This is a genomic window from Pseudomonas sp. R151218B TE3479, assembly GCF_053629195.1.
The window spans coordinates 2,512,121-2,973,493 of sequence record NZ_JBRJHV010000001.1 but is presented as its reverse complement, the minus strand read 5'-3'; the positions used below and the strand labels follow the sequence as shown (position 1 = coordinate 2,973,493).

Annotated in this window: 397 protein-coding genes, 2 tRNA genes, 9 pseudogenes and 1 riboswitch (2 of these 409 only partly in view); of the genes and pseudogenes, 137 read left to right on the top strand and 271 right to left on the bottom strand. The window is 60.5% G+C overall.

The genetic code is table 11. The features are described from left to right. Window positions 1-10,473 carry the 5' portion of a non-ribosomal peptide synthetase gene (locus AB7M32_RS13290; RefSeq protein ID WP_454250149.1) on the bottom strand. 2,514 nt of this gene lie to the left of the window's left edge, so the window shows 10,473 of its 12,987 coding nt (coding positions 1-10,473); the start codon lies at window positions 10,471-10,473; its stop codon lies off the left edge, out of view. A gap of 281 nt (window positions 10,474-10,754) precedes the next feature. Here AB7M32_RS13290 and AB7M32_RS13285 point away from each other — a divergent pair, with 281 nt between their 5' ends. Then, window positions 10,755-11,303, top strand: coding sequence for an RNA polymerase factor sigma-70 (locus tag AB7M32_RS13285; RefSeq protein WP_024619408.1), 549 nt, complete (start codon window positions 10,755-10,757; stop codon window positions 11,301-11,303). Between the two features lie 108 nt (window positions 11,304-11,411). On the opposite strand, the gene AB7M32_RS13280 is transcribed toward AB7M32_RS13285, so the two are convergent. The 3 genes from AB7M32_RS13280 to AB7M32_RS13270 all read right to left on the bottom strand — a co-directional run bounded on the left by AB7M32_RS13280 (window position 11,412) and on the right by AB7M32_RS13270 (window position 14,014). Then, on the bottom strand, window positions 11,412-12,425 hold the full coding sequence (locus AB7M32_RS13280; RefSeq protein WP_072407965.1) for a GNAT family N-acetyltransferase: 1,014 nt from the start codon (window positions 12,423-12,425) through the stop codon (window positions 11,412-11,414). A gap of 70 nt (window positions 12,426-12,495) precedes the next feature. Further along, on the bottom strand, window positions 12,496-13,272 hold the full coding sequence (locus AB7M32_RS13275; RefSeq protein ID WP_454252135.1) for a substrate-binding periplasmic protein: 777 nt from the start codon (window positions 13,270-13,272) through the stop codon (window positions 12,496-12,498). A gap of 115 nt (window positions 13,273-13,387) precedes the next feature. Next, window positions 13,388-14,014 (bottom strand): TetR/AcrR family transcriptional regulator, encoded by a 627-nt coding sequence (locus AB7M32_RS13270; RefSeq protein WP_454250148.1) that lies wholly within the window; start codon window positions 14,012-14,014, stop codon window positions 13,388-13,390. A 180-nt stretch (window positions 14,015-14,194) separates the two neighbouring features. Between AB7M32_RS13270 and AB7M32_RS13265 the strand changes: the two genes are divergently transcribed. The 6 genes from AB7M32_RS13265 to ppnP all read left to right on the top strand — a co-directional run bounded on the left by AB7M32_RS13265 (window position 14,195) and on the right by ppnP (window position 22,101). After that, complete coding sequence (locus AB7M32_RS13265; protein ID WP_454250147.1) at window positions 14,195-15,985, top strand: acyclic terpene utilization AtuA family protein; 1,791 nt, start codon at window positions 14,195-14,197, stop codon at window positions 15,983-15,985. Between the two features lie 226 nt (window positions 15,986-16,211). Next, window positions 16,212-17,828: a geranyl-CoA carboxylase subunit beta gene (gene atuC, locus AB7M32_RS13260; RefSeq protein WP_454250146.1), complete on the top strand. Its 1,617-nt coding sequence runs from the start codon at window positions 16,212-16,214 to the stop codon at window positions 17,826-17,828. 42 nt (window positions 17,829-17,870) lie between these two features. Next, window positions 17,871-19,028 (top strand): citronellyl-CoA dehydrogenase, encoded by a 1,158-nt coding sequence (gene atuD, locus AB7M32_RS13255; protein WP_454250145.1) that lies wholly within the window; start codon window positions 17,871-17,873, stop codon window positions 19,026-19,028. 119 nt (window positions 19,029-19,147) lie between these two features. Next, window positions 19,148-21,118: an acetyl/propionyl/methylcrotonyl-CoA carboxylase subunit alpha gene (locus tag AB7M32_RS13250; RefSeq protein ID WP_454250144.1), complete on the top strand. Its 1,971-nt coding sequence runs from the start codon at window positions 19,148-19,150 to the stop codon at window positions 21,116-21,118. A 62-nt stretch (window positions 21,119-21,180) separates the two neighbouring features. Then, window positions 21,181-21,723, top strand: coding sequence for an exonuclease domain-containing protein (locus AB7M32_RS13245; protein ID WP_072407977.1), 543 nt, complete (start codon window positions 21,181-21,183; stop codon window positions 21,721-21,723). Between the two features lie 93 nt (window positions 21,724-21,816). Then, window positions 21,817-22,101, top strand: a complete 285-nt coding sequence (gene ppnP, locus AB7M32_RS13240; protein WP_003183665.1) for a pyrimidine/purine nucleoside phosphorylase — start codon at window positions 21,817-21,819, stop codon at window positions 22,099-22,101. Window positions 22,102-22,332: 231 nt separating this feature from the next. On the opposite strand, the gene AB7M32_RS13235 is transcribed toward ppnP, so the two are convergent. Together AB7M32_RS13235 and AB7M32_RS13230 are read right to left on the bottom strand one after the other, a co-directional pair. Beyond that, complete coding sequence (locus AB7M32_RS13235) at window positions 22,333-23,142, bottom strand: MOSC domain-containing protein (protein ID WP_454250143.1); 810 nt, start codon at window positions 23,140-23,142, stop codon at window positions 22,333-22,335. 71 nt (window positions 23,143-23,213) lie between these two features. After that, a complete protein-coding gene (locus tag AB7M32_RS13230) occupies window positions 23,214-24,137 on the bottom strand; it encodes a chemotaxis protein CheV (protein ID WP_053120553.1) in 924 nt (307 codons plus the stop codon). A 478-nt stretch (window positions 24,138-24,615) separates the two neighbouring features. Between AB7M32_RS13230 and AB7M32_RS13225 the strand changes: the two genes are divergently transcribed. The 3 genes from AB7M32_RS13225 (at window position 24,616) to AB7M32_RS13215 (ending at window position 26,857) form a co-directional block, all read left to right on the top strand. Then, window positions 24,616-25,086 carry a hypothetical protein gene (locus AB7M32_RS13225; protein ID WP_072407983.1) on the top strand — a complete coding sequence of 157 codons (471 nt, stop codon included), beginning with the start codon at window positions 24,616-24,618 and terminating at the stop codon, window positions 25,084-25,086. Between the two features lie 221 nt (window positions 25,087-25,307). Further along, window positions 25,308-26,201, top strand: a complete 894-nt coding sequence (locus tag AB7M32_RS13220) for a sensor histidine kinase (RefSeq protein ID WP_454252134.1) — start codon at window positions 25,308-25,310, stop codon at window positions 26,199-26,201. Further along, window positions 26,198-26,857 carry a response regulator gene (locus AB7M32_RS13215; RefSeq protein ID WP_072407987.1) on the top strand — a complete coding sequence of 220 codons (660 nt, stop codon included), beginning with the start codon at window positions 26,198-26,200 and terminating at the stop codon, window positions 26,855-26,857. The genes AB7M32_RS13220 and AB7M32_RS13215 overlap by 4 nt, the downstream gene beginning before the upstream one ends. Here the strand turns inward: AB7M32_RS13215 and yegS are convergent. Further along, entirely contained in the window at window positions 26,841-27,758 is a 918-nt protein-coding gene (yegS, locus tag AB7M32_RS13210) for a lipid kinase YegS (RefSeq protein ID WP_072407989.1), read from the bottom strand. The two genes, AB7M32_RS13215 and yegS, sit on opposite strands and share 17 nt — an antisense overlap. A 316-nt stretch (window positions 27,759-28,074) precedes the next feature. On the opposite strand from yegS, the gene AB7M32_RS13205 reads away from it, so the two are divergent. Beyond that, window positions 28,075-28,383: a hypothetical protein gene (locus tag AB7M32_RS13205; RefSeq protein WP_256573775.1), complete on the top strand. Its 309-nt coding sequence runs from the start codon at window positions 28,075-28,077 to the stop codon at window positions 28,381-28,383. 58 nt (window positions 28,384-28,441) lie between these two features. On the opposite strand, the gene AB7M32_RS13200 is transcribed toward AB7M32_RS13205, so the two are convergent. Both AB7M32_RS13200 and moaB read right to left on the bottom strand, forming a co-directional pair. Beyond that, complete coding sequence (locus AB7M32_RS13200; RefSeq protein ID WP_454252133.1) at window positions 28,442-29,629, bottom strand: molybdopterin molybdotransferase MoeA; 1,188 nt, start codon at window positions 29,627-29,629, stop codon at window positions 28,442-28,444. Window positions 29,630-29,651: 22 nt separating this feature from the next. Continuing rightward, window positions 29,652-30,191, bottom strand: a complete 540-nt coding sequence (gene moaB, locus AB7M32_RS13195) for a molybdenum cofactor biosynthesis protein B (protein WP_053120541.1) — start codon at window positions 30,189-30,191, stop codon at window positions 29,652-29,654. A 78-nt stretch (window positions 30,192-30,269) separates the two neighbouring features. Here moaB and mobA point away from each other — a divergent pair, with 78 nt between their 5' ends. Both mobA and AB7M32_RS13185 read left to right on the top strand, forming a co-directional pair. After that, complete coding sequence (mobA, locus tag AB7M32_RS13190; protein WP_072407997.1) at window positions 30,270-30,872, top strand: molybdenum cofactor guanylyltransferase MobA; 603 nt, start codon at window positions 30,270-30,272, stop codon at window positions 30,870-30,872. Window positions 30,873-30,946: 74 nt separating this feature from the next. Beyond that, the gene (locus AB7M32_RS13185) at window positions 30,947-31,168 is read left to right on the top strand and encodes a YgdI/YgdR family lipoprotein (RefSeq protein WP_003199454.1); all 222 of its coding nucleotides are present in this window, start codon (window positions 30,947-30,949) and stop codon (window positions 31,166-31,168) included. Window positions 31,169-31,245: 77 nt separating this feature from the next. On the opposite strand, the gene AB7M32_RS13180 is transcribed toward AB7M32_RS13185, so the two are convergent. The 3 genes from AB7M32_RS13180 to AB7M32_RS13170 form a co-directional block, all read right to left on the bottom strand. After that, window positions 31,246-32,136, bottom strand: a complete 891-nt coding sequence (locus AB7M32_RS13180) for a pseudouridine synthase (protein ID WP_454250142.1) — start codon at window positions 32,134-32,136, stop codon at window positions 31,246-31,248. A gap of 72 nt (window positions 32,137-32,208) precedes the next feature. Continuing rightward, the gene (locus AB7M32_RS13175) at window positions 32,209-32,529 is read right to left on the bottom strand and encodes a hypothetical protein (protein ID WP_060738522.1); all 321 of its coding nucleotides are present in this window, start codon (window positions 32,527-32,529) and stop codon (window positions 32,209-32,211) included. A gap of 93 nt (window positions 32,530-32,622) precedes the next feature. Beyond that, window positions 32,623-32,862, bottom strand: coding sequence for a glutaredoxin family protein (locus AB7M32_RS13170; protein ID WP_072408001.1), 240 nt, complete (start codon window positions 32,860-32,862; stop codon window positions 32,623-32,625). 189 nt (window positions 32,863-33,051) lie between these two features. Between AB7M32_RS13170 and AB7M32_RS13165 the strand changes: the two genes are divergently transcribed. Further along, window positions 33,052-34,764, top strand: a complete 1,713-nt coding sequence (locus AB7M32_RS13165; RefSeq protein ID WP_454250141.1) for a cation:proton antiporter — start codon at window positions 33,052-33,054, stop codon at window positions 34,762-34,764. An 8-nt stretch (window positions 34,765-34,772) separates the two neighbouring features. Here the strand turns inward: AB7M32_RS13165 and AB7M32_RS13160 are convergent, their stop codons facing one another. Next, window positions 34,773-35,981: an ammonium transporter gene (locus AB7M32_RS13160; protein WP_454250140.1), complete on the bottom strand. Its 1,209-nt coding sequence runs from the start codon at window positions 35,979-35,981 to the stop codon at window positions 34,773-34,775. A 337-nt stretch (window positions 35,982-36,318) separates the two neighbouring features. Between AB7M32_RS13160 and AB7M32_RS13155 the strand changes: the two genes are divergently transcribed. From AB7M32_RS13155 to AB7M32_RS13125, 7 genes are all read left to right on the top strand, one after another. Further along, a complete protein-coding gene (locus AB7M32_RS13155) occupies window positions 36,319-36,633 on the top strand; it encodes a DUF883 family protein (protein ID WP_060738526.1) in 315 nt (104 codons plus the stop codon). A 2-nt stretch (window positions 36,634-36,635) separates the two neighbouring features. After that, window positions 36,636-37,025, top strand: coding sequence for a phage holin family protein (locus tag AB7M32_RS13150; protein ID WP_060738527.1), 390 nt, complete (start codon window positions 36,636-36,638; stop codon window positions 37,023-37,025). Next, on the top strand, window positions 37,022-37,357 hold the full coding sequence (locus tag AB7M32_RS13145; RefSeq protein ID WP_060738528.1) for a hypothetical protein: 336 nt from the start codon (window positions 37,022-37,024) through the stop codon (window positions 37,355-37,357). The genes AB7M32_RS13150 and AB7M32_RS13145 overlap by 4 nt, the downstream gene beginning before the upstream one ends. A 126-nt stretch (window positions 37,358-37,483) precedes the next feature. Continuing rightward, window positions 37,484-38,812, top strand: coding sequence for a deoxyguanosinetriphosphate triphosphohydrolase (locus tag AB7M32_RS13140; RefSeq protein WP_053183171.1), 1,329 nt, complete (start codon window positions 37,484-37,486; stop codon window positions 38,810-38,812). Between the two features lie 444 nt (window positions 38,813-39,256). Continuing rightward, window positions 39,257-39,883 carry a response regulator transcription factor gene (locus AB7M32_RS13135; RefSeq protein WP_014337291.1) on the top strand — a complete coding sequence of 209 codons (627 nt, stop codon included), beginning with the start codon at window positions 39,257-39,259 and terminating at the stop codon, window positions 39,881-39,883. A gap of 9 nt (window positions 39,884-39,892) precedes the next feature. Continuing rightward, on the top strand, window positions 39,893-43,513 hold the full coding sequence (locus AB7M32_RS13130) for a transporter substrate-binding domain-containing protein (protein WP_454250139.1): 3,621 nt from the start codon (window positions 39,893-39,895) through the stop codon (window positions 43,511-43,513). A gap of 112 nt (window positions 43,514-43,625) precedes the next feature. After that, entirely contained in the window at window positions 43,626-46,574 is a 2,949-nt protein-coding gene (locus tag AB7M32_RS13125; RefSeq protein WP_454250138.1) for an HD domain-containing phosphohydrolase, read from the top strand. Here the strand turns inward: AB7M32_RS13125 and AB7M32_RS13120 are convergent, their stop codons facing one another. Next, a complete protein-coding gene (locus AB7M32_RS13120) occupies window positions 46,575-47,057 on the bottom strand; it encodes a GAF domain-containing protein (protein ID WP_072408013.1) in 483 nt (160 codons plus the stop codon). Next, window positions 47,054-47,944, bottom strand: a complete 891-nt coding sequence (locus tag AB7M32_RS13115; protein ID WP_158457105.1) for an ATP-binding protein — start codon at window positions 47,942-47,944, stop codon at window positions 47,054-47,056. Before AB7M32_RS13115 ends, AB7M32_RS13120 begins: the two co-directional genes overlap by 4 nt. A gap of 163 nt (window positions 47,945-48,107) precedes the next feature. On the opposite strand from AB7M32_RS13115, the gene AB7M32_RS13110 reads away from it, so the two are divergent. Continuing rightward, window positions 48,108-50,429: a response regulator gene (locus tag AB7M32_RS13110; protein WP_454250137.1), complete on the top strand. Its 2,322-nt coding sequence runs from the start codon at window positions 48,108-48,110 to the stop codon at window positions 50,427-50,429. Here the strand turns inward: AB7M32_RS13110 and AB7M32_RS13105 are convergent. The 3 genes from AB7M32_RS13105 to msrB form a co-directional block, all read right to left on the bottom strand. Beyond that, complete coding sequence (locus AB7M32_RS13105; RefSeq protein ID WP_454250136.1) at window positions 50,413-50,874, bottom strand: MarR family winged helix-turn-helix transcriptional regulator; 462 nt, start codon at window positions 50,872-50,874, stop codon at window positions 50,413-50,415. The genes AB7M32_RS13110 and AB7M32_RS13105 overlap by 17 nt on opposite strands. After that, window positions 50,871-51,356, bottom strand: coding sequence for a glutathione peroxidase (locus tag AB7M32_RS13100; protein WP_454250135.1), 486 nt, complete (start codon window positions 51,354-51,356; stop codon window positions 50,871-50,873). Before AB7M32_RS13100 ends, AB7M32_RS13105 begins: the two co-directional genes overlap by 4 nt. Window positions 51,357-51,628: 272 nt before the next feature. Further along, window positions 51,629-52,021 carry a peptide-methionine (R)-S-oxide reductase MsrB gene (gene msrB / locus AB7M32_RS13095; RefSeq protein WP_123342053.1) on the bottom strand — a complete coding sequence of 131 codons (393 nt, stop codon included), beginning with the start codon at window positions 52,019-52,021 and terminating at the stop codon, window positions 51,629-51,631. Window positions 52,022-52,241: 220 nt separating this feature from the next. Here msrB and AB7M32_RS13090 point away from each other — a divergent pair, with 220 nt between their 5' ends. Beyond that, entirely contained in the window at window positions 52,242-53,453 is a 1,212-nt protein-coding gene (locus AB7M32_RS13090; protein WP_018603142.1) for a pyridoxal phosphate-dependent aminotransferase, read from the top strand. 302 nt (window positions 53,454-53,755) lie between these two features. After that, complete coding sequence (htpX, locus tag AB7M32_RS13085; RefSeq protein ID WP_003183732.1) at window positions 53,756-54,643, top strand: protease HtpX; 888 nt, start codon at window positions 53,756-53,758, stop codon at window positions 54,641-54,643. Between the two features lie 195 nt (window positions 54,644-54,838). On the opposite strand, the gene AB7M32_RS13080 is transcribed toward htpX, so the two are convergent. Further along, window positions 54,839-55,492 (bottom strand): thiopurine S-methyltransferase, encoded by a 654-nt coding sequence (locus tag AB7M32_RS13080; RefSeq protein WP_454250134.1) that lies wholly within the window; start codon window positions 55,490-55,492, stop codon window positions 54,839-54,841. Window positions 55,493-55,594: 102 nt separating this feature from the next. Here AB7M32_RS13080 and AB7M32_RS13075 point away from each other — a divergent pair, with 102 nt between their 5' ends. Beyond that, a complete protein-coding gene (locus tag AB7M32_RS13075) occupies window positions 55,595-56,362 on the top strand; it encodes a DODA-type extradiol aromatic ring-opening family dioxygenase (RefSeq protein ID WP_454250133.1) in 768 nt (255 codons plus the stop codon). A gap of 191 nt (window positions 56,363-56,553) precedes the next feature. Here the strand turns inward: AB7M32_RS13075 and AB7M32_RS13070 are convergent, their stop codons facing one another. Both AB7M32_RS13070 and AB7M32_RS13065 read right to left on the bottom strand, forming a co-directional pair. Continuing rightward, a complete protein-coding gene (locus tag AB7M32_RS13070) occupies window positions 56,554-58,227 on the bottom strand; it encodes a DEAD/DEAH box helicase (protein ID WP_454250132.1) in 1,674 nt (557 codons plus the stop codon). Between the two features lie 498 nt (window positions 58,228-58,725). Beyond that, window positions 58,726-59,481 (bottom strand): spermidine synthase, encoded by a 756-nt coding sequence (locus AB7M32_RS13065; RefSeq protein ID WP_454250131.1) that lies wholly within the window; start codon window positions 59,479-59,481, stop codon window positions 58,726-58,728. 142 nt (window positions 59,482-59,623) lie between these two features. Between AB7M32_RS13065 and AB7M32_RS13060 the strand changes: the two genes are divergently transcribed. After that, the gene (locus AB7M32_RS13060) at window positions 59,624-60,970 is read left to right on the top strand and encodes a class II 3-deoxy-7-phosphoheptulonate synthase (protein ID WP_454250130.1); all 1,347 of its coding nucleotides are present in this window, start codon (window positions 59,624-59,626) and stop codon (window positions 60,968-60,970) included. Between the two features lie 127 nt (window positions 60,971-61,097). Here the strand turns inward: AB7M32_RS13060 and AB7M32_RS13055 are convergent, their stop codons facing one another. Both AB7M32_RS13055 and AB7M32_RS13050 read right to left on the bottom strand, forming a co-directional pair. Continuing rightward, window positions 61,098-62,327 (bottom strand): winged helix-turn-helix domain-containing protein, encoded by a 1,230-nt coding sequence (locus AB7M32_RS13055; protein WP_454250129.1) that lies wholly within the window; start codon window positions 62,325-62,327, stop codon window positions 61,098-61,100. Between the two features lie 64 nt (window positions 62,328-62,391). Beyond that, the gene (locus tag AB7M32_RS13050) at window positions 62,392-62,610 is read right to left on the bottom strand and encodes a DUF1127 domain-containing protein (RefSeq protein ID WP_454250128.1); all 219 of its coding nucleotides are present in this window, start codon (window positions 62,608-62,610) and stop codon (window positions 62,392-62,394) included. Between the two features lie 97 nt (window positions 62,611-62,707). On the opposite strand from AB7M32_RS13050, the gene AB7M32_RS13045 reads away from it, so the two are divergent. Beyond that, on the top strand, window positions 62,708-63,562 hold the full coding sequence (locus tag AB7M32_RS13045) for a LysR substrate-binding domain-containing protein (RefSeq protein WP_027912697.1): 855 nt from the start codon (window positions 62,708-62,710) through the stop codon (window positions 63,560-63,562). On the opposite strand, the gene AB7M32_RS13040 is transcribed toward AB7M32_RS13045, so the two are convergent. Then, window positions 63,552-64,301 carry a sulfite exporter TauE/SafE family protein gene (locus tag AB7M32_RS13040; RefSeq protein ID WP_454250127.1) on the bottom strand — a complete coding sequence of 250 codons (750 nt, stop codon included), beginning with the start codon at window positions 64,299-64,301 and terminating at the stop codon, window positions 63,552-63,554. The genes AB7M32_RS13045 and AB7M32_RS13040 overlap by 11 nt on opposite strands. A gap of 146 nt (window positions 64,302-64,447) precedes the next feature. Between AB7M32_RS13040 and AB7M32_RS13035 the strand changes: the two genes are divergently transcribed. The 3 genes from AB7M32_RS13035 (at window position 64,448) to AB7M32_RS13025 (ending at window position 66,738) form a co-directional block, all read left to right on the top strand. Beyond that, complete coding sequence (locus tag AB7M32_RS13035; protein WP_053120491.1) at window positions 64,448-64,909, top strand: MarR family winged helix-turn-helix transcriptional regulator; 462 nt, start codon at window positions 64,448-64,450, stop codon at window positions 64,907-64,909. 360 nt (window positions 64,910-65,269) lie between these two features. Beyond that, complete coding sequence (locus tag AB7M32_RS13030) at window positions 65,270-65,689, top strand: organic hydroperoxide resistance protein (RefSeq protein WP_454250126.1); 420 nt, start codon at window positions 65,270-65,272, stop codon at window positions 65,687-65,689. Window positions 65,690-65,724: 35 nt separating this feature from the next. Next, window positions 65,725-66,738: an alpha/beta hydrolase gene (locus AB7M32_RS13025; RefSeq protein WP_454250125.1), complete on the top strand. Its 1,014-nt coding sequence runs from the start codon at window positions 65,725-65,727 to the stop codon at window positions 66,736-66,738. 87 nt (window positions 66,739-66,825) lie between these two features. Here AB7M32_RS13025 and AB7M32_RS13020 read toward each other — a convergent pair whose 3' ends face one another. Beyond that, the gene (locus AB7M32_RS13020; RefSeq protein ID WP_003199385.1) at window positions 66,826-67,395 is read right to left on the bottom strand and encodes an elongation factor P; all 570 of its coding nucleotides are present in this window, start codon (window positions 67,393-67,395) and stop codon (window positions 66,826-66,828) included. A gap of 48 nt (window positions 67,396-67,443) precedes the next feature. Beyond that, window positions 67,444-68,577 carry an elongation factor P maturation arginine rhamnosyltransferase EarP gene (gene earP, locus AB7M32_RS13015; protein ID WP_454250124.1) on the bottom strand — a complete coding sequence of 378 codons (1,134 nt, stop codon included), beginning with the start codon at window positions 68,575-68,577 and terminating at the stop codon, window positions 67,444-67,446. Between the two features lie 121 nt (window positions 68,578-68,698). Here earP and AB7M32_RS13010 point away from each other — a divergent pair, with 121 nt between their 5' ends. Both AB7M32_RS13010 and AB7M32_RS13005 read left to right on the top strand, forming a co-directional pair. Further along, on the top strand, window positions 68,699-69,085 hold the full coding sequence (locus AB7M32_RS13010; RefSeq protein WP_454250123.1) for a hypothetical protein: 387 nt from the start codon (window positions 68,699-68,701) through the stop codon (window positions 69,083-69,085). A gap of 1 nt (window position 69,086) precedes the next feature. Continuing rightward, a complete protein-coding gene (locus AB7M32_RS13005) occupies window positions 69,087-69,569 on the top strand; it encodes a GreA/GreB family elongation factor (protein ID WP_060738546.1) in 483 nt (160 codons plus the stop codon). A 14-nt stretch (window positions 69,570-69,583) separates the two neighbouring features. On the opposite strand, the gene cysB is transcribed toward AB7M32_RS13005, so the two are convergent. The 4 genes from cysB to AB7M32_RS12985 form a co-directional block, all read right to left on the bottom strand. Then, window positions 69,584-70,558 carry an HTH-type transcriptional regulator CysB gene (cysB, locus tag AB7M32_RS13000; protein ID WP_003199376.1) on the bottom strand — a complete coding sequence of 325 codons (975 nt, stop codon included), beginning with the start codon at window positions 70,556-70,558 and terminating at the stop codon, window positions 69,584-69,586. A gap of 110 nt (window positions 70,559-70,668) precedes the next feature. Then, a complete protein-coding gene (locus AB7M32_RS12995; RefSeq protein ID WP_060738547.1) occupies window positions 70,669-71,169 on the bottom strand; it encodes a universal stress protein in 501 nt (166 codons plus the stop codon). A 96-nt stretch (window positions 71,170-71,265) separates the two neighbouring features. Then, complete coding sequence (locus AB7M32_RS12990) at window positions 71,266-72,171, bottom strand: 5'-nucleotidase (protein WP_454250122.1); 906 nt, start codon at window positions 72,169-72,171, stop codon at window positions 71,266-71,268. Between the two features lie 21 nt (window positions 72,172-72,192). Further along, the gene (locus tag AB7M32_RS12985) at window positions 72,193-73,146 is read right to left on the bottom strand and encodes a putative 2-dehydropantoate 2-reductase (RefSeq protein ID WP_454250121.1); all 954 of its coding nucleotides are present in this window, start codon (window positions 73,144-73,146) and stop codon (window positions 72,193-72,195) included. Between the two features lie 318 nt (window positions 73,147-73,464). Between AB7M32_RS12985 and AB7M32_RS12980 the strand changes: the two genes are divergently transcribed. Continuing rightward, window positions 73,465-74,541 carry a 3-deoxy-7-phosphoheptulonate synthase gene (locus AB7M32_RS12980; RefSeq protein ID WP_072408349.1) on the top strand — a complete coding sequence of 359 codons (1,077 nt, stop codon included), beginning with the start codon at window positions 73,465-73,467 and terminating at the stop codon, window positions 74,539-74,541. A gap of 164 nt (window positions 74,542-74,705) precedes the next feature. Here AB7M32_RS12980 and AB7M32_RS12975 read toward each other — a convergent pair whose 3' ends face one another. Beyond that, window positions 74,706-74,987 carry a GNAT family N-acetyltransferase gene (locus AB7M32_RS12975; protein ID WP_053120470.1) on the bottom strand — a complete coding sequence of 94 codons (282 nt, stop codon included), beginning with the start codon at window positions 74,985-74,987 and terminating at the stop codon, window positions 74,706-74,708. A gap of 635 nt (window positions 74,988-75,622) precedes the next feature. Between AB7M32_RS12975 and oprI the strand changes: the two genes are divergently transcribed. Continuing rightward, window positions 75,623-75,874 carry an outer membrane lipoprotei OprI gene (gene oprI, locus AB7M32_RS12970; RefSeq protein WP_003183784.1) on the top strand — a complete coding sequence of 84 codons (252 nt, stop codon included), beginning with the start codon at window positions 75,623-75,625 and terminating at the stop codon, window positions 75,872-75,874. Window positions 75,875-75,997: 123 nt separating this feature from the next. Here the strand turns inward: oprI and AB7M32_RS12965 are convergent, their stop codons facing one another. The 3 genes from AB7M32_RS12965 to AB7M32_RS12955 all read right to left on the bottom strand — a co-directional run bounded on the left by AB7M32_RS12965 (window position 75,998) and on the right by AB7M32_RS12955 (window position 78,179). Next, complete coding sequence (locus AB7M32_RS12965) at window positions 75,998-76,969, bottom strand: L,D-transpeptidase family protein (RefSeq protein WP_454250120.1); 972 nt, start codon at window positions 76,967-76,969, stop codon at window positions 75,998-76,000. A 254-nt stretch (window positions 76,970-77,223) separates the two neighbouring features. Beyond that, complete coding sequence (locus AB7M32_RS12960; protein ID WP_003199347.1) at window positions 77,224-77,517, bottom strand: hypothetical protein; 294 nt, start codon at window positions 77,515-77,517, stop codon at window positions 77,224-77,226. Window positions 77,518-77,573: 56 nt separating this feature from the next. Further along, on the bottom strand, window positions 77,574-78,179 hold the full coding sequence (locus AB7M32_RS12955) for an arylesterase (protein ID WP_454250119.1): 606 nt from the start codon (window positions 78,177-78,179) through the stop codon (window positions 77,574-77,576). 10 nt (window positions 78,180-78,189) lie between these two features. Here AB7M32_RS12955 and AB7M32_RS12950 point away from each other — a divergent pair, with 10 nt between their 5' ends. Genes AB7M32_RS12950 through greB form a run of 3 tightly spaced genes read left to right on the top strand, consistent with a single transcriptional unit; the run spans window position 78,190 to window position 81,909 of the window. Beyond that, a complete protein-coding gene (locus tag AB7M32_RS12950; RefSeq protein WP_060738553.1) occupies window positions 78,190-78,873 on the top strand; it encodes an ABC transporter ATP-binding protein in 684 nt (227 codons plus the stop codon). Next, a complete protein-coding gene (locus AB7M32_RS12945; protein ID WP_454250118.1) occupies window positions 78,873-81,377 on the top strand; it encodes an ABC transporter permease in 2,505 nt (834 codons plus the stop codon). Before AB7M32_RS12950 ends, AB7M32_RS12945 begins: the two co-directional genes overlap by 1 nt. Before the next feature lie 34 nt (window positions 81,378-81,411). Further along, the gene (gene greB / locus AB7M32_RS12940) at window positions 81,412-81,909 is read left to right on the top strand and encodes a transcription elongation factor GreB (protein ID WP_003199337.1); all 498 of its coding nucleotides are present in this window, start codon (window positions 81,412-81,414) and stop codon (window positions 81,907-81,909) included. A 7-nt stretch (window positions 81,910-81,916) separates the two neighbouring features. Here the strand turns inward: greB and AB7M32_RS12935 are convergent, their stop codons facing one another. The 3 genes from AB7M32_RS12935 to AB7M32_RS12925 all read right to left on the bottom strand — a co-directional run bounded on the left by AB7M32_RS12935 (window position 81,917) and on the right by AB7M32_RS12925 (window position 84,427). Then, entirely contained in the window at window positions 81,917-82,225 is a 309-nt protein-coding gene (locus AB7M32_RS12935; RefSeq protein WP_024618163.1) for a hypothetical protein, read from the bottom strand. A gap of 249 nt (window positions 82,226-82,474) precedes the next feature. Beyond that, window positions 82,475-82,909: a DoxX family protein gene (locus AB7M32_RS12930; protein ID WP_454250117.1), complete on the bottom strand. Its 435-nt coding sequence runs from the start codon at window positions 82,907-82,909 to the stop codon at window positions 82,475-82,477. 99 nt (window positions 82,910-83,008) lie between these two features. Then, window positions 83,009-84,427 (bottom strand): transglycosylase SLT domain-containing protein, encoded by a 1,419-nt coding sequence (locus AB7M32_RS12925; RefSeq protein WP_454250116.1) that lies wholly within the window; start codon window positions 84,425-84,427, stop codon window positions 83,009-83,011. Between the two features lie 235 nt (window positions 84,428-84,662). On the opposite strand from AB7M32_RS12925, the gene AB7M32_RS12920 reads away from it, so the two are divergent. The 3 genes from AB7M32_RS12920 (at window position 84,663) to AB7M32_RS12910 (ending at window position 87,765) form a co-directional block, all read left to right on the top strand. Next, window positions 84,663-85,472 (top strand): TatD family hydrolase, encoded by an 810-nt coding sequence (locus AB7M32_RS12920; RefSeq protein ID WP_454250115.1) that lies wholly within the window; start codon window positions 84,663-84,665, stop codon window positions 85,470-85,472. Between the two features lie 205 nt (window positions 85,473-85,677). Further along, a complete protein-coding gene (locus AB7M32_RS12915) occupies window positions 85,678-87,159 on the top strand; it encodes a methyl-accepting chemotaxis protein (RefSeq protein WP_454250114.1) in 1,482 nt (493 codons plus the stop codon). 231 nt (window positions 87,160-87,390) lie between these two features. Further along, complete coding sequence (locus tag AB7M32_RS12910) at window positions 87,391-87,765, top strand: terminase (protein ID WP_072408369.1); 375 nt, start codon at window positions 87,391-87,393, stop codon at window positions 87,763-87,765. Between the two features lie 11 nt (window positions 87,766-87,776). Here AB7M32_RS12910 and AB7M32_RS12905 read toward each other — a convergent pair whose 3' ends face one another. From AB7M32_RS12905 to AB7M32_RS12895, 3 genes are all read right to left on the bottom strand, one after another. Continuing rightward, complete coding sequence (locus AB7M32_RS12905; protein WP_454250113.1) at window positions 87,777-88,574, bottom strand: acyl-CoA thioesterase; 798 nt, start codon at window positions 88,572-88,574, stop codon at window positions 87,777-87,779. Between the two features lie 234 nt (window positions 88,575-88,808). After that, entirely contained in the window at window positions 88,809-89,570 is a 762-nt protein-coding gene (locus AB7M32_RS12900) for a CHAD domain-containing protein (RefSeq protein ID WP_454250112.1), read from the bottom strand. Window positions 89,571-89,653: 83 nt separating this feature from the next. Next, on the bottom strand, window positions 89,654-89,944 hold the full coding sequence (locus AB7M32_RS12895) for a hypothetical protein (protein WP_060738562.1): 291 nt from the start codon (window positions 89,942-89,944) through the stop codon (window positions 89,654-89,656). A gap of 207 nt (window positions 89,945-90,151) precedes the next feature. Here AB7M32_RS12895 and AB7M32_RS12890 point away from each other — a divergent pair, with 207 nt between their 5' ends. Next, window positions 90,152-91,189: a patatin-like phospholipase family protein gene (locus AB7M32_RS12890; protein ID WP_454250111.1), complete on the top strand. Its 1,038-nt coding sequence runs from the start codon at window positions 90,152-90,154 to the stop codon at window positions 91,187-91,189. A gap of 117 nt (window positions 91,190-91,306) precedes the next feature. Here AB7M32_RS12890 and AB7M32_RS12885 read toward each other — a convergent pair whose 3' ends face one another. From AB7M32_RS12885 to kdpF, 6 genes are all read right to left on the bottom strand, one after another. Beyond that, window positions 91,307-92,005 carry a response regulator gene (locus tag AB7M32_RS12885; RefSeq protein WP_454250110.1) on the bottom strand — a complete coding sequence of 233 codons (699 nt, stop codon included), beginning with the start codon at window positions 92,003-92,005 and terminating at the stop codon, window positions 91,307-91,309. Between the two features lie 64 nt (window positions 92,006-92,069). After that, entirely contained in the window at window positions 92,070-94,721 is a 2,652-nt protein-coding gene (locus AB7M32_RS12880) for a DUF4118 domain-containing protein (protein ID WP_454250109.1), read from the bottom strand. Between the two features lie 130 nt (window positions 94,722-94,851). After that, complete coding sequence (kdpC, locus tag AB7M32_RS12875; RefSeq protein WP_454250108.1) at window positions 94,852-95,397, bottom strand: potassium-transporting ATPase subunit KdpC; 546 nt, start codon at window positions 95,395-95,397, stop codon at window positions 94,852-94,854. A gap of 189 nt (window positions 95,398-95,586) precedes the next feature. Further along, the gene (gene kdpB, locus AB7M32_RS12870; RefSeq protein ID WP_454250107.1) at window positions 95,587-97,641 is read right to left on the bottom strand and encodes a potassium-transporting ATPase subunit KdpB; all 2,055 of its coding nucleotides are present in this window, start codon (window positions 97,639-97,641) and stop codon (window positions 95,587-95,589) included. A 10-nt stretch (window positions 97,642-97,651) separates the two neighbouring features. Further along, window positions 97,652-99,346 (bottom strand): potassium-transporting ATPase subunit KdpA, encoded by a 1,695-nt coding sequence (gene kdpA / locus AB7M32_RS12865; protein ID WP_454250106.1) that lies wholly within the window; start codon window positions 99,344-99,346, stop codon window positions 97,652-97,654. Window positions 99,347-99,354: 8 nt separating this feature from the next. Then, a complete protein-coding gene (gene kdpF, locus AB7M32_RS12860) occupies window positions 99,355-99,444 on the bottom strand; it encodes a K(+)-transporting ATPase subunit F (protein ID WP_454250105.1) in 90 nt (29 codons plus the stop codon). A 396-nt stretch (window positions 99,445-99,840) separates the two neighbouring features. Here kdpF and eat point away from each other — a divergent pair, with 396 nt between their 5' ends. Together eat and AB7M32_RS12850 are read left to right on the top strand one after the other, a co-directional pair. Beyond that, a complete protein-coding gene (gene eat, locus AB7M32_RS12855) occupies window positions 99,841-101,205 on the top strand; it encodes an ethanolamine permease (protein WP_072408386.1) in 1,365 nt (454 codons plus the stop codon). A 119-nt stretch (window positions 101,206-101,324) separates the two neighbouring features. Next, a complete protein-coding gene (locus AB7M32_RS12850; RefSeq protein WP_003183831.1) occupies window positions 101,325-101,492 on the top strand; it encodes a DUF2897 family protein in 168 nt (55 codons plus the stop codon). A gap of 211 nt (window positions 101,493-101,703) precedes the next feature. On the opposite strand, the gene AB7M32_RS12845 is transcribed toward AB7M32_RS12850, so the two are convergent. From AB7M32_RS12845 to mtnA, 34 genes and pseudogenes are all read right to left on the bottom strand, one after another. After that, entirely contained in the window at window positions 101,704-102,555 is an 852-nt protein-coding gene (locus AB7M32_RS12845; RefSeq protein ID WP_454250104.1) for an urea carboxylase-associated family protein, read from the bottom strand. 76 nt (window positions 102,556-102,631) lie between these two features. Then, window positions 102,632-103,600 (bottom strand): MraY family glycosyltransferase, encoded by a 969-nt coding sequence (locus AB7M32_RS12840; RefSeq protein ID WP_454250103.1) that lies wholly within the window; start codon window positions 103,598-103,600, stop codon window positions 102,632-102,634. A gap of 290 nt (window positions 103,601-103,890) precedes the next feature. Next, window positions 103,891-104,226 carry a ComEA family DNA-binding protein gene (locus AB7M32_RS12835; protein WP_072408395.1) on the bottom strand — a complete coding sequence of 112 codons (336 nt, stop codon included), beginning with the start codon at window positions 104,224-104,226 and terminating at the stop codon, window positions 103,891-103,893. A 114-nt stretch (window positions 104,227-104,340) separates the two neighbouring features. Beyond that, window positions 104,341-106,335, bottom strand: a complete 1,995-nt coding sequence (locus tag AB7M32_RS12830) for a polysaccharide biosynthesis protein (RefSeq protein WP_454252132.1) — start codon at window positions 106,333-106,335, stop codon at window positions 104,341-104,343. Window positions 106,336-106,397: 62 nt separating this feature from the next. Then, window positions 106,398-106,811: pseudogene (locus AB7M32_RS12825) on the bottom strand (hypothetical protein); the annotation flags it as partial. A 145-nt stretch (window positions 106,812-106,956) separates the two neighbouring features. Further along, window positions 106,957-107,304 carry a hypothetical protein gene (locus AB7M32_RS12820; RefSeq protein ID WP_454250102.1) on the bottom strand — a complete coding sequence of 116 codons (348 nt, stop codon included), beginning with the start codon at window positions 107,302-107,304 and terminating at the stop codon, window positions 106,957-106,959. A 1,037-nt stretch (window positions 107,305-108,341) separates the two neighbouring features. Next, complete coding sequence (locus tag AB7M32_RS12815; protein ID WP_454250101.1) at window positions 108,342-109,520, bottom strand: O-antigen ligase domain-containing protein; 1,179 nt, start codon at window positions 109,518-109,520, stop codon at window positions 108,342-108,344. A gap of 173 nt (window positions 109,521-109,693) precedes the next feature. Further along, window positions 109,694-110,872 carry a DegT/DnrJ/EryC1/StrS family aminotransferase gene (locus tag AB7M32_RS12810; protein ID WP_454250100.1) on the bottom strand — a complete coding sequence of 393 codons (1,179 nt, stop codon included), beginning with the start codon at window positions 110,870-110,872 and terminating at the stop codon, window positions 109,694-109,696. A gap of 86 nt (window positions 110,873-110,958) precedes the next feature. Further along, on the bottom strand, window positions 110,959-111,576 hold the full coding sequence (locus AB7M32_RS12805) for an acetyltransferase (protein WP_454250099.1): 618 nt from the start codon (window positions 111,574-111,576) through the stop codon (window positions 110,959-110,961). Further along, a complete protein-coding gene (locus tag AB7M32_RS12800) occupies window positions 111,573-112,166 on the bottom strand; it encodes a sugar transferase (RefSeq protein ID WP_454250098.1) in 594 nt (197 codons plus the stop codon). The genes AB7M32_RS12805 and AB7M32_RS12800 overlap by 4 nt, the downstream gene beginning before the upstream one ends. Further along, a complete protein-coding gene (locus AB7M32_RS12795; protein WP_454250097.1) occupies window positions 112,163-113,389 on the bottom strand; it encodes a glycosyltransferase family 4 protein in 1,227 nt (408 codons plus the stop codon). Before AB7M32_RS12795 ends, AB7M32_RS12800 begins: the two co-directional genes overlap by 4 nt. After that, the gene (gene wecB, locus AB7M32_RS12790; RefSeq protein WP_454250096.1) at window positions 113,386-114,477 is read right to left on the bottom strand and encodes a non-hydrolyzing UDP-N-acetylglucosamine 2-epimerase; all 1,092 of its coding nucleotides are present in this window, start codon (window positions 114,475-114,477) and stop codon (window positions 113,386-113,388) included. Before wecB ends, AB7M32_RS12795 begins: the two co-directional genes overlap by 4 nt. Further along, entirely contained in the window at window positions 114,478-115,596 is a 1,119-nt protein-coding gene (locus AB7M32_RS12785; RefSeq protein WP_454250095.1) for a glycosyltransferase family 4 protein, read from the bottom strand. Between the two features lie 17 nt (window positions 115,597-115,613). Further along, window positions 115,614-116,747: an N-acetyl sugar amidotransferase gene (locus AB7M32_RS12780; RefSeq protein WP_454252131.1), complete on the bottom strand. Its 1,134-nt coding sequence runs from the start codon at window positions 116,745-116,747 to the stop codon at window positions 115,614-115,616. Between the two features lie 146 nt (window positions 116,748-116,893). Then, window positions 116,894-117,649 carry an AglZ/HisF2 family acetamidino modification protein gene (locus AB7M32_RS12775; RefSeq protein WP_454250094.1) on the bottom strand — a complete coding sequence of 252 codons (756 nt, stop codon included), beginning with the start codon at window positions 117,647-117,649 and terminating at the stop codon, window positions 116,894-116,896. Continuing rightward, a complete protein-coding gene (gene hisH, locus AB7M32_RS12770) occupies window positions 117,649-118,257 on the bottom strand; it encodes an imidazole glycerol phosphate synthase subunit HisH (protein WP_454250093.1) in 609 nt (202 codons plus the stop codon). Before hisH ends, AB7M32_RS12775 begins: the two co-directional genes overlap by 1 nt. After that, a complete protein-coding gene (locus tag AB7M32_RS12765; RefSeq protein ID WP_454250092.1) occupies window positions 118,254-119,489 on the bottom strand; it encodes an oligosaccharide flippase family protein in 1,236 nt (411 codons plus the stop codon). The genes hisH and AB7M32_RS12765 overlap by 4 nt, the downstream gene beginning before the upstream one ends. Window positions 119,490-119,760: 271 nt before the next feature. Beyond that, window positions 119,761-120,843, bottom strand: coding sequence for a DegT/DnrJ/EryC1/StrS family aminotransferase (locus AB7M32_RS12760; protein ID WP_454250091.1), 1,083 nt, complete (start codon window positions 120,841-120,843; stop codon window positions 119,761-119,763). A gap of 2 nt (window positions 120,844-120,845) precedes the next feature. Beyond that, window positions 120,846-121,421 carry a UDP-2-acetamido-3-amino-2,3-dideoxy-D-glucuronate N-acetyltransferase gene (gene wbpD / locus AB7M32_RS12755; protein WP_060738584.1) on the bottom strand — a complete coding sequence of 192 codons (576 nt, stop codon included), beginning with the start codon at window positions 121,419-121,421 and terminating at the stop codon, window positions 120,846-120,848. After that, window positions 121,418-123,268: an acyltransferase family protein gene (locus AB7M32_RS12750; protein ID WP_454252130.1), complete on the bottom strand. Its 1,851-nt coding sequence runs from the start codon at window positions 123,266-123,268 to the stop codon at window positions 121,418-121,420. Before AB7M32_RS12750 ends, wbpD begins: the two co-directional genes overlap by 4 nt. A 110-nt stretch (window positions 123,269-123,378) precedes the next feature. Further along, entirely contained in the window at window positions 123,379-124,329 is a 951-nt protein-coding gene (gene wbpB, locus AB7M32_RS12745) for a UDP-N-acetyl-2-amino-2-deoxy-D-glucuronate oxidase (RefSeq protein ID WP_060738585.1), read from the bottom strand. A gap of 17 nt (window positions 124,330-124,346) precedes the next feature. Beyond that, window positions 124,347-125,660, bottom strand: a complete 1,314-nt coding sequence (gene wbpA / locus AB7M32_RS12740) for a UDP-N-acetyl-D-glucosamine 6-dehydrogenase (RefSeq protein ID WP_192259532.1) — start codon at window positions 125,658-125,660, stop codon at window positions 124,347-124,349. 657 nt (window positions 125,661-126,317) lie between these two features. Further along, window positions 126,318-127,361 carry an LPS O-antigen chain length determinant protein WzzB gene (locus AB7M32_RS12735; protein WP_454250090.1) on the bottom strand — a complete coding sequence of 348 codons (1,044 nt, stop codon included), beginning with the start codon at window positions 127,359-127,361 and terminating at the stop codon, window positions 126,318-126,320. Between the two features lie 178 nt (window positions 127,362-127,539). Beyond that, window positions 127,540-127,764: a lipopolysaccharide assembly protein LapA domain-containing protein gene (locus AB7M32_RS12730; RefSeq protein WP_041475801.1), complete on the bottom strand. Its 225-nt coding sequence runs from the start codon at window positions 127,762-127,764 to the stop codon at window positions 127,540-127,542. A 26-nt stretch (window positions 127,765-127,790) separates the two neighbouring features. After that, on the bottom strand, window positions 127,791-128,087 hold the full coding sequence (ihfB, locus tag AB7M32_RS12725) for an integration host factor subunit beta (protein WP_003199243.1): 297 nt from the start codon (window positions 128,085-128,087) through the stop codon (window positions 127,791-127,793). A 144-nt stretch (window positions 128,088-128,231) separates the two neighbouring features. Further along, window positions 128,232-128,510, bottom strand: coding sequence for a hypothetical protein (locus AB7M32_RS12720; RefSeq protein WP_454250089.1), 279 nt, complete (start codon window positions 128,508-128,510; stop codon window positions 128,232-128,234). 275 nt (window positions 128,511-128,785) lie between these two features. After that, window positions 128,786-130,477: a 30S ribosomal protein S1 gene (gene rpsA / locus AB7M32_RS12715; protein WP_053120388.1), complete on the bottom strand. Its 1,692-nt coding sequence runs from the start codon at window positions 130,475-130,477 to the stop codon at window positions 128,786-128,788. Window positions 130,478-130,596: 119 nt separating this feature from the next. Further along, entirely contained in the window at window positions 130,597-131,286 is a 690-nt protein-coding gene (gene cmk / locus AB7M32_RS12710; RefSeq protein WP_014337227.1) for a (d)CMP kinase, read from the bottom strand. Then, a pseudogene (locus AB7M32_RS12705) lies at window positions 131,283-133,491 on the bottom strand (bifunctional prephenate dehydrogenase/3-phosphoshikimate 1-carboxyvinyltransferase). Before AB7M32_RS12705 ends, cmk begins: the two are co-directional and overlap by 4 nt. A 28-nt stretch (window positions 133,492-133,519) precedes the next feature. Beyond that, window positions 133,520-134,632: a histidinol-phosphate transaminase gene (hisC, locus tag AB7M32_RS12700; RefSeq protein ID WP_454250088.1), complete on the bottom strand. Its 1,113-nt coding sequence runs from the start codon at window positions 134,630-134,632 to the stop codon at window positions 133,520-133,522. Between the two features lie 13 nt (window positions 134,633-134,645). After that, on the bottom strand, window positions 134,646-135,740 hold the full coding sequence (gene pheA / locus AB7M32_RS12695; protein WP_003199233.1) for a prephenate dehydratase: 1,095 nt from the start codon (window positions 135,738-135,740) through the stop codon (window positions 134,646-134,648). Continuing rightward, on the bottom strand, window positions 135,740-136,825 hold the full coding sequence (gene serC, locus AB7M32_RS12690; protein ID WP_003199231.1) for a 3-phosphoserine/phosphohydroxythreonine transaminase: 1,086 nt from the start codon (window positions 136,823-136,825) through the stop codon (window positions 135,740-135,742). The genes pheA and serC overlap by 1 nt, the downstream gene beginning before the upstream one ends. A gap of 323 nt (window positions 136,826-137,148) precedes the next feature. After that, window positions 137,149-139,812, bottom strand: coding sequence for a DNA gyrase subunit A (gene gyrA, locus AB7M32_RS12685; protein ID WP_454250087.1), 2,664 nt, complete (start codon window positions 139,810-139,812; stop codon window positions 137,149-137,151). 400 nt (window positions 139,813-140,212) lie between these two features. Then, complete coding sequence (gene mtnA, locus AB7M32_RS12680; protein ID WP_454250086.1) at window positions 140,213-141,289, bottom strand: S-methyl-5-thioribose-1-phosphate isomerase; 1,077 nt, start codon at window positions 141,287-141,289, stop codon at window positions 140,213-140,215. A gap of 106 nt (window positions 141,290-141,395) precedes the next feature. On the opposite strand from mtnA, the gene AB7M32_RS12675 reads away from it, so the two are divergent. From AB7M32_RS12675 to AB7M32_RS12655, 5 genes are all read left to right on the top strand, one after another. After that, on the top strand, window positions 141,396-142,727 hold the full coding sequence (locus AB7M32_RS12675) for a TRZ/ATZ family hydrolase (RefSeq protein ID WP_454250085.1): 1,332 nt from the start codon (window positions 141,396-141,398) through the stop codon (window positions 142,725-142,727). A gap of 61 nt (window positions 142,728-142,788) precedes the next feature. After that, window positions 142,789-143,487, top strand: coding sequence for a bifunctional 2-polyprenyl-6-hydroxyphenol methylase/3-demethylubiquinol 3-O-methyltransferase UbiG (gene ubiG, locus AB7M32_RS12670; protein ID WP_063322361.1), 699 nt, complete (start codon window positions 142,789-142,791; stop codon window positions 143,485-143,487). 4 nt (window positions 143,488-143,491) lie between these two features. Continuing rightward, window positions 143,492-144,163, top strand: coding sequence for an N-acetylmuramic acid 6-phosphate phosphatase MupP (gene mupP, locus AB7M32_RS12665; RefSeq protein WP_454250084.1), 672 nt, complete (start codon window positions 143,492-143,494; stop codon window positions 144,161-144,163). A 192-nt stretch (window positions 144,164-144,355) separates the two neighbouring features. Then, the gene (locus AB7M32_RS12660) at window positions 144,356-145,096 is read left to right on the top strand and encodes a YciK family oxidoreductase (RefSeq protein ID WP_060738597.1); all 741 of its coding nucleotides are present in this window, start codon (window positions 144,356-144,358) and stop codon (window positions 145,094-145,096) included. A 346-nt stretch (window positions 145,097-145,442) separates the two neighbouring features. Continuing rightward, window positions 145,443-146,369, top strand: coding sequence for a GGDEF domain-containing protein (locus AB7M32_RS12655; RefSeq protein ID WP_454250083.1), 927 nt, complete (start codon window positions 145,443-145,445; stop codon window positions 146,367-146,369). Window positions 146,370-146,625: 256 nt separating this feature from the next. On the opposite strand, the gene AB7M32_RS12650 is transcribed toward AB7M32_RS12655, so the two are convergent. From AB7M32_RS12650 to AB7M32_RS12620, 7 genes are all read right to left on the bottom strand, one after another. Beyond that, window positions 146,626-147,396 carry a TenA family transcriptional regulator gene (locus tag AB7M32_RS12650; protein ID WP_454250082.1) on the bottom strand — a complete coding sequence of 257 codons (771 nt, stop codon included), beginning with the start codon at window positions 147,394-147,396 and terminating at the stop codon, window positions 146,626-146,628. Between the two features lie 78 nt (window positions 147,397-147,474). Next, a complete protein-coding gene (locus tag AB7M32_RS12645) occupies window positions 147,475-149,934 on the bottom strand; it encodes an EAL domain-containing protein (RefSeq protein WP_072408449.1) in 2,460 nt (819 codons plus the stop codon). A gap of 182 nt (window positions 149,935-150,116) precedes the next feature. Continuing rightward, on the bottom strand, window positions 150,117-151,943 hold the full coding sequence (locus tag AB7M32_RS12640; protein WP_454250081.1) for an ABC transporter ATP-binding protein: 1,827 nt from the start codon (window positions 151,941-151,943) through the stop codon (window positions 150,117-150,119). Then, entirely contained in the window at window positions 151,936-152,538 is a 603-nt protein-coding gene (locus AB7M32_RS12635) for a DsbA family protein (RefSeq protein ID WP_454252129.1), read from the bottom strand. Before AB7M32_RS12635 ends, AB7M32_RS12640 begins: the two co-directional genes overlap by 8 nt. A 36-nt stretch (window positions 152,539-152,574) precedes the next feature. Beyond that, window positions 152,575-153,516, bottom strand: coding sequence for an oxygen-dependent tRNA uridine(34) hydroxylase TrhO (trhO, locus tag AB7M32_RS12630; protein WP_072408456.1), 942 nt, complete (start codon window positions 153,514-153,516; stop codon window positions 152,575-152,577). 287 nt (window positions 153,517-153,803) lie between these two features. After that, window positions 153,804-154,103 (bottom strand): BolA family protein, encoded by a 300-nt coding sequence (locus tag AB7M32_RS12625; protein ID WP_060738604.1) that lies wholly within the window; start codon window positions 154,101-154,103, stop codon window positions 153,804-153,806. A 12-nt stretch (window positions 154,104-154,115) separates the two neighbouring features. After that, window positions 154,116-154,634, bottom strand: coding sequence for a DUF2059 domain-containing protein (locus tag AB7M32_RS12620; RefSeq protein WP_060738605.1), 519 nt, complete (start codon window positions 154,632-154,634; stop codon window positions 154,116-154,118). 202 nt (window positions 154,635-154,836) lie between these two features. Here AB7M32_RS12620 and AB7M32_RS12615 point away from each other — a divergent pair, with 202 nt between their 5' ends. Beyond that, window positions 154,837-156,231: a class II fumarate hydratase gene (locus tag AB7M32_RS12615; RefSeq protein ID WP_454250080.1), complete on the top strand. Its 1,395-nt coding sequence runs from the start codon at window positions 154,837-154,839 to the stop codon at window positions 156,229-156,231. Between the two features lie 188 nt (window positions 156,232-156,419). On the opposite strand, the gene AB7M32_RS12610 is transcribed toward AB7M32_RS12615, so the two are convergent. Further along, a complete protein-coding gene (locus AB7M32_RS12610) occupies window positions 156,420-157,382 on the bottom strand; it encodes a DMT family transporter (RefSeq protein ID WP_041475797.1) in 963 nt (320 codons plus the stop codon). Window positions 157,383-157,574: 192 nt separating this feature from the next. On the opposite strand from AB7M32_RS12610, the gene AB7M32_RS12605 reads away from it, so the two are divergent. Continuing rightward, window positions 157,575-157,772, top strand: coding sequence for a DUF6316 family protein (locus tag AB7M32_RS12605; RefSeq protein WP_060738608.1), 198 nt, complete (start codon window positions 157,575-157,577; stop codon window positions 157,770-157,772). A 160-nt stretch (window positions 157,773-157,932) separates the two neighbouring features. Here the strand turns inward: AB7M32_RS12605 and AB7M32_RS12600 are convergent, their stop codons facing one another. Then, window positions 157,933-159,117: a thiolase family protein gene (locus tag AB7M32_RS12600; protein ID WP_454250079.1), complete on the bottom strand. Its 1,185-nt coding sequence runs from the start codon at window positions 159,115-159,117 to the stop codon at window positions 157,933-157,935. A 103-nt stretch (window positions 159,118-159,220) separates the two neighbouring features. Next, complete coding sequence (gene pap / locus AB7M32_RS12595; RefSeq protein ID WP_454250078.1) at window positions 159,221-160,735, bottom strand: polyphosphate:AMP phosphotransferase; 1,515 nt, start codon at window positions 160,733-160,735, stop codon at window positions 159,221-159,223. Between the two features lie 231 nt (window positions 160,736-160,966). On the opposite strand from pap, the gene mnmC reads away from it, so the two are divergent. The 5 genes from mnmC to AB7M32_RS12570 all read left to right on the top strand — a co-directional run bounded on the left by mnmC (window position 160,967) and on the right by AB7M32_RS12570 (window position 168,561). After that, window positions 160,967-162,949 carry a bifunctional tRNA (5-methylaminomethyl-2-thiouridine)(34)-methyltransferase MnmD/FAD-dependent 5-carboxymethylaminomethyl-2-thiouridine(34) oxidoreductase MnmC gene (gene mnmC, locus AB7M32_RS12590; RefSeq protein WP_454250077.1) on the top strand — a complete coding sequence of 661 codons (1,983 nt, stop codon included), beginning with the start codon at window positions 160,967-160,969 and terminating at the stop codon, window positions 162,947-162,949. Window positions 162,950-163,220: 271 nt separating this feature from the next. After that, complete coding sequence (locus tag AB7M32_RS12585; protein WP_454250076.1) at window positions 163,221-164,993, top strand: N-acetylglutaminylglutamine amidotransferase; 1,773 nt, start codon at window positions 163,221-163,223, stop codon at window positions 164,991-164,993. A gap of 3 nt (window positions 164,994-164,996) precedes the next feature. Beyond that, window positions 164,997-166,742 carry an N-acetylglutaminylglutamine synthetase gene (ngg, locus tag AB7M32_RS12580; protein ID WP_454250075.1) on the top strand — a complete coding sequence of 582 codons (1,746 nt, stop codon included), beginning with the start codon at window positions 164,997-164,999 and terminating at the stop codon, window positions 166,740-166,742. 201 nt (window positions 166,743-166,943) lie between these two features. Beyond that, a complete protein-coding gene (locus AB7M32_RS12575) occupies window positions 166,944-168,134 on the top strand; it encodes an osmoprotectant NAGGN system M42 family peptidase (protein WP_072408470.1) in 1,191 nt (396 codons plus the stop codon). A gap of 199 nt (window positions 168,135-168,333) precedes the next feature. After that, entirely contained in the window at window positions 168,334-168,561 is a 228-nt protein-coding gene (locus AB7M32_RS12570; RefSeq protein ID WP_003199186.1) for a YheU family protein, read from the top strand. Here the strand turns inward: AB7M32_RS12570 and csrA are convergent. The 3 genes from csrA to AB7M32_RS12555 form a co-directional block, all read right to left on the bottom strand. Next, on the bottom strand, window positions 168,550-168,750 hold the full coding sequence (csrA, locus tag AB7M32_RS12565; protein WP_060738615.1) for a carbon storage regulator CsrA: 201 nt from the start codon (window positions 168,748-168,750) through the stop codon (window positions 168,550-168,552). The genes AB7M32_RS12570 and csrA overlap by 12 nt on opposite strands. A 151-nt stretch (window positions 168,751-168,901) precedes the next feature. Next, window positions 168,902-169,234, bottom strand: coding sequence for a YnfA family protein (locus AB7M32_RS12560; protein ID WP_454250074.1), 333 nt, complete (start codon window positions 169,232-169,234; stop codon window positions 168,902-168,904). A gap of 57 nt (window positions 169,235-169,291) precedes the next feature. Continuing rightward, the gene (locus AB7M32_RS12555; RefSeq protein ID WP_092197741.1) at window positions 169,292-170,107 is read right to left on the bottom strand and encodes an SDR family oxidoreductase; all 816 of its coding nucleotides are present in this window, start codon (window positions 170,105-170,107) and stop codon (window positions 169,292-169,294) included. A 229-nt stretch (window positions 170,108-170,336) separates the two neighbouring features. Here AB7M32_RS12555 and AB7M32_RS12550 point away from each other — a divergent pair, with 229 nt between their 5' ends. Beyond that, entirely contained in the window at window positions 170,337-170,489 is a 153-nt protein-coding gene (locus AB7M32_RS12550) for a DUF3309 family protein (RefSeq protein WP_003183939.1), read from the top strand. 63 nt (window positions 170,490-170,552) lie between these two features. Here the strand turns inward: AB7M32_RS12550 and AB7M32_RS12545 are convergent, their stop codons facing one another. From AB7M32_RS12545 to ccmA, 11 genes are all read right to left on the bottom strand, one after another. After that, the gene (locus AB7M32_RS12545) at window positions 170,553-172,646 is read right to left on the bottom strand and encodes an LTA synthase family protein (protein WP_454250073.1); all 2,094 of its coding nucleotides are present in this window, start codon (window positions 172,644-172,646) and stop codon (window positions 170,553-170,555) included. A gap of 383 nt (window positions 172,647-173,029) precedes the next feature. Next, window positions 173,030-173,437 carry a hypothetical protein gene (locus AB7M32_RS12540; protein ID WP_454250072.1) on the bottom strand — a complete coding sequence of 136 codons (408 nt, stop codon included), beginning with the start codon at window positions 173,435-173,437 and terminating at the stop codon, window positions 173,030-173,032. A 14-nt stretch (window positions 173,438-173,451) separates the two neighbouring features. Continuing rightward, window positions 173,452-174,654 (bottom strand): c-type cytochrome biogenesis protein CcmI, encoded by a 1,203-nt coding sequence (gene ccmI, locus AB7M32_RS12535; protein ID WP_158457063.1) that lies wholly within the window; start codon window positions 174,652-174,654, stop codon window positions 173,452-173,454. Beyond that, window positions 174,647-175,120, bottom strand: coding sequence for a cytochrome c-type biogenesis protein (locus tag AB7M32_RS12530; protein WP_454250071.1), 474 nt, complete (start codon window positions 175,118-175,120; stop codon window positions 174,647-174,649). The genes ccmI and AB7M32_RS12530 overlap by 8 nt, the downstream gene beginning before the upstream one ends. Further along, complete coding sequence (locus AB7M32_RS12525; protein WP_454250070.1) at window positions 175,117-175,653, bottom strand: DsbE family thiol:disulfide interchange protein; 537 nt, start codon at window positions 175,651-175,653, stop codon at window positions 175,117-175,119. Before AB7M32_RS12525 ends, AB7M32_RS12530 begins: the two co-directional genes overlap by 4 nt. After that, a complete protein-coding gene (locus tag AB7M32_RS12520) occupies window positions 175,650-177,635 on the bottom strand; it encodes a heme lyase CcmF/NrfE family subunit (RefSeq protein WP_454250069.1) in 1,986 nt (661 codons plus the stop codon). The genes AB7M32_RS12525 and AB7M32_RS12520 overlap by 4 nt, the downstream gene beginning before the upstream one ends. A 3-nt stretch (window positions 177,636-177,638) precedes the next feature. Next, window positions 177,639-178,094 carry a cytochrome c maturation protein CcmE gene (gene ccmE, locus AB7M32_RS12515; protein WP_454250068.1) on the bottom strand — a complete coding sequence of 152 codons (456 nt, stop codon included), beginning with the start codon at window positions 178,092-178,094 and terminating at the stop codon, window positions 177,639-177,641. Then, the gene (gene ccmD, locus AB7M32_RS12510) at window positions 178,091-178,267 is read right to left on the bottom strand and encodes a heme exporter protein CcmD (protein WP_003199159.1); all 177 of its coding nucleotides are present in this window, start codon (window positions 178,265-178,267) and stop codon (window positions 178,091-178,093) included. Before ccmD ends, ccmE begins: the two co-directional genes overlap by 4 nt. After that, entirely contained in the window at window positions 178,264-179,019 is a 756-nt protein-coding gene (locus tag AB7M32_RS12505; protein ID WP_072408486.1) for a heme ABC transporter permease, read from the bottom strand. Before AB7M32_RS12505 ends, ccmD begins: the two co-directional genes overlap by 4 nt. A gap of 94 nt (window positions 179,020-179,113) precedes the next feature. Beyond that, the gene (gene ccmB / locus AB7M32_RS12500) at window positions 179,114-179,782 is read right to left on the bottom strand and encodes a heme exporter protein CcmB (protein ID WP_003183957.1); all 669 of its coding nucleotides are present in this window, start codon (window positions 179,780-179,782) and stop codon (window positions 179,114-179,116) included. Further along, window positions 179,779-180,414 carry a cytochrome c biogenesis heme-transporting ATPase CcmA gene (ccmA, locus tag AB7M32_RS12495; RefSeq protein WP_060738625.1) on the bottom strand — a complete coding sequence of 212 codons (636 nt, stop codon included), beginning with the start codon at window positions 180,412-180,414 and terminating at the stop codon, window positions 179,779-179,781. Before ccmA ends, ccmB begins: the two co-directional genes overlap by 4 nt. 198 nt (window positions 180,415-180,612) lie before the next feature. On the opposite strand from ccmA, the gene fliK reads away from it, so the two are divergent. After that, entirely contained in the window at window positions 180,613-182,184 is a 1,572-nt protein-coding gene (fliK, locus tag AB7M32_RS12490; RefSeq protein ID WP_454250067.1) for a flagellar hook-length control protein FliK, read from the top strand. Then, window positions 182,181-182,510, top strand: a complete 330-nt coding sequence (locus AB7M32_RS12485; protein WP_014337186.1) for an EscU/YscU/HrcU family type III secretion system export apparatus switch protein — start codon at window positions 182,181-182,183, stop codon at window positions 182,508-182,510. The genes fliK and AB7M32_RS12485 overlap by 4 nt, the downstream gene beginning before the upstream one ends. Before the next feature lie 1,851 nt (window positions 182,511-184,361). Here the strand turns inward: AB7M32_RS12485 and AB7M32_RS12480 are convergent. From AB7M32_RS12480 to AB7M32_RS12410, 15 genes are all read right to left on the bottom strand, one after another. Continuing rightward, the gene (locus AB7M32_RS12480) at window positions 184,362-184,757 is read right to left on the bottom strand and encodes a DUF2802 domain-containing protein (RefSeq protein WP_060738629.1); all 396 of its coding nucleotides are present in this window, start codon (window positions 184,755-184,757) and stop codon (window positions 184,362-184,364) included. Continuing rightward, on the bottom strand, window positions 184,758-185,243 hold the full coding sequence (locus AB7M32_RS12475) for a chemotaxis protein CheW (protein ID WP_003199144.1): 486 nt from the start codon (window positions 185,241-185,243) through the stop codon (window positions 184,758-184,760). A gap of 72 nt (window positions 185,244-185,315) precedes the next feature. After that, window positions 185,316-186,191 (bottom strand): CheW domain-containing protein, encoded by an 876-nt coding sequence (locus AB7M32_RS12470; RefSeq protein WP_072408492.1) that lies wholly within the window; start codon window positions 186,189-186,191, stop codon window positions 185,316-185,318. A gap of 96 nt (window positions 186,192-186,287) precedes the next feature. Continuing rightward, a complete protein-coding gene (locus AB7M32_RS12465) occupies window positions 186,288-187,079 on the bottom strand; it encodes a ParA family protein (protein ID WP_072408494.1) in 792 nt (263 codons plus the stop codon). A gap of 49 nt (window positions 187,080-187,128) precedes the next feature. After that, window positions 187,129-188,013, bottom strand: a complete 885-nt coding sequence (gene motD / locus AB7M32_RS12460) for a flagellar motor protein MotD (protein WP_060738632.1) — start codon at window positions 188,011-188,013, stop codon at window positions 187,129-187,131. 15 nt (window positions 188,014-188,028) lie between these two features. Further along, window positions 188,029-188,769 carry a flagellar motor protein gene (locus AB7M32_RS12455; protein ID WP_072408495.1) on the bottom strand — a complete coding sequence of 247 codons (741 nt, stop codon included), beginning with the start codon at window positions 188,767-188,769 and terminating at the stop codon, window positions 188,029-188,031. Beyond that, on the bottom strand, window positions 188,769-189,902 hold the full coding sequence (locus AB7M32_RS12450; protein WP_454250066.1) for a protein-glutamate methylesterase/protein-glutamine glutaminase: 1,134 nt from the start codon (window positions 189,900-189,902) through the stop codon (window positions 188,769-188,771). The genes AB7M32_RS12455 and AB7M32_RS12450 overlap by 1 nt, the downstream gene beginning before the upstream one ends. Before the next feature lie 48 nt (window positions 189,903-189,950). Next, complete coding sequence (locus tag AB7M32_RS12445; protein WP_454250065.1) at window positions 189,951-192,203, bottom strand: chemotaxis protein CheA; 2,253 nt, start codon at window positions 192,201-192,203, stop codon at window positions 189,951-189,953. A 30-nt stretch (window positions 192,204-192,233) separates the two neighbouring features. Then, the gene (locus AB7M32_RS12440) at window positions 192,234-193,019 is read right to left on the bottom strand and encodes a protein phosphatase CheZ (RefSeq protein WP_072408501.1); all 786 of its coding nucleotides are present in this window, start codon (window positions 193,017-193,019) and stop codon (window positions 192,234-192,236) included. Window positions 193,020-193,037: 18 nt separating this feature from the next. Beyond that, window positions 193,038-193,409, bottom strand: coding sequence for a chemotaxis response regulator CheY (locus AB7M32_RS12435; RefSeq protein ID WP_003199125.1), 372 nt, complete (start codon window positions 193,407-193,409; stop codon window positions 193,038-193,040). A 167-nt stretch (window positions 193,410-193,576) separates the two neighbouring features. Beyond that, window positions 193,577-194,320: an RNA polymerase sigma factor FliA gene (fliA, locus tag AB7M32_RS12430; RefSeq protein ID WP_014337177.1), complete on the bottom strand. Its 744-nt coding sequence runs from the start codon at window positions 194,318-194,320 to the stop codon at window positions 193,577-193,579. Next, the gene (fleN, locus tag AB7M32_RS12425; protein ID WP_003184001.1) at window positions 194,317-195,147 is read right to left on the bottom strand and encodes a flagellar synthesis regulator FleN; all 831 of its coding nucleotides are present in this window, start codon (window positions 195,145-195,147) and stop codon (window positions 194,317-194,319) included. Before fleN ends, fliA begins: the two co-directional genes overlap by 4 nt. Before the next feature lie 115 nt (window positions 195,148-195,262). Further along, window positions 195,263-196,612 (bottom strand): flagellar biosynthesis protein FlhF, encoded by a 1,350-nt coding sequence (gene flhF, locus AB7M32_RS12420; protein WP_060738636.1) that lies wholly within the window; start codon window positions 196,610-196,612, stop codon window positions 195,263-195,265. A gap of 11 nt (window positions 196,613-196,623) precedes the next feature. Next, a complete protein-coding gene (flhA, locus tag AB7M32_RS12415) occupies window positions 196,624-198,753 on the bottom strand; it encodes a flagellar biosynthesis protein FlhA (RefSeq protein ID WP_072408503.1) in 2,130 nt (709 codons plus the stop codon). A 193-nt stretch (window positions 198,754-198,946) separates the two neighbouring features. After that, on the bottom strand, window positions 198,947-199,663 hold the full coding sequence (locus AB7M32_RS12410; protein ID WP_454250064.1) for a hypothetical protein: 717 nt from the start codon (window positions 199,661-199,663) through the stop codon (window positions 198,947-198,949). A gap of 276 nt (window positions 199,664-199,939) precedes the next feature. Here AB7M32_RS12410 and AB7M32_RS12405 point away from each other — a divergent pair, with 276 nt between their 5' ends. Both AB7M32_RS12405 and AB7M32_RS12400 read left to right on the top strand, forming a co-directional pair. Continuing rightward, a complete protein-coding gene (locus tag AB7M32_RS12405; RefSeq protein ID WP_454250063.1) occupies window positions 199,940-201,067 on the top strand; it encodes an RHS repeat-associated core domain-containing protein in 1,128 nt (375 codons plus the stop codon). Window positions 201,068-201,485: 418 nt separating this feature from the next. Next, window positions 201,486-202,559, top strand: coding sequence for an RHS repeat-associated core domain-containing protein (locus AB7M32_RS12400; protein ID WP_454250062.1), 1,074 nt, complete (start codon window positions 201,486-201,488; stop codon window positions 202,557-202,559). A 79-nt stretch (window positions 202,560-202,638) separates the two neighbouring features. Here AB7M32_RS12400 and flhB read toward each other — a convergent pair whose 3' ends face one another. The 51 genes from flhB to AB7M32_RS12145 form a co-directional block, all read right to left on the bottom strand. Further along, a complete protein-coding gene (gene flhB / locus AB7M32_RS12395) occupies window positions 202,639-203,775 on the bottom strand; it encodes a flagellar biosynthesis protein FlhB (protein WP_454250061.1) in 1,137 nt (378 codons plus the stop codon). Window positions 203,776-203,778: 3 nt separating this feature from the next. Further along, entirely contained in the window at window positions 203,779-204,561 is a 783-nt protein-coding gene (fliR, locus tag AB7M32_RS12390; protein ID WP_454250060.1) for a flagellar biosynthetic protein FliR, read from the bottom strand. A gap of 4 nt (window positions 204,562-204,565) precedes the next feature. Further along, the gene (fliQ, locus tag AB7M32_RS12385) at window positions 204,566-204,835 is read right to left on the bottom strand and encodes a flagellar biosynthesis protein FliQ (RefSeq protein WP_038858957.1); all 270 of its coding nucleotides are present in this window, start codon (window positions 204,833-204,835) and stop codon (window positions 204,566-204,568) included. Between the two features lie 23 nt (window positions 204,836-204,858). After that, entirely contained in the window at window positions 204,859-205,608 is a 750-nt protein-coding gene (fliP, locus tag AB7M32_RS12380; protein ID WP_212797038.1) for a flagellar type III secretion system pore protein FliP, read from the bottom strand. Next, complete coding sequence (gene fliO / locus AB7M32_RS12375) at window positions 205,608-206,045, bottom strand: flagellar biosynthetic protein FliO (protein ID WP_454250059.1); 438 nt, start codon at window positions 206,043-206,045, stop codon at window positions 205,608-205,610. Before fliO ends, fliP begins: the two co-directional genes overlap by 1 nt. Next, window positions 206,046-206,504, bottom strand: a complete 459-nt coding sequence (gene fliN, locus AB7M32_RS12370) for a flagellar motor switch protein FliN (RefSeq protein WP_072408512.1) — start codon at window positions 206,502-206,504, stop codon at window positions 206,046-206,048. 71 nt (window positions 206,505-206,575) lie between these two features. Continuing rightward, window positions 206,576-207,544, bottom strand: coding sequence for a flagellar motor switch protein FliM (gene fliM / locus AB7M32_RS12365; RefSeq protein ID WP_053120288.1), 969 nt, complete (start codon window positions 207,542-207,544; stop codon window positions 206,576-206,578). A gap of 9 nt (window positions 207,545-207,553) precedes the next feature. Further along, window positions 207,554-208,057 carry a flagellar basal body-associated protein FliL gene (gene fliL / locus AB7M32_RS12360; RefSeq protein WP_060738644.1) on the bottom strand — a complete coding sequence of 168 codons (504 nt, stop codon included), beginning with the start codon at window positions 208,055-208,057 and terminating at the stop codon, window positions 207,554-207,556. 232 nt (window positions 208,058-208,289) lie between these two features. Continuing rightward, window positions 208,290-209,663 (bottom strand): flagellar hook-length control protein FliK, encoded by a 1,374-nt coding sequence (locus AB7M32_RS12355; protein ID WP_454250058.1) that lies wholly within the window; start codon window positions 209,661-209,663, stop codon window positions 208,290-208,292. Between the two features lie 88 nt (window positions 209,664-209,751). Then, window positions 209,752-210,096 carry an Hpt domain-containing protein gene (locus AB7M32_RS12350; RefSeq protein ID WP_053178502.1) on the bottom strand — a complete coding sequence of 115 codons (345 nt, stop codon included), beginning with the start codon at window positions 210,094-210,096 and terminating at the stop codon, window positions 209,752-209,754. A 31-nt stretch (window positions 210,097-210,127) separates the two neighbouring features. Beyond that, entirely contained in the window at window positions 210,128-211,834 is a 1,707-nt protein-coding gene (locus AB7M32_RS12345) for a SpoIIE family protein phosphatase (RefSeq protein WP_454250057.1), read from the bottom strand. 5 nt (window positions 211,835-211,839) lie between these two features. After that, window positions 211,840-212,145 carry an STAS domain-containing protein gene (locus tag AB7M32_RS12340; RefSeq protein ID WP_192259455.1) on the bottom strand — a complete coding sequence of 102 codons (306 nt, stop codon included), beginning with the start codon at window positions 212,143-212,145 and terminating at the stop codon, window positions 211,840-211,842. Between the two features lie 102 nt (window positions 212,146-212,247). After that, on the bottom strand, window positions 212,248-212,697 hold the full coding sequence (fliJ, locus tag AB7M32_RS12335; protein WP_053182982.1) for a flagellar export protein FliJ: 450 nt from the start codon (window positions 212,695-212,697) through the stop codon (window positions 212,248-212,250). 6 nt (window positions 212,698-212,703) lie between these two features. Continuing rightward, window positions 212,704-214,062: a flagellar protein export ATPase FliI gene (gene fliI, locus AB7M32_RS12330; RefSeq protein ID WP_003199089.1), complete on the bottom strand. Its 1,359-nt coding sequence runs from the start codon at window positions 214,060-214,062 to the stop codon at window positions 212,704-212,706. Continuing rightward, window positions 214,052-214,897, bottom strand: coding sequence for a flagellar assembly protein FliH (gene fliH, locus AB7M32_RS12325; protein ID WP_454250056.1), 846 nt, complete (start codon window positions 214,895-214,897; stop codon window positions 214,052-214,054). The genes fliI and fliH overlap by 11 nt, the downstream gene beginning before the upstream one ends. 7 nt (window positions 214,898-214,904) lie before the next feature. Further along, a complete protein-coding gene (gene fliG, locus AB7M32_RS12320) occupies window positions 214,905-215,924 on the bottom strand; it encodes a flagellar motor switch protein FliG (protein WP_003199086.1) in 1,020 nt (339 codons plus the stop codon). Next, window positions 215,917-217,701 carry a flagellar basal-body MS-ring/collar protein FliF gene (fliF, locus tag AB7M32_RS12315; RefSeq protein WP_072408524.1) on the bottom strand — a complete coding sequence of 595 codons (1,785 nt, stop codon included), beginning with the start codon at window positions 217,699-217,701 and terminating at the stop codon, window positions 215,917-215,919. The genes fliG and fliF overlap by 8 nt, the downstream gene beginning before the upstream one ends. Window positions 217,702-217,716: 15 nt before the next feature. Continuing rightward, window positions 217,717-218,043: a flagellar hook-basal body complex protein FliE gene (gene fliE / locus AB7M32_RS12310; RefSeq protein WP_454250055.1), complete on the bottom strand. Its 327-nt coding sequence runs from the start codon at window positions 218,041-218,043 to the stop codon at window positions 217,717-217,719. 213 nt (window positions 218,044-218,256) lie between these two features. Further along, window positions 218,257-219,651, bottom strand: coding sequence for a sigma-54-dependent response regulator transcription factor FleR (fleR, locus tag AB7M32_RS12305; RefSeq protein ID WP_454250054.1), 1,395 nt, complete (start codon window positions 219,649-219,651; stop codon window positions 218,257-218,259). Window positions 219,652-219,656: 5 nt separating this feature from the next. Further along, window positions 219,657-220,865, bottom strand: coding sequence for a sensor histidine kinase (locus tag AB7M32_RS12300; RefSeq protein ID WP_454250053.1), 1,209 nt, complete (start codon window positions 220,863-220,865; stop codon window positions 219,657-219,659). A 110-nt stretch (window positions 220,866-220,975) separates the two neighbouring features. Further along, entirely contained in the window at window positions 220,976-222,451 is a 1,476-nt protein-coding gene (locus AB7M32_RS12295; RefSeq protein ID WP_003199076.1) for a sigma-54 dependent transcriptional regulator, read from the bottom strand. 168 nt (window positions 222,452-222,619) lie between these two features. Next, on the bottom strand, window positions 222,620-222,916 hold the full coding sequence (locus AB7M32_RS12290) for a flagellar protein FliT (RefSeq protein ID WP_454250052.1): 297 nt from the start codon (window positions 222,914-222,916) through the stop codon (window positions 222,620-222,622). Between the two features lie 11 nt (window positions 222,917-222,927). After that, window positions 222,928-223,323: a flagellar export chaperone FliS gene (gene fliS, locus AB7M32_RS12285; protein ID WP_454250051.1), complete on the bottom strand. Its 396-nt coding sequence runs from the start codon at window positions 223,321-223,323 to the stop codon at window positions 222,928-222,930. Window positions 223,324-223,456: 133 nt separating this feature from the next. Next, window positions 223,457-224,887: a flagellar filament capping protein FliD gene (gene fliD / locus AB7M32_RS12280; RefSeq protein ID WP_454250050.1), complete on the bottom strand. Its 1,431-nt coding sequence runs from the start codon at window positions 224,885-224,887 to the stop codon at window positions 223,457-223,459. An 82-nt stretch (window positions 224,888-224,969) separates the two neighbouring features. Then, the gene (locus AB7M32_RS12275; RefSeq protein WP_454250049.1) at window positions 224,970-225,335 is read right to left on the bottom strand and encodes a flagellar protein FlaG; all 366 of its coding nucleotides are present in this window, start codon (window positions 225,333-225,335) and stop codon (window positions 224,970-224,972) included. Window positions 225,336-225,407: 72 nt separating this feature from the next. After that, window positions 225,408-226,256, bottom strand: a complete 849-nt coding sequence (locus tag AB7M32_RS12270; protein ID WP_454250048.1) for a flagellin domain-containing protein — start codon at window positions 226,254-226,256, stop codon at window positions 225,408-225,410. 276 nt (window positions 226,257-226,532) lie between these two features. Then, complete coding sequence (locus AB7M32_RS12265; protein ID WP_454252128.1) at window positions 226,533-227,459, bottom strand: ketoacyl-ACP synthase III; 927 nt, start codon at window positions 227,457-227,459, stop codon at window positions 226,533-226,535. A 233-nt stretch (window positions 227,460-227,692) separates the two neighbouring features. Further along, entirely contained in the window at window positions 227,693-231,178 is a 3,486-nt protein-coding gene (locus AB7M32_RS12260; RefSeq protein WP_454250047.1) for a glycosyltransferase, read from the bottom strand. Window positions 231,179-231,184: 6 nt separating this feature from the next. After that, window positions 231,185-232,243, bottom strand: coding sequence for an NAD-dependent epimerase/dehydratase family protein (locus AB7M32_RS12255; RefSeq protein WP_454250046.1), 1,059 nt, complete (start codon window positions 232,241-232,243; stop codon window positions 231,185-231,187). A gap of 41 nt (window positions 232,244-232,284) precedes the next feature. Further along, entirely contained in the window at window positions 232,285-233,202 is a 918-nt protein-coding gene (locus AB7M32_RS12250) for a LicD family protein (protein ID WP_454250045.1), read from the bottom strand. 2 nt (window positions 233,203-233,204) lie between these two features. Further along, window positions 233,205-233,846 carry a class I SAM-dependent methyltransferase gene (locus AB7M32_RS12245; protein ID WP_454250044.1) on the bottom strand — a complete coding sequence of 214 codons (642 nt, stop codon included), beginning with the start codon at window positions 233,844-233,846 and terminating at the stop codon, window positions 233,205-233,207. Between the two features lie 61 nt (window positions 233,847-233,907). After that, entirely contained in the window at window positions 233,908-235,218 is a 1,311-nt protein-coding gene (locus AB7M32_RS12240; protein ID WP_454250043.1) for an FkbM family methyltransferase, read from the bottom strand. Further along, window positions 235,211-236,299, bottom strand: coding sequence for an FkbM family methyltransferase (locus AB7M32_RS12235; protein WP_454250042.1), 1,089 nt, complete (start codon window positions 236,297-236,299; stop codon window positions 235,211-235,213). Before AB7M32_RS12235 ends, AB7M32_RS12240 begins: the two co-directional genes overlap by 8 nt. Continuing rightward, on the bottom strand, window positions 236,292-237,053 hold the full coding sequence (locus AB7M32_RS12230) for a TylF/MycF/NovP-related O-methyltransferase (RefSeq protein ID WP_454250041.1): 762 nt from the start codon (window positions 237,051-237,053) through the stop codon (window positions 236,292-236,294). The genes AB7M32_RS12235 and AB7M32_RS12230 overlap by 8 nt, the downstream gene beginning before the upstream one ends. A 1-nt stretch (window position 237,054) precedes the next feature. Further along, a complete protein-coding gene (locus AB7M32_RS12225) occupies window positions 237,055-238,842 on the bottom strand; it encodes a thiamine pyrophosphate-binding protein (RefSeq protein ID WP_454250040.1) in 1,788 nt (595 codons plus the stop codon). 44 nt (window positions 238,843-238,886) lie between these two features. Further along, window positions 238,887-240,788 carry an N-acetylneuraminate synthase family protein gene (locus AB7M32_RS12220; protein ID WP_454250039.1) on the bottom strand — a complete coding sequence of 634 codons (1,902 nt, stop codon included), beginning with the start codon at window positions 240,786-240,788 and terminating at the stop codon, window positions 238,887-238,889. Further along, complete coding sequence (locus AB7M32_RS12215; protein ID WP_454250038.1) at window positions 240,785-242,152, bottom strand: GHMP family kinase ATP-binding protein; 1,368 nt, start codon at window positions 242,150-242,152, stop codon at window positions 240,785-240,787. The genes AB7M32_RS12220 and AB7M32_RS12215 overlap by 4 nt, the downstream gene beginning before the upstream one ends. Next, window positions 242,149-242,844, bottom strand: a complete 696-nt coding sequence (locus AB7M32_RS12210) for a sugar phosphate nucleotidyltransferase (protein ID WP_454250037.1) — start codon at window positions 242,842-242,844, stop codon at window positions 242,149-242,151. Before AB7M32_RS12210 ends, AB7M32_RS12215 begins: the two co-directional genes overlap by 4 nt. After that, window positions 242,844-244,163, bottom strand: coding sequence for a lipopolysaccharide biosynthesis protein RfbH (gene rfbH, locus AB7M32_RS12205; RefSeq protein WP_454250036.1), 1,320 nt, complete (start codon window positions 244,161-244,163; stop codon window positions 242,844-242,846). Before rfbH ends, AB7M32_RS12210 begins: the two co-directional genes overlap by 1 nt. After that, window positions 244,156-245,229, bottom strand: coding sequence for a CDP-glucose 4,6-dehydratase (gene rfbG, locus AB7M32_RS12200; RefSeq protein WP_454250035.1), 1,074 nt, complete (start codon window positions 245,227-245,229; stop codon window positions 244,156-244,158). The genes rfbH and rfbG overlap by 8 nt, the downstream gene beginning before the upstream one ends. Continuing rightward, complete coding sequence (rfbF, locus tag AB7M32_RS12195) at window positions 245,211-245,981, bottom strand: glucose-1-phosphate cytidylyltransferase (protein WP_176688427.1); 771 nt, start codon at window positions 245,979-245,981, stop codon at window positions 245,211-245,213. Before rfbF ends, rfbG begins: the two co-directional genes overlap by 19 nt. Window positions 245,982-246,389: 408 nt before the next feature. Continuing rightward, the gene (locus AB7M32_RS12190; protein ID WP_454250034.1) at window positions 246,390-249,311 is read right to left on the bottom strand and encodes a glycosyltransferase family 2 protein; all 2,922 of its coding nucleotides are present in this window, start codon (window positions 249,309-249,311) and stop codon (window positions 246,390-246,392) included. Window positions 249,312-249,426: 115 nt separating this feature from the next. Beyond that, complete coding sequence (locus AB7M32_RS12185; protein ID WP_454250033.1) at window positions 249,427-253,005, bottom strand: glycosyltransferase; 3,579 nt, start codon at window positions 253,003-253,005, stop codon at window positions 249,427-249,429. A 109-nt stretch (window positions 253,006-253,114) separates the two neighbouring features. Next, complete coding sequence (locus AB7M32_RS12180) at window positions 253,115-254,680, bottom strand: flagellar hook-associated protein 3 (RefSeq protein WP_454250032.1); 1,566 nt, start codon at window positions 254,678-254,680, stop codon at window positions 253,115-253,117. A gap of 13 nt (window positions 254,681-254,693) precedes the next feature. Then, entirely contained in the window at window positions 254,694-256,760 is a 2,067-nt protein-coding gene (gene flgK, locus AB7M32_RS12175) for a flagellar hook-associated protein FlgK (protein WP_454250031.1), read from the bottom strand. Window positions 256,761-256,770: 10 nt separating this feature from the next. Further along, window positions 256,771-258,072, bottom strand: a complete 1,302-nt coding sequence (gene flgJ / locus AB7M32_RS12170; protein WP_454252127.1) for a flagellar assembly peptidoglycan hydrolase FlgJ — start codon at window positions 258,070-258,072, stop codon at window positions 256,771-256,773. Between the two features lie 14 nt (window positions 258,073-258,086). Continuing rightward, window positions 258,087-259,157: a flagellar basal body P-ring protein FlgI gene (locus tag AB7M32_RS12165; RefSeq protein WP_162488974.1), complete on the bottom strand. Its 1,071-nt coding sequence runs from the start codon at window positions 259,155-259,157 to the stop codon at window positions 258,087-258,089. Between the two features lie 45 nt (window positions 259,158-259,202). Beyond that, window positions 259,203-259,898 carry a flagellar basal body L-ring protein FlgH gene (flgH, locus tag AB7M32_RS12160; RefSeq protein WP_454250030.1) on the bottom strand — a complete coding sequence of 232 codons (696 nt, stop codon included), beginning with the start codon at window positions 259,896-259,898 and terminating at the stop codon, window positions 259,203-259,205. Window positions 259,899-259,968: 70 nt separating this feature from the next. Beyond that, window positions 259,969-260,754, bottom strand: coding sequence for a flagellar basal-body rod protein FlgG (gene flgG, locus AB7M32_RS12155; protein ID WP_057448533.1), 786 nt, complete (start codon window positions 260,752-260,754; stop codon window positions 259,969-259,971). Window positions 260,755-260,803: 49 nt separating this feature from the next. Continuing rightward, window positions 260,804-261,541 carry a flagellar basal body rod protein FlgF gene (locus AB7M32_RS12150; RefSeq protein WP_060738660.1) on the bottom strand — a complete coding sequence of 246 codons (738 nt, stop codon included), beginning with the start codon at window positions 261,539-261,541 and terminating at the stop codon, window positions 260,804-260,806. Between the two features lie 337 nt (window positions 261,542-261,878). Beyond that, complete coding sequence (locus AB7M32_RS12145; RefSeq protein ID WP_454250029.1) at window positions 261,879-263,438, bottom strand: sigma-54-dependent transcriptional regulator; 1,560 nt, start codon at window positions 263,436-263,438, stop codon at window positions 261,879-261,881. A 319-nt stretch (window positions 263,439-263,757) separates the two neighbouring features. Between AB7M32_RS12145 and phhA the strand changes: the two genes are divergently transcribed. The 3 genes from phhA (at window position 263,758) to AB7M32_RS12130 (ending at window position 266,192) form a co-directional block, all read left to right on the top strand. Beyond that, window positions 263,758-264,543 carry a phenylalanine 4-monooxygenase gene (gene phhA, locus AB7M32_RS12140; protein WP_454250028.1) on the top strand — a complete coding sequence of 262 codons (786 nt, stop codon included), beginning with the start codon at window positions 263,758-263,760 and terminating at the stop codon, window positions 264,541-264,543. A gap of 99 nt (window positions 264,544-264,642) precedes the next feature. Then, a complete protein-coding gene (locus tag AB7M32_RS12135; protein ID WP_003184087.1) occupies window positions 264,643-264,999 on the top strand; it encodes a 4a-hydroxytetrahydrobiopterin dehydratase in 357 nt (118 codons plus the stop codon). Beyond that, on the top strand, window positions 264,999-266,192 hold the full coding sequence (locus tag AB7M32_RS12130) for an amino acid aminotransferase (RefSeq protein WP_454250027.1): 1,194 nt from the start codon (window positions 264,999-265,001) through the stop codon (window positions 266,190-266,192). The genes AB7M32_RS12135 and AB7M32_RS12130 overlap by 1 nt, the downstream gene beginning before the upstream one ends. 125 nt (window positions 266,193-266,317) lie before the next feature. Here the strand turns inward: AB7M32_RS12130 and AB7M32_RS12125 are convergent, their stop codons facing one another. Further along, entirely contained in the window at window positions 266,318-266,881 is a 564-nt protein-coding gene (locus tag AB7M32_RS12125; protein ID WP_454250026.1) for an NAD(P)H nitroreductase, read from the bottom strand. A 119-nt stretch (window positions 266,882-267,000) separates the two neighbouring features. Between AB7M32_RS12125 and AB7M32_RS12120 the strand changes: the two genes are divergently transcribed. Then, entirely contained in the window at window positions 267,001-268,455 is a 1,455-nt protein-coding gene (locus AB7M32_RS12120) for a TrkH family potassium uptake protein (protein ID WP_060738671.1), read from the top strand. Here AB7M32_RS12120 and AB7M32_RS12115 read toward each other — a convergent pair. Then, a complete protein-coding gene (locus tag AB7M32_RS12115; protein ID WP_454250025.1) occupies window positions 268,412-269,473 on the bottom strand; it encodes an AraC family transcriptional regulator in 1,062 nt (353 codons plus the stop codon). The two genes, AB7M32_RS12120 and AB7M32_RS12115, sit on opposite strands and share 44 nt — an antisense overlap. Before the next feature lie 301 nt (window positions 269,474-269,774). Between AB7M32_RS12115 and AB7M32_RS12110 the strand changes: the two genes are divergently transcribed. Together AB7M32_RS12110 and AB7M32_RS12105 are read left to right on the top strand one after the other, a co-directional pair. Further along, a complete protein-coding gene (locus tag AB7M32_RS12110) occupies window positions 269,775-270,086 on the top strand; it encodes an Mpo1-like protein (RefSeq protein ID WP_454250024.1) in 312 nt (103 codons plus the stop codon). A 12-nt stretch (window positions 270,087-270,098) separates the two neighbouring features. Next, a complete protein-coding gene (locus tag AB7M32_RS12105; RefSeq protein ID WP_454250023.1) occupies window positions 270,099-270,686 on the top strand; it encodes an HD domain-containing protein in 588 nt (195 codons plus the stop codon). A gap of 147 nt (window positions 270,687-270,833) precedes the next feature. Here AB7M32_RS12105 and AB7M32_RS12100 read toward each other — a convergent pair whose 3' ends face one another. Further along, a complete protein-coding gene (locus AB7M32_RS12100) occupies window positions 270,834-271,652 on the bottom strand; it encodes a UDP-2,3-diacylglucosamine diphosphatase (RefSeq protein WP_072408572.1) in 819 nt (272 codons plus the stop codon). A 134-nt stretch (window positions 271,653-271,786) separates the two neighbouring features. On the opposite strand from AB7M32_RS12100, the gene AB7M32_RS12095 reads away from it, so the two are divergent. Beyond that, window positions 271,787-272,536 (top strand): AraC family transcriptional regulator, encoded by a 750-nt coding sequence (locus tag AB7M32_RS12095; protein ID WP_072408574.1) that lies wholly within the window; start codon window positions 271,787-271,789, stop codon window positions 272,534-272,536. Window positions 272,537-272,764: 228 nt separating this feature from the next. Next, on the top strand, window positions 272,765-273,655 hold the full coding sequence (locus AB7M32_RS12090) for a DMT family transporter (protein ID WP_454250022.1): 891 nt from the start codon (window positions 272,765-272,767) through the stop codon (window positions 273,653-273,655). Here the strand turns inward: AB7M32_RS12090 and AB7M32_RS12085 are convergent. Next, a complete protein-coding gene (locus tag AB7M32_RS12085) occupies window positions 273,649-273,936 on the bottom strand; it encodes a SelT/SelW/SelH family protein (RefSeq protein ID WP_454250021.1) in 288 nt (95 codons plus the stop codon). The two genes, AB7M32_RS12090 and AB7M32_RS12085, sit on opposite strands and share 7 nt — an antisense overlap. Before the next feature lie 71 nt (window positions 273,937-274,007). On the opposite strand from AB7M32_RS12085, the gene AB7M32_RS12080 reads away from it, so the two are divergent. Further along, window positions 274,008-276,209 (top strand): patatin-like phospholipase family protein, encoded by a 2,202-nt coding sequence (locus tag AB7M32_RS12080; RefSeq protein WP_454250020.1) that lies wholly within the window; start codon window positions 274,008-274,010, stop codon window positions 276,207-276,209. A 142-nt stretch (window positions 276,210-276,351) separates the two neighbouring features. Here the strand turns inward: AB7M32_RS12080 and AB7M32_RS12075 are convergent, their stop codons facing one another. The 3 genes from AB7M32_RS12075 to recQ form a co-directional block, all read right to left on the bottom strand. Then, window positions 276,352-278,319, bottom strand: a complete 1,968-nt coding sequence (locus AB7M32_RS12075; RefSeq protein ID WP_454250019.1) for a FimV/HubP family polar landmark protein — start codon at window positions 278,317-278,319, stop codon at window positions 276,352-276,354. A gap of 119 nt (window positions 278,320-278,438) precedes the next feature. Continuing rightward, window positions 278,439-278,873 (bottom strand): MarR family transcriptional regulator, encoded by a 435-nt coding sequence (locus tag AB7M32_RS12070; protein WP_003199001.1) that lies wholly within the window; start codon window positions 278,871-278,873, stop codon window positions 278,439-278,441. 117 nt (window positions 278,874-278,990) lie between these two features. Continuing rightward, window positions 278,991-281,117, bottom strand: a complete 2,127-nt coding sequence (gene recQ, locus AB7M32_RS12065) for a DNA helicase RecQ (protein WP_454250018.1) — start codon at window positions 281,115-281,117, stop codon at window positions 278,991-278,993. 439 nt (window positions 281,118-281,556) lie between these two features. Between recQ and AB7M32_RS12060 the strand changes: the two genes are divergently transcribed. From AB7M32_RS12060 to AB7M32_RS12050, 3 genes are all read left to right on the top strand, one after another. Beyond that, window positions 281,557-282,144 (top strand): UPF0149 family protein, encoded by a 588-nt coding sequence (locus AB7M32_RS12060; RefSeq protein WP_060738682.1) that lies wholly within the window; start codon window positions 281,557-281,559, stop codon window positions 282,142-282,144. A gap of 8 nt (window positions 282,145-282,152) precedes the next feature. Continuing rightward, window positions 282,153-282,548, top strand: a complete 396-nt coding sequence (locus AB7M32_RS12055; protein ID WP_454250017.1) for a YbaN family protein — start codon at window positions 282,153-282,155, stop codon at window positions 282,546-282,548. A 117-nt stretch (window positions 282,549-282,665) separates the two neighbouring features. Continuing rightward, window positions 282,666-284,564 (top strand): trypsin-like serine peptidase, encoded by a 1,899-nt coding sequence (locus tag AB7M32_RS12050; RefSeq protein ID WP_454250016.1) that lies wholly within the window; start codon window positions 282,666-282,668, stop codon window positions 284,562-284,564. 155 nt (window positions 284,565-284,719) lie between these two features. On the opposite strand, the gene AB7M32_RS12045 is transcribed toward AB7M32_RS12050, so the two are convergent. Further along, on the bottom strand, window positions 284,720-293,287 hold the full coding sequence (locus tag AB7M32_RS12045) for a retention module-containing protein (RefSeq protein ID WP_454250015.1): 8,568 nt from the start codon (window positions 293,285-293,287) through the stop codon (window positions 284,720-284,722). A 454-nt stretch (window positions 293,288-293,741) separates the two neighbouring features. Here AB7M32_RS12045 and AB7M32_RS12040 point away from each other — a divergent pair, with 454 nt between their 5' ends. The 3 genes from AB7M32_RS12040 (at window position 293,742) to AB7M32_RS12030 (ending at window position 298,819) form a co-directional block, all read left to right on the top strand. Then, entirely contained in the window at window positions 293,742-295,100 is a 1,359-nt protein-coding gene (locus AB7M32_RS12040; RefSeq protein WP_072412345.1) for a TolC family outer membrane protein, read from the top strand. Between the two features lie 30 nt (window positions 295,101-295,130). Next, complete coding sequence (locus tag AB7M32_RS12035) at window positions 295,131-297,290, top strand: type I secretion system permease/ATPase (protein WP_454250014.1); 2,160 nt, start codon at window positions 295,131-295,133, stop codon at window positions 297,288-297,290. Window positions 297,291-297,454: 164 nt separating this feature from the next. Beyond that, entirely contained in the window at window positions 297,455-298,819 is a 1,365-nt protein-coding gene (locus AB7M32_RS12030; protein ID WP_454250013.1) for an HlyD family type I secretion periplasmic adaptor subunit, read from the top strand. A gap of 150 nt (window positions 298,820-298,969) precedes the next feature. Here AB7M32_RS12030 and AB7M32_RS12025 read toward each other — a convergent pair whose 3' ends face one another. Both AB7M32_RS12025 and AB7M32_RS12020 read right to left on the bottom strand, forming a co-directional pair. Further along, on the bottom strand, window positions 298,970-299,566 hold the full coding sequence (locus AB7M32_RS12025) for a tRNA-uridine aminocarboxypropyltransferase (RefSeq protein WP_454250012.1): 597 nt from the start codon (window positions 299,564-299,566) through the stop codon (window positions 298,970-298,972). Window positions 299,567-299,568: 2 nt separating this feature from the next. Beyond that, the gene (locus AB7M32_RS12020) at window positions 299,569-300,462 is read right to left on the bottom strand and encodes a LysR family transcriptional regulator (protein WP_003184133.1); all 894 of its coding nucleotides are present in this window, start codon (window positions 300,460-300,462) and stop codon (window positions 299,569-299,571) included. Window positions 300,463-300,794: 332 nt separating this feature from the next. Between AB7M32_RS12020 and speB the strand changes: the two genes are divergently transcribed. The 4 genes from speB to AB7M32_RS12000 all read left to right on the top strand — a co-directional run bounded on the left by speB (window position 300,795) and on the right by AB7M32_RS12000 (window position 305,274). Next, window positions 300,795-301,745 carry an agmatinase gene (gene speB / locus AB7M32_RS12015; protein WP_072412353.1) on the top strand — a complete coding sequence of 317 codons (951 nt, stop codon included), beginning with the start codon at window positions 300,795-300,797 and terminating at the stop codon, window positions 301,743-301,745. 9 nt (window positions 301,746-301,754) lie between these two features. Then, window positions 301,755-302,162, top strand: coding sequence for a YybH family protein (locus AB7M32_RS12010; RefSeq protein WP_454250011.1), 408 nt, complete (start codon window positions 301,755-301,757; stop codon window positions 302,160-302,162). A 49-nt stretch (window positions 302,163-302,211) separates the two neighbouring features. After that, window positions 302,212-303,750: a purine-cytosine permease family protein gene (locus AB7M32_RS12005; protein WP_454252126.1), complete on the top strand. Its 1,539-nt coding sequence runs from the start codon at window positions 302,212-302,214 to the stop codon at window positions 303,748-303,750. Window positions 303,751-303,885: 135 nt separating this feature from the next. Next, window positions 303,886-305,274, top strand: coding sequence for a sodium:solute symporter (locus AB7M32_RS12000; RefSeq protein WP_072412359.1), 1,389 nt, complete (start codon window positions 303,886-303,888; stop codon window positions 305,272-305,274). A 240-nt stretch (window positions 305,275-305,514) separates the two neighbouring features. On the opposite strand, the gene AB7M32_RS11995 is transcribed toward AB7M32_RS12000, so the two are convergent. Then, window positions 305,515-305,643: a PA1414 family protein gene (locus tag AB7M32_RS11995; protein WP_003198971.1), complete on the bottom strand. Its 129-nt coding sequence runs from the start codon at window positions 305,641-305,643 to the stop codon at window positions 305,515-305,517. Window positions 305,644-305,782: 139 nt separating this feature from the next. Beyond that, complete coding sequence (gene ptrR / locus AB7M32_RS11990) at window positions 305,783-306,676, bottom strand: putrescine utilization regulator PtrR (protein WP_092167350.1); 894 nt, start codon at window positions 306,674-306,676, stop codon at window positions 305,783-305,785. 103 nt (window positions 306,677-306,779) lie between these two features. On the opposite strand from ptrR, the gene AB7M32_RS11985 reads away from it, so the two are divergent. Further along, window positions 306,780-307,955: an MFS transporter gene (locus AB7M32_RS11985; protein WP_454250010.1), complete on the top strand. Its 1,176-nt coding sequence runs from the start codon at window positions 306,780-306,782 to the stop codon at window positions 307,953-307,955. Here AB7M32_RS11985 and AB7M32_RS11980 read toward each other — a convergent pair whose 3' ends face one another. Both AB7M32_RS11980 and AB7M32_RS11975 read right to left on the bottom strand, forming a co-directional pair. Further along, window positions 307,956-309,410, bottom strand: coding sequence for an NCS1 family nucleobase:cation symporter-1 (locus AB7M32_RS11980; RefSeq protein ID WP_454250009.1), 1,455 nt, complete (start codon window positions 309,408-309,410; stop codon window positions 307,956-307,958). Between the two features lie 418 nt (window positions 309,411-309,828). Continuing rightward, on the bottom strand, window positions 309,829-310,665 hold the full coding sequence (locus tag AB7M32_RS11975; RefSeq protein WP_060738695.1) for a CvfB family protein: 837 nt from the start codon (window positions 310,663-310,665) through the stop codon (window positions 309,829-309,831). Between the two features lie 338 nt (window positions 310,666-311,003). Here AB7M32_RS11975 and AB7M32_RS11970 point away from each other — a divergent pair, with 338 nt between their 5' ends. The 3 genes from AB7M32_RS11970 (at window position 311,004) to AB7M32_RS11960 (ending at window position 313,039) form a co-directional block, all read left to right on the top strand. Then, entirely contained in the window at window positions 311,004-311,192 is a 189-nt protein-coding gene (locus AB7M32_RS11970; RefSeq protein WP_025212437.1) for a hypothetical protein, read from the top strand. A 189-nt stretch (window positions 311,193-311,381) separates the two neighbouring features. Further along, entirely contained in the window at window positions 311,382-312,092 is a 711-nt protein-coding gene (locus tag AB7M32_RS11965; protein WP_454250008.1) for a TorF family putative porin, read from the top strand. Between the two features lie 80 nt (window positions 312,093-312,172). After that, complete coding sequence (locus AB7M32_RS11960) at window positions 312,173-313,039, top strand: DUF6279 family lipoprotein (RefSeq protein ID WP_454250007.1); 867 nt, start codon at window positions 312,173-312,175, stop codon at window positions 313,037-313,039. Between the two features lie 148 nt (window positions 313,040-313,187). On the opposite strand, the gene AB7M32_RS11955 is transcribed toward AB7M32_RS11960, so the two are convergent. Further along, window positions 313,188-313,580, bottom strand: a complete 393-nt coding sequence (locus tag AB7M32_RS11955; protein WP_072412369.1) for a transcriptional regulator — start codon at window positions 313,578-313,580, stop codon at window positions 313,188-313,190. A gap of 187 nt (window positions 313,581-313,767) precedes the next feature. Here AB7M32_RS11955 and AB7M32_RS11950 point away from each other — a divergent pair, with 187 nt between their 5' ends. Together AB7M32_RS11950 and AB7M32_RS11945 are read left to right on the top strand one after the other, a co-directional pair. Further along, a complete protein-coding gene (locus AB7M32_RS11950) occupies window positions 313,768-314,499 on the top strand; it encodes a DUF899 domain-containing protein (RefSeq protein ID WP_454250006.1) in 732 nt (243 codons plus the stop codon). A 263-nt stretch (window positions 314,500-314,762) separates the two neighbouring features. Beyond that, window positions 314,763-315,035: a hypothetical protein gene (locus AB7M32_RS11945; protein ID WP_454250005.1), complete on the top strand. Its 273-nt coding sequence runs from the start codon at window positions 314,763-314,765 to the stop codon at window positions 315,033-315,035. A 191-nt stretch (window positions 315,036-315,226) separates the two neighbouring features. Here the strand turns inward: AB7M32_RS11945 and AB7M32_RS11940 are convergent, their stop codons facing one another. The 6 genes and pseudogenes from AB7M32_RS11940 to AB7M32_RS11915 form a co-directional block, all read right to left on the bottom strand. Further along, window positions 315,227-315,787 carry a hypothetical protein gene (locus tag AB7M32_RS11940; protein WP_454250004.1) on the bottom strand — a complete coding sequence of 187 codons (561 nt, stop codon included), beginning with the start codon at window positions 315,785-315,787 and terminating at the stop codon, window positions 315,227-315,229. Between the two features lie 495 nt (window positions 315,788-316,282). After that, on the bottom strand, window positions 316,283-316,573 hold the full coding sequence (locus AB7M32_RS11935; RefSeq protein WP_454250003.1) for a hypothetical protein: 291 nt from the start codon (window positions 316,571-316,573) through the stop codon (window positions 316,283-316,285). Window positions 316,574-317,385: 812 nt separating this feature from the next. Further along, a pseudogene (locus AB7M32_RS11930) lies at window positions 317,386-318,086 on the bottom strand (transposase). 71 nt (window positions 318,087-318,157) lie between these two features. Next, on the bottom strand, window positions 318,158-318,370 hold the full coding sequence (locus tag AB7M32_RS11925) for a hypothetical protein (protein ID WP_175361040.1): 213 nt from the start codon (window positions 318,368-318,370) through the stop codon (window positions 318,158-318,160). A 9-nt stretch (window positions 318,371-318,379) separates the two neighbouring features. Then, a pseudogene (locus AB7M32_RS11920) lies at window positions 318,380-322,798 on the bottom strand (DUF637 domain-containing protein); the annotation flags it as partial. Between the two features lie 217 nt (window positions 322,799-323,015). Beyond that, complete coding sequence (locus tag AB7M32_RS11915; RefSeq protein ID WP_454250002.1) at window positions 323,016-325,502, bottom strand: exo-alpha-sialidase; 2,487 nt, start codon at window positions 325,500-325,502, stop codon at window positions 323,016-323,018. Window positions 325,503-325,724: 222 nt separating this feature from the next. Here AB7M32_RS11915 and AB7M32_RS11910 point away from each other — a divergent pair, with 222 nt between their 5' ends. After that, a complete protein-coding gene (locus tag AB7M32_RS11910) occupies window positions 325,725-326,000 on the top strand; it encodes a hypothetical protein (protein WP_072409787.1) in 276 nt (91 codons plus the stop codon). Between the two features lie 223 nt (window positions 326,001-326,223). On the opposite strand, the gene AB7M32_RS11905 is transcribed toward AB7M32_RS11910, so the two are convergent. Next, complete coding sequence (locus AB7M32_RS11905; protein WP_060738709.1) at window positions 326,224-327,570, bottom strand: DEAD/DEAH box helicase; 1,347 nt, start codon at window positions 327,568-327,570, stop codon at window positions 326,224-326,226. 193 nt (window positions 327,571-327,763) lie between these two features. Here AB7M32_RS11905 and AB7M32_RS11900 point away from each other — a divergent pair, with 193 nt between their 5' ends. Then, on the top strand, window positions 327,764-329,062 hold the full coding sequence (locus tag AB7M32_RS11900; RefSeq protein WP_158455335.1) for a mechanosensitive ion channel family protein: 1,299 nt from the start codon (window positions 327,764-327,766) through the stop codon (window positions 329,060-329,062). 124 nt (window positions 329,063-329,186) lie between these two features. Here the strand turns inward: AB7M32_RS11900 and AB7M32_RS11895 are convergent, their stop codons facing one another. After that, window positions 329,187-330,053, bottom strand: coding sequence for a carboxylate/amino acid/amine transporter (locus AB7M32_RS11895; RefSeq protein ID WP_158455333.1), 867 nt, complete (start codon window positions 330,051-330,053; stop codon window positions 329,187-329,189). A gap of 110 nt (window positions 330,054-330,163) precedes the next feature. Here AB7M32_RS11895 and AB7M32_RS11890 point away from each other — a divergent pair, with 110 nt between their 5' ends. Next, window positions 330,164-331,006, top strand: coding sequence for a cyclase family protein (locus AB7M32_RS11890; RefSeq protein WP_454250001.1), 843 nt, complete (start codon window positions 330,164-330,166; stop codon window positions 331,004-331,006). Window positions 331,007-331,312: 306 nt separating this feature from the next. Here the strand turns inward: AB7M32_RS11890 and AB7M32_RS11885 are convergent, their stop codons facing one another. Next, the gene (locus AB7M32_RS11885; RefSeq protein WP_092204640.1) at window positions 331,313-331,912 is read right to left on the bottom strand and encodes an FMN-dependent NADH-azoreductase; all 600 of its coding nucleotides are present in this window, start codon (window positions 331,910-331,912) and stop codon (window positions 331,313-331,315) included. Window positions 331,913-332,062: 150 nt separating this feature from the next. Beyond that, complete coding sequence (locus tag AB7M32_RS11880) at window positions 332,063-332,377, bottom strand: hypothetical protein (RefSeq protein ID WP_060738712.1); 315 nt, start codon at window positions 332,375-332,377, stop codon at window positions 332,063-332,065. A 50-nt stretch (window positions 332,378-332,427) separates the two neighbouring features. On the opposite strand from AB7M32_RS11880, the gene AB7M32_RS11875 reads away from it, so the two are divergent. The 4 genes from AB7M32_RS11875 (at window position 332,428) to AB7M32_RS11860 (ending at window position 336,654) form a co-directional block, all read left to right on the top strand. Next, complete coding sequence (locus AB7M32_RS11875) at window positions 332,428-333,351, top strand: LysR family transcriptional regulator (RefSeq protein ID WP_053120154.1); 924 nt, start codon at window positions 332,428-332,430, stop codon at window positions 333,349-333,351. A 14-nt stretch (window positions 333,352-333,365) separates the two neighbouring features. Then, window positions 333,366-334,169: an alpha/beta fold hydrolase gene (locus AB7M32_RS11870; RefSeq protein WP_454250000.1), complete on the top strand. Its 804-nt coding sequence runs from the start codon at window positions 333,366-333,368 to the stop codon at window positions 334,167-334,169. Window positions 334,170-334,173: 4 nt separating this feature from the next. Further along, on the top strand, window positions 334,174-334,737 hold the full coding sequence (locus tag AB7M32_RS11865) for a peptidylprolyl isomerase (RefSeq protein ID WP_092173055.1): 564 nt from the start codon (window positions 334,174-334,176) through the stop codon (window positions 334,735-334,737). Window positions 334,738-334,821: 84 nt separating this feature from the next. Then, window positions 334,822-336,654, top strand: coding sequence for an ABC transporter ATP-binding protein (locus tag AB7M32_RS11860; protein ID WP_454249999.1), 1,833 nt, complete (start codon window positions 334,822-334,824; stop codon window positions 336,652-336,654). 167 nt (window positions 336,655-336,821) lie between these two features. Here AB7M32_RS11860 and AB7M32_RS11855 read toward each other — a convergent pair whose 3' ends face one another. The 8 genes from AB7M32_RS11855 to aceK form a co-directional block, all read right to left on the bottom strand. Then, entirely contained in the window at window positions 336,822-337,946 is a 1,125-nt protein-coding gene (locus tag AB7M32_RS11855) for a GNAT family N-acetyltransferase (RefSeq protein ID WP_454249998.1), read from the bottom strand. 158 nt (window positions 337,947-338,104) lie between these two features. Continuing rightward, window positions 338,105-339,184, bottom strand: a complete 1,080-nt coding sequence (locus tag AB7M32_RS11850) for an RHS repeat-associated core domain-containing protein (protein ID WP_454249997.1) — start codon at window positions 339,182-339,184, stop codon at window positions 338,105-338,107. Between the two features lie 193 nt (window positions 339,185-339,377). Beyond that, complete coding sequence (locus AB7M32_RS11845) at window positions 339,378-340,688, bottom strand: OprO/OprP family phosphate-selective porin (protein WP_454249996.1); 1,311 nt, start codon at window positions 340,686-340,688, stop codon at window positions 339,378-339,380. Between the two features lie 287 nt (window positions 340,689-340,975). Further along, window positions 340,976-341,212 carry an anti-sigma factor family protein gene (locus AB7M32_RS11840; protein WP_454249995.1) on the bottom strand — a complete coding sequence of 79 codons (237 nt, stop codon included), beginning with the start codon at window positions 341,210-341,212 and terminating at the stop codon, window positions 340,976-340,978. Further along, on the bottom strand, window positions 341,206-341,817 hold the full coding sequence (locus tag AB7M32_RS11835) for an RNA polymerase sigma factor (RefSeq protein ID WP_454249994.1): 612 nt from the start codon (window positions 341,815-341,817) through the stop codon (window positions 341,206-341,208). Before AB7M32_RS11835 ends, AB7M32_RS11840 begins: the two co-directional genes overlap by 7 nt. A gap of 188 nt (window positions 341,818-342,005) precedes the next feature. Further along, a complete protein-coding gene (locus AB7M32_RS11830; protein WP_454249993.1) occupies window positions 342,006-343,127 on the bottom strand; it encodes a beta-ketoacyl-ACP synthase III in 1,122 nt (373 codons plus the stop codon). A gap of 339 nt (window positions 343,128-343,466) precedes the next feature. Further along, window positions 343,467-347,378: an ATP-dependent RNA helicase HrpA gene (gene hrpA / locus AB7M32_RS11825; protein ID WP_454249992.1), complete on the bottom strand. Its 3,912-nt coding sequence runs from the start codon at window positions 347,376-347,378 to the stop codon at window positions 343,467-343,469. 248 nt (window positions 347,379-347,626) lie between these two features. Beyond that, on the bottom strand, window positions 347,627-349,348 hold the full coding sequence (gene aceK, locus AB7M32_RS11820) for a bifunctional isocitrate dehydrogenase kinase/phosphatase (RefSeq protein ID WP_454249991.1): 1,722 nt from the start codon (window positions 349,346-349,348) through the stop codon (window positions 347,627-347,629). 130 nt (window positions 349,349-349,478) lie between these two features. Between aceK and AB7M32_RS11815 the strand changes: the two genes are divergently transcribed. Next, window positions 349,479-350,387: a DMT family transporter gene (locus AB7M32_RS11815; RefSeq protein ID WP_092204648.1), complete on the top strand. Its 909-nt coding sequence runs from the start codon at window positions 349,479-349,481 to the stop codon at window positions 350,385-350,387. Window positions 350,388-350,508: 121 nt separating this feature from the next. Here the strand turns inward: AB7M32_RS11815 and AB7M32_RS11810 are convergent, their stop codons facing one another. The 3 genes from AB7M32_RS11810 to cysK form a co-directional block, all read right to left on the bottom strand. After that, entirely contained in the window at window positions 350,509-351,372 is an 864-nt protein-coding gene (locus AB7M32_RS11810; protein WP_454249990.1) for a DMT family transporter, read from the bottom strand. A 338-nt stretch (window positions 351,373-351,710) separates the two neighbouring features. Next, window positions 351,711-352,649 (bottom strand): aspartyl/asparaginyl beta-hydroxylase domain-containing protein, encoded by a 939-nt coding sequence (locus AB7M32_RS11805; RefSeq protein ID WP_454249989.1) that lies wholly within the window; start codon window positions 352,647-352,649, stop codon window positions 351,711-351,713. 267 nt (window positions 352,650-352,916) lie between these two features. Further along, window positions 352,917-353,891, bottom strand: a complete 975-nt coding sequence (gene cysK, locus AB7M32_RS11800) for a cysteine synthase A (RefSeq protein ID WP_053120124.1) — start codon at window positions 353,889-353,891, stop codon at window positions 352,917-352,919. Between the two features lie 147 nt (window positions 353,892-354,038). Between cysK and AB7M32_RS11795 the strand changes: the two genes are divergently transcribed. The 3 genes from AB7M32_RS11795 to AB7M32_RS11785 all read left to right on the top strand — a co-directional run bounded on the left by AB7M32_RS11795 (window position 354,039) and on the right by AB7M32_RS11785 (window position 357,436). Continuing rightward, entirely contained in the window at window positions 354,039-355,115 is a 1,077-nt protein-coding gene (locus tag AB7M32_RS11795) for a DUF748 domain-containing protein (RefSeq protein WP_454249988.1), read from the top strand. A 262-nt stretch (window positions 355,116-355,377) separates the two neighbouring features. Beyond that, window positions 355,378-356,223 (top strand): AAA family ATPase, encoded by an 846-nt coding sequence (locus AB7M32_RS11790; RefSeq protein WP_053143593.1) that lies wholly within the window; start codon window positions 355,378-355,380, stop codon window positions 356,221-356,223. A gap of 34 nt (window positions 356,224-356,257) precedes the next feature. After that, window positions 356,258-357,436, top strand: coding sequence for a vWA domain-containing protein (locus AB7M32_RS11785; RefSeq protein WP_003198888.1), 1,179 nt, complete (start codon window positions 356,258-356,260; stop codon window positions 357,434-357,436). 104 nt (window positions 357,437-357,540) lie between these two features. Here the strand turns inward: AB7M32_RS11785 and AB7M32_RS11780 are convergent, their stop codons facing one another. From AB7M32_RS11780 to AB7M32_RS11750, 7 genes are all read right to left on the bottom strand, one after another. Continuing rightward, the gene (locus AB7M32_RS11780; protein ID WP_454249987.1) at window positions 357,541-358,461 is read right to left on the bottom strand and encodes a 5-oxoprolinase subunit C family protein; all 921 of its coding nucleotides are present in this window, start codon (window positions 358,459-358,461) and stop codon (window positions 357,541-357,543) included. Then, window positions 358,458-359,162: a 5-oxoprolinase subunit PxpB gene (gene pxpB / locus AB7M32_RS11775; protein ID WP_072409838.1), complete on the bottom strand. Its 705-nt coding sequence runs from the start codon at window positions 359,160-359,162 to the stop codon at window positions 358,458-358,460. The genes AB7M32_RS11780 and pxpB overlap by 4 nt, the downstream gene beginning before the upstream one ends. Then, a complete protein-coding gene (locus AB7M32_RS11770) occupies window positions 359,159-359,911 on the bottom strand; it encodes a 5-oxoprolinase subunit PxpA (RefSeq protein ID WP_454249986.1) in 753 nt (250 codons plus the stop codon). The genes pxpB and AB7M32_RS11770 overlap by 4 nt, the downstream gene beginning before the upstream one ends. 64 nt (window positions 359,912-359,975) lie before the next feature. Next, entirely contained in the window at window positions 359,976-361,262 is a 1,287-nt protein-coding gene (locus tag AB7M32_RS11765) for an MFS transporter (RefSeq protein ID WP_454249985.1), read from the bottom strand. A 313-nt stretch (window positions 361,263-361,575) separates the two neighbouring features. Further along, window positions 361,576-362,118 (bottom strand): DUF2937 family protein, encoded by a 543-nt coding sequence (locus tag AB7M32_RS11760; RefSeq protein WP_018607553.1) that lies wholly within the window; start codon window positions 362,116-362,118, stop codon window positions 361,576-361,578. A 12-nt stretch (window positions 362,119-362,130) separates the two neighbouring features. Next, window positions 362,131-362,907, bottom strand: coding sequence for a class II glutamine amidotransferase (locus AB7M32_RS11755; RefSeq protein WP_454249984.1), 777 nt, complete (start codon window positions 362,905-362,907; stop codon window positions 362,131-362,133). 32 nt (window positions 362,908-362,939) lie between these two features. Then, window positions 362,940-363,437: an MFS transporter gene (locus tag AB7M32_RS11750; RefSeq protein WP_072409846.1), complete on the bottom strand. Its 498-nt coding sequence runs from the start codon at window positions 363,435-363,437 to the stop codon at window positions 362,940-362,942. 135 nt (window positions 363,438-363,572) lie between these two features. On the opposite strand from AB7M32_RS11750, the gene AB7M32_RS11745 reads away from it, so the two are divergent. Together AB7M32_RS11745 and AB7M32_RS11740 are read left to right on the top strand one after the other, a co-directional pair. Further along, the gene (locus AB7M32_RS11745) at window positions 363,573-365,627 is read left to right on the top strand and encodes a S9 family peptidase (protein WP_454249983.1); all 2,055 of its coding nucleotides are present in this window, start codon (window positions 363,573-363,575) and stop codon (window positions 365,625-365,627) included. 200 nt (window positions 365,628-365,827) lie between these two features. Further along, entirely contained in the window at window positions 365,828-366,301 is a 474-nt protein-coding gene (locus AB7M32_RS11740; RefSeq protein WP_072409850.1) for a cyclic nucleotide-binding domain-containing protein, read from the top strand. Window positions 366,302-366,432: 131 nt separating this feature from the next. On the opposite strand, the gene AB7M32_RS11735 is transcribed toward AB7M32_RS11740, so the two are convergent. Next, a complete protein-coding gene (locus tag AB7M32_RS11735) occupies window positions 366,433-366,720 on the bottom strand; it encodes a hypothetical protein (RefSeq protein ID WP_454249982.1) in 288 nt (95 codons plus the stop codon). Window positions 366,721-366,792: 72 nt separating this feature from the next. Between AB7M32_RS11735 and AB7M32_RS11730 the strand changes: the two genes are divergently transcribed. The 4 genes from AB7M32_RS11730 to AB7M32_RS11715 all read left to right on the top strand — a co-directional run bounded on the left by AB7M32_RS11730 (window position 366,793) and on the right by AB7M32_RS11715 (window position 369,013). Beyond that, complete coding sequence (locus tag AB7M32_RS11730) at window positions 366,793-367,479, top strand: spermidine synthase (protein WP_072409852.1); 687 nt, start codon at window positions 366,793-366,795, stop codon at window positions 367,477-367,479. Window positions 367,480-367,528: 49 nt separating this feature from the next. Further along, window positions 367,529-367,903 carry a YajD family HNH nuclease gene (locus AB7M32_RS11725; RefSeq protein ID WP_003184246.1) on the top strand — a complete coding sequence of 125 codons (375 nt, stop codon included), beginning with the start codon at window positions 367,529-367,531 and terminating at the stop codon, window positions 367,901-367,903. Window positions 367,904-368,088: 185 nt separating this feature from the next. Next, window positions 368,089-368,559: an RNA methyltransferase gene (locus AB7M32_RS11720; protein WP_003198862.1), complete on the top strand. Its 471-nt coding sequence runs from the start codon at window positions 368,089-368,091 to the stop codon at window positions 368,557-368,559. Between the two features lie 76 nt (window positions 368,560-368,635). Next, window positions 368,636-369,013, top strand: a complete 378-nt coding sequence (locus tag AB7M32_RS11715; protein ID WP_092476035.1) for a YgaP family membrane protein — start codon at window positions 368,636-368,638, stop codon at window positions 369,011-369,013. 104 nt (window positions 369,014-369,117) lie between these two features. Here AB7M32_RS11715 and AB7M32_RS11710 read toward each other — a convergent pair whose 3' ends face one another. Further along, a complete protein-coding gene (locus AB7M32_RS11710) occupies window positions 369,118-370,347 on the bottom strand; it encodes a M61 family metallopeptidase (protein WP_454249981.1) in 1,230 nt (409 codons plus the stop codon). Between the two features lie 32 nt (window positions 370,348-370,379). Beyond that, window positions 370,380-370,829 carry a YcgN family cysteine cluster protein gene (locus AB7M32_RS11705; protein ID WP_454249980.1) on the bottom strand — a complete coding sequence of 150 codons (450 nt, stop codon included), beginning with the start codon at window positions 370,827-370,829 and terminating at the stop codon, window positions 370,380-370,382. Between the two features lie 159 nt (window positions 370,830-370,988). On the opposite strand from AB7M32_RS11705, the gene AB7M32_RS11700 reads away from it, so the two are divergent. Then, window positions 370,989-371,582 carry a nitroreductase family protein gene (locus tag AB7M32_RS11700; RefSeq protein ID WP_454249979.1) on the top strand — a complete coding sequence of 198 codons (594 nt, stop codon included), beginning with the start codon at window positions 370,989-370,991 and terminating at the stop codon, window positions 371,580-371,582. An 840-nt stretch (window positions 371,583-372,422) separates the two neighbouring features. Here AB7M32_RS11700 and AB7M32_RS11695 read toward each other — a convergent pair. From AB7M32_RS11695 to AB7M32_RS11670, 6 genes are all read right to left on the bottom strand, one after another. Next, complete coding sequence (locus AB7M32_RS11695; protein ID WP_072409861.1) at window positions 372,423-373,355, bottom strand: D-2-hydroxyacid dehydrogenase; 933 nt, start codon at window positions 373,353-373,355, stop codon at window positions 372,423-372,425. A 124-nt stretch (window positions 373,356-373,479) separates the two neighbouring features. Continuing rightward, the gene (locus tag AB7M32_RS11690) at window positions 373,480-373,773 is read right to left on the bottom strand and encodes a YcgL domain-containing protein (RefSeq protein ID WP_053120094.1); all 294 of its coding nucleotides are present in this window, start codon (window positions 373,771-373,773) and stop codon (window positions 373,480-373,482) included. Continuing rightward, a complete protein-coding gene (gene rnd, locus AB7M32_RS11685; RefSeq protein ID WP_454249978.1) occupies window positions 373,770-374,903 on the bottom strand; it encodes a ribonuclease D in 1,134 nt (377 codons plus the stop codon). The genes AB7M32_RS11690 and rnd overlap by 4 nt, the downstream gene beginning before the upstream one ends. A gap of 121 nt (window positions 374,904-375,024) precedes the next feature. Continuing rightward, on the bottom strand, window positions 375,025-375,666 hold the full coding sequence (locus tag AB7M32_RS11680; protein WP_454249977.1) for a class I SAM-dependent methyltransferase: 642 nt from the start codon (window positions 375,664-375,666) through the stop codon (window positions 375,025-375,027). Window positions 375,667-375,734: 68 nt separating this feature from the next. Then, the gene (locus AB7M32_RS11675; RefSeq protein ID WP_454249976.1) at window positions 375,735-377,384 is read right to left on the bottom strand and encodes a phosphoethanolamine transferase; all 1,650 of its coding nucleotides are present in this window, start codon (window positions 377,382-377,384) and stop codon (window positions 375,735-375,737) included. A 166-nt stretch (window positions 377,385-377,550) separates the two neighbouring features. Further along, complete coding sequence (locus AB7M32_RS11670) at window positions 377,551-378,918, bottom strand: glutamine synthetase family protein (protein ID WP_454252125.1); 1,368 nt, start codon at window positions 378,916-378,918, stop codon at window positions 377,551-377,553. A 535-nt stretch (window positions 378,919-379,453) separates the two neighbouring features. On the opposite strand from AB7M32_RS11670, the gene AB7M32_RS11665 reads away from it, so the two are divergent. Beyond that, window positions 379,454-380,395: a LysR family transcriptional regulator gene (locus AB7M32_RS11665; RefSeq protein WP_454249975.1), complete on the top strand. Its 942-nt coding sequence runs from the start codon at window positions 379,454-379,456 to the stop codon at window positions 380,393-380,395. Here AB7M32_RS11665 and AB7M32_RS11660 read toward each other — a convergent pair. The 6 genes from AB7M32_RS11660 to AB7M32_RS11635 all read right to left on the bottom strand — a co-directional run bounded on the left by AB7M32_RS11660 (window position 380,389) and on the right by AB7M32_RS11635 (window position 386,181). Further along, on the bottom strand, window positions 380,389-380,754 hold the full coding sequence (locus AB7M32_RS11660) for a 5-carboxymethyl-2-hydroxymuconate Delta-isomerase (protein ID WP_072409871.1): 366 nt from the start codon (window positions 380,752-380,754) through the stop codon (window positions 380,389-380,391). The two genes, AB7M32_RS11665 and AB7M32_RS11660, sit on opposite strands and share 7 nt — an antisense overlap. 103 nt (window positions 380,755-380,857) lie before the next feature. Continuing rightward, window positions 380,858-381,781: a LysR substrate-binding domain-containing protein gene (locus tag AB7M32_RS11655; RefSeq protein ID WP_454249974.1), complete on the bottom strand. Its 924-nt coding sequence runs from the start codon at window positions 381,779-381,781 to the stop codon at window positions 380,858-380,860. Window positions 381,782-382,038: 257 nt separating this feature from the next. After that, entirely contained in the window at window positions 382,039-384,123 is a 2,085-nt protein-coding gene (locus tag AB7M32_RS11650; RefSeq protein ID WP_454249973.1) for a DUF6311 domain-containing protein, read from the bottom strand. Further along, window positions 384,120-384,455: a GtrA family protein gene (locus AB7M32_RS11645; protein ID WP_454252124.1), complete on the bottom strand. Its 336-nt coding sequence runs from the start codon at window positions 384,453-384,455 to the stop codon at window positions 384,120-384,122. The genes AB7M32_RS11650 and AB7M32_RS11645 overlap by 4 nt, the downstream gene beginning before the upstream one ends. 44 nt (window positions 384,456-384,499) lie before the next feature. Then, window positions 384,500-385,210, bottom strand: a complete 711-nt coding sequence (locus AB7M32_RS11640; protein ID WP_454249972.1) for a class I SAM-dependent methyltransferase — start codon at window positions 385,208-385,210, stop codon at window positions 384,500-384,502. Window positions 385,211-385,212: 2 nt separating this feature from the next. After that, complete coding sequence (locus tag AB7M32_RS11635) at window positions 385,213-386,181, bottom strand: glycosyltransferase family 2 protein (protein WP_454249971.1); 969 nt, start codon at window positions 386,179-386,181, stop codon at window positions 385,213-385,215. Between the two features lie 302 nt (window positions 386,182-386,483). On the opposite strand from AB7M32_RS11635, the gene AB7M32_RS11630 reads away from it, so the two are divergent. The 3 genes from AB7M32_RS11630 (at window position 386,484) to AB7M32_RS11620 (ending at window position 388,149) form a co-directional block, all read left to right on the top strand. Beyond that, complete coding sequence (locus tag AB7M32_RS11630; protein ID WP_072409881.1) at window positions 386,484-386,675, top strand: YegP family protein; 192 nt, start codon at window positions 386,484-386,486, stop codon at window positions 386,673-386,675. Between the two features lie 198 nt (window positions 386,676-386,873). Continuing rightward, entirely contained in the window at window positions 386,874-387,680 is an 807-nt protein-coding gene (locus tag AB7M32_RS11625) for an AraC family transcriptional regulator (protein ID WP_454249970.1), read from the top strand. A gap of 100 nt (window positions 387,681-387,780) precedes the next feature. Then, window positions 387,781-388,149, top strand: coding sequence for a cupin domain-containing protein (locus AB7M32_RS11620; protein ID WP_454249969.1), 369 nt, complete (start codon window positions 387,781-387,783; stop codon window positions 388,147-388,149). An 11-nt stretch (window positions 388,150-388,160) separates the two neighbouring features. On the opposite strand, the gene AB7M32_RS11615 is transcribed toward AB7M32_RS11620, so the two are convergent. The 11 genes and pseudogenes from AB7M32_RS11615 to dapA form a co-directional block, all read right to left on the bottom strand. Continuing rightward, a complete protein-coding gene (locus AB7M32_RS11615) occupies window positions 388,161-388,907 on the bottom strand; it encodes a phytanoyl-CoA dioxygenase family protein (protein ID WP_454249968.1) in 747 nt (248 codons plus the stop codon). A gap of 14 nt (window positions 388,908-388,921) precedes the next feature. After that, a pseudogene (locus AB7M32_RS11610) lies at window positions 388,922-389,521 on the bottom strand (methyl-accepting chemotaxis protein); the annotation flags it as partial. A 258-nt stretch (window positions 389,522-389,779) separates the two neighbouring features. Next, window positions 389,780-390,556, bottom strand: a pseudogene (locus tag AB7M32_RS11605) (MCP four helix bundle domain-containing protein); the annotation flags it as partial. A gap of 206 nt (window positions 390,557-390,762) precedes the next feature. Then, window positions 390,763-391,827, bottom strand: a complete 1,065-nt coding sequence (locus AB7M32_RS11600) for a hypothetical protein (protein ID WP_454249967.1) — start codon at window positions 391,825-391,827, stop codon at window positions 390,763-390,765. A gap of 314 nt (window positions 391,828-392,141) precedes the next feature. Further along, complete coding sequence (locus AB7M32_RS11595) at window positions 392,142-392,450, bottom strand: addiction module antidote protein (protein WP_072409893.1); 309 nt, start codon at window positions 392,448-392,450, stop codon at window positions 392,142-392,144. Window positions 392,451-392,452: 2 nt separating this feature from the next. After that, window positions 392,453-392,747 (bottom strand): annotated as a pseudogene (locus AB7M32_RS11590) (type II toxin-antitoxin system RelE/ParE family toxin). Between the two features lie 314 nt (window positions 392,748-393,061). After that, window positions 393,062-393,151, bottom strand: a tRNA-Ser gene (locus tag AB7M32_RS11585). Between the two features lie 83 nt (window positions 393,152-393,234). Continuing rightward, a complete protein-coding gene (gene purC, locus AB7M32_RS11580; RefSeq protein WP_025212375.1) occupies window positions 393,235-393,948 on the bottom strand; it encodes a phosphoribosylaminoimidazolesuccinocarboxamide synthase in 714 nt (237 codons plus the stop codon). 27 nt (window positions 393,949-393,975) lie between these two features. Beyond that, complete coding sequence (locus AB7M32_RS11575) at window positions 393,976-394,734, bottom strand: MBL fold metallo-hydrolase (protein WP_454249966.1); 759 nt, start codon at window positions 394,732-394,734, stop codon at window positions 393,976-393,978. 4 nt (window positions 394,735-394,738) lie between these two features. Continuing rightward, window positions 394,739-395,854 carry an outer membrane protein assembly factor BamC gene (gene bamC / locus AB7M32_RS11570; RefSeq protein WP_454249965.1) on the bottom strand — a complete coding sequence of 372 codons (1,116 nt, stop codon included), beginning with the start codon at window positions 395,852-395,854 and terminating at the stop codon, window positions 394,739-394,741. 17 nt (window positions 395,855-395,871) lie between these two features. Further along, window positions 395,872-396,750, bottom strand: a complete 879-nt coding sequence (gene dapA, locus AB7M32_RS11565) for a 4-hydroxy-tetrahydrodipicolinate synthase (RefSeq protein WP_454249964.1) — start codon at window positions 396,748-396,750, stop codon at window positions 395,872-395,874. A gap of 315 nt (window positions 396,751-397,065) precedes the next feature. Here dapA and AB7M32_RS11560 point away from each other — a divergent pair, with 315 nt between their 5' ends. Further along, on the top strand, window positions 397,066-397,626 hold the full coding sequence (locus AB7M32_RS11560) for a glycine cleavage system protein R (protein ID WP_003184325.1): 561 nt from the start codon (window positions 397,066-397,068) through the stop codon (window positions 397,624-397,626). Between the two features lie 10 nt (window positions 397,627-397,636). Next, the gene (locus tag AB7M32_RS11555; protein WP_072409905.1) at window positions 397,637-398,110 is read left to right on the top strand and encodes a peroxiredoxin; all 474 of its coding nucleotides are present in this window, start codon (window positions 397,637-397,639) and stop codon (window positions 398,108-398,110) included. A gap of 131 nt (window positions 398,111-398,241) precedes the next feature. On the opposite strand, the gene AB7M32_RS11550 is transcribed toward AB7M32_RS11555, so the two are convergent. Continuing rightward, window positions 398,242-399,312 (bottom strand): AI-2E family transporter, encoded by a 1,071-nt coding sequence (locus AB7M32_RS11550; RefSeq protein WP_060738761.1) that lies wholly within the window; start codon window positions 399,310-399,312, stop codon window positions 398,242-398,244. A gap of 31 nt (window positions 399,313-399,343) precedes the next feature. After that, window positions 399,344-399,583, bottom strand: a complete 240-nt coding sequence (locus tag AB7M32_RS11545) for a sulfurtransferase TusA family protein (protein WP_053120054.1) — start codon at window positions 399,581-399,583, stop codon at window positions 399,344-399,346. A gap of 98 nt (window positions 399,584-399,681) precedes the next feature. On the opposite strand from AB7M32_RS11545, the gene AB7M32_RS11540 reads away from it, so the two are divergent. Beyond that, window positions 399,682-401,115 (top strand): M48 family metalloprotease, encoded by a 1,434-nt coding sequence (locus AB7M32_RS11540; RefSeq protein WP_092476057.1) that lies wholly within the window; start codon window positions 399,682-399,684, stop codon window positions 401,113-401,115. Between the two features lie 61 nt (window positions 401,116-401,176). Here AB7M32_RS11540 and AB7M32_RS11535 read toward each other — a convergent pair whose 3' ends face one another. The 4 genes and pseudogenes from AB7M32_RS11535 to rpoE all read right to left on the bottom strand — a co-directional run bounded on the left by AB7M32_RS11535 (window position 401,177) and on the right by rpoE (window position 405,003). After that, on the bottom strand, window positions 401,177-402,607 hold the full coding sequence (locus AB7M32_RS11535; RefSeq protein ID WP_454249963.1) for a DegQ family serine endoprotease: 1,431 nt from the start codon (window positions 402,605-402,607) through the stop codon (window positions 401,177-401,179). 234 nt (window positions 402,608-402,841) lie between these two features. Beyond that, window positions 402,842-403,790, bottom strand: a pseudogene (locus AB7M32_RS11530) (MucB/RseB C-terminal domain-containing protein). Between the two features lie 12 nt (window positions 403,791-403,802). Beyond that, window positions 403,803-404,390 carry a sigma-E factor negative regulatory protein gene (locus AB7M32_RS11525; protein ID WP_014337028.1) on the bottom strand — a complete coding sequence of 196 codons (588 nt, stop codon included), beginning with the start codon at window positions 404,388-404,390 and terminating at the stop codon, window positions 403,803-403,805. A 31-nt stretch (window positions 404,391-404,421) separates the two neighbouring features. Then, on the bottom strand, window positions 404,422-405,003 hold the full coding sequence (rpoE, locus tag AB7M32_RS11520; RefSeq protein WP_003172477.1) for an RNA polymerase sigma factor RpoE: 582 nt from the start codon (window positions 405,001-405,003) through the stop codon (window positions 404,422-404,424). 559 nt (window positions 405,004-405,562) lie between these two features. Here rpoE and nadB point away from each other — a divergent pair. Further along, window positions 405,563-407,179, top strand: a complete 1,617-nt coding sequence (gene nadB / locus AB7M32_RS11515; RefSeq protein ID WP_454249962.1) for an L-aspartate oxidase — start codon at window positions 405,563-405,565, stop codon at window positions 407,177-407,179. Here nadB and AB7M32_RS11510 read toward each other — a convergent pair. Continuing rightward, window positions 407,148-407,600, bottom strand: a complete 453-nt coding sequence (locus tag AB7M32_RS11510; RefSeq protein WP_454249961.1) for a protein YgfX — start codon at window positions 407,598-407,600, stop codon at window positions 407,148-407,150. The two genes, nadB and AB7M32_RS11510, sit on opposite strands and share 32 nt — an antisense overlap. Then, window positions 407,584-407,838: an FAD assembly factor SdhE gene (locus AB7M32_RS11505; RefSeq protein ID WP_003184348.1), complete on the bottom strand. Its 255-nt coding sequence runs from the start codon at window positions 407,836-407,838 to the stop codon at window positions 407,584-407,586. The genes AB7M32_RS11510 and AB7M32_RS11505 overlap by 17 nt, the downstream gene beginning before the upstream one ends. A gap of 149 nt (window positions 407,839-407,987) precedes the next feature. Here AB7M32_RS11505 and ygfZ point away from each other — a divergent pair, with 149 nt between their 5' ends. After that, window positions 407,988-408,929, top strand: a complete 942-nt coding sequence (gene ygfZ / locus AB7M32_RS11500; RefSeq protein ID WP_454249960.1) for a CAF17-like 4Fe-4S cluster assembly/insertion protein YgfZ — start codon at window positions 407,988-407,990, stop codon at window positions 408,927-408,929. A 35-nt stretch (window positions 408,930-408,964) separates the two neighbouring features. Continuing rightward, complete coding sequence (locus AB7M32_RS11495) at window positions 408,965-409,786, top strand: HDOD domain-containing protein (protein ID WP_072409919.1); 822 nt, start codon at window positions 408,965-408,967, stop codon at window positions 409,784-409,786. Window positions 409,787-409,812: 26 nt separating this feature from the next. Here AB7M32_RS11495 and AB7M32_RS11490 read toward each other — a convergent pair whose 3' ends face one another. Then, complete coding sequence (locus tag AB7M32_RS11490) at window positions 409,813-411,204, bottom strand: sensor histidine kinase (protein ID WP_454249959.1); 1,392 nt, start codon at window positions 411,202-411,204, stop codon at window positions 409,813-409,815. Continuing rightward, entirely contained in the window at window positions 411,197-411,868 is a 672-nt protein-coding gene (locus AB7M32_RS11485; protein WP_003198779.1) for a response regulator, read from the bottom strand. The genes AB7M32_RS11490 and AB7M32_RS11485 overlap by 8 nt, the downstream gene beginning before the upstream one ends. 445 nt (window positions 411,869-412,313) lie before the next feature. Here AB7M32_RS11485 and AB7M32_RS11480 point away from each other — a divergent pair, with 445 nt between their 5' ends. Genes AB7M32_RS11480 through AB7M32_RS11465 form a run of 4 tightly spaced genes read left to right on the top strand, consistent with a single transcriptional unit; the run spans window position 412,314 to window position 416,375 of the window. Further along, window positions 412,314-413,312, top strand: coding sequence for a Bug family tripartite tricarboxylate transporter substrate binding protein (locus AB7M32_RS11480; protein WP_187330185.1), 999 nt, complete (start codon window positions 412,314-412,316; stop codon window positions 413,310-413,312). A 55-nt stretch (window positions 413,313-413,367) separates the two neighbouring features. Beyond that, window positions 413,368-413,829, top strand: a complete 462-nt coding sequence (locus AB7M32_RS11475; RefSeq protein WP_060738771.1) for a tripartite tricarboxylate transporter TctB family protein — start codon at window positions 413,368-413,370, stop codon at window positions 413,827-413,829. Between the two features lies 1 nt (window position 413,830). After that, complete coding sequence (locus AB7M32_RS11470) at window positions 413,831-415,345, top strand: tripartite tricarboxylate transporter permease (RefSeq protein WP_454249958.1); 1,515 nt, start codon at window positions 413,831-413,833, stop codon at window positions 415,343-415,345. Next, window positions 415,338-416,375, top strand: coding sequence for an AbrB family transcriptional regulator (locus AB7M32_RS11465; protein WP_454249957.1), 1,038 nt, complete (start codon window positions 415,338-415,340; stop codon window positions 416,373-416,375). The genes AB7M32_RS11470 and AB7M32_RS11465 overlap by 8 nt, the downstream gene beginning before the upstream one ends. Window positions 416,376-416,484: 109 nt before the next feature. Here the strand turns inward: AB7M32_RS11465 and ung are convergent, their stop codons facing one another. Next, the gene (ung, locus tag AB7M32_RS11460; protein WP_072409936.1) at window positions 416,485-417,177 is read right to left on the bottom strand and encodes a uracil-DNA glycosylase; all 693 of its coding nucleotides are present in this window, start codon (window positions 417,175-417,177) and stop codon (window positions 416,485-416,487) included. Between the two features lie 131 nt (window positions 417,178-417,308). Here ung and AB7M32_RS11455 point away from each other — a divergent pair, with 131 nt between their 5' ends. Next, a complete protein-coding gene (locus AB7M32_RS11455; protein ID WP_072409938.1) occupies window positions 417,309-418,421 on the top strand; it encodes an enoyl-CoA hydratase/isomerase family protein in 1,113 nt (370 codons plus the stop codon). Window positions 418,422-418,602: 181 nt separating this feature from the next. Here AB7M32_RS11455 and AB7M32_RS11450 read toward each other — a convergent pair whose 3' ends face one another. Further along, window positions 418,603-418,992, bottom strand: coding sequence for a hypothetical protein (locus AB7M32_RS11450; protein ID WP_072409940.1), 390 nt, complete (start codon window positions 418,990-418,992; stop codon window positions 418,603-418,605). Between the two features lie 304 nt (window positions 418,993-419,296). Next, a riboswitch (guanidine-I (ykkC/yxkD leader) is annotated at window positions 419,297-419,398 on the top strand. Window positions 419,399-419,459: 61 nt separating this feature from the next. Between AB7M32_RS11450 and AB7M32_RS11445 the strand changes: the two genes are divergently transcribed. The 12 genes and pseudogenes from AB7M32_RS11445 (at window position 419,460) to AB7M32_RS11390 (ending at window position 432,622) form a co-directional block, all read left to right on the top strand. Further along, window positions 419,460-420,527: a putative urea ABC transporter substrate-binding protein gene (locus AB7M32_RS11445; RefSeq protein WP_454249956.1), complete on the top strand. Its 1,068-nt coding sequence runs from the start codon at window positions 419,460-419,462 to the stop codon at window positions 420,525-420,527. Between the two features lie 15 nt (window positions 420,528-420,542). Next, window positions 420,543-421,358: an ABC transporter permease gene (locus tag AB7M32_RS11440; protein WP_025212349.1), complete on the top strand. Its 816-nt coding sequence runs from the start codon at window positions 420,543-420,545 to the stop codon at window positions 421,356-421,358. After that, window positions 421,355-422,143: an ABC transporter ATP-binding protein gene (locus AB7M32_RS11435; protein ID WP_454249955.1), complete on the top strand. Its 789-nt coding sequence runs from the start codon at window positions 421,355-421,357 to the stop codon at window positions 422,141-422,143. Before AB7M32_RS11440 ends, AB7M32_RS11435 begins: the two co-directional genes overlap by 4 nt. A 13-nt stretch (window positions 422,144-422,156) precedes the next feature. Beyond that, entirely contained in the window at window positions 422,157-422,882 is a 726-nt protein-coding gene (locus AB7M32_RS11430; RefSeq protein WP_454249954.1) for an urea amidolyase associated protein UAAP1, read from the top strand. A gap of 11 nt (window positions 422,883-422,893) precedes the next feature. After that, the gene (locus AB7M32_RS11425) at window positions 422,894-423,535 is read left to right on the top strand and encodes an urea amidolyase associated protein UAAP2 (protein ID WP_042732480.1); all 642 of its coding nucleotides are present in this window, start codon (window positions 422,894-422,896) and stop codon (window positions 423,533-423,535) included. Window positions 423,536-423,845: 310 nt separating this feature from the next. Then, on the top strand, window positions 423,846-427,487 hold the full coding sequence (gene uca, locus AB7M32_RS11420; RefSeq protein ID WP_454249953.1) for an urea carboxylase: 3,642 nt from the start codon (window positions 423,846-423,848) through the stop codon (window positions 427,485-427,487). A 22-nt stretch (window positions 427,488-427,509) separates the two neighbouring features. Beyond that, window positions 427,510-429,288: an allophanate hydrolase gene (gene atzF / locus AB7M32_RS11415; protein ID WP_454249952.1), complete on the top strand. Its 1,779-nt coding sequence runs from the start codon at window positions 427,510-427,512 to the stop codon at window positions 429,286-429,288. A gap of 344 nt (window positions 429,289-429,632) precedes the next feature. Continuing rightward, window positions 429,633-430,250, top strand: a pseudogene (locus tag AB7M32_RS11410) (GGDEF domain-containing protein); the annotation flags it as partial. Beyond that, complete coding sequence (locus AB7M32_RS11405; protein WP_072409966.1) at window positions 430,243-430,461, top strand: cysteine-rich CWC family protein; 219 nt, start codon at window positions 430,243-430,245, stop codon at window positions 430,459-430,461. The pseudogene AB7M32_RS11410 and the gene AB7M32_RS11405, both read left to right, overlap by 8 nt. 35 nt (window positions 430,462-430,496) lie before the next feature. Next, on the top strand, window positions 430,497-431,189 hold the full coding sequence (locus AB7M32_RS11400; protein WP_454249951.1) for a pseudouridine synthase: 693 nt from the start codon (window positions 430,497-430,499) through the stop codon (window positions 431,187-431,189). A gap of 310 nt (window positions 431,190-431,499) precedes the next feature. Further along, a complete protein-coding gene (locus tag AB7M32_RS11395; RefSeq protein WP_454249950.1) occupies window positions 431,500-432,384 on the top strand; it encodes an alpha/beta fold hydrolase in 885 nt (294 codons plus the stop codon). 164 nt (window positions 432,385-432,548) lie between these two features. Further along, window positions 432,549-432,622: transfer RNA gene (locus AB7M32_RS11390), tRNA-Gly, on the top strand. Between the two features lie 556 nt (window positions 432,623-433,178). On the opposite strand, the gene AB7M32_RS11385 is transcribed toward AB7M32_RS11390, so the two are convergent. Then, window positions 433,179-433,373, bottom strand: coding sequence for a hypothetical protein (locus AB7M32_RS11385; RefSeq protein WP_454249949.1), 195 nt, complete (start codon window positions 433,371-433,373; stop codon window positions 433,179-433,181). Between the two features lie 458 nt (window positions 433,374-433,831). Here AB7M32_RS11385 and AB7M32_RS11380 point away from each other — a divergent pair, with 458 nt between their 5' ends. After that, window positions 433,832-434,131: a DUF3077 domain-containing protein gene (locus tag AB7M32_RS11380; RefSeq protein ID WP_454249948.1), complete on the top strand. Its 300-nt coding sequence runs from the start codon at window positions 433,832-433,834 to the stop codon at window positions 434,129-434,131. 121 nt (window positions 434,132-434,252) lie between these two features. Here AB7M32_RS11380 and AB7M32_RS11375 read toward each other — a convergent pair whose 3' ends face one another. After that, complete coding sequence (locus tag AB7M32_RS11375) at window positions 434,253-434,729, bottom strand: Lrp/AsnC family transcriptional regulator (protein WP_072409974.1); 477 nt, start codon at window positions 434,727-434,729, stop codon at window positions 434,253-434,255. 145 nt (window positions 434,730-434,874) lie between these two features. Here AB7M32_RS11375 and AB7M32_RS11370 point away from each other — a divergent pair, with 145 nt between their 5' ends. Beyond that, window positions 434,875-435,504, top strand: a complete 630-nt coding sequence (locus tag AB7M32_RS11370; protein ID WP_454249947.1) for a LysE family translocator — start codon at window positions 434,875-434,877, stop codon at window positions 435,502-435,504. A gap of 247 nt (window positions 435,505-435,751) precedes the next feature. Here AB7M32_RS11370 and AB7M32_RS11365 read toward each other — a convergent pair whose 3' ends face one another. Both AB7M32_RS11365 and AB7M32_RS11360 read right to left on the bottom strand, forming a co-directional pair. Next, on the bottom strand, window positions 435,752-439,537 hold the full coding sequence (locus tag AB7M32_RS11365) for a beta strand repeat-containing protein (protein WP_454249946.1): 3,786 nt from the start codon (window positions 439,535-439,537) through the stop codon (window positions 435,752-435,754). A 527-nt stretch (window positions 439,538-440,064) separates the two neighbouring features. Further along, window positions 440,065-440,211 (bottom strand): hypothetical protein, encoded by a 147-nt coding sequence (locus tag AB7M32_RS11360; RefSeq protein ID WP_170866878.1) that lies wholly within the window; start codon window positions 440,209-440,211, stop codon window positions 440,065-440,067. Window positions 440,212-440,387: 176 nt separating this feature from the next. Here AB7M32_RS11360 and AB7M32_RS11355 point away from each other — a divergent pair, with 176 nt between their 5' ends. Beyond that, a complete protein-coding gene (locus AB7M32_RS11355; RefSeq protein ID WP_025212333.1) occupies window positions 440,388-440,792 on the top strand; it encodes a low affinity iron permease family protein in 405 nt (134 codons plus the stop codon). A gap of 47 nt (window positions 440,793-440,839) precedes the next feature. Here the strand turns inward: AB7M32_RS11355 and AB7M32_RS11350 are convergent, their stop codons facing one another. From AB7M32_RS11350 to fos, 4 genes are all read right to left on the bottom strand, one after another. Further along, on the bottom strand, window positions 440,840-441,748 hold the full coding sequence (locus tag AB7M32_RS11350) for an SDR family oxidoreductase (RefSeq protein ID WP_025212332.1): 909 nt from the start codon (window positions 441,746-441,748) through the stop codon (window positions 440,840-440,842). 79 nt (window positions 441,749-441,827) lie between these two features. Beyond that, window positions 441,828-442,331 (bottom strand): DUF4142 domain-containing protein, encoded by a 504-nt coding sequence (locus AB7M32_RS11345; protein WP_454249945.1) that lies wholly within the window; start codon window positions 442,329-442,331, stop codon window positions 441,828-441,830. Between the two features lie 346 nt (window positions 442,332-442,677). Then, a complete protein-coding gene (locus AB7M32_RS11340; protein ID WP_454249944.1) occupies window positions 442,678-444,027 on the bottom strand; it encodes a diguanylate cyclase domain-containing protein in 1,350 nt (449 codons plus the stop codon). 175 nt (window positions 444,028-444,202) lie between these two features. Further along, window positions 444,203-444,619 (bottom strand): fosfomycin resistance glutathione transferase, encoded by a 417-nt coding sequence (fos, locus tag AB7M32_RS11335; protein ID WP_454249943.1) that lies wholly within the window; start codon window positions 444,617-444,619, stop codon window positions 444,203-444,205. Between the two features lie 257 nt (window positions 444,620-444,876). On the opposite strand from fos, the gene AB7M32_RS11330 reads away from it, so the two are divergent. Continuing rightward, window positions 444,877-446,112, top strand: coding sequence for an aminotransferase class I/II-fold pyridoxal phosphate-dependent enzyme (locus AB7M32_RS11330; protein WP_454249942.1), 1,236 nt, complete (start codon window positions 444,877-444,879; stop codon window positions 446,110-446,112). Window positions 446,113-446,125: 13 nt separating this feature from the next. Continuing rightward, complete coding sequence (locus AB7M32_RS11325; protein ID WP_454249941.1) at window positions 446,126-447,289, top strand: MFS transporter; 1,164 nt, start codon at window positions 446,126-446,128, stop codon at window positions 447,287-447,289. On the opposite strand, the gene yiaY is transcribed toward AB7M32_RS11325, so the two are convergent. After that, the gene (gene yiaY / locus AB7M32_RS11320) at window positions 447,286-448,434 is read right to left on the bottom strand and encodes an L-threonine dehydrogenase (RefSeq protein ID WP_454249940.1); all 1,149 of its coding nucleotides are present in this window, start codon (window positions 448,432-448,434) and stop codon (window positions 447,286-447,288) included. The genes AB7M32_RS11325 and yiaY overlap by 4 nt on opposite strands. Window positions 448,435-448,574: 140 nt before the next feature. Between yiaY and AB7M32_RS11315 the strand changes: the two genes are divergently transcribed. After that, window positions 448,575-449,594: a DUF4917 family protein gene (locus AB7M32_RS11315; protein ID WP_454249939.1), complete on the top strand. Its 1,020-nt coding sequence runs from the start codon at window positions 448,575-448,577 to the stop codon at window positions 449,592-449,594. A gap of 111 nt (window positions 449,595-449,705) precedes the next feature. On the opposite strand, the gene AB7M32_RS11310 is transcribed toward AB7M32_RS11315, so the two are convergent. The 6 genes from AB7M32_RS11310 to AB7M32_RS11285 form a co-directional block, all read right to left on the bottom strand. Further along, window positions 449,706-450,050 carry a YegP family protein gene (locus AB7M32_RS11310; RefSeq protein ID WP_454249938.1) on the bottom strand — a complete coding sequence of 115 codons (345 nt, stop codon included), beginning with the start codon at window positions 450,048-450,050 and terminating at the stop codon, window positions 449,706-449,708. A gap of 72 nt (window positions 450,051-450,122) precedes the next feature. Continuing rightward, entirely contained in the window at window positions 450,123-450,704 is a 582-nt protein-coding gene (locus AB7M32_RS11305) for a DJ-1/PfpI family protein (RefSeq protein ID WP_072412099.1), read from the bottom strand. Window positions 450,705-450,928: 224 nt separating this feature from the next. Further along, entirely contained in the window at window positions 450,929-452,143 is a 1,215-nt protein-coding gene (locus AB7M32_RS11300; protein ID WP_454249937.1) for a class I SAM-dependent methyltransferase, read from the bottom strand. Between the two features lie 254 nt (window positions 452,144-452,397). Beyond that, window positions 452,398-453,015: a TPM domain-containing protein gene (locus AB7M32_RS11295; RefSeq protein ID WP_454249936.1), complete on the bottom strand. Its 618-nt coding sequence runs from the start codon at window positions 453,013-453,015 to the stop codon at window positions 452,398-452,400. Window positions 453,016-453,049: 34 nt separating this feature from the next. Continuing rightward, window positions 453,050-453,805: a TPM domain-containing protein gene (locus AB7M32_RS11290; protein ID WP_454249935.1), complete on the bottom strand. Its 756-nt coding sequence runs from the start codon at window positions 453,803-453,805 to the stop codon at window positions 453,050-453,052. 123 nt (window positions 453,806-453,928) lie between these two features. Further along, on the bottom strand, window positions 453,929-454,537 hold the full coding sequence (locus AB7M32_RS11285) for a LemA family protein (RefSeq protein ID WP_454249934.1): 609 nt from the start codon (window positions 454,535-454,537) through the stop codon (window positions 453,929-453,931). Window positions 454,538-454,788: 251 nt separating this feature from the next. Between AB7M32_RS11285 and bglX the strand changes: the two genes are divergently transcribed. Continuing rightward, complete coding sequence (gene bglX / locus AB7M32_RS11280; RefSeq protein WP_454249933.1) at window positions 454,789-457,080, top strand: beta-glucosidase BglX; 2,292 nt, start codon at window positions 454,789-454,791, stop codon at window positions 457,078-457,080. A gap of 134 nt (window positions 457,081-457,214) precedes the next feature. Here bglX and AB7M32_RS11275 read toward each other — a convergent pair whose 3' ends face one another. The 5 genes from AB7M32_RS11275 to AB7M32_RS11255 all read right to left on the bottom strand — a co-directional run. Beyond that, window positions 457,215-458,372 (bottom strand): phospholipase D-like domain-containing protein, encoded by a 1,158-nt coding sequence (locus AB7M32_RS11275; RefSeq protein WP_454249932.1) that lies wholly within the window; start codon window positions 458,370-458,372, stop codon window positions 457,215-457,217. 1 nt (window position 458,373) lies between these two features. Then, the gene (locus AB7M32_RS11270; RefSeq protein ID WP_060738805.1) at window positions 458,374-458,964 is read right to left on the bottom strand and encodes a YceI family protein; all 591 of its coding nucleotides are present in this window, start codon (window positions 458,962-458,964) and stop codon (window positions 458,374-458,376) included. A gap of 235 nt (window positions 458,965-459,199) precedes the next feature. Then, entirely contained in the window at window positions 459,200-459,511 is a 312-nt protein-coding gene (locus AB7M32_RS11265; RefSeq protein ID WP_454249931.1) for an amidase, read from the bottom strand. After that, window positions 459,508-460,602, bottom strand: coding sequence for a serine hydrolase domain-containing protein (locus tag AB7M32_RS11260; RefSeq protein WP_454249930.1), 1,095 nt, complete (start codon window positions 460,600-460,602; stop codon window positions 459,508-459,510). The genes AB7M32_RS11265 and AB7M32_RS11260 overlap by 4 nt, the downstream gene beginning before the upstream one ends. A gap of 180 nt (window positions 460,603-460,782) precedes the next feature. After that, a protein-coding gene (locus tag AB7M32_RS11255; protein ID WP_454249929.1) for an acyl-CoA dehydrogenase crosses the window boundary here: on the bottom strand, window positions 460,783-461,373 show its 3' portion. The gene runs 282 nt beyond the window's last position; only the last 591 of its 873 coding nucleotides appear in the window; its start codon lies off the right edge, out of view; its stop codon occupies window positions 460,783-460,785.

The window sequence follows — 461,373 nt, the reverse complement described above, 5'->3', positions numbered from 1 at the left end:
CAGTTCCCGCAGCCGTGCGCCGTCCCGGGCATCGAGGCGGGTGTAGCAGTCGCCGACGATCATGCCGCCGCTGTCACCGGCGTGCTCGCGCAGGAACGGCCGGTCGCCAGGGATCGGCGTGGTCCGCTCGAAGCCCTGCAGGTTGTGCTTCCACCACTGCCGGGCTGCGTCCAGGCTCTGGTGTTGCAGCCAGCCGATGTAGTCGCGATAACGCGGCGGCACGGCCAACTGCGGCTCGCGCTGCTCGCCCAGAGCGGTGTAGATCTCGAAGAAGTCGTCCATCAGCAACGAACGGCACCAGGCATCGATGAGGATGTGGTGGTTGCTCATCATGAACCAGTAGCGCGCCGCGCCGACCCGAATCAGCCGCAGGTGGAATGGCGCTTGGTTCAACAGATCGAAACCGGCCTCGCGTTCATCCTTGAGCAGGGCCTGGAGCTTGGCTTCCTGGGCGTCTTCAGGCACCTCGGACCAGTCGAGGTAATCCACTGGCGTGCGGCCTGGCTTATGGATGATTTGCAGCATGTCTTCGCCGACGTTCCAGCAGAACGATGCGCGCAAGGCTTCGTGACGGGCGATGACCGCCTGCCAGGCCTGGGCAAAACGCTGTGGGTCCAGTTCGCTGTTGATGCGGTAGCGATCCTGCATGTAGTACAGACCGGTGCCCGGCTCCAGCAGGGTATGCAATAGCATGCCTTCCTGCATGGGCGTCAACGGGTAGACGTCGTCGATCTGCGCGGCCGGCACGGGCAGGCTGTCGAGCTGGCCCTGGGTCAGCTTCGCCAGGGGAAAGTCCGATGGCGTCAGCCCGCCCGCCTCGTCCGTCAGGCAGTGTTCGATGAGGCGTTGCAACTCATCGAGGTAAGCCTCGGCCAGGGAGGCGATGGCCTGGCGCTCATGGCGCTGGGCACTGAAAGTCCAGCGCAGCACCAGTTCGCCGCCGCTGACCTGGCTGTCGACGCTCAACGCGTTGGGTAGCGGCGCATCGGGATCGTGGATGGCCCCCAGGGGCCCATCCAGCGGCTGGAACAGCGCCTCCTGGCCCAGGGTCTGGTCGAGCTGACCCAGGTAGTTGAAGGTGATCGCCGCGTGCGGCAGGCCGGCCATCGCCTCGCGAGTCGTCGCGTCCGCCAGGTAGCGCAGCACGCCATAACCGAGGCCCTTGTGGGGCACCGCGCGCAGTTGCTCCTTGATGGCCTTGATCGATACGCTGAAATCTTCGACCGTCGGACTCAGGCGCACGGGATAGACGCTGGTGAACCAGCCGACGGTGCGGGTCAGGTCGAGGTCGTCGAACAGCGCTTCGCGGCCGTGGCCTTCGAGCTGGACCAAGGCCGAATCATGGCCGCTCCAACGGCAGAGCACCCGGGCCAACGCCGTGAGCAGCAGGTCATTGACCTGGGTGCGGTAAGCGCTTGGCGCCTGTTGCAGCAGTTGCCGGGTACGCTCGGCGTCCAGGCGCACGCTGACGGTTTGCCCGTGACGCTCCTGCAGCCCGCCGTCAGGATTCGCGCACGGCAGTTGCACTGGCGCACCGCTCAGTTGCGCTTGCCACCAACCCAGTTCCTCGCGCAGGGACTCGCTGCCGGCGTAGGCCTGCAAACGCCCGGCCCAATCGCGCAACGGGCTGGTCTTGGCCGGCAGTTGCGCCGCCTGCCCGGCGACGAGCTGGCGGTAGACGGTTTGCAAATCGTCCATCAGCACCCGCCACGACACACCGTCCACCACCAGGTGATGAATGACGATCAACAACCGTTGCCGGCCATCTGGCAACTGCGCCAGCACGGCACGCAGCAACGGCCCGGTGGCTAGATTGAAACGGCTCTGCGCCTCGGCAAACAACGCTTCGCACGCCTGGGCAGTGTCCACGCAGACCTGCTGCAACAACACAGCGTCAGCCAGCGACTGGTGCTCGGCGCGCCAATGTCCGGCGCTTTCGTCGAAGCCCAGGCGCAAGGCATCGTGGTGCTGGAAGACGCTGCGCAGCGCCTGCTCCAGCCGTTGCGGGTCCAAGGCCGTGGTCGGCTCCAGCAGTAACGCCTGGTTCCAGTGATGCCGGTTGGGGATCGGGCGGTCGAAAAACCAGTGCTGGATCGGCGTCAACCCGGACTCGCCCTGCAACAGGCCCTGCTCGGCATGCACTTGCTGGCTACGCGTGGCGACGGCGGCCAGGGTCTGTACGGTCTGGTGCTGGAACAAGTCCCGGGGCGTGAAATGAATACCCTGCTGCCGGGCGCGGCTGACCACCTGGATGGACAGGATCGAATCACCGCCCAGCTCGAAGAAATTATCGTTGAGGCCCACCTGCGCCACGTTCAGCACGTCGCACCAGATCGCCGCCAAGGTCTGTTCCAGGGCATTGCTCGGCGCCACGTAGTGCTGGCGATTGAGTTCAGGATCGGGCAGCGGCAAGGCGCGGCGGTCGAGCTTGCCGTTGGCGGTCAGCGGCATGCTCGCCAGCAGGATCAGATGCGTGGGTACCATGTAGTCCGGCAACTGGGCCTTGAGGTGGTTTTTCAAGGCGTCGCGCAGGGCCGTTTGTCGCTCGTCGTCCTGGCTGGCGATGTCGCTCACCAGGTAGCCGGCCAGTTGCTTGCCGCCGGGCGTGTCGAGGGCCAGGACCACGGCCTCGCGCACCGCCTCATGTTCCAGCAGGCGGGTTTCGATTTCCCCCAGTTCGATGCGAAAACCACGGATCTTCACCTGATGGTCGATCCGTCCCAGGTACTCCACCAGCCCGTCGGCACGCTGGCGCACCAGGTCGCCGGTGCGATAGAGCCGCCCACCGTCGATGGCGAACGGATCGGCGACGAAACGCTCGGCGGTCATCCCCGGACGCTGATGATAGCCCTGGGCCAGACCGGCGCCGCCCACATACAACTCGCCCGTGGCACCCGGCGGCACCAACGCCAGGTCGGCATCCAGGATGTAGGCCACCCGGGCACCGATCACGCTGCCAATCGGCACACTGGCCGCGCCCTCCTCCAATTGCTCGGGGGCCAGGCTCGCCAGGGGCATGACCACGGTTTCAGTCGGGCCATAGGCATTGAAAAACAGGCTCGGGCTGAACGCCGCGCGAATGCGCTGCAAATGCTCGCCCGTCAGGGCTTCGCCGCCGGTGATGCACATGCGCACCGGCAAGGTCTGGCCCTGGGTCGCCAACCATTGCGCCAACTGGCTGCCGTAGCTGGGGGTGAAACCAAGGATGTTGATGCGATGCTGGCGAATCAGCCCGCAGATTTCCTCGGCGCCCCACTGGCCCTGGGCCCGCAACACCACGTGGGCACCACTGAGCAGCGGCACCAAGAGGCGTTCGGTGGCCGCATCGAAGTTGATGGAATAGAAATGCAGCTCGCAGTCGTCCGGGCGCATGCCAAAACGCTGGATCACCGCCTGGCAATGCATGGCGATTTCACCGTGGGACACCACCACGCCCTTGGGCTTGCCGGTGGAACCGGAGGTGTAGATCAGGTAGGCCTGGTGTTGCGGCAGGTTGATCAACGGCAGCGAGTGATCCGGGTACTGCGCCAAGGCCGGCGAATCGTCTTCCAGGCACCAGCAGCCCACGCCTTCGGGCAGTGCACCGAGGGCCTGGAGCATCGCCCGGTCGCTGAGCAGCAGGCTGATGCCACTGTCTTCGATCATGTAGTGCAGGCGATCCAGCGGGTATTCCGGATCCAGCGGCACGTAGGCACCGCCGGCCTTGAGAATCGCCAGCAGGCCAACGACCATTTCCAGCGAGCGCTCCAGGGCCAGGCCCACCCGCACCTGCGGCCCGACGCCTACCTCGCGCAGGCGCCAGGCCAGGCGATTGGCGCGGCTGTCCAGTTGCGCGTACGTCAGGGTCTGCCCGGCGAAGGTCAGGGCCGGCGCGTCGGGACGCGCCCGGGCCTGTTCGTCGAACAGTGGGTGAATGCATTGGTCCAAGCGATGCTCACCGGGCTCGACGCCCAGGCTGTCGAGCAGTTGTTGCTGCTCGCCGGCATCGAGCAACGGCAGTTCGCTCAGGCGTCGGGCCGGATCGTCCAGCAGCGCTTGCAGCAGATTGCGCCAGTGCCCGGCCATGCGCGCGATGCGCGGTTCGTCGAACAGGTCGGTGCTGTAGGTCAGGCAGCAACCCAGCCGCTGATCCAGGTCGGTGACTTCCAGGTTGAGGTCGAACTTGGTGGCCCGGGCGTCGTTGACCAGGTATTCGACGGTCATGCCGGCCAGGGTGCGGCTCTGCTGGAATTCCCAGCGCTGCACGTTGCACATCACCTGGAACAATGGGTTGTAGGCCGCACTGCGCGGTGGTTGCAGGGCTTCCACCAAATGATCGAACGGCAAGTCCTGATGGGACTGGCCTTCGATGACGGTGTGGCGCACCTGTTCGAACAGTTCGCCCACCGACATCTGCCCGTCGAGCTGGCAACGCAGCACTTGGGTGTTGAGGAACGCACCGATCAGCCCTTCGCTTTCCGGGCGGATACGGTTGGCCACCGGCGCGCCGATACGCAGATCGGTCTGGCCGCTGTAGCGGTAGAGCAGCACGGCCAGGGCAGCGGTCATGGTCATGAACAGGGTGAGGCCCTGTTGCGCATTGAAGGCGCGGACCCGCGCAGCTAGCTCATCACTGAGATGGAAACGGAACAGTTCACCGCGATGGCTTTGCACCGACGGACGCGGGCGATCGCCGGGCAGCTCCAGCAGCGGATGCTCGCGGCCCAGTTGCGCGGTCCAGTAGTCTAGCTGCCGTTGACGCTCGCCGGACTCCAGCCACTGGCGCTGCCAGACGCTGTAGTCCAGGTACTGCACCGGCAACGGCTCCAGCGGAGATTCACGGTCGTCGACAAAGGCTTCGTACAGCGCGCTCAGTTCACGGGCGAAAATGTCCATCGCCCAGCCTTCGGTGACGATGTGGTGCAGCGTCAGCACAAAGTAATGTTCATGCTCGGCGGTCTTGACCAGACAGGCCCGCAGCAACGGCCCGGTTTCCAGGTCGAAGGGCTGGTGGGCCTCGCTGTCCGCCAGTTGCTGCACCCGCTGCTGGCGAATGTCGGCGGCCAGCATCGAGAAGTCCTTCCAGCCCATGCGCAGGCCCGTCTCGCCGTGCACCTGTTGGCAAGCCACGCCGTCGACGCTCGGGAACGTGGTGCGCAGGGTTTCGTGGCGCAGGATCAACGCCTGCAAGGCCGCCTCGAAGCGCCCGACATCCAGCACCCCGCGCAACCGCGCCATGCCGCCGACGTTGTAGGCCGGGCTGTCCGGCTCCATCTGCCAGAGGAACCACATGCGCTGCTGGGAATACGACAGCGGCACCGGTTGGCTGCGGTCGACCTTCTCGATGGGCGGCTGGCGGTTGGTCTGGCCGCTGGCCTGGATCAAGCGCACTTGCTCGGCGAAAGCACCCAGCTCGCTCGCCTCGAACAGCGTCCGCAACGGCAGTTCCACGTCACAGGCCTGGCGAGTGCGGGAAATGATCTGGGTCGCCAGCAGCGAATGGCCGCCGAGGGCAAAAAAATCGTCCCGCAGGCCGATGCGCGCCAGTCCCAGCACGTCGCGCCAGATGCCGGCGACTTGCTGTTCGAGGGCGCTAACCGGCTCGACATGCTCGCGCACCTGCCATTGCGGTTCAGGCAAGGCGCGACGATCGAGCTTGCCGCTCGGACTCAAGGGCATGGCGTCCAGGCGTAGCAATTGGGCGGGCACCATGTAGTCCGGCAGTTCGGCGGCCAGGGCGGCCTTGAGCCGGGTGTTCAATTCGTCCTGGCCGTGGGTGACCTCCGGCGCGGTGTAATAACCGATCAACTGCGGGCCGGCCGAGGTGTCGCGCACCAGCACCGCCACTTGGGCGATGCCGTCCTGGGCCAACAGGCGCGCTTCGATTTCCTGCGGTTCGACCCGAAAGCCCCGCAGCTTGACCTGCTGGTCGAGTCGACCGAGGTATTCGATCACGCCGTCGGCGCCCCAACGTGCCCGGTCGCCGGTGCGGTACAACCGCGCACCGGCCGGCCCCATCGGGTCGGCGACGAAACGCTCGGCGCTCAGGCCCGGACGCCCGAGGTAACCCCGGGCCAGGCCCAGGCCGCCAATGCACAGCTCGCCCGGCACACCGGCCGGCACGGGATTGAGGTCGCTGTCGAGCACCCGGCACAGCACGTTGCCCAGGGGTCGACCGATGGGCGAGCGCTCGCCATCAGCTTCGGTGCAATGCCAATGGGTGACGTTGATCGCGGTTTCGGTCGGGCCGTAGCGGTTGTGCAATTGCGCCGACGGCAGTTGCGCCAACACCCGGTTGCGCAACTCGGCCGGCAAGGCTTCGCCACCGCAGAACAGCCGGCGCAGGCTGGTGCAGCGGGCGCTCAGCGGCTCTTCGACAAACAGGCTGAGCAACGGCGGCACGAAGTGCAGCGTGGTGACGCCAAACTGCTGCACCAACTGGGCGATGCGGTGCGGGTCACGGTGCTCGCCGGGGCCCGCCAGGACCAGTTGACTGCCGGTGATCAGCGGCCAGAAGCATTCCCAGACCGACACGTCGAAACTGATGGGGGCCTTTTGCATCAGCACATCGGTGGTATCCAGCCCATAGGTTGCTTGCATCCATTGCAGGCGCTCGGCCAGGGCCGCGTGAGTGTTACCGACGCCTTTGGGTTGGCCGGTGGAGCCGGAGGTGTAGATCACGTAGGCCAGGTGATCGCCGTGCAGGTGCAGGCCCGGCGGGTTGCTCGGCCATTGTTCCAGGTGCAAGGCGTCCATGGCGATGACACTGACGCCGTCGCAGGTTGGCAAACGCTCCAGCAACGCGGTCTGGGTCAGCAGCAGGTCGACGCCGCTGTCGTCGAGCATGTAGGCCAGGCGTTCGGCCGGGTAGTCCGCATCCAGCGGCACATAGGCACCGCCGGCCTTGATGATGGCCAGTACACCAACGAGCAACTGCGGCGAGCGCTCGCAGGCAATCGCCACGCACACGTCCGGGCCAACGCCCTTGTCCCGCAGGTAATGGGCCAGGCGATTGGCCTGGGCGTGCAGCTCGGCATAATCGAGTTGACCACCGTCCCAGCGCAGGGCGATCCGTTGCGGCGTGCGGCGGGCCTGCTCGTTCAACAGCTCCGGCAGCCATTGGTTGGCCGGCGCGCACGGGGCCGCGCCCCACTGCTGCTGTTGGCTGTGTTCATCGGCGGTCAATAACGGTACATCGCCGATGGCTTGCTGCGGATCGGCACAGACCGCCCGCAACAGGTTGCAGTAATGGGCAGCCAATCGCTCGATGGTCGCCGCCTCGAACAGTTCGTCGGCGTAGTCGAACGACAGGGTCAACCGGCCGTTGCGATCTTCTTCGCTGTGCAATTGCAGGTCGAACTTGGCTTCGCGGCTGTGCCACGGCAACTCCTGCGCCAGCAGCCCCGGCAGACGGCGCAAGGCACTCAGGTCGCGTTGCTGGTGGTTGAACATCACCTGGAACAGGCCTTGCTCGCGCGCCTCGGGAAACGCTTCGAGCAGTTGTTCGAATGGCAGGTCCTGGTGGGCCTGGGCCCCGAGCGTGGCTTCCCGGGCCTGGGCCAGCAGCGCGGCGAACGGTTGACGGGAATCGACCTGCCCGCGCAGCACCTGGGTGTTGATGAAGAAGCCGATCAGCCCCTGGGTTTCCAGGCGCGGACGGTTGACGTTGGGCACACCGACGCGGATGTCGGATTGCCCGGTATAACGCTGCAACAGCGCCTGGAAGGCTGCCAGCAACAGCATGAACGGCGTTGTATCATGGGCCTGGGCCACGTGGCGCAGGGCCTCGCCGAGGTCCTTGTCCAGGCGCAGGCTGTGCCGCGCGGCGCTGCGCTGGCGTTGAGCGCTGCGTGGATGATCCATGCCCAGCACCAGGGCCGAATGTTCAGCGCCCAGTTGCTGCTTCCAGTAGCTGAGTTGGCGCTCGGCCTCGCCCTGGGCGAGCCACTGGCGTTGCCAACTGCCGTAGTCGGCATATTGCAAAGGCAATGGCGCCAGTTCAGCAACCTGGCCTTGGGAGGCGGCGGCGTACACGCGGGAGAACTCTTCGATCAATACATTCATCGACCAGCCGTCGGCGATGATGTGGTGCAGCGTCACCAGCAGTTGATGGTCATCCTCGTCGAGGCGCAACAGGGTGACCCGCAGCAGCGGCCCCTTCTCCAGATCGAACAGCGTGGCCGCCTCGTCTTCTCGAACCTGCCGCGCCCGGGCTTCGCGCCGGTTGACAGGTTCGTCACTGAGATCGACCACCTGCAGCTTGAATTCGCCGGCCGGATCGACCCGTTGCAAGGCCACCCCATCCCGCTCCAGGAACCGCGTGCGCAAGGACTCGTGACGCTCGATCAGTTGCTGGAAACTGGCACGCAGCGCGTCTTCGTCCAGCTCGCCGCGCAGGTGCAAGGCACCGGGAATATTGTAGGCACGGCTCGTCGGGTCGAGCTGCCAGGTGATCCACAAACGGTTCTGCGCCAAGGATTGCGGCAGTGGCGCATGACGCGGCAATGGGCTGATCGCGCCCTGGGCCTGGCCGCCGTCCTGCTGCTGGTTCGCCACCGCGGCCGCGAACGCAGCCAGGGTCGGCGCTTCGAACAGCAGGCGCAGGTTGAGCGCCAGCCCGAGGGTTTCGCTCAAACGTGCGATCACCTGGGTGGCGGCGATGGAGTTGCCGCCCTGCAGGAAGAAATGATCGTCGGCCCGGACCTGCTCGACCTGCAATTGCTCCCGCCAGACCTGCCCGATGAGGGCCTGCAACTCGGAGGACGGGGCGAGTTCGTCAGTCACATCTGCTTGGGCTGACGGGAACTGTGCGTAACTGTCCAAACTGCCGTCGGCCAACCGGATGCGGCAGGCCGAGCGCTGCAACTTGCCGCTGGAGGTCTTGGGCAATGCGCCGGGATTGAGCAGCACCACCACGCTCGGGGCTTGCTGGCAGGCCTCGGCCACGGCCTGGCGAATGGCGTTGATCAAGGCTTCGGGTGGCAGGATTTTCTGCACGCTGCGGCTGATTTCCGCGGCGATGCCGATGCCCTCCTCGCCGTTGTCGTTGACCGCGAACGCCGCCACCCGGCCCTTGCGCACCACCTCCACTTCGCGCTCGATGGTTTGCTCGATGTCCTGGGGATAGAGATTGTGCCCGCGCACGATCAGCAGGTCTTTCAGGCGACCGGTGATGAACAGTTCGCCGCCGCGCCGGAAACCCAGGTCGCCGGTGCGCAACCAGGTCCGGCCGTCATGCTGGACAAAGGTTTTGGCGCTGGCGTCAGGGTTGCGCCAGTAACCCAGGGCGATGCTCGGCCCGGCGGCCCAGACTTCACCGACCTGATTGTCGACCAACGGCTGCAACGTGGCGGGCTCGACGATCAGCACCGCGTGCCCGGGCTGGCTGACACCGCAACTCATCACCGCGCAGCCCTGCCCCGGTTCGGCCCGGTTCTGCGCCAAAGCCGCGTCATCCACTCGCAACGAAGGAATGCCGTGGCGGCGCGGTGTGCCGGCGACGAACAAGGTCGCTTCGGCCAGGCCATAGGAGGCCATGAAATTGTCCGGCGTGAAGCCGCACGGGGCGAATTTCTCGGCAAAACGTTCCAGAGTATCGAGACGGATCGGCTCGGAGCCGGAATAGGCCACGCGCCAGCCGCTCAGGTCGAGACGGTTCAGGGCCGAATCACTGACCCGTTCGCTGCACAACCGATAGGCGAAATCCGGGCCGCCGCTGATGGTGCCACCGTACTCGCTGATCGCTTCGAGCCAACGCAGAGGCCGGGCCAGGAAATAAGCCGGGGACATCAATACGCAGGGGACGCCGCTGAACACCGGCTGCAACAGACCGCCTATCAGACCCATGTCGTGGTACAGCGGCAACCAGCTGACGATGACGTCGTCGGGGTTCAGGTCGATGCCGAAGCCATGGCGGATCAGCAGTTCGTTGGCCACCAGGTTGCCGTGGCTGACCTGCACACCCTTGGGCAGCGCGGTGGAGCCGGAGGTGTATTGCAGGAAGGCAATGTCATCGTCCTGCAGTGTCGGCATCCGCCATTGCCCGGCGTGGGCCGGGTCGAGGGTATCGACGCACAACACCGGCGGTGCCGATTCGATAGCTTGCAACGGCTCGCGCAGATCGCTGCTGGTGAGCAGCAGGCGCGGTTCGGCGTCGGCGATGATCGACAGCAGGCGCTCCTGATGGTGGCGACGGGCGGACTCCGGCGGATAGGCCGGCACTGCGATCACCCCGGCGTAGAGGCAGCCAAAGAACGCCGCGACGTAATCCGGGCCACTGGGAAACAACAGCACGGCGCGATCGCCCAGCGCCGCTTCGGCCTGCAAGGCGCCGGCGATGGTCCGGGCGCGCAGGTCCAGGTCGCGATAACTCAACACCACACTCTGCCCAGGGGTGTCGGCAAGGAAGCGCAGGGCCACCCGGTCCGGCGTCAACGCGGCGCGGCGCTGGAGGGCATGAGCCAGGGTGCTGGGGAGTTCGAACGCGTCGGTCATGGGGGGTTCCTGCCTGAATTCGGCTTGCAAGTTGTCCCCCATGGAACGGATAGCCGCGGCAAATAATTAGTCCGGCAGGCGACTCACCGAGGCATGCAGTCAAGCAGCCAGCTACCAGGCACCGCGGCAATGGGTCGCGGCGCCGAGGCTGGACTTTATTGCATCAATAATTCTTCTTCTCAATTGACAATCATTATCATTAAGCCTAATTTGGCGCTCGATGTGTAGGACGGGTCCGGCATCTGGACGTCCCGCTAACTTTTTGCAGCAAGGTGAATTCCATGACGGAACAAGTATCCACAAGCAGGTGCGACTCACCGTTACTCCAGGCGTTCGTCGATAACCGACTGATCCTGGTCAAGATCGCGGCGCGCATTACCGGTTGCCGGTCCCGCGCGGAAGATGTGGTGCAGGACGCCTTTTTCCGGCTGCAATCGGCACCACAGATCACCTCCTCGTTCAAGGCGCAGCTCAGTTATCTGTTCCAGATCGTGCGTAACCTGGCGATCGACCACTACCGCAAGCAGGCGCTGGAACAGAAATACTCGGGGCCGGAGGAGGAAGGGTTGAACGTGGTGATCCAGGGTGCTTCGCCAGAAACCTCCCATATCAACTTCTCCACGCTGGAGCACATCGCCGACGCGCTGACCGAACTGCCCAGCCGCACCCGCTATGCCTTTGAGATGTACCGCCTGCACGGCGTGCCACAGAAAGACATCGCCAAGGAATTGGGGGTCTCGCCGACCCTGGTGAACTTCATGATTCGCGACGCCCTGGTGCATTGCCGCAAGGTGTCGGGGGTTCGGGGGGATACTTTCGCCCGGCGGTAACTGGCGGTGGTTCTGCCGGCCTTATCGCGAGCAAGCTCGCTCCCACAGTATTGGGGTCCTGAAGATCCACTGTGGGAGCGAGCTTGCTCGCGATAAGGCAATAAGGCCTTACATCAACCCACACCGGTCAAAGAACCGCTCACGCCCCAGGATCATCAGCGCCGCGCGCTTGTGGGGGAAATCGAATTCCTTTTCACAATGGAAGCACTGGTTGTGCAGGTGCCCGATCATCCGCGCATTGTCGGCCCGGGGCTCGGCGACCACGCGCTGGGTGCGCGGATCGTCCAGGAACAGGTAATGCACCAGTGCCGACAACCAGCTCGCCACCTTGTGCGGCCCGCGGTGCTGCTCTTCGCCCACCAGCATGTGGATGCCGCGATCGTAGTGGTCGGCTTCATAGAACGGCGCGATCCGATCCTCCTTGGCCCAATAGGCTTCGAAGTAAGCGAACGGCTGGTCATCGAAACAACCGATCAGGGTCAAGACCCGGGGATCGGCCTGCAGCTTGTCCAGGTACTCGCGATGCTGTTCCAGGCTGCCCTCCTCTTGCCAGAAGCTCGCCACTCGCGGGCTGTTCTGCCAGCGGTTGAAACGCTCCAAGTCCTGCTCGATCTCCAGGGTGCGCAAAGACACCCAGGCCCCCAGCCGCGCATCGAAACGTCGATACACCTCGCCACGCGGCTTCATGGGCCGGCGTGGATGGCGGCGGCCATCGGTGATGACCATCTGTTGCGGGTAACTGCCGCTGAACGACTCCCCCAGCCAGGGCTGCGGCAATTGCCAGAACATCGTGCGCTCGCAACGGTATTCACCTGCACGCTCCGTGAGTGTCAATAAACCGCTGAGCAAGGCTTCGCCGGGACGCTCGCCGAGGTGCCAGGTCAGGTGCCGACACTCGGGATCGCGGGCAAACAGCCAATAGCAGGCCGCCCACAGCGCCGGCCCCACCGGGCGGTCGTTGATTTCCTGCAAATGCACATGCAACTCGGGACCGCGCACAAGGCGCAGCCGGATCAGCGGCGCGCCTTCGAGCATCAGGCTCAGGTGGCGTTCGGTTTCATCGGCGCCGAGGCGACGGCCACCGGGCAAGGGCAGCGTCGTCGGGTGGTTGAGGTTGGACATGGGAGTGGCTCGCGTATTCGTCGGTAGTCAACCTGTGACGTGAGCCGGGACGGGAAATTTAGTGTCGCCTTCAATGGGAATGCGTGGAGACCAGTTGGATCTGATAGGGCTGGAAAATCTTCAGCATCTGACCGTTATCCCGCAGCGTTTGCAGCAACTGTGCGAACGCTTCACTGGAAATGGGCGCCCGTGGCCGGATCAGCGCGTAATGGTGGTAAATCTGATCGATGCGTTCAGACACCAGCAATTGCGGGCCGACTTCGGGATTGCGCAACACGTAATCGTTGAGGTACGAACGGGTCACCAGGGCGATATCCGCCCGCCCGCGCAAGACCATCAGCAGATTGCTGTCGTGGGAATACGTCAGCGTGGCGTTGTATTGCCCGGTGAGGAACTTGGGGTCGGCGTTGAATTCGGCAAAGGCGTAGTGATAACCGCTGAACAGCGCCAGGCGCTTGCCCCTGAGGTCGGCGAAATAACTTTGCTGGCGCTCCGGCTGACGCTGGGCGACGAAGACCTCCGCATCTTCCAGGCCCATGTCCACCGACGTGTGCGGCACATCCTGCCAACCCCATTCGGGGTTCTCGAAAATCGCCATGTCCACCCGGCCCTGCTTGAAATCATTGAACCGGCGCGGGATCGACGTCGGCACCAGGACGAACTGATAGTCGCTTTGCGACTGGTTCAAGGCCTCCACCATCTGCGGCAGCAGGCCAGTGTCGGCACCGTTTTCGGGACGAACGGTATAGGGTGGAAAATGTGCCGCGCCGATCCGCACCAATTGCGCCGCCTCGATCGGCAACGCCAGGAAAACGGCCAGAGTGGCCAGCAGCACACGGGAGGTCATCCCCATCGGCGAAAACGTCAAGATAACCCACTCCCCAAAAGTCCCCATCACTACAATCAAGCTAGGCGGTTTCAGCCGCTTAGCCAGCCATGCGACCATTTAAAGCGCCGCTCGATTATTGTTTTTCTTCAAGCACCAGGATCAGGGCCTGTTCGGCCAGCTCATCGAGGCTCAGGCTGCCTTCGGCGCGAAACCAGGTGGTGGTCCAGGACAACGCCCCCGTGAGAAACCGCCGGGTAATGGACACGTCCCCGCGAATATACCCGGCCTCCTTGGCCTGGCCCAGGACCTCGAGCCACAAGTCTTCATAAGTATCACGCAAGGCCAGCACGTGCCGCTGTCCGTCCGGCGAGAGCGAACGCCATTCATAGACCAGCACCGCCATGGCCTCGCCAGTGCCGCCCATGATCGACTGCAATTCGCAGCGAATCAGCGCCAGCACCCGCTCGCGCACGCTGTCGGCCTCGGCCAGGGCCGCACGCATCAATGCGGTGTTGTAGCAGATGGTTTCTTCCATCACCGCCCGCAGGATGTCGTCCTTGCTCTTGAAATGGTGAAAAATGCTACCCGACTGGATGCCCACGGCACTGGCCAGGTCGCGTACCGTGGTGCGCTCGAAGCCCTTGTTGCGAAACAGGTGGGCGGCGGTCTGGAGCAGTTTGCCGCGTGCACTGTCCGGGTCGGTCAGTTGCCCGTTGTCGACCAGCTCACGCATCACGCCCTGGGCTTTTTGCTCGTCCACCCATTCTCTCCTACAGTCGATCAACCAACGCGCCGCCACTGCACAGCAAACCATCGGTGGCGCGGGCAATTTAAGCCGAGCGAAGCAGCCAAGCAAGCGCTCGGCCAGAAGAACTGGCGGCCATTTACAAACCAAGCGCTTGCTTGGTAGTCTCGAATCACCTTTGCCGGAGGGAACGCCATGTCCAAAACGATCCGAATCGGTTGCGCCAGCGCCTTTTGGGGCGATACCTGCACGGCGGCGGCGCAACTGGTCAAGGGTGGTGCGCTGGATTACCTGGTGTTCGACTATTTGGCCGAAGTCACGATGTCGATCATGGCCGGGGCGCGCCTGAAAGACGCTTCGAGCGGCTATGCCACGGACTTCGTCGAGGTCCTCACCCCGCTGCTTCAGCGTTTGCAAAACGATGGGATCCGCGTCATCAGCAACGCCGGCGGGGTCAATCCCCAGGCCTGTGCGAAGGCTCTGCAAGCCGCCTGCGATCAGGCCGGCGTAGCACTGAGGATTGCCGTGCTGCTGGGCGATGACCTGCAACCGCAACGTGAACGGCTCGCCGCCCAGGGCATCGGCGAGATGTTCAGCGGCGAGCCCCTGCCTCCCGCGTGTGTGTCCATCAACGCCTACCTCGGCGCGCCCGGCATCGTCGAGGCGCTGCGCCTGGGCGCCGATGTGGTGATCACCGGCCGCGTGGTGGACAGTGCCGTGGTCAGCGCCGCTCTGGTGCATGAGTTCGGCTGGGCCTGGGACGATTACGACAGATTGGCCCAAGCCGCGCTCGCGGGGCATCTCATCGAGTGTGGCGCCCAGTGCACGGGCGGTAATTTTACCGACTGGCAGGCAGTGCCGGATTACGAGCACATCGGCTTTCCCATCGTCGAAGTCAGCGCCGATGGCCAGTTCATTGTCACCAAGACCGAAGGCAGTGGCGGGCTGGTTACGCCGCTGACCGTCGGCGAGCAGTTGCTCTACGAAATCGGCGACCCGCAAGGCTACCTGCTGCCCGACGTGATCTGCGATTTCAGCCAGGTCAGGTTGATCCAGCAGGGCAAGCACGCCGTGCGCGTCCAAGGGGCCAGGGGCCTGCCGCCCAGCGATCGGTACAAGGTCTGCGCCACCTGGCTGGACGGATGGCGCTGCACCGCCACCTGCCTGATCGCCGGCATCGATGCGGTGGCCAAGGCCGAACGGGTCAGCCAGGCGATCATCGCCAAGACCTCTCAGCTGTTGCACCAACGTGGCTGGGCGCCCTACAGCGAAGTGAACGTCGAACTGCTGGGCAGCGAAGCCACCTATGGCCAGCACAGCCAGCGCCGGGACAGCCGTGAGGTGGTGATCAAGCTGGCGGTACGGCACCCGGATAAACAGCCGCTGGTGCTGTTTTCCAGGGAAATCGCCCAGGCCGCCACTGGCATGGCGCCGGGACTGACCGGCCTGGTCGGTGGCCGGCCGACGGTGTCGCCGTTGATTCGCCTGTTCTCGTTCCTGATCGACAAAACCACTTGCCGGCTCGACATCGAACTCGACGGCCAGCGCCACCCTTGCCCCCTGCCCGCTTTCGAACCGCTGCATACCACCGATCTGCCGATCGCCCCGGCCCCGCCCAAACCCCAGGGTCGGGCCGACGCCAGCGTGCCACTGATCAAACTGGCGGTGGCGCGCTCCGGCGACAAGGGCAACCACAGCAACATTGGCGTGATCGCCCGAGCCCCCGAATACCTGCCCTGGATCGCCGAGGCGCTGACCCCGGAGGTGATGGTCGACTGGATGAGCCACGTGCTCGACCCGCTGCTGGGCCGGGTGGAACGTTGGTACCTGCCGGGCACCCACAGTTTGAATTTCCTGTTGGAAAACGCCCTCGGTGGCGGCGGTGTCGCCAGCCTGCGCATCGACCCCCAAGGCAAGGCGTTCGCCCAGCAGTTGCTGGAGATTCAGATACCGGTGCCGCAACACATTGCCGATGAGGTCGGCTAAGGGCGGTCGCCATGCTAGTCAGTCGAGCAAATGACCAACCTGTTGAATTGAACCTGTGGCGAGGGGATTTATCCCCGCTGGGCTGCGCAGCAGCCCCAAAGCAGTCAACTCATTTTTGCCTGACACACCAGGTCGCACGCATTTTGGGGCCGCTTCGCAGCCCAACGGGGATAAATCCCCTCGCCACAGGGTTCTACGCCAATCCGGTCCAACACGAGGAGTCTGCATGCCGGTCATCGAATCGCACCTGGATCCCCACAGCGCTGACTTCGCACGCAACCACGCGGCGATGCTGGCCGGTGTCGAACAACTGCGCCAACTCGAACGGGCCATGCTGGCGAAAGCCGCCCAGGCCCAGGGCAAGTTCGACCAGCGCGGCCAACTGTTGCCACGCCAGCGCCTGAACCTGCTGCTGGACCCTGGCGCACCGTTCCTCGAGCTGGCGAGCCTGGCCGGCTACAAACTCCATGACGACAAGGACGGCAGCCAGGCCGGCGGCGGCCTGATCGCCGGGATCGGCTACGTGTCTGGAGTGCGGGCGCTGGTGGTGGCCAACAACAGCGCGATCAAGGGCGGCACCATTTCCCCCAGCGGTTTGCACAAGACTCTGCGCTTGCAACAGATCGCCATGGAAAACAAACTGCCGGTCATCACCCTTGCCGAAAGTGGCGGCGCCAATCTCAATTACGCTGCGCAGATTTTCGTCGAAGGCGCGCGCAGCTTCGCCAATCAGGCACGTATGTCGGCCATGGGCCTGCCGCAGATCACCGTCGTGCATGGTTCGGCCACGGCCGGTGGCGCTTATCAGCCGGGTTTGTCGGATTACGTGGTGGTGGTGCGCGACAAGGCGCGGCTGTTCCTGGCCGGGCCGCCGTTGCTCAAGGCCGCGACCGGCGAAGAGGCCAGCGAGGAAGAACTGGGCGGTGCGCTGATGCACGTGCAGGTGGCCGGCACCGCCGAATACTTGGCGGAGAACGACGCCGATGGCATACGCCTGGCCCGGGAAATCCTCGACTCGCTGCCCTGGAATGCACAATTGCCGCCCCAGCCCGAACGGACCTGGACGGAGCCGCTCTACCCCGCCGAGGAATTATTAGGACTGGTGCCCGACGACCCGAAGAAGCCCTATGACGTGGGGGAAATCATCGCCCGCATCGCCGACGGCTCGCATTTCCTGGCCTTCAAAAGCGAATTCGACACCCAGACGATTTGCGGCCACCTGCACATTCGCGGCCACGCCTGCGGCCTGATCGGCAACAACGGCCCCATCACGCCACAGGGCGCGGCCAAGGCCGCGCAATTCATCCAGTTGTGCGATCAGAGCCGCACGCCGTTGCTGTTCTTGCACAACACCACCGGCTTCATGGTCGGCACCGAGTCGGAGCGACAAGGGGTGATCAAGCATGGCGCCAAGATGATCCAGGCCGTGGCCAATGCCCGGGTGCCCAAGCTGACCGTCGTGGTGGGCGGCTCCTATGGGGCCGGCAACTACGCCATGTGCGGCCGCGGGCTTGACCCGCGCTTCATCTTCGCCTGGCCCAACAGCCACACCGCCGTGATGGGCGGCGCCCAGGCCGGCAAGGTCCTGCGGATGGTCACCGAGGCCACGCAACTCAAGAACGGCCTGAGCCCCGACCCGAAGATGCTGGACCTGCTCGAGCAAACCACCGCGCAGAAACTCGACAGCCAATCCACCGCCCTCTACGGCAGCGCCAACCTGTGGGACGACGGGCTCATCGACCCACGTGACACCCGCACACTGCTGGGCTACCTGCTGGACATCTGTCACGAAGCCGAGCAGCGCCCCTTGCAAGCCAACAGCTTCGGCGTGGCCCGTTTCTGAGCGCAGCCCCCAGGGAAATAATGATCCAGGAGAACAATAAAAATGATCTTCACCCAGGAACACGAAGCACTGCGGCGCACCGTCCGCCAGTTTGTCGACCACGACATCAATCCCTACGTCGACGAATGGGAGCGGGCCGGGCGTTTCCCTATCCACGAGATTTTCCGCAAGGCCGGCGAGCTGGGCCTGCTGGGTATTTCCAAGCCGCAGGCCTTCGGCGGCATGGGCCTGGACTACAGCTATTCGATCGTCGCGGCCGAGGAATTCGGCACGATTCATTGCGGCGGCGTGCCGATGTCTATCGGCGTGCAGACCGACATGTGCACCCCGGCCCTGGCCCGTTTCGGCTCTGACGAGTTGCGTGAAGCGTTCCTGCGCCCGGCCATTCGCGGCGAACAGGTGGGCTGCATCGGCGTCTCGGAAGTCGGTGCCGGCTCCGACGTCGCCGGCCTCAAGACCACGGCGCGCAAAGACGGCGACGACTACGTCATCAACGGCAGCAAGATGTGGATCACCAATGCGCCGAGCGCTGATTTCATTTGCTTGTTGGCCAACACCTCGGACGACAAGCCCCACGTCAACAAATCGCTGATCATGGTGCCGATGCGCAGCCCCGGCATCAGCCTCGGCCAGCACCTGGACAAACTCGGCATGCGCAGCTCGGAAACCGCCCAGGTGTTCTTCGACGACGTGCGGGTGCCACAACGCAATCGCATCGGCCAGGAAGGTGCCGGGTTCATGATGCAGATGCTGCAATTCCAGGAAGAACGCCTGTTCGGCGCGGCCAACATGCTCAAGGGCCTGGAGCATTGCATCGACAGCACCATCGCGTACTGCAAGGAGCGCAAGACCTTCGGCACGGCCCTGATCGACAACCAGGTGATCCACTTCCGCCTGGCGGAACTGGCCAGCGAAATCGAATGCCTGCGGGCGCTGGTCTACCAGGCCACCGAGCAGTACATCCACGGTCAGGATGTCACGCGACTGGCCTCGATGGCCAAGCTCAAGGCCGGGCGCTTGGCCCGGGAAACCACCGACAGTTGCCTGCAATACTGGGGCGGCATGGGCTTCATGTGGGACAACCCGGTGGCCCGGGCTTATCGCGACGTGCGGCTGGTATCCATCGGCGCCGGCGCGGACGAAATCATGCTGGGCATCATCTGCAAGCTCATGGGCATTTTGCCGGGGAAGAACAAATGAGCGGTTTGCCTGACAGGCCCCTATCGCGAGCAAGCTCGCTCCCACATTTTCACCGTTCACTGTGGGAGCGAGCTCGCTCGCGATGAGGCCCGAACAAACACCCCCCCAGGAATGACCCCATGCCCGCCTTCAGCAAAATCCTCATCGCCAACCGCGGCGAAATCGCCTGTCGCATCCAGCGCACCGCCCAGGCCCTGGGTTATCGCACGGTGGCGGTGTTCAGCGAGGCCGACGCCGATGCGCTGCATGTGCGCCTGGCCGATGAAGCCGTGCTGATCGGCCCGGCCCCGGTGCAGCAGTCCTACCTCGACCCCTTGGCCATTCTCGAGGCGGCCCGGCGCAGCGGCGCCGATGCGATCCACCCCGGCTACGGCTTCCTTTCGGAGAATGCGGGGTTCGCCCACGCCTGCGCGCAGGCCGGCCTGATTTTCATCGGCCCCAGCCCCGAGGCCATCGAGTTGATGGGCAGCAAGCGCCGGGCAAAAATCGCCATGATCCAAGCCGGTGTTCCCTGCATCGCCGGTTACCAGGGCGCCGCCCAGGACGACGACACGCTGCAGCGCGAAGCCGGGTGCATCGGCTACCCGCTGATGATCAAGGCCAGTGCCGGTGGCGGCGGCCGCGGCATGCGCCTGGTCCAGCGCGCCGAGGACCTGCTGGAGCAGTTGCGCAGCGCACGCTCGGAAGCCCTGCACGGCTTCGGCAGCGACGAGTTGATCCTCGAACAAGCCTTGATCGATCCGCGGCATGTGGAAGTGCAGATCTTCGGCGACCACCACGGCCAGTTGATCCACCTGGGTGAACGGGACTGCTCGATCCAGCGGCGCCACCAGAAAATCATCGAGGAAGCGCCCTGCCCGGTCATGACCGCCGACCTGCGCCGGGCCATGGGCGAGGCGGCACTCAAGGCGGGACGCGCCGTGAATTACGTCGGTGCCGGGACCGTGGAATTCCTGCTCGCGGCCGACGGTCGGTTTTACTTCCTGGAAATGAACACACGCCTGCAGGTCGAACACCCGGTCACCGAGTTGATCACCGGCCTGGACCTGGTGGCCTGGCAATTGGACGTCGCCGCCGGCAGGCCGCTGCCCCTGCGCCAGGAGCAGGTGACGCTCAGCGGCCATGCCCTGCAAGTGCGGTTGTACGCCGAGGACCCAGCGGCGGATTTCCTGCCTCAGACCGGGCGCGTGGTTGGCTGGGAGCCCCCCATCCACGACGGTGTGCGAGTCGACCATGGCCTGCTGCAGGGCCAGGCCATCACGCCGTTCTACGATTCGATGCTGGGCAAACTCATCGTCCACGGCGCCACCCGCGACGAAGCACGCCGCAAACTGTTGCGAGCGGTGGAGGATTGTGTGCTGCTTGGGGTCCAGAGCAACCAGCGCTTGCTCGCCGGCTTGCTGGCGCATCCGCAGTTCATCGACGGCGACTTCAGCACCGGCTTCATCGGCCAATATTTTGTCAATCATGCGGCGCTTCTGCCCGTTGAGCCCTCGCCCGAACAACTGGCTATCGCCACGGCGGCGTTTTATCAGGCATCGCAGGCACGGCATGCACCCGGCCTGGGCGGATGGCGCAACAGCATCGGCACAGCGCTGCAGTATCGGATCGGCGTCGGGGAGCGCGACTGGATGCTGAGCCTTGAAACCGAAACCGACGGGACACTGAACATCCACAGTGCCGGGCGCTTGATCGAACTGAGGCTGCTCGACGTTGGTGCCCAGGGCGCAACGCTGGTCATCGACGGGATTCGCCAGGGCCATGCCTGGCGCCTCGAAGGCCACGATCTCTGGCTGTCCACCCGCCCCGGCGGCCTGCACCTGCAAGACCGGACCCTGGCACCCGTCGCCAGCAAGGCCAGCGCCGGTGCCAGTACGCTCTTGGCGCCCATGGACGGTGCCATTGTCGAGGTACTGGTCAGCGAAGGCAGTCCGGTGCGCCAAGGCCAACTGCTGATGGTGCTCGAAGCGATGAAAATGGAGCACCCACTCAAGGCAGGCATCGATGGGGTGGTCAGGCAATTGCAGGTCACACAGGGCGATCAGGTGAGAAAACGCCAGGTTTTGTTGCGCGTTGAAACAGCCCACTAGTCGGATGCCTGGGGTTTGACTACGCTCAAACCCATCAGCACGCCGATACCGGGAACATTGCAATGCCTCACTGGCTGGTGATTGATCTGGAGGCCACCACCGATGAAGGTGGCTGGCCGGTAACCGAAATGGAAATTATCGAGATCGGCGCCACGCTGGTGAGTCGTGACGGCCGCGAAGTGGATCATTTCCAGCGCTTCGTGCGTCCCCTGAGACGACCACTGCTCACGCCTTTCTGTCGCGAATTGACCCACATCACCCAAGCCAATATCGACGGCGCCGCGCCCTTGACCGAGGTCTGGCCGGCGTTCGAGCGCTGGCTGGCGCCGTATCATCCGAAGCTGGAAAGCTGGGTCAGCTGGGGCGACTACGACCGCAAGCAACTGCTTCAGGAATGGCAGCGCCAGCAGTTGCACAGTGTCCTCGCCCAGGTGCCGCACATGAACCTCAAGCAACGCTTCGCCAAGGCCCGTCGGCTGGAACGACCGCTGGGGCTCAATGGCGCGTTGCAACTGGCCGGCCTGCAATTTTGCGGGCAACAGCACCGCGCCTTGGAAGACGCCCGCAATACCGCGCGGTTGTTGCCCCTGGTGCTCCCGGGTTGAGCGGCGCTCGCCTCCCGGCGCGGCAGATGACGAATGTTGCAGCCTTGTGCATACTGGCCGGCCTTTTTCAGCCCCTTTTTCGAGGAATCGCCCATGTTTAAAGTCAACGAGTACTTCGACGGCACCGTCAAGTCGATCGCTTTTGGCACTGCCGAAGGCCCCGCGACCATCGGCGTCATGGCACCGGGCGAATATGAATTCGGCACGGCCCAACGGGAAATCATGCACGTCGTCTCCGGCGCCCTGACCGTGAAGCTGCCCGACAGCACCGACTGGGAAACCTTCGCGGCCGGCAGCCAGTTCAATGTACCGGCCAACAGCAAGTTCCAGCTCAAAGTGGCTGTCGACACCGCTTACCTGTGTGAATACCGCGGCTGAGCCTGCCCACACAGCCCATGGATGTAGGAGCTGTCGAGCGAAGCGAGGCTGCGATCTTTTCCCGAGCACTTGAGTCTCAAGCGAAAGATCAAAAGATCGCAGCCTTCGGCAGCTCCTACAGTGCTGCTCACGGGAGCAAGCTCCCTCGCCACAAAAAGCTAGAAAAGCTGTTGCCTGATAAACAAAAATGCCCGCGTCCAATGACACGGGCATTTTTATTCACGGTTCTTTTTATTCGAGCACTTCAACCGGCATGCCGACTTCAAGCCGACCGTCGCTGTCGTTGACCAGGTTCTGGCCGAACATCGCACCGTCCGGCGTCGAACGGTATTGCTGCAACGTGGCAAAGGGTTCGCGATTCGGATCGCGCTCGCCGGTGTGCGGATCGACCGTGGTCATGATGCAACGCGAGCAGGGCTTGACCAGCCGGAACTCCACCGCGCCGATACGAATACGCTTCCAACCGTCCTCGGCGAACGCCTCGCTGCCCTCCACCACCAGGTTGGGACGAAAGCGCAACATCTCCAGCGAGCGGCCGACCCGGCTCGACAGGTCCTGCAATGAGGCCTGGCCAATCAGCAGCAGAGGGAAACCATCGGCAAAGGCGACCTTGTCGTCATCCTTGCCATAACCGGCGGCGGTGGTACGCGCCAGTTCCACCGGCACATGCACCAGCCGCGTGGGGTTGCCGATGAATTCGCTGACCCAGGCCGCAGCCTCATCACCGGCATCCGGCACACGCAAGGTGTCACGCCAGATGATCACGCCGCGCCGTCGCTCTTGCTGGGTGGGTGGCAGCGGCACGTCGATGGCGCCATGGCCCGGCGCGCTGAGCGTCAGGCCACCCGCCTCGTTCCACAAGGCAGAAAGCTGGCTCATCTTCGCCACGGCGCGCTGGGTCAGGAACCGTCCCGTCCCCTCATCCACCAGCATCCAGCGCCGATCACCGTCCAGCCCTAGCTTGTCCAGGCCGATTTGCTGCAGGGGCTGACCCTTGCCGGACTTCAACGGATACCGATACAGCGCGCTCAGCCGCAACATGGTCAACTTCCCCGGTGGCAAAAAAATGCCACCTTATACGAGCCGGCCATTGAAGCAAACCACCATTGGTTTCAGTCGAGCATCAGCCGCTGGCGCACCACGTCGACCAGCTTGTCCGGCTGGAATTTGGAGAGGAAGTTGTCGCAACCGACCTTCTTGACCATCGAATCGTTGAAGCTACCGGACAGCGAGGTGTGCAACACGACATAGAGCCCACGCAAACGCGGGTCGTTGCGGATCTCGGTGGTCAAGCGGTAGCCATCCATTTCCGGCATTTCCGCATCGGTGAAGATCATCAGCAATTTGTCGGTCATGACCTCGCCGGTATCGGCCCAGGCCTTGAGCATGTTCAGGGCCTTCAGGCCGTCGCTGGCGATGTGCATTTTCACACCCAGTTGACCCAGGGTGTCGCGCAATTGCGAGAGCGCAACGTTGGAGTCGTCCACCAGCAGCACTTCGCGGCCACGGGCGCGTTCCAGCACCGGGTCTTCGAGTTTGTCCCGGGAGACCTTGGCGTTGTACGGCACGATTTCGGCCAGGACTTTTTCCACGTCGATGATTTCCACCAACTGATCGTCCACCTTGCTGATGGCGGTCAGGTAGTGCTCGCGGCCAGCGCTGGTCGGCGGTGGCAGGATGGCTTCCCAGTTCATGTTGACGATGCGGTCGACGCCGCCCACCAGGAACGCCTGAACCGAACGGTTGTATTCGGTCACGATAATGGTGCTGTTGGCGCCCGGCACCAGCGGACGCATGCCAATGGCCTGGGACAAGTCGATCACCGGCAGCGTCTGGCCTCGCAGGTTGACCACGCCGCACACGAACGGGTGGCGTTGCGGCATCAGGGTCAACTTCGGCAGTTGCAGGACTTCCTGGACCTTGAACACGTTAATGGCAAACAACTGCCGACCCGCCAGGCGAAACATGAGAATTTCCAGGCGATTCTCACCCACCAGTTGGGTTCGTTGATCTACTGTGTCGAGAATGCCGGCCATCGATGACTCCTGGGCTTGTTCGGATGAATCCAATAAAACCGATATCGGCCGCACGAGCCGAATCTTGACCCCGGATAAAATACACACAGGGAATTGATATCACATTAACATCATGCTTTACTGGCTTCACGATTTCATCTGCCATTTACCCCGCCGCGCGACTTCGGTTTGCGCACTAAGTTCCCCTGCCTAAGGGATTCCCCTAGGCACAATCAGGTCCAACCTGATATTCCCGTTATCCAATAGCCATTAATGTGACGCCATTCTCATTGCTGAACGGAGTCAGGCTTTTGTACGCGACCACAGGACATCGGACCTGCAGCCTTTCGGCCGATTCCACCCGTGTAATCGTTTACGAATTCACCTTCGCTAAACAGCACGGGCGTGTCGTCGCGCGTCCGTCCGCGGTCGACCTTGAGATCCAGCCGTTCGCCATACGCGGTTTCCTTTCGCCTGACATGATGTTGTGGAGATAAGCATGCCGAACGATCGTAGGAACTGGAATCAACGTCTTCCCGAATTTCTGATCGAGGCCGAGACACTGCTGGCCAAGTCGGAGGAGTGCCTGAGCCATCTGCAATTGATCAACAATGACAAGGACGCAATCGATTGCATGCTCAGCACCTTGCTGAAACTGGCAAACAAGGCCAATGCCTTGGCGCTGGAAGCCGTTTCGGAGTTTTCCCTGCATATCCATGGCTTGCTCAGCCATGCGCAAAACCACATGGAATTGCATGACCAGGCCCTGGATGCCTTGAAGGATTGCTTCACCCTGATGGCCTGGCAATTGGAACTGGTCGATCACACCACCGGCCAGTTGAGCCTGGACAACAGCGAACAAACGTCCTTGATCGAGGCATTCGCTTTCCAGGTCGGCCAGAGTCCCGACCAGGCATTGGCCGCGTCACGTCCGCTGGCGTTGGTGTCTTACCCCCAGAAACAAGCCTGATACGATGGCAATGCGCCTGCTCCCCAGTTGCTTTCACGGCACCATGCCGAGCGCGACCAACGATAGGCGAAGTGGTACTATCTCCCGCGTCAGCCACTTCCAGGCAGCGCCGTAGTAGCTGCCAACCGAAGCTGCCTTCGACCTGAAACGTTTACCCGACCCGGCCTGTCAGATGCGCTGACCGGCCTGCCCGCAGCGAACATTCATTGGCTCCATCCGCTATGCACGCCAGCCTCAAGTCATTCATCACCTGGCCTCCCTCCCGAGAAAACGCCCGTCGCTTCACATTATCACTGTGCATGTGCTCGACCCTCGGCTGCCTGCTGACCTACCTGTACGCCCACACGGTGCCGCTGGGCCTGCTGGCCGTGAATGTCGCGGCCCTGAGCTGTGTCTGGATCCACCATCGATTGTCGCGCAAGTCCATCAAGTTCCAGCCCCAAGAATTGGCCGACCGGTTGCTCGAGGTCCAGGAGAATGAGCGCCATCGGCTCAGCCGCGAATTGCACGACGACATTGGCCAATTGCTGACCGCGGCGAAACTGCAAGGCGAATGGCTCAAGCGGCGGATGCCGGAGGAATTGCAAGGTCAGTGCGCGCTCCTGTGCGAGACCCTGGACGAAACCCTCAACAAGGTCCGTGACGTATCGGCGATCCTCAACCCCAGGGAACTGGCCAGCCTCGGGCTTGAGGCCAGCCTGCGGGCGCACCTGCTCAAGACCCTGGCCAACGTCCCGGTGAAGTGGAGCCTCGATTGCCAGCAGCGCATGACGGGTATCCCGGAGGAGATGTCGGTCGCGGTGTTCCGGATCACCCAGGAAGCGGTCACCAACATCTTGCGCCATGCCCGGGCGACGAATCTGCTGGTACGCCTGCAACGCCTGCCCGACGGCCTGACCCTGCTGATCAGCGACGACGGCCAGGGATTTGTCCCGGCCAGCCACCCCGCTCGCGAAGGTCAACGGGGCATGGCCGGCATGTCGGAGCGGGTCGAACAATTGGGCGGCACCCTCAAGGTCGTGAGCGAGGCCGGCAAAGGCACGCACATCGAAGCACGCTTTCCCTGGGCACCGCGTGCCCTGGAGCGAGCCAGTAAGAATAAGGTTTTCCTTTGATTTGTAATTTGCTCCTGGTCGATGACCACTCCCTGATCAGGGCCGGCGTACGAGCCCTGGTCATGGATATCCCAGACTATGCCGTGATCGGCGAAGCCAATGACGGCACACAATTGGTGGAGCTGGTAGAACGACTGAACCCCGACATCGTGCTGCTGGATATTTCCATGAAGGACACCAGCGGCCTGGATGCCTTGCAACAGCTCAAGCGGGTGCGCCCCCACAGCAAGGTGCTGATCCTGTCGATGCATACGGATCCTGCGCTGATCATGCAGGCGCTGGAATCAGGCGCCCATGGCTACCTGCTCAAGGACACCACCGCCACTGAGCTGAAACACGCCCTGCAAGCGCTGCGCAATGACGAACGCTACCTGAGCCCGGCCATCGCCCACACGGTGATCAACCAGGCGCTGACCCGCGTCCAGAAACATCAGCCAGACCCTGCCCAGGCCCATAACCTGACGGCACGCCAGCTGGAAATTCTGCGGCTGATCGTACGAGGCAAGTCCACTCGGGAAATTGCCAATGGGCTGAACCTGAGCGTCAAGACCGTGGAAACCCACCGGGCGCAAGTCATGAAGCGCTTGCAGATCCATGACGTGGCCGGTCTTGTGCTGTTCGCGGTGCGTGAGCAAATCATCAGCCTGGATGACTGAGCGCCGTCGCGCCGCCCAACAGCGGCGAATCGGACGGCAGGTGTAGCCGAAGCGCCTTAGGGCGGACAGTGAAGCGCAGGGTGTCGACCTGCAACGGCTCGCCATCGAGATTGATGTCCAGGCCTTGCGCGACCTTGATTTCCACCCATGGCAAGCGCGCACGGACAAACATGTTGTCGATGCCCAGGCCGCCTGCGAGCAAGTCCTTCAACGTACTGACTACTTCCTGGGGCGCCGGCAGGATGCTGATGTCCAGCAAGCCATCATCCGCTAACGCTTGCGGGCACAGCACATGTCCTCCCCCCGCCTGCCGGCCATTACCGATGCCCAGCGCGAGCAAATCGCCCTGCCAGTAAAAATCGGGGCCCTGCAACTCACCATAGGCGGTACTCAGTTCACTGAATCGAGACAGGCCCGTGAACAGGTAGGCGGCGCCGCCCAAGACCTTCTTGAGATCCTCGGAGGTGTTCGCCGTCACCTGGCTGCCAAAACCGCCGGTGGCCATGTTCAGGAAAATCCGCCCGCTGACCTCACCCACATCAACGGTCTGCGGCGCAACGTCCAATAGATCCAGGGCCTGCGCAGGTTCCAACGGAACACCAGCCGCCCGGGCGAAATCATTGGCCGTGCCCAGCGGCAGCAGTACCAGGCTGGCATCGCTGGACTTGTGGACGATCGCTTCGGCGATATCACGCAAGGTTCCATCACCGCCACCGGCGATCAGTCGCGTATAACCGGCATCCAGGGCTTCATCGACGCATCGCTGGGCATCACCGGCTTCCCAGGTCAACCGTACCGCCAGCTCCCAGCCCTGTTCGCGCTTGAGCATCACTGCCGAGCGAACCTCTTCGTTGAGCGCTTGCTTGCCATGCAAAATCAACAGCGCCTTGCCTTTGCTCATCGTGGTCTCCGTCATTGGAAGGTTCAGGCATGGGACCGCTCATTCGAGCGAAAAAGCCCCGTGGACATCAATTTATTAGAAGAGCAGGACTGCTCGCCTGATCGACACGGCCTGATTCGAAGAGTTTTCTTACAAGATCTGGCGAATCAGCTCAATTGACCCTCTAGCGGTATTAAGACACCTTGGCTTCATGTTTTGCTGGATCATTTAAACCCTCATCACACAAGGAAGCACTCTCCCATGGATGGATACGTCACGGCCCGCAGGGGCCGGAACAGTCGCTCGAACAGTTATGGCCAAGGGGATGGACCGTCCCATGCATAACCGTGAATACAAGCTGTCGCCCGGGCAGCTCGCGTCCTTTGGAAGCGGGCGGGCCGATACTCGAAACGAATGCAAAAGTTGCAGTAATCCCGTTGGAGGAATTGATTTGGAACCGCGCGTCGTTGAACTGGAAACCCACCTCAAATACATCCGCAAAGACATGGAAGAAATACGCACCGACGTCAAGGTGATCCGCCACAGGCTTGCCTATTCGGCTGGCGCCGCGGCGGTGGTGCTCGGTCTGCTGGGCTGGATTGCCAATAATCGATTCGATCAGTTGGTGATGCTGCTCACGCGATAAAGGTGAGGCGCGCAAAGGCCCGGGCGTCCAACTCGGGCCGGAGAACACCTGCCAGGTGCTAGCCCAGAACTTCGCTCAAGGGAATGAAGCCCACCTCGTCGCCCTCCACCAGCGTCTGTCCTTCGAGCACCTCGACCAACCCGTCGGCCCAGGCCGCGCTGCGCAGGACACCTGAGCTCTGATTTTGGTAGATGATCGCTCGACCATTCTCCATACGGCCTCGCAGGTATTCTCGGCGACTGCCCGCCTTTGGCCAGGCGAAACCGGCCGGCACCTTGAACTTGAGCGGCGCCACCGACTGAACGCCTTGGCGTCTCAATAGGTAAGGCCTTGCCAGCAGGGCGAACGTCACGAGGGTCGAAGCGGGGTTTCCAGGCAGGCCTATGACCGGCACGCCACGGTAGTGCCCGAACGTCAACGGCTTACCCGGTTTGATGGCGAGTTTCCACAGCGCCAGCTCGCCGTCCTCGCGCAAGGCGATACCCAGGAAGTCCGCCTCTCCCACCGATACCCCCCCGGTGGACAGGATCAGATCGACATCTGACAACTGTGCCAGGCGCTCACGGGTGGCCGACAAATCGTCGGGCAGGATACCCGCGTCAACCACCTCACAGCCCATACGCTTTAGCCAGCCACACAGCAGCACGCGGTTGCTGTTATAGATCTGGCCAGGACCCAACGCCTGACCGGGCTCGACCAGTTCATCTCCCGTGGACAGGACGGCGACGCGGGCCTTGCGCACCACATCCAGCGATGCACAGCCCAAAGATGCCGCCAAACCCAGCTCGATCGGCCCCAGGCGAGTCCCGGCGGAGAGGACTTGCTCGCCAACGGTGGTCTCCTGTCCCTGGGGGCGAATGTTCTGCCCACTGACCATGGGTTCGGTAAACCGCACCCGCTGGTCGCTTTCAACCACGGCGTTTTCCTGCATCTCGACGCAATCGGCTCCGGCAGGGACTGGCGCTCCCGTGAAGATCCGCGCGCAGGTACCAACGGCCAGCGGCTCCGGAGCCTGGCCGGCAAAAATCCGCTGGCTGACCACCAACGGCTCGCCGTTCCAGTCCGCCAGCCGCAAGGCATAGCCATCCATGGCGCTGTTGGGCCATGGCGGCAAATCAAGGGTCGATACCAGATCCTCGGCGAGCACTCGCCCTGACGCCGCGGCCAAAGGCAAATGTTCACGCTGAACGATCGGCGTCGCCGCCGCCATCTCGAGCAGTCGCTCCAACGCCACCTCAACGGCCATCAAGGCGCCGGCCTTGCCCGGTTTACCCACGGGATTCACAAGGGGCTGCCTGTTTCAAATGGGCCACGAAGTTGCACGGACGATGCCGCACATCCAATTGTTCGGCCAGGATCCCATCCCATCCGGTACGCACCGCGTTGGTCGACCCTGGCAGGCAACATACCAGCGTGCCATTGGCCAAGCCCGCCAGCGCCCGGGACTGCACAGTGGAAGTGCCAATGTCGGCCACTGATATTTGCCGGAACAACTCGCCAAACCCATCGACTTGCTTGTCCAGCAGACACGTGACGGCCTCCGGCGTGCTGTCACGCCCCGTGAAGCCGGTGCCGCCGGTGATCAGCACCACTTGCACTACGTCTTCGGCAATCCAGGTCGCGACTTGCGCCCGGATCTTGTACAAATCATCTTTGAGCAGAACCCGCGCCGCCAGATTGTGGCCGGCCGCCGTGAGCCGATCGACGAAGACCTGCCCGGACGTATCGGTTTCCAGGGTTCGGGTGTCACTGACTGTCAGCACCGCGATATTGAGCGGCACGAAAGGTACATCAGCCTTGGCTTTCATAGGCTCGTCCAGTTGTGGAGGAAACAGCCCGGTGTTATATCACAGCGCTTCATTTTTTCGCCCGTGCGGAGACACGCCATGACCTCGATTACGCCGCTGCCATCCTGTTCCATTCTGCTCTTGGCGGGTGGCCGCGGGCAACGCATGGGCGGCCAGGACAAAGGCCTGGTGCAGTGGCAAGGCGAACCGCTGATTGCCCATATCCATCGCCAGACCCGCGCCATGAGCGATGACCTGATCATTTCCTGCAACCGTAATGCGCAACGTTATGCACCGTATGCCGATCAGTTGGTGCATGACGAGGAAGGCGACTTTCCCGGGCCACTGGCGGGCATCCGGGCAGGTCTCAAGGCTGCGAGGCACCCGTATTTGCTGGTGCTGCCGTGCGACGTGCCGCAAGTCGATGCAAACCTGCTCGACAACATGCGCAGGACGGCCAGCCAGCACCCCGATCAGCCATTGATGGTGCGGCACGGCGAGCATTGGGAACCGCTGCTGTGTGTCATCCCGTTGGCCCTGGCAGCGAGCTTCGAAAAAGCCTGGAGCGAAGGTGAACGCAGCCCCGGTCGGGTTATGCGCGCGCTGCACGCCGTTGCCTTGCAATGCCCTGCCGACGATCCGCGGCTGGCCAATCTGAACACCCCGGAGTTGCTGGCGCGACATAAAGGCGTGTCAGATTGACACTAGCCAGGAACTTGCGCGCAATGTATACGTCTGAAGGTCAGTAACTTGAAGAATCCATTCGGAGAAACACCATGACACAACGGACCCTCGCCACGTTCATGCTCGCTCTGGGCCTCGCCACCCTCGCCGGGTGCGCTTCGCCAACAGTGATCACCTTGAATGACGGTCGCGAAATCCAGGCCGTCGATACCCCCCATTACGATGAAGAAAGCGGCTTCTACGAATTCGAACAACTGGATGGCAAGCAGACTCGCGTGAACAAGGATCAGGTTCGTACCGTTAAAGACCTGTAATCTTCAACGCTACCGCCAGATACGAAAAGCCCGCAACATTTGCGGGCTTTTTTATGCCTGGTCCAAAACCATGGGCACTACCACTGCAATGTAATCTCGCTCTGGAATACACGCTCCTGGCCAGTGACCGGGTCGATGAAACGCAGCCCTTGTGCCAGTAGCTTGAGCGGGTTGGCGTAGTCATCCTCGGCGTCCCGGAGCACGTCAGGGTAAAACGGATCGTTGCAGATGCCCGCTCCCAGGGCATTCATATGCACTCGCAACTGGTGTTTCTTGCCCGTGACCGGAGACAACCCGTAGCGCCACAGGTCACCGTGTCTTTCCAGCACTTCGATGGCCGTTTCGGTATTGGGCTCGCCCGGCCCTTCCTGCATCCGAAAGAACGGCTCACCATCGATCATCCGACTTCTATGCACCCGGGGAAAGGTCAACCCAGGCAACGCGCGGGCAATGGCTTGGTAGCGTTTCTCGATCTGCCGCGTCGGGAATAACGACTGATACGCCGAACGGGTGTGCGGGTTGGCGGAAAACAACACCAGCCCGGCCGTGTGCCGGTCGATGCGGTGCAGGGGAACCAGATGCGGGTTGTCCAACCGCCGGATCAGCCGTCGCAACAAGGTTTGCTCGACGTATTCGCCCGCCGGAGTGACAGGCAGAAAATGCGGTTTGTCTGCCACTACCAGATGCTCGTCGGCGTACAGGATCGACTCCACCACCGGGATCGGCTTCTCGTCGAGTACTTCACGAAAGTAGTGGATGCGCAGGCCTTCGCGGTACGGCAAGTCGACATCAATGGCCCTGCCTTCCCCGTCCAATACCCGGCCCCGGGCGATCCGGTCCAGCCACTGCTCGCGACTGATGGTACTGAAATGCTCGCAGAGGCACTCCAGCACCGTCGGCCATGACCCGGGCGGCAGATACAGCGTACTGGCCTGATGATGAGCGGCGGAAAACGATGAACCGGACATTGAAAACTCTTAGGCGTTTTGCAGGGCGGCATTATCCGACAGTCGCACCGGTCCAGCCCAGCGATGATTGCTTTACGCCGTGACTGACGTCGATTTGGCCGCCGCTTCGGTGAACTCCTTCAGCCAGCGCAATACGTCCACCGCTTCCCAGCGACCGGGATCGTACAGCGCGTACAGCAACCCCTGGTAACCCACCACGTCCAACTGTTTGTGATAACCGGCACGCTGGAACAATGCTTCGATCTCGGCGAAACAGGTGTTGAAATGCAGTTTATTGAAAGGCGTCTTGCCTTCGGTCACCAGGCCATCCAGGCGCAGCTCCAGGACCGCCTCACGCACAACGTCCGCGGACATCCTGTTTACGCTGCTTTTCAGTTGTTCGACATTGACCAAGGGGATGCACTCCAGATAGCTGTATGAACATACAGTAACCGAAGAACGCGATTTTCGCTAATGGCCTCGTATGAAGGCAAGCCGGAAAATGGATCACCGCAGAAATGCGGCGACCCGGTCGGAGTCATCGAAAGGCCAGTCCAGCTCCGCACCAGTATCGATCCTGCGCAGAACCGGGATACGTAGCTCATAGGCTTCGAAAAAGGACTCGTTCTCGGCGATATCCACCAGCTCCACCAACAATCCATGTTCGACGAAAGGCATCAGCACCCCTTCGGCAACTTCACAAAGATGACACCCCAGGGTGCCGAACAACTGGCATTCAGGAAGCATGGCGGGTAGACCCAAAAAAGATAGACGGTCATTCTAGGCCCGCCTCGAAAAATCGTCGAGTCGCTGGTTCGCTTCCGGGGGTTTCGGTAAAACGCTGATGCAAATCACTGAACATAAATGCTTTTCCAGCGACGCTGATCGCGTTTTCCCCTCTACGCTGTGCGTTGCAGTCTTGAAACGGAGTTCCCCTTGTTTGCCAACCTGCTGATCATCCTTGCCTCGTCCCTGGTGGTCATCGCCCTGTTCAGGCGACTGCGCCTGCCACCTGTGCTGGGTTATCTCTGCGTCGGGCTCGCGGTCGGGCCTACCGCACTGGACTGGGTCAACGACAGCGAAGAACTGCCAGACCTGGCCGAGCTCGGGGTGGTGTTCCTGTTGTTCTCGCTGGGGCTGGAGTTTTCCCTGTCGAAAATGCTCGAGCTGCGCCGGGTCGTGTTCGGCCTCGGCAGCCTGCAGGTGTTGTGCTCGGGAGCGCTCCTGGCGGGATTGCTGGCCGTGTGCGGCGCGCCGGTGATCGCCGCGCTGCTGCTCGGTGCGGGGCTGGCCTTGTCCTCCACCGCCATTGTCAGCAAGGAGTTGACCAGCCTGGGCGAGATCTTCAGCAGCCACGGCCAGAACGCCATTGGCGTGTTGTTGTTCCAGGACGTCGTCGCGGTGCTGCTGTTGACCCTGGTGCCGGTCTTCGCCGGCAGCAGCGAGCACCCGTGGTACTGGGCGCTACCGCTGACCCTGGGCAAGACCCTGGTGTTGTTCGGTGGCCTGCTGCTGGCCAGCCGGCTGCTGTTGCCCCGGCTGTTCCATGAAGTGGCGGCGTCCCGGTCCGCAGAACTGTTCGTGCTGCTGGCCCTGGTGATCGTGCTGCTGACGGCATGGCTGACCCACTTGCTCGGCTTGTCCCCGGCCCTGGGGGCTTTCCTGGCGGGCATGTTGCTGGGGGAAAGCCACTACCGGCATCAGATCGAAGCCGACATACGCCCGTTTCGCGACATCCTGCTGGGGCTGTTTTTCGTCAGCATCGGCATGCTGATCGATCTGCAACTGTTCCGCGATGACGGCCTTTTGATCCTCGGATTGACCCTCGGCTTGATGCTCCTCAAGGGCTGCGTGGTCGCCACCCTGGTGAAATGGCGCGGCAGTGATGGGGAAACCGCCTGGCGCAGTGGTCTGGCCCTGGCCCAGGGCGGCGAATTCTGTTTTGCCTTGATGGCGCTGATGCAGCAGAACCGCCTCATGCCCGCCGACATCGGCGGCCTGCTGCTGGCCGCGACGTTCTGCTCGATGCTGCTGACCCCGCTGTTGCTACGTGCGGCACCACGCATCGCCGCACGCCTGCATCGCAAACCCAACGAAGAGGCGCAACTGGACCAGATCAGCGCACTCAATGCCGGCTTGTCGGATCACGTGGTGATTTGCGGCTACGGGCGCGTCGGCCAGTCCATCGGGCGCTTCCTGCGCCGTGAAGGCCAGGCGTTCGTCGCCCTGGATGACGACCCGGTGATCATCCAGGAAGCCACCGTCGGGGAAAACTGCGTGCATTACGGCGATTCGCGACGGGGTGACCTGCTCGCCGCCGTTGGCTTGAGCCGCGCCAGGCTATTGGTGATCGCAGTGGACAAGACCGACATCGCCATCGCCGTGCTCAAGGCAGCCCGGCGGGTCAACCAACAGGTACCGATCCTGGTGCGCACCCGTGACGACAGCCAATTGGCCGAGTTGCAGGCAGCCGGGGCCAGCGAAGTGGTCCCGGAACTGTTGGAATCGAGCCTGATGCTGGCGTCCCACGCCCTGATCATGCTCGGCCTGCCCGAACAACAAGTCCGGCATCATGTGGATCAGGTCCGTCATGATCGTTATCGCCTGCTCCACGGTTTTTACCCAGGCAACCAGGACAAGGAACCTTAGTGCAACGATCAGTCCTGGCTGACCGCACCGATCTTGTGAATCGACAGGTCGGCGCCGTAATACTCTTCTTCCTGGGTCAGGCGCAGCCCCAGCACGGCCTTGATCGCGCCATAGACCGCGAACCCACCGGCCAAGGCGACGACAACGCCCAACGCCGTGCCGATCAACTGGCTGATCAGGCTGACCCCGCCCAGGCCGCCCAGGGCACCCTGGCCAAAGACGCCACAGGCAATGCCACCCCAGACCCCGCACAGCCCGTGCAGCGGCCAGACGCCGAGCACGTCGTCGATCTTCCACTTGCCTTGGGCCGCCGTGAAGCACCAGACGAACAAGGCACCGGCAATGGCACCGGTGGCCAGCGCACCCACCGGGTGCATCAGGTCGGAACCGGCACAGACCGCCACCAACCCGGCCAGCGGGCCGTTGTGCAGGAAGCCGGGGTCATTGCGCCCGACAATCAATGCCGCCACGGTACCGCCCACCATAGCCATCAACGAATTGACCGCCACCAGCCCGCTCACCCCAGGCAGGGTCTGCGCACTCATCACGTTGAAACCGAACCAGCCGACAATCAGGATCCACGAACCCAAGGCCAGGAATGGAATGCTCGAAGGCGCGAACGCCACCAGGCGACCGTCCCGGTAGCGGCCATTACGCGGCCCGAGCAAAAGCACCGCGGCCAACGCCAGCCAGCCGCCCATGGCATGCACCACCACGGAACCGGCGAAGTCATGGAAACTGGCGCCGAACCGAGCTTGCAACCAAGCCTGCACGCCAAAATTGCCGTTCCAGACCAAGCCTTCGAATAACGGGTAGACAAACGCCACGATCAACACCGTGGCGCACAACTGCGGCGCGAACCGCGCGCGCTCGGCAATACCGCCGGAAATGATGGCCGGGATCGCGGCGGCAAAGGTCAACAGGAAGAAAAACTTCACCAGGCTGTAGCCATGATCGGTGCTGAGTACCGTCGCCGGCTGCAGGAAGGTCACGCCGTAGGAAATCCAATAACCGACAAAGAAATAGGCCAGGGTCGAGACCGCGAAATCGCTGAGGATTTTCGACAGCGCATTGACCTGGTTCTTCTGCCGGACCGTCCCCACTTCAAGGAACGCGAAGCCGGCATGCATGGCCAGGACCATGACCGCGCCGAGCAGGATGAACAGCGTGTTGGAGCTGTGGACCAGACTGTCCACGGCACTTTGCATATTTTCCATGGTGTTGGCAGACCTGAAAAGTTGAAAAAAGCACCAAACCGGCTCGCTCATCCCACGGACGCACCAAGTTGAAACGACTCATTGGCCGCAAGCAGGCCAATGATCTTTTTTGGTGCGTCAGAGCGGATAAAACAAAGTCCCGCTTCGTGGTGCTTCGCGGGTTTTGATTATTTGGTTAAGGTTTTACGGGCTTTCGCCCAGCTTCAGCGCACCGGCACAGGCTGACGCACCAGTACATGGCAGAAGCCTGAGCAAAAGTTGTACCAGTCACTTGCACTGAACCTTCCGGCAAGGCTCATACTCGAACGTTTCAGACGTCACTTACGGAGATTCACCCATGGCCAGAACCCAGGCAAAGACTGCTCAAGAAATCCTGATGGAAGATTTTCAGACGCTGGTCAGCGACACGGAGCGCTTGCTCGATCACACCGCGACGCTGGCAGGCGATCAAGCCGATGCGCTGCGCGGCCAGATCCACGAAACCCTCCTGCGCGCCCGCGAAACGCTCAAGCTGACCGAAGACTCCATGCGCGAACGCGGCCAGGCTGCCGTAGTCGCCACCGAGGAGTACGTACAGGCCAACCCTTGGCAATCGGTAGGCATTGCCGCGGGCGTTGGTTTTCTGATTGGTCTGTTGGCGACACGGCGCTGATCATGGGTATCGACGAATCCGGCTCGTCCGAAGCGGGCACACAACCCACAGCGCGCCGCTTGGGCGCAGCGTTTCTTGGCTTGCTGCACAGCCACGTCGAATTGTTCGGCATGGAGTTGCAGGAACAGAAGGCACGCACCGTCAGCCTCCTGCTGTTCGCCGGCCTTGCGCTGGTGTTCGGTTTGCTGCTGCTGGTCGGGCTTTCGGCGCTGGTGCTGATCCTGGTATGGGACACCTATCGTCTGTCGGGCATTATCGGCCTGTGCCTGTTCTACCTGCTGGCGGCCCTGTTCTGCGGTCTTCGGCTCAAGGCGGCGATCTACGACGAGTCCTCTCCTTTCAACGCCACCCTCGAAGAACTGGCCAATGACCGGGAGCGCCTACTGCCATGAGTCTGCCTGATATTCCTCAAGCCCGGACACGACAGGAAATGCGCAAGGCCCTGGTGCGCCTGCGCATGGAAATGCATCGCCAGGAAATCCGTCAGGAGACACGCCAATTGCTGCAACCCCTGCATCGGGTGCGCGGCTTGACGCAAAGCTGGCACGAAGGTTTCGGCATCAAGCATGCGCCACTGTGGGGCGTGGCGGCAGTGTCCCTGCTCGGCTTCCTCACCGGCAAACGGACCCGCCATGGCGGTGGCGGTGGCTTGACAGGCCTGATCCGTCTGGCAACGACATTGCTGCCGTTGGTCAAGCTGGCCAAGGACCTGCGCAAACCCTGACGACCGACACCCTGTGGCGAGTGCCACAGGGTGATGTATCCGGTCTGTGCAGGCCCATAGCCCTTGCAGGGCGACCCACGAACCGGGAAGCTAGGGCATCGACATTATCGAACGGAGCAACCGGCCTTGGATTGGCATACCCTGCTGACTCGCGAACGTCTCGGAAAACCGCTGCACAGTCCGCAAGAGCTCGGCCGTAGTCCCTTCCACAAGGACCACGACCGCATCATCTTTTCCGGTGCCTTCCGCCGTCTGGGGCGCAAGACGCAAGTGCATCCGGTTTCCAGCAACGACCACATCCACACGCGCCTGACCCATTCCCTGGAAGTCAGTTGCGTCGGGCGCTCCCTGGGCATGCGCGTGGGAGAAACCATCCGCAATGCCCTGCCCGACTGGTGCGAGCCGAGCGACCTGGGCATGGTGGTGCAATCGGCCTGCCTGGCCCACGACATAGGCAACCCGCCGTTCGGTCATTCCGGCGAGGACGCCATTCGCTACTGGTTCCAGCAGGCCGCCGGGCGGGGCTGGCTTGATGCGATGAGCGAAGCCGAACGCAACGACTTCCTCAATTTCGAGGGCAACGCCCAAGGCTTCCGCGTCCTCACCCAGCTTGAATACCATCAGTTCGACGGCGGAACCCGGCTGACCTACGCCACCCTCGGTACGTATCTGAAATACCCATGGACCGCCCGCCACGCCGATTCCCTGGGCTACAAGAAGCACAAGTTCGGTTGCTACCAGAGCGAACTGCCACTGCTGGAGCAGATTGCCCACAAGCTCGGTTTGCCACAGATCGAGGATCAACGTTGGGCACGGCATCCACTGGTGTACCTGATGGAGGCCGCCGATGACATCTGCTACGCGCTGATCGACCTGGAAGATGGCGTGGAGATGGATCTTCTGGAGTACCCACAGGTGGAATCGCTGCTCCTGGACCTGGTGGGCGACGATCTTCCGGACACCTACCGGCAACTGGGGCCGCTGGACTCGCGGCGGCGCAAACTGGCGATCCTGCGAGGCAAGGCCATAGAACACCTGACCAACGCCGCCGCCCGGGCGTTTGTCGAGCAGCAGGAAGCGTTGCTTGCCGGCACGCTGCCAGGGGACTTGGTGGAACATATGCACGGCCCGGCAAAACGCTGCGTGTTGAATGCCAAGGACATGGCGCGCCGGAAAATCTTCCAGGACAAGCGCAAGACCCTGCACGAAATCGGCGCCTACACCACGTTGGAAATCCTGCTCAACGGCTTTTGCGGCGCAGCCCTCGAACAGCACGGCGGCCGCACGCCTTCGTTCAAGAATCGCCGCATTCTCGACCTGCTGGGGAACAATGCGCCGGATCCCAACGGCCCTTTGCATGGCGCATTCCTGCGAATGATCGACTTCATCGCCGGCATGACCGACAGCTACGCCAGCGAAATGGCCCAGGAGATGACAGGCCGCACGCGCCAATAAAAGGCAGCGTTGGCAGCATTTCGAAAAATGTGGGAGCGAGCTTGCTCGCGATGACGGATGCACATCCTGCACCGATGCGCACCGATCCATCGCCATCGCGAGCAAGCTCGCTCCCACAGGGGGGCGGTGCATGTCGATTTGTAGCGTCACCCCAGAAGAAGTTTGAAGTAGATAAATAATGTATGGCTTACACAAACCTCGCTTAAAACGCTTCCTCTGTTTGCACAAACAACACAATCAAAGAAATATCCCTTCACACACAGCCAACACCTCCCACCTCTTATTGTCATCCACCTACTAAAAAACCGATTACATCGTAATATCTTGCCTCTTTTTTTGTAGGAAACTTCTGAAATTGAAGTTGCATGCCCGTCTCTTCGTACGACCCTGGCTATAAGTGGGCTAAGGTGCGCGCTTTATTCAAGTTCGCAGGGTAATTTATTCATGAACTCCGTTTTCATTGTCGACGATCATCCGGTCATCCGCCTCGCCGTTCGCATGCTTCTGGAACATGAAGGCTATAAGGTCGTGGGAGAAACTGACAACGGCGTCGACGCGATGCAAATGGTGCGCGAATGCATGCCAGACCTGGTTATCCTGGACATCAGCATCCCCAAACTTGACGGGCTGGAAATTCTGTCCCGCTTCAACGCCATGACCACGCCGCTCAAGACACTGGTGCTCACGGCACAGTCGCCGACGCTCTTCGGTATCCGATGCATGCAATCCGGTGCCTCGGGTTACGTTTGCAAACAGGAAGACCTCAGCGAACTTGTCAGCGCGATCAAAGCGGTATTGTCCGGCTATAACTATTTCCCCAGCCAGGCGCTGAACCCGGTACGCCCGGATGATCCACGCAGTATAGAGCTGGACCTTTTCAAAAGCGTCAATGACCGCGAACTGATGGTACTGCAACTTTTTGCCCAGGGCCGAACCAACAAGGAAATAGCCAAGGGGATGTTTCTCAGCAATAAAACCGTCAGTACTTATAAAAAACGCCTGATGCAGAAACTCAAGGTCAAGTCCTTGGTCGAGCTGATCGAAATGGCGAAGCGCAACGCGCTGGTGTGAGAAAACAGGATGCTCAGACGCATAACCGAATGTCTCCTGCTGATCAGCGCAGCGTTATATACAGGAGTGCTCGCGGCGACACCGGATGCGCCCGGGCAATACACGCTGCTGGGGCGCTCGTCCATGGCCCAGGCCGAGATCAAGCTCGATGATGTTCACCGCGCCTGGCTAAAAAGCCGGCGGGAACTGGTCCTGGGCACTTCCGCACCGGATTACCCGCCCTTCGATCTCTCCGCCAGCGGACGCGACTACGAAGGCCTGACCGCCGACTATGCCGACATCCTCGCCAAGTCCACCGGCTTGCCCATGAGAGTCCTGCGTTTCGCCTCCCGTGAGGCAGCCATGGCGGCGCTCAAGGACGGGCAAATCGACATGCTTGGCACCGCCAACGGTTTCGAGGCCCGCGACCCCGACATTACGCTCTCGACGCCGTACGCAGTGGACCAACCCGTTCTCGTTACCCGAACGAATGAAAGCCGATCCCTGAACGAAGACCTCAAGGGTTTGCGCCTGAGCATGGTCTATCACTACCTGCCGCTGCGGGAAATCGAAAAACTCTACCCCAAGGCAATCATCACCACCTATCCGTCCTACCAGAACGCTATCAATGCCGTCGCCTTTGGCCAGGCCGATGTATTTCTCGGCGATACCCTGTCCACCCACTACATGATCAACAAGGGTTACTTGAGCAACATTCGCATGGCCAGCTTCGGCAAACATGAATCCTATGGATTCGGCTTCGCCGTACGCCGTGGCGATACCCGTTTGTTGGAGATCATCAACGCGACGCTGAACCAGGTCCCCATCGCCGAACAGACAGCCATTGCCAAGCGTTGGAGCGCAGGCAGCGACCTGTACCTCACGGACCACCGGGTACAACTGACCGACCGCGAGCAACGCTGGCTGGCCAGGCATCCGGTGGTCAGGGTGGTGGTGAACGAAACCTCTGCCCCCTTCACCTTCTTCGATCCGGACGGCGATCTTCGCGGCATCAGCGCCGACCTGCTGGAGCTGATCCGGCTGCGCACCGGCCTGCGCCTGGACATCCAGCGCCGCCAGAACGACAGTGAAATGATTGCCGCGGTCCTCGACGATCAAGCCGACATGATCGCGGCGCTGTTGCCCAGCAGTGAGCGGCAACGCCAGTTGAAATTCAGCCGCCCCTACGTCGACAGCTCGTTCGTCCTGCTGACCCGCAAGGCGTCCGACACGCCTACCACGCTCGATCAGTTCGGCCACGCCAGCCTGGCGATCGCCACCGGCAATCCGCTCGTTGAATGGCTTCGCAGTCAGTACCCGAGCATCCGGATCATCGAAACGGACGGTCCCTTGCGCGCCGTGGAAATGCTTGCCCATGGCCAGGTCGACGGCAGCGTGAACTCGCAGGTGATGGCCAACTACTTCATCTCCTCCCATGCGTGGCGGGACAGGTTGCAGATCAGCAGCACGGTGGGCACCCAACAGGCACTGTTCGCGCTCGCCACGGCCAAACACGCCAGCGAGTTGAACGCCATCCTCGACAAGGCCCTGACCAGCATCGACCCCGACGAACTGGGCATCATCAACAGCCGCTGGCGCGGTTACGTCTCGCCCTCGGAACACACCTGGCGCACTTACAACCGCCTGTTCTTCCAGGTCGTCGCGGGCGTCGGCCTGTTACTGCTGCTTTCCCTGGCGTGGAACGCCTACATGCAGCGCCAGATCAGGCAACGTCAACGGGCGGAACTGGCCCTCAACGATCAACTCGAATTCATGCATTCGCTGCTCAATGGCACCCCCCACCCCATCTACGTGAGGGATCGCAACGGCATCCTGCAGAGCTGCAACGACAGTTACCTGGAAGCGTTCAACGCCAGGCGCGAAGACGTCATCGGCAAGGACTTGATGCCAGGTTCCATGAGCAACGCCTTCGAAGCGCAGGAGTACCAGGCGGACTACCAGCGCGTCATGGCCGAAGGCACCGCCCTGATCGTGGACCGTCCCCTGCACATCGGCGACCGGAAACTGACGATCTATCACTGGATCCTTCCCTACCGAAACTCCGCCGCGCAAGTGCAAGGCATCATCGGCGGCTGGATCGACATCAGTGAACGACGGCAGCTGTTCGAGGAACTGCGCGCATCCAAGCAACGGGCCGATGACGCGAACCGCGCCAAAAGCACGTTCCTGGCCACCATGAGCCATGAAATCCGCACCCCGATGAACGCAGTGATCGGCATGCTCGAGCTGGCCCTGAAACACGCCGACAAGGGCCACGTGGACCGTTCGACCATCGAAGTCGCCTACGAATCGGCCTCCGGCATGCTCGAACTGATCGGCGATATCCTGGACATCGCCCGTATCGAATCCGGCCATCTGAGCCTGGCTCCCGAACGCGTCAATCTCAGGACCCTGCTGCACTCGGTCATACGGGTCTTCGAGGGCGTGGCCCGGCAGAAGAACCTGGCGTTGTCGCTGCAGCTCGATGCCGTCGAGGGCGACCGTGACGTGTTGATGGACCCCTTGCGGTTCAAGCAGGTGCTGTCGAACCTGATCAGCAATGCCCTCAAATTTACCGAGCAGGGCCAGGTCGTGGTCAAGGTCCGGCTATCGCCAACCGAGCGGGACGACGTCCTGCACATGCATCTGGAGGTCAATGACAGCGGTATCGGCATCGGCCCGGCAGACTTGCAACGCTTGTTCAAGCCGTTTGCCCAGGTCGATAACACCAGCCGAATGGTCCGCAAAGGCGCGGGACTGGGGCTGGTGATCAGTCGCAACCTGTGCCGGATGATGGGCGGCGACCTGCATATGAGTAGCCAACCCGGCGTCGGCACCCAGGTCCAGGTCCACCTGCAACTGACCGTCCTGTCGACGGCGCCGGTTGGCGTTCCACTCGAACCGGTCATCGAAACGGCCCAGGCCGCCTTGAACGTCCTGATCGTGGACGATCATTGCGCCAACCGCCTGCTGATGTCCCAGCAATTGGAATACCTCGGCCATCACTACCGGGTCGCCCACGATGGTGCCCACGGGCTCGAGGTCTGGCGCAAAGGCCATTTCGATCTGGTCATTGCCGATTGCAACATGCCCATCATGAGCGGGTACGAACTGGCCCGATCGATTCGTCGCGATGAGTCCGAACAGCGACGGCCGCCCTGCACCCTCCTGGGGTTCACCGCCAATGCTCAACCGGAGGAAAAACAACGCTGCCTGGACGCTGGAATGGATGACTGCCTGTTCAAACCGATCAGCCTGAGCGCCTTGAGCCAGTGGATCAAGACGGTCAAACCCGTCGCTTACCCAGCGGCTTTCAGCGTGCACAGTCTCCAGGCGTTGACCGGCGGCGACCCTTCGTCCAACCGGCGCCTGCTGGCGGAGTTACTCAGCAGCAGCCGCGCGGATCGCCAGGAGTTGCTCGACGTCGCCCAGGGTGCAAATCGCCAAGCGCTGACCGAAACGGCGCACAAGATAAAAGGCGTCGCCCGCATCGTCCAGGCGACCACCCTGATCCAGCGGTGCGAGGCGCTGGAGCAGGCATGTCGTCTGGCACAGGCACCTGAACGAATCAGCGCCTGCATCGACGCCCTCGACCGCGCCATGACCGAACTGGAGCAGGCCCTGGAAACGGAGATCGCCAAGGCAAAATAATCCAGCGTTTACTATGCTATTCGCTCAGCAGTGCGTACCTGGGGGGGTCTCGATCGGTTTCCCTTGCACGCGGAAACACCCATCGAGCCCCCTGACACTTGGAGTGACTGCAATGCCCAGCGCACCGCGTCCGGACAAACGCCGGTTCCCCCTGCATGTCCACATCAGCGTGATGTTTACCCTGCTTTTGTTGTTGACCGGGGTGGTGCTGGGTATTTTCAACTACCGGCAAACCACGCAAATCATCCTGTCCAGCAGTGAAAAACTGTTCAACCGCATTGAACAGGAAGTGCGCCTGGACTTGTATGACACCTACGAACCCATCCGCCACCTGCTGGGCCTGCTGGCCGACTACCCGGCGATACGCACGCCGCAGATGGCGCAACGCATGGCCCTGCTCGTGCCCTTCAGCCAGGCATTGCGGGACAACCCGAACCTGGCGTCGTTGTACCTGGGCGATCAGCGCGGCAATTTCCTGATGGTCCGGCCATTGCGCACCCCCGCCCTGAAAACCGCCCTGCGGGCCCCCGCCGAGGCGGCCTATCAAGTCTGGACCGTCGAGCGGGCCACCGAGCAAGGCCCGGTCCATTCCCAGTCACTGTTCTACGACGAGACCCTGACACTCATCGATCGCCGGGACATGGCCGACGAAACCTACGATCCGCGCAGCCGCGCCTGGTTTCGCAGCGCCGTCGGCAGCGCCGAGCAGATCACCACCGAGCCCTACGTTTTCTTCTCCACGCACAACGTCGGCACCACCCTGGCCCGGCGCAGCGGCGAGCAGGCGGTCATCGGCGCCGACCTGACCCTGGCGGCCCTGTCCCAGACCCTGGCCAAGCACAAGGTGACCACCGGCACCGAGATCGTGTTGCTCGATCCCAAGGGCAACGCGGTGGGTTATCCCGACAGCGACCGGCTGCTCGCCGATGCCCAGTCGGCGCGCCTGATCAAGGCCCGCGACCTCAACCCGGCCATCGCCGCCGTCCTCGACGACAACACTGACACGACCCGCCTGGAAGCGGCCGGACGCCAGTGGATCGTTTCGCGCAGCCACATGCAGGAAGGCGGGCCCCAAGGCCTGGAACTGGCGTTGCTGGTGCCTGAGGACGAGCTGCTGGACGACGCTTATCGCATACGTTGGCAAGGCGCGCTCATCACCCTTGCCACCCTGTTGCTGTGCCTGCCCCTGGGCTGGCTGACGTCCAGGATCCTGGTCAAGCCCTTGCGCGAACTGGTGCGGGAGGCCGACGCCATTCGCAGCTTTGACTTCAACTACCCGGTGTCCCGCCGCTCCCCGGTGCTGGAGGTCGATCAGTTGAGCGTCTCGATGGCACGCATGAAAGAGACCCTGGCAAGTTTCTTTGAAATCACCGCCAGCCTGCGCGCCGAAACCCGCTTCGCCCCGTTGCTGGAGCGGGTGTTGTTCGAAACCGTGAAAATCGGCCAGGCCCAGGCCGGCCTGATCTACCTGCGCGAGAACGACGAAAACCGGCTCAAGCCCTATGGGCTGGTGATCGATGGAACCCCCAGGGACCTAGACGCCTTCAAGCTGCGCAGTCATGAGCTACAGGCAGGCGATAGCCCGCAATGGCTCCAACAACTGGCCGTCTCGGACAATCTCGTGACCTCCCTGGGCTTCGAGCAGGCGGCGGACCTGCAAGGCATCCTGCAAGCACTGGACTCGCCTCGGGTCCACCTGATCGGCATCCGTCTGTGCAATCGCCACCAGGAAACCGTCGGCGTATTGGTGTTGCTGATTACCGACAGCGGCACCGAAGCCGACCTGGAAAAACTCCAGCCCGACCGCATCGCCTTCCTGCAAGCCGTGTCCGGCGCCGCCACCGTGAGCATCGAGGGCCAGCGCCTGCAAGCCAAGCAAAAGCAACTGCTGGACGCTTTCATCCAACTGCTGGCCGGCGCGATCGATGCCAAGAGTCCCTACACCGGCGGCCATTGCCAGCGAGTGCCGGTCCTGACCCTGATGCTCGCCCAGGCCGCCGCTGCCAGCCAGGCCCCGGCGTTCAGCGCCTACCGGCCCACGGAGGATGAATGGGAAGCCCTGCACATCGCCGCCTGGCTGCACGATTGCGGCAAGGTCACCACCCCCGAGTACGTCGTCGACAAAGCCACCAAGCTGGAAACCCTGAACGACCGGATCCACGAGATACGCACCCGTTTCGAAGTGCTCAAGCGCGACGCCTGGGTCGATTACTGGCAGGCCGTGGCAAACGGCGGCGAGTCGTCATCCCTGGCACGACAGCGTGACGCGACATTGACGGCCCTGGATGACGACTTTGCTTTCGTCGCCCGCTGCAACCTGGGCTCCGAAACCATGGCCGAGGCCGATCTGCAACGCCTGCGACACATCGCGCAACGCCCGTGGACCCGGACCCTCGATGATCGCCTGGGGGTTTCCTGGGAAGAAAACCGGCGCCAGGCCCGCACGCCCAAGCCGACACTGCCGGTCACCGAGCCGCTGTTGGCGGACAAGCCCGAACACCTGTTCGAGCGCCACGCGGCCGAGCTGATCCCGGCGGACAACCCATGGGGCTTCCAGCTCGATGTGCCGGCCTGGAAATACAACCGAGGCGAGCTCTACAACCTGAGCATCACGCGAGGCACGCTGACTCGCGAGGAACGCTACGTCATCAATCATCACATGGTGCAGACGATCCTGATGCTCAGTCAGTTGCCCTTCCCCAGCCACCTGAACAACGTGGCGGAGATCGCCGGCGGTCACCACGAGAAAATGGACGGCAGCGGTTACCCCAAGCGCCTCAAGCGCGAGGAGATGAGCCTGCCGGCACGGATGATGGCCATCGCCGACATTTTCGAAGCACTGACGGCGGCCGACCGGCCCTACAAGAAAGCCAAGACGCTGAGCGAGGCCCTGGGCATCATGGCCACCATGTGCCGTGACGCCCATATCGATCCCGAACTGTTCTGGCTGTTCATCGAAGAAAAGATCTACCTGAGCTACGCCGAGCAGTTCCTCGACCCGCACCAGATCGACGAGGTTGACCCCGACAGCCTGCTGGTCAAGGCCGGGCTGAAGGCATGATCAGCAATCCGTCAGGCGCAGGAATATCGCAGCCAATGCTTCAATGCCAGCTTGATCATGCTCGGTAAAACGCGCCAGTTTCGGACTGTCCAGGTCAAGCACGCCGATCAGGCGCCCGTCCTTGACCAGCGGCACCACCAGTTCACTGTTCGATGCGCTGTCGCAGGCGATGTGCCCGGCGAAGGCATGGACATCTTCGACGCGCTGGGTCTGCCGGGTCGCTGCCGCCGTGCCACACACGCCACGGCCAAAGGGAATCCGCACACAGGCGATCTGGCCCTGGAACGGCCCCAGGACCAGCTCTTCGTTGCGATTGAGATAGAAGCCGGCCCAGTTCAGGTCGTCCAACTGACTGGACAGGAAGGCCGAGAACTGCGCGGCGTTGGCGATGAAGTCACGCTCATCGGCCAGCAAGGATTCCAACTGTGCCGATAACAAGTCGTAGCCATCGAGGCCTGCACCGGTGCCCTTCAAATCGATCATGCCTTGTGCTCCAACAATTTCAGGCCTACCCAATAACGGGCAAACTGATAAGCGCAACGTCCGTTGCGGTTGCCGCGACCGGTTGCCCAGCGCACCGCCAGCACATCCAGCGCCTCGTCGCGCTGCCAGGCCAACCCGGCCTTGGCCGCCAGTTCGCCGATCCAGTGCTCCACGACGTTGAGGAAATGCTCCTGGGTAAACGGATAAAACGACAGCCACAAGCCGAAGCGGTCGGACAAGGCGATCTTGTCCTCCACCGCTTCGCTGGGGTGAAGTTCGCCGTCGACCCGTTTCCAATTCTCGTTGTCGCTCTCCTTTTCCGGCACCAGGTGGCGACGGTTGGAAGTGGCATACAGCAGCACGTTGTCCGGCGCCTGCTCCAAGGAGCCATCCAACACACTCTTGAGCACGCGGTAATCGCCTTCGCCGGACTCGAACGACAAGTCATCGCAGAACAACACGAAGCGCTGCGGCAGTTTCGCAACCTGCTCGACCACCCGAGGCAGATCGGCCAGGTGATCGCGTTCGATCTCGATCAACCGCAGGCCATGCGAAGCATGTTCGGCCAACAGGGCGCGCACCAGGGACGACTTGCCGGTGCCACGCGAGCCCCAGAGCAAGGCATGGTTGGCGGGCATGCCATCGATGAACTGCCGGGTGTTGCGGCCCAGTTGTTCGACCTGGCGATCCACGCCGATCAGGTCCGACAGGCGCATATCGAGGCTGACGTGCAGCGGCAACAGGTAGCCACTGCGCCCGTCACGCTGCCAGCGGGCGGCCAGGGTCTGGGTCCAATCGATGGCGGGCCGGGGCGCCGGCAGCAAAGGCTCGATCCGGGCCAGCACGGCATCGGCACGCTCAAGAAAAGCATTCAATCGCGAGTCCACGTCTTTTCCTCGGAAAGGTTCACAGTAATGATGGCGCTCCAACAACGAAACGCCTTATCCAATGGCGGGTCTACTTCACACAATACACACCGGCCGCACCGGAATTCAGAGATGATCAGCTATGCTTGACCGGCGAAGGGAAACGTAAGTGGTTCATCACTCAATGGACATCAGATTCACCCAACGGCTTTCCTATAAGCAGGCCCGCCTGACTGTCCTCGTGGGCTTCGTGTTGGGCACTTTGCTCAGCCTGATGCAGATCGGCATCGATTATGCCAGCGAAGACGCGTCGATCAACCGTGAAATCCTGTCGCTGCTGGAAATCAGCCACAACCCGGCCTCGCGCATCGCCTACAACATCGACGCCGAACTCGCCCAGGAACTGGCCATGGGCCTGTTGCGCTCACCGGCCATCATCGGCGCCGAGCTGATCGACAACAACAATACCGTGCTGGCCAGCGTCAAGCGGCCCGAGCTGCAAAGCAGCTACCGGTTCATCAGCGACTTCCTGTTCGGTGCCCAGCGCCAGTTCGAGGACCGGCTCTACCTGGACCACTTGCCCGGCGAATCCCTGGGCCTGCTGCGACTGGACGTCGACACCTATGCGTTCGGCAGTCGTTTCCTGCGCCGCGCCGAGGTCACCTTGCTCAACGGCTTCGCCCGCAGCCTGATTCTGACCGGCCTGCTGCTGGCGCTGTTCTACGTGATGCTGACCAAGCCTCTGGTGCGGGTCATCCGCGAACTGAGCAGCCGCGACCCCAGCAGCAGCGAACAGAACCGCCTGGAATGCCCTTCCGGCCACCAGTCCGATGAAATCGGCGTGCTGGTGTCCGTCGCCAACCAGCAGTTCGAAAATATCTCCACGGAAATCCAACAGCGGCGCACCGCCGAAAATCGCCTCACCGAATACCTGGCGCAATTGGAAAACATCGTCTCGGCACGCACTGCCGAACTCAAGGCCATCAACGCCCGCCTCAGCCAGTCCAACGAAGAGCTGGAGGTGGCCAGGCGCACGGCCCTGGATATGGCCGAAGCCCGCTCCGTATTCCTCGCCAACATGAGCCACGAGATCCGCACGCCGCTCAACGGCCTGCTGGGAATGATCGCGCTGTCCCTGGACGGTCCCCTGACGGCCGAACAACAGCAACAGCTCTCGATCGCCCATGACTCGGGCAAGGTCTTGGTCGAGTTGCTCAACGACATCCTCGACCTGTCGAAATTCGACGCCGGGCAACTGGAGCTCGAACGCATCCCGTTCGACCTCGGCGCCCTGGTGGAGGATACCGCCAACCTGCTTTCCCAGAACGCGGCCCCCAGTGTCGAGCTGGCCTGCCTGATCGATCCCCGGTTCCCGGCGCAGGTGCTCGGCGACCCGACCCGGGTACGCCAGATCGTCAGCAACCTGCTGTCCAACGCACTGAAGTTCACACGTTTCGGCCGGGTCGACGTGAAGTTGAGCCATTACGAAGGCGGCGTGCGAATCGAAGTCTGCGACACCGGTATCGGCATTCCCCAGGAAGCCCAGGCGAGAATCCTGCAGCCGTTCACCCAGGCCGGCGCCGGGATTACCCGCCAGTTTGGTGGCACCGGCTTGGGCCTGGCACTGACCTACAATCTCTGCGAAGCCATGCAGGGCCGATTGACGATCAGTTCCGAAGCGGGCTTTGGCAGTCAGTTCTGCGCAGACCTGCCCCTGCCCTGCCATCTCCCTGCCACACCGGTCGAACCGTTGCGCGGCAACGTCGTCGCTATCACCGCCAGCAGCAGCGGCCTGGCCGAGTTGCTGGGTATGTTGTTGCCGGGATGGGGTCTGGATTATGTGCAGCGCTCCATCGATGACGGGCTGTTGGGACTCAAGCCTGACGTGCTGATCACCGACTGCCCGGAATGCCTGTTCAACCTGCGGCCGACCTTTGACGCACCGATCCTGCTGGTGACCGCCTATGGCAGCTTCATGCCCGGCGAAGAGGCCGCCGCCCTCGCCCCGTTGATACAACAGGCCCGACCGCTGGCGCGCCATGCGCTGTACCAGATTGTGCGGCGCTCCATGCAAAGCGAGGCGACCACCATCAACGACGCACAGATCGAAACCCTGACGCCGTCCAAGCGTGGACGGGTGCTGCTGGTGGAGGACAATCCGGTCAACCAACTGGTGGCCAAGGGCATGCTGGTGAAACTGGGCTGCGAAGTCACCGTCGCGGCCCACGGCGTCGAAGCCCTGGATCAACTGGAACAGCGAGCGTTCGACCTGGTGTTGATGGACTGCAATATGCCGGTGATGGACGGTTACGAAGCCAGCCGGCAGATTCGCCGCAGCGGGCGTTGGTCGGACCTGCCGATCGTTGCGCTGACGGCCAACGCGATGCCCGAAGAACGCGAGCGCTGCCGGGCCTCCGGCATGAACGATTACCTGTCCAAGCCGTTCCGCCGCGAAGAGCTGGCAGCCGTGCTGGACCAGTGGGTGCCCACTACGTCAGCGCTTTGATCTGGCCCAGCAGATGATCGAGACCGTCTCGCAACGCGCCTAGGCGGTCCAGATCGACCCCGCTGTCGCATAACAGGCGGGCCTTGAGCGGACCGACCTGTTCGCGCAAAGCCCGCCCCGCAGCCGACAGGCTCAAGTGTACCTCGCGCTCGTCCCGGGCCGAACGCTGGCGTTGGACCAGGTCCAACTGTTCCAAGCGCTTGAGCAGCGGCGTCAGTGTGCCGGAATCCAACAGCAAACGGTCACCCAGGGCTTTGACCGTCGGTTGTGACGGAGCCGTGTCCTGCCATTCCCACAACACCAGCATGGCCAGGTATTGCGGATAGGTCAGGCCAAGCTGATCAAGCATCGGCTTGTAGCCACGAATCACCGCACGCGAAGCGGCGTACAGCTTGAAGCACAACTGGCTGTCGAGCTTCAGCGAATCGGCTGATAGGTCATTCATTTGAGCAGCGCTTCGATCTCGCCGGTCAGGTCCTGGGGCTTGGTAGTCGGGGCAAACCGCTTGACCACCTGACCGTCCTTGCCGATCAGGAACTTGGTGAAATTCCATTTGATGCCTTTGGACCCCAGCACGCCGGGTGCACGCTGTTTAAGCTGGACGAACAGCGGATGGGCGTTGGCGCCGTTGACTTCGATTTTCTTGAACAGCGGAAAGCTCACGCCGAAGTTCAGCTCGCAGAACTCGGTGATCGCCCCTTCATTGCCCGGCTCCTGCTTGCCGAACTGATTGCAGGGAAAGCCCAGCACCACCAGGCCCTGGTCCTTGTAGGTCTGCCACAACGTCTCAAGTCCCTTGTATTGCGGAGTGAACCCGCACTGGCTGGCCGTGTTGACCACCAGCACGGCCTTGCCGGCGAAATCGGCGAGGGTCTTTTGCTCACCCTTGATGGTGGTGCACGGGATGCTCAGCAGGTTGTCGCTCATGGCAAGGCTCCGAATGTGTTGGACAGGCGGTGAAGATAGCGAGCGATTCAATTGTGTGCAATTTAATAATTCGAAACCATGGTCTGTAGAACCTCCGGGCTCTTGCTTCCGTTCGGCGGCACTGTAGGAGCTGCCAAAGGCTGCGATCTTTTGACCTTTCACTTGAGACTCAAGTGCCTGGGGAAAGATCGCAGCCTCGCTTCGCTCGGCAGCTCCTACAGGCTCACCGGGAGCAAGCGCCCTTGCCATAGGGAGATGGCGGTGAACAGTCCCTACCGAGGCACGAGATCCAGGCACACCGAGTTGATGCAGTAGCGCAACCCCGTGGGCGGCGGGCCGTCGGGGAAGACGTGGCCCAGGTGGGCATCGCATTTGGCGCAGACCACCTCGGTGCGAATCATGCCGTGGCTGACGTCCCGCACCTCCACCACCGCGCTGCCTTCGATCGGCGCGTAGAAACTCGGCCAGCCACAGCCCGAATCGAATTTGGTCTGCGAATCGAACAACGGCTCGTTGCAGCAGATGCAGTGATACACACCGTCGGTCTTGGTGGCGTTGTATTTACCAGAGAATGGCCGCTCGGTGCCCTTCAACCGACAGACGTTGTACTGCTCCGGGTCAAGCATGGCGCGCCATTCTTCAAGGGTTTTTTCCAACTTTTCCATCGTCCTACCTCGGCAATTGAAAAAGCCCGATCCGGCGCTTTTCCGCAGATCGGGCGGCACGTATGATTGCGCCTCGTCAGATGCCAGTCTGGCAGTCACGTCACGCGCATTCAAACGGATTGTGGCGCCTATACCGCGTCAGGCCTGGGCACAGACGCAGGATTCCCAGTACGGTAGTTCATACGCCGCCTGGATCGTTCATTTTCGGGAACACATCGCCATGCAGGTCAGCAAATCGAACAAGCTCGCCAACGTCTGCTACGACATTCGCGGCCCGGTGCTCAAGCACGCCAAGCGCCTGGAAGAGGAAGGTCATCGCATCCTCAAGCTGAACATCGGCAACCCGGCCCCCTTTGGTTTCGAAGCGCCCGATGAAATTCTCCAGGACGTCATCCGCAACCTGCCGACCGCCCAGGGCTACAGCGACTCCAAGGGCCTGTTCAGTGCGCGCAAGGCCGTGATGCAGTATTACCAGCAGAAGCAGGTCGAAGGGATCGGCATCGAGGACATCTACCTGGGCAACGGCGTGTCCGAGTTGATCGTGATGTCCATGCAGGCCCTGCTCAACAACGGCGACGAAGTGCTGGTGCCGGCACCGGACTATCCGCTGTGGACCGCCGCGGTGAGCCTGTCCGGCGGCAACCCGGTGCATTACCTGTGCGACGAACAGGCCAACTGGTTTCCCGACCTGGCGGACATCAAGGCCAAGATCACGCCCAATACCAAGGCACTGGTGATCATCAACCCGAACAACCCGACCGGTGCCGTGTACTCCCGGGAAGTGCTGCTGGGCATGCTGGAACTGGCCCGCCAGCACAACCTGGTGGTGTTCTCCGACGAGATCTACGACAAGATCCTTTACGACGACGCCGTGCACGTGTGCACCGCCTCCCTGGCGCCGGACCTGTTGTGCCTGACCTTCAACGGCCTGTCCAAGTCCTATCGGGTCGCCGGTTTCCGCTCCGGCTGGATCGCCATCTCCGGGCCCAAGCACCATGCACAGAGCTATATCGAAGGCATCGACATGCTGGCCAACATGCGCCTGTGTGCCAACGTGCCGAGCCAGCATGCGATCCAGACGGCGCTGGGCGGCTACCAGAGCATCAATGACCTGGTTCTGCCCCAGGGCCGGCTGCTGGAGCAGCGCAATCGGACCTGGGAATTGCTCAACGACATTCCCGGCGTCAGTTGTGTCAAACCGATGGGCGCGCTGTATGCCTTTCCACGGATCGACCCGAAGGTCTGCCCGATCCATAACGATGAAAAGTTCGTCCTCGACCTGCTGCTGTCCGAGAAGCTGCTGGTGGTCCAGGGTACGGCGTTCAACTGGCCATGGCCGGACCACTTCCGCGTCGTGACCCTGCCACGGGTCGATGACCTCGACCAGGCCATTGGCCGGATCGGCAACTTCCTCAAGTCCTACCGTCAATAAGCCGGGCAGCGTGCGAGGCGTCCTCACCTCGCACGCTGTTTGATTCAGCAACATATCCGTTCCGCCGACTCCGTCGGGCCTTCTACACTGGGGATTGGACGGTCAACGTGCATCCAGGCTCAACGTTCACGGGGGGCAAGCAGCGCATTTCTTTTCCCTGGTCACTTTCAGAAAAGTCTTTCAAACATTTAGGACGCCTGTAGGACACAGTTTGAAATAGTCGGCGAGTTGAATAGCCTGCGGCAGCACCTTATATACCCCGCATAACGCTACATCTTTAGCATGAGGAGATTTTCACAACCATGATGCGCATCCTGCTGTTCTTGGCCACTAACCTGGCGGTCGTGCTGATTGCCAGCATCACCCTGAGCCTCTTTGGCTTCAACGGGTTCATGGCGGCCAATGGGGTTGACCTCAACCTCAATCAGCTGCTGATCTTCTGTGCGGTGTTCGGTTTCGCCGGTTCCCTGTTCTCGCTGTTCATCTCCAAGTGGATGGCGAAGATGAGCACCGGCACCCAGATCATCAGCCAGCCGCGCACGCGTCACGAACAATGGCTGCTGCAGACCGTCGAGCAGTTGTCCCGCGAAGCCGGTATCAAGATGCCGGAAGTCGGTATCTTCCCAGCCTACGAGGCCAACGCCTTTGCCACCGGCTGGAACAAGAACGACGCCCTGGTCGCCGTCAGCCAGGGCTTGCTCGAGCGGTTCTCGCCCGATGAAGTCAAGGCCGTGCTGGCCCACGAGATCGGCCACGTTGCCAACGGCGACATGGTGACCCTGGCGTTGATCCAGGGCGTGGTGAACACCTTCGTGATGTTCTTCGCCCGGATCATCGGTAATTTCGTCGACAAGGTGATCTTCAAGAACGAAGAAGGCCAGGGTATCGCCTACTACGTGGCGACGATCTTCGCCGAACTGGTACTGGGCATCCTCGCCAGCGCCATCGTCATGTGGTTCTCGCGCAAACGCGAGTTCCGCGCCGACGACGCCGGTGCACGCCTGGCCGGCACCAGCGCCATGATCGGCGCCCTGCAACGCCTGCGCGCCGAGCAAGGCCTGCCGGTGCACATGCCCGATACCCTGAATGCCTTTGGCATCAACGGCGGCATCAAGCAGGGCCTGGCACGCATGTTCATGAGCCATCCGCCGCTGGAAGAGCGTATCGACGCACTGCGTCGTCGCGGCTGACAGGTTCGAGCGTCAAGAAAAGCCCGCAGAGATGCGGGCTTTTTTTATCTGCAGGTTTATGCGCTGTCAGGTCTGGCGTCATCGCGAGCCAGCTCGCTCCCACAGGAACCTTCGGTGGACGCAAACTCTTTATTCACTGCCGATCAACTGTGGGAGCGAGCTTGCTCGCGATGGCGCCGGCATAGACGCACAGCATCAACGACTGGAAATCCGATACACCCGCTCATCCAACCGCGTCACCCCAGCCTGCAAGAACTTCCAGCTTTCACCCAACACGTCCTGCTCCTGCAAGACCTCCAGCCGCCAGACATCCCCCAGTAGCCGCTGCACCTCATCATTTCCCACGGAGAAAGGCGGACCAGGCATTTCATCCTGGTTGTAATCCAGGGTAATCAACAACCCGACGCCGTTGGGCAAGATCCTCTGCAGATGAGCCGCGTACCGTTCCCGCATCGGCGCCGGCAAAGCGATCAGCGCCGCGCGGTCGTACAACGCCGTGCAATCGGCCACATCCTCCCGATCCAGGGCAAAGAAATCACCGCAGCGAATCTCGATATCAGCCGCACGAAAGACCTTGAATACGCCCTCCTCGCTCACACTCGGCTCAAGCTGATGCTCAAGGAAAAAATCGATTGTGGCTTTTTCCGACAATTCCACGCCCAGCACCGAATACCCCTGATGGGCAAGCCACAGCAGATCCAGGCTTTTTCCGCACAACGGCACCAGTACCCGACTGCCCTGCTCCAACCCCAGTTGCGGCCAGAAATGCTGCAGGTAGGGGTTCACCTCCGGCAAATGAAAACCGATCTGGTTCGATGACCAGCGCTTGTGCCAAAACTCGGGCTCCATGATTCGCTCCAAAAATTCGATCAAAACAGGCTAAAACTTATATTAGATTTAGATCATAGACCTGACGGAAGATGAGCCATCTTAACGCTCAGGAGTCCGTTCATGCTGCCCAGCCTGTTTATCTCCCATGGCTCACCGATGCTCGCCCTGGAACCCGGTGCCAGCGGCCCGGCACTGGCTCGCCTGGCCGGTCAGTTGCCCAAGCCCAAGGCCATCGTCATCGTGTCCGCCCACTGGGAAAGCAACGAACTGCTGGTCAGCGCCAATCCGCAGCCGCGCACGTGGCACGACTTCGGCGGCTTTCCACCGGCGCTGTACGAGGTGCAGTACCCCGCACCTGGCGATCCGCGACTGGCGAAGCAAGTAGCGGACATGCTCAACGCCGCGCACCTGCCGGCCCGCCTCGACCCTCAACGGCCGTTCGACCATGGCGTCTGGGTGCCATTGTCGTTGATGTACCCCGAGGCCGACATTCCGGTGGTGCAGGTTTCCCTGCCCAGCCATCAGGGACCGGTGTTGCAGACACAGGTCGGCCAGGCCCTGGCGAGCCTGCGCCAAGAGGGCATCTTGCTGATCGGCTCCGGCAGCATCACCCATAACCTGCGCGACCTGGACTGGAACGCCGGCCCTGAAAGCATCGAACCCTGGGCCAAGGCCTTTCGCGATTGGATGGTCGAGCATCTGGCGGCCGACGACGAGCCCGCGCTGCACGATTACCGTCGCCAGGCACCCAACGCCGTGCGCAGCCACCCCAGCGATGAGCACCTGTTGCCGCTGTATTTTGCCCGGGGTGCCGGTGGGACATTCAGTGTTGCCCATGCGGGATTCACGATGGGGACGCTGGGGATGGACATTTATCGGTTCGATTGACCGATGGACCGCGTCGCTTCAATCGCGAGCAAGCTCGCTCCCACAGGGTTTTGTGAGCACCGCAAGTCCAGTGTGGGAGCGAACTCGCTCGCGATTGGCCTCCACCCTGAAAGCACACCAAACAACAGGCAAAAAAAATCCCCGAACCAGTCGGGGATTTTTCATGTTAGATCAATCAGCCCAAGCGCCGATCAATCCTCGCGATAGCGACGCAGCTTGAGCTGCTTGCCAGCGACGCGGGTGTCTTTCAGCTTGGTCAGCAACTTCTCCAGACCATCTTCCGGCAGCTCGACCAGGCTGAAGCTGTCACGCACCTGGATGCGGCCGATCGCTTCGCGGGCCAGGCCGCCTTCGTTGAGGATGGCACCCAGCAGGTTCTTGGCGGCGATGCCGTCACGGGCACCCAGCGCAGTACGGCAGCGCGCACGACCTTCGGCCAGCGGGATCGGTGCACGACGCTCGCGATCACCACGGTCTGGACGATCACCGGTACGCTCGGGACGATCGCCACGCGGTGCGCTGTTCGGCACCAGGGGACGTTCCTTCTCGATTGCAGCCAGGGTCAGCGCCTGGCCATTGGTGGCCTTGCGCAGCAGAGCAGCGGCCAGGGCACGCGGGGTGCAACCGATGTCGGCAGTCAGGCGATCGAGCAGATCACCGTGGGTCGATTCGGCGTCAGCCACCAGGGGCGACAGGCTGTTGGTCAGTTTCTTGATGCGGGCATCGAGAACGGCCTGGGCGTCCGGCAGGCGAACTTCAGCCACCTTCTGGCCAGTCACACGCTCGATCACTTGCAGCATGCGGCGCTCACGAGGAGTAACCAGCAGCAGCGCGCGGCCTTCGCGACCGGCACGGCCGGTACGGCCGATACGGTGAACGTAGGATTCCGGATCGTACGGCATGTCCACGTTGAACACGTGGGTGATGCGCGGAACATCCAGGCCACGGGCAGCGACGTCGGTCGCCACAACGATGTCCAGGCGGCCATCCTTGAGGGAGTCGATCACGCGCTCACGCTGGTTCTGGGCAATGTCACCGTTCAGCGCGGCGGCTTTGTAGCCCTTGGCTTCCAGAGCGCTGGCCAGGTCCAGGGTCGCTTGCTTGGTGCGCACGAACATGATCAGGGCATCGAAGTCTTCCACTTCCAGCAAGCTGAGAACGGCGGAAGTCTTCTGGTCGGCGTGAACCAGCAGGTGAGCTTGTTCGATCGCGGTGACGGTCTGAGTCTTGGTCTGGATCTTCACGTGTTGCGGATCGCGCAGGTGGCGCTCGGCAATGGCACGGATCGATTGCGGCAGGGTGGCCGAGAACAATACAGTCTGGCGGGTCTCTGGCAGAGCCTTGAAGATGACTTCCAGGTCATCCATGAAGCCCAGCTTGAGCATCTCGTCGGCTTCGTCGAGAACCAGGTGGTTCACGGTAGCCAGGACTTTTTCGTCACGACGCAGGTGGTCGCACAGACGGCCCGGAGTGGCGACAACGATCTGCGCGCCATTACGGATAGCTTTCAGTTGTGGGCCCATCGGGGCGCCGCCGTAAACGGCCACAACGGTAACGCCAGGCATTTGCTTGGAGTAGGTTTCGAAAGCGGTGGCTACTTGCAGCGCCAACTCACGGGTTGGCGCCAGGATCAGGGCTTGCGGTTCGCGCTTGGCAGGATCGATGCGATGCAGGATCGGCAGGGCGAACGCAGCGGTCTTACCCGTACCGGTTTGCGCCTGGCCGATCATGTCGTGGCCGGCCATGATGATCGGGATCGATTGCTGCTGAATCGCCGAAGGTTCTTCGTAGCCGGTCGCGGTGACGGCAGCAAGAATGTTCGGGTTGAGATTAAAAGCGGCGAAGCCGCCGGTTTCCTGGGTCATGGGTCTGCCTCTAAGTGCATCCGCAAAGACCCATGCTCCAAAGCTGCGCATGCCGTGTTGAGACTCAAGAGTCGCCCTGGCTGCTTTGTCGGCGGGGATTTGCGAAAACGAATGAATGGAAAAAGAACGTCGTGGAAGCATCCGTTGTGCGGACATGCAACCGAAGCTGACTTCGGAGAATTGCGCTACCTTGACGCGGCCCGGCTAAAGGCCGGCGCGCACTATACCGGAATTCGCCCGAAAAGGGAGCTTTTTTTATTGCCAAACCCCGTTATGGGGCTCGCTGTCACAAGGCCTTGGGGCAGCCAGCTAAAACGGTTCACCTCCCGACGACACAAACTTCATTGTGGCGAGGGGATTTATCCCCGCTGGGCTGCGAAGCGGCCCCCCGACTTATCTGAGACATTTGCGAATGACTCAACCTCGATAGGGCCGCTGCGCGCCCCAGCGGGGATAAATCCCCTCGCCACAGGATCTTCGTCGTGCTCTGGGTTTGTGTCATGTCGCCGGGCGAATGGCCTTGATCAACGACTGCAACGAATAGCCCAGCCGCGGCGCCAGCCCTTCGGCCCGGGCGACCAGACCTTGCATGTCCAGGTCCTGATCGAGGTCCGCCGGCACAATCAGGATCACATTGCCCTCCTTCACCGGCAGCTCCCAATAATGCCGGTGGTACAAACCGCGCAAGAGCGCCGCGCCCAATGGCTTGCCGTCGTCGGTGGCCCATTGGTTGATCACCAGCCAGCCGCCCGGGTTGAGGCGCTTCTGGCAGTTTTCCAGGAACCCCCAGGCCAGGTGCCCGACGCCTGGGCCGACATCGGTATAGAGGTCGACGAAAATCAGGTCCGCCGGCTCCGCCGTTTCAAGCAATTGCAAGGCATCGCCAACGCGGATGTACAGTCGCGGATCGTCGTCCAGCCCCAGGTATTCGATGGCCAGGCGCGGCACGTCGGGACGCAGTTCGATGGCCTCGACGTCTTCCAGCGGCAGGAACTTGAGGCAGGCCTGGGTCAGCGTACCGGCACCCAGCCCCAGGAACAGCGCGCTTTCCGGCTGCTCGTGACACAGCGCACCGATGAGCATGGCGCGGGTGTAGTCATATTCGAGCCAGCTCGGATCGGCTGTGAACACGCAGCTTTGCTCGATGGCATCGCCAAACTCCAGAAACCGGTAATCGGCCACTTCGAATACGCGAATCATGCCGAACTCGTCGTGCACCTCGGCGAGCAAATGCTCGACGCGCTCCTCTGTCATTTCATCTCCTGATGGTTGCCGTGCCGGCATGAGCCTGCGGATACGGGACAAGGGCGCGATTGTCCGCGAAGCAACCGGAACAGGTCACGTACTAATTTGCTGATAACATGGCCGTCCGAGCGTAAATCACCTAGAGATCATGATGAGCCAACCCTGGAGCCCTGACAGCTGGCGCGCCCTGCCGATCCAGCAGCAACCCCGTTACCCCGACGCCGCGCACCTGTTGCAGGTGGAGCAGACCCTGGCCAGTTATCCGCCCTTGGTGTTTGCCGGTGAAGCCCGGGAGTTGCGCCGTCAGTTCGCCGAAGTCACCCAGGGCCGGGCGTTCCTGCTGCAAGGCGGCGACTGCGCCGAAAGCTTTGCCGAGTTCTCGGCGGCCAAGATCCGCGACACCTTCAAGGTGCTCTTGCAGATGGCGATCGTCATGACCTTTGCCGCCGGCTGCCCGGTGGTCAAGGTCGGGCGCATGGCCGGACAGTTCGCCAAGCCACGCTCGGCCAACGACGAAACCATCGACGGCGTGACCCTGCCGGCGTACCGGGGCGACATCGTCAACGGTATCGGTTTCGACGAAAAAAGCCGCGTACCGGATCCGGAGCGGCTGTTGCAGTCCTACCACCAGTCCACCGCCACCTTGAACCTGCTGCGCGCCTTCGCCCAAGGCGGGTTCGCCGATCTGCACCAGGTGCACAAGTGGAACCTGGACTTCATCGCCAACTCGGCCCTGGCGGAAAAATACAGCCACCTGGCCGACCGCATCGACGAAACCCTGGCATTCATGCGCGCCTGCGGCATGGACAGCTCGCCGCAACTGCGCGAAACCAGTTTTTTCACCGCCCACGAAGCGCTGCTGCTCAATTACGAAGAAGCCTTCGTGCGCCGTGACAGCCTGACCAACGACTATTACGACTGCTCGGCCCACATGCTCTGGATCGGCGACCGCACCCGTCAGTTGGACGGTGCCCATGTCGAGTTCCTGCGTGGGGTGAACAACCCGATCGGAGTCAAGGTCGGCCCGAGCATAGACCCGGACGACCTGATCCGCCTGATCGACGTGCTCAACCCGGACAACGACCCCGGCCGGCTGAACCTGATCGCCCGGATGGGCGCCAACAAGGTCGGCGAACACTTGCCGCCGCTGTTGCGCGCCGTACAACGTGAAGGCAAGCAGGTGCTGTGGAGCTCCGACCCGATGCACGGCAACACCATCAAGGCCAGCAGCGGCTACAAGACCCGGGACTTCGCGCAGATCCTCGGCGAAGTGAAGCAGTTCTTCCAGGTCCACGAAGCCGAAGGCACCTATGCCGGCGGGATTCACATCGAAATGACCGGGCAAAACGTCACCGAATGTATTGGCGGTGCACGACCGATTACCGAGGACGGGCTCTCGGACCGCTACCACACCCATTGCGATCCGCGGATGAATGCCGATCAATCGCTGGAGCTGGCGTTTTTGATTGCCGAGACATTGAAGCAGGTTCGGCGGTAGGTTCTTCTTCGCCGGTTAGACTGCTATCGCGAGCAAGCTCGCTCCCACAAGAGGTCCCGGGTGACCACAGGTTTTGTGTTCACAGCGGACCCAATGTGGGAGCGAGCTTGCTCGCGATAGGGCCCGCTCAGTCACCACCGGGCTGAGCCAATGCCACCGCCAACCGAACCCCACCCACCCGCTGACAGTTAAGCTGGACCCGCTCCAACCCCAACCACTGGGCCATGCGCCGCAGGTTCACCGCCAAGGCCTGCAGCCCCTCCTCGTCCAGCCCCGGCTCTTCCTCGTGCACCGCATGCACCGCCAACCGCCCCAGGGCCCGCTCCGCCCGCAGGTCCACTCGAGCTGCGATGCGTTCATTGTGCAAGAAAGGCAATACGTAATAGCCGTACATCCGCTTGTGGACAGGGGTGTAGATCTCCAACCGATAGCGGAAATCGAACAGTCGCTCGGTACGACCACGCTCCCAGACCAGCGAATCGAACGGCGACAACAAGGCACTGGCGGCGACCTTGCGAGGGATTTTCGCCGTGGGTCGGCACCACGCCGGTTGCTTCCAGCCCTGCACCTGGCAACGCAGCAGCTCCCCGGCCTCCTCCAGCTCGGCCAGCCGTTCGCGGCTGTCGGTCGGATCGAGGCGAAAGTAGTCGCGCAGGTCTTTCTCGTTCGCGACACCCAGGGCGTTGGCGGCATGTACCAGCAAGGCGCGTTGGGCCTGGGCTTCGTCCGGCAACGGTTGCTGCAGGATCGAAGCCGGCAGTACCCGCTCCGGCAAGTCGTAGAGCCGCTCGAACCCTCGCCGCCCCGCCACCGTGACTTCGCCCGCCGCGAATAGCCATTCCAGCGCATGTTTCTCTGCACTCCAGTCCCACCAGGGGCCGGCCTTCTCCTGGCGCGTGGACAAGCTGCCGGCGCCCAGGGCGCCCTGCTCCTGGACCGACGTCAGGACTCGACGGATGACATCCTGGCGTTCATGACCGAAACGCGCCAATTGCTGGTAGATGCCCTCGCCACGCGCCGCCCGATCCATGCGCCAGCGCAACAATGGATACATGGACATCGGCAGCAGCGATGCTTCATGGCCCCAATATTCGAACAACGTGCGGCGTCGGCCCAGGCTCCAGGCAGCTTGATCGAGCAAATCGCGTGGGTAGTGACCGAGGCGGGAGAACAACGGGAGGTAATGCGAGCGCACCAGCGCATTGACGGAGTCGATCTGCAAGACGCCGAGGCGTTCGATCAGACGGTTGAGGCGCGCGGGTTGCACCGAAGCTGGCGATGAACGCCCATCGAATCCTTGGGCGGCCAACGCCAGACGCCGGGCCTGTTTGAGGGTAAAGGACACAGTCGCGGGCATGGAGATCTCCTTGTCTGCTCGCAACCTACCTCACCAATAAGGGGTTTGTGTAGGGAAGGATGGCTCATTTGTGCATGGGGTCATCCCAGAATGGCCGAACCACTTCCTTCTCCACGTCGGCACGACTCACGCCGATGTCCTTGAGCGCCTCGTCGCTCATCCCGGCCAGCAGTTCGCGCTCGTGGTGCAATTCGTACCAGCGGCTAAACTTGTGCAGCAAGGCGCTGACCGAAAAGCCGTGGGAGAGTTTGTCTATCAGCAGATAACCTTTTTGACCTTTCATCGTGATGTCCTCCGTTGGGGATGGCTCAAGTCTCGCGCTAACGCTAAGATCAATCCAACGAATGTTTCTTATGCAATACATCTCGGAGATTGATCAATTGTCGAGTTACCCGAGCATCGATACGGAAGTGCTGCGTACCTTTGTCGCCATCGCCGACCAGGGCGGTTTCACTCGGGCCGGGGAATTGGTCAATCGCACTCAGTCTGCCGTCAGCATGCAAATGAAGCGGCTGGAGGAAGACGTCTTGCAGCGACGGTTGTTCGAGCGTGACGGGCGCCAGGTCAAGCTCACCGCCGAAGGCCAGGTGCTGCTGGGTTACGCCCGGCGGATCCTCAAGCTGCACAGTGAGGTGTTCAATACCCTGCGCGAACCGCACATGGTCGGCACGGTGCGCATCGGCACGCCGGACGATTACGTGATGCGTTTCCTGCCGGGCATCCTGCAACGCTTCGCCCAGTTCTATCCGCTGATCGAAATCGAAGTGCATTGCGAGTCGTCAAAGCAGTTGCTACTGCGCCAGGACCTGGACCTGTCCATCGTCACCCGTAAACCGGGGGACGAAATCGGCCAATTGCTGCGCAAGGAGCGTTTTGTCTGGGCCGAAGCCGCCTGCTTCAACGTCCATGAACAAACGCCGCTGCCGCTGGCAATGTTCAACAGCGATTGTTTCTGCCGGCAATGGGCCTGCAATGCGCTGGATGCCATGGGCCGCGATTATCGCGTGGCGTACAACAGCTCGAGCCTGTCGGCGCTCATGGCGGTGGTGGGCGCCGGCCTGGCAATCACGGCGCAACTGGAAAGCCTGCTGACCCCGGACATGCGCGTACTGGGCGAGGCCGAAGACCTGCCGGAACTGCCCGAGGCCAGCATCATGCTGATCCGCAACCTGCATAACCCGTCGCCGATCACCGAGTGCCTGGCCGAACACATCGTCGAAGGTTTCAAACTTTAAAGGCGAGCAACACCGCGCACAGCACCAGGAAACCGCAGAACAGCCCGCGCAGCAGCCGCTCCGGCAAGGCGTGGGCGACTTTCACCCCCCAACTGATGCTCAGCAGGCCACCGACGGCCAGCGGCAGGCCGATGCTCCAGTTCACTTCGTGGTGAAACGCGTACGTGGCGAGGGTCACGCCGGTACTGGGCAAGGCCAGCGCCAGGGACAAGCCTTGGGCAACCACCTGGCTGGTGCCAAAAATGCTGGTCAGGATCGGGGTGGCGACAACGGCCCCACCGACACCGAACAGACCGCCCATGGTACCGGATGCGGCCCCAAGCACGCCGAGCCACGGCCAGCCATACCGCATTTGCGCCGAAGCAGGAGCGGTGGCGGCGAACATGCGGACCAGGTTGTAGAGCGTCAGCGCGATCAGGAACGCCACGAAGCCGATCCGCATGCTATCGGCATCGATTCCCACGGCCCAGATCGAGCCAAGCCAGGCAAAGCAGAACCCCATGGAAGCCAACGGCAGGACATGGCGCAATTCGATGCGATTGCGCTGGTGGTAGCGCCACAACGCCAGCATTACATTGGGCACCACCATGACCAGCGCCGTCCCTTGGGCCATTTGCTGGTCGAGGCCGAACCAGACACCCAGCACCGGAATGGCAATCAGGCCGCCACCGATCCCGAACAATCCCCCCAAGGTGCCCAACACGGCACCAAACACCAAGAACAGTGCAAATTCGAACACAGAAGACTCCCCTTTTCCTCAGGCGCCTATCCTACGCAGTCGGCGCCAGCGGGGAAACGTAACATCTATCCGAAATGTCAGAATTATCTGGCGCATTAAAGATTCGCCCGCTAGATTCGTAACGATCATTGATTGAAGGTTTTGCCATGAACACCCTGCGCGACACCCCCGAAGCCTGCGAAGCCCTGTTGCTCGACAACCAGGTCTGTTTCGCCCTGCACTCCACGTCGCTGTTGATGACCAAGGTCTACAAGCCGCTGCTACAGGCCCTGGGCCTGACCTATCCGCAATACTTGGCGATGATGGTGCTGTGGGAAAAGGATGGATTGACCGTCGGTGAAATCAGCACACGCCTGCTTACCGACCCCGGCTCGCTGACCCCATTGCTCAAGCGCCTGGAGGCCGAAGGCCTGTTGAGCCGGACCCGCAGCCGTGAGGACGAACGTGTGGTCATTGTCGAACTCACCGAACAAGGCCGTGCCCTGCGGGAAAAAGCCCTCGACATCCCCCAATGCATCCTCGCCGCCAGCGGCCAGACCCTGGAACAGTTGAAGAAGCTGCAGCTTGACCTGCAAGCGCTACGCGGGCATTTGCAAGACAGCCTCTGACTCCCCCTGCGAAAACGGGCTTGCTCGCGAAGGCGCCGGTACATCCGGCATCTCTGCCAACTGACCCACCGCTATCGCGAGCAAGCTCGCTCCCACATTGGATTTGCGACGCTCACAACTTCCCTGTGGGAGCGAGCTTGCTCGCGATAGCGGCCTCCCTACCAGCCCACAGCTGAAAAATTTTAAACATCAAGAAACCGCTCTATATCAGGGGTTACAAGCCTTTTCAGCTTGCTTTTTCTTACTCACCTCGAAAATTTATCTTGCGCACAAAATATTAGCGCTATACATTCGCTTCACACCTACTTGGCGCGCAAACATTTAGCGCAACAAAATCAACCCAGAAGCGAGGCTCCCATCATGCAAACGCTCTACACCGCAATCGCAACTTCCACTGGCGGCCGTGACGGTCGTGCGATTTCCAGTGACAACATCCTCGACGTCAAACTCGCTACGCCCAAGGAACTCGGCGGTGCGGGCGGTGCGGCGACCAACCCTGAGCAATTGTTCGCCGCTGGCTATTCGGCCTGCTTCATCGGCGCCCTGAAATTCGTGGCCAGCCAAAGCAAACGCAAGATCCCGGACGACGCCTCGATTACCGCCCACGTCGGCATCGGCCAGATCCCCGGTGGTTTCGGCCTCGACATCGACCTGCACATCAGCCTGCCAGGCCTGGACCAGGCCGACGCCCAAAGCCTGGTGGAAGCGGCTCACCACGTCTGCCCGTACTCCAACGCCACCCGCGGCAACGTGGATGTGCGTCTGCACGTGACCGTCTGACCACCAACCCTGGCCCCGAACTTAAGGAGATGCACATGAACACATTCAGCAAAGCCCTGACCGGCACCCTTCTCGCCCTCAGCGTCAGCAGCGCCTTCGCCGACGGCATCGTCGAACACAACACCCAGGCGTTTCTCGACGCGCTCAATGCCGGCACCGGCAAGCCACTGGAGCAGCTGTCGCCCAAGGACGCCCGCGCCGTCCTGGTAGGCGCCCAAGCGGGAGTAAAGTTGACCTTGCCCAAGGCCGACGTCAGCGAGAAAACCATCCAGGTCGATGGCCAGCCGATCAGCCTGACCATCGTTCGCCCCGCCGGGGTCAAGGGTGAGTTGCCGGTGTTCATGTTCTTCCACGGCGGTGGCTGGGTACTGGGCGACTTCCCGACCCACGAACGACTGGTCCGGGATCTGGTGGCGGGGTCCGGTGCCGTCGCGGTGTTCGTCAACTACACGCCCTCACCCGAGGCACATTACCCGGTGGCGATCAACCAGGCTTACGCCGCGACGAAGTGGGTGGCCGAACACGGCAAGCAAATCAACGTCGACGGCAAGCGCCTGGCCGTGGTGGGCAACAGCGTCGGCGGCAACATGGCGGCGGTCGTGGCCTTGATGGCGAAGGACAAAGGTACGCCGGCGATCCGTTTCCAGGCATTGCTGTGGCCGGTGACCGATGCCAGCTTCGAGACGGCGTCCTACAACCAGTTCGCCGAAGGGCACTTCCTCAGTAAAAACATGATGAAGTGGTTCTGGGACAACTACACCACCGATGCCGGGCAACGCGGCGAGATCTATGCCTCGCCGCTGCGGGCCAGCACCGCACAACTCAAGGGCCTGCCGCCAGCGCTGGTGCAGACCGCCGAGGCCGATGTCTTGCGCGATGAAGGCGAAGCCTATGCCCGCAAATTGGACGCGGCCGGTGTGCCTGTCACGGCCGTGCGCTACAACGGCATGATCCACGACTATGGCTTGCTCAACGTGGTCAGCCAGGTGCCAGCGGTGCGTTCGGCGATGTTGCAGGTGTCCGAAGAGCTCAAGCAGCACCTCAAGTGATGATGGAACCACAAGGGATCTGGTATTCAGTCCTGAAATAAAAAAGCCCGACTCAATGGTCGGGCTTTTTCATACAAAAGGCTTCGCTTACTTGGCGCGACCTTTGTAGGAACCGCCTTCGCGGGTATCGATCTCGATCATGTCGCCGATTTCGATGAAGTCAGCGACCGACAGTTCGGTACCGTTCTTCAGTTTGGCAGGCTTCATGACCTTGCCGGAAGTGTCACCGCGAGCGGAACCTTCGGTGTAGTCAACCTGACGCACGATGGTGGTCGGCAGTTCTACGGAAACCAGGCGCTCTTCGAAGAACACGGCTTCGCAGACGTCGGTCATGCCTTCTTCGATGAATGGCAGAACGCTTTCGATGTCTTCGGCGTTCAGCTCGTACATGGTGTAGTCAGTGGTGTCCATGAACGTGTAGGTGTCACCGCTGATGAAGGACAGGGTCGCTTCTTTGCGGTCGAGGATCACGTCGTCCAGTTTGTCGTCGGCGCTGTAGACGATCTCGGTCTTGTAACCGGTCAGCAGGTTCTTCAGCTTGGTCTTCATGATCGCGCTGTTACGACCCGACTTGGTGAACTCAGCTTTCTGAACCAGCCAAGGATCGTTTTCGAGACGGATCACGGTCCCGGGTTTCAGTTCTTTACCAGTTTTCATTGCGAATATCCGAATTTGGATGGGATTTACAAAAATCTAGGCCGCGTATCATATCCAATTTACATAAAACTTCACCAGCGCTGCGGCAAGATCGGGTCGCGAGGCCTGTTCCAGACACCACGCCTGGGCATGTTCGGCCAGTTCCCGGTGCTGTTCGCGGCTGGTTTTCCAATGCTCGGCCATGTCCTGGCCGGCATTCCAGGCCCGCCAGAGACCACTGGTCGCTTTTTGCGCGGCCGGTGAAAGCCCCTGATTGTAGAGCCTGAGAAACGCCTCGAGTTTTTCCAGGTGGACGTCTTCTTCCTGCTGGTAGATATGCCAGAGCAGCGGCCGACCGGCCCATTGCGCGCGCACGAAGGAGTCTTCGCCACGCACGGCGTTGAAATCACAGCACCACAGCAACTGGTCGTACTGATCCTGGCGAACGAATGGCAGCACCTGCACCGTCAGTGCGCCGCGGCGATGCAGCGCACCGACCTTCAGGCCTTCGACACCGAGCCAACGCTCGACGTCGCCCAGCACTCGCCCTTCGGGAACCAGCACATGAAATGCCTGGGTATCGGCTGCCATAGCGTCAAACCAGCTCGCCAGCCCGGCGTTCTCGTAGGCAAACAGCGAGATCAGACAGGCTTGCGGCGCCCGCTCGACGCCCAATCCCTGCAGGAAACTGCGTTGCGCTTCGGCATCCAGCTGGAATTGCCGACGGCGCTCCAGCAGACCGGCCTCACGCAGCAAGCCACCCGTTCCTTCCCGAAAGCCTGGGAAAAAGAAATATTTCTGCACGTGTTTGTATTTGACTGACGGTAAGCCATGGCAACCGATCACCCAGTCCTCGGCGCTCAAGTAATCGAGGTTCATCCACAAGGGCGTCGCCTGGCGCTCGGCCATCGCCTCCATGTAGGCACTCGGCAACTGGCAGGCAAACGCGGCGATCACCACCTCGGCGGCCTCGGTGGGCTGCCAGTGCGCAGGCCAGTGGCACACTTGCACGCCTTGCTGCCATTGCTCGGACAGGGTGATATCGATTTGCGGACACAGCCGTTCGAAGGCTCGCAGGTCGTCGACCCACAGGCGCACCGCGCATTGGCGCTCGGCCACCAATTGCCGAGCCAGGCGCCAAGTGACACCAATGTCGCCATAGTTATCGACGACGGTGCAAAAAATATCCCAGCGCACAGCCATTCCCGACTCCCTGTGACAAAGGCCTGATTGTCCCGAATAAACCGATCGCGCAGAAGAGCCGACGGCGATTAATCTTCATGCGACAATCAGCGCCTGCCCATGACCCTGCCAGGAAGCAGCCATGCCCGATCACTCGATACCCTCGCGCCTTACGGCTTTGCAATTGACCCTCAGCATTGCCCTGGGCTTGTGGCTGGGGTTCCTGGCCATCGTGTTGACGGGCTGGCTACTGTCCAGATTCCTGTTCAACGAACAGCTGGCACCGGTGGCCGCCGCCGTCCATCAACTGGCGCAACCACCGGTGGTACAACCGCCCCCCGAGCCGCCCACGCCGATGTTCGAGCAATACCAGCAGAACCTGCAAAGGAACGAGCAGCGTCAGGCGCTTGATCAGGCCCGCAGCAATCCTCGCAACCTGTCCAACCCCAAGTGCCAGTTCTGGCTGCAACAGGACCAGACTGCGCCCAGTGAAAAAAGTCGCGCCAACGTGCTGCAATTCTGCGAATGACATGAACAAACAGACCGTCCACCAGTTGATTCTCGACAAGCTCGAGATTGATCTCGATATCGCCGAACGCGCCGCGCAAACCGCCTACGAAACCGCGACCCACGAAGAAAACATCGCCGAGAACAAATACGACACCCTGGGCCTCGAGGCGTCCTATCTCGCCGCCGGACAAGCCCGGCGCGTGGAAGAAATCCGCCAGGCGCTCACCCTTTGTCAAAACCTGACATTGAGGCCTTACGACGAGCAGCGCGGCGTTCAGGTCGGCACATTGATCGGACTGGAAGATGAGCATGGCCGCCAGCAATGGCTCTTCCTCGGGCCGGATGCGGCAGGCTTGAAGGTCTCGCTGGTAGGTCAGCCGATCACCGTCATCACCCCTCGCTCACCGTTGGGCCGAGGCCTGCTGGGCAAGTTCGAAGGGGATGAGGTGGAGATCGTGGTCGCAGGCGCCCGGCAACAGTTCACTGTCACCGAGGCGATCTAGGCAGGTCACGTTTTTTAGTGCACCGGCAGTTCGACGCCGTCGAACAACTCTTCGAGTTCCTGCTTGTTGTGGCACTGGATGGCCTTGGCCATCACTTCCCGGGTCAGGTGCGGCGCGAATTTCTCGATGAAATCGCACATGAAACCGCGCAGGAAAGTGCCACGACGGAAACCGATCTTGGTCACGCTGGATTCGAACAGTTCGCTGGCATCCAGCACCACCAGGTCACTGTCGAGCTTGGTATCGACGGCCATCTTCGCGACGATGCCCACGCCCAGGCCCAGGCGGACGTAAGTCTTGATCACGTCGGCGTCGGCGGCGGTGAACACCACTTTCGGCGTCAGGCCACGATGGCTGAAGGCTTCGTCGAGCTTGGAACGACCGGTGAAACCGAATACGTAGGTGACGATCGGGTATTCGGCCAGGGCTTCGAGGGTCAGCTTCGGCAGCTTGGTCAACGGATGCCCCTGGGGCACGACCACGCAGCGATTCCAGCGGTAGCACGGCATCATCACCAGGTCCCCGAACAGCTCCAGGGCCTCGGTGGCAATGGCGAAATCCACCGTGCCGTCGGCAGCCATCTCGGCGATCTGCATCGGCGACCCCTGGTGCATGTGCAGCGCCACATCGGGGTATTGCTTGATGAAGTTGCTGATCACCGGCGGCAGCGCATAGCGGGCCTGGGTGTGGGTGGTGGCGATCGACAAGGTGCCTTTTTTCTCGTTGGAGAATTCCTGGGCGATCTGCTTGATGCTTTCGACCTTGCGCAGGATCTCGCCAGCCGTGGTGATGATTCGCTCACCGGCCGGTGTCACGCGGGTCAGGTGCTTGCCGCTGCGGGCGAAGACTTCGACGCCCAGTTCGTCTTCCAACAGGCGGATCTGCTTGCTGATGCCGGGTTGCGACGTGTAGAGGCTTTGGGCAGTAGCGGAAACGTTGAGGTCGTGGTGCGCCACTTCCCAGATGTAGCGCAGTTGTTGAAGCTTCATATGTATCCCTCAAAGCAGTTGGACGCCACGGGCATCAGCGACGGTATATAACTATATGGAAGGTTTCGACAATAAATCTAGAACTTTTTATAGAACGCCATCATTTAGCCTCAAGCCTCGCCCTGACGTCGACGCTGGACCAGCGGTACCAGGTAGACCGGTACCCGGGATAACTGCAATACCCGGGCAGCGGTCCTGCCCAAAGGGGTTTCACCGTTCGCCCCTTGGCAATGACTGCCTACGATCAGCAAATCCACGGAGAGTTTCGCAGCCTGCTCCAGGATGACCTGGGAAGGATCGCCCTGGTACACCCTGACCGACCTGATCAGTTTCAAGTCCTGTTGCCCTTCCCCCAATTCCTCACGGAAACTGTCGAGCACCCGCTGTTCGATATTGGCCATCACCGTATTCAGACCTTGGCGATGAAATTCGTTCAGCGCCTGCTCATCGAGATAGCTTTGCAACACCGATTCGGCGAACAGCCCCATCGGTTCTACCGCATGCACCACATACAACTCGGCTTCAAACGTCCGTGCCAGCGCCAAGGCATGCTGCATCACATAAGGGGCATAAAGGCCCAGGTCTGTGGCGTACAGCATCGAACGAATCATGTGACCTCCTCACGTGCCAGAATGGCGGAGATTGATTCAGCTTAGCAGCGCCTTGGGGACTGCGACGTGCGGCCTGACGTCCCGACTCAGAGGCAGTCAGGGCTTTATTTCGTTACTGATGCCATGGGGCACGTGACCGGTGGCGACGACCTCCCGGGCCAATTCGCAGTGGCCGGTCTGGTCATCGAAAAACACATCGGCGGCAAAGGCCTCCAGGAAAGCCGATTTGGTCAGGCCGCCGAGAAACAGCGACTCGTCCAAACGGATATCCCACTCACGCAAAGTCCGGATGACCCGCTCGTGGGCCGGTGCCGAACGGGCGGTCACCAAGGCCGTACGGATGGGGCAGGCGTCCTCGGGAAATTCGCGCTGCAGCGCGTTGAGTGCCGCCAGGAAGCCCTTGAACGGCCCGCCTCGCAGCGGCTCACGGGCAGCCTGTCGCTCGCTGGCCTGGAAAGCTTCCAGACCACCGGCCTGGTAGACACGCTCCGACTCATCGGAAAACAGCACGGCATCGCCGTCGAAGGCAATGCGCAGTTCTGAGCTGGCGGCGCGACTGGCCCCACCCGACAGGATAGTCGCCGCGGCAAATCCGGCGTCCAGGGCGCTGCGCACGTCTTCAGCGTGGGTGGACAAGAACAGGTCGCAGCCGAATGCCTTGAGGTACGGGTAAGGACTGCGGCCGCCAACGAAGGCCGCGCGCGAAATCGCCAGCCCATAATGATGGATCGAGTTGAACACCCTAAGGCCGGTGTCGGCACTGTTGCGCGACACCAGGATCACCTCGACCCGGGCACGCCCCAGGTGCTCGTTGAGGTCCAGCAGTTTCTGCACGAGGGCGAACGCGTCACCGGGCGCCAGAACTTCGTCTTCATGCTCGATCTGGTATTGCCGATAAGCCTCGACGCCACTCGACAGGTACACCTTGTGGCTTTCCCTCAGGTCGAACAACGCCCGCGACGAAATCGCCAGCACCAGTTTGTCGTCGATGTTGTTTGCCATGCCACTCCCCTTTCGCCCCGCTCAGCGGTTACAGCGATCCATGAACGCCAACGCCTGATACAAAGCTTCGATTTTCGGCAGCTCACACCCTGCCGCTTTCGCCGCCGCCAATGGCCGGCCGTAGATCGCGTCCAGCTCCAGCGGCCGCTTGTGGGAGTAATCGTGGTGCATGCTCGGCCAGTAGTCGGGCATCTTCTCGGTCATCGCGAACAGGTACTCGGCATAACCCGGCGCAATGTGATACCCGCAGGCTTGCGCACCGCGGACCACCTCCGCCATCAGCGCCTGGATCAATTCGCGGCTATGGTCGCTGGCCATCAACGGCGTGGTACTGGCGCCCAACAAAACCGAAAGACCGTTGTACGGCACATTCCACACCAGCTTCTGCCAGCGCGCCTGTTGCAAGCCAGGCATGGCCTGGGCCTCGATACCGGCGCTGCGGAACAACGTCGCCGCCTCTTCGACGATCGCCATGCGTTGCGCCTGATCGGCACAGGGACCGCTGTGATAACCGACGTTGACCGCGCCAAGTGCCTGGTGGGCGATGACGCCAGGGCCGACGCGATGCACGCAGATCAGGCACAGGCCACCCAGCAGATGCAGCGAATCGGGCAACAACGGTCGAAGATCGTCCTCGACGTCCAGGCCGTTCTGCAGCAACAGGACTTTTGCCCCGTCAGCGGCAGCCTGGGCAATGGCCGGAGCCAGGTCGGCATTGCTGGTGGTCTTGGCGCCGACCAGCAGCCAGTCACAGGGCGGCATATCGGCTGCCGAGCGATAGGCCTGGACGGGGTCGAGGGCCAGCGCGCCATGGACCGCGCTGTCGATTCGCAAACCGGCTTCGGCCACGGCAGCAAACTCGCTGCGCAGTAGAAAGTGCACGTCAAAACCGGCGCGCGCCAGCATCACGCCATAAAACCCGCCAATCGCCCCGGTGCCGATCATCCCGATCCGCGGTTTAACCCCTGCCTGCATCGTTTCAACTCCCCTGGTAAAAAGCCCCTGCACATCATTACACAGCCTGGTTCTGTAGGAGCTGGCGAAGCCTGCGATCTTTTGATCTTTCGCTCACGACTCAATCGGCTTTGGAAAGATCGCAGCCTCGCTTCGCTCGACAGCTCCTACGAGTCCAGCGGGAGCAAGCTCCCTTGCCGCAATTAAACCGGGCCCAGCCCATTGTCGAGCCACCTCGTAACGCGATAAGGTTCGGCTCCCCGACGCGCTTAAAATTCGCTGTGCACCGCCGCGCGGGGATCGCTGGCGGCCGGCACCCGTGACCTGACGAGTAACACGATGGCTGATTTACCGATCAATGACCTTAACGTCGCCTCCAACGAGACCCTCATCACGCCTGACCAGCTCAAGCGCGATATCCCCCTGAGCGACGCTGCCCTGCGCACCGTGGCCAAGGGCCGGGAAGTCATTCGCAACATCCTGGACGGCACCGACCATCGCCTGTTCGTGGTCATCGGCCCCTGCTCGATCCATGACATCAAGGCCGCCCACGAATACGCCGAGCGCCTGAAAGTGTTGGCGGCGGAAGTCTCCGACACCTTGTACCTGGTCATGCGCGTGTATTTCGAGAAACCGCGGACCACCGTCGGCTGGAAAGGCCTGATCAACGACCCATACCTGGATGACTCCTTCAAGATCCAGGACGGCCTGCACATCGGTCGCCAGTTGCTGCTGGACCTGGCGGAAATGGGCCTGCCCACCGCCACCGAAGCCCTGGACCCGATCTCGCCGCAGTACTTGCAGGACTTGATCAGCTGGTCGGCCATCGGCGCGCGCACCACCGAATCCCAGACCCACCGCGAAATGGCCTCCGGCCTGTCGTCGGCGGTGGGCTTCAAGAACGGCACCGACGGCGGTCTCACCGTGGCGATCAACGCCTTGCAGTCGGTTTCCAGCCCACACCGCTTCCTGGGCATCAACCAGGAGGGTGGCGTGTCGATCGTCACCACCAAGGGCAACGCCTACGGTCACGTGGTGCTGCGCGGCGGCAACGGCAAGCCGAACTATGATTCGGTCAGCGTCGCGCTGTGTGAGCAGGCGCTGAACAAAGCCAAGATCAAGCCGAACATCATGGTCGATTGCAGCCACGCCAACTCCAACAAGGACCCGGCGCTGCAACCGCTGGTGATGGAGAACGTGGCCAACCAGATCCTGGAAGGCAACCAGTCGATTATCGGCCTGATGGTCGAAAGCCACTTGAACTGGGGCTGCCAGGCAATCCCGAAAGACCTCGCCGACTTGCAGTACGGCGTCTCCATCACCGATGCCTGCATCGACTGGAGCGCGACCGAGAACACCTTGCGCAGCATGCACGCCAAACTCAAGGACGTGTTGCCGAAGCGGCAGCGTAGTTGAAAAGATCGCAGCCTCGTTTCACTCGACAGCTCCTGCACAGCTCCTACATGTATTTGGGCTGGGGATGTAGGAGCTGGCGAAGCCTGCGATCTTTTGCTCTCTTTAAGGCATAAAAAAACGCCGGACTTTTCAGTCTGGCGTTTTTTTATGGGGAATCCGTTTTCTCAGAGCTTCGCCGCGTGCCGCTGGTGACGCTCCATGTAACGCTCCACGTAAGAGCAGGACGGGATCACCGTGTAGCCCATCTCTTCAGCGTACTGCAGCGCCCTTTCGGTCAGCGCTGCCGCGATGCCCCGGCCGCGCAAGGCGTTGGGCACGAAGGTGCGATAGATATCCAGGGTCTGCTTGCCCAGGTCCATATAGGTCAGATAGGCACGATGACCGTCCACATTGGTCTCGAACTGATGACCAGCCTGGTCATGGTGGATGGTAACCGCCTCGCTCATCACTACTCCTCGCGGGTCTGAATGCCGACCCCTACCTTACCGATGTTTTTCCGGCGAAGGAACATCTACGCCACCCCGTGCCTTCCTGGTCACCGAGCGCCAAAATCGATCCGCTCAAACCCGAGCACGTCGTGAATAGTAGGCACCAATGACGCAAATGCTCAAGGCACGCCTGTCATCGAAGGGGTAAACCTGGTCGGGTTTATCGATTGAGCGCCATCGTCGAGCGGTAGTCGGTCACGGTGCAATAGCTGAACATCGCCAGTTGTTGAGTCTTGAGACGAGCGCGCGTAGTTAAAGTCACCGCCAATACCAATAAAGATGCCTGGGACGTTGCACAAAAAATGTACAAAAGTGTAGGTGAATCAATAAACAACGACGTTAGCGAGGGCTGCAAGAGTTCTCCCCCGCCGCGGAACTTTTCTTCGTCGACGCGCTCCTGCCAAGGGCTTGGGGCTGTATATTTTTTCAACAACCCTAAGAAAAGTTGCTCGAAAAAGAATCACCGCCTACAATTTTTTTGCTTCTTGCGCTACGTCAGTTTACTTACTACAAGTAATGGGTAGTATGTACGCCGGCTAACTCCTCAGTCTGGGGAGACAGTCACTAATAGAAAGTCCTTGAAGGGGAAACCGATGAACAACGTTCTGAAATTCTCTGCTCTGGCCCTGGCCGCAGTTCTGGCTACCGGTTGCAGCAGCGCATCGAAAGAAACCGAAGCACGTCTGACTGCTACCGAAGACGCAGCAGCTCGTTCCCAGGCTCGTGCAGACGAAGCTTACCGTAAAGCTGATGAAGCTCTGGCTGCTGCTCAAAAAGCACAACAGACTGCTGACGAAGCTAACGAGCGTGCTCTGCGCATGCTGGAAAAAGCTAGCCGCAAGTAATAGTCCTTCGGGATTGTTATCGAGCCGACCCATTTTTGGGTCGGCTTTTTTATTGCTTGGCGTTTAAGCAGGCGATAAAAAACCCGCCGACATCGCGAAACGTCGGCGGGTTGCTTTCGAGTTTTACTGCTGCAAGTCGATCGGCGCGCTCGAGACCATCGGTGCCGAGGTATTGGGAACGGCAATCTCCACCGGCAGGCCATCTTCGGCCGCCACCACGTCCCGCACCACATCCCAGTTCATGCGCAGGTTACTGGTGATGTCTTCGCGCTTGAGCATCGCATTGATCACCGCGGTGTGCTTGTCCACCACCGACGGGTTGCCCTTGTCGTCCAGTGGTGTATGCGCTTCCAGGTACACCTTGCCGCCACTCAAGCCCAGCTTGTAGGGGTCGTTGATGATCCGCACCGACGTGCCCACCGGCACCATGCTGGCCATTTCCAGTACGTTGTTGTTGAACATCCTGAAGCAACCGTGGCTGGTCCGCATGCCGATGCCGAACTTCTTGTTCGAACCATGGATCAGGTAGCCCGGGGTGCCCAGTGTGAACTTGAAAGGGCCCAGCGGGTTATCAGGCCCGGCGGGCACGACATTCGGCAACGGGTCGCCGTCGGCAGCGTGTTCGGCCTTGATCGATGCGGGCGGAGTCCAGGTCGGGTTCGGTGTCTTGGCGATGATGCTGGTGTGGGCGATCGGCGACCCCCAGCCCTCACGGCCAATCCCCAACGGGAAGGTGTACACCACGTTCCGCCCCTTGGGGAAATAGTAGAGACGGTACTCGGCCAGGTTGATCACGATACCCTCGCGCGGGCCCGGCGGCAGGATGAAGCGAGTGGGCAGCACGATCTCGGTGCCAGCGCCCGGCAACCAGGGATCGACTCCAGGGTTGGCGGCGACCATCTCGCTGTAACCCAGGTCATAGGTGGTGCCCAGGTCGGCAAAGGTATCTTCGTATTTGGCCTTGATGACTTGCACCTGGCCAATGATGTCTTCACCCGGCGGTGGCAGAGGCAGTTCGAGTGCGGCAACGGGGCCCGCCATACACAGGGCGGCAAGAGACAGGCAGCGGGCGACGGCAGACAAGCGCGGCAACATCCGGGAAATCCTTCGCAGATCGAACAAGGGGTATGAAAGCGGCGATTGTACACTGCCACCCGTTATTTCGGGGAGAGCGGCAAGGCGGCGTCCGATGCACAGCAGTTTTTTTGGGGCATTCACCCCGCGCCCTGTGGGAGCCGAGCTTGCTCGCGATGACGGCGGTACATTCACCCTCGATGCAAGCAGTGCCACCGCTATCGCGAGCAAGCTCGGCTCCCACAGGGGCGCGGGTCATGGCACGCGCTGAGGGATTACAACTCGAACCGCAGCTCCGGCCAGATCGGCGAGGTGCCGCGCTTCTGGGATTCCAGGATCGCCCGGCACAGCGAGCACAGGCGATGATCCTGGAAAATCTTGCGATCGACGCTCGACCAGCGCGGCTGGGCCGGCAGCAGGCTACCGCAGAGGGTCCGGTCGGCCGAGCCACCGAGTTCCAACTGCCGGGTCACCAGATGCACCCGTACTTCCTGGCAGGCGAACAGATCCAGCTGCTCGTCGGGCTCGATCAGTTGGTAGGCAAACAGGGACCAGGCGGGACGCGGCATCGGGGGCTCCAAATCGGGGGCGCCACATTAGCCGAAAGCCCGCTGGTAGAAAAGCGTCAAAGCAGCGGTTTCAGCGTCGGCCAGACATTTTCCAGCAACTTGCCCTGGGCGGCGACGGACGGGTGCAATCCGTCGCCTTGCATCATTCCGGGAACACCTCCGATGTCCTTGAGGAAAAACGGCACCAGCGGCACTTTTTTCTCCTCGGCCAGGGTGCTGTAGACCCGGGCGAAGGCATCGGTGTATCGGCGCCCGTAATTGGGCGGCAGTTGCATGCCCAGCAATAACACCTTGGCACCGCTTGCCCGGGAACTGTCGATCATCGCTGCAAGGTTTTGTTGCAATTGCGTTGGCGGTTGCCCGCGCAAGCCATCGTTGCCACCCAGCTCCAGGATCACCAGGTCCGGTTTATGGGCTGCAAGCAGCGCCGGCAGCCGCGCCTGGCCTCCGGCGCTGGTGTCCCCACTGATGGAGGCATTGACCACTTTATCGTCAAACCCCTCGGCCTTGAGCCGTTGCTCGAGCAACGCTACCCAACCTTGCCGGGTATCCAGGCCGAAAGCCGCGCTGATACTATCGCCAACGATCAGGACTGTACCCGCCGCTGCGTTCTGGACCATGCACATCAAGGCCAGGCCGGCACTCAAAAACCACACACGCATCGGATTCTCCATGGGCTCAAGCATTCTCACCGCGACGGACCTTAGCAAAGTGGTCGCCAGCGCGGAAGGTGAACTGACCATCCTGCACGAACTCAGCCTGGAACTGAACAAAGGCGACAGCCTGGCCATCGTCGGCGCGTCCGGTTCCGGCAAATCCACCCTCCTGGGCCTGCTGGCCGGCCTCGACCTGCCCAGCAGCGGCGAGGTCACACTCGCCGGCCAGGCCCTCAGCGCACTGGATGAAGACCAGCGTGCGCGGATCCGCGCCGAGCATGTCGGTTTCGTGTTCCAGTCGTTCCAGTTGCTCGACAGCCTCAATGCACTGGAAAACGTCATGCTGCCGCTGGAACTGGACGGCCGCAAGGATGCCCGTGAACGCGCCACACAACTGTTGCAGCGCGTCGGCCTGGGCCAGCGCCTGACCCATTCACCGCGCCAGCTCTCCGGCGGCGAACAGCAACGGGTGGCGATTGCCCGCGCCTTTGCCGCCGAGCCCGACGTGCTGTTTGCCGACGAGCCCACCGGCAACCTCGACAGCCACACCGGCGAGCGCATCAGCGACCTGCTGTTCGAACTGAACAAGGAACGCGGCACGACCCTGGTGCTGGTCACCCATGATGAACGCCTGGCCCATCGCTGCCGGCGCCTGATCCGACTTGAAGCCGGCGAGATGGTCGCCCCTCTGGAGCCTTGATGGCACGTTTGCCGCTGTTGCGCCTGTTCAGTCTCGCTGTCCGTCAATTGCTTCGCGATGCCCGCGCCGGTGAGTTGCGGGTGTTGTTCTTCGCCCTGCTGGTGGCGGTGGCGGCAAGTACCGCCATCGGCTACTTCGGTGCCCGCCTCAACGGCGCGATGATGATGCGCGCCACCGAATTCCTCGGTGCCGACCTGCTGCTCGAAGGCAGCTCGCCGGCCCGTCCTGAGCAGATCCGTAGCGGCACCGAACTGGGCCTGGAACACGCCCGGGTGGTGGAGTTCTCCAGTGTCGTGGCCACCGACAATGGCATCCAGTTGTCCAGCGTCAAGGCGGCCGATGACCGCTACCCATTGCGCGGCGAGCTGAAAAGCAGCCCCGCCCCGTTCGCGCCGGAAGAAACCGGCGGACGTCCGAACCCTGGCGAGGCCTGGGTCGAGGCACGGCTGCTGACGGCACTGGACCTGAAGATCGGCGACAGCATCGACGTTGGCAACCAAACCCTGCGGTTGGCCCGAGTGCTGACCTATGAACCGGATCGCGCCGGCAATTTCTACAGCCTCACCCCGCGAGTGCTGATCAACCTCAAGGACCTGGAGGCCACCGGCGTGGTGCAACCGGGCAGCCGTGTCAGCTATCGCGACCTGTGGCGCGGTCCGGCACCGGCCTTGCAAACCTACCGCGACCTGGTCAAGCCTGGCCTTGAAGCCAACCAGCGCCTGCAGGATGCCCGCGACGGCAACCGTCAGATCGGCGGCGCCCTGGGCAAGGCCGAGCGCTACCTGAACATGGCCAGTCTGGTGGCGGTGTTGCTATCCGGGGTCGCCGTCGCGCTCTCGGCCAACCGCTTTGCCACCCGACGCTTCGATGCCAGCGCGCTGCTGCGCTGCCTGGGCCTTTCACGCCGGGAAACCATGGTGCTGTTCAGCCTGCAATTGACGGTGCTGGGCCTGCTCGCCAGTATCAGCGGCGCCCTGCTCGGCTGGGTCGCCCAACTCGGCCTGTTCGCCCTGCTGCATGACCTGCTGCCCACCACCGTTCCGCCGGGTGGTCTGCTGCCGGCAATCGCCGGGATCGGCACCGGGCTGGTGGCGCTGGCGGGGTTCGCCCTGCCGCCACTGGCTGCGCTGGGACGAGTGCCACCGTTGCGCGTGCTGCGCCGGGACATGCTGCCGATCCCCTCCAGCTCCTGGGTGATCTACGGTGCCGCATTGGGTGCCCTGGGCCTGATCATGTGGCGCCTGAGCCTGGACCTGGTCCTGACCTTCGCCCTGCTGGGCGGTGGCGTCGTTGCCGCGCTGGTGCTCGGCGGCTTGTTGTTGCTGCTGCTCCAGAGCCTGCGTCGCCTGCTGGCCCGCGCCGCCCTGCCCTGGCGCCTGGGCCTCGGCCAATTGCTGCGCCATCCCTTGGCAGCCGCCGGTCAAGCCTTGGCGTTCGGCCTGATCCTGTTGTCCATGGCGTTGATCGCGTTGCTGCGTGGTGAATTGCTGGACACCTGGCAAAACCAGTTGCCCAAAAACGCGCCGAACTACTTCGCCCTGAACATCCTGCCCAACGACAAGCAGGCCTTCACCGACAAACTGCTGGAATTGTCCGCACATTCGGCCCCGCTCTACCCCGTGGTGCCCGGACGCCTCATCAGCATCAATGGCGAACCGGCCACGGAGTTCGTCACCAAGGACTCGGCGGGTGACCGGGCGCTGCAGCGCGACCTGAGCCTGACCTGGGCCGCGGAGCTGCCAGCGGGCAACGTCGTCACCGCAGGGACCTGGTGGCCGCAGCAACCTGCGGACGATGTCCCGGGGGTTTCGGTGGAAGGCAAAGTGGCCGATAACCTCAAGATCAAGTTGGGTGACCGCCTGGTCTTCAGCGTGGGCGGCGTCAACCGTGAAGCCAAGGTCACCAGCCTGCGGGAAATCAACTGGGACAATTTCCAACCCAACTTCTTCATGATCTTCCAACCCGGTACATTGAAAGACCTGCCGGCGACCTACCTCACCAGTTTCTACCTGGCGCCGGGACACGACCAACAGATCGTCGACCTGTCCAGGGCCTTTCCGGCGGTGACGATCCTGCAAGTCGAGGCCTTGCTCGAACAACTGCGCAGCATCCTGGCCCAGGTGACCCTGGCCGTGGAGTACGTGTTGCTGTTCGTGCTGGCGGCGGGAATGGCGGTGTTGTTCTCCGGCCTGCAGGCGACCCTCGACGAACGAATCCGCCAAGGCGCGCTGTTGCGCGCACTGGGCGCCGAACGGCCCCTGCTGGTCAAGGCCCGGCGCATCGAGTTCGGCCTGTTGGGCGCCGTCAGTGGCCTGCTTGCGGCCCTGGGTTCGGAACTGGTGAGCCTGGTGCTTTACCGGTACGCCTTCGACCTGCCCTGGCATCCGCATCCATGGCTGTTGGTATTGCCGTTGCTGGGGGCTTTGTTGATCGGCGCGGCCGGGGTGTTCGGCACCCGCCGGGCGCTCAACGCCAGCCCGCTGACAGTATTGCGCGAGGGTTGATAGACTCCCGGCTTCGCTATCACAAGAAGTTGCCATGAGCCGTTATCGCCCACCCCGCACCGCAGGCACCGCGCTGATCACCCCCGAGGGTGAAGCGCGGATGCGCGCTGAATTCCATGAGCTGTGGCATGTGCGCCGTCCCCAGGTGACCCAGGCGGTCAGCGAGGCGGCGGCCCAGGGTGATCGTTCGGAAAATGCCGAATACACCTACGGCAAGAAAATGTTGCGGGAAATCGACAGTCGCGTGCGTTTCCTCACCAAGCGCCTCGAAGCGCTCAAAGTGGTCAGTGAGAAACCCAGCGATCCGAACAAGGTGTATTTTGGCGCCTGGGTCACGGTTGAAGATGAGGACGGCAAGGAATCACGCTACCGCATCGTCGGCCCGGACGAGCTGGACCTGAAACAGAACCTGATCAGCATCGACTCGCCGTTGGCACGGGCGCTGATCGGCAAGGCCCTGGACGCCGAGGTCAGCGTCCAGACGCCCACGGGCGAAAAACGGGTCTACATCGTGGACATCGCGTATCCGTAACCTCACCTCAACGGCGCGTGATCAAGCCCTGCCGTGCGACACGGGTCAGTTGCCGGATCATTTCAGGAGCGTCCGCTGCGCTGGGGGACTGGATGACAGCCAGGTCGAAGCTGTCATTGGCAAAACGCGCCAGTGACTCACCGTCTTCGACAAACTGGATCAGGAAAGCGGCAGGCCCGTGGTTGCGACGCGGCCAGCCGTCGAGGTAACGCAAGAGTGTTGGCTGGTGAGTGCCGCCCAGGAGAATTTTCGGGTTGCGTTGCACAAGGTTCGCCGTGATCGGCGCAAGACGTACAAGGGGGCTGGGTGCGTTCATCGTGTCGTGTCTCTGCCTCGAAAGTCTGCATGGCAGGTGAGAGGCAACACCGAACCAGCGCTTTAGCGGTATTTCGAAGCCGTGTCTTTCCGGCTTCTATCGGCAACGGGATGAGTCACCTGGCGCCCCGCAAGTAGCTGTTTAAATCGGCGCATGAGCGGCATCCTAGAGAAGCTGACCGGCCAGTGTCAAGAATCACTCCCCATAAAAAGGCCCGTACAAGACGGGCCTCGGGTTCCAATCGTGCACTCAACCCGCGATGGCGCGATCGACCGACAACTTGCCCGCCCCTTCAATCAGCACGGCCATACTGCCCGCCAGCAACGCCAGGGCGAACTCATAACCGTTGTTGGCCATGAACAAGCCGTTACCGATGTGCACGGAGAAAATCGCCACCAGCGACAGGAAGGCCAGGCCCAGTGCCGCAGGACGCGCCAGCAGACCGACGATCAGCGCCAGCCCGGCGAAAAACTCCGTACCGCCCGCCAGTGTCGCCATCACATAGCCCGGGGTCAGGCCGATGCTTTCCATCCACTGCGCCGTGCCTGCAAGGCCGTAGCCACCGAACAGGCCAAAGAGTTTCTGCGCGCCGTGGGCGGCAAATATGACACCGACGGCGATGCGCAGGACAGTCAAGCCATAGCCGGCGCGGGTGAACAGAACTTTGTTGATGAGAGTGCTCATAAGGTCATTCCTTGGGAGTAGTAGAGTTGGCCGCTATATTAATCAATAAAATTCATGTTAAAAGCGGAAAAAATCCGTAATACCAATCAATTTATTCGATCACTTACGCAATGCAACCTTTTGCTCCTTCGGTTCCAGGGACTCCCGTTCACGATCAAACGCCAGGTAGTACTTATTCACACTATTAACATAGCTGACGGCGCCCATTCCTACCTGCTCCATGGCGATACGTTCGACCTGGAAAAACCATTGGTTGGGGTTCAGCCCCCGCCGCCGGGCCTCGGCTCGCATGCCTTGGACGCGCTCGGGGCCCATGTTGTAGGCCGCCAGGACGAAGGCCATGCGTTCGCGATCGTTGAGCTTGGGGCTGGCAAAGAACTTGCGGCGGATGAGGGCCAGGTACTTGGCGCCGGCCTGCACGTTGGCGTCCACGTTCTGGATGTTATCGACTCCGACCCGCTGGGCTGCCGCCGGGGTGATCTGCATCAGGCCGGTGGGGCCTGCACCGCTGCGGGCATTGGGTTGCAGGGCGGATTCCTTGAAAGCCAGGGCCGCCAGGTTGAGCCAGTCCATGCCTTGGGCATCGGCATGCTTTTGCAGCACCGGGCGCAGCTTTTCCAAGCGTTGGCGATTGGCCCGGGCCAGCGGATAGTGAACCTGGTACAAACGCCGGTAGATGCGCAGGAATGCCGCGTCCTGATTGTCGGGCACCTTATAGGTCGCCAGGAACCGGTCGATGCTCGCCCGCAGCATGGCGGCGTCACGGCGAACGAACCAATACTCGTCACCCGGCTCGCCAATCAGCACCTGGCGGTCGAAGCGCAGCTTGGGCAGAATCTTGCCCCAGCGCTCGGCAATGGGTTGCTCGACGATGGTCAAATGGAAAATCCCGCCCTGGACCATCTCCAGGACATCTTCCACGGCCAGGGTAGGATCGACCCATTCGATCTTCACTGGCGGCAGTTTGAGCAGCGCCAGTTTCTGGTTGATCTGGCTCACGGCATCCCCGGCCGCACTGCCGTTGGGCAGGGCCAGGGTCTTGCCGGAAAGTTGCTCCACGCGTGTGTAACGCTTCTCTCCCTTGATGCCCACCAACAGCAAAGGCACATCGGTACGGATCGGATTGCTGGCGCTGACGGCATGGCCGGCCTGAGGCTCAAGCAGCTCACCCGGCGCGACAAGATCGCCCTCCCCGCGCTGCAAGGCACCGAGCAGTTGGTCCTTGGCCTTGGGAATGATCTTGAGGGTGATTTCCTGGCCGTCCCGGGCATGGCCGTTGAGATATTGCTCGAAAGCACGCAGCCGATGGTATTCGACGCCAATGGGTTGCCCCTGGACTTCACCGGAGCTGTTGCGGCTCTGGTTGACCAAAACCTTCAACACACGGCTGCTGCGGATCTGCGCCAGGTCGCGCACCGTGCCCGGCGCCGCCTGCACCGGCCCGGGCAGCCGTGCTTCGGCCGGTATCGGCAACAGCAGCGAACAACACAACAGTAACAATACCTGGGGACGTGTCATCCACTCTCCGGAAGGACCACTGCGGACCGCCCCCATGAAACACGAGACTGAGTCGACAGAAACAGAGCGCCAGGGGCGCTGAAAAAGTGCGGAAGACTGGCACAGTGATGGCTTTTATACCAACCCTATGTGTCTCGCGGCCTTAACAGACAGCCTCAACTCATTGTAGTTCTTGGCTTTTCTTATAAATCTACAGCTCTGATATGCTTTCCGGCCTTTGGGCCGAGGTAGCACCATGCAACTCATCGATATCGGCGTCAACCTGACCAACCCCAGTTTCACCGACAAACACCAGGCGGTGCTTGAGCGCGCCTATGCATCCGGGGTCTGCCAACTGGTCTTGACCGGCACCAGCATCGAGGGCAGCGAACAGGCCCTGCAATTGTGCCAACACCTCGACGAGACCGGGGAACGACTGTTTTCCACCGCTGGCATTCACCCCCACAGCGCCAGCGAGTGGACCGCCGATAGCGCCCGGCACCTCAAGGACCTGCTGATGCACAGCCGCGTGCGCGCGGTGGGTGAATGCGGACTGGATTTCAACCGAGACTTCTCGCCCCGCTCCCAGCAGGAAAAGGTCCTGGAGGAACACCTCGCCCTGGCGGTCGAGCTGCAATTACCGGTCTTCCTGCATGAGCGCGACGCCGACCAGCGCTTGCTGGACATTCTCCGGGAGTTTCGCGATCAATTGCCGGCGGCGGTGGTGCACTGCTTCACCGGGGAAAAAAAAGCGTTGTTCAGCTACCTCGATCTCGACCTGCATATTGGTATCACTGGCTGGATCTGCGACGAACGCCGGGGTACGCACCTGCACCCGTTGGTGCGCGAAATACCCCGTGGCCGGCTGATGCTCGAAAGCGACGCGCCCTACCTGCTGCCCCGCACGCTGCGGCCCAAACCCAAGAACGGGCGCAACGAGCCGGCCTACCTGACGGAAGTCCTGCGCGAAGTGGCTTTGCACCGGGACGAAACCCAGGAAGACCTGGCAGCCCACAGCAGCGCCTGCGCCCGAGCGTTTTTCGGGTTGCCCGCCATTACCGAATAAACACAGATTCCCTGTGGGAGCGGGCTTGCTCGCGAATGGGTTGGGTCAATCACCGCTGTATTTGCTGATCCACCGCATTCGCGAGCAAGCCCGCTCCCACAGGGACTCTGTTGTCTGTTGACCCACATCAAAATCCCGGCGCCTGAATAGCGGCAGAATAATGGCACCTTGCCAATGCTGTTTCCGCTATCAGAGAAAACCTTCCATGGGTGCCTGGCTTAGCAATATCTCGTTGAAATACAAATTCTGGGCGGTCAATGCGGTCGCCTTTATCACCACCTTGCTCCTGGTGCTCTACGCGGTGCACCTCGAACAGCAGGCGCGCAACCACGCAGCCCAGGCAAACGCCCAGGCCCAAGCACAGGTGCTCAATGCCTGGCCTGCCGGGCAACCGTTGCCCAGGGCTGGCGATCTCTTGGCATTCCGGCGCGACCAGGTCCCGGTGTTCAACGAACGACCGCTGCCTTCGCTGGCTCAGGTTGATGGCTGGATCGAACTCGATGCCGGGCCGCTGCTTGGCGACGATCCGTTGCTGGGTGCCCAAGTAATCCGTCGAGCTGACGGACAATCACTCGCGGTGTTGGCCCAAGGGGTAAGCCTGAGCCAAGTGTTCGGTGAACGCTTCAGCCAATACGCCATGGCCGTGTTCGTATTGATGCTGGCAATGCTGGGCGCATCGCAGCTGTTGATCCGCTTTTTGCTCAGCCAGCTCAACACGCTCAAGGACGTAATGCTGCATGTGGAAAAAACCGGTGACCTGTCCGCCCGTGTGCCTCTGGCCTGCAAGGACGAAGTGGGCCAGATGGCGGCGGCGTTCAACGCCATGCAGGCCGGTTATCAACGGGTGGTCGACACCGTTGCCAGCACTGCCCGGCAGTTGGACAGTGGTGCGGCGCGCCTGGCGTCGAGCATGAACGATGTTCGCCACGGCATGCTCGGCCAGCAAAGCGAAACCGATCAGGCAGCCACGGCGATCAACGAAATGTCCGCCACGGTTTATCACATCGCCCAGCACGCCGGCGCCACCCGCGACCTGTCGAAAACCGCCGACACCTTGGCCGGCAACGGTCACGAAGTGGTCGGCCGGGTGCAACAGTCGATCACCGGGTTGTCGGCGGGGGTGCAGCAGACTGCCGAAATGATCCAGCGCCTGGCCGAAGACAGTCAGAAGATCAACAGCGTGGTCAATGTAATACACAGCATCGCCGAGCAAACCAATCTGCTGGCCCTGAACGCGGCCATCGAAGCGGCGCGGGCCGGGGAAATGGGCCGAGGTTTTGCCGTGGTGGCCGACGAGGTGCGCAACCTGGCCAAGCGGGTACAGGCCTCCACGGATGAAATCACCACCATGGTCTCGGCCCTGCAAGCCGGCACCCGGGACGCGGTGGACTTCATGCAGGAGAGTTCGCTCAAGGCCGACGATTGCGTGCAACAGGCCCGCGAGGCCGGCGATGCGCTGGCACAGATCACCGCAGCGGTGGCCCAAATGCGCGAGAGCAACACCCAGATCGCGGTCGCGGCCGAGCAACAAAGCCACGTCGCCGAGGAAATGAACCGGGCGGTGGTGAGCATTCGCGACGTGACCGAAAACACTGTGCGCCAGACCGTCGATTCAGCCACCACCAGCGATGAATTGGCAACGTTGGCGGGCGAGCTGAGCAAGGCGATTGGGCAGCTCAAACTTTGAGGTGGCCTTCGCGAGCAAGCTCGCTCCCACATCGGATCGAGTCGGACACAAAAGTTTGTGAACCCGACAGACCCCATGTGGGAGCGAGCTCACTCGCGAAGAGGCCAGTACAGTCAACCCAAATGTAATTTTTGAAACTCTATCGCCCCGATAACCAACCTCGATTCGCAGGCGCCCTGGCAGGCACCTATTCTTCAAGCATAAGTGCACACGAATAGAGGGAATAGCATCATGGGCAAACGTCATCCCAATCTTCCAGCCTGGCAATGGCGCGCCTACCCCGACAATCATCGCCACCCCACCAACCTGGTGTTGCACCTGATTGCCGTGCCGCTGTTCATCATCGCGTTTCTGCTGATTGTGACGGGCGTGTTCAGCTTGAGCCTGGGGGACATCGCCATCGGCGTCATCGGCCTGCTCGCGGCACTCGGATTGCAGCGTCACGGACACAGCCTGGAGGCCCAGGCCTCCGAGCCGTTCAGCGATCGCAAGGATGCCGTGTCACGCCTGCTAGTGGAGCAGTTCCTGACTTTTCCACGGTTCTTTCTCAGCGGGGGCTGGTGGCGCGCCTGGCGTGATCGCCACCGTCACCACCGTAAACCTTAGCCAAAGCGGCCTTACCCGAAGATCGTTACCGTCTGCCGGCTCAGGGCGATCAAGCGGCCATCGGCGCTCCAGAACTTCGCGGCAATATGGCCGTAGCCGTCCTGGGCATGTTCGATCTCGGCCAGGTATTTGCACCAGTCCAGCGTCGTGAGGTCCAGCAGCGGCTGGACGAACTCGATGGTCCACGTGAGCGTGCTGCCCGGGGCCATTTGCGAGAGGTGAGGCAACAACGCCGGGGGCCAGGCGTCCACCAAGGCCAGGATATGGCTTTCGTTCAGCGGCTCATCCTGCACATCGCCGCGCAAGCGCACCCAGCCGCCCATGCTCCGGGATTTATTGCCGCTGAACGGCACGCCACCGACGCTCCAGCGCATCGCCAGGTGCCGCATGAATTCCGGGGTCATGCCCTTGACGTAAGGCAGCTCCTGGGATTGCTCCACGCTCTTGAATTCCGGCGCGGGATCGGCCTGTACCGCCACCACGGACGAGCGCGAGGCACCAAAGCTGCCTTGCACCACAGTCACCACCTGACCGTTCTGCACCGCGCGTCCCAACACTTGGCTTACCGCCTTGCCTTCTCGCAACACGTCGACTTCGAAATTGACCGGCACGTCGGGCTCGACCGGGCCGACAAAGGTAATCGCCAGGGAACGCACCGGGCGATCCGCCGGCACTTGGGCACGCATCGCCTCATATTGCAGCGCCGCCACCAAACCGCCAAAAGTGGCCCGGCCCTGGCCCCATTCGGGCGCGATGGTCACCGCACCTGGCTGCCGGCGCACGGCATCGATCAACTCGGAAAAGCGCATGACGACCTCGAAAACGGGGAAAAAGGATGACGGCATCTTAACCAGCCCAGGCAGGCGGCACAGGGCTCATTCCGGCCAAAGAGGCTGACAGAAAAGCCGAGGATCTCGAATCCACCCCCGCCCTACTGTGGGAGCGGGCTTGCTCGCGATGGCGGTGTATCAGTCAACCTGTATGCAAACTGACCCACCGCCATCGCGAGCAAGCTCGCTCCCACAAGGGGAAAGGGAGTGGATTCAGGATTTTTCGAAGCAACTGGCAATCAGCTTGTCGAGCACCTTGTCGGACTTGGCCTCGGCCTTTTCCATCGTGGCGTGCCAGGTGGGCACGCAAGCTTGCAGGTCGGTTTCTTCCTTGGCCCTGGCCAGCCATTGCCAGCAATCGTGCCAGTCGCCCAGCGCGCCCTGGGCGGACTTGAGCCGTGGCATGGCGGCTTCGGGCAGGCGGTCGAGCTCAGGGTAAGCTTCGATGGCGTAGCGCACGCGCTTGATCAGCAGGCGCAACCGGTGGCGGTCATGGGCGGGATCACGCAGGGCTTCGCCGAGTTTCTTCCACTGTTTGTCCAGGCGCTTTTCGATGCGTTTGCGCAAGCCCTTCAGCAGCCCCTCACGTTGGGCGGCGCGAACGAAGCGCGGGAAGGCATCGAGCATCATCAGCAACTGGGCCAGTTCAACACTCGCGGCCACGGCGGGATAGGCATCGGCCATTTGTATCTGGCGTCGCCGCGCCGCTTCGGCCTGGCCATGTTGTTCAAGGTAAGCCGCCAACACCTCCCGGTCGCGCAGGGGCGTGGTCAGGGTGCCCACCGCCGAAGCCGCTGCTTCCAGTTGTTCGACGCCGGGCAATCCGCGCAACGGACGAAGCAGGCTGCGCAAACGGCGTACCGTGGTCCGCAGGTCATGCAGCGCTTCGCTGTCGGTGTGGGCATTCAAGCGGGCCTGACAGGCCAACAGGCGGACTTCCAGGCCCAGTATGCGGGCCACCAGCCGATCGATCATGGAACGTACTCCGTACGCAGCTTTGAGCTGCAAGTGGAAGCAGCGGGTATCGCCCTCTTGCAGCTTGTAGCTTGCGGCTGCCTTTATCGTCCCGCGCGGGATTCGCGAATGTAGAAACGCGCCTTCTCGGCTTTCTTGGAGCAGCCTTCGAACGCTTCGAATTGCTGCTGGGTCTTGGCGCCCGTCAGCAGAGACAAGGCCTTGGAGTAGCTGACGGTGCCGGCAAAGCCTTCGGCCTTGGCCAGGTCCAGTTCACGCCAGGCGCTGTCGAGCTGGCTGCCACAACTGTCGCGGTAAGCGGTTTTGCCTGCGCAACCGGCCAGGGCCAAAATCATCAAAGATGCCACCAAGGGCAGGCGGATCCGGGCTTTCATCAATAACACCTCAGGTCAGGTCAACAGTCGTGCTGTTAAGACGGTGGCAACGGCGAAAAGTGCCTTGCTTGACCGCGTAAATTCAAGCGTGGCCGAGCATACGCAAATGCCGTCGCAGCGTGTCAAAAAACGACGTCTTCGCCACAACGATTGAGCCGAGCCGTCGATGAGTGCATTGTTGAAGTCTGTTCGACAAGAGGCCGGGTCATGACAAAACGTGTCGCATTGGTATTGGGCTCGGGTGGCGCCCGGGGCTATGCCCATATCGGGGTGATCGAAGAAATCGAACGACGTGGCTACGACATTGCCTGCATCGCCGGTTGTTCCATGGGGGCTGTCGTGGGAGGGATCTATGCGGCGGGCAAGCTCGAGGAGTACCGCAACTGGATCGAAAGCCTGGATTACCTGGATGTTCTGCGCCTGGTGGACGTCAGTTTTCGCCTGGGGGCGATCCGCGGCGAGAAGGTCTTTGGGCAGATCCGCAAGATCGTCGGCGAACTCAACATTGAAGACTTGCGTATCCCCTACACCGCCGTCGCGACCGACCTGACCAACCAGCAGGAAATCTGGTTCCAGGAAGGCTGTCTGCACCAGGCAATGCGCGCCTCGGCGGCGATTCCCAGCCTGTTCACACCCGTGATGCAAGGCAATCGCATGCTGGTGGATGGCGGCCTGCTCAATCCGTTGCCGATCGTGCCGGTGGTGTCGAGCCACTGCGATTTGATCATCGCGGTCAACCTCAACGCCACCAACCAGAAACAGTACCGATTACCGGTGATCCCGCGCCCCGCCGCGTTCAGGCGCCGCTTCGACACCCTGGTCAGTTCCCTGGGCTCGCGCCTGCCGTTTCGCCGCAAGCAGGCCGAGCAGTTGTTGCTGCTGGAGCAGGAAGCCTTGAAGGCCGAGGCCGCCGACATCAACCCGTGGATCGACTCGGCCGAGCCCGAGGGCCAACAACCGGCTGCCGCGCCAGAGAACGAAGGCGCACCGAAATCCGCCACCGGTTCATTCATCATCGATAACGTCGGCCCGGCTTCGTTGCTGGACTTGATCAACCAGAGTTTCGAAGTGATGCAGACCTCGCTGGCCCAGTACAAGATCGCCGGTTACCCGCCGGATGTGCTGATCAACGTGCCGAAACGGGTGTGCCGGTTTTTCGAGTTCTACAAAGCGCCGGAGTTGATCGCCTTGGGGCGGGAGATTGCCAGCGATACCCTGGACCGCTATGAGCGTGAACAGAACTAGGCATTTGCGCTGACTGTGGGGGCCTCATCGCGAGCAAGCTCGCTCCCACGCTGAGTCTGCGGTGAACCCTGTGGGAGCGAGCTTGCTCGCGATGGCGGCAGCCCGGACAACACAGAACTAAAGCCCACCCTCCCCCAACAACCGATACCCCACCCCCGCCTCGGTCACGATGAACCGCGGTCGGGTCGGATCGTCGGCCAGCTTCTGGCGCAGGTGACCGACCACGATCCGCAGGTAATGACTGTCTTCGGTGTGGGTCGGGCCCCAGATGTCCTTGAGCAATTGCTGCTGGGTGATGACCCGCCCCGGGTGTCGCGCCAGTTGCGCCAGGACGGCGTACTCCTTACGGGTCAGGGCCACTTCGGTGCCGTCCAGCAGCACCCGTCGATAGGCCAGGTCCACCGTCAGCGGGCCGAACTTCAGCGCGGCCTCCTGTGGCTCGCCGGCCGGGGCCTGGCGCAACAAGGCACGGATGCGGGCGAGGAATTCCTGAATGCCGAACGGCTTGGTCACGTAATCGTTGGCACCGTTGTCCAGCGCCTCGACTTTCTGCGCTTCGCTGGCCCGCACCGAGAGCACGAGCACCGGCACCGTCGACCATTGACGAAACTCGCGCAACACCTGTTGACCGTCCATGTCCGGCAGGCCCAGGTCGAGTACCAGCAGATCGGGCTTGTTCAGCGCCGCCTGGGCAAGCCCTTCGGCACCGGTGCCGGCTTCCAGCACCTTGTAGCCTTGGGAGCTCAAGCTGATGCGCAAGAGTTTGCGGATCTGCGGTTCGTCATCGATGACCAAAAGGGTCGCGGTCTGGCTCATGAGGTTCGTTCGTTGCAATCCAGTGGAAAGGCACGCAAGTGACAAGAGAGTATCTCAGCCAGGCTCAAGCTTCATCGTCCATGCCTGGTTGCGCCTGCAACGGCAAGTGCAACGTGATGCAAGTGCCGCGTCCGTCGAGGCCATCGGCCACGCTGATTCGCCCGCCGTGGGCACCGACCATGCCCTGGCAGATCGCCAATCCCAACCCTGTGCCCTGCCCGCCCCGATCACCGCGCGCGGCGGTATAGAACATATCGAAGATTTTCTCCCGCTCCTCTTCAGGAATGCCGGGGCCTTCATCGGCCACGGCAAAAAACACCTCGTTGTCGGTCGCCCCGACGCCCAGCAGCAGGCGTCCTTGGGCTGGCGAGAACCGCGCCGCATTCTCCAGCACGTTCACCAAAGCCTGCTCGATCAACGCCGCATGCACATACAGCAAGGGCAATTCAGCCGGCACTTCGACCGTGAGCGTCAGGGGCGCCAACACCACTCGCAGGCGATTCAGCGCACTGCCAACGATATCGGCCGGGGCCACCCAGTCCCGCGCCAGTTTCAAAGCGCCGTGGCCCAGACGAGTCATGTCCAGCAAGTTCTGGATGTAGCGATCCAACCGCTCGGCTTCATCGCGAGTGCCTTCGAGCAGCTCGCGACGATCAGCCAGCGGGATCGCCTCCCCCAGCGCCAACAGGCTGTCGATGCTGCCGCGCATGGCGGTCAGCGGTGTACGCAGATCGTGAGACACGGAAGCCAGCAAAGCGCTACGCAGTTGCTCGGTCTCGCCGTGCAGACGCGCCGCTTCCAGGTCCTGGGCCAGTTGCGCACGGGCCAGCGCCTGGGCCAATGGCTGACTGAGGGCCGCCAGCAAACGGCGACGCTGACCACTCAGGGGCTGGCCTTCTTTCGGGCAGACACCCAGCAACGCCAGCGGCCCGCCTTCCGCCGACAACGGCCACCACCACCAACGCCCGGAGGGCAGTGTCCCGGTGCCGGCGCCGGACGACTGATCGTGCTGCCAGGACCAATCGGCCGCCGCGCGCTCGGCTTCGGTGAAGGTCAACGGCTCACCGCTTTCGACCTTCCAACCGCCCTGGCTATCGCGGTTTAGCAGGCATAGCTGCAAGTCGTGCCAACCGTTGAGGTGCTGCGCGGCGGCGCTGATCACGGCCTGGCGGTCAGTGGCGGCAGTGAGTTTGCGCGACAGGTCCAGCAGTTCGCCGGTTTCCTGTTGGGTGTCGCGCAGGGCCTGCAACTGGCGGCGCTGGCGAGCGGCCAGGTTGCCGGTCAGGGCCGCCATGAGCAGGAAAAACACCAACGTCAGCACGTCTTCTTCGCGCTGGATGGTCAGGGAAAAATTCGGCGGGATGAACAGGAAATCGTAGGCCAGGAACGACAGCGCCGCGCAGGCCAGCGCCGGGCCGAGGCTGCTGCGTACGGCCACCAGCAACACTGCCATCAGGAACACCAGGGAGATATTGGGCAAGGCCAGCAATCCCGAGATTCCCCAGGCCAATGCGCTGGCCACCACGGTCGCCAGCAACGCCAGCACATAATCGAACCTGGTCTGTACGGCGCCTGAGTGCACACGGGCGGGACGCGGTTGCTCATCGCTGTCCAGCACGTTGATTTCCAGGCCCCGGGCATCGCGCAGCAGGCGCGAAGCGAGGCCGCCGCCAAACAGCCGTCGGCGCAGGCGCGGCCGGGACTGGCCCACCAGCACCAACGTGGCGCGACGTTCGCTGGCGTGCTGGATCAGCGTCCTGGCCACTTCGCCGGCCCGCAGCAGCACTACTTCGCCGCCGAGGCGTTCAGCCAATTGCTGGGCACTCTGCAAGCGCTGGCGCGAGGCCTCGTCACGGGCGCTGCCATTATCCACATGCACCAGGCTCCACGGCAGATGCCGACGCTGGGCGACGCGACTGGCATGGCGCACCAGGCGTTCAGCCTGCACATCACCGTCCACCCCCACCAGCAAGCGCCCGCGCACCGCCGGCGCGGCCTGGCCCAGTTGTCGATAGCCCAGGGCCAGGTCATTGTCGACCTGGGCGGCGGCGGTCTGCATCGCCAGCTCACGCAACGCGCTCAGGTTGGTCTGGGAGAAAAACGCATCGATCGCCGCCCGGGCCTGTTCCGGCACGTAGACCTTGCCATCGCGCAGACGCTCCAGCAGCTCACGGGGTGGCAGGTCGATCAGCAGCAGTTCATCGGCTTCCTGCAGGACCCAGTCCGGCAACGTCTCGCGTACCTGCACCCCGGTGATGCCGCGTACTTGGTCGTTGAGGCTTTCCAGATGCTGGACATTGACCGTGGTGTAGACGTCGATGCCCGCTGCGAGCAGTTCCTGAATGTCCTGCCAGCGCTTGGCATGGCGGCTGCCGGGGGCGTTGCTGTGGGCCAGTTCGTCCACCAGGACCAGGTGCGGCCGGGCGGCGAGCAAGCCGTCGAGATCCATTTCCTCGAGCATCACGCCGCGATATTCCGAACGCACCAACGGCTGCTGTGCCAGACCGCCGAGCAGCGCTTCGGTTTCGCTGCGACCGTGGGTCTCCACTACCCCGGCGATGACTATCACGCCTTGGCGCAGTTGGGCATGGGCCGCTTGCAGCATGGCGTAGGTCTTGCCGACACCCGGAGCCGCGCCAAGAAAGACCTTGAGCCGACCACGGCCGTTACGGGGCAGATTGGCTAACAGTGCATCGGCGCGGCCGGAGTCGCTCATGCTGGGGATTCTCTTATTCAGATGGTTCGAACACCCTGTGGGAGCGAGCTTGCTCGCGATAGCGGCAGGCCAGCCAACCTTGATGGTGACTGATGTACCCCTATCGCGAGCAAGCTCGCTCCCACAGGTTCTACAGTTTTTCCAGGGCCAGGTTCAGCGCCAGCACATTCACCACCGGTGGGCCCACCAGGGGTTGCTCGATGTTGTCGTCGAGCAGTTGCTGCAAGGTCGAGGCCGGCAGGTTGCGCGCGGCGGCGACACGCGCCAGTTGATAGGCAATTGCCGCCGCAGGCAAGTGCGGATCCAGTCCGCTGCCGGAGGTGGTCAGTAATGCCAGCGGCACCGGCCCCTGACCCGGCACCTGAAGTTTGCGGGCGTCATCGATCACCCGTGTGGCCAGGGCCGGATTGCTCGGGGAGAAATTACTGGCGCCGCTGGCGACCGTGGCGAAGGCACCGGCCGATGGCCGTGAATGAAACCAGGCATCGCCGGTGAAGTCCTGGGCGATCAGCGTCGAGCCACGAACTTTGCCGGCGGCATCGACGATCAGGCTGCCGTTGGCTTGGGTGGGAAAGGCGACCTGCGCCACGCCGGTGACCACCAGTGGGTAGGCGACACCGGTGATCAGGCTCATCAGCAATAACAGGCTCAAGGCCGGGCGAATCAGAGTGGACATCCAAATATCCTCGGTTTGAAAACACATTTGTGGTGAGGGGATTTATCCCCGCTGGGCTGCGCAGCAGCCCCAAAAACAGTCGTTCTCGTTTGCCTGACACACTGAGGTATCAGGCTTGGGGGCTGCTGCGCAGCCCGGCGGGGATAAATCCCCTCGCCACAAGGTCAGCGGTGCATCTCGATAACTACGTCAAACCAGCCCCAATGCCGTCAGCAACATATCGATCGCCTTGATCCCCACGAACGGCACCAGGATCCCGCCCAGCCCATAGATCAACAGATTGCGCCTCAGCAGTGCCGCCGCGCTTGCCGCTTGCACGCGCACGCCGCGCAGGGCCAGAGGGATGAGCACGACGATGATCAAGGCGTTGAAGACAATGGCCGACAAAATCGCGCTCTGCGGGCTGCTCAGGTGCATCACGTTCAGCACGCCGAGCTGTGGATAAATCGACGCGAACAGTGCCGGCAGGATGGCGAAATACTTGGCGATGTCGTTGGCGATGGAAAAGGTGGTCAGCGCCCCACGGGTCACCAACAGTTCCTTGCCAATCTGCACCACATCGAGCAATTTGGTCGGGTCGCTGTCGAGGTCGACCATGTTGGCCGCTTCCCGCGCGGCCTGGGTGCCGTCGTTCATCGCCATGCCGACATCAGCCTGGGCCAGGGCCGGGGCATCGTTCGCGCCGTCGCCGCACATGGCCACCAGCCGACCGTCATTTTGCTCGTGACGGATACGCGCCAGTTTTTTCTCCGGCGTGGCCTCCGCCAGCACGTCGTCGACACCAGCCTCGGCGGCAATCGCGGCGGCAGTCAGCGGGTTGTCGCCGGTGACCATCACCGTGCGAATCCCCAGCTTGCGCAGCTCGGCAAAACGCTCACGGATGCCGGGCTTGACCACGTCCTTGAGATGAATAGCGCCGAGCAGCTTGCCGTCCGCGCACACCAGCAACGGCGTACCGCCGCTCTGGGCGATCTTGTCGACCTCCCGCGCCAGGGCCGGCGGCAATTCATTGCGTGCAAGACCGATGAAATCCAGCAACGAGTCCACGGCGCCCTTGCGGTAGATGCGCCCCTGATAGTCCACCCCGGACAAACGGGTTTCGGCACTGAACGGCACGGCCGTCAGCGCGTCGACGCCCGGCTCGGACTGTGGGTGCAAACCTCGCAGATACTCGACGATGGACTTGCCCTCGGCCGTATCATCAGCCAACGAGGCGAACAGCGCGCCTTCGGCCAGCTCCTTGGCACTCACACCAGGGGCGGCATAGACCGCCGTACAACGCCGATTGCCAAAGGTGATGGTGCCGGTCTTGTCCAGCATCAGCACATGCACGTCCCCCGCCGCCTCGACCGCACGGCCGGATTTGGCGATCACGTTCAGGCGCACCAACCGGTCCATCCCGGCGATGCCGATGGCCGACAGCAGCCCGCCGATGGTGGTGGGAATCAAGGTGACCAACAGCGCCACCAGAAACACCAGCGGCAGGCTGGCATTGGCGAAATGGGCGAACGGTTGCAGCGTCACCACCACCAGCAGAAAGATCAGCGTCAGGCCGATCAGCAGGATATCCAGCGCCACCTCGTTCGGCGTTTTCTGGCGCTTGGCACCTTCCACCAAAGCGATCATGCGGTCCAGGGTGGACTCGCCTGGATTGCTGGTGATGCGTATCAGCAGCCAGTCGGAGACCAGCCGCGTATTGCCGGTGACGGCCGAGCGATCTCCGCCGGACTCGCGGATGACCGGCGCCGATTCACCGGTGATCGCCGCCTCGTTGACCGCAGCGATGCCTTCAATCACCTCACCGTCGCCGGGGATCATATCGCCGGCCTCGACGCGTACCACATCGCCTTTGCGCAGACGGGTGGCGGGGATTGTTTCAAACCCGCTGGCAGTCTGGCGACGTGCGTTGAGACCTTCGCTGCCGGCCTTGAGGCTGTCGGCCCGGGCCTTGCCGCGCCCTTCGGCCAAGGCTTCGGCGAAGTTGGCGAACAGCACGGTGAACCACAACCACAGCGCAATTTGCGCGGCGACGAAGGTCGGCACCGTAGTGTCGGGAATGAAGCACAACACGGTGGTGAGGATCGCGGTCAGTTCCACCACCAGCATCACCGGGGCACGGTGCAACTGGCGAGGATCGAGCTTGACGAAGGCTTGCACCAACGCTGGCCGCCAGAGGGCCGACAGGTGGGTCTTCGGTTGTTCCGGCGCCTTGGCGGCAACGGTTTTGCTCATCGGCATATTCATCATCAGATCCTCAGAAGCCCATGCTCAGGTGTTCGGCAATCGGCCCCAGCGCCAGGGTCGGCAGGAAGGTCAAGCCGCCCACCAGCAGGATGGTCACGGTCAACAAGGTCACGAACAGCGGGCCGTGGGTGGGAAAACTGTTCTGGCCAATCGGCGCGGTCTTCTTCAAGGCCAGGCTGCCAGCCAATGCCAGCACCGGCAGGATGTAGCCGAACCGGCCGATCAACATGCCCAGGCCCAGCATCAGGTTATGAAAGGGTGTATTGGCGCCGAACCCGGCGAATGCCGAACCGTTGTTCGCCCCCGCCGAGGTGTAGGCGTACAACAACTGGCTGAAGCCGTGGGCACCCGGGTTGCTCACCGCTGCGGCAGGCCCCGGCAGGCTCGCGGCGACGGCTCCCAACACCAGCACGCTGACGGGCATCACTAGCAGGGTTGCCACCAACAGTTGCACCTCTCGGGCGCCCAGCTTCTTGCCCAGGTATTCCGGGGTGCGACCGATCATCAAGCCGGCCAGGAACACGGCGATCAATACGTTCAACAGCATGCCGTAGAGCCCGGCCCCGACGCCGCCGAAGATCACCTCGCCGACCATCATGTTCACCAGCGATACCAGGCCACTGAGCGGGTTGAGACTGTCGTGCATGGCGTTGACCGAGCCGTTGGACGCTGCCGTGGTCGTCACCGACCACAGCACCGTGGCGGTGGTGCCGAAGCGCGTTTCCTTGCCTTCCAGCGGCGCGGTCTGTTCGATGGCAGGGTCGTTCAGGGCCGGGTTGGGCTGGTATTCGGCCCACAGCGACGTCGCCCCACCGATCAGGAACAGCGCCAGCATGCAAGCGATGATCGCGCGGCTCTGACGCAGGTCCTTGACGTAATGCCCGAAGGTGAACACCAGCGCGGCGGGAATCAGGATGATCGACGCGAGCTCAAACAGATTGCTCCAGGCCGTCGGGTTTTCGAACGGGTGCGCCGAGTTGACGCCGAAGAAACCGCCGCCGTTGGTACCCAGTTGCTTGATCGCGATCTGGCTGGCGGCCGGCCCCAGCGGGATGACTTGGTCGGCGCCCTGCATGGTCACCCCGTGCGCATAGTGCGCGAAGGTCTGCGGCACGCCCTGCCAGACCAGGAACAACGCCAACAGCAGGCACAGCGGCAACAGCCCGTAGAGAGTGGCGCGGGTCATGTCGACCCAGAAATTACCCAATGTCGTGGCGGACTTGCGCCCGATTCCGCGACACAGCGCCACCAGCACGGCCAGGCCGGTGGCGGCGCTGACGAAGTTCTGCACGGTCAGGCCGACCATCTGGCTCAGGTAGCTGAGGGACGCTTCACCGCTGTAGGACTGCCAGTTGGTGTTGGTCATGAAACTCACGGCCGTGTTGAAGGCCTGGGTCCACTCCATGCCGGGCAGTTGCTCGGTATTGAGGGGCAGATGGCCCTGCAGCAGCAGAATCGCAAATAGCAACACAAAACCCGCCAGATTGAACGCAAGCATGGCCAGGGTGTATTTCTGCCAGCTCTGCTCAGCGCTGGAATCGACACCGGCCAGGCGATAGCAACCGCGCTCCACCGGGCCGAGGATCGGGGAAAGCCAGGTGCGCTGGCCTTCCATCACCCGGTAGTAAAAACGCCCCAGAAAAGGTGCCGGAATCAGCACCAGGGCGAAAAAGGCGAAGATCAGCCCGTAGTCATAACCGTGCATAGCCGCTCCTAGTTCCGATCGGCGCGCAACAGCGCAACCAGCAGATAAATGAACAGCGCCACTGCCAGCAGCAGCGACACCCCGTCCAGAACAGTCATGGGATTTCTCCGTGGTACGGCGTCGTGCCGTGTGTGGGGTGATTGTCGGCAGGGAGGCTGTAAAGGAACGAGATCGAAAGAGGGCTTGGGGGATAAAGAAAGTGTAAAAAATGAGCGGTTGGTTGGCCGGGCTGGCCGTATCGCGAGCAAGCTCGCTCCCACATTTTGATCTGTTGTGAATACAGAATCTGTGTCTCCCCTGTGGGAGCGAGCTAGCTCGCGATGAGGCCCGGATAGGCGCCGACGCTCCGAACTGGGGCACAAAACCAGGGCATCCGGCAGCGAACATCCCCGATACGACACGATTTCACCCATTACGACCGCTCCCGCCACACTGGCACGCCCACTGCACTGCCACTCCCCAGCGCTTTTGCTATGGATCGAGGGGAGCCACCAATGAACACACAACTCAAACCCACCCTGGGCACCCTGCATTTATGGGGCATTGCCGTCGGCCTGGTGATTTCCGGCGAGTATTTCGGCTGGAGCTATGGCTGGGGCGTGGCCGGAACGCTGGGTTTCCTGGTGACGTCCTTCATGGTGGCGGCCATGTACACCTGCTTCATTTTCAGTTTCACCGAACTAACCACCGCCATCCCTCATGCCGGCGGGCCGTTTGCCTACAGCCGTCGCGCCTTCGGCGAGAAAGGCGGATTGATTGCCGGGCTGGCGACGCTGATCGAGTTCGTCTTCGCGCCGCCGGCCATTGCCCTGGCCATCGGTGCCTACCTGAACGTGCAGTTCCCGGCGCTGGACCCGAAACACGCGGCGGTCGGCGCCTATATCGTGTTCATGGGCCTGAACATCCTCGGGGTCAAATTGGCGGCGACGTTCGAGCTGATTGTCTGCGTCCTGGCGGTGGCCGAACTGCTGGTGTTCATGGGCGTCGTGGCCCCGGCATTCAGTTTCAGCAGCTTCGCCCTTAACGGCTGGGCCGGTTCGGATGTGTTCGGCGCGCCAGCCATTGCCGGAATGTTCGCCGCGATTCCCTTCGCCATCTGGTTCTTCCTGGCCATCGAAGGTGCGGCCATGGCCGCCGAAGAAGCCAAGGACCCGAAACGCACGATTCCCAAGGCCTACATCAGCGGCATCCTGACCCTGGTGTTCCTGGCGATGGGTGTGATGTTCCTGGCCGGCGGCGTCGGCGATTGGCGCACCCTGTCGAACATCAACGATCCCCTGCCACAAGCCATGAAAACCGTGGTCGGCGAAAGCTCCGGCTGGCTGCACATGCTGGTCTGGATCGGCCTGTTCGGCCTGGTGGCGAGTTTCCACGGGATCATCCTGGGCTACTCGCGGCAGTTCTTCGCCCTGGCCCGCGCCGGCTACCTGCCCGCCTCCCTGGCCAAACTGTCGCGTTTCCAGACCCCGCACCGGGCGATCATCGCCGGTGGACTGATCGGCATTGCCGCGATCTACAGCGACGGTCTGATCAACCTCGGCGGCATGACCCTGACCGCGGCGATGATCACCATGGCCGTGTTCGGTGCCATCGTCATGTACATCATGAGCATGCTCAGCCTGTTCAAGCTACGTAAAACCGAGCCCAACCTGGAACGTACTTTCCGCGCACCGGGTTATCCGATCGTGCCGGGGATCGCCTTGTTGCTGGCGCTGGTGTGCCTGGTGGCGATGGCCTGGTTCAACGCACTGATTGGGCTGATCTTCCTCGGGTTCATGGCGGTAGGCTTCGTCTACTTCATCCTCACCGCACAACTGCGTGCGGACGCGCCCGCCGATGCGATGCTGACCGGGCTTTGAGGTGAAGCCGGCCGAACGGGCGTAGTATGGAACCACTGCGAACAACCTTCGCTCATAAGTGGTAGGTGCGATGGATCGGCGAATGTTCGTCCGTCCCTCGCCCCCTCAAGGAGAACCTTATGCCCTGGTATGCCTGGTTGATTCTGATTGTTGCAATCGGCTCGATCGTTGGTGGTCTGATGATGCTGCGCGACACCGCCAACAAGGTCGAATTGACGGACGAGCAGCGCAAGCGTGTTGCCGAGCGCAACGCGGAAATGGATGCGAAGGAAGCCAAGGATCGTTGAGTGCTGGCTGGCTGGCACAACACTGTGGAGTAGTGCCTGACACAACACTTTTGTGGCGAGGGGATTTATCCCCGTTGGGCTGCGCAGCAGCCCCAAAACCTGTCACGCGGTCTATCTGATCGACTGGGTGGGTTTTAAAAGGGGCCGCTGCGCGCCCCAGCGGGGATAAATCCCCTCGCCACAGAAGGCCACGTCCTGTCCGCCTACTGCGTTACTTCTCCCAATCCGCCTTGGCAATATGCAACCCATGCAACCCGTTGTACGCCGCCCGCTCAGGCTGGCTCCAGCCCTCCAGCAATGAATCCTCCAACCGATAGATCTCCACACCCAGCGGACGACAGACGCTGAGAGGATCCTGCGCATCCGGCCCCCACATGGCCAGCGACAGGTCACCCCCTGGGCAGGTGGACAGGGCGCACAACAGATCGATCTCGGCAAAGAATTCCAGATAATCGCCCTTCTGCGCCGGACAGGCCTTCATGAAGTACATGTCGTCATGATTGAGCCCGGTACACTGGAAAATATTCAGCACGTCGTGCACGTCGAACTCGGTCAGGCCGTGGGGCAAGACCGCACGGGTCAGGTTCGAGTGGCAATGGTGATGAAAGTCTTCGCCAGTGAGCATTTTGTTCACGTACGGGTCACAGCGTGTTCCCAGTAAATCATGCAGCCGCCCGCCATGCTCGTCGATGCCATAGCCGGCCAGGCTGTCATCGGTGATGGTCACCAGCGGTCGCAGGAACGGCAGGTTAGACCACAACCGATCATGGGTGGTGACGTGGGCGCCCTGAAGCTGGCGAGTACGCGCCGCCCACAGGCGCTCCCGTGGGTCGTGGGCGTTCCAGACGTTGAAGTCCCCCACCTGCGGGCCCACCGGGGTCGTGACGCGGAACACATGACCGGCGGGTACGTGCCAGGCGCGGCCGGTGCGGATTGGCACTTCGAACTGTTCGATCAGGGTGCGTTTGTCCTGCTGCGCTCGGATGCGGTCGTAGAAGGGTTTGTCCACTTGCAGGGCTGAGCCTTTGCTGACTTGGTAGGCGGCTGGGTAGTCTTTGTGCATGGCATCGTTCCTCATATCCAACGGTTGGGCGAGAAGCGCTCTAGTTTAATGATGGGCTTGCCGAAAAAACCGGCAGTTAACGAACCTCCACATCACCGGCTCGGAACTTTAACGCCAGCAGCACCAGAGGTAAGTACGCTACAAGCAATCCGACAATACCTTCCAGCTTCTCATCAACTACCAGGAAAGCGACTGGCAACAACCACATCATGGTCAATGCTCCGGCCGCCAATGACACAGGTAAATGCCGTTCGTAATAACGTGAGGCAAATTGATAAGCATGACTGCGGTGAGCTTCATAAACTTTCTCTCCTCGCAGTAAACGACGTATCAACGTCAGAGTAGCGTCCACAATGAAAACACCAAGGAGGATCAGCCACGCAAAAAACAAATCGGACGATACCCACGCAGCCTGAAGCGTGAAAATCCCAAACGTCATGCCTAGGAAGCCACTCCCCACGTCGCCCATGAATATCTTGGCGGGTGGAAAATTCCAGCATAGAAACCCCAGGACAGCGCAGCCAAGCAAGAGCGGCACCTCGATCTGAGAATCCCCCTTCAGCCAATGCAACACGGCGACGCTAGCGCACACGGATATCGCTTCAATCCCGGCGATGCCGTCAATCCCATCCATGAAGTTATAAAGATTGAGCATCCACACCAAAAAAAACGCAGCGACGACGTAACCAATCATGCCCAGGTCAACAATCAGTCCAAAAATGGAAATAGGAGCAAGACCACCAATCCAGTACAACGCCCAGAATGCGGCAAGAAAATGGCCCAGAAGTCGCCACCTTGCAGGAATATCACGGTGGTCATCCCAAAAGCCGTTGATGGCTACGAATGAGCCAGCGCCAAGCAACGCGGCTAAATACTCGGGAGATAGGAGATTTAAATGAAACAAAGCCAGCAAGGCCGTCAGAAAGCTCAAGACGATGGCGAGGCCTCCCCCTCTAGGGGTGGGAGCCGTATGGGAACTGCGCGCGTTAGGTAAATCGATAAGACTATGCGACAGCGCATAGCGACGCAGGATCCACGTCAGCATAAAAGCCGCAGTTATGATAAGTGGGAAAGCTAACCACGACATTAAGGAAACCTCGATAGCGTGCAGGTCTGGACAGAGAGGCTAGAGAATCAAGGTCTTCCGTTCAGCTTCCTGCCTACATAGGTCGCACGACGCTTGCCTTATATCTTCCTAGAATCCAGCCCTTCAAACCCCAGACCCGTTAGGCTGAGCGTACGTTAAATCCATGATTGATCAGCACATCATGCAATGGAGTATCCATCGCCAATATGCGAAGACCGGTCATATGACCGGTCTTTCAGTGCATCAAATCAATTTGCTTCAAGTTTGTCACGGTTTCGGTCCAAGATCGCCTTGCCGATCCCCTTTACTTCCAATAGCTCTTCTACTGAGGAGAAAGGGCCATTACTCTCACGATATGCAACAATCGCCTCGGCCTTGATTCTGCCTATTCCGGCCATCTCGTGCTCCAACGTAGTAGCATCCGCCACGTTGAGATCCACTTTGGGAGCCTGCGGTTTCGACGTCTGAGCCATAATCTGCGGCGCAGCCTTCGTACCGCTACTTTCTACAGGCGCAGCAGTTGCGGCGATAGAAACGCTGGTGAGGAAGGCAAAAACCAGAGAGTAGAAATAACCTGTACGCATAAATGACGCTCCATGACATCGTTAAGAGAGAAACAGCTTTTCCGAAGCTGCTTCTCAAACTTAGGCGATGATGGAGCGCTGTCAAAAGCGTGTACGTTACAGGTTGTGTAACAATCACGGTTCGAGGCGGCGCTGCTGGTAGATCCAGTCGACAATCTCACCGTCCGGGGCGTAGCCACTGACGGTATCGCGAAGCAACTGGCGGACCCTCGCATAATCATCGTGTTCGATGGCAACCAGCAACTCAGCCAATCTGGCCTTGAGCACATCCCACGGCAGATGATCTTCGTTAGCGCTCATGATCATCGGATGCGAGGTCGCGACAACGTTATCGCCAATCAGTAACTCCTCGTAAAGCTTCTCGCCAGGGCGCAGGCCTGTGAACTCCACTGCAATGTCGCCATGAGGATTCTTTTCCGAACGAACACTCAAGCCAGACAGGTGAATCATCTTCTCTGCCAGCTCGACAATCTTCACCGGCTCGCCCATGTCCAGCACGAACACATCGCCGCCCAAGCCCATGGAGCCCGCCTGAATCACCAACTGTGCGGCCTCGGGAATGGTCATGAAATAACGCGTGATCTTGGGATGCGTAACGGTTAACGGGCCACCGGTCTTGATCTGCTTATGGAACAGCGGAATAACCGACCCAGACGAACCCAGGACATTGCCGAACCTGACCATGGTAAAACGGGTTTTATTAACTCGCGAGACATTGGCCTTATCACCGAACAGCACTGGCGCCAGTTCACGGCTCAGGGCCTGCAAGGTCAGTTCTGCAAGGCGCTTGGTGCTGCCCATCACATTGGTGGGGCGCACGGCCTTGTCGGTGGAGATCAACACAAAATTCGATACACCGGCCTGCAACGCGGCTTGCGCGGTGTTCAACGTCCCGATCACGTTGTTCAAGACACCCTCGGCAATATTGTGCTCAACCATCGGCACATGCTTATAAGCGGCGGCGTGATAGACCGTGTCGACATTCCAGGTCTTCATTACATCAAGCAACTTGTCCTGGTCCCGTACAGAACCCAGGATGGGCAGCAAACGAACAGACAATGATTCCCGAGCGATTCGCGGTTCAAGTTCAGACAGAATACTGTAGAGATTAAACTCACTGTGCTCGAACAACAGCAGCGTTGTCGGTTTAAGTGACAGGATCTGCCGACAAAGTTCAGAACCGATCGAGCCTCCCGCACCGGTAACCAATACCGACTGCCCTGCGATGCAATGCTCAAGTAAGTCAGCCTGTGCAGGCACAGGATCGCGCCCGAGAAGATCCGCAATATCCACTTCCTGGATGTCGTCCACCTTGACCCGGCCACTCGCCAAGTCCATGAAGCCTGGAACACTGCGCACATGCAGCGGGAAACCTTCCAACAACGTCAATATTTCCCGCCGACGACCTCGTGACGACGACGGGATCGCCAGCAAAATCTCCTGGGCACCGGTCGCATCGATCATCCTTTGAATATGTTTGGGCTGATAGACCTGCAGCCCGGCAATCACCCGTTCTGCAATGCTGCGATCATCATCGATGAACGCGACCGGACGCATCACCCGCCCCATGCGTAGCGCGGCCACGAGCTGGTTACCTGCAGCACCGGCACCGTATATAGCAACTTTGGGTAAGCCGTCGTCACGGTTGGTGAAGGGCACATGCTGGGCGGCGGTGAACCAGTCACCGAGGAAATACTGCCGCATCATCAGGCGCATCCCGCCAATCATTATCAGGCTGAGCCACCAGTAATTGAAGATGATGGAGCGTGGGACCACGTTGGTGTGATTGCTGTACCAATACACGACAAGCGCCAGTAACAAGGCCGAAAGGCTGACCGCCTTACAGATGGTAATCAGCGCGTCGTTGCCGAAATAACGCATGACGGCACGATACATCCCGAAGCGGATGAAGATCGGAATTGCGATCACCGGTGCGAATGTGAAAAGCCAAAGGTGCGTCTCAATCGGGGCTGCCAATGCGTCGACGCCCAGCCGAACAACAAACGCCAGCCACAAAGCGAGCCATACGAGAAGGATGTCCATAGCCACCTGGATCGCGCGTTTGTGGCGTCGTGGCAGCCCCAGCAACGCTGTTCTTAATTTATCCATAAACCCTTCACGCACCTCGGCCAACTCCTAAACCCAATCCATTCCTGATAAACGCGGCTCCATCATCGACCGTTGGACAACCGATAAACAAAGCGCGAATTTTTACCTTTAAACCAGGCCTTCTCAAGCTCACCAGCATGAAATCTGACGGAGAGCAGTACAAACGCACGCAGGCAATGATTAAAGTCAACATTCCACCCAAATTCCACAATACGGCACATGCCGCCAGCGGCAACAACCAGAACATATTAATCGCCACCACTGCTAACGTCACTGCCAAATGCCGATCATATTGACGCGAAGCAAACTTAAGCATGGCTACGATGAGCCTCGTAGACTTTCGCCTCGCAGCAGGCGTCGTAATAAAGTAACGGTTGCACCGACACTAAAGACACCCAGCGGATCAACCAGGTCCAAAGCAGCCTGGATGACGCCCAAGCTGCCTGTAGCAATAACAAGCCCAGGACAATGCAGAGCAAACACTTTCGACGCTGGTGTTGGGTCACAGTGATGATGGGCTCCTGAAGGTAGGCAAGGCGCAGGACAGGTAGAGGGCGCCCCCTGAGGCTCGCAGGATTTCTTAGATTTCTTAGATCTAAACCGCCCGAGCGATGCTCTACGCTATACCAAGGGCATAACGAAAAGCTCTGAGGAGAAGCGCCGAGTCGTCTCAATGGACGGATTTTTCAGCGCAGAAATCATGGGCTTTCCTTGCAAAGTGAAAATCCATGGTGATGAGAAGCTTCCCCGCTCGATAATGGCTTGCGAATTCACGTTACGAATGTCCTGCATGATCAGGCCACCACCGGGAGGCGAGCTGATTGCGAACGAGCCACTCCCATCGAGTGCGGCACCGCCTGCGTACGTGTGGACGGCTGCCTCGGTCAGCGTGACGATTGACTTTACTGATCGATTCTCGACGTCGACAAAAGCAATTTTGCCGACTCCGCGCGTGCCGTCTTGGCTCATTTGGCTATATGACACTGCAACGGTGTCATTTTCTACCCACCTCGTTTCATAGGGGATGGTGTCGTAAATTTGATCATCACCCAGGCTTATGGGGATCTCAATCTTCGAAAGGAAGGCATCTTCCGAAATGACTACCTACAGTCCTTCGTGACGCTTATGTTCCGACCTGTAAATGGCATATGACATCGCACAGCGTCCCTCAGACGATAATGCCAAAGGGGTCGAATATGGAAAGGTTCCCGCCCCGTAGCCTGCAATCTGTACAGGCGTAGACCAAGTCCCTCCGCCATCATCACTGGATCTTGCAACCGTCCTGCGCCACTCACCCGCGCTGCTATTCCCGATGCGCTCTTGTAGCGTATGCATGAGGACTATTCGTCCATTGGGTAGCCCCGCTACAGACGCATAAGTTGATCGTCCGGTATCCAATACTCGGATATCCTCCCACTCACCAATGTCTTCAGGACGCTTAGTTCGCATACAATACAATGGAGAAGCGTGATTACTGAAGCAAGCAAGAATATGCCCTTCGAATTTTCCACACGGAATTCTGATCAAGGCAGGCGATCCGTGATCACTCGCTCCTTCGAAACGAGCCATTACATTGACTCTACGAACCAATAGGTCATTCGTTATTTCTGCGACAGAGACCTCTCCACCTGAGGTAATATAGCCGAAACAAAATCCGCCAGTAAGCTCTGCTACTGCAGGTCGGTTGTACCATAAGCTATACGCGTTCTGAATCGTAAGAGGTGCTGGTGGGTTTAATCTACGTATGAAAGGAATCGCCGAAAAAGCGGCGACCACTCCTGCAGAAATGAGTAAGTCTCTTCGATTCATCGGTCGCCTATGTCCTGTTCACAAGCCCTTCATGCCATTGACACTTAGTATAGATGCACTTGCGAAATTGAAAATTCATTCTGCTAGGATCTCGCCTTTAACGAAAATAGCTACCGATAAGATAGCAGGTTGCATACCATTTGCGACATGGCTTTTCGATGATTTAACTGGCATGCGCCCTGCGGCAATCACGAGAGTTATTTTCGTACAGAGTCTAGACTCACTTTATTACGGAGGCTCAAAGATTTAGAGGATGCATAGATAGCCAACGCTGCGGGAAACATCAAATATGTAAAATATTTCCCTACAATCAAAAGCAGTATTGATGTTGCAAGCAATGAAATAGCAATATTTGATTGGTGCGTTGAGTCTCTAAAACTATAACTCACACACCCTTGAATAAGCGGAAGGAAAGCCAATAGAGTGAAGAATATCATACCAACGACACCTGTTTCTTGCCATACCGACATTACATTATGGATGTATCCGCCCTCTTCGTATTCGCCGTATGCGCCAACTATAGGGCTATTAAATATTTTCTCCATACCTTCGCGAGCCATTCTACCTCGCTCATTGTTCGAATTATCTTCCTGCAAGTTAACCAAGGTTGCGACTCTGCTTTCTGGAATGGTGATACCACCAGTAGCCAGCATGACAGAAGACAAACCTATAACTATTGCGCCAATAATGATCGGCGTGGATTTTTTCCTGTAAGAAAGAAACTCCAACAACAAGGCAAAAAAAACGTATCCGGCAAACTCACTTCTGGCGGAGTTAATGTATAGACAGGCTAACGCAATAATATGAACCCCCATGCGTAGCTGTCGATTTGTTGCAGACCTAACAATGAATGCTGTTGCAATGAAATAGCAAAGCGCGAACGTCTGATAGCTAGGGATCTGACCAACGTCATCGGCCATTCCACGAAGCATGAATCGGCCATCCACGGTGAATGTAAGTATGCATATAGAAGCTGCCAGCCAACAGAACAAAACAATGCGAGACCCTTCTACCGCCCCTGAGAAGACTCGTTTACACAATACAAACACCGTCAAACTTTGTAGAACTGACACCAAATGCCAAACCATAAAGCTAGAATTACCAAACAACCCATTCCAGATCACAATTGCGGTGAAAAACAATAAAAATAGCACATATGAAAACTCTACGAGCTCTATTCTACCCCTTCGTAGCACGTCCCAAACGCTTAATGGAAACAGCATGAGCAATGACAAAGCGCAAATCGCACCAAAGTACCCCCCCACAAGAGGGGGTATAACATGACTTGTAACAGCAACATAATAAAGAATGGTACCTGGAAATAACAAGGCAAACAAACATTGCGAAACCATTAAAGAGCGCAGTTTAATAATCATTAGTCATACATGCCTTGCGTCCATTTTTACTCTTCTGACTCCGCCCCAAACCAGACCCCGTCCTATCCCATTCAATGCATTCGTTCTGCCTGGGCGGTGCAATTTCACTAAAAACAGAGAAGTCGACTTGGGCGGTATCAAACTTTCTCATGCGCTAGATACCACCCAGGATTTCATTTTCCAGTCGCGTCGTGCATAACCCTTGTCAACACTTCGCAAGTCTTGGCCATTTCGGCGTCCGTCAGCGTTGGATGAACCAAGAACATTAGACTTGTTTCTCCGAGTCGCGCTGCCACTGGCAAGCTCCCCTCGGGTCGCCACGGAGTATTGTCGAAAGCCTTCTCAAGATAGACCTCTGAGCATGAACCCGAAAAGCAAGGCACACCGCAGGCGCCGATCTCGTTAAGGATCCGGTCTCGATCCCATCCTTCTGCGAGTTGGTCCGATTCTACGAAGACGTAACACTTATACGCTGCATGCACGATATCGTTGGGAATCCGTGGCACACGCAACCCTGGCAAAGCCTTGGCGCAATCCCAGATACGGCGAGCGTTAGCCAACCGCGACTGATGCCACTGGGGCATCCGTTTCAGCTGAATCCTGCCAATCCCGCCCTGTACCTCCAGCATTCTCCAGTTGGTTCCGAAGCTCTCGTGCAGCCAACGGAATCCTGGGGCATGCTGTCGCTCATACACGGCTTCCCAGCTCTTTCCATGATCCTTGAATGACCACATCTTGGCCCAAAGTTCACGATCATTCGTCGTAACCATGCCACCTTCACCGGCAGTGGTCATTATCTTATCCTGACAGAACGACCAAGCACCGATATGGCCTATCGACCCGATCGCCTTGCCCTTGTATCGAGCGCCATGCGCCTGCGCACAGTCTTCAATTACTCGTATCCCGTGCTCAGTCGCCAGGGCCATTATCGGGTCCATATCACAAGGCCATCCGGCAAGGTGAACACAGATGATGGCTTTGGTACGAGGAGACAGGACTGCCTTGATGGTTGACGCATCAATATTCTGCGAATCCGCATTTACATCCGCGAACACAGGGATGGCGCCAGCATTAACGATGCTGGAAACAGAGGCCAAAAAGGTTCGGGAAGTCACAATCACTTCATCACCAGCGCCAATACCCAGTGCCTGAAGCGCCAAGTCGAGCGCTACCGTACCATTGGCCACTGCGACCGCATAATCAGTCTCGGCCCAATCGGCGAACTCTCGCTCAAATTGGCGGCACTCCTGCCCGGTCCAATAGTTCACCTTGTTGGACAGAATGATATCGCGAGCGCAATTTGCCTCCTCTTCAGAGAAAGATGGCCACGGAGAAAAGGGGGTATTCAGCATTGAACTATTCCTAATTCGTCAAACTGGCAAGGATGCAAACGGCTTCAAAACGCGTTCTACCGCCACATCACTAAATGGATGGAACTCTATAAGACCCGCGCAGGAACGCCTACCGCTACGCAGCCTCCTACAACATCAGCCACGACTGCCGCCCCGGCGCCGATCAATACATCAGCGCCGAGTGTCACCATTTGCTTTACGCAAGCGCCTATTCCTACCCATGTGCGATCACCCACCTCGACCCCGCCGGCAAGCCGAGCACCTGGGCTGATATGAACGGCTTCCGCCAGGACACAATCATGATCGACACTGCATCCGGTGTTTAAAATCCCGCCCAACCCCACGCTGGCGCCGGCATTTACTACAGCCCCGGCAAAAATCACTGTACCCACTGCCACACTGGCGTGGCGGCTGACCTGAGCTGCAGGGTGAATGAGCGTCACCAAAACAGCTCCTCGCTGAGTGAGTGCGATAAGCTTCTGTTGGCGAATATTGTTATTGCCAATAGCGACAACAACACCCTCGAATTCACCGATTCGCTCAAACAACTCGCTGCCTGTGCCTACTACCTTCCAGGAACCATTGGTGGTTCGTGAAGGCCATGCATCATCAAAGAAAACAATATCCGACCAGCCACAACATTCCGCAGTATCGGCGACTACTTTGCCATGACCACTTGCGCCAAGTATCGCAAGTTTCTTCATTCCTGATTGCCCGTGAATTTGGACATGGTGGCTTCTCCGCTAGCGCTGATACCGTCTTTTTTTACGACCTTCTTGATCGTCATAGCGATAATTTTCAAATCTAGCCAAAGGGAGCGATTTTCGACATACCACACATCTAGTTCGAATCTCTCCGGCCAATCCAGCGCATTACGCCCATTGATTTGCGCCCAGCCCGTAACGCCTGGCCGGACCTGATGTCGAAGGTACTGACGCGTGTTATAGAGCGGTAGATACTCCATCAACAACGGCCTAGGCCCTACTAGACTCATCTCGCCTTTAAGCACATTCCAAAGCTCCGGCAATTCATCCAGGCTGCTGGAGCGTAGGAAGCTACCAAACGGGGTCATCCGTAGCGCATCAGGCAAGGGTGCGCCATCGCGAGTATATGCATCACGCATGGTACGGAATTTGACCATTTCAAAAGGCTTTCCACCACGCCCAGGGCGAACCTGTCGGAATAACACTGGCCCTCCTAACCGGCGCTTGATCAGGATTGCCACGATAACTATTATCGGAGACAGAACGATCAAGCCCACCAGGGCACCGACGAAGTCGATTACTCTCTTCATCTGGTGGGCTCACATGCTTCGTCGAGGCACTCTGCCAAGTTTCTGGCAAGCTTATCGAAACCATGCTCGATTTCGACGTAGTGACGCCCTGCACACCCCATCTTTATCCGCTCGGCGCTTGAAAGCCTAGACACTCTGACAATCGCGTCAGCCAACGCCTTGGGGTTACCTGGCTCAACCGTATATCCGGCACCAGAGTCTTCTATAGGGTTATTACCTGCGTCGCAGCAGAAAAGAACTGGACGCTGGCCCGCCATGAAATCAAACAGTTTGTTCGAGCTAATCCCATACTTGAACACTGGTGCATTGATTAGATTGAAGACAAAGGCATCCGCTTGCGCGGCCAATGCCGGAATTTGCCTTTTAGGAACAGGATCTTCGAAACTCACACGCTTAAGGCCCAACTCATTGGACAGGTTAAGCAAGTCAACCTTGCACGGCCCGTTGCCAATAATTCGCAGTTTAACATGCGACATTTCGGGATCGGCTTCAATGATTTTCTGCGCGCGCAACACATTATCGAGCCCATTGGCTGAGCCATGAGCCCCAAAGTACATCATCGTGAACTCATCACCGACGGCCTTTTCCTCAGGGCGAGGAAAATCTTCAAGATCGACCCCGTTTGGAATCCAAACAATCTTCTTAGGATCGATTCCCATAGGGACGATGTATTCATGCGCTTTAGGCAGCAACACGATAATCCGCTTGGCACGTTTGTAGAGCCACCTTTCCAATACGCGAAGCGAACGAGCAATTATACTTTTGCGCTCTAGCCGCCCCATATCGATAAGCGTTTCCGGCCATAGGTCTCGCACTTCGAATACGAAAGGCACTTTATATCGCCAAGCAAGCACTGCCCCCGCGGCTGCCGCAAACGGATGAACACTCGAGCCAATGATGACGTCGGGCTTTTTCAATGCAGTAAGTTTACCGGGCTTAACAACCTGCCAAGTGTACTCCAGCATATTACGCATGCGCGCAGCACCGTTTCCTTCATATCCTGATGTTCGCAACCACAGGAATGGAACGCCGCCATACTGATCAAGCCTGGCAGACTCCGAATTTGCAAGACGCTGCCGACCAGACTGGTATTCCACACTGGCCGCGACAATCGAAGCCTCCCAACCATGCGCAGGCAGATTCTTCGCCAGTTGATAGTGACGCGTGCCACCTGCACCACCCGGCTCTTGAGCGTAGTGGTTAAGAATCCAGACATTCTTCATGCCGAAAGATCCTCTACAAGGCGTCGTACGATCAGTTCTGCCGCATTGCCGTCACCGTAAGGCTGGACAGCTAGACCCTTAGTGCCCACCGCTGCGCGAATAGCTGCTGCAACTTCTTGCGACGACTTCGGTGATACCAAGCGATTCCATCCGGCTTCGACCAATTCTATCCACTCAGTTTCATCCCGTAACGTGACGCAGGGAATGCCATAGAAGAATGCCTCTTTCTGAACTCCGCCGGAGTCAGTGGCAATGAGTGCGGCATGCTTCTCGAGCTGAACCATATCCAAATAACCAACTGGGTCGATCAGATGCAGGTGCTGAGGTATATCATCCAGTTGCCCACGCTTCTCCAAAACCGCTCTGGTACGAGGATGCACAGGCCACACGATCGGCAAATCGGTAGACAGGTCACGGAATGCTTCGACGATCGAGGTAAGCCGAGCGGGATCATCGGTATTTTCTGCCCGGTGAACTGTCGCCAGTACGAAGCCAGCTTCTTTGAGGCCGAGTTTAGACATTACACGCCCGCTAGCGTCAACACGTCTGCCATGGAACTTCGCGACGTCATACATGACGTCTCCGACTGGAATTATGTTGGCTCTACTTACACCTTCTGTTGTTAGATGCTCTGCCGCCGTTGCGGTAGGGGTAAACATCCAACGAGAAACCCTATCGGTCAGAATACGGTTAACTTCCTCAGGCATCGCCATATTGAAAGACCGCAGTCCCGCTTCCACATGCGCAACGGGAATATGCAACTTTACGGCGGCCAACGCTCCCGCCAATGTGGAGTTAGTGTCGCCGTACACAAGTACGATATCAGGGCGTTCGAGAAGTAAAACCTTTTCAATTTCAATCAGCATCCGCCCAGTCATATCACCGTGACTACCACCATGAACGTCTAAATGATAGGCAGGCGCACTCATACCCAGCTCATGAAAGAATACATCAGACATATTAAAGTCAAAATGTTGACCCGTATGAACGACAACTTCTTCGACTCCCGGCAACGTGGAAATGAAATGAGAAACGACACTTGCCTTGATAAATTGGGGGCGCGCTCCAATTATTGTCAAAATCTTCATCTACTGCTTAACCTCTAACAAATCGGAATAAAATAGGCAAAGCTTTTTCGCCTCGACGCCCCAGTTATATTTTTCAAGAACAGCTCGCTGGCCATTCCGCCCCATCTCTTCCGCTTCCGCAGGGTGCGCAACCAGATAGTCGATTGTCTCGGCTATTTCCTGAGCGTTTAGTGGATCAACACAAATGCCACACTTACTGGAGTTAATGATATTTCGCCAGAGAGAGAAGTTAGAGGCAATCACTGGTAATCCAACAGCCATATACTCGAACATCTTTACTGGCAATGCATCCAAATAGTTCGGGGTAGGATGAAGTGTCACGAGGCCCGCCACTGAACCATCAAGTATCTCTTTAACACCTTGACGATCCAGCCATCCGAGATGGATAACCTTGCGCCATCCTGGCTCAGTCTTAACTGCCGACTCAAAGGCAGACTCAGTGAAAACGCCGCCGATTGAAAGGGATACACTGGGTGAGGCTAACCCTATCGCTTGGACGATCTCCCGAATACCGCGAATCTCTCCCAGCCCGCCAATATAAACGACTTGCGCTTTTTTATTTGACCAGTCCACGCTGCCACCAGACAACTCCCCTATAATAGGATAGTTATTGATGTCAAGTGTACGAACACCGATAGCCGAAAATTTATCGCGTATGTAGGGCGTCGCCGCCAAAACTGCATCAAGCTTTCGACAGGCCCATGTTTCGTAAGCAGCGAAGATTTTCGATATAAGGACTCTTGAAACCTTATTTAAATAAGGCTTACCCAATATCTGCTTGGGAACATCTTCATGCGCGTCGAAAATCACCTTCTTTCCAAGTGTTTTCAATTTCAGCCCAGCGGGGATGAGCTCAGGATCGTGCAAATGATAGACATCAGCATTAAGTTCCGCTGCTCTTTTGCAGATGATTTGGGTGGTCTTAAATATTCTATTTAGGCGACCCTGTAACTTTCCAACATCGATAAAAGCAACGCCTTCCTTGACCTCATCACCTTTCCCGTCCGCAACAAGAAAATATACCTCATGCCCTGCCTCGACAAGAGTTCTGCATTGCTTTTGAAAGATACGCACATCGTAACGAGAGTGAACGGATGACACATGAGCAATTCTAGCCATGTTATTTATCCTTCAACTCAAGAGTAAACATTTATGCGCCTACCCAGAATCCGCTGAACTATATTCTGAAGTTTCTTCATGCAGTTCTTGCGTGAATCCCAATTATTAAAATCCGAATAATCATGTATGGGCGCACTCATCAGCGCTTCAAATTCCAAAGTGGAAATTCGCATCTTTTTGCAAAAATACTCAATATCATACTGCAGCTCATCAAGGTCATACAATGGTTGCGCCAATCTCTCAAGGGCCTCTTCACGAGTCAGCTGACCAGAGAGGATCATGCTGGAGTAATGCAACTTTCGCTTATCATAACCAAATTTCTTGGGGAGATAATAATTCTGGAACAGCTTCGTAAAAATAGACTCTCCATGTTTATGCGCATACGAGCGATAGCCAATCGTCTCCTGCAAATACAGCTCCGCCTTGGACTTGTGATAATTCATGTAGTTAAGCGGTCGCACAGTCCGCATACCTTTGACAAACGGATACCAGAAGTAGTACTCCAAGAAGCTGATGGTTTTATAATCTTGCAACGGCCGCTCACCATACTTCTTATGAATTGCCTTGAGATTGATCGCATCCATCGCACTGCCATGCCAAGTATCAGGAAACACCGCTTCAGTCGCGAGATTCCCACCACTCAAAATATACTTGATATTATTCTGCACGGCAAAACGGTACATACTAGAAAAATATGCGTGATCTTGCGGCACGTCTTGGTTGGCAACGGCAGCCTTCATGTAAGACAATTGCAGTTCGCGAACTTCTTCCCAGTTCATCACATGGGTGTGTAGATCGTAGCCGCAATACTTGATGATTTTTTCGATATTGCTGACAGCCAGCTCGCTATTCCAGCCTGCGTCCACATGCACCACGAGTGGGCGTAACCCGAAGTCCTTGACCTTCAGGGCTAAGTAGGAACTGTCCACTCCGCCGCTAAGGCCAATAATGCAGTCGTACTCTTTGCCGGCGCCCTCTTTCTTGATCTGATCGACGATCTTCTGGAGACGCTGTTCACCACTAGCATCGGTAAACAGTTGCTTGGATTGGACATTGTCGAACTTGTGGCAGTGATTGCACACTCCCGCATCATCGAACACGATTTCAGCGTCAGATGTATCCATGACACAGCGCGAACAGACCTTCACCACTACCCACCTCCAAAACGTTTTCATCGGCCTGCCTGATTGGACAACCCAGCGGCAGGCCCGATATGTATGACAATCAAGGCAGCGAAGAACCTGTAAAGCCGAAGGGCTTCAAAGAGACGCTGCCTTTAAGAAATTTCATTTTTTGCTTATCCAGCACTCAACTTGTTGATGTCTGGATAGCTGATCAGTACGGCGCGATGCTTACCGTGGAACACAAAAAGGCTGCCTGCCGCCACGGCAGAAATGCCAGTACGGTCAAAAAGCTCGATCAGGTCTGCCGTGGAAGCAGCGCCACCGCAAGCGATGACAGGTACGTGCACCTCGGAAACAACGCTTTCTACCAGCGCAATATCGAAACCCTTCTGTGTGCCGTCACGGTCAACTGAATTCAGAAAGATTTCGCCAATTCCTGCCACCTCAAGCGCTTGTGCCCATTCGACCGGGGAGCGCTTGGTATCTTTTGTGCCATTTTCCGAGTATACAGAATACCCGCCCCAGAAGCCCTTCCGGCAATCCATGGCCCCCACGACGCTTTGCGACCCGAACTTGTCGGCGATTTGACGGATCAGCGAAAGGTCGGCGAGCGCAGCCGTATTGATGGAAATTTTCTCGATACCGAGGGCAAACACCTTCTCGGCATGCTCCAGGGTTTTGATCCCCCCCCCATAACAAATGGGCATGAAACACTCACCCGCCACCTCGGCGATCAATTCGTAGTTGGGCTCACGATTGAGTTTTGAAGCCTCAATGTCGAGCAACACCAGCTCATCAACTTCCTTCTCGTTGAAGATCCGGATGGCATTGATGGGATCGCCGACGTATTTCGGCTCTTTGAATTTCACGGTCTTGACCAGGCCGCGATCTTTAAGCAACAAGCAGGGAATTACGCGCCTCCTGACCATCAGACCAACTCCACGAAATTCTTGAATAGTTGCATACCAAATTTGTGGCTTTTTTCCGGATGGAATTGAAAGCCCAAAATATTGTCCCTGACCACTGCGGCGGTAAACTGTTGATCGTAGTTAGCGGTCAGCAAGGTGTTCTCCGCATGTCGCGGCAACATGTAATAACTGTGGACAAAATAGAAACGGCTCAGTTGATTGAGCCCCGTCAGAATTGGGTGCTGCAACTGAGGAGTAACTTCGTTCCAACCCATGTGCGGCACCTTGCGCCCCTCACGCTTCTCGAAACGGACTATGTCCATGTCGATCCAACCAAGGCCAGGCTCGCTGCCCTCCTCAGAGCCATTGCCAAGCATCTGGCTGCCGAGGCATACACCCATTACCGGCTTTTGCTTGCCCTGCACCTGCTCATTCAACACCTCGACCAGGCCGCTTTTTCGCAGTGTCTGCATGCCAGCGTCGAAAGCGCCCACCCCTGGCAGAATGAGTTTGTCCGCCTGCTCGATATCCTCACGACTGTTCGATGCCTTGGCTTTGGCGCCCACTCGCTTCAGCATGTTCAAGACCGAGGCGATGTTCCCTACACCATAATCCACAACAACGATCACTTGGCATCTCCCTTGGTGCAGTAGAAGGACATCCAGAAATAAATGAAATACATGATTGCATAGCCCATGGAGTAGAACCACAACACCGAATCCACGGTATCCGGCAGGGTGAAGCAGGCAAACGTCAAGGCCAGCAGGGTCAGCTGCCACACCAAGTCCAGATTCTGCCGCTGCGCGATATAGATCGTGTAACTCAGGGGGCTGACGACGAACCGCATGTAGAACAGCGGAACCATCAACACGGCATAGCGCCCTGATTCAGCCCAGGCGTCGCCAAATATGAAACCGAACGCCCATTCACCTACGAACCAGAAGGCTACGAAGGGGGGGAGCGCCAGCACTGCGAGTAGCTTGAAGGTCTTGATGAAGATGCCGCGGCAGCTTCCCGTCTCCCGATAGTCACGGGCAGCTTGCTCCTTGAAGACATCCAGTACCGAGGCGGCTAGCAGGGAGATAGGAGCGCCCATGATCTTCAGTGTCAAAGCGAACCAGCCCGCACTCTCCCCGCCGAACTTCGCTGCCAACAGCACGATCGGAATCTGGCTGGCGACCGTGTTGATCAGGTCTGCGGGCAAGGAAAACTTGGGGAAGTTTATATACTTCACCGCGCTTTGCCTCACCGCGCGCCAAGGCGTCGCGGCACAGGCTACGATCAACGGTTTTCCAACCCAGATAGCCGCCAGCGCCGTGGCAACGATGACGCCGAACAATTGGCCGTAGATAAGACCCGAGACACCGCCTAGTAAATAAGCGGCGGACACTTGGGCGACTGCGATGCAGGCAGCAAGGCTGATACGCGCGCCTCCCAGCCTGTTAAAGGACTGCTGGAAGGTTAGGAGGGACAGGACCAGTTTGTTTGCACCTAAGCCCAACGAAACGATTGCCAGGGCCAACCAATAATCACCCACTACAGCAGGCAGTGCGTCCATAAAAGGCGCTGCCAATGCAAGACCGCCAGCCACTAAAATGGTAATTGATAGTGTGAGTAGCAATACGAGCTTGATCACGGCATGAAAATCGTTTTCCGCCTTGGTGGCGAAGATTGCCAACTCATAGCGCCCGGTGACCATCACCGCAAAAATGGTAGCGAACGAAAGCCAGGCACTAAAATCACCCATTTCGGCAGGGGAATACAGACGAACCAGCAGCAGGGTGACGCCGATGGTAATCAGTTGAGCGCCAAGTGTGCCCACCAATACTCGCGCCACGCGCTGGATGAAGATTGCGCTCATCGCTTCACACTCCAAGATATCTTGAACGGGAAGGAAATAAGCACGAAGAATGGCCTAGCCTGCGAATCCCTCCGCCACACAGCCCCGCACTGGCAAATGCCAGAATCAACAGATACAGCCCGACATCGACAGACTTGTTGGCTGCGCCCATATACTCAAGAAGAAAAACCATGGAATAGGTGTTCACCCACAGAGCAACGGCAAAGCAGGCGAAAACCAAAACGGTATCCCGCAGGACAGACCTGTCGGCCCGAGCAAGTATGCACATCCGTCAGCTCGTCAACGCAGCACAAATGGTATCGATGGAAGCTTTGTCCAGATAGGGATGCATAGGCAGACTCATCACGCGAGTGGCAACCTTGTCACCAACTGGCAACGACGATGCTTCGTCCGCCACTGCAGGTTGCTTGTTCAGTGGGATAGGATAATGCACTGCAGTCGGAACGCCGGCGGCCTGCAATCGTTTCTGGACAACATCCCGATCGTCCACTTGCACGGTATATTGAGCGTAGGCGCTGATATTGCCTGCCTCGATAAAAGGGGTAGTGTCGACACCAGTCTGCTTGAGGGCTACGTCGTACCAACCCGCCACTTGCTGACGCAAAGCAATCTCCTCTTCGAAGATTTCAAGCTTAGGCAACAGAATGGCCGCTTGCAGGGTATCCAGTCGACTGTTCACCCCAACCCGGACGTGGTGATAACGACGATCCTGGCCATGCCGGGCAATTTGGCGAATGACAGTAGCCAGCGCTTCGTCATTGGTAAAGATCGCGCCGCCATCGCCATAGCAACCCAACGGCTTGCTAGGGAAGAAGCTGGTGCAGGAAACAGTCGTGAGGTTGCACGAACGCTTGCCTTTGTATGAAGCACCAAAGCTCTGCGCCGCGTCCTCGATCACAGGGATGCCATGTTTGGCCGCAATGGCGTTGATCGCATCGTAATCAGCACACTGGCCATACAGCGAGACCGGGATGATCGCCTTTGTGCGAGGAGTAATCGCCGCCTCCAACAATTGTGGATCAAGGTTGTAGGTACGTGGGTCGATGTCTACGTAGATAGGCTTGGCACCCAGCAACGCAACTGTTTCGGCAGTGGCTATATAGGTGAAGCCCGGAGTGATCACCTCGTCACCTGGGCCAATGCCCAGGGCCATCTGCACGATCTGCAGAGCATCGGTGCCGTTGGCGCAACTGATGCAGAACTTAGCGCCGGCAAAGGCGGCCAGACGCTCCTCCAGCTCTTGCACTTCTGGGCCGAGAATGTACTGGCCGTGGCTCAAGACGCGCTGGATGCCGGCATCGATCTTGTCCTTGATACGTGCTTGCTGGCTTTTCAGGTCAATGAATTCAATCATGCTCAGGCATCCGTCTTGTTCAAAAGTTTTCCGTTCAGCACGTAGCGCGCTCCCGTATGCGAGCAGAAGGCCTCACCCTGCTCGTTCAACTGCAATTGCTCGCCAAATTCGCTCATCCAGCCAATCTGCCGTGCGGGCACACCCACCATCAATGCATAGGCCGGTACATCCTTGTTGATGACCGCGCCGGCACCGACGAAGGCATATTCACCAATGGTAACGCCGCAGACGATGGTGCAATTGGCGCCAAGCGTCGCGCCCTTTTTTACCAGCGTATCGAGGTACTGGTCCTTACGCTCGATCAGCGAACGCGGATTATAGACATTGGTGAAGACCATGCTGGGGCCACAGAATACGCCCTCTTCCAGCGTGACATTGTCGTAGACCGAAACATTGTTCTGGATTTTACAGCGGTCGCCGATCACGACTTTGTTGCCCACGAACACATTCTGACCGAGCGAAACGCCAACACCGATGCGGGCGCCCGCGCAAACATGGACAAAGTGCCAGACACGGGAGTTTTCACCGATCTGCGCGCCCTCATCGACGATCGCGCTTGGGTGCTGATAGTAACTCATGGCTTCAGACTCACATTAGACTGAGGTTGATCGAAAGCACGCTGCAGTGGCTCGGCAGCATAGTGCCCATAACGACGTGCACCTACCTCGTTGAGGTGGTGGCTGTCACGGTAGATGAGCAAACCTTGCTGGTAAGGCGCAGCGGCAAAGAAGCTGCTATTGGAAAGGTCCAGGAAACGCACGCCCGGCGTGCGGTCGACAATGGCCTGCACTTGCTGGTTGGCAACCTGCCACTCACGATTGAATGTCAATGGCGCCGGCAGGCCAAGCTCGGTAAAGCGCCTTACCCGCTGCACGTCTGTTTCAAACATTGGTACCTGAGCAAGCACCACGATATGTTTATGAGCTCCTGCAGTATCGACGAGAAATTCAGCAAACGCCCTGGCGAATGCTTGGCTCTGCATCTGGTACTGCCACATGCCTGCGACAATCACCCGCTCCACCTTCGGCAACTCACGAGCCACGGCCTCGATCTGCGCGCGGCAAGGTTTTTGCGCCCAGGCTGGCAGGCGTTCAATGTCAAAGCCGGGGACAGGCACGCAACTGCTGGCGGTGAGCACACGGTAAGCAACGCCCTGCTCTTCGCCCACTTGGTCGAAGAAGTAGTTCAATTGGGCGGCATGGCTATCGCCAATTACCAGAACGGACACTTCGGCATCCGCCTTGCCTCGCTTGCACGCGCCCACTTGGGTGCCATGGCACATAAGCTCTGGAGCAGCATAACGGGTGAGTTCCACAGACAACGGAGCGACCAGCGAGGCGTTGACACGTTGTCCACCCCACGCCACCAGCACGACCACAGCACCGGTTACAGCCCACTTGGGCAGCTGGCGCATCATGCCGGAAGCGTTTCTGGCGGGTGTTTCGACCAAGCGATAGGAAAGCCATGCCAGCAGTACAGAGCTGGCCACGAAAATCGGCAACCATGCAGCCGTCAGCTCGTACTGCCCCGTGTAATAGCGAATGAACGCCAGCACCGGCCAATGCCACAGGTACAACGAATAGGAAATACCACCGATCCAGACCATCGGCCGAGTGGCTAGCAACGCGCTGACCGGACCACGCCGGGCAACGATGAGCAGCCCTGCCGCGACACAAGGCAGGATAGACCAGAAGCCTGGAAAGTGTTGCTTATCGATAGCCAGCACCGCCCAAGCCAGCAGGATTGCGCCCAGCCCACCGAATACGCTTGCAAGTAACATGGGCAGCTCGCGCTGGCGCATCAGCAAGGCAACGATGGCACCGACCATGAATTCGGGAATCCGCGCCGACAGGGCAAAGTACATCCCTTCTTGCGATTCGCCCAGTCCACGGTAGCCGCTCCAGGCAAACAGACTGGCGGCTAGCAAGGCAAACGTTATGAGACGCCATTGCTTTGGCAAGCAAATGACCAGCACCGGGAAGAACAGATAGAACTGCATCTCGATGGCCAATGACCAGGTATGCAGAAGCGGCAATTCATCGGCCCGCGGCGCGAAATAACTGCCGAAGCCAGAGAAGTACTGGTTGCTGGTAAACAACGCCGAGGACTTCAGGCTGTCGAGGAAAAATGCGAAGTCATCAGGCAGAAACAGGAGCGCGGACAGCGCTGACACCACCACCAGCATGACGAAATACGCCGGCAGAATGCGCTTGATGCGGCTGGCATAGAATGAAACGAGATCGACCTTGTCGCTTCGCTCGGTCAACAATGCCGTTATGATGAAGCCAGAGATGACAAAAAAGATGTCGACGCCGACATAGCCGGCTTTCAGCCAGCCACTATTGGCGTGATAAAGCATGACCGCCAGCACCGCGATTGCACGCAAGCCCTGAATATCGAGACGAATGCTGCGCACGCGGCGCATCGCACCCGCTTCGTTTGGCTTGTTGAAATTATCGTTCGACACGCTGGCTTGCGATCCTGCTTGGGAAACTTGAAACGGGTGGCGCAAGGCCACCCGTGTTGTCTCGCCGATCAGCGAGAAAGGGCTTGGACGAACGGATGCGCTTCGTTGTCCGCTGCAACGACGATGGCCGCACTGCGAATGGTGTTGACCGTCTCCACGCAGTGGCGAGCATCCTCGATGCCATAACCACGCCCAGCCAGGATTTCCTCGTAGCTGGTGGTGTGCAGGTCAGTGAAGCCTTCGGAGAACTCCATTTCCTCACCGTTGACGGTAATCGAACGGTAAGTTGGCTTCTTGCCCTTTACCGATTCCGGCAGGTCGTTGGCGTCGACCGACAGGAACCAGCGTACACGTGCTTTCTCGTACTCCAGATAACCGGCCGCCTTGTGTTCGGAAGTGAAGTGCACAACGTTGCGCTGCAACTTGCCGAAGATGAAGTGCAGCATGTCGTAGAAGTGCACGCCAATGTTGGTGGCTACGCCGAAGGACTTGCGTGGGTCACCTTTCCAGCTTTGCAGGTACCACTTGCCACGAGAAGTAATGTAGGTCAGGTCGACTTCGTACTTGTGCGGGTTGTTCTCGCGGGCAACCTTGTCCTTCAAGGCAATGATTGCCTGGTGATGGCGCAGTTGCAGGATGTTGAACAGGCGTTTGCCGGTTTCCTGCTCGATCAGTGCCAACTGGTCCAACTGCTGCGGGGTCGGCACCAGCGGTTTTTCGCAGATAACGTCACAGCCCAGGCGCAGACCGGCGGCAATGTGCGGTTGGTGCAGGTAGTTGGGCGAGCAGATCGACACGTAATCCAAGGCGTTCGCTGGGTCGCGCTTGAGGCTGTGAGCATGATCAAGGAAGAACTCGAACTCGGTAAAGAATTCGCTTTGCGGTGAAATGCTGTCGATGATGCCTACCGAGTCATTGATGTCATAAGCGGACACCAATGTATTGCCGGTATCCTTAATGGCGCGCATATGGCGAGGGGCGATATAACCGGCAGCACCAATTAGAGCAAAACGTTTCATCCAGAACTCTCCTGTCATCAAGCTTTGATAATATTCGATTGAGGGGCGCGATATTTACCACGACTATCGATGATCAGTTGAGCATGTTGGCTGATAAGCTCATAGTCGAACTTATCGTGGTCAGTGGCCAGGATGACAGCATCATAAGCTTTTAGAACTTCAGCCGTCAGAGGCTCACTGGAAAGGTCAAAGTGGTGCTCGCGCATCTTCGGAAACTTCAAGACGTGCGGGTCGGAGTACCCTACAACGCCCCCTTTGGCCTCGATCAGCTCCATGATTTCAACCGAAGGCGACTCACGCATATCATCTACGTTCTTCTTGTAGGCGATACCAAGCACTAGAATCTTGCTGCCTTTCAAAGGTTTACCGCGCTCATTCAAGCCGTCCATCAACTTGCTCAGGACGTACTCCGGCATGGCCTGGTTGACCTCTCCCGAAAGCTCGATAAACCGTGTATGCAAACCATACTCACGGGCTTTCCAAGTCAGGTAGAAGGGGTCGATTGGAATGCAGTGACCACCGAGACCAGGGCCAGGGTAGTAGGCAGTAAAACCGAAGGGCTTGGTTGCAGCGGCGTCGACCACTTCGAAAATGTCGATGCCCATGCGGTCAGCGACCACTTTCATCTCATTCACCAAGCCGATATTGACCGCACGGTGGATATTTTCCAGCAGCTTGGTCATTTCAGCTGCTTTGGTAGAGCTGACTTGTACAACTTGGTCAATCGCGTGTTCATAGAGAGCGACACCGACCTCGAGGCACTCAGGCGTATGCCCACCGATTACTTTTGGAATGGTACGGGTTTCAAAGTTGGGATTGCCCGGATCTTCGCGCTCCGGAGAATAGACCAGGAAGATATTCTCACCAACACGCAATCCATTCTCTTGGACACGTGGCAGCAGTTCTTCTTCTGTAGTGCCCGGATAGGTTGTACTTTCAAGAGAAACGACTTGACCAGCCCTTAAATAGGGCTTTATCGCATCAGTCGTATTTATTACGAAACTCATATCGGGTTCGCGATATTTATTCAATGGTGTCGGCACGCAGAGAATCAGCGCATCACATTCCGGCACACGAGTAAAATCGGTAGTGGCTTCAAAGCCGTTTCGACAAGCGGCTTCGATTTTTTCGCCAGGAATATGCTCGATGTAGCTTTTACCTGAATTCAGAAGTTCAACTTTTGAACTATCGATATCAAGCCCAATGACTTTAAACCCAATCGCATTATAACGCAGCATCAAAGGCAGGCCGACGTATCCAAGACCGACGATACCGATGACGGCCTCTTTTGCTTTAAATTTGGCGACGCTCGCCTGCTTTATGCTCGACATCCAACTCTCCATTTAACTTGTCAAAACCATCTAATTCATCAGAGCTATGAATCAGGCCTGAATCGGCCTGACCCCTACCATTGCACAACTGGCAAACCTCCGTCTCAGCCCGCCGAACGGGTGCTGGACGCTTTTCACTGCAGCTCTTGCCAAACTCATTATGGAGCAGCACCTCCGGCGCCTACCACCGACTCTCCAGATGCCCCACCATGCGCTAATTTCGCTACACCACAGACCTGTCGCTACCGGCCTCCGAACGAGACGGCCATCCCGCCATTATGCCTGTTGTGTAGCAAAATGGCTTTCCTGGATCGCACTTTACTGAGTTCTGATTAGTTTTTGCAGGGCTTGCTTCAGTTAAATCGCTCGCTTTTTGCCATCATTCTGACATCTAACCACTGAGGCCCACCCCAGCGGCGCACCTCGTCACAACAACAGACAGAGCTTCGGCCCACGTTAAAAACCATACACATCAATCTCGTTGCCAGCTCAGCCTAATTTAAACCAACTCTCACTTAGAGTTATTCTTCACAACAGTAAAAAGCCCATCTTTACGAAGATAACTTCATAAAGACGGGCCTAAACAAGCATTGAATTGCCTCTAAAGAGCGACGAAAATAATTCAGAATCGAGAGACTGATCATCTCAATTCTGCAATTATTGCTCCCTACTCCGGATAACTGCAAATCGAATTAACGCTATGAAACCACCCAGCATTCCACCCGCAATAATTCCTAGCAGCAAAATCAAAGCCTTTCTTGGTTTAATTGGGCTTTGCGGCACCTCAACGCTACCGTCTTGCCTATAAACCGAAATGCTTTCTGGATCAATATTCAATTTACGATAGAAACTGTATCGCATTTGGAGCGAACGCAAATCCGATATGAAGGCATCGTCAGAAGCCCTCGACTCCAGCGCCTTCACTTCCGCAGCCAGGGCTTTGCTGCCTCGCTGGTAATCCATTTTATTGCCAGTTTCTACCGTTATATCAACAGCCGCCGTAGAGTTTATACTCGGGCTGGTGAGACCAATTGCCTCCGCGATCTTCAACGCTTCGCGCAACTGCTGAATCCGATCCTCACGTATTCGCTGCGCAGTCTCGCGCAAACCGACGATACGCTGCTCCAGATTACGCGCTCTTACCGCAGCCTCAGCCGTAACGTTCTTGATCAGCTCTGACTCAGCCGCTTCACTGGCGCGCGCCACATAAGCCTTCGCCCATTCCGTGGCTCGAACGGGATCTCCACCCTGGACCGTTACCGAATAGCGGTCCGGCGTATCTTTACCAGGTCCCTTTATCACGAGCTCTCGGGAGAAACGCTCATACAAACGGTCAAGCGCGCCCTTTCGCTGGGACTCATCAAGTGAAGGAAGATAAACCTCATTGAAGAATGTCTGACGAAGAGACTCACCCTGTAGATTTCGGGCAAATACGTCATAGACATGTTTGATGGAATAAGGATCCAGCTCTGTGCTTTTCCCTCGGCCATAGTTCAACTCAGCAATACCGTTCTGAGTAGGAGGCATGATAAAAAGCTGGGCTTGATAAACCGGCTTGCTGAGGTATGCATAAGCAGCTGCACCCGCGGTAACCAGCAAGGTGACCGCAAGGATCAACCACTTTTGACCCCATAGCCCGCGCGCTAGTGCGATCAGATCGATCTCATCGACGCCCTGGGTTTCAATACGATTATTGGACATGGGTGATCCCGCCTCCCTTTTTTGGCATTGCGTCTACAGACACATCGAACTCACTAAAAGGCAAGACGGGCACAGCGATAGACTGAATCAAGTTAAATTTGAACAAAACGCACCCAAAGTCAGAAAAAATTGTTGGCCGTGATCCTTACACCAAGAGACTACTGGGCTCACATATCCATTATTTCGGCCGTCTACGCATTCCCAAGAACCACGCGAGCGACGGCCCGACTATCATACCAGCGAGAAGCGCCAGGATCACGAAAACCGAGACGGGAAGCTGAGGAGCTGACCAGCCCAGAAACAGGAGTGCGACCGGCTGGTTGTTTTCCAGTACAAACAGGACGATAGCCGAGGCCACAAGCAGCGCCAGTACGACAAGGGCCAAGCGCTTAAAGTTCCGCATGAAAACTCCTTAGATTAGGTGCTGCGTCAGAGCTCATCCCCCTCCTCCTCATTCACACGATCCCTGAGCTCTTTGCCCGGCTTGAAATGAGGGACAAACTTTCCATCAAGACTGACGGACTGACCGGTCTTGGGATTGCGCCCAACCCGCGGGGCACGGTAATGCAGGGAAAAGCTGCCAAAACCACGGATTTCAATACGATCCCCCGTCGCCAGGCACTGGGACATTTGTTCAAGCATGGTCTTGATGGCCAGCTCCACATCCTTGGATGAGAGTAGCCCTTGATGGGTGACAATTCGTTCGATCAACTCCGACTTCGTCATATTTTTCCCTTCTTTTTCAAGCAGCTAGGAAAATCGCTTGAAAAGGTTTTAGCATGACCGGAGGGATTTGAACAGCCCAAGTATTGACATTCTTCTTTGCTCCCCTGTCGCTTCTTTCCAGGCAGACAGGGAGACTTTCTCAAACTATCGACAGATGACCAGCATCGTTCGAGTCAGATAGCCAGCCGGATTGAAACCAAAGGGGTATTGATCATCATCCTTCGCGTCGTCGGATCGGGTAATGACCTTGTAGCCAGCGCCCTTGCACTCTCTTGCGGCTCTCTTATGGCACTTCTCCCAGCCAGAGCCCAACCCTGAGCAGTCGACCTCGATACCGCTGACACCACGCACTGCGTGGGTCTTGGCACTTGTGGTGCAAGCTGCCAATGCCAGTATTGCGAACATCAGGATGAGTCTGTTCATTCATCTCCTTAAATATCCATCACTCGACTGGGTGGCGCCTGATCTGACGCTATCGCGAGCAAGCTCGCTCCCACATTGCTCCAAGAAAACCAGGACATCTGTGGTCCAACCTTGATAGATGGTTGATCCGCTTAAAGAAGAGACAGCCAGGCTGCAGGATTGGTTTCACAGCGAGACCAGACAGCGCATCTGGAACGAGCAAAGTCTGGCTTTCCCAAATCGCGCCCACAAAAAAGGGCGACCGAAGTCGCCCTTTTTCTATGGTCTGACAGAACTCAGTTCTGTTTTTCCATTTGTGCACGCAGCAGGTCGCCCAGAGTGGTAGGACCAGCAGCAATGTCAGCGGCTGGCTTGTCGCGCAGGCTCTGGATTGCTTCTTTCTCTTCAGCATCGTCTTTCGACTTGATGGAGAGCTGGATTACGCGGCTCTTGCGGTCAACGCTGATGATCTTGGCTTCTACTTCTTCGCCTTCTTTCAGAACGTTGCGCGCGTCTTCAACGCGGTCACGGCTGATTTCGGAGGCTTTCAGAGTCGCTTCGATATCGTCGGCCAGGGTGATGATGGCGCCTTTGGCGTCAACTTCTTTCACGATGCCCTTAACGATTGCGCCTTTGTCGTTCTCTTGAACGTACTCGGAGAACGGATCGCTTTCCAGTTGCTTGATACCCAGGGAGATACGCTCGCGCTCTGGGTCAACCGACAGGATAACGGTGTCCAGCTCGTCGCCCTTCTTGAAACGGCGTACGGCTTCTTCGCCCACTTCGTTCCAGGAGATGTCGGACAGGTGAACCAGGCCGTCGATGCCGCCGTCCAGACCAATGAAGATACCGAAATCGGTGATCGACTTGATGGTGCCGGAGATTTTATCGCCCTTGTTGAACTGGCCAGAGAAGTCTTCCCATGGGTTGGACTTGCACTGCTTGATACCGAGGGAGATACGACGACGCTCTTCGTCGATGTCCAGAACCATGACTTCCACTTCGTCGCCGACTTGTACGACTTTCGAAGGGTGGATGTTCTTGTTGGTCCAGTCCATTTCGGAAACGTGTACCAGGCCTTCAACGCCTTCTTCCAGCTCAGCGAAGCAGCCGTAGTCGGTGAGGTTGGTAACACGAGCGGTGACGCGGGTGCCTTCTGGGTAACGGGCTTTGATAGCAACCCATGGGTCTTCACCCAGTTGCTTGAGGCCCAGGGAAACACGATTGCGCTCGCGATCGTACTTCAGAACCTTGACATCGATCTCGTCGCCAACGTTGACGATTTCCGAAGGATGCTTGATACGCTTCCAGGCCATGTCGGTGATGTGCAGCAGGCCATCGACGCCACCCAGATCGACGAATGCGCCGTAATCGGTGAGGTTCTTGACGATACCCTTGACCTGCTGGCCTTCCTGCAGCGATTCCAGCAGAGCTTCACGCTCGGCGGAGTTCTCGGCTTCCAGGACACTGCGACGGGAAACGACAACGTTGTTGCGCTTCTGGTCCAGCTTGATGACCTTGAATTCCAGCTCTTTGCCTTCCAGGTGCGTGGTGTCGCGCACTGGACGGACGTCAACCAGGGAACCTGGCAGGAACGCACGGATGCCGTTAACGTCGACAGTGAAGCCGCCTTTAACCTTACCGTTGATAACGCCCTTGACCACTTCCTCAGCTGCGAAAGCCGCTTCCAGAACGATCCAGCATTCAGCGCGCTTGGCTTTTTCACGGGACAGCTTGGTTTCACCAAAGCCATCTTCAACCGAGTCCAGCGCAACGTGAACTTCGTCACCGACGTTGATGTTCAGTTCGCCAGCGTCGTTGTAGAACTGCTCAAGCGGGATCAGCGCTTCAGACTTCAGACCAGCGTGAACGGTTACCCAGCGAGCCTGGTAATCGATATCAACGATAACGCCGGTGATGATGGAGCCTGCCTGAAGGTTCAGGGTTTTCAAGCTTTCTTCAAAGAGTTCCGCAAAGCTTTCGCTCATTTTAATTCCTGTTGATTAGGGCGAAGTAAACGCCCATCTCCACACCCCAGACGGTGTGGGTTAGTTTCATATAAAAGAAGCGCCGCAGGACTATGACTGGTCCCCTGCGGAGCCTCCTGTCACCCGGCGATATCGCGAATGGCGATCTCGCTCATGATGCGTTGCAGCACCTGATCGATGGACAACTCCGTTGAATCCAGCTGTATCGCGTCGGCCGCCGGCTTGAGCGGGGCTACTGCGCGCTGGGTATCACGCTCGTCGCGTGCACGGATCTCATCTAGCAGACTCGACAGACTAACATCCTCGCCTTTGCCCTTCAACTGCAAATATCGGCGACGCGCCCTCTCCTCGGCGCTGGCGGTGAGGAAAATCTTCAACGGCGCGTCAGGAAAGACCACCGTACCCATGTCGCGACCATCGGCCACCAGCCCCGGCGGCTCCTGGAAAGCGCGCTGACGTTGCAGCAACGCTTCGCGCACCGCTGGCAGCGCGGCGACCTGGGAGGCCCCGGCGCCCACGCTTTCGGTACGGATGACATCACTGACTTCGTCACCTTCCAGGATAATGCGCTGGAGCTGGCCATCGGTCGCCGCAATGAATTGCACGTCCAGGTGAGCCGCCAGCGCCTTCAGCAATTCCTCGTTGGTCAGGTCGACGCCATGGTTGGCGGCGGCGAACGCCAGCAGACGGTACAAGGCACCCGAATCGAGCAGGTTCCAGCCCAACTGCCTGGCCAGGATCCCGGCGACGGTGCCCTTGCCCGAACCGCTTGGGCCATCGATGGTGATGACCGGTGCCTTGATGTTCACGACTGCGCCTCTTGTGCTACTCGAATACCGACCTGCGCGCACAGCACCAGGAAGTTCGGGAACGACGTGGCGACGTTGGCGCAATCATGGATGCGAATCGGCGCGCTGGCGCGCAAAGACGCAACACTGAAGGCCATGGCGATGCGGTGATCACCGTGACCATGGACTTCGCCGCCGCCGATCTGGCCGCCGTCGATGATGATGCCGTCCGGCGTCGGCTGGCACTTGACGCCCAAGGTGAGCAAACCATCAGCCATCACCTGGATGCGATCCGACTCCTTGACCCGCAGCTCTTCGGCGCCAGTCAGCACGGTGCGCCCTTCTGCACAGGCGGCCGCCACGAACAGCACCGGGAACTCGTCGATGGCCAGCGGAACCAGTGCCTCCGGAATCTCGATACCCTTGAGTTTAGCTGCTCGTACGTGCAGGTCCGCTACGGGTTCGCCGCCGACTTCACGCTGGTTTTCCAGCGTAATGTCAGCGCCCATCAGGCGCAGGATGTCGATCACGCCGGTACGAGTCGGGTTGATGCCGACGTGCTCGAGCACCAGGTCGGAACCTTCCGCGATGGAGGCGGCCACCAGGAAGAATGCCGACGACGAGATATCGCCCGGCACTTCGATGTGGGTCGCGGTCAACTTATTACCAGACTCGACGGATGCCGTGGCGCCATCCACCGTCACCGGGTAGCCGAAGCCGCGCAGCATGCGCTCGGTGTGGTCGCGGGTCGGGGCCGGCTCGGTGACGGTGGTCTTGCCCTCGGCATAGAGACCGGCCAGCAGCAGGCAGGATTTCACCTGGGCGCTGGCCATCGGCATGGTGTAGGTCAGGCCCTTGAGCTTGTTGCCACCGCGAATGGTCATCGGCGGACGACCGTCGGCGGCAGTCTCGATAACCGCACCCATTTCCCGCAACGGGTTGGCGACGCGGTTCATCGGGCGCTTGGACAGCGAGGCGTCACCGGTCAGGGTGCTGTCGAAGTCCTGCGCAGCCAACAAGCCGGACAACAGACGCATCGAAGTCCCGGAGTTACCCAGGTAGATCGGCCCCGGGGCAGGCTTGAGACCATGCAGGCCGACACCATGGATGGTCACGCGGCCGTGGTGCGGACCTTCGATGACCACCCCCATGTCGCGAAACGCTTGCAGCGTCGCCAGGGCGTCTTCGCCCTCAAGGAAGCCTTCCACCTCGGTCACGCCTTCGGCCACGGGAGCCGAGCATGATCGAACGGTGGGAAATCGATTTATCGCCCGGTACACGAATACGCCCACTCAGGGAGCCACCAGGTTGTGCCAGGAAAATCAGATCGTTGGAGTTCATAGCGTCCACATAGGCCCGACGGGCCAGGATTTTACTGAAATGCTCGCGGGCCACCCTGGCGCGTGTGAAAACGCCCAGCAATTGGTGCCCGTCCCCTGCATCGACCGCGTCGCGCAAGGCGTCGAGGTCGCTGCGAAATGTATCGAGTGTGCGCAAGACAGCTTCGCGGTTGGCGAGGAAGATGTCGTGCCACATGACCGGGTCGCTTCCGGCGATTCTCGTGAAATCGCGGAAACCGCCGGCAGCGTAACGGAAGATCTCAAGATTTTCATTGCGTTTGGCCAATGAGTCCACCAGGCCGAACGCCAACAGGTGCGGCAAATGGCTAGTGGCGGCCAATACTTCATCGTGACGCCCGACCTGCATGTGCTCGACATCGGCGCCCAGTTCACGCCACAAACGGTCCACCACCGCCAGCGCGGCTGGATCCGTCTGGTCCAGCGGCGTGAGAATCACTTTGTGACGACGAAACAGTTCGGCGTTGGAAGCTTCCACCCCGCTCTGCTCGGAACCGGCAATCGGATGACCGGGCACGAAGCGCGCCGGCATCCCGCCGAAGGCCTCGGTGGCGGCGCGCACGACGTTGCCCTTGGCGCTGCCGACATCGGTCAGGATCGCCTGCCCCAAATTCATACCCGCCAGGCGGGCCAGCAGTTTTTCCATGGCCAGGATCGGCACCGCTAGCTGGATCACGTCCGCGCCCTGGCAAGCGATCGCCAGGTCGTCCTCGCAGCGATCGACCACACCCAGCTCCACGGCCAGCTTGCGCGACTGCGGATCCAGGTCGACACCGACCACCTCGCGACACAGGCCGCTTTCACGCAAGCCCTTGGCGAACGAACCGCCGATCAACCCCAGGCCGACCACCACCAGGCGACCGATCATAGGGGCAGCAGGTTGCAGCGAAGTGACATCAACCACGAACCAGGACCTTGCTCAACGCCTCGAGGAAACGGCTGTTTTCCGCCGGCAGGCCGATGGTGACGCGCAAGTGGTTCGGCATGCCGTAATTGGCCACCGGACGCACGATCACACCTTCGCGCAACAGCCCCTGGTACACCGGCGCGGCGATACGCCCCAGGTCGATGCAGATGAAATTGCCTTTGGATGGAATCCAGCCCAGGCCCAGCTCACGCAGCCCTGCCTCCAACTGCTGCATGCCGGCCGCGTTGAGCCGACGGCTTTCAGCCAGGTAGGCTTCATCCTGCAAGGCCGCACAGGCGGCGGCCAGGGCGAAGCTGTTGACGTTGAACGGCTGACGCACGCGGTTCAGCACATCGGCCACCACGGCGCTGGACAGGCCGTAGCCGACCCGCAGCGAGGCCAGGCCATAGGCTTTGGAGAAGGTGCGCGAAACCAGCAGGTTCGGGTAGGCCGCGAGGAAATCCAGGCCATCGGGCAAATCGCTGCCTTCGGCGTATTCGATGTAAGCCTCGTCCAACACCACCAGCACGTGCGCGGGCACGTCCTGCAGGAAGTCATCCAGGGCCTGGGCCTCGAACCAGGTGCCGGTCGGGTTGTTCGGGTTGGCAATGAAAACCACGCGGGTGTTGGCGTCGATGGCGGCCAGCATGGCTGGCAGGTCGTGCCCCCAGTCCTTGGCGGGAACCACATGGGCATCCGCGCCGACGGCCTGGGTCGCGATCGGGTAGACCGCGAACGCGTGCTCGCTGAACACCGCGTTGAGGCCCGGCGCCAGGTAGGCACGCGCGACCAGCTCAAGGATGTCGTTGGAACCATTGCCCAGCGTCACTTGGTTCAGCTCGACACCACAGCGCTCGGCCAGCAGGCTCTTGAGTGCAAAGCCATTGCCATCGGGGTAACGGGTCAGCTCGGCCAGTTCGTCGCGGATCGCCGCCAGTGCCTTGGGGCTCGCACCCAACGGGTTTTCGTTGCTCGCCAACTTGACGATGCTGGCCGGATCCAGATCCAGCTCGCGGGCCAGTTCGTCCACGGGCTTGCCCGGAACGTAAGGCGAGAGTTGTTGCACGCCTGGCTGAGCCAGGGCGAGGAAGTTGCCACTCATTTGCTATCCGCCCTTAAAGAACTGCTTTGGGGTAGGAACCCAGCACCTTGAGTGCCACTGCTTCCTGACTGATTTTCTCCAGCACACCTTTTACCAGCGGATCGCGGTGGTGGCCGACGAAATCGATGAAGAACACGTAGGTCCATTTACCGCTACGCGACGGACGGGTCTCGATCCGCGTCAGGTCGATACCGTTGTCATGGAACGGCACCAGCAGTTCATGGAGCGCGCCGGGCTTGTTGCTCATGGAAACGATGATCGAGGTCTTGTCGTCGCCGGTCGGCGGGACTTCCTGGCTGCCGATCATCAGGAATCGCGTGGAGTTGTCCGGGCGATCCTCGATTTTTTCCGCCAGGCGCGTCAGCCCATAGAGGCCGGCCGCCATATCGCCAGCAATCGCCGCCGAGTTCCACTCGCCCTTGACCCGCTTGGCCGCCTCGGCGTTGCTCGATACCGCCACGCGCTCGACGTTCGGGTAATGGGCGTCCAGCCACTTGCGGCACTGGGCCAACGACTGGGCGTGGGAATAGATCCGGCTGATGCTGTCGGTCTTGGTGTTCTCGCCCACCAGCAGGTGGTGGTGGATGCGCAATTCGACTTCGCCGCAGATCACCATGTCGTGCTCGAGGAAGCTGTCCAGCGTGTGGTTGACCGCGCCTTCGGTGGAGTTCTCCACGGGCACCACGCCAAAATTCACCGCGCCGGCGGCCACTTCACGGAACACTTCGTCAATGGCCGCCATCGGCTTGCTGATCACGGCGTGACCAAAGTGCTTCATGGCCGCCGCCTGGGTGAAGGTACCTTCCGGGCCCAGGTAAGCGACTTTCAGCGGTTGCTCGAGCGCCAGGCACGAAGACATGATTTCGCGGAACAGACGCGCCATCTCTTCGTTGCCCAGCGGCCCCTTGTTGCGCTCCATGACACGCTTGAGCACCTGCGCTTCACGCTCGGGGCGATAGAACACCGGCACTTCGCCTTCGGCCAGGGAGGCCATCTTCACCCGGGCGACTTCCTGGGCGCAGCGCGCGCGCTCGCTGATCAGCTCCAGGACCTTTTCGTCCAGGGCATCGATACGCAGGCGCAGCGCCTTGAGTTCTTGCTCAGACATCAGCCATGTTCCTTCTCGAACTCTGCCATGTAGGCGATCAACGCATTGACGGCGTTGATGTCGACGGCGTTGTAGATGGAGGCGCGCATGCCACCGACCGAACGGTGGCCCTTGAGGTTCAGCAGGCCACGTTCGTCGGCACCGGCCAGGAATGGTTTGTCGAGACGGTCATCGGCCAGGCGGAACGGCACGTTCATCCACGAGCGATCGGTCTTGTTGATCGGGTTGCTATAGAGGCCGCTGGCGTCGATGAAGTCATACAACGTGCGCTGCTTCACTTCGTTGAGCTTGCCGATGGCTTCGACACCGCCCTGCTCTTTCAGCCATTCGAACACCAGGCCCGACAGGTACCAGGCCAAGGTCGGCGGGGTGTTGTACATCGAGCCGTTGTCGGCCGCGACCTTGTAGTTGAGCATGGTCGGGCACAGGGAGCGGGCACGCCCCAGCAGGTCCTCACGAATGATGCTGACCAGGATGCCGCTTGGGCCGATATTCTTCTGGGCACCCGCGTAGATCATGCCGAAACGGGAAATATCCACAGGGCGCGAGAGAATGTCCGAGGACATGTCGGCCACCAATGGCACGTCGCCCGTTTCCGGGATCCAGTTGAATTCCAGGCCACCGATGGTTTCGTTCGGTGCGTAGTGAACGTAGGCCGCGTCCTTGGACAGGTTCCACTCGTTCTGGCCGGGGATCGCGAAATAGTCGTAGGGCTTGGCGGTGGCGGCCACGTTGACGTGCCCGTAGCGCGAAGCTTCTTCGATGGCTTTCTGCGACCAGATGCCGGTATCGATGTAGTCGGCCTTGCCGCTTTCCGGCAGCAGGTTCAGCGGGATCTGAGCGAACTGCTGGCTCGCGCCGCCTTGCAGGAACAGCACCTTGTAGTTGGACGGGATGTTCAGCAGATCACGCAGGTCCTGCTCGGCCTTGGTGGCAATGGACACGAACTCATCGCTGCGATGGCTCATTTCCATGACCGACAGGCCCTTGCCGTGCCAGTCGAGAAGTTCACCCTGGGCACGCTTCAGGACCGCTTCAGGAAGCGCCGCCGGGCCGGCACAGAAGTTATAGGCTCTCTTGCTCACATCCAATCTCGCTCTGATCTGGTGGTCACTTAAATCTTGTGTTCTGCACTGTGGGAGCGAGCTTGCTCGCGATAGCGATGTAACAGTCAACAGTGATGTTGAATGTCAGTCCGTCATCGCGAGCAAGCTCGCTCCCACAAAAGGCATCGTTCACTCCAGGTATGGATGAATCCGTGGCAAGGGAGCTTGCTCCCTCGCCACACTGAATCAAACGAACCTTAAGTGAGCAGCATTACCCCCACAGGGAAATGCGCAGTGTCGCAAATTTTCAAAAGGGACAAACAACAAGGGGGCGAATCTTCATCCGCCCCCTGCGTGTCCGCTTAGTCCTGCGGTTCTTCTTCGTCTGCGGCAGCGTCGAGCGGTTGGTCGCCGACAGCGTCGTCGACATCGGCACCGAGGGTGCCGTCGAACGCCACGCCTTCCTCGCCTTCCAACTCCTCGCCTTCAACCTCCGACGGCTCCTGGACCCGCTCAAGCCCAACCAGCGTTTCGTCGCTGGCCAGCTTGATCAGCGTCACGCCCTGGGTGTTACGACCCAGGCTCGACACTTCGGCGACTCGCGTGCGCACCAGGGTGCCCTGGTCGGAGATCAGCATGATCTCCTCGCCATCGAGCACCTGGACCGCACCGACCAGACGACCGTTACGCTCGTTGCTGACCATGGCGATCACGCCCTGGCCGCCACGCTTGTACTCTGGGAACTCGCTGATGGCCGTGCGCTTGCCATAACCACGGGCCGAAGCGGTGAGGATCTGGCTGCCTTCTTCCGGGATCAGCATGGAAATCAGCTTCTGGCCTTCCGGCAGGCGCATGCCGCGCACACCGCGAGCGGTACGGCCCATGGCACGAACGTCGGACTCCTTGAAGCGAGTGACCTTGCCGCCGTCGGAGAACAGCATGACTTCACGCTCGCCGTCGGTGATGGCGGCGGAGATCAGCACGTCACCTTCATCCAGCTCCAGGGCGATCAGACCGACGCTGCGCTGACGGCTGAAGGACTCCAGCGGGGTCTTCTTCACGGTTCCGTTGGCGGTGGCCATGAAGATGTAGTGACCCTCGGTATACTCCTCCACCGGCAACATGGTGGTGATGTATTCACCATCGTCCAGCGGCAACAGGTTGACCAGCGGACGGCCGCGAGCGGCACGGGATGCTTCCGGGATTTCGTAGGTCTTGAGCCAGTACACCTTGCCCTTGCTGGAGAACAGCAGCAGCGTGGTGTGGCTGTTGGCGACCAGCAGGTGAGCGATGTAGTCCTCGTCCTTGACGCCAGTCGCGGACTTGCCCTTGCCGCCGCGACGCTGGGCCTGGTAGGCGGCCAGCGGCTGGGTCTTGGCGTAGCCGCCGTGGGAAATGGTCACCACGCGCTCTTCTTCCGGGATCATGTCACCCAGGGTCAGGTCCAGGCGCGCATCGAGGATCTCGGTGCGGCGCACGTCGCCGTATTCGGCGCGGATCACTTCCAGTTCTTCGCGGATCACTTCCATCAGGCGCGTAGCGCTGTTGAGGATGCGGATCAGCTCGCCGATCTGGTTGAGGATTTCCTGGTACTCGGCCAGCAGCTTTTCGTGCTCAAGGCCGGTCAGGCGGTGCAGGCGCAGTTCCAGGATGGCTTGCGCCTGCTCCGGGGACAGGAAGTACTTGCCTTCGCGCAGGCCGTATTGCGGGTCGAGGTTCTCCGGGCGGCACGAATCGGCGCCAGCGCGCTCTACCATTGCCATCACCGCAGTGGACTCCCAAGGGGTGCTGATCAGCGCTTCCTTGGCTTCCGACGGAGTTGGCGAGGCCTTGATCAAGGCGATCACCGGGTCGATGTTCGACAGGGCAACAGCCTGGCCTTCGAGAATGTGACCACGCTCGCGAGCCTTGCGCAGTTCGAATACCGTGCGGCGGGTGACCACTTCGCGACGGTGACGCACGAAGGCTTCCAGCAGGTCCTTGAGGTTCAGAATCCGCGGACGGCCGTCGATCAGCGCAACGATGTTGATGCCGAACACGCTTTGCAGCTGGGTCTGGGCGTAGAGATTGTTGAGGATGACCTCAGGCACTTCGCCACGGCGCAGCTCGATCACGACACGCATGCCGTCCTTGTCGGACTCGTCACGCAGCTCGGTGATGCCTTCGAGCTTCTTCTCTTTCACCAGCTCGGCGATCTTCTCGATCAGGCGAGCCTTGTTCAGCTGGTACGGCAGTTCGGTGATGACGATCTGCTGGCGGCCGCCGACCTTGTCGATGTCTTCCACCGTCGAACGGGCGCGCATGTAAATGCGGCCACGGCCGGTGCGGTAGGCTTCGATGATGCCGGCGCGACCGTTGATGATCGCCGCGGTCGGGAAGTCCGGACCGGGGATGTATTGCATCAGCTCATCGACGGTCAGCTCGGGATTGTCGATAAGTGCCAGGCAACCGTCGATGACTTCACCGAGGTTGTGCGGCGGGATGTTGGTCGCCATGCCCACGGCGATACCGCTGGAGCCGTTGACGAGCAGGTTCGGGATACGGGTCGGCATGACCGCCGGAATCATTTCGGTGCCGTCGTAGTTCGGCACCCAGTCCACGGTTTCCTTGTGCAGGTCGGCCAGCAGCTCGTGGGCCAGCTTGGTCATGCGCACTTCGGTGTATCGCATGGCCGCGGCGTTGTCGCCGTCCACCGAACCGAAGTTGCCCTGGCCGTCTACCAGCAGGTAGCGCAAGGAGAAGGGTTGCGCCATACGAACGATGGTGTCGTACACGGCAGTGTCGCCGTGGGGGTGATACTTACCGATCACATCGCCGACGACACGGGCGGATTTCTTGTACGGCTTGTTGAAGTCGTTGCCCAGCTCGCTCATCGCGAACAGCACGCGCCGGTGCACGGGCTTCAAGCCATCGCGCGCATCCGGCAGCGCCCGCCCGACGATTACGCTCATTGCGTAGTCGAGGTAGGACTGTTTCAGCTCGTCTTCGATATTGACCGGGAGGATTTCTTTGGCCAGTTCGCCCATGAGAAGCCTGATTCCTTTTTCTGGTGAAACCTCGTCACATCCAGATGGGACGAACGAAGCTCGCCGCTGCAGAACAAATGCCGTGCAGCGACTTACGACAAATCAACGAGTTATGCCATGGATCTGCGCAGTAAAGGCCACCTCGCGAGGCAGCCCTGGAAACCGCCGGATGTTATCACAAGAGCCGCCACGCACCTATCCCCCAGATGCGCATGGTGCGTAGTTAGTTGACCGGTGACAGGCTGATATGGGACCAGAGGGGCTTAGAAGCGCTGTGGATAGAGATTCAGGGGCAAAATGCAAGGGATTTGTTGCCTTCAAGGGCCTCATCGCGAGCAAGCTCGCTCCCACAGGGATCTTTGCATGCTCGCGATGGCGGCAGGACAGACAGCGCCAACCATCAGTGCAACCGCTTGCGGCACATCAGTTGCGCCAGCTTCGCGGTGTCCGGGCGCTCGATGATGCCCTTTTCCGTGACGATGACGTCGATCAGGTCCGCCGGGGTGATATCGAAGACCGGGTTGAAGGCGCCCACCTGCGCGCCGAGCCTCCTGCCGCCCATTTCCAGCAGTTCGCGCCCGTCGCGCTCCTCCGCCGGGATGTCTTCACCGCTGGCCAGGCTCATGTCGATGATCGAGCTCGGCGCCACCACCATGAAGCGCACACCATGGTGCATGGCACAGACCGCCAACTGATAAGTGCCGATCTTGTTCGCCACGTCGCCATTGGCGGCGATGCAATCGGCACCGACGATCACCCATGTCACACCCTTGGTCTTCATGATATGGGCAGCGGCGGAATCGGCGTTGAGGGTCACCGGAATGCCTTCCCGGGCCAGTTCCCATGCCGTCAGGCGCGAGCCTTGCAGCCACGGCCGGGTTTCATCGGCATAGACGCATTCCACCATGCCTTCGATATACGCACCTCGAATAACCCCCAAGGCCGTGCCAAAACCGCCGGAGGCCAGGGCGCCGGTGTTGCCATGGGTGAGAATGGCCTGGGCGTTGCCCTGGTGCTTGCGGATCAGGTCGACCCCCAACTGGGCCATGGTCAGGTTGGCTTCGCGATCGCTCACGTGGATCGCGATGGCTTCAGCCTCGAGTACCGCCAGCGGCTCGGCATGCTCTTTCAAGCGCCCCAGCCGGTCGCGCATTCGATCCAGCGCCCAGAAAAGATTCGCCGCCGTCGGTCGGGCCGCGGTCAGCAAGGCAAAATCGGCCTCCAGGGCCGCTTGCCAATCGCCACCTTCGGCCATCCTGGCCCGCGCCGCCAGCACCACGCCATACGCCGCACTGATGCCGATGACCGGCGCACCGCGCACGGCCATCGAACCAATGGCCTCGGCCACATCGGCGACACGGGTGCAGGCGATCCAGCTTTCCTCGAACGGCAAGCTACGCTGGTCCAGCAGGTACAGGACGCCATCACGCCAATCGATGGCCTTCACCTTCTCCGCAGCCAATAGTCGATCGCGCATCCTTCACCCCGTACTCATGAACAAAAGCCGCCGATTATAGCGATCCCTCCGCGAAGACGCTCGGGTATACTTCGCCATCCTTTATACCCCATGGAACCGTTCCACGATGCCCAAGCCTGCCGTTGCGCTCGACTTATTATTGCTGCCGACCTGGTTGGTACCTGTCGAACCCGCCGGTGTAGTGCTCAAGGACCATGGCCTGGGCATTCGCGACGGCTGCATCGTGTTCATCGGTCCACGGGTAGAAGCCCTCAAGTGTGACGCCACCGAGGTCCGTGAACTGCCCGGCATGCTGCTCAGCCCCGGCCTGATCAACGCCCACGGCCACGCAGCCATGACCTTGTTTCGCGGCCTGGCCGACGACCTGCCCTTGATGACCTGGCTGGAACAGCACATCTGGCCGGCTGAAGCCAAATGGGTCGATGAAGATTTCGTCCGTGATGGCACCGACCTGGCAATCGCCGAGCAGATCAAGGGTGGCATCACCTGCTTCTCCGACATGTATTTCTACCCCAAGATCGCCAGCGAGTGCGTCCACGACAGCGGTATTCGCGCGCAAATCGCCATTCCGATCCTCGACTTTCCGATCCCCGGTGCCGCCAGCGCCGACGACGCCATTCGTCAGGGCATCGAATTGTTTGGCGACCTCAAGCACCACCCGCGGATCAAAGTCGCATTCGGCCCGCATGCGCCCTACACGGTGGGCGACGAGAACCTGGAGAAAATCCGCGTGATCGCCGAGGAACTGGACGCGGCCATTCATATGCATGTTCACGAAACCGCCTTCGAAGTGCAGCAGGCTGTGGATAACACCGCTGAGCGGCCAATGGCTCGCCTGGAACGCCTTGGCCTGCTGGGGCCACGCTTCCAGGCCGTGCACATGACTCAGATCAGCGACGAGGACCAGGCCCTGCTGGTAGAAAACAATTGCAGCGTGATCCATTGCCCGGAATCGAACCTGAAGCTGGCCAGCGGTTTCTGCCCGGTGGAGCGCCTGTGGCAAGCCGGCGTCAATGTCGCCCTCGGCACCGACGGTGCGGCGAGCAACAACGACCTGGACCTGCTCGGCGAAACCCGCACCGCCGCCCTGCTGGCCAAGGCCGTCGCCGGTTCGGCCACGGCCTTGGATGCCCATCGGGCGCTGCGCATGGCCACGCTCAACGGTGCCCGGGCGCTGGGCATCGAAGCGACCGTCGGCTCCCTGGAGGTCGGCAAGGCCGCCGACCTGGTGGCCTTCGATCTGTCAGGCCTGGCCCAACAGCCGATCTACGACCCGGTGTCGCAACTGATTTACGCCACCAGCCGCGATTGCGTCAAACACCTGTGGGTAGGCGGCAAGCCGTTACTGGAGGATGGCCGGCTGACCCGCATGGACGAAGCGACACTGATCGCCACGGCCCAGGCCTGGGGTCGGCGCATCAGCGGCCACAACGAATGACCACGCCCCTGGAGCCGCGGCTCGGGGCATCTGATTTTTCAAGCTTTTCGAGGATCTGCACATGAGCAACGTCGACCACGCCGAAATCGCCAAGTTCGAAGCCCTGGCCCATCGCTGGTGGGACCGTGAAAGCGAATTCAAACCGCTGCACGACATCAACCCGCTGCGGGTCAACTGGATTGACGAACGGGTCAACCTGGCCGGCAAGAAGGTCCTCGACGTCGGTTGCGGCGGCGGCATCCTCAGCGAAGCCATGGCCCAGCGTGGGGCGACGGTGATGGGCATCGACATGGGCGAAGCGCCGCTGGCGGTGGCGCAACTGCATCAATTGGAGTCCGGCGTCAGCGTGGAATACCGGCAGATCACCGCCGAAGCCCTGGCCGAAGAAATGCCCGGCCAATTCGATGTGGTCACCTGCCTGGAAATGCTCGAACACGTGCCGGATCCGTCCTCGGTCATCCGCGCCTGCTTCCGCATGGTCAAGCCGGGCGGCCAGGTGTTCTTCTCCACCATCAACCGCAACCCGAAGGCCTACCTGTTCGCCATCATCGGCGCCGAGTACATCATGAAGCTGTTGCCACGGGGCACTCACGACTTCAAGAAATTCATCCGCCCCTCCGAACTGGGCGCCTGGAGCCGCGCGGCCGGGCTGACGGTCAAGGACATCATCGGCCTGACCTACAACCCATTGACCAAGCACTACAAGCTGGCCGCCGACGTTGACGTCAACTACATGATCCAGACCCTGCGCGAGGAGTAAGGCGATGCGTCTCAAAGCGGTTCTCTTCGACATGGACGGCACGCTGCTCGACACCGCGCCGGACTTCATCGCCATCTGCCAGGCCATGCGCGCCGACCGTGGCTTGCCACCGATGAACACCCAGTACATTCGCGACGAGATTTCCGGCGGCGCCCGGGCGATGGTCGCGGTGACCTTTTCCATGGACCCGGAATCACCAGGGTTCGAGGAGCTGCGCCAGGAGTTCCTCGACCGTTACCTCAAAGGTTGTGCGGTCCACAGCCACCTGTTCGACGGCATGGCCGAAGTGCTGGCCGATATCGAAGCGGCCAACCTGATCTGGGGCGTGGTCACCAACAAGCCAGTGCGTTTCGCCGAACCGATCATGCAGCAACTGGGCCTGGCCGAGCGTTCGAAAGTGCTGATCTGCCCTGACCACGTGAAAAACAGCAAACCGGACCCGGAACCGCTGACCCTGGCCTGCAAGATGCTCGACCTGGATCCGGCCAGCGTGCTGTTCGTGGGCGATGACCTGCGGGACATCGAGTCCGGCCGCAGTGCCGGCACCAAGACCTGCGCAGTGACCTACGGCTACATCCACCCGGACGACAACCCGAATCATTGGGGCGCGGATGTCGTGATCGACCACCCTTCGGCACTACGTGAAGTGCTGGATAACGCGTTGTGCAGTTGCTGATGTGACGGTCTTGTGATGAAGGGATTTATGTGGGAGCAAGGCTTGCCCGCGATGAAGGCGATGCGGTCGTTCAGGAATCGAGGTGCCTGTTTCGCGAGCAAGCTTTGCTCCCACAGCCTGCTCCCAACAGCGGGGCTCAATCCCCTCGCCACTACAGCTTCTGCCAACAGATTGATTTGTTGAGGTTTTTTTATGTTTGATTATTCCGCCCGTCCCGACCTGCTCAATGGCCGGGTGATCCTGGTCACCGGCGCTGGTCGCGGGATCGGTGCCGCAGCGGCGAAAACCTACGCCGCCCACGGTGCCACCGTACTGCTGCTGGGCAAGACCGAAGCCAACCTGACCCAGGTCTACGATGAAATCGAAGCGGCCGGTCATCCGCAGCCAGCGGTGATCCCGTTCAACCTCGAAACCGCACTGCCTCATCAGTACGATGAACTGGCGGCGATGATCGAAACCGAATTCGGTCATCTGGACGGCTTGCTGCACAACGCCTCGATCATCGGCCCACGCACCCCACTGGAACAATTGTCCGGTGAGAACTTCATGCGGGTGATGCACGTCAACGTCAACGCGATGTTCATGCTCACCAGCACCTTGCTGCCGCTGCTCAAGCTGTCCAAGGATGCGTCCGTGGTGTTCACCTCCAGCAGCGTCGGCCGCAAGGGCCGAGCCTACTGGGGCGCCTATGGCGTGTCCAAGTTCGCCACCGAGGGGCTGATGCAGACCCTGGCGGACGAAGTCGATACCGTCGCCGCCGTGCGCGCCAACAGCATCAACCCCGGCGCCACCCGCACCAGCATGCGTGCCCAGGCCTATCCGGGAGAAAACCCACTCAACAATCCGACGCCCGAGGCGATCATGCCGGTCTACCTGTACCTCATGGGCCCGGACAGCACCGGCGTCAACGGACAGGCGTTCAACGCACAATAATGAAGCCGGCATCGCGACGATTTACCGTCGCGATGCCGGCCCGGTCGACGCCAAACCAAGCGAACCGCCAAGTCCACGTCGCCCCTGCTTTCGCGACTCGCTATCAATTCATTGATTCCTAATCGGTTTTTACGGAAGTGAACCGAATGGCACGACTTTCGCTCTAACCTCTTCAAACATGCCATGTTCGGCAGGTAATGGACGGTGAGACGAGACTTATGCCTGCCATGGAAGCGGACTAAACTCAAATCAGTTGTCCTACGGGACTGAAGGACCAGTACGACGTGCAGCCCAAAGCCGCCGCACCCAACCTGCGGGACAGATTTAGCTTAGGGGCTAACGCCAAATGAAAACGCCCAACCAGATCAACGCGTTCGACTTCGACAGCGCCAAATTGCAGCGTTTGGGCCTGTCCCAGCCATCGCCGCTCCCTGCACGCTCCGTCAGTCTGTCGCAATTGCGCCAGCAACTGAGCCAGCAACTACAGACCAGCCTGGAGCCGCAGCGGATCCTGGGCCTGTTTTTCCGGGAAATCCAGCGACTGGTGCCCCTGGATGCGTTGGCTTATCAGCACAAGGCCAGTGACCTGCGCCTGGAGTTCGGGCAACGCGGGCATCACACCCTCAGCTACAACCTCAGCCATGAAGGCGAACATCTGGGTGAGCTGGTATTCCGTCGTAACCAACGTTTCTCCGAGGCGGAACAGAGCGACCTTGAATCCATCATGTCGACGCTGCTGTATCCACTGCGCAACGCGCTGCTCTACCGCGCCGCGACCCAAAGCGCCCTGCGCGATCCGCTGACCGGGACCGGCAACCGCATCGCCATGGACCAGACCCTGATGCGGGAAATCGATATGGCCAAGCGTCATTCGCAACCCTTGTCGGTACTGATGCTCGATATCGATCATTTCAAGCGCATCAACGACAACCATGGTCACGGCGTTGGCGACGACGTGCTCAAGGCCGTGGCCGAGTCGATCAAGGGCCAACTGCGCAATGTGGACATGGTTTTCAGGTTCGGTGGTGAAGAATTTCTCATCCTGCTGGCCAATACCAGCCGGGATGCCGCGGCGATGGTCGGTGAACGACTGCGTTATGCCGCCCAGACCCAGGATTACTTCGCCGCAGGCACAAGGATCGAGCTGACGGTCAGCCTGGGGTGCGCCACCCTGCTACCGGGGGAATCCTCGGAAAGCCTGCTGCGCAGGGCCGACAGCGCGCTGTACGTAGCCAAGCGCGAAGGCCGCAACCGACTGGCGATGGCCGGCTGAAAACAATTGTGGGAGCGAGCTTGCTCGCGATGACGGCAGCACATCCAACATCTGCGCGAGCTGACCCACCGCCATCGCGAGCAAGCTCGCTCCCACAGGGATTTGGGGTGGACCTGAAGCCAGCGCTCATCCGAAACAACTGTGGGAGCGAGCTTGCTCGCGATAGCGGCCTGGCAGTCAACCTCCCCGTCGACTGTCAGGCCTCTTCGCGAGCAGGCTCGCTCCCACAGGTTGTGGCTATCTGTAGCGGTAGTAATCAGCTCCCGGCCAGTGCCAGACGCTCACGGGTAGATGCCGCCCTGCTGGCAGGCTCCGCCTGTTCCAGTTGCATGCAACGCTCCAGGAACAAGTACATGTAGTCATAGCTCTTGCACACGGCCTGGCGCAGCTCCGTTTGCAGGGCCTTGCTCGGATTCATCCCTGCCAGCGTACAGATGATTTCCAGGGCTTCCCAAGGATGGGCATCGTCGTACTGGGCATGCATCTTCAGCCACTTCATGGCCCGCTTGCGGTCTTCCTCGGCGAAGGCGGCCGCATAGACACCGTTGGAACACACCAGCGCCGACCACTCTCCCGTGGCGCCCTCGATGGCGTAGTTGGTCGCGGCGATGGCCACGATCAACGAGTCCGAGGAACTGGTGTGCCAGCACCAGTGGCTCAAGGCATGAAGCTCAGGCGGTACCTGCTGGGCTTGCAGGTCTTCCAGGGTCACGCCATGGGCGGCGCTCCAGTTGACCCAGTAGTCGGCATGGTTGAGTTCGACACGAATGTTGCGCATCAGCCAGCGACGCGCCATGTCCTCGCCGGGGTGGCGGGCAAAGCGGGTCTTGGTGAGGTTTTGTGCCATGTATAAAGCGAACTGCTCGACGACCGGCCAACCACCTATGAGGTAGTGGCGCATGGTCTTGGCGCTGAGCTTATTGTCGCGCATGCGCTGATACAGTTCGTGTTCGACAACCCGGCGCTTGCTCTCGCTGCAATCGGTAATGAGCTGCTGTGCCCATTTCGGATAGCTTGTGGCGTCCATGAGCGGGCCTGTTCGGTTGAATGTGTCGATCACTGTCGGGCTCCTTTTGATTGTGATTTTCTCGGATCAACAAGAGGTTCAGCGGAACGTGCCGGGGGCCTTGAATAACAGCGGCTGGGGCCGGGCCGGCCGACATTGCAACGTGTCGCAGGTAAACAATTGCGGGCGTTCGATCACATACCCCTGAGCGTAGTCCACCCCTATCTCCAGCAATGCCTGCTCGATCTGGGCGGTTTCAACAAACTCGGCAATCGTGCGCTTACCCATGACGTGACCGATGTGATTGATCACTTCGACCATTGCACGGTTAATCGGGTCGTCCAGCATATCCTTTACGAAACTCCCGTCGATCTTCAAGAAGTCTACAGGTAAATGTTTCAGGTAAGCGAATGAAGACATTCCGGCGCAAAAGTCATCCAGCGAGAAATAGCAGCCCAAGCTCTTGAGTTCATTGATAAAGCGGATCGCACTGCCCAGATTCGAAATAGCGCTGGTCTCTGTAATTTCAAAACAAATCATTTCCGGGGGAATCGAGTAAGCCGCGAACTGTTTACGCAGGAAGTCGAGGAACGCCTGATCTCCGATAGTTGTGCCTGACAGATTAATCGCACACATCGCCATGGGCCCCTGCCGCGATTCATTCAGGCACTGGCGGATGATCTTGAAGACATTCTCCACCACCCAACGGTCCAGGGACGTCATCAGCCCGTAGCGTTCCGCCGCGGGAATGAAGCTGTCCGGCAGGATCATCCGCCCGGCTTCGTCATGCAGGCGCAACAGGATTTCAATGTGCCCGCCACCATGATCGCCCGGCCCCAGCGCGGCGATTTCCTGGGCGTACAGACAAAAGCGGTTTTCCTCCAGGGCCATGTGCAAGCGCTGGACCCAGGCCATCTCGCCAAAGCGCAGGGACAACTCCGAGTCGTCGGCGTGATAGACCTGAACCCGGTTGCGTCCTTTTTCCTTGGCCATGTAACAGGCCATGTCGGCGGCCCGCAGAGAAGCCTCCAGGGTCGTCGGGGTCTGGGCGATATGCACCAGGCCGATACTCACGGTGGTCACGAACGGCCGGCCCTTCCAGACAAAATGCAGGTTCTGCACGGTCTGGCGCAGCCCTTCGGCGATCTTTTCCGCCGCCTCCGGTGAACAGTTCTCCAGCAAGATCCCGAACTCATCGCCACCCAGCCGGGCCAGGGTGTCATTTTCCCGCAACCCTGACTGCAGCAAGGCGCAGATATGCCGCAACAATTCGTCACCCGCCGCATGACCGCAGGTGTCGTTGACCAGCTTGAACTGATCCAGGTCGAGAAACATCAAGGCATGGCGCCCGATCTGGCGAGTGAGGTTGTGCAAGGCCTGCTCGAGGCGATACTCGAACTCCCGGCGGTTGGCCAGGCCAGTCAGGGCGTCATGGGTGGCTTGCCATGACAGGTTGGCGATGTATTGCCGCTCCTGGGTCATGTCATGCAGCACCAGCACGGCGCCACTGACCTTGCCCGCATGGCGGATCGGCGCGCCCACCAGGGTGACCGACACGGTGCTGCCATCCAGGCGCTGGATCAGTTTCGAATGTTCACTGGCGCCGCTGAGCCGACCGCTGAGGATGTGCTCGATCAGGGTCAGTCCTTCGGTCTGGGCATTGTCATCGAGCAAATTGAACAGCGCGGCCAGGGGCAACCCCGTGGCGTGTTCCGCTTTCCAATGGGTCATCGCTTCGGCGGCGGGGTTCATGTAGGCGATGGCCCCCTCCACGTCGGTGGTGATCACCCCATCACCGATGGATTGCAGAGTGATCTGTGCCCGCTCTTTCTCCATCTGCAGCGCATTGGCGAACACCTGCCGCTGGGCCAACAGTTTATGGGTACGCAACAACGCCAGGACGATCAACCCCAGGGCTGTGGCGAAATTGGTCACCAGCAAGAGCCGCAGAATGAAACGCGAGCCCTCGCCCAACGCGTCGCTGAACGCCTTGGCAGCCGGAGTGACGGAATCGTTGATCGCAAAGATCTGGGCCTTCCAGCCGCGAATATCCACCTCTGACGCCTGGCCCGCAGCAATGCTGCTGTGCATCTGCCGGGCGACGTTATCCAGTTCGGTCAGGTAGCCATCGCCCACCGTCCAGAGATCGATGGCTTCTTCCAGGTAACTGAAGTGACGGAAATTCAGATAAAGCCAGATCAGGCTGGACACATCGTCCGGGTGATTGCCGCCCTTGAGGATGCCGGCCCGTGCCGCTTCCAGGTTCGGCGGTTCGCGGTCCAGCGCTACCCGCAGCTCATGACCGCCCTCGGGCACGGCGATGGCTTGCTGGTATTTGCGGAAAATCACCTCGTCGCGGCTGTCGGCGTAGAGGTTGAGGTAATAGATGGCGTCTTTCTGGCCCTTGGACCAGAGGCTCTCCCCCGCTACATAGCCGCGAACCGCGGACAGCACGTAAAGGCTGACACCGCCAAGCAATGCCTGAAATAGCACAACGGCAATGAAGGGCCAGACGATGCCCAGCAGCCGTGGTGTTCCGAGAGTCTGCTTTTGCTTCATGAGGTCCCTTGCACAGGTACTGCCGGACGAACACCCGCCAGAATTCCGCTCCTGACTCAACAGCCTAGGCTAGTTTTCGACCCATCGAATGAATGGATGAAGAGATCTTTGCGTGGAATTTGGAAGAATCGGCGTGTTTGCCTGTTTTTTTCCGATACTAAGCACAGAAAACGGCGGGAAACTCAAGGCTGTTGTATCTGTTGCAAATGGCCATAGAGTCGAGCGTAGAGACCCCCGTCGGCAATCAACTGCAAATGGTCGCCGTCTTCGGCGACTTGCCCACCGTCGAACACCAATACCCGATCAGCCTGCTTAACCGCCGAAAGCCGGTGGGCGATGATCAACGTGGTGCGTGCGCTCAAAAAACGCGCCAGTGCCTGGTGAAGGTTGTACTCGGTGGCCGCGTCCAATGCCGAGGTGGCTTCGTCGAGAATCACCACCCGAGGATCGGCCAGTACCATGCGGGCGATGGCCAGCCGTTGGCGCTGCCCGCCCGACAGCCGAACCCCGGAACGCCCGACTACGCTTTCCAGGCCCTGGGGCAGCGCCCGGACCGTGGCGTCGAGCTGGGCGATTTCCAGTGCCCGCCAGCAGTCGTCGTCGCTGCACACACGGCCCATGGCAAGGTTGGCCCGTACCGTGTCGTTGAACAGCGCCGGATGTTGCAACACCACTGCAACATTCTCCCGAATGGTTTCCAGACCGATCTCCTGCTGCGTGGCGCCGCCGAAACGAATACTGCCCGACTGTGGCGTGTACAACCCCAGCAGCAATTGCACCAAGGTGCTCTTGCCGCCGCCACTGGCCCCGACGATGGCGACTTTCTCGCCCGGCGAAATGGACAGGTTCAACTGGTCGAGCACCAGCTCCTCGCCGTAACCGAAACTCAACCCCTGGATTTCGATGCCCACGGTGTCACGGCCCTTGAACGGATCGACGCCCCCCTTGTACTGGGGCTCGTCGGCCCGGGCCAGCAGTTCGTTGATCCGGTTCAAGGCGCCGCCGGCCGCGTAATAGGCGTATTGCAGGTTCAACAGCTGCTCGACCGGGCCGATCATGAACCAGAGGTAGCTGAACACCGCCAGCATCTGGCCGATGGACAGGTCGGAAAACACCACGGTGAGCATGGCCGCCGCGCGAAAAATATCGATGCCGAACTGGAACAACAAACCACTGGCGCGGTTCGAGGCGTCGGTTTTCCACTGCGAATTCACGGCGTAATCGCGGACCTCCTTGGCACGCATCCCCAATCGGCCAAGGAAATAACCCTGGCGGTTACCGGCGCGCACTTCCTGGATGGCATCCAGGGTTTCGGTCAAGGCCTGGGTGAAGCGCGAGGTGCTGTCGTTCTCCAGTTTCTTGAGGTGTTTGACCCGCTTGCCCAGTTGCACCGTGGCGTAGATCACCAGCGGGTTGAACAGCAGGATCAGCAGCGCCAGTTCCCAGTGCATCCACACCAGGATCCCGGCGGTGCCCACCAGGGTCAGCATCGCCACCAGGAAACGGCTGAGGGTCTCGCCGATGAATTTGTCGAGGGTGTCCAGGTCGGTGACCAGGTGGGCCGCCACGGTGCCACTGCCCAGGCTTTCGTACTCGCCCAAGGAGATTCGTTTGAGGCGTTCGATCAAGCGGATGCGAATGCGATAGACAATGTCCTTGGCCAGCCTGGCGAACAGGCGCGCCTGCACCACGTTGAACAGCAAGGCACCACAGCGCAGGGTCAGGGTCGCCAGCAACATCAGCCCGATATAGCCCGCCGCGCTCTGCCACGCCGCTGGCAAGGCATGGTTCATGACTTTCAGGGCCGCATCGCCGTGGCCCAGCAGGACCTCGTCCACCAGCAATGGCAACAGCAACGGAATCGGCACGCTGCACAGCGTCGCCAGCAAGGCCACGCCGTTGGCGATCCACAGGGCTTTTTTATGCTTGAGGGCCAGGCGACGGATCTCCGCCCAGCTCAACCGGTCGATGCGCTGCGAGGTCGATGGGGCTGACGGCCGCTCAGGCACAGGTCGCGCGCTCCAGCCAGCGGCCAAGCAAAGGCGACAACTGGCTCAGGGGCTGGTAACCGTTGGTCAGCAAGGCCAACTGGCCGTCACGCTCTGCCAGTAGCGTGGGAAACCCGGCAATGCCCAAATCCTGGACCCAGGTGAAATCCGCCGCGGTGGCCGCATGTTGGTCGGCGCGGTCGAAGGCCGCGGCGAATTCGATGCGTGGCAGCCCGGCCTGCTCGGCCAGCTCCACCAGCACGCTGGCGTGGGTGACGTCACGGCCTTCTACATAAAAGGCCTGTTGGATCAGCTTCAACAGCGTCCAGGCCAGGTCCGGGGCCAGGCTGCGGGCCGTCACCACTGCCCGGCAGGCGGGCTCGGTGTCGTAGACGAAACCGTCCGGCAACGCGCCTTCAAGCTTGAAGGGCTGGCCGGTGGCCTGGGTCACGGCCTGCCAGTGCTCAAGAATGTAGCGCCGGGTGGTTGGCTCCAGCGCCGAACCGCTGCCGGTGCGCAAACCGCCCACCACCAGGTGCAACGCCACACCCGCGGCGTGCGCCTGCTCGACCAACGCCTCGGCCACCGGTGCAAAGCCCCAGCACCAGGAACACATCGGGTCCATCACATAGAGCAGGCGTGACGTCATGGTTCAAGCCTCGGAAGATGTTTGCTTGTAGTTGTAGCCGATCGGGTGCGGCATGTTGCGCGCCTTGGCCAACTCGATCTGTTTCTGCCGGTCGATGGCGCTGCGGCGGGTTTTCTCGCTCAGCTTATCCCAGCAATGCGGGCAACTGATGCCAGGCACATAGTGCTCCGAAGCGCGGTCTTCTACGCTCACCGGGGTACGACAAGCGTGACATTGATCGTAGTCCCCTTCGCTGAGGTCGTGGCGAACGGTCACGCGGTTATCGAACACGAAGCAGTCGCCGCGCCACTTGGTTTCTTCCTGAGGAACCTCTTCGAGGTATTTCAGGATGCCGCCCTTGAGGTGATAGACCTCGTCGAACCCCTGGCCAAGCATGTAGCTGGAGGCTTTTTCACAGCGAATGCCACCGGTGCAGAACATCGCGACTTTCTTGTGCCTGGCCGGGTCGAAGTGGGCCTTGATGTACTCGGGGAACTCGCGAAAGCTGGTGGTCTTGGGGTCGATGGCGCCTTCGAAGGTGCCGATGGACACTTCATAATCGTTGCGAGTGTCAATCAGCAGCACTTCCGGATCGCTGATCAGCGCGTTCCAGTCCCGCGGTTCGACGTAGGTGCCAACTTGCTTGTTCGGGTCCACGCCTTCGACGCCAAGGGTGACGATCTCTTTCTTGAGCTTGACCTTGGTGCGATAGAACGGCTGCTCATCGCAATACGACTCTTTATGGTCGATGTCGATCATGCGCGGATCGTTCTTGAGCCAGGCCAGCAGGCCGTCGATGCCTTCACGGGTGCCGGAGACCGTGCCGTTGATGCCTTCTTCGGCGATCAGCAACGTGCCTTTGATACCGTTGTCGAGCATGGCCTTGAGCAAGGGCTCACGCAGCTCGACGTAATCTTCCAGGGTGACGAACTTATACAGTGCCGCCACGACAATGGGTTGTGTCATGGGTGTTTCTCCAGGTGGCTACCCTCGTAAAGGGTGAACCGGATGCGAAAAAAAACGCGCCGGGTGAGCGGCGCGTTGGGGATTCTAACAAAAACCGGTGGGTTACAGGACTGCGATTCGAAGGCCTTCCTGTGGCGAGGGGATTTATCCACGCTGGGTTAAGCCAGCTGCAGGCAATCAGCCTGATACATCTGGGTGACGGCTTTCAGGGCCGCTTCGCAGCCCAACGGGGATAAATCCCCTCGCCACCGATAAAACCCTCACCAGCAGCAGTGCCCCTCAGCAAATCAGTGCTTGCTGCCACCGGCACAGGTCGGCGAAGCCGGGGCCGCATCGATCCGGGCCCATTCCTCGGGGGTGTAGGTGTGCAGCGCCAACGCATGGAATTCGCCCATCAGCTCGCCCAGCGTGCCATAGACCTTCTGGTGACGCTTGACGCGATTGAGCCCTTCGAACTGCTGGCTGACCACCACGGCCTTGAAGTGGGTCTGCAGGCCCCGGCTGTGCATGTGGCTCTCATCCAGCACTTGCAGATGCTCGGGCTGCAACAGCCCTAGCGTTGATTCGATGCGTTGTTGCATGCTCATACCGGGCTCCGCTTACGGCTTTTTCTTGGCTGGAGCGGCTTTTGGCTCGAGCTCGGCCGTCATGTCGGCCAGCAGCTTGTTGACCACCGGCACCGCGCTTTCAAGCTTGGCCTGGGTCAGTTGGGCCGATTGCTGGGTCAACTGTGGCATTTTTTCCAGGACTTTCTTGCCCAATGGCGACTGGTAGAAAGCGACCAGGTCCTTGAGCTCCGATTCGTTGAAGTTGCTGGTGTAGAGCTTGACCATGTCCGGCTTGAGCTTGTTCCAGCCGATGGCTTGGTCCAGCGCGGCATTGGCCTTGGCCTGGTAGGTTTCCAGGGTGGCTTTCTTCGACTCGGGGGCCTTGGTCTGTTCAAAGCGCTGGGCGAACATCTGCTGCACTTGCATGTACACCGGAGTGCCCAGTTTGTCAGCGTGCGCCAGGGTCAGGAACGCTTCGGCGCTGGCGTTGTGGCTGGCGGTATCGGCGAAAACAGGGCCGCTGGCACACACCAGAGCAACTGCGGTACAGATGGCACGAAGACGGGTCATCGAGTTTCCTTTCATTACAGGCGAGGTAAAACCCCAAGGGCGACCATTCTGCGCCTAAAAAACGCCGGGGCTCAACCCCGATGGTTGTTGGGTCCGATTGACGGGCCGAAGCCAGCGTTGCTGGATCGAGGGATGATTGAGGGAACCGGAGCCGCCCATCTGGGCCTAAACTGCGCATTCAGCCTTTAAGGAGTTTGACCCGATGAGCCGTATCGAAACCGACAGCCTTGGCCAGGTTGAAGTCCCGGACGACGCCTACTGGGGCGCGCAGACGCAGCGCTCCATGATCAACTTCGCCATTGGCAACGAACGCATGCCGCTGTCGGTGTTGCACGCCCTGGCGCTGATCAAGAAAGCCGCCGCAAGGGTCAACGACCGCAACGGAGACCTGCCCGCCGACATCGCCCGCTTGATCGAACAGGCCGCCGACGAAGTGTTGGCCGGCCAGCATGACGATCAGTTCCCGCTAGTGGTCTGGCAGACCGGCAGCGGGACCCAGAGCAACATGAACGTCAACGAAGTGATCGCCGGACGCGCCAACGAACTGGCTGGCAACCCCCGTGGCGGCAAGAGCCCGGTGCACCCCAATGATCATGTCAACCGTTCGCAGAGTTCCAACGACTGCTTCCCCACCGCCATGCACATCGCCGCCGCCCAGGCCGTCCATCAGCAATTGCTGCCGGCCATCGGCGAGCTGTCCGGCGGTCTCGCGGAACTGGCCGCACGCCACATGAAGTTGGTCAAGACCGGCCGCACCCACATGATGGATGCCACGCCGATCACCTTTGGCCAGGAACTGTCGGCGTTCATTGCCCAGCTCGATTACGCCGAACGGGCGATACGCGCCGCGCTACCGGCGGTCTGCGAATTGGCCCAGGGCGGCACGGCAGTGGGCACCGGGCTCAATTCACCCCATGGGTTCGGCGAAGCGATTGCCGCTGAACTGGCGGCGCTGTCGGGCCTACCGTTCGTCACCGCCCCCAACAAGTTTGCCGCGTTGGCCGGCCATGAACCCCTGACCTCGTTGTCCGGCGCACTGAAAACCCTCGCCGTGACCCTGATGAAAATCGCCAACGACCTGCGCCTGCTGAGCTCCGGGCCACGGGCCGGGTTCGCCGAGGTGAAATTGCCGGCCAACGAACCGGGCAGTTCCATCATGCCCGGCAAGGTCAACCCGACCCAGTGCGAAGCCTTGTCGATGCTGGCCTGCCAGGTCATGGGCAACGACGTGACCATCGGTTTCGCCGCCAGCCAGGGGCATTTGCAGTTGAACGTGTTCAAACCGGTGATCATCCATAACCTGCTGCAATCGATTCGCCTGTTGGCCGATGGCTGCAGCAACTTCCAGCAGCACTGCATCGCCGGGCTCGAGCCGGACGCCGAGCAGATGGCCGCGCACCTGGAACGTGGGTTGATGCTGGTGACCGCGCTGAACCCGCACATCGGCTACGACAAGTCAGCGGAAATCGCCAAGAAAGCCTACGGTGAAGGGCTGACCTTGCGCGAGGCGGCGTTGCAACTGGGGTACCTGACCGATGAAGAGTTCGATGCCTGGGTGAGGCCGGAGAATATGCTGGAAGCGGGTAGCCAGGGCTGAGTTTTGCGTTGATCGATTAGTGCGCTATCGCGAGCAAGCTCGCTCCCACAGGGGCAGCGTGAACCGCGATATTACATCCACTGAAGATCCACTTGTGGGAGCGAGCTTGCTCGCGATGAGGCCGGCAAGCTCGACATCATTGTAGCCTCACAAGCCGCTATCGCGAGCAAGCTCGCTCCCACGGCGGGCTAACGCCCGACAGCCAAACGCTCGCGCCGGGCCCTGAGCCCGGCGATCAGCGAGGGCCCCAAGGCAACCAGTGCCGAACCCAGTACCACCAGCACCGCCCCGCCATAGCCCAGCAGGTTGATCTGCTCGGCATGGACATAATCAGGCCACCACCAGGCCGCCATCGCCACTGCGGCGAAGGTCACCAGCGGCGTGATCGCCAGGGTCGCGCTGACCCGCGACGCTTCCCAATGGGCCAACGCTTCGGCAAACGCGCCATAGGCAATCAGGGTGTTGAGGCAGCAAGCGAGCAACAACCAGCCTTGCAATGGGCTTAATTGCAGCGCCTCCAACGGGTGCACCCAGGGTGTGAGCAGCAGCGCGCAGAACAGGTAGATCACCATCATCACCTGCAGCGAATTCCACACCGTCAACAATTGCTTCTGGCCCAGGGCATAGAACGTCCAGACCGTCGACGCCAGCAACACCATCAGCACCCCGGCGGTGTAGTCGCTCAGGGACGTCAGCAACTCGCCCAGGCGCTGGTTGAAAAACAGCGTGAAACCGATCAGCAGCACCAGCAGGCCGATGCCCTGCCCCACGCTGAACCGCTCCTTGAACACGAACAGGCTGGCGACCAGCAACATGATCGGCCCCATCTGCACCACCAGTTGCGCGGTGCCGGGGCTCAAGCGATTCAGGCCCATCAGGTACAGCACGTAGTTGCCCACCAGCCCGAGCACCGCCATCGCCACCAGCCAGCCGCCGCGAGGGCCGAGCACCTTGCGACTGGGCAGGCGCCGGGTGGCCGCCAAATAGATGAACAACAAACCGCCGGACACCAGCAAGCGAAACCAGGTCACGGTGACCGGGTCCATCACTTGCAGCACTTGCTTGAGCTTGATCGGCAGGATTCCCCAGAGCAGGGCGGTCAACAGGGCAAGGAACAAGCCGTAGACCCAGCGACCGGACGATATGTGCATGCAACCCTCGAAGCCCAAGACAAAGAATGCCCATTCTAGGCGTCTATCGCCCAGCAACACAGGAACAGTTGGGGATTATTTGAACCGGGTACGGATATGGCACATGGCCGCCTATCGGCTCGCCAAGCAGCCGTCAGCGTCAGCTCCTAAACTTCACTCAACCAGATTCCGCCGCCTCTTTTGGAGCCCCTCATGCTCGGCAAACGCGCCCAGGACCTCGCCCCTGCGATGGTCTTTCCCAGTGACCGGATTTGCCGGATAAACGGCGAATTTTACTTCAACACCCGGGAAGGCACCCAGGAAGGGCCGTTCGCCAGTCGCGAGGATGCGCTGCGGGAGGTGGAGGCGTATGTACAGCGAATGTTGCAACTGACGCAGGTCGCCAGCTAGCGCACCACTCTTTTGCTCCCGCTGGGCTCTGTAGGAGCTGGCGAAGCCTGCGATCTTTTGATCTTTCACTTGAGATTCAAGCGTCTGGGAAAAGATCGCAGCCTCGTTGCACTCGACAGCTCCTACGCAGTCCAGTCGCCACAAAAGCGCTGTACCATGCTTATCTCACCGCCTCGAACAACCCCGTAGCCCCCATTCCGCCGCCCACGCACATGGTCACGATGCCGTAACGCAGGTTGCGCCGTTGCAGCTCACGCACCAGATGCCCCACCTGTCGCGAACCGGTCATGCCGAACGGATGGCCAATGGAGATCGAGCCGCCGTTGACGTTGTATTTCCCTGGATCGATTTCCAGCCGGTCGCGGCTGTACAGGCACTGGGAAGCGAACGCCTCGTTGAGTTCCCACAGGTCGATATCGGCGATCTGCAAGCCCTTGGCCTTGAGCAGCTTGGGCACCGAAAACACCGGGCCAATGCCCATTTCGTCCGGCTCGCAACCGGCGACCGTAAAGCCGCGGAAAAACGCCTTGGGCTTGAGCCCCAGGGCTAGGGCCTTTTCCAGGCTCATCACCAAGGTCATCGAAGCCCCGTCGGACAACTGCGAGGAGTTGCCCGCCGTCACCGACCCGTCTTCGGCGAACACCGGCTTCAAGCCGGCCAGGCTTTCATAGGTGGTGTCGGGACGGTTGCAATCATCACGATCGACCACGCCATCGAGCATCTGCACGGCACCCGTGTTCTTGTCCTCGACCCGGTACTTGACCGCCATCGGGATGATTTCGTCATCGAACAACCCGGCCGCCTGGGCCTTGGCGGTGCGTTGCTGGCTCTGCAAGGCGTAGCGATCCTGCTCCTCGCGGCTGACCTGGTAACGACGGGCGACGATCTCGGCGGTCTGGCCCATGGGAAAATAAATCCCGGGCACCTGCTCCTTGAGCAGCGGGTTGATCAGGTTGTCGGTGTTGACGCTTTTCATCGTCAGGCTGATGGACTCCACTCCGCCGGCCACGATGATGTCGCTGCAACCGGAAGCGATCTGGTTGGCGGCGATAGCAATGGCTTGCAGGCCCGAAGAACAGAAACGGTTGAGGGTCATGCCGGCCGTGCCGATGCCCAATTTCGAGAGCACCGCCACATTGCGCCCGATGTTGTAGCCCTGGGCACCTTCATTGGACCCGGCCCCGACGATGCAGTCCTCGACACTGGCCGGGTCGATGTCGTTGCGCGCCAGCAAGGCATTGACGCAATGGGCCGCCATGTCATCCGGACGGGTCATGTTGAACTTGCCACGAAAGGACTTGGCCAGGCCGGTCCGTACGCTGTCGACGATCACCACTTCACGCATGGCTGTACCTCATTGTTGTAGTCGGTTGAGAGTGGATCGAGCATAGATCCACTGGATAACCGACCGCGACAATCATTCACCTCGCGTATGCGCGCCCATCGCCCTAGCGCTTCTTCTTGCGAGCCTGTTTCGCACTGCGTTCGAAAGCCGTCTCCAGCGCCTGGTTGAGGGTGCGCAACACCTTGACCCGCGCCCAGCGCTTGTCGTTGGCCTCCACCAAGGTCCAGGGGGCAATCTCGGTGCTGGTGCGGTCGACCATATCGCACACCGCGGCGCGGTAGGCCTCCCACTTGTCGCGGTTGCGCCAGTCATCCTCGGTGATCTTGAAGCGCTTGAACGGGATGTCCTCGCGCTCCTGGAAACGCTCCAGCTGGGTTTCCTTGTCGATGGCCAGCCAGAACTTGACCACCACCACGCCGGCATCGGCGAGCTGTTCCTCGAAGTCGTTGATTTCCCCGTAGGCCCGCAACCAGTCGGCCTGGCTGCAAAACCCTTCGACCCGCTCCACCAACACCCGGCCGTACCAGGAGCGGTCGAACATGGTGAACTTGCCGCGTGCGGGAATATGCCGCCAGAACCGCCACATGTAGGGGTGGGCGCGCTCTTCTTCCGTGGGCGCGGCAATGGGCACGATGCTGTATTGGCGCGGGTCCAGGGCCGCCGTGACCCGCCGGATCGCCCCGCCCTTGCCCGCCGCGTCATTGCCTTCGAACACCGCCACCAGGGCATGCTGGCGCATGCGTTTGTCCCGCAGCAGCCCGGCGAAGCGCGCCTGCTCGGTGATCAGTTGTTCTTCGTAGTCGGCCTTGTCCAGGCGCCGGGTCATGTCCAGGCTGTCGAGCAACGTGATCTGGCCATCCAACTCGGCCAGCGGCGCCACGCTGACCTTTTGCGGCTTGATCTTCGGCCGGTCCAGGGCCTGGCGCAAACCGTCGAGCAGGATCCGCCCGACGGTGAGGCTGCGATAACAGCTGTCCACGCCTTCGATCACATGCCACGGCGCGTAATCGCGACTGGTGCGGCGCAACACACGCTCGCCGTATTTGACGAACTTGTCATAGGTCTGGGACTGCTGCCAATCCAGCGGGCTGATGCGCCAACTGTGCAAGGGGTCATCCTTGAGCCCCTTGAGCCGGGCCTTCATCTGCTTCTTGGACAGGTGGAACCAGAACTTGAAGATCAGCGCGCCTTCGTCGCAGAGCATTTTTTCCAGGCGCTCGGCACCGGCGATCGCCTGGTCGAGCCGTGGGTCCTTGAATTCGCCATGGACCCGGCCTTGCAGCATCTGGCTGTACCAGTTGCCGAAGAAAATCCCCATGCGCCCCTTGGCCGGCAGCATCCGCCAATAACGCCACGCGGGAGGCCGCGCCAGTTCCTCGTCGGTCTGCTGGTCGAAGGTGCGCACTTCGATCAGCCGCGGGTCCATCCATTCATTGAGCAACTTCACCGTCTCGCCCTTGCCCGCACCTTCGATGCCGTTGATCAACACGATGACCGGAAACCGACCCTGCTGCTGCAACTCGAACTGCGCTTCCAGCAGTGCTTCACGCAGGGCCGGCACCTCGGCTTCAAAGGTGTCTTTATCGATGACGTGACCGATTTCAGCGGATTCAAACATGGACAGCTCCTTCCAAGGCTTGGGGCAAGACTAGCGGATTGGATGCGGCCCGTGTAGGAGCTGTGTAGGAGCTGTCGAGTGCAACGAGGCTGCGATCTTGTCCCAGTCAATTGAGTCTCGTGCGAAAGATCGCAGCCTCGTTGCACTCGCCAGCTCCTACGGATGCGTATGCACAGGAGCAATCGGTAATCGATCGGCTAGAATGGCTGCCTTGTTTCGACCGAGCCTGCCATGACGCCCGTACAGCACCACGCCCAACTCGACTGGGACGATCAGGGTCGCCCGCGTTCGCGGGTGTTCGACGACGTGTATTTCTCCGATCAGTCCGGGCTGGAAGAAACCCGTTACGTGTTCCTCGAGCAGAACAACCTGGCCGAGCGCTTTGCCGCGCTGCCCGCCGACGGGCGCCTGGTGATCGGCGAAACCGGCTTTGGCACCGGCTTGAACTTCCTCTGCGCCTGGCAGTTGTTCGAACAATGCGCACCGACCGGGGCGCGACTGCATTTCGTCAGCGTCGAGAAGTATCCATTGACCCCGCAGGACTTGTGTCGGGCCCTGGCCCTCTGGCCGCAGCTCGCCCTCCAGGCCGAGCAACTGCTTGGGCAATACGTGGCGATCCATCAGGGTTTCCAGCGCCTGGTCCTGGCCAATGGGCGGGTGACACTGACCCTGTTGATCGGCGACGCCCTGGAGCAGTTGCCGCAACTGGACGGGCAGATCGACGCTTGGTTTCTGGACGGTTTCGCACCGGCCCGGAACCCCGAGATGTGGACCGCCGAGCTGTTCGCCGAACTGGCCCGGCTCGCCGCACCCGGCGCCACCCTCAGCACCTTCACCAGCACCGGCTGGGTCCGGCGTTTGCTGAACGCGGCGGGCTTCAAGATGAAGCGCACGCCGGGCATCGGCCATAAGTGGGAAATCCTGCGCGGCGTGTTTCTTGGCTGGCCGGAGCAGACAGCGGCGCCATCCCCGGCAAAACCCTGGTACGCCCGCCCCGTGCCCCCCACTGGCGAGCGCCGGGCCCTGGTGATCGGGGGCGGCCTGGCCGGTTGTGCCAGCGCGGCGAGCCTCGCCGCCCGTGGCTGGCAGGTGACGCTGCTGGAGCGGCATGCCGGGTTGGCCGAGGAGGCCTCCGGCAACCCCCAGGGCGTGCTGTACCTCAAGTTGTCGGCCCACGGCACCGCGTTGTCGCAGATGATCCTCAGCGGCTTCGGCTACACCCGACGCGTGCTGGAGCAACTGCAACGCGGCGTTGACTGGGATGCCTGTGGCGTCTTGCAGTTGGCCTTCAACAGCAAGGAAGCCGAACGCCAGGCACAACTGGCCGAGGCATTCCCACCGGAGTTACTGCACACCCTGGATCAGTCCGAGGCCCAGGCCCGATCCGGCATCGGCCTGGCCTGTGGAGGCTTGTTTTATCCCGAGGGCGGCTGGGTGCATCCGCCGGCGTTGTGTCGCTGGCAAGCCTCGGGACCGGCGATCGATGTGCAACCCCATCATGACGTGCTACACCTGCGCCGCGTCGACGGCCAATGGCAGGCGTGGGACAGCGAACGCTGCCTGGCCAGTGCGCCGGTAGTGATCCTCGCCAGTGCTGCCGAGATCAAACGCTTCGAACCGGCTGCCGACTTGCCGCTCAAGCGCATTCGCGGGCAGATCACCTGTCTGCCGCAAACCCGTGGCAGCCAGAGCCTGGCGACGGTGGTCTGCGCCGAAGGTTATGTGGCGCCGCCGCGGCAGGGCGAACACACCCTGGGTGCCAGTTTCGATTTCAACAGCGACGACCTGACCCCCACCGCCGCCGAGCACGCCGGCAACCTGCGGATGCTCGAAGAAATCTCCCAAGATCTGGTGCAGCGCTTGAACGCCGCTACCTTGGACCCGGAGCACCTCCAAGGCCGCGTGGCGTTTCGTTGCACCAGCCCGGATTACCTGCCGATTGTCGGACCGTTGGCCGACCGCGAGGCCTTTACCGACGCCTATGCGGCCCTGGGCAAAGACGCCCGCCAAGTACCGGACGCCCCCTGCCCGTGGCTCGAGGGCCTGTACATCAACAGCGGCCACGGTTCCCGAGGCCTGATCACCGCGCCCCTGTCGGGCGAACTGATCGCCGCCTGGCTGGACAACGAACCACTGCCACTGCCTCGCAGCGTGGCCGAGGCCTGCCACCCGAACCGGTTTGCGTTACGGGCCTTGATTCGGGGCAAGGCTTAGCACCGACTTCTTAAGACTTCCCACACCCCCTGTGGGAGCGAGCTTGCTCGCGATAGCGTACGGTCAGTCAACTCAGCGACCAACTGATCCACCGCTATCGCGAGCAAGCTCGCTCCCGCAAGGGCCGCGCAACATTCAACCCAACCCCGCCCGCCTGCTTATAACGCATCGATCTAAAACTCACAGCAATCCCTCCGGTCAGTTTCAGGGTACCTGCCCTTTTGGCGCGTGCTGCTTGACCCCTCCCCAACGGAAAAACCGGTAAGGACTTATGTGCGGATTAGCTGGAGAGTTACGTTTCGATCAACAACCTGCGGACCTTGCGGCCGTAGAGCGAATCACCCATCACCTGGCCCCTCGCGGCCCTGACGCGTGGGGTTTTCATAGCCAGGGGCCGATTGCCCTGGGCCATCGACGCCTGAAAATCATGGACCTGTCGGACGGCTCGGCCCAGCCGATGATCGACAATCAATTGGGCCTGTCCCTGGCCTTCAACGGTGCGATCTACAACTACCCGGAACTGCGCACCGAACTTGAAGCCCTGGGCTACACCTTCTACTCCGGTGGCGACACCGAAGTGCTGCTCAAGGGCTACCACGCCTGGGGCGAAGCACTGCTGCCCAAGCTCAACGGCATGTTCGCGTTCGCCATCTGGGAGCGCGATGCCAAGCGGCTGTTCATCGCCCGCGACCGCCTCGGCGTCAAGCCGCTGTACCTGTCGCGCACCGGCCAGCGTCTACGCTTCGCCTCGGCATTGCCGGCCCTGCTCAAAGGCGGCGACATCAACCCCATGCTCGACCCGGTGGCCCTCAACCATTATCTGAATTTCCACGCGGTGGTCCCGGCGCCACGCACCCTGCTGGCCGGTGTTGAAAAACTGCCGCCCGCTACTTGGATGCGGATCGAAGCCGACGGTACCACTGAGCAGAAAACCTGGTGGACCCTGCCCTACGGCCCTCGGGCCGATGAACAGCACCTGAACCTGGAAGACTGGACCGACCGTGTGCTCGACAGCACCCGTGAAGCCGTCGCCATTCGCCAGCGTGCCGCCGTGGATGTCGGCGTGCTGCTGTCCGGGGGCGTCGACTCAAGCATGTTGGTGGGTCTGTTGCGGGAAGTGGGTGTGGAAGACCTGTCCACGTTCTCAATCGGTTTCCAGGATGCCGGTGGCGAGCGCGGTGACGAATTCCAATATTCGGACCTGATCGCCAAGCACTACGGCACCCGCCACCACCAATTGCGCATCGACGAAAAAGAGATCATCGAGCAACTGCCCGCGGCGTTCCGCGCCATGAGCGAGCCGATGGTCAGCCACGACTGCATCGCCTTCTACCTGCTGTCGCGGGAAGTGGCCAAGCATTGCAAAGTCGTGCAAAGCGGCCAGGGCGCCGACGAGCTGTTCGCCGGTTACCACTGGTACCCGCAGGTCGATGGCGCCAGCGATCCGTACGCCGCCTATCGCGCTGCGTTCTTCGACCGCAGCTACGAAGAATATGCCGCTACTGTGCAGCCCAACTGGCTGACGGCCAATGACGCGGCCGGTGACTTCGTCAAGGAGCATTTCGCCCAACCCGGGGCCGATGCCGCGGTGGACAAGGCCCTGCGCCTGGACAGCACCGTGATGCTGGTGGACGACCCGGTCAAGCGCGTCGACAACATGACCATGGCCTGGGGCCTGGAAGCGCGCACGCCGTTCCTGGACTACCGCTTGGTGGAGCTTTCGGCCCGGGTCCCGGCGCAGTTCAAGCTGCCCGATGGCGGCAAGCAGGTGCTCAAGGAAGCCGCCCGACGGGTGATCCCCAGCGAGGTGATCGACCGCAAGAAAGGTTATTTCCCAGTGCCAGGCCTCAAGCATCTGGAAGGCCACACCCTGGCCTGGGTCCGCGAACTGCTGCTGGATCCGAGCCAGGATCGCGGCCTGTTCAACCCGGCCATGCTCGACCGCCTGCTCACCGACCCCAACGGACAGCTCACGCCGTTGCGCGGTTCGCGGCTGTGGCAACTGGCGGCGCTGAACCTGTGGCTCAGCGAGCAAGGAATCTGATCGATGAAACCTCACGCAACCGTTCACAACCAACGCCTCTTGCGCGGCCAGGCGCCTTCTTATGAACGCCTGCAGGCACGCTTGGCCGAAGACGGCAGCGAATTGGGCGCCGACCCGATCGCGGTGCATTGCGGCTGGGGCCGACTGCTGATCGGCCACACCTTCCCGGACCCGGCGAGCCTGGCCCGGGAACTGCTCAACGAACAACCCGGTGAACGCGACATTGCCTTGTACGTGGCCGCGCCCCAGCAAGTGCTGGGGCTGGAACCGGCGCAACTGTTCCTCGATCCATCCGACACCTTGCGCCTGTGGTTCAGCGACTATCGCCAGTCCACCCGGGTGTTTCGCGGTTTCCGGATTCGCCGGGCCCAGAGCGAGACCGACTGGCAGGCCATCAACCAGCTCTACCAGGCCCGGGGCATGTTGCCCATCGACCCGCACCGTTTGACCCCGCGTCACGAGGGTGGTCCGGTGTACTGGCTGGCCGAAGACGACGACACTGGCGCGGTGATCGGCAGCGTCATGGGCCTGAATCACCAGAAAGCCTTCAACGATCCGGAAAACGGCAGCAGCCTCTGGTGCCTGGCCGTAGACCCGCAATGTTCACGGCCCGGTGTGGGCGAAGTACTGGTGCGCCATCTCATCGAACATTTCATGAGCCGGGGCTTGAGCTACCTCGACCTGTCGGTACTGCATGACAATCGCCAGGCGAAAAACCTCTACGCCAAGCTTGGTTTTCGCAATCTCTCGACCTTCGCCATCAAACGCAAGAACGGCATCAACCAGCCGTTGTTCCTCGGCCCGGGCCCCGAGGCGCAGTTCAACCCCTATGCTCGAATCATTGTCGAAGAAGCTCACCGTCGCGGCATCGAAGTGCAGGTGGACGATGCCGAGGCCGGCTTGTTCACACTCATCCACGGGAGCCGCCGGGTGCGCTGCCGAGAATCCCTGAGCGACTTGACCAGCGCCATCAGCATGACCTTGTGCCAGAACAAAAGCCTGACCCACAAGGTGCTGAAAAGCGCCGGCCTGAACCTGCCGGCCCAACAGTTGGCGGGCAATGCCGATGACAACCTGGCGTTCCTCGATGAGCACGAACGGGTGGTGGTCAAGCCGCTGGACGGGGAACAGGGCCAAGGCGTGGCGGTGGATCTGCGCACCATCGAGGAAGTGCAGAGCGCCATCGAGACGGCTCGGCAGTTCGATAGCCAGGTGTTGCTGGAAAGCTTCCACGAAGGGCTGGACCTGCGCATCCTGGTGATCGGCTTTGAAGTGGTGGCGGCGGCAATCCGGCGTCCGGCGGAGGTGATCGGCGACGGCCGGCACACCATCGGCGCGCTGATTGAAGCCCAAAGCCGCCGACGGCAGGCCGCCACGGGCGGCGAAAGCAAGATCCCGATGGATGCCGAGACCCTGCGCACACTCAACGCGGCGGGGTTCGACTACGACAGCGTGCTGTCGGCCGGGGAACACCTGTTCGTCCGGCGTACAGCGAACCTGCATACCGGCGGCGTGCTGGAGGATGTCACCGCCATCCTGCATCCGACCCTCGTCGATGCGGCGGTGCGCGCCGCGCGGGCGTTGGACATTCCGATGGTCGGCCTCGACCTGCTGGTGCCGGCGGCCGATCAACCCGAGTACGTGTTCATCGAAGCCAACGAACGCGCCGGCCTGGCCAACCACGAACCCCAACCCACCGCCGAGCGCTTTGTGGATTTGTTGTTTCCTCATAGCCAGACGGTGGCCTAGCAGAAGTGTGGTGCCTGAACAGTCCCCATCGCGAGCAAGCTCGCTCCCACATGGAATTTTTGGTGTTTATACATTCTGTGTTCACTGCAGAAACCCTGTGGGAGCGAGCTTGCTCGCGATAAGGCCAGTGCAGGCACCGTCATCCAACAGTCGGACTCACTCATCGAAACCATCGATGCGCTTAACCCATCAGGAGTTTCCATGATCAGTAAAATTCCCGAACCGGATCTCGAATACCTGCAGAAGGTCCTGCTGGAAATGCTCGCCATTCCCAGCCCCACCGGCTTTACCGACACCATCGTGCGCTACGTCGCCGAGCGGCTCGAGGAGCTGGGTATCGCGTTCGAAATGACCCGTCGCGGCACGATCCGCGCCACGCTCAAGGGCCGCAAAAGCAGCCCCGACCGGGCCGTCTCGGCGCACCTTGATACCATCGGTGCCGCAGTGCGGGCCATCAAGGACAACGGTCGCCTGACCCTGGCCCCGGTAGGTTGCTGGTCCAGCCGGTTCGCCGAAGGCAGCCGGGTCAGCTTGTTCACCGACACCGGCGTGATTCGCGGCAGCGTGCTGCCGTTGATGGCGTCCGGGCACGCGTTCAACACCGCCGTGGACGAAATGCCCATCAGTTGGGACCACATCGAATTACGCCTGGACGCCTATTGCGCCACCCGCGCCGACTGCGAAACCCTGGGGGTGGGCATTGGCGATTACGTGGCCTTCGATCCCCTGCCGGAATTCACCGAAAGCGGCCACATCAGCGCCCGGCACCTGGACGACAAGGCCGGGGTCGCGGCGCTGCTGGCGGCGCTCAAGGCGATTGTCGACAGCGGTGAAGAACTGCTGATCGATTGTCACCCACTGTTCACCATCACCGAGGAAACCGGCAGCGGCGCCGCGGCCGCGCTGCCTTGGGACGTCAGCGAATTCGTCGGCATCGACATCGCCCCCGTCGCCCCCGGCCAGCACTCGAGCGAACATTCGGTCAGCGTGGCGATGCAGGACTCCGGAGGCCCCTACGACTATCACCTGTCGCGGCACTTGCTGAAACTGGCCAAGGAGAACGACATATCGGCACGCCGCGACCTGTTCCGCTACTACTTCAGCGACGCTCATTCGGCCATCACCGCCGGCCACGATATCCGTACCGCCCTGCTCGCCTTCGGCTGCGACGCCACTCATGGCTACGAGCGTACCCACATCGACAGCCTGGCCGCCCTCAGCCGCCTGCTCGGCGCCTACATTCTCAGCCCACCGGTGTTCGCCAGCGACGCACAACCGTCCCAAGGCTCGCTGGACCGCTTCAGTCACCAGATCGAGCACGATGCACAAATGGAAAGCGATACTCGGGTGCCGTCGGTGGACAGCCTGGTGGGGCAGCGGTCGGATAGCTGATCCAAGCATTTCACTGCCTGGAATATCGCCATCGCGAGCAAGCTCGCTCCCACATTGAGTCTTCAGTGCGGCTCAGAACCCTGTGGGAGCGAGCTTGCTCGCGATGAGGCCAAGACAAGCAACCACAAACCGAAACCCCAGGCTAGCCGCAAAAGCCCATTGGCCGTAGCATCGCCTCATTGTCTAGCCGAGGTACCCCATGCTCATCCCCCACGACCAACTCGAAGTCGACACACTCACTCGCCTTATCGAGGATTTCGTGACCCGCGACGGCACCGACAACGGTGACGACACGCCCCTGGAAACGCGGGTTCTACGGGTCCGGCAAGCACTGACCAAAGGCCAGGCGTTGATCGTCTTCGACCCCGAAAGCGAACAGTGCCAACTGATGCTCAAGCACGATGTGCCCAAGCACCTATTCGACTGAACACGCCTTGCGGGCGGCGTGGGCCTTTTTCCTCTGGATCTTTTCGTAGATTTCGGAGCGATGGACATCGACGTGCCGTGGCGCTTCCACGCCAAAACGCACGGTGGTGCCGCTGACCGACAGCACACGGACGGAAATATCGTCACCGATGGAAATCAACTCACCCACAGCGCGGCTTAATACGAGCATGGTCCTTGTCCTTAAGAATGTCTGGACCCTGACCATGCCCGGCCCGCCTCTCGTTCTCAAGACACCGACGAGAATTCAGTAAGGCCCTACAAGCAAAGTTCTTGCGACTGAAGGAAACTTCCTGCAAAACCCTCCCGGACCGTAGGTGATTTCAGGACGCCGAGAGCCGCGGGCCGAATAGAATCACGCTCGCCCCCAACACGCAGAGCGCCACGCCAATCCAGTCGGAACCCAGTGGCCGGACCCGCTCCACCACGGCCAGCCAGCCAATCGAGGCAATGATGTAGATGCCGCCATAGGCGGCGTAGGCCCGCCCGGCGTACGTCGCTTCGATGCGAGTCAGCAACAGGGCGAAGAAGGTCAGGCTGAGTAGCGCCGGGGCAATCCACCAGGCGCTCTTGCCTTGGCGCAGCCACATCCAGAAGGCGTAGCAACCGGCGATTTCAAACAGCGCGGCGAGAAAAAACCACAAGTAATTGAGCATGCAGATGTCCATCAGGAAGGCCGAATGGCGCCATCCTGAGGACATCGGGCAGCCAGGTCAATTCAGGTTCTGCCGGGCCTTGGCGCGCATCTTGTCGGCCATGACGGTCATTTCGTCGTACAGCAACTGTGGGTTCTTCTGCTTGAGGGCCCACGCCATGCGCCCCTGTTCATGGGGCAGGATCATGAACTGGCCCTGGGCGACTTGTTGATAGATGTAGTCGGCAATGTCGGCGGCGCTGATCGGCGAGCTTTCCAGCAATTTGCCCACCTGGGCCTTCATGGCCGGGGTCGGACCGCGAAAGGAGTCCAGCAGATTGGTCTGGAAGAACGAGGGGCACACTACGTGTACGCCTACCTCCTGCTGCGCCAATTCCACCAACAGGCTTTCCGACAACGCCACCACACCGGCCTTGGCCACGTTGTAGTTGCTCATGGCTGGTCCCTGCATCAAGGCGGCCATGGAAGCAATGTTGATGATCTTGCCGCGGCTTTTTTCCAGCAGCGGCAGGAACGCCTTGCAGCCCTTGACCACGCCCATCAGGTTGATCGCGATCTGCCAGTCCCAATCCTCCAGGGAGAGTTCGCTGAAGAACCCGCCCGAGGCGACGCCAGCATTGTTGACGATGATATCGATGCCGCCGAGCTTCTCTTCGCAAGCCTGGGCGAACGCAGTCAATTGGCTGTAGTCGCGCACATCGCAGCGCTGGATGAAGCCGTCGCCACCCGCCGCGCGCACGAGTTTGAGGGTTTCCACAAGGCCTGGTTCGCTGACATCCGATAAGGCCAGGCGCCAGCCTTCGCGGGCCCAGCGCAGCGCGATTTCGCGACCCAGGCCGGAGCCGGCACCAGTGATCATCATGCGATTTTGCATAGCAAACAGCCTTGTTCCGGGAGAGATAGGCCGAGTGTAGCGAAGGCGCCTGCCGGACCCACGCTCCATCAGATTGCTGAATGGCGAGGGCAAACCGTAGCCGCTACAAAAACTTTGAATTTTTTACCAGACGTTACGGTCGGACTTATTAAGCCGCCCGGATTTAACACATGCGTGCTGGTAGTTGGAAGTTGCAACACTCCAAAACTGACCAATAAGGAAATCTACAATGGGCACAATACTTATCATCATCCTGATCCTCCTGCTGATCGGTGGTCTTCCGGTCTTCCCGCACTCCAGAAGCTGGGGTTACGGTCCGTCCGGTATCATTGGTGTAGTGTTGGTGGTGCTGTTGGTCCTGCTATTACTGGGCAAGATATAACCGCTAAGTAAGTGCAAAAAAAAAGAGGCCTTTGCAGGCCTCTTTTTTTATGCTCGCCGTTTATCAGTCCGGCTTGCCGTCAACGACGCCGGCGGTGTTATCCAAGAGGCTCTTGGTCGCGGTTTGCAGGAACGATTCGAGCTTGAGTTTCATCTCGGCCGTGTCCGGTGCGTCCGGGATGATTTGCGCATGAGGGTTGGTGCCCAGTTCATAGCGGTACATCTTCGGCGGCATTTCCTTCTCCTTTGGCAGGACCAGGATCTTGTCGTCGCGAATGATCGCCGTCGTCTGTTCACTGCCCGACGGCTTGATCACGCCAAAACCGGTGTCGCCTTCCGGCAGGTTCAACAGGTCACGGCCCCAGCACTGGTTGCGTACCTGCCCACCGAGCCGGCCCATGATGGTCGGCACGATGTCGACCTGGGTCCCCACGGTGTGGCTGCGCTGGCCGAATTTTTCCTGGACGCCCGGGCCGATCAACAGCATCGGCACATTGAAACGGCCCAGGTCCATTTCGGTGATCTGGCGTTCGTTGCCAAAGCCATGATCGCCCACCACCACGAACAGGGTTTCCTTGAAGTAAGGCTCCTTGCGGGCTTTCTCGAAGAACTGGCCCAGCGCCCAGTCGGCGTAGCGCATGGCCGTCAAGTGTTCGTTCAGGCTGCCACGGTCGGTCACCGGCTCGACCGGCAACGGCGTCGGCAACGCATAAGGCGTATGGTTGGACAGGGTTTGCAGCAAGGCATAGAACGGCTTGCCATTTTCCCGCGCCTTGAGTTCGATCAGGCCACGGTCGAACATGTCTTGGTCGGACACACCCCAGGTGGGGTCGGAAAACACCGGGTTCACGAAGTCGTTACGCCCGATGAAGTTGGTCATGCCCTGGCTGCTGAAGAACCCCGACTGGTTGTCCCAGGCGAAATCGCCGTTGTAGACATACACGTCGTCGTAGTCTCGGGCGCTGAGCAATTGCGGCAAGCCTGACAGTTTGTGGCTACCCTCCGGCGTCTGCATCAGGTATTCGAAACCCGGCAAGTTCGGGAAGCACGCCATGGTGGCGAACATACCCTGGTGGGTATGAGTGCCGTTGGAGAAGAAACGGTCGAACAGCAGGCCTTCCTTGGACAGTTTGTCCAGGTAAGGCGTGATGTTGCCCGGCGCGCCCAGGGCGCCCACCGAGTGACCGGCCATGCTTTCCATGAGGATCACGACCACGTTCTTGATCGGCAGGGTCTTGTCCGCCGGTGGCGTGTAGTCGCGACGCACGGCGGCTGTCTCGGTGTCCACGAGCTTGTCGTCAGGCATCACCAGCATGTCACGCACGGTCTGCTGTGCCAGCGGCTGCTCGAGGGTGGCTTTCCAGATGTTGTCACGGTCTTCGGACATCCGGCTCTTGGCCGCCGCCACCAGCGACAACGTGCCATTGAGTCCCAATTGGTTGGCGAAGTTCGAATCGGTGGTGTAGACATCCCCCCAACGCAGCGGCGGACCTTGGCGCAGGGTGCCGCGCGCAGCGGCCACGGCCACCAGCAGGCAAACCAAGAACACCGCGACACGCCCATACCACGGGGCGATCTGCCGGGTGCCGATAGTCCCGCCACTGAACGGCCCACGGGGACGGGTGGCGCGGTCGGCGCCCTTGAACGCCAAGGCGAGGATGAGGGTACCGCCGACCCAGGCCAGCAGGTAGCGCACCACCGGGAAACCGTACCAGAGCATGCTCATCACGGTTTTCGGGTCTTCCTTCACATATTGGAAGACCAGGCCGTTGAGGCGCTGGTGGAATTCACGGTAGAAGTCCATCTCCATCAAGCCGAGGAACAGCGCGATGCTGGAGGTGACGGTCAGCCAGAAACGAAAAAAACCACGGGCAGCCATGGCCCTTGCGCTGAACAACGCCAGCAGCAACGGGATGCAGAGGTAGACCACCAGGCGCAAGTCGAAGCGCAGCCCGTTGGCGAACGCTTCAACGAAGGTCGAGGCCGGGGTGTCGAGAATCATCTCGCGGTTATAGACCAGCAGCGCCACGCGCAGCAGGCTTAACATGACCATCATCACCAGGGCGCAAAGCAACGTGTAGGCCAGGTGCGATTTGACGGTCGGTTGCAGCAGGCGATGCGTGGTGCGCTGCTGACTCAGGGCGTCCGGGATTGCCATGTCGTTTAAGGACCCTATTGGAATTGGAGTGACAAAAGAGAAACAACGGCGCGCCCTCTGTTGGCCAAAGTCTGGCCCCGGGGCTTGCGCGAGTGCGCAAATGTTGCACGAACGGCTATGGCATTGCCATTAAATAACCGACGGCGATATGAGCGCGGGGGATTGTCCGCAAGATTTAGTGAAAATTTCGTTCAAAGAATATCCAGAAACACAAAAATCCCGGCCTGCCCCGGAAAGCTGTGGCGAGGGGATTTATCCCCGTTGGGTCGCGAAGCGGCCCCATCACTGTGGACTCAATCTGCCTGACATACCGAGTCATCAGGTTTTAGGGCTGCTTCGCAACCCAGCGGGGGATAAATCCCCTCGCCACAGGGACCTAATGGTTAGTGAAATTGGCGTCCAAGGCCCGCCGGCACGCCTTCGATGGTGGTGTCTTCCCACGGGCCATTCGGGCTGACGGAACGGCTCCAACCGTTGTTCCAGCGGTAATAGGTACGCTGGCGATAGAACGTATTGGTCTGGTTGTCCAGCACATAGACCCCCAGCTTGGCGTCCCAATGGCTGTTGCCACCCGGTGGCGGGGCGAAGCTGGCGGAAGTGCGCGGCAGCGGCTTGGCCGGTTTGTTCGGGATGGCCGGCTTGCCTGGCGGCGTGGACGGGACCGGTTTGGTGGTTGGGGTCGACGGTGGGATCGGTGGCAGCGGCGCCGAGGGCTCCGACGGACGCTGGACCGCACAAGCGCTCAGGCCCATGACGAGCGTGAGCAGGGTGATACGAGCGATGGCGGTCATGGTGCGAATTCCTGTTATTTGTCCGGGCTGTCGATGGTCAATTGTTGTTGCGCCGTGGTGCTGCTCGCCAGGGGCTGGCTGCGGCCGATCCACTCACCGGCGGTCGGCTGACCGGCCCGGGAGATGCGCGCCATCAGTTGGACTTCGGGGAAGTTCGACAGTTTCAACTGCGGCATCATGGCGTCCGCGTCGCCCAGTTCCACCGTGACCGGCAGATCGGCCACCGTCAGGCGTTTGGCGGCCAGCGGCGCCGGTGGGCCGGAAACGGCACGGGCGAAGATGAACACGCTGTCGCCCGGCTGCACCTTGGCCTTGAGTGCCGGCGCCAGATCGACACGGACCTTGAGCAATGCCCCGGTCTTGGCCACCGGGGCCTGGACGACTTTGCCACCGGCGGCTTGCAGCTTCTCGGTGGCACGGGTAATGCCGCCCTGCAACGCCTCGCGAGATTTGTCGCCTTCCGGCAGTTGCGCGAGCAGACGCCCCCAGTAGTCGATCGCATCCTGATAACGCTCGCCTTCAAACGCGGCGATGCCCAATAGGCCGAGGCTGGTGACCTCCTTCGGATCGAGCTTGAGCGCTTCGTCGGTCAAGGCCTGGACTTTATCCGACCATTTCTTGCCATCGGCGAAATACTGCGCCTGGGCCCACTGGCCCAACAGTTCCGGTTGACGACCGGCGACGGCCACGGTGCGCTCGAAGATCTTCGCCGCGTCCGCCGGCCGATCCTGGGCCATGTAGGTACGCCCGAGAAAATACAGGCCCTCGGCATTGTCCGGCTGCGCCGCCACCGCGCGCTCCAGGCGCTGGGTCATCTCTTCCATCGACTGCGGCGCCTGGGCGAATTCACGGGTCAGCTCGACCTTGTCACTGGCACCGAAATGCAGGTACAGCGCCAGGCCCAACACCGGCACCAGCACGGCGGCGAGCAACGGCAAGGGCTTGCCCAGCCGGGATTCGCGCGGCGCATCGGCGCCCTCGGTGTCGGCGAGCAGTTCACGAGCCGCCTCGGCGCGACCGGTGTCCAGTTGCGCGGCGTTGAGCACGCCCTCCTCCCGCTCGGCCTGCAATTCGGCCACGCGCTCCTGGTACAGCGCCACGTTGAGCGCAGTCCGGTCCTCTTCGCGTTGAGCGCGACGACCACGTAGAACAGGGATCAACAGAAAACTCAGGGCAATCAGAAGAAGCAGACCTGCGGCGAGCCAGAAATCAATCATGCTTGGTTTTATCCAACAGTTGGTCGAGGCGCTGGCGCTCTTCGACAGAAAGCGTGTCCGGGGCGGCCGAACGCTGGACCCGGCGCCGACGCACGATCACCGCGATGATCACGAAACCACCGAGCAACAGCCCGGCGGGACCGAACCAGAGCAGCGCGGTCTTGGAGGACAGGGCGGGGTTGTAGCGCACGAACTCACCGTAGCGATCGACCATGAAGTCGATGATCTGCTGGTTGTCCTTGCCCTCGCCGAGCATGCGAAAGATTTCCTTGCGCAGGTCAGCAGCAATCGGCGCGTTGGAGTCGGCGATGTCCTGGTTCTGGCACTTGGGGCAGCGCAGTTCCTTGGTCAGTTCGCGAAACCGCTCGCGCTCGCCATCGTTGGCGAATTCGTAGGTGTCGATGGCAGCGTGAGCCACACTGACCAGGCTCAAACCGAGGATGGCGGCGGCTAACCAGCGCTTCATGGCTTGGCCTCGTCCACCAGGGCCTGGTACTTGGCGGCCAGTTTCTCGCGCCAGACCTGTTCGTCGATCACGCCGACGAACTTGTCGCGGATCACGCCCTTGGCATCGATGAAGAAGGTTTCCGGTGCGCCATAGACACCCAGGTTCAGGCCCAGGGAGCCGTCTTCATCACGAATGTCCAATTGATACGGGTTGTGGAATTCGGCCAGCCACTTCAAGGCGTCGGCATTGACGTCCTTGTAATTGACGCCGTAGATCACCACGCCGTTCTGGGCCAGCTTGTTCAGCACCGGGTGTTCGACCCGGCAGGAAATGCACCAGGTGCCCCACACGTTGACCAGCGCCGGCTTGCCCAGCAGGTCGGCACGGGTCAGGGTCTTGTCACCTTGCACCGAAGGCAGGGAAAACTCCGGGAACGGCTTGCCGATCATCGCCGAGGGCAATTCGCTCGGGTTCAGGTACAACCCCCGATACAAAAACACCGCCATCAACAGGAACAGCGCCAGCGGCAACACCATCAACCAACGTCTCATGCAGTGGCTCCCGTCACGCCCAGGGCTTCACGCACCCGGGTTTTCACCTTGACCCGATAACGACGATCCAGCGCCGCCAGTACCCCACCCAGGCCAGTGAGCAAGCCACCGAACCAGATCCAGCGCACGAACGGCTTGACGTGGACCCGCACCGCCCATGCGCCGTCGCCCAGGGATTCGCCCAAGGCCACATAGAGGTCGCGGGTGAAACCGGCATCGATCCCAGCCTCGGTCATGACCGAGTTCTGCACGGTGTAGAGGCGTTTTTCCGGATGCAGCACGGTGATTTCCTGACCGTTGCGAATGACCCGCACAGTGCCTTTGTCGGACGTGAAGTTCGGTCCCTCGAAATGCTTGGCGCCCTCGAACACGAACTGATAACCGCCCAGGTCCATGGACTCCCCCGGCGCCAGGCGCAGGTCGCGCTCGGCGCTGTTCTGGCTGGACAGCACCACGCCCAGGGCACAGACGGCGATGCCCAGGTGGGCGATCTGCATGCCCCAGTAACTGCGGGTCAGGGTTGGCAGGCCTTTGATCAGGCCTTTGTGGCGGGTCTTGTCGAAGATATCCCGGACACCGGCCAACAACACCCAGGCCGCCAGCACGAATGTCGCCAGCACCGCCCAGTTGAAGTCGCCATAGGCCACGCCGGCCACCACGGCCAGGGCGGCCGTGCCCAGCAGCACCGGCGTCAACATGCCCAGCAGCCACTTGACCGGGGTGTCTTTCCAGCGCACCAGCATACCGATAGCCATCACCACCATCAGGATCGCCATCAGCGGGATGAACAACGCATTGAAATACGGCGGGCCAACCGACAGCTTGGCGCCGGACAGCGCATCGAGCACCAGGGGGTACAACGTCCCCAGCAGGATCATCGACGCGGCCACCACCAGCACCAGGTTGTTGCCCAGCAACAGGGTTTCCCGTGACCAGAGGTTGAAGCCGACCTGGCTCTTGACCACAGGCGCACGCAAGGCGAACAACGTCAGCGAACCGCCGACGACGAACAGCAGGAACATCAGGATGAACACGCCACGCTCAGGGTCCGAGGCGAAGGCATGCACCGACGTCAGCACCCCGGAACGCACCAGAAACGTTCCCAGCAGGCTCAGGGAGAACGCGGCGATGGCCAGCAGCACGGTCCAGCTCTTGAACACACCGCGCTTTTCCGTGACAGCCAGGGAGTGAATCAGCGCCGTGCCCACCAACCAGGGCATGAACGAGGCGTTTTCCACCGGGTCCCAGAACCACCAGCCGCCCCAACCGAGTTCGTAGTAGGCCCACCACGAACCGAGGGTGATGCCGATACCGAGGAAGGCCCAGGCGACGATAGTCCACGGGCGCGACCAGCGTGCCCACGCAGCATCGAGGCGACCGCCCAGCAGCGCGGCGATGGCGAAGGCGAAGGCCACGGAGAATCCAACGTACCCCATGTAGAGCATCGGCGGGTGAACGATCAGGCCGATGTCTTGCAGCAATGGGTTGAGGTCGCGACCGTCCATTGGCACCTGGGGCAGGATGCGCTCGAACGGATTGGAGGTCACGATCAGGAACAACAGGAAACCGATGCTGATCATCCCCATCACCGCCAGGACCCGGGCCAACATCACCTGGGGCAACTGCCGGGAGAACACCGAGACCGCGAAGGTCCAGCCGGCGAGGATCAATGCCCAGAGCAACAGAGACCCTTCATGGGCGCCCCACACCGCGCTGAACTTGTAGTACCAAGGCAAGGCACTGTTGGAGTTGCCGGCAACGTACGCCACGGAAAAATCGTCAACCATGAAGGCGTAGGTCAGGCAACCGAAGGCGAACAACATGAAGGCGAACTGCCCCCACGCCGCTGGCTGGGCCAGGCTCATCCACAAACGATCGCCGCGCCAGGCACCGAGTAAAGGCACCACCGCCTGAACGATGGAAAAACACAAGGCCAGGATCATCGCCAGATGGCCCAGTTCGGGAACAAAGAGACCGGTCATCGATCAACCCTCCTTCACGGGGACGGGCGCCGACTGGCCGCTGTCTTTCAGGGCTTTGGTCACTTCCGGCGGCATGTATTTTTCGTCGTGCTTGGCCAGCACTTCGTCGGCCACCACCACGCCATCGGCGTTGAGCTTGCCCAGGGCGACAATGCCCTGCCCTTCGCGGAACAGGTCCGGGAGGATGCCGCGATAGGTGATGGTCACGGTCTTGTTGAAGTCGGTGACATTGAATTTCACGTCCAGGGAATCTCCGGAGCGCACCAGCGAGCCTTTCTCCACCATGCCGCCAGCGCGGATGCGGGTGTCCTTGGGCGCTTCGCCACTGGCGATCTGGGTCGGGGTGTAGAACAGGTTGATGTTCTGCTGCAAGGCGCTCAAGGCCAGGCCGACCGCGGCACCGACACCCACCAGGATCGCCAGAATGATGACAAGACGTTTTTTGCGCAGCGGATTCACTGACCGTTCTCCCGGCGCAGACGACGCGCCTCTTGTTGCAGATACCGCTTGCGGGCCAGGATCGGCACCGCCACGTTGAGGGCCAGCACCACCAGGCAAATGCCATAGGCTGACCAGACATACAGGCCATGATGACCCATGGCGAGGAAATCGCCGAATGAAGCGAAACTCATCGAGCGGCCTCCAGGCTGTTCTGCACTTCGGCCTTCACCCAACTGGCCCGGGATTCGCGCTTGAGCACTTCCAGGCGCATGCGCAACAACAGCACCGCGCCGAAGAAACAGTAGAAGCCCAGCACCGTCAGCAACAGTGGCAGCCACATTTCGACGGGCATCGCCGGTTTTTCGGTGAGGGTGAACGTCGCGCCCTGGTGCAGGGTGTTCCACCACTCCACCGAATACTTGATGATCGGGATGTTGATCACGCCGACAATCGCCAGCACCGCGCAGGCCTTGGCGGCACTGTCACGATTGCTGATGGCGTTGCCCAACGCAATAAGACCGAAGTACAGGAACAGCAGGATCAGCATCGACGTCAGTCGCGCATCCCAGACCCACCAGGAACCCCAGGTCGGCTTGCCCCAGATGGCCCCGGTGACCAGCGCCACGGCGGTCATCCAGGCGCCGATGGGCGCGGCGCATTGCAGGGCCACGTCGGCCAGTTTCATTTTCCACACCAGCCCGACCACGCCACACACCGCCAGCATCACGTAGATGGACTGGGCCAGCATCGCGGTGGGAACATGGATGTAGATGATGCGGAAGCTGTTGCCCTGCTGGTAATCCGGTGGGGCGAAGGCCAGGCCCCAGACCACGCCGACGCCAATCAGCAGCAGTGCGAAGAGGCTCAACCAGGGCAACAGTCTGCCGCTGATGCCGTAGAACCACTTGGGTGAGCCGAGCTTATGAAACCAGGTCCAGTTCATTGCAGTTTCCATCACGGTTGCGGCTCGTCATCACGAGCAGCCAGGTCTGCCTTAACTTCCGCAGAAGTGGTCAATTCTTGACCAGGCCTCATTATTATTCGCCGACGCTGATCTTCAGGCCAGCGGCTATTGCAAAGGGTGTCAGGGTTATCGCCAGGGCGGTCAGGCTCCCAAGCCACAGCAGATAACCGGTCGCGGGCATGCCTTGCAACGCCGCTTGCAAGGCACCACTGCCCAGGATCAGCACCGGGATATACAAGGGCAGGATCAGCAACGCCAGCAACAGGCCACCGCGCTTCAACCCCACCGTCAACGCCGCGCCCACCGCACCGAGCAGGCTCAACACCGGCGTGCCCAGCAGCAGCGACACCAGCAGCACCGGCATGCACGCGGCGGGCAAACCCAGCATCATCGCCAACAGCGGCGAGAGCAGCACCAGCGCCAACCCGGAAAAAACCCAGTGTGCCAGTACCTTGGCCAAAACCAGAAGGGCCAGGGGGTGCGACGAAAGGACCCACTGTTCCAGGGAACCGTCTTCGAAATCACTGCGGAAAAGCCCGTCCAGCGAGAGCAGGACCGATAAAAGCGCGGCCACCCAGACCAGTCCCGGAGACAAGGTTTGCAACAATTGAGTCTCCGGACCGACCGCCAGCGGGAACAGTGCGATGACGATCGCGAAGAACACCAGCGGATTGGCCAATTCGGCCGGACGACGAAAGAGCAGGCGCGCCTCGCGGGCCAGTAACAGGCCAAACACACTCATACGGCCCAGTTCCCCAGATCGATATTGCGATAGCCGGACGGCATCCGCGCCAGCGTGTGGTGGGTGGTCAACAGCACCATGCCGCCGTTTTCGCAATGCCGGGCCAGGTGTTCCTCGAGCTGCGCGACACCCTGCTTGTCCAGGGCGGTGAACGGCTCGTCGAGAATCCACAGCGGTGGACCGTCCAGGTACAACCGGGCCAGGGCCACCCGGCGCTGCTGGCCGGCGGACAGGGTGTGGCTCGGTACATCCTCGAAGCCGCGCAGCCCGACCGCCGCCAATGCCTGCCAGATCGCCTCGCGGCCGGCCGGCGTATGCAGAGCGCAGAGCCAGCTGAGGTTTTCCTCGGGGGTCAGCAAGTCCTTGATGCCGGCGGCATGGCCAATCCAGAGCAGGTTACGGGCCAGCTCGCTGCGCTGGCTGTGCAAGGGCTGGCCATTGAGCAATACTTGGCCCGCGGTGGGCTGCATCAATCCGGCGAGCAGGCGCAACAGGCTGGTCTTGCCGCTACCGTTGGGGCCACTGATCTGCACCATATCGCCCGGCGAGAGTCTCAATTCGAGATTTTCGAAAAGCAGCCGCAAGTCTCGCTCACAGGCGAGGCCGACGGTTTGCAGGAGAGGACTGGTCAAGGGATCGCGGGCCTTATACGGTTCAAGTCGGCGGTGCAGCGGCCGTTAAAGAGGTGCAGCATAGATGCTTTAACGGCCTGTTCCACAGAGCTGCGTCAAACAATTGCAAGGTTTTCGCCACTCCCTGAAAGACGGGCGGCATTATACATGTGATGCCCTACTCTCAAGAGGGCTTATTTTCCCAGGGTAAGACCGCAGATGACAGGCGACATCAACATCCTGCCGCTGCCCCAGGCCACGGCAACGACGCGTATGCCAGCGGTGACGGGCGAGCTGCTCAAATTGCTGGCACCGGCCGAAGGGCTGATCGGCCCCGGCCAGACCGCCCAGGCCGAAGTGCTGTCGCTCAAGCAAGCCGACCAGACTTTCCAGCTGTTGCTCAAGGTCACCCTGGAGAGCGGCCGCCAGACCACCGTGCAAGCCACCAGCACCCAGCCGCTACCCCAGGGCACCAGCCTGGCCGTGACCCAACCGTCCCCCAGCAACCTGACGATTGCCGTGCAGCAGGCCGTTGCCTCCAGCGTCGCCACCTTGACGCGCATCGACACGGCGCAGATGCCGGTCGGCACGCTGCTGCAAGGCAAGGTGCTGACCAGCCAGGCATTGCCGTCCTTGCCCGGGCAGCCGGCGGTCTATCGGTCATTGGTGAGCCTGCTCAACACCGCCCAGGCCGGCAGTACCCTGGACATCGACAGCCCTCAACCGCTGCGCATCGGCACGCTCTTGAGCGCCCAGGTGCAAGATGCCCAGACGCTGAAATTCGTTCCCCTGAGCAACCGCCAGGAGCAACTGGCGGTGAGCCAGCAACTGCTCACCCAAGTGAGCCGCCAGGGTTCGCTGGACAGCCTGATCACTGCCCTGCAAAACCTGCCGGTCACCGACGACACCGGCACCGAGCTGCGCGCCGCGGTGAATCGCTTGCTGGCTGGACTGCCGGATGTCCAGCAACTGGGCACGCCCAAGGGCTTGGCCCAGGCCATGGTCGCCAGCGGGGTGTTCCTGGAAAGCAAACTGCTCGCGGGCCAGCCACCGAGCCTGGCGCCGGACATGAAAGGCGACCTGCTGAAACTGATAGCCCAACTGACACCGGCCCTGCCCGCCTCCACCAACCTGAGCGCCATCATTGCCGCCAATACGCTGGCCCAGGTCCTGCCGAGTTTCGTGCGCAGCGCCCTGGGGATGCTCGGCCAAGTCAGCGCCAAGCCGCAACCCACCAGTTTTCCCCTGCCCTCGCGCCAGTTGAAAGACCAGGACGAAGGCGGCGATCTGGAGCACCTGCTGCGTCTGGCCGCCGCTGCCGTGTCACGCCTGCAAAGCCATCAGTTGTCGAGCCTGGAACAAACCGGCCTGACCGACGACGGACGCTTGATGAGCACCTGGCAGTTGGAAATCCCGATGCGCAACCTGCAGGACATCGTGCCGTTGCAGGTCAAGTTCCAGCGCGAGGAAACCCCGCCCCGGGAACAACCGGACGAACGCCGTGAAGAACGCGAGCCGAAACAGCAGCTCTGGCGGGTCGAACTCGCGTTCGACATGGAACCGCTCGGTCCGCTGCAGATTCAAGCCCAGTTGCTCAGCGGCAGCCTGTCCAGCCAATTGTGGGCAGAACGGCCGTACACCGCGAGCCTGATCGAAAGCAACCTGACAGTACTGCGTGAGCGCCTGGTAACCTGTGGCCTGACCGTCGGCGACCTGGACTGCCACCTCGGCACCCCGCCCCAAGGCCCCAAGACTCGCCTGGAACAACGCTGGGTGGACGAAACCGCATGACAACCCACACCGAACCTCGCCAGGCCATCGCCCTCAAATACGACGGCCACCACGCCCCCACCCTCACCGCCAAGGGCGACGAAGCCCTGGCCGAGGAAATCCTGCGCATCGCCCGGGAAAGTGAAGTACCGATCTACGAGAATGCCGAGCTGGTGAAGCTGCTGGCACGCATGGAATTGGGGGACAGCATCCCGGAAGAGCTGTACCGCACGATTGCCGAGATCATCGCGTTCGCCTGGAACCTCAAGGGCAAGTTCCCCCAAGGCCATGACCCGAATGCGCCGAGTGTCGAAAAGGACGTGACCGACCGCGGCGACGATTACTGATCACAGCCACGAGAGCGCCAGAAGAAACTGTGGGAGCGAGCTTGCTCGCGATGACGGGCTCACATTCAACATCGCTGTCGACGGTCACACCGCTATCGCGAGCAAGCTCGCTCCCACATGAATGCTGCGACAGAGTGCGGGCAAAATGCTGGGGCCTGCTTCGCAGGCCAGCGGGAGCAAGCTCCCTCGCCACAGGGGTTATGGGCTGGCTGGAACGATCAGCGTGAACGCCAGAAAAAACCTGTGGGAGCGAGCTTGCTCGCGATGACGGGCTCACATTCAACATCGCTGTTGACGGTCACACCGCTATCGCGAGCAAGCTCGCTCCCACATGAATGCTGCGACAGAGTGCGGGCAAAATGCTGGGGCCTGCTTCGCAGGCCAGCGGGAGCAAGCTCCCTCGCCACAGGGGTTATGGGCTGGCTGGAACGATCAGTGTGTAAACGCCAGAAAACCTGTGGGAGCGAGCTTGCTCGCGATGACGGGCTCACATTCAACATCGCTGTTGACGGTCACACCGCTATCGCGAGCAAGCTCGCTCCCACATGAATGCTGCGACAGAGTGCGGGCAAAATGCTGGGGCCTGCTTCGCAGGCCAGCGGGAGCAAGCTCCCTCGCCACAGGGGTTATGGGCTGGCTGGAACGATCAGTGTGTAAACGCCAGAAAACTTGTGGGAGCGAGCTTGCTCGCGATGACGGGCTCACATTCAACATCGCTGTCGACGGTCACACCGCTATCGCGAGCAAGCTCGCTCCCACATGAATGCTGCGACAGCGTGCGGGCAAAATGCTGGGGCCTGCTTCGCAGGCCAGCGGGAGCAAGCTCCCTCGCCACAGGGGTTATGGGCTGGCTGGAACGATCAGTGTGTAAACGCCAGAAAACCTGTGGGAGCGAGCTTGCTCGCGATGACGGGCTCACATTCAACATCGCTGTCGACGGTCACACCGCTATCGCGAGCAAGCTCGCTCCCACATGAATGCTGCGACAGCGTGCGGGCAAAATGCTGGGGCCTGCTTCGCAGGCCAGCGGGAGCAAGCTCCCTCGCCACAGGGGTTATGGGCTGGCTGGAACGATCAGCGTGAACGCCAGAAAAAACCTGTGGGAGCGAGCTTGCTCGCGATGACGGGCTCACATTCAACATCGCTGTCGACGGTCACACCGCTATCGCGAGCAAGCTCGCTCCCACATGAATGCTGCGACAGCGTGCGGGCAAAATGCTGGGGCCTGCTTCGCAGGCCAGCGGGAGCAAGCTCCCTCGCCACAGGGGTTATGGGCTGGCTGGAACGATCAGTGTGTAAACGCCAGAAAACCTGTGGGAGCGAGCTTGCTCGCGATGACGGGCTCACATTCAACATCGCTGTCGACGGTCACACCGCTATCGCGAGCAAGCTCGCTCCCACATGAATGCTGCGACAGCGTGCGGGCAAAATGCTGGGGCCTGCTTCGCAGGCCAGCGGGAGCAAGCTCCCTCGCCACAGGGGTTATGGGCTGGCTGGAACGATCAGCGTGAACGCCAGAAAAAACCTGTGGGAGCGAGCTTGCTCGCGATGACGGGCTCACATTCAACATCGCTGTTGACGGTCATACCGCTATCGCGAGCAAGCTCGCTCCCACATGAATGCTGCGACAGAGTGCGGGCAAAATGCTGGGGCCTGCTTCGCAGGCCAGCGGGAGCAAGCTCCCTCGCCACAGGGGTTATGGGCTGGCTGGAACGATCAGTGTGAACGCCAGAAAAAACCTGTGGGAGCGAGCTTGCTCGCGATGACGGGCTCACATTCAACATCGCTGTTGACGGTCACACCGCTATCGCGAGCAAGCTCGCTCCCACATGAATGCTGCGAAGAAAGCGATCAGCCGCCTCGGTGCAGCTTGCTCATCAACTCCGCCTCGGCCTGGGTCAGGCCGCAGGCTTGGGTCAGTTCGTCGACGCTGGCGCCCATGCCCACCAGGCGGGCGGCCTGGGCGAAGGACAGGCTGGAGGGGTCACGCTGTTCCAACTGGGCGAGTTTGTCCGGCAACGGCGCAACCACGGCACGCAGCTCATGGAGCGCTTCGCCCATGCGCACGGTGCCGTTCTGGTAATCGTCGACGCGCTTGGCCAGGTCCTTGATGCGCTGGTCGCGCAGCGCATCGCCCTGGGCCTGCTGAGCGGCAATCTGCCGCTGGCCACGTATGTATGCCAAGAACATCGCCAGCGTACCTGCCCAGAAAAGGAACAGGACAATGACTGCTACCTCAAGAATCAATCAGATACTCTCCAGTTCCGACCACTCTTCTTCGCTCATCATCTTGTCCAGTTCAACCAGAATCAGCAACTCGTTATTCTTGTTGCACACGCCTTGAATGAACTTGGCGGATTCTTCGTTACCCACGTTCGGCGCCGTCTCGATTTCCGACTGACGCAAGTAAACCACTTCGGCGACGCTGTCGACCATGATGCCAACCACTTGCTTGTCGGCTTCGATGATGACGATCCGGGTGTTGTCGCTGATCTCGGCGTTCATCAGGCCGAAGCGCTGACGGGTATCGATCACGGTGACCACGTTGCCACGCAGGTTGATGATGCCCAGCACGTAGCTGGGTGCACCCGGTACCGGGGCGATCTCGGTATAGCGCAGCACTTCCTGAACGCGCATCACGTTGATGCCGTAGGTTTCGTTATCGAGCTTGAAGGTCACCCATTGCAGAATCGGATCTTCAGAACCCTTTTGAGACGACGCCTTATCATTCATACCTTGACCCCTCGAAAAACCGCCTGTGGCGGCGTGTATTCTGTCCGGCGACGCTGTGCGGCGCCGGTTGTCTTATTTCGGTTTCTGGACCGGCTTCTTGCTGCCGCCCAGGTGTTTTGCCCCGCCGCTGGCGATCAACTCCGCCAGCTCGGAAACGTCCAGCAAGGCGCACATATGCTCAATCACCGTACCGGCCAGCCATGGCCGTTGCCCTCGATGGCTGCGCCACTTGATCTCGTTCGGATCCAGGCGCAGCGAACGGCTGACCTGGTGCACCGCCAATCCCCACTCATAACCTTGCACCGAGATCACGTATTGCAGGCCCTGGCGAAAATCATCGCGATAACGGTCCGGCATCACCCAGCGTGCCGTATCCAGTACCTTCAGGTTGCCCGCCTGACTCGGCAGGATCCCGAGGAACCATTCCGGCTGGCCGAACAACGGCGTCAGTTCCTGCCCGGCCAGGGAATAAATCGATCCCAGGCAGACCAGCGGCACCGCCAGGGTCAACCCGGCCACATCGAACAACAAACACTCGAACGGCTCGGCGGCCCAGGCCGGACGGTCGTCGCCCGGCACTGGTGGCGGTGGGTTGCTCGGCGGCAAGTGAACTTCCACCACCGGCGTCACCAGCCCCTGCAGCAACGGGGCAACGGTCGAGACCGGCGCCAGGATCGGAGCAGGTGCCTCCATTACCGCCAGTTGTGGCTTGATGAACGGCGCTTCGACCGCCGCGGCCACCACTGACTTCTGTGCGTCACGGGCCTGCTCTTCGAGCACGGCCGCTTGAAATTCATCCAGCACACCCTCGGCTTCGACGTGTTCGGGCAACGCCTCGATCACGCCTGGCGGCGGTGGCAGTTCTTCGGTCGCTTCCTGCAACAGCCCATCCAGATAGGACTGCAGGGCCATTTGCGGACGCGAGGTTGTCTTTACTGGGCGGCTCATAGGAACAGTGCGCCACTTGAAGAGGTTATCGGCATGAATGCGGCAGGACTTGAGCGTTCGCAAGCGAACACACTGCCAGTGGAAAGCCTCGTCACCTTAAGCCACCTGCTGCGAAACAAGCTGTTGGGCCAGCAGATGCTTGAGCAGCGCTCGGTAAGCCAGCACGCCACGGCTCTTGCCATCGAATTGCGAAGGGGTCACACCGGCGCGGCTGGCATCCCGCAGGCGGGTGTCGACGGGAATATAGCCCTGCCAGATGTCATCCGGGTACTTGTCCCGCAACACCCGCAGGGTCCCCAGGGACGCCTGGGTGCGACGGTCGAACAGCGTCGGCACGATGTTGAAGGCCAGCGTCTGTTTGCGCGAGCGGTTGACCATCGCCAGTGTATTGACCATGCGTTCCAACCCCTTGACGGCCAAATGTTCGGTCTGCACGGGGATCACCAATTGCTGACTGGCGGCCAGAGCATTGACCATCAGCAACCCCAGCAACGGCGGGCTGTCGATGATCGCGTAATCGAAATCCTGCCACAGCTGCGCCAGACTCTTGGCGATCACCAGGCCCAGGCCACTCTGCCCGGGCGATTGTCGCTCCAGGGTGGCCAGGGCGGTGCTCGACGGCAACAGGGAAATCCGCTCGTCGCTGGTGGACAACAACAATTGCCCCGGCAAACCCTCGGGCACCACGCCCTTGTGCAGGAACAGGTCGAAGTTGCTGTGCTCCAAGCTGTCGGGATCGTAGCCGAAGTAGCTGGTCATCGAGCCATGGGGGTCCAGATCGACGATGACCACGCGCTTGCCCGCCTCGGCCAGCAACCCGGCTAAAGCGATGGAAGATGTGGTCTTGCCCACACCACCTTTTTGATTGGCGACTGCCCAGACTCTCATTCGGATCGTTCCTCCCGGCCGAAACAGGCTCGACCGAGAAATAGCTCGGTTATAAAGCGGGTGACGGAGAATTGACGGCACTCTGTCTTCCCGGCGACTTGACCGGAGCCGGTGCAGTTTGTGTGCCAGCCCGCTTCAATGCCGCATCCGGGGTTGCATTGGCCGTACCGGTACCGGTCAGGCTACGACGTACATCGAGGTTACGCGACACCACCAGCACCACCCGCCGGTTGCGCGCACGCCCCTCGGCCGTCGCGTTGTTGGCCACCGGCTGGAACTCACCGTAGCCCACCGAGGCCAGGCGACCGGGGTTCACGCCCTGCATCGCCAGCATGCGCACGATGCTCGCCGAACGGGCCGAGGACAGTTCCCAGTTGGTCGGGTATTGCGCGGTACGGATCGGCTGGTCGTCCGTGAAGCCTTCGACATGGATCGGGTTGTCGAAGGGCTTGAGGATCGCCGCGACCTTATCGATGATGTTGAACGCCATGTCGCTGGGCATGGCGTCGCCGCTGCCGAACAACAGGCTGGAATTGAGTTCGATCTCGACCCACAGCTCGTTGCCGCGCACGGTCATCTGGTTGGAGCTGATCAGGTCACCGAACGCCGCGCTGATGTCGTCGGCGATGCTTTTCAACGGATCGCTACTGCCGGCGATACCGGCATCGACCTGCTCGCTGTCCTTGACCAAGGGTTTGGCCGGGGTGGTGGTCTTGGGCCGCTCCTCGCCGATAGGGATGGGCTTGAGGGCTCGGTCGGAATCGGTAAAGACCCCGATCAACGCCTCGGAAATCACTTTGTACTTGCCTTCGTTGACCGACGAAATCGAATACATGACCACGAAAAAAGCGAACAGCAGCGTGATGAAGTCGGCGTAGGAAACGAGCCAGCGTTCATGGTTGACGTGTTCTTCACGATGCCTGCGACGTGCCATGCGCCATATCCCCCATTAATCCATGAAGCCCTGGAGCTTCAACTCAATGGAGCGCGGGTTTTCACCTTCGGCGATCGACAGGATCCCTTCCAGCAGCATTTCGCGATAGCGCGACTGGCGCAACGCGATGGCCTTGAGCTTGGCCGCGATGGGCAGCAGCACCAGGTTGGCACTCGCCACGCCGTAGATCGTGGCGACGAACGCCACGGCGATACCGCTGCCCAGCTGCGATGGATCGGCCAGATTGCCCATCACATGGATCAGGCCCATCACCGCACCGATGATGCCGATGGTCGGCGCATAACCGCCCATGCTTTCAAATACTTTGGCCGCCTCGATGTCGCGGCTTTCCTGGGTGTAGAAATCCACTTCCAGGATGCTACGGATGGCTTCCGGCTCGGCGCCGTCCACCAGCAATTGCAGGCCTTTGCGCGAGTAGCTGTCGGGTTCGGCGTCGGCCACCCCTTCCAGGCCCAGCAGGCCTTCCTTGCGAGCGGTCAGGCTCCAGTTCACCACGCGGTCGATGCCACCGGCCAGGTCGACACGGGGCGGGAACAGAATCCAGATCAGCACCTGCATGGCGCGCTTGAAAGCGCTCATGGGCGACTGCAACAGCGCCGCGCCAATGGTGCCACCGAGCACGATCAATGCCGCCGGACCGTTGGCCAACGCGCCCAGATGACCACCTTCCAGGTAATTGCCGCCAATGATGGCGACGAACGCCATGATGATGCCAATCAGGCTGAGCACATCCATTACAGGCAGGCCTCGACCAGGTGTCTACCGATGTCGTCCAACCCGTACACCGCGTCGGCAAGATCGGCTTTGACGATGGCCATCGGCATGCCGTAGATCACGCAACTGGCTTCGTCCTGGGCCCAGATCGCACTGCCGCCCTGCTTGAGCAGCCGTGCGCCTTCGCGACCGTCGGCGCCCATGCCGGTGAGCACCACCGCCAGAACTTTGTCACCGTAGGACTTGGCCGCGGAACCGAAGGTAATGTCCACGCAAGGCTTGTAGTTCAGGCGCTCATCGCCCGGCAGGATTTTCACCGCGCCACGGCCGTCGATCATCATCTGTTTGCCACCCGGCGCCAACAAGGCCAGCCCCGGACGCAGGATGTCACCATCCTCGGCTTCCTTGACGCTGATGTTGCACAGCTTGTCCAGACGCTCGGCAAACGCCTTGGTGAACGCCGCGGGCATGTGCTGGATCAGCACGATGGGAGCCGGGAAGTTGGCCGGCAACTGGGTCAGGACCCGTTGCAGCGCCACCGGGCCGCCTGTGGACGTACCGATCGCCACCAGCTTGTAGGCTTTGCGCTTGGGTGCCGGCGACGTTGCACTGGCAGGTGCCGAACGCGTCGGCGCAAGTGCCGGGGCGCTGCGTACCGGGGCCGGATTGAAGCTGCCCGATGCCGTCGGCGCTGGCGCAGGGCTTGGCGCCGCAACCGGGGCCGGCGCCGGAGTGCTGTAGGCACCGACACGACGATTGCTGCGGGAAATGCTGTGGACCTTTTCGCACAGCAACTGCCGGACCTTGTCGGGGTTGCGCGAAATGTCTTCGAAATTCTTCGGCAGGAAGTCCACCGCCCCGGCGTCCAGCGCATCGAGGGTTACCCGGGCGCCTTCGTGAGTCAGGGACGAAAACATCAACACCGGGGTCGGGCAGCGCTGCATGATATGCCGCACGGCCGTGATGCCGTCCATCATCGGCATCTCGTAGTCCATGGTAATCACGTCCGGCTTGAGTGCCAGGGCCTGATCGATCGCCTCTTTGCCATTAGTCGCGGTACCGACGACCTGAATACTCGTGTCCGCCGAAAGAATTTCCGAGACGCGGCGACGGAAAAAACCCGAATCGTCCACCACCAGGACTTTAACTACCATAAACACTCCGTTAGACGAGGCGCGGCTCTGGGCCGCCCCCCTCCAGAATCAAATACGCCGGGCGGCGTAACGCTTGAGCATGCTTGGCACATCGAGAATCAACGCGATGCGGCCGTCGCCGGTGATGGTGGCGCCGGACATGCCCGGGGTGCCCTGGAGCATCTTGCCCAACGGCTTGATGACCACTTCTTCCTGGCCCACCAACTGGTCGACGACGAAGCCGATCCGCTGAGTGCCCACCGAAAGGATCACCACATGGCCCTCGCCCTGCTCCACATGAGCTGCGGAGCTGACCAGCCAGCGCTTGAGGTAGAACAGCGGCAATGCCTTGTCCCGTACGATCACCACTTCCTGGCCGTCCACCACGTTGGTGCGCGACAGGTCGAGGTGGAAGATCTCGTTGACGTTGACCAGCGGGAAGGCGAAGGCCTGGTTGCCCAGCATCACCATCAGGGTCGGCATGATCGCCAAGGTCAACGGGACCTTGATGACGATCTTCGAGCCCTGGCCCTTGGTCGAATAGATGTTGATCGAACCGTTGAGCTGGGAAATCTTGGTTTTCACCACGTCCATGCCCACGCCACGGCCCGAAACGTCGGAAATCTCGGTCTTGGTCGAGAAACCCGGGGCGAAGATCAGGTTGTAGCACTCGGTGTCGCTCAGGCGGTCGGCGGCATCCTTGTCCATTACGCCGCGTTTCACCGCGATGGAACGCAGCACGTTCGGGTCCATGCCTTTGCCGTCGTCGGAGATCGACAACAGGATGTGGTCACCTTCCTGCTCGGCGGCCAGGATCACCTTGCCGCTGCGGACCTTGCCCGAGGCTTCGCGTTCTTCCGGCGACTCGATGCCGTGGTCGACCGCGTTGCGCACCAAGTGGACCAGCGGGTCGGCCAGGGCCTCGACAAGGTTCTTGTCGAGGTCGGTCTCTTCACCCACCAGTTCCAGGTTGATTTCTTTCTTGAGCTGGCGAGCCAGGTCGCGAACCAGGCGCGGGAAGCGCCCGAAGACTTTCTTGATCGGCTGCATCCGGGTCTTCATGACCGCGGTCTGCAAATCGGCCGTGACCACGTCGAGGTTCGACACGGCCTTGGACATGGCTTCGTCCTGGCTGTTGAGACCCAGGCGCACCAGACGGTTACGCACTAGCACCAGTTCGCCGACCATGTTCATGATCTCGTCCAGGCGTGCGGTGTCGACCCGAACGGTGGTCTCGGCTTCGCTGGCCGGTTTTTCCGCTGGCGCAGCCGCCGGAGCCCGGGCTGGCGCCGGGGCGGCAGCGGCAGGCTTGGCGGGCTCGGCCTTGGGTTCCGGTGCCTTGGCTGCGGGTTTGGGCGCAGCAGCCTTGGCCGCCGGTGCCGCCGCGGTGGCGGCAGGCGCGGCAGACGCCGTACCGACTTCGCTGAACTTGCCCTTGCCATGCAGCTCATCGAGCAGCGATTCGAATTCGTGGTCGCTGATCAGATCGCTGCCAGCGGCAGCGGCGGCAGGCTTGGCCGGCGTCGGCGCCGAAGCGATGGCCGAATCCAGCGCGTCAACGGCAAAGGTGCCCTTGCCGTGCAACTGGTCGAGCAACGCTTCGAATTCGTCGTCGGTGATGTCGGAGCTGTCGCCAGCCGCTTTCGGGGCGGCGGGGGCCGTCGGCGGAACGACCGCATCCGGCGCGAACTGGCCCTTGCCGTGAAGCTGGTCGAGCAGCGACTCGAACTCGGCATCGGTGATTTCATCGCTGCCAGCCCCGGCGCCCTGCGCAGCAGGTGCGACCTGAGCGGCCGGCGCCTCGGCCTGGGCCTTGACGGTATTCAGGGAGTCCAGCAGCTGTTCGAACTCATTATCGGTAATGTCACCCGATTCTTCGGCGACCGGCTCTTCAACCACCGCTTCGGCAACCGGCGCCGCTTCGTCAGCCGATTGCGGCTCGGCCAGGCGTGCCAGCGCGGCGAGCAACTCAGGGGTAGCAGGGGTAATCGGCGAGCGCTCGCGCACTTCGCTGAACATGCTGTTGACCGCATCCAGCGCTTCGAGCACCACGTCCATCAACTCCGAGTCAACACGACGCTCACCCTTGCGCAGGATGTCGAACACGTTCTCGGCAATGTGACAGCACTCCACCAGCTCGTTGAGCTGGAGGAAGCCGGCGCCTCCTTTTACAGTGTGGAAACCGCGAAAAATTGCATTGAGCAGATCCGCATCATCAGGTCGGCTTTCCAGCTCGACCAGTTGTTCGGATAGTTGCTCTAGAATCTCGCCGGCCTCAACCAGGAAATCCTGAAGGATCTCTTCATCGGCGCCGAAGCTCATTAATGGCTGCTCCTAAAACAGGGCTAAAACTCAGAATCCAAGGCTGGACAGCAAATCGTCCACATCGTCCTGACCGGACATAACGTCTTCTCTTTTATCGGCATGAATTTGCGGACCTTCACCCTGAGAGAGATGTTTTTGTGGATCTTTTTCAGCGAGCATCGCTTCACGGTCGTGTTCGATACCTGCAAAGCGGTCGACCTGGCTGGCCATCAACACCAGTTTGAGCAGATTACTTTCAACTTCGGTGACCAACTGGGTCACGCGCTTGATCACCTGACCGGTCAGGTCCTGATAGTCCTGGGCCAGCAGAATGTCGTTGAGGTTGCTTGCCACGGCGCGGTTCTCGGTGCTGCTGCGCGTCAGGAAACCGTCGACCCGACGGGCCAGCTCCCGAAACTCTTCAGCACCGACTTCACGACGCATGAACCGGCCCCAGTCGGTACTCAAGGCCTGGGCGTCTTCGCTCAGGCCATTGACCAGCGGCGTTGCGCTCTCCACCAGGTCCATGGTGCGGTTGGCCGCGGCTTCGGTCAGCTTGACCACATACCCCAGGCGCTCGGTGGCGTCGGTGATCTGCGAGACTTCCTCGGCCTGCGGCATGTGCGGGTCGATCTGGAAATTGACAATCGCGCTGTGCAGTTCACGCGTGAGCTTGCCCACTTCCTGATACAGACCGCGGTCACGGGTCTGGTTGAGCTCATGGATCATTTGAACCGCATCGCCAAAGCGGCCTTTTTCAAGGCTGTCGACCAGTTCGCGGGCATGTTTTTTCAGGGTCGATTCGAAATCGCCCATTGAAGATTCGTTGTCCATAGCTCCCCCGTGGCGCCGTTAACCGATGCGTTCGAAGATTTTTTCGATCTTCTCTTTCAACGCCTGGGCCGTGAAGGGTTTGACCACATAGCCGTTCACACCGGCCTGGGCCGCTTCGATGATCTGCTCGCGCTTGGCTTCGGCAGTGACCATCAGCACCGGAAGATGCTTGAGTTTTTCGTCGGCACGCACTTGGCGCAGCAGGTCGATACCGGTCATGCCCGGCATGTTCCAGTCGGTGACCAGAAAATCGAAGTTGCCACTGTGCAACATCGGGAGCGCAGTGGTCCCGTCATCTGCTTCGGCCGTGTTGGTGAACCCAAGGTCACGCAACAGGTTTTTAATGATCCGCCGCATCGTTGAGAAGTCATCAACGATGAGGATTTTCATGTTCTTGTCCAATTCGACCTCCAAGCAGTCTTAAACGCGCCCAGCACCTGGACGCGCCATTTCAATCAAATCCGGCACAACACTCGACAACGGTCTGGAGCACAACGGATGGAGACTGGCGCAGCACCTGCCAGGCCAGCCTCGTCGCAGTGTCCCCACACTGCCTGTCAACGCGCTCGCCACTCCCCCAAACGCCCCCGCAAACGGGCCGCGCACTGGCTGTGTAACTGGCTGACCCGCGATTCGCTGACCCCCAGGACCTCACCGATTTCCTTGAGGTTCAGCTCTTCGTCGTAGTACAGCGCCAAGACCAGCCGCTCACGCTCCGGCAAATTGGCAATCGCATCCGCCAGCGCACTCTGGAAACGTTCATCTTCCAGGTCACGCGACGGCTCCATGTGAGCACTCGCGTTATCCTCGTGCAGCCCTTCGTGTTCGCCGTCCTGCAACAGGTCGTCGAAACTGAACAGGCGACTGCCCAAGGTATCGTTCAAAATCCCGTAATAATCGTCGAGACTCAACTGGAGTTCGGCCGCAACTTCATGATCTTTAGCGTCACGCCCGGTTTTCGCTTCAATTGCCCGAATCGCGTCACTGACCATGCGGGTATTGCGGTGCACCGAACGCGGCGCCCAATCGCCCTTGCGGACTTCATCGAGCATCGCCCCGCGAATGCGGATACCGGCATAAGTCTCGAAACTGGCACCTTTGCTGGCGTCGTATTTGTTCGACACTTCAAGCAGGCCGATCATGCCGGCCTGGATCAAGTCCTCCACCTGGACACTGGCCGGCAACCGCGCCAGCAAGTGGTAGGCAATACGCTTGACCAGTGGCGCATAACGCTCGATCAATTCGTATTGGGCGTCCCGTGCCGATTTTTTGTAGAGATGGTTGTAACCGCTGGCTGTCATAGCACGGGCCCTGCTGTTTGTTGCACAAGACGCTCGACGAAAAATTCCAGATGCCCGCGGGGGTTGGCCGGCAGTGGCCAGGTATCGACCTTCTGGGCGATCGCCTTGAACGCCAGCGCGCATTTGGAACGAGGAAAAGCTTCATAAACGGCACGTTGCTTCTGGACGGCCTTGCGTACGCTTTCGTCGTACGGCACGGCGCCGACGTATTGTAGGGCGACGTCCAGGAAACGATCGGTGACCTTGGTCAACTTGGCGAACAGGTTGCGCCCTTCCTGCGGGCTCTGGGCCATATTGGCCAGGACGCGGAAGCGGTTCATGCCATAGTCGCGGTTCAGCAGTTTGATCAGGGCGTAGGCGTCGGTGATGGACGTCGGTTCGTCGCAGACCACCAGCAGCACTTCCTGGGCGGCGCGGACGAAACTGACGACCGAGTCGCCGATGCCGGCCGCGGTGTCGATCACCAGCACATCGAGGTTGTCGCCGATGTCGCTGAAGGCCTGGATCAGGCCCGCGTGCTGGGCCGGGGTCAGGTGAACCATGCTCTGGGTACCGGAGGCAGCCGGCACGATGCGAATCCCGCCCGGCCCCTGCAACAGCACGTCGCGCAGTTCGCAACGGCCCTCGATCACGTCCGCCAGGGTGCGTTTGGGGGTAAGCCCCAGCAGCACGTCGACGTTCGCCAGGCCCAGGTCGGCGTCCAGCAGCATGACCCGTCGGCCAAGCTCTGCCAGAGCCAGGGACAAGTTCACTGACACGTTAGTCTTCCCGACGCCACCTTTGCCGCCGGTCACCGCGATCACCTGTACGGGATGCATGCTGCCCATGTTCGTTCTTTACCTTGTCTTCTTAGACGGAGGCCACATTACTGGCTGCGCGTTCGCATAAGGAACAATGCATGGCAGACCATCGATGTAGGTACAAAAAATATTCATGATTACCTCAGCCGACCTGTTTGGTCGGGCTGTGGTAGATGTCAGCGAACATGTCAGCCATGGCTTCTTCGCTGGGTTCTTCCTGCATTTGCACACTCACGGCACGGCTGACCAGTTGATGACGGCGCGGCAGATGCAAATCATCCGGGATCCGCGGCCCATCGGTCAGGTAGGCCACCGGCAGTTCATGACCGATCGCCAGGCTCAACACCTCGCCCAGGCTTGCCGTTTCGTCCAGCTTAGTCAGGATGCAGCCAGCCAGTCCGCAGCGCTTGTAGCTGTGGTATGCGGCGGTTAGAACCTGTTTCTGGCTGGTGGTTGCCAACACGAGATAATTTTTTGACTTGATACCGCGTCCGGCCAGGCTTTCGAGCTGCATGCGCAGGGCCGGATCGCTGGCTTGCAGGCCTGCGGTATCGATCAGCACGACGCGCTTGCGCAGCAGCGGCTCGAGCGCCTGGGCCAGGGATTGGCCCGGATCCACATGAGTCACCGACACATTGAGGATCCGGCCCAGGGTCTTGAGTTGTTCCTGGGCACCGATGCGGAAACTGTCCATGCTCACCAGGGCGATGCTCTGGGCGCCGTACTTGAGTACATAACGGGCGGCGAGCTTGGCCAGGGTGGTGGTCTTGCCCATGCCGGCAGGACCGACCATGGCAATCACCCCGCCCTCCTCCAGCGGCTCGACTTCCGGCGTGGCGATCATCCGCGCCAGGTGCGCCAGCAACATGCGCCAGGCCTGGCGAGGCTCTTCGATACCATTGATCAGCGCCAGCAGGTCCCGGGACAACGGGCCGGACAAGCCGATGCGTTGCAGGCGACGCCACAGGTTGGCCTGGGCCGGACGGCTGCCTTGCAGCTGATTCCAGGCCAGGGAGCCGAGTTGGACTTCCATCAGTTCGCGCAGGCTGTTGAGTTCGAAGCGCATCGAGTCCAGGGCGCGCGGGTCGAGCCCGCGGGCAGGCGCGGCGGGTGCCGGCTCAGGACGACGCGGTTCGGCCTGGGCCTGCTCGATCAGCGGCTCGGCAGCGGTCAACGGCAGGCCCGCGGTCAGCGGCTGGCCGGCGAACAATTGACGATTGGTGCCCGCGGCACCCTCGCCTTCGCTGCTGCGCAGGCTCAGTTCGGCCTGGGCGCTGGCGATGCGCGATTGGGTCTTGCGCAGCTCGTCTTCGAGTTCCATGTTCGGAACCCGCGGGGCCAGCGCAGACAGTTTGTAATCCAGGGCCGCCGTCAGCTCGACACCGCCGGCGATACGACGGTTGCCAATGATGGCTGCTTCAGCGCCCAGCTCGTCACGAACCAGTTTCATGGCCTGACGCATGTCGGCGGCGAAAAAACGCTTCACTTGCATAAACCACTACCTCAGCCGTTGGGCCCTACTGTCGCAACGATGGTCACTTGCTTGTTGTCCGGTATTTCCTGGTACGCCAACACATGCAGCCCCGGGACCGCGAGGCGACCGAATCGCGAGAGCATCGCGCGAATCGGACCGGCCACCAGCAGGATCACCGGTTGGCCTTGCATCTCCTGCCGCTGGGCTGCTTCGATCAGCGAACGCTGCAGCTTCTCGGCCATGCTTGGCTCCAGCAGAACACCCTCTTCCGAGCCTTGTCCTGCCTTCTGCAGACTATTGAGCAATATCTGTTCCAACCTTGGCTCCAAGGTGATCACAGGCAGCTCAGACTCAGTGCCTACAATGCTTTGGACGATTGCGCGGGACACGCCGACCCGAACCGCAGCCACCAAGGCGGCGGTATCTTGACTCTTGGAGGCGTTGTTGGCGATGGCCTCGGCGATACTGCGTATGTCGCGCACGGGCACTTGTTCGGCCAACAGCGCCTGCAGCACCTTGAGCAACTGCGACAACGAAACCACGCCCGGCACCAGCTCTTCAGCCAGTTTTGGCGAGCCTTTGGCCAGCACTTGCAGGAGTTGCTGGACTTCTTCGTGGCCAATCAGCTCGCTGGAGTGCTTGTACAGGATCTGGTTCAAGTGGGTCGCCACCACGGTACTGGCGTCCACCACGGTATAACCGAGGGACTGGGCCTGGGCCCGCTGGCTGATTTCGATCCACACCGCTTCCAGGCCGAAAGCCGGATCCTTGGCGGTGATGCCGTTGAGGCTGCCATAGACCTGGCCCGGGTTGATCGCCAATTCACGGTCGGGGTAGATCTCGGCTTCGGCCAGAATCACCCCCATCAAGGTCAGGCGATAGGCACTCGGCGCCAGGTCGAGGTTGTCGCGAATGTGCACAGTGGGCATCAGGAAGCCCAGGTCCTGGGAGAGCTTCTTGCGCACCCCCTTGATCCGCGCCAGCAACTGACCACCCTGGTTACGGTCGACCAAGGGAATCAGGCGATAGCCGACTTCCAGGCCGATCATGTCGATCGGGGTCACGTCATCCCAGCCCAGCTCCTTGGTTTCCATGGCACGGGCCGGCGACGGCAGCAGTTCCTGCTGGCGCTTGACCTCTTGCAGAGCCTGGACTTTCTGCACGTTCTGCTTCTTCCAGAACAGGTAGGCACCACCCGCGGCGGCGGCGGCCATGGTCAGGAAGGAAATGTGCGGCATCCCCGGCACCAGGCCCATCACGGCCATCAGACCGGCCGCGACGGCCAGGGCCTTGGGCGAAGCGAACATCTGCCGGCCGATCTGCTTGCCCATGTCTTCGGAGCCCGAAGCACGGGTCACCATGATCGCGGCCGCTGTGGATAACAACAGTGATGGCAATTGCGCCACCAAACCGTCACCAATGGTCAACAAGGCGTAAACCCTGCCGGCGTCGCCAAACGACATGTTGTGTTGGAAGATGCCGACAGCCATGCCGCCGATCAGGTTGATGAACAGAATCAGCAGGCCGGCGATGGCGTCACCGCGCACGAATTTGCTGGCACCGTCCATGGAACCGTAGAACTCGGCTTCTTGGGCCACTTCCAGGCGACGCAGCTTGGCCTGGCTCTGGTCGATGAGACCGGCGTTAAGGTCGGCGTCGATCGCCATCTGCTTGCCGGGCATCGCATCGAGGGTGAAACGCGCGCTCACCTCGGAAATCCGCCCGGCGCCCTTGGTCACCACGACGAAGTTGATGATCATCAAGATGGCGAAAACCACGATACCGACCACATAGTTACCGCCAATCACCACCTCACCGAAGGCCTGGATCACCTTACCGGCGGCGGCGTGCCCGTCCTGGCCGTGGAGCATCACCACACGGGTGGACGCCACGTTCAGCGCCAGGCGCAACAGTGTGGCCACCAGCAGGATGGTGGGGAAGACGGCGAAATCCAGTGGCCGCAGGGCGTAGACGCACACCAGCAGCACGACGATCGACAGGGCAATGTTGAACGTGAAGAACACGTCCAGCAGGAACGGCGGCACCGGCAGCATCATCATGGCGAGCATGACCAGCAGCAACAGCGGCACGCCCAGATTGCCCCGGCTGAGGTCTACGACATTGCTGCGCGCGGTGCTGAGTAACTGTGAGCGATCCACCGATTTTCCCCGTTCCTGTGAAGCAAACTTTTGACGCCCGAAGGGGGCGCAGACGGGGTATTGCAAGAAGCCTTCCAACTTTCGCCGGAGGCTGGCATAGAAGCGTTGCACGCAGGCTGTGGGAGCAAAGCTTGCTCGCGATGGCGCAATGGCGCCTGTCAGAGGCTGACGACCCACCACGCCATGCCGATCACTACGCTATAAGCATCTGTTCCTGCAGAATTCGACCAAAATTCAGCGTTGAGCCCCGGACATATCGCATGCCCTTGAAGATCTGAAGCCCTTCTCCGATATCAACCAGTTCGTCACTGGGATACATGCCGACGACTTTCGTCGCAGGCGCCTTGGTATCAGAGGGCGGCGAATCAGGCGAAACGTCATGTCCCTCCATCAGTCCCAGGGCCCACTGGAACCAAATGATCGGCAAATCGGCGATTTCGATCATCCGCTTGGGATCTTCCCATCGAAAGTCTGTGCGCGCGTTCATGCGCAAGCGCGAACCAAAGATTTCAAATTCAGGCTTGCCATAGCGCCTTTGCAGCTCGCCACTTGACCAATTGTTCTGGTAATCATTGGGATTGACGAAGAGACGGAACAACGCAGCGTTGCTGCCGATATTGCCCGCCGCGCCGCCCAGATAATTGAATGAAACGTGGTAGGCCAAACCTTCCAACTCAGGCCGGATAGCGTTGATCGGGCTGTCCAGATAGCCCGGGATGTACTCGTTCGCCAGCTTCACGAAGCGCGTGTAGTCGAGCCTCATGTCGAACGTGAACGAACAGCGGATGGCCCGCTCGCCAGCATTTGCCTCCACCGTTCCTGAAAGAAACTCCAGGCTCATGCCTTCAAGATGCTTGTACATTAGCCTTGCCATGCCCGTGCCCTCGACAGTGAACAGACGCAGCTCCACCGCGCTTCGCCTCACTCGACAGCAGAGATGAAGTCAATGGAGGTATCCAAATTAGATGACCAGGGAAGAGGTCCGTCTACTGTCAGAACTAACAGGTGCAGGGGGCATACGACCCAAGAGCGATCTTTTTCGGCTATCGGCCGGACTCAGGAATCACGCCGCAAATCCGGCGCAATCGGCAGAAGGCAGCAAATATCACTAACAGTTCTGCCAGTTTCCCTTTCTACGTCGAGCCTCGACAATCCTCTTGGACCTCATCCGAACGGAGTGTCGATCATGCCAGCCACGCGTCTCTGCGTTTACAGTTATGACCCCTTGGATCGCCTCACCGGCCAATCCGTGTCAACTCATGCGCCTGTCCAGCGCTTTTATTGTAGGTCCCGCCTGGCTACGGAAATCGAAGGTGCCATCAACCGATCAATTGTTCAGCACGATGAACACCTGCTGGCCCTGACCGAAACCTTGGGCAACATAAGACAAGCAACGCTGGTGGCGACCGATCAACATCGCTCGGTATTACAGGCCCTCGCCGCCAACAAATCGCAGTCCTTCGCCTATTCACCCTATGGCCATCGCCCTGCTGGCGGCGGCTTGCTGAGCCTGCTCGGTTTCAATGGAGAAAGAGCAGACTCGGTGACGGGGCATTATTTGCTGGGAAATGGTTATAGGGCTTTTAACCCGGTGTTGATGCGATTTAATAGCCCGGATCGTTTTAGTCCATTCAAAAAAGGGGGAATAAATCCATACGCCTATTGTTTAGGCGACCCGATCAACATGATCGACCCAAACGGGACGGCAGGCGTTTTACTTCGCACTCCAAATAAGCTCAGTGGCCCCACAGCTGTTTTTGAAAAAAAAATGTCGTTCATCACCTACTGCACGTTCGAGAGTCTAAAATTCGCCCCCAAGTCATTTTCAGACAACACAAACATTCATATAATTCATACTACCCAACGAAAATACCACGACCACTACACTTGGACGCCCGACGTCGCACCCTCCTCCGACTTCTTGCCCCCCATAACAACACACAATGATATGTGGATAATAACTTCCAAAAATATTAAATTAAAAGAAATAGCTTACTCAAAAATAACCGACTTCAAACCACTTGAAAATATTTCATTCGATGAACGCTATTCTCACACCAATCTCAACAATCATCTTGAGAAAGAAAGGGACCGAATTATTCATTCCGGCTACCCCATCAATGAACGCTTCATATTCAACACCGTATTAAGCAACGCGAAAAAAGGAAAGCTACCAGGAGTTGATCCCGCTATGATTAATTACCTACAACCTGCGAAGTTCGAAAATGTTGCCAAGTTAAGGGAAAAAATTAGACGTTTTGAGAGTTTCGACCAATCAAGCCGTAAATCCGGCGGGATTCGCAGATCACCTTGAGCGGCTCGGGGCGCTTGCCTTGCCGGTACAGTGATGGCGGACCTGATAGACGTTACGCCAGTGCCAGGGTCAAGCATCACTCTATTGGCATTTGGAATAGACGGGGGCGCAGCAACCGCTTGAAGCTCAGGGCCGCTGCGCAGCCCAGCGGGAACAGTCCCCTCGCCACAAGGCTCGGGAATACAAGCTTCGTTGAAGCAGTCTTTCCCATCGGAAATTGCTAAAACCTCCCGGAAGTTAATTCCCTGGACCAGGGAGATTAACCGCTCGGTCATGCCGCTACGCTCATCAGGAATCACGCCGCAAATCCGGCGCAATCGGCAGGATGCAGCAAATACCACTAACAGTTCTGCCAGTTCCCCTTTCTACGTCGAGCCTCGACAATCCTCTTGGACCTCATCCGAACGGAGTGTCGATCATGCCAGCCACGCGTCTCTGCGTTTACAGTTATGACCCCTTGGATCGCCTCACCGGCCAATCCGTGTCAACTCATGCGCCTGTCCAGCGCTTTTATTGTAAGTCCCGCCTGGCTACGGAAATCGAAGGCGCCATCAACCGATCAATTGTTCAGCACGATGAGCACCTGCTGGCCCTGACCGAAACCTTGGGCAACATAAGACAAGCAACGCTGGTGGCGACCGATCAACATCGCTCGGTATTACAGGCCCTCGCCGCCAACAAATCGCAGTCCTTCGCCTATTCACCCTATGGCCATCGCCCTGCTGGCGGCGGCTTGCTGAGCCTGCTCGGTTTCAATGGAGAAAGAGCAGACTCGGTGACGGGGCATTATTTGCTGGGAAATGGTTATCGGGCTTTTAACCCGGTGTTGATGCGATTTAATAGCCCGGATCGTTTTAGTCCGTTTGGCGTCGGTGGTGTGAACACTTATGCGTATTGTACTGGCGACCCGATAAACAGGAGAGATCCGAACGGGACGGCTGGTTTTTTTACAAGGATTATAAAATTTTTTTCAAAAGCGAGATCTGGCACGACTCCGCGCGAGGTGCAACACACAACCATTGATACAAATGTCGTGGAACGCATCATAGGCAAGCAAAGCCATGACATATTAAAAACAACCACAACCAGACGAATATTTAACACCGACAATCAATTAACTCACACATTTGAAGTCGAAAAAAAGATACAAGTCCCCAAGAATCCGACGCTTCAAGAGCTAGCCTTTTCCAAGCTAACTAATTACAACGAAGCCAAGTTCCAACAGCTGAGAATAAAGGACAAGAAAGCGATACGTAATTACTCGGAAATTAACTTTCAAAATCACATTGAAAATAAGATCGCAGCAGAACAACTCATTTCAAAAGCCCCATACAGAGAACTTGATCACCGTCTTGCATTCAACGCAGTACTACACGACGCAAAGTCCGGACGCTTACCGGGAGTCGACCCGACTTCAATTGAGGATATAAAAGCGAAAGAGATTCCGTCTACGTCTTTGGATGAGCTTTTATACAGAACGGGACTCGAGTGACGCCGCAAATCGGCAAATCTTCCTGCCTTTGAGCTCCAGCCTTAGTCGACACATAGCATGCTTCGCGAACAAAGCTCACTCAGGAATCACGCCGCAAATCCGGAGGAATCGGCAAATCCTTGAGCGGCTCGGGGCGCTTGCCCTTGCCCGCGCGGTGCTGGCGGATCTGGTAGACGTAGGCCAATACCTGGGCCACGGCCAAGTACAGGCCTCCAGGGATTTCCTGATCGAGTTCGGTGGAGTAATAGATCGATCGCGCCAGCGCCGGGGACTCGAGCAGCATCACTTCATTGGCTACGGCGATCTCACGGATCTTCAGCGCCAGGAAGTCACTGCCCTTGGCCAGCAACACGGGCGCGTTGCCTTTTTCGGGGTCGTACTTGAGGGCGACGGCGTAGTGAGTCGGGTTGGTGATGACCACATCGGCATCGGGGATGGCCGCCATCATCCGCCGCTGGGAGACCTCGCGCTGCAATTGACGGATACGCTGCTTGACCTCCGGCTTGCCCTCCGCATCCTTGTGCTCGTCGCGCACCTCCTGCTTGGTCATCATCAGCTTCTGCTTGCTCTGATACAGCTGGATCGGCACGTCGATGGCGGCGATGAGGATCAGGCCGCAAGCCATCCACAACGTACTCCAGCCCACCAACTGCACGCTGTGGATAATCGCCTGCTCCAGCGGCTCGTGGGCAATGCGCAGCAGATCGTCGATGTCGGCCTGCAACACCGTCAGCGCGACGAACAGGACCAGGAGGAATTTCCCAAACGCCTTGAGCAGCTCCATCAGCGCCGAGGTGGAAAACATGCGCTTGAGACCGGCGGCCGGGTTCATCCGGCTGAACTTGGGCGCCAGGCTCCCGGCGGCGAACAACCAGCCCCCCAGGGAAATCGGACCGATGAAAGCGGCCAGCAGCAAGCAGATCAAGACCGGCTGCACCGCCAGGATCGCGATCTTGCCCGAGTGCAGCAGATACTGGGACATCGCCCCCGGAGACAGCAGCACCTCGCGGGGCAGGGAGAAATTCAGGCGCATGATTTCCAGCAGGTCCAGGGCCAACCCGCCGCCATAAATCAGCAACCCGCCCGCCCCGGCCAGCATGATCGCCAGCGTGTTCAGCTCCTTGGAGCGGGCGATCTCGCCCTTTTCCCGGGATTCGCGCAGGCGTTTTTCCGTGGGGTCTTCTGTCTTGTCCTGGCCACTCTCGCTCTCGGCCATGGCTCAGCGTGCCTGTGCCATGTCGCGTAAAAGCTGCAAGGCCTGGGTGGCCAGCGGCTGATACTGATTGAGGATATCCCCCAGGCTGACCCAGAAAATCACCATGCCCAGTACAAGGGTCAGGGGGAAGCCAATGGAGAAAATATTCAATTGCGGCGCCGCGCGGGTCATCACGCCAAACGCGATGTTGACTATCAGCAACGCGGTGATCGCCGGCAATACCAGCACCATCGCCGCACCCAGGACCCAGCCGAGCTTGCCGGCGATTTCCCAGAAATGATTGACCAGCAATGCACTGCCCACTGGCATGGTGGTAAAGCTCTCGGTCAACACCTCGAACACCACCAGATGCCCATTCATGGCCAGGAACAACAGGGTCACCAGCATCGTCAGGAACTGACCGATCACCGCCGTCGTCACGCCATTGGTGGGGTCGACCATGGACGCGAAGGCCATGCCCATCTGGATCGAGATGATTTGCCCGGCCACCACGAATGCCTGAAAGAACAGCTGCAACGAGAATCCCATCAAGGCGCCGATGAGAATTTGCTCGGCCACCAGCATCAGCGCGCTGAGGTCCAGGGCATTGACCGGCGGCATCGGTGGTAGCCCGGGGGCGATAACTACCGTGATCGCCAGGGCGAAATACAAGCGTATGCGCCGGGGCAACAGGGTGGTGCCGAAGACCGGCATGCTCATCAGCACCGCAGTGACGCGAAACAGTGGCAGGACGAACGATGCCACCCAGGAACTGATCTGGGTGTCCGTCAACTCGAGCATCGACATGGGGTCAGCCGATCAACTGCGGAATACTGCCGTACAGCTGCAGGATGTATTCCATGAAGGTTTGTACCATCCAGGGGCCGGCGACGATCAACGTCACCAGCATCACCAGCAGGCGCGGCAGAAAGCTCAAGGTCTGTTCGTTGATCTGGGTCGCGGCCTGGAACATCGCCACCAGCAACCCCACCAACAGGCTGGGGATCACCAGGATGGCGACCATCATGGTCGTCAGCCAGAGCGCTTCACGGAACAGGTCTACCGCTACTTCAGGCGTCATATCGTCCTACCCGCACAAAAGGCCTAAACACCGCCGAAACTGCCCGCCAGCGTACCGATGATCAACGCCCAGCCGTCCACCAGCACAAACAGCATGATCTTGAACGGCAGGGAAATGATCAGCGGCGAGAGCATCATCATACCCATGGCCATCAGCACGCTGGCGACCACCAGGTCAATGATCAGGAACGGGATGAAAATCATGAAACCGATCTGGAACGCGGTCTTCAGTTCGGACGTCACGAACGCCGGCACCAGGATGGTCAGCGGCGCCTGGTCGGCACTGGGGATATCGGTGCGCTTGGACAGGCGCATGAACAGCTCCAGGTCACTGCTGCGGGTCTGGGCCAGCATGAAATCCTTGATCGGCACCTGGGCCTTGGCCACGGCATCCTGGGCGCTGAGCTTTTCCGCCAGGTACGGTTGCAGCGCATCCTGGTTCACCCGATCGAACACGGGCGCCATGATGAACATCGTCAGGAACAGCGCCATGCCGGTGAGGATCTGGTTCGAGGGAGTCTGTTGCAGGCCCAGGGCCTGGCGCAGGATCGAAAAGACAATGATGATCCGGGTGAAACTGGTCATCAGCATGACGAACGCCGGGATGAAACTCAGCGCCGTCATGATCAGCAGGATCTGCAGGCTGACCGAATACTCCTGTGCCCCTTCGGCGTTGGTCCCCAGGGTGATCGCCGGGATCGACAGCGGATCGGCGGCGAACGCCAACGGTGCGGCCAGCATCAGGGCCAATGCCAACAGAATGCGCAACGGCATTACTTTTTATCCTTCTGGTCTTTCCCCAGCAGCTCCATGAGGCGCTGGGCAAATTCGGGGCTTGCCGGCTCGGTGGAGGGTACCTGCACCGGCTCCTTGAGGACGTGCAAGGCGGTGATGGTGCCCGGGCTCAGGCCCAGCAGGATCTGCTCGTTGCCGACCTGCACCAGCACCAGCCGGTCGCGTGGCCCGAGCGCGCGCGAACCGACGATGTCGATGACCTGGCCCTTGCCGGTTGGTCCCGCCTGTTGCACGCGGCGCAACAACCAGGCGAGAAAGAAGATCAAGCCCAGCACCAACAGCAAGCCGAGCACCAGTTGCGCCAGTTGCCCGGCGACCCCGCTGCCTGCCACCGGCGCAACGGCCGCCGTGGCAACCGGTTCGGCCGCCAGTACGCTCAATGGCAGCATCGACGCTGCGGCGAAGAAACCTTTCACTCAGCGCAGCTTCTTGATGCGTTCGCTCGGACTGATCACGTCCGTCAGGCGAATGCCGAACTTCTCGTTGACCACCACCACCTCGCCATGGGCGATCAAGGTGCCGTTGACCAACACATCGAGCGGCTCGCCGGCCAGGCGGTCCAGTTCGATCACCGAGCCCTGGTTGAGCTGCAGCAGGTTGCGGATGTTGATGTCGGTGCTGCCCACTTCCATGGAGATCGACACCGGGATGTCGAGGATCACATCCAGGTTCGGCCCATCCAGCGTGACCGGCTCGTTGCTCTTGGGCACGCTGCCAAACTCTTCCATCGGCAGGCGGTTGGACCCGTGATTACCGCTGTCGGCGGCCAGCAAGGCATCGATATCAGCCTGCCCGGCGTCGCCGGTTTCTTCCAGGGCCGCAGCCCATTCGTCGGCCAGCGCCTGGTCATCCTGGGTGTTCATATCGTTAGCCATCATTTGTCCTCGGCGGGCAAAAATCAGTAAAAAACGTAAAATCCGTTACAAACTTAAGAAGCTGACACCGCTCAGCGGCGTTCGATCGGCTCGATCACCTGCAACGCCAGGTTGCCTTTGTGAGAGCCCATCTTGACCTTGAAGGCCGGCACGCCATTGGCGCGCATGATCATATCTTCCGGCATCTCGACGGGGATGATGTCCCCCGGCTGCATGTGCAGGATGTCCCGCAGACGCAGCTGCCGCCGGGCAACCGTCGCGCCGATCGGCACATCGACGTCGAGCACGTCCTGGCGCAAGGCGTTGATCCAGCGCTCGTCCTGATCGTCGAGGTCCGACTGGAAACCGGCGTCGAGCATTTCGCGCACCGGCTCGATCATCGAATACGGCATGGTCACGTGCAGGTCGCCGCCACCGCCATCGAGTTCAATGTGGAAGGTCGAGACCACGATGGCTTCGCTCGGCCCGACGATGTTGGCCATGGCCGGGTTCACTTCCGAGTTGATGTACTCGAAGTTCACTTCCATGATCGCCTGCCAGGCTTCCTTCAAATCGATGAAGGCCTGCTCCAGCACCATGCGCACCACCCGCAGCTCGGTGGGGGTGAATTCACGACCTTCGATCTTGGCGTGACGACCGTCGCCACCAAAGAAGTTGTCCACCAGCTTGAACACCAGCTTGGCGTCGAGGATGAACAACGCGGTGCCGCGCAACGGCTTGATCTTCACCAGGTTGAGGCTGGTGGGCACGTACAGCGAATGCACGTACTCGCCGAACTTCATCACCTGCACGCCACCAACAGCCACGTCGGCCGAGCGGCGCAGCATGTTGAACATGCTGATGCGAGTGTACCGGGCGAAACGCTCGTTGATCATTTCCAGGGTCGGCATGCGTCCGCGAACGATGCGATCCTGGCTGGTCAGGTCGTAGCTTTTGACGCTGCCCGGTTCAGCAGCGTTTTCGGTCTGTACCAGACCATCGTCGACACCATGCAACAGCGCGTCGATTTCGTCCTGGGACAGCAGGTCCTGCACGGCCATGTCGTGTTCCTACTGCAATACGAAGTTAGTGAAGAGCAACTGTTCGATCACCACTTTGCCGAGCTCTTTCTGAGCCACTTCCTGCACGCTGGCCGTGGCTTTCTGACGCAGCATTTCCTGGCCGACGGGCGTGGCCAGGGTGTCGAAACTCTGTCCGGAAAAGAGCATCACCAGGTTATTGCGGATCAGCGGCATGTGTACCCGCAGCGCTTCCAGGTCCGCCTGGTTGCGACCTTGCAAAGTAATGCTGACCTGCATGTAGCGTTGACGACCGTTCACGGTGTAGTTGGCCACGAAGGCGGGCGCCATCGGTTCGAAAATCGCCGGCTGCTTGCCCACCGGCGCAGCCTCGACCGCCACTGCCGGCTTGCTCTGAGCGCTGTGCATGAAATACCAGGTCGCCCCTACGGACACGCCGATCGCCAGGAGCAAACCCACCACGATCATGATGATCAGCTTGAGTTTGCCTTTGGTTGCAGGGTCTTTTACAGCTGCTGCTTCACTCTTCGCCATGCCAATAATCCGTCACTAATCGGGGTTTTCACTGTTGCACGGCAAGGCAGGAGCAAGTGTTATGCCAGAAGTGTCAGTACCCAGCACGACAGGCAGATAGGATCTTCAGTCCCCATAAAAACCAATGTGGGAGCGAGCTTGCTCGCGATAGCGATGAACCAGTCCCTGCAAAAGTGACTGACAATCCGCTATCGCGAGCAAGCTAGCTCCCACAGGGGTGAGCATCGTTGGATCAGGCGTAGTAGTCGACCGCGCTGGTGCCAATGACGCTGGTCGTGCTGGCGGCCACTTCAGCGATGCCGGCGGGGCCAGCTTCATCCGCTGAATCCACCCGCCCGCCAGATGACGTCGTGCGCCCGGCCCGGGCCTGCTGCTGGGCTTGCTGCTCCTGGTTCTGCGACCCCCGGGATTGATCCGACACGCTGACGTCGACCTGGCCCATGCCCTGCTGGCTAAAACTGTCCCGCAAGCGATGCAACTGGCCTTCGAGGGCTTCACGAACGCCGGAGTGGGCGCTCATGAACGTGACCTGGGTCTGCTGGTCCGGGACCATGTTCACCCGGATATCCAGGCGTCCGAGCTCAGCGGGCTGCAATTGGATGTCGGCCGCCTTGAGATTGACGCTGGACAGGTACATCACCCGGTTGACCACCTCTTCGGTCCAACCGCTCTGATTCATCGCGATAGGTTGGTTGACCGGCACTGTGTTGGCGGTTTTGGGCGTAGCGGCCTGGGTCAGTGCGGCCAGGCGGTTGGCGAAATCATCCACGCGGGTGTCGCTGGACGCGGCGCCCAAGTCCTTGAGACCCTCGCTGATCAAGCCGCCGAAGGCCTTGTCGCCCCCCTGGCTACCGGACTCGGTACTGTTCTGATCGGCTTGCACGCTGAGCATGCTGGCCATACCGGCGGCAAAGGTCTGCGCCGACGTCGGCTCACCGTCGAGCGACACCGGGGCAGCGCTCTTGGGCTGCGCCTGGCTGGAAGCGGAAACATGACCGCCCTGCTCCATCGCCAAGCGCAAGGCGGGCAATGCGTCGAGAGGGTCGGCTTGTGGGTCGAAGGTTGGATCGACGACCGGGACTGCAGGCTGGGCCGGGGCGGCCAATGGGACAACGGGCGCCGCGACTGCGGTGGCGACCTGGGCCTCAGTCGTGACCGCCACGGGGGCAGTTTCCACCGGGGCTGTCGCGACCGGCACCGTCATCTCCGGCAGCACACCAGGGTCAAGGCTTGGATCGACCGGTGCCGCCTCCGCCACGGGCGTTTCAGCCGAGTCGGCGCTGGTATCGCTGGCAGCCTTGTCGTCGGTGCTGGCGGGTTTGTCCGCGGGCAAGGGTTTGCCGCTATCGGCAACCGCCGGCTCCGGGGCGGCAGGACTTTCGTTGCCGGTGTCTTTTTTGACGGTGTTATCGGCGGCCTTGTCGCGCGCCGATTTCACCACGGGCTCCGGGGCCGCTGCGGCTTTGGCCGGGGCCTGCTTGGCGAAGACTTGAGCGAAGCTGGAGGCTCTATCCCCGAGGTCGGGGGTCGCTGCCGGTGAATTGACGGCGACCTTGGGCTTGGCCTGGACAGAGGCCTGAAGCAGTGAATTGGGGGTAACGGGCATAAAAAGGTCTCCGCTGCACTGGAATCATTTGCACAGTCGAGACTAAGCAATGCAAGGCACGGGCCAACGTTTGCCCGGCCGTCAAATCTCAGCAGTGGAAGCCTTCACGCTCTTCCCGGCAAAGCTTGCGGACATGGGCGAACTCGCTGTCGATTTCGTTGACCAGGTTCTCGATACCGCCCAATGACGGCTGCTTGGCACGCTGTTCCAGTTCGCCGCACAACTCGGCGAGGCGAATGGCGCCCATGTTGCTGCTGCTGCCCTTGAAGCTGTGGGCGGTGGCGCTCAATTTTTCAGCGTCCCGTGCTTCATGCAGCACGCGCAGGCGAGCCTCGGAATCGTTGAGAAACGTATCCAGCAACTCCAGATACCCCTCCTCCATGACTTCCTTCAACGTGCTGAGCACGTCGCGGTCCAGATGAATCTCGTTCACTTGTTCGCTCCCTGATCAAGAATGGCACCAATTATGCCAGAGCCTCCCAGATAAACTCCACGCGCGCACTACGACCATCGTCTGACCAACTGGCCTGATGGCTCAACTGGCGTACCAGGCTCACGCCGCGTCCCGACAACCGATCACTGTCCACGGGCCGTGCCAGCACCCGGGCGACATCGAAACCCTCGCCGCTGTCTTCGACCTCAATGGCCAAGCGACCACCCTCGCCGTTTGGCGAAACGTGCAAGTGCACCCGCACGTAACCGTCGCTCAGTTCATCCAGGCGTGTATTGCGCTCGCTGTAGTAGCGAGCAAAACCCGCCGCATCACGCTTGAGGCTCGAATCGAGCCCCAGCACCCCGTGATCCAGGGCATTGGAGTAGAGCTCAGACATCACGCTATAAAGGGCACCACTCTGCGCCCTGAGCCCATGGACCTCAAGCAGCAACTGCAACAGGTAGGGCATCGGGTTGAAGCGCTTGAGCGTCTGCGCCCGAAACTCGAAGCTCACCGACCAGTCCAGTGGGCTGGACTGCCCGCTATCGGAATAGACCGGTGGTGGCGGATTGAGTTGCGTCGGTGCGACCAGTCGCACCTCGACCATGCTGAAGTCGTCACGGGCCTCACCGCGAAAATCCCGCAGGGCCTGCTGAATGTCCTCAAAAAGACGGTCAGGTTCACGGTTGGCCGAAAATACCTGCTGCAACCGCTCCACGCCAAACGGCCGGTCATCGCGGTCACTGGTCTCGATTACGCCATCGGACAGCAGGAACACCCGATCCCCCAGCGACATCGAATGCACCTCGGTGCGGTCATCGAACAGGTGCGGCGCGAGCACGCCCAACGGCAAGTGCCGCGCCGGCAAAGGCGTACGCTCGCCGCTGAGGCTGTCATGCAGGTAACCATCGGGCATGCCACCGTTCCAGATCTCCACCGTGCAACGCTGGAAACTGAGGCACAACAGCGTTGCACAACAGAACATGTCCACTGGCAGGATGCGCTTGAGCTTGGCATTCATCTCCCGCAGGATCTGCGCCAAGCCGTAGCCCTTGGCCGTCATCCCGTAGAACACTTCCGCCAGCGGCATCGCACCGACCGCAGCCGGCAAACCGTGGCCGGTGAAGTCCCCCAGCAGGATGTGCATGTCACCGGCCGGGTTGAACGCCGCCAGCAGCAAGTCGCCATTGAACAGGGCATAGGGCGATTGCAGGTATCGGATGTTGGGTGCACTCAGGCAGCCGGAGTGGGCGATCTTGTCGAAGACGGCCTTGGCGACCCGTTGTTCGTTGAGTAGATAGTCATGGTGCCGGGCGATCTGGTCGCGCTGCTCCACCACCGTGGCCTGCAACCGGCGCAAGCGGTCCATGGCCTTGATCTTGGCCGCCAGGATTACTTGGTTGTAGGGCTTGGCCAGGAAGTCATCGCCGCCCGCTTCCAGGCAACGGGCCAGCGCTTCGCTCTCAGTCAGTGAGGTGAGGAAAATGATCGGGACCAATTGGTCCCCAGCCAGTTGCTTGATTCTCTGTGCGGCTTCGAAGCCGTCCATCACTGGCATCATCGCGTCCATCAGCACCAGGTGCGGACGCTGTTCCAGGTAGGCGTCGACCGCTTCGGCGCCATTGGCCGCGGTGAGCACGTGGTGACCCTGGCGGCGGACAATGGTCGACAACAGCAGTCGATCAGCGGCACTGTCTTCGGCAATCAAGACCGTCAGTGGCTCCGACGACGATTGCATGGCGATCAACTGATGTCGAACAGCTTGTCGAAATTGGAGATCGCGAGGATTTTCTTGACGTCGGAGCTGCTGTTGACGACCCGGATATCCGACTCGTCGCCGCCGGCATGATCGCGCAACAGCAGGAGCATGCCCAAGGCGGAACTGTCGAGATAAGTGGCTTCTTTCAAATCCACCACGATGGACTCGGGTTTCGTATTGAGCCGCTCATAGGACTCACGAAACTCCTGATGCCGCCCGAAATCGAATCGACCTTTGATCGAAATCGTCAGCTTATGCCCATCGGGGGATACTTCGGTAACGACTGACATGATCGGCTTCCTTGTCATGGACATACGTGTACAAGGTGTAGCATCTGGTACAGCTCTGAGCAAGGTTTTGCCTCATTCATCCGACAAAATCCTCATTTCGCATCAGTAGGGGTTCTGCCGTGGCAGACGCTGGGACAATTCATCGAGCAGTTTCTGTTCGCGTTTGTCCTCCAACTGTCGCGCCTCATCGATATAACGCTGCACCAGTTTGCGCAACCCTTCGACTCGGGCAAACGCCTCTTGCCAGCTCTGGCGAGCCTTCTCCAGGTTGTTCTGGTGCCAGACCAGGCTCTGGCGCTGCTGATCGATGGCGGTGCCCAGCTGTGCCAGGAACCCCTGGTAACCCAGCAACCATTGCCCGGAGACCCCGTGGCTGCCTCGGGCAATCCACTGCTCCTGGTACTCGAGTCGAAAGTTCTCCAAGTCTGCCAGTTTGCTCTCGGCAACGGCCACTTGCCCCTGGAAATACGCCAGCCGCTGGACGGCGGTCTTCTCGGCCTTTTCCGCCATGTCCACTACGGGTGCCAGGCGCGCCGCACGACTCGTGGCCATGGCCGGTTACGTGCCTGAGACCGGCGCGAAAATAGTCTGCAAGTGCGCCTCGCTGGCGCCCATGCCGATGTTGTCGTTCAAGCTTTGGCGCAGGTACACGGCCATGGCCGGGTAAAGACTGATGGCGGTGTCGGTCTCGCGGTCACCGCCGGGCACATAGGCACCGACGCTGATCAGGTCACGGCTCTGCTGGTAGCGCGACCAGTACTGCTTGAACTGCTGCGCCCGCTTCATGTGTTCGGCACTGATTACCGACGGCATGACCCGGCTGATGGAAGCCTCGATGTCGATGGCCGGGTAGTGACCTTCTTCGGCCAGGCGCCTGGACAGCACGATGTGACCGTCGAGCACCCCCCGGGCCGAGTCGGCGATGGGGTCTTGCTGGTCGTCACCTTCGGACAGCACGGTATAGAACGCGGTGATCGAACCGCCGCCCTTCTCCGCATTGCCGGCGCGCTCCACCAGTTTCGGCAGCTTGGCGAACACCGACGGCGGATAGCCCTTGGTAGCCGGCGGTTCGCCGATGGCCAGGGCGATTTCCCGCTGGGCTTGGGCGAAACGAGTCAGCGAATCCATCAGCAACAGGACGTTCTTGCCCTTGTCGCGGAAATACTCGGCGATGCGTGTGCAATACATGGCAGCCCGCAGCCGCATCAACGGCGCATCGTCCGCAGGCGAAGCCACCACCACCGAACGCTTGAGCCCTTCCTCGCCGAGGATGTGCTCGATGAATTCCTTGACCTCACGGCCCCGTTCACCGATCAGCCCCACCACGATGATGTCGGCTTCGGTGAAGCGGGTCATCATGCCCAACAGCACACTCTTGCCCACCCCGGTACCGGCAAACAGGCCCAGGCGTTGGCCGCGGCCGACCGTCAATAAACCGTTGATGCAACGGATACCTACGTCCAGCGGCACGCTGATGGGGTCACGCTTGAGGGGGTTGATCGTCGGGCCGTCCATCGGCACCCAATCTTCGGCCTTCATGCCGCCCTTGCCGTCCAGGGCGCGCCCGGCCCCGTCCAGCACGCGCCCGAGCATGCTCATGCCCATGGGCAGGCGACCATTGTCGGCCAGGGGCACGACGCGCGCGCCGGGCGCGATACCGGCGACGCTGCCCACCGGCATCAAGAAGACCTTGCTGCCGGAGAAGCCCATGACTTCGGCTTCGACCTGCACCGGATGGTAGCTGTCGTCGTTGATCACCATGCAGCGGCTACCCATGGCGGCACGCAGCCCCTCGGCTTCGAGGGTCAGGCCAACCATGCGCAGCAGGCGACCTTCCAGGATCGGTTGGCCGGCCAGCTCACTGGCCTCGGCGTAGCTGCCCAGGCGCTTACCGAAGCTGGTTCGCTCAAGGCGCATCGCGGTTGTCCGGTACAGAAGCGTCCAATTCAGGCATCTCCAGCTCCACATCGGCCGGCGCGGCATCGGCACTGATCAAGGGATCGTCCGGCAACTCCAGGCTCAGATCGGCTGCGGCCGGGTGCAGGGCCTGTTCGTGCAGTTGGTCGAACAACTTGGCCATGATCTGGCTGATACGGGTTTCAACGGTGGCATCGATGCGGCTGTGTTCGGTTTCCACCCGACAACCGCCCGGCAGCAGCGCCGCGTCCTCGACGATACGCCAGGTTTCTTCATGGCGCTCGCGCAGGGCCTTGACCAGTTCGAAGTCCTGGGGATTGATGTACAGCCGCACGTTACCCACGCCCAACGGCAACAACTTGAGCGCTTCACGCATAACGTGTTCGATTTGGCTCGAATCGATGGCCAGTTCGCGCTGGATCACTTGTCTGGCGATATGTTGCACCAGGCCCACCAGGGATTTCTCGATCTGGGTGTCCTGCTCGGCGATGGGGTCGAACAGGTTGAGCATCAGCGATTCCAACGCACGGAGCTTGGCCGTCAGCGCCACATCGGCTTCCTGGCGGACCTTGAGCGTGGTGCTGTGAAAGCCTTCCTTTTCACCCACCGCAAAGCCTTCGTTATAGGCTTCCTGGCGAATGCTCTCAACTTCCTCGAGGGTCAGTGGCTGGACTTCTTCCAGCGGCACCTCCTCCATTTCCGGCAGCTCTTCCACCGGCGCCGGCTCAGGCTCGGGCACGTGGGGGTCGAAGCTGGGCAGCGACCAGACGTCGAAACCACCGACGTCCCGGGCGCGGATCAGGTCGCTGGGGGCTTCATCACTCTTGGCAGACATAACGACCTTAGATCATCTCTTCGCCGCCCTTGCCACCGAGAACGATCTCCCCGGCTTCGGCCATGCGGCGGGCGATGGTGAGGATTTCCTTCTGCGCGGTTTCCACATCGCTGACGCGCACCGGGCCCTTGGCCTCGAGGTCGTCGCGCAACAGTTCGGCCGCCCGTTTGGACATGTTCTTGAAGATTTTTTCCTTGACGCCTTCGTCCGAGCCCTTGAGGGCCAGTACCAGCACGTCGGACGAGACTTCGCGCAACAGAGCCTGGATGCCACGATCGTCGACATCGGACAGGTTGTTGAACACGAACATGAGGTCTTCGATCTGACCGGACAGGTCTTCGTCGAATTCGCGGATCGAGTCCATCAACTGACCTTCGATCGAACTGTCGAGGAAGTTCATGATGTCCGCCGCACGCTTGATACCACCCAGGGTGGTGCGCGAGGCATTGGAGTTGCCCGAGAACTGCTTCTCGAGAATCTGGTTCAATTCTTTCAGGGCCGCCGGCTGCACGGTATTGAGCGAAGAAACGCGCAGGATGATGTCCAGGCGCACCTTGTGGTCGAAATTGCCCAGCACTTCGCCGGCCTGGTCCGGGTCGAGGTAAGCCACCACGATCGCCTGGATCTGCGGGTGCTCGTAACGGATCACGTCGGCAACCGCCCGCGGCTCCATCCACTTGAGGCTGTCCAGGCCGCTGGTATTGCCACCCAGCAGGATCCGGTCGATGAGACCGTTGGCCTTGTCCTCGCCCAGCGCCTGGGTGAGCATCTTGCGCACGTAGTCGTCGGAACCCACGCCCAGGCTGGTTTGATCGCCGACGATGTCGACGAACTCGCTCATCACCTGCTCGACCTGCTCACGGTGCACGTTGCCCATCTGCGCCATGGCCACGCCCACGCGCTGGACCTCCTTGGGCCCCATGTGGCGCAGCACCTGGGCGGCGTCGGTCGAGCCCAGGGACAGCAGCAGGATCGCGGCTTTGTCGACCCGGGACAATTTGGCAACAGCGGCTCGATTATCACTCATCTGCGTTAATCCACTCTTTCACGACCTGGGCCACACGACCCGGGTCTTCTGCCACCAGACTCTTGATAGCGTTCAACTGAGCGTCATAGCCTTCGCTCGGGCTTGGCAGCAGAATGCTCTGCGGCCCGCCGAGGCTGACGCGATCATTGGCCAATTCGCCATCCAGGCCGCCCATGCCGCCCAGTTCCACATCACCCAAGCCGGCCAACTGCTTGTTCCTGCCGCCATTGGTGATGTTATTGAGCACCGGACGCAGTACGCCGAACACCAGTATCAGGATGAACAGCACACCCAGTACTTGCTTGACCACATCCCAGAACCAGGGTTGCGAATAAAATGGAATATCGGCGATCACTTCACCGCGTTCCAGGGAGAACGGCACGTTGATCACGCTGACGCTGTCGCCGCGGCTGGCGTCGAAACCAACGGCGTCCTGTACCAGGCGAGTAAAGCGCGCCAATTCGTCGGCGCTCCATGGCGCACGGCTGGTTTCGCCGTTGGCCGGGTTGACCTTGACCTGATCGTCCACCACCACCGCGACCGACAAGCGATTCAAACGGCCCTGCTGTTGCTTGGTGTGGCTGATGGAACGGTCGAGCTCGAAGTTCTTGGTCGACTGCTGACGCTTGTCGGCCGGGTACGGCGCCAGCATCGGCTGGCCGGTGGCCGGGTCCATGATCTGCTGGCCATTGGCATCGATCAGCGGCTGGCCTGGCTGCACCATACCGGCAGCCGCCGTGGCGCCACCGGTGGTTTGCGGCGCGCTGGCCGGCGACGGCGGCTGGTTGCTCAGGGCACCCGGGACGCCTTGCGGGCCATTGCTGGCGGTGCGTTGTTCATTTACCGACTGCTCGCTGCGCAACGCCGGCTGGTCCGGGTTGAACTGCTCGGAAGTGGACTCGACGGCGCTGAAGTCGACATCGGCCGACACTTCGGCTTTATAGCGATCGTTACCCAGGATCGGTTGCAGGATGTTGTGCACACGCTGGGTCAGCATGCCTTCCATGCGGCGGCTGTAATCGAATTGCTTGCCGGCCATGGTCAGTTCGGAGTTTTCCGCCTGGTCGGACAGCAGGTTGCCCTTCTGGTCGACCACGGTGATCTGCGATTTGCTCAGTTCGGGTACGCTGGTCGCCACCAGATTGACGATGGCTACCACCTGGCCTGGCTCCAGGGAGCGGCCCGAATACAGCTCGACCAATACCGAAGCACTGGGCTTGCGCTCATCGCGCACGAACACCGAGCTTTTCGGAATCGCCAGGTGCACGCGGGCACCCTTGACGTTGTTCAAGCTGGAGATGGTGCGTGCCAGTTCGCCTTCCAGGCCGCGACGATAACGGGTCGCTTCCATGAATTGGCTGGTGCCCAGGCCCTGGTCCTTGTCGAGGATCTCGAAACCGATGTTGCCGTCGGTCGGCGTCACGCCGGCCGCGGCGAGCTTGAGGCGCGCACGAGCGACATCATCGGCCTTGACCAGCAAGGCGCCGGAATTGGGTTCGACGGTGTAAGGAATGTCGGCGGAAGCCAGGGTCTCCATGACTTGCTTGGCGTCCATGCCCGCCAGGCTGCCATACAGCGGACGGTAGTCCGGTTGCTGGGACCACAGCACCACGGCAAAACCAATCGCCACGCTGGCAGCCAGGCCGACCAACAGGCCAACCTGACGCAGCATGGTCATCTCGGAGAGATTTTCCAGGAAGGACAGGCCGAACAACGGCGGTTTGCCGTCTACCGGAGTGGCCTTGGCTGGAACGTTATCAACGGCTGCTTCTGCCATGACTCAATAATTTCCTTAAACCGGCATCTGCATGATGTCTTGGTAGGCTTGAACCAGTTTGTTGCGAACCTGGGTCAGCGCCTGAAACGAGACACCGGCTTTCTGCGAGGAGATCATTACGTCCGTCAGGTCGACGCCACTTTTGCCAATCTCGAAAGCACTGGCCAACTGGTTCGACGCCTGCTGGGTATCGTTCACTTTATTGACGGCCTGACCGAGCATGTCGGAAAAGCTGCTGCCACCCACCTGGGGGACCGCGACCGATTTAGGCTGGGCCATGGCGTCCATTTGCATGGCCCGCATGTCCAACATCAACCGATTAAATTCAATACCTTGGCTCATGGTCTACTCTCTCTGGCGGCCCGCATTTTTTTGACACTTACTCAGCGGGTATTCAGGTATTAGCAACAAGGGTGCCAGCTCCATGGCGATAGAAAACAAATGCGCGCACTACCCCATTTGGGGAGCGAGCTAGCCCATCACATCCGACCTCAACTTGACTGACCTACCGCTATCGCAAGCAAGCCCGCTCCCACAGGGGGTTTTGATGCTTGTTCAACTGGCGAACAGATAAGCCTCGACATCCATGCCAGCGTCACGCATTTGCGCCAGTTTGTAGCGCAGGGTGCGCGGGCTGATTCCCAGCCGTTCGGCGGCCTCCTTGCGACGACCGCGTTCGGCGCGCAGGGTGTCGATGATCATCTGGAACTCGCGACGCCGCAGGTCATCGCCCAGGGCGCCGACCGAATCGCCCTCGACATCCATCGGCGGCATAGGGGTTGCGGTCGGCGCCGGTGCCAATGCGGGCAATGGCGCGCAGGCCACCGGGCCGGCCAAACAGAAATCCTCCGGCTGGATCAGTCCGCCCTGTTGCAGGATCAAGGCCCGCTGAATGGCGTTATCCAGCTCTCGGACATTGCCCGGCCACGGATAGGCAACCAGACAGGCCCGGGCCTCGGCTGAAAGCCGGGCCGCCGCGTGCTTCATTTTATTGACGTGTTTGTTCAGCAGGCGCTCGGCCAGCGGCAGGATATCGGCGGTACGCTCACGCAACGGACGCCAGGCCAGCGGGAATACCGACAAACGGTAATAGAGGTCTTCACGGAAACGCCCCGCCGCCACTTCGCCGGCCAGGTCGCGGTTGGTGGTCGCCACCACCCGAATGTCCAGGCTGATGGGCTTGCGCGCCCCCACCCGCTCCACTTCCCGCTCCTGCAATACCCGCAGCAGCTTGGCTTGCAGGCCCAACGGCATTTCGGAAATTTCATCGAGCAGGATCGTGCCACCTTCGGCCTGCTCGAACTTGCCGGCCTGGGCCGCGATGGCGCCGGTGAAGGAACCCTTTTCGTGGCCGAACAACGTCGCCTCGAGCATGTTGTCGGGAATCGCCGCGCAATTGATGGCAATGAACGGCTCCCCGGCACGCCGCGATTGTTGATGGATGTAGCGGGCCAGCACTTCCTTGCCCGTACCGGACTCGCCGGAAATCAATACGGTTGAATCACTGCGAGCGACCCGTGCGGCCAATTCCAGTAGTTGCGCACTGGCCGGCTCGATGGCCACCGGGCCTTCGCCCTCGACCGCGAGACTGCCCAAGGCATGGCGCGCGACCAGGTCCAGCAGCGCTTTTGGTTCAAACGGCTTGACCAGGTAATCCGCCGCGCCCTGGCGCATGGCGTCCACCGCTCGCTCGACGGCGCCGTGAGCGGTCATCAGCAAGACGGGCAGTTGGGGCTGACGGGCACGTAACAGGCCGAGCAATTGATGGCCGTCCATGCCCGGCATGTTGACGTCACTGACCACCAGGCTGAACGCTTCCCGGCCCACCGCCAGCAGCGCTTCCTCCGCCGAACCGACGGCGGCGTAATCGTGCCCGGCCAGCACCAGGGTATCGGCCAGCGCCTCGCGCAGGGCCCGGTCATCCTCAACCAGCAACACCTTGATCGCCATTGCTTTCACTCCACTCCCGGAGCATTGGAAAACAGCGGCAAGCACACCGTCGCACAGGTGCCACGGCCCAGCCGCGAACGCAACTGCAATTCTCCCTGATGAGCACGGGCCACGGCCTTGACCACGGTCAGCCCCAGGCCCGTGCCGGTGGTCTTGGTGGTAAAGAACGGCTCGCCCAGGCGTGCCAGCACGGCCGGCTCGATACCGCTGCCGCTGTCGCTGACAGACAGGCGCAAGGTGTTGTCGCGTGTGTACAAGTGCACTTTCAGTCGGACGTCGCCGCCGCTGGCCTGGATCGCATTTTCGATGAGGTTCAACACCGCGCCCACCAGTGTGTCGCGGTTGCACAACACTTCACCGACATGGCTATCGCACTGCCAGCGGATCGGCAGCTCCTGCACATGGGTCGACGCCGCGGCCTGCAGCGATTGCAACAAGGCCTTGGGGGTGACGCGGTCGGTCAACGGCAGCTCGCCGCGCGCGAACACCAGCATGTCGCGCACCTGGTGCTCCAGTTCGTGCAGGCGCTCTTTCAAGCGTCCGGCGAAGCGTTGCTGGGTTTCCATCGGCAATTGCTGCTCGGTCAGGTGACTGGCATAGAGCAGCGCGGCGGACAGCGGCGTACGAATCTGGTGAGCCAGCGAGGCCACCATCCGCCCCAGGGAAGACAGGCGCTCGTGGCGAGCCAACTGGTCTTGCAGGTGACGGGTTTCAGTCAAGTCATTGAGCAACACCAACTGCCCAGGCTCGGCGTCCAGCGAGCGCGTCGAGATGGACAGGCGCCGACCGTCCTTGAGGGACACTTCATGGCCATCGTCGTCCCGGGGCGCAAAGCAACGGGCAATGACGTGCCGCCACAGCTCACCTTCCAAGGGTAGGCCGAGCAACTCGCAGGCCGCCGGGTTGGCTTCTCGCACACGGCCATGGGCGTCGATGACGATCACGCCACCGGGCAATAGGTCGAGGAGATTTTGCAGACGATTGGCCAGGCGTTCCTTTTCCGCCAGCTCCTGCATGCGCTGGGCGCTGACCACGGCCAACTCGCCCTTGAGCTCGGTGACCCGGGCTTCGAGCAGGCTGTAGGAATCCGTCAGTTGGCTGGACATCTGGCTGAACAGCGAAAATGCCTGCTCAAGACCAAGCCGGCTTGCCTGTTCGGCGGACGGCATGTGTCCCGGTTCGGAGACAGGAGACATCTGGGCGGCTTGGGTCATCGTGCTCTCTCGCTTGGCTGACCGTCAGTTAAACGGAACGTTGCGAGAGCTATAGCAATACCCGTGCCGAAAAAAAACCGCCTGAAAATCAGGCGGTTGGAAAACCGGCGTCAATCATCCGCCTGTTCATCTCCTTCGCGACGGCTCATGCCGTACTTGCGCATCTTCTCCACCAGGGTGGTACGACGGATGCGCAGGCGTTCTGCCGCACGGGCCACGATACCGTTGGCATCGTCCAGCGCCTGCTGGATCAGCCCTTGTTCAAGGCCTCCCAGGTAATCCTTGAGATCCAGGCCTTCGGGCGGCAACAAGGCATTGGCGGTAAAGTCCGGCGTGTGACCGTTGATCGCCACCCGCTCCTCCAGGTCGCTGCGCAGGCTGTCGACCATTTGCTCGTCTTCGTCGTCGACGTAGCGGAATTTCTTTGGCAACTCATTCACGCCGATAACCCCATACGGGTGCATGATCGCCATGCGCTCCACCAGGTTGGCCAGTTCGCGGACGTTGCCCGGCCAACCATGGCGACACAGGGACATGATCGCCGCCGAGTTGAAGCGGATCGAACCGCGCTTTTCGTGCTCCATGCGCGAGATCAGTTCGTTCATCAGCAACGGGATGTCTTCGACGCGTTCACGCAGCGGTGCCATTTCGATCGGGAAAACATTGAGGCGGTAATAGAGGTCTTCGCGGAAACTGCCGACCTCGATCATGCTCTCGAGATTCTTGTGCGTGGCGGCAATGATCCGCACATCGACGCTCTGGGTCTTGTTGCTGCCCACGCGCTCGAAGGTGCGCTCCTGCAGGACCCGCAACAGCTTGACCTGCATCGGCAACGGCATGTCGCCGATTTCATCGAGAAACAGCGTACCGCCGTTGGCCAGTTCGAAACGCCCGGCGCGGCTGGTGATCGCGCCGGTGAAGGCGCCTTTCTCATGGCCAAACAGTTCGCTTTCCAGCAACTCGGCCGGGATCGCGCCACAGTTGACCGGCACGAACGGCGCTTCGCGGCGCTTGGAGTGGTAATGCAGGTTGCGCGCGACCACTTCCTTGCCGGTGCCCGACTCGCCCAGGATCAGCACGCTGGCGTCGGTATCGGCGACCTGCTGCATCATCTGGCGCACATGCTGGATCGCCCGACTGGTGCCGACGAGGCTGCGGAACAGGTTGGGTTCGCGATGCCTGCCGCGCTCGCGGGCCTGATCGTACATCTCGCGATAAACCTGCGCGCGGTGCAGCGAATCGAGCAGCTTGCTGTAGCTGGGCGGCATTTCGAGCGTGGAAAGTACCCGGCGACGCTGGTCTTCAGGCAAGTCAAGGGAAGAATTTTCGCCCATTAACAAAACCGGAAGGAACTCATCCCAGGTTGAGAGTGTCTTTAGCAAGCCCAAAAGCGTTGCGGGAGCATTTACGGTCCCGATAAGGACACAGATGACTTCACGACTGGACGACAATGAGCCGACAGCCTGCTGCCAATCATGGCTTCCGCAGGGTAAATTTTCTTCGCCAAGAAAATTCAGGATCACCGCCAGGTCGCGGCGGCGGACGCTATCGTCATCGATCAGGAGAATTTTGGTTTCACGCCACATGCAATAGCAACTTCCCTAGTCAACCCAATGCCCGAAATAGGGGGCAAGCTAGACGCTTGCAGACTTGTCATGCCTGTAGACGCCTTAAATCTGTAAACAGATACTAGTTAAGTCAAAAAACCGTGCACAGTCAAATTTATGGCGCAACGGACTCGGATTAACTGAGCATTAACCGAACAGATGGTAAACCTTTGCGGCGTTCTGTGCTTGATGGATCTGTTGCATCTCGTCGACGATCGCCTGACGCTCTCCTGTGGCCGCCTCCAGCAATTGCCGGTACACCCCCAGTAACTCCTCAAGATTATTACGCAACGCCGCCTCATCCACCTCGGACTCGCTCAGGACGTCTTCCATGCAGGAACGGCAGGCCAGGTCCAATTGTCCGATGGCCTCCCAATTGCGCTCAGCCAAGGCATCGACCAGGGCATCACGGGTGTATTCGATTCGCTGCAGGACAAGACTCATGAGAGCACTCCTTAGAATTGCGGACCAGGTGCGGCAATGGCGTCCCAGCCTTCCTTGACCGTGCGAAGCAGATCGGCGACTTCGTCGAGGATCTTCGGATCGGTCTTGACGTTGGCTTCGGCCAGGCGTTTCGTCATGTAGGTGTAGAGAGCATCCAACTCGGCTACTGACTCGGCCTGGTTTTCCAGGTCCAGTCCTTCACGTAAACCGCCGACGATGCCGATGGCTTTGCTGATGAATATGCCTTTGCTGGCAATGTCCTTGCGCTCCATCGCCCCTTTTGCCTGAGCGATACGATCCAGGCCGCCCTCCATGAGCATCTGCACAAGACGATGGGGACTTGCTTCGGAGGTTTGCGCCTGGGCGCCAATCTTCTGGTATTGGCGAAGGGCTAACATCGGATTCATGTTCTACCTCATCAAAAAAACTTCGGTTCGTATAAACAGCGTATCGACGCTGCGTCAAAAAACTTTAGGTCGAAAAGCGGAAAGCCCGGAACGTTGCCAAAACGTTGCCGGGCTTTTTTGCATCGGTCGAATATCAGCTGTTTTTCTGCCGCGCCGTCATCGCCTCGAACATCGAAGTGATGTTGCTGGCAGTGGCCTTCAACTTGCCGACCAGGGTATCCATGTCGTTGTATTTCTTGGTCAGCACGGCGGTGAGGGTCTCGACCCGGCGATCCAGGGCCGCCTGATCGTTCGCGAGCCGGGTCTGAGCCTTGTTCAGCGCTGTGGTCCGTTGATCCAGGATGCCGCCGGTCTGGGTGTAGGGTTCGATGGCCTTACCCATACGCTCCAGCAGGCCATTAGTCCCGGTGAACAGCGTCTGGACTTCACCACTGAGCTTCTTGTCGTTCATCGCCGCGGTGAACTTGGTGGTGTTGAAATCCAGGGCACCAGTCTTCTGATTGGTGGTGATACCCAGTTGCGCCAGTACGGTGAGCTTGTCGCCAGAACCGGTCTCCGACAGCGGACCACGAATCGACGCCAGCAACGAGCGAGGCAACGCGTCGCCGGTCAGTTTTGCCGGCACGGTCGGGTTACCGTCAGCATCGAGCGAAGGCTTGGTCAATGCAGTGATGCTGTTGGCAATGGCGTTATAGGCGTCGACGAATTTCTGAATGGAAGCTTTCAGGCCATCATTGTTCGGCGCGACGGTAATGGTTGAAGTAGAGCTAGCCCCCCCGCTAAGCAAATTCAACGTCAGCCCGGAAATAGCCGTGCTTACAGTATTGCTTTTGCTGGTCAGCACCATGCCGTCGATGGAGAACTTGGCATCCTGCGCCAAAGCACCGATCGCGCCCGCCGAAGTTGCCGTCAAGGCGGCACCGCCAGCACCCACAACGTTCGTCCCGTCAATCTCCAGGCCAGCTATGCCGCTGACCGAGATGTCGGACCCGGCACCCGTAGTCGTCGAACCCAGTACCAGGCGCGAACCAAAGGAGTCGGTCACGATGTTGGCACTGAAGCCCGCCGCCTTCAGCGCCGAGTCAGCATTGATCGAGTCACGAACCGATTGCAGGGTCGCGCCAGCCCCCACACTGAGGTTGTAGTCGACGCCGTTCTGCTTGATGGTCAGCGTGCCAGTCGGGATGGCACTGCTCGCACCGCCGGCAAAGGCCGCCGTGGTGACCTTGGAAGACGTTGCAATATTATCGACCTTGATCGAATAGGTACCTCCCACCGCAGAGTTGCTGGCGGTAGCCGTCAGGACACCAGGGGTGGAAGATGTCGCGGCAAAACCCGAGAATTGCGGGTTCGTGGTACTGGCCAAGTCCTTCATGGCGGTATTGAAGGCCGCCAACAATGACTTCAGGGTTCCGACCCCGGAGATACTGTTGGTAGTCGTCGTCGTCGCTCGGGTGATCTGACCTTGCTTGGCGGCCTTGTCGGAATCGACCAGCGCCTTGACAATCGCGCCAGTATCAAGGCCGGAGCCTAAACCCAAGCCAGGTAGAATTGGACTTGCCATGTGGGACTCCCTTCAGTGTGTCGCCGGCCTTTTGACCTTTACAACGCCCAAAAGAACATAACAACAGAATTCGTGCCGGTTGTCAGGCTTCGGCGCTGAACAACAAGCTGTTTGCATCATTCAAACTGTTCGCCAGTTTCAGAACTTCTTCGTTCGGGATCTGGCGAATGACCTCACCGGAACCGCTGGCAATCACTTTGACCACTACTTTGCCTGAAGGCTCATCAATAGAAAACTCCAGGTTGCGCTTGACCGACTGGACGAACTTCTCGATTTCCTGAACGGCTTTCTTGAGTTTGTCCTGCTCGGCGGCAGCGTCTTTAGGCGCTTGCTTGACCGGGGTTACGGTAGCAACCTCGGCCTGAGGCTTCTCCACGGGCTTGTCGACCACCGTGGGTGCCGGCTTCGCCGCTGGATAAGACAAGTTCAGCTTCACGCTCATATCCATGTCCATCACCTCTTGAACGGAAAAAGCGAGAGAGCACGCAAGCGCACTCCCCCGCTAAAACTCATCCGGCTATTACTGAAGCAGCTTCAGTACAGCGGATGGCAGTTGGTTGGCCTGGGCCAGAACCGAAGTAGACGCTTGCTGCAGAGTCTGCTGCTTGGTCAGTTGTGCAGTTTCAGCAGCGAAGTCGGTATCTTGTACGCGACCCAGTGCAGCACTGGCGTTTTCGTTGATGTTCTGCAGGTTGGAGATGGTGCTGGCGAAACGGTTTTGTGCAGCACCGAGGTCGGCACGGGCACTGTTGATGGTTGCCAGTGCAGCGTCGATCGCAGTGATGGCAGCCGAGAAGTTGGTTTCAGCAAGGGCGCTGGTGGAGCCCTGGATGTTGATTGCCGAACCTACACCCATGGTATCAGCGTCGAAGCTGGCGCTCAGGGTCAGCGTGATCTGGTTGGAGGTACCAGCGTTGGAGCCGACCTGGAAGGTCATGGTGCTGGCGGTACCGTCAAGCAGGTTCTTGCCGTTCAAGTTGGTGCTGTTGGCGATACGGGTGAGTTCGTCGCTCATCTGCGAGAACTCTTTGTTCAGAGCGTCACGATCGGTTGCGCTGTTGCTGTCGTTACGGGACTGGATAGCCAGTTCACGCATACGTTGCAGGATGTTGGTTTGTTCCTGCATCGCGCCTTCAGCGGTCTGCGCCATCGAAATACCGTCGTTGGCGTTCTTGATCGCCATGGTCTGACCGCGGATTTGCGAGGTCATGCGGGTAGCGATCTGCAGGCCGGCGGCGTCGTCTTTGGCGCTGTTGATTTTCAGGCCGGAAGACAGACGGGTCATCGAAGTGGACAGAGCATCGGAAGCCTTGTTCAGGTTCTTCTGAACGTTCAACGATGTGACGTTAGTGTTTACTGTTAAAGCCATGACGAATTCCTCGTTGGTTGGGTACTGCGGCTTCCGGCCCTGGCAACCGCCGGGTGTGGCCTAGAGAACCTTCGTAATAGTTATCGTCGGGTTGGGAACTTGCTTGAGGGCTTTTTTCAAAAAATTTGCTAGCAGACTGCCACCCCTTGTGAAACAAGGGTTTAGCGTTGGGCAAAGGCCCGAAAAATGGCGTCAAGAAACCGCAGAACAAAACCGCAGGCAAAAAAATAGCGCCACAGGCTGACCTGAAGCGCTAATAGGGAAGGAGGTAATCAATCAATCACGATAAAGAATCGCCGATCCCCAGGACAGGCCTACACCGAAACCGCTGATTGCCACGCGCTTCCAGTCGGCGTCCAGGACGTGCTTTTCCAACAGCAACGGAATGCTCGACGACACGGTATTACCGGTCTCGACCATGTCCTTGATGAATTTCTCAGGATCTCCCTCGAAACGCCGTGCCACGGCATCGACAATCGCCGCACTGCCCTGGTGAATGCAAAACGCATCGATATCGCTCGCCTGCAGTGAGGACTCATTCAGCAGTTCGTGCAAATGAGCCGGCACTTTCAGCAAGGCAAAATTGAACACCTGGCGACCGTTCATGAAAAACACACCGTCGCTGACCTTAAGGTGTGGCGCGCCGGATCCGTCGGTGCCAAATTTGGATTTGCCTAACTGCCAGCTGGCACCCTCCGCCATCCAAGTGGCCGTGGCCGCATCGCCAAACAACATGGTGGTGTTGCGATCTTCAGGGTCGACAATTTTCGAATACGGGTCGGCGGTGACCAGCAATCCATTCTTCAGCCCTGCAGCCTCCATGAAGCCTTTCAGGGCATAGATGCCGTACACGTAGCCCGAGCAGCCGAGCGATATATCGAACGCCGCCACATGGGTCGGCAGCCCAAGCTTGTCCTGCACGATAGCGGCCGTGTGCGGCAGCCCCTCTTCGTCACCGTTTTGGGTAACGACGATCAGCGCATCGATTGAATCGCGCGAAAGCTCCGGGTTGTTGGCGAACAACGCGTTCACTGCTTGTACACACAGATCCGAGGTTTCCTGGTCAGCGTCTTTGCGCGGCAAGAACGCCGAACCGATCTTTCCAAGGATGAACTCTTCATCCTTCTCGAATTTGGCACCCTGAGCGTAGTTATCCACACCAGCGGTCGGCACGTAACTCGCTATGCTTTTTATGCCAATCATCATGGCTTCCCGATCATAAATAGCTACTGAATATGTACCCCAGAAACGCGGTGGGGGTGCTTCCAACAATTGAACCGCGGCTCCGAACACGACGTTCGATGATCTGAACGCGCCTCCGGTCCGGAGAACACAATACATTGAAGATGCACTTTATGACCTATGCGTCACGCCGTTTTCTACTGGAAAACAATTTATCCTCGCGCGGCCATGCAACACCGTCATGTTTTTCATATTCAATCAGGCAGCCAGATGTCGCGTGAAGCCAGCAATGCGGAGCCTGATAGAGTCCAGGTGCGACCCACACGTTCGCGCAGGGCATCCCCAACTTGTGCCGCCGCATCAAGATCACCCAGGAAAGCCCGGATACCATCCATCCACGCTTCGTAACTATTGTTGACGCGCATAATCGGCAGGTCGATTCGATAAGCCTCGACATCGCTGCAGATGACCGGATAGCCACACGCCCCATACTCCAATAACCGCAGGTGGGTCTTAAAGCGGTTGGCGGGGCTGTCACCCAGCGGCGCCAATGCCAGATCAAGATTCAAAGATGCCAGCTTGCTTGGATAGGAAGCGATGTCAACATTCCCATGACATTCATGAACGAAGGGGCGCAGATGATCCGGGCATGGGCCAAGCACCACCCATTGCACCTCATCAGCAAGGTCCTTGACCACGTTGGCAAGCATATCAAGTTCACCGGAGTCACCTATGCCACCAGCCCAACCGATACGTGGCCGGTCTGCGCAACGGCGTTTACTGCCCAAGCCGCCCCAGTCTCTGGGAGACAGATGGGGGGCAAAGACCCGGATATCGTGATGGCTCCCTTCGAATGCCTGCGCCATCGCCTCGCTGTTCACCACCAGCCGATCCATATAGGACAGGCCCTGGCTTAACATCGCAAGCCCGTGCTCGGACAACGATGGATATTCACTCATATCGTAGATTTTGAAGGCCTTGGAAAAAGCCCCCATGTACCGCATCGCCTCAAGGTTGCTGTTGCTGACCGACTGTGCAAACACGATGACATCCGCAGCATAGCGCTCCAGTTCCACCACGGTAAGCAAGGCGGACGACAACCGACCGTCGATCAATCCAGCCTCACGCAGCGCGTTGAAGGTCTGGATGACTCGATGCCCGCCAACGTCACCTTGGGCCCCGGGATGAGCTAAAACACTCGGCAGGGCGTTACAAGCTGCCAAGGGACGCCAGGACAGCTTCGAGTCCGTCAGCTTGAATGCCGCACCAGCCGCAAGCGAAAAATTGAGGTTGTATGCCGGATCCCGAGCCAGTTGAGGCAACCATCGCTCAAATAAGCGGTACTGCTGCTCCGACGACGCCGCGGAACGTTCCGACTCACTCACTAGCAACTTCACCCGCGGCGTCCAGACGTTTAAATAGCCGGTTTGCTGAACTTTCAAGCAAAGATCCACATCCGCCCAAGGTGCAAGGTCTTCATCAAAGCCCCCCAACGCCAGGAAGAGTTCCTGTCGCAGCATCAGGCACTGACCGCTCACCGCGCTGTAGTTCTGATCAACTTGTCCCCGGAGCATATAACCTGCCGTGTCGGCGCTCTGGCCTAACAATGGCCTGCCCACGGTACCGCCCAGCCCCATCAACAGCCCGGCATGGCGCAGCTTACCGTCAGCATCAATCAACTTCGCTCCGACACACCCCACTTCCGGGCGCATGGCATGGTTAAGCAATTGCTGTAGCCAGTCTTGCTCGATCACACCGATGGCACAATCGAGGAACAAAAGCATCTCGCCCCTCGCTTCACTGGCGGCCTGGTTGCGAATAGCTTCGACCGATGCGGTGGAAGAAAAACGCAGTACCTGGATATTGTCGACACCCAATTGCTCAATGCCCGACAACCACTCACACAGGCTCGGTTCTTCATTACCACGATCCAGCAACAGTAATTCGTAACGACTGTACCGCGTTTGTTCCAACAGACTGTCAATACAACGTTGTGCGTGAGCTAATTGGCCATCAATCACAATCACGATGCTCACCATCGGCGCATCGTCATGGTTGTAATTCAGTTCGTAACAACCCGCTATCTGCGTATCAACCTGCGCCGCTGGGAACCCCCGTACGCGCAAGTGCTGTTCGAGAAGTGCCCGCTGTTGCGAGCTATCCTGCAACGTAAGGAGATCGCTGATCACCAAGGGCTCGCTGATATGCCCCACCCCCTCAAGGCCAACTGTTTCGATCATGCGGAGAATGAACTCCAGCTCGAAGGCATCCGGGTAATTGGTCACGAAACCACCCATTCCCTGCCAGACATCCCGACGGAACAGCCAGTGCCCAGCCATGGTGGCAGGCAGGCTCAGCAGTAGGTCAAGGTTGAAATCCGGACGCAGCATCAAATCCAGGTTGCCGTTGGCTTGGCGCATCACTTCGTCGGCATACACTGCCCGCAACGCTGGCGCATTGATCAGCTTCAGAGCGGCGATAAGGAAACCACTGGACGTCAATTCATCTCCGGCCCTGAGTATCATGAACCAATTGGCACTCGACTCGAAAAGCCGTTGATTGATGAGTTCCAGACATTGCGAGCCCGCGGTAATCTGAAAAGCTTCAAGATTGGGCTGGGGAGCGACGCTAGCAACATCAAGTGCCAGTACCGTCACTCGAATCGAGGCGTAAGTGGCACCAAGGGCGTTAATGCTGTAGATCGTGCGAGCCACCCCCTGCGGGTCTCCCCTGTCATCGAGCACCAACATCTCGAATACCGGCACGGTTTTATCGCTCAAATATTCCTTGAGTACATTTTTTTGCACATCGCTCAACACTCGCGAAGCCAGCCACCGGCCACCTTCGCCTCCCTTGCTTTGCTCCTGCAGGGTACGCACCGCTTGCTGGGTCACGTCGATAAAATGGTCCAGCGCAGACCAGAATTTCGCCTGATGCTCAAGCTGAGCCTGGCGCAACAAGGGTAAGGTCTGCCGGGCGCGTTCGATGGCCTCCGGAGTATTGCCCCAGGCCGTTCCGTAATTCTTATTCTCGAACTCGGAAAGCTGCCCTTGTGCATATTTGCCCGGCAACACAATACTGATACACCCACAAAGCGCCGCTTCAGCGGCCAACCCCGAGCGCTCGGCAAGATAAAAATACTCGCACTGCTGGAACAGATCGGCCAGCCCCTCCCAAGAATCTGGAAACTCAGGGGTTATCTCTATTGCATCCGGCGGCAATAGCCCAGGGTCGACTTTCGCCTGCGCGGCCCTCCCTTGGTAGTAACAGACTTTTCCCGGTATCCGTTTGGCAGGATTGGCCGGCGGGCAAAAGATACTCAGGTCAATCGCTGGCAGATGGAGGATATTGTCCTCCGGCGTCCCAGGCTGCAGCAGTCCTCGCGAATAGGCGAACAGCAGGTCATCCGGCTCATAGATACCACTGCCCCCCAGATACCCTGGCTGGTTCAGGAGATAACGTACAACGATCCCCGCCCCGAGTGGATTACCGTCGACGATCTCCGGATAAACCGCAATAGGCTCCAGGCCCTGGGACCGGTGCAAGGCGATGACATCATTGCTCAAGTAGGGCGTAATCAGATTCGGATTAAGCACCCGAGAGACGACATAGGCTTCATGGCCGGAACGGTTGAGTGCGTCGCACAGCATGTGCAGTACGCGAATGCCGGCGGAACTGCGACGATAGTTCGGCGCATAAATGTAGTAAGGCTGTGGTCGCTTGGAAAACAGTTTGCGCATCAACACTTAATCTCTTGTCGAATGGGGTGAATTATCAAGCTCGATCAGCCCGCGGTCCTGGTCACGAGCCCAATCCACCATGCGGTCGATAGAGGCATCCACAGAGGTCCAGACCTCCAGTCCAAGGCCTCTGGCGCGATTGATATCCGGTACATAAAACGAGCGCCCCGCATCGTCAGGGCGCCCTAATACGGTCACTGGCTTCTCCGGCGCTATCCGTGCGACGACTCGCCTTGCCAGGTCAGCGATGCTGATTGCCTGGTCCGAACCCACGTTGTACGCAACCCCCGGCTCACCACGCACAAGCAAGGTCAACAGCCAGACCGCAAGGTCCGCGCCGTACAAGTAACTACGAATGGCCTGGCCACTGGAGTTGAGAACAATCTCATCGCCATAAAGGGCATCACGAACGAAGTTGCCGATGGCAAAGTGACCATCCAGCGGCAACCCTGGCCCTGCGAAAGCAAAACAGCGAGTCATCACAACCTGGATTCCATGACGCTGCGCATACAATGCTCCCAATGTCTCCTGCGCCCGCTTACCTTCGGCGTAGGCACTGCTAACGGCATTACTTGCACAGGCTCCGCTATACGACTCACAAACACCGGTAGTGAAAGGCAGGCTTCCGTACTGGGCGCCCGAGCCGGTTAACAACACGCGTGAAGAGGTGCTACGCGCAGCAAGGTCAAATACCCGTCTTGCACCATCGACGAGTGTATTGAACAGCTCCAATGGATGTGCGTTCGCCGCCGCCGACGTATCTGCCGCGGCGTGCAAAATCAAGTCAGGCGCACGCCCCGGCAACTCAACGAGATCACGAATGTCGCCCGTGAACCAACTGACCCAATCGCATTCCCGATACTCGGGATGTGCCGCCAGAAAGCGCGACGGATTGCGCGAGGTGATTGTCACCGTGATGGAGGCCCCTTGACTGTTGAGCTCGTGTAGCAATGCCAGTAGCCAGCGGCCAAAGAAACCCGTCCCGCCGGTCAGCAAAAGATGAGCACCGGACAGTTCATCCTGCAGGCTCAGCCCGGCCAGAATCGGTTGCAGATCGTCAGGCACCCCGAATGCAGCGCTTGACGGACAAATGTGCACGTTCTTCTTCAGAAAACTGACCTCAATGTTTCTCGATAATCGGACTCCTGCATCGGATAGTCAGCCAACGTGACATCCTGCTTAGGCGCCTGCCAATTACCATAAACATACGTCAGGTAACCGGGTACATCATGCGGAGTGAAAAACTGTCGCCCCAGGAAGCTCATTGTATCGGCCGAACGAAAATGCACTTCAGGGGCGATAAACTCCGGACCGGATGACTTGGTGACCGATTTCCCATCTTCAAAAATGCGCCGCATGAAACCCAGTTCAAACGGGACGATGACGTCGCAATCAACCGCATTCTCGAATGTAACCGATACACCCGTGACGAAATCGCCCGACTTGAGAATGATGATTTCGATGCAAACGGCCGGTCGCTGCGGAAGGAGCGACTTGAGGTCGGATAGATGGTCAAGCAGTTGGGGAAATTCGTCGTCATTGATAGAAAAGTCGACATCGTCATCCCACGGGATCAGGTCACCATCACGCGTCGCTCCCAGAAGCGTGCCGAAATCCATCAGGACGGGTATGTTGAACGCCTCTGCAAAATCACCGACCCGTTGAATGGCTTCCACGGCCAGCGCCTTGGTGAAATCGTGAGAAAACGGTTTGGCCCCATTATTGACCGCTAGCATGCTTTTCGGAGGAAGAACGATTTTCTCTGCCGGAACACCTAGTTCCGTCAGTTGAGCGGTAATACTTTCCCACCAACCGGTGCTGATAACGACCAGATCGTACTCCAAGGCATGCAAGGTCGACGGCAGAACGACCGGCACCCGGCCGACGTTGGTCCCCTCCTTGAGCGGATCGTTGTCAGCGAATGCAACCACATTCAACTCGGGAAACCGGGCAAACATCAGTCGCGCCACTCGCCCGGCACCAAACAGTACCAAACGTTTTTGTTTAAGTTGTTCAGGTACCATGTTCACCCCTTTACAGCAACGCAACGCCCAACTAGAGCATCTTCATCGCGGTACTTTGCAAAACCTCGCCCCTGTATCTGGTAGGCAATTGAAAATCCCGTCCCCTGTAGCGTATCGATCAATGCTTCATGGTCGATATAGCGACGGTAGTGCTGACCAAATCGTTTCGCCCCGCTTTCATCTTCCTTGGTCCTGTATTCCAGGAAAACCAGGCTGCCGGGTGCAAGCGTATTTTCCAGCATGTCAAAGAATGCCTTTTCCACCTCGGCGTCGATCGCATGCAAAAAGAAACGCGCATAGACCGCAACGCGACGTTTGCCTTGCAGGAAATCCTGGAGGTGTTCGGTACTGCCCTCGGCGTTACTCAGCAAATACTGGACCTTGGCACTTTTTGTGCGCTGTTGGCATAAAGCGATGGCTTCGCTGGAAGCATCGAATGCCAACACCTGAAAACCGTTGAGCGCAAAAAATTCACTGTCGCGCCCATTGCCGCAACCAAACTCAACGACCGCGTCCACGCCAATGAACTCGCCAGCAGAGAACACTGAAAACTGAGAAGGCAATTGCGGCACCGATGTATCTTGACGACTATAAAAGCCGTTCCAGTATTCCAAGCGATCAGCCAGGGTGGGATTGAAACTCATTGACGTACATCCCTTAAAATTCTTTTTAATCAATCGTGAAGTTGTCTCACGAGCCGAGGTATTAATAAAAATAGAGCGTGGTGTCGTCGACAATATCCGAATAATGACGAACACCGACTTTGTAATCCGAACGAATGGAAAGAACCGTATCGATCAATTTCCATAAATCATCACTACGGTGATAGGCACACACGCACAACTTCGGTCGTTCACGTTGTATGACTTGGCGAGCGCCACGCAGCGCGCCTTGTTCGGCGCCTTCGATGTCGAGCTTGATCAGGGTCACGTCGCCGGACATGATCTCGTCCAGCGGGATGCCAGGTACATGCGCAAGCGCTGTCGCCGGCTGCTCGGAAGATAACGCACCGAGCACATCACAACTATTGGATTCGGGCGCCGATAATTGGCAAGCCACTTCAGTCATGGCCGCCTGAAGCACCCTCACTTCGGAGCGCCCGTCGAACTTACTCTGGCATTCCAGGAATGCCAGTTGCTCTGGTTCAAAAAGACAGGCACTTTCCACCGGACCGAAACGTGATTCGATTTTGCTCAATGTGTCGCCGTTATAGGCACCGGCATCTACATAATGACGAAGGTCTTCAGCCCGGATGAATTCGGGTTCGACATATTCATCCATGAAGTCGGAACGAATCTTCGAGTTAGCATGGCCGAGATCAAGGCGCATGGCCATTAAGCCATCGAATACTTGTCGCGAGCGCTCATCATCAAGGCATAGAAATGCGGAGATGAAAGCCAAGCGTTCATCGATGACCTTAGTCCTGTAGTTGCGGAAACTGGCCTCAGTGATATAAGGCGCATCCATCGCAACAAGAAATTGCTGCATGGTCATGAAATTGCCCCAACCCTTGGCCTCCAGGTCATGTTGAATGACCGCACTGTAGCGGCCACTGCCCAAGACAATAAGTGCATTGTCGGGCAGGCTGGAAAGGTCGAACGCCTTCACCGGTATCCCATCGAGCGTTGTGTTGTGTTTGCTCGCATCGTTATCGAAGAATGCTTGGACACTCCCACCGCGGTTGGCGTAAAGACGCGCCAATAGCACCCCCACTTGATGGGCGCCAAAGACATAGACCGGCGCATCAAGTTGCCTTTCCAATGGTTCATAGGAAAAGTCGGAGGCACTATCGCAAAGCAACCTGGCCATGGCGGGATAGGTGCCGAGTCGTTTCAGGACATCCAAATGATGGCGCGAGCGCAGCACCACTTCCTGTTCGGCAGCAATGCTCGCCTGCGGATCGAAACGAAACTTCAGGATCGAGGATTGTCCATCAAGGGAAATCGTGCACTGATAGGTATGGCCTTCCGTCAGCGCTTCACTTTGCAGCAGATCGGCATTTTCATAGTTACGCATGCGTTGCTACCTCATTGCAGCGTTCAAAGTCATTGGGCGCGACCGCATAAAGCACCGTATCGAACGAGCTATGGGCATGACAGCGCAGAAAAAAGCGATAACCCAGGCCGTATTCGTCTATCTGTTCAAAAATGCTCCACAGATGTTCGGCGCGGTGATAGATGCTGACGGCCAGGTTCGGACGGTACTGACGAAGAAGTTGCAAGGCCCCCTCCAGCGCAGCAGGCTCTTCGCCTTCAATGTCCATCTTGATCAGTGTCGGCGCAAAGCCCGGCAGTGCGTCATCCAGTCGAACGCAGGTCACGGTCTCGCCGCCCGATTCGACAAGATGGCCGCCAGCGCCCAACGCGCCATCGAAGCCGACCTGACGATTGCCATCGGACACACCGCAAGGAAAGTTGACTGCGTTGAGATTGCCCTGGCTCTTGACGAGCACCGCATAGTTTTCAAGGTTTGGTTCGAAAGTAGCGACGCCCTCGAAAATCAGGCCAGCGGCGCGCATCTCTTCCACGGTATCGCCGGTATAAGCGCCACAATCGATAAAACGCAACGGCTGCGGCCAAGTCGGCAAATCTTCAGGAAAATACTGTCGCGGCGAAGGCGCAGGTAAGCGTAGATAGTCACCGGTAATTCTGAAATCAACGATGCGATCCAGCAGCTCCCGGCTGGTTTCATCGGCCAGGTTCTCGCGCAGATGGGCGATCCGATCAGCATTGGCCTCGTAGTAACGCGGGTCCACCAACCAGTAACGAAACGGCTGCCCTTCGGGAAAATGACGAACGAACTCAACAAGGCTGACAACACGGCCATAACCCAACTGCTGCAATTGGGCCACGACTTCGCCGACATCCACGTAATTATTGAACAAGCCGATGATTACGCAGGCACTGGCCGGATCATGACTGGCAGCCCAGTCCTGGGCACTGGCGACAGGGATGCCATCGACCTGATCCAGAGACGCATCGCGATCCAGGAAAGCGCTGACCCTGACATCTCGATCCGCCAAATAAGCCTGGACCCGCTGGCCAGCCAAGCGCGCGCCATAAACCAGCACATGTTTGAAGTTCTGCTCATCAAGCATGTCGGTCTCCTGACGCGATCCGCACCAACACGGCATGCCCGTTGAGGTTGTGCAAGAAGCGGAAATCCTGGTTCGCGGCAGTGAACTCATTCACCAATCGGGTCACACCTTCGCAACCAAAGAAACCATAATCGTCAAACACCACGACAGCACCGGCCACCAGGCGTGGCAACGCCCATTCCAGCACGCTGCGCGCGGACTCATACACGTCCACATCAATGTGCAGAAAGGCCAGCCGTGGACCGACATGTTCGGCGTTATGCTCCGGGAACATCCCTTCCAGCAGGTGGACACGATCGATCACACCGCAACGGGCGGCGAGGGCCTCCACCAGTTGAATATTCGTGTCGCTGTGTTCCCCACCCTCGTAGCGGGTATCAAGACTGCCCGCCTTGACCACACCGGTGAACGTATCAGCCAGGAACACCTTGCGGCCAGGCCGCTGGCTAGCCAGCGCCAACAAGCAACCCGAACCACCGCGCCATACACCCACTTCAAGAAAGTCGCCATCGACGCAATCCAACTGCCGGGCCAGCGACCACAGCTCATACAGCCGGTATTTATCCACGAGAGTATTGCGTTCGACCAGCGCGAGCGCTTGCTCAAAGGACTTATCGCCGCACCACGGCGCATAGCTCGAATACGGCAACAACCGCTCATGACGAATTTCAGGCGACTTGGCATGCGCCCAGGAAACCGTACCACGCAAGTAGCGGTAGCTCAGGCCGGTCAATTTTCTCTTCAGCCAGGCCATTTCAGTTGCGCTCCGAAATCGCCATCTGCGCATTGAATTCGTCGCGCGGCAGGAATGGATAAAGGTCTTCCAGTGCTCCGGTCTCCGGTTTGCCCTGTTCGTTGATGCGGGTCATCACACGCGGCACACGCGCCTCTTCGACCTGGACCAGCACTTCACAGATCACCGGACCACTGCGCGCGAGTACTTCACTCAATGCGGCGTCCAGCCCCTCGTGAGCATCGATGCGTGCATAGCCCACGCCATAGGCGGCGGACAATTGCTGCAGGTCGGGCAGCTTCAGGCCGCTGGTGTCATCGGCACCGACCAGCAGTTTGAAGTGCATGTTCTGCGACGTCCGGATGGAGGCGTAACCCTGGTTGTTGATCACGAAACACTTGATCGGCAGGTTCTGCGCGGCCAGCGTGGCCAGTTCCTGGATATTGAGCTGCACGCCGCCATCGCCCTCCACGCAGATCGTCTGTTTACGACCCGAGGCAAGGCAGGCGCCGATAGCCGACGGCACGCCGAAGCCCATCGATCCGGTCCCGCGGTTGTGGAAGCAGCGCTGGTCTTTCTTCAGGCGCAGGTTGAGCAGGAACAGTTCCGAGGCGAAACCGGAACTGCCCGGGGCAATCACATCGCCTTCGCTCAACAGCTCCGACAGACGATCGGTGAAGTGATACATGCTCACGCCTTCGCTGTCGTCGGCGTGCTCGGGTTGCAGCAACGGATACCGCTCGCGCCAGGCTGCGATCTGCGAACGCCAGGCGGAATAATCCGGCAGCGCGGCGGCCTTGATACCCGCCACGAGCCCTTCAATGAACGGCTTGACGTCAGCCACGACTTTGACTTCAACCGGCATTTGCAGCTTGGCGATTTCAGCCGGGTCGATATCGACCACGACCTTCTTGGCATAGGGTGCGAAATGCGCGTGGTTGTAAGCGGTGAGCGCCATGTCCAGGCGTGAGCCCAACACAATCAACAGATCGCAATTCTGCAGAGTAAAGTTCGCCCAGCGCGGCGCGATCGAGCCAGGACGACCGCCGAAGAGTGGATGATCATCTTCGATCAAGTCCATGGACAGCCATGTTGGCATCACGGGGACACCCGCAGACTCGATCAGTGCATTGAAGGCCTCGACAGCACCGGCCATGCGAATACCGCTACCGGCAATGATGCCCGGACGTTTGGCGGTCTTGAGCAACTCAAGCGTGCGGCTCACCGACTCGCTGACGTCGACGGCTGCGGCAACCGGCGGCAATTTGGCACGGCGCAATTGAGCGGGATCGATCTGGACCGCTTGCACATCCAGCGGTACGTCGAGCCAGACCGGACCACGACGGCCAGTCAGCGCAGCATGTTCGAGTTCATCGAACACTTCAGCCACCGCCAGTGGGTCGGTCAGGGTCACGGCGCCCTTGGTAATCGAGGAGACGATGGAGACGATGTCGGCCTCCTGCACACCCAACATGCGCAAGCCGGTGCCGGCTTTCAAATCGGCGGTCTTGACCTGGCCAGAAATGAAAAATACCGGCGTGGAGTCGAGCCAGGCGCCCAGGGTCGCCGTTACCGCATTGGTGGCGCCCGGACCGCACGTGGTCATGCAGGCACTCGGCCCCCCGGTCAGCTTGCCCGCCGCTTCGGCTGCGATGCCAGCGGCCTGTTCATGCAGGCAGAGGATCGGCTCCAGGTCCGGATGACGTCCCAGAGCATCGTTCAAATGCATGGCGCCGCCACCTGGCAGGAAGTACACCTGTTTGATGCCCAGTTCCGCCAGTCGATTCATGATGTAGTCAGCTACACGCATTTTGGTACTCATTATTCAAGACCTCAGTTCGCCGAGCGCTCGGCTCAATTCAATTTGTTCAGGAACTCAAGTGCCGACCAGAATCCGGCACCATGATCCTTGTGGCCTTGCCACACTTCGGGAATGAAACTCACCTGTGGATAATCCTTGAGCTGCGCCCAAGTGGCCGGCCAGTCCACGTCCCCGGTACCCATCAGGACACCTTCGCCGTTACTGCCCTTGGCATCCGCCACATGCAGGTGCGCCGAATGCGGCAGCAACAGGGCCAATGCTGCCTGGAAGTCCAGGCCGAAATGGAAGCAGGCCATTTGCAGATGCGAGAGATCCAGGCACAGGCGCATGTTCATGGCCTTGGCCTGCTCGGCCAGCTCCTGCGGCATCATGAAAATGTTCTGATGACGCTGCCCGCCGAAGTGCCAGGGGAACGGCGCCATGTTCTGCGGGATCAGCTCGGTACGACCAAAATCGATCTGGGCGCAGGACTCGCGAAAGCGTCGATACAGCTCGGCCCGATGACTGACCGGGAAAGGTTCGTCAGCCGAGAATCCACCGATATTCGCCACGATCAGCAGCGAATCGGCGTTGGGGAAAAACTCGGCAATCTGCAAAGTCGCATCCACCACCCGTTGCAGGTTGGCAATGGAGCGCTGACGGTAATCCAGGTCATCGGCCACCAGGTCCAACAGTTCGCTGTTTTCGAACAACTCGGGCGCATGGACCACCAGGCGCGAGCACTCCACGGTACGCAGGTACGCGTGCGGCGCTACGCTGAGGTCACGGTAGGACAAATGGAATTCGAACAGATCGGGTTTGATCCACTGATCGTATTGCAGGAAGTCGTGATAACGAACCGGCACGCCCCACAGAATCGGCATGGTGTATTCGCGGCGAATCACTTGCTGGGCGACCAGATCGCTGTCGAACAGGAAATCGCCTTGGGCAATAGCCCGTCCGGCTTGCTTGCCCAGCAGATCGGCCAATCGATACGGCGGCAGGCCCTGGCCCGGACTGGCGACGCGCAACATGTCCTGGGTGAACGTTTCGCCAGGCTCGATGGCGCGGGTCGCGATCACGCTTTTGCCGAGGTTTTCGCGGTTGAGCAATTCGCCCTGGCTGGCGTGGCGCCCTGGCCCGGTCCACGGCAGAGCCTTCTCGACCTGGCGGATGCCTTCGACCAATTGACGGAATTCTTCCGGTTCCAGGCTTGCGAGATGGTCCGGGCCTTCCATGCCGCGATCAAGGGTGATGTGGCGCTCGATCAGCTTGGCGCCCAGCGCAACGGCGGCGATGCTGATGGCAGTGCCACGTTCGTGACCGGAGTAACCGATCAGGCCGTGCAGCTCACGAAGGCGCGCCAGGTAACCGAGCTGGATATCGGTTTCCGGCGCCGGGTAGGTGCTGTTGCAATGCAGCAATGCGAACGGTACGCCCAACCCATTCAATTGCTCGATGGCGCGCTCGATCTCGTGCTCCAGCGACATTCCGGTCGACAGGATCAAAGGCTTGCCCAGGGACGCGGCCTTGGCAATCAGGTAAGGGTTGCAAAGGTCGGCGGAGGCGATTTTCAGCGCTGGCACATCGAAACCGGCCAGCATGTCCACGCTCGGCTCGTCCCAAGGGGTGCAGATATAACTGATACCCTTTTGTGCGCAGTAGTCGCGGATCAGCCGATGCTCATCCACGCTCAGTTCGACTTTATCCAACAGGTCTTGAATATATTCCACGCCCAAGTCTTCAGCGCGCGAGCCATCGGCCTTGCGCCGGTACAGGGCTTCGCGGTTGCGCAGTTGGAACTTAACGCAGTCGGCGCCCGCGTCGATGGAGGCGTCCACCAGTCGCCGGGCCAGCTCCACCGAGCCGTTATGGTTGTTGCCTACTTCCGCGATGACAAAAGTGTGGTCCTCACCAATGGTGATCCCATCGATGGTGAATATCTGTTTGCTCATTGAATTTTGGTCCGCCAGGAAGTGACACCGCTGGATTCAAAGCGGAAATCGGTGGTTCGGCAGCCAAGCGCTCTGACCTTTTCGGTCACGGCTTGACGGTGCTGGGGTTGTACGAAAAACAGGAAGAAGCCACCGCCACCGGCACCGAGCAACTTGCCGCCCAGGGCGCCCGCGTTAAGGGCGCACTCATAAATCTGGTCGAGCACTCCGTCGCTCACGGCTTGGGAAAACTGTTTCTTGAGCATCCAGCCGTCGTGCAGGCAGCGCCCGAAATCATGCAACTCGCCCCGGATCAAGTGGTGGTGCATGCGGCGGCACAGCGACACGCTTTCTGTCAGCAGCAGGCTTTGCTCGCCCTTGCTGCTCATTTCTTCGCGTTGCTGGACGTGGAGCTTGCCGGAGTCATGGGAGATACGGGTATCGCAGAGCACCAGACACTCTTCCAACTCATTGCAAATCGAATCCTCAAGCCGGATAGGGTGCACCAGGTTACGGCCTTCCTTGAACTCGATCAGATTGAAACCACCGAACGCCGAAGCGTACTGGTCCTGCCAGCCACCAGCGATGCCAAAGCACAGGCGCTCAGCCTGGAACGCCAGTTCCGCGACCTCATAGGTGCTCCAGCGATCGCGGCGCAGTTCATTGAACGCGGCAATGACCGCCGTGGCGACCGCTGACGAGCCACCCAACCCAGAGCCCACGGGAAAATCGGAACGCATATACAGATCCAGCCCGTAGTTGGGCTGGATGACCGAAACGATGGTCGCCAGCAGCCCCTTGTCGGCATGGTCCATGAGGTGGTCCAAGGACTCATAGGACTCGCGTGTGCCCAGGTCTTCGGAGAAAATCCGGATCACATTGTCGGTACGCGGGATCAATGTCGCGTGGGAGTACAGCCCGACCGTGCAACTGAGTACAGCGGCCGGGTTTTCCACGAAGTAATAGGTCAGGTCCGAACCACCGCCACTGAAGCTCATGCGCACCGGCGCCCTTGCCCGAGCCAGCACCGGCACTTCCTGGTTGGCCGCCAGCCGTGCGGGCGTGACGACATCCACCAGGCAGCCGGACTCGTCCACGACCGGAATGGCGTTGTAGCTCAGGTCGAAGATCTTGAGCATTTCCTCGCGCGACGCACCCACTTTTACCGAACGGTAAGCGGTGTTCATGCACTCGGTGACCGGCACGTTCGTCGCCCCGCCCTGGAGCAGGTAACGACGCAAGTCGCCGTTGGTCAACACGCCTTCCAGGTGCCACTGTTCATTGACCACAAAGACGATTTGCAAATCGCCCGTCTCGATGCACTCAACGGCATCGAGAATGGTCTGGTTCAGGTAGACCGTTTGTGTTCTGGCCAATTGATTCATGAGTTGACGGCCTCCTTGAACCCCGACTTGAATGCGCTCAAGGCGTCAGGCGTTCCAATATCGATAAAGGGCCCGGTATAGGCACAGACCTTGAGTGACTGGCGGCGGATAAGCATCGGCAGGATGTCTTGCTCCATCGAGCAGGCGTGGACGGTGCATGCCTGCAGGGAATTGGCGGCGAAGGCATAGACGCCAGCATTGACTCGGCCTGGTCCGCGCAGTCCCTTTTCGTTGAGCGCCAGCAATCGCAGATCCTCGGAGCAGTCCAGGCTGCCGTAGCGGGAACGATCCTCAACCTGCACCCCCACCAGCACGTCGCCGGTGGCGGCCATGGCCAATCGATAGGCCTCGCGGTCGAGCCAGGTATCGGCGTTGAGTACCAGGAAGCGACCTTCGGGTGGCATTTGATGCAAGGCGTGCAGGATCGCGCCACCGGTGCCCATGGGTTGTTTTTCCACCACAATCTGCAGGTCCAGCCCCGTTTCGGCCATCAGCGACGGCAGCAGCTCGGCCAATTGATCGGCCCGATAATGTGCGCACAAAACCGCCTGCGTGATGCCCGCCTGTTTGAGCTCGGCCAGCACCAGCGCCAGGAATGGCCGGCCGTGAATATCCACGACAGCTTTTTGCGAGCCTTGAAGCACGGCACTCAGGCGAGTACCGAAACCTCCACAGAGGACATAGGCACGCATCAGCGATCCAGCCCGAAAAAGTGTTCCAGGCAACGTGCCGCGTGGGCCAGGTGCTCTTCACCCAGGCCCGGCCAGACACCGATCCAGAAGGTGTCGTTCATGATCTTGTCGGTTACCGTCAACTCGCCACTGATGCGGAAGTTGCGGCCTAGCATGTAGGGTTGACGCACCAGGTTGCCGGCGAACAGCAAGCGCGTGCCAACGTTCTGGCTATCCAGGTAACGCAGCAGTTCGACACGCTGGATGCCGCAGCCGTCGCGCAGGGTCACGGGGAAACCGAACCACGACGGGTCGCTGTCCGCGGTCGCCTCGGGCAGGATGAGGAAATCGGCGCAATTAGCCAGGCGCTCGCTGAGCCAGCGGAAGTTGCGCTTGCGCGCAACCGTGAAGTCTTCCACACGGTCCATCTGCGCCAGTGCACAGGCAGCCTGCATGTCAGTAATCTTCAGGTTATAACCCAGGTGCGAATAGGTGTACTTGTGGTCATAACCCTCCGGCAGTTCGCCCATCTGCTTGCAAAAGCGTTGCTTGCAGGTGTTGTCCTGGCCAGGCTCGCAGTAGCAATCGCGGCCCCAGTCGCGAAAGGACTCCATGATGCGCTTGAGCAGCGGGCTGTCAGTGAACACCGCCCCGCCCTCGCCCATGGTGATGTGGTGCGCCGGGTAAAAGCTCAAGGTCCCGATATCGCCGAACGTGCCGACCATCTGGCCCTTGTAGGTCGAGCCCAGTGCATCGCAGCAGTCTTCGATCAGCCACAGTTTGTATTTGTCGCACAGCGCCCGCACGACCCCCAGGTCATAAGGGTTGCCCAAGGTGTGCGCCAGCATGATGGCCTTGGTCTTCGGCCCGATAGCCGCTTCGATCTTGGCCGGGTCGATGTTGTAGGTGCCCATCTGGACGTCGACGAACACCGGCACGGCACCGAACTGCAGGATTGGATTGACGGTGGTCGGAAAGCCGGCGGCAACACCGATCACTTCATCGCCGGGCTTGATCGCGCGATCGCCCAGGCGTGGGGAGGTCAAGGCAGAAAATGCCAGCAGGTTGGCCGACGACCCCGAATTGGTGGTCAGCACACAGCGACGCCCCAAGTACTTGCCCAGGCGTTTTTCGAAGGCCTCATTGAACCGTCCGGTGGTCAACCAACCGTCCAGCACCGCCTCCGTCATCGATTGCAACTCAGCGGCACCGATTACCTTGCCAGCCGGTGGTACGCTGCTCTGGCCGGCAACGAATACCTGTGGAGCAAGCGCCGACTGCGCGTAGCGCCCCACCAGCTCGACAATTTGTTGGCGCAACTGCGTAGTAGTTTCACTCATGGGTATCGCCTTGGTAATCCGCGATCTGGTTGCGGGTAAAGTTGTGCATGTCCTGACCGCTCTGCCAGGCCAGGTGCCAGGCCAGCGTACGTTCAAGGCTGGTTGCCAGCGACCAGCGCGGCCTCCAGCCAAGCTCTTCGCGTGCCTTATTGGAATCGAGTGCCAGTAAACCGGCCTCGTGGGGTTGCGCTTGGAGATCCACCGACCAGCGCACCGGCACCGGCCATTGCTCGGCAAGCAGGCCAACGATGGTTTCCACCGAAGCGACGTTGCCGCTCTCAGGCCCGAAGTTCCAAGCGCCGGCGTGACGTTCGCCCTCCTCCACCAGCGCCCGGGCCAACATCAGGTAACCCATCAACGGCTCGAGCGCGTGTTGCCATGGACGGGTCGCCTGGGGATAACGCAGGACCACTTCTTCGTTGTTTTGCCAGGCGCGAAAAATATCCGGCACTAGGCGCTCCGGCGACCAGTCGCCGCCACCGATGACATTGCCCGCCCGAGCGGTCGCCAGTGCCACGCCAGACTCGTTCAGGAACGATTGGCGGTAAGAAGCGCAGAGCAACTCGACACAGGCCTTGCTGTTGCTATAGGGATCGAACCCGCCCAGGGCGTCATACTCGCGATAAGGCAAGACCCACTCGCGGTTCTCGTAGCACTTATCGGTCGTCACCACGACCACCGCCTGCACGCCCGGGCAGTGGCGAACGGCTTCGAGCAGATTGACGGTCCCCATGACGTTGGTGGCATAGGTCTGGACAGGGTTGCGATAGGCCTCGCGAACCAACGGCTGTGCGGCCAAGTGCAGGACCACGTCCGGCTGGAATGCCTGGAGCGCCGACGACAACGCCGCACCATTGCAAATGTCCGCCAGATCCCCGGGAACCAGGCTCTCCAACCCCGCGACAGACCATAAGGCTGGCGTGGTGTCGACCGGCAAGGCAAAGCCACGGACCTCGGCCCCCAACTGACGCAACCATAACGCCAGCCAGCCGCCCTTGAAGCCCGTGTGGCCAGTCAGGAAAACCTTTTTACCTGCCCAGAATGCGTTCACGACCAGAGCTTCCATTCGGCTTGACCGCTACTCCAACGCTCTTCGAGCAATACACGGTCTCGCAACGTGTCCATCGGCTGCCAGAAGCCATGGTGCAAGTGGCTCATCAATTGACCTTGCCGGGCCAGGTTGCGCATCGGCTCGTATTCCCAGGTCGTCGTGTCATCTTCAATGCCATCGAGCGCAGCGGGCTCCAGCACAAAAAAGCCACCGTTGATCCAACCGCCATCGCCTTGAGGTTTTTCCTGGAACCCCCTGACGCACGCGCCTTCGAGTTCCATCGCGCCAAAGCGACCCGGTGGCTGGACGCTCGTGACCGTCGCCAGCTTGCCGTGCTGTTGATGGAACGCCACCAGCTCACGAATGTTGACGTTCGACACACCATCGCCATAGGTAAGGCAGAACGTTTCGTCGCCCAGGTAGTTGCGCACGCGCTTGAGTCGCCCGCCGGTGCCGGTGACTTCGCCCGTGTCCACCAGGGTCACGCGCCACGGCTCGGCCTTGCCCTGATGGATATGCATGCTGTTTTCAGCCAGGTCGAATGTGACATCCGACATGTGCAGGAAGTAGTTGGCGAAATACTCTTTGATGACGTAGCCCTTGTAGCCCAGGCAGACCACGAAGTCGTTGATGCCGTAATGAGAGTAGATTTTCATGATGTGCCAGATGATGGGTTTGCCACCAATTTCAATCATCGGCTTGGGCTTGAGATGCGACTCCTCACTGATACGAGTGCCCAATCCTCCAGCCAGAATTACTGCCTTCATATATCTCTCTCAAAAGGTGAACCGCATCAGCGTCAAAGACGCTCGGACTACTCACAAGAGACGCCAATTATTCGGCGTCCCCATCGGTAATACAGGCGCTGATACCTAGAAAGCAATTATGGTGCCACTGGCTGGAAGCCCGTATTTACTGGGCCTTGAAGAAAAAACGGCGCTTGCTCTGGAAAGAGAAAGCGCCGTTTTTTTGGGCTTCGTTTCGCTAGGATTTCAGGATTGGCTGACGTGTACAGGGAAGGAAATAAGCGCGGCCGGTGCGTCCGCAGGGGGGAAAGTGTGGGGGCGAGCCTGCTCGCGATGACGGCAACATAGTGACCCTCTCCATAAGCTGAACCACCGCCATCGCAAGCGGACTTGCTCGCGATGGCGGTGGTTCAGCCATAGCCAGGGCTCTTACACGCCCGTCCGGCCAATGAGCTTCGACCACGGCACCGATACCACCGGCCCAAGGGTAAAGCCCGGACCGGTCGTCGCCAAGTTGGCGTTGTAGTTCGGATCATGGGACAGCGCATCCTGCCATTTTCCGACCAGGGCCTGGCGGGCTTCGTCCGAAGACGACAGGATGCCCGGATTTACGACCTGAACGTACGGCGTCCACACCGTGAGGTAACCGGCCTGTGCGATTCGCAGGCACAGATCCACGTCACCCAGCCCCTCGGCGAACAAGGCATCATCCACGCCATCGGCCGCCTGGAACAACTGCGCGGAGACCATCAGGCAAGCAAAGGACACCGCGGAGCAATCCTGCTCGGCCACCAGGCGGTTCATGTAGCCCCGCGCATCCGCAGCCTCACCGACGAACGCCGAGCCCACCACACCGTTGAACCCGAGCATCAGGCCCGCCTGGGTCGTTCGCCCCTGACGGTCGATCAATCTGGCGCCGACCACGCCGACTTCCGGACGTTGGGCCTGGTTGAGCAGGAGTTCGATCCAGTTGACGTTCACCACTTCGCTGTCCACCGCCAGAGTGAGCAGATACTCACCCTTGGCCTGCTGGCTGGCCTGGTTGATCACGACCGCCGTGGCAAGTCCCGGCTCGACATCGATGAACCGTACGCGACTGGCCTGATGGCCCTGGCTGCGGAGCCAGTCCTTCAATGCTGCGCCGTGGACTGGATGTTCGGCCACCAGCAGTTCGAAGCGCTGGTAGCGGGTACGTTGCAGCACATTGACGATGCATCGCTGCAGGGTTACCAGGTCGCCGTCGCCATGCAGAATGATCGACACCAGCGGCCGTTCGATAAAGCGGTAGTCGATCTTGTAGACTCCCGGCACCGCCGAACTGACGTCAGCCTTGTAGCCACGCGCCACGAGGTGGCGAAGCAGGGCCTTGCGCTCGTCGGCGTTGTCGCCGTCCGGCTGCGCCTTGCAAATCAGCAGCGGCTCGTCCAGATGCGCCAGGCCGCCCATGCCGTCCTGTTCGATCAACCGCAGGAGCAATTCGAACTCCAAGGCGTCCTTGAAATCGCGCGAATAACCACCGGCCTGCACCAGCACCTCACGACGCACCAACCAGTGCCGCGCCATCAACGACGGTACGCTCAACAACAGATCGAGATTGAAGCCGGGACGGAACACATCGCTCAGGGTTTCATCGGGCTGGCGTTGGAATTCATCCATGGCCACCGCTCGGCATTGCGGTGCGTCGAGCAGTTCCAGGCTGGCGTGCAACAGACCGGATGGCGTCAGCTCATCTCCCGCCTCGGCCAGGACCACCCAGTCGCAATCGCTCTGACTGACGACCTGGTTGATCCGATCCACATAGTTGCTTTCGTTGACCTTGACGAAATGCAGGGTGTTCTGGAGGGTGGTTTCGGCCGGCAGGTCACCGGTCGTGAACACAATGATCTTGAACGCCCTGCAAGCCCCGTTGATCACACTGTCGAAAGTTGTCTGCAAGCGGGTGAAATCCGCCTCCAGGTCCAGCAGCAGGATGCCGAACGTCGGTCCACCCTGATGGCGAGCCAGGTATCGGGTGATGTCCTTGACCTGGTCCGCGCTCGGCTCACGCCCATCCAACCAGCGTAGCAACTGACCGGACCGCATGGTTTCGAAAAGACTGGCATGATCCTGCACCATGACGTCCTGGAGACGCTGCGCCCATTCCTTCAACTTCAGGCTCACTGCTTCGGCGCCGCCTTCTTCGAGGATGGCGGCCAACTGTTGCACCACATCGAGGTTGAAAGCGTTGAGCTCGAAAGCCTTGAGCAAGCGTTCGTTAAGCGGTTCGGCGCCGGTGTTGCGCTGTGGTCGCGCCAGTTCTTTTTGTTTGAGCAGCACCGCCTCCAACCCTTGCAGTTGCACGCGTCCGGCAGGCATCGCATGCATCAGAAACTCGAGCCTGGACAGGCATTCGAAAAACGGCTGGTTATAGAACGGCAGTTCGACAAACTGCGTAGGCTCGAAACGGCAGACCGGCCCTTCCAACTGCGAAAGCCAGCCCGACTCGAACAGCTTGGCCCGAGCGAAAGCTGCGCGCTGATTCAAATAATCGCCAATCCCCACCAGGCTTTCGACAGCCTGCGATGAGTCGTCCTGGCCCATCTCGAAAATCGAACCCAGCGTCGCCACAAGGCGCTCACGAATTGCCGCAGTGTTCGCATCGCGATAGCTCAGCACGGCCGCCAGTTGGCCGGCTTCAAGAGTCGATGGGATTTGCAGCGCGTGCACCGCGTAAGGAGTCGGCAGGATACGCACCTTCGCTGCCGTCATTAACGCACAACCATGGCCAAGTTCTTGCCAAGCCTGGTCGAGATCCATAGGCAATACAGCGTACCAACGCCGCACGATCTCGGTCCGAGCGACAGCATTGATCAACGACGGGCAATGGCTGGCATATGTCGCCAAGCGCTCCACGGCACAAGACTCGGCAAAATCCTCGACGCCCTTGCGGTCAAGGCGATAGTAATCGACACGGGCGGCGTGGGCCTCGAAGGTCAACGCATAACCTTGGCATGCCGAATAATCGCTGTGGGCAGCCAGGAATTCCAACGACTGATCAAGCGCTTCGGGCAGCAGGAAGGCATCGACATCGACTATGGCCAGGTAAGGCGTCGCAACGAACTCCAGCCCCTGACGCAGCTTGCTGGCGAAGTGACCAGTGTCGGGCCTATGCACATAACGCACGCCGGTCAACGTCGCCACACTGTCGGCATCCGGTTCGGTAGACGAATCGAGGACAAGCAAAGCACACGGGTAAGCCGCGTAGTAACGCAATGCCCTGCGCAAGGCTTCAGGTTGCTCATGGGCCAAAAGCACTAAGGTGAAACGCTCGTTCAACGGAGCGGATGAATCATTGGCAATACTGCGTTGCATATGAATTCCTATAACGAGCACGTCGCCTGATCGGCGGCATCATGTTCATGGCGTCCCGGTCGAAGTCCGGTCCTCGTTCTGTCGGTCAGACTAGGTCCTGCACGGTCACTGTCAATCAATCCGGCAACCAGCCATCGGCCCAGTAGCGCAGGTTATCGCCACGCAGCATGAAGTCGCGCAGCACCACTTCACGTAGCTGATCCCCCATTTGATAACTGGCCTGCGGGTCTGACAGGTGCATGCGAATCGCCTCCAGCCACTCCTGCGTGCTGTTGGTCTTCACCCGAGTACAGGGTAGATGACCGCGATAGGCTTCGGTTTCAGTACAAATGACCGGATAACCGCAAGCACCGTATTCCAGCAACCTGAGGTTGCTTTTACAGTCATTGAAAATATGAAGTTCCAGCGGTGCCAAGGCCAGGTCCAGGTTCAGGCTCGCCAGCCTGGCCGGGTACGAAGAGAGCGCGACGCCAGCATGGTATTCATGCACATAGGGCCTGAGCGAATCCGGACACATGCCAAAAAAGACCCATTCGACTTCATCCGCCAGCTCGCGCACCACCTCGGCGATGACCTCCAGGTCACCCCGGTGGCTGGTGCCGCCGCCCCAACCGACCCGAGGCTTGATCGAGGTGCGGCGCTGACTTGAGATTCGGTTCCACAGATGCGGCGCCAGCATGTTCGGCACCACACGAATATCGTGATGCAGGTTCGACAGCGCGTCAGCCAGAGGAAACGTCGAAACCACTACCCGATCGCACAAGGCGATACCGCGTTCCAACAGATCCTGGATATTGTCCGGCATGTTGCGGGTGTGATCATTCTTTACGGGGATCCGCGCAACATAATCATCGAGTTCGTATATGCGCATGGCATTCGAATAGGTCTTCACCTGGACGAGGTCGTTGAACTTACTGGTGTTGTAGCGCCCTTGGAACACAATCACATCTGGCGCTTCGCGCTCGACTTCGATGATCGACGGCATTTCATAGGACACCCGTCCGAAAATCCGTCCAGCGTTATGCAACTCAATCAGCGGCTGGCTGATGCGATAGTGGCCGATGGCTGAACTGTTGAGGGCCAAGCCCAGGATCGACGGCAGCGGCTGGCTGCATAAGGGGTTCCATCCAGTGCGCTGGCCCGGTGCCAGGCTGAAGCTGTTACCGGTCAGGCTAAGGTTACGGTTGTAGGCCGGGTCATTGGCGATCTTTGGTAACCAGCGCTGATAAAACGACTCTTGCTCCTGCTCCAGGCGCCGCTTCCAGGATGCCTCGCGGGCAAACCCGGCGGAAGGCTTCAGGATCACGTTCGCATAGGGGGTCGTAACCACCAGATAACCTTGCTTGCCAATTTCCAGGCACAGTTCAAGGGCATTGATGCCTGGCGTGTCAATGGCAGGCGACAAGCCTCCAACGCTATCGAACACGGCCCTGCGCACCAGCAGGCAATGACCACTCACCGCGCTCCAGTTCTGCACGACCTGCAAGCGCTGCATGTAACCGCCGGTGGTGGGTTGCTCGTTGGCAAACGGCCGACCGGCCAAGCCATCGAGCCCGAGCACCAGACCGGTGTCGATCACCTGACCCTGCAAATTCAGGGTTCGCGGGCCAACGATGGCCACTTCAGGGCGCTGGGCATGGTTCAATAATTCGTCCAACCAGGCCGCGTCGTGAATCACACAAAATGGGCTGAGCAACAGCAGGTAATCACCGCGAGCCTGGCCAGCGGCAAAGTTCTTCACCTGCGCTTCGTTGCTCTGTCCGGCGACCGCCACTATTCGCAGCTTGTCACTGCCCAACTCGGCCATGGCCGCCAGCCAGTTGCGCATTTCATCGGTTTCGCTGCCATTGTCGACAATGATGACTTCGTAATGTCCATAGTCGGTAGTGGTCAACAAACTGTTGATGCAGCTTTCCAGCGCCGCCAGTTGATCCTTGACACTGATGATGATCGAGACCAACGGACGCTCGGGGTGCAGATACTCGATCCGCGGAATCAACGGTAATGGCCCCGGATGCAGCAGATGCTCCACACCGATACGTTGCAAATGGGTCATCAGCAACCTGGGACTCTGCTCGATCACCTGTGGCAGCGAAAGCCACTGGGCGAAGGCCAGGGTCGACTCCACCTGGATCTCCGCCAAGTGCTCGATGGTCTGCGGGCCGTCGGTTTCCACCAGGCGCCAGATCAGATCATGGGGCGCCAGCTCGCCCAGGTCCGTGTCAAAGCCACCCAGTTCCAGCACGCGCTGGCGCGAGAAGGCCAAGGCCCTGCCCACATAAGGATAGGCGCGCATCAGGTCGAGATTGAAATCAGGCTTGAAGATCGGTTCCAACGATTTACCGTCCTCCAGTGCGCCCTCGTCGCTGTAGACACAGGCAATGCCGGGCATCGCGTTGATCCGTTCGGCCAGCACCAGCAATGCCGACTCTCTCAACCGATCCCCGGCGCGCAGCAGATAGAACCAATGGCCCCCCTCCAGGCGAGGCAACAGCTCATTGAGCGCACGCAACCAGTCGGGTTGCAGCGCCACACGCATCACATTGCCTTCGATCGCGCCTCGGCCATTGGAAAACAGCACCACCGGTTCGCTGGTATAGATCTGCGAGGCAATGCTCTCCAGCGTCAGTGCCACCGCCTCGGTGTCTGCGCCAAAGTCGAACACCACCGGCACAATACCCGGACGTTGAGCCCAGAGTTCGACCTGTCGCAGGATCACCCGTTGACGCGGTTTTTCGAACCGCCGGTAGTCCAGCCACTGCCGGTAAACTTCGTCGTAGCTCTCGGCATCGGTGCCGACCTGATACGCCACAATGGCCTGCCGACTGGCCATCAACGAATACAGGTTCAGCTCTTCCCACTCATGGGGCTGGTTCGGCTTGACCTGATCCAGGTTCAGATAACGCACCCAACCCGAAGCCGGTGCCGGCTCGCCACTGCGCTGGGCCAGCATTTGGGCCAGCCATGTCCATTCGATAATCGAGGCATCGACGGTGTCGGGACGGTGAGACAATCTTTGCGGGTACAACCGCTCAAGGCTGCCAAGGCTGCACAACTCCACCAGGTTGCCGCGTCGCAACAGGCAAATGAACAACGCCATATCAAGCAACGCGACAAACCCTTGGCCAACCTGGGCCAGAGCGGGCAGCAAGGCCACGATGTCGGCCCGACGCATCAAGGCACCAGTGAAACCACCGAAGATATTACGCGGCGTGGCCTCGACGGACGCCAACAGGTCTTCGCCCTTGTACAAGCCTTCGAACAAGGCGATGCCGACGTTCTCCAGGCGAATCGGCAGTACATAACCGTCAGCATCGATAAAGTGCCGCTTGCTGATGACCAACTGAACGTCGTCATGCGCTGCGAGGACCTGTGCCTGTTGACTCACGCAGGACTGGAGCAACTTATCGTCATCACACAGGAACTTGATGAACTCACCGCCCGCCTCTTCCAGGCAGCGCAACATGTTCTGCTGGAAACCCAGCCGCTGCGGGTTACGCAGGTAGCGCACGGTAATATCCGAGTGATCACGCAATGAGTCGACGATCTGGCGGATGTCGTCACCAGGGCAGTCATCGCACACGATGACTTCCAGGTTTTCGTAATCCTGATCCAGGGCACTCTTGAGCGCCTCGCGGAAAAAGCGAGGGTTGAACGCGGGGACGACGATGCTGACAAGAGGAGTAGGTTTCACGCGAAAGACTCTCGGCTGGCCGGTGCCGCCTCTCACAAGAGCCGACCTCCTGAGCCGTAAAAAAACGGAGGCTGGGGGCTACCTCATTTCGACATAACCCCCAAACCCATCAGATCTTGTTGAACAGGCCCAACTGGGTGATCTTGCTGAACGCCAGTTGCGAAGCTTGCAGCATGGTCTGCTGCAGCGTCAGACGAGTCATCACCTCAGCCGGGTCCGAGTCACGAATCGCCGACTGGGTCTGCGTATTGGCCAGGACAAAGCTCTGGTTGGTATCGCTCTGGGTCTCGAGCGACTGGCCGCGCCCGCCGACTGAACTCAACGCGCTGGTCAATTGATCAGTGCCACTGGCCAGGTTACTGATACCCGAAGCCACCGCAGCATTCAGCTTCTGGCCAGCGATGGCATCGCCATCGACCGGGGTGTTCAACGCTGTCCGCAACTGACTCACCGTGTCCAGAATGTTCTGCGTCTCGTGAGTATTAACCGAAATACTGAATTGATCATTGGCGGCCGGGGCACCATTGAGCGTGAAACTCACACCGGATGCGGTCGCGACATTACCCGCCAAGGTGCCGCTGGACACCGGCTTGCTATCAGCGTTCAAGGGCGCTGCGTACAGGTCGAAATCCGTGGCACTGGTGAACTTCAACACCGCCGCTCCCGTCGGGAAACTGGCGTGGTAGGCCACCGGATCGGTGATTTCGCTACCGATGATCTGAGTCGCGGTGGTGTTGCCCGGGCTGCGGGCCGGGGTGAACGTATCGGGCTTGGCAGCCAGGGTAAAGGTATGGCCAGGCAACACCGTGCCTGCGGCGTCACCGGCTTTCAGGTTGACGTTCAAGGTCAGGTCGACGCCGCGAAAACTCACATTCTGCCCGGCTTGGCTGCTGGGGTCGATGACACCGCCCCTGCTGGCTTCGGCGGTCACATCGTTACCACCCGAATCGGTGATTTTCAACTGGGTGCCGCTGACGAATTCCACCGTGTATGGCTCGCCACTGCGGAACTGACTGTTGTAGGTCACGCTGGACGACACTTGGCCGTTGCTCAACACGACGCGACCATCATCCACCGCCGGCGCGGTCATGGTGACCTGGCTGCGACTGGTGTTGACAGCCTGTTGGAACACTTCCCAGCCGGTGCTGTTGGTGGCCATCGACATGGTGTCGCCGATCGGCAGGTCAAGCGTGGTCTGGTCACCGTTGTAGCTATAGGTGCCATCGCTGTTGCGGGTGAAAGGTACGACGTCGCCCTTGGAGCCGGCAAAGATGTATTTGCCGTTTTCATCCTTGGTGTTCATCAGGCTCAGCAATTGATCTTCGATCGACCCCAACTCCGAAGCAACCGCTTTACGGTCGTCATCGGTATAACCGGCGTTACCGGCGCTCACGGCCAGTTCCTTGGCACGCTGCAACACGTTGCCGATGCTGGTCATCACCGCTTCGGTGGTGCCCAGGGTCGCCTTGATGGTGGTGACGTTGGCTTCATATTGGGAAAGCATCGAAGCCTGGGTGCCCAGTTGCAGCAGGCGTGAAGCACCCACCGGATCATCAGCAGCGGTGTTCACGCGCACCAGGCTGCTGGCTTCCTCGCTGGTCTTGACCACCTTGGCGAAGTTTTTCTGGTAGTTCGCAGCCGTGCTTTCGTAGAACTGAGAGGTAGAAATGCGCATGGGCTACGGCTCCTTAAAGACTGTTGATCAATGTGCTGAAGATTTGCTGCGCCGCCTTGATGATCTGCGAAGACGCGGTGTAGTACTGCTGGAACTTGACCAGGTTGCCGGTTTCTTCATCCAGGTCCACGCCCGACAGCGAATCGCGGGCGGTCTTGGCGTTGTCCAGGATCGCGCCAGTGGCGGCGCTGTCGAGCTTGCCCTGGGCGGCCTTGGCGCCGACGCCTTCCACCAGCTTGCCGTAGGCATCGTTCAGGGAAATACCTTTACTACTGGAGCCGGTGTCGACGGTCTTGGCAGTCTGCAAGCCGGCCAGGGCAGTGCCGTTACGGTTGTCCAGGCTGCCGGCCTGGCTGAGGCTGACATTGATCGAGGCGCCGTTGGATGGAGCACCGGCAATGGACATGTCAAACGTGACGGTGCGTTGTACCGGCGGCACGGACGAATCCATGATCGGGTTGCCACTGGCGTCCTTGAGCGGAACACTCAGGCTCAAGGTGTTGCTTTCGCCGGGCTTGATCGTGCCATTGCTGATCTGGACACCTTTGGCATCGAGCAATTGATAAGCCTGGCTGGTGCCATCGGCGGACGTCGCGCCGAACACCACCTTGACCGGCATGGAATTCTTGATGCCGTTCTGGATGATGGTCGTGGTGGCTGAGTCGTAGATATCCAGCTTGGTGGTCATGCTCGGCTGACCGCTGGCCGGGATGGTCAGCGTGCCGCTACCCCCTGGCACGATGGCGGCGCCCAACGGCGCGGCAATCGCCAGCCGTTTGGAGTCGGTCATCTCGGTCTTGATGTTGCCCGCCGCGTTGCGGGTAGGCGTGAGCTTGAACGAGTCGCCGGCGGCGGCGGTGCCGTTGGCGAACGTCATCGAAAAACCGTCGATCACCGGCGGTGGCGTGGTCGCGGTGTTGAACGCGCCCATCGAGGTGCCGTCTGGCAGGCGCTGGACGGTGTAGTCCGTGCCGCTGGTGAACGTCACCTTGTAGTCGTTGGTGGTCAGCTTGCCGGAGTCTTTGATGGCGATGTTGAAGTTGCCGGAGCCGGCGCTGTTGTTCAACGACGCAACGCTGCGCTGGCTGATCTGCGTGGCGCTGTTGATGTTAGTGAACAAGTTGGAGCCGAAGGCCCCGTTCATGTCGATGCCCGAGGCCTGGATGCTGTTCATCTGGTCGGCGACCACCAGGGCCACGCGCCCCAGCTCGTTCATGGCCGGGTCGAGCACGGTACTGCGGTAGCGCATCAGGCCACCGATCTCGCCGCCGGTGAGCACCGACGTCAGGTCCATGGAGCTGGAACCGCTGTTGAGCTGGATGCCCATGCGCCCCGGATCGTTCTTGTCCGGCACCGCTTCCAGGGTATTGACGATGTTGCCCATGACCAGCGGTTGGCCGGAGCCCAGATAGATGTCCAGGCTGCTGCCGTTCTCGACAACCTGTGTGCCGGTGAAGGTCGACAGTTGGCGAATGGTTTCGCTGCGAGCATCGAGCAGGTCGTTGGGGGCGCCGCCGGCGTTGGAGACTTCGGCGATTTTCTTGTTCAACTGCGCAACGGTGACCGCCAGGTTATTGACCTGGTCGACCATGTTCGACAGGTTGCCATTGATATTCTGGCTCTGCTCCGTCAACTGGTTGGAAATCGAATTGAAACGGTTGCTCAAGGCCTGGGCATCGCTGAGCAGCAACTGCCGGGATGCATCGTCACCCGGCTTGGCGTTGACGTTCTGCACCGAAGCGAAAAACTTGGTCAGCGCGCCGTTGAGGCCAGTGCCGCTGTCCGACAGCAGGGAGTCAAGCGGGGTGATCTGCCCCTGGTAGGCCGCCGCATCGCTGTTGAGCGAGGTGGTGGTTTTCAGTTGCGCTTCAAGATACGAGTTATACACCCGGCGCACATCAGCCAGGGTCGTGCCGGAACCAATGAACACGTTGCCGTACTGGTTCGACGCCTTGGTGGTCTGCACGGTCTGCTGACGCGAATACCCAGCGGTATCGACGTTGGCGATGTTGTTACCCGTGGTCACCAGTGCGGTCTGGCTTGCGGACAGACCCGACATCCCGATATTGAGCAAACTCATGGTTCAGACCTTATAAAGTCGTGGTGGCACCAGCCGACGCGTAGTTTTGGTAACTCGTCATCTGCCGGGCTATGTTCGAAATCTTATTGGCGTAGTTCGGGTCGGTGGCGTAACCGGCCTTCTGCAACTCGCGTACAAACTGTTCGGGGTTATCGGCCGACTTCAGCACATCTTGATAGCGACTGTTGCTTTGCAGCAGGTTGACCAAGTCATGGAAACTGTCGCGGTACGAGGCATAGGAGCGGAACTCGGCCGTCTCCTTGACCATCGCGCCATTGCGGAATTCGCTGGTGATCGCCCGTGCCGAATCGCCCTTCCAGTTGGCGCTGGCCTTGATGCCGAACAGGTTATGACTGCTGCTGCCATCGGGCTGGCGCATCACCGACTTGCCCCAACCGGTTTCCAAGGCGGCCTGGGCCACCAGGTAGCGTGGATCGACACCGATGCGGTCGGCGGCTTCCTTGGCCATTGGCAGCATGGCGTTGACGAATTCATCCGCATCGCGGAAGGCCTTGCGCGCCGGTGCCAGCGGTGGCTGGGCCACGGCACGACCATAGACCTGCATGTCCCCTTTCGGCTCGGCAGCCTTGAGCGCGGCCAGCCAGTCACCGTTAGCCAGTTCGCCGGTGGCCGGCTTGACGGCGGCGATGGCGCGATCCGGCAGCAGGTTCTGCGCAGGGACATCGGCATTGGCCGAAGCCGAAGGCACCAGCCCGGCGAGCAAGCGGTCGGCCAGTTTCGGCGGCAGGGCCAGGCGACGCTGGTTGAGCAGCTCCATGTCGTTGCGGTGCACGCCCTCGGCCCCTTGCGGCGCGCTCACGGCCCGCGAAGCCCAGAGCGGACGCTGGCCGTTGCTGCGCGATAAAGGTCCGTCGGGCAGTGTCCCGGCGGCCACTGGCGTGGGTACCGGTGCCTTGGCGACCTTTTCCAGCGCCTCCTGCTGCTTGGCGGCCGACAACGTGGCGGCTTCGCCGGAAGCCAGCGGTTTGTTCTTGGACATCTGGCGCAACAGCACATCGGCCAGACCGATACCACCGCCTTCGCGGGACATGGAAACGGCCAACTGCTGGTCGTACATTTCCTGATATTGCTTGGCTTCCGGCGTGTTCATCGGGTTGTCCTTGCCCAAGGCCTCGGTGGCCGAACGCATGGACTTGAGCATTTCACCGAGGAACAGCGATTCGAATTCCTGCGCCACTTTACGCAGGTTGCCGTCGCTGTTCTTGTCGCCGACCTTGAGCTGGTTCAGGCGATTCAAGTCCGAGTAGGAACCTGAATCGCCGCTGATCAAGGCGCCTTTGCGCATATCCACCATGGCCGCGGTCCTTAAATCACGATCAGGTCGGCTTGCAACGCGCCGGCCTGCTTCAAGGCTTCAAGAATGGCCATCAAGTCGCCCGGCGCCGCGCCGACCTGGTTCACTGCCCGGACGATTTCATCCAGGGTCGTGCCCGGGCCGAACTTGAACATCGGCTTGGCTTCCTGCTCGGCATTGACCCGCGAACGCGGGACCACGGCGGTCTGACCGTTGGACAATGGCCCCGGCTGGCTGACGATCGGGTCTTCGGTGATGGTCACGGTCAGGCTGCCGTGGGTCACGGCGGCCGGGGAAACCTTGACGTTCTGGCCGATGACGATGGTGCCGGTGCGCGAATTGATGATGACCTTCGCCACCGCCTGGCCCGGATCGACCTCGAGGTTCTCCAGGATCGACAGATAGTCGACCCGTTGGCTCGGATCCAGCGGCGCGGTGACACGGATCGAGCCGCCGTCGATGGCCTGGGCCACGCCTGGGCCGAGCATGTCGTTGATCTTGTCGACGATGCGCTTGGCGGTGGTGAAGTCGGAACGGTTGAGGTTCAGCGTCAGGCTGTTGCCCTGGTTGAAACCGCTCGGCACCGCACGTTCCACCGACGCACCACCGGGGATGCGACCGGCCGACGGAACGTTGACGGTGATCTTCGAACCGTCGCGCCCCTCGGCATCGAAACCGCCTACCACCAGGTTGCCCTGGGCGATGGCGTAGACGTTGCCGTCGATACCCTTGAGCGGCGTCAGCAGCAACGTTCCGCCACGCAGGCTCTTGGAGTTACCGATGGACGAAACGGTGATATCCACTTGTTGACCGGGCTTGGCGAACGCCGGCAGATCGGCACTGACCGACACCGCCGCAACGTTCTTCAACTGCACATTGCCAGAGCCGGCCGGCACCTTGATGCCGAACTGCGACAGCATGTTGTTGAAGGTCTGCAGGGTGAATGGGGTCTGGGTGGTCTGGTCGCCAGTGCCGTTCAGGCCCACGACCAGGCCGTAGCCGATCAACTGGTTGGAACGCACACCGGAAATGCTGGCGATGTCCTTCAAACGCTCGGCCTGAGCGGTAAAGGCTGCGGACATCACCAGGGCACCGATCAACAGCTGCTTAAGATTCAACTGGGCCACCTAGAAAGGGAACTTCGGGCTGAGGAAGAAACGGTCGAACCAGCCTGGCTGACTCGCATCGGCAAAGGCACCGGTGCCCGAATAGGTGATGCGCGCATCGGCCACACGGGTGGACGAAACGGTGTTGTCAGTGGCGATGTCGTCGGCGCGAACCATGCCGGCGATGCGCACCAGTTCGTCACCGGTGTTGAGGGTCAGCCACTTCTCGCCGCGCACAACAATGATGCCGTTAGGCAACACATCGGCGACGGTCACGGTAATCGAGCCGGTCAGGCTGTTGCTCTGGCCGGACTTGCTGTCGCCCTTGCTGGCCCGGTCGGAACCGTAACCGGCGTTGAGGCTCAGGTCACCGCCGCCGATCGGGTTGTTGGTGGTCAGGCTGGAGCCGAACAACGAGGTCAGGCCGACGCTGGTCTCGCTGGTCTTGTCGATCTGCGAGTTGGCGTTCTTGCTGGCCTGCGTCCGCTCGTTCAGGGTGATGGTGATGATGTCACCGACCCGGAAGGCCTTGCGGTCGCTGTAGAGGTTCTGCTCGAAGCCGGCCTGGTAGATCGAGCCATTGTTGGCGGCAGCCGGCAACGGCGTGCGTGGCAACACCGGAGCGTAATACGGGTCATTGGGCCTGGGTGTCGGCGCGACACAGCCCGCGAGTGCGGTGATGCCACTCAGTGCCAGAACAGATACGAAGCGTTTCATGACCCTACCTCTTGGTGTTGCAGGCGACCCTGGGGCCGCCCTGTCTACGTAATGACGGGCGTTGTGACGATTACAGATTCTGCGTAACGAACGAGAGCATCTGGTCGGCGGTGGAGATCACCTTGGAGTTCATCTCGTAGGCACGCTGGGTGGTGATCATGTTGACCATCTCCTCGACGGTGCTCACGTTGGAGGTTTCCAGGGTGTTCTGCAGCGTGGTACCGAAACCGTTCAGGCCCGGGGTGCCGACTTGCGGCGCGCCGCTGGCGGCGGTCTCCATGAACAGGTTGTTGCCCACCGCTTGCAGGCCGGCCGGGTTGATGAAGTCAGCGGTCTGCAGGTTGCCGATCACCTGTGAGGCTGGGTTGCCCGCAATGGTGATGGACACGGTGCCGTCGCGGCCCACGGTGAAGGTCTGGGCATCGTTCGGAATGATGATCGCCGGCTCCAGGGCGAAACCACTGGCGTTGACGATCTGGCCATTGGAGTCGAGGTGGAACGTACCGTCACGGGTGTAGGAAGTGGTGCCGTCCGGCTGCAGGATCTGGAAGAAACCGCGACCGTCGATGGCCATGTCCAGCGGCTGCTCGGTGGTCTGCAGGCTGCCGGCGTTGAAGTTTTTCTGGGTGCCGACAATGCGTACACCGGTACCCACTTGCAGGCCCGACGGCAGTTCGCTGTCCTGGGTCGACTGGGCGCCAGGCTGGCGTTTTACCTGATAGAGCAGGTCCTGGAACTCGGCGCGATCACGTTTGAAACCCGTGGTCGAGACGTTCGCCAGGTTGTTGGAAATAGTAGAAAGGTTGGTGTCCTGGGCGGACAGACCTGTTTTGGCAACCCAAAGAGCCGGAAGCATTCGATTCTCCTCGTACGCCTGTTTTTCGGCGCAGCGCTGTAATTAATGATTAGATCTGCAAGACCCGAGCCATGGCTTCATCGCCTTCTTTGGCGGTGTTCATCATCTTGACGTGGAGCTCGAACTGCTTGGCCAGGGCCAGCACCGAAGTCATTTCATCCACGGCGTTGACGTTGCTCGCCTCCTGGAAACCCGACACCAACTGCACGTTGGCATCGATGGGCGCCGGCTGGCCGTCCTTGGTACGGATCGAACCGTCCAGGCCCTTGGTCATGTTCTTGAGGTCCGGGTTGACCAGCTTGATGCGGTCGACTTCAGCCATCACCCGCGGGCCTTCACCCATGGCGCGAATGCTGATGGTGCCGTCCTGGCCGATTTCGATTTTCTGCTCCGGCGGCACGGCGATCGGACCACCGTTACCCATCACCGGCATGCCGTTGCCGGCTCGCAGCACGCCCAAGGCGTCGACATTGAGGCTGCCGGTGCGCACGTAGCTTTCACCGCCGTCGGGGTTCTGCACAGCCATCCAGCCCGGCCCGCTCACCGCGACGTCGAGGTCACGACCGGTTTCCACCAGCGCGCCCGGAGTGAAGTCAGTAGCGGGACGCTCCGACAGGGCAAAGGCCCGCGCCGGAAAGCTGTCGCCGAACACCGGCATCGAGCGCGCCTGCTCCAGGTCTTTCTGAAAGCCATTGGTGGAGATGTTCGCCAGGTTGTTGGCATGGGCCCGCTGCGCCAGTGCGTTCTGGCTGGCGCCGGTCATTGCCACATAAAGGTACTTGTCCACTGTCGTTCCTCTGCATGCCGGACGTTTGCCGCCCACTGCTGTGTTGCACAGCCTTAAGCAATTTGCAGACCAACTTTTTTCTGGCGCCCCGCGCCCCGGCAAACAAGGGGTTTAGGATTGTGGAAGGGACTTTTGAAATGTATCGAAGACGAAAAACCGGCGGTGTCGTGCCGGTTGGTGGCAATGCTTGTCCTTCGATAACGGCCACTGCCGCCATCGCGAGCAAGCTCGCTTCCACAAGGTTATCTGGATGCCCACAAATCCAGTGAACACTGAAGATTCATGTGGGAGCGAGCTTGCTCGCGATGAGGTCCGTAAAAACGCAACAGATAAATAGCTATGACTCGGTTTTACCCACCTCATACTCCCGCAGTTTATTGGCAATGGTGGTATGGGAGACCCCCAACCGCTTGCCCAATTGCCGGCTGCTGGGATGATCGGTGTACAAGCGCTCCAGCACAGCTTTCTCGAAGCGTCCGACGATGTCGTCCAGCCCCCCCTCAAGGGAAAAATCGCCAAGGGGCTGACGCACACCGTAGTCCGGCAGACGGATATGCTCGGCCTTCACCTTCCCGCCGTCGCACAGGGAAACGGCCTGGAACAGCACGTTTTCCAGCTGTCGGACGTTGCCCGGCCAATGGTAGTGACTGAGGCGATCCATCGCCGCCGGGGCCAGCTTGGGCAGTGCACAACCGATCTGGCGGCTGGCCTGGTCGAGGAAATGTTCCACCAGCGGTTCCAGGCCATCGAGGCATTCGCGCAGGGGGGGAATGTGCAGGGAAAGCACGTTCAAGCGGTGGTACAAATCCTGACGGAATTCGCCCCGTGAACAGAGTTCGGACAAGTCGACCTGTGTCGCGCAGATCACCCTGACGTCCAGGTACACCTCTTCATCGCTGCCGACTCGGCGGAAGCAACCGTCCTGCAGGAAGCGCAGCAATTTCACTTGCAGGCGCGGGCTCATCTCCCCGACCCCGTCGAGGAACAGCGTTCCCCCCGCGGTCAGTTCCAGCAGGCCGAGCTTGCCTTCGGCCCGGGCGCCTTCGAAGGCCCCCGGCCCGTAGCCGAACAGTTCGGTCTCGGCCATGGACTCCGGCAGCCCGGCGCAGTTGAGCGCCATCAATGGCGATTGCCCGCGGGGGCTCGCCAGGTGACAAGCGCGCGCCAGCAACTCCTTGCCAGTGCCGGTTTCGCCCTCTATCAAGAGCGGCGCGTCCAGCGGGGCCATGCGCCGGGCCTCACGGACCACCGCCGCCATCACTTTCGAACTCTGGAAAATACTGTCGAATCCGCGCAACTCCTGCTTGCGCACGTTATAGATCCGCTCCCCCACTCGGTCGGCCCGGTGCAGTGTCAGTACCGCACCGGCCATGGCTTCGCTGTCGTCGTGTTCCGATTGCAGTGGCGCGATGTCCGCCAGGAACACATCGCCCTTGACCTTGACCCGCAGGCCATTGATGCGCGACTGGTTGGCGCGCACCAGTTCCGGCAAGTCGAAATCTTCTGCGTAACGGGACAGCGGAATGCCCGGCACCTCGTCGACACGCACCCCGAGCAACTGCGCCGCCGCCCGGTTGGCCGCGACGATGGAGCCCCCCATATCGATGGACAGCACCGGAAACTCCAAGGCGCCGAGCAAGGCGTTGAGTTCCATGTGCCGACGCTCGCTGGGCATCAGTCCTACGCGCTTGACGCCAAATACCCCGGCGATGCCTTCGAATTTCGGACGCAATGCCTGGAACTGGATGTTGATCAGGTTTGGGCAGTGCAGGTAGATCGCGTTGCCATGCTCACCACCGACCTCCCCTCGGGCGACGTTGATGCCGTACTCCACCAACAAGTTGAGGATGTCTCGCAGGATGCCGATGCGGTTCTGGCAGTGGACTTTGATGCGCATGGATAGGCCCGGGTGCGTATGAGATAGAAAGGCGCGCCATTCAAGCCCCGCGTGGCGAGGCCCACAAAGGTTTCTGCGTGGCAGCGCAAATAGTCGTCAAGATTATGTGACAGTTGTAGGCCGATTCCCACTGGGAAATCCCGAGAACATCATAGTCCGGCTCAATTCGTAACGAAAACTTTACAAATTTGACTTTCTTTCTCCTGACCCACCTTTGTCAGCGTGCTGCACATGCCGCTGCTTCGCGTTATCTCTATTGCATCGCTGGACATAACAACAAACACATCATCCCCCTGAGGGAAATCAGCAGGAGAGCAGCATGAAGCAGACGCAGTACGTGGCTCGCGAGCCCGATGCGCAAGGTTTTATCCACTACACCGCTGAAGAACACGCGGTGTGGAACACGCTGATCACCCGCCAGCTGAAAGTCATCGAAGGCCGTGCGTGCCAGGAATACCTGAATGGCATCGACAAGCTGGGCCTGCCCCACGACCGTATCCCGCAACTGGACGAAATCAACAAGGTGCTGGGCGAGACCACAGGCTGGCAAGTCGCCCGGGTGCCGGCGCTGATTCCCTTCCAGACCTTCTTCGAATTGCTCGCCAGCAAGCAGTTTCCTGTGGCGACCTTTATTCGCACCCGGGAGGAATTGGATTACCTGCAGGAGCCGGACATTTTCCACGAGATCTTCGGCCACTGCCCGCTGCTGACCAACCCTTGGTTTGCTGAATTTACACACACATACGGCAAACTCGGCCTACAAGCGTCCAAGGAAGAACGGGTTTACCTGGCGCGCCTGTACTGGATGACCATCGAGTTCGGCTTGGTGCAGACCCCGCAGGGCCGACGCATCTATGGCGGCGGCATCCTGTCTTCACCCAAGGAAACCGTGTACTGCCTGTCGGACGAGCCAGAACATCAGGCCTTCGATCCGCTGGAAGCCATGCGCACGCCATATCGCATCGACATCCTGCAGCCGGTGTATTTCGTGCTGCCCGAACTCAAGCGTCTGTTCGACCTGGCTCACGAAGACATCATGGGCATGGTCAAGCGCGGCCGGGAGCTGGGCTTGCATGCCCCGAAATTCCCACCAAAAGCGGCGTGAACCGCCTCTTTTAATCCCAATTGAGTCTGTTGCACGACGCCGCTTTGCTTTAGCGTGGGTGCATCGACGTTTTCCAAATATTCGATCCAGGAACACACCATGAACACTCTGAACCAAGCCCATTGCGAAGCCTGCCGCGCCGATGCCCCGCAAGTCAGCGACGAAGAACTGCCGGTGCTGATCAAGCAGATCCCCGACTGGAACATCGAAGTGCGCGACGGCGTGATGCAGCTGGAAAAAGTTTTCCTGTTCAAGAACTTCAAGCACGCCCTGGCGTTCACCAACGCCGTCGGCGAGATCTCCGAGGCCGAAGGCCACCACCCTGGCCTGCTCACCGAATGGGGCAAAGTCACCGTGACCTGGTGGAGCCACTCCATCAAGGGCCTGCACCGCAACGACTTCATCATGGCCGCCCGCACCGATGACGTGGCCAAGACCGCCGAGGGCCGCAAGTAATGCACTTCGACGCCATCGGCCGGGTCCCCGGCGACCCGATCCTCGGCCTGATGGAGGCCTACGGGGCGGACAGCAACCCGAACAAGTTTGACCTGGGCGTGGGTGTCTACAAAGACTTCCAGGGCCTGACGCCGATACTGCAATCCGTGAAACAGGCCGAGCAGCAATTGGTGGAACGGCAGACCACCAAGACCTACATCGGCGGTCATGGCGACGCCGCGTTCGGCCAACTGATCAATGAGCTGGTGCTGGGCGCCGACTCACCGTTGATCAGTGAAAAATGTGCTGGCGCCACCCAGACACCGGGCGGCACCGGTGCCCTGCGCCTGAGCGCCGACTTCATCGCCCAGTGCCTGCCGGGCCGTGGCGTATGGCTGAGCAACCCGACCTGGCCGATCCACGAAACCATTTTCGCGGCGGCCGGGGTCAAGGCCAACCATTACCCGTATGTGGGCGCCGATAATCGCCTGGATTTCGAGGCGATGCTGGCGACCTTGAAACAGGCGCCCAAAGGCGATGTGGTGCTGCTGCACGCCTGCTGCCACAACCCCACCGGGTTCGACCTGTCCCATGAGCAATGGCGTCAGGTGCTGGAGGTGGTGCGCAGCCGCGACCTGCTACCGCTGATCGACTTCGCCTACCAGGGCTTCGGCGATGGCTTGGAGCAGGACGCCTGGGCGGTCCGGCTGTTTGCCCAGGCCCTGCCGGAAGTGCTGGTCACCAGTTCCTGTTCGAAGAACTTCGGCCTGTACCGCGACCGTACCGGTGCGTTGATCGTCTGCGCCCAGGATGGCGAGAAGCTGGTGGACATCCGCAGCCAACTGGCAAACATCGCCCGCAACCTCTGGTCGACACCGCCGGACCATGGCGCGGCCGTGGTGGCGACCATCCTCGGCAACCCGGAACTCAAACGCCTGTGGGCCGATGAAGTCCAGGCCATGCGCCTGCGCATCGCGCAATTGCGCAGCGGTTTGCTGGAAGCCCTCGAATCCCATGGCTTGCGCGAGCGCTTCGCCCATATCGGCGTGCAACGCGGGATGTTTTCCTACACTGGCCTGACGCCGGAACAGGTCAAGCACCTGCGCGAGCGCCACAGTGTCTACATGGTCGGCACCGGCCGGGCCAACGTGGCCGGCATCGACGCCACGCGCCTGGACCTGCTGGCCGAGGCGATTGCGGATGCGTGCAGATAACACCTGTGGCGAGGGAGCTTGCTCCCGTTCCCTGTAGGAGCTGGCGAAGCCTGCGATCTGTTGATCTTTAGCTTGGGACTCAAGTGTCTGGGCAAAGATCGCAGCCTCGCTTCGCTCGGCAGCTCCTACGAGCCCGTCCACTCCCGGACAAACTGCCCGAGATCTTCCTGCGGCGCCGTGCGCGCTTCTTTCTGCGGTGTGCCCAGGTAGAGGAAACCGATCACCTCTTCCCCCTCTTCAAGGCCAAGCCCCCTGGCCACATGCGGCGAATACGCCAGCTCACCAGTACGCCACACCCCACCCACCCCTTGGGCATACGCAGCCAGCAAGATGCCATGGGCCGCGCAGCCGGCCGCCAGCAGTTGCTCGGATTTCGGGATTTTGAAATGGTCCTGCAGACGGGCAATCACCACCACGACCAGCGGCGCGCGCAATGGGCCGTTGAGGGCTTTTTCCACGACGGCTTCGGGGACCAGCGGGTCATTGAACTTCGCCGCTTCGGCCAGCAGTTCGCCCATGCGATACCGCGCCTGCCCCTCGACCGTCAGAAAACGCCATGGCCGCAACTGGCCGTGATCCGGCGCCCGCATGGCCGCGGCGAACATGACCTCGCGCTGTTCCGGCGTGGGTGCCGGCTCCACCAGGCGCGGGACGGAAACACGGTTGAGCAAAGCGTCGAGAGCCTGCATCGGCCACCTCCTGAAAAAATGTTTGGCTATTCTAGCGGGAAGCGCGGCCGGCTGCCGGTTTACATGCCGCTTGTCGCGGGTAGAATGGCGCCCTTCCCTTTACAGCCCGAGCGGACTTCATGGCGTTGCCGACCCTGCGGATCATTGGTTTCATCATCGGCATCTTCCTGATCACCCTGGCGATCTTCATGGTCGTGCCCATGGCCACCCTATTGGTCTTCGAGCGCACCCGCGACCTGCCGTCGTTCCTCTGGTCGAGCATGATTACCTTCGTCGCCGGCCTGGCGCTGGTGCTTCCCGGGCGCCCGGAACACATCCACCTGCGTCCGCGGGACATGTACCTGCTGACCGTCAGCAGCTGGCTGGTGGTGTGTATCTTCGCCGCCCTGCCCTTCCTGTTGACCCAGCACATCAGCTATACGGATTCGTTCTTCGAAAGCATGTCGGGCATCACCGCCACCGGCGCCACCGTCCTGAGCGGCCTGGACACCATGTCCCCGGGCATCCTGATGTGGCGCTCGCTGCTGCACTGGCTCGGCGGTATCGGCTTCATCGGCATGGCGGTGGCGATCCTGCCGCTGCTGCGCATCGGTGGCATGCGGCTGTTCCAGACCGAGTCGTCGGACCGCTCGGAAAAAGTCATGCCCCGGTCCCATATGGTGGCGCGACTGATCGTGGCGTCCTACGTGGGCATCACCATCCTCGGCACCTTGGCGCTCTGGTGGGCCGGGATGAGCCTGTTCGATGCCATCAACCATTCGATGTCGGCGATCTCCACCGGCGGTTTCTCCACCTCGGACCTGTCCCTGGCCAAATGGACCCAGCCGGCGGTGCACTGGGTTGCCATCGTCATCATGATCCTCGGCAGCCTGCCGTTTGCCCTGTATGTCTCGACGCTGCGCGGTAATCGCCGGGCGCTGATCAAGGACCAGCAGGTCCAGGGGCTCATCGGTGTGCTACTGGTGACCTGGCTGGTGCTCGGCACCTGGTATTGGGCGACCACCGACCTGCATTGGCTGGATGCGCTGCGGCACGTGGCGCTGAACGTGACGTCCATCGTCACTACCACTGGCTTCGCCCTGGGCGACTACAGCCTGTGGGGCAATTTCTCATTGATGCTGTTCTTCTACCTGGGGTTCGTCGGCGGCTGTTCGGGCTCGACGGCTGGCGGGATCAAGATTTTCCGCTTCCAGGTCGCCTACATCCTGCTTCGGGCCAACCTCAACCAACTGATCCACCCCCGTGCGGTGATCAAGCAGAAGTACAACGGTCATCGCCTCGACGAAGAAATCGTCCGCTCGATCCTCACGTTCTCGTTCTTCTTCGCCATCACCATCTGCGTGATCGCCCTGCTGCTGTCGCTGCTGGGCGTGGAGTGGATGACGGCCCTGACCGGCGCAGCCAGTACCGTGTCCGGTGTCGGCCCGGGGCTGGGGGAAACCATCGGGCCAGCCGGCAACTTCGCACCGCTGCCGGACGCGGCCAAGTGGATTCTGTCTGGAGGCATGTTGCTGGGCCGGCTGGAGATCATCACGGTGTTCGTGCTGTGTATCCCGGCGTTCTGGCGCCACTGACCGGTTCGGGCTGGCTCGTCAAGCGCGCCCGGTATTCGCCGGGCGTAGTGTCAAACCAGCGGCGAAAGGCCCGGAAAAAATTGCTCGGGTCGGCGAACCCCAGCAGGTAGGCGATTTCCAGCAGCGTCATGCCTGGCTGCGCCAGGTACTGCTCGGCCAGTTCACGACGGGTGTCTTCGAGCAGGTTCTGGAAACTGGTGCCTTCTTCCTGCAAGCGCCGCTGCAAGGTGCGCTGCGACAGGTGCAACGTCTGCGCCACCACGTCTCGCTTGGGTTCGCCCTGGGGTAACAGCCGACACAATACTTGTCGCGCCTTGTGGGTCACGCGGCTTTCCGAAAAACGCGCGAGGTACTCCCCGGCAAACCGGTCGTGAAGCTGTGCCATGGCTTCATTGGCCGTCGGCAGCGGTGCCTCCATGTCGGCCCGCTCAAAGATCAGCGCGTCATAAGGCGCGCCAAACACCAGCGGCGCGGGGAAGGCTCGGTGATAAGGCGCCAGGTCCAACGGCTCCGCGCCCTGGAACAACACCTTCACCGGGCGCAGGGTGCGCCCGGTCAACCAACTGCACAGGGCCAGCGCACAAGCCAGGGACGCTTCGGCACTTTGACGGGTTGGGGGCAGATGGTCGCCATGCACCGTCAGGATCAGCCCGTAGCCCCCCTCCAGCTGGCGAAAACTCAAATCGGCGCTTTCGGCAATGATCCGCTGGTAACGCACCAGCCGTTGGAAACCCTCCACCAGGGTGCTACTGGACATCAAGGCGTAGCCAACCACATGGAACGAGGCCGGGCGCACCACCTTGCCCATGTTCAAGCCAATGGCCGGGTTACCCGACAATTCCACGGCCCGTTGCCAGAGCCGGGTCATCGAGTCCTGGGGGAAACGCGCATCCGGATCCTCCAGCGCATCGAAGTCCAGCCCCAGTTGCTTGAACAGCACCCGACAATCCAGGCCGTCCATTTCCAACGCCTTGACAATCCCCATCGCCCAGCTTGAAGAAGTGGTTCGTTCGCTCATGACGTTTTACTTGCATGACGAGCCGCAGGGTACGGCTGGATTTGCGAAGGATAGCAGTGTCCGGTCTTATCAATAACGCCCCTTTTTTGTACGAGCGGCTGTTGTTGTCAGGCAAGGCGCCACGACGAGTCATAGCCCGCTATGGCGAGGAGTGGCAACACAGCATGACGGCAACAGAAGCCGTCCAAAAGGGGCGTTATTGGTAAGACCGGACACTAGAGTGGCGCTGATTGTCACTGGCCGTAGCGGTTGATGGCTCTAGACTTCAAGTAGCAGAACAATAACCACAGAGCCAGCCGTTGTGGAAAACCCTAAACGATTCAATAGTTTCGCCGAGTTCTACCCGCATTACCTCAGCGAACACAGCAACAGCACCTGCCGGCGACTGCATTTCATCGGCACCTCCCTGGTCATTCTGGTGTTCGCCCTCGCTCTCGTCATGGGTAACGGGTGGCTGTGGCTCGCCCTGCCCGTGGCCGGCTACGGCTTCGCCTGGGTCGGGCACTTTTTCTTCGAAAAGAACCGTCCCGCCACCTTCCAGCATCCGCTCTATAGCCTGCTCGGCGACTTCGTCATGTACCGCGACATGCTGCTAGGCAAGGTCGCGTTCTAATAAGGACTGCCGATGAGCAACCACGCGCGCTTTACCCACATGGAAGAAGGCACCCAGCAAGACTGGGCGATCATCGCGGCCGACTTCAGCGCCTACGCGCGACAATTGCCGGGCCGGATCCTGGCCCACTTGAAGCTGCTGGACGGCGATTTCGGCGGGTTCCCGGTGGATCGCCTGACTCATTCCCTGCAAACCGCCACCCGCGCCTACCGTGACGGGCGGGACGAGGAATATGTGGTCTGCGCCCTGCTCCACGACATCGGCGACACCTTGGGTTCATACAACCACCCGGACATCGCCGCGGCGATCCTCAAGCCCTTCGTCAGCGCCGAAAACCTGTGGATGGTGGAGAAGCATGGGATTTTCCAGGGCTATTACTTCTTCCATCACCTGGGCATGGACCGGCACCTGCGCGAGCAATTCAGTGGCCATCCGCAATACCAGGCGACCATTGATTTCTGTGCGAAGTACGACGCGGCGGCCTTCGATGCCGAATACGACACCCTGCCGTTGAGTTTCTTCGAGCCGATGCTGGAAAGGGTCTTTGCCACGCCGAAGCAATCGATCTACAAGGCGGCGATGGATGACATACCGGCCTGACAGACACAGCAAAACCCGTGGCGAGGGAGCTTGCTCCCGCTGGGTGGCGAAGCCGCCCTGTTTTTGGGGGCTGCTGCGCAGCCCAGCGGGAGCAAGCTCCCTCGCCACAGGGGGTTATATGTTTGCTTGCGAAATCATCAGACCGGTCTAAACCGGCTCGGCCACTTTCAACTCAGCCTTGAGCAACGCTTCGCGCGCCTGGGCTTCCGCCAGCCGATACAACTCGATCGACCCATCCCAATGCTCGATCAGCGCCGTGCAGGATTCGACCCAATCGCCACAATTGAGGTATTGCACCTCGCCCACCATGCGTATCTCGGCGTGGTGGATATGCCCACAGACCACACCATGCAGTTCGCGCTTCACACACTCGTGGGCGATGGCTTCTTCGAAATCGCTGATGAAACTGACGGCGGTCTTGACCTTGTGCTTGAGGTACGCCGACAACGACCAGTAGCCATAGCCATAACGGGCACGCCAATGGTTGAGCCAGCGGTTCAGCGTGAGGGTGAACTCGTAGGCCGAATCCCCAAGGAACGCCAGCCAGCGGTGGTAACGGGTGATGACATCGAACTGGTCGCCATGGATCACCAACAAGTGCCGACCATCGGCGGTGACGTGCACCGCTTCGTCCACCAACTGGATATTGCCCAGGATCAGCTTCGAATAACGCCGCAGGAATTCGTCATGGTTGCCGGTGACGTAGATCACTTCGGTACCGCGCTTGCTCATGGTCAGCAAGCGACGAATGACGTTGGTGTGGGCCTGGGGCCAATACATGCCACCGCGCAGTTTCCAACCATCGATGATGTCACCCACCAAGTAGATCTTGTCGGCGTGGTAGCCCTTGAGAAACTGCGACAAGTGCTCGGCCTGGCAATCCCGGGTACCCAAGTGCACATCGGAAATCCACAGGGTGCGAACACGCTGCTTGCGGCTGGGTTTGGCGAGCTCGGCGCTGGTCATCGGGCAACCCTCTATCGTTTTCGCCACTGTGCACGCCAGTGGTTAATGGCCCATGACAAACACAAGTCCATTACATGACAGCGCGGGGCGGTGTGCCCTCGGTGTATGCTGGCGGCCTGACACGGGAGACCGCGATGAGACCGATCCTCACGCTACGCCACTACAGCCACGATTTGATTGTCCACAGCCACGATCACGCGCAGCTGGTGTTCGGGTTGTCCGGCGCGCTGGATTTCGAGGTCGAAGGGCGTGGCAGCCAGGTGGTGCAGCAGAGTTTCGTGGTAATACCCGCCGGTGCCCATCATGCCTGCGGCAGTCCCCAGGGCAGTCGCTGCCTGGTGCTGGATGTGCCCAGTGACGATTGGGTCGGGCAATGCCTGGGGGATCACGCCGACGCCAGCCGCCGCTTGCTCGACGACACCGCTCGCCTGCCCTTGGACGCGGGGCAAAGCCAGTTGGTCAGTTGGCTGGCGGGCAGCCCGGTGGACGACCCGGTGATCGCCCAGCAAGGCGCGGTGCTGCTGCTGGCGAGTCTCAATGGCGTTAGCCAGCGCTCCCTCGGGGGCCGGCGCCTGCCCTACGCCGCGCTCAACGCCCACATCGACCAGAACGCCGCCTACCCGCTGCAAGTGGCGGACCTGGCGCGGGTCGCCGGCCTTTCCAGCGCCCGCCTGCACGCACGCTTCGTCGCCGAATGCGGGCAAACCCCGATGGAGTACATCCGCAGCCGCCGCTTGCACCAGGCGGTGACGTTGCTGCGCGATTCGGACCTGCCCATCGGCGAAATCGCCCACCGGGTAGGCTACAACTCCCAGAGTGCTTTCGCCGCGGCGGTGCTGCGGGAATTCGGCGCCTCGCCGGGCAAGCTGCGGCGTCAGCGCTAAATGCGCGCTAAAAATCGCTAGGATCGCGACAGACATAGCCGTCTCACCCACGCTTAAATACTGACATCCGTGACGCGGCGGTCCTGTGGGAGCTTGCTCCGGGCGGCAATCCGACGATTGCTATCTGTCAGTCAATATCTGCATTGCCTGAACCACCGCTTTCGCGAGCAAGCTCGCTCCCACAGAAGACACTCGCCAGTTGCCCCACTGTCTGTTGAAAGGATTGAAATGACGCCCCGTACCGCCCTCGGCGCCCTGCACATTGGTGCACTCATGTTTGGCCTGACCGGTGTCTTCGGCAAACTCGCCGCGGCTTCGCCAGCGGTCATCGTGTTCGGTCGCGCTATCTTCGCCGTGCTGGCCCTGGCGGTGTTCGCCCGGTTCGCCAGCAGCAGTCGCTGGCAGAAACTGCGGGCACAGGATGGCCGGCGATTGCTGCTGGGCGGCCTGTTGCTGGCCGGGCACTGGGTGAGTTTCTTCATCGCCGTGAAAGTGGCCGGCGTGGCGGTCGCCACGCTGGGGTTCGCCAGTTTCCCGGCCTTCACGGTATTGCTCGAGGGGCTGATCTTCCGCGAGCGGATTCGCGCCAATGAAATCTGGCTGGTGGTGTTGGTAAGCGTCGGCCTGGTGTTGGTCACGCCGAACTTCGACCTGGCCAGCGGTGCCACCACCGGCCTGCTGTGGGCCGTGGCGTCGGGGCTGTTGTTTTCCCTGTTGTCATTGACCAACCGTGCCGGCTCCGCGCATGTACCGCCCGTGCAGGCCGCGCTGTGCCAGAACGTGGTGGTCGGGTTGTGCCTGTTGCCGATGGCCGCGCCACAACTGAGCGACGTTCGCCCCCTCGACTGGTTGTGGATCGGCTTGCTCGGCGTGTTCTGCACCGGCCTGGCCCACAGCCTATTCGTCGCCAGCCTGGCGGTGATCAAGGCCCGCACGGCGGCGGTGGTCTTCGCCATGGAACCGGTCTACGGCATCGCCATGGCCTGGTGGCTGTTCGACGAACGCCCTACGCTGCGCATGCTGCTGGGCGGCGTGGTGATCATCGCGGCCATCGTGATCTCGAGCCAGCTGGGCGGTTCGAAGAAACCGGGTGTCGGTGCCCAAGCCGCGTCTCACTGAACCCGGTCGTTGTGGCCCAGGTCCCGCTCCGGGTCGATCCGGTCGCGGACCCGCTGCTTGAGGACCTTGGCCTCGGGAAAACCGCCATCGGCCTTGCGCTCCCAGATTTGCACATCGTCGCAACTGATGTGGAACACACCGCCGGTGCCCGGCACCAGGGACACTTTGCCCAGGTCGTCGCCGAAGGTGCTGAGCAGTTCCTGGGCCAGCCAGGCGGCGCGCAGCAGCCATTGGCACTGGGTGCAATACGTGATGACGACTTCCGGCTTGTGTTCGGTCATTGCGGGTGAACTCCTGGGTTCGAAGGCGTCGTTATAATACCTGCCTTTGATCGCCCGCCCCGAGATAGACGATGCGCCGCCTGCTCCCCCTCCTGCTTCTGTTGCTGTTGCCCCTGTCCGGCCATGCCAACGAACCCGCCGTCGAAGCGCCACGCCCGAAAATCGGCCTGGTGCTGTCCGGCGGCGCGGCGCGGGGCCTGGCCCACATCGGCGTGCTCAAAGCCCTGGAGGAGCAAGGCATCAAGATCGATGCCATCGCCGGCACCAGCATGGGCGCGGTGATCGGCGGGCTGTATGCCTCGGGCTACAAGATCGACGAACTGGAAAAGCTCGCCCTGGGCATCGACTGGCAACAGGCCTTGTCCGATGCGCCGCCACGCAAGGACGTGCCGTTCCGGCGCAAGCAGGATGACCGCGACTTCCTGGTGAAACAGAAACTGAGCTTTCGTGACGACGGCAGCCTCGGCCTGCCCTTGGGGGTCATCCAGGGCCAGAACCTGGCCCTGCTGCTCGAAAGCCTGCTGGCCCACGCCAGCGACACGCGGGACTTCGACAAACTGCCGATCCCGTTTCGCGCGGTCGCCACCGACATCGCCACCGGCGAAAAAGTCGTGTTCCGCAAAGGTCACCTGCCCAAGGTCATTCGCGCCAGCATGTCGATCCCAGCGGTGTTCGCCCCGGTGGAGCTGGACGGTCGGCTGCTGGTGGACGGCGGCATGGCCGACAATATCCCGCTGGATGTGGCCCGGGACATGGGCGTGGACGTGGCCATCGTGGTCGACATCGGTACGCCGCTGCGCACCCGCAAGCAACTGGTCACGGTGGTCGACGTGCTGAATCAGTCGACCACCCTGATGACCCGGCGCAACTCCGAAGAACAACTGGCTACCCTGAAAAAAAGCGACGTATTGATCCAGCCGGCCCTGGCGAGCTTCGGCTCCACCGACTTCGGCCGGGCCCGGGACATGATCGACGCTGGCTATCGCGCCACCCGGGTACTGGAGGCACGCCTGGCCCCGCTACGCCCGCCCGAGGCGCCCGACGCCGAACTCATGGCCGCGCGCGCCCCCAGCGAACGCACACCGGTCATCACTGCCATTCGCGTAGAGAACGACTCGAAAGTCGGCGATGATGTGATTCGCTACTACATTCGCCAGCAGATCGGCGAGCCGCTGGACCTGGGACGCCTGCAGACCGACATGGGCACGCTGTACGGCCTGGACTACTTCGAACAGGTGCAATACCGCGTGGTCCACAAGGGCCCGGACCACACCTTGGTGATCAGCGCCCGGGGCCGACGCACCGGCACCGACTATCTGCGGCTGGGGCTGAGCCTGTCGGACGATATGCGCGGCGACAGTGCTTTCAACCTGGGGGCCAGCTATCGGGTCAACGGCATCAATCGCCTGGGGGCCGAGTGGCTGACCCGGGCGCAGATCGGCGACAAGCAGGAGTTGTACAGCGAGTTCTACCAGCCATTGGACGTCGGCTCGCGCTACTTCATCGCCCCCTATGGGCAATTCGAATCGCGCAACGTGGAGTCCATCCTGGACAACGATCCGGTGGCCCAGTATCGCGTCGAACGTTATGGCTTCGGGCTCAACGTGGGCCGCCAGATCGGCAACAGCGGCGAAATCCGCTTCGGTGTCGGCCAGGCCTGGGGCAAGGCCGATGTACGCATCGGCGACCACGACCAGCCCAGCGAGAATTTCAACGAAGGCTTCTACGAACTCAAGTATTCGTTCGACTCCCTCGACAGCGTGTACTTCCCCCATGAAGGGGAAGACATCGGCCTGAGCTGGCGCCAATATGAACCGGGGCTGGGATCCGACCAGCGCTACCGCCAGTGGGAATTCAAACTGGACAAGGCGCTTAGCAGCGGCCCGGACACCTTCATCCTGGGCGGGCGTTACGGCCGCACCCTGGACACTGCGGAGGTGGTGACCTCCAGCTTTGTGCTCGGTGGCGCGCGGCAATTGTCGGGCTTTCGCGAAGATGGTGTATCCGGACAGAACATGAGCCTGATGCGTGCCGTGTATTACCGCCGCCTCACACCGCGGGCCTACCTGCCATTGGATTTCCCGTTGTACATCGGCGGTTCGCTGGAGCGCGGCCGGGCCTGGAACAACGATAACGAATTCGACAGTGGCTACATCAACGCCGCCAGCATTTTCCTCGGTTTCGACACACCGCTGGGGCCATTGAACTTTAGCTATGGCTTTAACGACGACGATGAACAGGCGGTGTACCTGAACCTGGGACAGACGTTTTGAGGGGTTGGGTGTTTGCCTGGGCTGGGTTGATAGCCTGACAGGCCGTCATCGCGAGCAAGCTCGCTCCCACATAGGGGGCGCAGCTTGCTGTGGGAGCGAGCTTGCTCGCGATGAGGCCAGCCGCTACAACCCTCGATGGCCCTTAGCGAATTCCCGCCAGCAGCACCCGGGCGGTCTGCTTGAGCGGTTCGTCTCCCTCTTCGAGCAGCTCTTCAAGCAGAGTGACAGCGGTCTTAAGGTCGCCATCGTCGATGCAGTTCTGTGCCTGTTCCAGCTTGAACGAATGTTCCGGGGCCTGGGGTTCAAGGGACAGGGTATCCGGGGAAGCAGGTTCAAGGGCCAGCGGCTCAAATTCCAACGCCTGTTCTTCATCGGCAAAGCCATCGAGGAAATCATCGTCCAGCGACTCGGTTTCCAGGGGCGCTTCCCATTGCAACTCCGGTTCGTCGAAACCTGAAAGCGACAAGCCCTCGACACTGTTGTCGGCCAGTGGCGTCGCACGTTTCTCTTCGACGAGGGTGCCCTGGTCATCCGCCAAGTCCCAGCTGGTGTCCATGGACAATGCGTCCAGGTCCAGCTCGAACTCGTCACTGGGTGCCTGTTCACGTTCAGGCGCAAGAACCGGTACCTGGGGTTGCGCCTGTTCCACTATCGGTGCGGTGATCAAGGCAACCTTGGGATAGCGCCCGCGGATATCTTCCAGCGTCCCGGCATCGACACCTTGTGCCAGCAAATGATGTTCCTGGGCCTGGAAACCGATGACATCGCCCTGCTTGCCCAATACCTCCAACAACTTGAGGCCCAGGTCGGTGCGTTCCGGTTCGGCCAGCAATGCCGCGCGCAACAGCCCGGCGGCCTCGGTGAAACGGCCGTAGGTCAGGTAGATCCCGACCCCCTCCAGCACATCCCCCTGGGGCGCATCACCGTTGTTGAACGAGTGCGCGGCCTCGGACGGCTCCGTGTCGGGGATTGACGCGAAGGTTTCGTCACCCGCTTCCAGCATCGGCTCGGGGCGCTCGGTCATCGGCTCCAACTCGCCCTGCTGCTGGCGACGCCGAATGAACAGTAACAATGCGAGCAACCCCAACAGGGCCACCAACCCCGCCACCCATGTCCAATCGATGCCCTCTGGCTCTGCAACCGGTTCGGTCACGGGGGAGACGTCCGTAGCCGGCTCCGACACAGGCTGCGTCGGTTGCGGTTGCGCCGACGCAACAGGGGCTGGAGTCTCGGCCAGCCGGGTTTGCAATTCGCTGATCTGCTTGCGCTGGCCGGCGATTTCCTCGTCCTGGGCCTGGAGCCGCGCCTGCAGAGCCTCGATGGTCTTCTGTTGTTCCTGGTTCTGCAGCACGCTGGCGGCCAACGGCTCATCGGACGCGGCGGAGGCCTGGCCAGCGGTGGATGCCGCCGATGTCGGCAGCACGGCCGAGTCGGGCAATAACAGGCGCTGGCCGATGGAGAGCCGGTCGCTGCCGGGATTCAGGGCCTGGATCCCTTGCATCAACTCATTGACCGAAGCGTTGCTGCCGGCGTCATGCAGGCGCTGGGCAATCACCCATGGATTGTCTCCCTGCACGACCGTATAACGCTTGCCCTGTACCGCCGGGGGCGGCTTGATGGCCGGGGTGGCCTGGCTCGGCGTCGCAGACTGCGGGGCCGTGGACGGTTCGTCACGGGCTGGCACGATACCCGGCGAGCCCGGTGGGTCGATCAGCACGGTGTATTCGCGCAGCAGGCGCCCATTGGGCTGATTGAGCTGCACCAGGAAATTGAGAAAGGGTTCTTCCACCGGTTTGCTGGACGTCACCCGAATGAAGCTGCGCTCACCACGCAATACTGGCGTAAACCGCAGGTTGCTGAGAAAGAACACCCGCTCCACACCCGCACGACTGAAGTCGTCCGGGCTCGCCAGGCTGGCCGACAGATCCCCTTCACCGATCCCGGCCACATCGACCAGGGCGATATCGGCGCGCAACGGCTGGTTCAGGGCGGAATGAAGCGTGATCTCGCCAAGGCCCAGTGCTGACGCCAAGGCCGGAAACCCCAAGGCACCCACGACGATCGACACGTTGACCCAACTGCGCAACGTGGACTGCAAACTTTCAAGCATGGGCATCCCTTTCGATTACCAGAACCAACCGCGGCGTAAACGCTTCCCTTAGGAACGCTTACTACTGGTTATAGTTCGCTAACCGGCGAATCTCAAAAGTCTGACGCCAGGGATCTGCCTCAGGATTTTTCCAGGTTAGCCAGGATCGTGCCGTGGACCCGCATGCACACGCGCATGTCCGCCTCGTCGACACCTTCGAACAGCTCCCGCCGCAATTGCGTGGCAATGGTTTCGATCTGTTCGATCAACGGTAGCGCCGGTGCGCAGAGCACGATTTTCTTGGCCCGACGGTCTTCGGCCACAGCCTGGCGCTGCACCAGCCCCTGGGTCTCCAGGCTGTCGAGCAACCGGGCCAGTGTCGGGCCTTCGACGGCGACACTCTGGGCCAGTTCACGCTGGGTCGGCGCCTGTTCGAAACGGGCCAGGTGCAGCAGCACCAGCCAGCGCGCCTGTGACAGGCCCAGCCCGGCCAGGCGGCGGTCCAGTTCGGCGCGCCAGCCTCGAGACATTTGCGCCAACTGCATGCCAAAACGGTGTTGATCGGTTAACGGCATAAAAAACTCATCAGATCTGAAATAGAGAAAAACTAATTATTAGTCAGCTAAGCATGAGCTTTGGATTCAAGCAAGGTTCGCCTTGTACTGAATCGTTAAAGGAGCGCAACTCACTGATCAGACTTCAAATTCCGACTGCAACGCAGCCCTGACGCAATACAGCACACCTTCGGGCACCCGTCCGACAAACAACGCGGCGACTTCGGACACCGGCGGTAATTCCCCTTCGCCGTCCAGGAATGCGTCCTGTACCTCGCCCATCAGTTCCTCGGGCAAGTCCAGTGCCTGTTCCAGGGACAACTGCTGTTTGCCGATGGCCTCGGCCAGCATCGTGTAGACGTTTTTTTCCGAGCACTGCAATTGCCCGGCGATCTGCAACGGTGTCATGCCGGCCCGGGCCAGCGTGATGAGCTCGTGGCGCACATCGGCCACGGCTTTCGGCGCTTCGACCTCGCCCCCCAGGACCTGGAGGAAGGCTTCGCCATAACGCTCCAGCTTGCGCGCTCCCACGCCGCTGACCCGGGCCATTTCCGCCAGGGAGGTGGGCTGGCTGCGGAGCATTTCCAGCAGCGTCGAATCGGGGAAGATAACGTACGGCGGCACGCCGTGTTCCTCGGCCAGCTTGCGACGCAAGGCGCGCAAGGCTTCCCATTGATCGCGCTCTTCGCCACGGACCAATTGGCTGGCCTGGCTCTTGCTGCTCTTGATCGCCGTTGCCGGCTTGAGGTCGCGGCGCAGTTCAAGGGTAACCTCGCCCTTGAGCAAGGGCCGGCAGGTCTCGGACAAGCGCAGGCCGCCGTAGCCTTCCAGGTCAATGTCTGCCAGGCCGCGGGCTACCAGCTGTCGGAACAATGAGCGCCACTCACTCTCGGTGCGCGCCTTGCCCACGCCGAACACCGAGAGGTGCTGGTGGCCGAAGTTGCGGACCTTCTCGTTGTCCTTGCCCAGCAACACGTCCACCAGGTGCCCGACGCCATAGCGCTGGCCGGTACGGAAAATCGCCGACAAGGCCTGGCGGGCCGGTTCGGTGGCGTCCCAGGTTTCCACGCCATCGACGCAGTTGTCACAGTGCCCGCAAGGCTGGGGCATGTCTTCGTCGAAATAGGCCAGCAGGGTCTGGCGCCGGCAGCGGGTTTCTTCGCACAGCGAGAGCATGGCGTCGAGCTTGTGCTGCTCCAGGCGCTTGTGGCGCTCATCGCCTTCGGAGTTCTGCAGCATCTGCTTGAGCATCACCACGTCTTGCAGACCGTAGGCCATCCAGGCGTCGGCCGGCAAGCCATCACGGCCGGCACGCCCAGTTTCCTGGTAGTACGCCTCGAGGGACTTGGGCAAGTCCAGGTGTGCGACAAAACGCACGTTGGGCTTGTCGATGCCCATGCCGAACGCCACGGTGGCCACCATGATCAGGCCTTCCTCATTGAGGAAGCGCTTCTGGTGATAGGCCCGCAGGTCGTTGGGCAGGCCGGCGTGATACGGCAACGCCGGGAATCCCTGCTCACACAGGAATGCCGCCACTTCATCGACCTTTTTGCGCGACAGGCAATAGACAATGCCGGCATCGCTGCGGCGCTCGGCGAGGAACGCCAGCAGTTGCTTGCGTGGCTGCTCCTTGGGCACGATGCGGTAGAAAATGTTGGGACGGTCGAAGCTGGACAGGAACCGCTCGGCCTCCTGCAAGTGCAGGCGCTCGACGATTTCCTCGCGGGTGCGTTTGTCGGCGGTGGCGGTCAGGGCGATGCGCGGCACGTCGGGGAACAGTTCCGCCAATTGCCCCAGTTGCAGGTATTCACGCCGGAAATCGTGGCCCCATTGAGATACGCAGTGGGCTTCGTCGATGGCGAACAGGGCGATTTCCAGGCTCTGCAGGAACGCCAGCATGCGCGGCTGCACCAGGCGTTCCGGGGCCAGGTACAACATTTTCACTTCGCCGCCCTTGATCCGCGTCGCCAGGTCCCGCTGTTGCTCGGCACTGAGGGTGGAGTTCAGCGAAGCGGCGGCAACCCCCAGTTCCTCAAGGGTCGCGACCTGGTCGTCCATCAGCGCGATCAGCGGCGAAACCACCACTGCCAGGCCGTTGCGCAGCAGCGCCGGCACCTGGAAGCACAAGGATTTGCCGCCGCCGGTGGGCATGAGTACCAAGGCATCGCCACCGTTGGCCACGCGCTCAATAATGGCACCCTGGCGGCCACGGAAACTGTCGTAGCCGAAGATGTCCTTGAGGACGCGTTGAGCCTGTTCGAGCATAGAAACTCCAAAAATCACCGAAACATCCCTGCAAGGCTGGTTCAGAATCGCAAACGCTGCACCGGCAAATCGTAAGTGCGCGTTTCGAACCGGCGGGACGCCGCAGGGCATCACAAAACGCGGCAGTATACCCGAGGCCTTCGCTGCGAAGGGCGCTGCTGACAAGAGGTGCGTGCGGCTGGGATGGCCAACACATGGCTTCTGTTGTCACAAGCCCCTGTGGGAGCGAGCTTGCTCGCGATAGCGGTGGGTCATTTTGAGAAGATGTGGAATGTAACGCCCTCATCGCGAGCAAGCTCGCTCCCACATTTGCTTTGCGGTGCCCCCCGCACTTGTGTCCGCCCCCGGGCCTCCAAGAGGCAAATACGCCACGCGGCTGGCCTGTACGCTCAAGAAGGCCTAGAATTCCCGCATTGTTTATTCCCCAAGGTAGCCCGTAATGTCCTTCGCTGAGCAACTGACCCGCCTGCAAGTCTTCCTCGACGCCGATGAGCTGCACGAGGAAGCGCTGGACTACGTGGCCGCTCACGGCTATCTGACCGCCCTGTCGATCTGCGCCGAAACGGTACCGGATCGTGAGTGGATCGACGCCCTGTTCGCCGAGGAGCCGCATTACAGCGACGAAGCCCAGCGCGCCGAAATCGAAGCCACCCTGGTCGGCCTCAAGGCCCACATCGCCCGTCAACTGGCTTCCGACGAAGAATTCGAACTGCCGTGCGAACTGGACCTGGGCGATGACCCGGACGACTCAGAGCTGCGTGGCTGGTGCATCGGCTTCATGGAAGGCGTGTTCCTGCGCGAAGCCGCCTGGTTCGAAACCGCCGAAGAGGAAGTCAGCGAAATGCTGCTGCCGATCATGGTGGGTTCCGGCCTGTTCGACGAGCAACCGGAATTTTCCGACATCGCCGCCGACGCGAACCTGATGGACGACATGATCGTCCAGATCCCCGAAGCCCTCACCGCCCTGTACCTGCTGTGCAACGCCCCGGACGAGAAGCCGGCGATCCTCAAGCCTCGCCACCACTGAGTGACCGGGTGCCCTCGCCAGTCGGCAACCGTCCGCTGATCCTGCGTTACGCTCTACTGGCCATCGGCTGGCTGAGCGTGGTGCTGGGGGTCATCGGCATTTTCATCCCCGTATTGCCCACCACTCCCTTCCTGCTGCTGGCCGCGGCCTGCTTCGCCCGCAGTTCGCCGCGCTTCTACCAATGGCTGGTTGGACATCCCCGCCTCGGCCCATGGATCAGCGACTACCTCAGCGGCAACGGTATCCCGCTCAAGGGCAAGGCCTATGCCATCGGGCTGATGTGGGCGAGTATCCTGTTGTCCTGCTACCTGGTGCCACTGCCATGGGCGCGGGGGTTCATGCTCACCAGCGCAGTGCTGGTGACAATTTACATCCTCAAGCAAAAAACCCTGCGCAAACCTTAAGCAAGCCCCGACCATCCGTCTGTGACCTGCTTAACCCTGTCAGCTCTGACAGTAGGCAGTCAACCCATTCCACCGCATAAATCGCTCCATCGTCCCTACGCGAACGGAGCGTCTGCCATGCTGACCCGACTGAAAAAAACTCCGGTGCCGCTGGCCTTGCGGTCGGCTGCCCATGGGTTGATACAGGCCTGTGTTGGGCTGGTAATGGTCGCGGGGGCGGCCGTCGCTGCCGCCGCGCAGCCTGCGCCTCCCATCCCGATCACTCCGGGCCAGATCATCGGCGAGAGTCAGCTCGAGAAGGCTCGGTGTGTACAGGCGTCGGATCCGGCAAAGTACCAGCGCTCACGCGCGGTGGGCCGGATTTATGCCGGGCGCAGTTATGGAACGGCGTGGCGGATAGGACCTGCAAACCTGGTAATCACCAACCTGCATGTCGTAGGTTCGGATCCAGACCCGACCCGGATGATCGTGGAGTTCGATTACGAGGAGCCCAGCTGCGACTCGGAGGCTGTGCGGCCTGCTGTTCGAGTGACAGTCGAGCGGGTCGTGGCTTCCGATGGGACGACCGACTTTGCGCTACTTGCCTTGGATCAGGAGGCTATCGACAGCGGCGTATTGGACTCCTTCGGCTATCTGGGCCTGGATACCCGCATCTCGGAGGTTGGCGACCCGGTCTACATTGCAGGGCATCCCCTGGCGGGGCCGAAGCGGATTTCGCGCCTCCACGATGACGGACATCCTTGCTGGGTAACCGAAGCACGCAACAACGGCCTCGCTGATTTCGCAAAATACAACTGCGATACTGACTCAGGGTCTTCCGGATCGCCCGTGATCGATGCACGAACCAATACGGTTATCGCCCTGAACTATGGCTTCAGTTCGGGGTACAACAGTGGCGCGCAGATGAGTAGCATCTGGCCCGCTATCGCGAGATATTTCGACGAGAAGTTGCCTGAGGGCAGTGTCCCGGTGGAGCAGCCGGGCGTGCCGATGGCCAAGCCGGGAGCGGTGGGCGTACAGGTAAACGTGCGCGTGGCGCAGGTGGATGGGCAATCCCCGGTGGCCGGGGCACCCGGTGAACAGCTGTATTATCACGCCCCCACACATACCACGATCACCGACGTGTCCTGCCAGAGCGGAACCACCCAATGGATCGCCGAGAACGGCAAGGCCGCGTCATGCACCTTGTCAGGCGCAGCGAACTGGACCACGGCACAGTCGGTGGCGCTGCGCGTGGATAACACCGCCCCCGACGGCCTGGTCAGCGATGGCCGGGTACGACTATTGTCCGATACAGGACAGATCCGCGGAGCGAACAACCTCGCCCTGAACGTGATGTCGCGAGGCCCAGGCGAGGTTCAGTCACTACGAGCACAGGCGGGGAATTTTCAGGCCGCCCCACTGCACAGCCGGCTCCCGGAACCCTTGACCGCACGGGCGAAAGACCCGATGGACGCGGCTGTCGTGGGCGCGGATGTCACCTTCGCGGTCACTGATGACGGTGGAACAGGGACGCGGTTCGAAGGGGACAATCAGACACCCACCGTGCAGACGAACACCGTGGGTGACGCGACGTCGCCAACGCTGGTCGCCGACTCCAGGGCCGGTACATTGCAGGTTACTGCCATGTCGAGCGGCAGGACGGCCACGTTCCACTTGCGGGTGGTGTCGCAAGACGGTGACCCGACGGATGCTGTGGAGCATCTGTCGGTGATAACGGGGCAAGGACAGATCGCGCCAGAGGGTACCGAGTTCCCTCTTCCCCTCACGGCACGGACATTGGATGAAGGTCGGGATCCGGTAGAGGATGCATGGGTCACCTACACGATTACCGATGCCGGGGAGACTGGAACCCGATTCGTCGGGACCGATCAGACGCCGACAGCGACGACCAATAGCCATGGTGAGGCAGTGTCGCCGAAGCTGATCGCCGGGAACAAATCTGGTTTCGTGACGATAACCGCGACCTCCAATGACAAGGCGGCGACGTTCATCATCATTGTCGGCACGATATGAGCGCGCGAGGGCCAGCGCCCGGAAATCGTCGTCAGGCGCTGGCAGTGGGGCGACCTGAACGCCGGGATAACGTCAGTCCGCTTCAGCCGCCCTCATATCCTGCAGCAGGCGCTTGCTCCCGGCAGCCCCAGACGAACGCCGCGATCCAGCTCACCTCACACCGTGTCCACCTTCAACGAATGATCATTCAACATCCCATTGATGATGGTCGCCGTGTCCGCCCCGCCGATGATTCCCCCCGCGCCTGGCGCGACGCCGTAGTGACTGGCGAGGTTGACGCCGGCCAGGTCGATGGTCTGGTTCGGCGTGGCACCAGCAATGGCACTGACATCGATGCTGGTGACGACCGACCCGCCGCTGCCGCTCACACTGAAATGCAGGTAGTCATCCAGTGACGCCGCGCTGCCGTTCTCCCCTTGCAACAGTTGGGACAGGTCGAGTTTGTCGACGCCGGGCGCGAAGTCGGTGATCACGTCGTGGCCGCTGTTGCCCGCCTGCCATTGGAAGGTGTCGGCGCCGCTGCCGCCGGTGAGGGTGTTGTTGCCCAGGCCACCGATCAGCAGGTCGTCGCCGCCACCGCCATTGAGCACGTCATGGCCCAGACCACCGTCGAGGCGGTTGCTGGCACCGTCGCCAGTCAGGGTGTCGTTGAAGTTCGAGCCCACGAGGTTTTCGATGTGGCTCAATGTATCGGTGCCCGCACCCAGGGTGTTCTGCGCCGCCAACAGACCCAGGTTCACCGTGACTGCCGACGTGGCGTGGGCGTAGCTGACGGTGTCGTTGCCCGTACCGCCATCGAGCAGGTCGTTGCCCGTGCCGCTGTAGAGCAGATCATTGCCTGCCCCACCGTTCAGGGTGTTGTTGCCCGAACCGGCGCTGAGTACGTCATTGCCGTCGCCGGCGTTGAGGATGTTGTCGCCGTTGCCAGCCAACAGCACATCGTCGCCACTGGTGCCCGTCAGGGTATGGCCCGCCTGATAGCTGATGCCTACCGCTGCGCTGTCACTGCCACCGTGGTTGTCGCTGGCGGTGTAGCTGCCGTGGTAATCCGCTGTTTTATCTTGCGCCCCGGCATAGTCGACGGTGAGGGTCAGCTGATAGTTCTCCGCCGCGTTGGAATTACCGCCGCCGGGATTGGCGATGTTGGTGAAGTGGATCTGGTAATTGCCATCCGCTGCCGCAGTGAAAGAAGCCCCGTCGTTGATCGCAATGAATGGCCCGCCGTTGAGTGAATACTCCATCGCAATGTGACCGGCCGACAGGTTGTGGTCCAGGGTGAGGGTTTCGCCCTGTTTGAGGCTGATGTTGAGCCGGTCTTCATCGTTGGTGTTGTTATTGGACACCATCCCCAATGCACCGCTGACCACCAACATCGCCGTCATGCTCGCGGTATTGGCGACGAAAGCGCTGCGGCTGAGATTGATCGACTGCACGTTGTTGCCGGTGAAGCTGGCCGTACCAGTGCTGCCGGTGAAGTCCGCGCCTTTGGCGACCCAACCGGTATTGAAACTGGTGGGTGAGGCGGTGAGCGGATCGCCGTTGGCATCGCTGTCGTTACCCAGCAGCAACTCGCCCGGGATCACGATGTTGCCCGACAGCACGTTGGTGATGATGTTGTCGTCGCCAGCGATCGGTGGACTGTTGGGCACGACGTTGATCACCAGGTTGGAGCTCGCCAGGTCACCGTCATGGTCGCTGACGGTGTAGCCGATGTGCTCGCTGATCAAGGTGCTGGTGGTCGTCTGCGAGGTGTAGGTGAACGCACCGGTATCCAGGTTGACCACCAAAGTACCGTGGTGGTCGGTGGCGATGCTCAATGTGTTGGTCGCTGTATTGAAGGAGCCATGGTTGAGCCCGCCGCTGGCGGTCAGCGCACCATGGCCACCGTTGGCCGCCGGGTCATAGCTGTACGTAGTGCCATCGACCACCAGGCTTTTGATAAACCCGCCATCGGCGCCGAACGAGCCCCCCTCGCCCAGCAGGTTGCCGGTGACCGGCGTGCCTTGCACGGTGCCGGAAAGCACCGAGTTGAGCTGGTTCAGGTCGGTGACCACCACTGCGTTGGTGTTGGTGTGCGTGCTGCCGTCATAGGCCAGCGGGTCGAGATTGACGTTTCTGGCGCCGCTGCCCAGGCCGACGGCGTAATTCTTGATGCTGTTGGCATCGAGAAAGGCTTTCCACGCAACCTCGTCCGCCGAGCCGATTTCGCCCAAGGTCGGCTTGCCATCGGAGAAAAAATAACCAATGTTCTGGGCACCGGTCAGTTGTCCGGGGGTTGCGAACGCCGTCTTGGCCATCGCCACGGCCGCATCGTAATTGGTGTCACCGTGCGCGTTCAGCGCGGCTATCAACGTCTTGGCGGTTGCCACGTCCACCCACACGGCACTCTGGTCGGTGGCACTGCCGCTGAAGGTCACAAGCTGGACTTTGACGTCGCCCATGTCGTCGTATTTGTCGAGCAAGGCACTGATCACCTGTTTGGCCAGATCCATACGCGAGAGCCCTGGCACGCCGGAATCGTCTTTCATGCTGCCGGAGACATCAAGCACGATCAGCAGGTTCGAATCGATCTCCACCGCCGTCACCGAACGCTCGGACGCGATGGCGGTAGGCACGTCGTCGACGATACTCACCACCAGATTGCCCGTGACGGTGTTGCCCAGGGAGTCCTTGGCCTGGTAGGTGAAACTTTCACTCAGCACGTTCGGGCCGTCGTTGGCGGCGGGCGTCGTCGTGGCCGGCGAGGTCAACGTGTAGGTGTAGGAACCATCCGGATTGAGCAATAGTTGGCCATGGGCACCGACGCCATTGCCCACCAAGGCGAAAGACACGGCGCCCGTTGCCCCGGTGACAGACCCCACCAAGGTGCCCGTGGCGGTTTCACCGGTGGCGCTCGGGTCACTGCCGGTGACGGTGCCGGGGGCCAGGTCCTGGCCGTCCTGGTTCAGGTCGAGGGCTTTTTCGTAGACGGTCACGTCATGGTCGGTTGCTGCGACGAGGCAGCTGTTATGCACGTCGATGGTGATGGTCGTCGTGCTTTCATCGCCATCGGCATCGCGCACGGTGTAGGTGAACACATCGGTGGCGCCCGGTGCGCCGACGGTGTTCGGGTTGCTGTGGTAGACGGCGTTGCCGTTGGCGTCCAGGGTCAGGTAGCCGTAGGTGCCATTGATCTGGCTGTTGAGGCCGCCGATGGCGGGGTTCGAAGTGTCGTTGCCGGCGCGCACACCGACGACTGCACCGCCGTCGGCACCGAGTACGTCGTTGTCCAGCACGTTGCCATTGACCGTCCCGCCCTCCACCACCGAGGCGACATCGCAGTGAGCCTTGGGCACATCGTCGACAATGTCGATGACGATGGTGCTGGTGACTGTGTTGCCCAACGAGTCCGTGGCCTGATAGGTGAAGCTTTCGCTCAACACGTTCGGGCCATCGTTGGCGTGGGGCGTGGTGGTGGCTGGCGCCGTCAGGGTGTAGGTGTAGGTACCGTCGGAGTGCAGCAACAGTTGACCGTAGGCACCCGTGGCATTGCCCACCAGGGTGAAGGTCACTGCGCCCACAGCACCGCTGATCGAGCCGACGAGGCTGCCGCTGGCGGTTTCGCTGGTGGCATTCGGGGCGCTACCGGTGACGGTGCCGGGGGCCAGGTCCTGGCCGTCCTGGTTCAGGTCGAGGGCTTTTTCGTAGACGCTGATTTCATGATCCGGTGCGGCGACCAGACAGCTGTTATGCACGTCGATGGTGATGGTCGTCGTGCTTTCATCGCCGTCGGCATCACGCACGGTGTAGGTGAACACATCGGTCGCACCTGGGGCGCTGACGGTGTTCGGGTTGCTGTGGTAGACGGCGTTGCCGTTGGCGTCGAGGGTCAGGTAGCCGTAGGTGCCATTGATCTGACTGTTGAGTCCACCGACGACAGGGTTCGAGGTGTCGTTACCGGCGCGCACGCCAATCACCATGCCACCGTCCGCGCCAAGCACGTCGTTGTCCAATACATTGCCGTTGACCGTGCCGCCTTCCTCCACCGAGGCCAAATCGGCATGGGCGTTGGGCACGTCGTCGACGATGTCGATGACGATGGTGCTGGTGACGGTATTGCCCAAGGAATCCGTGGCCTGATAGGTGAAGCTTTCGCTCAGCACGTTCGGACCGTCGTTGGCGTGAGGCGTGGTCGTGGCTGGCGCCGTCAGGGTGTAGGTATAGGAACCGTCGGGCTGAAGCGACAGTTGACCGTAGGCACCCGTGGCATTGCCCACCAGCGTGAAGGTCACTGCGCCCACGGCACCACTGATCGAACCGACGAGGCTGCCGCTGGCGGTCTCGCTGGTGGCGCTCGGGGCGCTGCCGGTGACGGTGCCGGGGGCCAGGTCCTGGCCGTCCTGGTTCAGGTCGAGGGCTTTTTCGTAGACGCTGATTTCGTGGTCCGGCGTGGCGACGAGGCAGACATCATGAACATCAATGGTGATGGTCGTGGTGCTTTCATCGCCATCGGCGTCGCGCACGGTGTAGGTGAAGACGTCGGTCGCACCCGGGGCGCTGACGGTGTCCGGGTTGCTGTGGTAGACGGCGTTGCCGTTGGCATCCAGGGTCAGATAGCCGTAGGTGCCGTTGATCTGGGTATTCAGGCCGCCAATCGCCGGGGTCGAGGTGTCGTTGCCAGCGCGCACGCCAATCACGGCACCACTCATGGCCGGCCCGTCGGCGCCGCCTTCGTCGTTATTCAGGACGTTGCCACTGACCGTTCCGCCTTCATCCACCGAGGCGGAATCAGCGTGGGCGGTCGGCAAATCGTCGACGATATTTACGTCCAGGTTGCCGTTGGCCGTGGTGCCGTTATCGTCGGTAACCACAACAGCGAATTGTTCGCTAACGCTGTTGGCGCCGTTGGCGTTTGGATGGGCTTCGTTGTCCAGCAAGGTGTAGCTGTAGCTGACCACACCAGTGCTGGCGTTGTAGCCAGTGATGGTCAAGGTGTTGCCCAGCGCGGTGGTAATCGATTGTGGGAAACCCGCCGCCACACCGCCGGTGACGACGTTGATACCGCCCACGCTCAGGGTCTGCACGCCGTCCAGCGCGGTCACGGTGAACGTGCCACTTTGAGTCAGGGCCGATGCATCCGGGCTGCTGCCGTCGCTGAGGTTTTTCTCCTGCAACGACAGCTCGCCACCTTCAGTGTCGAGGCCGGTAATGATCACCGGGTCGTCGTTGTTGTGCACTTGCAGCACCAGGTTCGCGGTGCTGGTGTCGCCATCGGCGTCGGTCAGTGTGTAGGTGAAGGTTTCGCTACCATTGCCACCGCCGTGCAAACCTTTGAAATCGGCATCGGCAGTGTTGAGGGTATAGGTGTAGGAGCCGTCGGCGTTGAGCACGAGAGTGCCGTAAGTGCCAGTGAAGGTGCCGGGGGTGATTGGGCCGGATGCCACGTGATCCGCGCCTTGGGTGTCGTTGGTCAGCACGCTGCCGGTCAGGGTCAGGTTGGTTTCCGAGGCGGTACCGGAGTTGCTGTCGTCCACGGCTTTAGGCAGGTCATCGACGATGTTCACGTCGAGGTTACCGTTGGCGGTGGTGCCGTTATCGTCGGTGGCAACTACGGCGAATTGCTCGCTAACGCTGTTGGCGCCATTGGCGTTTGGATGGGCTTCGTTGTCCAGCAAGGTGTAGCTGTAGCTGACCACACCAGTGCTGGCGTTGTAGCCAGTGATGGTCAAGGTGTTGCCCAACGCAGTGGTAATCGATTGTGGGAAACCGGCTACCACGCCGCCCGTGACGACGTTGATGCCGCCAACACTCAGCGTCTGCACACCGTCCAGCGCGGTCACGGTGAACGTGCCACTTTGAGTCAGGGCCGATGCATCCGGGCTGCTGCCGTCGCTGAGGTTTTTCTCCTGCAACGACAGCTCGCCACCTTCGGTATCGAGGCCGGTGATGATCACCGGGTCGTCGTTGTTGTGCACTTGCAGCACCAGGTTCGCGGTGCTGGTGTCGCCATCGGCGTCGGTCAGTGTGTAGGTGAAGGTTTCGCTGCCATTGCCACCGCCGTGCAAACCTTTGAAATCGGCATCGGCAGTGTTGAGGGTGTAGGTGTAGGAGCCGTCGGCGTTGAGCACCAGAGTGCCGTAGGTGCCGGTAAACGTCCCGGGCGTGATTGGGCCGGATGCCACGTGATCCGCACCTTGGGTATCGTTGGTCAGCACGCTGCCAGTCAGGGTCAGGTGGTTTTCCGAGGCCGTGTTGGCGTTGTTGTCGTCCACGGCCTTGGGCAGGTCGTCGACGATGTTCACGTCCAGGTTGCCGTTGGCTGTGGTGCCGTTATCGTCGGTAACCACAACAGCGAATTGTTCGCTAACGCTGTTGGCGCCGTTGGCGTTTGGATGGGCTTCGTTGTCCAGCAAGGTGTAGCTGTAGCTGACCACACCAGTGCTGGCGTTGTAGCCAGTGATGGTCAAGGTGTTGCCCAACGCAGTGGTAATCGATTGTGGGAAACCGGCTACCACGCCGCCCGTGACGACGTTGATGCCGCCAACACTCAGCGTCTGCACACCGTCCAGCGCGGTCACGGTGAACGTGCCACTTTGAGTCAGGGCCGATGCATCCGGGCTGCTGCCGTCGCTGAGGTTTTTCTCCTGCAACGACAGCTCGCCACCTTCGGTGTCGAGGCCGGTGATGATCACCGGGTCGTCGTTGTTGTGCACTTGCAGCACCAGGTTCGCAGTGCTGGTGTCGCCATCGGCGTCGGTCAGTGTGTAGGTGAAGGTTTCGCTGCCATTGCCACCGCCGTGCAAACCTTTGAAATCGGCATCGGCAGTGTTGAGGGTGTAGGTGTAGGAGCCGTCGGCGTTGAGCACAAGAGTGCCGTAAGTGCCAGTGAAGGTGCCGGGGGTGATTGGGCCGGATGCCACGTGATCCGCGCCTTGGGTGTCGTTGGTCAGTACGCTGCCGGTCAGGGTCAGGTTGGTTTCCGAGGCGGTACCGGAGTTGCTGTCGTCCACGGCTTTAGGCAGGTCATCGACGATGTTCACGTCGAGGTTACCGTTGGCGGTGGTGCCATTGTCATCGGTGGCAACTACGGCGAATTGCTCGCTAACGTTGTTGGCGCCGTTGGCATTTGGGTGGGCTTCGTTGTCCAGCAGCGTGTAGTTATAACTGACCACGCCGGTGCTGGCGTTGTAGCCGGTGATGGTCAGCGTGTTGCCCAGCGCGGTGGTAATCGACTGTGGGAAACTGGCCGCCACACCGCCCGTCACCACATTGATCCCACCCACACTCAGGGTCTGTACCCCGTCCAGCGCGGTGACGGTGAACGTGCCGCTTTGAGTCAGGGCGGACGAGTCCGGACTGCTGCCATCGTTGAGATTTTTCTCCTGCAACGACAGCTCGCCACCTTCAGCATCCAGGCCCACCAACACCACCGGATCATCATTGTTATGCACTTGCAGCACCAGATTCGCAGTGCTGGTGTCGCCATCGGCGTCGGTCAGTGTGTAGGTGAACGTCTCGGTACCGCTGCCCCCCCCATGCAACGCGACGAATTGCGGATCGCTGGTGTTCAGGGTGTAGGTGTACGTGCCGTTGGGGTTGAGCACCAGGGTGCCGTAGGTGCCGGTAAACGTCCCGCCAATGATCGGCCCGCTGTCGGGGCCGGTGGGAATCCGGTCGGCGCCCTGGTGGTCGTTGGGCAATACGTTGCCGGCAAGGGTGACCAGGGTTTCCGACGCCGTGTTCGCGTGGCTGTCGTCGATCGCCTGGGGCACGTCATCGGTGATGTTGACGTCCAGGGTGCCGGTGGCCGTGTCGCCGTCGGTGTCGACGGCCACCACGGGGAACTGCTCGGTAATGGTGTTGGCACCACCGCCGGCAGGATGGGTTTCATTGTCCGTCAGGGTGTAGGTGTAACTGACCACCCCCGTGGTCGGGTCATAGCCCGTGATGGTCAACGTGTTGCCCAGCGCCGACGTGATGGTTTGAGGAAAGCCTGCGGGCACGCCGCCACTGATCACGTTGATGCCGCCGATGCTCAGGCTGCTCAGCCCGTCAGGCGCGGAAACCGTGAAGGTGCCATTTTGCACCAGCGCCCCCGGATTGCTGGCCGAACCATCGGCCAGATTGGCCTCGTTGGTGGTCAGTTCGCCGCCCTCGACATTGACCCCGTCGAGGGTCACGGGGTTGTCCGGCGTCTCAGGGGTTACCGGTGGGGTTGCATCATCGCCGGTATTATCCGGGTCACCGGCCAAGCGTAGCTGGGGAAATTCGGGAATCCCGTTGAACCCGGCCGTCGGAAAACCGATCAGCGGATCGACCTCCCCGCCGACTTCTTCCAACAGCACAAAACTGTGCCCACCGCCCACGCCCCCCGGATTGCCACCTTCGGGTCCGGCGGCCGTGGCTTCGCCGGTCTGGGTCGGGTCGGCACCGGCGGCGATGGCTTGCTGCAGTTTTTGTACATCGGTCAGTTGCGCGTCACTCGGCGTCGTCGTGTCGGGCGTGTCGACATGAGGCGCATGGTTGGCCAGCAGCTGCGGGGTCAGGGTCAGGTTGCTTTCGCGGCCCAGGGTCAACGACTGGCCGTTCTGCAGATGAACAGCCACGGCCCCTTCGGCACCGGTGACCAAGTGTTCGCCGGCATAGAGCCGATCGCCTTCGACCAAAGGCCGCCGCAGGCCACCAGCCGCTTCTGCGAAAACTTGCCCGACCACTTTGCTGACGATACCGATGAGCGCTGCCATGTGCATTTCCTCCGTTGCCGACCGCAATCGGCACCTGTCTGGGTGAAGAACTCGTCCTCAGGTTGGCGACCCAAAAAGCTGGAAAATCTGCCAGCTTTCGCGAAAGCAGAAGGTGCTGGCAATTAGCCTAAACGACAAAAAACCGTCACCAAAAACCACTTCTCACATCGCCCCTTCGGCACTTCTTCACATTGCGTAAAAATCTGCGTGGAACTTTTATTGACGCCTAAAAGCCGTCAGAACCCGCAGATTCAAAGGCTTTCGCTTTGAACAATGTGCCGGTTTTTTTCAAGCTCATAAGTTTTTTTCGGCATAAGCCTTATGAGAAATTCTTCTTAGGTTTTGCTCAGGATGTTCTTAGCTGTGTTGTTACAAGGTTGAAACGGTTTTGATCTTAAACACGTCAATATTTTGGCGACAAGCGAAGCACTACAGACCTCAGGAGATGCACCCCATGCGCGTTCTAACCCCCCTCTGCAGCGCGGTTTTGCTGGCCATGGCCTGCTCTTCTCAGGCGCAGGCCATGTCATTGACCGAGGCGATCCAGAGCACCATCGCGACTCACCCGGAACTGGCACAACGGGTGGACAGCCGTCTGTCGGCCAATGAAGACGTCAAGGTCGCCAGAGGGGGCTTTTTCCCATCGGTGGATCTGAATGCCGGTTACGGCCGTGGCTACAGCGACAACACCAACACCCGTGCCCTGGGCAACCACCACACCAATATCCTGACCTACACCCAATCGGAGCTGCGCCTGCGGCAGATGATCTTCGACGGGTTCAACACCGCCAATGAAGTGCAACGCACCCAGGGCGTGGTCAATTCCCGGGCCTATTACGCCCAGGGCACCGCCCAGGATCTGGCGCTGCGTACCATCGAGGTCTACCTGGAAGTGCTCAAGCGTCGTGAGTTGGTGACGCTGGCCAAGAACAATCTGCAGGCACACCTGCGGGTCAACGACCAGATCGGCCTGCGCACCGAGCGTGGGGTGGGCAGTACGGCCGACTCCGACCAGTCCAATGCCCGTCGGGCCCTGGCGGAAAACAACTACGACACCGCCCAGGTGGACCTGGCTGACGCCGAGGCGAACTTCTACAGCGTGGTCGGACGCATGCCCGATGAGCTGGAGGCGCCGCCCTCGACCAAAGGCGAAATCCCCGCCGACCTGCGCGAAGCCCAGCAAAGCATGGTGGATAACAACCCGTACCTGAAATCGGCCCAGGCCGACATTCAGTCCGCCGAGAGCCAATATGAAGTGGCGAAGTCGCCGTTCTACCCGCGCTTCGATGCCGAAGCAGCGGTGGGCGCCAACAACAACCTCGGCGGCGAAGAAGGCCACGACAACAACTGGCGCGTGGGGGTGGTGATGAACTACAACCTGTTCCGCGGTGGCAGCGACAAGGCACGGCTGGCGTCCAACGCCCACCAGATCAACCAGGCCATGGACATCCGCAACAACGCCCTGCGCCAGCTCAACGAAGACACGCGCCTGGCCTGGAACGCGATGCTCAACGCCCGCAAACAGACCCCCACCGCCCGCGAGTACGCCGACACCACCGCCCGTGTGCGCGCCGCGTACCAGGATCAGTTCGGTCTCGGCCAGCGCACCCTGCTCGACCTGCTCGACAGCGAAAACGAGCTGTACAACGCCAACCGCCGCTACACCGAAGTGCGTTACACCGAGGAATACTCGATGTACCGGGTGCTGGCGAACATGGGCCTGCTGTTGCACAAACAACGGATCGTGCTGCCGGCCGATGCGGTCGCGCAAACCGAAGTCAAGAACCAGGCACGGCTGCCGGAACTGAAGTAGCCCCCTCGAAAAAAAATGGGAGCGAACACTGTGACCAGCATGGAACCCACAACCCCTGGCGTCGATCCGCGCCTGAACTTCGATGATCCCTTGCTGGACGGCCTGTTGATCCTCTGCAAACTCCATGGCGCGACGGTCAGCCGCGCCAGCCTCAGCGCCGGGCTCCCTATGGCGCACCAACGCTTGAGCCTGGACCTGCTGCCTCGCGCAGCGGCCCGGGCGAGCTTGCAGGCGCGCTTGTTGCGTCGTGAGCTGGCGGACATCTCACCCCTGAACCTGCCGGTGATGCTGATCCTGGCGGGGGGGCGCTGCGCGGTATTGCGGCGCTGGGGCGAGGATGGCAAGGCGCTGATCCTGCCCAGCGAAGCCGATGGTGGCGAGCAATGGGTCAGCCGCGAGGAACTGACCACCGATTACAGCGGCCAGGCGCTATTCGCCCGGCCGCGCCATGAACTCGAAGACCTGCGCGCGCCCTTGGTGCCGAGGGTCGAGGCGTGGTTTCGCGACACCTTGAAATTGTCGCGCTGGCTGTACAGCGACGCGATCCTGGCGAGTTTCCTGATCAACCTGCTGGGGCTGATGGTGCCGCTGTTCGTCATGCAGACCTACGACCGCGTGGTGCCGAACCAGGCCACGTCCACCTTGTGGGTGCTGGCCGTGGGGCTGTTGATCGGCACCGGCTTCGAACTGGTGCTGCGGGTGGTGCGCGCCCATCTACTGGACACCGCCGGCAAGAAAACCGACGTGATTCTGTCCGCCACCCTGTTTGAACGCATCACCGGCATGGCGATGAAGGCCAAGCCGGTGACCATCGGCGGCTTCGCCCAGAGCATCCACGACTTCCAGGGCCTGCGCGAATTCCTTACGGCGGTGACCCTCACCAGCCTGATCGACCTGCCCTTCGCCCTGCTGATGCTGGTCGTGATCGGCCTGCTGGGCGGCTGGCTGGTGGTAATTCCCGTGATCGCATTTCCGATCACCATCGTCTTCGCCATGGTCATCCAGGTGCGCCTGCGCGACACCGTGCAAAAAAGCCTGGCCCTCGGCGCCCAGCGCCAGGCCCTGCTGATCGAAACCCTCGGTGGCCTGGAAACCCTCAAGGCCTGCAGCGCCGAAAGCGAGCGCCAGCATCAATGGGAAAGCACCCACGGCGCCCTCACCCGCCTGGACAGCCATACGCGCAACCTCTCGGCACTGGCGACCAATGGCACCTTGTTCCTGCAACAACTGGCGGGCATGGCGACCATTGTCGCCGGGGTCTACAGCATCATTGCCGGCAACCTCAGCGTCGGCGCGCTGGTGGCGACCTACATGCTCGGCAGCCGGGTGCTCGCCCCGCTCGGGCAGATCGCCGGGCTGATCACCCGCTACCAGCAGGCCCAGCTCACCATGCGCAGCACCGATGCCTTGATGGCGCTGCCCCAGGAGCGCGACGCCAAGCAGCGGCCCCTGGACCGTACCCAATTGCAGGGTGCCCTGGACGTCAGCGGCGTGACGTTCCACTACAACGGCCAGAGCACCCCGGCGCTGGCCAATATCAGTTTCAGCCTCAAGCCCGGCGAGCGGGTGGGCATCATCGGCCGCAGTGGCTCGGGCAAGAGCACCCTGGCACGGCTGGTGATGGGTTTCTATGCCCCGGAGGAAGGCCAGTTACTGCTGGACGGCCTGGACCTGCGGCAACTGGACGTCGCCGACCTGCGCCAACAGATCGGCTACGTCGCCCATGACCTGCCGTTGCTGGCCGGTAGCCTGCGGGACAACCTCACCCTCGGCGCGCGCTACATCAGCGATGCGCGCATGCTGGAAGTGGCGGAACTGACCGGTGTCACCGAACTGGCGCGCCAACATCCTCAAGGTTTCGACCGTCCGGTGGGCGAGCGTGGGCAGTTGCTGTCCGGCGGCCAACGCCAAGCCGTGCTGCTGGCCCGGGCCTTGTTGCTCGACCCGCCGATCCTGCTGCTGGACGAACCCACCAGCGCCATGGACAACAGCAGCGAAGACGTCCTGCGGCAGAAGCTTCACACCCATGTACAGGGCAAGACGGTGCTATTGGTCACTCACCGCACCTCGATGCTGAGCCTGGTGGACCGGTTGGTGGTGCTGGATAACGGCCGGATCGTGGCGGATGGGCCGAAGGATGCCGTCATCGATGCGTTGCGCAAGGGACGGGTAGGCTCCGCGGCTGTTTAAGCGCAACACCGCATCCTGTGGGAGCGAGCTTGCTCGCGATAGCGTTGGATCAGTTGGCACAGGTGTGACTGTTACATCGCTATCGCGAGCAAGCTCGCTCCCACACAAGCTCGCTCTCACAGGTTCTTTTCGGCTCTATTTTCTCTCACTGACGGGTACCGCCCATGTTTGCTCAAACACCGGATTCAGCCGCCCGAAGCTACTTCGGCAGTTTCAGCAAAAGCGCCGAAAGCGAGTTCATGCCGGAAACCGCTGGCGCCACGCTGCAGGATTCGCCCCGGCGCTCGCGGGTTACCGTATGGCTGGCCGCCGGGTTGATCATCACCGGGCTGGTCTGGGCGAAGTTGGCGGTCTTGCAGGAAGTCACCACCGGCGAAGGCAAGGCGATTCCGTCGAGCAAGATCCAGGTGATCCAGAACCTGGAGGGCGGCATCGTCACCGAGATATTCGTGCGCGAAGGCCAGATGGTGAACAAGGGCGATACCCTACTGCGCCTGGACGACACGCGCTATCAATCGAACAAGGGCGAGAGCGAGGCCGACCGCTATGCCTTGACCGCCCAGGTCGAGCGCCTGTCGGCCGAGGCCGAGGGCCGGCCCTTCAAGCTTTCAGCGGAGGTGATCGCCAAGGCCCCGCAAGTGGCCGAGGACGAGCGCTCGCTGTATGAACAACGCCAGCGGCGCCTGGCCAGCGAACAACGGACCCTGACCGAACAGCTGCGGCAGAAGACCCAGGAGCTGGCGGAGTTTCGCTCCAAGCAAGGCCAGTTCAGCTCCGCCCTGGCCTTGTTGCAGGAAGAAATGAACATGTCCGCGCCACTGGTGCGCACCGGGGCCGTGTCGCCGGTGGAGATCCTGCGGCTCAAGCGCAGCGCGGTGGAAATCCGCGGTTCGCTCAACGCCACCACCCTGGCGATTCCCCGGGCCGAATCGGCGATCAACGAGATCAAGAGCAAGATCGACGAATCGGAACAGACCTTCCGCTCCGAAGCGGCCAAGGACCTCAACGAGAAACGCACCGAACTGTCGAAAATCACCGCCTCGAGCATCGCCATCGACGACCGCGTGACCCGCACGACGGTGGTCTCGCCGGTGCATGGGGTGATCAAGCAACTGAAGGTCAACACCATCGGCGGTGTGGTGCAGCCGGGCAACGACATGGTGGAAATCGTGCCCCTGGAAGACAACCTGCTGATCGAAGCCAAGGTCCGCCCCCAGGACGTGGCGTTCCTGCACCCGGGTCAGAAAGCCATGGTCAAGTTCAGCGCCTACGACTACACGATCTATGGCGGGCTGAGCGCCAGACTCGAACTGATCGGCGCCGACACCATCACCGATGACAAGGGCAACAGCTTCTACCTGATCCAGGTGCGCACGGATAAAAACCACTTGGGTGGAGATGCCAAACCATTGCTGATCATCCCGGGGATGGTGGCGACGGTGGACATCATTACTGGGGAGAAAAGTGTCCTGGATTACCTGCTAAAGCCGGTGTTGAAGGCGCGGACCGAGGCGATGCGTGAGCGGTAGTTCCTGACTGGAATCTTCTCTGGTCAATAAGGCCGTCATCGCGAGCAAGCTCGCTCCCACAGTTGATCTCCAGCGCGCACAAGGCTTGTGTTCTACACATATCCAATGTGGGAGCGAGCTTGCTCGCGATGAGGCCAGCGAAGACAGCACTCATTTCTCAGCATGGTTACGTCGAAACGTCTGCTCCCCCATCGCCACAATCTGCCCTTCGATCAGCGCTTCGAAGGGCCTCAACAACGGTTCGAAACTCGTCGGCGCCTCCAGCGTCTGCAACGCCTGGACAATCGCCTCCACCGTCGACAACGCCCCCGGCCCCGGCGCCTTGCGCAAGCGATAACGGGACACCCCGCTTTCAGCCAGCGTCACCCTCGGCAGCGCCGCCAACAAGGGGTTTAGGTGCAGCAACTTGCGCGCCTTGCGCCAGGTGCCATCCGGAACGACCAGCAGGATCGGCTCATCGGACGGGGCGCGGGCCTGCAACGGTAGAGCCTCGTCACCGGGAAACAACAACCGCACCTGATAACCCGGTTGATCGAGCAGCCGTGGCAAATCCTCGAACACCTCGCCCACGATCAACTCGGCATTATTGAGCCCCAACGCCGCCAGCCGGGCGGTATTCAAAGCGTGGTTCACTTCACTGGGATGCTGCAACAGCAAGACGCGGGTGCGGCTGTCGAGGCTGGGGATCAGCGGGCACAGGCAATGGCTTTGTGGCCTGTGGCAACGCGGGCATTGGATTCTGGACATGGTCAGGCCTGATTCAGTTGAGCTTTGAGCAAATCACGGAACGTCTGGATCAGCGGCTCGCGGCTGCGACCACGGCGCACGATCATTGAAAACGGCGCCTGATAGCCGAAGGTCGCTGGCAGCAGCACGCGCAAGTCGCCCTTGTCGACCCAGGCCTGGGCGTAGTGCTCAGGCAGGTAGCCGACGTAGGCACCGGACAGCACCAGGATCAACTGCGCCTCCATGCTCTCCACCGTCGCCGCGCTGTGCTTGAAGCCGTGGCGGGCCAGTTCGGCCTGGCTCCAGTAACCGCGTCCGACCATGCGTTGCTGGGTGATGACCTGCTCGGGAATGCGCCGCTCGTTGAACAACGGGTGGCGGTTGCTGCAATACAACCAGTGCTGCTCACGGTACAGCGGCATGTAGACCAGCCCGCTCATGCGCGTGGAAAACGCACCGATGGCCAGGTCCAGGCGGTTGTCCTGCACGCCGAGTTGCAGCTCGTAAGGGCTCATGACCGACAGGTGCAAATGCACCGCCGGATGTTCCTGGCTGTAGGCACCGATGGCTTCGGCGAACGGCAAGGCCTTGTCGCTGACCGTGGAGTCGATCACTCCCAGGTTCAGCGTGCCACGCAACTCACCCTTGAGGGCCGCAGCGTATTGCTCGAACCCTTCGAGCTCGCCCAACAGGCGCAGGGTTTCCTGATGGAACAGCTCGCCCTTGCTGGTCAGGCTGAACCCGCCCCGGCCGCGATGACACAGCACCAGGCCCAGGGCCGATTCCAGCTGGCTCATGTAGGTGCTGATGGCCGACGTGGACAAGTTGAGCTCATGCTGGGCATTGGCGAAACCCTGGTGCCGGACCACGCTGACAAAAATGCGCAGCAGTTTCAGGTCGGGTAGAGCGTTGGCCATTGGGGGTCTCCATACAGGCGGGTCACTGCACATTTGTGGCGAGGGGATTTATCCCCGCTGGGCTGCGAAGCAGCCCCAATATCATTTTCCTGACACACCGGGCTTTCAAATTTTAGGGCCGCTTCGCGCCCCAGCGGGGATAAATCCCCTCGCCACAGGGGCCACTACTTCCCAATCCAAACAGGGGGACTGCGCTGACGCGAAGTCTATCGCCCCGTCCGTCATTAGTTTAGAAAAATCTGAACTAAGTATTTGCCGGCAGCGATTCTTCACGGCAACGGCTTTTCGCAGAATCGGCCCCTGATAAATAAAACAGCGATGAGGCCCTACCCGTGGACAAGACTCTTCACCAACCACTGGGCGGCAACGAAATGCCGCGCTTCGGCGGCATCGCCACCATGATGCGACTCCCCCATTTGCAAACCGCTGCTGGCCTGGACGCGGCCTTCGTCGGCGTACCGCTGGACATCGGCACCTCTCTACGCGCCGGCACCCGTTTCGGTCCTCGCGAGATCCGCGCCGAATCGGTGATGATCCGCCCCTACAACATGGCCACCGGCGCCGCGCCGTTCGACTCACTGTCGGTGGCGGACATCGGCGATGTGGCGATCAACACCTTCAACCTGCTGGACGCGGTGCGGATCATCGAAGAGTCGTACCACAAGATCCTCGAACACAACGTCATCCCCCTGACCCTGGGCGGCGATCACACCATCACCCTGCCGATCCTGCGGGCGATCCACAAGAAACACGGCAAGGTCGGCCTGGTGCACATCGACGCCCATGCCGATGTGAACGACCACATGTTCGGCGAGAAGATCGCCCACGGAACCACCTTCCGCCGCGCCGTGGAAGAAGGCCTGCTCGATTGCGACCGCGTAGTACAGATCGGCCTGCGGGCCCAGGGCTACACCGCCGATGATTTCAACTGGAGCCGCAACCAGGGCTTTCGCGTGGTCCAGGCCGAAGAGTGCTGGCACAAATCCCTGGCGCCGTTGATGGCCGAAGTGCGCGAGAAAGTCGGCGGCGGCCCGGTGTACCTGAGCTTCGACATCGACGGCATCGACCCGGCCTGGGCGCCCGGCACCGGCACCCCGGAAATCGGCGGCCTGACCACCATCCAGGCGATCGAAATCGTGCGGGGCTGCCAGGGCCTCGACCTGGTCGGTTGCGATCTGGTAGAAGTCTCGCCGCCGTACGACACCACCGGCAACACCTCGCTGCTGGGCGCCAACCTGCTGTACGAGATGCTCTGCGTACTGCCCGGCGTGGTTCATCGCTGAGGTGCGGTCATGAACGATCGAGATCAAATCCTCAAGGCCGCCGCTGAGCTGGTGTCGACCTTCGCCCGCAATGACCGCGACGCCTACTTCGGTGCGTTCACGGCCGATGCGAGTTTCGTGTTCTACACCCTTGAACAGCCCCTGCTGTCACGCGATGCCTACCAGGCGTTGTGGGATCGCTGGCGGTCCGAGGATGGCTTCGAGGTGCTGAACTGCACCTCGAGCAACGCCTTCGTCAGCCTGCAAGGGGACGTGGCGATTTTCATCCATGACGTGGCCACCGAGCTGCGCATGCAAGGGGAGCTTCACCGTAGCCAGGAGCGCGAAACCATTGTGTTTCGCCAAGAACAACAAGGCCTATGGCTGGCCTGTCACGAACATTTGTCCGCAATACCGGAAGGGCTGCCATCCCCTTAGCAACAGGCGACATTCACATTCGATGAATGCGCCTCGATGATCGGAGCAGATCATGCATAACAATAACGATAAAAGCCTTACGCACATTGAAACCAACGGCGTCGAACAGATCCCGGACCACGAACGCACCGCCGGCCCGGGCGACCTGTTTCGCCTGATCTTCGGCGGCGCCAATACCTTCGCCACCGCCGTGCTCGGCAGTTTCCCGGTGCTGTTCGGCTTGTCGTTCCAGGCCGGAGTCTGGGCGATTGTGCTGGGCGTGTTGGTGGGTTCGATCATTCTCGCGCCGATGGGCCTGTTCGGCCCGCTCAACGGCACCAACAACGCGGTGTCTTCCGGTGCGCACTTCGGCGTGCACGGGCGCATCGTCGGCTCGTTCCTCTCGTTGCTGACCGCCATCGCGTTTTTCTCGCTGTCGGTGTGGAGTTCGGGCGATGCGTTGATCGGCGGCGCCAAGCGGCTGGTCGGCGTGCCGGAAACCGACCTGAGCCTGGGCCTGGCCTACGGCCTGTTCGCCCTGCTGGTGTTGACGGTGTGCATCTACGGCTTCCGCTTCATGCTGTGGGTCAACCGCATTGCCGTGTGGGCCGCCAGCCTGCTGTTCCTGCTGGGCATTTTCGCCTTCGCACCGACCTTCGACAGCCAGTTCGCCGGCACGGTCAGCCTCGGCCAGCCGGGCTTCTACGCGGCCTTCATCGGCGCGGCGCTGGTAGCCATGAGCAACCCGATCTCCTTCGGAGCGTTCCTGGGCGACTGGTCGCGCTACATCCCCCGCAATACGCCCAAGCGCCGCATCATGCTGGCCGTGATCGCGGCACAACTGGCGACATTGATCCCGTTCCTGTTCGGCCTCGCCACCGCCACCATCGTGGCGATCAAGGCGCCGGACTACATCGCGGCCAACAACTACGTGGGCGGGCTGCTGGCGGTTTCGCCGGGTTGGTTCTTCCTGCCGGTGTGCCTGATCGCGGTGATCGGCGGCATGTCCACCGGCACCACATCGCTGTATGGCACCGGCCTGGACATGTCCAGCGTGTTCCCACGTGTGCTGTCACGGGTCAAGGCCACGCTGCTGATCGGCGTGCTGTCGATTGCCTTCATCTTCATCGGGCGCTTCGCGGCGAACCTGGTGCAGAGCGTATCCACATTCGCCGTGCTGATCATCACCTGCACCACACCGTGGATGGTGATCATGATCATCGGTCTGCTGGTGCGCCGCGGCTTCTACTGCCCGGATGACCTGCAAGTGTTCACCCGCGGTGAAACCGGCGGGCGCTACTGGTTCAGCCACGGCTGGAACTGGCGCGGCCTGGGGGCGTGGATCCCCAGTGCGCTGGTGGGGTTGTGCTTCGTCAACCTGCCGGGGCAGTTCGTCGGGCCGCTGGGGGAATTGGCCGGCGGGATCGACATCAGCCTGCCGGTGACCCTGGGCCTGGCTTCGGTGGTGTACCTGGTGCTGCTTGGGTTGTTTCCAGAACCGGCGGCGGTTTATGGGCCAGATGATCCGCGGAGCAAAAGCCAGTCGAGCGCAGAACCTGTGGCGAGGGGATTTATCCCCGCTGGGGCGCGCAGCGCTCCCAAACCCTGACACCTCGGTGTGCCAGCCAGATTGAGTTGACTATTTTGGGGCTGCTTCGCAGCCCAACGGGGATGAATCCCCTCGCCACAAGGGCATCACTCATCCCGACCTTCCTATAAAAAAGACAATCGGAGACACGCCATCATGGCTTTGGACTTAATCGTCGTTCTCATCTACGCCGCCGGCATGATCGCCCTCGGCTGGTACGGCATGCGCCGCGCCAAGACCCGTGACGACTACCTCGTGGCCGGGCGCAACCTCGGCCCGGGCTTTTACCTGGGCACCATGGCCGCCACCGTCCTGGGCGGTGCGTCCACCATCGGTACCGTGCGCCTGGGCTACGTCTACGGCATTTCCGGGTTCTGGCTGTGCGGCGCCATCGGCCTGGGCATCGTCGGCCTGAGCCTGTTCCTCGCCAAGCCGTTGCTCAAGCTCAAGATCTACACCGTGACCCAAGTGCTGGAACGCCGCTACAACCCGGCGGCGCGCCAGGCCAGTGCACTGATCATGCTGGTTTACGCACTGATGATCGGCGCCACCTCGACCATTGCCATCGGCACCGTGATGCAGGTGTTGTTCGGCCTGCCGTTCTGGGTGTCGATCCTGGTGGGCGGTGGCGTGGTGGTGCTGTATTCCACCATCGGCGGCATGTGGTCGCTGACTCTCACCGACATCGTGCAATTCTTGATCATGACCGTTGGCCTGGTGTTCCTCTTGATGCCGATGTCCATCAGTGACGCGGGCGGCTGGGATGCCATGGTGGCTAAACTGCCGGCCAGCTACTTCGACTTCACCGCGATTGGCTGGGACACCATCCTCACCTACTTCCTGATCTACTTCTTCGGCATCTTCATCGGCCAGGACATCTGGCAGCGCGTGTTCACCGCCCGCAGCGAAGGCGTGGCCAAAGTGGCCGGCACCGCCGCCGGCCTGTACTGCGTGCTCTATGGCCTGGCCGGGGCGTTGATCGGCATGGCGGCCAAGGTCTTGCTGCCGGACCTGGAAAACGTCAACAACGCCTTCGCCAGCGTGGTGCAGACCAGCCTCCCCAACGGCATTCGCGGCCTGGTGATCGCCGCGGCCCTGGCGGCCTTGATGTCCACCGCCGCGGCGGGCCTGCTCGCCGCATCCACCACGGTGGTCCAGGACTTGCTGCCCCGTCTGCGCCAGGGCCGTGAGGGCGGCAGTGGCGACGTCCACGAGAACCGCATCGCGACCCTGCTGATGGGGGCGGTAGTCCTGGTGATCGCCCTGGTGGTCAGCGACGTCATCAGCGCCCTGACCCTGGCCTACAACCTGCTGGTGGGCGGCATGCTGATCCCGCTGATCGGCGCCATCTACTGGAAACGCGCCACCACCGCCGGCGCCATCACCAGCATGTCGCTGGGCTTCTTGACCGCGCTGTTCTTCATGCTCAAGGACGGCCTGGACGCCAACACCCCGATCTACTACAGCCTGAGCGTGGCGCTGGTGAGTTTTGTGCTGGTGAGTGTGTTGTCGCCACGGCCGAGTGCGGTGGCCAAGGCGATCTAACCGGTACGACGCAGTACCCGTGGCGAGGGAGCTTGCTCCCGCTGGTGCGCGAAGCGCGCCCAAAGCCAGGCGCCTCGGTGTGTCAGAAAGGGCTGAGGAGACTGATTTGGGTCTGCTTCGCAGCCCAGCGGGAGCAAGCTCCCTCGCCACAGGGTTCACATCGCCAATAAAAAGATCGCAGTTCCGGGCCATCTCACTGAATGGTCCGGAACTGCGATCTCTGTAAATTCTGCGGTGTATTTACCGGCGGCGCGGTTGGCGGCGGCGTTGCTCGTCATCGGTGCGGATCGGTACCGGTTGCATCGGCGGTTCGATCAGGCCAAGCGCGACACCCAAGTCGTGAAGCCAGTTCTGGATTTTCTCTTTCATCGTGGTGCCCCCTCAGGGTGGTGCGAGCGGCAGATTTCTGTGGCCCCTTCGCACTGATAATAGTCCGATGTTCTACGCAATGCTCGTCTCAGTTTGCAATGATCTGTTACTGAATTGATCCAAATCCACCTCCCGGAGTTCAAGCCGATTGCGCCGTGAGCATTGGCCCCCGCGGCCAGGCCTGTTGTTGCAACTCAATCCAGGCGTTCAGGTTGGCTCCGACCATGCCTTTGCGCCACATCAGCCAGGTGGTGGCACTGGCGAACGGCTCGGCCAGCGGATGCACCGTCACCCGCTCGCGGCCCGGCAGGCTCGCCAGCATCGACTCGGACATCAACGCCACCCCGGACCCGGCGATCACACACGCCAGCATCCCCTGGTAAGACTCGATTTCCATCGCCCGGCCCATGGTCGCGTGATCATGGGCAAACCAGGCCTCTAATCGCATCCGATACGAACAACCACGCCGGAACGTGAACACCGCACGGCCCTGCACATCCAGGGCACTGCGTACCGGCGGGTGATCGGCCTCGGTAATCAGCACCAACCGCTCGTCGCACAACGGCACGCCATCCAGCCCCGCGAGCTCCAGCGGGCCGTCCACCAGTGCCGCGTCGAGTCGGTTGGTGAGCAGGCCTTCAAGCAGCTCACCACTGGGCCCCGATTGCACTTGCAGGTTCACCGCCGGGTACGCCCGGTGATAAGCCGCCAACAGGTCCGGCAAATGCGTCGCCGCCGTGCTGTACATGGTGCCCAGCAGGAAATCCCCGGCCGGCTGCCCACCCTGCACGGCGGCATGGGCCTCGTCGTGCAAGGCGAACAGCTTGGCCGCATAGTCCAGCAGGACTTTTCCTGCCGGCGACAACTGCAAACGCTGACGCTCCCGCAGGAAAAGGTCCACACCCAATTGTTCTTCAAGCTGCTTGAGCCGGGTCGACAGGTTCGACGGCACCCGGTGCAGGCGCTCGGCGGCCCGAGTGATTGAACCTTCCTCGGCCACGGCCTGGAAAATCCGCAGTTGGCTGAACTCCATGACCCTCTCCAAAAAAGAACAAGTTACTCACTATTATTCATTTTTAATGAAAGTCAATCAGTCCTAGCCTGACGGTCATTCGCCCCGACACCGGAGAACGACCATGTCACCTCTTATTCGCCTGCTCGGCAGTTTCATCGCGCTGATGATGGCCATGGGCATTGGCCGCTTCGCCCTGACGCCCCAGTTACCTCACTTGATCGGCGAAGGTCAGGTCGACTTGACCGCCGCCGGTCTGATTGCCGCCGCCAACTACCTGGGATACTTCATCGGTGCGCTCGATGCGATGTTCGCCCGTCGTCCGGAACAGGTGCGGCGGCGGCGGTTGCTCGGCGGCCTGTGGCTGTGCGTGCTGCTGACCCTGGCGTCGTTCTGGGCCTGGGGCTTCTGGCCGCACCTGGCGTTGCGCTTCGGCACCGGCGTGGCGAGCGCCTGGGTGATGGTGATGATCACCGCCCTGAGCCAACCCTTGGCCGCGGCGGTGGGACGACCACGGCTCGGTGCCCTGGTGTTTGCCGGGCCGGGCCTGGGGATTTTCCTGACCGGCCTGCTCGCCCTCGGCTCGAACCTGCTGGGCCAGACCTCCGCCACCCTGTGGCTGGTGTATGCCGGTGTGGCCTTGGCGATGTTGCTGGTGATCTTGCCGATCCTGCCGCAGCCGGCCGTCGCAACAGCTGTCGCAGGGCCGACCGCCCCTTCGCCGAACGCGGGCATCGCACGACTGGGCGTGGTGTACGCCCTGTACGGCGTGGGCTACATCATTCCGGCGACGTTCCTGTCGCAAATGGCCTCGGCGCAGTTCCACGGCCAATGGCTGGCCGATCTGTTCTGGCCCTGCTTCGGCCTGGCCGCCGCCAGCGGGGTGTTGCTGGTCAGCCGGCGGCGGCCGAACCCGAACACCACGGGCCGCTGGCTGATCGGTACGCTCTGGCTGCAAGCCGCCGGGGTATTTGCCTGCCTGCTGGGCAGCGGGCCGGGGCTGGCGCTGGGAGTGATCCTGTGTGGTGCACCGTTCCTGGCCTGCATGCAGTTGGTGATGCTGCGCTCCCGGGAACTGGCGCCCCACGCCACCCAGCGCAACGCGGGCCTGTTGACCGCCTGCTTTGCCGTGGGCCAACTCAGCGGCCCCCTGCTGGCGGCGCTGAGCAGCCATTTCAGCGGCGGCCTGCAACCGGCACTGATCATTGCCGGCAGCGGCCTGGTGCTGGCCGGCGGGCTGTTGCTGCGGCCCGCCAGCCGGGGCGCGGCGAGCCCTTGCACCCAGACCGCCCTGCGTTGATCAGGCCTGGCCGGCCGGGCTGAACGCCTTGCTCGACTGCGTGGCCGGCTCGCGTCGCGCCAAGGCGAAATACAACACCCCGCCGAGGAAACAACCGGTGAACCAGGCAAAGTTGGCCATCGGTTGCAGCACGGGGGTGAAGGTGATCGCCACGCCCATCAGCGTCGCCGGAATCAACGCCTTGACCGCCGTCCAGTTGATGCCGCCACTGTAGTAATAGCGCCCGCTGGGCCCATCGTTGAACAACGCATCGACGTCGATCTGCTGTTTCTTGATCAGGTAGTAATCCACCAGCAGGATCCCGAACAGCGGGCCGATGAACGCCGCCAGCACGTCCAGGGTGTAGTGGATCACTTCGGGGTTGTTGAACAGGTTCCACGGCGTGATGAAAATCGACGCCACCGCCGCGATCATGCCGCCGGCGCGCCAACTGATCTTGCTGGGGGCGACGTTGGCGAAGTCGAAGGCCGGCGAGACGAAGTTGGCGACAATGTTGATGCCGATGGTGGCGGTCACAAAAGCAAAGGCACCCAGCAAGACCGCCACGTCGTTGTCGATGCGCGCCACGGTGGCAATCGGGTCGTGGAGCATTTCACCGAACACCGGCAAGGTCCCGGAAACAATCACCACGGTGACCAGGGAGAACGCCAGGAAATTCACCGGCAGCCCCCAGAAATTACCCCGGCGCACGTCAGACATACTCCGGCAGTAACGGCTGAAATCGCCGAAATTCAGGGTCGGGCCGGAAAAGTACGACACCACCAGGGCCGTCGCCATGATCACTTGGCCGAACGCCTGCCAGCCGGACAGGGACTTTTCCGCCAAGGTGAAGCTGATGTTGCTCCAACCGGCCTTCCATACGATCCAGCCGGCCAACAGGAACATCACGGCGTACACCACCGGCCCGGCCCAGTCGATAAAACGGCGGATCGATTCCATGCCGGTCCAGAACACCAGCGCCTGGACAAACCACAGGCTGAGGAAACCGAACCAACCCAGGTAGGACAAGCCGGCAAAATGCGGCGTCGCGTAGACTTCCATCGAAGGAAAAAACCGCAGCACCACGATGATCAGCGCGCTGGAGGCCAGGTACGTCTGAATGCCGTACCAGGCCACGGCGATCAAACCGCGAATGACCGCAGGAATATTCGCCCCGAACACCCCGAACGCCAGCCGACAGATCACCGGGTACGGCACCGCCGCCTGTTGGCTCGGCTTGGCGACCAGGTTGGCGATCAACTGCACGATGCAGATCCCGCCGAGCAAGGCGATAAGCACCTGCCAACTCGCCAGACCCAAGGCGAACAGACTGGCGGCGAAGACATAACCGCCCACACTGTGCACATCACTCATCCAGAACGCGAAGATGTTGTACCAATTCCATTTCTGCGGCAGCGGGCCCAGGTCCTCGTTATAGAGGCGGGGGCTGTAGCCGTTGGGCAATTGCTCGGACATTGCGGGGCTCCTTTGAGTACCGCCGTGCCCCCGTAGCGACCTGCTCACCATACTGCGCACGGGAGCCGGCATGGTTTGTATACGCGTTGCTACGCAGAATGCGTGCCATAGGCGCAGGATGTGAGACAAACCGGGGTGTGTGGCGCAGCGTAACGCCGCGCAGGAACAGGCATACGCCCACGAACAGGGCGCGGGTGCATGCTAAAGGTGCAGGAGTTTGTATACAGACTAAAGGCGGGCGCAGTTCCTGTGGCGAGGGGATTTATCCCCGCTGGGCTGCGAAGCAGCCCCTGAGCCTGGCGCCTCGGTGTGCCAGGCAGAGCAAGTTAGCCATCTTGGGGCCGCTCCGCGCCCCAGCGGGGATAAATCCCCTGGCCACACAGAGTCCTTTTTGCCACAAAGCTGGGCTCGGCTGAGATCAGCTCAATTCAATGCGATCGGCATGAATGACAATCTGCCCATTCTTGTACAGCGCACCAATGGCCTTCTTGAAGTTGCCCTTGCTCACGCCAAACAGGCTGCTGATCAGCGCCGGGTCGCTCTTGTCGCTGACCGCCAGGGTACCGTTGTTCTCACGCAACTTGGCGAGGATCTTGGCGTTCAGGCTGGTGGCAGCTTCCTGGCCCACCGGCTGCAGGCTCAGGCTGATCTTGCCGTCCGGGCGGATTTCCTTGATGAAGCCTTTTTCCTGCATGCCGGCGCGCATGAACTTGAAGATTTCATTCTTGTGGATCAGGCCCCAGTGCTTGTTATTGATGATCGCCTTGAACCCCATGTCGGTGGCTTCGGCGACCAGCAAATCCACTTCCTGGCCCGGCGTGTAGTTGGCCGGGGTCTTGTCCAGATAACGATCCAGGCGCGCCGTGGCAGTGATGCGGCGGGTGTGCTTGTCGAGGTAGACGTGCACCACGCAGTATTCGCCGGCGGTCATCTGGCGCTTTTCTTCGGAATACGGCAGCAACAGGTCCTTGGGCAGGCCCCAGTCCAGGAACACGCCGATGCTGTTGACCTCAACCACTTTCAGGCTGGCGAATTCACCGACCTGAACCTTGGGTTTTTCCGTGGTGGCGATCAATTTATCGTCGCTGTCCAAATAAATGAAAACATTGAGCCAGTCTTCATCTTCACTGGGAATATCCTTGGGAATATATCGATTGGGCAGCAGGATTTCGCCGTCCGCACCGCCGTCCAGATATAAACCGAAGTTAGTGTGTTTAACCACTTGCAAACTGTTGTAGCGCCCGACTAAAGCCATTTCCAATACCCTCATTGCGTGGGCGGCATTCTACCCGGTTTTGCGGCGCGATTCGTGGCCGCCAGCAAGGTTTGCCTGGAAGGCCGGCACAAGCGTTGATTTTCCTGGGTTTTCGTCCGAGGCATAGCCATTCGTCAGGCCGGTAACGGTGCGTGTCATCCGTTCTCGGCGCAATATTCTTCACACGGTTGTTATTTAAAACAGAGGCTTAGGGCAATTATTGCCGGATAACGGCCAATTATTTCCGTCACGTTAGCGATAATTCAGAAGAATATTTGCCAAGCAATTGTCAAGTATTTCCTGTACGATGCCTGGCCCAATTAATTATCTACAGGTTAATGGCCGTCATGCGCGTAAAAGCATCCAACAGCAAATCAAAGCCAGCTCCAGCCGTTGAAACCAGCGAGTCGATCAACGACCAGATCGCTGCGTTCCTCAAGTCCGGCGGCGAGATCCAGCAAATTGCCAAAGGCGTCAGCGGCCAGACATTCGGCCCATCCAAGCAGATCAGCCTGGGCAAGAAGTAACCTGCGCGTCACCTGGTCCCAAAGCGCTTTGAGCTTCGAAGCGCTTGGACTGGAACCCTCCCCGTCCTATCCATTTCGTATGAATCGACGAACGGCCTTCGCTGCCGATCATTCGCCGGTATCCTTGCACCTCTCTAGCTCAAGCGTTTCAGCTTAGTTCCTGCTCCTCGCTATTTCATGGAGTGAAGCATGCGTATTCCTATTGTTGCGCTGGCGATCAGCCTGCTGACGTGCTCCCTCGCCCAGGGGCAGGTGTTCCAGCGCGAACTCGGCGACTTCGACCTCAAGCTGGGCACCACCCCCAGCCGCAGCATGGCCCAAGGCCTGGTCACGCCGTCGAGCACCGGTTCGTTTCATGGTGGCCTGGATTTGAGCCACGACAGCGGCTGGTACGTTGGCCAGTGGTCACCCAGCGCAGGCGTGTCCGCTGATCTGGAGGTGGATTCCTACATAGGCTTTAAACAACCCTTCGACCAGACCCTGGGCTACGAAGTCGGCCTGATCCACTACAGCTACCCTACCGTCGATACCCTCGACAGCCAGGAGTTCTACGGCGGCCTGACCGTGCTCGGCAGCCGTTTCGGCGCGGCCCTGAGCAACGACCCGGACAAACAGAACAGCACGCTGTTCGCCGACCTGGGCGGCAACGTGCCGTTCGGCATTGGCATCAGCGCCAAATACACCACCCACCAGCTCAATACGCCGGTCTCGGTCGGGAACGGTTATGTAGGCAGTTTCAGCGACTGGTCGTTGAAAATTTCCCGTCCGTGGAAGGGCCTCGACCTGGACCTGATCTACAGCGACTCAAGCCTCAGCGGCAGCAGTTGCTCGGCGTATTCCGGCCACAACAGCGAATGCGACAGCCTGCTGACCCTCAAGATGGCCCACCCTTTTTACTAAACGTTACGCATTAATCGGCTGAACTGCCGCGCGCCTGCCATGCTCAAACAAGACACTTACGTTTTTGCAAGGACTCGCTCATGTCGCGCTGGTTCACACGCATCGCCATGTTCATCGCCCTGTTGCTGACGCTCACCGCCTGCAGCCGCGTAGGTCTGGCCTACCGCAACCTTGACCTGATCATCCCCTGGACCCTGAACGATTACCTGGAGATCAACGGCGAACAGAAAGACTGGTTCAACGAACGCCTCAAGGAACACCTGACCTGGCACTGCACCACCCAGTTGCCCGGCTACCTCGATTGGCTAGACCGTTTGGAAACCATGGTGCAGACCAATCAGGTGACCGACCAAGCCCTGCAACAGCGCACCCGGGAAGCCAAGGCCGCTATCGCCGAAACCGCCCGTGCAATCACCCCCTCGGCCATCGAACTGCTGCAAGGCCTGAGCGACGACCAAGTCGCCGACATGGACGCCGCCTTCGTCAAGGACCAGCGCAAACGTCAGCAGCAATACCTCAAGCCGACGTTGCAGGAGCAGATCCAGGAACGCAGCGAACGCATGGTCAAACGCCTTGACGACTGGCTCGGCCCGCTCAACGACGCCCAGCGCCAACGGGTAACGGCCTGGTCCACCGCCCTGGGCGATCAGAACCAGCAATGGATCGCCAACCGCGCCCACTGGCAAAACCAGTTCAGCGAAGCCGTGGCCCAACGCCACAGCCCAGACTTTCCCAAACGCATCGAGCAGTTGCTGGTCAACCGCGAAAGCCTCTGGACCCCTGCCTATCGCGAGGCCTTCAGCAAGACCGAAGCCCAGGCTCGCAGCCTGCTGGTGGACCTGATGGCCGAAAGCACCCCGCCCCAGCGCGAACGGCTGCTGAAGAAAATCGACGGGGTGAAGAAGGACTTCACTGATTTGAAGTGCCTGAAAGCAGCACGGTCTTAAAACCACTGAAGATCCAATGTGGGGGATCCAATGTGGAAATGTGGGAGCGAGCTTGCTCGCGATAGCGGTCTGGCATTCAACAGATGTGTTGCCTGTTCAATCGCTATCGCGAGCAAGCTCGCTCCCACAGGGCTCGGTGCAGGGCCTGTCAGGCAATCTGCGCCTTGGACGCCAAATCATCAAAGGTAAACTCATCCAATGCATCTTCCTGCTCATCCAACACCTGGCGCGGATGGTCATTGCCCGGAATGCTGCTGTCGATCAGGCTCAGCAACCGCGAGCCACGGGGCGTCAGCACGAAGTTCTCGCCATTACCACCCTCTTCCTCCGGTCGCGGCTCGATATAACCACGCTCCAGCAGCAACTTTTCATACTCCCCGGCGACCGCTTTCAGATGATCGAGGTTCTCGATTTCCTCACCCGCCGCCGCCTTCCGAGCCGCGTATTCCTCCGCATAAGGCCGAGGCGTAAAACTGTGGCCGGCGCCGTTCTGCACTTCGTGCAACAACTTTTCGATCAAGTCCCAGTTGTAAGTCGTCATCCTGGTCCATCCTCTAAAGAGTGAGATGCCTACCTAGGTTGTGACCGAGACGCTGCGCCGCCGTTCAGCCGGGTTTCCGGGTGGTCTCTGCCTTGAGCCGACCAACGGCCTGTCGAATTCATCGAAGGCCAAACGACCAGTTGCTGAAGCGTCCACTCAGCAGCTCTGCCATGCAGGAGAAATCACCATGAACGTAGAGAATCATCCGGTCGTCTCGCGGGAAGAATGGCTCGCCGCCCGCCGCCAACACTTGGCCCACGAAAAAGCCTTCACCCGCGAACGGGACAAACTCAGCGCCAAACGCCGCGCCCTGCCCTGGGTAAAAATCGACAAACCCTACCGCTTCCAAGGCCCCAACGGCGAACTGAGCCTGGGCGACCTGTTCGGCGGCCGCAGCCAACTGATCATCTACCACTTCATGTTCGGCCCTGGCTGGACAGAAGGCTGCCAGGGCTGCTCCTTCCTCTCCGACCACATCGACGGCGCCAACCAACACCTGGCCCACCATGACGTGGCCGTGGTCGCCGTCTCCCGCGCACCCTTTACCGAGTTCCAGGCGTTCAAACGGCGCATGGGCTGGGCGTTCGACTGGGTATCGTCCAACGGCTGCGACTTCAACTACGACTTCGGCGTCAGCTTCAAAACCGAAGACACCGCCGGTGGAAAAGCCACCTACAACTACGAAAAAACCGACACCACCGAAGGCGAACTCCCCGGCCTGAGCGTCTTCTATCGCAACGAAGCCGGCGACATCTTCCACACCTACTCTACCTACGCCCGCGGCCTGGACATTTTGGTCGGCACCTACAACTACCTCGACCTGACGCCAAAGGGCCGCAACGAAGACGAAATCATGGACTGGGTGCGCCATCACGATAAATACGACGAGGCCAAGCCACACAGCTGCTGCCACGGCTGACGCGCCAACCCGCACAAGTCGAGCGCGATCCCTGTGGCGAGGGAGCTTGCTCCCGCTCGACTGCGTAGCAGTCGCCTGCTTTGCCTGACCCGCAGCAGCCCAAAAGCCGACGAATGCAGGGCTAAAGGTCCTACACAAAGCTCGGAAAGTGGCGTCTTGTGGCTCGGGAATGGGTCGGCCTATAGTCCCTCGTCGCCCTAAAAAGCGGCCAGGTTTGGCGACCTGCTCAACAGAGAGACTCATTAATTTTCGAGGCTCTGATTATGACGAGATACATGCCCATCACCGGCATCGACTGCATCCCCGCTACCCTGCTCATCGACACCGAAGCCCCGCTCGATGTCCTTTTCGAAACGGCTGATTACCGCATTCGCACCGTAACCCAATTGCTGGAAAACATCGCGTTTCGTTCAGATATCAGCTCCGATACGGTGGTGCTTTCCGACTTTTGCAAAATGCTGACGATAGCGTTGCGCGATGGGTGTGATGTGATGGATGTGATTGGGACGCGGCTGCGGGCGCAAGCGGCAGAATAATGAAAAATGGGCGACTTGAGGGTCGCCCGTTTCGTATTCCTACAAAAAAGGACCAAAAAAGGGACAAAAAAGGGGACAGATTTATTTTCCTGACCTAAATAAATCTGTCCCCATTTTCCTTTTGGGTACAAACCAAGCCTTAGATCTAAAACCTACACAGAACTGTGGTCTGCCCCTGAAGAACCGCAATCTCATTTTTTTCGGCAATATGAAAACTCAAAGGCCTTTGCAATCAAACCCTCTACAGAGCTAGAGGATGACATTTTTGAAAGTCCATCACAGGAAATGAAATTTGATTCCAAATATTCGAAAAAGCCATTCTGAAAACTCGACACCTTAACAGCAATCACGCCAAACTCTTCACGCAAACTTTCAAAAGCGACCCAGTCAAATGCCCCATTAAACAAAACCACTGGATAACCAACCCTACCACCAAAAAAATCCTCAAAATTATCGCTAACCCAAGAGGCGTCCGCATCAACAGTATCTCCATTGATAGCAAAACAGCTATCGACCAAAAACTCCTCTCCTGAAAATTTTATAAATACATCCCCCCCAAAACTTGAGAGACTTTCTGAAACCAACTCACTAAACGCGTCAACAAAATCTAGCAATGGCCTCTCAAAAAACCAAAACTTAAAGCCATTTCCAACAAACAAATTCGTAGGCAGATCCTTTTTAAAATCAACCATTCCTGACAGCTCACCAATTAAGCGAGACAACTCAACAAAATCAACTTTCCGAACTGTCAATTTTACTCTCCAATAAATCTAATTTTCGTTACCGGATTCTTAATCCCTTCAATGTTCAGCGAAGCCGTAGGTTGTCCTGAAAAAGGGGACAGATTTATTTTCCTGACCTAAATAAATCTGTCCCCATTTTCCTGAAACAGGTTGCGACCTTTGCTCAGCTCCGAGGCCGTGGTCTGTCCCTGAGGGATCCATGTGGATAATTCGGTAAACAATACGTCCCATCCTGGGCATATTTGATTCCTCCTCCATGGAAGCTTTCAGCGTGGCAATAAATCAAAAAATAAATCTGTCCCCTTTTCTCTCTTTTCTTCTTCCCTTTTCTTCTTCAGGGCGGGTTGGCTTTTAGCCTTGACTTGAGACCGGCTAATGGTGCCCCCCTTTTCTTACACATAATAACCCTAAGGTAACAGTCGTGCCGACTTGAGACTAGTGTATTCCAGGAGCTTTTTAAGCGGCCCGATTAATTCCTTTTCCTTTCTTTTCCTTCGCCTCCTTTTAAACTTTGAGCACAACAGAGAAATCCGCCCCCAGCTCTTCTCTCAACATAATGGCTAACCGCTCCCCCTCCCGCCTAAATTCATGCTCCGCCTCCTCACTCTTGAATCCGGAGTTTGGCGGATAATCAACATCTAACGTTTCATCATAAATGGCAGCCCATTTTAATATTCGCACCTGAAGCTCTTTAGATATGGGAAGCTCACAAGGATCAATATCTCCATACTCATCAGGCGACATATCCCAAATAGGAAAACACTGATAGTCCGCCATCAGCTTTATATATTTCACTTAACACTCCCCCTTGGGTTTGCACCGACAACAAAGCCATTATTACTAACAGTGACAGCAATTCGTTGTGTTTGCCCGTTAATATTTAACTCATAAATCGGGCGTCCAGCTCCGGTGCCTTGATAACCAATGAGCTTGCCCTCAGACACCGCTCTCATTACGACCTCCGGGATCTGAGCCTCCGACACACCCATCTGCATAGAAAAGGGGACACATAGAAAAGGGGACAGATTTATTTTCGCGACTCAGCCCTCGGCCGCCCCTGCCCTCGCTGCTCTACCCGCACACCCGCAATCCGCTCGACCTCATCTACGAAACGGCTTGTACCTGTCAGTTAACCTCGCTGCAAAGCATCGCGGATTAATCGAAGCTGATCAGTCGGAATGGCCTGGCGCATAAACTCTTCATACCGCAAGAAAAGGGGACAGATTTATTTTCCCGACTCAGCCCTCGGCCGCCCCTGCCCTCGCTGCTCTACCCGCACACCCACAATCCGCTCGACCTCATCTACGAAACAGCTTGTACCCGTCAGTTGACCTCGCTGCAAAGCATCGCGGATTAATCAAAGCTGATCAGTCGGAATGGCCTGGCGCACAAACTCTTCATACCGAAGCCACCGCTCCATCGGGGTATCACCTAAAGCCATGAAGCAGGGATCAGCATCCAACCAGCCCCCACCAGATTCATCATCTACCCGACTTCGATAGCTCGACCATGCATAGTCTGCGACATCGGCGACCATGCGAGCGCGCACAGGATTCAATTCAATGTAACGACTACAAGCGAGCAAATAGACAGAAAAGGGGACAGATTTATTTTCCCGGCTCAGTCCTCGGCCGCCCCTGCCCTCGCTGCTCTACCCGCACACCCACAATCCGCTCGACCTCATCTACGAAACGGCTTGTACCCGTCAGTTGACCTCGCTGCAAAGCATCGCGGATTAATCGAAGCTGATCAGCCGGAATAGCCTGGCGCACAAACTCTTCATAACGAAGCCACCGCTCCATCGGGGTATCACCTAAAGCCATGAAACAGGGATCAGCATCCAACCAGCCCCCACCAGACTCATCATCTACCCGGCTTCGATAGCTCGACCATGCATAGTCTGCGACGTTGGCGACCATGCGAGCGCGCACAGGATTCAATTCAATGTAACGACTACAAGCGAGCAAATATGAATCTGACTGCACCACGCTGGATTGTAACGACTTTCCCACAAGGTGCCTGAGCGCCCTTCCAATCGATTGCGATAGCGCGTCGCACGGGCAGCCAGTGCTTTCATTAATTGCCCCAATCCAGCGGTTGACTCCCCAGGAGCTAGCAACAAATGGACATGATTCGTCATCAAGCAATAGGCGTAGACCTTCACCCCGAACGCATCTTTCAGCTCGCGCAGATCAGAGAGATAACGCTGATAATCCTCTGCCGCCGCAAACACCACCTGACGGTTATGGCCTCGCTGCACTACGTGATGCGGGTAATTCGGTAAAACAATACGTCCCATCCTGGGCATATTTGATTCCTCCTCCATGGAAGCTTTCAGCGTAGCAAAAAATCAAATAAATCTGTCCCCTTTTCCTCTTTTCAGGAGGATGAGGCCATCCACTCAACATCAAAATCGACTAATTGGGCTTGAAGTCCCGTTTCATGCTCAAACCAATAGTCGAATCCTTCACCTTCATTTTTTTCCAAGAATAAATAATACCCACCGGTGCCTCCATCGCGATCATCATCAACAAATATTTTCCAACCTAGATACTCACCACTAACAACTACACCCTTTCGAATTATAGGCATAATTACATCCTAATCCACGTAGGGAACATGATTATTAGATATATAACTTCCAGTCACAGGATTTTTAACTCCAAAATGCACGTGCGGAACTCCTGGAGCGTGTGCTCCTGATATAGATCCTGAATCGATACGGAATTCTCTTGTACCATCCGCGCTATGGAACACACCAGAACCAGGCTTACCGATTTCCCTATACCCAGAACCCAGATATTGCTGTCCTGCTGATAGTGCCTCATCGGTTGTTAGCGTCATAGAGCTCGTGAAATTTTTCTTACCCGATAACGTTTCATTGATAACTTGATCTACGCGCTGGCTAGCAGCTGCGTCCAGTTGGATCTGCTTTTCAGCGTTAACGAAGGTTTTCCAATTCTCAGTAGGCCCAGACAGTGGTAACCGTGGCGTAGTACCAATTACACCAGCATCAACTACACCTGCCGCAGCAAGCCGCCTAGCCAGCAACGCCCTTAATACCGCAGGCGCGCCCGTAGCCGCAAGCGCAGCATCCAAATCCCAGGTGACGCTTTCGATCCCACCGCCAACGATGGTAGAAACCCTTTGCACCAAGTCGTTGAACTCGTCCCTGCTGCTGGAAACTCCAGCGATTTCCCTCAGGTAAGTGACGGCGTCTCCGCCGAATTGCTCCCTCCAAGCTGTGGGAACGATCTCAGGGTCATTGGCCCAGTTGTTGTTGCTGGACCATTGGGAAGCGGTATTGAACAAGGTGGGGTCAACGAACTGAGTCGTCGTCGCCTGAAACGCGTGCACCTCAGCGCCATTGGCAACGATAGTGCGCCCGTCGCTCCAGGTAAGGACAGTGTTCTGAGATGCCAAACCTTGGATGCTTTTGGTCGCCGTTAACAAGTCTTGCGCAAGGTGCTGACCTTCAGGGTTGCCCGGGGGGAAGCTCTTCACAAGTGCCTGCAACCGCGCGTTTTCGGTAGCGTCAACTTGAGCATTGGCAGCAAGAAGCAGTACTTCTTCCCAAGACATATCCGACTGAGGCTTGCCCTTCTCTTCAAGAGCCTTGGCCTCATCAGCAAGCGCTTTCTTCTCCGACGAATGCAACAGCCGATTATAGGAAGTCGCACTCCCCGCAACCCATGACCCGGTCTGAAGGCTCTTTGCATCTCCCCCCTGTGCGGCGGCTGCAAGCACGCCAATCAACTGGGAGTTCATCACCAGAAGCTTGTCCTTTTGCTCCTTGGTCATTTTGGTGTACTGCTCGGCCAAGCTATCAATCAACAACTCGTTGGCACCCGCAGCCAGCGCACCGGTTTTGAAATCACCGCCAGCCGCCTCAGCGGCCAGTCCGCCCATGACCGCGTGCAAGCCAACCTTGGCCAGCCCCCCTTCTTTCAAATCGAATTTCTTGCCAAGATCCCCAACGAGATTGAATCCCGCCGCAGCAAAGGTGTTCGCCAAACTGGAACGCAAGGCATCGTCGAACTGGCTGTCACCACCAAGCGCCCGGTCCAATAAGGTTGACGTACCGTTCTGCAACAGTTGGTTGGCGCCAAACCGACCGATGCCTTCCAGACTCCCTAAACCGCCTTGCGCAATGACTTTGCCGGCGTTCGGCAATGCGCCCTCCACAGTGGTGGTGGTATTGGTCATCTTGTCGAAGATGCTGGAGGTCAATCCTGCTGTAACACCGGACACCACATAACCACGCAAAGCGTCCGCAGAAGTCAAATCCTTGAATACCGCTCCCAAGTTGCCGCCGTTATTAATGAAACTCACGGTCGCATTGCTCGCAGCGCCCGTTGCGATAGCCGTGAGCGCCACGTTCGCCCAACCTGCGGCCACAGTCGATGTGGCGACTGTGCCACCGACCACTGTCGATCCGGCCACTGTTCCGGCTGCCATGGCGGTCCCTGAACCTGCGGTGGCACCAGCCATACTGCCAATCAAGCCACTGGCCGCACCTGCAGTGAAATAGACCACCAAAATCGCAATGATCATCTGCACAGCCGGCCCCATGCCTGAGTGGCTGTACTTATAAGAGTCGTGGACTTCCTTGACCTGCCGCCAATCCACGTCACCGCGTTTCTCAGCTTCCGCCAACCAGGCCAGTTGCGGGTCTGCGTCGACCATTGCCTTGATCGACTGGTGGACGGTGTCTTGGTTGACCTGTTTGAGATCAATGTTCAACCCATCGACTGCTTTGATCGTGATGGCACCGGCAGCGACCATCTGTGTCTGACGCAGAGTTTCGTCGGTGTGACCTTTGCCCGACATCGAACTCCAGGCCATGCTGCTTTTGCTTTTTGAATGGTCTTCTTTATGCAGATCCTTCACACCTTCGAAGGTGATCGAGCCACCACTTTGTATCGTCAGGTCATCGCCACTGTTCAGCTTGGCTACCTGATAATGTTGATCCTCACCGGAAACCAAGGTCAGATCGCCCCCAGTGGTAATCTCACTCCCCACATGAGTCACCTTGGTCAGCTCATCACGCCGACTCTGTTTCTTCCCCCAGCTCCCCTTCTTCTTTTTCTCATACAGCGAATAATCGCTGTCCTGCGCGGCCAGAAGCGCCAGGCTTTCTCCAGCCACCAGATAAGCTTCATCACCGGCGTTGATACGGCTGGAGATAAGCGCCATATCCTTCCCGGCATCCAACCTCACGTCGCCTCCAGCACTGATAGCACTGCCAATCTGTTTGACGTGGTCCTCTTGGGCCGTGACCTTTTTCGACTTGTAGTAAGAGTGGGTTTCGTTGGCACCGGAGGAGATTGTCATGTTCTCGTCGGCGGCCAGCGCGACATCGCGATCAGCACTGATCTGGCTTGCGATGGCGTTGAAGTCTCGACCGGCATTCACAACAACGTCGCGCCCTGCATCCACCTCCGAGCCCAATTGAGTGATCGAACTTCTACGGGGACCACCGGTGTTAGCGGTCTGTTGTTGCGCAGAAACGATATTGACATCCCGCCCTGCATTGATTTGGGTGTCGCGTCCGCTGACCATGACGCTGCCAACGCTGTTGACGTCTCTACCAACCCCCATGGTCAGGTCGTTGGCCGCCTCGATACGCGAGGCGTTATCCGCATAGTCCTGCCGCTGCGTGTAGCCCTTGTTGCTGATACTTGCGGAGGTCAACGTGCGCTCGTTGATTATGTCGCCAACGATCGCATTCATGCTGACGTCACGCCCGGCGATGATGCCGCCGGATTTATTGACGATGTCGTTGCCGGCCAACAGGTCAAGACGGTTGCCGGCTTCAATCAATCCGCTGTTCGTCAGGTTCTCACCAGCGGATGCGGAGAGGTTATTCGTAGCCCGAAGCGTACCGGCGTTCTCTAGATCCTTGCCGGCAATCAACGTAACGTTCTGACCAGCAATCAACGCACCATTAGGCGCCAGGCGATTATTGGCCTGGGCCATATACAGCACCGGCACCAGCACCTTTTCACCGTTCACTTCGTGCTCTTCGAGCCAGACGATGTCGTGGGTCAGGGCGGCGACTTGTTGGGCGGTGAGGGTGACGCCTACCGACAGGTTGAGGGCGTCCTTGCTGGCGATGGCGTTGTTCATCAGGTACTTGAACATCGCCTCGTCGGAGGTTTGGCCGTCGATGAAGCGTTGGCCGGTGCGGGCGACGACGGCTTGCTGGATCAGACGTTGTTCAAACAAGCCATCGCCCAAGCGCTTGGCGCTGGTGTCGGCGTCGTAGCCGAGTTTCGTCAGCAAATAATCCGAGCTGGTGAATGACTTGAGGTCGGTAAGGACCGGGTTGGTCTCGATCAAGTATTTATGTGGCGTCGAGGCAACCGTCGTGCTTGGCAGGCCCGTTACCCGTGCCACCGTTTGGCCGTTGACAGGCGTTGGCGCGCTTACCGAGGCGTCGGTTGGGCGACTTACGCCGATCGACGGCGTGCTCGAAGTGTCCAGTGCAATGTCGACGCCACGGGTGATGGTGCCGTCAAGGGAATGCCCTGGCAGTTGCGGCGTGCCTGTGGACGAGTCCGTTGGAGCGGTGACCTGAATGGCGGACGCGCCAGCCGTAACGCCGCCGTTTTCACGATTCAGCAATTGCACCTGTCGTTCGGCGGTGGAGACCTGGGTGACATCGGCGATCTGGATGTCGCGGACATTGGCGGTTGGAGTGGCGGTGGATCGATTCGATGCGCTCACGCTGGCGCCGCCGATTGTCCAGTTCTGCGACACGACCGGCGTCTGGGAGGATGACGCGTCGCTGGCGCCCTGCCCGCTCAGCCGGAACAGGCCGTTTTGCCCGGTGGGGAGGCTGAAACCGGGGAGTGTCAGGGGGTTTATTTGTTGTTGGGCCAAGTCCGGTGGGAGTTGGCTGTTCAGGGTCACGACCGTGGTTTTGCCTGAGCCTGAGGCGGCGGTTGTGGTGTTGCGAGACGACGTTGTTATGCCGGTGGAGAATGGGCGCTCCACACCGTTGGTGATTTTGTTTGTTTATTGCTGGAACCATTCATCTGAAATCAGATGGCTCCGGTACGGGGGTACGAAAGGTCCCGAGGCAGACCTGGAAACCTCCTACAAAACAGACAAGCAGCGTTCGCCGGGGGGTGATTTTGTATTAAAAAACCGGACTCAAGGTCCGGTTTTTTATGAAAGAGCTAGGCATTCGCCTCGGAAAGCACGGATACCCTGCTGGGCAGAGGTTTGACGACTACTTGCTTGCCTCCTCAACGGCTGCCGTGTTCCGAGGACCGAAAGAATATTTCAGGGCCCGTGCCTTCATGGTGCGCGGATCAGGCAAACCTACGGTTTCCGGGCCCGCAAAGCCAGTGACACCGTTGTTGAACGTGGGATTGATCGCATCGAACAGGAAGCTGAAACCTTGTTTGAGCGAGCTCTGGGCGATGCCGTGACACCCCATGCAACCGCCCATGGTCAGGCTTTGGGTGCTGTGGGCGTAATCCGGTACCTTGATATTCGGCTGGTTGCGCGCATTGGTCAGGGTGTTGTTGTTCGGGATGGGGAATACGTTGCTCCCACGAAATAGCTGAATCCCCGGCTGGCTGCTTTCGACCATGATATTGGCCAGGTAGTAATCCGGATCGGTTTGAGTGCTCGACGGGATGGCCTGCACGCCTTTGAGCCGGTAGTGCTTCCAGACCGAATTATCGAACTCGCTGCTGCCATCCATGAGTTGCTTGACCTGATTGTTCACCGCTGCGACTTCGGAATAAACGGTCAGCGGTTGCACGACACGAATCGGGCCGGCCTGCCCCTCGGGGATCCCGTTACTGTTGGAGTAGACGGGGGGATCGAGGTCCGAATTGGCGACTGGTCCCGCCTCGGGTAAAGAAACCGTATGGGTTGTGCTGCCGTCAGAGAAAGTGGCCGTTGGGGGATTTGTATCGGAACCGGGGTAGGCAATCTCGTTGTAGTTGGCGATGTAGTAAAGTCCGCTCGGCGACTTGCCATCGGACAACGTCAGGGCATCCTCATGCTCGAACGTGGCGAATATGAAGGTCGGGTAGTTGGGTGTCTTGTGGATGATATGCAGGGCGACCAGCGCGTAGTCTTCATTGTGCGCCACCGGCGCATCGTCCTTGCCCTGATAGGTCACCACCGTCGCTGTATGGTAGCGCCCGCGATTCTGTACCGGAATGTCTGCCAGCTTGCGCCATGCCGCCTTGACCTCCACCGCGCCGTCGGGCAGTACGATAGGGTCCATAAAACTGCTCAGGGTACTCGCGTACTCGTAAACGACAGGGTTGGCCTTGGCCTCGAACAGGATCTGGCTGTCGTTTGAAGGTGCATAGTCGTTTCCTGTCTTCGCCGCATTCGGCGGGTTGACCGGGAAAAATATTGCGTTCTGACCTATCTGGGTCGCCTCGTCCAGATTGTTGTAATGAGCATAGGTGGCGCCAGCCGCCAAAGGCGCCCCTGTGGGGAAATTGATGTAGCTGTATTGCGGGTCGGAACCAAACGGACGTATAGGACCGCCCGCGGAATTTTTTTGTTTTCCCGCCGGAAACAGCTCGGTACGGTGAGCAAAGGTTTGCCACAACAACGGATTGGGAGATTGTGAGGCCTTGCCCGAATCGGCAAAGCTGCCGGCGGGATTGCCCACACCACGGTTAGCCGGCAACGGGGTCTTGGCCGTATTGTTCAGTGCGAAAAAACTCCGCCAGGCGAACGTTGCATAGTCGGTATGGCTAAGACCCGTTGCCAGGTCCGCAGGCAGTTGTGGGTTGTCTGCTGTCAGATCGTTCGTGGTAATGGCATAGGAAACGCCCAGCCCCGGCGCGCCCGTCAGATTCCCGGGGAATGTCTTGGAAAAATAGGGGCTCCAGTTGACTCCGTCGGTTGAAGCAAACGTATTAGTGCCACTGCTGATAAAAATGCGGTTGCCGATCATCGTTGCACGGCTCAGGAGAAGCTCATTGGCGATTCCCGACAGCGTTTGCTCATCGCCCCAATGAGCACTGCGGTCGTAAGCACGCACGGCCAAATGGCCAACGTCATAAGAGTAGTAAAGCAACAGCTCACCGTTATAAACCACCGGCACTATGCTCAAGACCCTGTAAGCGTTGGCCTTGAACCCGAGATTTGGCTGGCTCCACTGAAGACCATCGTCCGAGGTCACGTAGTAAACAGTGTCGTCGTCCTCCTCGCAGTAGAAGACAAACAACTGTCCGTTGTACACCACAGGACTGTTATAGGCAGCATCACTGGAGGCCGTGACAGGGCTAGCATTGGACCAAGTCATGCCATCTTCGGAACTGATGCTATTTATTTGAGCCTGGTCGGTAAACGTCAGTATCAGCTTTTGCTTGAACACCGTGACTGAAACATTACCCAAGATACTGGCGACGGGAATGGACTGTGGAGCAGACCAGTTATTTCCCTGCGCCGAAGTGGAAAAATAGATATGAGCGGTATCACTGTCGCTGACCCAGAACATATACATCTTGCCTTTGAACGATTGCACTGCGGGTGTAAACAACCCAACCGAAGTGGATGGCACGTTGCTGGTTGCAGACGGTTTTCCATTGAGGGCATCAGGATTGTCGAATACGTCCACCTCGATCCCCACACCTCTTTGCGGAGTGGCGATGACCACACTTTCTGCATAACTTGATGAGACCGCGAATAAACTACACAGGCACAACACCAGCCGACTGGATATCGCTCTAAGGCTCATCGCTTTCATTCCTTTGAATTAATGAAGATCCAACATCCTGATAGGAGCACTCCAGCGTTGCAGGTACAGCGCTGCGTGTCACATTTTCCATGGTAGACGACGGTTTAATATCGGCTAGGGAAATTGCGAAAAAGAAAGCCATCAGGACGGTGGCCAATGAACTTTCCACCCGAGACCGGCCTCAACCCTTTACCTGCCCAACAAGGAATACGAGGCCCTGCCATGAAAACCCTCTTGAAACTCACCCTCGCAGCCACCCTTACCTTCGCCCTGCCCGCCTGGGCTACTTGCACACCTGACGAAGCCACCCTCAAACGTGAACAACTGGCCCAGGAAGTGACCAAGCTCACCGAGCAGAACCCAACCAAGGCCAAGGAAATTAACGATGAGTTGCAGGCCATGGACCTGGAGACTGCCAGCAAGGATGTGCCAGACAAGTGCCAGTTGATCGATAAGCGTCTGCAAGAGCTGAAGCAAGCAGAGAAGAAGGCTGGGTGATTAACCACAGCCTGCTTTTGTGGCGAGGGTACATTTGTGGGAGCAAGGCTTGCCCGCGATGAAGGCGATGCGGTCTTTCAGAAATCGAGGCGTCTGTGTCGCGAGCAAGCTTTGCTCCCACCAATCTCCCTTGCCACAGGTTCTGGCCGAATTGCAGATTGAGTTTCACCCATAAAAAAACCGGACCCAAGGTCCGGTTTTTTTATGAAGCACTACCGCGGCTTCACTCAGCCGCAGGCGCCTCTGGCTTGCGGCGCTTGAGCGGGGCCATGCCGTCCTTGCTGACCAGCGACGGGGCGTCGGTCTTCGGGCGGTTGGCGGTCTTGCGCTTGGTCGGGGCCTTGGCGCCGGTTTTCTTCTTGTCGCCCTTGGCGTCGACCTTTTTCTTTTTCACACCCACGGCCTTGCCCGAGGCCTTGACCTTTTTCGGTCCGCCGTAGGTGCCTTTGACTTCCTTGATGGTGCGGCGCTCGAAGCTCTGCTTGAGGTAGCGCTCGATGCTCGACATCAGGTTCCAGTCGCCGTGGCAGATCAGCGAGATCGCCAGGCCGTCATTGCCGGCGCGGCCGGTGCGACCGATGCGGTGCACATATTCGTCGCCGCTGCGGGGCATGTCGAAGTTGATGACCATGTCCAGGCCATCCACGTCCAGGCCGCGGGCGGCGACATCGGTGGCGACGAGGATTTTCACGCCGCCCTGCTTGAGGCGGTCGATGGCCAGCTTGCGGTCCTTCTGGTCTTTCTCGCCGTGCAGCACGAACGCCTTGTATTCCTGGGCCACCAGGCGACCGTAGATACGGTCGGCCATGGCCCGGGTGTTGGTGAACACGATGGCTTTTTCGTAGGTCTCGTTGGCCAGCAACCAGTTGACGATCTGCTCTTTGTGCTGGTTGTGGTCGGCGGTGATGATCTGCTGGCGGGTGGTGGAATTCAGCTGGCTGACCGCGTTGAGCTGCAAGTGCTCGGGGTTGTTCAGCACCTTGGCGATCATCTCGCGCAAGCCCGAACCGCCGGTGGTGGCGGAGAACAGCATGGTCTGCTGGCGATTGACGCATTCGTCCACCAGGCGCTGCACGTCTTCGGCAAAGCCCATGTCCAGCATGCGATCGGCCTCGTCCAGCACCAGCACCTCGACTTCCTTGAGGTCGAGGTTGCCGGCGTTCAACTGCTCGATCATCCGCCCCGGCGTGCCAATCAGGATATCCGGCACCTTGCGCAGCATCGCGGCCTGGACCTTGAAGTCCTCGCCGCCGGTGATCAGGCCGGACTTGATGAAGGTGAATTGCGAGAAGCGCTCCACTTCCTTCAAGGTCTGCTGGGCCAGTTCGCGGGTCGGCAGCAGGATCAGGGTCTTGATGCTGACGCGGACCTTGGCCGGGCCGATCAAGCGGTTGAGGATCGGCAGCACGAACGCGGCGGTCTTGCCGCTGCCGGTTTGCGCCGTCACCCGCAGGTCACGCCCCTGGAGCGCGAGCGGAATAGCCGCTGCCTGCACCGGCGTTGGCTCGACAAATTTAAGCTCGGCCACGGCTTTGAGCAGGCGTTCGTGCAGGGCGAATTGGGAAAACACGGGTGCTACCTCGAAGAAATGCAAAAAAACAGCTGCATAGGGTAACGGTTTCGAGCGCGAAGGCCGAGTTTCTTTATACAAACGGCGGTAAATCAGTGCATTTTTATAAGCCGATTTGTCATCAACGGTCACCTGACCGGGCTTAAATGCTCTAATCGTCCCGTCGCGTCTTTATAGAAGAACCGTTTCGTCCATGGACATCAAACAACTCTGGGTCAACATCCAAGACCTCTGGGGTGCCCTTGACCAGCACCCGCTCCTGCATTCCAGCCTCGCCCTGATGTTGCTGCTGGTCATCGCCCTGGTGCTGGGACGGGTGGCGCGCTACCTGATCCTGCACGCGGCCAAGCTGCTTGGGCGTCAACCGGCCCTGCACTGGGTCAACGACCTGCGCCAGAACAAGGTCTTCCATCGCCTGGCGCAGATGACGCCGTCACTGATCATCCAGTTCGGCCTGCACCTGGTGCCGGAACTGAGCAAGACCAGCATGATTTTCCTGGGCAACGTCGCCCTGGCGTTCACCATCCTGTTCATGGTGCTGAGCCTCAGTGCCCTGCTCAGCGCCCTGCTGGACGTATACGCCCGCACCGAACATGCGCGTACCCGCTCGATCAAGGGCTACGTGCAACTGACGAAAATGGTGCTGTATGTGTTTGGCGCGATCATCATCGTCGCCACGCTGATCGACCGTTCGCCGCTGTTGCTGCTGTCGGGCCTGGGTGCGATGTCGGCAGTGATCCTGTTGGTCTACAAGGACACCCTGCTGTCATTCGTCGCCAGCGTGCAACTGACCAGCAACGACATGCTGCGGGTCGGCGACTGGATCGAAATGCCTCAGGTCGGCGCCGACGGTGATGTGGTGGATATCACGCTGCACACGGTCAAGGTGCAGAACTTCGACAAGACCATCGTCTCGATCCCGACCTGGCGCCTGATGTCCGAGTCGTTCAAGAACTGGCGCGGCATGCAGCAGTCCGGCGGGCGACGGATCAAGCGCAGCCTGTTCATCGACGCCAGCGGCGTGCGCTTCCTGCATGACGAGGAAGAACAGCGCCTGACCCAGGTGCGCCTGCTGACCGACTACATCGGCCGCAAGCAGGCCGAGCTCAAGGCCTGGAACGAGGCCCAGGGCAACGTCGCGGCGATGTCGGCCAACCGCCGGCGGATGACCAACCTGGGCACCTTCCGCGCCTATGCCCTGGCCTATTTGAAGAGCCACCCGGAGATCCAACCGAACATGACCTGCATGGTCCGGCAGATGCAAACCACCGCCCAGGGTATCCCGCTGGAAATCTACTGCTTCACCCGCACCACCGCATGGGCCGACTACGAACGCATCCAGGGGGATATTTTCGATTACCTGCTGGCGGTGATGCCGGAGTTCGGATTGAGCCTGTACCAGCAGCCGAGCGGCACGGACTTGCGTTCAGGGTTGCTGCCGGCGGTGTTGGGGGCGAGCTCAATTTCGGAACCGCAGAAGCAAGTGATCTGAAACCACCACTGTTCCCCTGTGGTAGATCCCCTGTGGGAGCGAGCTTGCTCGCGATAGCGGTGTGTCAGAAACATAAATGCTGACTGATGCTCCGCCATCGCGAGCAAGCTCGCTCCCACAGTGTTCAGGGTGACGGCTGAGGCTGGCGTACCCCCAACCGACTGATCCACACCGCCGCCAATATCACCGACCCACCGAGCAACAAGCGCCCCAGGTCCTCGTGCTGGTTCCAAATCAGCAGGTTCACCAGCAGCCCCACCGGCACGTGCAGGTTGTTCATCACCGCCAGCGTCCCGCCGTTGACCAGGCAGGCGCCTTTGTTCCACCAGTACAACCCCAGCGCGGTGGAAACCAGGCCGAGGAACACCAGCACGCCCCATTGCAACGGCGCTTCTGGCCAGAAATCAGTCTTGCCGAACAACAGGAATGCCGGCAACGCCACCATCAACGCACCGAGATAGAAATAGCCGAAGCGCCGGTAGTGCGGCAGGTCGCTTGGGTGTCGGGCCACCAGGTGTTTGTAGAGCACCTGCCCGGCCGCGTAGGTGAAGTTGGCCAGTTGCAGCAGCAGGAAGCCCATGAAGAAATCCGGGTTGATCCGGTCGTAGCGAATCACCGCCGCGCCGGCCACGGCCACCAGCGCCGCGATCAACGCCCAGGGATTGAAGCGCCGGTTCAGCGCATCCTCGATCAAGGTCACGTGCAAAGGCGTAAGGATGGTGAACAGCAGCACCTCGGGCACCGTCAATACTCGGAAGCTCAGGTACAGGCAGACGTAGGTCACGCCGAACTGCAAGGCACCGATCAACAGCATGCCGCGCATGAACGACGGCTCCACCTGGCGCCAGCGGGTCAGCGGAATGAACACCAGCCCGGCCAACAGGACCCGTACCAGTACAGCGAAGTAACTGTCGACATGCCCTGCCAGGTACTCGCCGATCAGGCTGAAGGAAAATGCCTGGATCAATGTCACAAAAAGTAGATAGCCCATATCGCCCCTCGTTTCGGATGGCGGCGAAGATAGCGGTTTTTGAGGACTGTAACGAGCAGATAATAGAAACTGGCTAGCCCCGTCGCAGCAGGCAAAAAAAGCAGTACTTCATGATCGAAAGGAAGAGAAACGTTGTGGCGACGTCAAATCGGAACAAGAGCTGTTTTAACCGGTTATCTATAGGCATGCTTACCGCTCTGCTGTCGGCTGGCATTGCCAACAGTTTCGCAGAGGATAAGGAAGTCAAAGAAATGCAGAGTATTCAGTTCCAAAAGGTCATTGATCTGAGCCACATCATCAGCCCGACCATTCCACTGTGGCCTAACGATCCCCCAATGACATTCGATGTGGTGGCTTCGCAGGAAAAAGACGGTTATTACTTGCGGCGCTTTAGCATTGGTGAGCACAGCGCGACTCATATGAACGCTCCAAATAGTTTTCACCCCAATGCCATTGGGATTGATGCCTATGAACCGGCGTCACTGGTACGGCCTGCTGTCGTGATCGATATACGTCCCCTGACTCAAGACAATCCAGATTATGTAATTGGCATCCAGGATATAGAAAAATGGGAACAGACCCATGGACACATTGATCAGGGATCTGTCGTGCTGTTTTATACAGGGTGGCAAGAGCTCTGGAACGATCCTAAGCGCTTTATCAATGAGGATGAGAAAGGTCCTCACTTCCCGGGTGTTGGTGCTGCTGCCACAACGTTTTTGCTTGAAGAACGCCGGATAGCAGGAATCGGTATCGATACACATGGTGCTGATCCGGGCCAAGACACGGTTTATGCCACCAACAGTCAAATCCTGGCTAAAAATGGGATTGTCCTGGAGTGCTTGACCAATCTCGATCAGTTACCCGCGAAAGGCACGACACTGGTCATTGGAGTACTTCGCTTGAAAGAGGGGTCGGGCTCTCCTGTTTCCGTCATGGCATTTGTACCCTGAACTCACCTCAACTTGAAATTTCAGCCACTACCGGAGCACGAGCCTGGCGCTGCTGCCGGTAGTGCTGGATGAAACCAAGGCTCTGCATTCGAACACACAAGGCTTTAGCTCAAGTTTGCCCGCTTCATTTTTTGCAAGACATCTGTGCCCCTCATCAGAAAAAAAAAAGCCCGATCTCGCTAAAGCGTTCAATCGGGCTGATGCACTCAGGAGCAATAAGTGCAAAGGGAGGTTCGATGCGCAAAACGGTTTGAAGGGAAGCGCCAGGTCACTAGACCACCTGGCGATTACCCGAGGATTAACGGATCAGGCGACCTGGGACAATTTGGCGTTGGCCTGATTCAGGCCCTTCTCCTGGAAGTCGCCACCCAGGTTCATGCCTTCGGCATGGATGAAGGTCACGTCGTGGATGCCGATGAAGCCCATGACTTGGCGCAGGTAGGGTTCCTGATGGTCGGTGCTGCCACCGGCGTGAATGCCGCCCCGAGCGGTGAGCACGAAGGCGCGCTTGTCGGCCAGCAGGCCCTGGGGGCCGGTGGGGGTGTATTTGAACGTCACGCCGGCACGCAGCACATGGTCGAGCCACGCCTTCAAAGTGCTGGGAATGGCGAAGTTGTACATCGGCGCTGCCATCACCAGTACGTCGGCAGCCAGCAGCTCATCGGTCAGTTGGTTGGAGCGTTCCAGCGAGGCGTTTTCGATGTCGTTGCGCTGCTCGACAGGCTTCATCCAGCCGCCCAGCAGATTGGCATCCAGGTGTGGCACCGGGTTGATGGCCAGGTCGCGGACGGTGATGTCGTCGGCCGGGTGCGCAGCTTTCCACTGGCTGATGAAGGTCTGGGTCAGTTGACGGGAAACCGAGTCTTGCTGGCGGGCACTGCTTTCGATGATCAGAACGCGGGACATGGCTTGTAGGCTCCATCTGAGAATGTTGTCAGTCGATGGAGTGGAGGTTAAACGTGAGCATATCGATGAAAAAGCGCAAATAACTGCTGTAATGCATCGATATTTTCGTTTATAAGCGGAGCAGGCACGATCACCTGCTCTGTTGCCGGGCTATTTCGGCTGACAGGTCAGCTTGATGCGCAGCTTGATGATGTTGCGGTTGAACTTGGCCGTGGCGTTCTTGAACTTGCCGGCGGCGACTTCGATCTTGCGGGTGCGCGGCGCCTCGGGGCCGTTGTTGAACACCACGGTGCAGGCCGCGTCGGTGCTGCCGTAGTTGTTGACCTGGATAGAGCCGATGTCGGCATCGGTGTCATAGGCGGTGTAGTCGATGCTCAGGCCGTTGAGGTGTTTTTCCACGTCGATCGGATAGGCAAACGCAGTCAGTGGCAGCAAGGCCAGCACCACACAACAGATTTTCTTCATTCGGCAGTCTCCACCAAGGGACCGCCAGCTTAGGACAAGAGGAGCTCATTATGAAAGCGCCCCGCGTGACCCTTGATCAATGGCGAACCTTGCAGGCAGTGGTCGACCACGGCGGTTTCGCCCAGGCCGCCGACGTGCTGCATCGCTCCCAGTCATCCGTGAGCTACACCGTGGCCCGCATGCAGGATCAGCTCGGCGTGCCGTTGCTGCGCATCGATGGACGCAAGGCCGTGTTGACCGAAGCCGGCGGGGTGCTGCTGCGCCGCTCGCGGCAACTGGTGAAACAGGCCAGCCAATTGGAAGACCTGGCCCACCACATGGAGCAGGGCTGGGAAGCGGAAGTGCGCCTGGTGGTCGACGCGGCCTACCCCAACGCCCGCCTCGTTCGCGCCTTGACCGCGTTCATGCCGCAAAGCCGTGGCTGCCGGGTGCGGCTGCGCGAAGAAGTGTTGTCGGGTGTCGAAGAAGTGCTGCTCGAAGGCGTGGCCGACCTGGCCATCAGCGGCTTCAGCATTCCCGGTTACCTGGGGGCGGAGTTGAGCGACGTGGAGTTCATCGCGGTGGCCCATCCCGAGCATGCCCTGCACCGCCTCAATCGCGAACTGAACTTCCAGGACCTGGAAAGCCAGTTGCAAGTGGTCATCCGCGACTCCGGCCGCCAGCAGCCTCGCGACGTCGGCTGGCTCGGTGCCGAACAGCGCTGGACCGTGGGCAGCCTTGCCACCGCCGCGAGTTTTGTCGGCAGCGGCCTGGGCTTCGCCTGGCTGCCCCGGCACATGATCGAACGGGAACTCAAGGAAGGCGTGCTCAAGCGTCTACCCTTGGAACAGGGAGGCAGCCGCAACTCGACCTTCTATCTTTTCTCAAACAAGGAAAAACCCCTTGGGCCGGCCACGCAAATCCTGATCGAATTGCTGCGCACCTTCGACACCGCGCCGCTGGATGCGCCGTTCGCCGCCCCAGAACAAGCCTGATAGGGATTTCGCCGATGGCCTATTTTGCACACGAAGGATGCGACCTGCACTACGAGGAATACGGCCACGGCACGCCTTTGGTGCTGGTCCATGGGCTGGGCTCCAGCACCCGCGACTGGGAAAAGCAGATCCCGGTATTATCCGCCCGCTACCGCCTGATCGTGATGGATGTGCGCGGCCACGGCCGTTCCGACAAACCCCGCGAGCGCTACAGCATCAAAGGTTTCAGCGCCGACCTGAGCGCCCTGATCGATCACCTGGACCTGGGCCCGGTGCATTTGGTGGGCTGGTCCATGGGCGGCATGATCTGTTTCCAATTGGCGGTGGATGAGCCCGAACGGATCAGGAGCCTGTGCATCGTCAACAGCGCGCCGGAGGTCAAGGTCCGCACGCCCGACGATTGCTGGCAATGGTTCAAGCGCTGGAGCCTGATGCGCCTGCTCAGCCTGGAAACCATCGGCAAGGCCCTGGGCGCCAAGCTGTTTCCCAAGCCTGAGCAAACCGAGTTACGCCTGGAAATGGCCCGGCGCTGGGCAAAAAACGACAAACGTGCTTATCTCGCCAGCTTCGATGCAATCGTGGGGTGGGGCGTTCAGGAACGACTTTCACAGGTCGCCTGTCCAACCCTCGTCATCTGCGCCGACCACGACTACACCCCGGTGGCGCTGAAAGAAGCCTATGTAAAGCGGCTGCCCAATGCACACCTGGTGGTCATCGCCGATTCACGGCACGCTACCCCGCTGGATCAACCCGAACGCTTCAACCAAACCCTGCTCGACTTTTTGACCGCAACCGATTCCACCACTCAGGATCTCTGACCCCATGCTGAAAAAAATCGCCCTTGCCGCCGGCACCGTATTGTTTGCCGCCAACCTGATGGCTGCGACTCCCGCCAAGGCACCCCATGTATTGCTGGACACCACCAACGGCCTGATCGAAATCGAACTGGACCCGGTCAAGGCCCCCATCAGTACCAAGAACTTCCTCGAGTATGTGGACAGTGGTTTTTACAACAACACGATTTTCCACCGTGTGATTCCGGGCTTCATGGCCCAGGGCGGCGGCTTCACCGCACAGATGCAACAGAAAGACACCAAGGCACCGATCAAGAACGAAGCCAGCAATGGCCTGCACAACGTTCGCGGCACCTTGTCGATGGCGCGCACGTCCAACCCGGACTCGGCCACCAGCCAGTTCTTCATCAACGTGGCCGACAACGCCTTCCTCGATCCGGGCCGTGACGCCGGCTACGCGGTGTTCGCCAAGGTGGTCAAGGGCATGGACGTGGTTGACATCATCGTCAACTCCCAGACCACCACCAAGCAAGGCATGCAAAACGTGCCGATCGACCCTGTGCTCATCAAGTCGGCCAAGCGCATCGACTGAAGCGGCACACGGCAAGCCTGGGCGGCGCGGCCATCCTGCACCGCCCATTAGCAAAAAGGAGAGCCCCTGCCAGGGCATTTACAGATGGTTTTTCGCCGCTTCGAAACACTGATCGATATCTTCCGCGACGCCCCGAGCTCGGCCCCGCCGAACCGCGTCCTGCCCTTCTACACCTATTACCTGAAACAGGTCTGGCCCAGCTTCGTCGTGCTGCTGGTGGTGGGCCTGATCGGCGCACTGATCGAAGTGGCGCTGTTCAGCTACCTGAGTCGCATCATCGACCTGACCCAGGGCACACCCAATGTGGACTTCTTCAAGATCCACGGCCTGGAGCTGGCCTGGATGGCCGTGGTGGCGCTGGTTTTCCGGCCCATCTTTGTGGCCCTGCATGACCTGCTGGTGCACCAGACCCTGAGCCCCGGCATGACCAGCCTGATCCGCTGGCAGAACCACAGCTATGTGCTCAAGCAGAGCCTGAATTTCTTCCAGAACGATTTCGCCGGGCGCATCGCCCAGCGCATCATGCAGACGGGCAACTCCCTGCGCGACTCGGCGGTCCAGGCGGTGGATGCCCTGTGGCACGTACTGATCTACGCCGTCAGTTCCCTGGTGCTGTTCGCCGAAGCCGACTGGCGCCTGATGATCCCGCTACTGACGTGGATTGCCGCCTACATCGGCGCACTCTGCTATTTCGTGCCACGGGTCAAGGAGCGCTCGGTGGTGTCGTCCGATGCCCGCTCCAAACTCATGGGGCGGATCGTCGACGGCTACACCAACATCACCACCCTGAAGCTGTTCGCCCATACCAATTTCGAACAGCAATACGCCCGCGAAGCCATCCAGGAGCAGACCGAAAAAGCCCAACTGGCCGGCCGGGTGGTGACCAGCATGGACGTGGTCATCACTAGCATGAACGGGCTGCTGATCGTCGGCACCACGGCGCTGGCCTTGTGGCTGTGGACCCAGTCGCTGATCAGCGTGGGCGCCATTGCCCTGGCGACCGGGCTGGTGATCCGCATCGTCAACATGTCCGGCTGGATCATGTGGGTGGTCAACGGCATCTTCGAAAACATCGGCATGGTCCAGGACGGCCTGCAGACCATCGCCCAGCCGGTCAGCGTCACCGACCGCGACCAGGCCAAGCCCCTGGCGGTGGCCCGGGGCGAGGTGCGTTTCGAGCATGTGGATTTCCACTATGGCAAGAAAAGCGGGGTCATCGGCGACCTTAACCTGACCATCAAGCCTGGCGAGAAAATCGGCCTGATCGGCCCGTCCGGCGCGGGTAAATCCACCTTGGTGAACCTGCTGCTGCGTCTCTATGACGTGCAAGGCGGGCGCATCCTCATCGACGGCCAGGACATTGCCGAAGTCGGCCAGGAAAGCCTGCGCGAGCGCATTGGCATGATCACCCAGGACACCTCGCTGCTGCATCGCTCGATTCGCGACAACCTGCTCTACGGCAAACCCGACGCCACCGATGCGCAACTCTGGGAAGCCGTGCACAAGGCCCGGGCCGATGAATTCATCCCATTGCTGTCGGACGCCGAAGGCCGCACCGGCTTCGATGCCCATGTGGGTGAGCGCGGGGTGAAACTGTCCGGCGGCCAGCGCCAGCGCATCGCTATCGCGCGAGTGCTGCTCAAGGACGCGCCGATTCTGATCATGGACGAAGCGACCTCGGCACTGGACTCGGAAGTCGAGGCGGCGATCCAGGAAAGCCTCGAGACCCTGATGCAAGGCAAGACCGTGATCGCCATCGCCCACCGCCTTTCCACCATCGCCCGGATGGACCGGTTGGTGGTGCTGGAAAATGGCCGCATCGCCGAAACCGGCAGCCATGCCGAATTGCTGGCCCACGGCGGGTTGTATGCGCGGCTGTGGCAGCATCAGACGGGTGGGTTCGTGGGGATCGATTGATTCCTACCTGACACAGCTGACCCCGTGGCGAGGGAGCTTGCTCCCGCTGGGGCGCGAAGCGCCCCCCAAATCCGCGCTCCAATGCAATCAATCGGTTGGACAACCAGCCTTGTCGGGGCTGCTGCGCAGCCCAGCGGGAGCAAGCTCCCTCGCCACAGGGTTCGGTGTCAGCCCTGCCGATACGGCAGTGCCGTCCTGGCCTCCTCGGCGTACGCCAACACCCCCTCCTGCTCGCGCACGAGAAAATCCGCCACCGCCGCTTTCAGCCCCGGATGACGCAAGTAATGCCACGAGCGGGTAATCACCGGCTCGAAGCCGCGAATCAATTTGTGCTCACCCTGGGCGCCAGCGTCAAAGCGCTGCAAGCCGTGGGCAATCGCGTAGTCCATGCCTTGGTAGAAACAGGTCTCGAAGTGCAGCCGGTCGAACTCCGCCAGGCAGCCCCAGTAACGGCCATAGAAACTGTCGCCGCCCACCAGGCTGAACGCCATCGCCACCGGCCGTGAACCTTGCTTGGCCAGCACCACGCGAATGGCCTCGGGCATGCGTTCGGCCAACAGGCTGAAGAATGTCCGGGTCAAGTAGGGCGCCTGCCGCCGCACGGCGTAGGTGTTGGCGTAACAGGCGTAGACAAAATCCCATTGGGCCTCGTCCAGTTGCTGGCCTTCGAGCCATTCGAACTCGATCCCCTGCCCCGCCACTTGTTCGCGTTCCTTACGCATCTGCTTGCGCTTGCGGGAACTGAGGGCATCGAGAAAATCCTGGAAGTCGCGATAACCGCGATTTTGCCAGTGATACTGGCAGCCGATCCGCTGCAGCCAGCCTTCTTGCCCGGCAAGTGCCGCGTCGGTGAAGGCATCGGTGAAGTTGATGTGGGCACTGGAAAGCCCTTCGATTTCCAGGTATCCGGGCACGCTGCCCAGCAACGCCAGACCGTCCTCCACCCGTGCCGCCAACAGTCGTGGCCCACTGACCGGGCTGAACGGTACCGCCGTCAACAGCTTCGGGTAATAGTCGATGCCGGCGCGGGCGCAAGCGTCGGCCCAGCCGTGGTCGAACACGTATTCACCGTAGGAATGCCATTTGCGGTAACTGGGCAGAGCCGCCAGCAGACGACCGTCTTCAATGTGCAACAAGTGCTCGGCTTGCCACCCGGATTGCGGACCCAGGCTGGCGCTGTCTTCCAAGGTGCTGAGGAAGGCGTGGCGCAGGAAAGGCTGGTTGGCGGGCACCAACGCGTCCCACTCGTGTGGGGCGATGGCGGACAGGCTGTTCAAGACGTGAAGCGGCATGCGGTTCCTCGAAAAGCCGGACGATGGATGTAGCGAGTATCGCCGATCTAGGCCGCGTGGGACGAGGAACAGATTAGTTTTTTGTGGCCTTGAACCAATCCGAAAATGGATATCGACAGCACGGCTTGTCTTTTACAGCTCAAGAAGTCACCTCATCATTAGGAATCAATACCACGAATTTTTTTCATTTCATCCTCTCCGAGCTGCAACCTCTCAAAATATCTTATCCGTTCTTCCAAGCTTTGCGTTGCGATGCCTTTCTTAAAAGCCTCTGATATTATTTTAAAATCTCTTTTACTAGTCTTGGTAATACCAGGGTTACCTAAACGTTCTTGCGCGGCTTTTAGATCACTAGCAGCCGAATCCAACACTTTCCGACTAAGAGAATGTGCCATTGGCGGAATCTTAACTTGCGGTGCACCGCCAGTTGACAAAAGAACATAATCCTTTTGCTGACGAGCAAAATCAATTTCATAAAACATCCTTCTTCGCACGAGATGCTTGATATCCTCAGGCGTTATGTTGTCCATAAATACCAGCCCAGTTTCTCCCGGCTTAGTTCTTAAAAAACTCGATGGTAAACCTTCAGTGCTAGGTAGAGCCTTAGGTGATTGAGGTATAACAGAAAAGCCCCTAACCCTAAACATCGGTTTTAGAAAAAAATGCCCCGTCGGATCCACATTATTAATCGGATCCCCCGCACAATACATGTAGGCATTCAACCCGCCCTTGCCAAACGGGCTCTGATTGTCCGGGCTGTGAAACCTCATCAACAACGGGTTAAAGACCCGGTAGCCATTGCCCAGCACATACCAACCGGTTTGCGTTTCGCGCCGCTCACCGTTGTAGCCCAAATGACTGTTCACGGGGCTGCCCGCTACCCGATGGCCGTACGGTGAATAAGCAATACCCCTGATCACCTCCTGGCTGACCTCGCAGAGCACGCTGTTCTTGTCATTGCCCGCCAGCAGCAGGGACTGAATGCCAGCACCCGACCGATGTTCGGCGAGAACTACGCCTCCGGCCCGAACGAAGGAACTGCTGGCAGCTCCCTGAACCTCGGTTGCCAGCTCATCGTTTCGGTAAAACCGTTGTTCTCTACCGGCAGACGTAGCGCGGCCAATCAAGGTATCCAGTGCGTCATAGTGAAACACCGTAGCCGTTGCGCCGGGCGAAGCGCCTGAGTTAGCGATGGGTTCATTGAACACGGGAGGCTCTGCTTTATTTGAACCAGCCATGTGAACTCTCCAGATGAGCCATTGTGACTGGCCGAAGTAAGCACTCTTTCTGGATGCGGCGAAACTGTCAGGGTTGACAGGTGGTTGCTCGTACAGTGCATTCAGGAAATTCGTTAAAAAAAACCCCGCCAGGGGCGGGGTCGAAAGGAGCTTTAACGGATGAAAGTGCAGCGGTGTATCAAGTCAGCGCGATTCAGAACACGTACTGGGCACGAACCACGAAACCGTCGCCATCGTCATCGCCATTGGCGTTGGTGACTTTGTCGGTCTTGGCCTTGACATAGGCACCGGTGATTTTCACCGCTTCGTTGGCGTACCAGTTCACGCCCAGGTTGTGTACCTTGGCTTCGGCATCGCCCACTTCACGGGTCGCCGAGGCAGTGGTGATGTTGTCGTCTTCGACGGTCATGCTGTCGAAGCGGTAGAACACTTCCCAGGCGCCGATGGATTTGTTCTGAGGCTTGATCGCGTCAAACTTGCCGACCTTATAACCACGGGACTCACCGGTGATGGTGTAGGCACCCTGGACGTAGAAGCCGTGGCCTTTGAGGTCTTCGAAGGCGTCGCTGTCAGCCTTGGTCTTGCGGGAGATGTATTCACCCTGGATCGACGCTGGCCCCATGGCGAAAGCGGCTTCCAGGCCGAAGGCGGTGTCAGTGTCGTACGAGCCGGCCGGCGAGTTGTTGGCGCCGCCCAGGACCGGACGGTTGCCGTTAGGACCGGCATCGTTGCCGCCGAGGGTTTCAACGCCACGCATGCCCAGGCGGGAGCGATAACGTGCATCGAACGCGGTGTCCGACACGTCACGGGAGGCTACGTTCAGACCGAAGTGCAGCACGTTGCCAGCTTCGTGCATCGGAGCGAAGACGAAGCGACCGTTGACTTGCTTGACGCTGTCGCCGTCGGTGTCGTCGGTGTCCTTGCTGAACACACCGGCCGAAGCATAGAACGAATCGGCGAAGGTGCTGGAGGCCTGGATGCCCAGGCCGTTCTGGTGGCTGTTGGTCCAGTCGATCAGGTCGTAGGCAGCGTTACGCTCAGGCGCGGTCACCCACTTGGAGCTGGTGGCTTTTTCCAGGCCGAAGTCGGGGTCGAAGCGACCGACCTTGATCGACACCGGCTTGAAGCCGTTGTAGGCCAGGGACGCTTCGTCGAAGTAGCCGTTATCGGAGTCGCCACTGTTGTGGGACATGTCGTAGTTGATGGTGTAGGCCCAATCCGTGTACAGCACGCCGGACAGTTCCAGGAACGCGCGGCGGATGTAAGCGGCATCGGCCGAGTTGCCGTTGTCGGTGTAGATGCCATCGAACTGGCTGTAGTCAGCCTGCAAACGACCGCCGAGCTTGAAGCTGAACTCTTTGTCAGTGGTAGCGACCTCGAGGCCGCCCTTGGTTTTGACCACGATATCGGCGCCATCGGTGGTGACGGTGCCGGCGAAAGCCTGGGCGGTTACTGCCATTGCCAGTGCGCTGGCGGCAACACCTGCGAAGTGCTTACGGATCATCGAAGAATTCCCCTGTTGGTAGTCTATGCGTTAGAAAACACGCGGAACTGGGCCCGCTGGTGTTGGGAGGGGATGTTGGCGACCGGTTGTGTCAGGCGAGTTGCTATCACATAAAGATTTTATGACAACGGAACTTTTTACTTCGAATGGGAATAACCAGCACAATGGCAAGCCCCTTGTGGGAGCGAGCTTGCTCGCGATAGCGGTATGTCAGTGACAGATTTGATGCCTGATGCGCCGCCATCGCGAGCAAGCTCGCTCCCACATTGGGGGTGATGTCTCAGGTATTAGCGGAGGTTTTTGCGACGCTCGGCGGCGAGTTTCTCGGCGAGGTTATCCAAGTCGGGAATGGGGGCTTCAGGAAGCTTTTTGAGGGTCGCCTGCATCAGGCGCATCTGACGGATGAAGCGTCGGCAATTGGGGCAGAACATCAAGTGATGACGCACCATCAGGCGCTCGCGAAAGCTCAGTTGTCCATCGAGATAATCGCTGGAGCGCGCCACTTGTTCCTTGCAGGTCAGCATTCGCCGGTTTCCTCGAAATGTTCTACGGTCGCGAAGACCTTAAGCCGAGCGCGATGCAACAGCACGCGTACATTGGAGAGCGAAATACCCAGCAGATTACAGATCTCGTCCAACTCCAGGTCTTGCTGTTCCCGCAGGGTCAATACACTGCCTTGCAGCTCCGACAGGCTGAGCAACGTGTGCACCAGGCAATCACGCAACTCACTCATCGTGAGCAACGCTTCGGGCGTGTCCTGGTGCCAGGCGAACGGCGCCAGCAGCCAATGGCCGTCCGCGGCGAAACGGTCATCGCCGAGGGTACCGTGGGGGGCCGGAAGGTCATCGAGCAGCACTTCCCGACGGTTCTGCTTGTAGCGCCCCTTGGCGGCGTTGGCGGTGATGGTCAGCAGCCAGGTCTTGAGACTGGAACGCCCCTGGAAACCATTGAGATTGCGCACCACCGACAGCCAGGCGTCCTGCACCACTTCATCGGCATGACGACTGCCGACGATGGCATAGGCCACGGCACGCATCGGGCTCTGGTAGGCGCTGACCAGCTCCCTGTAGGCCTGCTGCTCACCGGCCAGGAGGCGTTGGAGCAGGAGGGTGTCGTCGGTGACCGTCATTCAAACCCCATTACCTTGCAAGACTGACGATGTTTTTGTGGCGAGGGGATTTATCCCCGCTGGGTTGCGAAGCGACCCTGATATCTGCCATTGCGGTGCAGCAGGATGTATTCATTGCCTGCTTTGGGGCTGCTACGCAGCCCAGCGGGGATAAATCCCCTCGCCACAATACATCCCATTGCCAGTCATCAATGCTTACGCAAAATCACACTGCCAATCGAATACCCGGCACCGAAGGAACTGAGGACGGCGACCGAGCCGCTGGGCAGGTCATCCTGGTATTTGTGGAACGCGATCACCGAACCGGCCGAACTGGTGTTGGCGTAGCGGTCGAGAATGACAGGGGCTTCCGCTTCGGTGGCTTCGCGTCCCAGCAGTTTGCGCACGATCAGGTGGTTCATGCTCAAGTTGGCCTGGTGCAGCCAGAAGCGTTTCACGTCGCCAACGTTCAGCTGGTTTTCTTCCAGGTGGGCACCGATCAGTTCGGCCACCATCGGGCAGACGTCGCGGAACACCTTGCGGCCTTCCTGGACGAACAGCTTGTCACGGCTGCCGATGCCCTCTTCCGCGGCGCGATTGAGGAAACCGAAGTTGTTGCGGATGTTGTTGGAGAACTTGGTAAGCAACTTGGTGCTGACCACGTCGAACTGGTACGGCGAGGTCGCCAGGTCCGCCCGCTCGATGATCACGGCAGTGGCCGCGTCGCCGAAGATGAAGTGGCTGTCGCGGTCGCGGAAGTTCAAGTGACCGGTGCAGACTTCCGGGTTGACCATCAGGATCGCCCGGGCCTGACCCAGTTGCACACTGTTGGCCGCGGCCTGGATACCGAAGGTCGCCGAGGAACAGGCCACGTTCATGTCGAAACCGAAACCTTCGATGCCCAAGGCTTCCTGGACTTCGATGGCGATGGCCGGGTAGGCACGCTGCAGATTGGAACAGGCGACGATGACCCCGTCGATGTCGGCGGCCGTGCGGCCGGCGCGCTCCAGGGCTTGTTTCGCAGCGCCGACGGCCATTTCGCAGAGCACCGACCACTCGTCGTTGGAGCGCTCGGGCAGGCGTGGGGTCATGCGGTGCGGATCGAGAATGCCATCCTTGTCCATGACAAAGCGGCTCTTGATGCCCGAGGCCTTTTCGATGAACGCGGCGTTGGACTCGGTCAATGCCTCGACTTCACCCCGCTCGATGGCATCGGCGTTGTCGGCGTTGAATTGCGCGACATAGGTGTTGAAAGATTGCACCAGCTCTTCGTTGGAAATGCTGTTGGCCGGGGTGTACAGGCCGGTGCCGCTGATGACGACATTATGCATGGGTCGTGTCTCTGATCTGTTCAGGCAGAAAGTATTGGCACCGACGTACCAATACACAAAGGGACTTTTCCCATCCGGGGAAGCAGCCCTGGCATCGCTTTATTCCGGATCCGCCCGTGGCATTGAAGCTCAAAACCACGGAACCGGCATTTATAGGCGCGAAGTTTGCCATAAACGCTGGCGTTTGGCCCATTCTCCCTCACTTACAACACAAAACCCTGTGGGAGCGGGCTTGCTCGCGAAAGCGGTGGATCAGCTTGCATCAATGTTGAATGTGCAATTGCATTCGCGAGCAAGCCCGCTCCCACAGGGGGTATGAGTATCATCTGACTTCTGCGATCAACCTTCCACCACGCTCCACTGCTTGCCCAGGCGCTTGTCGGAAATCGGCACTTTGGTACCCAGTTGCTGGGCGAACAGCGACACCCGGTATTCCTCCAGCCACCAGCGGTACAACTCCAGTTGCGGGTCGCGCTTGCCTTCCTGGGCGTGTTTGCTGGCGCGGGCCTGGTATTGGGCCCAGAGGTTCGACAGCTCGCCGCTCCAGACCCGGTCTTTCTGCACCTGGCTGCCCAGCTTCTCGAAGCGTTGCTCGATGGCCTTGAGGTAGCGCGGCAGCTCCTTGAGCCACTGATGCGGTGTTTCCCGCACGAAGCCCGGGTACACCAGGTGACTGAGTTGCTGCTTGATGTCGTTCAACGCCACGGCCTGGGCCAGGTCGATCTTGCCCTTGAAACGTTTTTGCAGGCCATGCCAGAGCTTGAGGATGTCCAGGGTCAGCTTCGCCAGGCGTTCGGCGTGTTCGGTCCAGCCGCCGCGCTTGCGCTCGGCCAGGGCAGCCAGGGCGGCGCCGTCGCGGGGCAGGCTCGCTTCACCTTCGAGCACACAGCTGTCGAGGCTGGCGAGCAGGATGTCTTCCACCAGGCCGTCGATGCGGCCCAAGTCGCGGTACAGCAGGCCCAACTCCGTCAACCCCGGCAGCTTGCCACGCAGGAACTTGGCCGATTCGGCCAATTGCTGCATGAGCAAGCGTTGCAAGGCACGGCGATGCTGGAATTCGGCTTCGGCCGGAGTCGGGAAACGCCCTTCCTTGACCACGCCGCCCTCTTCCACCAGCGCCGGATAGACCGTCATCGACAGCCCGGCGATCTTCTGCTGGGTTTTCTCGGCCACCGGCGCGAAGACCTTCGCCTCCACCGGTGCCTGGCTTTTTGCCGTTTGCGGCACGGCCAAGGCCGCCTGGCTGGCCTCGGCAAAGCGTGCTGTCAGCTCGGCCAGGTCGCGGCCCTCACCGAGGAACTTGCCTTGGCCGTCGACGATTTCCAGGTTCATGCGCAGATGGCTTTCCACCTGCTGGGCCGCTTCCGCCCAAGCTTCGTCGCTGACCCGCGCACCGGTCATGCGCAGCAGCTCACGGCCCAGGGACTGCGGCAACGAGCCCTCGGCGAAGGTGATGCGTTGCAGCGCCGCCTTGACGAAGTCCGGCACCGGCACGAAGTTCTTGCGCAGTGCCTTGGGCAGGTTGCGCACCAGGGCGATGCACTTGGCCTCGATCATCCCCGGTACCAGCCATTCCAGGCGTTCCGGCGGCAGCATCGGCAACAACGGCGCCGGCACACGCAAGGTCACGCCGTCGCGGGGATGGTTGGGCTCGAAGTGGTAGCTCAGCGGCAAGGTCAGGTCGCCGACACGCAAGGTGTCGGGGTACTGGGTGGCGGTGACCTCGCTGGCCTCGCGGGCCAACACGTCTTCCTCGCGCATGATCAGCAATTGCGGGTCTTTCTGGCTGTTGATCCGGTACCAGCTGTCGAACGTCGCGGTCTGGTGGATCTCCGCCGGCAAACGTGCATCGTAGAACGCGAACAGGGTTTCCTCGTCCGCCAGGATGTCGCGGCGGCGGGCCTTGGCTTCCAGTTCGTCGAGTTGCTCCAGCAAGCGGGTATTGGCGCCCAGGCACTTGGCCTTGGACTGGATCTCGCCGCGCACCAGCGCCTCGCGGATGAACAGCTCACGGGACACCACCGGGTCCACCGGTCCGTAGTGCACCGGCCGCCGACCGACGACGATCAGCCCGAACAGGGTGATCTGCTCATAGGCCACCACTTGCCCGCGCTTCTTCTCCCAATGGGGTTCGAAGTGGTTTTTCTTGATCAGGTGCCCGGCCAGCGGTTCGATCCAGTCCGGCTCGATCTTGGCCACCATGCGCGCGTACAACTTGGTGGTTTCCACCAACTCGGCAGTCATCAGCCACTGCGGGCGCTTCTTGCCCAGGCCTGACGAGGGGTGGACCCAGAACCGCCGCTGGCGAGCACCGAGGTAATCACCCTCTTCGGTTTTCTGGCCGATCTGACTGAGCAAGCCCGAGAGCACCGCTTTGTGCAGTTTCGGGTAGTCGGCCGGGTCTTTGTTGAGGCTCAACTGCATATCGCGGCAGATCAAGCTCAACTGGCGATGGGAATCACGCCACTCGCGCAGGCGCAGGTAGTTGAGGAAATTCTTGCGACACCAGTTGCGCAGCGGGCTGGCGGTCAGGGCCTGGCGCTGCTCCTCGAAACCGCGCCACAGGTTGACCAACCCGGCGAAGTCCGAATCCGGGTCCTTCCACTGGGCGTGGGCCTGGTCGGCCGCCTGCTGACGCTCCGGCGGACGCTCGCGCGGGTCCTGGATCGACATGGCGCTGGCGACGATCAGCACTTCCTGCAAGCTGCCCAGCTTCGCCGCTTCCAGCAGCATGCGGCCCATGCGCGGGTCCACCGGCAGGCGCGCCAACTGCCGACCGAGCGGGGTCAGCTGACTGTTGCGATCCACCGCCGAGAGTTCTTGCAGCAGGTTGAAACCGTCGCTGATGGCTTTGCCATCCGGCGGCTCGATGAACGGGAAATCGGTGATCTCGCCGAGGCGCAGGTGCAGCATCTGCAGGATCACCGCCGCCAGGTTGGTGCGCAGGATCTCGGGATCGGTGAACTCCGGCCGCCCAAGAAAATCTTCCTCGCTGTACAACCGCACGCAAATCCCCGGCTCGACCCGCCCGCAGCGCCCCTTGCGCTGGTTGGCGCTGGCCTGGGAAATGGCCTCGATGGGCAAGCGCTGGACCTTGGCCCGGTAGCTGTAGCGGCTGATGCGCGCGGTACCGCTGTCGATCACGTAGCGGATACCCGGCACGGTCAGCGAGGTTTCGGCGACGTTGGTCGCCAGCACCACACGACGGCCCGGGTGGGACTGGAAGATCCGTTGCTGCTCAGCCGGTGACAGCCGCGCATACAGCGGCAGGATCTCGGTGTGCTTGAGCTGGGCCTTGCGCAGCATCTCCGCCGCGTCGCGAATCTCCCGCTCACCCGGCAGGAACACCAGCACATCCCCAGGGCTGCGGCGCTCGCTGCGCTCATAGGCGGCGATTTCATCGAGGGTGGCGAGGATCGCCTGGTCAACGGTCAAGTCGTCCTCGACCCGGTTGCCCTCCTCGTCCTGCTCCAGGGTCAGCGGGCGATACCAGGTTTCCACCGGGAAGGTGCGGCCCGAGACTTCAACGATCGGTGCGTCGTCGAAATGCTTGGAAAAGCGCTCCAGGTCGATGGTCGCCGAGGTGATGATGACTTTCAGGTCCGGGCGGCGCGGCAGCAGGGTCTTGAGGTAGCCCAGCAGGAAATCGATGTTCAGGCTGCGTTCGTGGGCTTCGTCGACGATGATCGTGTCGTAGCGCTCGAGGTAGCGGTCGTTCTGGGTCTCGGCCAGCAGGATGCCGTCGGTCATCAGTTTGATCAGGGTGTTGGCGTCGCTCTGGTCCTCGAAGCGCACCTGATAACCCACCAGCGCCCCCAACGGCGTGGCCAGTTCTTCGGCGACACGGCTTGCGACGCTGCGGGCGGCGATCCGGCGCGGTTGGGTGTGGCCGATCAAACCGTGCTGGCCGCGACCGATTTCCAGGCAGATCTTGGGCAACTGCGTGGTTTTGCCCGAGCCAGTCTCGCCGGCGATGATCAGCACTTGGTGCTTGAGCAGCGCCTGCTTGATTTCGTCACGCTTGGCGGCGATCGGCAGATTGTCGTCATAGCGGATCACCGGCAGGCTCGCCTTGCGCGCCAGCACCTGGTCGCACGACGCCTGCATGCGCGTCACCCACTGGGCCAGCTTGGCCTCGTCGGGCTTCTTGCGCAGCTCGAGCAACTGGCGCCGCAACCGGTGACGGTCGGCGAGCATGGCGTGGTCGAGGTTTTTCAGCAGCTTGTCGATAGCAGGGGCTTGGTCAGTCATCAGGTACGCAAGGGTCGTCGATTTATGCAGGGGCGGATTGTCGCAGATTTGCGGCCATTGCGCCGAACACGCGAAGCAGCCCACCGCCATACCCTTGTGGGAGCGAGCTTGCTCGCGATGGCAGTGGTTCAGCCTGCATGGATGTTGACTGATACACCGCTATCGCGAGCAAGCTCGCTCCCACAGGGGGATGTGCGTCAAGGCTGCTTTTGTGGCAAGCCACAGGAGGTCTTCATTTGCCTGCCGGGTTATTCGTTGTCCAGGTCTTTACGCCGATACGGGAACACGTCGATCACCTTCCCCGCCCGGATCGCCTCTTGCAGGCTTTTCCAGTAGTCGGCGTTGTACAGCTCGCCGTGCAACTGGTCGAACAGCTTGCGCTGCCCGGCGTCGGCGAACAGGAACGGTGGGAATTCTTCGGGGAACACGTCCAGCGGTCCGATGGAATACCAGGGCTCGGAAGCCATTTCGTCTTCCGGGGTACGGGGCTCGGGGATATGGCGGAAATTGGCTTCGGTGAGGAAACAGATTTCATCGTAGTCGTAGAACACCACACGACCGTGGCGGGTCACGCCGAAGTTCTTGAGCAGCATGTCGCCGGGGAAGATATTGGCCGCCGCCAGTTGCTTGATCGCCAGACCGTAGTCTTCCAGCGCCTCGCGCACCTGGTCCGGGTTGGCGTTTTCCAGGTAGAGATTCAGGGGCGTCATCCGGCGTTCGGTCCAGCAGTGCCGGATCAGCACCGTCTCGCCTTCCACCGACACCGTGGACGGCGCCACTTCCAACAGTTCCTCCAGACAGGCTGGCTCGAACTTGCTCAGGGGAAAGCGGAAATCGGCGAACTCCTGGGTATCGGCCATCCGCCCGACCCGGTCGACGCTTTTCACCAGGCGGTACTTCTCGATCACCGTGGCACGGTCGACGTTTTTCGACGGCGAGAAGCGGTCCTTGATGATCTTGAACACCGTGTTGAAGCCCGGCAGGGTGAATACACTCATGACCATGCCGCGCACGCCGGGGGCCATGATGAACTGGTCGTCGGTATTCGCCAGGTGGTTGATCAGCGCCCGGTAGAACTCGGACTTGCCGTGCTTGTAGAAACCGATGGAGGTGTACAACTCGGCGATGTGCTTGCCCGGCAGGATGCGCTTGAGAAAGCCGATGAATTCCGCCGGCACCGGCACGTCCACCATGAAGTACGAGCGGGTGAACGAGAAGATGATCGACACCTGCGCCTCGTCGGTGATCAGCGCATCGATCTGGATACCCCGGCCCTCGCGGTGCAGCAGCGGGATCACCAGCGGCCATTGGTCGTCGCGGGTAAAGATCCGGCCCACCAGGTAGGCGCCCTTGTTGCGGTAGAGCACCGAGGAAAACAACTCCACCGTCAGTTCCGGGTCCTTGCAGACCCAGTCCGGCAGGTTCTCCCGAAGCTGGGCTTCGAGGCGCTGCAGGTCGCCTGGCAAGTCGCCGTAGTCTTCGCTGAACCGGTAATCGGCGAACACGCTCGCCAGCATCCGATCCAACTGCCCCTGGGGTTTGTAGGTGCGGGTCTGGGCAGCGCGGGCGCGGCGCAGGCTGGGTCGGGTGGTGTGGATGAACATGGTGCCGTCGCTGATCAGGTCATGACTGAACAGCCCGCAGAAGATCGAGTTGTACCAGGTTTCCGACAGCTCATCGTCGAAACGCAGGTCGATCAGGCTGATGTAGGCGCTTTTGACCAGTGGCCAGCAGCCCACGTCCATCAGTGTTTCGTCATCGAAGGCCTTGTGCAGCCTGGCGACGGTTTCGAAGACTTTTTCTTCATACAAATTGATCCGCGCCGCCGACGCCGCTTGGGCCTCCAGCCACCGTGCCTGCTCGAACCGGGCGCGAGCGCCGTCGGTGATCTGCCGGAAATGCTCACGATAATCGTCGAAGCCGTCGAGGATCGAACGGGCGATTTCGAGGGCGGGCCATGGCTGCGTCATAGGGTAAACCTCGGCGGGTCATGCTTGTTATTGGCGACTGAGCTTAGAGGCCAATCACGCGCCAACGCAACCATTGCCATCGCTATGCAGGGCGGCGACACTTGCCACCCCATCAAGGAAGGAGTGGCTCGTGAACCTCGTCGATATCCTGCGTTTACTGTCATTGGCCGCCATCTGGGGGGCCAGCTTCCTGTTCATGCGCATCATCGCTCCCGTCATTGGCACCCTCCCCACTGCATTCTTTCGCGTGTCCATCGCCTTCGTCGGGCTGCTGGCGATCCTGGCCCTGATGCGCGTCGACTGGAATTTTCGCGGCAAACTCAAAGTCGTGATGGTGCTGGGCCTGATCAACTCGGGTATTCCGGCCACGTTTTATTCGCTGGCGGCCCAGGTGCTGCCAGCCGGTTACTCGGCGATTTTCAATGCCACCACGCCATTGATGGGGGTGTTGATCGGCGGCTTGTTCTTCAGCGAACAACTGACCCTGGCCAAGGTCAGCGGTGTCTTCCTGGGGCTGCTCGGCGTTGGCATCCTGACCCGCGCCGGCCCGGTGGCCTTCGACCTGCAATTGCTGATGGGCGCCCTCGCCTGCCTGCTGGCCACGACCTGCTACGGCTTTGCCGGTTTCCTCACCCGGCGCTGGCTCGATCACCAAGGAGGCCTGGACAGCCGCCTCTCGGCCCTGGGCAGCATGTTCGGTGCCACGGTGTTCTTGCTGCCGCTGTTTGGTTACAGCGTCATCAGCCAACCGCCGGCCAGCTGGGGTGGCTGGAGCGTCTGGTTGTCACTGCTGGGCCTGGGCCTGGTGTGCACCGCCCTGGCGTACATTCTTTACTTCCGCTTGCTCAGTTCCATCGGCCCGGTCAAATCCATGACCGTAACGTTCCTGATCCCGCCGTTCGGCGTGTTGTGGGGGGCGTTGCTGCTGGATGAGCCGTTGGGGATGGCGCATTTGTATGGCGGGGTGTTGATTGCGGCGGCGTTGTGGTTGGTGTTGAAGCCTGGGGTGGTGAAACCGGCTGAAGCGCCTGCCCGGTAGTTCATCGGTGTGGCTGAATGGGCCATCGCGAGCAAGCTCGCTCCCACAGAGGGCTGCGCATAACCCTGTGGGAGCGAGCTCGCTCGCGATGGCGGTGGTACAACCAGCGAATAGCTAAGGGCTAACGGCTTTTACGAAACACAAACACCAACCCCACGATGATCAGCGCCATCCCCAGCCAGCTCAACAACGCCAGCCGGTTGCCGAACACCAGGTAGTCCATGATCGCCGTCACCGCCGGCACCAGGTAGAACAGGCTGGTGACATTGACCAGGTTGCCACGGGCAATCAAACGGTACAGCAGCAACGTCGCCAGCACCGACACCACCAACCCCATCCACAACACCGGCACGAAGAACCCCGTGCTGTATTCGAAGTGAAACGGCTGGAACGGCACGAGCACCGCGCACAACACCAACCCGGCCAGGTACTGCACCGGCAGCGTGCCCAGTGGGTTATCGGTGATGCGCTTCTGCATGATGGAACCGGCCGTCATGCTCACCAGTGCCAGCAACCCGCACACCATCCCCGCCAGGGACATGCCGGCCAGGCCGATGCCCTGGTACACCACCATGACCAACCCGACCAAGCCCAGCACCAGGCCGAACATCCGCGACCAGGAACGCTGACGTTCCATGAGCACCACGGTCAGGATCGGCTGCACACCCATCAGGGTGGCCATGACCCCGGGCGTGACACTCATTTGCAGCGCCAGCAGATAAAAAATCTGATAGGCGCCCAGCAGCACCAAGCCGGTGGTCACCGCGTACAGCATCGGCTTGCCGGTCTTGGGCAACTTGAACTTGAGCATGGGTATCAACAGCACCAACGCGAACAGTGCGATGGCAAAACGGATCAGCAGAAAGGCGAAAGGGGAAGCGTGGGCCAGGCCCAGCTTGGAAAAGATCGCCCCGCTGCTCCACAGCAAAACGAACAGGCTCGTGGAAGCCGCCGCCAATAAGGCGTTTTTGGAAAGGGAAAACATGGATACCACCTGTAGTCAGGCAAAAAGCCAACTCAGCCGAAGCTGAAGTCCAGTAGTTTTTTTCAGGCGGGCGCAGGGGATGGCAACCGTTGCCGATCAGCCCTGAATGCCAACACCCGGCGGTGATACGACGGCGTACACCGATGAGCTACTGACAGGTGGGGGGTATTGACCGATCTGCGCAGGCTGCTGATTCCCACACGGCACGACGCCAGCGTTGAACGCTGGAACCACGACCGCGATGACAGGGGATACAGGCATGAGCCGATCTCTTGAAGGGTGGGTTCGAAAACCGAAGAGCGCTGACTATAACCAGCGCTCGATGGACTACGCAATGTTTAAACGAACAACCAATAGCCAAGCGCCGTCAGCACCGCCACCGCCAACACCGGCCGCATCACCCGGTAGGCCTTGGGATACTTGCGTTTGAACTGCTTGACCCGGCCACTGATGCCGTCACTGAACGACTTGCTCCAGGCATAGGCCCGGTTGATGCCGCCGACGTGTTCATCCTCCAGGTTCTGCGGCGCGGTGGCGCGGCCGAGAAACGCGCTGATGCTACGGTTGAGGCGGGTCATCAGCCGGCTTTTCAGGGGCCGCTCGACATCGCAGAACAGGATTACGCGGGTCTGTGGGGTTTCGTTCTTGACCCAGTGCACATAGGTTTCATCGAACATGACGTCTTCGCCGTCGCGCCAGGCATAGATCTGACCGTCGACGAAGATCCGGCAGTCATCGGAATTGGGCGTGGACAGCCCCAGGTGATAACGCAACGAACCGGCAAAGGGGTCTCGATGTGGATTCAGATGACTGCCACCGGGCAGCAGGGCAAACATCGCACCGCGCACGTTCGGGATCTGGTTGACCAGCTCGACGGTGCGCGGACACAGCATCTCCGCCGACGGTAGCGGTTTGTCGTACCACTTGAGGTAGAAGCGCTTCCACCCCTTCTTGAAGAACGAGCCGAAACCGGCGTCGTTGTTCTTCTCGGCGGCACGAATGTAGCCCTCGTCGAACAGGTGCATGGCCTCGTCGCGAATGACTTGCCAGTTGTCCTTGAGCACATCCAGTTCGGGAAATTTGCTGCGATCCAGGTACGGCTTCGAAGGCACGCCGGAGAACAGGTACATCAAGGTGTTATAGGGGGCGAACAGCGCCGAGTGATTGACGAATTGCCGCAATACCGGCAAACGCGCCTTGCCACGCAAATGCACATAAAGCGTACTGCCCAAAAACAACAGCAACAGCGAGGCCTTGGCGACAAACGAAACGGTCATTTTACAACTCCTTGTCCAAAACAACTGACGCGACGCCTACTGCCCGACGTAGCCGAGGGCCATGTTAACCACTCCAGGCCCGGGTAAAAACCGTCTGACGCAACATTCTCTGTTGAGTGAAACGCAATAAACACTTTCTAACATGCGTCGCCTGAACCTTGGCTGACGCATCGAACAATCATTCAACCTACGATGGCGAGGGCTTTTGTGGCGAAGGAGCTTGCTCCGTCGCCACAAAAGCGTCTCGCTACACCTATGAATTCACGGTTACTGCTGAGTCTCCTGCTCGGTAAACAAATCACTGAACAACATGCTCGACAAGTACCGCTCGCCCGAATCCGGCAGGATCACGACGATGGTCTTGCCCTGCATTTCCGGTTTTTCCGCCAGGCGCACAGCCACGGCCATCGCCGCCCCGCAGGAAATGCCGCAGAGGATGCCCTCCTCCTGCATCAAGCGCAGGGCCATGGCCTTGGACTCGTCGTCAGTGACCCGCTCGACCAGGTCGACGATCGACAGGTCGAGGTTCTTCGGCACGAACCCGGCACCGATTCCCTGGATCTTGTGGGGGCTGGGCTTGATCTCATGGCCCGCCATCGCCTGGGTGATCACTGGCGAAACCTCAGGTTCGACCGCTACCGACAAGATCGGTTTGCCGCAAGTGTTCTTGATATACCGCGAAACCCCGGTGATGGTTCCGCCGGTGCCCACGCCCGCCACCAGCACGTCCACCGCGCCGTCAGTGTCGTTCCAGATTTCCGGGCCGGTGGTTTTTTCGTGGATCGCCGGGTTCGCCGGGTTATCGAACTGCTGCGGCATGAAGTATTTGGAAGGGTCGCTGGCCAGGATCTCGGCGGCCTTCTCGATGGCCCCCTTCATGCCCTTCGCCGGCTCGGTGAGCACCAGCTCCGCCCCCAGAGCCTTGAGCACCTTGCGGCGCTCTATGCTCATGGAGGCCGGCATGGTCAGCATCAGTTTGTAGCCACGGGCGGCGGCCACGAACGCCAGGCCGATTCCGGTGTTGCCCGAGGTCGGTTCGACGATGGTCATGCCCGGCTTGAGTTTGCCCGAGCTTTCAGCGTCCCAGATCATGTTCGCGCCGATCCGGCACTTGACCGAATACCCTGGGTTGCGCCCCTCGATCTTGGCCAGGATGGTCACACCGCGCGGCGCGATGCGGTTGATCTGTACCAGTGGCGTATTGCCGATGGAATGGGCGTTGTCAGCGAATATACGGCTCATGGCTGGGTCCTTGATGCGGCGAGAATTTAAGCCTTTAAAGGTATGCCTGTTGCCCACAGGCGTCCAGTTGCACCGAACGTTCCCGTGGTTGCGACAGTCAATGGCATTAGGAGGCGCTCCCCCAACAAACGCTGGAGACTGACTGACATGAAGCGTCGATATCGCTGGCCACTGTGGGTGTTCGCCACCCTCGTCGCGGTGCTGGTGGCCCTGCACTTCGCCCTGCCTTACCTGGTACGCGACTACCTGAACGATAAACTGGCCAACATGGGCGATTATCGCGGCCAGATCACCGATGTGGACCTGGCCCTGTGGCGCGGTGCCTACCGGATCAACGGCCTGGAAATCGTCAAGGTCGACGGCAAGGTCCCGGTGCCGTTCGTCACCGCCCCGCTGGTGGACCTGTCGGTGAGCTGGCACTCGCTGTGGTACGACCATGCGGTGGTGGCCGAGGTGGAATTCGCCCGCCCAGAGGTGAACTTCGTCGACGGCGGAGCCAACCGGCAGAACTCCCAGACCGGCCGGGGCACCAACTGGCGCGAGCAACTGGGCAAACTGCTGCCCATCACCTTCAACGAAGTGCGGATCAGGGATGGCAAGGTCACCTTTCGCAATTTCAACTCCAAGCCACCGGTCAACCTGCGGGCCACCGACGTCAACGCCAGCTTCTACAACCTGACCAACGTGGTCGACACCGAAGGCAAGCGCGACGCCCGTTTCGAGGGCAAGGCCCTGGTGGCCGAACATGCGCCCCTGGAAATGCAGGCTACCTTTGACCCGTTGAGCAACTTCGAGGACTTCGACTTCCGCCTGCGAGCCACGAACATCGAACTCAAGCGCCTGAACGACTTCGCCGCTGCCTATGGCAAGTTCGATTTCAATGCCGGCCACGGCGACCTGGTGGTCGAGGCTGAAGCCGACAACGCCCGACTCAGCGGCTACATCAAGCCACTGCTGCGTGATGTCGACGTGTTCGACTGGCAACAGGACGTGGAAAACAAGAACAAAAACATCTTCCGCTCCGTCTGGGAGGCATTGGTCGGCACGGGTGAGACAGCCCTCAAGAACCAGCGCAAGAACCAGTTCGCCACCCGGGTGGAACTCAGCGGCAATGTTCACCAGCAGGACATCAGCGCCTTCGAAGCCTTCCTGCAGATCCTGCGCAACGGTTTCGTCCAGGCGTTCAACGCCCGTTATGAACAGCCACCGCCTTCGACCGACTAGGCCTGTGGCGAGGGAGCTTGCTCCCGCTCGACCGGGCTGGCGCTCCAGGGCGCAGCGCTCGCAGGCTTTTTTGGGGCCGCTGCGCAGCCCAGCGGGAGCAAGCTCCCTCGCCACAGCCTGAGTCAACATGTGACGCCCCATTCAGAGACTGAATACAGCGTCTGCGTTCACAGTCGGCGGGGCCTCGCGTTATAGTCGGGCACGCTATCTATTTCGCGCGCCCCGCCTCGCCAGGCCGGCGACACCGTTCGAGGAATTGCAGATGAAGTTCGAAGGCACCAGCGCCTACGTGGCCACCGATGACCTGAAACTGGCCGTCAACGCCGCCATTACCCTGGAGCGGCCGTTGCTGGTCAAGGGCGAACCGGGCACCGGCAAGACCATGCTGGCCGAACAACTGGCCGAATCCTTCGGTGCGCGCCTGATCACCTGGCACATCAAGTCCACCACCAAGGCTCACCAGGGCCTGTACGAGTACGACGCGGTCAGCCGCCTGCGGGACTCGCAGTTGGGCGTGGACAAAGTCCACGACGTGCGCAACTACCTGAAGAAGGGCAAGCTCTGGGAAGCGTTCGAATCCGAGGAGCGGGTGATCCTGCTGATCGACGAAATCGACAAGGCCGACATCGAGTTCCCCAACGACCTGTTGCAGGAACTCGACAAGATGGAGTTCTACGTCTACGAGACCGACGAAACCATCAAGGCCAAGCAGCGCCCGATCATCATCATTACCTCCAACAACGAAAAGGAACTGCCGGACGCCTTCCTGCGTCGCTGCTTCTTCCACTACATCGCCTTCCCTGACCGCGCCACCCTGCAGAAAATCGTCGATGTGCATTACCCGGACATCAAGAAGGACCTGGTCAGCGAAGCGCTGGACGTGTTCTTCGACGTGCGCAAGGTGCCGGGCCTGAAGAAAAAACCCTCCACTTCCGAACTGGTGGACTGGCTAAAGCTGCTGATGGCCGACAACATCGGCGAAGCGGTGCTGCGCGAGCGCGATCCGACCAAGGCCATTCCGCCGCTGGCCGGGGCCCTGGTCAAGAACGAACAGGACGTGCAACTGCTCGAGCGCCTGGCGTTCATGAGCCGCCGCGGCACTCGCTGATCCTCTTCGTTTATCAAGAGCGAGGGCGATTGCCATGCTGCTTAACCTGTTCAATGAAATGCGCGCCGCCAAGGTGCCCGTGTCGGTGCGTGAACTGCTGGACCTGATCAACGCGCTGAAACAGCGGGTGATCTTCGCCGACATGGACGAGTTCTATTACCTGTCCCGGGCGATCCTGGTGAAGGACGAACGGCATTTCGACAAGTTCGACCGGGCGTTCGCCGCCTACTTCAACGGCCTGGAGAAACTCGACGATCATCTCCAGGCGCTGATTCCAGAAGACTGGTTGCGCAAGGAGTTCGAGCGCTCGTTGACTGACGAAGAGCGGGCGCAGATCCAATCCCTGGGTGGCCTGGACAAGCTGATCGAAGAATTCAAGAAACGCCTGGAAGAACAGAAGGAACGCCATGCCGGCGGCAACAAGTGGATCGGCACCGGCGGTACCAGCCCATTCGGCTCCGGCGGCTTCAACCCCGAAGGCATTCGGGTCGGCGACGCCGGCAAGCGCCAGGGCAAGGCGGTGAAGGTCTGGGACCAACGCGAGTACAAGAACCTCGACGACCAGGTGGAACTGGGCACCCGCAACATCAAGATCGCCCTGCGCCGGCTGCGCAAGTTTGCCCGCCAGGGTGCGGCCGAAGAGCTGGACATCGACGGCACCATCGACCACACCGCCCGGGACGCCGGCCTCTTGAACATCCAGATGCGCCCGGAGCGACGCAACACCGTCAAGCTGTTGCTGCTGTTCGACATCGGTGGCTCGATGGATGCCCACGTGAAGATCTGCGAAGAACTGTTCTCGGCCTGCAAGACCGAGTTCAAGCACCTGGAGTACTTCTACTTCCACAACTTCGTCTACGAATCGGTGTGGAAGAACAACCTGCGCCGCACTTCCGAACGCACCTCGACCCAGGATTTGCTGCACAAGTACGGTGCCGACTACAAAGTGATCTTCATCGGCGACGCCGCCATGGCCCCCTATGAAATCACCCAGGCCGGCGGCAGCGTCGAACACTGGAACGAGGAAGCCGGTTATGTGTGGATGCAGCGCTTCATGGAGAAGTACAAGAAGCTCATCTGGATCAATCCGTACCCCAAGGACACCTGGGGTTATACCGCCTCGACCAACATCGTGCGCGAGTTGGTGGAAGACCGGATGTATCCGCTGACCTTGCGGGGGTTGGAGGAAGGGATGCGGTTTCTGTCCAAGTAAGATTTTGGTTGCCTGTTCAGGCCTCATCGCGAGCAAGCTCGCTCCCACACTGGATCTTCGTCACACTGAGATCCCCTGTGGGAGCGAGCTTGCTCGCGATGCTTTTAGCGGTTTAACAGCCCCCGCAGACACTCCACCTGCTGCCGATGCGCAACCTCCTGCACCACCGGCCGCAACCGCACCTGCGCCCCCGGCAGGCATTGCGCCAGCCGGGCCAGGGCCAATGGGGTCAGGGCGCCCAGCCGTGGATAACCGCCGATGGTTTGCCGGTCGTTGAGCAGCACGATCGGCTGGCCGTCCGGCGGCACCTGCACAGCGCCCAGGGGAATACCTTCGGAAATCATCGCCGCCCCCTGATACTCCAGCGCCGTGCCCAGCAACCGCATACCCATGCGGTCGGCGCGACTGTCCAGCGTCCACGGGGTGTTGAACGCGTCGAACAGACTCTGCCCGCTAAAAGCACCATTCTGCGCCCCCAGGATCAGGTCCAGCGGCTGCGCTTGCTGGAAATCCGGAATCCGCGTGTGCGGCATGGGCCGAGGCGTCGCCGTGCCTGAGTAGCTCAAGTACGCGCCGCGACTCAGCGCCCGCCCCCGTCCATCCACGCCACCGAGTTCCTCGCGCACCACCGTCGCCCGGCTGCCCAGCACCGCCGGCGCATTGAAACCGCCAGGGGCCGCCAGATAGGCCCGGGCACCGAGCACAGGCTGGGTGAGCGCCAGCACCTGGCCCTTGCGCAGGCTGAAGAAGCGCCACGATGCCACGCCCTGGCCGTCTATTCGCGCGCCCAGGTCCGCCCCGGCCAGCGCCAGCACGCAATCCTCTTCGGCCACCACGGCAAAGCCGCCGAGGGTAATCTCCACCACCGCCGCGTCCAGGCCATTGCCGAGCATCCAATTGGCCCAGGCCATCGACAGCCAGTCCGCCGCCCCGCCCTGGGTCACGCCCAGGTGCCTCACGCCGAAACGGCCAGCGTCCTGCAACAGGCACAGCGGTGTGCTGGCCTCAATCAACAACCGGCTCATGCCTGGGTCTCCAGCGGTGTATCGTCGCCACCCAGCGCGATGAATTCAGCATGGTCCACGGGGGCAAAACGCACCGTGTCCCCCGGCTGCATCAGGCTGTAGCCGTCGCGCTCACGATCAAACAGTTTGGCCGGGGTGCGACCGATCAGGTTCCAGCCGCCGGGCGACACCACCGGATACGCCGCGGTCTGGCGTTCGGCGATGCCGACACTGCCCGCGGCCACGCGCTTGCGCGGCGTGTCGAGGCGCGGTGCAGCCAATGCTTCGTCCACCAGCCCCATGAAGGCGAAGCCGGGAGCGAAGCCCAGGGCAAACACCTGGTACTCGCGTTCGCTGTGGCGACGGATCACCTGGGCGACCGTCAAGCCGCTGCGGCTCGCCAACAGCGCCAGTTCTGGCCCGACGCTAAGGTCGTACCACACCGGCAACACGTGGCATTGGCCGGCGGACTGGGCATCCGGGGAGAGGTTATGCAGCGCCTCGTCGATCAATTCGCGGGCCTGGACCGGGTCCAGGGCGAGCAAGTCGTAGTGCACCATCAAGGTGGTGTAGGACGGCACCAAGTCGATCAAATGCTCGGCAAACACCGCTCGCAGGCGCTCGCTGGCGGCGAGCATCCAGGGCATGTTGGCCTCGGCGATCTCGTCGAACAGGCGCACCATCAGGCAGTCCACCGCCACCACTTCCAAGCGTGGCTTCATGGCGCACGCTGCCGGTCCAGGGCTTCGCGGATCCGTTGCACGGCCGCCACGGAGCTGGCGTTGTCACCGTGTACGCATAAGGTATTGGCCTTCAGGTGCAAGGCGCTGCCATCACTGGCGATCAACGCATCGCCGCGGGCAATGGTCAGGGCCTGCCCGACAATGACCTCGGGGTCGTGGTGCACTGCGCCCGGCGCTTGCCGCGAAACCAGGCGGCCGGCGCTGTCGTAGGCGCGATCGGCAAAGGCTTCGAACCACAAGGTCAGACCGTACTCGTCGCCCAAGGCCTGGGCAGCGCTGTTGTCCCGGGTCGCCATGAGCATCAGCGGCAGTTGCCGATCATAGGCCGCGACAGCCTGGATCACCGTGCGCAGCTGCGCCGGGTTGGCCATCATGTCGTTGTACATCGCGCCGTGGGGTTTGACGTAGCTGACCTGCCCGCCCTGGGCCCGGCAGATGCCGTCGAGGGCGCCAATCTGGTAATGCAGCAAGTCCTGCAATTCCTGGGCGCCATAGGCCATGGAACGGCGGCCGAAGCCCGCCAGGTCCTGATAGGCCGGGTGCGCACCGATCCGCACGCCGTGGCTCAGGGCCAGGCTGACGGTCTTGCGCATGATGCTCGGGTCGCCGGCGTGGAAGCCGCAGGCGATGTTGGCGCAATCGATGAAGGGCATCACCTCGGCGTCCAGACCCATGGTCCAGTTGCCGAAGCTTTCGCCGATGTCGCAGTTCAATAGCAGGCGGTTCACGGTGAACGCTCCTGTAGGTTCTTTCTTTATTTTACTGTGGGGCACGTACCCCACAGGTTATCAGTTACTCGGCTTCCAACTGCTTGCCTTGGGTTTCCGGCAGGCTCAGGGCCGCCAGGATCACCACGCCATAGGACACCGCCGCGAATGCCCCGATACCCACGCTCAGCGGCACCTTCTGGCTCAAAATACCGATCAACAGCGGGAACAATGCCGCCACCGCCCGGCCAATGTTGTAGCAGAAGCCTTGGCCCGAACCACGAATGCGCGTAGGAAACAGTTCGGTGAGGAACGAGCCCATGCCGCTGAACATGCCCGACGCGAAGAACCCCAAGGGGAAGCCCAGCCAGAGCATCACGTTATTGCTCACCGGCAGCTGGGTATACAGCAGGACGATGGTGAAGGAGCCGACGGCGTACAGGACGAAGTTCTTTTTGCGGCCGAGGATGTCACTCAAATAGGCACTGATGACGTAGCCCACATAGGAACCGACAATCACCATCGCCAGGTAACCGCCGGTGCTCAATACACTCAGGCCGCGCTCATTTTTCAGGAACGTCGGCAGCCAGGACGTGATGGCGTAGTAACCGCCCAGGGCTCCGGTGGTCAGCAGCGAGGCGCGAAGGGTGGTGAAAAGAATGCCGGGGGCAAAAATCTCGTAGAACTTCGCTGGGTTTTCCGGCGTCAGACGGGCCTTGGTCTGGTTATAGACGTCCGGATCCTTGACCAGCCGACGGACGAAAATCACGAACACCGCCGGCACGATGCCGAGGATGAACAGTGCGCGCCAGGCGTCTTCCGGCGGCAGCACCGAGAACAGCAGCGCATACAGGATCGCCGTCATGCCCCAGCCCAGCGCCCAGCCCGACTGCACCATGCCCACTGCCTTGCCACGGTCCTTGGCACGGATCACCTCGCCCATCAACACCGCACCGGCGGTCCATTCGCCCCCAAAGCCGAAGCCCATCAGTGTGCGCGCGATCAACAGTTGTTCGTAGTTCTGGGCAAAGCCGCACAGGAAGGTGAAGAAGGCAAACCACAGCACCGTCAGCTGCAGGGTGCGCACCCGACCGATCCGGTCGGAGAGAATGCCCGCCACCCAGCCGCCAATGGCCGAAGCGATCAAGGTGCTGGTATGGATCAGGCCTGCCTGACCGGTGGTGATGCCCCACATTGCGATCAGGGTCGGCACCACGAAACTGAGCATCTGGGTGTCCATGCCGTCCAAGGCGTAACCGATCTTGCAGCTCCAGAAAGTGCGACGTTCCTGCTGGTTGATGTTGCGATACCAATCGAACGGGCCAGAACGGGCCTGGGGTTGGGGGACGCCGAGCGTGTCGGGTGCACTCATGGGGGTTCTCCACGGTTTTATTGTTGTGAGTCTCGACGACGCTGACGTGGAGACCGTTGCCCCGATTCTTGAGCGCGCGGCCGATCCCGTCCAACGAATAAAACCTTGGCTGGGTCATAAGAAAAATTTGATTGGGTAAGACCCAGGGCCTGGCTGAACACCGTTGTGGCGAGGGAGCTTGCTCCCGCTGGGCCGCGAAGCGGCCCCAAGACCAGGCACTGCGCAGTGTCAGGTTGATGTTATCCAGCAGGTTTGGGTCTGCTGCGCAGACCAGCGGGAGCTGGCTCCCTCGCCACAGAAGCCGGCTGCGGCTTTACAGCCCTCGCAGGTCCCGCTCTTCAATCGGCCGCCCCTGGCGCAGGCGCTTGCCACCCAGCACCACCCAGTCGATCAGGCGGAACAGGCATTCCAGGCCGAACGACAGCAACATCGCGCCACTGATGCCCCAGACCATGGCTTCGGGGGTCAACAGGATCTGGTAGCTGTAGCCGTTCCAGGTTTCCTTGCGAATGTCCGGATCGGCGGCCAGCGCCACTTGCAGCAGGCGGATGTACCACGGGCCCTGCATGGCCTGGAATTGCTTGTCCAGAGCCTGTTGGCGCACGAGCAAGGTGTTCAGGCTGTCGGCATCGCTGCGAAAGATCGGATCTTCGCTGGCGCGGTAATGGGCCACCAGGGCCTGCATGTCGCCCTTGAAGAACTGGTTGGCGGTGCCCTGGAAACCTTGCAGGCCGGTCTGCGCCTCGATCAGGTGAGCCTCGACCCGCTTGGCGTAATCATTGATGAAGCCCGGCACCTGGACACCAACCAACAGGCCCACCGCGAACAACACCAGCCGTAGATAACTGAGCAACATAACGTGACGTCCTTATTCGGTCCGGCCGTGGCTGACGCATTCGCCGCGTCGCCACAGGCTCCATTGGCCCGGTTCGTAGCGGGTCCAGGTTTCGTTTTCGGTCAAAGGCTCGGTGGCGATCACCGTGACCACGTCGTTGGGCGTGGTTTCCGCCTGGAAATCGACAATCACATCCACGTCCTTGAGCCGCGCCGGGCCGAACGGCGCGCGACGGGTGATCTGGGCCAGTTTGGTCGAGCAATAGCAGAACAGCCAGTCGCCATCGCTGAGCAGGCAGTTGAACACGCCTTTGTTGCGGTATTCGGTGCAGGCCTCGATCAACGACGGCAGCAGCTGTTCTACCTCCACCGGCTCCGGGAAAGCCTGGCGCACGCGGTTGAGCAAATCGCAAAAGGCCGCTTCGCTGTCGGTGTCGCCCACTGGGCGGTAGAAGCTCACACCCGGTTGGAAATCGGCAAGCTGACCGTTGTGGGCAAAACACCAGTTGCGGCCCCACAACTCACGCACGAAGGGGTGGGTGTTGGACAGGCAGACTTTGCCGACATTGGCCTGGCGAATATGCCCGATCACCACTTCGCTCTTGATCGGATAACGCTGCACCAGGTTCGCCACTTCCGATTCGCTGCTGGCGGCCGGGTCCTGGAACAGGCGCAGGCCACGACCTTCATAGAAGGCGATGCCCCACCCGTCCCGGTGCGGCCCGGTCTTGCCACCGCGCTGCATCAGCCCGGTGAAGCTGAACACGATGTCGGTCGGCACATTGGCGCTCATGCCCAGTAACTCACACATGCTCGAACTCTCGCTTCAAGGGGCAGGCCTGCTTACAGGCGCGGTTCGATACGCGAACGCTGGGGGTTGCTCGGCACGGGCGGGCGACCGTAGCGGTCGTCGCCGGCCACGCCGAACGGTGGTTCGTCCTCTGGCTCATCGGCCGCGGCGGCGGCTTTGGCGGCGGCAGCCCGTTCCTTGCGCGCGTTGGCGGCGCGCTCGATGGGGAAGCGGATCAGCACGACCACCAAATAGAGGCCGAAGGCGATCATGCCGTACATGAGCAGATCGGACGCCGCCCGCCAGACGTTGTTGCCGACCTTGAACAAGATGTCCAGGGCGACAATGGCCAAGGCCGGGGCAACTTTGTCCTTCACCGGGTCGACGACGGTGGGGCTGAACAGCAACACTGCCATCAGCAAGCGCAGCGGTTCGCGCAACCAACGCCACATCCAGCGGGTCATGCGCATCCACACCAACAGGCAGCCCAGGGCAGCGAAGGCGTAGAGGCCCCAGGCGATCAGATAGTCATTCTCGGTCATGGTGTCCATGGCAAGGCAGGCAAAGAGACGCTTATAGTAACGGCTTTTCACGCGTCAGGCTGCCCCGGCATCTGGCGAATGGCCTGTGTGGTGGGTTCTGTCCAGGCCGCGTGTCCCTTTTCGTACAACGTTTGAGAGCCTTTCATGTCCCTATCTGCCCACGTTTCCAACGCCCCGATTGCCCGAAGGGACGCCGGTGTTGACCCGTACGCCTGGCTGCAGGAGCGCGACACCGACGCCGTGCTCGACTACCTCAAGGCGGAAAACAGCTATCAAGAGGCGCAACTCGCCGATCAGGCCGAATTGCGCGAAACCCTGTTCCAGGAAATCAAGGGCCGGATCCTCGAGACCGACCTGTCACTGCCCTCACCCTGGGGCCCATACCTGTATTACACCCGCACCACGGCCGGTGACGAATACCCGCGCCACTACCGCTGCCCACGCCCGGCCGACGACAGCCTGAGCGTGGACGAAAGCCACGAACAGCTGCTGCTGGACCCGAACGCGCTGGCCGGCGGCGAATTCTTTGCCCTGGGCGCCTTCAGCATCAGCCCCGACCACCAGCGCCTGGCCTACAGCCTGGATACCACCGGCGACGAGATCTACACCCTGTTCGTCAAGGAATTGTCCAACGACAAGGTCAGTGAACTGTCCTTCGACAATTGCGACGGCAGCATGACCTGGGCCAACGACAGCCTGACGCTGTTTTTTGGTGAACTGGACGACACCCACCGCCCCCACAAACTCTGGCGCTATCGCCTGGACGGCACCGCCGCCGAAGAAGTGTTCCATGAGCCGGACGGGCGTTTCTTCCTGCATTGCTATCGTTCGAGCTCGGAAAAGCAACTGATCCTGTCCCTGGGCAGCAAGACCACCAGCGAAGTCTGGGTGCTGGACGCCGCGCACCCGCAACAGCCCTTCACCTGCCTGGCGCCACGCCTGGAAAACCACGAATACGATGTCGACCACGGCCTGCTCAATGGCCAATGGACCTGGTTGATCCGCAGCAACCGCGACGGGATCAACTTCGCCCTGTACCAGGCCGCCGACACCGGCGTGGCGCCGACCGAGGCCGACTGGCAGAACCTGATCCCCCACAGCGACACGGTGATGATCGACGGCCTGAGCCTGAACGCCGGGGCCATGACCTTGAGCCTGCGTGAGGGCGGCCTGCCGATCATCGAGGTGCATCCCCAGGACTTGCCGGCGTATCGGGTGCAGTTGCCGGATGCGGCCTACAGCCTGCATGTGCAGAACAGCCTGGAATTCGTCAGCGATCGCATCCGCCTGCGCTACGAGGCCCTGAACCGTCCGGCACAGATCCGTCAGTTGGATTTGGCCAGCGGTACTCAGGTCGTGCTCAAGCAAACCCCGGTACTGGGGCCGTTCGATGCCGATGCCTACGTCAGCCAGCGGCTCTGGGCGACGGCAGCGGACGGGACCCAGGTGCCCATCAGCCTGGTGGTCAAGCGCGAGGCCCTCGGCCGGCCGGTGCCGCTGTACCTGTACGGCTACGGCGCTTATGGCGAAAGCCTCGACCCATGGTTTTCCCATGCGCGGCTGAGCCTGCTCGATCGCGGCGTGGCGTTTGCCATCGCCCATGTGCGAGGCGGCGGCGAGCTGGGGGAAGCCTGGTATCGCGCCGGCAAACAGGAACACAAGCACAACACGTTCGGCGATTTCATCGCTAGTGCCGAACATTTGATCGCCAACGGCTTCACCACCGCCGAACAACTGGCGATCAGCGGCGGCAGCGCTGGTGGCCTGCTGATCGGCGCAGTGCTCAACCAACGCCCGGAGCTGTTCAAGGTCGCGATTGCCGAGGTGCCGTTCGTCGATGTGCTCAACACCATGCTCGACCCGGACCTGCCGCTGACCGTCACCGAATACGACGAATGGGGCAATCCAGAGGAGCCGGACGTTTATGATCGGATCCGGGCCTACGCCCCGTACGAAAACGTCCGCGCCCAGGCGTACCCGGCGCTGCTGGTGATCGCCGGTTACAACGACAGTCGCGTGCAGTACTGGGAAGCGGCCAAGTGGGTGGCGAAATTGCGCGCCACCAAGACCGACGACAACCCCCTGCTGCTCAAGACCGAGCTGGGCGCCGGCCACGGCGGAATGAGCGGGCGCTACCAGGGATTGCGTGACGTAGCGCTCGAATATGCATTTATCTTGAAGGTTTTGGGATTGGATTGAGGAACTCCGTGGGATGGCCGGGTCTTAGCTCCATGCGCTGGGCATCCCAGATAATTGTGGGAGCGAGCTTGCTCGCGATGGCGTCGGATCAGTCAGCATTGATGTTGACTGACACATCGCCATCGCGAGCAAGCTCGCCCCCACAAGGGTTCTTCTTCAATCCAAACCCGTAGCAGACACAAGAAAAAGACCGTGCCAACATGTCAGAACCGACCTTACTGAACAAAGAAATCCGCGATTGGCTGATGGACTGCGGTCTGTTCGACCAGTTGCTGCCCGTCGACTTCGCCGCCGCGTCGGGCTATTTCAGCATCAGCGCCATCGCCCAGGGCGAAGCGATTTTCCGCGAGGGCGATGCCGGCAGCTTCATGTGCATCATCCACACCGGCCAGGTGGCCGTGCAGAAAACCGGTCCCGACGGCCAACCCGTGACCATCGCCACACTGCGCAGCGGTCGGGCCTTCGGTGAAATGGCCGTGCTCGACGGCGAACGGCGCTCGGCCAGTTGCATCGCCGCCAGTGATTGCCAGTTGTTGAATCTGGGCAAGGACTCCCTGGAAAAAATGCTCAACGACGCCCCCAAGATCGCCGCCAAGATCATCCGCGCCCTCGCCGTCTCCCTGTCCAAGCGCCTGCGCATGGCCGATGGGCAGTTGCTGTCGCAGCAGGTCTGACAGCCAGACCACAATACCTGTGGGAGCGAGCTTGCTCGCGATGGCGGCGGATCAGCCAGCATTGAAGTCGACTGACACACCGCTATCGCGAGCAAGCTCGCTCCCACAGGTTATTGCGTCGTCTTGTCGATTTATCCCCCCGGAGACTTGGCCTTCACCGGCTTCGGCTCCATGCCCGGTATCGGCTGGTCCTTGGGCGGTTTGGGCATTTCAATGGGCGGCAGCAAGGGCGGCCCACCGCTTCCGGTGCCCGCCTTGGGCACACCGTTGGGCATGACCGGGGGGTACGGCATGGGGGTGGCTGTGCCCGGCGACCCAGGGATGCTGGGCGGGTTGACCGGAATCGTCGGCTGTTGAGCCTGGGCGCAACTTATTGAGAGCGCCGCCAGGGCAATGGCCGTTAGAATGATGCACTTCATCAATGGCTCCGTGGCTATTGTCTGCTTTAAGGCTAGTCGTTACTGCGCGGTTTGCCCTCCTACGAGATTTCCATGAAACGTTTCGTTCTGCTCGACACCACACCCATCCCTGATAACGGCGGTGCCCTGTGCCTGTTCGAGTACGGCGAAGACTTCGTGATCAAGATCCAGGGCGGCGACGGTGGCCAGTTGATGAACACCCGCATGCACGGTTCCGAAGACGCCCTGGCAGAGATTCCTTGCCGCAAGGTCGCCGGTCGTCCTGGCTCGCGCGTGCTGATCGGCGGCCTTGGCATGGGCTTCACCCTCGCCTCGGCCCTCAAGCACCTGGGCAAGACCGCCGAAGTGGTGGTGGCCGAACTGGTGCCCGGTGTGGTGGAGTGGAACCGTGGCCCCTTGGGTGAAAAGGCCGGACGACCGCTGGCAGACCCGCGCACGGTGATCCGCCTGGAAGACGTGGCCAAGGTGCTGCAAGCCGAGCCCCAGGGTTTCGACGCGATCATGCTCGATGTCGACAACGGCCCGGAAGGCCTGACCCAGAAAGCCAACAGCTGGCTGTATTCGGCCGGTGGCCTGGCTGCCTGCGCCAAGGCCCTGCGGCCCAAGGGCGTGTTGGCGGTGTGGTCGGCCAGCGCTGACCGGCAGTTTTCCGACAAACTGAAGAAAGCCGGCTTCAAGGCCGAAGAAGTGCAAGTCTTCGCCCACGGCAACAAAGGCACTCGCCACACCATCTGGATTGCCGAGAAACTCAAGGGCTAAGCTAAACTGTGCCCAACCGTCATCAGTCTTTTTTTACAAAGGTGAACCCATGAGTTCGTCAACGCCACCGTCCAACACCGCCAAGCTGGATCGCATCCTCGCCGATGCCCAGCGCGACCGGGAGATGGGCTACCGCGACAAAGCCCTGAAAATGTACCCCCATGTCTGTGGGCGCTGCGCCCGTGAGTTTTCCGGCAAGCGCCTGAGCGAGTTGACCGTTCACCACCGCGACCACAACCACGACAACAACCCCCAGGACGGTTCCAACTGGGAACTGCTGTGCCTGTACTGCCACGATAACGAGCACTCGCGCTACACCGACCAGCAATACTTCGGCGACGGCTCCCTGAGCACCCCGAAAATCGCCAAGGCGACCCACAACCCCTTCGCCGCGCTGGCCGGGTTGATGAAGAAAGACGAGTAATTTACAGCCTGTCAGGCCGCCATCGCGAGCAAGCTCGCTCCCACAGGATTTTGTGAACGCCGAAACTCCAATGTGGGAGCGAGCTTGCTCGCGAAGGCGGTCAAATAAACACCACACATCTCGAACCTGACCACCCTCCCCCATTCCCCGTATAATCGCGCCTTTTCCCCAAAGGCACCCCGCCCGTGGCCAACAAACGCTATAGCTGCATCGGTCTGTTCAACCCCAAGTCACCGGAAAACGTCGGTTCGGTCATGCGTGCCGCCGGTTGCTACGGCGTGGCGTCGGTGTTCTACACCGGCAAGCGCTATGAGCGCGCCGCCGACTTCGTCACCGATACCAAGAAAGTCCACTACGACATCCCGCTGATCGGTATCGACGACCTGAAGAAAATCCTGCCCCTGGGCTGTGTGCCAGTGGCTGTGGAACTGGTGGAAGGCGCTCGCCCTCTGCCCGAATACACCCACCCGGACCGGGCGCTGTACATTTTCGGTCCCGAGGACGGCTCGCTGGACAAGGACATCCGCGACTGGTGCGAGGACGTGGTGTACATCCCCACCACCGGCTGCATGAACCTGGCCGCCACCGTCAACGTCGTGCTGTACGACCGCATGGCCAAAGGCAACAACACCCGTTCGGGGCCGCAATTCCGCTGATCGGTGCAAAACTCGATTGAACAAGGCAATCGCTCGGGCAGTCAGTTTTATACCAACCCCATACTGGAGACAGATCATGAGCGATAACAATCCGTTCGAGCCGATCGAGAGCACCCCTTTCCAATCCCATCCGCCACAAAACGTGCACGGCTGGGAACGCATTGGCTCACTGGCCGGAGGTGTGCTGATGATGGGCAAGGGCTTGCGGCGTGGCGGGGTGATCGGTCTGGCTCAACTGGCAATCGGCGGCCTGGCACTGGCGCGGGGGATCACCGGGCATTGCTCGGCCAAGAGCCTGCTGGAAAAGAATCGCCAGAATCTGCACAGCGCCCGCGCCCGTATCGAGGAGGCCGGTGAGGAACTGAGTCGCTTGAAGGCCAATGCCGAGGCGGCGACTGGCACGGCGACGGTGACCGGGAATGACTCGCTGGTTTCGCCGAAGGTTGGGCTCTGATTTTTGCAGCGCCGCTGATGGCCTCATCGCGAGCAAGCTCGCTCCCACAGGTTTTGTGAACGCCGAAAATCCAATGTGGGAGCGAGCTTGCTCGCGATGGCGGATCACTGAAGTAACCGGCTATCCAGCACAGTGGAGGCCCCACCCAGAACGCTCTCACTGAGCTGCACAAACTCCTTGGTATCGACCGTCTCCAACCGCATCGCCCCCTGCAACACATCATCCAGCGAACGCTTGTTGCGGGTTTTCAGGCGAATCTCGCGGTCCAGCTCCTGCAGCAGCAACACCGCCTTGGCCACCGCCGCGGGATTGACCTGTTCGCCACGCAGAGTCGTGACACTGCGGCTGTCCCGGGCGAGTCGGTCATTCAGGACCTGATAGCGTTCGTCGCTCATACCGCCGGCGCGGCGTAGCAGTTCAATGGCGTAGTACTCGGTCAGCCCCTCACTGATCCAATCGCTACGATCCTGATCGTTGACCCGGGCCAGCGCCTGCACCAACTCCCGCAACAACGGGCTGCTGCCCCGCTCGCTGATGAGCGGCGGACGGCTGTGCAGGTAAATCGAATCATGGCCGGCCTGGGCGCCCCGCCACAGCGGATCGCCGGCGCCGACGATCAGCAACTTGGCCGGATGACGCGGCACCAACGCTTGCACCTGCGGCCAGACGAACGTCAGCAGCGTCAGCACATCCATCCGGCGCATGCCCTGGCCCTGGGGCGAGGCCACCGTCACTTCGGTTTCGCCCAGGCGCGTGCGGCGGCTGCCCAGTTTGCCGGCGAGCATCCAGCCGGTGGGGCGGTCGAACAAACGTGAGGGATTGTCGATGCGAAAGCGTTGTTTGCCGATGCGCGGCCAAGGGGTCTCGATGCTTTTCCAGCCGTCGGGCAACTCCACCTCAAGACGGGCCACCAGTTCGACGCCATCCTGCTGGTCGAGCTTGGCCGCCGGCACCAGATCGTCGCCGCTTAGCAACGCCCACGTCGGGGTCATGCGGGTTTCGAAGGTGGCGTTCTTGCGGGCATGGCTGATGCGCACACGGTAGCTCAGGCTGGCCTTGTCGGTGGCCGGACGCCAGACACCACGCGCCTCCTTGCCAGGGGTGAGCTGCCATTGGCCGTCGGCCTTGAAATCGCTGTAGCGGCTGCCGTCGCCGAGGTCGAAATCCAGGCTGCGCACCGCCGAACCCCGGGCCAGGGTCAGGCGCACTTCGGCCTGATCACTCTGTGGCAACAGGAGCACGTGATAATCCAGGTCAACTTTCTGCGCCGCCCACAGCGGCCCGCACACCGCCAGCAGCCCGGCCGCCAGCATCCGTTTCAATCCTGCAGCCATGGGTTCTCCCTGCTGGTCCGCCGCCCGGTGGTTCAGCCGGCGCGGAAAATCAGATGATCTTCCCAATCGTCTTCCGACACGCTGCCTTCGGCCAGCATGCGCCCGGACTGGGAAATGCGTTCGTGGTGCACGGCCTCTCGATCACCGCAGACCAAGTGATGCCACAACGGCAAGTCCTTGCCTTCGCTGACCAGCCGATAACCGCAGGTCGGCGGCAGCCATTTGAACTCATCGGCCTTGCCCGGCGTGAGCTGGATGCAATCGGGCACGAACTCACGGCGATTAGGGTAGTCGGTGCACTGGCAGGTTTTCAGGTCCAGCAGTTTGCAGGCGATGCGTGTGTAGTAGACGCTGTTGTCGTCTTCGTCTTCGAGCTTTTGCAAGCAGCACAGGCCACAGCCGTCACACAGCGATTCCCACTCCTGTGGATCGAGCTGATCGAGGGTTTTGCGTATCCAGAACGGTTCGACTTTGGCGGCCATGGCTCAAGCATCAACATCAGGTGGTGAAAGGCCGACAGTCTAGTGCCGGGACCTCCCCAGGCCAAGCATTGGCGACTGTCGGTAGGCAGGGGCTTGTCAGGCCGGGCGGCGGGACGTAGGTTGCTGCATTGTCTTTCCAAACTCGAGCCAGGTGAGCCCATGAGCGCCAATTCCCGCATTGCCGATTACGCGATCCACCCTCAGTTCATCGAACGCTGGTCGCCCCGCGCGTTTACCGGCGAAAACATCGCCGAAGAAACCTTGCTGAGCTTCTTCGAAGCCGCGCGCTGGGCCCCTTCAGCCTACAACTCACAGCCATGGCGTTTCTTGTATGCACGGCGCGACACGCCGAATTGGGAGCGTTTCCTGGGTTTGCTCAACGAGTTCAACCGCGGCTGGGCCCAACACGCCTCGGCGCTGGTGATCGTCGTCTCGAAAACCACCTTCGCGGTGCCCGGTGCCACCGAGGAAACCCCGGCACAGACCCACACCTTCGACACCGGCGCGGCCTGGGGCCACCTGGCGTTGCAAGCCAGCCTCAGCGGCTGGCACACCCATGGCATGGCCGGTTTCGACCAGGAACTGACCCGCAAGGAACTGAAGATCCCGGAAGGCTACGCCCTCCACGCCGCGGTGGCGATTGGCAAGCTGGGGGACAAATCGACCCTGGCCGAATACCTCCAGGCCCGCGAAGTCCCAAGCCCGCGCCGGCCATTGAGCGAACTGGTGGCGGAAGGCGACTTCACCCTGTAACCCTATTTTGTGACCACTGAAAACCCACTGTGGGAGCGAGCTCGCTTGCGATGGCGTCAGGTCAGCCACTTTGATGTTGACTGAAGCACAGCTATCGCGAGCAAGCTCGCTCCCACATTTTGCTCTGTGGCGAACTCATTTTTTTGTGAGCACTGAGAACTCATTGTGGGAGCGAGCTTGCTCGCGATGGCGTCAGGTCAGCCACTTTGATGTTGACTGATACACCGCTATCGCGAGCAAGCTCGCTCCCACATTTTGCTCTGTGGCGAACTCATTTTTTTGTGAGCACTGAGAACTCATTGTGGGAGCGAGCTTGCTCGCGATGGCGTCAGGTCAGCCATTTTGATGTTGACTGATACACCGCTATCGCGAGCAAGCTCGCTCCCACATTTTGCTCTGTGGCGAACTCATTTTTTGTGAGCACTGAAAACTCATGTGGGAGCGAGCTTGCTCGCGATGGCGTCAGGTCAGCCACTTTGATGTTGACTGATACACCGCTATCGCGAGCAAGCTCGCTCCCACATTTTGCTCTGTGGCGAACTCATTTTTTTGTGAGCACTGAGAACTCATTGTGGGAGCGAGCTTGCTCGCGATGGCGTCAGGTCAGCCATTTTGATGTTGACTGATACACCGCTATCGCGAGCAAGCTCGCTCCCACATTTTGCTCTGTGGCGAACTCATTTTTTGTGAGCACTGAGAACTCATTGTGGGAGCGAGCTTGCTCGCGATGGCGTCAGGTCAGCCATTTTGATGTTGACTGATACACCGCTATCGCGAGCAAGCTCGCTCCCACATTTTGATCTGTGGCGAACTCATTTTTTGTGAGCACTGAAATGGGCTTCAGTAACCCCGGCTGAAATCCACTTCCCCGCGCAGCGCTTCGCCGGCCTGGTAGGCCCGCAGGTTTTCCAGGAACAATTGCACCATCATCGGTGGCGAGGTCGGTGCCGAGCTGTGGCCGGTCAGCAGTAGCCCCCAGGCAGTCCAGAACGGATGGCGCTGTGGCAATGGCTCCTGGCGGCAGACGTCGATCACCGCACCGGCCAAGTGCCCGTCCTTCAGGGCTTGCACCAGGTCCGCATCCACCACCGCCACGCCACGACCGACGTTGATGAACAACCCGCTCGGCTTGAATTGCTTGAACAGGGCCGCGTCGTAGATGTCATGGGTATCCGGCGTATTGGGCAGCAAATTGATCACGTAATCCATTTCGCCCACCAGACGAGGCAAATCCTTCAACGCCCCGACTTCGATAAACGGTGCCAACGTCCTGGCTTCGCTGGCGATGCCATACAGCTGCACGCCGAACGGTACCAGGAACTGCGCCACACGCTGGCCGATATCCCCCGTCCCGACGATCAACACCTTGCGCCCGGCCAGGCCTTGCCCCTGGCGGTTGTCCCACTTGCGCTCAACCTGACTGACCAACCGGGCCAACACCTCGCGCTCATGGCCGAGCATATAGGTGAGCACGTACTCGGCCATCACCTGGCCAAAAATGCCCACCGCACGGGTCAGGCGGTAATCGCGGCTCAAGCCATCGGCCAGCAACGGCGTGATGCCCGCCCAGGTCGATTGCAGCCAACGCGGCTGGTGGCCTTGACGCAACAGGGTGGCCAGCAGATCAGGCTGGCCGAGCCAGACCGGGCAATCGGTGGCCAGTCGCGACAGTTCGGCGGAATCGCCGCTGGTCAGGACTTCAATATCGGGTGCAGCCTGACGCAGAAGCTGGGCATACACCGCGTGATCGTGTTCGGCAATCAGAACGCGCATGAATCAAACCTTTCAAAAACAGTGCAGACGAGCGCCGGCAGAGTGTCGCTCCATCCCTGCGATCGTCGTCAATAAACCATTCCAGTGTTACAAAAGGCACCCAGGACAGGTGCCCCCACTCCCGTCAGACCGGGTCGTTGCGGCGCAGCAACTCTTCGGGCAAATGCTCGATGTACTCGTCTTCGGCCGGCGGCATCTGCAAGTGATAGCCCTGGGTGTCGAGGTTTTCCAGCACCTTGTTGATGTCTTCCCGAGACAGCTCCCGCTCAGGGCTCAGCACCAGGTCGAAGGCATGGATCGCCTTGCCAAAGGCGGCCATCAAGGGTTCGGGAACACGCTTCAAGGCATCGCTCTTGAGCACATACAGGTACATCTCGTTTTTCTTCGAGCTGCGGTAGATGGAGCAGATACGTTTCAAGGCTGTTCTCCGGCAGTGGCCAGGCTATCGAGCAGCGCCTGGCCCATCAATTCGCGGCGCCAGCCACGCAGCGAATCGGGCAATTGATAAGGGCCCTCGGGAAAGCCGCTCTTGATCAGCGCTTCGAGGGTTTTCTTGCGCAGCATCAGCTCCGGGGCAATCTCCAGGCGCTCGGCTTCAGCCTGCCCCAACGCCCGCAGGCGCTTGACCAGGGCGGAAGCCTCGATGGGCAACGGCTCGGCCACGGCCGGCGGCCATTGCTCGGGCGGAATGCTGGCGGCGCGCTGGATCAAGTCCAGCAGAAACTGGCCGTCCTGGCGCACGGTACGCGGGTGCATGTCTTCGATCTTCGCCAGCGCGCCGAGGTTATCCGGCTGGGTACGGGCCAGGGGCCACAGCGAATGCTCGCGGATGATGCGGTTACGCGGCAGGTCACGGGCCCGCGCCTCGCGTTCGCGCCAGGCGCACAACTCGCGCAGCACGGCCAATTGAGCGCGGGACAGTTTCCAGGCCAGCTTGGCCTCGCGGTAGACCTCGTACGGGTCGACTTCGCGACGCAGGTTGGCCACCAGTTCGGCGCCATCCTCCAGGACCCAACGGCATTTTTCGTCGGAAAGCTTCGGGCGCAGTTGTACGAAAACCTCTGCCAGATGCACGGCATCCTCTGCCGCGTAGCTGATCTGCGTCTCGGACAGAGGCCGTTGCAACCAGTCGGAACGGGTCTCGCCCTTGGGCAATTCGATACCCAGCACTTCCTGCACCAGCCGCGAATAGCCCATGGAAAAACCCAGGTTCAGGTAGGCGGCGGCCAGTTGAGTATCGAACAGCGGCGCGGGCAGGCTGCCAGTGAGGCGCAGCAGCACTTCAAGGTCTTCGCTACAGGCGTGCAGCACCTTGAGCACCGCCGGGTTTTCCAGCAGGGCGGCCAAGGGCTGCCAATTGTCGATGGTCAAGGGGTCGATCAGGTAGGCACGCTTGCCGTCGCCGATCTGCAGCAAACCGGCAATGGGGTAAAAGGTGTCGACCCGCATGAATTCGGTGTCGAGGGCGACGAATGGCAATTGCTGCCACTCGGCGCAAAACTGACCGAGGCTATCGTTGTCGCGAATCCAGTGAATATCGATGGCCACACGGCTCTCCCTTGAAGAATGGCGCGCAGTATATATCGCCGCCGGCGATTGCGAGCATCCATAGAGCAGCCGCCTGAGAGAAATCGCCTGCGAAAAAGCAAGAATAGTCCTACATCAAGACTTAACCGGTCTTACGCAACACATAAACACGCGTCAGGGCAAAACCGGGCAGGAAATCCTGGTACCAAAGCACGCTGAAATCGGCCTGGCGGAACTCGGCTTCCACATCAGCCTTGTCGGCCAGGCTCCGTCGCGGGGTCTGGCCGATCTTGAGGCGTCCTTCGATGTGCACCGAAACGATCACCGTGTCGCGACTTACCCGATGAAACTCGCGCAACAGCGCCAGACGATGTTCGCTGGCACTGACGTGGCGAAACAGTTGCAGACAGAGAATACAATCCACCGCGTTGGCCGACAGCCCGAGGGTGAAGGCCGAACTCGGGAAGGTCTTGACCCGCTGGAGCAACGCGCCGCCATGGTGGGTGAGCGCATGTTCGAGCATGTCCGGCGACGGGTCCGCCGCCAAGATCACCCGGTTGGCATGCTCGGCCAATACCGGCCAGAACCGCCCCGCCCCACAAGCCACATCCAGCACCAGCCCCGGCTCGCCCGCCATCTTCAGGGCATTGCGCACCATGTGCTCGTCGCGCCAGAACGCCAGGCGCAAACGCCGAGGCGCCGGCTGGCAGCACACTTGCGCGTGTTCCCGGTCGTGTTGCCTGGCGAACTCAAGCTCGACGGTAGAAGGGGGCTGCCCGGACATACAAACGGCTCTTGGGGAATGAATGGGGACAGGTTAAACAACCCGGCGTGAAAAAAAGGTGGAGGCGATCATTCCCGGGCGAGCACTCCGTCGATGACCGCACCGCGGCAGTTGGCGAACAGGTCCAGGTCCCGGTTGTAGACCTGGCTGTTGACTTCCAGCAGCCCGAGCATCGAGTGAAACAGGTTGTCCTGGCTCAAGGGCTTTTCCCGGCTCAGTTGCAGGCAATGGGTATCGACCGAAAAGGACTTCTGGTAGCTGTCGGAAAACCAGGCCAGCATCGCCACGTGTTTCTGTTGCTCCGGGGCGAGCATGTAGGGCGTGCCATGGAGAAACAGGTTGTATTCGCCCAGGGACTCGCCATGGTCCGACAGGTACAGCATGGCCGTGTCGACCTTGTCCTGGTTGGCCCGCAACAGGTCGATCAGGGTCGACAGCACGTGATCGGTGTACACCAATGTGTTGTCGTAGCCATTGACGATGCTCTCGCGGCTGCAATTGTTCAGCGCGTTGCTTTCGCACACCGGGGTGAAATGCTCGTACTCCTTGGGATAGCGCTTGAAGTACTCCGGCCCGTGGCTGCCCATCTGGTGCAGCACCAGTACCGTGTCCTTGTCGAGCGTGTCGATGAAGTGCTGCAGGCCTTGGAGCAGGATCTCGTCGCGGCACTCACTGTTGGCGCACAGGGCCGGGTCCTTGAGATTGCTGACATCCTGCAGCGTGACCCGATCGCAGGTGCCTTTGCAGCCGGACTGGTTGTCCCGCCAGATCACCTCCAGCCCGGCGCGCTTGAGCACATCCAGCAAGCCCTCTTCATTCCTCGCCTTGCTGGCGTCGTAGTTTTTGCGTCCCATGTTGGAAAACATGCAGGGCACCGACACGGCGGTTTCGGTACCGCAGGAATGCACGTCCGTGAAAGCGATCAGGCCGGCCTCTTTGTCCAGTGTCGGCGTGGTGTCGCGGTTATAACCGAGGATGCCGAAGTTCTCGGCCCGGGCACTCTCGCCCACCACCAGGACAGTCAGGGATTTGCGGCCGTGGGTTTGCCAGGCCAGGTTGCGGCTCGCGTCTTCGCCCACGGTGATGAACGGCTGCTTGGCCGACGCGACCTGCTCACGCAAGTACCCGAGTGAAGCACCGATGTAGTTGCTCGGCACGACCATCAAGCGCAATTCGTGGTGGTTACGAAACAACGAAGACAGGCCTTGGTAGTTGGCCAGGGCGACCAGGCCGATCACGGCGACCGAGGCCACGCCGACCAGCAACTTACTTAATAATTCTTTAGGCCAACTACGGTAGTTGATCGGGGTCTTGAACAACAACCAGCATGGCAAGACACCTAATAAGCCGATATAGACAAACAACTTCAGTGACAACAGGTCGCGGACTTCCGTGGCATTGGTTTCGGCGAAGTTGCGCAACATGCCGGCGTCGATCAGTACGCCGTATTGGGCCATGAAATACGCCACGCCAGCGCTGATCAAGAACAGCAACATCAGCACAGGCTTGAGCAGCGGACGGAAGGCCATGAGCGTCAACACCAGGTTGAACGCGCAGAAAATCATCAGGCCAAACGCCGCGCACATCAGCAAGCCCCGCGCGTCAGCCGTGGTGATCGCCAGCAAGTGTTGCCAGAGCACGATGTTGAAGCCCACTAACAAAAAGGCACTGGCGGCCAGCGTCACCCACTCGGGGCGCACGGCTTTAATAGTCAGCATGATGGTTGACGGTTTCCTGAAGTTGCTCTTTGAAAAAGAATTGCCGCAGCAAACATGTGAAAAAATCGTTTCCTACGGCAACACAAACTTTAGGTAGCCCTCCATCAATTTTTCGTGAAAAAGTTGCTGTTAAATAATTATTTAAGGAGCCCGCCAAGCACCTGTTTCAGGCCTGATGCAGATACCAGCGCCAATCCTGCTCTCCGACTTCTCCCATGAACTGACGGTATTCGGCGCGCTTGACCGCCAGATAAACACCCAGAAACGCCTCGCCAAACGCTTGCCGTGCCCAGGCCGAAGCCTCGAGCGCACGCAGGGTGGTGAGCCAGTCGGTGGGCAGCGGTTCGATCACCTGGGCATAGCCGTTGCCTTCCACAGGTTTCCCGGGATCGCACTGTTCACGTATGCCGTGATGAATGCCGCCCAATATCGCCGCCGCAGCCAGGTAAGGGTTGGCATCGGCGCCGCAGATACGATGCTCGATGTGCCGCGAGAATGCCGGACCACCCGGCACCCTCAGGCTCACGGTGCGGTTGTCCACGCCCCAGGTCGCTGCCAGCGGTGCATAGCTGTTGCTTTGGAATCGCCGGTAGGAGTTGGCGTTCGGGCAAAACATCAACAGCGAATCGAGCAGGGTATCGAGCATCCCGCCCACCGCATGGCGCAGCAGCGGCGTGCCGTCGCCGGCTTCACTGGCAAACAGGTTGTGGCCATCGCGGTCCGCCAGACTGACATGCATGTGCATGCCGGAACCCGCCAAGTGATCGAACGGCTTGGCCATGAAACACGCCTGCATGCCGTGCTTGTGGGCCACGCCCTTGACCAGTCGTTTGTAGCGCACCGCTTCATCCATGGCTTGCAAGGCATCGCTGCGATGTTCGAGGGTGATCTCCACTTGCCCTGGGGCGTATTCGGAAATGGCGGTCCGGGCCGGGATGCCTTGCAGTTTGCAGGCGGCGTACAGGTCGGCCAGGAACGGCTCGATCTGCTCCAGTTCGCGCAAACCATAGACCTGGGTGGCATGCGGTCGTCCACCGTCGGCGTCCCGCGCTGGCTGCGGCCGGCCTTGGTCGTCGCGTTGCGCATCCAGCAGATAGAACTCCAGTTCCGCCGCCATCACCGGGTAATAACCGTCGGCCTGCAGGGCCTCGATCACCTGGCTGAGCAAATAACGCGGATCGGCGATGGTCGCCGGTCCGCCTTCCTGGGGATGCATGCTGACCTGCACCGCGGCCGTGGGAATCAACCGCCACGGCATGCGTTGCAAGCTGCCACTGATGGGATAGGCGCGGCAATCGATGTCTCCGACGTCCCACACCAGCCCGGAGTTTTCCACATCGTCGCCATTGAGGGTCAGCCCGAGAATCGTACTGGGCAGTGGCCGGCCACTTTCGTAGACCGCCAGCAACTCGTCCCGATGCAACAACTTGCCCCGAGGCACGCCGTTGTTATCGAGGATGAACAACTCGAACAGCTCGATATCGGGATTCTGTGCAAGGAACGCCAGGGCGTCTTGCACGGGTGCAAAAGAAATTTTCGCATGGCTCATGAGAAGGCTCGTATTTCCATGTCGGACGGGCGACAAAGCGCCGTCAATGCATGCTCGCCGTTGTGCGAGCACGATCAGTGATCAACAGGAAATACGGGTATCTGGAGGACGCGCATGACGGCAATGCCAGAGTGCCCAAAAGGCCAGCTCGGAAGGCAACGCACTAAGGGCTGGGGCCATGGCAGGCGTGAACCGGCCGACCGGATCGACTGCGGCGTATGAAGGGTATTGGAATGCCAGGGGCGAACCGTCCATGAGCGCATCACAGGAAACACATTGGGCAAGCGTCCCACGGCACCCTGGACGGTTAAACCTGGATTTGATGGAGCTTGGATCGGCGCATACTAAACATAGGCAAACGAATCGGTCGTTGATCGACACGTCGTGTTCCCTACATTATCTGTCCCGTTCCCGACCATGAAAGCGCCTGCCTGGCATTCTCTTGGCACGATCGTTCCGTTAGGATCGTCAGCCTGGTTTGCGCAAGATCGCGCAAGGAGCATAGCGAGAGACAGAACGGATGCTGAACAGTAACTCCCTCAGAAAGCTCGACATGCAGGACCTCATGGTGTTTAGCGCCGTGTATGAGCAAAGCAGTGTCACCGGCGTGTCCGAGGCATTGTGCGTCAGCCAGTCAACCGTCAGTTATTGCCTCAAGAAACTGCGAACCTGTTTCGAAGACGAACTGTTTATCAACACCCGCACCGGCATGCGCCCCACTTATAAGGCCAAGGGCATGTACGATCATGTGCGCGGCATTTTGCAAAGCATCAACCTGTGCCATGCCGGTAGGCCGCCCTTTGATCCGACCCGGCAAGCCATCACCTTCAATATCTGCGCACCGGAATATTTCGAACACCTGATCCTGCCGCAACTGCTGCAAGGCTTCGATTACGCCAATCTGCCGGTGGTGGTGAACGTGCACAAGCTCGAAGCCGACATTCCCGCCGAAGAGCTACGGGATGGCAGTCTGGACCTGGTGATTTGCTTCGGCCCGAACTTCCACAGCAACCATACCGATTTCAAATCCCGGCAGCTGTTGCAGGAGGATCTGGTCTGCGTCGTGGATAAACGGGCGACACCGCTTGAGACGCAACTGAGCCTTCAATCGTTCGTACAGCGCCGACACGTGTTTCCGACGCCCTGGGCGTCAGCGACCAACATGGTGGATGGCTGGCTGTCGCAGCAGGCGCATCACCGGCAAATCGCCGCTCGCGCCAACAGCTACAGTGCCGCACTGAAGATGATCACCGGCACCGACTTCATCCTGACCCTGCCCCGCCGCATCCAGAAACTGCTGGCCAACGAGGCGATTTTCAATCACCACGAAGCGCCCAGGGGGCTGCCAGGGTTTACCTTGAACATGCAGTGGAGCCTGGCCCTCGATCAGGACAGTGCCAACGCCTGGCTACGCGAACAGATCATCAAGGCCTGCGCCCAAGCGACGCCTGATCGTCATTGACCGATCAAGGCCTTGGCATACGGCTCGCGATCGATGTCGAGGATCTCCACGCATAGCTGCACGCTGACCTCGGCCGGCCATGGCCCCAGGTCCTGGATCACCGCCAGCAGACTATCGGCCAATTGTTTCTTGATTTGCGGCGAGCGTCCGCTGAGCAAGGCCAGCTTCACGTGCACGAAACCTCGCTCGCCTATCCCTGTACCCACTCGAAAAGTCTCGAGCTTCACGGCCCGGCTCTTGATGTCGTGCTCGGCGGCAAATTGACCGGAGGCCACCAGTGCATTGTTCAGGCGCAGCAGTGCGACCTCGGCCTTCAGCTCGGGCAGGTTGGCGGTGTACTCCATGTGCAGGTGAGGCATGTGTTCGACTCCGATTCGAAAATATGACGAGGGTGTTTCAGCCGTCACAACCTTACCTCGACTTTATTCGTTCAGGCAGGTTTTGTTTCGTCCCAGGCCGGTGTCAGGGCTCTTCCAGGGGCATGCGTTCGCCCATGAAGGCCTCCAGCCGCGACCGCAACCAGCGCTCGGCCGGGTCACTGTCGACATGGCTCAGCCAGACCATGGACAAATCCAGGGTCGGGGTCTTGAAAGGAAAGGGTTCGTTGAACAGATGCCCCGAAGCGGCCATGGCGACGGCGGTATAGTCCGGCAGGCTGGCGATCAAGTCGGTGCCGGCCAGCAACGCCGGCAATGCGCTGTATTGCGGCACCGACAGCACGACCTTGCGGGTGCGTCCGATCTCGGCCAGCCATTCATCAGCGAACCCGGCGACGTTGGCGGTATGGGACACCAGCACATGAGGTCGCGAGCAGTATTCGTCCAGGGTCAGCGGCGTGTCCGATGCATCGGCACGCAATACACGGGGTTGAATGTGTCGCAACAGTTTGCGCTTGGCGTTGGCCGGCAGGCCGCGCGTCTGACTGATGCCCACGGTGATGTCGCCTGAGGCCAGCAAATCAGGGATACGCCAGTAATCGACATGCTGGACCACGAACACGATTTGCGGCGCCTCTTGCCGCAAGCTGCTCAACAGCGGCGGCAACAGGCCGAACTCGACGTCGTCCGACAGGCCGATGCGAAACGTCATGGTGCTGTTGGCGGGATCGAAATCGTGGGTCAGGCTCAAAGCCACCGACAGCGAATCGAGCGCCGGCGAGAGATGCTGGATGATTTCCTCGGCCCGGGCCGTCGGCTCCATGCGGTGGCCGACGCGAATGAACAGCGGGTCGTTGAACATCTTGCGCAAGCGATTGAGGGCCGAGCTGATAGTCGGCTGGCCCAGGAACAATTTTTCCGCTACCCGCGTCACGTTGCGCTCAAGCATCAACGTTTCGAAAACCACCATCAGGTTGATGTCGGCCTTGCGCAATTCGTTGCGGTTCATCCCCTGCCCCCGATTCCTTCACTGGCTGCAGTGTAGAAACGCCGGGGGCTGCGCGTCTATGCGCAAAAAGGCGAAGCACCTGTGTAATACCGCCAAAGAGTTGGTCCTTGATTCCACGCGGGGCTGTAGGAGCTGCCGAAGGCTGCGATCTTTTGCTTGAGACGCAAGCGTCTTGGGAAAGATCGCAGCCTCGTTGCACTCGACAGCTCCTACGGGCGCGGTCCAGTGAAGCAATCGCTGACCCAAGTGAAGAAGACCTACCTTACGGTCAATGATTTCAGTCCCAGCGCCATGACTCGCTCGTCGCTCCCCAACCCCAGCACCTTGGGACTGATGGCATCAGGCAAATGGAAATGCACGCGCAACCGTCCATCCGCGCCAATCGTTTCACGAATGGCCGGTGTCAGCGGCAGTTCAAGGGTGTTGTCCTGCAGGCGCGTGAACTGCGTCGACAGCGCCTCAACACCGTTAATCAAGACCTCCACCCGCTGGCGCGCGTGCGTGGGCTGCACGAACGCCGCCGCTTCGATCGAAATGGCGCGCGCTTCTGGTGGTATGCGCAAAACAACCTCCGCCTCGGGCCCTTCCGACCAGGTGCCCCACTCCTCGACGCGCCCCCAACCCTCGGCCAACATGGCGTTGATTCGGCTGAACACCTGGCGCTCACCGAGCTTGACCTGCATGTCCAGCGTCTCGTCGGCAAACGGCGGGCATTGGGCGCAGGTTTTCCAGCCCGGCGCCAACACCACGAGGCCGTCGATACGGGTCAACAGGTCGGTTTGGCGATTGACGGTTTTCGCCGCCTGGAGCGCGGCGCGAGGGTCGAGGATGTACAGCGAATCGGCTGCGTACTGGCCGCTGGCAAGCATCTGATCGGCGTGTTCCTGGGCTCGCTCGATCGCCCGGTCGCTCATGCGTCCCAGGTACACGCCATCGGTTTCCAGGCCATGGTTCAGGGCGTACTGGCTGGTCAGCAGCCAGTTGTCCGGCTGGTTCTGCGGCAACAGCGTCCGGACTTTCGAATACTGACGGGCCGCGCTGGCCCAGAACGGATCGGTCATGGCCGTGGGCCAACTCGAGGCCGCCGGCACCATCCGGCTCTGGCGCAGGCCGGCCCATCCCGCGCGGGTATCCAGCACTTGCACCACCAGGGCGATGGCCAGCAGACACGCCGCGGCCCGTGGCTTGTTGCCGCGGATCACCGCGAAGATGACGGCAAATTCGATGGCGTAGAACACTGGCCAGAACATTCGACCGGCCGCGCGAAAGACGTTTGCCAGAAGCTCAAGGGGTTTGGGCAGCCAGTAGTGCATATTCAGCATGCCGATGCCAACGTGGTTGGTCAGCGAAAACAGCGTCAGCCCGATCAATGCCAACAGCAACAGTCGCCTGTGGCGCACGGCATTCGCCAAACCGGTGTTGCCTTGCAGCAATGCCACGCCAGCGCAGATCGCCAGCATGATGACGCCCAATCCCAGGTAATTGAAACCTTCGTAGTCCCCGGGGCCCTGGGGCATGTCGCGCAAGGTGTGTGACCAGCCGCTGGGGTTGACCAGCGACATCACGTTCAGGCGATACAGCCCATAACCACCCGCCACGGTCCCGCCACCCACGCTGAAATAACCCGCCTGCCAGCAGCAGAAGGCAACCAGCAAAAACAAGCCACCCAGCTCGATCCAGGCATGGCGCCGAGACAACCGGCCCTTGCTGGCCTGGCTGGCAAGGTCGGCCAGCCAGATCAACGCCACCATGGCCAACAGGTAAGCGTGTACCAACGCTGTGGCGGCCAACAGCCCGCCCCAGGCCAGCCGGCGTTTTTGCAGACCGGGCCGCAGCGCCAGGTACAAGGCCGCGAGGATCAGGAAATGCCCGGACAGCGACAGATGCCCGCCCATACGCAGAAACATCGGCGGCGAAAACACAAGCAACCCGGTACCCAACAGCCTGATCCACAGCGATGGCGTCAGCAGGCCGACCAGTTTCCAGCCGAACCAGGCTTGCAGGATGAAACAGGCCAGCAACCACAGGCCAAAATACTGGAACGTCTCGGGAAGCCAGGCGTTGAAGGGTTTGAACACAAATGCCAGCAGCGGATTGGAGTCGGAAAAAATGATGCCGTTGCCCAACTCCAACCCATAGGAAGGGTTCATGCCCAACGGAAAGGTCCAGGGCGAACTGCGGAAAAACGCCCAGCCCATGTAATGGGTCGCCGCATCGCCCTCCCCCAACCAGGCGATGTTCGTCGGGTCCAGCACCCGCGGGCCGATCACCAGCAGGAACGCCAGCGTCCCCAGCAGTATGGGCAACAAGGAAACCAGGTAATGCTTGCCGCGAACGGTCATCGATACGTCCAGAAATTATGCAGGATGAAAGTGAACACCGGGATGATCAGCGCCACGGCCGCGATGCCCGCCAGGTAATCCAGGCCGACACGTTGGGCTACCCATGCCACCAGCATCGCCAGCCAGAATCCGCCGATCGATACCACCACGAAACGGCCGAGGGTGCGGCCATGCAAGCGGCTGGAAAAGCTCCAGAGGGTGTTGATCAGGTACGACACCACCGTCGCCACGACAAAGGCGAAACCGTTGGCCAGTGGCGGGTTGGCCAGGATCAGGTGCACAAACAGCACGGCAGCCACCACATGGACAGCGGTGACGAGCAGGCCGGTCATGGCAAAGCGCAAGGCACGTCGCAGCAGCGGCGAGTGCGTCCAGGTCACGGCTTCTGGGCCAGGCAGAACACCGTCAGGCCGGCGATACGATTGGCCCCCATGAACGGACGCTCCAGACTGCACAATGTCTTCAACACGCCATTGACCAGCGGATGATGCCGCGCAAGCTGCGACTTGGCCGGAGCCCCGGAGCCTTGGCGCTGCAACAGGCGCAGACCGGCGGCAATGGGAAATACCAGGCCGAAGTAATACGCCCCTTGCTGGACCTGCAAACCGGCCTGCGCCACGACGCCTTCCAGCTGTTTGAGGGTATAGCGGCGCTTGTGCTCGAGAAAATCGTCATGCCCGCTCCAGAGAAACTGGAACGCCGGCACGGTGATCAGGAAGCGGCTGCCGGACGGCACTTTGTCGACGTAGGCCTTGAGCAGGCCCACGTCATCATCCACGTGCTCCAACACATCCATCAGCAACACCAGGTCGGCGTCCAAGGTGTCGATGGCGCGTCGGTAGCGGACCGGTTTACCGGCGGTGCTGGCGTCGGAGTCGGCCGGATAGCTGATGTCCACGCACCAGGCCTGGGCCGTTGCGGTATGGGTCAGCAAGTGATGGGAAAAAAAGCCCGACCCGGCGCCCACGTCCAGCAACGTACTGGCCGAAATACCCTTGAGCATATGGAGCATGGCCCGCGCTTTCGATCGGTAGTACCAATGCTGCTCGATATCGGGACCGAGGATGTCGGTTTCCTTGAGGTCCATGGTCAGTCCTTGGGGTCATAGACGCGCCGCACCAGGAAAACCGGCCGACGCTTGGATTCGATGTAGGTGCGGCCCAGGTATTCCCCCAGCACGCCGATGCCGATCAGTTGCAGTCCGCCCAGGAAGGTGACCGCGACCATCAGCGAGGCATAGCCCGGCAGGTCGACCCCGGAAATCAGGGTCCGCAACACGATGTACATGGCGAACGCAAAGGACACCAGCGAGACGCAAAGCCCCAGGTACGTCCAGATACGCAGCGGTTCGGTGCTGAAGCTGGTGATGCCTTCCAGGGCAAAATTCCACAGGCGCCAGCCGTTGAACTTGCTTTCACCGGCGGACCGTTCAGGCCTGACGTAGTCCACGTGGGTGGTGCGGAACCCCACCCAGGCAAACAGCCCTTTCATGAAGCGGCGCGATTCGGGCAGGGTTAGAAGGGCATCGACCACACAGCGATCCATCAAGCGGAAATCGCCGACATTCTCCGGCAGCTTGTGGTCGGCGATTTTGTTGTGCAGCCGGTAGAACCCGTTGGCGGAAACCTGTTTGGCCCAGGAGTCGGAATCGCGATTGACCCGATGCCCCAGCACCACTTCGGCGCCGTTGCGCCAATGGGCGATCATGTCCAGGATCACTTCGGGAGGGTCTTGCAAATCGACGTCGATCGGCACCACCGCCTGGCCACGGGCGGCTTGCAGGCCGGCGCTCAACGCTGCCTCCTTGCCGAAGTTGCGACTCAGGTCGACGATGCGGATACGCGGGTCGGCCTCCTGCCTGTCCAGCAGCAGCGCCAACGTATCGTCCACGCTGCCGTCATTGACGAACACCAGCTCCAGGCTCACCAGCGGTTCATGGGCAAAGACCTGGTCGATCCTGGCCATGAACAAATCGATGGACTGGGCTTCGTTATAGACCGGAATGACAAGCGAAAGCGCTAGACGACCTTGCAGATCCGCTCCTGGATATTCAGTCACTTGATGGCTCTTTTTCTTATAGTGTTTTCAGTCCCATCGGGCTTCCGGCCCTAGGCGTCGAACCGTATTAAGCAGGACCAGGCAGGGCAACGCAAGGATCAAGTCAGAACTTCAGCCGACTATATATTCGCAACATGACTTTCCTTCTGAAAACGGTCGAACTGCCGATCAGGGCCCATGCCCAGCAATATCTGATAACCAATGGAAACGAATTTCCCATAGCCAAAACCGACCACTTGGCTAGGCTGGCAGCCACATGTTCAACGCATGTCTTGAGTGAATGAATCGCAGGGAGCGAACCGATGTATTTTGAAATCTATCGACAGACCCGAGGCACCCCGAGCACCGGCAAAGGCCAATGGCGCTGGCGCTTGAGAGCCGGCAACCACGAAACAATCGCCAGTGGCGAATCCTATGTGAACAAGAATGACTGCCTTCACGCCGTCAGGTTGATCAAGAACGTTCATGACGAGACGCCCGTAAAAGAGATCTGAACACCGCCAAGCGGAACCGTAGGAGCTGGCGAAGCCTGCGATCTGTTGATCTTGATCCTTCGCTTGAAATTCAAGTGTCAGGGGAAAAGATCGCAGCCTCGTTGCACTCGACAGCGCCTACAGCGGTTCTGCTTTTTTTGCTGTGACGATGGTTTCCAGGCAGGTAGGGTATACGGACAAAAGCAGGAGGCCGGTGCAATGACTCGATCCATCCACAATCGCGACTGGCTGGTGCGGGCACCCGATTCGAGGAAAATGGAACGCATCGAGGCTTATTTCAGTGGGCACGGCTACAACACCCATCGCCATGACACCTACGCCATCGGCATCACGCTTTCCGGCGTCCAGAGCTTCAACTATCGCCACAGCAAGCGTCACAGCCAGCCCGGCGGCACCATCGTCCTGCACCCGGACGAGGTGCACGATGGCGAAGCCGGGACCCGCGATGGCTTTCGCTATCGGATGTTCTACATAGAACCGTCGGTGATCCAGCAGGTGTTGGGGGGCAAGCCGCTGCCTTTTATCGAAGGTGGATTGTCCAACGATCCTCGCCTCAACATCGCAACCCGTCGATTGTTGAACAGCCTGGATCATCCCCTCGACCCGCTGGAGGAAGATGACGCCATCTACGATGTGGCCCAGGCCCTCGACCTTGCGGCGGGCAACAGGCGCGGACGGCGGCTGATCGACTACCCGGCGGCAGAACGTGCCCGTCTGTTCATCCACGATGCCCTCGACCAGGTGATCACCCTGGACGATCTGGTGCAGGCAAGCGGCAGGGACCGATGGAGCCTGTCCCGGGATTTCCGGGCGCTGTACGGCACCAGCCCCTATCGTTACATCACCCAGCGTCGCTTGAATGAAGCCCGGCGCCTGGCCTTCCACGGTACGCCATTGAGCGAAGTGGCCCTGGCCTGTGGTTTTTTCGATCAGAGCCACATGACCCGGTTGCATACCCAGGCCTTCGGTATTTCACCGGCACGCTGGTTGAACATGCTGCGCTAAGACAGCGACTGCGCAGCGCAAAAAGCTGCACGATCATCCAATACGCACGCTGACTAGAACAATAAAGTAGGACGCACCACCCCACCAAGGAGATGCCTCGATGACCCGTTACGCCCCCATCAACTTCGCCCAGAAATACACCCTGTTCCAGGAACAGTGGACGCCGAAAGTCGTGGCCGAAATGAACGACTACCAATTCAAGATCGCCCGGCTCGAAGGCGACTTCATCTGGCACGCCCACGCCGATACCGATGAAACCTTCATCGTGCTGGAGGGCGAGCTGCGTATCGACTTTCGCGACGGCGCGGTGACGATTGGTCCGGGCGAGATGTACGTGGTTAAAAAAGGTGTGGAGCACAAGCCCAGCGCCGCCCGGGAAGTGAAACTGCTGTTGATCGAGCCTCGCGGCGTGATCAATACCGGTGAAGAAACCAATGAGCGAACGGCGGTCAACGATGTCTGGATCTGACTGAGCCAGGCTCAATCGTATTCGGCTTCCTGGTGGTCGCCCAGCAACCGCCGTTGGCGAGGTGTTGCGGCTGCCAGGACCTCAGGATTGAACTGCCAGTGCAGATAGGGCGAGAACTTCTGCGCAACCATGCGTCGGCCATAGTGCACCTGGAGCATGTACCGCGTGCGGTCGGTGGTCTGGTTGTCACTGCCGGCGTGCCACAGTTCGCTGCGCAGAATCAGCACATCGCCCGCCCTGCACAGTACTGGCTGCGCGGGGCGCCCTTGCCATTGCGTTTCGCCCGCTACAGGCGCCCGACCGGCCTTGTGGCTGCCAGGAATCACCTGGGTCGGGCTCAAGGCAGCGTCGATGTCATCCAGGTAAAACTGCGCGGTGAACACCTGCATCGGCAGGTCAAAGGCCGGATCGGCCAACAGGTCTGGCGGCAACGCCATCACCAGGTAATCCAGGTGCAACGGCGCCCCTGTGAAACCGGGATGACAACGCCAGGCCGTCTGGCCAATGGCATGACAGTCATCGCCCAGGGCTGCCTCGGCCAGCTCGATCACACCGGCCACATCCAGGAACGGCAGCCAGAACGGGTCGCGATTGAACACACATTTGTAATGATCGAGGACGCCGCTGTAGTCCCAATGCTGGGGCGTCAACTGGTCGATGGCATGGCGCAGGTCGGCGATCTGCCCGGCATCCAACACACCGGGCATCAGGACAAAGCCGTGCTGCTGCAGGGCTCCCAGGAGGTCGTCAGTAGACACGACGCCCACGGGCTTCAGGTACGGAAGCGGCCGGTCAGTTCCGCCAGGTTTCTCGACAGGCTCGAAAGCTGCTGACTGGCCTGCATGCTCTGGGCGGAATTGGATGCCGCTTCGTTGGACAAGTCACGGATGTCGGAGATGTTGCGGGCGATCTCTTCGGTGACACTGCTCTGCTCTTCACACGCGTTGGCGATCTGTGCAGCCATGTCATTGATCCGCTGGATAGAGCCGCTGGTACCGCTGAGCACCTCATCGACCCCCGCGGCGCGCTCGACGCTGTCCCGGGCCTTGCTGCTGCCCACATGCATGGCTTGTACAGCCTTGGCGACCCCGCTTTGCAAGCGCTCGATGCGCACTTGGATATCCTTGGTCGAGTCCTGGGTGCGGGCCGCGAGGGCCCTCACTTCATCGGCCACCACCGCAAAACCACGGCCCTGTTCACCGGCCCGCGCGGCTTCAATGGCAGCGTTCAGCGCAAGCAGGTTGGTTTGTTCGGCGATACCCCGAATCACCTCGAGCACCGCACCGATGCTGGACGTTTCCTGGGCCAATGCCTCAATCGTATCCGAGGCGGTTTCGACCTCTTGGGCCAACTGGCGAATCGACTCGATGGTGCTGCTGACCACCTCGGCACCGTCCCGAGACTGACTGCTCGCCTGTTGCGCGGCATCCGAAGCGCTCACCGCGTTATGCGCAACTTCATGCACCGCCGCGCTCATCTGGGTGGCGGCGGTACTGACCTGATCGAGCGCCGCATGTTCGCTGCTGATCAAGCGGTCATTCGTCGCGGCCATATCGGCCATGGCGCGCGCCGCGGAGTCCACTTCCCCGGTTACCCGTCCAACCTCGGCAATCAACGGCTGCAATTTGTCGAGAAAACGATTGAAGGCACCGCCCAATTGGCCCAACTCGTCAGCGGAGCGTACTTCGAGACGCCCTTTCAAATCGCCGCCGCCCTCGGCAATCTGCTCGACGCGGTGCAGCAATCGACGCATAGGGCTCAGCACCACCAACGGCAAGACAATAAGCACAAGGACGCAACAGAGCAGGCCGATCAACAGAATCACACCCTGTTGCACACCGACCGCCTTGCCGTTTTCAATCGCTGCGTCGCCTTCGCGATGCGACGCCGCATCTTCAAGGTCACCCAGCTTGTCGATGGAGTCCCGCATGGTTTCGAACAGGCGTTCACTGTCACCGAAGCTCAGGGCGCTGGCGCCCTGCGGATCGCTTACAGACTGCTCGAGGACCCGCCGCGAAACCTGCATCCATTTCCCGAAGCTGTCATTGAACTGACTGACCAACGCCTGCGCCTCGGCACCGGGCTGCATCGCGGCATATTGCTGCACGCGGTCATAAGCCTGCTTCGCATTCTCGCTGTGACTGGTGCTCAGCGCTTGAATATGCTCATTCGCATGACCATCCAGCAGGCTGCGCTCGGCGACGAAAGCTTGATAAAGATCACGGTCGGCGTTGAGCAACAGGCTGATGGCCGGCAGATTACGTTTGGTCAATTGCGTGCTCGATTCAGTCACCTGACCGATGCCACGCATGCCCGTCCACCCCATCAGCACCAACAACAGCGCGAGAAACGCAATGGGCAGAGTGATTTTCCAACGAAAGCCCAGATCGGCAAAAAACCGCAGCATGGGGTGTCACTCCTTTCATGGGGATTAACTTACCTATCGGCAGCCATGCCTTGAGCTATAGACCATTAGTCCAATTGTTACAAAGCTTTGGGTGCTGGAAAGGCTGTGGTCAAGCAGGTCGCGGAGTGGGGTGGGCTGGATAAGAAAGGGGGTGGGACGCAGGCGTACAGGGGGATTTCCTGACATCGCCCGCACCACATTTGAATTCAATTGCTACCCGTGATGCGAACGTTACCCTCCTCATGATATTGGGGGTAATGAGTAATCAATCCCCAGCTTTCGACGTTGTGTTTGCGGCCAAACGCATTCATCGGCGAATCGGGCGTGACGAAGACGGTGAGAGTGTTGTCGGCAGGGCCATTGAACGGCTGAACACGCGCATAGATTTGCATCGTTCGTTGCTTTCCAAGCCCCTTGGGCAGTCGACCATTGACGACCGTATTGGGTAACGGGCCGGTGCCATAGAACCCCGTTCCAGCCTGCACGCGCTGATGCAGGTTGATGACATATTTGGGATACAGGACGACACAGCGTCGAACGTTATCCCACTCCACCGGAAGATGATCAGGCAAGGTTGTCAGTGACTGAATCGCCAACCGCAAATCGCTATAGGCCTCTGTCCGCTGCGTTTGCGCAAGCCCCCGCTGAACACCCACGGCATGAAGGAACAGCGCTTCGGCCTGGGCACAGGCATCGAGGTTAGGCTTGAGCAAGCGACGCGTATTGACGAGCGCGTTGGTCATTGTGATATGGACCATCCGCAACGACTCGAAAAACACATCCTCGGAGGCAAAACGCGAACTGACACCACTGGTCGGAGCTGGCTCACCTTCAGGGTCGAGGCCAGTCAACAACCTGTCCATCAGTTGCTGGTCCGTCAGGGATGGATGATGCCGGGCCAGGACATGACCGCTCTCGCCCTGTCGGGCCCGCACGTTGGCACGCACGCGCAGCGCCCTGACCTCTCGACTGACGAGAGCCTCCTGCAAGCTGAGAGCAGCAGGAACCACGTTCATGTTCATGACGTTAAGCCCGTTCATGGGCGGCGGAGGCGGAAACGGAACACCATTGAGCCCCGCATTCTGCGGGGGTATGACCGCATTTTGCTGAACACCCGGGGCTTGCTGCTGGATATTTGGAGGGCCCCCACCTTGGACCACTTGGGCACGTACGGGCGCCGCGCCACCGGCATTTTCTGGAGGGGTCATGTTATTGCCCGTCGTCAGCCAGTTATAGAACTGTTGTACGTAGGCCAAAACTCCATAAATCATCGTCAAGCCTCCAGGAAAATCCTTTTAGACCGTCGAAAACACCTTGCCGGGCGGTTGTCCGTTAACGGAGGGAGTTGCCGATGAGACTGCCCGCCTTGCCCCGGTGGCCATGGGCAAGCCAAGCAGATGACTGGCTTGAACGCAAATTGCAGCAGGGAATTTTCCGACATTTCCCGCCCACATAATTCAGGGAATCTTCTTACGCAAGAAAGCGGGGACACAAGAAAGCGGGGACAGACCACGATTAGAGGCAGGCTGATTACAGATAAACACACGATCGTGGCCTATTCCCAGTCTCCGCTCTAATCCACTCTTCAGACAGGTGAATGATTAGCCGCATGCCCAGGCTGCGCATGAAGATCGATGCCTAGCGCATGAATGACCTTGAGTACGGTATCGAATCTCGGTTTTGATCCGGGGGCGAACGCCTTGTACAAGCTTTCTCGTCCCATGCCGGAGTCTTTAGCGATCTGCGCCATGCCTCGGGCCTTGGCTACATAGCCGATCGCTCGGAGAAACTCCTCGCTGTCACCATCAGCCAACACCTGGGAAAGGTATTCACTGATCGCTTCGTCGCTATCGAGTAGTGCCGCCATGTCAAATGTCGTCAGGTGTTGGCTCATGCTCAAATCTCCTTTGCCAATTTCTTCGCTCGCCGGATATCAGCACTCTGTGAAGACTTGTCACCCCCAGCCAGTAGCACGATGACCACTCCACCGCGCCTGGTGAAATAGAACCCGGTAGCCAGCGCCTACATCCACACGCAACTCTGAAACACCATCACCGACAGGTTTCACATCGCCCAGGTTACCTGCTGCGGCGCGATCAATGCGGCGGGCGATAGCGATTTTTGCTCGCAGATCACGAACCGATGAGTGCCAAGCAGTAAACGTCTGCGTTTGCTGAATGAGATAATTCATGGGCAAACCGTATCCAGCTGGATACTAGAAGTCAAGATACTGATGCCGGTCATCCCTCCGTATTCTCAATCCGAGGGCGGGGGAAGAAATGGGAACAGATCACGATCTGATGATGAGTGAACTCAAAACTGTGGCCTGTCCCAGTCTTTAAATCGCGGCGCAAATCATAGGTCAGGCGATCCGCGCCCCGACGTTCACGCTCGTAGTACTGCCGCACAATCCATGTCGCCGCGTTCGCCATACGCGACAAACGCCAAAAACGAAAAAGCCCCTGAAATGTTCAACCATTTCAGAGGCTTAGTCGTATTCAATAATGGCGGAGAGATAGGGATTTGAACCCTAGGTACTGTCGCCAGTACAACGGATTTCGAATCCGTCCCGTTCGGCCACTCCGGCATCTCTCCAGTGGCGCGCATCATACCAGCACATTCGCCGGAAGCGAACCCCCGAGCGAATTTTTTTCCGTGCTATCAGATGCTTGCGTCGATTACAGCGGTACACCCAGGCGCTGGGCGACTTCTTCGTAGGCTTCGATGACGTCACCGAGGCCCTGGCGGAAGCGGTCCTTGTCCATCTTCTTCTTGGTGTCCTTGTCCCACAGGCGGCAGCCGTCCGGGCTGAATTCGTCACCCAGGACGATGGAACCGTCGCTAAACACGCCGAATTCAAGCTTGAAGTCCACCAGCAGCAGGCCGGCGTCGTCGAACAGCTTGGTCAGCACTTCATTGACCTTGAGGGACAGTTCCTTCATGCGGGCCAGTTGCTCGGCGGTGCCCCAACCAAATGCCACGACGTGGGATTCGTTGATGAACGGGTCGCCCTTGGCGTCGTCCTTCAGGAACAGCTCGAAGGTGTAGGGGTTGAGCTTCATGCCCTCTTCCACGCCCAGGCGCTTGACCAGGCTGCCGGCGGCGTAGTTACGCACGACGCATTCGACCGGGATCATGTCCAGCTTCTTGACCAGGCATTCGTTGTCACCCAGCAGCTTGTCGAACTGGGTCGGCACGCCGGCGGCTTCGAGTTTTTGCATGATGAAGGCGTTGAACTTGTTGTTCACCATGCCCTTGCGGTCCAGCTGTTCGATGCGCTTGCCGTCGAACGCCGAGGTGTCGTTGCGAAACAGCAGGATCAAGCGGTCAGCGTCGTCGGTCTTGTAAACCGACTTGGCTTTGCCGCGGTAGAGTTCTTCACGTTTTTCCATGATGGGCTCCGCTTGCTAAGTAGTGGGCTAGGCGATATGTCGCCAGTCGAGCCCTGAATCTTGATCGGCCAGTTGCAGCCAGTCCGGGTCGCACCCTAGGGTGTCGACGAAACATTGCCGGGCCAGCTGCGGCAGGTTGTTCTTGCTGCTCAGATGGGCCAGGACCAGGTGTTGCAGGCCTTGCCAGCCCAACTCGGCCACCAGGAACGCGGCCTGGTGGTTGTTCAAATGTCCGTGCTCCCCGCCGACCCGCTGCTTGAGGAAGTACGGGTAGTAACCACGGGCCAGCATGTCACGGCAGTGGTTGGACTCGATCATCAACGCATCGAGGTCCCGGTAACTGTCCATCACCCTGTCGCAATACGACCCCAGGTCGGTGAGCAGCCCGAAGCGCCGCTCGCCGTCGCTGAACACATATTGCGTCGGTTCCCGGGCATCGTGCGCCACGCTGACCACGCTGATGTCCAGGCTACCGATACGCAGTTGCTCGCCACCGACCACGTAGCCGGCTGGCTCGATGGGCTTGCGCAGGCCGGCCAGTGTCCCACGACTCAGGTACACCGGCAGATTGTAGCGCCGAGACAGCAAACCCACGCCATGCACGTGGTCGGCATGTTCGTGGGTCACAAGTATCGCGCTCAGTTGCGCCGGGTGCACACCCAGGCGCAACAGGCGTTTCTCGGTTTCCCGCAGGGAGAAACCACAATCGACCAACACGTACGTGCCAGCACTGGCGACCAGCGTGCCGTTGCCCTGGCTACCGCTGCCGAGAACGGCAAAACGCATCGGATCAGCCCAGGTTATCCTGAATCACGCTCAATACCTTGCGGGCCACATCGGCCGGCGCCACGGTGTTGATGTTCTTCTCGACAGTGACCTGGACGTTTTCGCCGACCTTGCTCAGGCGAACCTGGTAACGCTCGGCGCGGGCTTCGATCTCTTCCTTGTCCGGCTTGCTGCCGAACAGGCCACTGAAGAAGCCAGGCTTGTCGTCTTTCTTCTCGGCCTTCTCGGCGAGGTTGATGTAGTACAGGCCCAGGCTGCGGTTGATGTCCTCAACGCGCCACTCACCCTGTTCCAGCGCACGGCCAACGCTCGACCAGGCACGGTCCAGGTCGGAGCCGACGTTGAGCACCGGGTTGCCGCTGCCGTCTTCGCTCAGGCTGACGCGGCTCGGCGCATCGAATTCCTTGGATGCCAGCATCGAGACCGAACCGCCCTGCTCTGCGGTACGACTCATGCTGGCAAGCATGTCGTCCACCAACGCAGCGTCGAGGCCGGTATTGACCGAACGGTTGGTGAAGGCCACGTCGGCGGTGCTGCCGGCAGGACGCTCGGCACTGACCACGTAGATTTCACTGGTGTTGCGCTGCACGCCCGGCTCGATACGCACGCGAACGCGGGTTTCGCTGTCGGCCGCGACACCGGCGGCGCTCAGGCGCTTGGCCATGGCGGCGGACAGTTCATCGGAGCGCTGCCAGGTGGTGGTGAACTCGCCGGTTTGCGGGCGCTGTTCGTCCAGGCGGAAACCGTTGTCCTGGAAGAACTGGATCGCCACCGGCCAGACTTCGGCCGGCGGATGCTGGCCCATGACCCAGCTGGAATCGCCACTCTTCTGCAGGGTGTAGTCGCTGGCGTCGGCCACGGCCGACAGCGGCTGCGGACGTGGAACGATGTATTCGCCCTTGACGCTGTCGTCCGCGACGTTGCGCGGGATCGGCAGCAGCGGATCCAGGCGCTTGGCGACGTTGACGTCCTGCGGCAGTTGCATCGGTGCAGTCTGTTGCGCTTGCAGGTAATCGCTACCACGGTCGCGGAAGTAACCTTCCGGTCCCCAGATCCACCCGCAGCCACTGGTGCTGGAGATAATCAAGGCAAGTGCGGAAAGTCCGGCCATTCGCTTCATGCGTTGTACTTCCTCAATTAAACCAGGACGCCGGACTGGCGCAGGGCCTGTCGCAGCGGTTCGTGACAGGGAGTGCTCAACCAGGTCAGTGGCAAGCGGATGCCTTCGTGCATCAGGCCCATTTCGACCAAGGCCCACTTCACCGGAATCGGGTTGGCCTCGATGAACAGGTCCTTGTGCAGCGGCATCAGTTTTTCGTTGATGGCCCGAGCGGTCTCGGCGTCGCCCTTGAGCGCGGCCTCGCACAGGTCGGCCATTTCGCGCGGGGCAACGTTGGCGGTGACGGAGATGTTGCCCTTGCCACCCAGCAGGATCAGCTCCACCGCGGTCGGATCATCCCCGGACAGCACGATGAAGTCCTTGCTCACGCCATCGAGGATGGCCTTGGCGCGCTTCATGTCGCCGGTGGCTTCCTTGATGCCGATGATGTTCGGCACGGTGGACAGGCGGATCACGGTCTCGGCCTGCATGTCGCAGGAGGTGCGGCCGGGAACGTTATAGAGAATCTGCGGGATGTCGACGGCTTCGGCAATGTGCTTGAAGTGCTGGTACAAGCCTTCCTGGGTCGGCTTGTTGTAGTACGGGACGACCAGCAGGCAGGCGTCGGCGCCGGCTTCCTTGGCGTTGCGGGTCAGCTCGACGGCTTCGCGAGTCGAGTTGGCGCCAGTACCGGCGATGACGGGGATGCGACCGTTGACCTGATTGACCACGGCACGGATGACTTCGATGTGCTCATTGACGTCGAGGGTTGCCGACTCGCCGGTGGTACCGACGGCGACAATGGCATGGGTGCCGTTCTCAAGGTGGAAGTCCACGAGTTTGCTGAGGCTGGCCCAGTCAAGATGCCCTTGTGCATCCATGGGTGTGACCAGTGCCACCATACTGCCCGCAATCATGAAACCGCTCCTGCCGGAAAAAGAGAGCGGTAATGGTACTGGCGCCAAGATGCTTGTACAAGCGAACTACCATTCCCCTGGGCGATGGTTTTCGCTACCCTTCAGGCTTTGATCGGTACCGACAAGCTCATACGCCGGTTTCCAGCCTCCGTTTTCGACGCCACGAGCCCCGATCCCGGGTTTGTCCTGGTGCATTCCTGCTGTCGCGGAATGCAGCGCAACCCCGGGCACAAGGCTTGAGCCGTTCGTTTTCCCGGGCCGGGCGCCGTGTCGAGCGGCAAAGGTACCGACCGCTCATCGCTTTAGGAATGCTGCATGTCCACCCCCACAGTCCGCGAACAATTCCTTGTTATCAGTGCCCTTGGCGCCAACCCCATGGAGCTGACTAACGTCCTGTGCCGCGCCAGCCATGAAAATCGCTGCGCCGTCGTGACCTCACGCCTGACCCGTCATGGCGAATGCAGTGCACTCGTGCTCGAGATCTCCGGCAGCTGGGACGCCCTGGCGCGCCTGGAAGGCAGCCTGCCGGTGCTGGCCAAGAAGCATGCCTTTACCGTCAACGTCGTGCGCAGCGCCGCCCTGGAGAACCGTCCCCAGGCCCTGCCCTATGTGGCCTACGTGAGCTCGGCCTACCGTCCGGACATCATCAACGAGCTGTGCCAGTTCTTCATGGACCACCACGTCGAGCTGGAAAACCTGACCTGCGACACCTACCAGGCCCCGCAGACCGGCGGCACCATGCTCAACGCCACGTTCACCGTGACCCTGCCCGCCGGCACCCAGATCAGTTGGCTGCGCGATCAGTTCCTGGACTTCGCCGACGCGATGAACCTGGATGCGCTGATCGAACCGTGGCGCCCACAAAACCCAATGTAAGGAAGCGTTCATGGCCGTTGCCGTCGACCAGCCGGTTACCGATTTCCAAGCGTCCGCCACCAGCGGGCAGACCATCAGCCTCGCCGCCCTCAAGGGCAAGCAGGTGGTGATCTACTTCTACCCCAAGGACAGCACCCCCGGCTGCACCACCGAAGGCCAGGGCTTTCGCGATCAGTACGCGCAATTCCAGGCCGCCAACACTGAAGTGTTCGGCGTCTCCCGGGACAGCCTCAAGTCCCACGAGAACTTCAAGTGCAAGCAAGAGTTCCCGTTCGAACTGATCAGCGACAAGGATGAAGCGGTCTGCCAGCTATTCGACGTGATCAAGCTGAAAAAGCTCTACGGCAAGGAATACCTGGGCGTTGACCGCAGCACCTTCCTGATCGACAAGAACGGCGTGCTGCGCCAGGAATGGCGTGGCGTGAAGGTGCCAGGGCATGTGGATGCAGTGCTGGCGGCGGCCCAGGCCCTCAACAAGGGCTGAAATTTTCGCTGCCTGTATTGGCGCTATCGCGAGCAAGCTCGCTCCCACACGGGATTGGTGGTGTTGCTCAATCCAGTGTGGGAGCGAGCTTGCTCGCGATGAGGCCATCGGCCTCCCCTATTTAGTCAAAGCTACAACAACGGCGCTACAACCGGCTCCTTGCTCGGCCACGCATCCAGCACCGCCTTGAACAGCGTCGCCAGGGGAATCGCAAAGAACACCCCCCAGAATCCCCACAGCCCGCCAAACAGCAGCACCGCACAGATGATCGCCACCGGATGCAGGTTCACCGCCTCGGAGAACAGCAGCGGGACCAGCACATTGCCGTCCAGGGTCTGGATGATCCCGTAGACCGCCATCAGGTAGATGAACTGATCGCTCCAGCCCCACTGGAACAACGCAATCAAGGCCACCGGCACGGTCACCACCACGGTGCCGACGTAAGGCACCACCACTGAAATGCCCACCAGCAGCGCCAGCAGGGCGGCGTAATTGAGCCCCATGGTCACGAAACCGATATAGGTCACGCCGCCGCAGATGAAAATCTCGATGACTTTTCCGCGAATGTAATTGGCGATCTGCCGATTCATCTCCTGGGCCACTCGGGTGATCAGCGCCCGCTCACGAGGCAGGTAGCCACGCACCCACCGCCCGATCATTTCCCGGTCCTTGAGGAAGAAGAACACCAGAATCGGTACCAACACCAGGTAGATCATAATGTTGACCAGAAGCGGCAGGCTGGACAGCGAGAACGTCAGCGCCCATTGGCCGAACTTGCCGATCTCGCCGCGCACCACCTCGATGGTCTGCAACACCTGCTCATCAGATACGAGGTGCGGATAACGCTCAGGCAGCAGCAATAGCAGGGACTGCCACTTGGCGAGCATCCCCGGCAATTCGTTGAACAAGGTCACCAACTGGTGCCAGAGCAACGGCACGATCACCACGATAAACACCACCAGCACGCCCATGAACAGGGCAAACACCAGCCCGACTGCCGCAGTGCCGGGCAGCCGCAAACGCTCCAGCGTCGTGACCAACCCCTGCATGAGATACGCCAGCACCATGCCCGCCAGCACTGGCGCCAGCATGCCGCCCAAGGTAAGCACGGCGGTAAACGCCAGGAACAGCAGCACTGCCAGAACCACCGCCTCTTCATCGGAGAAGTAGCGCTGAATCCAATCGCGTAACACTTTGAACATTAAAAATCCTTAAGAGACGCTATCGGTTTTTTCAGGCCTTTTTCAGCCAGTAACGGTAGACGCCATTTTCGTCTTCTTCACGCAGCAGCGTATGACCGGCCAATCGGGCGAAGGTGCGAAAGTCACGTTGCGAGCCCGCATCCGTGGCGATGACCTTGAGCACACTGCCGCTGGCCAGGCGATTGAGTTCCAGCTTGGCTTTGAGCAACGGCAACGGACAGTTCAGGCCGCTGGCGTCCAGTTCGGCATCGTGGGCTACAGCATCAGTCATGGGTTCGCTCCGCGGCAGGTCGTTGAGCGGCCTAGAATATCTGGTCCCGGGCCCGGTGTCCGGCTACAGTAGGGTCTTTGTCAACTAAGGCTTCGTGCATGACATTTCTGCGCCCCACCCTGCTGACGCTCGCTTGCCTGCTTGCCTCACCGGGCTTCGCCGACGACTTGCCGTCACTTGGCGATGCCAGTTCTGCCATCGTCTCGCCAGAACAGGAGCACCAACTGGGCCGCGCCTGGCTGGCCCTGCTGCGCAGCCAGGTTTCACAGCTCAACGATCCACAGCTCAAGGACTACGTGGAAACCAGCGTCTACAAGCTGGTGGAAACCAGCCAGGTCAACGACCGGCGCCTGGAGTTCATCTTGATCAACAGCCCGCAGCTCAACGCCTTCGCCGCGCCGGGCGGGATCGTCGGGGTCAACGGCGGCCTGTTCCTCAACGCACAGACCGAAGGCGAATATGCCTCCGTCATGGCCCACGAACTGGCCCACTTATCACAACGCCACTTCGCCCGCGGCGTCGAAGCCCAGCAACGCATGCAGGTACCGATGATGGCGGCGCTGCTGGCTGGCATCGTGATTGCCGCCGCCGGTGGCGGTGACGCCGGGATCGCGGCCATCGCCGGGACCCAGGCTGCCGCCATCCAGGAACAACGGCGCTTCTCTCGCCAGAACGAACAGGAAGCCGACCGCATCGGCATCCAGAACCTGGAGAAGGCCGGATACGACCCGCGGTCCATGCCGACCATGTTCGAGCGCCTGATGCGCCAGTATCGGTTCGACGCCAGGCCTCCGGAATTCCTGCTGACTCACCCAGTGACCGAATCGCGGATCGCCGACACCCGCAACCGCGCCGAACAGGCCAAGCCCGGCGGCATCGAAGACAGTGTTCGCTATCAATTGATTCGCGCGCGAGTCCAGTTGATCTACGAAGAAACCCCGGGCCTGGGCGCCAAACGCTTCCGGGCACAGCTGGATGAGAATCCGAAGAACGACGTGGCCCGCTATGGCCTGGCGATCGCGCAGATCAAGGGCGGCCAATTGAATGACGCACGGGAGAATCTCAAGCCGTTGCTGGCCAAATCGCCCAACGAGATTATCTACAACCTCGCCCAGGTGGACCTGGACATCACCAGCAACAAACTGGCCGACGCTCAATCCCGCGTCGACCGGATGCTGAGCCAGTACCCGGGCAACTATCCGCTGAACCAGGTACGCGTCGACCTGCTGCTCAAGCAGAACCGCCCCGCCGATGCCGAGAAAGCCCTGGAAACCTTGCTCAAGTCGCGCCCGGACGATCCGGACGTCTGGTACATGGTGGCCGAGACCCGTGGGCTGTCAGGCAACATCATTGGCCTGCATCAGGCCCGTGCCGAGTACTTCGCCCTGGTGGGCGATTACCGTCAGGCCATTCAGCAACTGGACTTCGCCAAACGGCGCGCCGGCACCAATTTCCCCCTGTCATCGCGCATCGATGCCCGCCAGCGGGAACTCATGGAGCAGGAACGCATGGTCAAGGACATGATGGGCTGAGCATTCGCCAGGCATAAAAAAACCGCCTCTTTCGAGGCGGTTTTTTTCAGCGGTTAACCGATCATTCGGCCAGCTTGAAGGTGATGAAGCTCGCACGCCCCTGACGCAGGACCCGCATCGACACCGAACGATTCTTCGGCAATGCCTTGGCAATGTCGGTGAACTCCTTGGCCGAACCAATGGCCTGGTTGTTCAGGTGCGTGATGATATCGCCCGGCTGCAGACCGATCAGCGCGGCAGGACCGTCCTGCACTTCCTTGATCACCACGCCGCCCTGGAGCTCCAGGGTACGCTTCTGCTCTTCGGTCAGCTCGGCCACCGCCACGCCCAGGCGATTGCTGCTGCGCTCGACGCCGGACTTGGGCAGCGAATCCAGTTCCTTGCCCTCTTCAGGAATGGCCCCGACGGTCAACTCGACGTTCTTGCGCTTGCCCTCGCGAATCACTTCCAGATTGGCCTTGGCGCCAGCCTTGAGGGCCCCCACCAGGTGCGGCAGGTCGGCGGACATGATGATCGGCTGACCATTCATGCTCAGAATCACGTCACCCACTTGCAGACCGCCCTTGGCAGCCGGGCCACCTTCCTGGATCTGCGCCACCAGCGCACCGGCGGGTTTATCCAGCCCGAACGACTCGGCCAGGTCCTTGTTCACTTCCTGGATCACCACGCCCAACCAGCCCCGGCTGACCTTGCCTTCGCTTTTCAGTTGGTTGGACACGTCCATGGCAACGTCGATCGGAATCGCGAAGGACACTCCCATGAAGCCGCCCGACCGGGTGTAGATCTGGGAATTGATGCCAACCACTTCACCGTTGAGGTTGAACAGCGGGCCACCGGAGTTACCCGGGTTGATCGGCACGTCGGTCTGGATGAACGGCACGTAGTTTTCGTTCGGCAGGCTGCGACCGATGGCGCTGACAATACCCTGGGTCACGGTATGGTCGAAGCCGAACGGCGAACCGATGGCAACGACCCATTGGCCGGCTTTCAGATCCTGGGATTTGCCCAGTTTGAGCACCGGCAGGTCCTTGCCCTCGATCTTCAACAGCGCCACGTCGGAACGTGGGTCGGTGCCGATCAGCTTGGCCTTGAGCTCGCTGCGGTCGGCCAGGCGAACCAGGATTTCGTCGGCATCGGCGATCACATGGTTGTTGGTCAGGATGTAGCCATCAGGCGAAATGATGAAGCCCGAACCCAGGGACTGGGCCTCGCGTTGACGACCACCGCCAGGCGAACGGGGTTGTTGTGGCATGCCACGCTCGAAGAACTCCCGCAGCATCGGCGGCAAGCCTTCCAGGTCTGGCATCTGCTGGTCCGATACACGGCGATCCGGCAGCTTCTGGGTCGTGCTGATGTTCACCACGGCGGGTGAAGCCTGCTCGACCAGTTGCGTGAAATCAGGCAATTCGACCGCCACGGCAGGAACGGCCTGGCCGAGCACAAGCACGGTGGCAAAAATGGAGAGATAGGTTTTCAAGCGTGGTATCGACATACGGCTCCCGTTACGACGAGCATGGTTAAGCGATATGGAGCAAGGAATACCAGGAAAAGATACGCCGGTATTTTTGTTCCGGGAACAGACAAGGCCAGAGCCGAGCGGCTCTGACCTATAGAAAAAAAGCTGGTTTTTTGCAAATGAAAATGCTGACAGGAAGTTTCGGCATTTCGATCAAGCCCTGGCGTCATCAGCCTCTCGCGCAATCGAACCACCCGCGCCGTCAACCGGCTATTGAGTCGCGGTGACGTCGGAGCGCATGGAAAGCGCGATCCGTTCCGCCGTACCGATAGGAATCTCACCGACCACCGTGACCATCATTTCGCCCTGGGGCGTCGTGAGCCTGCGGGAGACGGCAGCCGTCGGACCGAGTTGAGTACGGGTATTCGGTAGCGTTGGCACCGTTCAACGGTTCCAGGAACACCGAGAAGCGCGCCAGGCCATCGTCGTACATCAAGCTGCTGACCTGGACCTGGGTGTCCGGGTCCTTGCGCACGGCACTGCTGGTCAGTTCAAAGCCGGGCGGCAACCAGTCCGAGCGCCAGGCAGCTTTCACCGCAACGGCCTTGCCGGGATCCTGCGCGACAACCTTGCATTCGGCGCTGGCTTGCAAGTCAGCGTCCGCGGGGGCGGCTACGTTCAAGCGGGTGAACTGGAAACGTTCGAGCAACTGGCCCTTGTCATTGAGCAACAAGGACTTGAGCGGCAGGCCGGTTTCTTTGTCCAGGTGCAGCTCGAAGCCATAACGATGCTGGTCCTTGGGCGTCAACGCCACGATGACCGCTTGACGCCCGGCCACGCGCGACTTGCCTATGACAGCAAGATCATACCAATTCTTGAGTTTTTGCGGATCGAGCGCACGTGAAGTGCCATCCGGCGCATTGCCCAGCCCCGCGATCAAGGAGCCGCTGACGCATTGAGTATGCCCATCAATGCGCACGACTTCCTGTGCCGAGCCGTCGAGCTGGAGTAACCGCTCGCGGACCTTACCTGCCTGGACGCGATGCCAGATGTTATGCGTAGAAAAACTACCGTTGCGCTCGTAAACGAAAGTGCCCTGGAAGCTCTGCTGTAGCTCGGCTTGACTCAGGCGGTTCAACCAGTCCTGAGCCTCATCGGCATGGGCTGGAATCGCACACCAGCCACCAAGCAGAAGCGTGAATAGAGGTATGGCGCGCAATGGTTTTCCTTATTAACGGTTTTCCAGGCTGGCGGCACGGGCGTAAGGCAGCGCGCTTTCGGTACCTTTCAAGGCAGCTTGCTGGGCATGCTGACGCAGGTAGTTGGGCAGACGCTGATCATGCCAGCCGGGCTGGCCTTGCAGAACACCGTTGACCATCGGGCCAGCGGTTTCCGAACCTTCGCTGTAACCGGCCAATACCGCTGGACCCTTGACCTGTGGAGCGGCCAAGCCAGGCTGGTTGGACTGCTGCGCCATTTGCACGCCGGCAATCTCATCCTGGTTGTACAGGCGCACACCGGCCAATACGGCAACGGTGACCGACGCGGCTACCGCCAGACGACCCAGGCTGCGCCATGGTCCGCGTGAAGCTTTTGCCGGTACGGCTTCGTCAGCCAATGCAGCAGAAACGGCCGCGGCGATGTCCAGGCGTGGAAGCAGCAAATCCTTGTGCATAACAGCCCGGGCGATCTGGTAACGAGCCCAGGTCTCACGTGTTTCAACATCGTCGAAGGCATTCAATACCCGACGCAATTCAAGTTCGTCCGCTTCGTTGTCCATAACTGCGGACAGCGATTCCTGCAGGGCTTCACGACTCATGGCGTTCCTCTCTTGGCTGTCGCCGCTGTCTCTAGTTTTCCTGCAACAAGGGTTGCAGGGCTTTATCAATGGCCTCCCGAGCGCGGAAAATCCGGGAGCGCACGGTGCCCACAGGACATTGCATGACGCTCGCAATGTCTTCGTAACTCAGACCGTCGAATTCACGTAAAGTTAAAGCCGTACGCAAATCTTCAGGCAGTTGCTGGATGGTTCGATGGACGGTGCCTTCAATCTCATCCCGCAGCAACGCACGTTCCGGTGATTCGAGATCCTTGAGGCCATGATCGCCATCATAGAACTCGGCATCCTCAGAACTTACGTCACTATCCGGCGGCCGGCGGCCGCGTGAAACCAGATAGTTTTTCGCCGTGTTGATGGCGATGCGGTAAAGCCACGTATAAAACGCGCTGTCCCCGCGGAAATTACCAAGTGCGCGGTAGGCCTTGATGAAGGCTTCCTGAGCGACATCCTGCGCTTCATGGGTGTCGTGCACGAAACGCACGATCAACCCGAGAATTTTGTGCTGGTATTTCAGCACTAGCAGATCGAAAGCTCGCTTGTCGCCGCGTTGGACCCGCTCGACCAGCTGCTGATCCTCTTCCTGGGTTAGCATGAACACTCCTCGATAAGCTCGAAGGAGGCTTGCATTACTAATTGACCGGGCTTGCAAACATAGACTCGGGCTTTTCGCAAAAGTTCTCCCCCTTCCAAGCAAGTTTCCGGCGCGCTCTGATCTCGGCACGCACGAAAAACGCAGCAGGAGATTCCCCGGCTGCGCGAATAATCTGTCATCGGGTCTGTCGGCAGCGATTTCAATCGAAATCTTGCACCAACCCGACGCTGCTCCCTTTTGCAGACAACCGTCTATTGAACGTAGGCGCTTGGCAAAAGTTCCCGCTATTTACATCGCTATGAACTGAATATCAGGCAACCATGACGTGATAAACAGCGTTCTGTCCTCGAAACGGCCGCCTTTGTCGACTCAAAGCCAAGCGGATGATCCGACGAAGCGTGTCGCTTTTCTGTCACGCTGGTTTCACATTGCCATGTATGCCCGGCTATTGTGCCGATCCCCCCCTCTATATACTAGTGGGCTGCGTGGCTGTCCGACCCGTTGAAGCGGTGTCTGGCGCCAACCCCGACCCGGGTCGCCTTGAGCGGAAACCATTCGAATGAGCCAACAGTTTCAACACGATGTTCTGGTAATCGGCAGCGGAGCCGCCGGATTGAGCCTGGCACTGACCTTGCCTGCGCATTTGCGCGTCGCAGTGCTGAGCAAGGGCGACCTGGCCAACGGTTCGACCTTCTGGGCCCAGGGCGGTGTCGCCGCCGTGCTGGACGACACCGACACCATTGAATCCCATGTCGACGACACCCTCAACGCCGGCGGCGGCCTTTGCGATCCGCAAGCGGTGCGTTTCACCGTCGAGCACAGCCGGGAAGCCATCCAGTGGCTGATCGACCAAGGCGTGCCGTTTACCCGTGACGAACAATCGGGCACCGAAGACGGCGGTTTCGAGTTCCATCTGACCCGCGAAGGCGGCCACAGCCATCGGCGCATCATCCATGCGGCCGACGCCACGGGCGCGGCGATCTTCAAGACCCTGCTCGCCCAGGCGCGATTACGGCCGAACATCGAATTGCTGGAACAGCGCGTCGCGATCGACCTGATCACCGAAAAACGCCTGGGCCTGGACGGTGACCGCTGCCTCGGCGCCTACGTGCTCAATCGCGGCACCGGCGAAGTCGACACCTACGGCGCGCGCTTCGTCGTCCTGGCGTCCGGTGGCGCGGCAAAAGTCTACCTGTATACCAGTAACCCTGATGGCGCCTGCGGCGACGGCATCGCCATGGCCTGGCGTTCGGGTTGCCGGGTGGCGAACCTGGAGTTCAACCAGTTCCACCCCACCTGCCTTTATCACCCGCTGGCCAAGAGTTTCCTGGTGACCGAGGCCCTGCGTGGCGAAGGGGCCCATTTGAAGCTCCCCAACGGCGAACGCTTCATGCAACGCTTCGATCCGCGCGCCGAACTGGCGCCGCGTGACATCGTCGCCCGGGCCATCGACCATGAAATGAAGCGCCTGGGCATCGATTGCGTCTACCTGGACATCAGCCACAAGCCCGAAGCGTTCATCAAGAGCCACTTCCCGACGGTGTACGAGCGCTGCCTGGAGTTCTCCATCGACATCACCAAACAACCGATCCCGGTGGTGCCGGCGGCGCACTACACCTGCGGTGGCGTGATGGTCGACCAACACGGCCGCACCGACGTGCCTGGCCTGTATGCCATTGGCGAAACCAGCTTCACCGGCCTGCACGGCGCCAATCGCATGGCCAGCAATTCACTGCTGGAATGTTTCGTCTACGCCCGCTCAGCGGCGGCAGACATCCTCGAGCAATTGCCGCAGATCGCCATGGCGGCCACCCTGCCCTCGTGGGACGCCAGCCAGGTCACCGACTCGGACGAAGACGTGATCATTGCCCACAACTGGGACGAACTGCGGCGTTTCATGTGGGACTACGTGGGCATCGTGCGCACCAACAAGCGCCTGCAACGGGCACAGCACCGGGTGCGCTTGCTGCTGGACGAGATCGACGAGTTCTACAGCAACTACAAAGTCAGCCGCGACCTGATCGAACTGCGCAACCTGGCCCAGGTGGCGGAACTGATGATTCGCTCGGCCATGGAACGCAAGGAAAGCCGGGGACTGCATTACACCCTCGACTATCCGAACCTGCTGCCCGAGGCCCTGGACACTATCCTGGTGCCGCCCACCTACGCCGACTGAACCTGAGCCGCACCCGCAGGCGCCGATGGACATCCGGCGCCTGCGCGTCGCGCAACACGCACAGCGATCGGACCCGCCGCTCACCCTGCAATCGGAAACGCAGCACGATGATCAGCGGCAGCGCCAGGCTATCGGGGCGCAGCTGCACAGCCCGCCAGCCATCGGCCCGGCTCCAGAGCTGCCAGCCCGCGGCATTGCAACGCAACCCGCAAAAGGCCCGGCGATGGGTCAGCACGACATGACGGGGGATCACCCAGGCGCCATGGGCCATGCACACGATAACGCCAAGCGCGGCGCACCAGGACGTGATGGACAACAGCAACAACGAACCCAGGGCGAACACCTGGGCCAGCAGATAGGCCGCCAGCAGTTGCCCAGAGGCCTGCCAGCGGCATTCGAAGCGATTACTTGGGCTGGACACGGTCCAGGATCATCCGGACCATGCGCTGCAACTCAGGGTCTTCGGATTCGCTGCGCTCCATGAACCAGCCGAACATGTCCTGGTCCTCGCATTCGAGCAGGCGGACGTAGCACGCACGGTCCACTTCATTGAGATGGGGGTAAACCTCTTTCACGAACGGCACCAGCAACACGTCCAGCTCAAGCATGCCGCGGCGGCTGTGCCAGTAGAGGCGGTTCAGTTCAACATCTTCGACCATGGAGCGCTCCTCAAATAGAGCGCAAGTATACAGGCCTCGCCACAGCGCAACAGACGGCTTTGGTCAGACACCACCGATCCTTTGTGAACTACCCATTTCAAGGGCGTCCCCTTATGATGTCCACCAGACTTTTTACCCTGCGATGACCCATGGCTGATTTCGCTTTTTTCTGCACCCTGTCCCACGAAGGCGTCCTCGCGGTCCGCGGCGTGGATGCCAGCAAATTCCTGCAAGGCCAATTGACCTGCAACCTCGACTATCTGAGCGACAACCGGGCCAGCCTCGGCGCCCGCTGCACGCAGAAGGGCCGGATGCAATCAAGCTTCCGCATCCTGCTCGAAGGCGACGGCGTGTTGATGGCCATGGCCACCGAACTGCTCGAACCGCAATTGGCGGACCTGAAAAAATACGCCGTGTTCTCCAAATCCAAGCTCACCGACGAAAGCGCTGCCTGGGTTCGCTTCGGCCTGGAAAATGCCGACAATGCCCTGGCTGGCCTGGGCCTCGAACTGCCGAGCGACACCGACAGCGTGGTGCGCCATGAAGCCTTGATCGCCATCCGCGTTTCTCCCGGCCGCGCCGAGTTGTGGGCGCCCGCCGAACAGGCACAGGCACTGCGAACCCGCCTGGGGGCAGAACTGGCCGAGGCGGACCTGAACCCCTGGCTGCTGGGCCAGGTCCGCGCCGGGATCGGCCAGGTCATGCCGACCACCCGCGAACTGTTCATCCCACAGATGCTCAACCTGCAAGCCGTCGGCGGCGTCAGCTTCAAGAAAGGCTGCTACACCGGCCAGGAAATCGTCGCCCGCATGCAATACCTGGGCAAGCTCAAGCGGCGCCTGTATCGCCTGCAACTGGACGCCAGCGAACTGCCGGAACCCGGCACGGCGCTGTTCTCCCCCACTCACGGCAGTTCCATCGGCGAAGTGGTGATTGCCGCCCGCGGCGAAGGAAACATTGAACTGCTGGCGGTATTGCAGGCCGAAGCAGCAGAAGATGACAATCTGCACCTCGGTGCCTTGGAAGGCCCTCGCCTTCAATTGTTGGACCTGCCTTACGAACTGGACCGCGACCGCGAAATCCAGCGCTGATCGCAGCATTTGTCGCAACACCCTAGAGAATCGAAATGAGCGATTTGGCGGATAAGGTCCAACGGGATTTGGTGCAGGCCATCGATAACGATGACCTGGTTCTGCCAACATTACCGGAAGTGGCCATGCAGATTCGCCGGGCCGCCGAAGACCCGGAAATCAGCGTCAGCAACCTGAGCAAAGTGATCGGCCGCGATACGGCGCTTTCGGCACGCCTGATAAAAGTGGTCAACAGCCCGCTGCTGCGCGCCACCCAGGAAGTCACTGACCTGCACACGGCCATCACTCGACTGGGCGTCAACTACAGCAGCAACTTGGCCATTGGCTTGGTGATGGAGCAGATTTTCCATGCTCGTTCCGAGGTGGTGGAACTGAAGATGCGCGAAGTCTGGCGCAAAAGCCTGGAGATCGCTGGCGTCAGCTATGCGTTGTGTCGCGGCTACACCCAACTCAAGCCCGACCAGGCCGCGCTGGGTGGGCTGGTGCATCAGATCGGCGTGCTGCCGATCCTCACGTACGCACAGGACAATAATGAGTTGCTGTCGGACCCGGTCAGCCTCAACCATGTCATCGAGACGATTCACCCGGTGCTGGGGGACAAATTGCTCAGCGTCTGGGAATTTCCGGAGCGGTTGGTGAAGCTGCCGGGGCTGTATCTGGATTTCAACCGCGACTCCAAGCAACTCGATTATATCGACCTGGTGCAGGTCGCTGCGCTGTATTGCTACAAGGACACCGACCACCCCCTGAGCAAGATTGATGTCTTCGGCGTCCCAGCCTTCAAGAAACTGGGCATCGACCCGGAGAACAAGGCCCGGTGCGCGGATATCGAAGAAGCGCGGTCGATGTTTTATTGAGCCCAAAACCTGGATCAGACACTGACTTAATCTGAACCTGAAATAAAGCTCACCCGCACCTTCAGCCCGCGCTCCTGCCCGTCGTGCAAGGTGATCTGCGCCAAGTGCGCGCGGCAGATTTCGCCGACGATCGCCAACCCCAATCCGGAACCGGCCACTTGCTGATTGCGTCGATAGAAGCGCTCGAACACCCGGTCCCGCTCATGCAGCGGAATGCCAGGTCCATCGTCCTCGACCTCCAGCACGGCCGGTGCAGACACCCGCAGGATCACATTCCCGCCCGACGGAGTGTGGGCCAGGGCGTTGTCCACCAGATTGCTCAACAACTCGTTCAACAAGGTCGGCTCACCCCGCAGCCATACCGGCTCGTCGGCTTCCAGAGCCAGCGCCACGCCTCGGGCATGGGCCAGCGGGGCCATGGCCATACCCAGCTCACGGGCCAACTGGCTGAGATCGAGCAACTGAGCGCCGCCTTCGGCAATGGCCCGGGCGCCATTTTCCACTCGCGCCAGGGACAGCAACTGGTTGGCCAGGTGGGTCAATCGATCGGTCCCCTGAGCCGCGGTTTCCAGCGTTTCACGCCAGGTCGCCGGCTCGCTGGCGCGCAAACCCAGCTCCAGGCGCGCCTTGAGCGCGGCCAGCGGCGTACGCAGTTCATGGGCGGCATCGGCGATGAACTGAGCCTGACGCTCGAACTGCCCACGCAGGCGTTCGGTGAAATGGTTGAGGGCTCGCACCAGCGGCCATAATTCGTGCTGCACCTCCACCAGCGGCAAAGGCCGCAGATCGTCCGGCTGGCGCTCCTCCACCGCGGTGCGCAAGCGCTCCAACGGGCGCAACGCCGCACTGACCGCAAACCACACCAACAGCAACGCGCCCACGGCCAGCATGCCCAGGCGCAACAGGGTGTCGGCCATCAGGCTACGGGCCATGCTGACCCGCGCCTCTTCGGTCTCGGCCACGCGAATTTCCGCCATGCCATTCATGTTCGGCTCGCTCACCGCCTTGAGCAGGCTCACCACCCGCACGCTCTGCCCCTGGTATTGTGCGTTATAGAAGCGCGCCAGGGCCGGGTAATCGTCCGTGCGGGGCGTCCCGGGCGGCGGGCCGGGAAGGTTTTCGTAGCCGGAAATCAACTTCTTGTCGATGTCATTGACTTGGTAATAAATGCGTCCGGCACTGTCGTAGGCAAAGGTGTCCAGGGCTACGTAGGGCACATCCGCGCTGAGGCTGCCATCGCGCTGGGACAGGCCCGCGGCGATGGTCCGGGCCGAGGCCAGCAGGGTCCGGTCATAGGCGGTGTCCGCCGCTTCGCGACCATTCCAGTAGGCGCTCAGGCCGCTGGCGAGCATCAGCACCACCAACAGCAATGCCAGGTTCCTGAGCAGCCGCCAGCGCAGGCTGTCGGGCTTATGCATTGCGGTTTTCCAGCAGGTAGCCCAAGCCGCGGAATGTCACGATCGCGACCGCATGGCCGTCGAGCTTCTTGCGCAGGCGATGGACGTAGATTTCGATGGCGTCTGGGCTGGCTTCTTCGTCCAGGCCGAACACCTGGGCCGCCAGTTGCTCCTTGCTCATCACCCGCCCCGGCCGGGCAATCAACGCTTCCAGCACGGCTTGCTCGCGGGAGGTCAGGGTCAGCAATTCATCGTCGAGGGTAAAACGACGGGTGTCCAGGTCATAGACCAGCCCGCCGCAACGTTGCTGGCGTTCGCCTCCCAGTACGCTGCGGCGCAACAGGGCCTTGACCCGAGCCTCCAGCTCCGTGAGCTCGAATGGCTTGGCCAGGTAGTCGTCGGCACCGAGGTTGAGGCCATGGACGCGGTCCTTGACGTCGCTGCGGGCGGTCAACATCAGCACTGGCAAAGTCTTGCCGCGAGCCCGCAGGCGCGCCAGCACCTCGAAACCGTCCATGCGCGGCAGCCCGACATCGAGGACCGCCACGGCGTATTCCTCGCTGCTCAAGGCCAGGTCGGCCGCGACGCCGTCGTGCAGCACGTCCACGGTCAAGCCGGTGCTCTTGAGCGCCTGGGCAACGCTTTCGGCGAGCTGCAGATGGTCTTCGACGAGCAGAACACGCATGGGTTATTCCTCGATTCAGGGATGGTCGACGCCATTCTTTGGCGCGGAGTTTACAGCCGCATCCGCCACTGTGAAGCCAAAAACGCGTTGAAAGATTTTGAAAGGTTAGCGAAAGGTTGGACCGTTAGAGTCCTCCCACGGACGGTTTCGACTGCCCGCCGCGACGCACATCGCGAACGAAAAACGCCTCGAAGCGTTTTCGCCGAATAAAAACAATAAAAGCGGAGTACTCACATGCTGTCCCTACAGCTCCAGGCCCCAATGCCTGCCCGCCTTTCCCGTTTCAATCAGACCACCCTGGCCAGCGCCATCACGCCTCGGTCTGGTGTCCTCCCACGCCCTCAATCCCGATACGTTCGGCAACAACCTGCGCCCACCATCGACGCGAGGGCCGAGGGCCAGCAACACCGAATCTACACCACACACAACAACAACTCCTGTGGAGATAACGATGAACCTATCACTGCGTAAAGTAGCCTTGGCCGCCGGATGCCTGATGTTCGCCGGGCAGTTGCTCGCCGCTGATCCGTCCAAAGAACCCAAGCGCCCCGAATGCATCGCCCCGGCTTCCCCTGGCGGCGGCTTCGACCTGACGTGCAAGCTGGTGCAAAGCGCGTTGGTCAACCAGAAACTGCTGACCAAGCCGATGCGCGTCACCTACATGCCCGGCGGCGTCGGCGCAGTAGCCTACAACGCAGTGGTCGCCCAGCGCCCGGCCGACGCCGGCACCCTGGTGGCCTGGTCCAGCGGTTCGCTATTGAACCTGGCCCAGGGCAAGTTCGGTCGTTTCGATGAAAGCGCCGTGCGCTGGCTGGCCGCCGTCGGCACCAGCTATGGCGCCATTGCGGTGAAGAGCGACTCGCCCTACAAGAACCTCGACGATCTGGTACAGGCCCTGAAGAAAGATCCAGGCTCCGTGGTGATCGGCTCCGGCGGCACCGTCGGCAGCCAGGACTGGATGCAGACCGCCCTCATCGCCAAGGCCGCCGGCATCAACCCGCGCGACCTGCGTTATGTGGCCCTCGAAGGCGGCGGCGAGATCGCCACGGCGCTGCTCGGCGGCCACATCCAGGTCGGCAGTACCGACATTTCCGACTCCATGCCCCACATCCAGAGCGGCGATATGCGCCTGTTGGCGGTGTTTGCCGAGAAACGCATCGACGAGCCGGAAATGAAAGACATTCCAACCGCCAAAGAACAAGGCTACGACATCGTCTGGCCGGTGGTTCGCGGCTTCTACCTCGGGCCGAAGGTCAGCGATGAAGACTACGCCTGGTGGAAAGATGCGTTCGACAAGCTGCTGGCTTCCGAAGAGTTCGCCAAGCTGCGTGACCAGCGCGAGCTATTCCCGTTTGCCATGACCGGCCCGGAGCTGGACACCTACGTGAAGAAGCAAGTGGCTGATTACAAGATGCTGGCCAAAGAGTTCGGCCTGATCCAGTAACCGTCTCTGTTCTCACGGCGGCGCTGGCATCACCGGCGTCGCCCAGGAGTTAGTCATGCTCACCATCCAACGTATTTTTGCCGCGGTGCTGCTGCTGGTTTGTATCGGCCTGGCGCTGATGGCTTGGCCGTATCAGGCAGCCTTTTCCTACGAACCGGTCGGCCCGCGGGCCTTCCCCCTACTGATGCTCGGGCTGATGGGGCTGGCGCTGCTGTACATGCTGTTTCGTCCTACCCCCATCGTGCACAGCGATGAAGACCCGCAACTGGACCGGGAAACCCTGCAGAAGATCGGTATCTGCGTGGCACTGCTACTGGTCTTCGCCGGAACCTTCGAACCCCTGGGCTTCATCGTCGCCAGCATCTTGATCGGTGTGCCGATGGCGCGCCTGTATGGCGGTCGCTGGGTACCCAGCGTGGTGATCATCAGCCTGATGGCCATTGGTCTTTATCTGTTGTTCGACAAGCTGATGGACGTGCCGCTGCCCCTGGGCCTGCTCGACGTCTTGGAGAATTGATATGGATACCCTGAATTATCTCGGCCAGGGTTTTGGCGTTGCACTGACCCCCTACAACCTCGTCACCGCGCTGAGCGGTACGCTGATCGGCACCGTGGTCGGCCTGCTGCCGGGCCTGGGCCCGATCAACGGCGTGGCGTTGCTGATCCCGATCGCCTTCGCCCTGGGCCTGCCGCCGGAATCAGCGCTGATCCTGCTGGCAGCGGTGTACCTGGGTTGTGAGTACGGCGGGCGCATCAGCTCGATCCTGCTCAACATCCCGGGGGAAGCCTCAACCGTGATGACCACCCTCGACGGCTATCCGATGGCTCGCCAGGGCCTGGCCGGGGTGGCGCTGTCGCTGTCGGCGTGGAGTTCGTTCATCGGCGCGTTCATCGCCACCTGCGGCATGGTGTTGTTCGCGCCGTTGTTGGCCAAATGGGCGATTGCGTTCGGGCCGGCGGAATATTTCGTGCTGATGGTATTCGCCATTGTCTGCCTCGGCGGTATGGCCGGCGACCGACCACTCAAGACGTTCATCGCGGCGCTGATCGGGCTGTTCCTGTCCAGTGTCGGAATCGATGCCAACAGCGGTGTCTACCGCTTCACCGGTGACAACATCCACCTGACCGACGGCATTCAGTTCGTCGTGCTGGTGCTGGGTTTGTTCTCCATCAGTGAAATCCTGTTGCTGCTGGAGAAAACCCATCGCGGCCAGGAAGCGGTGGAAGCCACCGGGCGGATGATGTTCAACCTCAAGGAAGCGGCCTCGGTGTTCTGGGTGAACATCCGCTGCGGCGTGCTCGGTTTCATCATGGGCGTATTGCCTGGCGCGGGTGCGACCCTGGCCAGTGCCGTGGCCTATATGACTGAAAAACGCATGGCCGGAGCCAGTGGCAAGTTCGGTCAGGGCGACAAGCGTGGCCTCGCCGCTCCGGAAACCGCCATCGGCGGCGCAGCCTGCGGTGCGCTGGTGCCGATGCTGACACTCGGCGTACCCGGCTCGGGCACCACGGCGGTGATGATCGGCGCGCTGTCGCTGTACAACATCACCCCCGGCCCCCTGCTGTTCCAGCAACAGCCGGACATCGTCTGGGGCCTGATCGCGTCGTTGTTCATCGCCAACGTCATGCTGGTGATCCTCAACATCCCGATGATCCGCGTCTTCACCCGCATCCTGGCCGTGCCGAACTGGGCGTTGGTGCCGGTCATCGCGATCATCACCGGGATCGGCGTCTACGCCGTGCATGCCACCACGTTCGACCTGTTCCTGATGATCGGCATTGGCATCTTCGGCTACATCCTGCGCAAGCTGGATTTCCCACTGTCGCCGGTCCTGCTGGGTTTCATCCTCGGCGGCCTGATGGAACAGAACCTGCGTCGTGCGCTGTCGATCTCCAACGGTGCGCTGGAAATCCTCTGGTCGAGCCCGATCACCTTCGGTTGCTGGATCCTGACGGCGATCATGCTGTTCATGCCATTGCTGCGGATCTGGCGTCGCCGCGCCGCACAACGTCGCGCCCTGGCCAATGTCTGAAGCGACTTTCAAACAATGGTGGGGAACACCGCTGGTCGGCCTGGCCGGCGGTTACCTGGCCAGCCTGATCGGCTGGCCTTTGCCCTGGATGGTCGGCTCGTTGCTGGCGATCATCCTGGTGCGCTGCCTGACGCCGTGGCAACTGATGGAAATCCCCGGTGGCCGTAAATGCGGCCAATGGGTGGTGGGTATCGGCATCGGCCTGCACTTCACCCCCGTGGTGATGGAACAAGTCCTGAGCCACTTCGGCTTGATTTTTTTTGGCGCGCTGATCACCAGCGTGTCCAGCGTGGTAAGTGTCTGGCTGATGCGTCGCACCGGCGAGGACCGTGCTACCGCGTTTTTCTCGAGCATGCCCGGCGGTTCCGGCGAAATGGTCAACCTCGGTGCCCGCAACGGCGCGGACCTGAGCCGTGTCGCGGCGGGCCAGAGCCTGCGGGTGCTGGTGGTGGTGCTGTGCGTGCCTGCAGCCTTCAAGTACCTGTTGGGCGAAGGTGCGCCGACGCAACACGCCACGACGGTGGACTGGCTGTGGCTGGCGCTCCTGTTTCCAGCGGGTGCCCTGCTCGCCTGGGTCTGGGAGCGCTTGCGCCAACCCAATCCCTGGTTGTTCGGGCCGTTGCTGGTGAGCGCGGCGGTGAGCGTCGGCTGGGACCTGCACATCGGCCTGCCCAACGGCGCCAGCCAGGTCGGCCAATGGCTGATCGGCAGCGGGCTGGGTTGTCATTTCAACCGGCAGTTCTTTCGTCGGGCACCGTCGTTCATGGGCCGCACGTTGGTTGGCACGGTGTTGACGATGCTGATCGCCACGCTTGCGGCCCTAGGCTTGAGCACCTTGACCCATCTGGATCTGCGTTCGTTGACGCTGGGCATGATGCCCGGCGGCATCGCGGAAATGAGCCTGACGGCGGAGACGCTGCAACTGTCGGTGCCATTGGTGACGGCGTTGCAGGTGATGCGGTTGCTGTTCGTGCTGTTTCTGGCGGAGCCGTTGTTCAGGTATTGGATGCGCCAGCCGAATTCGGCCTGATGGTCCGCGGGGCCTTCATCGCGAGCAAGCTCGCTCCCACAGGGGTTTGTGTTGCCCTGAACCCTGTGGGAGCGAGCTTGCTCGTGATGGGGCCCTGACTGCCGACCGTTCAAACCGGCGGCAACCGCCAATCGATCGGCGTCTCGCCCTGCTGCTGGAGAAACTTGTTGGTCCGGCTGAAATGCCCGCAGCCGATGAAACCTCGGTGGGCCGACAGCGGTGACGGGTGGACCGAAGTCAGCACCAAATGCTTGGTCGCGTCGATCAGCTTCTGCTTGCTCTGGGCATGGGCGCCCCACAACAGGAACACCAAGTGCGGCTGGTGTTCGCTGACAACTTCAATGATCCTGTCGGTAAAGTGCTGCCAGCCTTTTTTGGCGTGGGCGTTGGCATTGGCGCGCTCCACGGTCAGGGTCGTGTTGAGCAGCAACACGCCCTGGTCGGCCCAGCTTTGCAGGTAGCCGTGATTGGGGATGTCGATGTTCAGATCGCGCTTCAATTCCTTGTAGATGTTCACCAGGGACGGCGGTGTCGGCACGCCCGGCTGTACCGAGAAGCACAAGCCATGGGCCTGGCCTGGACCGTGGTAAGGATCCTGACCGAGAATCACGACCTTGACCTTATCCAGCGGCGTGGAATTGAGGGCGTTGAAAATCAGTGGAGCCGGCGGATAGATCTCCTTGCCAGCGGCGTATTCACTGCGTAGGAACTCACGCAACTCCGCCATGTAGGGCTGGTCGAACTCGGCACGCAGTGCCTGCTTCCAGCTCGGTTCGAGTTTGATACGGTCGTCAGCAGTCATGGTTGCATCCGGCAAAAACAATGGGCGCACCCTAGGAAAGCCTACGGGGCTTGTCAATTGATCTGACGCAGAACCGGCACTTTCCTACGCAGCGGTCATACTGAACATTCAAATTTCTGATCGAGGTCACGATGAATCTGCACTTCGAAGAACTCACCGGCATCGACGGTGCCCGTATCGGCATCGCCACCCTGGATGCCGAAAAATCCCTGAACGCCCTGTCCCTGCCCATGATCAACGCCTTGCGCGATCGCCTCGATGCCTGGGCCCGGGAACCGCAGGTCGTTTGTGTGCTGTTGCGCGGCAATGGCGCCAAGGCCTTCTGCGCCGGCGGTGAAGTGCGCAGCCTGGTGGAGGCCTGCCGCGCTCATCCCGGCGAAGTACCGCCGTTGGCGGCACAATTCTTCGCGGCGGAATACCGCTTGGACTTCAACCTGCACACCTACCCAAAACCCTTGCTGTGCTGGGGCCACGGTTATGTACTGGGTGGCGGCATGGGGCTGCTGCAAGGCGCCAGTACCCGCATCGTCACGCCAAGCAGCCGCCTGGCCATGCCGGAAATCAGCATCGGCCTGTACCCGGATGTCGGCGCCAGTTGGTTCTTGTCACGCTTGCCCGGCAAGCTCGGGCTGTTTCTCGGCCTGACCGGCGCCCACATGAATGCCCGGGACGCCATCGACCTGGGCCTGGCCGACCGCTTCTTGCTGGATGAACAACAGGACGATCTGATTGAAGGCCTGCTGCAACTCAACTGGCAGGAGCAGACCGAGATGCAGCTCAACAGCCTGCTCAAGGCCTTGCAACAGGAAGCCATCGCCCAACTGCCCGAGGCCCAATGGCTGCCGCGACGGCCGAAAATCGACGAGTGGTTGGATGTCAGCGATGTGCGCTGCGCCTGGAAAGCCCTCAGCCTGTTGGTGGACCACCCGGACCCGTTGATCGCCCGGGCCGCCAAGACCATGACCGAAGGCTCGCCGCTGACCGCTCACCTGGTCTGGGAGCAGATCGCCCGGGCGCGGCATTTGTCCCTGGCCGGTGTATTCCGGATGGAATACACCCTGAGCCTCAATTGCTGCCGTCATCCGGAATTCAGCGAAGGCGTGCGGGCGCGATTGATCGACAAGGACCATAAGCCTCGCTGGCACTGGCCGGATATCAATCACGTTCCCGAAGCGGCAGTCGAAGCGCATTTCCACAAGGCGTGGGAAGGTCGACATCCATTGGCGGACTTGTCCAACGAGTAACGAGCCAGAAAGAGTTCCCTGTGGGAGCGAGCTTGCTCGCGATAGCGGTATATCAGATACCTCAATGTCGGCTGACCCGACGTCATCGCGAGCAAGCTCGCTCCCACAAGGGTTATCCCATCGGGTTTATGGCAGGCACAAAAAAAGCGGCGCTTTATGCGCCGCTTTCTGTTGCCTGGAATCAGCGGTGACCGCCCCTCCCGTCATGACCACCGCGTCCTCGATGATCACGCCCGCCTCGACCCCGTCGGTCGTCATTCCAACCGCCCCGGTCACGGCCGTCCCAGCCGCCCCGATGTGGATAAGACCGATACGCCGCGCGCGGTGGCGAATAATAGCGTGGGCCTTGTTGGTAGTAGCGCGGCGGCGAGTAGTAGCGTGGCGCCGGTTGGTAATACCGCGGTGCGTAGTAGCCACGCGGTGCCGAATAGTAGCTCCCGCCACCGTAATAGACCGGTGCCGGTGAGGTGTAGACCTCGGAACGGTAGTAGCTCGAGTCTCCGTCGTAGTAAGGCACGCATGCCGAAAGAGTCAAACCGAGAAACGCAATGAGGAGCAGTCGTCGATACATGGCGGCCTCCTGGACCGCGAATGAGCCACATCAGCGACGCTGATGGGCGGCAGTCAACATGGTGTGACTGACAACTACTCAGACAGCAAAATCGGAATCTGGTGCGACCTGGCAACAACTGGAAACATGTCGCTCGTCGCCCTCTTCCGGTGCGCGATAGCACCACAAGCAAGCACAAATCCGCCCTCAATCCTCCTTCCCCGACACCTGCCCTCTCTGGCCCGGGCCTTTGCCGGAATTGGCACGGCTCTCGCTTTAACAAACCCCGTGCAGGAGTCATCACAGGTTCGCGGCACCACAATTTGCAATGGCTGACTAGGGTTCCGGCTCGCTTCTGGCGAGTGGCTGGTCCGAGAGTTGGCGACCTCCAGTTGAGGTTACACGGCGGGACAAAAGCCCGGGAGACAAGCCACCGTTCGCGGTGCCGCGTTGCTCCTGTCCGCCCTTGATCAACTGGAGAACCACCCATGCTCAAGCTTCGTCTGTCCGCCCTGCTCCTCGCCGCCCTCTCGGCCCTCGTGAGCTTTTCATCCGCCGCCGCACAAAAAGACCACTTCAGCGTCTGCTGGACCATTTACGCCGGCTGGATGCCCTGGGAATACGCCGGCAGCCAAGGCATCGTCGATAAATGGGCGAAAAAATACGGCATCAAGATCGATGTCGTGCAGCTCAACGATTACGTCGAATCCATCAATCAGTACACCGCCGGTCAGTTCGACGGCTGCACCATGACCAACATGGACGCCCTGACCATTCCCGCCGCTGGCGGCGTGGACAGCACCGCGCTGATCGTCAGCGATTTCTCCAACGGCAACGACGGCATCGTCCTCAAGGGCGAAGGCAAGAAAGTGGCCGACCTCAAGGGCATGGACGTCAATCTGGTGGAATTGTCGGTGTCCCATTACCTGCTGGCCCGCGCCCTGGATTCCGTGGGCCTCGCCGAAAAGGACCTGAAAGTCGTCAACACCTCCGACGCCGACATCTCCGCCGCTTTCAACACCGATCAAGTCAAGGCCGTCACCACCTGGAACCCGATGCTCTCGGACATCAAGGCCCAGCCCGGCGTGAGCGAAGTGTTCAATTCCAGCCAGGTTCCCGGCGAGATCATGGACATGATGGTGGTCAACACCCAGACCCTGCAGGACAACCCGGCCCTGGGCAAAGCGTTGACCGGCGCCTGGTTTGAAGTGGTGGCGTTGATGAATGCGAAAAACGCCGCGAGCAAGACCGCGCTGGAACACATGGCCAAGGCCTCAGGCACCGACCTGGCCGGGTTCCAGTCGCAACTGGACACCACCAAGCTGTTCGCCACGCCCAAGGAAGCCCTGGGTTTCGCCACCAGCGAGCAACTGCCCGCCACCATGGGCAAAGTCGCCGAGTTCTCGTTCCAGCACGGCTTGCTGGGCGAAGGCGCCAAGGACGCCAACGCAGTCGGCATGGCGTTCGCCAACGGCGTAGTCCGTGGCGACAAGGCCAATCTCAAGCTGCGCTTTGACCCGACCTACGTACAGCTGGCCGCCGACGCCAAGCTGTAAACCGGAGGACCTGGCATGCGCCTGATCAACCGCTACCCGGATCGTCCCAGCCGCTTGTTGCTGGTGATCCTGCCCTTCGCGCTGGTGTTGTTCGCCTACTTCATGGGCTCGGCCGAACGGTTGACGGACAACCCCAACGACAAACTGCTGCCCAGCGCCGTGCAAATGGCCGATGCGGTCAAACGCCTGGCCTTCACCGCTGACGCCCGCAGTGGCGATTACCTGCTCTGGCAGGACACCGCCTCAAGCCTGCGCCGGTTGGCCATCGGCCTGGGCATCAGCGCCCTGGCCGGGCTGTGCCTGGGCATTGCCGCCGGCACGTTGCCGCTGTTGGGCGCGCCGTTATCGCCGCTACTTACCGTGGTGTCGATGGTGCCGCCGCTGGCCATCCTGCCGATCCTGTTCATCGTCTTCGGCCTGGGGGAATTGTCGAAAGTGATGCTGATCGTCATCGGTATTACACCGTGCCTGGCCCGGGACTTGGAACAGCGCGCCCGGGAAATTCCACCCGAGCTGCTGATCAAGGCCCAGACCCTCGGCGCTTCGACCTGGACCCTGATGCTGCGGGTAGTGCTGCCGCAACTACTGCCGCGCTTGTTGATTTCCCTGCGACTGATGCTCGGTTCGGCCTGGCTGTTTCTGATCGCCGCCGAAGCCATCGCCTCCACCGATGGATTGGGCTATCGAATTTTCCTGGTGCGCCGTTACCTGGCGATGGACGTGATCTTGCCGTACGTGGTGTGGATCACCCTGCTCGCCTGGCTGATGGACTGGGGCCTCAAACGCCTGACCCGGCAAGCGTTCCCCTGGTATGAGGGGGCGAAGGCATGAGTTTCATTACCGTGAACAACGTCTGGCAACAGTACGGCGATCAGGTGGTGCTCGAGCGCTTGAACCTGAGTGTCGCCGAGGGTGAGTTCTGCACGTTGGTGGGGGCGTCGGGTTGCGGCAAGTCGACCTTCCTGCGCTTGCTACTGGGCCAGGAACGCGCCAGTCGCGGGCAGATTCTCCTGGATGGCGAGCCCTTGGCCGGCGAGCCGGATGCCAGCCGGGGCGTGGTGTTCCAGCGTTATTCGGTGTTCCCGCACCTGACCGTCCTGGACAACGTCGCCCTGGGCCTGGAACTGCCGCGCTCGCCGCTGCTGGGCCGTCTGTTCGGCAACGCCAAGCGCCAGGCCCGGGAAGACGCCGCGCAACTGCTGGAGAAGGTCGGCCTGGGCCATGCGCAGGATAAATACCCGGCGCAACTGTCCGGGGGCATGCAGCAGCGACTGGCCATCGCCCAGGCACTGATCATGAAACCGCGGGTCCTGCTGCTGGACGAACCCTTCGGCGCCCTCGACCCGGGTATTCGCAAAGACATGCATGCCTTGTTGTTGGAGCTGTGGCGCGAAACCCGGCTGACCGTGTTCATGGTCACCCATGACCTGTCCGAAGGGTTCAGCCTCGGCACGCGCCTGCTGGTGTTCGACAAAGTCCGTGTCGACCCGCACGCCCCTGGCGCCTATGGCGCACGCATCACCTACGACATTCCATTGAACAGCGACCGCCGCACCGCCCGTGCCGCCGTCGACGCCCTGCCCGCCGAACTGGCCGGCACATTGCGTATCGCTTGAAAGGAGTTTTTCCATGACCGACTCGACCCGCTTGTTTACGCCCTTCGCCGAAGAACTGCTGCCCGGCGGCGGCCACCGTTCGTTCGTGCTCAAGCGCGGCCAGCTGCTGCGCCTGACCGATCTGCGCGGCGGCGCCAACGTGAGCCTGACATTGCTCAATGCCAACGAGAAAACCGAACGCTTGAACCTGCCCGACAGCCTCAAATGCCAACACACCGCCAAGCTCACCGCCGGCCACTGCCTTTACTCGGACATGGGCCGGGTGCTGGCGGCCATCACCGCCGACACCTGCGGCTGGAGCGACAGCCTGGGCGGCGTGCTCTGCGCCGAGGAAGTCGCGCAAAAATACGGTCAGGGCCGCTATCAGGAACTGCGCAACGGCTTCTTTCGCAACGGCACCGACAACCTGTTGGTGGAACTGGGCAAATGGGGCCTGGGCCTGTCCGACCTGCTGATGCCCCTCAACCTGTTCAGCCGGGTCGATGTCGATGAGGCGGGAAACTTTCACTTCGTCGAGGGCAATTCCCTGACCGGCGACTACATCGAGCTGTACGCGCCGATGGACACCCTGGTGGTGCTGACCGCGCTGCAACATCCGATGGACCCCAACCCGCAATACGCCCCGCAACCGCTCAAGCTCAGCTGGATGAATGCCGACGCCAGCGTCGCCGAGCACTGCCGCCTTTCGCGCCCGGAAAACCAGCGCGGCTTCATCAACACCGACCGCCTGTTCGCCTGAGGATCGCTGCCATGTCACTCGCCATCGCCACCGCACACAAGCAACCCGATACCGCCGTCTACCGTGCCACGATTCCTGCCGGGGAACCCTGGCTGGTGGAGGTCAAGGCCGGCCAGACCCTGCGCATTCTCGACCTGGAAGGCAACCAGGCGGTCGATACGTTGTTCTACAGCCTGGCCAACCCCAAGGAACGCTACGACGTGCAGCGCACCCTGCGTCGACAAAACAGCGTTTACCTGAGCACCGGCAGCGTGCTGTATTCCAACCTCGGCCACCCAATGCTGACCATCGTCGAAGACACCTGTGGACGCCACGACACCCTCGGCGGCGCCTGCGCCCAGGAAAGCAACACCGTGCGCTACGCCCTGGAAAAACGCTACATGCACAGCTGCCGTGACAATTACCTGCGGGCCTGCGCCCACGATGGTCGCCTGGGCAAGGGCGATATCGGGCCGAACATCAACTTCTTCATGAACGTGCCGGTAACCGCCGACGGCGGGCTGACCTTCGAAGACGGGATCTCGGCGCCGGGCAAATACGTCGACCTGCGGGCCGAGATGGACGTGATCGTCCTGATCTCCAACTGCCCGCAACTGAACAACCCGTGCAACGCCTACAACCCCACGCCAGCGGAGCTGTTGATATGGAACTGAAACTCACCCGCCTGCGGCGCTGGTTGTTCATGCTGTGCCAGAGCCGGTCGGGGCAGTGCATCAAATAAACACAGATTCATGAACACCCTCAATGCCCTGTGGGAGCGGGCTTGCTCGCGAAAGCGGTGGATCAGTTGGCGGCGATGTCGGATGTGCCGATGTCTTCGCGAGCAAGCCCGCTCCCACAGGTATCAATGGTGCTTTTGAACTTGATTATTTCGCCGCCAGGGACGACCCCGGCGGCCATCGAAAACTGCGGGACGGCCCGCATCCCAGTTCAGGCAGCACGCAAGCCTGAGGGGGCAATGCCATGTTCGAAAAAATCCTCATCGCCAACCGTGGCGCCATCGCCTGCCGCATCCTGCGGACCCTGCGCGAACTGAAAGTCCAAGGCGTCGCGGTGTATTCCCAAGCCGACGCCGCCAGCCTGCATATCTTGCAAGCCGACGAAGCCCACAGCCTGGGCGAAGGCGCGGCGGCCAATACGTATCTGGCGGTGGACAAACTCCTGGCGATCGCCAAAAGCAGCGGCGCGACGGCGATTCATCCCGGCTACGGTTTTCTCTCGGAAAACGCAGCCTTCGCCGAAGCCTGCGAAGCGGCCGGGATCGCCTTCATTGGTCCGACGCCACAACAACTGCGCGTGTTCGGCCTCAAGCACACCGCCCGCGACCTGGCGCGGCAACACGGCGTGCCGCTGCTCGAAGGCACCGAACTGCTCGACAGCCTCGACGCCGCATTGTTGGCCGGCACCCGGATCGGTTATCCGGTGATGCTCAAAAGTACCGCCGGCGGTGGCGGCATCGGCATGCGCGTGTGCCGCAGCGCCGCCGAGCTGAGCGAATCCTTCGAAGCGGTCAAGCGCCTGGGCCAGAACAACTTCAGCGACGCCGGAGTATTCATCGAGAAGTACATCGAACGCGCGCGGCATCTGGAAGTACAGGTGTTCGGCGACGGCCAGGGCCAGGTGATCGCCTTGGGCGTGCGCGACTGCTCGGTGCAGCGGCGCAACCAGAAAGTCCTCGAGGAAACTCCGGCGCCCAACCTGCCCGAGGGCATGGCTGACGAACTCTGCGCAGCAGCGATCCAACTGGCCCAGGCCGTGAACTACCGCAGCGCCGGCACCGTGGAGTTCGTGTTCGACAGCGACGCCGGGCGCTTTTACTTTCTGGAAGTGAACACCCGTCTACAAGTGGAGCATGGCGTCACCGAGCAGGTGTGGGGCGTGGACCTGGTGCGCTGGATGGTGCAACTGGCTGCCGGAGACCTGCCGCCGCTGAACGAGTTGAGCGAGGGTTTAAAAGCCGAGGGCCACGCGATTCAGGCGCGCCTGTACGCCGAAGATCCAGGCCGGGATTTCCAACCGAGCCCAGGGCTTTTGACCGCCGTGAAATTCCCGGACGCCGACGGCAAACGGCTACGCATCGACACCTGGGTCGAGGCCGGTTGCCAGATCCCGCCCTACTTCGATCCGATGATCGCCAAGGTCATTCGCTGGGCGCCAACCCGCGAGCAAGCGCGCCTGGGCCTTTATCAAGCATTGGATGAAAGCCTGCTATACGGCGTCGAAACCAATCGCGACTACCTGCAACAGATTCTTCTCGATGCACCGTTTGCCAACGGCCAGCCCTGGACCCGCTGCCTGGACGCGTTGGTCTACCGTGCCCACACCGTTGAAGTGCTCAGCCCCGGCACCCAGACCAGCGTCCAGGACTATCCCGGCCGCCTCGGTTATTGGGCGGTAGGTGTGCCACCGTCGGGGCCGATGGACAGCCGTTCGTTACGCCTGGGCAATCGCCTGCTGGGCAACGAAGAAGGTGCGGCGGCATTGGAAATCACCATGAACGGGCCGTTGCTGCGTTTCAACTGCGATGCCCGGGTGGCGGTGACCGGTGCGGTGGTTGCCCTCACGCTCGACGGTGAAGCCGTCCCGATGAACACCCCGTTGTCGATCGCTGCCGGCGCCACCCTCGCCATCGGCAACATTTCTGGTGCCGGGGCACGCAGCTACCTGTGCCTGCAAGGTGGCGTACAAGTACCGGATTACCTGGGCAGTAAAAGCACCTTTACCCTCGGTCAGTTCGGCGGCCATGGCGGACGGGCGTTGTGCACCGGCGATGTGTTGCACCTGGCGCCGCTGGAGGAGCACACGCCCCCGGCACCAACCAGCGCGCCGATCCTGGAACTGCCGAGCGTGCGCCAGATCCGTGTGATCTACGGCCCCCACGGCGCGCCCGAATACTTCACCGAACGCTACATCCAGACGTTCTTCGACACCGCCTGGGAAGTGCACTTCAACTCCAGCCGCACCGGCGTCCGACTGATCGGGCCGAAACCTGAATGGGTTCGCGCCGACGGCGGCGAGGCCGGGCTGCATCCTTCCAACATCCATGACAATCCCTACGCCATCGGCGCTGTGGACTTCACCGGCGACATGCCCGTCATCCTCGGCCCCGACGGCCCGAGCCTGGGCGGTTTCGTCTGCCCGGTGACGGTGATCGAAGCGGATCTCTGGCAGTTGGGGCAGCTCAAGGCGGGGGACAAGGTGCGCTTCGTGCCGGTGGATATATCGACCGCCCGCTCACTGGCCGTGAAATGGGATCAGTGTGGGAGCGAGCTTGCTCGCGATAGCGGTCAGTCAGTGACTTCGATGTTGGATGTCCCGCCGCTATCGCGAGCAAGCTCGCTCCCACAGGGGATGGTGTCGCCTGTGGTATTGGATATCGGGCAGGACGATAACCGGATGGTGGCGAGATTAGCCGGCGACACTCATCTGCTGCTGGAAATCGGCGCCCCCGAACTGGACCTGGTGCTGCGCTTTCGTGCCCATGCCTTGATGCAGGCGTTGGAACACAAACAACTGCACGGTGTGATCGACCTGACGCCGGGCATTCGCTCACTGCAAGTGCATTACCAACCCGAGCAATTGTCCCTGGCCGATCTACTGGCCATCGTTTCCGGGGAATGGGATGCCGTGTGCGCCGCGCAGGATCTGCAAGTGCCGTCGCGCATCGTTCACCTGCCGCTGTCCTGGGATGATCCGGCCTGTCAACTGGCCATCGAGAAATACATGACCACGGTGCGCAAGGACGCACCCTGGTGCCCGAGCAACCTGGAGTTCATCCGACGCATCAACGACCTGCCCAACCTCGACGAGGTGCAACGCACCGTGTTTGACGCCAGCTACCTGGTCATGGGTCTGGGGGACGTCTACCTCGGCGCACCGGTCGCCACTCCATTGGACCCACGGCATCGGCTGGTGACCACCAAATACAACCCGGCCCGGACCTGGACCGCGGAAAACTCGGTGGGCATCGGCGGCGCCTACATGTGCGTGTACGGCATGGAAGGCCCGGGCGGCTATCAGTTCGTCGGGCGCACGTTGCAGATGTGGAATCGTTATCGAGACGTCGCCGCATTCGACGGCAAGCCCTGGCTGCTGCGGTTTTTCGACCAGATCCGCTTCTACCCGGTCAGCGCCGATGAACTGTTGCGCATCCGCCGGGACTTCCCGCTGGGCCGCTTCGACGTGGAGATCGAGCATAGCCAGCTCAATCTCGCTGACTACCAGCGTTTCCTGGCGCAGGAGGCTGACAGCATCGCCGCGTTCCGCCGCCAGCAACAAGGCGCCTTCGACGCCGAGCGCGAGCGTTGGATCGCCAGTGGCCAGGCGCACTTCGACAGTGAAGAACCGTCTATCGCGCCGAGCGAAGATGCGCAGTTGACTGACGGTCAACTGAGCGTCGACAGCCACATCGCTGGCAACCTCTGGCAAGTGCAGGTCGACGTTGGCACGCGGGTGGCCGCCGGTGATGTGCTGGTCATCCTGGAGTCGATGAAGATGGAAATCCCGGTGCTTGCGCCCTCGGCCGGCGTGGTGCGCGAGGTGCGCGTGCAGCCCGGTTCGGCGGTGCGCGCCGGACAGCGCGTCGTGGTGCTGGAACGTGACTGAACTCAATCAAAGGATTAACCCCATGAACCTTTCGCTTCGCTTGGACGACCTGCGCAATGCCTACCGCAGCGGCGAACTGACGCCTCGCAAATTGCTGTTGGACCTGCGGGAAAAAGCCGCGGCGCTGAACCCGGACTATCACCTGTTCATCCACCTGCTGACGGTCGAGGAACTGGAGCCCTACCTGGCCGCGTTGGAAGGCCGCGACCTGGAGAGCCTGCCGCTGTACGGCGTACCTTTTGCCATCAAGGACAACATCGACCTGGCCGGCATTCCGACCACGGCAGCCTGCCCGGCGTTTGCCTATGTGCCGCCACGTTCGGCGACCATCGTCGAGCAGTTGCTGGCACTGGGCGCGATCCCCCTGGGCAAGACCAACCTCGACCAATTCGCCACCGGGCTCAATGGCACTCGCTCGCCCTACGGCGCCTGCCGCAACAGCGTGTTGCCCGACTATCCGGCCGGTGGTTCGAGCGCTGGCTCGTCGCTGGCCGTGGCCTTGGGCGTGGCAAGTTTTGCCTTGGGCACTGATACCGCCGGCTCCGGACGGGTGCCAGCTGCGCTGAACAACCTGGTGGGCTTGAAAGCCACCCTGGGGTTGATCTCCACGGCGGGCGTGGTCCCGGCCTGTCGCACGCTGGACTGCGTCACGACCTTCACGGCGACCGCAAAGGAAGCCAGCCAGCTGCTGGCGCTGACGGCCCGTCGAGACCCTCGTGACGACTACAGCCGCCACAACCCACAGTGGAACGATGGCGCCGCGTTCGGCGCGCCGCGGCGCTTTCGCTTCGGCGTACCTCGTCAGCAGGACCTGGCGTTTTTCGGCTGCCCTGAAGGTCCGCACCTGTTTCTGGATGCCATCGAGCGACTCGAATGTCTGGGCGGCGAAGCCGTGGAACTGGACCTGTCGCCGTTCCTGGAAGCCGCTCGACTGCTTTATGAAGGCCCGTGGGTGGTCGAACGCTACAGCGTTGCCGGCCCATTGATGGAGCGCGAGCCCGACGCCGTCCTACCCGTCATCCGTGCCGTATTGGCGAAAGCACCTACGGTGGATGGCGTACAAACCTTCCGCGCCCGCTACCGTCTGCAAGCACTCAAAGCCCAATGCGACCGGGCCATGGACGCACTTGATTGCGTACTCACACCGACCACCGGCCGGCCAGTGACCCTCGCCGAACTGGCTGCCGAACCGGTGCTACGCAACTCGGAACTGGGTTACTACACCAATTTCATGAACCTGCTGGACTACGCCGCCGTCGCCGTGCCCAGCGCGTTCATGGCCAACGGTTTGCCCTGGGGTGTAACGCTGTTCGGTCGAGCGTTCACCGATCAATACCTCTTGAGCCTGGCCGATGCCTTGCAGCGTCAACAGGACAAGACCTTGCCCGTGCCCGCCCACCCGGCGCGCCACGACCGGGCACGGCTGGTCGTGTGCGGCGCACACCTGGACGGGTTGGCGCTGAACTGGCAGCTCAAGCAACGCGGTGCCCGGCTGATCGAGGCCACCCAAAGCTCGCCGGACTACCGCCTCCATGCCTTGGCCGGCGGCCCACCCCTGCGCCCCGGCATGCTTCGGGTCAGTGAAGGTGGTGTGGCGATCGAGGTCGAGGTCTGGGAACTGCCAAGCAGCGAACTGGGTTCGTTCCTGACCGGCATTCCTGCACCGTTGGGGCTGGGCAAGGTGCAACTGGCCGATGGGCGCTGGGAAAGCGGATTCATCTGTGAGTCGTATGGCCTGGTGGGCGCTCAGGACATCAGCCATCTGGGGGGATGGCGGGCTTATCTAACGACCCTTGAGTAAACACTGCCCTGTGGCGAGGGGATTTATCCCCGCTGGGCCGCGAAGCGGCCCCAATGCACTCTGTCTGATACACCGCGCTGTCAGGTATTGGGGCTGCTGCGCAGCCCAGCGGGGATAAATCCCCTCGCCACAATCTTGCAAACCTGCAAATTCGACTGTCTTTTCCCACAAGGCCACTAAACTGACTCCATTGGGTCCTAGCCAAGGGAATCGCCATGTCGCTTCGTTCGCCGTTGTATTCCCAGCGCAAGCCGCTGCTGGTCGTGGTGGCGTTGCTTGGTACAAGCTTCCTGATCATTTCATTGTTGGGCTATTACGCAGCCCATACCTCGATACGCGATCACATTCTCAAGACGCTGTACGTGAACCTGCTGGTCGGCCTGCTCGTGACGCTGGCGGTCCTGGCCATTTTTTATCGGCTGATCAACAACTACCAGCAACGCATCGACGCCCAGGCCACCCTCGACAGCCTGACCGAGCTGCCGAACCGCCGTGGTTTCGACCTGCTGGCCGTGCAAGCCCTGCACGAAGCCCAGCGCGAGCCCAGGCCCTTGACGGCGCTGCTGGTGGAATTGGACGACTTCAAGCGGCTGGACACCGCTCACGGTCATATCGCCACCGATCAACTGTTGACCGGGTTCGCCCGCAGCCTGACTGAGAGCCTGCGGCATTCGGACATCGTCTGTCGCTGGAGCGCCGAAGCCTTTGTCGTCCTGCTCAAGGACACCGACGGACAGACCGGTCTGAAAATCGCCGAGAAAATTCGTCAGCACATCGAAAAGCAACGCTATTTCTGCAGTGGTAAACAATTGCTGGTCACCGTCAGCCTCGGCCTCACCACCTTGCAGGACAAAGACACCTTGCACAGCTTGCTGTCGCGGACCGATCATGCGTTGCAACGCGCTCGGCAGACCGGGCGCAACCGAACCTGCGTGGACATGCCTCACTCCAGTTATGAATAAACCCAATCTTTGCCCGGCCTGCGGCGGCACCAACGACTGCACCCTGGCCGATCCACGAACCGCCGACCGGGCCTGCTGGTGTTATGGCGTGAGCATCGACCCGGCGGTGCTTGAAGCATTGCCGGCCGAACTGCGTGATCAGTCCTGCCTGTGCCCACGCTGCGCCCAGGTCCAAGCCCAGTTGCGCGCCAAGCCCCAGCCGATCGCGTAAGATGCCCACCCTCCGCTGCCCTGCCTGAACTGCCCATGCGCGTCGACCGTTTTCTCAGCAATCTGCCGCGATTCAATCGCCAACAGGTGCGCCTGTTGCTGGTGGAACGCCGGGTGCGAATCGACGGCCAGACCGTCAACGATCCCCATGCACCGGTACGTGAATTCAGTCGCGTCGAAGTCGACGACGAAGTGCTGCAAGCCGGCCGACCGGCGCGCTACTTCATGCTGCACAAGCCGCCCGGCTGCGTCAGTGCCACTCGCGATCCGCAACACCCCACCGTCCTCGACTGGCTGGACGAACCGGACAAGGACGACCTGCACATCGCCGGGCGCCTGGATTTCAACACCACCGGGCTGATGCTGATCACCAATGACGGCAGCTGGTCGCGGCGCCTGACCCAACCGCAGACCAAGCTGCCCAAGGTCTACTACATCGAAACCGAGCAAACCATCACGGCCGAATACGCCGACATCTTCGCCCGAGGCCTGTATTTCGCCTTCGAAGACCTCACCACCCAGCCAGCCGAGCTGACGTTGCTGGGGCCGAAATCAGCGCGACTGAGCATCGTTGAAGGGCGCTATCACCAGGTCAAGCGCATGTTCGGCCACTTCGACAACAAGGTGCTGCGCCTGCACCGAGAATGCATGGGGCCACTGCTGCTGGACGCCAGCCTCGAGCCCGGTCAGTACCGCGCCTTGACGCCTGAGGAAGTCAGCCTGATCTGAGTCGATGACCGTCGGGCAGAAGTGTCGAACAATTTTCCGACAGGTACTTGCGCAACGGTCGCCCCCCTGCTTGAATCAAACCGTCGGCCGAAATGTGACCGATGAGTCACCACATACTTCCAAGAAACTTTTTGCCGGCGGGAACCCTCAGGTTCCGCCTTGTCCGCCCGGCAAACTGCCCGCCATAACAACACCCGTCGACCGTCTTCCTTGGATCGACATGGGCCTTATCTTCCAGGCGTATGCCTACCTGTCACATTGCCCGTGCAATCTCATTGCGCGCATACCCGCTTGCCAGGAGTCTTATGACATGAGGCCAGAAATCGCTGTGCTGGATATACAGGGTCAGTATCGGGTTTACACGGAGTTCTATCGCGCAGACGCCGCACAAAAGACCATCATTCTGGTCAACGGCTCGATGGCCACCACTGCGTCGTTTGCACAGACCACCAAAAACCTCTACCCGCAATTCAATGTCGTGCTGTACGACCAGCCCTACGCGGGCAAGTCCAAAGCTCACAATCGTCACGAGAAAATGCTGACGAAGGAGATCGAAGGGCAGATCCTCCTGGAGCTGATCGACCACTTCGCCGCCGAGCACGTGCTGTCGTTTTCCTGGGGCGGTGCCGCCACACTGAGCGCCCTCGCCCATCGGCCAAGGCGCATCGAAAAAGCGGTGATCAGCTCGTTCTCACCGGTGCTCAATGCGCCGATGCGCGACTACCTGGAACGCGGCGTGGATTACCTGGGCAGCCTGGACGGCGACCGGGTCGGGCACTTGGTCAACAGCACCATCGGCAAGCATCTGCCGCCGCTGTTCAAGCGCTTCAACTATCGCCACGTCAGCAGCCTGGCCGAACATGAGTACGGGCAGATGCATTTTCATATCAGCGATGTGCTCCACAGCGACCGGCTGTGCTACGTGAACGCGGCGAAAAAAATCAACGTGCCGGTGCTGTTCCTGAACGGCGAATGGGACGAGTACACCGCAGCCGCTGACGCCAAGCTTTTTGCCGAGCATGTGCAGCACAGCAGCTTCAGCACATTGCAAGCCACCGGGCACTTCCTGGACATGGAACACAAAGCCGCCTGCCGCGACAGCCGCAACGCTTTACTGGACTTCCTGAAACCAACCCACCACGAAAGTCGACCACGCTACAACTACGTGCAGGGCTACCATGCACTGGCTATCTGAAACCGAGTCCTCGCGAGCAAGCCCCACCCTGCGCTTTTTGGCAAATGGGGCTTGCCCGCGAACGACCGCTCTGGTTTGAGCCTTGCATAGACGAGTGACCTCGCCGTACGTAAAGAAAAACTTCAAATCCGTGGCCACATCTGGTACAAAGTCAGCCGCTCTGAGCGGGTGTCGTATAATGGCATTACTCCAGCTTCCCAAGCTGATAACGAGGGTTCGATTCCCTTCACCCGCTCCAATCGAATTCTGGTCCCCTTTCGTATGTTTTTTGACGGGGGGATTAAAAAACCGGCCCATGGTGGCCGGTTTTTTTATGGCTGATATTCGGGGAAGTGTGAGGTGATTTCCGAGCGTAGATAGAGGGCTCCCCGTCTACGTCCAAAATAAATACGTCTCCATTTCCACACCCTCGATGTCATCGAGGAAGCCCCCTCTTGCAAGCCGAATACGCCTTGAACCGGCTACCGCTAGGCACCGCCGAAAAAAGGTACTTCAGCTATAGAGCATCAAACATGCTTAGCGACAAAAGCGACGACGACAAATACGGTCAGAGCGAACGCTGCACCGATGCTGAACGGCAACCACGTAACGCGAAATGTGGTCGGGGCCGGGCGCCTCATTTCTTCTGCCAAAGCCTCTACCTCTCGATGCAATTGCTCAATGCTTGCTTGATGACTTCGATGTGTGGACATGTCTTTTTTCTCCTCCGAGATCGCGAGGCTCTGCTGGGTCTGTGAAACATTTCCAGCAATCCTGAACCGTGTGACTCTTGACGCATTGTCGCGAACCAGTATTCAGATCTTAATCCAAACACTCGTAAAGGCGACAATGGCGGTCACTACTCCAGCTCCTACTGCGTATGGATACCAGAAAGCTTCGTGCTTCAGCTTCGTTTCTTCAGCCGTAAGCTTGCGAGTCTCAGCCAATAACTTTCGGGTTTCGACCAGTAGTTTATCGAGCTCTAAATTATCGCGGTCGTTCTGAAGCATTGATCATCCTTCCAGGGTTTAAGCCATCGCCCTAAGCGTCGCTTTCTGCGCAACCGGCAAAATCTGTCGGACGTCAATCGCAATGCCAATCGAATAGTCCGTAGGGAGCACTATTTCCTATCTGCGCAGTTGTAGATAGCGGGCGGTTCCTCCTGAATTTGTAGGCAAACTCAGAGAGTTGCGTACGCCCCGGGAAATTTGTAGGCAGAATCCGAAAACTGCGTAGGGGGTGCGCTTACCTTACTTTTTGGCGAGTTTTCGCCTTGCCGCCCTTGTCCTTCGATGGCTACTCTCCAGACGTCGCTGCAAATCAGCGATCGGGCTTGGGAACCCGTGAGTCATGCAACCGCGCTTCACGGGAGCTAGACAATGCGTACCTCGCAGCAAAACAGATCATTTTTAAACCAGCCAAATCTCAGGCCTCGAATTTACTGCTTCTCGATCAACGGAGGCAGACCATGAACGAAAACACTGAGCTCAAAACCATCGGCTACACCCCCTTCAACTATTCCGCTGATCGAGCACTGTTCCGAGTCAACGGCGGCGTTCCCAGCCAAGAAGCATTGGAACGAGCATCGGATCTTTTGCATCTGGCTCACCGGCTTGCCGAAGACGCGGCGTTTGAGAAGAGCACCGACCGCTACGCCTGGGCTGCGCATTTTTTGTTGGAGATGAGCAAGGCAGTAATTGATGACGTTGTGAAAGTCATTACGCCTAGATCGGAAGTTGAAGTTAGAAAAAAAGCCGAGAAACAATAGATAGACCGTACGTTTGAGAATGGGAGCCGCAGACTCCCACCTAACGACAAACCAAAGAGCCCCGGCGTTTTTCGCAGCGGGGCTTTTTGTATGTTGGCTGCCTACTTGTGTCGTTCATTGCTCAGCCGCCAGGCAAATGCCCCAACGGCAACGCCCCCGGCGTCTTCACCGTATGAATCGCAAAATTGCTCCGGATGTCACTTATGCCCGGCAGCTTCAACAAATGCCCGGTGACGAACCGGTCATAGGCGCGCAAGTCCGGCACCACGACTTGCAACAAAAAATCCGACTCGCCTGACACCAGGAACGCCGAAATCACTTCCGGCAATGCCGTGACCGCCTGGCGAAATGCTTCGGCTCGTTCGTCGTTGTGCCGTTCCACCTTGACCCCGACAAAAATCGTCAGCCCGAGGCCCACTTCGTCGCGGTCGAGGACGGCTTGATAGCCGCGAATCACTCCGGCTTCTTCGAGCATCCGCACGCGGCGCAGGCACGGGGAGGCGGACAGGCCGATTTCTTCGGCCAGTTGCACGTTGCTCAGGCGACCGTCGCGTTGCAGCGCGGCGAGGATTTTGCGGTCGAAGGCGTCGAGTTTCATGGATTGGCATTTTCCGATTCAATGGGGCTAATACCTGGCAGATTATGCCAATTTCATAAGCCTTAGAAGCTGACTTCGCAACCACCTGCCCTGCCCCTCGGCCCTAGACTGGCACGACCGAATCGTCGATGAAGGGAGGTGTGGCATGGCAGAGCTCTGGTTGTTCCTGATGGCCTTGATGGTGGCGTATGTGCTGCCTGGGCCGGACATGATTCTGTTGCTGCAAACCGGTGCCCGTCAGGGCAAGGGCGCGGCGCTGGCGACGGCGGTGGGCTTGGGCGTTGCCCGGGGATGTCATGTCGCGCTGGCCGCATTGGGGCTTTCGGCATTGTTCAAGACTGCGCCCTGGACCTTCGACGCGGTACGCCTAGCCGGGGCTGCCTATTTGTTATGGATCGGTTTTCAATGCCTAAGGACCACGTTGTTGCCGAGTTTTGAAGGAGCCGGTATCGAGGCCGGAAAGCGGCGTTGGTATCAGGCGATTCGGCGGGGGCTGCTAACCAATTTGCTTAACCCTAAGGCGCTGCTGTTTTGCTCGGTGCTGTTGCCGCAATTCATCGATCCACAGGGCGGACCGGTGTTGGGACAGTTTGCGACCCTGGGTGTGGTGTTGGTCAGCGTGGGCTTGGCGTTTGATAGCGCCTATGCACTGGTAGGTGTCGCGCTTGGGCGCTGGCTTCAACGCTCCCCTTCGGCCCAGCGTGTTCAGCAATGGTTGTTTGGGAGTCTTTTGATTGGGTTTGCGGTGCGGCTGACGTTTGTGCAGCAGGCCTAGTGCTTGTGGATAAGCTGGTCGGACGGACACCTGGAGCGAACCGGGGGCTGCTACGCAGCCCAGCGGGAGCAAGCTCCCTCACCACGTGGCATTATTCGGCGAGTGCAGGGTTGAAAACTTTTGCCCGGCTCAAGCAATACCGGGCAAAAGCGACACATTCAAGAATGTTTATGAAAGCGTGATTGCCATTGAATGCATTTCCCTACCGTGACCAGTATGAAGCGGCAAGAAACGCCGGCTCAGCTGTTTAGGAAAACAGATCATTGGCATGTTCCTTAATGCCCACCAGACTGACGAGCTGCATATCCGCTGTCTGGATCTGTTCGATGGTGTCGTAACCTGCAAACCAATCCTGGAGGCGCACACCTTCTTGCGGTGTCTGTCCCGGAGTGAAACTTGATCGGTGCAGATAGAGGTCATCACCGATGCGATCAGCCAACAGTTCATCGCTACCAATATAGGACAAAATCAATTTGTCGCCGCTGCTGATGCCGTCGTCCTGAATCGTCACTAACTTTGGAGTATCGATGGTGTAGATATCGTCACCCTCACCACCGTTAGCAAAACCGCCAGTCTGCAATATCAGTCTGTCATCCCCCTGACCTCCTGACAGTGAAAAGCCCACGCCTCTACCGGTCAGCAGGTCGTTGCCTTCCCCCCCATCAGCCATGCCATGTATCACAGTGATCGTGTCACTTCCGGCCTCGCCGTAGGCCTGAGTACCCTCGTCGCTGGCAGCCGTGACGATGGTGTCGTTGCCGCCGCCGCCGTACAAGATGTCTGCCTGCGGCCCATTCGCCGAGCTATCGACTTTGAAAGGTTCTATCCACGAAGTCAGCCCACCATAGAGGAAATCATTGCCATCCCCGCCGTCGATGACGTCGTTGCCCAATCCCCCCTCCAGGTAATTGACACCCGCGTCTCCAACCAAGACATCGTTGAAATGACTACCCAACACGTGTTCGATGTTGAGCAATACATCACCTTCGGCATCGCCACCTTGATTGATTTGAGTCTGCAAGTTGATCGAGACGCCTGTTGTGCTTGTAATGTAAAAAGCACTGTCGAAACCTGCGCGACCATCGATGACATCTGCCCCGGCTCCACCAATGAAGATCTCCTTCAGACCAGAGCCTGATAGCGTGTCGTTAAAATTGCTGCCTTGAAAAAACTCAATGTTGGCGTAGGTGTGGCCAGCAGCCTCCCCTATGTCAGTGCCGTTGGTCAGGTCGATCGTCACCCCGCTGTCAGACTGTTCATAAGTGACTAGATCCACGCCACCCGCGCCATCTTCCATCATGGAGGAACTACCGCCATAGAAAACGTCGTTGAAATTCGATCCCCTGATCACCTCGATACCGGTATAGGTATCACCTGCCGCGGTCCCGGAATACACACCCGTCTTGAGGTTGAAGGTCATGGCTTCTTGGCTGTCGAGATAGCTCGCTATGTCATAGCCAACACCGCCGATAAACTGATCCGCTCCCGCGCCTCCGTACAATGTGTCGTTACCCGAACCGCCGATGAGCTGATCCGCGCCCGCGCCACCGTACAGTGTGTCGCTGCCCGAACCGCCGGTGATGATGTTGTCGCTGTCGTTGCCGTAACCGATGAATGCGCCAGTGCCAACGTAGGTCAGGCGCTCGACGTTTGCCGCCAGGATCGTGCCGTTGGCATTGATCACCGACACGCGGACTTCATCGTTGCCGCCACCGGCCTGTTCGATGATGTAGGGGGTCAGCCCCAGATTGATGTTGTAGATGTCGTCGCCAGCCCCCCCTTCCAGCCGTACCGTTGGGGCTACGGTGTACGGGCCAGCGGAGAGTACGTCGTTGAAGGCGGAGCCTATGACGGTTTCGACATTCGCTAAAATGGTGCCTTCGGCATCTCCGCCCGTTCCTGCGGTTCCCGTCCCGGTACGGATATCGACGTTTACCCCCGCAGTCGAGCCCGAGTAGTCAACCGTGTCGATTCCGGCACCGCCGTCGAAATCCATACCGCTACCATCGCCAACGAACCTGTCGTTGAAATTCGATCCTCTGATCGCCTCGATACCGGTGTAGGTATCACCTGTCGCAATCCCGGTATGCACGCCCGTCTTGAGGTTGATGGTCACAGCTTCTTTGCTATCGATATACCCCGCTACGTCGTAGCCAACTCCGCCGATGAACTGATCCGCTCCCCCTCCGCCGTGCAGTGTGTCGTTACCCGAACCGCCGGTAATGATGTTGTCGCTGTCGTTGCCATAACCGATGAATGCGCCAGTGCCAACGTAGGTCAGGCGCTCGACGTTTGCCGCCAGGACCGTGCCGTTGGCATTGATCACCGACACGCGGACTTCATCGTTGCCACCACCGGCCTGTTCGATGATGTAGGGGGTCAGCCCTAGATTGATGTTGTAGACATCGTCGCCAGCCCCCCCTTCCAGCCGTACCGTTGGGGCCACGGTGTACGGGCCAGCGGAGAGTACGTCGTTGAAGGCGGAGCCTATGACGGTTTCGACATTCGCTAAAATGGTGCCTTCGGCATCTCCACCCGTTCCTGCGGTTCCCGTCCCGGTACGGATATCGACGTTTACCCCCGCAGTCGAGCCCGAGTAGTCAACCGTGTCGATCCCGGCACCGCCGTCGAAATCCATACCGCTACCATCGCCAACGAACCTGTCGTTGAAATTCGATCCTCTGATCGCCTCGATACCGGTGTAGGTATCACCTGTCGCAATCCCGGTATGCACGCCCGTCCTGAGGTTGATGGTCACAGCTTCTTTGCTATCGATATACCCCGCTACGTCGTAGCCAACTCCGCCGATGAACTGATCCGCTCCCCCTCCGCCGTGCAGTGTGTCGTTACCCGAACCGCCGGTAATGATGTTGTCGCTGTCGTTGCCATAACCGGTGAATGCGCCAGTGCCAACGTAGGTCAGGCGCTCGACGTTTGCCGCCAGGACCGTGCCGTTGGCATTGATCACCGACACGCGGACTTCATCGTTGCCACCACCGGCCTGTTCGATGATGTAGGGGGTCAGCCCTAGATTGATGTTGTAGATATCGTCGCCAGCCCCCCCTTCCAGCCGTACCGTTGGGGCCACGGTGTACGGGCCAGCGGAGAGTACGTCGTTGAAGGCAGAGCCTATGACGGTTTCGACATTCGCTAAAATGGTGCCTTCGGCATCTCCGCCCGTTCCCGCGGTTCCCGTCCCGGTACGGATATCGACGTTTACCCCCGCAGTCGAGCCCGAGTAGTCAACCGTGTCGATTCCGGCACCGCCGTCGAAATCCATACCGCTACCATCGCCAACGAACGTGTCGTTGAAATTCGATCCTCTGATCGCCTCGATACCGGTGTAGGTATCACCTGCCGCGATCCCGGTATGCACACCCGTCTTGAGATTGATGGTCACAGCTTCTTTGCTGTCGGTATAACCCGCTATGTCATACCCGGCACCGCCGATGAACTGATCCGCTCCCGCGCCACCGTACAGTGTGTCGTTACCCGAACCGCCAGTAATGATGTTGTCGCTGTCGTTGCCATAACCGGTGAATGCGCCAGTGCCGACGTAGGTCAGGCGCTCGACGTTTGCCGCCAGGACCGTGCCGTTGGCATTGATCACCGACACGCGGACTTCATCGTTGCCGCCACCGGCCTGTTCGATGATGTAGGGGGTCAGCCCCAGATTGATGTTGTAGATGTCGTCGCCAGCCCCCCCTTCCAGCCGTACCGTTGGGATTACGGTGTACGGGCCAGAGGAGAGCACGTCGTTGAAGGCAGAGCCTATGACGGTTTCGATACCAATGAGCGTATCCCCCTCTGCATCGCCACCCCGTCCAACAAGTCCAGTTCCCTGGCGCAAATCTATACTGACACCTTCAGTCGATGCCGAATAATCAACAGTATCTATACCAGCACCGCCATCAATTTTGTCTGCGCCAGCGGTGCCCTTGATTACATCGTTCCCGCCCAGGGCGTTGATCTCATCATCCCCTGCGGTGCCAATTAGTGCATCTGCGCCAGCTGTTCCATTGATAACGGCCATTTTTCTTCCCTGCTTAAGGATGGTAGAGGAGGTTTCGTAAAATCAGTGTTTGTTTACAAAACTGAGGCAAGAAATCTCTGCGATGTTTTTCGGCTGTGGCAAGTGAAGCTTGAGCCGACATTTCGTCCAGAAAAATAGGTGAGTAAGGTGTCATTTATTGAATTTCAGGTACGACATAACCGCCCGATTTAAAAAAACGGGATAGGTTTGATTTTTTTACGATCAATTGCGTGCTGGCGCAGCCGATCCATGCTGAGCTCCATCAAGGCCCTTCTTCCCATTGGGGGAAGTTAACTGGGCACTGAGCGTCCTTGCGTGAGTGATAGCACGACAATATCTCTTTACACAAGAGGTCCGGTACCTAGGGCGTGCTGCTGACGTCCTAATGGCGGTGAACGTATGTGGGAGCGAGCTTGCTCGCGATACCGTCCTGTCAGCCAACATGGATACTGCTGATCTGGCGCGATCGCGAGCAAGCTCGCTCCCACAGAGGTTTTGCAATCACTCCTCAGATGGCTGCGGGCCGTCTATTTCTTCTCCGCCCCGGACTCCTGCATCTGCACCGAAGACTTGGTGCCATCGGTGTTGTCCTTGGTCTCGTTATCCGAGTTGTCGAAACAGCCTTGCAGGGCGAACAAGCAGCAGGCGAGGCAAAAAGTGCGGGCGAGATTCATGATGTACTCCGATGCCGAGGGCTTTCAGGAGTGACCTGCGAGAGCGGCAATGGTTGCGCCTGTCATCGTGCCGGACGATGAACGTCGACGGAGGTTGGCGACTGAAATGTAAGTAGAATTTTCATCGCTTCGTTGCTGTCACACCAGACAGGTGCATCTAATAAGGAAACACGGCAATGACGTTCGCAAAAATCGCTCAAAAACTGGCCCTCTGGGCGGGGAGCCCCAAGACATTCCTGGGGGCCATCGTGTTGTTGGCACTGTGGGCAGCCAGCGGACCTTTCTTCGGTTTCAACGACACCTGGCAATTGATCATCAACACCTCGACCACCATCATCACCTTCCTCATGGTGTTCCTGATCCAGAACACGCAAAACCGCGATACAGACATTCTGCACCTGAAGATCGATGAGTTGTTGCGAGCGACCAAGGAGGCACAAAACGCGATGCTCGGACTCGAATCCCTGGACCTCAAGCAACTGGAGGCGTTGAGGAAGCACTACCAAGCCATGGGCAACGACGAGGTCAAAAGCCTTGAAGGCCTGGAAGCGAAAAGCAAGATCGACCTGAACCAGTGCTGAGAGATGCGCGAGTGGGTGACATGCCACTCGCGCGCTTCGGTAAAATATCAGGGCAGCGGATTACCGCCCGTCACGCCAAACACTTCCCCAGTGATGTAGCTCGACTCCTGAGATGCCAGCAATACATAGAGCGGCGCACATTCGGCCGGTTGGCCTGGACGTTTCATCGGCACCTGGGCGCCAAAGGTGGGAATTTTCTCCTGCGGTTGGCCGCCACTGGGTTGCAGCACGGTCCAGATCGGCCCCGGTGCCACGGCATTGACCCGGATACCTTTGCTGATGACCTGCCCGGCCAGCGCCTTGGTGAACGCGACGATGGCCGCTTTGGTGGTGGCGTAGTCCAACAGCGTCGCGGACGGGTCGTAGGATTGGATCGATGCGGTATTGATGATGGTCGCCCCCGCCGGCATCAGCGGCACCGCTGCCTTGCAGATCCAGAACATCGCATAGATGTTGGTTTTCATGGTGTCGTCGAATTGCGCAGTGGTGATGTCGGCAATGTCTTTTTGCGCTTCCTGCTTACCGGCAACGTTCACCACAATATCCAGGCCGCCCAATTGCTCGTGGGCACTCTTTACCAATTGCACACAAAAGGTTTCGTCCTTGAGGTCGCCGGGAATCGCAATCGCCTTGCGGCCTTCGGCTTCGATCAGTTCGATGACCTGACGCGCATCCCGCTCTTCGCTGGGCAAGTAGTTGATCGCGACATCCGCGCCCTCGCGGGCATAAGCGATGGCGGCGGCACGACCGATGCCTGAGTCACCACCGGTGACCAGGGCCTTGCGTCCTTCCAGGCGTCCGAAGCCCTGGTAACTTTTTTCACCATGATCGGGCTTGGGCACCATGTCCTGGTCAATACCCGGCGGCGACTGCGGCTGGTCAGGAAAGGGTGGACGCGGATACTGGGTCAGTGGGTTCTGCATCGCGTATTGGTTGGGTTCTCGGCGTGTGGACATCGAGTTTCTCCTTTTCGGCGGGCAAAATCAGCCGGGACGCTGACGCCCCGGTCCTGAATGTAAAAACAGATGCGGCAGATCAACGGCTGGCCTGCAGTGCCCTGGCCATTTCGAGATGGGTCTGCAACTTGGGCAGGGTTTCGTCAGCGAAGGCCTTGATCTCTGGCACTTCGGTGGTCTGGGCCTGCTGCTGGATTTGCGCGATGGCCTCCTCGGTAGCCTTGACCTGGGTGGCGGCATACGCGGCTTCGAACGACTCGCCTTCCTTGACCTGTGGCATCAAGGCCTTGGCCTTGTCGGCCACTTCCTCACGAGGCGCGACAGGCAAGTCGAGCTTTTTGGCGATCTTCGCCAGATGTTGATTGGCAGTGGTGCGGTCGTTGATCACCATAATGGTGTAGTCCTTGACCTCCCTGGTTTCGGCTTTTCCGTGGGCCATGCGACTTGTCTCGATGTCGGCCATGCCCTTGGCGGAAGCATCGTTGATGAATTCGGCAGGCGATTGGGCCCAGGCACTGTTGGCACCCAGGCCCATCAGCACGACGAGACTGGTGGTGCGAAAAAAGCTGGCCATACGGCTCATGGTCGCGCCCTCCTCTGATATAAAGTTCTGGTGGGTTATCCACCGTTGAATCAGAACCAGCCATGAAAATTCAGCGAGACGTCCGACCCGGCTTTCGGCCAATTTCGGCTTTCCACGGGTTTTTATCGACGATCGTGATGGTGGTTCTCCCACTTTTGCGACCTGTTTCGGACACCTTCGTTCGATCGTGAGCAATGTTTGTCGGATAAACATTGCTTGAACCAGGCATGGTTCAGCCCTCCATATTCGTGAGTACCGGGCACGCAGGCCCTGTCTTGTATTCGAATGGGATACGAGCTGAAGGTTTGAGAAAGGTACTGGCGCCACGACGAACGGTGACGCGCTATCAAATACCAGACATCTGGTGATTTTGGCGTTTGGCGGCGTACATCGCCTCGTCGGCGTGGCGGAACAGCGCGACATCTTCAGTGCCATGGTCGGGAAAACAGGCCACGCCGATGCTCGGCTCGATGCTCAGGCAGTGCCCGTCCAGACGCAGCGGCTGGGCCAGTGCGTGGTGGATTTTTTCCTGCACGCTGTGGGCATCCTCCAAGGCCTGAATGCTGTGCAGCAGGACCACGAACTCGTCTCCGCCGATGCGCGCCACGGTGTCGGTGTCGCGGATACAGCCCTTGATACGATTGGCCACCGCCTGTAACAGCATGTCGCCCACTCCGTGGCCATAGGTGTCGTTGATCTGTTTGAAACGGTCCAGGTCGATATACAGCAAAGCCATGCGCCCTGATGCGGCGCGGGCGGTCGCCAGTGCGCACTTGAAACGTTCACGGAGCAATTCGCGGTTGGGCACCTGGGTCAACTGATCGTACTGAGCCATGTGCTGCAACCGGGCGTGCAACTGCTTGCGCTCGATGGCAATGGTGATCTGTGCGCAGACGTATTGCAGCAGTTCCTTGTCCTGTTCGGTGTAGCGCTCGTTGTCCGGCGCGCTCTTGACGATCAACGCGCCAATCGTGCCACTCTGCGAATTCAGCGGCACGCCCAGCCAACACGGCGCGTCCGGTTGCGCCATCAGGTCGTCGAACCCCGCTGGCAGCGAAGTGCCACCGGGCGTCAGCAGGATCGGCTGGCCGCTGCGAATCACCTCGGCGCACAAACGCCCGGTGACCGTGCCCGGCAACTCTGGCTGCCCTTCCCGATCATCGACGTGATAGGGGAAATTCAGCTGCGAACATTGTTCGTCATACAGCGCCACCGAGAAATTCAGCGCCGGCAGCCACTCGCCGATAATCAGGTGGATGCGCTTGAACAACGCCAGCAAGTCAGCCGCGGCATGGGCCGCCTCGGAAATCGCATACAACGCCGCCTGCCGGGATTCGGCCTGCTTGCGTTCTGTGATGTCCCGGGCCACGGCGATGCGCAGTTGGTCCACCGGCGACCAGCGCGCCGACCACAGGATGTGTACCACCCGCCCATCCTTGCGCAGGTAGCGATTCTCGAAATTGAGCTTGGGCTCGCCCTCCATGATCTCCCGCGCCGCCTCGAGGGTCCGCTGGCGGTCGGCAGGGTGCACCAGATCGATCATCGCCTGGCCGATCAGCTCCTGCGGGGTGTAGCCGAAAATGCGCTCGCAGGCGGCACTGACAAACACGAAACGCCCTTGACCGTCGACGGCACACACGGCATCCAGCAGAAGGTCGATGTAGCTGGCCAGCGGCGCGGAACTTGAAGTGTCCATGGGGCTGGAGGTCATCCGGATAATGCAGCGGTGAGCGAAGCGGGCGATGGTCAGTTCGTGACGCTGTACAACGAGCGAGACCCAGGCGTCCAATACCGATGAGGATAGCGCAGGCGATCAGACTTAAGGGGATGAAACGCTTGGCAGGCGCTGCCCCTCGGCTCGACACAGCCCATCACGGCTCCGTAAAAAACACCATGCCGGCATACGGTGCCTGTCGACAGGCCTTCAGCCGCGACGCCAGGTCGCCCACATGGGCTTCCAGCTTGTACCCGTCCGGGTCGAGAAAGTAGAACGAATCACCCTCGCTGCGGTTGTCTCGCCACGACGGCACCTGGGCCGCGTTCAGCCGCGCCACCAGCACGGGAAAATGCTCGGCGCTGATGCTGAATGCGTAATGGGTGTAGTCCGCGGTCGGCTCAGGCCTGCGCAACGGGTCGAGAGACAGGCATAACCAGAAACCCGGCAGCGACAAATACGCCCCGCTGTTCCACTTGGCCTCAAGACGCAACTGCAAGAGCTCGCCATAAAAAACCACACTGCGATCCAGATCGGTGACGGCAAGGGTCAGATGATTGAGGCCTGAGAGCATCAGCAAGCAACCTTCAGAAAAGAGTGATAACCCAGCGGGCTTGGGGAAAATCCGTGGTGTTCCCGAGCTCCGACAGCGTCGATGGATTCCCCGGCCAGGGTCCTAGGCAAAGTCTTACGTAGAACTCTCCAGTGACACTCAAACACGCCGGAAACAGCCGATTCAAAGCCCTGCACAACAATCTGTAAAGTCTGGAAACACACCACTATCGCAACACCCCACGGACAGCACCATTAACCAAGGAATGTAATCGCGCCATGGACCAGACTGCTCAACCACCTCATTACTTCACCAACTACCGCAAGCTCATTTCCCTCGCTGACCAGGATTGGCAGGGCACCGAGGCCGGAAAAATCTCAGGGCTGAATGTCGAGGTCAAGACACCCAATGTGCTGGTCGACCAATACGGTCGGACCTTTCATCACTTCTGTACCACGTCCTACCTGGGCCTGGACTATCACCCCGCGTTGCTGGACGGCGCCATGACCGCCCTGTGGGAAACCGGGACCCTGCGGGTCGCCAACTCAAGGAATCGCTGCAAGCTGGCGATCCTGGACCAGTACGAAAGCCAATTGTCGGAGCTGTTCGGCGCCAGTTGCCTCAGTGCCCTGTCCTGCAGTGCGGCAAGCGCGGGGATCCTGCCGTTGCTGGCCAGCGGTGCATTCACCCACCATCGCGTGCCCGTCATGGTGTTCGACAAACATGCCCATTATTCGATGAACCACAGCAAGGCCGCCTGCGCCGATGAAACCCAGGTCATCACCTGCCCGCACAACGACATGGATTTCCTTGAAGACGTGTGCAAACGTCAGCGCGATGTGGCGTATGTGGCCGACGGCGCCTACAGCATGGGCGGGATGGCGGACCTGGACAGCCTGATGTATCTCAAGCAGCGCTATGGCTTGTTTCTTTACCTGGACGATTCCCACGCCCTGTCTGCCGTCGGGGAATCCGGCGCCGGCCTGGTGCGCTCGCGCATCCCGGCGGTGGACGAGCGCACCCTGATCGTTGCCTCCCTGGCCAAGTCATTCGGCGCCAGTGGCGGGCTGGTCATGTTTGGCTGTGAACGGCATAAGGCGCTGGTGCAGCGCTACGGTGGGCCGAGCAATTGGTCCCAGAGCCTGAACGCGGCGGCCATTGGTGCCGGCATGGCGTCGATCCGCCTGCACCGCAGCCGCGAATTCAATGCCTTGCAGGAGCGTTTGCAGGCTAATATCCGCCTCTTCGACAGCCTCGTGCGGACCGGACAGCGCGGCACCCCCATGGCGATCCGTATGGTGCCTTGCGGTGAAGCGGCCCTGGCCAACAGCCTGGCGGTCGAACTGGCCGAACGGGGGTATTTCACCTCGGCGGTATTTTTTCCCGTGGTGCCGCAAGGCAAGGCTGCCATTCGCATTACCCTGCGCGCCGACATGGAGCCGGACGTGATTCGCTCGTTTTGCGAAAAGATCACCGAACTGCTGCTGACCCACGGGCGTGACCTCCGCCCTTGAGACAAGACGCTCGATGAAAAACCGTACAACCCTGATCCTCACCTGCACCACCGTTTTCCTGGCACAACTGGGCATGAGCATCTACTTGCCGGCCCTGCCCGGCATCGCCCGGGATCTGGGTGCCGATGCGTCCCTGGTTTCCTGGGGCCTGTCGGTGTACCTGGTCGGCATGGCGCTGCCCATGTTGCTGTGGGGCAGCCTGAGCCAGCGCTTGGGGCGCAAGCCGGTCTTGCTGGCCGCACTGGGGTTGTATGGCCTGGGCAACCTGGCCCTGCCGTTGGGCACAACCGTGGAGGCGTTCCTGACGCTCAGGTTGATTCAGGGCATCGGTGCCAGCGGTATTTCGGTGATGGCGCGGGTCTTGATTCGCGACAGTTTCAGCGGCGACCTGTTGGCCAAGGCCCTGTCCTGGATATCGATTGCTTTTGTGATTGCCCTCGGTATCGGCCAATACCTGGGCTCGTTGATCCAGGCCGCTTTCGGCTGGGAGGCGATTTTCCATGGTCTGGGCGCCGTCAGCCTGGCCATGGCAGCGGCGGTGTCCCAGGCCAGGTTCCCGATGTTGGTGCACGCCGGCAATGGGCAATCGGCGTGGAGGATCTACGGGCAGATATTCCGGCAACGCGCGTTCCTGCTGCCGGCCATGGCCGGTGGGCTGGGTTACGGCGTGATCGTCGCCTTCAATACCGCCGCCCCGCTGATCCTGCAGGAAAGCTTCCACTGGTCGGCCATCGAGTACGGCCTGCTGGGCTGGCCGATCAGTGCGGCGTACCTGCTCGGGGCGCTGGTGGTGAACGCGTTTGTGCTGCGCACCGGTCAACGGCGAATGATGGGCTGGGGCATCGCGCTGGTGCTGGGCGGCAGCATGACCATGCTGGCAGGCAGCCTTACCCTGAGCAGCATCGCGCTGCTCTTCTGGCTGCCGTATTGCTTCGCGGTGTTTGGCCAATCGTTGATCTACCCCATCAGCCTGTCCCTGGCCAACGAAGGCTCACCGGTGGCCGGCGCTTATGCCATGGCGTTGAGCGGGTTCCTGCATCAACTGATGGCCTCGGTGATCGGCGCCATGGCCAGCCTGTTGTTGAACCAACAGGCCTGGCCGTTGGCGGCGTTGTGCGCGCTGCTGGGGGCGGCGGCGATGCTCTGTGTGAGGTTCGTGCCGCCCCGGGTCGCTTAGAACGCGCTGCGGAAAATCTCTTCGATCTGCCGCTGGTCCGCCGCCCGTGGGTTGGTCAGGCCGCACGCGTCTTTCAAGGCGTTGGCGGCCAGCAACGGCACGTCGTTGAGGCGCACGCCCAAGTCACGCAAACCGGCCGGAATGTCCACGTCATGGGCCAGGCTGCGGATCGTCGCAATAGCGCTCCGTGCGCCCTCTTCCGGGCTGAAGCCACGTGTATCGGCGCCCATGGCATGGGCCACGTCGCTCAGGCGAGCGGCGCATACCGAGGCGTTGAAGCTCTGTACATGGGGCAACAACACCGCGTTGCACACCCCGTGAGGCAAGTCGTAAAAACCACCCAGTTGATGGGCCATGGCGTGCACGAAACCCAACGACGCATTGTTGAATGCCATCCCCGCGAGAAACTGCGCGTAGGCCATGTTTTCCCGCGCCACCAGATCGTTGCCGTCGCGCACGGCCAGGCGCAGGTTGTTGCTGATCAGGGTAATGGCCTTCAGGGCGCAGGCATCGGTAATCGGATTGGCGGCAGTGGATACATAAGCCTCGATCGCGTGGGTCAGCGCGTCCATGCCGGTGGCGGCCGTCAGGCCCTTGGGCATCGCCACCATCAGCGCCGGGTCGTTCACCGACATCAGCGGGGTCACATTGCGATCGACAATCGCCATTTTCACGTGGCGTGTCTCGTCGGTGATGATGCAAAAGCGGGTCATTTCGCTGGCGGTGCCAGCCGTGGTGTTGATGGCGATCAGCGGCAATTGCGGCTTGCTCGAACGGTCGACGCCTTCATAGTCACGGATCTGCCCGCCGTTGGTGGCGCACAACGCGATTCCCTTGGCGCAGTCGTGGGGGGAACCGCCGCCCAGGGACACCACGAAATCGCACCGGCTCTCCATCAACAAACCCAGCCCGAGCTCGACATTGGCAATGCTCGGGTTGGGCTTGGCACCGTCGAAAACCACTGAATCGATGTCCTGCAGCGCCAACAGTTCGGCCACCTTGCTAGCGACGCCGGCCTTGGCCAGCCCCACGTCGGTGACGATCAGCGCCTTGCGAAAGCCGTAGTTGCGGATGGCGGTCATCGCTTCATCCAGGCAACCGAGCCCCATGATGTTCACCGCGGGAATGAAAAAAGTACTGCTCATGGGGTCACACTCCTGGTAGAGGCCGGATCGGCAGGACCTACAGAATGACCCAGTAGTCACGACGCATCTTGATCTGGCTCAAGACTGGGGCGTGATAAAGTCGCGGCCTGCCTTTGCCATGTTTTGAGATGATCCTTGCGATGACCGATTTCCAGGAATACGACACCCGGCTCGAAGACTGGGAGGCCGTGCGCGCCGATACCGCCTTCAGCGGCCTGCTGGTGGGCAATGGGGCCAGCCGCGCGGTGTGGGACGATTTCGGCTATGACTCGCTGTTCGAAAACGCCCGCACTGTCGAGGAGAAACCCTTGAGCCCGTCGGAACTGAGCGTATTCGACGCGATGCAGACCCGCAGTTTCGAACAGGTACTCGGGGCGCTGAAAACCACCAGTCGGGTCAACAAGGCCCTGGCCGTCAGCTCCGCCGCCCCGCGTAACCGCTATTACGCGATCAAGGAAGCGCTGATCAACACCGTGCACGCGGTGCACATCCCATGGCGGCTGGTGCAAGCGTCGACCCTGGCGACGCTCAACCAGGAGTTGAGCCGCTACCGCACGGTGTTCACCACCAACTACGACCTGCTCAACTACTGGGCGATCCAGCATGGGGCCGAGACCATCAGCGACTTGTTCTTCGGCGATGATCACAGTTTCGACCTGAGCCAGGTGACCACGGACAAACCGCGCTTGCTGTACCTGCACGGCGGCCTGCACCTGGTGCGCAACCAGGACGGCACGGCGCGCAAGCTCACGTCCACCGAAGGCACCTTGCTGGGCAGTTTCGCCATCAACAACACGATCAAGACCCTCGACGACGTGCCGCTGTTCGTCAATGAAGGCCCCAGTGCCGACAAGCTCAAGACCATTCGCAGCAGCGATTACCTGTCGTTCTGCTACGACCAGTTGCTGCGCCATGGCGACAACCTGTGCCTGTTCGGCCATGCCCTGGGCGAGCAGGACCGGCACATCGTCCATGCCCTGCGCCTGGCCGCACCGAAAACCGTGGCGATTTCGATCTATCCCCGCAGCCAGGCGTTCATCCAGCATCAGAAGCGCCATTACGCCAAGGTATTCCAGGGGCTGGAGGTGCAATTGCGCTTCTTCGATGCCAAGAGCCATCCGCTGGGCGATCCGGCGCTGTCGGTGCCGGTGGAGGTCTAGGGTAAGTCAGCATTGGGCATGACTATTTGGATCGGAAACAGGGTGGACTTGTGGCGAGGGGATAAATCCCCTCGCCACAAAGACCTCGCTACTGCATCTGTCGGTTTGCCGTCAGAGCGCAGCCACGGTCTTGTCCTTGATGACCGTCGTCGGTCCGTTGGCCTTGACGCTGGCGATGCCTTTGTCCCGGGCAGCGTCCGATGAATATGCCTCACTGCTGCCAATCACTTCATGGTTGCCAGCCTTGAGGTTGAAGTACGGATGGCCGTCCTTGGTGTTCTTGAGTTCATAGCGCTCGGCCAACGGGCTGTTTTTCTGCACCGCAGCAATGCCACCGTCGACGCCACCGCGGGTGGTGTACAGCTCGCTGGTCAAGATGGTCTCGGCGTTGGCCGCCTTGAGTACAAACCGAAACTGGCCACTGCTGCTTTTGCTGATTTCGTACCATCCGGACATGATTGTTCTCCAGGCAATGAAGGGCATGCCCCGAGAGTAAAGACCCGCTGCGCTTACCTTGCCAGTGCGTTACTACAAAGTGATAGCCGTGCCCAGCAAGGTCAGGAACCCCGCCAGCCAGTTCGGGTGCGCAGGCCAGGCCGGTGCGGTCGCCAGGTTGCCCTGGACATGGCCTTCGGTCACCGGAATGTCGATATAGGTCCCGCCCGCCAGGCGTACTTCCGGCGCACACGCCGGGTAGGCGCTGCATTCGCGCCCTTCAAGGATGCCCGCCGCGGCCAGCAATTGCGCACCGTGGCACACCGCGGCGATCGGCTTGCCCGCCAGATCGAAATCACGCACCAGTTGCAGAACCGTTTCGTCCAGGCGCAAGTACTCCGGCGCACGCCCACCCGGCACCAGCAGCGCGTCATAGTCAACGGCCTGGACACTGGCAAAATCGTGATTGAGGGCAAACAAGTGCCCCGGCTTTTCGCTGTAGGTCTGGTCGCCTTCGAAATCGTGGATCGCCGTGCGCACCGTCTGCCCGGTCTTTTTGCCCGGGCACACGGCGTGTACGGTGTGACCGATCATCTGCAAGGCCTGGAATGGCACCATGACTTCATAATCTTCGACGTAATCGCCGACCAGCATCAGGATTTTCTTGGCGGCCATGGGTTGGGCTCCTTTGGAAATGCGTGAGAGGTGAACGCATTAAAGGTAGTCCGGTAAGCCGGCGGATGAGGGATAAGCGGTGATTACCTGACGGGCTGCATAAAAAGGAAGTGACAGGACAGTCTGTGGGAGCGAGCTTGCTCGCGATTCAGGCGATGGGGTCTTTCAGGCACACCGCGTCATCGTTCCATCGCGAGCAAGCTCGCTCCCACAGGGGCTCGGTGCTAGAGATAACCATCCGCCCGCAGCAGCGTTTCGAGGCAGTGCTCGGTGATGTGGTAGAAGGCCTTGAGTGCTTCGATTTTTGCCAGCAGCTCGGTGGGCTCCACAGGTTCGGCGCGCTTGACGGCCAGGATCATTTTGTTCTTGTTGGTGTGGTCCAGAGAGATGAACTCGAAGACCTTGGTCTCGTAGCCACAGGCTTCCAGGAACAACGCCCGCAAACTGTCGGTGACCATTTCCGCCTGTTGGCCCAGATGCAGGCCGTATTGCAGCATCGGCTTGAGCAAGGCCGGGCTCTGGATCTGCAGGCGGATCTGCTTGTGGCAGCACGGCGAGCACATGATGATCGAGGCCCCCGAGCGAATGCCCATGTGGATCGCGTAATCGGTGGCGATGTCGCAGGCATGCAAGGCAATCATCACATCCACCGCGCTCGGCGCCACGCTGCGCACGTCACCGTGCTGGAAACTCAGGCCCGGGTGCTCCAGCCGCGCGGCGGCTTCGTTGCACAGCTTGACCATGTCTTCGCGCAGCTCGACACCGGTCACCACGCCTTCGGCCTGCAAGGTGTTGCGCAGGTAATCGTGGATGGCGAAGGTCAGGTAGCCCTTGCCCGAACCGAAATCCGAGACTCGCACCGGTTTGTCCAGGGCCAGTGGCGAAGACGTCAGCGCGTGGCTGAAGACCTCGATGAACTTGTTGATCTGCTTCCACTTGCGCGACATCGCCGGAATCAGCTCGTGCTTGTGGTTGGTCACGCCCAGGTCGGCCAAAAATGGCCGACTCAGGTCGAGGAAGCGGCTTTTCTCGCGATTGTGCTCGGCAGACGGCACTTCCCGCAGCTGCTGGGGCTTGCTCTTGAACAGCGAGCTTTTGCCCTTTTTGCTGTACTCCAACTGCGCTTCGTCAGTGACCGCCAGCAAATGCGCGTTCTTGAACGACGCTGGCAACAACGTGGCGATGGTGTCCACGCCTTCGGCCAGCGGGAAATTCTTGGTGATGTCGCGGGTCTTGTAGCGGTAGACGAAGGACAGGCACGGCTGGTCCTTGACCGTCAGTTGCTTGATGATCAGCCGCTGGAGGTCCGCCTCATCCCCGACGTACTTGGCCAGCACCAGTTTGATGAAAGCGTTTTGTTCAAGGCTGGTGTGCAGCAGCTCGATGAACTGGGCGTGGTGATCCGGCGCGGGACGGGCTGGAGTTGCGGTGGCGGACATGGAAAAGCGGCCTCGGGGCGGGCGGATCGGGAATGCCGGTATTTTAGGGGGGATGAAGTGCGAGGGCACGGGGAAATTCATGTGGCGAGGGGATTTATCCCCGCTGGTCTGCGCAGCAGACCCAAACCAGGCAATAAGGTATCCCTGCATAACCGATTGTCGGCTTTTTTAGGGGGCCTACGGCCCAACGGGGATAAATCCCCTCGCCACAGATAAATTTCCCTCGCTACAACGGTGTCCGGCAGAAATTTATCTCAGCCCAGCACCACCAACCGATTCGGCAGCTCATTGCGCTCATGAGTCAGCGGCACATGTTCCTTGAGCAATTCGCCACAGGCTTGGATACACGTCACGAACCCCTGCAAGGTCTGCCCCTGGCGAACCTGCTGGGTGAACGTTGCGACGATGGCGTCCCAGCATGTGTTGTCCAGGTGTTTGGAAATGCCTTCATCAACGAGGATTTCCACATACCGCTCGGCCTCGCAGACAAAGATCAGCACGCCCGTGCTGCCCACGGTGTGGTGCAGGTTTTGCTCGAGAAACTGCCGGCGTGCCAGGTTGGAGGCCCGCCAGTGACGCACGGAACGGGGGATCAGGTGGGTGGTGATCCTTGGGATGCGAAACACCAGGCACAACACGATGAAACTGACCCACTGCACCAGCAACAGGCTGTGCAGGGCCAACCAGCCGGAGAGGTAATGGACCACGCCGGGCACCACCAGCGCCAGCAGGCTCGCCCATAGCAGGGGGATGTAGGCGTAGTCGTCGGCGCGGGCGGCCAGCACCGTCACCAGTTCGGCGTCGGTATGCCGCTCGACCCGGGCGATGGCCTCGGCGACCTTGCGTTGTTCGTGTTCAGTCAGTAATGCCATGGTTAAAAGTGCCTGCTCATTCTCATTATTATTGTCACCAGCCGCCCGACGAACCGCCGCCCCCGAAACTGCCACCGCCACCGCTGAAGCCGCCACCGCCGCCTCCACCGCTGAAGCCACCCCCACCGGAGCTGCCCGAACCGCTGGAGCCACCGCGCCCGGTCGGCAGGATACCGAGCATCTGGCAGACCAATATCGTCAAAATAAACAGTATCACCAGGAAGATGAACAGCCCGGGATGGCGCTCGACAAAATCGCCCTGCTCCTGCTGTCCATTCGCACTGTAGGCCGGCGCCGGCTCGTCCAGCGGGCTGCCGCCCAGCACCACCAGCATCGCCGCGACTCCGTCGCTGATGCCTTTGTTGAAGTTGCCGGTCTTGAAGGCCGGTGTGATCACCTGGTTGATGATCACCGAGCTCTGGGCGTCGGTCAGGCGATCCTCCAGGCCGTAACCCACTTCGATGCGCAGTTTACGGTCATCCCGGGCGACGATCAGCAGCGCGCCGTTGTTTTTATCCTTCTGCCCGATGCCCCAGTGGCGTCCCAGTTGATAGCCGAAATCTTCGATGCTGCTGCCTTGCAGGTCCGCCAGGGTCACGACCACCACCTGTTCGCCGGTCGCCTGTTCATGGGCCTTGAGCTGCGTCTCCAGTTGCGCGCGCACCGAAGGGTCGAGCATCTGGGCGGTGTCCACCACTCGCCCGGTCAGCGCAGGAAACTTCAATTCGGCCTGTGCCGTGACTGCAAACACCCAGAGCAACAGCACCAGGCCAATTTTCAACACTCGCATCGCAACTCCTGTGTGGGAGCGAGCTTGCTCGCGATAGCGGTGGGTCAGCTTGCAGCAATGCTGAATGTGCCGCCGCCATCGCGAGCAAGCTCGCTCCCACAACGCTTCAAACTGCCGGATTGATCAAAACTTCACTTCAGGGGCTTTTTCGGCATTGGAGCTGGTGGCCTCAAAGGTTTCGCGGATCGGCAGGTCGCTGTACATCACGCTGTGCCACAGGCGGCCCGGAAACGTGCGGATCTCGGTGTTGTATTTCTGCACCGCCAGGATGAAGTCGCGGCGTGCCACGGCAATGCGGTTCTCGGTGCCTTCGAGCTGCGATTGCAACGCCAGGAAATTCTGGTTGGCCTTGAGGTCCGGATACCGCTCGGACACCACCATCAGCCGGCTCAACGCGCCTGTCAACTGGTCCTGGGCCTGTTGGAACTGCTTGAGTTTTTCCGGGTTGTCCAAGGTACTGGCGTCCACCTGGATCGATGTGGCCTTGGCCCGCGCCTCGATCACCGCGGTCAGGGTTTCCTGCTCGTGCTGGGCGTAGCCCTTGACGGTTTCCACCAGGTTGGGAATCAGGTCGGCGCGACGCTGGTACTGGTTCTGCACCTGGCCCCAGGCGGCCTTGGCCTGTTCGTCCAGGGTCGGGATGTTATTGATGCCGCAACCGGCCAGCAGCGTGGTGAGCAGCATCAAGGCCAGTATCGGCAGGCTGCGAAGGTGGTTCAGTTGTGGGTTCATTGGATAAAGCGCTCCCTGGCATGACATTGGAAAAACCCGGCCACCTATCTCACTGGCGTCTGGGGCATAATCAGCCGCCGCACTGGATTGAAACGGGTCGATGGGCTAAAAGATGCGCGGTGCGAAACTAAGTTCAGCCCATTGGGCTCGAAAGTGTGCTGTATTTGACCGAACAACAATAGCCGCTCCTCACATTTTGGCTGACCGGCGTGTCCTGATCACCGCCCTTTAGGCTTGCGAGAAAACTATTCATGAAGAAGCTGTGTTTGCTGGGCCTGTTTGTCAGTCTGGCCAGTCACTCCGTATTTGCCGACAACTTGCCCGCCCCCATAGAGAACAAGGACGCCTTCATCAGCAACCTGATGAAGCAGATGACCCTCGAAGAGAAGATCGGCCAATTGCGCCTGATCAGCATCGGCCCGGAAATGCCCCGGGAGATGATTCGCAAGGAAATCGCCGCCGGCAACATCGGCGGCACGTTCAACTCCATCACCCGCGATGAGAACCGTCCGATGCAGGACGCGGCCATGCGCAGCCGGTTGAAGATCCCGATGTTCTTCGCCTATGACGTGATCCACGGCCACCGCACGATTTTCCCGATTCCCCTGGCCCTGGCCTCGAGCTGGGACATGGACGCCATCTACCACTCCGGGCGCATTGCAGCGCAGGAAGCCGCGGCCGATAGCCTGGACATTACCTTCGCGCCCATGGTCGACATTTCCCGCGACCCACGTTGGGGCCGGACCTCCGAAGGTTTCGGCGAGGACACCTATCTGGTGTCACGCATCGCCGGGGTGATGGTCAAGGCATTCCAGGGCAACGGCGCCAACGCGGCCGACAGCATCATGGCCAGCGTCAAGCACTTCGCCCTCTACGGCGCAGTGGAAGGCGGCCGGGACTACAACACCGTGGACATGAGTCCGCTGAAAATGTACCAGGACTACCTGCCCCCCTACCGCGCCGCCATCGACGCCGGAGCCGGCGGGGTGATGGTCGCGCTGAACTCCATCAACGGCGTGCCCGCCACCGCCAACACCTGGCTGATGAACGACCTGCTGCGCAAGGAATGGGGCTTCAAGGGCCTGGCGGTCAGTGACCATGGCGCCATCTTCGAACTGATCAAGCACGGCGTCGCCAAGGACGGTCGTGAAGCGGCGAAGCTGGCGATCAAGGCCGGCATCGACATGAGCATGAACGACTCGCTCTACGGTAAGGAACTGCCCGGGCTGCTCAAGGCCGGCGAGATCGAACAGAGCGACATCGACAACGCCGTGCGCGAAGTGCTCGCGGCCAAGTACGACATGGGCCTGTTCAAGGACCCGTACCTGCGCATCGGCAAGGCCGAGGACGACCCGGCGGACACCTATGCCGAAAGCCGCCTGCACCGCGCCGATGCCCGTGACGTGGCACGCCGCAGCCTGGTCCTGCTGGAAAACCGCAACCAGACCCTGCCCCTGAAGAAGACCGCGAAGATCGCCCTGGTCGGCCCGCTGGCCAAGGCACCGATCGACATGATGGGCAGTTGGGCCGCGGCCGGGCGCCCTGCGCAATCGGTCACGCTGTTCGATGGCATGACCCGCGCCCTGGGGACCGAGTCGAAGCTGATCTACGCCCGTGGCGCCAACATCACCGGCGACAAGAAGGTGCTCGACTACCTGAACTTCCTCAACTTCGACGCCCCGGAAGTGGTGGATGACCCGCGCTCGGCCCAGGTATTGATCGACGAAGCGGTGCAAGCCGCCAAGCAAGCCGATGTGGTGGTGGCCGCCGTGGGTGAGTCCCGTGGCATGTCCCATGAGTCGTCGAGCCGTACCGAACTGAACATCCCGGCCAGCCAACGCGAGCTGATCAAGGCCCTGAAGGCCACCGGCAAGCCGCTGGTGCTGGTGCTGATGAATGGCCGTCCGCTGTCGTTGCTGGAAGAAAAGCAACAGGCCGACGCGATCCTGGAAACCTGGTTCAGCGGCACCGAAGGTGGCAACGCCATCGCGGACGTGCTGTTCGGCGACTACAACCCGTCGGGCAAGCTGCCGATCACCTTCCCACGCTCGGTGGGACAGATTCCGACCTACTACAACCACCTGAGCATTGGCCGGCCGTTCACACCGGGCAAGCCGGGCAACTACACCTCGCAGTATTTCGATGACACCACCGGCCCGCTCTATCCGTTCGGCTACGGCCTGAGTTACACCGAGTTCAGCCTGTCGGACATGGCCCTGTCATCGACCACGCTGAACAAGACCGGCAAGCTCGATGCCAGCGTGACCCTGGAAAACACCGGCAAGCGTGACGGCGAAACCGTGGTGCAGTTGTACATCCAGGACGTGACCGGCTCGATCATTCGCCCGGTGAAAGAGCTGAAGAACTTCCGCAAGGTGATGCTCAAGGCCGGCGAGAAGAAAGTCATCCACTTCACCATCACCGAAGAGGACCTGAAGTTCTACAACGCTCAACTCAAGTACGCGGCTGAACCGGGCAAGTTCAACGTGCAGATCGGCCTGGATTCCCAGGACGTGAAGCAGCAGAGTTTTGAGTTGCTCTGACCTTCAGAACAATTTGATCCTCCCGGTGGGAGCGAGCTTGCTCGCGATAGCGTCAGATCAGCCGCATCGATATCGACTGACACTCCGCTATCGCGAGCAAGCTCGCTCCCACAGTCGTGTCTGGGGTGTGCGGCCTAGCCCCGCCGATCCAGCAGATTCACCACCACCCGATCCACCAACCCCCACACCCGCTGCTTGAACCGCTTCCACAGCGGTCGGCGCTGCCAGGCGTCGAGGCTGACTTGCAGGCTCTGGGCGAAATCCCGCTCGAAACTGGCCGCTACGGCGCTGCTGAGCCCGGAATCCAGGGCCTCCAGATTGGCTTCCAGGTTGAAGCGCAGGTTCCAGTGATCGAAATTGCAGGAGCCGATGCTGACCCAATCATCCACCAACACCATCTTCAGGTGCAGGAAACACGGCTGGTACTCGAAAATCTGCACGCCGGCCCTGAGCAATCGCGGGTAGTAACGGTGCCCGGCGTAGCGCACGGACGGATGATCGGTGCGCGGGCCGGTCAGCAGCAGGCGCACGTCGATGCCCCGGGCGGCGGCCTTGCGCAGGGAACGGCGCACGTTCCAGGTCGGCAGGAAATACGGCGTCGCCATCCAGATGCGCTTCTGCCCACTGTTCAACGCCCGGGACAGCGATTGCAGGATGTCGCGGTGCTGGCGGGCGTCGGCATACGCCACCCGGCCCATGCCTTCGCCCACCGGCGGGACGCGAGGCAGGCGCGGCAAGCCGAAATTGGAGGCTGGCTTCCAGGCCCGTCGATGACGGTTGGCGAGCCACTGGCGGTCGAACAGCAACTGCCAGTCGAGCACCAGCGGGCCGACGATTTCCACCATCACCTCATGCCAGTCGCTGTGATCGTCGAGAGGGTTCCAGAATTCATCGGTCACCCCGGTGCCACCGACCACGGCCAAGCGCTGGTCCACCAAGAGCAGCTTGCGGTGATCCCGATAAAGGTTGCGCACCCAGCGGCGCCAACTCAGGCGATTGTAGAAACGCAACTCCACCCCGGCCTCGGTCAGGCGCTTGCGCAGGGCCAGGGTAAACGCCAGGCTGCCATAGTCATCGAACAGGCAGCGCACGCGAACGCCCCGCTCGGCGGCCTGGACCAGTGCCTGGACCATCGCCTCGGCGCAGGCCCCCGCCTCCACCAGGTACAGCTCCAGCTCGACCTGCTCCTGGGCACGGGCGATTTCCACCAGCATGCGTGGGAAGAACTGTGGGCCGTCGATCAACAGCTCGAAGCGATTGCCGTCACGCCAGGGAAAGACTGGGCCGCTCATGTCAGCGCGCCGTGAAGATCAGCACCGCATTCACCGGCACCGACAGGCTGATGGCCGACAGCCCGGCCAGGTTGCGCAGCTTTTCCAGACCCGGCGCCAGATCGAAATCCGCCGCGTTGAGCACCACCGGCTCCAAGGTCACCACTTGGAAGCGGCGTTCATCCAGGCGCGTCGCCAGCAGTTCGACGGGGTACTCATGCTGCTTGCCGTGCAGGTTCACCGTCAGCGGCAGGCGCAACTCCAACTGCGCGCCGTTGGCCAGGTCCTGGATCGGCGCCAGGTCAATCTTGGCGGTAACGGTGGCTTCGGCGAATTGCTTGATCTGGAACAACTCGGCGCGCATGCGCTCGTCCCGCAGGGGGATGCCGCTGTTGATGGATTCCAGCTCCACTTCCAGGCGCGCCAGGCCGTCGGGCTGGACTTGGCCGTGCAGCACCAGGAAACGCTGGACCTCGGAAACGTTGCCGTTTTTGCTGCTGATAAACGACAACCGCGACGACTCGCCGTCCAGGTACCAGTCGGCCTGGGCCGGCAGCGCTGCGCAGGCCAGCAGCAAGCTGGCGACCGCGTGAGGGAAAAACCGCTTGAACATACACACTCGGGGGGCAGATAAACCTGTGGCGAACCTTAACCGGGCCGAGGGCGCTTGCAAACAGTCTGTTTCAACAACGGTACCTGCTCACCACATAACACCGTGGCGAGGGAGCTTGCTCCCGCTGGGCTGCGGAGCAGCCCCAAGATCGCGACAGGTTAAAGAATTTGCGAGCGCTGCGCACCCGAGCGGGAGCAAGCTCCCTCGCCACAACAGTGGTCGTTGCAGGCCAATCTCAAGGCTCCAACCGACACCCCTGCCGCTCTCCCAACCATTGCGCACTGTTGCTGCGCCCCAACCCGCTGACGGTGATGCGCTTGGCTTCAACAGTCTCGAGAAAAGCGCTGGTGGGCACTGACTGCTTCACATAACCCCGGCAATACTCGGCCGGTTGCTGCATCACATAGCGGCACGAGCAGTACTCCTTGGCGGTGTAGGCACTGATGATGTCGGGAAAGGCCCGCAATGCCACCCGCTCCAGCCAGACCCAACTGAGCAGGACAATAAGTAGCACCGACAGCAAGGTAAAAAAGGTTTTGCGCTTCATGGCTGCCCCTTCCCGGCGAACGCCGCCATGGCGCGCTTGAGCAGCTCGTTATGGCGATAGCTCCCGTCGCGGTCGTCGCCGTAGCGCACGATCACCAGTCTGGCGCTGGGGATGACGTACAGCGCCTGGCCCCAATGGCCCAGCGCGGCGAAGGTATCCGGCGGCGCATCGGGCCAGGGGTGGAGCTCCGGATCGACACCGCGGTTGAGCCACCAGTGCCCGCCCGGCACGGCTTCGTCCTGGCCGGCCTGGAAGTGCACGAACGGTTCGCGGCTGAACGCGACCCAATCCTTGGGGATCAGTTGCCGTTCGCCCCAGCGGCCGTCCCGTTGCATCAACAACCCGACACGCGCCAGGTCCCGAGCCGTGAGGTAGGCATAGGACGATCCCACGAACGTGCCGCTGACGTCGGTTTCCCAGGTAGCGTGGCGGATGCCCAGGGGCTCGAACAGGGCCGTCCAGGGATAATCGGGATAACGTGCCGCACCGACGATGTTTTTCAGGGCCGCCGCCAACAGGTTGCTGTCACCGCTGGAATAACGAAACGCCTGCCCCGGGGGGCTGAAGCTTTCATGCCGCGCGGTAAACGCCGCCATGTCATGACGCCCGCGGGTATAGAGCATCGCCACCACCGATGACTTGAGCGGCGCGTATTCGTAGTCCTCCTGCCAGTCCAGGCCGGACGCCCAGTGGAAAAGATCGGCCAGGGTCAGGCTCGGATGCCGGTTCAGGGGTGGGTAGTACTTGGCTGCCGGATCGTCCAGGGCAAAACGCTGTTCACCGTAGGCCACGCCGAACACCGCCGCCAGCAGGCTTTTGCTGATGGACCAGGTCAGGTGCGGGGTCTGGGCGGTGGTCGGTCCGGCATAGCGTTCATAGACCAGTCGACCATCCTGGATCACCAGCAGCGCATCGGTGCGGATGCCCTCACGGCTCGCATCGTCCCGGGGTGGGAAGGCGTATTGTTCCAGGGCTTCGATGGCCGGCCCGCTCGGAGTCGGGCCGCTTGGCCATTGCTCGCCGGGCCAGTCTTCGGCCTGGACGCTCAGGTTGAGTATCAGCAACGGGATCAGGAACCAGCCTTTGGACATGCTTGGGGCTCACAGGGTTTAACCTTCAGAGCCTATGCAGACTTGATGACAATTTGAGTGTGTGTGCCCCCTGTGGGAGCGAGTTTGCTCGCGATGGCGGAGTGTCAGCCAACATCGTTGTCGCTGATCCAGCGCTATCGCGAGCAAGCCCGCTCCCACAAGGGTTGGTCGTTTGGAGGCTTATCCCAACGCCTTGGCCAACCGCTTGGCCCGGGCCCCCGCCGCAAGGTCCATCACACCTTTATCCCGCGTCCACATCTCGCGCCAGGCCGCAGGCCCGGCGGCCAGGGCAGCGTCGAGTTCGCCGTCGAGCCCCTGGAACTGGGCGAACAACCCGCCCAGCAGCACATGCCCGGCAGAGCTGGAAGGGTTGTGGCGACTCACCTCCGCGCAGCCGGCAAGCAACGCCAGCAGGCGCAGTTGCAACACCTGGGGCCAGGCACATTCCTGTCCGACGCCATACAACCAGGCCGTCATCGCGCTGAGTACATAAAGGTCTTCCAGGGTGCGGAACGGTTTGACGTAGGCGTCCCAGCCATCACCGGCCAGCAACTCGCACAGCGCGCCGTCGAGCAGCACGCGGCCATGGCTGATGTCCGGCATCAGGCCCATGGCGGGGAGTTTTTCCAAGGTCACGCCGGGCTCGCCCGCATAGGCCACTGCCAGGTTCAGCCGTGGCGTTTCGCCGGGTGCTTCGCTGCGAGCGGCAATCAACAGCCACTCGGCGGCGTCGCCAGCGGTGACGAAATCCTTGCGCCCGCTCAGGCGCAA

Excerpts from the sequence above, each read along its gene's own strand:
- AB7M32_RS13285 (WP_024619408.1), top strand. The coding sequence starts at position 10,755 with ATGACGGAACAAGTATCCACAAGCAGGTGCGACTCACCGTTACTCCAG.
- AB7M32_RS13280 (WP_072407965.1), bottom strand. The coding sequence starts at position 12,425 with ATGTCCAACCTCAACCACCCGACGACGCTGCCCTTGCCCGGTGGCCGT.
- AB7M32_RS13275 (WP_454252135.1), bottom strand. The coding sequence starts at position 13,272 with ATGACCTCCCGTGTGCTGCTGGCCACTCTGGCCGTTTTCCTGGCGTTG.
- AB7M32_RS13265 (WP_454250147.1), top strand. The coding sequence starts at position 14,195 with ATGTCCAAAACGATCCGAATCGGTTGCGCCAGCGCCTTTTGGGGCGAT.
- atuC (WP_454250146.1), top strand. The coding sequence starts at position 16,212 with ATGCCGGTCATCGAATCGCACCTGGATCCCCACAGCGCTGACTTCGCA.
- atuD (WP_454250145.1), top strand. The coding sequence starts at position 17,871 with ATGATCTTCACCCAGGAACACGAAGCACTGCGGCGCACCGTCCGCCAG.
- AB7M32_RS13250 (WP_454250144.1), top strand. The coding sequence starts at position 19,148 with ATGCCCGCCTTCAGCAAAATCCTCATCGCCAACCGCGGCGAAATCGCC.
- AB7M32_RS13245 (WP_072407977.1), top strand. The coding sequence starts at position 21,181 with ATGCCTCACTGGCTGGTGATTGATCTGGAGGCCACCACCGATGAAGGT.
- ppnP (WP_003183665.1), top strand. The coding sequence starts at position 21,817 with ATGTTTAAAGTCAACGAGTACTTCGACGGCACCGTCAAGTCGATCGCT.
- AB7M32_RS13235 (WP_454250143.1), bottom strand. The coding sequence starts at position 23,142 with ATGTTGCGGCTGAGCGCGCTGTATCGGTATCCGTTGAAGTCCGGCAAG.
- AB7M32_RS13230 (WP_053120553.1), bottom strand. The coding sequence starts at position 24,137 with ATGGCCGGCATTCTCGACACAGTAGATCAACGAACCCAACTGGTGGGT.
- AB7M32_RS13225 (WP_072407983.1), top strand. The coding sequence starts at position 24,616 with ATGCCGAACGATCGTAGGAACTGGAATCAACGTCTTCCCGAATTTCTG.
- AB7M32_RS13220 (WP_454252134.1), top strand. The coding sequence starts at position 25,308 with ATGCACGCCAGCCTCAAGTCATTCATCACCTGGCCTCCCTCCCGAGAA.
- yegS (WP_072407989.1), bottom strand. The coding sequence starts at position 27,758 with ATGAGCAAAGGCAAGGCGCTGTTGATTTTGCATGGCAAGCAAGCGCTC.
- AB7M32_RS13205 (WP_256573775.1), top strand. The coding sequence starts at position 28,075 with ATGCATAACCGTGAATACAAGCTGTCGCCCGGGCAGCTCGCGTCCTTT.
- AB7M32_RS13200 (WP_454252133.1), bottom strand. The coding sequence starts at position 29,629 with ATGGCCGTTGAGGTGGCGTTGGAGCGACTGCTCGAGATGGCGGCGGCG.
- moaB (WP_053120541.1), bottom strand. The coding sequence starts at position 30,191 with ATGAAAGCCAAGGCTGATGTACCTTTCGTGCCGCTCAATATCGCGGTG.
- mobA (WP_072407997.1), top strand. The coding sequence starts at position 30,270 with ATGACCTCGATTACGCCGCTGCCATCCTGTTCCATTCTGCTCTTGGCG.
- AB7M32_RS13185 (WP_003199454.1), top strand. The coding sequence starts at position 30,947 with ATGACACAACGGACCCTCGCCACGTTCATGCTCGCTCTGGGCCTCGCC.
- AB7M32_RS13180 (WP_454250142.1), bottom strand. The coding sequence starts at position 32,136 with ATGTCCGGTTCATCGTTTTCCGCCGCTCATCATCAGGCCAGTACGCTG.
- AB7M32_RS13170 (WP_072408001.1), bottom strand. The coding sequence starts at position 32,862 with ATGCTTCCTGAATGCCAGTTGTTCGGCACCCTGGGGTGTCATCTTTGT.
- AB7M32_RS13160 (WP_454250140.1), bottom strand. The coding sequence starts at position 35,981 with ATGGAAAATATGCAAAGTGCCGTGGACAGTCTGGTCCACAGCTCCAAC.
- AB7M32_RS13155 (WP_060738526.1), top strand. The coding sequence starts at position 36,319 with ATGGCCAGAACCCAGGCAAAGACTGCTCAAGAAATCCTGATGGAAGAT.
- AB7M32_RS13150 (WP_060738527.1), top strand. The coding sequence starts at position 36,636 with ATGGGTATCGACGAATCCGGCTCGTCCGAAGCGGGCACACAACCCACA.
- AB7M32_RS13145 (WP_060738528.1), top strand. The coding sequence starts at position 37,022 with ATGAGTCTGCCTGATATTCCTCAAGCCCGGACACGACAGGAAATGCGC.
- AB7M32_RS13135 (WP_014337291.1), top strand. The coding sequence starts at position 39,257 with ATGAACTCCGTTTTCATTGTCGACGATCATCCGGTCATCCGCCTCGCC.
- AB7M32_RS13130 (WP_454250139.1), top strand. The coding sequence starts at position 39,893 with ATGCTCAGACGCATAACCGAATGTCTCCTGCTGATCAGCGCAGCGTTA.
- AB7M32_RS13125 (WP_454250138.1), top strand. The coding sequence starts at position 43,626 with ATGCCCAGCGCACCGCGTCCGGACAAACGCCGGTTCCCCCTGCATGTC.
- AB7M32_RS13120 (WP_072408013.1), bottom strand. The coding sequence starts at position 47,057 with ATGATCGATTTGAAGGGCACCGGTGCAGGCCTCGATGGCTACGACTTG.
- AB7M32_RS13110 (WP_454250137.1), top strand. The coding sequence starts at position 48,108 with ATGGACATCAGATTCACCCAACGGCTTTCCTATAAGCAGGCCCGCCTG.
- AB7M32_RS13105 (WP_454250136.1), bottom strand. The coding sequence starts at position 50,874 with ATGAATGACCTATCAGCCGATTCGCTGAAGCTCGACAGCCAGTTGTGC.
- AB7M32_RS13100 (WP_454250135.1), bottom strand. The coding sequence starts at position 51,356 with ATGAGCGACAACCTGCTGAGCATCCCGTGCACCACCATCAAGGGTGAG.
- msrB (WP_123342053.1), bottom strand. The coding sequence starts at position 52,021 with ATGGAAAAGTTGGAAAAAACCCTTGAAGAATGGCGCGCCATGCTTGAC.
- AB7M32_RS13090 (WP_018603142.1), top strand. The coding sequence starts at position 52,242 with ATGCAGGTCAGCAAATCGAACAAGCTCGCCAACGTCTGCTACGACATT.
- htpX (WP_003183732.1), top strand. The coding sequence starts at position 53,756 with ATGATGCGCATCCTGCTGTTCTTGGCCACTAACCTGGCGGTCGTGCTG.
- AB7M32_RS13080 (WP_454250134.1), bottom strand. The coding sequence starts at position 55,492 with ATGGAGCCCGAGTTTTGGCACAAGCGCTGGTCATCGAACCAGATCGGT.
- AB7M32_RS13075 (WP_454250133.1), top strand. The coding sequence starts at position 55,595 with ATGCTGCCCAGCCTGTTTATCTCCCATGGCTCACCGATGCTCGCCCTG.
- AB7M32_RS13070 (WP_454250132.1), bottom strand. The coding sequence starts at position 58,227 with ATGACCCAGGAAACCGGCGGCTTCGCCGCTTTTAATCTCAACCCGAAC.
- AB7M32_RS13065 (WP_454250131.1), bottom strand. The coding sequence starts at position 59,481 with ATGACAGAGGAGCGCGTCGAGCATTTGCTCGCCGAGGTGCACGACGAG.
- AB7M32_RS13060 (WP_454250130.1), top strand. The coding sequence starts at position 59,624 with ATGAGCCAACCCTGGAGCCCTGACAGCTGGCGCGCCCTGCCGATCCAG.
- AB7M32_RS13055 (WP_454250129.1), bottom strand. The coding sequence starts at position 62,327 with ATGCCCGCGACTGTGTCCTTTACCCTCAAACAGGCCCGGCGTCTGGCG.
- AB7M32_RS13050 (WP_454250128.1), bottom strand. The coding sequence starts at position 62,610 with ATGAAAGGTCAAAAAGGTTATCTGCTGATAGACAAACTCTCCCACGGC.
- AB7M32_RS13035 (WP_053120491.1), top strand. The coding sequence starts at position 64,448 with ATGAACACCCTGCGCGACACCCCCGAAGCCTGCGAAGCCCTGTTGCTC.
- AB7M32_RS13030 (WP_454250126.1), top strand. The coding sequence starts at position 65,270 with ATGCAAACGCTCTACACCGCAATCGCAACTTCCACTGGCGGCCGTGAC.
- AB7M32_RS13025 (WP_454250125.1), top strand. The coding sequence starts at position 65,725 with ATGAACACATTCAGCAAAGCCCTGACCGGCACCCTTCTCGCCCTCAGC.
- AB7M32_RS13020 (WP_003199385.1), bottom strand. The coding sequence starts at position 67,395 with ATGAAAACTGGTAAAGAACTGAAACCCGGGACCGTGATCCGTCTCGAA.
- earP (WP_454250124.1), bottom strand. The coding sequence starts at position 68,577 with ATGGCTGTGCGCTGGGATATTTTTTGCACCGTCGTCGATAACTATGGC.
- AB7M32_RS13010 (WP_454250123.1), top strand. The coding sequence starts at position 68,699 with ATGCCCGATCACTCGATACCCTCGCGCCTTACGGCTTTGCAATTGACC.
- AB7M32_RS13005 (WP_060738546.1), top strand. The coding sequence starts at position 69,087 with ATGAACAAACAGACCGTCCACCAGTTGATTCTCGACAAGCTCGAGATT.
- cysB (WP_003199376.1), bottom strand. The coding sequence starts at position 70,558 with ATGAAGCTTCAACAACTGCGCTACATCTGGGAAGTGGCGCACCACGAC.
- AB7M32_RS12995 (WP_060738547.1), bottom strand. The coding sequence starts at position 71,169 with ATGATTCGTTCGATGCTGTACGCCACAGACCTGGGCCTTTATGCCCCT.
- AB7M32_RS12990 (WP_454250122.1), bottom strand. The coding sequence starts at position 72,171 with ATGGCAAACAACATCGACGACAAACTGGTGCTGGCGATTTCGTCGCGG.
- AB7M32_RS12985 (WP_454250121.1), bottom strand. The coding sequence starts at position 73,146 with ATGCAGGCAGGGGTTAAACCGCGGATCGGGATGATCGGCACCGGGGCG.
- AB7M32_RS12980 (WP_072408349.1), top strand. The coding sequence starts at position 73,465 with ATGGCTGATTTACCGATCAATGACCTTAACGTCGCCTCCAACGAGACC.
- AB7M32_RS12975 (WP_053120470.1), bottom strand. The coding sequence starts at position 74,987 with ATGAGCGAGGCGGTTACCATCCACCATGACCAGGCTGGTCATCAGTTC.
- oprI (WP_003183784.1), top strand. The coding sequence starts at position 75,623 with ATGAACAACGTTCTGAAATTCTCTGCTCTGGCCCTGGCCGCAGTTCTG.
- AB7M32_RS12965 (WP_454250120.1), bottom strand. The coding sequence starts at position 76,969 with ATGTTGCCGCGCTTGTCTGCCGTCGCCCGCTGCCTGTCTCTTGCCGCC.
- AB7M32_RS12960 (WP_003199347.1), bottom strand. The coding sequence starts at position 77,517 with ATGCCGCGTCCCGCCTGGTCCCTGTTTGCCTACCAACTGATCGAGCCC.
- AB7M32_RS12955 (WP_454250119.1), bottom strand. The coding sequence starts at position 78,179 with ATGCGTGTGTGGTTTTTGAGTGCCGGCCTGGCCTTGATGTGCATGGTC.
- AB7M32_RS12950 (WP_060738553.1), top strand. The coding sequence starts at position 78,190 with ATGGGCTCAAGCATTCTCACCGCGACGGACCTTAGCAAAGTGGTCGCC.
- AB7M32_RS12945 (WP_454250118.1), top strand. The coding sequence starts at position 78,873 with ATGGCACGTTTGCCGCTGTTGCGCCTGTTCAGTCTCGCTGTCCGTCAA.
- greB (WP_003199337.1), top strand. The coding sequence starts at position 81,412 with ATGAGCCGTTATCGCCCACCCCGCACCGCAGGCACCGCGCTGATCACC.
- AB7M32_RS12935 (WP_024618163.1), bottom strand. The coding sequence starts at position 82,225 with ATGAACGCACCCAGCCCCCTTGTACGTCTTGCGCCGATCACGGCGAAC.
- AB7M32_RS12930 (WP_454250117.1), bottom strand. The coding sequence starts at position 82,909 with ATGAGCACTCTCATCAACAAAGTTCTGTTCACCCGCGCCGGCTATGGC.
- AB7M32_RS12925 (WP_454250116.1), bottom strand. The coding sequence starts at position 84,427 with ATGACACGTCCCCAGGTATTGTTACTGTTGTGTTGTTCGCTGCTGTTG.
- AB7M32_RS12920 (WP_454250115.1), top strand. The coding sequence starts at position 84,663 with ATGCAACTCATCGATATCGGCGTCAACCTGACCAACCCCAGTTTCACC.
- AB7M32_RS12915 (WP_454250114.1), top strand. The coding sequence starts at position 85,678 with ATGGGTGCCTGGCTTAGCAATATCTCGTTGAAATACAAATTCTGGGCG.
- AB7M32_RS12910 (WP_072408369.1), top strand. The coding sequence starts at position 87,391 with ATGGGCAAACGTCATCCCAATCTTCCAGCCTGGCAATGGCGCGCCTAC.
- AB7M32_RS12905 (WP_454250113.1), bottom strand. The coding sequence starts at position 88,574 with ATGCGCTTTTCCGAGTTGATCGATGCCGTGCGCCGGCAGCCAGGTGCG.
- AB7M32_RS12900 (WP_454250112.1), bottom strand. The coding sequence starts at position 89,570 with ATGATCGATCGGCTGGTGGCCCGCATACTGGGCCTGGAAGTCCGCCTG.
- AB7M32_RS12895 (WP_060738562.1), bottom strand. The coding sequence starts at position 89,944 with ATGAAAGCCCGGATCCGCCTGCCCTTGGTGGCATCTTTGATGATTTTG.
- AB7M32_RS12890 (WP_454250111.1), top strand. The coding sequence starts at position 90,152 with ATGACAAAACGTGTCGCATTGGTATTGGGCTCGGGTGGCGCCCGGGGC.
- AB7M32_RS12885 (WP_454250110.1), bottom strand. The coding sequence starts at position 92,005 with ATGAGCCAGACCGCGACCCTTTTGGTCATCGATGACGAACCGCAGATC.
- AB7M32_RS12880 (WP_454250109.1), bottom strand. The coding sequence starts at position 94,721 with ATGAGCGACTCCGGCCGCGCCGATGCACTGTTAGCCAATCTGCCCCGT.
- kdpC (WP_454250108.1), bottom strand. The coding sequence starts at position 95,397 with ATGTCCACTCTGATTCGCCCGGCCTTGAGCCTGTTATTGCTGATGAGC.
- kdpB (WP_454250107.1), bottom strand. The coding sequence starts at position 97,641 with ATGAATATGCCGATGAGCAAAACCGTTGCCGCCAAGGCGCCGGAACAA.
- kdpA (WP_454250106.1), bottom strand. The coding sequence starts at position 99,346 with ATGCACGGTTATGACTACGGGCTGATCTTCGCCTTTTTCGCCCTGGTG.
- kdpF (WP_454250105.1), bottom strand. The coding sequence starts at position 99,444 with ATGACTGTTCTGGACGGGGTGTCGCTGCTGCTGGCAGTGGCGCTGTTC.
- eat (WP_072408386.1), top strand. The coding sequence starts at position 99,841 with ATGAACACACAACTCAAACCCACCCTGGGCACCCTGCATTTATGGGGC.
- AB7M32_RS12850 (WP_003183831.1), top strand. The coding sequence starts at position 101,325 with ATGCCCTGGTATGCCTGGTTGATTCTGATTGTTGCAATCGGCTCGATC.
- AB7M32_RS12845 (WP_454250104.1), bottom strand. The coding sequence starts at position 102,555 with ATGCACAAAGACTACCCAGCCGCCTACCAAGTCAGCAAAGGCTCAGCC.
- AB7M32_RS12840 (WP_454250103.1), bottom strand. The coding sequence starts at position 103,600 with ATGCTGACGTGGATCCTGCGTCGCTATGCGCTGTCGCATAGTCTTATC.
- AB7M32_RS12835 (WP_072408395.1), bottom strand. The coding sequence starts at position 104,226 with ATGCGTACAGGTTATTTCTACTCTCTGGTTTTTGCCTTCCTCACCAGC.
- AB7M32_RS12830 (WP_454252132.1), bottom strand. The coding sequence starts at position 106,335 with ATGGATAAATTAAGAACAGCGTTGCTGGGGCTGCCACGACGCCACAAA.
- AB7M32_RS12820 (WP_454250102.1), bottom strand. The coding sequence starts at position 107,304 with ATGAGCCAAGACGGCACGCGCGGAGTCGGCAAAATTGCTTTTGTCGAC.
- AB7M32_RS12815 (WP_454250101.1), bottom strand. The coding sequence starts at position 109,520 with ATGATTATTAAACTGCGCTCTTTAATGGTTTCGCAATGTTTGTTTGCC.
- AB7M32_RS12810 (WP_454250100.1), bottom strand. The coding sequence starts at position 110,872 with ATGCTGAATACCCCCTTTTCTCCGTGGCCATCTTTCTCTGAAGAGGAG.
- AB7M32_RS12805 (WP_454250099.1), bottom strand. The coding sequence starts at position 111,576 with ATGAAGAAACTTGCGATACTTGGCGCAAGTGGTCATGGCAAAGTAGTC.
- AB7M32_RS12800 (WP_454250098.1), bottom strand. The coding sequence starts at position 112,166 with ATGAAGAGAGTAATCGACTTCGTCGGTGCCCTGGTGGGCTTGATCGTT.
- AB7M32_RS12795 (WP_454250097.1), bottom strand. The coding sequence starts at position 113,389 with ATGAAGAATGTCTGGATTCTTAACCACTACGCTCAAGAGCCGGGTGGT.
- wecB (WP_454250096.1), bottom strand. The coding sequence starts at position 114,477 with ATGAAGATTTTGACAATAATTGGAGCGCGCCCCCAATTTATCAAGGCA.
- AB7M32_RS12785 (WP_454250095.1), bottom strand. The coding sequence starts at position 115,596 with ATGGCTAGAATTGCTCATGTGTCATCCGTTCACTCTCGTTACGATGTG.
- AB7M32_RS12775 (WP_454250094.1), bottom strand. The coding sequence starts at position 117,649 with ATGGTCAGGAGGCGCGTAATTCCCTGCTTGTTGCTTAAAGATCGCGGC.
- AB7M32_RS12765 (WP_454250092.1), bottom strand. The coding sequence starts at position 119,489 with ATGAGCGCAATCTTCATCCAGCGCGTGGCGCGAGTATTGGTGGGCACA.
- AB7M32_RS12760 (WP_454250091.1), bottom strand. The coding sequence starts at position 120,843 with ATGATTGAATTCATTGACCTGAAAAGCCAGCAAGCACGTATCAAGGAC.
- wbpD (WP_060738584.1), bottom strand. The coding sequence starts at position 121,421 with ATGAGTTACTATCAGCACCCAAGCGCGATCGTCGATGAGGGCGCGCAG.
- AB7M32_RS12750 (WP_454252130.1), bottom strand. The coding sequence starts at position 123,268 with ATGCGCCGCGTGCGCAGCATTCGTCTCGATATTCAGGGCTTGCGTGCA.
- wbpB (WP_060738585.1), bottom strand. The coding sequence starts at position 124,329 with ATGAAACGTTTTGCTCTAATTGGTGCTGCCGGTTATATCGCCCCTCGC.
- wbpA (WP_192259532.1), bottom strand. The coding sequence starts at position 125,660 with ATGTCGAGCATAAAGCAGGCGAGCGTCGCCAAATTTAAAGCAAAAGAG.
- AB7M32_RS12735 (WP_454250090.1), bottom strand. The coding sequence starts at position 127,361 with ATGTCCAATAATCGTATTGAAACCCAGGGCGTCGATGAGATCGATCTG.
- AB7M32_RS12730 (WP_041475801.1), bottom strand. The coding sequence starts at position 127,764 with ATGCGGAACTTTAAGCGCTTGGCCCTTGTCGTACTGGCGCTGCTTGTG.
- ihfB (WP_003199243.1), bottom strand. The coding sequence starts at position 128,087 with ATGACGAAGTCGGAGTTGATCGAACGAATTGTCACCCATCAAGGGCTA.
- AB7M32_RS12720 (WP_454250089.1), bottom strand. The coding sequence starts at position 128,510 with ATGAACAGACTCATCCTGATGTTCGCAATACTGGCATTGGCAGCTTGC.
- rpsA (WP_053120388.1), bottom strand. The coding sequence starts at position 130,477 with ATGAGCGAAAGCTTTGCGGAACTCTTTGAAGAAAGCTTGAAAACCCTG.
- hisC (WP_454250088.1), bottom strand. The coding sequence starts at position 134,632 with ATGAGTGGCAACTTCCTCGCCCTGGCTCAGCCAGGCGTGCAACAACTC.
- pheA (WP_003199233.1), bottom strand. The coding sequence starts at position 135,740 with ATGTCTGAGCAAGAACTCAAGGCGCTGCGCCTGCGTATCGATGCCCTG.
- gyrA (WP_454250087.1), bottom strand. The coding sequence starts at position 139,812 with ATGGGCGAACTGGCCAAAGAAATCCTCCCGGTCAATATCGAAGACGAG.
- mtnA (WP_454250086.1), bottom strand. The coding sequence starts at position 141,289 with ATGCGCGATCGACTATTGGCTGCGGAGAAGGTGAAGGCCATCGATTGG.
- AB7M32_RS12675 (WP_454250085.1), top strand. The coding sequence starts at position 141,396 with ATGCCCAAGCCTGCCGTTGCGCTCGACTTATTATTGCTGCCGACCTGG.
- ubiG (WP_063322361.1), top strand. The coding sequence starts at position 142,789 with ATGAGCAACGTCGACCACGCCGAAATCGCCAAGTTCGAAGCCCTGGCC.
- mupP (WP_454250084.1), top strand. The coding sequence starts at position 143,492 with ATGCGTCTCAAAGCGGTTCTCTTCGACATGGACGGCACGCTGCTCGAC.
- AB7M32_RS12660 (WP_060738597.1), top strand. The coding sequence starts at position 144,356 with ATGTTTGATTATTCCGCCCGTCCCGACCTGCTCAATGGCCGGGTGATC.
- AB7M32_RS12655 (WP_454250083.1), top strand. The coding sequence starts at position 145,443 with ATGAAAACGCCCAACCAGATCAACGCGTTCGACTTCGACAGCGCCAAA.
- AB7M32_RS12650 (WP_454250082.1), bottom strand. The coding sequence starts at position 147,396 with ATGGACGCCACAAGCTATCCGAAATGGGCACAGCAGCTCATTACCGAT.
- AB7M32_RS12645 (WP_072408449.1), bottom strand. The coding sequence starts at position 149,934 with ATGAAGCAAAAGCAGACTCTCGGAACACCACGGCTGCTGGGCATCGTC.
- AB7M32_RS12635 (WP_454252129.1), bottom strand. The coding sequence starts at position 152,538 with ATGTGTTCCTGGTGCTGGGGCTTTGCACCGGTGGCCGAGGCGTTGGTC.
- trhO (WP_072408456.1), bottom strand. The coding sequence starts at position 153,516 with ATGACACAACCCATTGTCGTGGCGGCACTGTATAAGTTCGTCACCCTG.
- AB7M32_RS12625 (WP_060738604.1), bottom strand. The coding sequence starts at position 154,103 with ATGAGCATGCAACAACGCATCGAATCAACGCTAGGGCTGTTGCAGCCC.
- AB7M32_RS12620 (WP_060738605.1), bottom strand. The coding sequence starts at position 154,634 with ATGACCCGTCTTCGTGCCATCTGTACCGCAGTTGCTCTGGTGTGTGCC.
- AB7M32_RS12615 (WP_454250080.1), top strand. The coding sequence starts at position 154,837 with ATGAGCCGTATCGAAACCGACAGCCTTGGCCAGGTTGAAGTCCCGGAC.
- AB7M32_RS12610 (WP_041475797.1), bottom strand. The coding sequence starts at position 157,382 with ATGCACATATCGTCCGGTCGCTGGGTCTACGGCTTGTTCCTTGCCCTG.
- AB7M32_RS12605 (WP_060738608.1), top strand. The coding sequence starts at position 157,575 with ATGCTCGGCAAACGCGCCCAGGACCTCGCCCCTGCGATGGTCTTTCCC.
- AB7M32_RS12600 (WP_454250079.1), bottom strand. The coding sequence starts at position 159,117 with ATGCGTGAAGTGGTGATCGTCGACAGCGTACGGACCGGCCTGGCCAAG.
- pap (WP_454250078.1), bottom strand. The coding sequence starts at position 160,735 with ATGTTTGAATCCGCTGAAATCGGTCACGTCATCGATAAAGACACCTTT.
- mnmC (WP_454250077.1), top strand. The coding sequence starts at position 160,967 with ATGACGCCCGTACAGCACCACGCCCAACTCGACTGGGACGATCAGGGT.
- AB7M32_RS12585 (WP_454250076.1), top strand. The coding sequence starts at position 163,221 with ATGTGCGGATTAGCTGGAGAGTTACGTTTCGATCAACAACCTGCGGAC.
- ngg (WP_454250075.1), top strand. The coding sequence starts at position 164,997 with ATGAAACCTCACGCAACCGTTCACAACCAACGCCTCTTGCGCGGCCAG.
- AB7M32_RS12575 (WP_072408470.1), top strand. The coding sequence starts at position 166,944 with ATGATCAGTAAAATTCCCGAACCGGATCTCGAATACCTGCAGAAGGTC.
- AB7M32_RS12570 (WP_003199186.1), top strand. The coding sequence starts at position 168,334 with ATGCTCATCCCCCACGACCAACTCGAAGTCGACACACTCACTCGCCTT.
- csrA (WP_060738615.1), bottom strand. The coding sequence starts at position 168,750 with ATGCTCGTATTAAGCCGCGCTGTGGGTGAGTTGATTTCCATCGGTGAC.
- AB7M32_RS12560 (WP_454250074.1), bottom strand. The coding sequence starts at position 169,234 with ATGCTCAATTACTTGTGGTTTTTTCTCGCCGCGCTGTTTGAAATCGCC.
- AB7M32_RS12555 (WP_092197741.1), bottom strand. The coding sequence starts at position 170,107 with ATGCAAAATCGCATGATGATCACTGGTGCCGGCTCCGGCCTGGGTCGC.
- AB7M32_RS12550 (WP_003183939.1), top strand. The coding sequence starts at position 170,337 with ATGGGCACAATACTTATCATCATCCTGATCCTCCTGCTGATCGGTGGT.
- AB7M32_RS12545 (WP_454250073.1), bottom strand. The coding sequence starts at position 172,646 with ATGGCAATCCCGGACGCCCTGAGTCAGCAGCGCACCACGCATCGCCTG.
- AB7M32_RS12540 (WP_454250072.1), bottom strand. The coding sequence starts at position 173,437 with ATGACCGCCATCGCTCGTATCACCCTGCTCACGCTCGTCATGGGCCTG.
- ccmI (WP_158457063.1), bottom strand. The coding sequence starts at position 174,654 with ATGATTGATTTCTGGCTCGCCGCAGGTCTGCTTCTTCTGATTGCCCTG.
- AB7M32_RS12530 (WP_454250071.1), bottom strand. The coding sequence starts at position 175,120 with ATGAAGCGCTGGTTAGCCGCCGCCATCCTCGGTTTGAGCCTGGTCAGT.
- AB7M32_RS12525 (WP_454250070.1), bottom strand. The coding sequence starts at position 175,653 with ATGAGACGTTGGTTGATGGTGTTGCCGCTGGCGCTGTTCCTGTTGATG.
- AB7M32_RS12520 (WP_454250069.1), bottom strand. The coding sequence starts at position 177,635 with ATGACCGGTCTCTTTGTTCCCGAACTGGGCCATCTGGCGATGATCCTG.
- ccmD (WP_003199159.1), bottom strand. The coding sequence starts at position 178,267 with ATGAGTTTCGCTTCATTCGGCGATTTCCTCGCCATGGGTCATCATGGC.
- AB7M32_RS12505 (WP_072408486.1), bottom strand. The coding sequence starts at position 179,019 with ATGAACTGGACCTGGTTTCATAAGCTCGGCTCACCCAAGTGGTTCTAC.
- ccmB (WP_003183957.1), bottom strand. The coding sequence starts at position 179,782 with ATGAGTGTGTTTGGCCTGTTACTGGCCCGCGAGGCGCGCCTGCTCTTT.
- fliK (WP_454250067.1), top strand. The coding sequence starts at position 180,613 with ATGACAGGCGACATCAACATCCTGCCGCTGCCCCAGGCCACGGCAACG.
- AB7M32_RS12485 (WP_014337186.1), top strand. The coding sequence starts at position 182,181 with ATGACAACCCACACCGAACCTCGCCAGGCCATCGCCCTCAAATACGAC.
- AB7M32_RS12475 (WP_003199144.1), bottom strand. The coding sequence starts at position 185,243 with ATGAATGATAAGGCGTCGTCTCAAAAGGGTTCTGAAGATCCGATTCTG.
- AB7M32_RS12470 (WP_072408492.1), bottom strand. The coding sequence starts at position 186,191 with ATGAGCCGCCCAGTAAAGACAACCTCGCGTCCGCAAATGGCCCTGCAG.
- AB7M32_RS12465 (WP_072408494.1), bottom strand. The coding sequence starts at position 187,079 with ATGAGAGTCTGGGCAGTCGCCAATCAAAAAGGTGGTGTGGGCAAGACC.
- motD (WP_060738632.1), bottom strand. The coding sequence starts at position 188,013 with ATGGCACGTCGCAGGCATCGTGAAGAACACGTCAACCATGAACGCTGG.
- AB7M32_RS12455 (WP_072408495.1), bottom strand. The coding sequence starts at position 188,769 with ATGGATGTGCTCAGCCTGATTGGCATCATCATGGCGTTCGTCGCCATC.
- AB7M32_RS12450 (WP_454250066.1), bottom strand. The coding sequence starts at position 189,902 with ATGGTAGTTAAAGTCCTGGTGGTGGACGATTCGGGTTTTTTCCGTCGC.
- AB7M32_RS12445 (WP_454250065.1), bottom strand. The coding sequence starts at position 192,203 with ATGAGCTTCGGCGCCGATGAAGAGATCCTTCAGGATTTCCTGGTTGAG.
- AB7M32_RS12440 (WP_072408501.1), bottom strand. The coding sequence starts at position 193,019 with ATGGACAACGAATCTTCAATGGGCGATTTCGAATCGACCCTGAAAAAA.
- AB7M32_RS12435 (WP_003199125.1), bottom strand. The coding sequence starts at position 193,409 with ATGAAAATCCTCATCGTTGATGACTTCTCAACGATGCGGCGGATCATT.
- fliA (WP_014337177.1), bottom strand. The coding sequence starts at position 194,320 with ATGACAGCCAGCGGTTACAACCATCTCTACAAAAAATCGGCACGGGAC.
- fleN (WP_003184001.1), bottom strand. The coding sequence starts at position 195,147 with ATGGGCAGCATGCATCCCGTACAGGTGATCGCGGTGACCGGCGGCAAA.
- flhF (WP_060738636.1), bottom strand. The coding sequence starts at position 196,612 with ATGCAAGTGAAGCGTTTTTTCGCCGCCGACATGCGTCAGGCCATGAAA.
- AB7M32_RS12405 (WP_454250063.1), top strand. The coding sequence starts at position 199,940 with ATGCCAGCCACGCGTCTCTGCGTTTACAGTTATGACCCCTTGGATCGC.
- AB7M32_RS12400 (WP_454250062.1), top strand. The coding sequence starts at position 201,486 with ATGCCAGCCACGCGTCTCTGCGTTTACAGTTATGACCCCTTGGATCGC.
- flhB (WP_454250061.1), bottom strand. The coding sequence starts at position 203,775 with ATGGCCGAGAGCGAGAGTGGCCAGGACAAGACAGAAGACCCCACGGAA.
- fliR (WP_454250060.1), bottom strand. The coding sequence starts at position 204,561 with ATGTCGATGCTCGAGTTGACGGACACCCAGATCAGTTCCTGGGTGGCA.
- fliQ (WP_038858957.1), bottom strand. The coding sequence starts at position 204,835 with ATGACGCCTGAAGTAGCGGTAGACCTGTTCCGTGAAGCGCTCTGGCTG.
- fliP (WP_212797038.1), bottom strand. The coding sequence starts at position 205,608 with ATGCCGTTGCGCATTCTGTTGGCATTGGCCCTGATGCTGGCCGCACCG.
- fliN (WP_072408512.1), bottom strand. The coding sequence starts at position 206,504 with ATGGCTAACGATATGAACACCCAGGATGACCAGGCGCTGGCCGACGAA.
- fliM (WP_053120288.1), bottom strand. The coding sequence starts at position 207,544 with ATGGCCGTGCAGGACCTGCTGTCCCAGGACGAAATCGACGCGCTGTTG.
- fliL (WP_060738644.1), bottom strand. The coding sequence starts at position 208,057 with ATGGCGAAGAGTGAAGCAGCAGCTGTAAAAGACCCTGCAACCAAAGGC.
- AB7M32_RS12355 (WP_454250058.1), bottom strand. The coding sequence starts at position 209,663 with ATGCCCGTTACCCCCAATTCACTGCTTCAGGCCTCTGTCCAGGCCAAG.
- AB7M32_RS12345 (WP_454250057.1), bottom strand. The coding sequence starts at position 211,834 with ATGCAATCGTCGTCGGAGCCACTGACGGTCTTGATTGCCGAAGACAGT.
- AB7M32_RS12340 (WP_192259455.1), bottom strand. The coding sequence starts at position 212,145 with ATGTCAGTCGTTACCGAAGTATCCCCCGATGGGCATAAGCTGACGATT.
- fliJ (WP_053182982.1), bottom strand. The coding sequence starts at position 212,697 with ATGGCCACGAGTCGTGCGGCGCGCCTGGCACCCGTAGTGGACATGGCG.
- fliI (WP_003199089.1), bottom strand. The coding sequence starts at position 214,062 with ATGCGCCTTGAGCGAACCAGCTTCGGTAAGCGCCTGGGCAGCTACGCC.
- fliH (WP_454250056.1), bottom strand. The coding sequence starts at position 214,897 with ATGTCTGCCAAGAGTGATGAAGCCCCCAGCGACCTGATCCGCGCCCGG.
- fliG (WP_003199086.1), bottom strand. The coding sequence starts at position 215,924 with ATGAGTGATAATCGAGCCGCTGTTGCCAAATTGTCCCGGGTCGACAAA.
- fliF (WP_072408524.1), bottom strand. The coding sequence starts at position 217,701 with ATGGCAGAAGCAGCCGTTGATAACGTTCCAGCCAAGGCCACTCCGGTA.
- fliE (WP_454250055.1), bottom strand. The coding sequence starts at position 218,043 with ATGAGCCAAGGTATTGAATTTAATCGGTTGATGTTGGACATGCGGGCC.
- fleR (WP_454250054.1), bottom strand. The coding sequence starts at position 219,651 with ATGGCGATCAAGGTGTTGCTGGTTGAGGATGACCGGGCCCTGCGCGAG.
- AB7M32_RS12300 (WP_454250053.1), bottom strand. The coding sequence starts at position 220,865 with ATGACCCAAGCCGCCCAGATGTCTCCTGTCTCCGAACCGGGACACATG.
- AB7M32_RS12295 (WP_003199076.1), bottom strand. The coding sequence starts at position 222,451 with ATGTGGCGTGAAACCAAAATTCTCCTGATCGATGACGATAGCGTCCGC.
- AB7M32_RS12290 (WP_454250052.1), bottom strand. The coding sequence starts at position 222,916 with ATGAGTCTTGTCCTGCAGCGAATCGAATACACCCGTGATGCCCTGGTC.
- fliS (WP_454250051.1), bottom strand. The coding sequence starts at position 223,323 with ATGAATCCGATGTTAGCCCTTCGCCAATACCAGAAGATTGGCGCCCAG.
- fliD (WP_454250050.1), bottom strand. The coding sequence starts at position 224,887 with ATGGCAAGTCCAATTCTACCTGGCTTGGGTTTAGGCTCCGGCCTTGAT.
- AB7M32_RS12275 (WP_454250049.1), bottom strand. The coding sequence starts at position 225,335 with ATGGATATGAGCGTGAAGCTGAACTTGTCTTATCCAGCGGCGAAGCCG.
- AB7M32_RS12270 (WP_454250048.1), bottom strand. The coding sequence starts at position 226,256 with ATGGCTTTAACAGTAAACACTAACGTCACATCGTTGAACGTTCAGAAG.
- AB7M32_RS12265 (WP_454252128.1), bottom strand. The coding sequence starts at position 227,459 with ATGATTGGCATAAAAAGCATAGCGAGTTACGTGCCGACCGCTGGTGTG.
- AB7M32_RS12260 (WP_454250047.1), bottom strand. The coding sequence starts at position 231,178 with ATGCGCAAACTGTTTTCCAAGCGACCACAGCCTTACTACATTTATGCG.
- AB7M32_RS12250 (WP_454250045.1), bottom strand. The coding sequence starts at position 233,202 with ATGGTACCTGAACAACTTAAACAAAAACGTTTGGTACTGTTTGGTGCC.
- AB7M32_RS12245 (WP_454250044.1), bottom strand. The coding sequence starts at position 233,846 with ATGAGTTTCAATCCCACCCTGGCTGATCGCTTGGAATACTGGAACGGC.
- AB7M32_RS12240 (WP_454250043.1), bottom strand. The coding sequence starts at position 235,218 with ATGCGTAACTATGAAAATGCCGATCTGCTGCAAAGTGAAGCGCTGACG.
- AB7M32_RS12235 (WP_454250042.1), bottom strand. The coding sequence starts at position 236,299 with ATGCTTGATGAGCAGAACTTCAAACATGTGCTGGTTTATGGCGCGCGC.
- AB7M32_RS12230 (WP_454250041.1), bottom strand. The coding sequence starts at position 237,053 with ATGGCCTGGCTGAAGAGAAAATTGACCGGCCTGAGCTACCGCTACTTG.
- AB7M32_RS12225 (WP_454250040.1), bottom strand. The coding sequence starts at position 238,842 with ATGCGTGTAGCTGACTACATCATGAATCGACTGGCGGAACTGGGCATC.
- AB7M32_RS12220 (WP_454250039.1), bottom strand. The coding sequence starts at position 240,788 with ATGAGCAAACAGATATTCACCATCGATGGGATCACCATTGGTGAGGAC.
- AB7M32_RS12215 (WP_454250038.1), bottom strand. The coding sequence starts at position 242,152 with ATGAATCAATTGGCCAGAACACAAACGGTCTACCTGAACCAGACCATT.
- AB7M32_RS12210 (WP_454250037.1), bottom strand. The coding sequence starts at position 242,844 with ATGCGTGCCTATGTCCTCTGTGGAGGTTTCGGTACTCGCCTGAGTGCC.
- rfbH (WP_454250036.1), bottom strand. The coding sequence starts at position 244,163 with ATGAGTGAAACTACTACGCAGTTGCGCCAACAAATTGTCGAGCTGGTG.
- rfbG (WP_454250035.1), bottom strand. The coding sequence starts at position 245,229 with ATGGAAGCTCTGGTCGTGAACGCATTCTGGGCAGGTAAAAAGGTTTTC.
- rfbF (WP_176688427.1), bottom strand. The coding sequence starts at position 245,981 with ATGAAGGCAGTAATTCTGGCTGGAGGATTGGGCACTCGTATCAGTGAG.
- AB7M32_RS12190 (WP_454250034.1), bottom strand. The coding sequence starts at position 249,311 with ATGCAACGCAGTATTGCCAATGATTCATCCGCTCCGTTGAACGAGCGT.
- AB7M32_RS12180 (WP_454250032.1), bottom strand. The coding sequence starts at position 254,680 with ATGCGCATTTCTACCTCTCAGTTCTACGAAAGCACGGCTGCGAACTAC.
- flgK (WP_454250031.1), bottom strand. The coding sequence starts at position 256,760 with ATGAGTTTGCTCAATATCGGGATGTCGGGTCTGTCCGCAAGCCAGACC.
- AB7M32_RS12165 (WP_162488974.1), bottom strand. The coding sequence starts at position 259,157 with ATGTCCGCAGCCTTTACCGCTCAGGCCGAGCGTTTGAAGGACATCGCC.
- flgH (WP_454250030.1), bottom strand. The coding sequence starts at position 259,898 with ATGAAACGCTTCGTATCTGTTCTGGCACTGAGTGGCATCACCGCACTC.
- flgG (WP_057448533.1), bottom strand. The coding sequence starts at position 260,754 with ATGCTTCCGGCTCTTTGGGTTGCCAAAACAGGTCTGTCCGCCCAGGAC.
- AB7M32_RS12145 (WP_454250029.1), bottom strand. The coding sequence starts at position 263,438 with ATGCGCATCAAAGTCCACTGCCAGAACCGCATCGGCATCCTGCGAGAC.
- phhA (WP_454250028.1), top strand. The coding sequence starts at position 263,758 with ATGAAGCAGACGCAGTACGTGGCTCGCGAGCCCGATGCGCAAGGTTTT.
- AB7M32_RS12135 (WP_003184087.1), top strand. The coding sequence starts at position 264,643 with ATGAACACTCTGAACCAAGCCCATTGCGAAGCCTGCCGCGCCGATGCC.
- AB7M32_RS12130 (WP_454250027.1), top strand. The coding sequence starts at position 264,999 with ATGCACTTCGACGCCATCGGCCGGGTCCCCGGCGACCCGATCCTCGGC.
- AB7M32_RS12125 (WP_454250026.1), bottom strand. The coding sequence starts at position 266,881 with ATGCAGGCTCTCGACGCTTTGCTCAACCGTGTTTCCGTCCCGCGCCTG.
- AB7M32_RS12120 (WP_060738671.1), top strand. The coding sequence starts at position 267,001 with ATGGCGTTGCCGACCCTGCGGATCATTGGTTTCATCATCGGCATCTTC.
- AB7M32_RS12115 (WP_454250025.1), bottom strand. The coding sequence starts at position 269,473 with ATGAGCGAACGAACCACTTCTTCAAGCTGGGCGATGGGGATTGTCAAG.
- AB7M32_RS12105 (WP_454250023.1), top strand. The coding sequence starts at position 270,099 with ATGAGCAACCACGCGCGCTTTACCCACATGGAAGAAGGCACCCAGCAA.
- AB7M32_RS12100 (WP_072408572.1), bottom strand. The coding sequence starts at position 271,652 with ATGACCAGCGCCGAGCTCGCCAAACCCAGCCGCAAGCAGCGTGTTCGC.
- AB7M32_RS12095 (WP_072408574.1), top strand. The coding sequence starts at position 271,787 with ATGAGACCGATCCTCACGCTACGCCACTACAGCCACGATTTGATTGTC.
- AB7M32_RS12090 (WP_454250022.1), top strand. The coding sequence starts at position 272,765 with ATGACGCCCCGTACCGCCCTCGGCGCCCTGCACATTGGTGCACTCATG.
- AB7M32_RS12085 (WP_454250021.1), bottom strand. The coding sequence starts at position 273,936 with ATGACCGAACACAAGCCGGAAGTCGTCATCACGTATTGCACCCAGTGC.
- AB7M32_RS12080 (WP_454250020.1), top strand. The coding sequence starts at position 274,008 with ATGCGCCGCCTGCTCCCCCTCCTGCTTCTGTTGCTGTTGCCCCTGTCC.
- AB7M32_RS12075 (WP_454250019.1), bottom strand. The coding sequence starts at position 278,319 with ATGCTTGAAAGTTTGCAGTCCACGTTGCGCAGTTGGGTCAACGTGTCG.
- AB7M32_RS12070 (WP_003199001.1), bottom strand. The coding sequence starts at position 278,873 with ATGCCGTTAACCGATCAACACCGTTTTGGCATGCAGTTGGCGCAAATG.
- recQ (WP_454250018.1), bottom strand. The coding sequence starts at position 281,117 with ATGCTCGAACAGGCTCAACGCGTCCTCAAGGACATCTTCGGCTACGAC.
- AB7M32_RS12060 (WP_060738682.1), top strand. The coding sequence starts at position 281,557 with ATGTCCTTCGCTGAGCAACTGACCCGCCTGCAAGTCTTCCTCGACGCC.
- AB7M32_RS12050 (WP_454250016.1), top strand. The coding sequence starts at position 282,666 with ATGCTGACCCGACTGAAAAAAACTCCGGTGCCGCTGGCCTTGCGGTCG.
- AB7M32_RS12045 (WP_454250015.1), bottom strand. The coding sequence starts at position 293,287 with ATGGCAGCGCTCATCGGTATCGTCAGCAAAGTGGTCGGGCAAGTTTTC.
- AB7M32_RS12040 (WP_072412345.1), top strand. The coding sequence starts at position 293,742 with ATGCGCGTTCTAACCCCCCTCTGCAGCGCGGTTTTGCTGGCCATGGCC.
- AB7M32_RS12030 (WP_454250013.1), top strand. The coding sequence starts at position 297,455 with ATGTTTGCTCAAACACCGGATTCAGCCGCCCGAAGCTACTTCGGCAGT.
- AB7M32_RS12025 (WP_454250012.1), bottom strand. The coding sequence starts at position 299,566 with ATGTCCAGAATCCAATGCCCGCGTTGCCACAGGCCACAAAGCCATTGC.
- AB7M32_RS12020 (WP_003184133.1), bottom strand. The coding sequence starts at position 300,462 with ATGGCCAACGCTCTACCCGACCTGAAACTGCTGCGCATTTTTGTCAGC.
- AB7M32_RS12010 (WP_454250011.1), top strand. The coding sequence starts at position 301,755 with ATGAACGATCGAGATCAAATCCTCAAGGCCGCCGCTGAGCTGGTGTCG.
- AB7M32_RS12000 (WP_072412359.1), top strand. The coding sequence starts at position 303,886 with ATGGCTTTGGACTTAATCGTCGTTCTCATCTACGCCGCCGGCATGATC.
- AB7M32_RS11995 (WP_003198971.1), bottom strand. The coding sequence starts at position 305,643 with ATGAAAGAGAAAATCCAGAACTGGCTTCACGACTTGGGTGTCGCGCTT.
- ptrR (WP_092167350.1), bottom strand. The coding sequence starts at position 306,676 with ATGGAGTTCAGCCAACTGCGGATTTTCCAGGCCGTGGCCGAGGAAGGT.
- AB7M32_RS11985 (WP_454250010.1), top strand. The coding sequence starts at position 306,780 with ATGTCACCTCTTATTCGCCTGCTCGGCAGTTTCATCGCGCTGATGATG.
- AB7M32_RS11980 (WP_454250009.1), bottom strand. The coding sequence starts at position 309,410 with ATGTCCGAGCAATTGCCCAACGGCTACAGCCCCCGCCTCTATAACGAG.
- AB7M32_RS11975 (WP_060738695.1), bottom strand. The coding sequence starts at position 310,665 with ATGGCTTTAGTCGGGCGCTACAACAGTTTGCAAGTGGTTAAACACACT.
- AB7M32_RS11970 (WP_025212437.1), top strand. The coding sequence starts at position 311,004 with ATGGCCGTCATGCGCGTAAAAGCATCCAACAGCAAATCAAAGCCAGCT.
- AB7M32_RS11965 (WP_454250008.1), top strand. The coding sequence starts at position 311,382 with ATGCGTATTCCTATTGTTGCGCTGGCGATCAGCCTGCTGACGTGCTCC.
- AB7M32_RS11960 (WP_454250007.1), top strand. The coding sequence starts at position 312,173 with ATGTCGCGCTGGTTCACACGCATCGCCATGTTCATCGCCCTGTTGCTG.
- AB7M32_RS11955 (WP_072412369.1), bottom strand. The coding sequence starts at position 313,580 with ATGACGACTTACAACTGGGACTTGATCGAAAAGTTGTTGCACGAAGTG.
- AB7M32_RS11950 (WP_454250006.1), top strand. The coding sequence starts at position 313,768 with ATGAACGTAGAGAATCATCCGGTCGTCTCGCGGGAAGAATGGCTCGCC.
- AB7M32_RS11945 (WP_454250005.1), top strand. The coding sequence starts at position 314,763 with ATGACGAGATACATGCCCATCACCGGCATCGACTGCATCCCCGCTACC.
- AB7M32_RS11925 (WP_175361040.1), bottom strand. The coding sequence starts at position 318,370 with ATGCCTATAATTCGAAAGGGTGTAGTTGTTAGTGGTGAGTATCTAGGT.
- AB7M32_RS11915 (WP_454250002.1), bottom strand. The coding sequence starts at position 325,502 with ATGAGCCTTAGAGCGATATCCAGTCGGCTGGTGTTGTGCCTGTGTAGT.
- AB7M32_RS11910 (WP_072409787.1), top strand. The coding sequence starts at position 325,725 with ATGAAAACCCTCTTGAAACTCACCCTCGCAGCCACCCTTACCTTCGCC.
- AB7M32_RS11900 (WP_158455335.1), top strand. The coding sequence starts at position 327,764 with ATGGACATCAAACAACTCTGGGTCAACATCCAAGACCTCTGGGGTGCC.
- AB7M32_RS11895 (WP_158455333.1), bottom strand. The coding sequence starts at position 330,053 with ATGGGCTATCTACTTTTTGTGACATTGATCCAGGCATTTTCCTTCAGC.
- AB7M32_RS11890 (WP_454250001.1), top strand. The coding sequence starts at position 330,164 with ATGATCGAAAGGAAGAGAAACGTTGTGGCGACGTCAAATCGGAACAAG.
- AB7M32_RS11885 (WP_092204640.1), bottom strand. The coding sequence starts at position 331,912 with ATGTCCCGCGTTCTGATCATCGAAAGCAGTGCCCGCCAGCAAGACTCG.
- AB7M32_RS11880 (WP_060738712.1), bottom strand. The coding sequence starts at position 332,377 with ATGAAGAAAATCTGTTGTGTGGTGCTGGCCTTGCTGCCACTGACTGCG.
- AB7M32_RS11875 (WP_053120154.1), top strand. The coding sequence starts at position 332,428 with ATGAAAGCGCCCCGCGTGACCCTTGATCAATGGCGAACCTTGCAGGCA.
- AB7M32_RS11870 (WP_454250000.1), top strand. The coding sequence starts at position 333,366 with ATGGCCTATTTTGCACACGAAGGATGCGACCTGCACTACGAGGAATAC.
- AB7M32_RS11865 (WP_092173055.1), top strand. The coding sequence starts at position 334,174 with ATGCTGAAAAAAATCGCCCTTGCCGCCGGCACCGTATTGTTTGCCGCC.
- AB7M32_RS11860 (WP_454249999.1), top strand. The coding sequence starts at position 334,822 with ATGGTTTTTCGCCGCTTCGAAACACTGATCGATATCTTCCGCGACGCC.
- AB7M32_RS11855 (WP_454249998.1), bottom strand. The coding sequence starts at position 337,946 with ATGCCGCTTCACGTCTTGAACAGCCTGTCCGCCATCGCCCCACACGAG.
- AB7M32_RS11850 (WP_454249997.1), bottom strand. The coding sequence starts at position 339,184 with ATGGCTGGTTCAAATAAAGCAGAGCCTCCCGTGTTCAATGAACCCATC.
- AB7M32_RS11845 (WP_454249996.1), bottom strand. The coding sequence starts at position 340,688 with ATGATCCGTAAGCACTTCGCAGGTGTTGCCGCCAGCGCACTGGCAATG.
- AB7M32_RS11840 (WP_454249995.1), bottom strand. The coding sequence starts at position 341,212 with ATGCTGACCTGCAAGGAACAAGTGGCGCGCTCCAGCGATTATCTCGAT.
- AB7M32_RS11835 (WP_454249994.1), bottom strand. The coding sequence starts at position 341,817 with ATGACGGTCACCGACGACACCCTCCTGCTCCAACGCCTCCTGGCCGGT.
- AB7M32_RS11830 (WP_454249993.1), bottom strand. The coding sequence starts at position 343,127 with ATGCATAATGTCGTCATCAGCGGCACCGGCCTGTACACCCCGGCCAAC.
- hrpA (WP_454249992.1), bottom strand. The coding sequence starts at position 347,378 with ATGACTGACCAAGCCCCTGCTATCGACAAGCTGCTGAAAAACCTCGAC.
- aceK (WP_454249991.1), bottom strand. The coding sequence starts at position 349,348 with ATGACGCAGCCATGGCCCGCCCTCGAAATCGCCCGTTCGATCCTCGAC.
- AB7M32_RS11810 (WP_454249990.1), bottom strand. The coding sequence starts at position 351,372 with ATGTTTTCCCTTTCCAAAAACGCCTTATTGGCGGCGGCTTCCACGAGC.
- AB7M32_RS11805 (WP_454249989.1), bottom strand. The coding sequence starts at position 352,649 with ATGACCGTTTCGTTTGTCGCCAAGGCCTCGCTGTTGCTGTTGTTTTTG.
- cysK (WP_053120124.1), bottom strand. The coding sequence starts at position 353,891 with ATGAGCCGTATATTCGCTGACAACGCCCATTCCATCGGCAATACGCCA.
- AB7M32_RS11795 (WP_454249988.1), top strand. The coding sequence starts at position 354,039 with ATGAAGCGTCGATATCGCTGGCCACTGTGGGTGTTCGCCACCCTCGTC.
- AB7M32_RS11790 (WP_053143593.1), top strand. The coding sequence starts at position 355,378 with ATGAAGTTCGAAGGCACCAGCGCCTACGTGGCCACCGATGACCTGAAA.
- AB7M32_RS11785 (WP_003198888.1), top strand. The coding sequence starts at position 356,258 with ATGCTGCTTAACCTGTTCAATGAAATGCGCGCCGCCAAGGTGCCCGTG.
- AB7M32_RS11780 (WP_454249987.1), bottom strand. The coding sequence starts at position 358,461 with ATGAGCCGGTTGTTGATTGAGGCCAGCACACCGCTGTGCCTGTTGCAG.
- pxpB (WP_072409838.1), bottom strand. The coding sequence starts at position 359,162 with ATGAAGCCACGCTTGGAAGTGGTGGCGGTGGACTGCCTGATGGTGCGC.
- AB7M32_RS11765 (WP_454249985.1), bottom strand. The coding sequence starts at position 361,262 with ATGAGTGCACCCGACACGCTCGGCGTCCCCCAACCCCAGGCCCGTTCT.
- AB7M32_RS11760 (WP_018607553.1), bottom strand. The coding sequence starts at position 362,118 with ATGTTGCTCAGTTATCTACGGCTGGTGTTGTTCGCGGTGGGCCTGTTG.
- AB7M32_RS11755 (WP_454249984.1), bottom strand. The coding sequence starts at position 362,907 with ATGTGTGAGTTACTGGGCATGAGCGCCAATGTGCCGACCGACATCGTG.
- AB7M32_RS11750 (WP_072409846.1), bottom strand. The coding sequence starts at position 363,437 with ATGGACACCATGACCGAGAATGACTATCTGATCGCCTGGGGCCTCTAC.
- AB7M32_RS11745 (WP_454249983.1), top strand. The coding sequence starts at position 363,573 with ATGTCCCTATCTGCCCACGTTTCCAACGCCCCGATTGCCCGAAGGGAC.
- AB7M32_RS11740 (WP_072409850.1), top strand. The coding sequence starts at position 365,828 with ATGTCAGAACCGACCTTACTGAACAAAGAAATCCGCGATTGGCTGATG.
- AB7M32_RS11735 (WP_454249982.1), bottom strand. The coding sequence starts at position 366,720 with ATGAAGTGCATCATTCTAACGGCCATTGCCCTGGCGGCGCTCTCAATA.
- AB7M32_RS11730 (WP_072409852.1), top strand. The coding sequence starts at position 366,793 with ATGAAACGTTTCGTTCTGCTCGACACCACACCCATCCCTGATAACGGC.
- AB7M32_RS11725 (WP_003184246.1), top strand. The coding sequence starts at position 367,529 with ATGAGTTCGTCAACGCCACCGTCCAACACCGCCAAGCTGGATCGCATC.
- AB7M32_RS11715 (WP_092476035.1), top strand. The coding sequence starts at position 368,636 with ATGAGCGATAACAATCCGTTCGAGCCGATCGAGAGCACCCCTTTCCAA.
- AB7M32_RS11710 (WP_454249981.1), bottom strand. The coding sequence starts at position 370,347 with ATGGCTGCAGGATTGAAACGGATGCTGGCGGCCGGGCTGCTGGCGGTG.
- AB7M32_RS11705 (WP_454249980.1), bottom strand. The coding sequence starts at position 370,829 with ATGGCCGCCAAAGTCGAACCGTTCTGGATACGCAAAACCCTCGATCAG.
- AB7M32_RS11700 (WP_454249979.1), top strand. The coding sequence starts at position 370,989 with ATGAGCGCCAATTCCCGCATTGCCGATTACGCGATCCACCCTCAGTTC.
- AB7M32_RS11695 (WP_072409861.1), bottom strand. The coding sequence starts at position 373,355 with ATGCGCGTTCTGATTGCCGAACACGATCACGCGGTGTATGCCCAGCTT.
- AB7M32_RS11680 (WP_454249977.1), bottom strand. The coding sequence starts at position 375,666 with ATGTCCGGGCAGCCCCCTTCTACCGTCGAGCTTGAGTTCGCCAGGCAA.
- AB7M32_RS11675 (WP_454249976.1), bottom strand. The coding sequence starts at position 377,384 with ATGCTGACTATTAAAGCCGTGCGCCCCGAGTGGGTGACGCTGGCCGCC.
- AB7M32_RS11665 (WP_454249975.1), top strand. The coding sequence starts at position 379,454 with ATGCTGAACAGTAACTCCCTCAGAAAGCTCGACATGCAGGACCTCATG.
- AB7M32_RS11660 (WP_072409871.1), bottom strand. The coding sequence starts at position 380,754 with ATGCCTCACCTGCACATGGAGTACACCGCCAACCTGCCCGAGCTGAAG.
- AB7M32_RS11655 (WP_454249974.1), bottom strand. The coding sequence starts at position 381,781 with ATGAACCGCAACGAATTGCGCAAGGCCGACATCAACCTGATGGTGGTT.
- AB7M32_RS11650 (WP_454249973.1), bottom strand. The coding sequence starts at position 384,123 with ATGACCGTTCGCGGCAAGCATTACCTGGTTTCCTTGTTGCCCATACTG.
- AB7M32_RS11645 (WP_454252124.1), bottom strand. The coding sequence starts at position 384,455 with ATGACCGGCCTGCTCGTCACCGCTGTCCATGTGGTGGCTGCCGTGCTG.
- AB7M32_RS11640 (WP_454249972.1), bottom strand. The coding sequence starts at position 385,210 with ATGGACCTCAAGGAAACCGACATCCTCGGTCCCGATATCGAGCAGCAT.
- AB7M32_RS11630 (WP_072409881.1), top strand. The coding sequence starts at position 386,484 with ATGTATTTTGAAATCTATCGACAGACCCGAGGCACCCCGAGCACCGGC.
- AB7M32_RS11625 (WP_454249970.1), top strand. The coding sequence starts at position 386,874 with ATGACTCGATCCATCCACAATCGCGACTGGCTGGTGCGGGCACCCGAT.
- AB7M32_RS11620 (WP_454249969.1), top strand. The coding sequence starts at position 387,781 with ATGACCCGTTACGCCCCCATCAACTTCGCCCAGAAATACACCCTGTTC.
- AB7M32_RS11600 (WP_454249967.1), bottom strand. The coding sequence starts at position 391,827 with ATGATTTATGGAGTTTTGGCCTACGTACAACAGTTCTATAACTGGCTG.
- AB7M32_RS11595 (WP_072409893.1), bottom strand. The coding sequence starts at position 392,450 with ATGAGCCAACACCTGACGACATTTGACATGGCGGCACTACTCGATAGC.
- purC (WP_025212375.1), bottom strand. The coding sequence starts at position 393,948 with ATGGAAAAACGTGAAGAACTCTACCGCGGCAAAGCCAAGTCGGTTTAC.
- AB7M32_RS11575 (WP_454249966.1), bottom strand. The coding sequence starts at position 394,734 with ATGCGTTTTGCCGTTCTCGGCAGCGGTAGCCAGGGCAACGGCACGCTG.
- bamC (WP_454249965.1), bottom strand. The coding sequence starts at position 395,854 with ATGAAGCGAATGGCCGGACTTTCCGCACTTGCCTTGATTATCTCCAGC.
- dapA (WP_454249964.1), bottom strand. The coding sequence starts at position 396,750 with ATGATTGCGGGCAGTATGGTGGCACTGGTCACACCCATGGATGCACAA.
- AB7M32_RS11560 (WP_003184325.1), top strand. The coding sequence starts at position 397,066 with ATGTCCACCCCCACAGTCCGCGAACAATTCCTTGTTATCAGTGCCCTT.
- AB7M32_RS11555 (WP_072409905.1), top strand. The coding sequence starts at position 397,637 with ATGGCCGTTGCCGTCGACCAGCCGGTTACCGATTTCCAAGCGTCCGCC.
- AB7M32_RS11550 (WP_060738761.1), bottom strand. The coding sequence starts at position 399,312 with ATGTTCAAAGTGTTACGCGATTGGATTCAGCGCTACTTCTCCGATGAA.
- AB7M32_RS11545 (WP_053120054.1), bottom strand. The coding sequence starts at position 399,583 with ATGACTGATGCTGTAGCCCACGATGCCGAACTGGACGCCAGCGGCCTG.
- AB7M32_RS11540 (WP_092476057.1), top strand. The coding sequence starts at position 399,682 with ATGACATTTCTGCGCCCCACCCTGCTGACGCTCGCTTGCCTGCTTGCC.
- AB7M32_RS11535 (WP_454249963.1), bottom strand. The coding sequence starts at position 402,607 with ATGTCGATACCACGCTTGAAAACCTATCTCTCCATTTTTGCCACCGTG.
- AB7M32_RS11525 (WP_014337028.1), bottom strand. The coding sequence starts at position 404,390 with ATGAGTCGTGAAGCCCTGCAGGAATCGCTGTCCGCAGTTATGGACAAC.
- rpoE (WP_003172477.1), bottom strand. The coding sequence starts at position 405,003 with ATGCTAACCCAGGAAGAGGATCAGCAGCTGGTCGAGCGGGTCCAACGC.
- nadB (WP_454249962.1), top strand. The coding sequence starts at position 405,563 with ATGAGCCAACAGTTTCAACACGATGTTCTGGTAATCGGCAGCGGAGCC.
- AB7M32_RS11505 (WP_003184348.1), bottom strand. The coding sequence starts at position 407,838 with ATGGTCGAAGATGTTGAACTGAACCGCCTCTACTGGCACAGCCGCCGC.
- ygfZ (WP_454249960.1), top strand. The coding sequence starts at position 407,988 with ATGGCTGATTTCGCTTTTTTCTGCACCCTGTCCCACGAAGGCGTCCTC.
- AB7M32_RS11495 (WP_072409919.1), top strand. The coding sequence starts at position 408,965 with ATGAGCGATTTGGCGGATAAGGTCCAACGGGATTTGGTGCAGGCCATC.
- AB7M32_RS11490 (WP_454249959.1), bottom strand. The coding sequence starts at position 411,204 with ATGCATAAGCCCGACAGCCTGCGCTGGCGGCTGCTCAGGAACCTGGCA.
- AB7M32_RS11485 (WP_003198779.1), bottom strand. The coding sequence starts at position 411,868 with ATGCGTGTTCTGCTCGTCGAAGACCATCTGCAGCTCGCCGAAAGCGTT.
- AB7M32_RS11475 (WP_060738771.1), top strand. The coding sequence starts at position 413,368 with ATGCTCACCATCCAACGTATTTTTGCCGCGGTGCTGCTGCTGGTTTGT.
- AB7M32_RS11470 (WP_454249958.1), top strand. The coding sequence starts at position 413,831 with ATGGATACCCTGAATTATCTCGGCCAGGGTTTTGGCGTTGCACTGACC.
- AB7M32_RS11465 (WP_454249957.1), top strand. The coding sequence starts at position 415,338 with ATGTCTGAAGCGACTTTCAAACAATGGTGGGGAACACCGCTGGTCGGC.
- ung (WP_072409936.1), bottom strand. The coding sequence starts at position 417,177 with ATGACTGCTGACGACCGTATCAAACTCGAACCGAGCTGGAAGCAGGCA.
- AB7M32_RS11455 (WP_072409938.1), top strand. The coding sequence starts at position 417,309 with ATGAATCTGCACTTCGAAGAACTCACCGGCATCGACGGTGCCCGTATC.
- AB7M32_RS11450 (WP_072409940.1), bottom strand. The coding sequence starts at position 418,992 with ATGTATCGACGACTGCTCCTCATTGCGTTTCTCGGTTTGACTCTTTCG.
- AB7M32_RS11445 (WP_454249956.1), top strand. The coding sequence starts at position 419,460 with ATGCTCAAGCTTCGTCTGTCCGCCCTGCTCCTCGCCGCCCTCTCGGCC.
- AB7M32_RS11440 (WP_025212349.1), top strand. The coding sequence starts at position 420,543 with ATGCGCCTGATCAACCGCTACCCGGATCGTCCCAGCCGCTTGTTGCTG.
- AB7M32_RS11435 (WP_454249955.1), top strand. The coding sequence starts at position 421,355 with ATGAGTTTCATTACCGTGAACAACGTCTGGCAACAGTACGGCGATCAG.
- AB7M32_RS11430 (WP_454249954.1), top strand. The coding sequence starts at position 422,157 with ATGACCGACTCGACCCGCTTGTTTACGCCCTTCGCCGAAGAACTGCTG.
- AB7M32_RS11425 (WP_042732480.1), top strand. The coding sequence starts at position 422,894 with ATGTCACTCGCCATCGCCACCGCACACAAGCAACCCGATACCGCCGTC.
- uca (WP_454249953.1), top strand. The coding sequence starts at position 423,846 with ATGTTCGAAAAAATCCTCATCGCCAACCGTGGCGCCATCGCCTGCCGC.
- atzF (WP_454249952.1), top strand. The coding sequence starts at position 427,510 with ATGAACCTTTCGCTTCGCTTGGACGACCTGCGCAATGCCTACCGCAGC.
- AB7M32_RS11405 (WP_072409966.1), top strand. The coding sequence starts at position 430,243 with ATGAATAAACCCAATCTTTGCCCGGCCTGCGGCGGCACCAACGACTGC.
- AB7M32_RS11400 (WP_454249951.1), top strand. The coding sequence starts at position 430,497 with ATGCGCGTCGACCGTTTTCTCAGCAATCTGCCGCGATTCAATCGCCAA.
- AB7M32_RS11395 (WP_454249950.1), top strand. The coding sequence starts at position 431,500 with ATGAGGCCAGAAATCGCTGTGCTGGATATACAGGGTCAGTATCGGGTT.
- AB7M32_RS11385 (WP_454249949.1), bottom strand. The coding sequence starts at position 433,373 with ATGCTTCAGAACGACCGCGATAATTTAGAGCTCGATAAACTACTGGTC.
- AB7M32_RS11380 (WP_454249948.1), top strand. The coding sequence starts at position 433,832 with ATGAACGAAAACACTGAGCTCAAAACCATCGGCTACACCCCCTTCAAC.
- AB7M32_RS11375 (WP_072409974.1), bottom strand. The coding sequence starts at position 434,729 with ATGAAACTCGACGCCTTCGACCGCAAAATCCTCGCCGCGCTGCAACGC.
- AB7M32_RS11370 (WP_454249947.1), top strand. The coding sequence starts at position 434,875 with ATGGCAGAGCTCTGGTTGTTCCTGATGGCCTTGATGGTGGCGTATGTG.
- AB7M32_RS11365 (WP_454249946.1), bottom strand. The coding sequence starts at position 439,537 with ATGGCCGTTATCAATGGAACAGCTGGCGCAGATGCACTAATTGGCACC.
- AB7M32_RS11360 (WP_170866878.1), bottom strand. The coding sequence starts at position 440,211 with ATGAATCTCGCCCGCACTTTTTGCCTCGCCTGCTGCTTGTTCGCCCTG.
- AB7M32_RS11355 (WP_025212333.1), top strand. The coding sequence starts at position 440,388 with ATGACGTTCGCAAAAATCGCTCAAAAACTGGCCCTCTGGGCGGGGAGC.
- AB7M32_RS11350 (WP_025212332.1), bottom strand. The coding sequence starts at position 441,748 with ATGTCCACACGCCGAGAACCCAACCAATACGCGATGCAGAACCCACTG.
- AB7M32_RS11345 (WP_454249945.1), bottom strand. The coding sequence starts at position 442,331 with ATGAGCCGTATGGCCAGCTTTTTTCGCACCACCAGTCTCGTCGTGCTG.
- AB7M32_RS11340 (WP_454249944.1), bottom strand. The coding sequence starts at position 444,027 with ATGGACACTTCAAGTTCCGCGCCGCTGGCCAGCTACATCGACCTTCTG.
- fos (WP_454249943.1), bottom strand. The coding sequence starts at position 444,619 with ATGCTCTCAGGCCTCAATCATCTGACCCTTGCCGTCACCGATCTGGAT.
- AB7M32_RS11330 (WP_454249942.1), top strand. The coding sequence starts at position 444,877 with ATGGACCAGACTGCTCAACCACCTCATTACTTCACCAACTACCGCAAG.
- AB7M32_RS11325 (WP_454249941.1), top strand. The coding sequence starts at position 446,126 with ATGAAAAACCGTACAACCCTGATCCTCACCTGCACCACCGTTTTCCTG.
- yiaY (WP_454249940.1), bottom strand. The coding sequence starts at position 448,434 with ATGAGCAGTACTTTTTTCATTCCCGCGGTGAACATCATGGGGCTCGGT.
- AB7M32_RS11315 (WP_454249939.1), top strand. The coding sequence starts at position 448,575 with ATGACCGATTTCCAGGAATACGACACCCGGCTCGAAGACTGGGAGGCC.
- AB7M32_RS11310 (WP_454249938.1), bottom strand. The coding sequence starts at position 450,050 with ATGTCCGGATGGTACGAAATCAGCAAAAGCAGCAGTGGCCAGTTTCGG.
- AB7M32_RS11305 (WP_072412099.1), bottom strand. The coding sequence starts at position 450,704 with ATGGCCGCCAAGAAAATCCTGATGCTGGTCGGCGATTACGTCGAAGAT.
- AB7M32_RS11300 (WP_454249937.1), bottom strand. The coding sequence starts at position 452,143 with ATGTCCGCCACCGCAACTCCAGCCCGTCCCGCGCCGGATCACCACGCC.
- AB7M32_RS11295 (WP_454249936.1), bottom strand. The coding sequence starts at position 453,015 with ATGGCATTACTGACTGAACACGAACAACGCAAGGTCGCCGAGGCCATC.
- AB7M32_RS11290 (WP_454249935.1), bottom strand. The coding sequence starts at position 453,805 with ATGCGAGTGTTGAAAATTGGCCTGGTGCTGTTGCTCTGGGTGTTTGCA.
- AB7M32_RS11285 (WP_454249934.1), bottom strand. The coding sequence starts at position 454,537 with ATGAACCCACAACTGAACCACCTTCGCAGCCTGCCGATACTGGCCTTG.
- bglX (WP_454249933.1), top strand. The coding sequence starts at position 454,789 with ATGAAGAAGCTGTGTTTGCTGGGCCTGTTTGTCAGTCTGGCCAGTCAC.
- AB7M32_RS11275 (WP_454249932.1), bottom strand. The coding sequence starts at position 458,372 with ATGAGCGGCCCAGTCTTTCCCTGGCGTGACGGCAATCGCTTCGAGCTG.
- AB7M32_RS11270 (WP_060738805.1), bottom strand. The coding sequence starts at position 458,964 with ATGTTCAAGCGGTTTTTCCCTCACGCGGTCGCCAGCTTGCTGCTGGCC.
- AB7M32_RS11265 (WP_454249931.1), bottom strand. The coding sequence starts at position 459,511 with ATGAAGCGCAAAACCTTTTTTACCTTGCTGTCGGTGCTACTTATTGTC.
- AB7M32_RS11260 (WP_454249930.1), bottom strand. The coding sequence starts at position 460,602 with ATGTCCAAAGGCTGGTTCCTGATCCCGTTGCTGATACTCAACCTGAGC.